A 461,373-nucleotide genomic window follows, 5' to 3' on the forward strand; every position below is an offset into this window, starting at 1 on the left:
AACGCCCGCTTAAGCAGATCGGCCAGCGCCTGATAGGTCGGCTTGCCTTCAACCGGCGCTATCGCCTGCCCCGCTTCTTCCAGCCGGGCACGCACTTCATGAAACCAGTTAAGCAGCGTCGGCGGCAGCGGCGTGACTGAACGCTTGCCCAGCCACCACAATCCCTGCATCGGCAGGCTGCAGGCAAACATCGCCGTCGCCACGGCAGGCCCCAACTGACCGCCCATCGCGATCTGCCAGGTCAGCGTAAAAATCGCCAGCGGTGGCATAAAGCGAATGGCGAAACGCGTTGCTGATGAAACGCGGTTTTCCGGGAACACCGGGGCCAGGCGCTTATCAGCAGGCCAGGTCTTCATATAGTGCTGGCCGCGCTGAAACATCCGAAACCAACTGGTACTGCCAGATTCATTCGCCATGGCTCACCTCAACTAATACTGCAAAGATTAAAAAATAGTTATAACCACACAACTTTACGTAACATCCTTCAATTATTTTTGTCTTTAAAGATGACTCCAGCTATTCTGACGCCGTTTTAACACCTTTCCGCACGCGGGATGCGCCGTTGGGAAGAGGCCTGAGCCATATTTCGACAAGGCAATCTTCAAATTTTCGCGTAAGATTGCTGAAATTTTTTGCGGAAATGCAGGTTTCTGTCTACCGCATGATGTTTGTCATTAATCTACCAGCTTTCATGGGCTACGCTGTTAGTCTGATTGCGTTTTATTTAGCCACTCTCAAAAAATAGGTACTTCCATGTCGAGTAAGTTAGTTCTGGTTCTGAACTGTGGCAGCTCTTCCCTGAAGTTTGCCATTCTCAACCCTGCCAGCGGTGAAGAGTTCCTGTCAGGCCTGGCGGAATGTTTCCACCTTCCTGAGGCCCGCATCAAATGGAAGCTGGAAGGCGAAAAACAGGAAGCGCCTCTGGGTGCTGGCGCAGCGCATAGCGAAGCGCTGAACTTTATTGTTAAAACCATTCTGGCACAAAAACCTGAGCTTTCGGCACAAATTGCTGCAATCGGCCATCGTATCGTTCATGGCGGCGAGAAGCTGACTCAGTCAGTCATCATTACTGAAGACGTGGTACAGGGCATCAAGGACGCCTCTTCTTTTGCACCGCTGCACAACCCGGCTCATCTGATCGGTATTGATGAAGCGATGAAAAACTTCCCACACCTGTCAGATAAGAATGTCGCGGTATTCGACACGGCTTTCCATCAGACAATGCCGGAAGAGTCTTACCTCTATGCGCTGCCGTACAAATTATATAAAGAGCATGGCGTTCGTCGCTATGGCGCGCATGGCACCAGCCATTTCTATGTGACTCACGAAGCCGCTAAAATGCTTAACAAGCCGCTTGAGTCACTGAACATTATCACCTGTCACCTCGGTAATGGTGGTTCAGTTTCTGCTATTCGTAACGGCGAGTGCGTAGACACCTCTATGGGTCTGACTCCGCTGGAAGGTCTGGTGATGGGAACCCGCAGTGGCGACATCGATCCGGCCATCATCTTCTTCCTGCACGATACGCTGGGTATGAGCGTTGACGCCATCAATAAACTGCTGACCAAAGAGTCTGGCCTGTTAGGGCTGACCGAAGTCACCAGCGACTGCCGCTACGTAGAAGACAACTACACCACCAAAGAAGATGCGAAGCGCGCAATGGATGTCTTCTGTCATCGCCTGGCGAAATATATCGGCAGCTACACCGCGCTGATGGATGGCCGTCTTGACGCCGTCGTGTTCACTGGCGGCATCGGTGAAAACGCCGCGATGGTCCGTGAACTTTCACTGAAAAAACTGGCACTGCTGGGCTTTGACGTGGACCACGAGCGCAACCTGGCAGCCCGTTTCGGCAAATCAGGCTACATCAATAAAGAAGGCACCCGCCCGGCGCTGGTGATTCCGACCAACGAAGAGCTGGTCATCGCCCAGGACGCCGCGCGTCTGACTGCGTAAAACACTTCTCTCCGTCAGCTCAGGCTGACGGAGTTGTTTCTGACACCCTGCCATTACTGAGAGGTTCAAACGTGTCACGTACAATTATGCTCATTCCGACCGGCACCAGCGTCGGCCTGACCAGCGTCAGCCTTGGCGTTATTCGCGCCATGGAGCGCAAAGGTGTTCGCCTTAGCGTCTTTAAGCCGATTGCTCAGCCACGTGCTGGCGGCGACACTCCGGATCAAACCACCACCATCATCCGTAAGAACTCCTCGATTCCTGCCGCTGAACCGCTGCAGATGTCGCGCGTTGAGTCACTGCTGGGTTCCAACCAGCAGGATGTACTGATGGAAGAGATCATCTCCCGTTATCATGCCAACACTCAGGATGCTGAAGTGGTACTGGTTGAAGGTCTGGTGCCAACCCGTAAGCATCAGTTTGCCAACGCGCTGAACTATGAAATCGCCAAAACCCTGAACGCGGAAATCGTCTTCGTGATGGCGCTGGGCAATGACTCTCCGGCGCAGCTGAAAGAGCGCATTGAGCTGACGCAAAGCAGCTTCGGCGGTCAGAAGAACAAAAACATCACTGGCGTGATCATCAACAAACTCAACGCGCCGGTCGACGATCAGGGACGTACCCGCCCTGACCTGTCAGAAATCTTTGATGATTCCTCAAAAGCCAGCATCGCCAACATTGATCCTAAGCAGCTCTTCTCAGACAGCCCGCTGCCCGTGCTGGGCTGCGTGCCGTGGAGCTTTGATCTGATAGCCACCCGCGCGATCGATATGTGCCGCCACCTGGATGCACGCATCATTAACGAAGGCGAGATTCAGACCCGCCGGGTTAAATCCGTTACCTTCTGCGCCCGCAGTATCCCGCACATGCTGGAGCATTTCCGTCCTGGCTCACTGCTGGTGACTTCGGCTGACCGTCCGGATGTGCTGGTCGCCGCCTGTCTGGCTGCGATGAACGGCATTGAGATTGGCGCAATCCTGCTGACCGGTAACTACGAGATTGACGATCGCATTGCCCGTCTCTGCGACCGTGCCTTCCAGACCGGCCTGCCGGTGTTTATGGTGAAAACCAATACCTGGCAGACCTCACTGAGCCTGCAGAGCTTTAATCTTGAAGTGCCTGCTGATGACACGCAGCGCATCGAGAAAGTGCAGGAATATGTCGCCAGCTACATTAATGCAGAGTGGATTGAGTCACTGACCGCCACATCTGAGCGCAGCCGTCGCCTGTCACCACCTGCCTTCCGCTATCAGCTTACCGAGCTGGCACGTAAAGCGGGTAAACGCGTGGTGCTGCCAGAGGGTGATGAGCCGCGTACGGTTAAAGCGGCCGCTATCTGTGCCGAGCGCGGCATCGCCACCTGCGTACTGTTAGGCAACCCGGAGGAGATTCAGCGTGTCGCTGCGGCTCAGGGTGTTGAACTGGGCAAAGGCGTTGAGATTGTTGACCCGGAACAGGTTCGCGAAAACTACGTGCCGCGTCTGGTTGAGTTGCGTAAGAGCAAAGGCATGACCGAGGTGGTTGCTCAGGAGCAACTGGAAGATAACGTGGTACTCGGCACTATGATGCTGGAGAGCGGCGAAGTGGATGGCCTGGTGTCAGGTGCAGTTCACACCACGGCCAATACCATTCGTCCGCCGCTGCAGCTGATCAAAACCGCGCCTAACAGCTCACTGGTTTCCTCGGTGTTCTTTATGCTGCTGCCGGAGCAGGTGCTGGTTTACGGTGACTGCGCAATTAACCCGGATCCGACCGCGGAGCAGCTGGCTGAGATCGCTATCCAGTCAGCCGATTCTGCCAGCGCCTTTGGTATCGATCCGCGCGTTGCGATGATCTCCTACTCTACCGGCACGTCAGGTGCGGGCAGCGACGTTGAGAAAGTGCGTGAAGCAACGCGCATTGCGCAGGAGAAACGGCCAGATCTGGTGATCGATGGTCCGCTGCAGTATGACGCCGCGATCATGGAAGATGTGGCGAAATCCAAAGCGCCGAATTCTCAGGTTGCCGGCCGCGCTACTGTGTTTATCTTCCCGGATCTCAACACCGGTAACACCACCTACAAAGCGGTACAGCGTTCAGCCGATCTGATCTCCATCGGACCGATGCTGCAGGGTATGCGTAAGCCGGTCAACGACCTGTCTCGCGGTGCGCTGGTGGATGACATCGTTTATACCATCGCCCTGACGGCGATTCAGTCCCAGCAGGCTGAAGGCTAAGCGGCTGGTCATAACGAAAAAGGCATGCCCCAGAGCATGCCTTTTTTTTCGCCGGTAACAAAGCGGCTCTGTCTGATGCGGATGAATAACCTGAAGTAAAATGCCTGTTTTCAGGCCCGGTTATCGCCGTTGCGGCTCATCCACAGGGAGAGCGCTTTCAGCGAATCGTCGGTGAACTCATCACAACGTGCGGTAATCTCATCGGGCGTCATCCAGATAATCTCATCGACTTCCGATTCCTGCATGGCGAATGGCCCGTGTGATACACAACTGAACAGACCGCCCCAGACACGACAGTGCTGATCTTCGAAGTAGAATTTGCCATGTTCAGCAAACGGCACCGCGGCAATCCCTAACTCCTCTTCTGCTTCACGTCGCGCAGATTCCAGCATATCTTCACCGCTCTGCACCACGCCGCCCGCGGTTGCGTCCAGTTTGCCCGGCATAAAATCTTTTATCTCGGTGCGACGCTGTACCAGAATCTTACCCATACCGTCATGAACCACAATATAGGTGGCGCGGTGACGCAGGCACTGAGCACGCATCTGCGCACGTGTCGCCTGAGCAACGACTTCATTCTCTTCGTTTACGATATCGACCCACTCGATGCCGTCACCCGCAGTTTGATCCACCATCAGTAACCCTTTCCTGTTTGGCGTACAGTTGTGTACGCAGTTTGCCACGTCGTTATTTTTATGTGGCGTAAGGTAATCACTTCCGACAGCCTGAGCAAGCCCTGGCTGTTACCGATTTTTACCACTTTCTGCTAACCACAGTTGTACCGAGGCTCGCTGCCACTGAAACTCAGCATAATGCCGCAGGCGGGCGGGCAAAGGATCGCCATGTAATACCAGTCGGTTAAGCATTACTGCCAGATCGGTATCTGCAATGGACCACTCACCAAACAGGTTCTGTTGCCCCTCAGGCAGCAGACGATCGACAGCGGTAACCAGTTTATCCACCGCCTGCTGCGCTGACGCAGTCAGTGGCGCAAAACGTTCACCGGCAAACAGCACTTCTGTCGGACGCTCCTGACGGATCCACAGGAAGTCACTGCGCAGCCAGGCCTGAATCTCACGGGCACGGGCGCGCTTTTCCCGATCGCGCGGATAGAGGCGCTCAAATTCGGGTGCCGGAAAACGCTCTTCGAGATATTCGGTAATCGCCGAGGATTCGCTTAACAGGAAGTCATCAATCTGGAGAGTCGGCACGCGGCAGGTCAGCGACAGCTCGCGGTATGCTGCGGCGTATTGCTGATTCTGCGACAAATCGACACGTTTCAGCTGGAAAGGGATCCCTTTTTCGGTAAGAGCAACATAGGCAGACATAGCGTAAGGACTGAAAAATGATGAATCTGACCACAGGGTGATGGACGGATAATTCATCGGTTACCTCAATTGGCTGTCAGGGTTGCATCATGTTTACCGATTTTTTTTTGCGAAGGCAACGCTGAGCTGCTCCGATCTCTGTCACCGGAAGCAGAAAGCGCGACGCGACTCACTCTGGAATGGCTCGACTCTTCTATGCTGAAAAGTGCAAATAACAAAAACATCAAGGGAGCCGCAACATGCACATTCTAATTACCGGTGGCACGGGACTGATTGGCCGTCACCTGATCCCGCGCCTGCAGCAGCTGGGGCATCAGATTAGCGTGGTGACACGTGATGTGGTCAGCGCGCGTGAAAAACTGGGCGAGAACGTCGCACTCTGGTCAGGCCTGGCGCAACAGTCGAATCTGGATAACATCGATGCGGTGATTAATCTGGCGGGAGAACCCATCGCCGACAAGCGCTGGACGGAGCCGCATAAACAGCATCTGTGCGAAAGCCGCTGGCAGATCACTGAGCAGATCGCCTCACTGATCAATTCCAGCGCTACGCCGCCCTCTGTATTGATCTCAGGTTCGGCAACCGGCTTTTATGGCAATACCGGCGATGTGGTGCTGACTGAAGAGGATCAGGGGCAGGATGAGTTTACGCATCAGCTCTGCGCCCGCTGGGAGCAGCTGGCGCTTGCAGCAGAAAGTGAGCGCACCCGCGTCTGCCTGCTGCGGACCGGCGTGGTGCTGGCCCCCGAAGGTGGCGCACTCAGCAAAATGAAGTTGCCCTTTAAGCTCGGCATCGGCGGGCCTATCGGCAGTGGCAAGCAATATATGCCGTGGATCCACCTTGATGACATGCTTAACGCCATTATCTGGCTGCTGGATCATGATGATCTGCGTGGTCCGTTCAATATGGTCGCGCCTTACGCCGTGCGCAATGAGCAGTTTGCCGCCACGCTGGGCCAGGTTATGCACCGCCCGGCCTTTATGCGCACGCCAGCCAGCGCCATTAAACTGATGATGGGCGAATCGTCGGTGCTGGTGCTGGGAGGACAGCATGTGCTGCCAAAGCGGCTGGAAGCCTCAGGTTTTAGCTTCCGCTGGTACGATCTGCAACAGGCGTTGCAGGATGTGGTGAAGCATTAACCTGACGCCCGCGCCTGTCAGACGCGGGCGCTGGATTACTTCAGCGATCCCTTGAGGAACTGCTGTAAACGCGGGCTTTTCGGGCTGCCGAACACCTCCGAAGGTGGCCCCTGCTCTTCGATTTTACCCTGATGCAGGAAAATTACGTGGTTTGAGACATGGCGGGCAAACTCCATCTCATGCGTTACCACCACCATCGTTTTGCCTTCTTCCGCCAGCTTTTGCATGATGCGCAGCACTTCACCGACCAGTTCCGGATCCAGCGCCGAGGTCGGCTCATCAAACAGCAACACCTCCGGCTCCATCGCCAGTGCGCGCGCAATCGACACACGCTGCTGCTGACCCCCGGAGAGGTGCACCGGATACTTCGCCTGCGCCCGCGCATCAATGCCCACTTTATCGAGGTAGCGGATGGCCCGCTCACGCGCCTCCGCTTTGCTCAGCCCCAGCACCTGAATCGGCGCTTCCATGACGTTTTCCAGCACCGTCATGTGGCTCCAGAGATTGAAATGCTGGAACACCATAGTCAGACTGGTGCGCAATGCGCGCAACTGCTCTTTGTCAGCGACTTTCAGCTGACCATCTTTGTCACGGACCAGCGTGATGTGTTGGTTATTGACCACGATGGTGCCTTCACTCGGTTTTTCGAGGAAGTTGATGCAGCGTAAAAAGGTACTTTTCCCTGAACCGGACGATCCAATGATACTGATCACATCGCCCGCTTTCGCAGTTAACGAGACCCCTTTCAGCACTTCATGTTCACCGTAACGTTTATGCAATTCGGTGACGCTTAATTTATTGTCAGCCATAGTTCTACTCAATGCGATGAAGAGGGTTTCACGTGGGCCAGCCAGCGACGTTCCGCCAGGCGGAACAGGCTGATTAACACGTAAGAGATAATCAGGTACAACACTGCTGCCAGACCAAAGGCGGTAAACGGCTGATAAGTTGCTGAGTTAATATCTCGTGCCACTTTCAGCAGATCCGGCACCGTGGCGGTGAAGGCTAATGCCGTGGAGTGCAGCATCAGGATCACCTCGTTGCTGTAGACCGGCAGAGCCGTACGCAGCGCGGAAGGCAGGATAATGCAGCGATAGAGTTTGAAGGTGGAGAAGCCGTAAGCCCGCGCTGCCTCAATCTCACCGTGGGGTACCGAGCGAATCGCACCCGCAAAGATTTCCGTGGTGTAAGCGCAGGTATTGAGCGTAAAGGCGAGCAGCGTACAGTTCAGGCCGCTGCGGAAAAAGGCGTTCAGCAGTTCTGTGCCTTTGACAATTTCCAGCGTATACATGCCGGAGTAGAAGACCAGCAGCTGCACATAGAGCGGCGTGCCGCGAAATACGTAGGTAAAGAGCCAGACCGGAAAGCTGATAAACCGGTTTGGCGAGACCCGGGCTATCGCCAGCAGAATGGCCAGACAGCCACCAATAGTGACTGAGAGAATTAACAGCCACAGGGTGATCGCCACACCGGTAAAACGGTAACCGTCCGTCCAGAGCAGCGATTTCCAGTATTCCTGAATAATCTCAATCATAACTCGCCCTCTTCACTCCGACCGTATAGCGACGGTTCAGCCACCACAACACGCCGTTCGACAGCGTGGTAAACACCAGATAGATCACACCGGCGACGATGGCGAAGTAGAACGGCTGCCAGGTACTTTTCCCCGCCAGCTGCGTCGCCTTCACCACATCTTCCAGTCCCAGCAGCGAAACCAGCGCGGTGGCTTTCAGGATCACCTGCCAGTTATTTCCGATGCCCGGCAGCGCATAGCGCATCATGGCCGGAAACAGAATGCGGCGGAACACCTGCGCGCCGGTAAAGCCAAACGCAGTGGCCGCTTCAATCTGCCCTTTTGGCACCGCCATAAAGGCGCCGCGGAATGTTTCGGTGAAATAGGCACCATAAATAAAGCCAAGCGTGATGATACCGGCGACCATCGGGTCGATATCAAACTGCGCCATGCCCAGTGCGTCGGTCACCTGGTTGAGGACAATCTGCAGACCGTAGAAGATCAGCAGCATCAGTACGAGGTCTGGCACGCCACGAATCAGCGTGGTGTAGCCTTCAAAAATCATCGCCAGTGGCCGGCTGCGCGACAGTTTCGCGCCTGCGCCAATCAGGCCCAGCAGCACTGCCAGCACGACGGAAGTGAGCGCCAGCTCCAGCGTCACCAGCGTGCCCCGAAGAATTACATCAGAATAGCCATACAGCATTGAGAGGGTCCTGTCGTGGGGTGAAAACGAAACGCTGCCCGCCAGCGAGACGGGCAGTTTAGCTTTACCTCTCCGTTGCAGATGCCATTCGCCATTAGCGGGTCGGCTCCGGTTTCTGCACCAGGCAGAACCGGCTCAGTCCCGGTAAAACGGACACAGAGGGTAAAGCGACAGGATGGTTAGTCGCCGTACACATTGAAATCGAAGTATTTCTTCGCAATCTTGTCGTAGGTGCCATCTTTACGCATGTCAGCAAAGGCTTTGTCGATGGCGGCTTTCAGTTCGCTGTCATCTTTACGCAGTCCCATCCCGGTTCCGACGCCAAAGATTTTGTCATCTTTAACCGCCGGACCCGCGAAAGCGTAGTTTTTACCGACTGGCTGTTTCAGGAAACCTTCGCTGGCCTGCACTTCATCCTGGAAGGCTGCATCAATACGACCGGCGTTCAGATCCTGATACACCAGATCCTGGTTAGCATAAGGGGTGACGTTAACCCCTTTTGGCCGCCAGTTCTGATTGGCATAGGTTTCCTGCGTGGTGCCCTGCAGCAGGCCGATGTTTTTGCCTTTCAGTGACTCAATAGTCGGCTGAATTTTCGATCCCTTTGGTGCGACTAAACGCGCGTTAGCGGCGTAAAGTTTTTCCGAGAAGGCGATCTCTTCCTGACGTTTTGCTGTGATGGAAAGTGAGGAGATGATGGCATCAATTTTCTTCGCTTTCAGGGAAGGGATCAGCGCATCAAAGTCGCTTTCAACGTAGGTACATTGGGTATGAATGCGTTTACAGATTTCGTTAGCGAGGTCGATATCGAAGCCCACTAACTTGCCTTGCGCGTCTTTCGACTCAAACGGTGGGTAAGTTGGATCTGTGCCGATACGGATTGAACCCGGAACTGCAGCGAAGACGCTGGCAGCACTGGTTAAGCCCAGCATCAGGGAAAGAGCCAGAACACGCTTTTTCATAGATTACCCTCAAGTGAAGTGCTTTTTGTTATGTGGTTCGTGATGTGTTTGCGCAAAGTAATTTGCATGTTTCATGCCAGTTCTGCAAGTTATCCACGCCGTTAACGTGATGACAGACAGGCGAAAACGCTGTGTTTGTGAGGGGAATATAGCAGTGAAGTAAAAGAGAAAAAGCGACGTTGTTAACTTTTGGTGCGTCAAATGCACGAAGAGTGATCCGAGGCGCGCTTATGCACTAAATAAGTGCGCCAGCGGAACTTTATGCACCCTGCCAGCGCATAAAGAGATCTTCCGGTAATTCGATATCGAACTGATCGATTACCCGATTCACGGTCTGGTCGATGAGCTGATCGATGGTTTCAGGCCGATGATAAAACGCCGGCACGGGCGGCATGATAATGGCACCCAGTTCAGCCGCGGTGGTCATCATCCGCAGGTGGCCGACGTGCAGCGGGGTTTCGCGTACGCACAACACCAGCTTACGCTGCTCTTTTAATACCACATCAGCCGCACGGGTCAGCAATGAGTCACTGTAGCTGTGCACAATGCCTGAAAGCGTTTTCATCGAGCAGGGTAAAATCGCCATGCCCAGCGTTTTGAACGATCCCGACGAGATATTTGCTGCAATATCGCGCACGTCATGCACCACATCGGCCAGCGCCTGCACATCACGCAGCGAATAGTCGCTCTCCAGCCCCAGCGTCTGACGTGCCGCCTGGCTCATGACCAGATGCGTTTCTACCTCTTCTACCTGCTGCAACACCTGCAGCATGCGCACGCCATAGATCACCCCGCTTGCGCCAGAGATGCCAATGATGAGTCGTTTCATATTCCAACCTTATGTCAGCTAATGCGCCATCATACGCGGCCAGCGGGTTTCTGAAAACAAACAGGGCGGGATTGCTCCCGCCCTGTTGTATGCTGCCCGACTATGGATGGGTATCAGCCTTCGTTGTGCAGCTCAAGATTTTCGACTTCATTCTGGCGCTGAAGCGCTTTGGCATCATCATTACGCAGCGACTCCAGATACTCCAGATACTGCTGGTCGACATCTTTCGTCACGTAAATACCGTTGAATACCGAGCACTCAAATTGTGCAATGTCCGGATTCTCTTCACGCACCGCTTCGATCAGATCGTCGAGATCCTGGAAAATCAGTGCATCGGCTTTAATCAGCTGGCGAATCTCTTCCACTTCGCGGCCGTGCGCAATCAGTTCCGTGGCGCTCGGCATATCGATGCCGTAGACGTTCGGGAAACGAATTTCCGGTGCCGCTGAGGCCAGGTAAACGCGTTTTGCACCCGCTTCACGCGCCATCTCAATGATCTGCTCTGAAGTCGTACCGCGCACGATAGAGTCATCCACCAGCAGCACGTTTTTATCGCGGAATTCAGCGCGGTTCGCGTTGAGCTTACGGCGTACCGCGCTGCGACGTAACTGCTGTCCCGGCATGATAAAGGTACGGCCAACGTAGCGGTTTTTCACGAAGCCCTGACGATAAGGCTTGTCGAGAATACGGGCGATTTCCAGCGCGATATCGGTGGAGGTTTCCGGAATCGGAATCACGACATCAATATCCAGATCTTCCCATTCGCGGGCAATTTTCTCGCCCAGCTTGGTGCCCATGCGGACGCGGGCACTGTAGACGGAGATTTTGTCCAGGAAGGAGTCCGGACGCGCAAAGTAGACATACTCGAACAGGCACGGATTGCTTTTCGGGTTTTCAGCACACTGGCGGGTCGAAAGCTGGCCGGCTTCAGTGACATAAACCGCTTCACCCGGTGCAACGTCACGGATGAATTCAAAGCCCAGCGTATCCAGCGCGACACTCTCAGAGGCGACCATATATTCGGTGCGGCCATCGGCGATAACGCGCTTGCCCAGCACCAGCGGACGGATGCCGTTAGGGTCGCGGAAGGCCACCATGCCGTGGCCGATAATCATCGCTACGACGGCGTAGGCACCGCGAACCTGCTGATGTACCGCAGCCACCGCAGCAAAAATGTTGTCAGCTTCCAGCGGATCGTTTTGAAAACGATCTAACTCCTGCGCAAAGATATTCAGCAGGATTTCAGAATCTGAAGTGGTATTAACGTGACGGCGACCCTTTTCAAACAGGTGCTTACGCAGCACATGGGCGTTGGTCAGGTTACCGTTGTGCGCCAGGGTGATGCCATACGGGGAGTTTACATAGAATGGCTGCGCTTCAGAGGCACTGGAGCTGCCCGCGGTGGGATAACGCGCGTGACCGATCCCCATGTTGCCCTGCAGTCGCTGCATGTGGCGTGCTTCGAAAACGTCGCTGACCAGGCCGTTTGCCTTTCGCAGGCGAAAACATTTCAGCGCATCGATAGTACAAATGCCTGCGGCATCCTGCCCGCGGTGCTGGAGCACCGTTAACGCGTCATAGATCGACTGGTTGACCGGCATGAAACCGGTGATACCGACAATACCGCACATGTTGTCATTTCCTCATTTAGCCGCACACCCGGTCACATCACCGGGGTAAAAAACTCGACGTGCTTTTCAGGTAATCAAAGAACCACCTGATGATATAACTGAACTCGGGAATGAGTTGAGACTGTTGCCAGTCCGGACTTTTGGAAAAGCCAGTGAATGTATCAAGGAAGAACAGCAAAGCGGCTACGATCAGCACACCACGCAACGCCCCGAAACAGACGCCCAACACCCGGTCGGTTCCCGACAGGCCGGTTTTTTCCACCAGCGTGCCGATAACGTAGTTCACAATGGCGCCCACAATCAGGGTCGCCACAAACAGCACACCGATGGCAATACCGTTACGAACCAGTTCGTCGTCAAAACCTGTAAACCAGACTGCAAGGTAGGCGTAGTAATGACTGGCGACAAAAAACGCGCATCCCCAGGTAACCAGAGATAAGGCTTCCCGGACAAACCCACGAACCAGGCTGACCAGAGCCGAAAAACCAACTACCGCAATAATGACGTAATCAATCCAGATCATGAACTCTTCCAGCGCCAGCGCAATTGCACCCCTGCATCCAGTTCGGGGCGCATTCTAACAGAAAAAGAAAACGTTTGCGTAGCGGTTTTCTTTTTCTGCATCCATAAAAAAGGCGATGAAAAAAACCGCAATCGCCCCGGTGATTCTCAGCCGGACAGGCCGTTGAAAATCGTCACTATTTTATGCGGCAGTGCGCGTTAAGCGCACTGCCTGCCCGGCAAAAGACGCTGCCTTTTACTGCTATCGGCAGCGCCAATCACCGCGCTAACGGGCGCTGTACGGCTTAACGACACCGCCCAGTCCTGAGATACTTTTCAGTTCACCCACCGCGCCTTGCATTTTAGCTTTCGAGGCATCAGGGCCAACGTAGATACGGGTAATCTGACCCTGAACCGGCGTTGACGGCACGGTAAAGGCGCGATAACCCGACAGCCGCAACTGCGCGACAATCTCATTTACTTTGCTGGCGTTCTTCAGCGCACCTAACTGCACCACATAAGCCTGCCCCGCCGGAGCCGTGGTCTCTGCCGCTTTTGGCGCTTCTTCCTGCTTCGGTTGCTCAACCGGCTTCGGTTTAGGCTGCTCCACGACTTTTGGTTTCTGCTGTTCAACCGGCTTCTGCTTAGGCTGCTCGGTGGCCTTCGGTTTCTGCTGATCTGCCACTTTTGGCTTCGTCACCGTCTGCGCAGGCACAGACTGATGAACCGGCGGCGGCGAGACCACTACAGGATCGCTCTCTTCATACGGCTGCGTCCGTCCCTGCTCCGCCGTGGCGCTGGTTTTACCATTGCCATTGCTGCTATTGACGGCACTGCCTGCGCCTTCCGGCGGCTGAGCGGGCAGCGACTGGGTTACCGGCGAAACCATTTCGCTGTCCTGCTGATCGTCAGGTTTCGGCACCAGCGGAATGGCGGCGAACTCCTCTTTGTAATGCTTTTTCTGACCATCCAGCAGCCCTGGCAGCACAATTACGCCAACGGCGACCAGAATAACGGTGCCGACTAAACGGTTCTGAAACTTACTTGCCACGTCCTTTCTCCGTTTCAATCGATTCCATGACCTGTGCCACCGTGTGGAATGAACCACAGACCAGCACAGTGTCCTGCGGCGCAGCCCGCTCGCGCGCCTGCTGCCAGGCGAGTTCAACCGAATTAAAGGCCTCGCCCTGCGGCAGCACATCAAGCAGCTGCTCTGCACTGGCACCGCGCGGACCGTCAAGCGGTGCACAGTACCAGGCATCAACCATTGGAGCCAATGCGGCGAGCATTCCGGCGATATCTTTATCATGCAACATGCCTACCACGGCATGTACTTTGCCGCGTTTCGGCAGCGTCGCCAGACGCGACGCCAGATAACCTGCCGCGTGCGGGTTATGAGCGACATCCAGAATCACGCGCGGTGATTCACTTATCGTCTGGAACCGCCCTGGCAGCATCGCCAGCGGCAGGCTGGCACGAATCTGCATCTCACTGACCTCAAGCCCTGAGACCCGCAGCGCCACCAGCGCGGTCGCCGCGTTAGGCAGCGGCACCTGAGGCAGCGGCAGATCGTTCAGCTCGCCCTGCACATCACGCAGCGACCAGCTTTCGGCCTGCGCATGCCAGGACCAGTCGCGATTGCGCTGTAACAATAGAGCGCCTTTTTCCTGCGCAACCACAGCGATGCTGTGTGGCATATCGGGTTCACCCACGACTGCAGGTTTTCCTGCCCGGAAGACACCCGCTTTCTCACGCCCAATGCTTTCGCGATCCGGGCCCAGCCAGTCGGTGTGGTCCAGCGCAATGCTGGTGACCACGGCGACATCGGCATCCACAATGTTGGTGGCATCCAGTCGTCCGCCGAGGCCGACTTCGAGGATCACGACATCCAGTTGCGCCTGGCGGAACAGATTCAGCGCGGAGAGCGTGCCGAATTCGAAGTAGGTCAGCGAAATATCAGCCCGTCCGGCTTCAATCTCCGCAAAGCTGGCGCAGTGCTGCGCTTCACTCAGCTCCTTGCCCTGGACCCGGACGCGTTCGGTATAACGCACCAGATGCGGCGAGCTGTAGACGCCAACGCGGTAACCCGCAGCGATCAGCAGCGTTTCCAGGGTGCGACAGGTGGTGCCTTTGCCATTAGTACCGGCCACGGTAAAGACAAACGGAGCGGGTTTCAGCAGGTCGAGACGAAGTGCTACCTGACGAATACGGTCCAGACCCAGTTCGATGGTCTGAGTATGCAGGTGCTCAAGATAATAAAGCCACGTGGCCAAAGGCGACGTGGCTTGAGGAAGGTGAAGATTGTCCATATGTCCCGTTTTGCTTATTTATACCTGGCAGACTGGTGCTGCGGTATACGGTGCATTGGTAAGAGGCGCGACAGGCGCGCCTCTCTATCTCCTGTCAGGCCTCGTTGCTTTCCGATTCAGTCGTCGCGGGAGCGGACGGTTCACCGTCATGCAGCGGTGCCGGCAGGTTCATCATTTTAGCCAGCAGGCTTGCCAGTTTGTAGCGCATTTCCGGACGGCGGATGATCATATCAATCGCGCCCTTCTCAATCAGGAACTCACTGCGCTGGAAGCCCGGCGGCAGTTTTTCACGCACGGTCTGCTCGATAACGCGTGGGCCGGCAAAGCCGATGAGCGCTTTAGGCTCCGCGATGTTGAGGTCACCCAGCATGGCGAAACTGGCCGAAACACCGCCCATGGTCGGGTCAGTCAGCACGGAAATGTAGGGCAGACCGCGCTCGCGCATTTTGGCCAGAGCCGCACTGGTTTTCGCCATCTGCATCAGCGACTGCAGCGCTTCCTGCATACGGGCACCGCCGCTGGCGGAGAAGCAGATCAGCGGACAGTTATCTTCCAGCGCCTGCTCAACTGCACGTACAAAACGTGCACCGACGACAGAGCCCATTGAACCGCCCATAAAGGCAAATTCAAAAGCTGCCGCAACCACCGGCATACTGTGCAGCTGACCTTTCATCACGATCAGCGCATCTTTCTCGCCGGTATCTTTCTGTGCGGCGACCAGACGATCTTTGTACTTCTTGGAGTCGCGAAACTTCAGCAGATCTTTGGGTTCAAGTTCACTGCCAAGCTCAACCATCGTTCCCTGATCGAGGAAACTGCCGAGGCGCTCACGCGCGTGCATGCGCATGTGGTGGTCACACTTCGGGCAAACCTCAAGATTACGCTCCAGCTCGGCGCGGTAGAGAACCTGGCCACAGCTGTCGCACTTGGTCCAGACCCCTTCCGGGATGCTGGCTTTGCGCGTTGGCGTCGTGGTGCTTTTATTAAGAATGCGTTCAATCCAGCTCATTGATGACCTTTCTGTTTAAAACTGACCTGGTCCAGTCGTCTTGATACTGCTGAAAACCGCTTCAGCAGACGGTAAATGTCGCTCATTAAACCACAACCTGTTCAGACTGTGGATAAAAATCTGGTCTTACCCCTGAGCGAAACCTTACGGCAGCTTCTGCTGCTTCGCCTGACGGCGATGACGCCAGACTTCAATTACACCCGGCAGAATCGAGACCAGGATAATGCCCACAATCAGCAGCTTCAGGTTTTCCTGCACCACCGGCAGATCGCCAAACAGGTAGCCGGCATAGGAGAACAGCAGCACCCATAACAGCGCACCGGTCACGTTGAACAGCGCGAAGTGGCGATAGGACATGTGTCCCATACCGGCAACAAACGGCGCGAACGTGCGGACAATCGGCACAAAGCGCGCCAGGATAATGGTTTTTCCGCCGTGACGGGCATAAAACGCATGGGTTTTATCCAGATGGCTGCGACGGAAAATCTTCGAGTTCGGGTTACTGAACAACCGCTCGCCAAACAGGCGGCCAATGGTGTAGTTCACTGCATCGCCCAGTACCGCGGCCACCACTAACAGTGCCACCATCACATGCACATTGAGATCGTTACCCGGCAGTGCAGCCAATGCACCCGCCACAAACAGCAGCGAATCGCCAGGAAGGAATGGCGTCACGACCAGCCCGGTTTCGCAGAACAGAATCAGGAACAAAATAGCGTAAATCCAGATACCGTACTGTGCAACCAGCTCGGCCAGATGCACATCGATGTGCAAAATAAAATCGACCAGAAAATGGAGAAACTCCATAGCGCGCCCTTTTAAGTCCTGAAAGTGAATTAATCCGCGAGGAACAACGGTCCCATCAACGGCTGTGGTAAGGCAAAGTGGGATGGGTAATCCACCGCCACCAGATACAACCCCTCTGCCCGGGCTGTGGCTGCGGCTAATGTCCGATCCTTCGCCGCCAGCAGCGTTGCCATCCATGACTCCGGCTTATTGCCGCAGCCTATCTCCATCAGGCTGCCCACGATATTGCGCACCATGTGATGCACAAACGCGTTGGCTTTAATATCCACAATCACGTAGGGACCCTGACGCGTCACGTTGAGGTGAGTCACGTTGCGCCAGGGTGTGCGTGACTGGCACTGCACCGCGCGGAATGAGGTGAAATCATTCTCGCCTAACAGACATTGCCCGGCGCGCTGCATCTTCTCTGCATCCAGTGGATGGTAGAAGTGCGTCACGCCCTGCGCCAGCACCGCCGGACGCAGACGCTGATTGTAGATCAGGTAGCGATAGCGTCGGGCCGTGGCGCTGAAGCGGGCATGGAACTCATCCGGCACCGCTTTCACCCAGCGCACGGCAATATCTGCCGGCAGATTGGCGTTGACGCCCAGTGTCCAGGCACCATCAGGCCGCTGCGAGGTGGTTTCGAAATGGACCACCTGCCCTGTGCCGTGCACGCCCGCATCGGTGCGGCCAGCGCAAAAAATGCTGACCGGATGATCGGCGACTTTCGACAGCGCGCGCTCTACCTTCTCCTGCACGCTGCGGACTTCATTCTGGCGCTGCCAGCCGTAGTAACGACTGCCGTCATACTCAATGCCGAGCGCCAGTTTTTGCGTCTGACCATCGGACATGCTTAAAGATACTCCTGAACCAGTTTCTCAGCGGTTTTCACCGCCATCAGCGCGCCGCCAAAACGAATGTTGTCCGCCACTGACCAGAACTGCAGCAGCTCCGGAATACCGTAGTCGTTGCGCACTGCGCCGATGCTCAGTTCGCCGTTGCCAGAAGCATCCGTCACCGGCGTCGGCACGTCATCCTCTTCGCTCAGACGAATATCTGACGCCAGCGCCAGCTCGGCACGTGCTTCTTCCGCAGAGAGCGGGCGCAGATTTTCGATATGCACAATCTGCGCATTACCGTAGAACACCGGGGCCTGAACGCTGCTGACCGCAATCGGTAAGCCTTCGTCCTGCAGGACTTTGCGCACCTGATCAATCAGTCGGCGTTCACTTTCCACGCTGCCTTCTGCGTCGGCCTGTTGTGGCATCAGGTTAAACGCGAGCTGACGACCAAAGTGATGTTCATCAGCCGGAATACCATTCAGCAGGCGGGCACTTTCCCCCGCCAGCGCATCGACCGCCACTTTGCCGTAGCTGGAAACCGAGATCAGATTCGTCACCTGTAAACGGCTCAGCCCGGCAGCATCTACCAGCGGTTTAATTGCGGTCAGCAGCTGGCTCACCAGGTTGTCCGCCACGCTGATGATGTTGCGATTACGATAATCGGCCAGCACCTGCGGGTTCACATCCGGCACCACCAGCGGCACATCAGGTTCCAGCGCAAACAGCTCACTGCTGTCGATCACCAGACAACCCGCATTGGCCGCTTCATCGGCAAAACGTGCCGAGGCGTCACGGCCTGCCACGAAAAAGGCCAGCTGCGCCTGTGACCAGTCGAACGTCTCTGCATTGTCGACCCGCACCGAGCGGCCCTCGTAACGCTTGATTTCGCCCGCGCTGTTTTCGCTGGCCAGCAAATATAATTCACCAACCGGGAACTGGCGTTCCGCCAGCAGTTCCAGTACAGCGTTCCCTACTGCGCCTGTTGCGCCCAGTAGCGCAATATTCCAGCCGTCAGACATGTTGGTTTACTCCAGACAATGACATAAAAACAGAAGGCGGTGATATTCACCGCCCAGGGATTCAGATTTATCCCCCCCGAAACCTGCCGCCACACTGGCAGGCGTGAATTACGCGCGTTTTCTGGTCACCGACTGATTCAGTGCAGAAAACGGTGCCATGCCTGCAGCGCCCGTTACTTCGGGGAGTAGATTGCGTTAAAGCCCAGCTGGTTCAGCATCTCAGCCGTTGAGGCGTCATCACAGTTGACCTGCAGCGAAGACCATTCGCGGCGCTCCAGATACTGCTTGCGCAGGCGATCAAACTCACCGGGTTTCGCCGCCACTTTACGTAGCGGGGCATCATCGCGGCGCACATCATACACCAGATGCGCCAGGCGTTTCAGTGTTGGCTGATCCAGCGGGCCATTCAGGGTAATTTCACTGAATTCCGGCTCCGGCAGTAAGGTGCTGAGCGGCACCTCCTGCGGCTGACCGATAAAGTCACACCAGGCTTCAAAGACCTGGGTGGTGCCGCGTGCTTTGCCTTCCAGCGTGTAGCCCGCAATGTGCGGCGTGGCGATGTCCACCTTATCCAGCAGCGCCAGCGAGAGATCCGGCTCCGGCTCCCAGACGTCCAGCACCACGCTGAGGTCGTGGCGCATTTTCAGCACCTCCAGCAGCGCGCCGTTGTCCACGACCGGGCCGCGACAGGCGTTGATCAGGATGGTGTTGGGCTTCAGCGCCATCAGCAGCGCTGCATCCGCCAGATGCCAGCTTTTGTAGGGGCCGTCTTTAAACAGCGGCGTGTGGAAGGTCAGAATATCTGCCTGCTCTGCCACCGCCTCCAGTGACAGGAAATCACCTTCGTCACCGCGATCGGCGCGTGGCGGATCGCACAGCAGGGTTTTGATGCCCCAGGCTTCCAGCCGCTTCTGCAGCCGCCCGCCAACGTTACCGACGCCGACAATGCCGACTGTGCGGTCACACAGCTCAAAACCATCGCGCTCCGCCAGCAGCAGCAGCGCAGAGAAAACATATTCCACCACCGCGATGGCGTTACAGCCGGGGGCAGCAGAGAACGCAATACCCGCCTTCTGCAGCCAGTTCTCGTCGATATGATCGGTGCCCGCTGTCGCGGTGCCGACAAATTTCACCGGCTTTCCAGCCAGCAGCGATTCATTCACCTGGGTGACAGAGCGCACCATCAGGCCATCAGCATCGGCCAGTTGAGCCACCGGCAGCGGACGCCCAGGCACCGCGACCACGTCGCCGGTGCGGCTGAATAACTCACGGGCATAAGGCATATTTTCATCGACCAGAATTTTCACCACGGCTTTCCTGTCTGTTACATGTGAGGCAATTATTCTGGCACAAAGCGACGCGTTAGCCTAACCGCGCACGGTAGCGATCGGGCGTGGTGCCTGCCTGTTGCTGGAACATCACAATCAGCGCCGAGGCGGAACTGTATCCCAGCTCATGGGCGATACTCTGCACGCTTTCTCCCTGCTCCAGCAGCACGATAGCGCGCAGAAACCGCAGGCGCTGCCGCCACTCACCAAACGTCATATGCAGATGCTGCTGGCAGCGTCGCGCCAGCGTCCGTTCGGTGGTAAAGACCCGCGCCGCCCAGCCAGCCAGCGTGGTGTTATCGCCAGGATGCGCTTCCAGTGCATGTAACACCGGTGCGAGAAATTTATCCTGCGAGGTGGGCAGATAGCTCTCCTGCACCTGCGCCACCTGCAGGCGATCGCGCAACACCTCGCACAGCCGCCACTGCGCATCCGTTGCAGGTTGCTCGATTTGCTGCTCAGCGAAATCGTCCATGATGGCGTGTGCAATGGGATCCACCAGCATCAGACAGGCGCGCCGGGGTAAATCGGCGCAGAGCGAGGCCGCCAGATTAAAGGTGCGGAACTGCGCCTGACGATGGTTATAGCTACTGTGCAACTGACCTGGCGGGATCCAGACCGGAATGTCGGCCGGCGTCAGCAAGCGCTCGCCCTCGACCTGCATCTCCAGGACGTGGCTTTTCACCATGATCAGCTGGCCCCAGGCATGTGAATGTGGCAGATATTCGGTGCGGGCATTGGCCTGTTCATAGCGCATAAAGTAGCGTAGCTGCGGTGCATTCACCGGCGGCTGGTAGGTCACTTTCAGGCTCATTCTGTCCGCTCATTCGCTCATTTTGTCCGATATTAACTATCTGGATAAATCCGGACAAGCGTACACTGCGCCTCATTAATGGCGTGTGATGATGTATGGAGAGTCAGCATGTTTTTCCTGTACCCACTCTTTGCGGTGATGATCTGGTCGATCAACTCAATTGTCAGCAAACTGTCGGCCAGTGCGATCGATCCGGCAGCGATCTCCTTCTATCGCTGGCTGCTGGCGCTGCTGGTGCTGACCCCCTTTGTGCTGCCTGGGGTGTGGCGCATGCGTAAGAGCATCAGACCGCACCTCTGGCGGCTGGCGATCCTTGGGCTGCTCGGCATGGTGCTCTATCAGAGCCTCGCCTATTACGCGGCGCACAGCGTCAGCGCGCTCTTTATGGGCATTATCGGCGCGCTGATCCCGCTGCTCACCGTACTGCTGAGCGTGGTTATCCTGCGAATTGCGCCAACGCTCGGTATCCTGCTCGGCAGTGTCATCTCTTTTTGCGGGCTGGTGTGGCTGGTCAGTGAGGGTGACGTGATGCAACTGCTGAATCACGGCATGGGAAAAGGTGAACTGATGATGCTGGCCGCTTCCACCTCTTATGCGCTGTATGGCGTCCTGACGAAACGCTGGGCGCTGCCACTGCCAATCTGGCAGAGTCTCTATGTGCAGATCGTATTTGGCGTACTGCTGTTGCTGCCCGGCTTTTTACTGGCACCAGACGTGTCGCTAAACTGGCATAACCTGCCACTGGTGGCATTTGCCGGACTGTTCGCCTCCATCATCGCGCCCTTTTTATGGATCCACGGCGTGCAGCGCCTGGGGGCCAGCACTACCAGCATTTTTATGAATCTGACGCCGCTGTTCACCGCGTTGATCGCCGTGCTGTTTCTGCATGAGCAACTGCACAGTTACCACTGGATTGGCGGGGGTCTGACGCTGGGCGGTGTGATACTGGCGCAGCGGCTGCGTACACCTTTAACCCGGCATAAACCGGTCACTCAGCCACCATCCTGAATCGCACCCTCTGCGGATGACGGAAGATGGCTGCGGTGAGTAAAGATGCAGCTGAAGGTAGTAGTAAATAAAGGCGGCTGAGGTCACAACTGAAGCGTAAATCTCGCGCCGAAACGCGAGTCCCCCGTGGGATTTCCCGGGGGGTTTTGCTATCATGGCCTATTCGTTTTCCGGCGCACCCCACGCTGTTCTGTTTTCCCAAGGAATCCGCCATGCAACCTCTCAGCGGCCCCGGTGCGCCGGTCGATCGTTCATCAGTCAATCCGCAAACCGGCGTGCCCCGTCACGGTTCTGTGGCGGGCGAACAACCTCTCTCCCCTGCCCAGCGCACGACACTAGAGCGCCTGATCGTGCGTATCTTATCGCTCAGCAATCTTAAAGCGCCTGAACTCTGGGCGGGCGTCCGTCATGAAGTGGGTGTAAAGAGTGAAGCCGAGTTACAGTCGCGTCATTTTCCGGCGGCAGAACAGTATCTGAATAGTCGCCTGACACAGGCGCAGAACGGGCATGGCACCCGCCAGCTGATGACTCAGCTCACCGAGCTGCTGCCGAAAGGTAATAACCGCCAGGCCGTCAGCGATTTTATCCGTCAGCAGTTTGGTCAGACCGTTCTGAGCGCGCTGAGCCAGGATCAGCTGCGCCAGGTGCTGACGATGCTGCAGAATGGCCAGATGACGATTCCCCAGCCGCAGCAGATCCGCGTCAGCGATCGCACGCTGCTGCCTGCTGAGCACCATACCCTGAATCAGCAGGTGGTGCGCCTGGCCGCCGCCACCGGCGAATCCACCGGTAAGCTGTGGTCGGCGGCGCTGAAACTGGTGAATCTGACCAGCGGCGATCCGATCCCCTCACGCCACTTCCCGCTGCTGACACAATACCTGCAGGTACGTCAGACGCTGAGTCAGCACAGTGCACCAACGCTGCAACTGCTGGAAGCGTCCCTGAAGCAGCCGCTCGATCAGCAGGAACGGCAGCAGCTGGAGGATTATAGCCAGCAGCGTTTTCAGGCGACGCCGCAGATGGTTCTGACTACGGCACAGACGCAGGATCTGCTGAACTTCCTGTTCAGCCGTCGCGCTGACCGGGCAGAAAAACTTCTCGAACAGCCGCTGGCACCCAGCGAGATTAAACCTCAGCCGATCTGGTCACCGTTTGTTGCATCGCTGCCGCCCGCGATACAGCCGCTGGCGCAGCGTCCCCTGCTGGGATTCTTTGTCGCACTGGTGGTTATCACCCTTTTACTCTGGCTGGTACTCTGAGTCAGCAGCCGCAGGATGCTATGGGCGCGGCGGCAGGCCATTCGCCCGCTGCATCACCCCAGGTCAGCGGATGACCGTCACGTTTCCAGAAATCCAGCCCGCCGATTAACTCCTTCACCTGAAATCCCAGCGATGCCAGTTTCCAGGCCGCTTTCGTCGACCCGTTACAGCCAATGCCGTCACAATAGGTGACAAACACTTTGCTGCGATCGAGTCTGGCCGTCGTGGTGGCGTCCATCCCGCGATGCGGAAAGCTTATCGCACCGCAGATATGCCCGGCGCGATAAGCCTCCGGCGCACGGGCATCGATCACCACAATTTCTGGTGCCTGACGAGCCAGATCTTCCGCCAGATCCCAGGCGTCGGTGTAATAAGCGAGTTTTGCCTGCAAATAATCGAGGCTTTGCTGCGGCGTGGCGGCCGGAATCTGTAAAACCGATGACATAGCGATTCTCCTGTTGTGGTGAAGTCGCAGTTTACGGCAAAGTGGACTGCTTACTGATACCCATTCCATAGCAGGGATAAGACCCATATGTCTTCACCGCTGTTACAACTTTTCCAGCACCAGGCCAGTGGCGGCGTGCGTGAGCGGCTATGCTCTACCCTGCGGCTGGCGATCAACCTTCACCATCTGCACGCCGGTCAGCAATTACCCTCCAGCCGGCAGCTGGCGCAGGATCTGCAGGTGTCTCGTGTGACGGTAGAAGCGGCCTACGGCCAGCTGGAGAGTGAGGGCTACCTGCGACGCGAAACCGGCCGAGGCACCTTTGTCGCTATCGTTATCCCTGCCAGTCCCCTATCCGCACCGGTACGGCCTCAGCCCGCCCGCTTTTCGGCGCGGGGCCAGCAGGTGCTGGCAACCGGCGGCTGTCAGGATCCCCCTTTTCCGCACGCATTCGCCGCCGGTTCACCGGAGTTACGCGCTTTTCCTCACGATACCTGGCGGCGCCTGAGCAACAGCGTGCAGCGTTCACTGGGCAGCGCGGCAATGGGATACGGCGATCCCTGCGGCTATCTGCCGTTGCGCAGCGCACTCGCTGATTATCTGGCGCTCTCACGAGGCGTAACGTGCCAGCCGGGGCAGGTCATCATTCTGACCAGTTCACAACAGGCGCTGCAGTTGCTGGCGATGATGTTCGTCGATCCTGGTGATGAGGTATGGATGGAGGAACCAGGCTATCCCGGAGCACGTAATGCCTTTATGGCCGCAGGTGCACAGGTGCACGGGATTGCGGTCGATGCCGAAGGTGCTATCCCTGCCAGCGGCAATCCGAAGCTGATGTATCTGACGCCCTCGCATCATTATCCAACCGGCGTCACGCTCAGCCTGCCCCGGCGTCTGGCATGGCTCGACTGGGCGCAGCGCAACCAGTGCTGGTTAATCGAAGATGACTACGACAGTGAGTTTCATTACGACGAACGGCCTGTTCCTGCGCTGCAGGGACTGGATCGCCAACAGCGGGTGATCACGCTGGGCACCTTCTCGAAGTCGCTTTTTCCCTCTCTGCGTCTGGCATGGATGGTGGTGCCGCCTGCGCTGATTACGCCCATTGGTCAGGCACGCAGCGTGCTCGATGGGCACAGCGCCCTGCTGCCACAGGCCGTCACTGCCGCCTTCCTGCAGCAGGGACATTTCGCCAGCCATCTGCGGCTGATGCGTCAGCTCTATCGCAGCCGTCGCGATCGGTTATTTGAGCAGATTGAGCAGCGGCTCTCGCCATGGATGACGCCGATAGCCAGCGGCGGCGGATTACAGCTGACGGTGAAATTGCAGAAGGATGAAGCGCGCTTAACCGCGCTGGCGGCACAAGAGGGTTTGCTGCTGCCGCGTCTCAGTCCGCTCTATGCCGGATCAGTGTCGCAGCAAGGCTGGATACTGGGCTTTGCCGCGCTGACGCCTGACGAGATTGTGGCAGGATGCGATACCTTGCTGCGGCTGCTGCAGCGGGAGGCTTAATACCGAGGGGTAAACGAGGTCACGCAGAGGAGCTGAAAAACAAAAAGGGCCGGCAAGCCGGCCCTTCAGCGTACTGACGTAATGATTATGCCTGATATTTACGCATGGTCAGGGTGGCGTTGGTGCCGCCGAAACCAAAGCTGTTAGACATCACGGTGGTCAGCTCTTTTTCCATCGGCGCAGTGACGATGTTCATACCGGTTGCAGCCGCATCCAGCGAGGTGATGTTGATGCTTGGCGCAATAAAACCATGCTCCAGCATCAGCAGCGAGTAGATCGCTTCCTGCACACCAGCGGCACCCAGTGAGTGGCCGGTCATCGCTTTAGTCGCTGAAATGTAAGGCGTGTTATCGCCAAACACTTCACGAATCGCACCCAGCTCTTTCACATCACCTACCGGAGTAGAGGTTCCGTGGCTGTTCAGATAGTCGATTGGCGTATCGACACCGTTCATCGCCATCTTCATGCAGCGCACTGCGCCTTCACCTGATGGGGCAACCATATCTGCACCGTCTGACGTCGCGCCGTAACCAACGATTTCGGCATAGATGTGCGCACCACGTGCCAGCGCATGCTCCAGCTCTTCAACCACCACCATGCCGCCGCCACCGGCGATAACAAAGCCGTCGCGCTCATTGTCATAAGTACGTGACGCTTTCTCTGGCGTGTCGTTGTAACGGGTAGAGAGCGCGCCCATGGCGTCGAACTCACAGGCCATTTCCCAGCACAGCTCTTCGCCGCCGCCCGCAAAAACGATATCCTGTTTGCCGAGCTGAATCTGCTCAACGGCATTACCGATACAGTGCGCAGAGGTGGCACAGGCGGAGCTAATCGAGTAGTTTACGCCATGAATTTTGAATGGCGTGGCGAGGCAGGCAGAAACGCCAGAGGCCATCGCTTTGGTGACCACATAGGGGCCAACCGCTTTCAGGCCGCGTGGGCTGCGCATAGCATCCGCACCAAACACCTGGAAGCGTGGAGAACCGCCGCCTGAACCCGCAATCAGACCCACGCGTGGGTTGCTCTGATACATTTCAGTGGTAAGGCCGGAATCTTTAATCGCTTCTTCCATGGAAAGATAAGCATAGATGGACGCATCACTCATAAAACGCACAACTTTGCGATCGATGAGGCCGGTGGTATCTAATTTAACGTTACCCCAGACGTGACTACGCATGCCGGAATCTTTCATCTCTTCAGAAAAGGTGATGCCAGAGCGTCCTTCACGCAGAGATGACAGTACCTCTTGCTGGTTATTACCAATACTGGAAACGATCCCTAAGCCAGTAATCACAGCACGTTTCATTCAATCTTCCTCATCCACTTCTTCTTAATTGGCATGCACTTTAGCGTACACTTGTACGCCGAACAAGTCCGATCAGCTATTTCCTTTTGTAAATTTGCGTCATGTCACGTGGGTCGTTAGAATCGCGCCACTGCCTGAAAAACGAGCCTTTACCGTGAAATTAACCCCGGTTGAACATGCACAGCTGAACTGGAATGAACAGGGTACACCTGTTTCCCGAGCGTTTGGCGACGTCTATTTCTCTAATGACAATGGTCTGGAAGAGACACGCTATGTCTTCCTTGGCGGCAACGGTTTTCCCGGGCGTTTTGCAGCGCATCCGCGCGATCTGCTGATCGTGGCGGAAAGCGGTTTTGGCACTGGCCTCAACTTTCTGACGCTGTGGCAGGCGTTCGATGCGTTTCAGCGCGAACAGCCCGATACCACGTTAAAACGTCTGCACTTCATCAGCTTTGAGAAATTTCCGTTAACCCGTGAAGACCTGGCTGCTGCGCAGCAGCACTGGCCGGAACTGGCTCCCTGGGCCGAAGCGCTGCAGGCGCAGTGGCCTGCGGCCCTGCCCGGCTGTCAGCGCCTGCTGTTTGACGGCGGACGCATCACGCTCGACCTGTGGCTCGGCGATATTAACCAGCTGATGGGAGAGCTGGATGAGAGCCTGCATCGTCAGGTGGATGCCTGGTTCCTGGATGGCTTCGCGCCGTCGAAGAACCCGGATATGTGGACGCCGGAACTGTTCGGCATGATGGCAAAGCTGGCGCGTCCACAAGGGACCTTCGCAACCTTTACCGCCGCAGGCATCGTCCGGCGCGGCCTGCAGGAGGCAGGCTTTACCGTCATCCGCCGCAAGGGATTTGGCCCGAAGCGCGAAATGCTGTGCGGACCATTGCAGGATGCGCCTCCGTTACCCAGCCCGCAGCCCTGGTATCATCGTCAATCTGCGGAGCAGCGTGATATTGCCCTGATTGGCGGCGGCGTCGCCAGTGCCACTTTAGCGCTGGCGCTGCTACGTCGCGGCTGGCGGGTCACCCTTTACTGTGCCGACGAAGCCCCCGCGCTGGGCGCGTCCGGTAATCGTCAGGGCGCGCTCTATCCGCTGCTCAACCAGCACGACCCGGCGCTCGCCACCTTTTTCCCGGCGGCCTTCAGCTTCGCCCGGCGGCTCTACGATCAGTTGACCGTCACCTATGAGCATCACTGGAGCGGCGTGCTTCAACTGGGCTGGGATGAGAAAAGCCGTAAGAAGATTGATCAGATGCTGGCGATGGGTTTGCCCGAATCCATCGCTCGTGGCGTGGATGTCGCAGAGGCGGAGAAACTGGCAAATGTTGACCATGGCTGTAGCGGCATTTTCTACCCTGAAGGTGGCTGGCTCTCACCGGCCGAGCTGACCAGCGCGATGCTGGCTTATGGCGAAACCCAGGGCTTACGCATTCACTGGCTGCACAGGGTGAGCAGCCTTTCACGGGATGATGATCACTGGACGCTGACGTTCAGCGATCGCCCGGCGGTCCGTCATCCGACGGTGGTGCTGGCTAACGGACATGCGATGGCCGACGTTGCGCAGAGCGCCCCGCTGCCGACCTATCCGGTGGCCGGTCAGGTGAGCCATGTTCCGTCAACCCCGGGCCTCGACGCGCTGCAGACCGTGCTCTGTTACGACGGCTATCTGACGCCCGTCAGCCCGCAGTTCGGCACCCACTGTATTGGTGCCAGCTATCATCGTGGCGAAACCGCAATGGATTACCGGGAAGAGGATCAGCAGGAGAACCGCAGCCGACTGCTGGATTGCCTGCCTGACCGTCGCTGGGCAGAGAGCGTGGATGTCAGTAGCGGCGAGGCGAGAATGGGTGTGCGCTGCGCCACGCGGGATCACCTGCCGATGGTGGGCGGCGTGCCGGATTATGACGCTACGCTTCTGCAGTACGCTGATTTACCGGCTCAGCTGGCCGCAAGTCACGATATCGCTGATGCGCCCGATCTGGCGGGCCTGTATCTGTTTGGTGCGCTGGGATCGCGCGGCCTGTGCAGTGCGCCGCTGGCAGCCGAAGTGCTGGCAGCCCAGCTGACGGGCGAGCCGCAGCCGCTGGACGCGAGTACGCTGGCAGCGCTTAATCCGAATCGTTACTGGGTGAGGAAATTACTGAAGGGAAAAGCAGTTTAGCCGATGCTGAGGGCGGCACGCCGCCCTGCAACGTTATGCGGAGAGCTGGCGTGCCTGAACAAACAGGTTGTCCCACATTCCGACCACTAATGCCTGGTCGCGCGGTGAGAGTTCTCCGGCAGCAATGGCATTTTGCAGGCTGCGGGAGACCTGAATCTGCAGCGCTTCTGGCGTATGTTCGCCCAGTTGCTCCACTTCGGCCACAGCCAGTGTCAGATGCCCACGCAGATAACCGCTGGCGAACAGCTCATCGTCACTGGCATGCTCGACCATGTCGTCAATCAGGGCCAGAATACGCGCTTCAAATTCTGCGATCATCTCAATTCCTCTATTAATAATGCCTTCCTGCATCACAGATCGTCCGGCCAGGGAAACTGTGACGCTGTTAATGAAGGCCTGCCATAAAATTCCGCCAGAGCGGTAATAAAACGCGCGGGACGGTCGGGAATGCCCGACGTCAGATAGCTCATGACCTGAGCATGCACTTTACGCTGGAACGCAATGCGATCCGGCTCACAATCTCCGTCGAGATTGTCACAACTCACGTTGAAGGGAAAGCCTGCCGCCATACAAAACATCCACTCCAGTGCCTGCGGCTTCACTTCAACCGCTTCAAACTGACTCTGGGTCAGCGCATCGCGGCCATCCGGGCAGTACCAGTAGCCAAAATCGACCAGTTTGCGGCGTGCTTCACCGGCAATGCACCAGTGAGAGATCTCATGCAGGGCGCTGGCGTAAAAGCCGTGGGCAAAGACCACACGGTTCCACGGCGACTCAGCATCAGCAGGAAGATAGATCGGTTCATCGTCGCCTTTAATCAGGCGGGTCTGAAATTCATCGCTGAAGCAGCGATCAAACAGCGTGATCAGCTGTTCATAATGATGGGTCAGGTTCATGACGGTATCGCGTTTCAGGTTACGAATGCAGCGTGGCAAGCCAGGCCATAACTTCGCTGCCGTGGCTATCCCACAATAATTTAATGCTCATGACGGCAGAAACAATCACCACCATCGGGCGGATCAGTTTCTGTCCGCGGCTCAGCACCAGCCGTGCGCCCAGACGCGCACCACAGAAGGCACCGAGCATCATGATCAGACCGGTTCCCCACACCACTTTGCCGCCGAACATAAAGAACAGCAGGCTGCCCATGTTTGAGGTGAAGTTGAGTACCTTGGCATGCGCGGTCGCTTTGGCCAGGTTGTAGCCGCAGAGGGTAACGAAAGCCAGCGCATAAAACGAGCCTGCGCCCGGCCCGAAAAATCCGTCATAAAATCCTACTGCCCCGCCGCCCACCAGCGCATAAGGCAGGCCATGCAGGCGGCGCGCCTGATCGACTTCGCCCAGTTTTGGCATCAGCAGGAACCACAGGCCAATCGCGATCAAAAACAGCGGCAGCATCTGGCGCAGGAAGTCAGCCTGCAGGCGCTGAATCAGTATCGCGCCCAGAATGGACCCCAGCAGCGTCATGGCGATGTTCAGCCACTGCTCATTCAGATTGACCGCACCGCGCCGCACAAAGTAGAGGCTTGCGGAAAACGAGCCGCCGACCGATTGCAGTTTATTGGTCGCCAGCGCCTGCGCCGGAGAGAGGCCCGCTGCCAGCAGTGAAGGTACCGTCAGTAACCCCCCGCCACCGGCGATGGAGTCAATAAAACCAGCCAGCATGGCGATTAAAAACAGCAGCCCGACCAGTAGCGGGCTGACAACAAACCACTCCATGGAATCCCTTACAGTAGATGTTTATCCAGCAGAGCCTGACAGGCAGGCGGTAATGGCGGCGGCTCACGTTTCACCGGTGCGCCTGACCCAGGCTGTTTCGGCAGGAACCAGCTCTGCAACTCGGCGCCACAACCATCGCCAGCCGGCGGTGCGGGCTGATCTTCACAGCCGATACTGCCCGCCGGGCAGCGCAACCGAACATGCATGTGGGCACGATGCGCGAACCACGGGCGCACTTTCCGCAGCCAGTCGCGATCGTTACCCGCGTCTGCACAAAGCTGCTTTTTAATCGCCGGATTGACGAAGATACGCGTAACATCGTCGTCTTTTGCGGCCAGTTTAATCAGGCTGTCGATTTCCGGCTGCCAGTGACGCGCATTCACATTCTTATCGCCCGGCCCGACCAGATCCAGCGGCTGGGGCTTCAGCAGCTGCTGCGCGCTCCAGCGTGTTTTTGGCAGTTGCAGCCAGATATCGACATCCAGCCCGGTCTGGTGACTGGCGTGACCGCTGCTGAACCGCCCACCTGCGGCCATGCCCATATCGCCAATCAGCACGTTACCCAGTTGCAGATTATGCACCTGGGTGCTGAGCCGCTGAATAAACTGAATCAGATCGGGATGGCCGAAGTAGCGCCGCTGATCCTGACGCATCACCTGATAGTGCGGTGAATTCAGCGGCAGTGCCTGTGCGCCGACGATACAGCCGTTGGCGAAGCCACCAATTGACTGCGGTGCGCCACTGATCGGCTGCTGAATCTGTTGCCACGGCGTTGCGGCTAGGCTGGAGGCGCTGATCAGCAGCGCACTCAGCGTAAGCAAAATAGCCTTCATGCCATCACCAGCGCGGTACAGAGCTGTTGACGTCACCGTTCTGCGCCCGCTGGCGCAGCAGATGATCCATCAGGACGATCGCCATCATCGCCTCGGCGATCGGCACAGCGCGGATCCCGACGCAGGGATCGTGGCGACCTTTAGTGATCATCTCCACCTCTTCGCCGTCGCGGGTAATGGTTTTACCTGGCACGGTGATGCTGGAGGTCGGTTTCATCGCCAGATTAGCGCTGATGGTCTGCCCGCTGCTGATGCCGCCCAGAATGCCGCCGGCGTGGTTGCTCTGGAAACCATCGTGGCGGATCTCGTCACGATGCTGACTGCCGCGCTGGTTCACCACCGCGAAGCCGTCACCGATTTCAACGCCTTTCACGGCATTGATGCTCATCAGCGCATGCGCCAGATCGGCGTCCAGTCGGTCAAAGACCGGCTCGCCCAGGCCTGGCGGCACGTTGTCTGCCATAACCGTGACTTTGGCACCGATGGAGTCGCCCTCTTTTTTCAGGCCGCGCATTAGTTCATCCAGCGCCTCGAGCTTGTCGGCATCCGGGCAGAAGAACGGGTTCTGCTCCACGATGCTCCAGTCTTTTAGCTCACAGGCGACATCACCAATCTGTGACAGATAGCCACGTACCACGACACCGTGTTTCATCTGCAGATATTTCTTGGCAATCGCACCAGCTGCCACACGCATCGCGGTTTCACGCGCCGATGAGCGGCCACCGCCACGATAGTCGCGCTGACCATATTTCTGCTCGTAGGTGTAATCAGCATGGCCCGGACGGAAGAGATCTTTGATGGCACCGTAATCCTGCGAGCGCTGATCGGTGTTCTCAATCAGAAGGCCGATCGAGGTGCCGGTGGTCACACCCTCAAAGACACCGGACAAAATTTTCACCTGATCCGGCTCGCGGCGCTGCGTGGTATAGCGCGACGTGCCAGGACGGCGGCGATCGAGGTCATGCTGAATATCTGCTTCAGTCAGCGGGATGCCTGGCGGCACACCGTCAACGATACAGCCCAGTGCCAGACCGTGGGACTCGCCAAAGGTCGTTACTCGAAAAAATTGCCCGATGCTGTTTCCGGCCATGCTGTTTCCTTGTCAGAGTTCGGCGGGCGAGGCTTCGCCCCACTTTTAGTCTTTGTAAAAAGAGAAATGGTGTTGTGCGTCGACAATCTGCTGGCGCGTCAGCGTGAAGACGCCGTCGCCGCCGTTGTCGAATTCCAGCCAGGTGAAGGGCACATCGGGATACTGCTCGATCATGTGCACCATGCTGTTGCCCACTTCGCAGACCAGTACGCCCTGCTCGCTAAGATAGTCGGGCGCGCAGGCCAGAATGCGGCGTACCAGCTTCAGGCCGTCGCTGCCCGCCGCCAGACCCAGCTCCGGTTCGTGGCGATATTCGTTCGGCAGATCGTCCATATCTTCCGCATCAACGTACGGCGGATTGGTGACGATCAGATCATATTTCAGCTGTGGCAGTTCGCGGAACAGGTCAGCACGAATCGGCGTCACCTGGTGGATGAGTCCATGCTCTTCAATGTTCTGTTCGGCTACCGCCAGCGCACCGGTGGAGATATCCACGGCGTCCACTTCGGCTTCCGGGAAGGCATAAGCGCAGGCAATCGCGATACAGCCGCTACCGGTACACATATCCAGAATATGACGCGGTGGTGTGCTGACCAGACCGGCAAAGCGGTTCTCAATCAGCTCGCCAATCGGTGAACGCGGTACCAGCACGCGCTCATCGACAAAGAATTCGTGCCCGCAGAACCAGGCTTTATTGGTCAGATAGGCGACAGGAATACGCTCGTTAACGCGACGGATGACACGCTCAACAATCAGCAGACGTTCGCTGGCGGTGAGACGCGCACTGCGCATATCTTCAGGAATATCCAGCGGCAGCCAGAGTGACGGCAGGACCAGTTGAACGGCTTCGTCCCAGGGATTGTCTGTGCCATGTCCGTACCAGATTCCGGCAGCGGAAAAGCGGCTTACCGCCCAGCGCAGCATGTCCTGAATGGTGTGCAGTTCGTTCACTGCCTCATCGACGAAAATTTTGTCCACGTAGCCCTCCGCAGGCCTTTTGCTAAATCGGCCAGTAGTGTGCCATGAAGCCGGGGAGAATTCAGCGCAGCAAGGTGAAAAAGCTGACATTTAATGACATTAATCGGTAAGGTATCGCCTATGCTGTGTAGCAAACTTTTCTTAGATAACTGACCCGTCATGAGTAAAAAAACACCCTTAAGCCCGGATGACCAGGCGCTGTTCCGACAGTTAATGACTGGCACACGTCAGTTGAAACAAGATACTTTCGTGCACAAATTACCGGTTAAAACCCGCGAACTGCCGGTAAAACGTCTGCTTTCAGAGCAGGCGGACAACAGCCATTACTTTTCGGATGAGTTTCAGCCGCTGCTCTCCACCGAAGGGGCCACCCGTTATGTGCGCGCCGATGTCAGCCACTTTGAGCTGAAAAAACTGCGTCGTGGCGACTATACGCCGGAGATTTTCCTCGATCTGCATGGCTTAACGCAGCAGCAGGCCAAGCAGGAACTGGGCGCACTGATCGCTGCCTGCCGCCGTGAACATCTGTTCTGCGCCAGCGTCATGACCGGTCATGGAAAGCATATTCTGAAGCAGCAGACGCCGCTGTGGCTGGCCCAGCACCCGTGGGTGATGGCTTTTCACCAGGCACCGAAGCTGTTTGGCGGTGATGCCGCACTGCTGGTTTTGATTGAGATTGAGGAGTGGCAACCGCCTGAGTTGCCCTGAAAGGGGCCGGAGGATCGGCCCACAGACGTCAGATCGCTTTCGCCAGCTTTTTGGGACTAACCTGCCACAGGAGTTTACCGGCATGCTGTGCCGGATCGAATTCCACGCAGGCAATAGCGGAAGTGGCAAACATAGGGGGGGCTTCCTGCGGGCACAGTTCAGAGACTAAATACCCCACCAGCGGTAGGTGAGAGATCACCAGTGCCGATTTCACGCCTTCATTTGCCAGGGTCTGCAGATAGCACCCGACCATTTCCGGATCGCCGCCCGGCGTTAACTCCGGCAGAACATCCTGGTTTTCCGGCAGTGGAAAAGCTTCACGCACGGTCGCGAGGGTTTGCTGCGCGCGTAAATAGGGACTCACCAGGACACGCTCTATGTCCGGCGTCTGGCTGTTGAGCCAGTTGGCCATCTGGCGTGATTCATTGCAGCCACATAAGGTTAAAGGCCTGACTGAATCACTGGCTGCTTCCAGAGCCGCATCGCCGTGACGCATGATAAAAACTTGCATAAAGCACCGCTGTTGTTTGTCGACATCGCCCGACGCCTGGCGCCTGACTCTTCACTCTGCGAATGAACGCTGTGTTTTACCCTAATGGCTTCAGTATAGTCAACCGGTTGTTTATTAAATAAGCGCTTCTCAGAATCATGCTGCGCCGCACACTCTGGCGGCGCTTTTCTAACCCGCTGAATCGGATTGGTTATTCCATTTACAGCAGAAATGTAAAATTTCGTCTACTTCCTGGTCGCTTCAATCAGTGCTTCGCAGGGCGTAAATCGCTCGCCATGCTGCTGCGTGAGGCGGGTTAATCGGTTGACCACCTCCGCCGCACCCAGTTTGTCCATATAGTGGAACGGCCCCCCCAGAAAAGGCGGAAAGCCGATACCAAACACCGCACCGATATCGCCATCGCGGGCACAGCGAATGACCTGCTCATCAAGGCAGCGGGCCGCCTCATTCAGCATCATCATCATGCAGCGTTCCGCAATCTGCGCTTCGCTCTGTCTGGCCTGCGGCGTGACTTTCAGCAACGTATACAATGAAGTGTCAGTTTTTTTTCGCTGCCAGCGCGGCTGGTCATAGCGATAGAAGCCTTTACTGTTTTTACGACCCTTGCGGCCATCTTTCAGCACCGCATCAAAAGCAGCGGGCGCGGCAAAGCGTTCACCATAAGCCTGATGCAGGATGGGACTGATTTTGCTGCCGACGTCGATGCCTACCTCATCCAGCAACTGAATCGGACCCACCGGAAAACCAGCCTTTACCAGCGCCCGATCGATATGGTCAATCGGCTCGCCCTCCAGCAGGCAACGCATCGCTTCATTTATATAGGGCGTCAGGATGCGGTTAACATAGAAGCCAGGCTTGTCCGCCACCACTATCGGCGTTTTGCCCTGGCTGCGCGCCAGCGCCACAATCGTCACCACCGTTGCGGTGGAGGTGTTCAGATGGGGAATCACTTCCACCAGCGGCATTTTATCGACCGGGCTGAAGTAGTGCAGCCCGATGACGTTCTGCGGACGCTGTGCTTTGGCGGCAATCTCTTCAATCGGCAGCGAAGAGGTGTTAGAAGCAAACAGCGTATGCGGCTGACAGTGGGCTTCCACTTCGCTGACCATCTGCTGCTTGAGTGCTAAATCTTCGAACACGGCTTCGATCACCACATCGCGCTGTGAGAAACCCTGATAATTGATGCCGCCCGTGATCCGGGCCATCTGCTGCTGACGCTGTGCCGGAGTGAGCTGGCGTCGTTTGACCTTTTTGCTCAGCAGTTCCCAGCTGGTTTTCAGCGCATGGTTAACGCCTTCCAGGCTGATATCTTTGATGCGCACCGGCAACCCGGCATTGATTGCGGTGACGCTGGCGATGCCACCGCCCATCAGACCGCCGCCGAGAATTGCGACACGCTTCACCGCAGCGGGTTCCGCCTCACCACCCCGCTCCTTCTTCATGGCGGTGGTCGCGAAAAAGATCCCGCGCAAAGCAACAGATTCCGGCGTCATCGCCAGTTCACCGAAGGCACGCGCTTCAGCATCATGTCCGGCCCGGCTGCCCTGCTCCAGCCCGATGCGCACCACCTCAATAATGCGGTTTGCTGCCGGATAGTTACCCTGAGTTTTGGCTGCAGTCTGCCGGGTCGCAAGCGCAAACAGCGCCTGACGGCCCACCGGACCGTGCAGCAGACGGTCGCGCAGCGGCAGCGTTCGACCGCTGACTTTGCCCTTTTTCACCCGTGCGATAGCCGTCTCCAGCAAAATCGCCTGAGGTACCGCGTCATCGACCACTCCCAGCTTACGTGCCTGTTTCGCCCGCAGCGTTTTGCCGGTCAGAATCAGCGGCAGCGCCTGCTGCACGCCAATTAACCGCGGCAGTCGCTGAGTGCCACCGGAGCCGGGCAGTAAGCCGAGTTGCACTTCCGGTAATCCGAGACGGGTTTTATCATCAAGCGAGCAGATGCGCGCATCGCAGGCCAGCGCCAGCTCCAGCCCGCCGCCCAGACAGGCACCATGAATTGCGGCCACTACCGGGAATGGCAGCGCATCAAGCGCAGCCATCACTTCCTGCCCCTGTTTTGCCAGCGCTTCGGCTTCCTGCGCGCTCTGACAACGATCAATCATGCTGATGTCGGCGCCCGCGATAAAGTTGTCCGCTTTGCCAGAAATCAGCACCAGTCCTGCCAGCTGAGGATCGCGTCGCGCCTCCGCAATGATGGCGGTAATCTGCCCGGCAAATTCTGCTTTCAGGGTGTTCATCTTCTCGCCAGGGACATCGATTGTAATGATGCCAACGTGATCCAGTCGCATCTTCAGGTGAAACGCATTCTGCTCCATTATTCGGCCTCCAGAACCATTGCCGCACCCAGACCGCCCGCCGCACACGCTGTGACCAGTCCTAACCCGCCACCGCGACGGCGTAATTCATTCAGCGTCTGGGTGATCATACGCGCGCCCGTGGCAGCAAAAGGATGACCATAGGCGATTGAACCACCCAGCACGTTAAAGCGCTCTTCATTCACTTCGCCCAGCGCATGCGGACGATTGAGCACCTCACGGGCAAAGCGCTCGTCGCGAAACAGTTGCAGATTGCTCAGCGTCTGGGCCGCAAACGCTTCGTGCATATCGATTAGCGTCAGATCGGACAGCGTAATCCCGGCGCGATCCAGCGCCAGCGGGGAGGAGTACGCCGGGCCCAGCAGCATATCCTGCTGTACACCAATCGCGGTAAACGCGTAGCTGCGCAGATAGCCCAGCGGCGTGACACCGAGTTCACGGGCGCGGCCTTCGCGCATCAGAATCACGGCGGCCGCACCGTCGGTGAGTGGCGTGCTGTTGGCCGCCGTGACGCTGCCGTGCTGACGATCAAACGCCGGGCGTAAGCGGGCATAATCCTCTGCTCTGGCGTTCATGCGGACGTTATTGTCCTGGTCGATAGCGGTTTTCCACGGCGGCACAAAGGCTGCCATCACTTCCTGATTGAGTACCCCGGATTGCCAGGCGCGGGCGGCATGCTGATGAGATCGCAGCGCCAGCGCATCCTGTGCCTCACGGGTGATGCCATGACTCTTTGCCATCTGCTCGGCGGTGTCACCCATGCGCAGGCCGGTTGAATACTCGGCCACCGCGGGCGGCACCGGCAGCAGATCGCGCGGACGCAGACGTTTAAGGATGTGCAGTTTTTGCCCAAGGCTGCGGGCTTTATTGAGATCCAGCAGCGCGCGAGCCAGTGTTTTACTGACGCCGATTGGCAGCACTGAAGAGGAGTCTGCGCCTCCGGCAATGCCCGCAGAAATCGTGCCAGCCAGCAGGCTTTCTGCCACATTCGCTACCGCCTGGAAACTGGTGGCGCAGGCACGGCTGACGCTATAGGCATCGGTGTGCACATCAAGTCCGCTGCTCAGTACAATTTCACGCGCAATGTTCGGCGCTTCCGGCATCTGCACCACCTGACCAAAGACCAGTTGCTCGATCACCTCAGCCGGCAGTTCACTGCGCGCCATTAATTCGCTGATTACCATCCGCCCCAGCTCAATGGCGGGAATGCCATGAAAGCCGGTCGCCTGGCGCAAAAAAGGGGTGCGTAACCCATGGGTTATTGCGATGCGTTCACCATCACGCGTCAGCAGCGGCTGCGCTTTGCTCATTGTTCTCACCTGTAGCTGGGACTGTGGCATCATTGCCTGAAGAGGTCTGACCTGATCAGTGTTAACCACAAGCGGGTGAGCCGCCAATACCGGAAAGGAAAAAGTGCGAAGGGAGACACGAAAATGAAAAACGCCGCATTAACGCGGCGTTATGAGACTTAACGCAAACCGAGCTGAAAAATCATCGTTTCAGCCTGGCAGCTGAAAGTAAAATCGATATCCAGCTGCACGCCCTGATCCACTTCACTGAAGCGCGACTCAATCACACAGGGTTCCGATTCAACTTCACGTGCACGTTCTGTCAGGAGCGCTAATTTGGCTTCCGCATCGGCACGCTGAGCAAACCACTCCGACCAGCTGGCGGTGCAATCGGTATTATCCATTACCGTGCCCACATCAACACAACAGCAGGCTGCTGTTTCGGTCGCACTGCATTTTTTAATGGCATCAGTCATTTCATTCTCCTGACCAGCGATCTGGTGGGTTGAGCGATTTTATGACCGAAATTTTACCTGCTCGCGTAAAGATGCGCCATGTACACGGCGCTAAGTGACGAATATCACAATAAAAATTGATCCAGAACAAACTGGAATCGGTATGCTGTGCAGAATCAGGGCAGTTTTGTTATGCAGATCGAATTTTAAGCGATCAACCCTGAAATATTTTAAAAACAATATTGCAACATGCACACAGGTCGGACCTATACTCTCCGCACTGGTCTGATATGTGCGTTTTACATCAGTCCCTACAATCCGCCGTCCTTTGTTACGCGACGTTATAGCGTTAAATAATAATTCACATGAGGTTGTGGTCATGAACCATAAAAACCTGTTTGCAAAGTCAGCCGTGGCGGCTGCAGTGGCGCTTGTCTCTTCACACGTTTACGCAGCTGGATTTCAGTTAAATGAGTTTTCTACGATTGGTTTAGGTCGCGCATATTCAGGCGAAGGGGCAATGGGTGATACGGCGGCATCAGCCAGCCGTAACCCGGCGACGATGGCGTTGATGGATCGTCCGGAATTTTCTATCGGTGCGGTTTATATTGCGCCAGACGTCAATATCAGTGGTCGCAGTCCCAGCGGACGCAGCCTGGATGCTAATAATATTGCACCGAATCAGTGGGTCCCCAATATTCATTATGTTCAGCCCATCAACGATCAGTGGTGGATCGGCGCGTCTGCAACCTCTAACTATGGCTTAGCAACAGAGTTTAATAATGGTTACACCGCGGGGGGTTACGGCGGTAAAACCGATCTGGTAACCGGCAATTTTAATCTCAGCACCGCGTACCGCTTAAATGAACATTTTAGTTTTGGCGTCGGTTTTGATGCGGTTTATGCGAAAGCTAAAATTGAACGCTATGCCGGTGAGTCAGGCGCAAGACTGGGCGTTCCGGCTGATACGCAGGTTGCCCATCTGAAAGGCGATGAGTGGGGATATGGCTGGAACGCCGGTATTCTGTATGAAGTAGATGAGAATAACCGCTTCGGCTTTACCTATCGTTCCGAAGTGAAAGTCGACTTTGATGGCGATTACAAGAGCAGCCTTTCATCCCGGCTGAATGCGGTGAATAACCCGGAAGTATCAGGCGTGCCGTTTGGCACCAACGGCACCACCGTTCCAGGTGCATTAACCCTGAATCTGCCAGAGATGTGGGAAGTATCGGGCTGGCATAAAGTGGCTCCGCAGTGGGCGATTCACTACAGCATGGCGTATACCAGCTGGAGCCAGTTCCAGGAGCTGAAAGCCACGGGTTCAAATGGCCAGACGCTATTCTATAAAGATGAAAGCTTCCGCGATGCTTATCGCATTGCCCTGGGCACCACCTATTCCTACGACAAGAACTGGACTTTCCGCACCGGTATCGCGTTTGATGATAGCCCGGTACCGGCTGACAAGCGTTCTATCTCTATTCCGGACCAGGATCGTTTATGGCTGAGTGCCGGTACATCCTATGCCTTTAACGATGATGCCTCGGTCGATTTGGGCATCTCTTATATGCATGGCCAGAAAGTGACGGTGAAAGAAGGTCCTTATACCTTTACCTCTGAAGGTAAAGCCTGGCTTTACGGCGCGAACTTTAACTACAAGTTCTGATTGTCGGGCGGGATCAAAAAGGGCGACTATGATAAGTCGCCCTTTTTGTCACTGCGGATCGCTTACTGCGAATCGATATCCTTCAGGTCATCCTGAATCGCGGCTGCGTTAGGATTGTCTTCCGGCTTGAGCTTACCGCCACGCGCCAGGAAGTCGTGACGCTGGAAGTAGGCGTTACGGATAAAGGCGTATGGATCGCTCTGCTGTTTCAGGATGGCATCAGAATCCAGCAACTGAGCGCGGGTCTCGATACCTTCCAGCGTCCATTTACCAATCGACATTGGCCAGGTCAGCCAGCCGAGGATCGGATAGAGCGTATCAACATAGTCGCCGCCATCCTGACGAACCGTGAAGCTGCCGTAAGCAGGCAGTTCAACATAAGGCCCGTAGCCGACGCCATAGTGACCCAGCGTGGTACCGAAACGATGCGGCTCTTCACGCGCCAGTTCCGGGTTGGCTTTACCGGCAACGTCGATGAATCCTCCCAGTCCCAGCACGCTGTTCAGGAAGAAACGGGTAAAGTGAATGCCCGCATCACGTCCGTTGCCGACCAGAATGGCGTTGACCATACTGGCTGGCTCTTCCAGGTTGCCGAGGAAATTGCTCAGGCCGGTACGTGCCGGGACCGGCACATAATCACGCCATGCGACAGCGACCGGACGAAGCACGTACGGATCCAGCACGTTGTAGTTAAAGTTAAACATCGTGCGGTTAAAGCCTTCGAATGGATCGCTGCGCTGCGCAGGATCGCTATTCGCCGGCTTTGAACTGGCACAACCCACCAGAAGGACGCTGGCCATAGCCAGGCTGGTCAGGCGATAATTCATTCCAATCTCCCTGTGCGGATGAAAAAGGTCAGCCCATCGTTCAGGTCACAGCCCTGTCGTATCGGCTTATCCGATGAGCATAGCTGACTTTGTGCCAGAGGCAGCAGGCAATGGCACGCATCATTTTTAACGTTATCAATTTTGACGTTCAGGGTAGCTGCTTATTGATCTCCACCGCGATCGGCTGATGGCCATCCCAGGGCGTCACCGCGCTCAGACCCAGCCAGTCACCCGGCTGCGGATTGGCGCTGCCATCGCGGGAAATCCGCACCCGAACCTCAACCTGATGCTGCGCCGAAAGCAGGCGATCCGGCATCATGGCATTGCTGTCATCCAGCGTCAGCGACAGCGGGAAGTGGCTGAGCGGCATACGCTTAACCGCCACCGGTACCGGTGAATCCCCGTCAGAAACCGAAATATACAACACTCCGTCCTGAGGTAACATTTTTTCTGCCTCTGGCGTCAGCGTCACTGTCAGCGCCAGCTGACGACTCTGCTGCCCCGCATCACTTCGGGCCTTTTCAATGCTGCGGGCGATCATCGCGTGTCGCGAATCACCGGCAGGCAACAGACCCAGCAGGGTCTGCCATGCATCGATAGCCTGATCGTAGTGCTGCTGACCGTAAGCGTTATACGCCAGCAGGCTCAGCGTCCGCAGGTTTTGCGGATCCACTTTAAGCAATGATTGCAGCAGCAGTGATGCCTGACGGTTATCCTGCGGATCGGAGGATCTTGTCAGCACCTCTGCATAATCCTGCTTCAGAGCCAGATCGTTGGGCGAAAGCTGAAGTGCACGCTCAAAGGCCTGGCTGGCCATCTCCGCATTATTCAACACCATGCCGAGCCGTCCCAGCATCGTCCAGTCGGCCAGATTATCCGGTTCGGTTTGCAACGCGGTACGCAATCCGAGCTGTAAACGCGCCAACTCCTCCATAGTCAGCGGTTTCGCGCCGGGATCCATCAGGCGGGCACGTAGCTCAGGATACGCCTGCTGCACCTGCATCCAGCCGGTGAATTGTGCCAGGCCGCCGGTTTTCAGATAAGTGCCCAGCGAAACCGCAACCAACACAATCAGGCCTGGCAGCAGAATCCAGCGGCTGCTGCTGTGTGACTGCAGCGTCTGTGCCGGCGGGATATCTGCCAGCAGCGTCTGCTGTAGCTCCCGTTCCATCAGCGGACGCTCAGCAACGACGCCCTGCGCTTCATCCTGCGCCAGCTCCTCTATCCGCTGATGGTAGAAACGCTGATTAAGGCGATCGCGATCGCCTGCGCTGGCCTGACGCTGCCGCCAGCCTGTGGCCAGAAACAGCGTGCAGGCCGCCAGCAGTAACAGAAAAAGGGTAATCCAGAATGCACTCATTACGGCTTCCTGTCTGACTTCAGTAGCGCATTAAGACGCTGTTGCTCATCTTCATCCAGCTCACTGCGGGTTTTGCGCTGACGGCTACGCAGGATGATCACCACGCCACCCAGCAGCGCAAACAGCGCCGGACCCGCCCACAGAATAAGGGTTGAAGGCGTGACCGGTGGCGAATAGCTGACGAAGTTGCCATAACGCGCCACCATGTAGTCGATAATCTGCTGGCGACTCTGGCCCTGCTTCATCAGCTGATAGACTTTCAGCCGCATATCGGCGGCAATCATCGCATTCGAATCGGCAATGCTGTTGTTCTGGCATTTCGGACAGCGCAGTGACGCGGTCAGGTCGCGGTATTGCTCTTCCTGGGCCTCCGAGTCAAATTGCAGCGTGTCGATGCTTGCCCACAGGTTAATGCTGAACAGCAGGCCGCAGAGCAGTAACAGCATTCTCATGATCCCGCCTCCGCACTGTATTTCATCCACAAGGGTTTCACTTCCTGCTCCCAGACGCGCGCATTCAGATCGCCCGCATGGCGATAACGGATGATTCCTTTACCGTCGATCAGGAAGGTTTCCGGCGCGCCATAAACGCCGAGATCCAGTCCCAGCATGCCGTTGCCATCGTAGAGACTCAGCGCATACGGATTACCCAGCGTATTCAGCCAGTTAACCGCCTTTTGACGATCGTCTTTGTAGTTCAGCCCGACGACACGAATGCCCTGCTCTGCCAGCGTATTCAGATAGTGATGCTCAGCGCGGCAGGTCGGACACCAGGTCGCCCAGACGTTGAGCAATATCGGTTTGCCATCGGTCAGCACGCGCTGATCATAAGTTTTGCCCGGCTGATCCAGTGCTTCCAGCCGGAACAGCGGCACCGGTTTGCCAATCAGGGCCGATTCGAGGCGGGTCGGATCGTCGCCATCGGCATTGCGCGTCAGCTGCCACAGCAGCGCCGCCGCCAGCAGCAGAAACAGCATCAGGGGAATAAACAAAATTTTCTTGTTCATGTCCGCACCTCCGTTTCTGCTTTTTTGCGCGAACGGTAACGGGGATCAAACAGGCAGAACAGCCCGCCCACCGCCATCAGCGCGCCACCGAACCAGATCCAGCGGACAAAGGGTTTGTAGTAGATGCGCACGGCCCAGCCGCCATCCTCCAGCTCTTCGCCCAGCGCCGCGTAGAGATCGCGGCTGAAACCGCCATCGATCGCCGCTTCGGTCATCATGGTACGGGCGGCGGTATAAAAGCGTTTTTCCGCCTGCAGCGTCGCTTCATGTTTGCCATTGCGCGTGACATCAATGATACCCATGCCGCCGCTGTAGTTTGGCCCCTGCAGATTCTGCACGCCACGGAAGACAAAGTGATAATGATGAATATCGACGCTATCGCCCGCCTTCATCCGCACATCGCGTTCCACGCTGTACTGCGTGCTGAACGCAATGCCAATCACCGTGACACCGACACCCAGATGGCCCAGCACCATGCCCCAGTGGCTGCGTGACAGATGACGTAAACCCGCAAAGAACGGATGACGATGGGTGGCGCGCTCATGCAGTTCCAGCAGCGTCAGCACGATAATCCAGAGTGACATCAGCAGACCAACCACCGTCATCGCTTCAATACGATCCTGCAGCCACCACGGAATGATCACGGAACAGGCCAGTGTCACCATCAGCGCCAGCGCCAGCCGTTTAGCCAGCTTCTGCGGTTCATCGCGACGCCAGCGCACCAGCGGCCCGATCCCCATCAGCAACGCAAACGGTGCCATCAGCCAGCTGAACATCGTGTTGAAGAAGGGTTCACCGACCGAAATGCTGCCCAGCCCCAGTTGCTTGTGTACCAGCGGCAATAGCGTGCCGAGCAGCACCACCAGCATCGCGGCAATCAGCAGCACGTTATTACCCAGCAAGAACGATTCCCGCGACCAGGTTTCATTCTGAACCCGGCCACGCACCTGCCCGCCTTTAATGGCGTAGAGCAGCAGTGAACTGCCGATGACAATCACCAGAAATGCGAGGATAAACATGCCGCGCGCCGGATCGGAGGCAAAGGAGTGCACCGACACCAGCACGCCGGATCGCACCAGGAATGTCCCGAGCAGGCTCAGCGAAAATGCCGTAATCGCCAGCAGCACGGTCCAGGCCTTAAAGGTGCCGCGCTTTTCGGTGACCGCCAGCGAGTGCATCAGGGCGGTGCCCGCCAGCCATGGCATAAACGAAGCATTCTCAACGGGGTCCCAGAACCACCAGCCGCCCCAGCCCAGTTCGTAATAGGCCCAGGCAGATCCAAGGACAATCCCGATGGTCAGAAAGACCCAGGCCGCCGTCGTCCAGGGACGCGACCAGCGCGCCCAGGCGGTATCGAGCCGTCCGGCCATCAGTGAGGCGATTGCAAAGGCAAACGCTACTGAAAAGCCGACGTAGCCCATATAGAGCAGCGGCGGATGGAAGATCAGGCCGATATCCTGCAGCATCGGATTCAGGTCATGCCCGTCTATCGGGAAGTCCGGCAATGTGCGGCCAAACGGATTGGAGGTCAGCAGGATAAACAGCAGGAAGCCGAGGTTGATCATTCCCATGACGGCAAGCACGCGGGCCAGCGCATCCTGCGGCATCCCGCGGCTGAAGATCGCTACCGCCAGTGTCCAGGTGCTGAGCAGCAGCACCCACAGCAGCAGTGAACCTTCGTGTGCGCCCCAGGTGGCAGCGATGCGATAGTAGACCGGCAGCAGACTGTTGGAGTTCGTGACGACATAAGCAACGGTAAAGTCGTTGCTGATAAAAGCCCAGACCAGCAGCGCAAACGCCGCCGCGATGCAGACAAATAAGCCGCAGGCCAGCGGACGCGCCATCGCCATCAGACGGGCATCCTGACGTACTGCGCCCCACAGCGGATAACTGCTCAGCAACAGGGAAAGCCCTAGCGCCAGGCAGAGCAGAAAGGTACCGATTTCGGGCATCATGATGATTTATTTCCCGCCTGATAGAGCGACTGCGGGCCGGTGTGATTACTCTTCATCGCGTCTTCAATCTCCGGCGGCGTGTATTTCTCATCATGTTTCGCCAGCACTTCTTTGGCGATAACCTGGTTGCCCGTCGTCAGCACGCCCTGCGCGACAACGCCCTGCCCTTCCCGGAACAGATCCGGCAGGATGCCTTCAAAACTGACGCTGACCACGCCGCGTGCATCATAAAGTTTGAACGATACCGCCAGCGTATTGGGATCGCGCCGGACGCTGCCGGGCATCACCATGCCACCGACGCGCAGTCGCTGGCCCGCCTCAGGCTTCTCGTGCGCCTCGCCTTTGCCGTAGAGGATTTCACCCGGGGTATAGAACAGATCGATGTTTGAGCGCAGCGCATACATCACCAGCGCAGTCGCCAGGCCAAGGCCGAGCAGGATCGCCACTGCCGCATAGAGGCGGTTGCGTCGACGGATATTCACAGTGTCTCTCCTGCCGCTTCAGCCGCGGCTTTTTTCGTTTTCGCCGTCCGGATGCGACGTTCCCGTGCATCACGCTGGCGGATCTCAGCCAGCAGGCGTCGGCGCAGCAACAGGGTATGCAGCGTCAGACCGATAAGCGGAAGCAGCGTGCAGGCAACCGCCAGCCAGACGTAAAAGGCGTAACCGCCCATCGCAAAGAAGGCGTGCCAGGAGGTAAATGCCGGGATCATGCCTGCTCTCCCCGCTTCGCCACATCAATCGCCCAGGGACGATGACGCTCGGTTAACAGAATCAGATTGCGCAACCGCATCAGGGTCAGCGTGATAAACAGCAGCAGATAACCGAGGATCGACCAGCGCAGCGGCGTGCGCATGACCGGCGCAATCGCCTGCTGAAGAATGCCTGACGACCCCTGATGCAGGGTATTCCACCACTGCACCGAGAAGTGAATGATGGGCAGATTGACCACGCCAACCAGAATCAGAATTCCGGCGGCCCGGCCTGCGGTGCGGCGGTCATCAAAAGCGTGATAAAGCGCGATCACGCCCATATAGAGGAACAGCAGCACCAGTTCCGACGTCAGACGCGCATCCCAAATCCACCAGGTGCCCCACATCGGCTTGCCCCATGCGGAACCGGTGACCAGCGCAATAAAGGTAAAAACCGCGCCCACCGGAGCCATCGCAGCGGAAACCAGATCGGCCATCTTCATCTGCCACACCAGACCAGTAAAAGCGGCGATAGCCATGGAGGCATAGATGCCCATCGACCACATCGCGGCGGGTACATGGATATACATGATGCGAAAACTGTCGCCCTGCTGATAATCAGCAGGGGCAAATCCGAATCCCCAGACCCAGCCCAGCAGCAAAGATGCCAGCCCTGCAACGGCAAACCAGGGCACCAGTCGCCCCGAAAATTGATAAAGCCGTTCGGGCCTGGCCAGCTGATGTAACGCTTTCCACATATCAGATGCTCACATTAACGATAAAAAGTGTTGCCGCGTCTTTTACGCGCGGTGGGTACAAGCCGGTTACTGCAAAGTAATTCGAAGCGCCGCCGCCGTGGCAAACGGCGCAAGCGTGGCGCTGCCCAGCAGCATCGCGCCGAGAATCGCCAGATAGCCACCAATCGGCAATCCCTGACTGGCCGCCTCCATCGCCGCACTGGCGAAGATCAATACCGGAATCGACAGCGGCAGTACCAGCAGGCTCAGCAGCACACCACCGCGTCGCAACCCCACCGTCAGACCCACGCCAATCGCACCAAGGAAACTCAGCGTTGGCGTGCCGAGCAGCAGCGTCAGGGCCATCGCCCGCCAGCCATTAAAATCCAGCGACAGCAGTAGCGCGGCCAGTGGCGACAGAATGATCAATGGCACGCCGGTGACCAGCCAGTGCGCCACCACTTTGCCAATAACCGTTACCGGCAGTGGCGTCGGCAACAGAACCAGCTGCTCCAGCGAGCCATCACTGAAGTCATCGCGAAACAGCCGTTCCAGCGCCAGCAGCGACGCCAGCAGTGCTGCAACCCAGGCCACGCCCGGCGCAATGCGCGCCAGCTGTTGCGGGTCCGGTCCGATGCCCAATGGAAACAGAGTGATGACAATCAGGAAAAACCAGAGCGGGTTAACCACATCCGCACCGCCGCGAAAGGCAATGCGCAATTCACGCTGGATGAGGCGAAACAGCATCACTCTGTCTCCACGTCGCCAAGGCGAATTTTACGCACCCGCGCCGCATCCGCAGGTAAATCCTGATGAGTTGTCAGGATCACGGCACCGCCGTTATCGGCATGATGGGCGAATTGCGCCATTAATTTTTCAATACCCGCTTTGTCGATGGCGGTCAGCGGCTCGTCGAGAATCCAGATGCGGGCCTGACTGAGCCACAGCCGCGCCAGCGCCACCCGACGCTGCTGACCTGCCGACAAGCGGCTGACTGGTACCTCTTCATCGCCCGTAAGGTCGACACTTTCGAGTGCTGCAAAGATCTGCGCATCAGTGCAATCGGGATGGTAGAAGCGCAGATTTTCCAGCGGCGTGAGCACGCCTTTGATACCGGGACAGTGGCCCAGATAGAGCATCGCCTGATGCCAGGTTTCACGCTGTCGCAGGATCGGCTGCTGCTGCCAGCGTATTTCACCCTCTTCCGGACGGCTCAGACCCGCCAGCAGGCGCAATAACGAGGTCTTTCCGGCACCGTTGGGGCCTTCAATCTGCACAATGTCACCAGCAGAGACGCGAAAAGAGAGCCGCCGAAACAGCGATCGTTCGTCGTATGCACAAGTAAGCGTAATGATTTCCAGCATCGAGGGGGGAATCGCACCAGCTAAAAGTGGCCGGGATATTACCACAATGTTGCTGTGGGCCGAAGTGTGAGCCAACGCTCAGTTTCGCTGTCAGTAGCTTATTCGTGCGGTATCGACGGAAGTCTGAATAAAAATGCAGTTCCGAAAAACGTTGTTACGCTTATTCGCACTGATCGTTACATTATCAGCAAATAAAAAACGGCTACGCTTATTACGCTACAGCACTATCACCAGGAGAAAATATGAAGCCTTCATCAGGTAATGAACAGGGTCCTAACGACGTAGAGAGCGAAGAGAAGGACAAGGGCACTGACATCGAAGTCGATGAGGAGGCATTACCCTCACGCGCTGCGGCGATCCATGAAGAGATTCGTCAGGATGGTGAAAAGGAGCTGGAGCGCGACGGTATGGCGCTGCTCTGGTCAGCTATCGCGGCAGGCCTGTCTATGGGCGCCTCGCTGATGGCTAAGGGAATATTTCAGGTGCATCTTGATGGCGTACCGGGTGCGTTTCTGCTGGAAAACCTCGGTTACACCTTTGGTTTTGTTATCGTCATTATGGCGCGCCAGCAGCTCTTTACCGAAAACACCGTTACCGCCGTCTTACCGGTGATGCACAAACCGACCTGGAGTAATGCGGGTCTGCTGTTACGTCTGTGGGGCATTGTGTTGCTGGGTAACCTGATTGGCACCGCGCTGGGTGCGCTGGCGTTCAATGAGATGCCGATATTTGATGATGCCACCCGTCAGGCCTTTACCCATATCAGTATGAAGGTGATGGAACATACCCCTGGCGAGATGTTTGCCAATGCGGTGATTTCCGGCTGGATTATCGCCACCATGGTCTGGATGTTCCCGTCTGCGGGCGGCGCTAAACTGCTGGTCATTGTGATGATGACCTGGCTGGTTGCGCTGGGCGATCTGGCGCATATCGTTGTGGGCTCGGTCGAAGTGCTCTATCTGGTATTTAATGGCAGCATTAGCTGGCATGAGTTTTTGTGGCCGTTTGCCCTGCCGACGCTGCTCGGCAACATTACCGGCGGCACCCTGATTTTTGCCCTGATCAGCCACGCGCAGATCCGTAATGACATGAGTGAGGCGGCGGTAGCGAAAGCGAAAGCTGAAAAGCGCAAGCAGGAGAAACGCCGCCAGCGCGAAGAGCAGGAAAACGCGAAGTAAATAGCAGGCAGGCAGAGCAGATTTAACTGCCCTGTCTGCCTTTCAGGCATTCTGGCGGGATGGGCGACATTAATATCTCACCTGCAGCCTGAGGGGAAAGCGTCGTTTTCAGCATGGACGGGTTTCAGAGATCGGCACGCGACAGTAGCAAGCTCAGAAAAGCGGGATTGCTGGCGGAATGAGCAAACGCGCGGCAACCTGGTGAATCTTCAGGACTGTTTCGCTATACTGCACGCCGCTGTCCTCTTAGTTAAATGGATATAACGAGCCCCTCCTAAGGGCTAGTTGCAGGTTCGATTCCTGCAGGGGACACCAGGCCTATCCTATACAGAACCCGCCCAGCCAATTAAAACCCTTTATAATCAATAATAAGCTATTAATAACGGCTTTACCCTTTATCTGCTCACTATCCCATTATCATTTAGCATGTCTGGCTATCTTGTTAAGACAAATCAATGAGCACCCGCAAATGAGTAGTGATCATTACCTGTAAGGTCTGGATGACTGGTTGCAGACGTATACCTCGAATATCTTTTTTATTTTAATGCATTATGTTTTATTTCTGCGTAACGGGCAGTGAGTTGCTTCAGATGCATCTCAAGTTGAGAGCTGGCAGCAGCAGGTAAAGGTTCGCCTACTGGATGTTGTGACAATCTCCGTAATTGCTCTTCTGCCGGGATCGATTGATTAAAGGACTGCATAGCGGAAAAAACCACTGACTTCAGCTCACTGACCGTCATGTATTTACCTTTCTGCTCATCCAGTCCGTTCAGTCTGTCGCTCAGTTTTTGTAATGTCGTCATTCCCTGATACCAGTCGTTCAGATGCGCTGTCGGTAATGCAGTCGCATTGAGTTGTTGCTGCCACGTTTGTGCCAGAGGGTTAGCCTGCTCTGGAGAGAGCATCTGCGCCTGTTCTACAAGCTGTCGACTGAAGTCAATATTCCAGTCAGTAGGCAGTTTATCCAGTCGGGAAAGCTGCTGCTGTGTCTGGGCGATAAAGTCCTGAGGTAACCGAATCTGCTGGCGCAACACATCAATCTGCTCAGGAGCGAGGGGTGCAGGCAAGGGTGCCAGAGATGTTGCAAGCGTAGTCTGAAGTGGATCAGAGTTGTGAATATACAGCCAACCCGACGCTGCGACAGTAATGATAATCAGCATGCTTCCCATACCGGCAGCGAAGGATTTCCACTTCTTTACCGGGTTGGACATTACCGTCTGTACTTGCGCGTGCACCATATGTTCCGGTTGCGAGACATCCTTACTCCTAGCTGCGCTATCCGGACACTTTTGCTCTGTAAGCGGTAGGTTGCTATGGGCATTCACTGATAAAGCGGAATCCATCATAACCTTATCAGTCAACATGATATCTGGCTGAGTGGCTACGTCTGTTTCCGAAGTACTATCAATATGTTCCAGCCGTACAGCACTGTCATGTATTAATGTCCGCAGTGTATCAAGCTGGCTGATATGTTTAAGCTCCAGACGCTGCAAAATCTCCGACAGCGTGGTCAATAATTTCTCTGCCTGATAGAGTTGACTTAGGTGGCTATAGTCCGGCGGGAGCATACGTATCAGTTGCTGTAGCCGCTGACTCAGAGTGCTGAGAATTTCCATGCGGGCATGAACAGGCTGAGGCCAAAGCGTACCCCACTGATGCGTTATCATGGTCTCCAGTATTATCAGCCCCTCATTCATACCCGATATTCCGGCCAGTTGCGCTCGCGCCAGCGTATACCAGGCCGCCGTCTGAAGATCCACACCGTTATTCCTGAACAATGAGCTACAGAGTTCATCTGCATATCTCCAGTTCACATCAGGACGCGCCGGATGAGTCAGCTTGCTGATTTCACTGCGTAAAGCGGTATATTCCGGCAACGTGCGTGGATCACCACCGGTTTTGAGTGTTTGTGAAGTGATGTCATTCATGACCATTTATCCATGTGACGTATCCGGGCCTGTGAAGAATTTTCGTTAATGCGGCTCCACTTTCTGCATATTCAATACTCTGCAGATACTGAAGCGCTACGGGCTCGGTGACCTTTAATCCTGACTAGTTAATCTGAACAACGCGCAAAGACACTTTCCTACGCCATATTAATACTGATTTCCTGAACAAACGGGTAAATGGGTGTATCCGGGCTTATTAGCCATATAGAGGGGTGCGCATGTAGGTTGACGGGGTTGCGTAGTGAGCGATTCGTCGTTTTGTGTAACCCTTTGCTGTTTCTGTTTAATTGCCGTAGTCGTCTTCTTCGTCTGTGTTTTTCGGGTGGAAGTGGAAGGCTTTAACGGATTGCTGACTTCTGAAGATGAAGAACCCTATCCGGAACAGAATCGTTTTGACTGACTCAGGCTTTCGTCATTACAGACAAAGCGGCCATCCGATGTGCAGTATGCTATACCGCCTTTTGAACCTGAACAGGGTTGTCTGCCACGCGCAGCTTCAGCCTGCTGGGTAAAAAGGATACTTAACACCAGCAAGAGACTTATTTTTTTCATCGCTTCATCCATGTGTTATTCCGTAAATCTGCTTCCGTCAATTATTTACTGTTTCGCCGGGTAAACAGGCAAAACTAAAAATCATTCATATACCCCTATTCGTTATGACAGGAGTGTAATAATCAGCTCAAAAAAAACGTTTTCATCAAAAATCTTGCCATCATGGTATAAAACACCCGGCGGAGAAGACGCCCATTCACTCACGCTGCCTGAGCGCATAAATAAACGCCCCAGTGACGTCACACGTTGTTCATCATGGAAGGTCGTCTCCACACACCCGGTTACGCCGTGGCCGTACAAAAATACCGGCGTAAATTTTACGCATCGGTCGCGGTAACGCAGAACGATACTGGCAATCCCGAAAGCCTCGCCCTCCACCAGCAGGTCCGTGACGGATACAGGGAACGTTTCTACATTCAGTCCGGTACCTGTCAGCCAGGCGTCCATTTGCACCTGAAGCTGGGTTATTCGGTGGCGAAATTCTGCGATATCAGCCTGAGTCTTGCTGGTAAACGAGACCGGAGCGGGCGGGATGGCCTGTAGTTTTTTGAGGAACTGTGATTTTACTGACATGGCGTTAATGGGCCTTACAGACGGGTTGCTGAGTCGAGATAGTGCTGTTGCTTCAGATGGCGTAACATGACCCGCCCCTCGGGCATAAACTCGGTACCGTAACGCACAAGGCCAATGCCCCTGAGCTCAGCATCAATGGCATAGCGCAGTTCGCCCGGGACATTCTGTTCCAGCAGGATCACGTCTATGGTTTTCAGTCGGGGCTCATATTTAAGCAAGACTGCAGAGAACGTAGAAAGCAGTTTATGCGACGTGCCAGGAAGCCCCTGAAGAATATTGGTCATATCCGGCAGGCCGAAATCGGGTATATGCGCCAGAGTCCCGGCGCGGCAATTCAGGATCCGTTGCATATTATCCAGCACTGAGAGGATGACCTGGTTCTGTTCGCTGACCTGATGCAGATCGAGACCACCGACGAAGTTACCGTAGAGCATCTCGCACAGAGAGGGTGTATTTCCTGACATGATTATCTTCCATGTTATTTTATTGATTTAGTTGTTTTTAAAATAATTTTCCATCGGAATTAATGGCCTTTTACAACATATTTTTAAAATGGCGTTAACTAATTTCACTCTTGATAACTATTCACTTGTAGTTACAGTTGAGGTTTTTCCAGGGAACGAATGACAAAGAAATCCTGGGAGATGCCAACGTCTTTTCCCGCGGCTTGTCTGTTATGAATAAACCAGGAATACATTTCTGACGGCGCAGTATCTTCAGGGAAAGGCTGAGGCTGACCAAGATAAGCAGCATGGGCATAATCGAGAAAACGTCTCGCTCTCCTCAATGCAGGCCTGTAGATATCAGACACGATTTGCATACGCTTATCATTAGGATCGCTTTCCATACTGTTCTTCATTCTTATTGCGACATCATGGACATCGTCCAGCCATCCCCAATTTTTATGCAACACATCAAGTTCATTCTGGTAGTGTCCGCTGACTTCTTTTGCCTGTGATGAAATCCCCAGTAGCCCGGCAGAAACCCCAGCAGAGGCTAAAATATCTTCGCGCTGCTTTTCATACCTAATACACTCGCTGCGATATTGATAGTATTGCCGCCCAAGCCACTCGATATAACTGTCCAGATGGCGGTTCTGCGCTCCGATACTGACGACGTCAAAAGGTACTGCTTGCTGATACAGCTTTGTCCATTGAGCGACAGACTTGTTCTTAACCTTATCCTGCATGATAAAATAGTTTGCAACTGTTTCAGATTGAGCCTGCAAATTTTGAAAATCAGGGAAAGGGACACCAGCCATTGTCGCTGCCCGGTACATCCGGTGAAGGGCCACCCGAGAAAGTTCTGCACTCGGTTTTTGTTCATTTGGCTTCAGGCCTCCCCCTACATCCTCCGCGCAGCCGGGTAACAGCTCTTCCTTATGTTTATTATTACTTCCACCAAGACAATAGACGCTACGCCATGGTCGGTTTTCATGGGCTGCGACCAGGTGCAGTGCGTTTTTAACCGTATCCGGCAATGCCGATTCCTGATTAACAGATTTATCGCCCATCAGCACGCTAATGCCTTTTATTGGCCCACCTGCGGTTGCCACAAACCAGTCGACGCCACTTTTATTACTGGCAGGGGTATGGCGAGCACAATCAAATAAACCTGTAAAAATAATCTCTACGGTAATCCCTTTGTATGTATGTTTATCACCTTGTCTCTGACAAATATCATCAAGCAGCGTATCAATAAACTTACGTGCAAGAGTCGCTCCGACATCGTATCCAAAGAGTGAAATAGATATTAGTTTTATCGGTACAGGGCTATTGGTTTTGGCTCGTTCAAAGAAACGTTCAAAACGTAATTTAGCCGAGTTTATTCGTGTATCGACGCCTGTAACCAGCATGTCTGCAATAACGGGATTATCACGCAGCCAGGGGGTAGCCTCAATACCTGATTTCTTAGCGGCGTTTTTAGCTACATCGCCCACCAGCGTTTTCCACTCTGAAGGGCTTATCAGTTTTTTCCCTGAGTCCTTTAAAACCTCCCACCAGTTACCACTTTTCAAATAATCCAGGCCAGCATCCTTCGCCATTTCTTTTGGCTGTTCTTTCAAATCATCCAGTGCAGAGCCTTGTGCACTGTCCATTATGGTATGCAGTTTCTCAGAGAGTTCTTCATTGAATGGTGTGCCGAGACCTGATAAATAAAATTTATTATGCGTAATTTGCGGGGTATCTTGCTTCTGCTCTGGAAATGATCTAAACAAGCGAGCCACATTACTAAAGCATTGTTCCGCAGCATCCTGTTCAATATTCCGATGGATGCCATCAAAAAAGAAACCGACATGCCAAATACGTGAACAGTTTCCCAATCCGGCCTCTTCTGCCTGCTGCGCGCGACTAGCGGCGGCAATAATATGTTCGATGTTCATCAATTATGCCCCTGCTTTAAAGACTCATCTGGAGTATCAGGACGTTTTTCATAAGGCGACCAGGCGTTATCACTCCAGCCCAATAGCACTTTATCTCCGGGCAAAAAGTGAACATGCAAATCATTCTCTCCCCACTTTCGATCTGGCATTGGCATCACAACCCGACGTTTTTCCAGACGCATACCTTTGAGATACTGCTCATGAGTAATATCAAGGGTCCAGATAACTTCCGCTGTTTTCCCGCTTATACTGCCGCAGCAGGTGGCACCACCACCACCATGGGCAAACGCATTTGATCCAGCCACACCATTAACGCTAAATCCCAAAATGGGTCTGTCAATTTCACTGTGAATAATTAATGTCACGCCCCCGGTCGGCGGTCCCCAGACTGCTGCCCAGATTAGCCAGCCACCGTATGCCAGAACCACTGCCAATAAACTGCCCCAGATCCATTTTCCACAGCGGGCGTAACATTTATTGATAGTTTTATCTATTTCCCCCAAAGCATTAAAGAACGTCATTGTCAACCTCATACATCTCAATAAAAAACATTATCGAGTAAATGTTTGCTCAACCCTTTTTGATTTCTCCATATAAGGAATACACACACATATCAGGAAAAGGGGATGAACAAAAGACGCTAATGCTTGCTTCAGCAATAGATCATCTTCATAGTACCCGTAACGGGAGCCATAGCCTAATGCGTGAAACCATAATAAACTGGCACAGTCAACAATCGAAATTAATACAATAGAATAAATAAAAAATCTATAGCGGCTTACGAAAATAGATTGTTTTCTAAAAAATGCAACCAGAGCCAGAACGATTAGCACAATGCAAATCACACTAGCAACGCAAGATATTATAAAGAACACTTTCTCAGACGAGTGCTTAAGATCAAAATATATCCGGGGCGATAAAAAAGAGCCAAAAGTGAAACCCCATAGACAGTAGCCATAACTATCAAATGAAATACTATAAGCACTAACCACCCACTTAAACCCTCAGGCACACTCTCTTTATTGAGAGAAATTTCTTTGTCACTAGTCGTTTGTTGCTGTTCGGTATCCATGTTTTTCATTACTTATCTTACATATTTGAACAGAGTTTCATCACTACATCCGAGAGTGATTGTTTTCCCTGTATAATATTTATTAAATTTTCCCGTAACGCCTCAGATTCTAATATGTCTTTTCTACCACCCAGATAGCAAAGCGCATAAAACACCCGATCCTCAGACTTTGCCAGCCCTATCCCCTCTGCTTTATTCAGCGCCTTGATCACCATCAATCGCTGCGCGCAAGGCGGAAACACCCTGCTGGCCGGCATTTTCTGCCATTCATGCAGTACGCTGGTCACTTCTGTCTTATCCGCAATCTTTTGCCAGGTGGTCTTATCAAGCTTGATAATGTGACTGGTTGGTACTTCCACCTCTGAAGGCTTTATGCCAAGCGCCTGCCACTGCCTTTCTCCAGGAAACCACCACTGCGTGATGCTTTTGAACAGAAAGGCATGCCAGTCGCAGTCGGCACGCTGCGCCAGCGTTTCCATGACATGACTGGCATAGAAGCGCGTCAACTCTGTAGACCCATCCGGCTGCACAATGGTGCAACCACGGGATAACTGCACTGCCAACAAAGACGGAAAGCGCGTGAAAACAATGACTGCAGCGCATCCCTGCAAAGACGCAAGGTAACCAGGGAGCTGCTCTGCAGCATCAATTTCCAGCAACCAAGGACCGTAGTTCTGAAACTCCGTAAGCTGCGGATGGATATAGAGCGAATGCATCCTGTTTTCATGTTTCGCTTTAAACGCCAGAAAATCCTCTTCTGATTGCGCCCCGGCTTCAAACAGCAGGCAGATAATCTCATCGGTCCGACCGGGTAATGCTGCAATCAGTTTTGTGCTGTCCATTGTTATGCTCCCTGTACAATCGCATCATTAGCCTGAATGGCTTTGAGCAGACACGGAATGCAAATTTTGTTTTCTATCGGCGGATACAGTGCGGGCATTTCAATGGATTGGTTCGCAGGACCGAGCTTCTGCGTACGCTTGATATTGCGGGTATAGGAGTGCGGCGTTCCGTACTCAATGCCCCCCGCCTCTATCTTCACGTAACTGCCACCGCCAATCAGCGTCACCTTCTTTTTGCCGGCAAACAGGATGTCGCTCATGCTGCTAATACTGAGTTTCTGCGCCGCACTCATATGCAGGGCGCCGTTCTGTGCCTGCACCTGTACCGGCCCCTGGTCGGAGATGAGACTCAGCTTACCGCTCTGTGCAAACAACCCGAGGGTCTGTCCTGCCAGCAGCGCGGTATTGCCCAGCGAACCGGTGCTGATGTCCCCATCGGCATTAATACCGATATTGTCGGTTGCGGCCAATTGCAGATGTTCATCACTGGTAAAGGCCATGCCTTCCGGGGCCGTGAAGTGAATCACCTCGTTCAGCGGTTTCAGTCGTTCACTGAACATCGCTATCTGGCTGGACACATCCGCTTCCAGCGCCAGTGCCTGTCGTTCTGCATCCGCCAGTTGGGCCAGACGCTGACGGCCCATTTCGATTTCTCTCAGGGCTTCATCCATGCTCAGCACATCGCCTTCGGCTTTGGTCTGACCCGTCGCCGTTACCAGCAGCCCTTTCGCCACACGGATAACCCCGAATTCATCAGTACGCAGCTCAAACCCGGTACCGCGGGGTTCATTCTGTGCATCCACGACGTGCCCCTGGTTCAGCGCCGTGGCGCCAAACGGCGTATTCAGCGCGATATGCTCTGCCTGACGCTGGTCTTCCATTCGCAGTTCGTTACGGCCTGCAGTTCGCAGGATATTCTGGCGGCGGTTATCGCGGGTGACCACGTCCGGATGTTCTGAGTCATGGAACGCATGGGCAATGTACGGCCGGTCCGGGTCGCCGCCATCAAAGGCAATCCCCACTTCAGTGCCATTTATCAGCGGCGTGTGCCAGCCATAGGTTTCCCCGGCGTACGGTTTGGCCTGACGTATCCACAGGTAGTTATAGCCGGGTTCGGCATCTTCCCGGCTGAAGTCCAGCTTCACCCGGTAGCGCCCCGTTTCATCGAGGTGCGCATATGGGTCATTCTTCTCTTCGCTCTCGACGCGTGCCGTCAGGGTCCCGGCAATCAGCGGGCGCGGTGCAGGCCCGGGTCTGAAGCAAAACTGCTCGCTATAGGGCATGCCCCACACCGAGACATGCAGACGGGTGTCCTGGGCCGCGCGGAAGGTGGTAAGCGTAATCACCATCCCTTCTTTCAGCTCCGGCACGCCACTGTCGCCGGTCTCCAGCACCATCCCGGGCGTCAGGTGGCTGGCGTTACTAAAGAGATGCAGACGGATGGCTTTGTTCAGTTCACGTTCGTGATGGATACGAGCATAAAACGCCCCGCTTTCGGTTTCCGACTCAGAGGTGGTGTCATTGCCCGCTTCACGGTACGAGGCCGCATAGCGATAGTGTTCGCCAGTGGTGGCCGCCTCGTTTCTGACGCTGACCTGTGCATCCATCGGCGTACCGGCCGTGCGGTAGTTGTAGTCCCGGGTGGACACACTGCCTGTCACCGTGTGGTGCCACACTCTGGCAGCCCACACAGCCTCGACCGCGCCGTCATGCAGCGCTGAAGGCTCACGGTACGGCAGGCATACATCAAACTGATACTGCAGCTGGCTGTCGGCGAAGGTCACCGTATCCAGCCCGGTGGTAGTGTTGACCCCGGTGCGGAACCAGATGCCGTCTTCGGCCAGTATTCGCTGAATAAACTGCAGGTCAGTCTCACGCCACTGGGTTATCAGTTCGCGGACCGGGTAAGTCCGTTCCAGCCGGAATTCAAAATCTGCTCCTTCCAGCCCGTGGCTGCGCAGGACCTGTTCCACCAGTTCCGGTACCGAAACATGCTGCCAGACCGCACAACGGCGGGTGTGGGCCAGCAGCGCCAGGCGCGAGGAGAGCGTCACAGCGAAATGCGTCTGGTCCACGGTTTCGTTGAGGACCTCAAAGCCGGTAATGATACCCTGCACGACTCTGCCACTGAGCATGCTGAGGGTGGCATACTTCAGCATCGCATCCTGACGGCTGATGCCTTTCTGCGGCGTGGTGAACTCAATGCGCCATTTGAACGGCGCATTCAGCGCCTCCCGCCCGTGGAAGTTCAGCACATCCGGCTTCAGGATGCTGTCGTTTATCTCAAGGCGGTAGCGGGTCTGTCCGTCAAACAGTGCCAGCCAGTTATTGAGGGTGGTGTCCATGGGTTTACTCCTTCACCGGAACCAGGGCCAGCCCGGTGCTGTTCAGCTGAATGGTGCGCGGTTTATCCGGATCGAGGTCATCGCGGCTCAGCACCAGACGCCAGGTGTTGTTCTTTATGTCCGGACGGTTAAACAGCCCCACCACCGCCACATACTTAGCATCTTCGTCCATCGGCATATTGAGGGTCACGCTGCCTTTGGGCATCACTAGTAATGACTTGCTGGCGACGATGTCTTCTTTCAGTGTGGTATCCGCATCGCGCAGAAGTTTCTGGTAGTCAGCGGCGTCCACCTTCTGGCGGTCTTTAAGCTGATACACCTGCACCATGGTGGCCAGTGGTGTCTGGCTTTCATCGGCATTGGCGGCAGCACGCGGTTCGAAATCCAGGTGCAGCACTTTTATTTTTTTGTAGAAGATGGCTTTGGTGGCGCTGACCGTGCCATCCGATACAGCCTGAGTCAGGCCACATGCGGTCAAAAGGGAACAGAGCAGCATGAGTGCAGCGCTGCGCGACAGGGAAGCGAAAGTCATTCGTGGAGTCCTTTTCAGCCTTCAGAAACAGGGGTGTGTTGAATGTGTCTGGTGTTGGGTATTGCGTTCCGGAATATCAGTCGAAACGGTAGCCACCGGGCTCTGCCGGTCGCAGGCTCTCACAGGTCAGACCTTCATAAGTGCCCAGACTCACGGTGAGGTGCGTGCGGGTTGCCGGACGGTTATGCTTCAGGCCAAGCACGCCGGTGCGGCCCAGCTGTACCCGGCTTGTCTTGCCCAGACAGGGTTCAGGCAGACAGCTTACCGGTACCGTGAGGCGAAGGCGTACATCGGAGCGATAACCCATGTACACCCGCAGCAGCACCATCATATCAGTGTGCAGCTGACCGCCGGGCAACCAGCCCTGCGCCTCGTCCGGATTGTCAGTCGCCAGCATCAGCAGGATACGGCTGCAGGCCTCTTTCCCGGTTCTGCCGAGCGTGGCACGCTGTGACAGCGACACGCGGCTGGCTTTGCCGAGTCCACTGCGGCTCTCCACGGGGACTTTCACCGGGTCAGGGCTGATAACCGTGCTCAGGGTGTCCGGGGCCAGCAGGCTCACCAGCTGGCGGATGCCTTCGGCGTTTCGTGTTGGCAACCGCATGGTCCCCAGTAGCGCCAGGAAGCGGGAGACCGGCGTGGCAATCTGCTCCGCCGTACCCGGGATGCCAAGACCGACCAGTCCCAGCAGGCACTGAGAAGTGTCATCCACGCCGCCGGCTTCGAAGGTTGCCGGGTAAGCGTATTTGCGCCAGATACGGTAGTACTGGGTGTGGATACGGTGGCTGAAGATATCGAGAAACGCGGTGGTGGCTTCATACCCCTCCCGGCGCTGCGCAATATCATCGAGGTACGCCGTCGGTAACGGGGAGTCCACCCCGTACATCCCGAGGAAAGTGGTCCGCACCGTCGGCGACAAGTCCGGGTGGTCCTCATCGGTCTCAACCGCCTTCAGTTCACTGACCGGGAACCCCATCCCCGGCCACGGGCGAAAACGCACCAGGTCGGAGGACAGTTTCTCGGTACTGCCCAGTTTCGGCGCATCCGGATTTTCCTGCTCCAGCAGCTGGCAGAAGCGGTAGAAATTAACCCGCCAGATGTCGTCGCGAAGCCGCTCCGTCAGCCCGGAATGTGCTGGCTGTGATTTTCTTTCCATCGCAGTCGTTTCCCTGTCGGTTGCAGGACCAGCGTGAGCTGATTGAAGAGGTGCACATCGGCATACAGGGCAAAAAAGCGGTGTAGCATTTCCCCGAACAGGGTGACATCGCCTTCTCCCGCAAAATTGTCCGCATTAAGGGTGATTTCAATGTCCACCCCGCGCAGCATAAAGCCCTTTTCAAAGCGACGGATAAGCGTGTGCTTCACGGCAACAATCGCCTCCAGGCGACGGCGGTTCATCTCATCGTCGGTCCAGTCATACAGCGCCAGCGTGCCGCGTAATACTTCCGGGTTATCCATCATGCTTAAGAAGCTTGAACCCAGATGACTCATCACCCGCCAGTGAAAGCGGTCATTTGCCGGTGGGTAAAGCGGCAAAGTCGGCACCTTCAGGTTCATGACCCGAACCGGCACCTTGCCCGCTTTCACCACCCTGTCCAGCAGCGTGCTCTCCAGTGACCGGCGCGGCAGCTGACCGTTGGTACAGGTGATACGGATGGAGAGCGACTCCGGGGCCTGTGACAGTTGCTCCAGTTCAAATGACTTACCGCCAAGGATAAGCCAGGTGTCATACAGCCCCGAGGGGCCGCGCTTTACACGGGTGTGGAAGTAACGCTCCGGCGCGTCATATCGCATCATGCCGCCACGGTGGCGGAAACTGGTGAACGGCACATACGGGTGTTTACCGTTTTTCACCGCCCCGTGAATGGCATCCACACTGTAGATTTCGGTATGCCCGTCCTGAACACGCATCGGACGCAGCAGGTATTCGTTCTGCAGCGGGTCAGGCGTCAGCGGGTCCGCTTCCAGTGAGAACAGATTAATAACCGGCGCACAGTGCAGGCGGAAATTTTCGGTCTCAAACGGCAGGTCTGACGGCCAGCCATCATTCAGCACAATATCGATTTCAAACCAGGTGTTTCTGGCACTGAGGCCGGTCAGTTCGAGCCCGCGCAGCTCCACGAACATAAACTTCTCGCGGAAGCTGAAATACTCCAGCAGCAGCTGGTAACCACTGAAGGCAGAATCCCCTTTCGGCCACAGGCGGTCAGTGTCATCAAAGCCCATCGGCTTGCACCAGCCGTCAAAGCGGACCCGCTCAGTACGGGTTTCGCTGTGGCGAACATACATCGCGTGGACCCGACGGGTCAGCGCCAGATGCAGGGCTGAAGCCACCGGACTGTTGGCATAGAGGTAAATGGCCACCTTATCAATTCCTGCTTTCGACCAGTCCACCTTATCCGGGCATTCAAAGCGCAGGCGAATGGTGGCGCGACCATCGGGCTCGGTCTGCAGGCGGGCCTCAGCCAGGTGCAGCGGCTGCAGGGGCACTTCACGGGTGGTACGGTACTGACAGACCGTGTTATTGGGGCCGACCGGGCGAGACAGCACGGAGAAGCCGTTTTCCAGCACTTCCATTTTACGCAGCTGTCGCCAGTCCGGCGTGAACGCCACTACGGAGAGCGACGGAATGGTGCGCATGTAATGCGGCCACAACAGACTCACCAGCCCTTCGGTCAGCTCCGGCAGGTCATCATCGAGTTTTTCACGCAGGCGGCCCATCAGGAAGGCAAAGCCCTCGAACAGGCGCTCCACATACGGGTCGCGGGCCCCGGTTTTATCCAGGTTGAGCATGGCCGCGCGGTCGGGATGGGCACGGGCAAACTCTTTACCGGCTTCGCGCAGGTAGCGCATTTCGGCTTCGTAATAGCGAAGGGTTAAATCATCCATGTACGGAGATCCTGAGTGTAGAAAATATCAAAAAGAAAACAGACGGCGTCACCGGAGGTGATGACCCGTAATGTCAGGGGAGGCTTATCCGCACAGCACCATTGCGCGTGCCGGATCGAGGGCAATCAGACCGGCCAGCAGACTGTCCATTTCCGGGGCAAAACGGGCTTTATCGCTTTCACTGCGCCCGGCTTTCATGCGAAGCAGTCGAAGACGACGGGCCTGGACGTCAAACAGCAGCCCCGGCTCCCACTCACTGAGGGTCAGCTGCGGGGCGCTGTCGGTGAGTTCACCGAGCAGGTGGAGAGCAAGCTCATTACGGCCGTACTGTTCGGCCACTTTTGCCATCAGCAGACGGAGCAGCCAGCGACTGCGGGGTGAAGCCATATCCGGGCGACTCTGCAGCCAGCTCAGTGCCGCCTCCGGGCCCTCGGTGTCGCCCTTCTCCATCGCCTCTGCTTCCAGTGCCAGAATGTCATCGGCCTGAGCCGCGGTAGCTACTACCGGTTCGTCACTGAAGCCGGGCATCTCATCGTTAACCTTCTCAGCAATCCAGTTCAGCGTGACCTCATCGGCCAGCGGCGTGCCGTCATTCCAGGCGAGCGTTTCCAGACCCGGCAGACGTTTTAGCATCAGCTTCAGGTCGCTGAGCACGTAATCGGCCCAGTGCTCCCAGGGGGCACCCGCGCGACTCAGGCTCTGCCACAGGTACCACTGCAAATCGAGCCAGAAGCGGTTGCCGCCTTCAGTGAACATCACATCCACCTGTTCAATCAGTTCGGTCCAGCTCTGCTGCAGGTACAGGCGTTTCAGCTGCGCACGGTAGTCCGGTTTCGGGGCAGTAAACGAGTCCGACCGCTGGCATCAAGCGCCGGTAACTGTGTCACCAGGTCCCAGCGGGCAGCTTTCATCATCCGGTGCGCCGCAAGCCAGCCCTGCGGCTGCTCCACCACCCAGCCGGACAACACGCGCAACTGGCGGACCAGCTCCACTTCCGATTTAACGGCGGTCGTAGCCGGTACGGCACTGCCTGAGGTCGCGAAGGTTCCGACGTCGGTGGTTTCCTCCTGATGTGAGGTAGCCACCGGGGTATCAAGTCCGCCAACGCCGGCCAGGCGGGTTTCAAGAGTACGCAGCAGGCCGGTAAATGAGGGTTGATCGCTGTCTGACATCTTTGCCACAGCCTCTTCCAGCAGACACAGTGCGGCTGCCGTTCTGGCGGTATCTTCCCGCGTCACGTCCGGCCAGCGCGAGAACGCGTCCAGCACCTTGTCACTGTTCAGCCATTCCAGTGCCGCCAGCCGGGCATTGCTGCGCAGGGGGTGACAGTGCTGCCCTGCCTGTTTCAGCATGGCGGTAAGCATCACCAGGCCATCAGCCAGCCCGCTGTCGCCATCACGCTGCAGACGGGCAAAGATATACCAGGTGACCACGCGGATATCACGGGCCTGGCAGGTCACAACCTGTTCAGCCAGACGGCAAAGCGTATCGGTATCGGTACCTGAGAGTTTGTTGATTTCCTCACGCATCAGCTGGAAATCATCCTCATAGGTCGGATCGTCTCCCGCCCCGTTACCGGTTGAAAGCGGTATCAGCCAGTTGTTCCAGAGCGAAAGACTCTCCCGGGAATGTGCGAGCAGCGCAGCGCGCTGAGTCGCATCCGGGAGACACAGGGTCAGTAACGTTTCTGCCGTCGCCATTTATTCGTCTCCCGCCAGTGTCAGTGTGCTGTCGGCAGCACCAACGGCAAAAATGTTCTGCGGCAGGCTGAAGCCCTGCAGTTTGAGCAGTGCCAGCGGCCCGTCACCGAGCTCGCTGCGCAGGATAAATTTCAGCGGATTATCGTCCGGGGTGATCCACACCAGCTGGGTGCGGCTGCTGTCGAGCGGAGTGAGCAGCGCCTTATCCAGCAGGCGGATAAAGCCCCAGTTCCCCTGGTTGCTTTCATACAGGCGCATTTCGGTGTTCACTGAACGCCAGCTCAGGTCCACACCGGGGTAATACGTGTTACCCGGCCAGGTGAAACTCTGCCAGCTTTCCATCTGGTTGAAGTAATCCAGTTTCTGACCATCCAGCGTCAACTGGGTGCGGGCCACATCGCGTGACGGGCGGGCCATCAGCTCGAAATGCACCCCCGCATCACCCTGGGCAAATACGATATCCGAGATATCGGCCAGCTTATTGATAGCGGTAAGAAACGCGGGACTGATGCTCATTCCCTGACTGGCAGCCGGATCCACCACCCAGTGGCTGCCTTCCTGATGGAGGATGCCGCCGAGGTTAGTTTTGATAAATGCTGCGATACGCCCGGAGTCGCTGCGCAGGAACTGGGCCAGCAGCGGCAGAGAAGCATCGCTGCCGGTGGCCTTGAACGGATAGCGTCCGGCAAAGGCGGTGTTCCACTGCGAGACGATGGTGGTCTGCCAGCGGGCGTTAAGGCTACCTGCAGCTGGCGCCAGCACCTGACGCCAGGCCAGATCGAGTGGCTGCACAAACAGCGCCTGCCCGAAGCCGTTCCACTCCTGCCCGAGGCTTGCCGCCACCAGAGAGCCATAGTCACGGGTGTCGGTCAGGTCAATGGCTTTGCCCTGGAAGACGGTCTGGGCCAGCATCTGCGCCATCGCCTGCGGGTCGGGGGCACTGGTCACCTGCTGAAGCTTGAGACGTACCTGGGTCACACGGGCAAGCCAGGACTGGAAGCTGAGGTTGCCGTTCGAGCCAGTACCGTCTTTGCCGGCCATCAGGCCCGTGAGCGGGCCAAACACACCGTCCAGCGGGCCTTTGGGGCCCTGCGCCTGCTCGATAAACTGTTTTGCACTCTTCTGACGACCGACCAGTTTTTTCGCTGAATCCACCAGTGAATCGGCAAGCCGCTCGCCTTTAGCCCCAGTCTGGCCCTGCCAGGCAAGGGTGTTCATCAGCGCCACCAGAGGGGACTGACGCACATCGGCCAGCAGGTTCAGCTGGGCGATAGCTTCAGAGAGCGAGGTCGCTTCCTGCCACTCAATACTGTTGGCCATGTTCAACCACGCATTACCAAAATCAGTAAAGTAACGCTCAGTGAGTCGCTGCTTCAGGGCTTCCGGTGAGATGTCACTGCCGGCCTGCTGCTTTTTGTCCGTCAGCACCCAGTCAATTTCATCACGGCGGGTTTTCACCACCTCCTCAATGGCCTCCTGCACCTGTTCTTCCCATGCCTGACGGGTGAACATGCCCGGCACCACTTCTTCAGAGGAAAACAGCGTTGACGCATCCGTATCACCGGTCAAGTCGGCCAGCGTTAAATCCGGCCAGTTGCGGGCGATGCGCCCCAGCATTTCCTGATACAGGCCTGACTCGGCATTACGCTGACCAATCTGCTTGAGCAAAATCTGGCGTACGGTGCCCACCAGTTCACGGTCGGGAGTGATTTTCCACTCCGGGTGCGCCGGTAAGTTCTGGGCATAAAACCCGAGCAGCTTCGGTGCCTGGGTCTGCCATACAGTGTCAGATACGCCGGAGCGTGACGGCCAGGCTTTAATCATATTACCGGCCAGCCAGTTCGCATCCGCTTTATCGGGACGCGCCAGCATTAGGTACCCTTTCAGCAGGTTATAGGTCTTCTGGGTGGCGAAGGTACGCGCATCGCTTGCCGGCGGCATCTGCACAAAGGCATTCAGCTGGCGGTGAAGCTCACAGGCCAGCGCATCACGCATCAGCGTCTGGTTGTTTCGGGCATACAGTGGCCACAACATCTTCAGCGTGTCGCTGTCCTGGTTCAGACCAAAGCGGGCGTACCACGGCGCACCGTGCACTTCGCGGTTCTGCAGACGGGCAATGGTCTGCTGCAGGAGTAGCTGATTACGCAGACGCTCAGGCAGTGGCTGTCGGGTGTCGGCGGCGGTGCGTGCGGTGTCCTGCGCCAACCAGATTTGTGTGCGGTTAACAGAAAGCGACAGCAGCGTACCAGCCCCCCACAGCAATACCAGCCCCAGCAGGACCAGGCGCAAGACTTTCTGCCAGTGGACACCGATTTTACGGGCATGCGCCTGCAGGCTGTCTTCTTCCAGCGCCTGCCAGACCGGCGGCGACAGACGCGCATGGGGAACCGTAGTGGCACCCGGCAATGCCGGACTGAAAATCACCCCGCGCAGGCGGTACGGTGCCGGGCCGGACATCAGCACGTCGAGTAATGACAACAGAGACCGACGAAGACGGCCCCGCAGCGCGTCAGAAAAGTTTAACATCCAGTGGTGCTGCGAATCGTCAAGCAGGGCAGCCACGCCACCCCCCTGCAACTCTGACGACAGGGCCGCAAGCGTGGTAGGGATCTCATCTGCGGTGACACCCGGTCCAAACAGGGCTCCCATTGGTGGAACGCCTTCACCATCATGCGCCCATGAACCTTCACGGACGACCCACAGCCAGACCGGCAGCTGCCAGCCCAGCAGAGCATCGGTTTTCTGACGCACACGCGTCAGCGTATCCTGTTTTGCAGTATCTGGCAGAGCCGCAGCATTCATCACCTGCACTACCCCGTCGAGTGGGCGCTGTGGGCGAATGGCTTTCAGTACCGACAGAAAATCGTCATCCGGCACGCTGTCAGACAGGCCGCCGTGGATCAGCACAATCCCGTCACTTTCCTGCCAGTGGTCACGTTTCAGCCCTGGCACCACCTTCTCAATATCGTTATCACTACCCTGCACCAGCAGCAGACGGACTTTTGCTTGCCAGCGGCGACGATAGCGCAGGTGGAGGTGATCGATCAGGGCTTCTGCACTGAAACTTTTCTCAGCCCGCTCTTTTTCGTCAACGAAAGTATTCGCGGCGTTAATGTCCGGGAGGGTGGCTGGAGAGGCTTTGTCGCGCCCCCAGGTTCGTCTTGCCCCTTTCCTTCCGGAGATGAAGAACAGTTGTTCCAGCCCCCAGAGCAGGGTCAACAGGAAGACGCTGACTATCGCACAGAGCGTCACGATCCATTCAAGAGGATACGGACTTAGTCCAAACGTCCTGGCGATAAAGTCACTGCCGATTGTCAGCGTAAAAACAATTATCATGGAGACAAATATCAGCGCCAGAACAGCGAGTCCAAGCAAGGATTTTGGTTTGGTTTTGGTCTTGTCTTTTTTATCGCGGCTCATTCCCTGTTAACGTCCTTTTCTCGTTCTTCTGCCGTCATTGATGTCAGCCAGATATCGCCACATCCGGGATCCGGTTGCGCAGCAACCAGCTGCGCGCCCTGCTCCGAAACTTTGCCCGCAGCCAGCGCCACCGCTATCCACGGCGATGCCTGTCCGGCATACCCGAGCGTGGCGTCGATATTTTTGATACCGTCCGTCAGGCTGAGCGTTAATTTATTGTCTTCACAGGATTGATTCAGGCCGGGTCTGTCAGTAACGGCTTCGCCGGTGATCCATATACCTTTGATCTCGTCTGGGGATAATTCAGCCCAGCGAAGAGCGTGCTCCATGTTGTGAGTCAGTGTTTCCGGGCTGCTCTTTTGCGGGCGATGCAGCCGGACCGCATCCGGAAACTGGTGACTCTTTCGGTTACACAGCACAATTGCCGCTATGGCTTCCGCATCATTTTCCTGCGGTGATGGTCGAAGCGAGAGTGTCAGAACAACCAGTGCAGCGGGTTTGTCCCAACGGTGGTCCAGCCAGTGATCCAGCGCATCCATGCCCTTCCCTGGTATCTGGCGTAGCGCTCTGCCGGATTTATCTGTGACCAGTTGCAGCAGACCGACCTCTTTCTCCACCGAAAGGTCAGCGTCACACTCAAACATCAGCCAGCACGGTAGCTTCTCCGGCAGGCGGGCCAGCGTTTTACTGATGCGAAGTGCCGCTTTTTCGACGGCTTTTGTCAGGGCCTCCGGATCGCCATCAAACTCCGTTATCCGGGCATGCCTGACAGGCTCTCCACCGGCTCGCGGTTTGGCCGTTTTCAGGAGCAGCGTGCCTGAAGCCATTGCCGCACTCAGACTTCCTGTCCCCCGGCCAGCCGGGGTCTGAACCCAGGTATCAAGAACCCAGGCAAAGCGCCTGCCGCGCAAGATTTCGGTTTCGTCAAGATCATCACACTCGTAGTTCCAGCCGGCTTCGCCATTGAGCTCAAGGCGGTACCCGATATGCCGAAAAACAGCCAGAATGCCCCACAGGCAAAAAGGCAGACCCAGCGCCGTAAACCAGAATGAAATCCCGCGCCGCTCACCGGTCCATTGCCACAGGGTCAGCGCCACACCTGCCAGCAAGATGACGACCAGAAAAATCACCCAACGTATTGTCACCGGACGTGAAATACCATCGGCGCTGTCAGGAACTTCATCCAGATAAATCGGCATTGTCAGCCAACCTTTGCCGCGGAAAATGAGCTGATGAGCGTACATCCACAGCCACATTTGTGGCCTTCGAATGCCACAGGGAGACCGTCTTCATCCAGATAGTTGGGATTGCCCTCTACAATGGTCGTTTCCCCGTGCTCAGGGCAGGAGACTTTATCGCCTTTACGAGCTGCGCCAATGCCACCGTACTTCATTGTCGTGGACGCAGTTAATACCGAACCGCCATGGGTCGTTTTATCCCCTTTACGAATAATCTTTAACATGCTGTTCTCGCTATTTATTCGACAATAAAATCCATTACAATGGGAAAGAGATCACTGGGTTAATTGTTCAAAGTAATCAGATATTGCATCTGCTCTGGCAATATTCTCATCCATCCGACAAATGCTGTACATCGGGCTTCCAATTAAAAAGCCCTGACTGTCGCACCAGTTTTCCCGGTAAGCCAGCCATGATTTTTGCGCCAGCTCGAACCGGGTCAATTCGTTATTGGCTGTATCTGGATCATTCTCATAACGAGATTTTATTAATCGGATTATTTGCTTGTACGATTCATTGATACTTTTCTTTGCGTCGTCAGAAGCAGAATCTGCACATCCCATGACAACAGAGTTGTTTATATCTGGATTATTTTTCCTGCACAACTCATCGATTTGACTGTAATTGTCGTTTGCGGCACTTGAGATAAATGAGGCAAACACAATGGAAAATAAAAATAATTTCATTAAATGCATACACACTCCACACCACAGCTAAACACTAGACTGTGATTCAGATTACCTACGCGATTGCTGGGTTTTTATTGTTCGCCAGTATCATATTCATCCCCATTCCATTTAATTATGTGCTTAGGCCCACAAAAAACATCCCTCATCCCTTTATGTTTCTTTTTGCTGACACCTAAAGATGTGCACATATATGATGCCTCCACAGGTTTCCCGTCATGCATTTTTATTTCGAATGTCATCATTGGCGATTCATTCAAAGAAGCAGAGCAATCCGCCTGATCACAGGTCCCTGGCGGGGTAGAATCTGAATATGTATACTCAATTACATCTTTAGAGCCATCGCCGTATAAATCGGTAAAAACCTTCCCAGCTTGCCCATCTGTGAACCCTGATGCTTTTAATTTACTAGCATCAACCAATAGTGTGATGGAATGTAATTGCGATGAGTGAGTGCAACCACCAACAGTTAGCAATAGCAACATTAAGATTGGGCTTTTAAATTTCATTTTCAATCAGCCTCTGGTATTCCTAGTTTATAATTAACTCTAATGTTTTCAGCTAGTTCAGACTTGGTTATTTTGCCACCTTTATTTATTATTTATATCATGATAAAGATTCTTATCATAAGTGCCTCCATCGCACTTCTGATAGACAATATCATTTAGCTTCAGACTTATAAGCTTCGAGTTAAATATCGAATGATAAAAATCTTCAAGAGACCGTTCTTCAGCAGTAATTCAGCCATCAATAAAGACTCGGGATAATGTCCTGCATGGGCTCTAAATCTAATGAACCTGACCTTTCTTTAATTACTCCCCCAGAGAGATTAAACGTTTTAAACATCTCTCCACATGAATTGCATCCACCAGTACCAGACAAAATGACTCTATCATTTTTACATGAGGCACCGTAAAAGACAAAATTCATCATCTTAATTGTTTCACCTTCTTGATTCAAACGTTCAATGACTCCTGTTAAATTTGATAGATCTTCCATTTTGCCATTAATGTTAAGAGTCTGTTTGTTACAGACTGGCATGTCCAGCTTATCCTGGTCGTCCCTGAGGTTATTTTTATGGCAATATGATTCAATGCTATAGTTTACACCTCCACAGGAGGACTTAAATAAATCTGGCTCACTTGCAAAGCAAATACCAGGAACCAATAGAAAGAAAATAATTTTGTTCATAAAACCTCTGGATAGTTATCTTTAATGAATTTTTCCATCGCTGCAGAGCTAGCATGCAAAGTTGTCTTACCTTGCTTTTCTTCAGCCAAGTAGTCTTCATATTTTTTCATAATCATTTGTTTGTTTGCAGTTGGTTGACCATGAGGCGAGCCTGGTAGACTAGCCCACTCAACACGGCATAAATGAATGGCGTCACTAATTTTACCTTCCATTACAGCCTCTAATGCTTTACGACCTGCAATCAATGCAATACAACCTAAATCCTGATTGCTTTGGCCGAAATCACTGAGCGAGAATCGGTGTTGCAGGTTTCTCCATGTTCCATATAAAAACTGATAAGCGCCAGCAGCAGTAGAAACTACTCCATTTGCTTCATGTCGGATGTTCGGATGTCTACTAAAATCAGTAAATTTTGCTCCAGTAAACATCGTTCTATATCCATCCTCTTGAATTGTTCCCTCACCAATTCTGATCATACGTAAAAAAGCACGTAAGCGAAGTATTTTTAAATTTTCATCAACTCGCGCTAATGAGGACAAGAACACAATTGGATGCATATGCCACAACGATGGCCCCAGTTTTAACCTGCTCGCATCCTGCATCCACACCATTTTTTCAATATAGGCTTCACTGTATTCTTTCCATTCAGGCGCATCTTTCGTCAGATTGTTCAGAAATGGTAGCCAGATGGGAGCGTCCTTTTTGTGGTACCACTCACTCGGGTGTTTCACGATCATCTTATTCTTAGCATCGCGATAAGATGGATTGTGGATAGCGCTCAGATACTCCTGACGTGAATAGGGACTGATACTGCCATCAACCCGATTTAGCAACCGTTGATAGTTATGAGGAACAGCACGGTGGTTCACACGCGTATCGTTGCTTGAGGCCTGGAAAAGGCGGTCATAAAGTGTGCGAACCAGACCTTTTGGCGGGGTTTTACCATCAAGGTGATCAAAGCTCGGCGCCTCATCCACTGTGGTGGTGAACCCCAGCTTGTCGAGATCGTACTGCGATAACGTTTCCACTGAGGCGTTACTTTTCGGCACGTAGCCGTTCGCATAGGGCAAAAACCAGTATTCCTGTTTGTGAGCGTCCTGCTCTGTCTTCACCTGGCTTAGCTTCAGAATGGCCTCACCCTGGGTAATCCGTCCATTGCTGCTCATTATCTTCGTTTTTAAGTCTTTCGATAACAGTGGCAAGCCTGTCGGACATTTCAGGTACAGAGGCGCGCTCTCCCCCACTTTCTCCGGGTTTGTCAGGAAAGCCGGCAAACTGTCATCAGCACTCAGGCATTCAATGTGTACCTGATAACGGGAGTTGTAACCGCCATCTTTCGGCACCTGAAAATAACCCAAGTGTCCGATGCTGTCACCGGCGCTGATCGGGTAAGGAGTGGGGCAAACAACCGAATCAAACTGCATAGGTTCCGCAAACGGCGGCAGCAGATGGGTCCACCAGGAAGGACATGCGGCAGTTCCGCCAGCCGATACCAGGTTGTTCTTGTCTGTCAGGATCCAGTATTGATCACCTTCTTCAAGGCTTGTTTTTGTCCCTTTGGCTTTTGCTTTATCCGACAAACCTTTAAAGGTTACCAGACCGTAACGACGGCCATTGCTGCCAATCGTATGCAGACTGCTATCTGAGGCATCCCATTCAACATGAGCGCCTTTCGGGAGGGTGGCTGCACGATATGAATCACTGACGCTTTTGTTATCGGTACTGGCACTCAGAAGCCATTCAGGGCGGTAAGCCGACAGATTATCATTCACGATCCACTGCGTTTCATTTTCACCGGCACCATAAGCAGAATACGGTGCCAGGTGCATATACAGCGTATAAAAATGCAGGCCGTTCTCTTTTTTCTCGCCCGGCTGAATGAAGTGCCGCACCAGGACAAAGGAGCCGGACAGATTAAGAGGCCCCGTCTCCCAGGGAACCGTCAGGAAATCGCGACAAATTCGGTACGCCACTACCTCCCCGTCAGCCATACAGCGAACACTTTGCTCACCTTTGAAAGCTAACGGGAAATCCACTGCTTCAGAAGCGGCTTTGCCACTCAATGCACACCACGGCGTAGTGGCGTTCGTGATGTGAATTCCCCCATGCCACAGACCGTTGCTCCCCAGCATGTACCAGCCTGATGCTTCACCTTCCAGGTGAGACATCGCATCATCCTGGTTAGCAAAGTCACTGCCGCGATTATTGGATGGCACAGGCCAGCTGAATTTAGGTAATACCGACATATCTGTTCCCTCAGTCACCCAGTGGTCTGCTGGTCATATTATTAATCTCGGCTATCTCAGTCGTTTTGAAATCCGGTGCAGAAAAGGGCATATCGCCGCCACTCCCTGGCACCAGGTATTCCCCCACCTTCATGGTCAGGTCACCTTTCGAGCCGTGCTCAATGCCGCTATCGCTGAGTTTCAGGTAAGAGCCGCCGCCATTTACCGTCAGGGCTTTAGGGGTACTGATAACAATTTCATCGTCAGTACTGGTGATGGTCAGTTCTTTTTGCGCACTCATGTCCAGCGTGTTGTGGCGGGCATGCATTTCCACGTCACCAAGGTTGGCTATCATTCGCGCACCCGCTTTGTGTGCAAACAGCCCCAGTTCATTCTCAGCACTCAGGGAGATGTTTTTCATTGCTCCCATATCGAGATGCCTACCGGCCGTCAGCATCGTATTCTGTGTGCTGGTAAGCTGAAGGTGCTCACCTGAGGTAAAGGCGATCCCCTGCGGGGCAGACGCCAGCAGGACCGCCGCCTGCAAATCAGCAATGCTCTGCGTCACCAGATTGTTTTGTGCCTGAATATCACTGACCAGCGCTTTCGCCGCTTCAGCCGCATTGTTCAGTGCCTGCATTTCGCTGTTGGCCTGCTTGATGCGATTGACTGCCGGCGCCATTTCCAGCATTTGTCCTTCACCTTTTGCCTGCGCATCCGCGGTCAGGAACATGCCTCTTCCAGCACGTACGGCACCGTATTCATCGGTACGCAGTTCAAAACCGGTACCCCGTGGCTCACGCCGGGCGTCAACCACATGACCACCGTTAAGCTGCGTTTTCCCGTAAGGCGTCGCGAGCTTGAAATGCTCTTCCTGACGCTTGTCTTCCAGTCGGAATTTGTTGTCCCCGGCGGTGCGCCAGATGTTGCGCGTGCGGTTATCGCGGGTAACGTGATCCGGATGTTCGGAATCATGCTGGGCGTGGGCGATGTAGGGCCTGTCCGGATCCCCGCTGTCGAACATCACGGAAACTTCAGTCCCATCGAGCAGCGGTGAGTGAAAACCGTAGGTATCCCCGGCATACGGCTTAGCCATTCGCAGCCACAGGTACGCGTATCCCTGCTCAGCCTCACTGCGGTCAAAATCGAGTCTGACCCGGTAGCGCCCCTGGTTGTCCAGGTACGCATAGGTGTCACCCTTCTCGTCGCTTTCCACCCGGGCAGGCAGAGAGCCCGCTATAACCGGGCGGTTGATTAATGCCGGACGATAGCAGACGGTTTCGCTGTAAGGGATCCCCGTGAAGCGCAGCTGAAAACCTTTATCGCGTGCCCCGGAGGTATGAACACCGGTGATGACAATGCCATCTTTCAGCGATTCAGGGACATTGCCCTGGGCTTCCAGCACTTCGCCGGGGGCCAGAACCGGACTACTGGAACGCCCGGTGACAAGCTGTTGTGCGTTGAGTGCGCGCTCATGACGGAGACGGGCAAACCAGGCACCACCTTCCGGAGTCTCGGCATCCCCTTCACTCAAAAACGGCTCCGCGTAGTGGTAGGTCTCGCCGGTGGTGGCACCGCCTTCCTGACGAATGGTCGCCAAACTGTCCTGCGGCGTCAGCGCCTCACGGTAGTTATAGTCGCGGGTCGAAACGCTGCCAGTTACCACCCGGTCTTCCGGGCTGATATCCCAGACGCTCTCCTGACCGTTATCACTGGTGCGTGAGGGCGGGATCACCGGGAGTTTTACGCCAAACTGATACTGCATCTGGCTTTCCTGGAAAATCACCACATCCTGTTCAATGCGGCTGTCCATCTCAAAACGCCAGAAAATGCCCACTTCCGCCAGCAGGCGCTGGATGAATTCGAGATCCGTCTCGCGCCACTGGGTGATCAGTTCACGGACCGGGTAATGCTGCGACAAGCGAAACTCAAAGTCCGCCCCTTCGAGACCGTGGGAGCGGAGAACTTGCTCCACCACTTCCGGCACCGACTGATTCAGATACACTTCGCTGCGATGAGTGTGCTGCATCAGGGCTATACGCGGCACGATGCGCAGGGCATAGGTGATTTCATCCCCTGACATCGAGATCAGACGGAATGTATCCACCACGCCGTATACTGTGCGTACCGGCACCGCTGGCGTACCATCAAACAAAGGTGTCTGGAAGGTGAAGGATGCCGGTTTCAACATGACTTCAGTGCTGGCAATACTTGCCGCACAGGTAACGGTGACCTCGTAACGCCACGGCTGGCTCAGCGATTCGCTGGCACGAAACCGCAGCACGTCCAGGAAATGCGGACACTCATGCACATCCACCCGGTAGCGTGACAGACCCAGGGCTTCATCAATCGCCTTCTGCGCCAGGCTCATAACATCACTTCTCATCCTTTACCTCCCTTACAGACACCTGGAACCGTCAATTAATTATCACCATTAAGGAAAGCAATGCGGTCATTGGTCATTTTTATCTGGCACTGATAAATTTCGATACGATGTTTAATATCTACACTGTGCGATTCTGCATCCGACAATTTGCCGCATTTAGTAACTTTTTCATTAACCCATGCCAGCTGTTCTTTTTTCAGCGCATTTCGCGAAGAGTCCGGGAGTTCTCGCCACACTGAATTCAGGTTTCGGTCGGAGTTTTTATATTCAGCCTTCGCAGAATCCAGATTGTCTTTGGACTGAGTATTAATAATCTGGCTTTTATTGACGGACAATACGCTGATATTAAACAACGCATTTGATAGATCCGTTCGGTTAAAATTGCTAAAGATTATATCTTTACCATTGTCCGCAAGTTTGGCGCTGTAACTGACATCACTCCAGACCACACTGCCATTATTGAGCTTACCGTAGGTCCCGGTCACGAAATGCAAATAGTTTGAGTCACTGCTGACGACATCCAGAGCTTCCTGTGGCACTTTCACTGAGACAGTCGCGCTACAATTCAGGCCATAACTGCCATTACCAGAAGTAGAGGCATTACTCACGCCAACCACCAGACTATTTAATTTATTCTGATAATCAGCAACAGGTTTATCATAAATGTATTTAGACTTTGTCAGATAATCACTTTGCAGCAATCCAGAAGCATCACTACTGAAATAATGCCCGAGGGCTTGAACTGCATCTTCCCTGCCACATTTAAAATCATCGGATGAACTAAAAAAACCCGCATATGCATTTGCTGTACAGGTCAGAGCAATAACCGCCGGGATATATTTCATCAACGTCATTATCTGGTTTCCTTTTTATTAGTTGTAGCAGCAACATACCGTTGCCCGAATAAATACTTCAGAGGGGTCTTATGGTTTTCCTTACTCAAAATCCAGCACGATCCCTTCTTCCTCGTCCCAGGCGAGAGTGAGTGACCGTGGCTTCTGTTTCGCCGCTATGTGAGTGAGCATCTGCTGACTCAGTACCGGCAGGATTTGCTGGTTGAGCAGGCTGTCAACATTACGTGCCCCGTTATCCGGCAACAGGCAGGCGACCGTCAGCGTGTCATACAGGCTGTCACCGATATGGGTGATCAGGCCGTAATGACGTTGTAATCGCTTGCTGACCTGATTGAGCTTCATTTCCACAATGGTGCGCATCGCCGATTCGGCCAGTGGGCGGTAAATCACAGTCTGGAAGCGGGCCAGCAGCGCAGGCTGGAAGTGGTCACGCAGGATCGGGCGCAGCAGTTCGTACAGGTCGCTTTCGCTGGCATCCGGCCGTTCATCCAGCAGTTGCATCAGGTGGTCGCTGCCGAGGTTGGAGGTCATCAGGATCACGGTATTGCGGAAGTCAATTTCACACCCTTCACCGTCGCGCATAAAGCCGCGGTCGAAGACCTGATAGAACAGATTCATCACGTCGCGGTGCGCTTTTTCCACCTCATCGAGCAGCACCACACTGTAGGGACGCTTTCGCACGGCTTCGGTGAGAATGCCGCCCTGGCCGTAACCAACGTATCCCGGCGGTGAGCCTTTCAACTGGGAAACGGTGTGCGGCTCCTGGTATTCGGACAGGTTGATGGTGATGAGTGACTTCTCACCGCCGTACAGCGCATCCGCCAGCGCCAGCGCGCTCTCGGTTTTACCCACGCCGCTTGGGCCGACCAGCAGGAACACGCCCTGCGGACCGTTCTCCGAAGTCAGGCCGGTTTTCGCCGCACGCAGACGCTGGGCAATAGCATTCAGCGCCGCTTCCTGACCGACCACGCGCTTACCGATTTCAGCTTCCAGGGTCAGCAGTTCGGTCTGTTCGTCCTTCATCAGCGAGGAGAGCGGCACGCCGGTCCAGTCGGCAATCACGTTCGCCACGGTTCGGGTGTCCACATCCATAGAGAGCAGCGGTGAGTTGCCCTGCAGCGCCGACAGCTGGTTTTGCAGAGTGGTGATATCGGCCTGGCGGCTGATGTCCTGGCGCACTTCGAGCAGCTGTTCCGTCAGGCTCAGCTCGCGACCATACTGACTCTCCAGAATATCGAGTTCGACAATCAGGTCGTTCTGCTGCTGCTCAATCGCCGCCAGACGTTCGCCGTGCTGGTTGTTGCCCAGCGCGATATCTTCCAGCAGCGCCTGCTTTTCGATTTCAAGTGAAGTGAGCTGCGCGCGGTACTGCGTCAGCGCTTCCGGCACGGTGTCGAGGCTCATCCTCACGCGGGCACTGGCGGTATCCAGCAGATCAACGGCTTTGTCCGGCAATTGGCGGCCCGTCAGATAGCGGCGTGAAAGCGTAACGGCGGCGCGTACTGCATCGTCAGTGATGTGCACGCCGTGGTGTTCGGCGTAGCGGGATTTCAGGCCACGCAGCATCAGACAGGCGGTGTCGTCATCCGGCTCGTCCACCTTCACCATCTGGAAGCGGCGCTCCAGCGCCGCATCGCGCTCGAAATACTGCTTGTACTCGCTCCAGGTCGTGGCGGCTATGGTACGCAGCTCACCACGCGCCAGCGCCGGCTTCAGCAGGTTGGCCGCATCCGCGGCCCCGGCCGAGTTCCCTGCACCGATAATGGTGTGCGCTTCATCGATAAACAGCAGAACGGGAACCGGTGACTGCTGCACGGCATCAATCACGTTTTTAAGGCGCTGTTCGAACTCGCCCTTTACGCCAGCACCTGCCTGCAACAGGCCGAGGTCCAGAGTACGCAGCACCACCGTTTTCAGGCTTTCCGGCACGTTGCCTTCGGAGATACGCAGCGCCAGCCCTTCCACCAGCGCCGTTTTCCCCACGCCAGGTTCGCCGACCAGAATCGGGTTGTTTTTACGGCGACGGGAGAGGATATCCACCATCTGGCGGATTTCAGTATCGCGGCCAAACACCGGGTCAATCTTTCCGTCTTTCGCTTTGGCGGTGACGTCGAGGGTGAATTTATCCAGCGCGTTCTGTAGAACCGGGTTCTGTTCACCCTCTTTCAGCTCTGCACCCACCGGACGGCCAACAAACTCCACCTCACCACCGTGGCTCTGCGCCAGTTCCTTCTCCAGTTGCAATTCCGGACGTTCGTCCGACTGCGCATCCAGAAGCCCCCGCAGACGTTCCAGCTGGCTCTGGCCCAGCGTCAGCATCGGCCACAGACCGTCACAGCGCAGCAGTTTTGGTTTATCGACCAGCGCCATCAGCAGATGCAGACTGCGGATCTGCTCTTCATTAAGAGAGGCCAGCAGCCAGGCTTCCTGCAGCAGGCTCTGCATGCTGACAGAGAGCTGTGGGCGGCTACGCATAGAGCGCGGCAGGTTGTCGAGCCACGCCAGCAGATCCTGCCAGAGCGCATCCATATCCCATTCATAGCGGCGTGCCAGCACCGTCAGGTCACCTTCGCCTTGCTCCAGCAATTTCAGCAGCCAGTGCTCAGGCAGGATTTCCGCATGGGCCCGGGCCTGACACAGGGAGGCTGCGCCTTCCAGCGCGCGGGCGCAGTAAGGATTCAGGCGACGTAACAGAACAGCTGGATTTTCCATGAATTTCATTCCCTCTCTTTTTGACACGCTACCGCCCCTGGCAGTTAACCGATGCCCATAAGGTCAGTACAGATAAAATGTGTGACTGCTTTGCAGAACGTCCGCGAGGCAGGCGTTGTGAAAAACAGAAAAGCGGGCAGGATACGCTGCCCGCGGTCTTTCTTACGCAATGGCGCGTTCGTTCCAGGAATCGGAATGAATGATGTTGCCGTCTTTGTAAGTCCAGGTGATTTTTTCGTAACGCAATTCAATGCGTTCAAGGTGGTTGTGCTTCTCGAAAGCAGGATCCTTGATGTCGTGCATCACAGGGTTCACTTTCACCACCTTCACGTTTTCTAACTTCGTGTTGAAGTATTCAACTTCCTGACCGGCGTCGTTGATTTTGTACCACTTGAACTCCGCAGACTTCAGGGTCTGACCGGTGGTCACCGCCTTGTACAGGTACGGGCTGGACGAGTCGATTTCCTTGGTGAACAGGAACGGGGTGTGGATACGGGTACCGGTCAGCTTGCCAGTGTTGTTATCGGTCGGGATGTACAGGTTATGCTCCTGAGCGACAACTTCGATGCTGCCGTCACGATCCTGAACGTCCACAGACCCTTTAATGTCCGCACCGCCGTCGTCTTTCAGCCAAAGATAAACAGGAATTGCCATGGAATTACTCTCCATTGTGTTGTGAAGCGTCATCATCCTGCGATGACGCTGAGGGTTTGCCCGGTATCTGGCAGGCGTCGGCCTGCGGTACCAGACTGATTTCGACACGACGGTTGAGCGTACGCCCTTCCGTTGTGTCATTGGTTGCGACGGGACGGTCCTGACCGTATCCCTGAACCGCAAAACAGCTCTCCGGCACATCGCCGGTGTCCCGCATCCAGTTGCGTACCGCTTCGGCACGCTTCAGGGACAGCGTCTGATTCAGTTGCGGGTTACCGGTGTTGTCGGTGTAACCACTGACCACGATCAGCCAGCCCGGTTTGGCCTTGATCCCCACCAGGGAATTGACCAGCATTTTGGTCGAACCACTCTTCAGCTCAGACTTTCCGGAATCAAACAGCGACATGCTGTCGAGACGAATAATCTTCGGCACTGGCCTTGGTTTCGGCTTCGGTGGAGGCGGTGGTGGAACATAGGTATCGATAGCCTGCTGAACCGCGAGCCACAGACGCTCGCCCGGATACAATCCGAGGCCATAGCGATGTGGCTCGCCCTGGCGTTGCCAGCGCTCCAGTAACAGCGCATCCTGCTGCAGGGCGTACAGCGACCGGGCTTTCGGCGCGTAGTGATCCATCGGAATAGCCTGCCAGCGGTGCAGATCGGCAGCCACCCGGCGGATCAGGGTCTGGTTATGCAGGACAGACAGTGCGAGGGCCCCGAGTGCGCACAGCAGCAGGACCATCACCACCCGACGTCCGGTTTTACCACCCTGTAGCGGTGTGGTATACGGCATCAGGAGCGGCAACACCGGATCGGCAAAATGCCAGCGCGGTTCATGCGCACAGACACGGTTCGCAGGAGAAATGCGGGTCAGACGGAACAGCCATTGCGGCCACAGAGCGTTGGCAGCAGTCTGTATCAGCCCCAGACGCAGGGTGACGGCAAACGGGCGTATCGCCGGACACAGCCGGTCGGATTTGCCCAGTTCATCCAACATGACCGAGTGAAGCATCGCGGTCGCCTGGGTCAGAAATGGCTGAACGGTGGCAATCTGTGCCGTACGCTGCCACTCACTGAGCGTCACCGCCGGTTCGTCTTCCGGGCACACCAGAGACGTCGTACCCCGTACCACTATCCACGGCGTCTCCGGGCCACTGAATTCTGCATTAAGCACCACCGGAACGTCATACCCGGTCAGTCCGCGAAGCTGCTTCACCTGCAGGCGCAGTGCTTTCAGGGACGCCCGCAGCAGCGCCTCGTCATCATGGCGGTCTGGCAGGCAGCGGTACATCACCGAAAGCTGACCGGCCATCACCGGGGTGCGTGCCAGCAGACGGGTGACCAGCGGCATCAGCTCAGTCAGTTCTGCCACCCGGAGGTACCAGCCCTGAGTCGTGCGCCGGAAGGGTCCCGGCGCGAACATATTGTCACCCACATCCCCACAGACCAGCACCACCGGTCCGGTATGGTCTTCCGGAGGAAAGTCACCTGCGTCCTCCACCTGCTTAGCCGGCTGCAGGTGACGGTAACGTCGGAGGGTAATCCACCCGCAAACCAGCAGCGCTGCCAGCGTCAGCAGTGATTTTCCAGCCACACCCCAGGCCAGAAAGCCCCATACCAGCCACAGCACGGCAGCCAGGCAAACCGGCACCGGTAACGCCGCACGGGCGAACGTACGTCCTCCCATCAGCGCGGCTCCGGCAGTTGCTGGTGCAGCAGATCCTGCAGCCAGAGATGACCACCAAGCCACACCGCACCGGTCAGTACGACGGCAAGCACAATCCAGAACCAGACCGAGCGCAGCAGGTTGTAGCGACGTCGCCCGGTTTTGTGCACCACCAGGGAGGCAGCAATTTCCAGCGCAGGGACGCGTTCATTAAGTGCTGAGATAACCTCATCACGACGGGATTGCCCCACCCCGGACAAGCTGTACTGCCCCTGGAATCCCAGCGCCAGAACCCGCTGGTAGCAGGTCAGCACCGCCTGCTCAGGCGCAGGCTGGCGCAACACTTCTGCGATACGGTCGTACAGTGCGCCACCGGCACGCAGGGTGCCGAAGTAGACGGTCTGTAACGGTGCTGAGCGCCAGGCTCTCTGGGCCGCATCCAGCGTGACGGCCGGTGTCGTATCTGCTTCTTCAGTCACTGCCAACGACAGCTTACCGGTCCCGGATGCAGGCGACTTATCTACAGGCTTGCGGTTCAGGACAGTTTCATCCAGCAGGGCGCACTGGGCATAGGTGATGTGATCAATGCTTTCACTGTCATACCCGGCGCGCTCCAGCGCTACACGCACGCTGTCCACCAGCCCTTTACAGGCGGTGTACAGAGCCGGACCATCGGTGACTTCACCACCGTGACGCAACTGCGCCACGGTGAGCCAGGTTTCAGCCATCAGACCATCAATATCGGTGTCTTTTTTCATGAGCGCAGCACCGCAAACAGCTCCAGCTCCAGCTCACCAAGCACGGACGGAACGTAGAACACACAAACCCCCTGATCGAGCATTTCACGCGCGACATCGCTCTCCATATCCAGCACAAAGTACTGGTTCTCCAGACGTACCGGCAGTGCGGCCGGCACACGGCTGAGTGCAATCAGGCTAATTCCCTCCACGGCCACGCCCGACACCTCACCGACGCTGGCTGGCGCTCCGGCAATGCAGACTTCAGCAAAGCGTTCAGCAATCTGCCAGGCAGGCTGGTTAGAGCGAACGGACAGATAGAAATCAGCTTCATCACGCAGACGGATATCATGCAGAACCGCTTTCCAGGTTTCCGGATCCATCCTGTCCATTCTGACCGCCACCACACGTGACGGCAGGCTCGCTTCCAGCAGTTCGCTGATGAGATCAAATAATGGCGGGAAGGTGTTTTCAGGCAGGCAGTGGTCATACCCCGGAATGGCATCCAGGTCATGCTCCAGCGAGAAGGTCAGCATGCTGCCGGCCAGACGCGCCAGTTCCGCCCAGATCTGTTCAGGGTGCCGGTCCGGGAAACGCTCAAATTCGGAAAGGACTCGGGCATGGGAGTTAAGGGCATTCAGCAGCCAGAACAGCGACACGTCAGCAACTGCAAAGTCAGCCATCCGGTCATTACTTTCACGGCGCATGGACATCAGGCGCTGGCGACGGGAGCGGAGCTGGCGATTCAGCAGCGCAAGACGCTCACACAGCCCGCGGCTGGCCGAGAACAGGGCCATCGGCGGGATAAAGTCCGGATCCTGATGCCATCCCCCCTGCCCGTCCCGCAGGAGGCGGGCAACGGCGCAGGTATCCCATGCACTGTTGTCTTCATGTCCGAAACGAAAGGCCAGATTAAAGCGAGCCACCGCCATCGATTCTTCATCCTGGCCGAAGCGGTCAGCGATGGTCTCCCAAACCTCTGCATAGCGCAACGGACGTTCTGCCGGCTGCGTATCGGTCTGGACATTGACGATCCCTGCCTGCATGACCGGCAGCGCAACGTAAACAGTGACCGGGGCATTGCCGGCGGAGGCAGACACCTCAACCTCGCGAGGCGCAGGGGGGAGATCGCTGTGACGGGTATCTATCAGCGTGTCATCCGGGAGCCACAGGCGCAGTGACTGCGCCTGTACACGTCCTGATGCCAGCATGGCCTCATCCAGTTCAACATGACCGACGCCCCAGGGAAAGGCGCTGCCGCGTGCGGCAACACCAGCTCGGGAGAGCGCCTCCCACTCAGACTGCTGCTGGAACTGCTGAGGGGCCAGAAGCGCCCCTTCATTCCATAACGGACGATGAATTTTCATCCCTGATTTCCCCTCGCCTTACGATTTCGCTTTCGGCATCTGAGAAACCAGTGACAGGTTGACGTCCATGCCTTCTACCTGGAAGTGCGGCACGGCGTACAGGCGAACGCGGAAGAAACCCGGATTGTCTTCAATGTCTTCGACAACCACTTTGGCGTCACGCAGCGGGTGAGAAGCCTGCAGCTCATCACCAGGATCGGTCATTTCGGTCACCAGACTGCGGACCCAGGTGTTCAGCTCCAGTTCAAGCAAACGACGATCTTTAGTGGTCCCGATGTTTTCACGCTGAATCAGCTTCAGGTAGTGCGCAATACGCGACAGCAGGAAGATGTACGGCAGACGGGTATTAATGCGGCTATTGGCCGTCGCATCGGCGGTGTCATACAGGGCCGGCTTCTGGGTGGAGTTCGCCGAGAAGAAGCAGGAGTAATCGCGGTTCTTGTAGTAGGAGAGCGGAATAAAGCCCAGATTCGCGAACTCAAACTCGCGGGTTTCCGGGATCATCACCTCTGACGGGATCTTCACCTGATTACCGGTGCCCAGGTCATACAGATGGATTGGCAGGTCTTGTACTGCGCCACCCGCCTGCGGGCCACGAATTTGTACGCACCAGCCGTTGTTGATAAAGCTGCGCACCATGTTGGATGCAAAGGCGAACGAGGCATTGGTCCACAGGTATTTGTCGTGGTCCGGGCCTTTCACTTCTTCGACGTAGCTGAAGCTACGAACAGGTACGGTGTCCGGGCCATACGGCAGGCGGCCCAGTACACGCGGCATCACCAGACCGATATAGCGGGCATCGTCCGTCTCGCGAAAGGATTTCCACTTGATGTACTCAGCACGGTCAAAGTAGTTACCAATATCCTTGATGGCCGCCACTTCTTCCATCGAATCCTTGAGGAAAAATTTCGGGCCGGCAGATCCGATAAACGGCATGTGCGCTGCGGCAGACACTTTAGAAATGTTGCGCAGCAGCGTGACATCCTGCGCAGAAGCATCAAATTCATAGGAGGAAATCAGCGCAGCAATCGGCTCTCCGCCTGGCGTATCATACTCATCAATATAGGTATGTTTATACAGACCACTCTGGATGATTTCCGGGCTGTCTTCGAAGTCCTGACGCAAATCCTCTTTCGACATATCCAGCAGTTCAACTTTCACGTTCTGGCGAAAATCAGTTTTGTCGACCAGCGATTTCACGCCGCGCCACAGACTTTCCACCGCCTGAAAAGCGTCATGGTGCATGACAGCATCAAGCTGACGACTGATCTGGTAATCCAGCTCCGCGATATGATGGTCAATCAGGTTTTTGTCGAGTTTTTCAACTTTCGATCCCGATTTTGTCAGGCATTCGAGAAACACCTGCATGCCAGCGGTTAAACGTTCATCCGCAGTCGCATCCGACATCGCCTGAGCGTCCTGCCAGATATCCAGTGCACTGAGTTCGGAGACCGGATGCAGATTGATTTTTTCAAAGAGGGACGCATAAATCCCCCCTGCTGCAGGACGTTCCAGCACCAGACTCTCGCCACCCGCGGCATTCTCATTATTTACAGACATCAGCATCTTCCTTATTAGTCCGTTAAATCATCGTGACCGTTATGGCTGTTTTGGTGCCAGGGCTGAAAGTTCGGCTCTAAGCTCTGCGCTTAACGCAGGATCGATCAGGATTTTTTCCAGCTCTTTTCGGAAAGCCTGGTTGTCCAGCAGGTTAGCTTTTAAATCGCGAAGCAAATTGCGCATGGAAAGCATGGCCTTCAGCTGAGGTATCTGGCGAGAGACCTGCTCCGGGGTGAAATCCTTCATACTCTGGAACGTCAGTGAAACACTATTTTCGCTACCGTCGTCGGCAAGCGTGTTTTTAACGGTGAGATTGATTTTTGGGGCGTATTCGGAAAGTACTGAGTCAAAGTTGTTTTTGTTCAGGTTCACTTTTTTGCGTTCATTCAGTGGCGCAGTCTCCATGCCATTGCTGAAGTCACCCGCCACCAGTAATTTCAGAGGAAGCTCGGTTTTCTTGCTCGCCCCACCCGTATGCAAATCAAGTTTTAAATTAATACGGGCCTTGGGTATTTCGGACTGAAAGGAAGAGTTAGACATGGCTGTCCCTGTTCTACTGAGTGATAGAAACCGTCACAGCCAGTGTCAAAGTTAAGAACGGCTCCTCCTGCCATAAAACATTTCTGCTATTAACCATTAAGTAAAAAGCAGAATCTGCGTTCTGAAGCGAGTACATTCCATTTACTGGCAATATGACGCGATGTAAGGGCGAAAATCCGGAATAAATTTTCAGATAAACACCCATGACGCGAGTGTAAAAATAGTGGGCCGGCTAAAGGAAATGATAAGGTGTAACAAAAGGTAACAAGGCAATGCTATCAACAATAACCTTATACCGGACTGATATATAAGAGTTTTCTTAAGATTCTCGCTACAGGGCGCATCATGACTAGGACTGCGGAATGTTTTAGTTAGCTGTTTAATGCAGGGCGCTGGAGAAAAATCCCTCATGGCTAAAAAGTGCGGTTAATGATTATTTAATAGAATTGGGTCAGAAATGGATGACGAGACTTAACCCTAAAAGGTTAGCTTTCATGATAAGTTATGTTAATGTTTAGTAGCATTGTTATACGCTGTATAGCGTGGCTGTTGCCGCTAAGACTTTCCGCGACTCCCCTGCCGACATGCCGAAGCCGTCATGCCATAAACCTGCCGGAAACGATGGCTGAAATGCGCAGAAGAGTGAAAACCACACTGAAGCGCTATCTCAGTCAGCGTCAGGTCGGGCCGAGCAAGCAATGTTCGCGCACGATCCATACGACGACGCATCACAAACTGGTGCGGCGCTTCGCCAGTGGTATGACGGAACATACGGGCAAAATGAAACTCACTCAGCGCCGCTTCCTGCGCCAGCACAGACAGGGTTAATGGCTGGTCGAGATGGGTTTCAATAAATTCCAGAACACGCCGTAACACCACGGGAGCCAGTCCGCCCCGCATCTGTGGTAGTTGCCATTTAACCTCACTGTAGTGCTGCAACAGATGGGTCAGAAGCAGAGTTGATGCGCTGCTCAGCGTCAGCTGACTGGCGGGCTGTTGCCAGTCGCTGCTCAGCAGAAAGTGCCGATAAAGCTGGGTAATGCGGTCATCAGCGGAAAAGACTTTCTCATGCAGATTTAACTGCGCCGGGCTGCGATCCCACACCTGTTCGGCCAAATGCCGCAGCTGATTCTCGCTGCAATAGAGATGAACAAAAGCGAGGTCGGCACGCAAATCCCAGGTCGATTCCGTGCCTGCGGGCATCAGACAGAAGCGATCCGGTGCGCCACCGTTACGCCAGCCGTGCGCTGTTTTATGCCAGGTATCGTAGCCGCCCGCCACATAAAGACTCAGCGTGTGATGATCGCTCAGGTTGGTAACGCGATCGCCACTATTAAACCAGGCGGCCAGCTGAATGCCATTATTGAGTTGTACCTGATCGCGCAGTTGTGCTTTGTGGCGTTGCAGCATTTCAAAGGTCTGATAGGTACGCATCGGATGTATCAGTTCAGATAAACAGAGGGCCAGTTTACGGATTGTGGGGGACAGAAAACAGGTCACATCGGGACAGAGGATAAAAATGCGCAAGATTTTGCAAACCCGGCGCAATCCGCTGCAAGACCCATGCGCGTTACCAGTGCAGACTCGGCGTTTTGTGGTGGAGAACCTGGCAATGAACCTGTTTTTGTATCTCTCTGTCGTGTTCATCTGGGGTACAACCTGGATTGCGATCTATGCGCAACAGTCTGCTGGCATGGGGGCCGTGACTGTCGCCGTGTTCTGGCGATTTTTACTGGCTTCACTGGTCATGTTATTGCTGCTTAAGCTGATAAAACGACTGCACAGGCTGACGCTGCGCGATCATCTTTTCTGCATGCTGCAAGGCTGCTGCGTCTTTGGCTTCAATTTTGTCTGTTTCTATTACGCTTCAGGCTATATCAGCAGCGGACTGGAGTCGGTCATTTTCTCTATGGCGGTGATGTACAATGCGATAAACAGCTGGATCTTTTTCCATCAGCGCCCTTCCCCGCGTCTGATTCCGGCGATCGTGCTGGGCATGGCAGGCATCGTTGCGCTGTTCTGGCACGATCTGCGCAGCACGCAGGCCTCTGCCGGGCTGATGTGGGGCATTGGTTTAAGTGCGCTGGGCACGCTGGGATTTTCATTTGGCAATATGATCAGTCAGCGGCATCAGCGTCTGCAACGCGACGTACTGACAACCAACAGCTACGGCATGTTGTATGGCGCGCTGATAATGGGATTGGTCTCACTGCTACAGGGTGTTTCACTACAACCAACATGGAATGCCCAGTGGATTGGCGCATTAACCTATCTGGCTATCGTGGGATCGGTGATGGGTTTCGGTGCCTACTTTACACTGGTGGGACGTATCGGCGCCAGTCGGGCTGCCTATACAACGGTTCTGTTTCCACTGGTTGCGCTGGCACTCTCGACCCGCTTTGAGGGGTATGAGTGGCATGCCAGCGCCATCCCTGGCCTTGTCATGATTCTGCTGGGCAATATCGTGATGTTTGCCCGCTGGCCGGCAAGCCGTCGCCGGATAATCATCTGACGCGGAGGCGGGCTCCGGCCCGCGTCCGGATGGGCGTTATGCCCACTGCTGCTGAAGAAGTTTCTGTGGTTGATTGATCGCTTTACGCGCAATCCAGTAGAGCAGAACACGCTCATCGTCACTATCACGATCGGCCATCGACAGCAGTTTTAATGCCAGCGTCGATTTGGTCACAGGCTGCTGTTCTGTACTGAGTTCAATCACCGCCTGACCGATGATGCAGCAAACTTCGTCCTCACTGGTGGTGGATTCATATGTCCGGTCTTTCATATTTCCTCCTGATAAGTGAACTATCAGCCTGGCAAAAGATCCGGAAGGCTGCTCACATAACCGGCTCGCTGAAACATTCTATTACGGGTGGTTACGCTTATTTATTAAGCTGCCGCTTTGGTTACTTTTAACGCAACGCTGCGTTATCGCTGCAGACCTGCGTTGTGTCATTCATACCGCCTGAATGGCATTTCATTCCCTGAGATGTTCCGTTCATACCTTTGTTGCTCACGCGCGCGAACCACTGCTTTATTCTGACCGCAGTTTCCAGATTCCCGAACGGGAGAGATAAATTATGAACCAGACTCAACAGGCGTCTTACCAGCGTTCCCGCTGGCTTACATTGTTCGGAACGGTAATCACTCAGTTTGCGCTGGGGTCAGTTTATACATGGAGTTTGTTCAACGGCCAGTTGTCACAGAAGCTGGATGCACCGATCAGTCAGGTCGCATTTTCCTTTGGCCTGCTGAGTTTAGGTCTGGCTATCGCCTCTTCACTGGCCGGAAAATTACAGGAACGTTTTGGCGTACGCCGCGTCACAATTGGTGCGGGTGTACTGATGGCGCTGGGCTTCTGGCTCACCGCGCACGCAAATAACCTGATGATGCTCTACTTCAGTGCCGGGCTGCTGGTCGGTCTGGCCGATGGTGCCGGTTACCTGATGACGCTGTCAAACTGCGTGAAATGGTTCCCTGAACGTAAGGGGATGATCTCGGCCTGTGCAATTGGCGCTTACGGCCTTGGCAGTCTGGGATTCAAGTTTATCTGCGGAGCACTGCTGGCAACGGTCGGTCTGGAGCAGACCTTTATGATCTGGGGCGTGCTGGCCATGTCGATGATTATTCTCGGTGCGCTGCTGATGCGTGAAGCGCCACTGCAGCAGACCGGGACCACCGCCCAAGGTCAGCAACATGCGCGGGATTACACGCTGGCACAGTCAGTGCGTCTGCCGCAGTACTGGATGCTGGCGCTGATGTTCCTGACCGCCTGTATGAGCGGCCTCTATGTGATAGGGGTTGCCAAAGATATCGGCGAAGGTCTGGTGCATCTCTCCACGCAGACTGCTGCCAGCGCGGTAACGGTGATTGCGATTGCCAATCTGAGTGGTCGTCTGGTGCTGGGTGTGCTCTCCGACAAAATGCTGCGTATCCGGGTCATTTCGCTGGCGCAAATTGTGTCGCTGATCGGGATGAGTGTGCTGCTGTTTACCCGGATGAATGAGGTCACCTTCTTCCTGTCACTCGCCTGTGTGGCCTTTAGCTTTGGCGGGACCATCACGGTGTTCCCATCACTGGTCAGTGACTTTTTCGGCCTCAACAACCTGACAAAAAACTATGGCCTGCTTTACCTGGGCTTTGGTATCGGCAGCGTGCTGGGTTCGCTGGTCGCCTCACTGTTTGGTGGTTTCACTGTCACCTTCAGCCTGATTATGACATTGCTGGTCATCTCCCTGTTCCTGTCGCTCACCATCCGACTGCCACAGAGTTCCGTCACAGCAGAGCCGGTGTTGCAGCGCCACTAACTTCACGGACAACGACCACGGGCCGCCATTGCGCGGCCCGTTAACATTCAGCCGCGGAAACGCGGCTCTGCTATTCCCGCCACCGCGACGTCCACGGCAAAGATATCGCCTGACTGCGGATAGCGTGCCAGTTCCTCTTCCGTGCGATCTTCCCGTGAACTGGTGATAAACAACGTTTTAAGATCGGCACCGCCAAAGGCCACCATGGTTGGCCACTTCACCGGCAGCAGGATCTCATCAACGATTTCGCTGCTCTGCGGATCGATACGTACCACGCGTCCGCCATCAAACTGTGCTGACCAGTAAAAACCTTCGCTATCCACCGCGGCACCATCCGGTAAACCCCCTTTCGCGTCAAAACGACGGAACAGCGTGCGCTCACCCGGTTCGCCCTGCTCGCTTAACGGATAACGATAGAGCGCCTCATTCGGCGTATCGCTGTGATACATCCATTGTCGGTCCGGAGAGAATGCCAGTCCGTTGGAAATTTTAATGTCCTGCGCCTTCACTTCCAGCTTCAGGTCAGGCGTCACGCGGCATAACAGACCGCCATTTTTATCCTGCGGTTCCCACAGGCTACCGCACCAGAAATTACCCCACGGATCCACACGGCCATCATTAAAGCGACTTTGCGCGGCTACACCTGGATTCTCTGCGACCTTTTTCTCTGGTTTACCCTGCGCATCCAGCAGCCAGACACCATTGCGCAATGCGGCTATCAGCCCGCCCTGCTCACGCAGGCCGATGCACCCTACCTCTTCCGCCTGCGGGAAGGTCTGCAATTCACCGCTGACCGGATCAAAACGGTGAATGGCCGGCGCCAGAATATCGACGCAATAGAGCACCTGTTCTTCTGATGACCAGAGCGGGCATTCCCCCAGTTCAGCCTGTAACGCCAGAATATTTTTTACGTTATGCGCCATGTTTCTCTCCCATTGAAATGACATGCTAATAATGTAGTGGTAAAAACTTTCAAATGAGAATTATTTTCGCTTGATTTTAAGACTATTCTCTTTGATAGTATTTATTATTCAGCTCATTCCGATTTTCTTATTTCCTGCCGCGGAAAAATACAGCGAGCTGAAATATTCCGTCATATCTTCTTAAATAACTCTACAAAGCCTGCATCTTCACTCCACTTTTCCAGCGTAATGTCGTAGTCATTGAAAAAGAGGAGAGGCTTCCGATGAAGAGATTAATTAAAGTCGCTTCGGTGGTTGCGCTGATGACATTACTAAGCGGTTGTATCATCAGCCCCAGACACGACAATGGCTGGCACCGCGGGGGTGGCGGCGGATATCATGGAGGCTACTACGGAGGTTATCACGGTGGGTATCATGGCGGTCACCATCGCCACTAATGGGCAAAGATGTCACACAGCATAAAATAAAAGCAGTAAACTTTAAGGGCGGGATAATTATCCCGCCCGTTTCATTTAGCTTTTCAGCGCATAATTGCACTGGAACCAGACTTTCTTCAGCCCCGGAATATGACTTTCCTGGGCAGGCAGCGCCTCAACTTTATCAAATCCTTTATTACTGCAGTAATTCGCCAGATCGATATCCATTGCATCACGATTGACCTTTACCGGGTCAAAACGGTACTGCACGGTATTCGAGCTGGGATCTTCATCAACGCGTTCAAATGCCCCGGGTTTGCTGGCAGTACATCCACTCAGCAGAATCAGCGCCAGTGCGCCGGTAATTAATTTTTTCATTTAGTTATCCTCACGTTGCCGCGCAGTGTATGACGCAGCATGCCACGCATCCATAGGATTAATGCGCGAAAATCAAAACTTGATAAGCTTTTACCAATTAATGTAATACGATTAAACGGCTATCACTATCATGCCGGAGGTGACAGGATGTAATCAGACCAAACGAAGACTGCACCACACCAGGAAATGCCAAAAATAAAAATCTATTCCTCTCTCTTCCCTGCCCGCGCTTAGCGGGCTTTTTTTCGCCTGCTAAGCGCGGGTTTACTGACCGGTCAGTGCCACCATTCTACGTAACAGGTTAGCGGCGCGCTTGTCAGGTAATGCCAGAATGGCACTGTAGAGGTCAATTGACATGGCACAGAGCGAAGAGCGATCCACCGCCGTATCGGCAGGCATATTCAGCTGCTGCAGTTTGTCGCCCCACTTCAGATAAAGCCGGCCGACAATCTTTTGCAGATCATCCTGCGCCTGCGTCTTATCAAGGGGCTGTTCGGGCGGCGGGCTATTGAGCAGCAGCAGCTCCATGGCATCGGCCTCTTTGCGATTCAGCGACGCTGGGAGTGTGGTCTGCAAATTGATGCCACCACTCACCTGCGGATAGAGATAACGGAAGCAGAGGCCCGGATCGATGTGGTTCAGCGCCCGCATCTCTTCCACCGAGACGCTGATATAGTTAACGACCGCCGCATCGGTTCCGCGCATCAGTCGCTGATTGATCACCTCACTCAGCCAGCCACGCAGTTCACCTGTCGCCCTGTCAGGCTGCTCGCCCGCACGGATCCGCCGGGTCAGTTCCTGAGTCAGCAACAGCCATAATGCCGGTTCCTGCGTCTGCAATACCCGATAGCCAGGCATCTTTGCCAGCTGATTCACCGCCTGCTCATGCTGAGCAGTCTGCTGCTGATGCGGCGCGACCCAGCTGAACCAGAGCAGATTTGCCAGTATCAGTGGCAGCAGAAAGAGGATCAGCCCCTGCCACAAACGCAGCCGGGTGGTTTTGATCAGCACAATGACGATCAGCGCCAGCAGCGCAAACGCGGCCAGCGTAATAAAAAGCAGAGAATTCATGCTGCGGGATCAATCCTTACGCACATCGATCAGCACAGGGCAGTGAGCACGCTCAATAACTGATGCGCTAACCGAGCCTTTTAATAGCCGATTAAAAGAGGAGAGATGGCGACGTCCCATGATAATCATACTGGCCTTAAGCTGTTGCGACTGGGCAACGATGGTGTCTGCTGCGTCCCCCGCCAGGATCATGCCACGCGCATTAATGCCCGCGCGCAATAACGGTGCCAGCGCATGGCGCACCACCATTTCCGCCGTATTCTGCTCATCCTGCGCCGCCACAAAATCGGCCGGATCTTCACCCGCATCGATTTCCATCGGCTGATTACACGAGGAGTAGGCAGGATCCACGCAGCACAGCACCACTACATCAGCGCGATGCGCCAGCGCTTCTTCAATAGTTAAGGCAACCACTTTCTCCGCCACCGGAGAGTGATCAATGGCCATCAGCAGGGTTTTCATCAGATGCTTATCCTTCTATCGCGGCGACTTTGCCGATTTCACGCACCAGCGCCTCTTTGCACTTCAGCATCTCGTCACGAAAACGGGCTTCGTGACGCAGAAAACGTGCAGAGGGCACCAGCAAAGAGACAGAAAAGCGACCAAACAGCGTATCCAGCGCAAACGCCATCGTCGAGATACCTTCCAGCGTTTCACCGCGATCCACGGCGATACCGGTTTCGCGCACTTCCCTGATAAGTTGCAGCAACTGCGGCAGGGTTTTCACCGTCATATCGGTTAACTCCTGCCAGGCGTCACCGACGATCGTCCGCACATCTTTTTCACACTCCAGCGCCAGCAGTGCCCGTCCACCGGAGGTGCTGTAGAGCGGCAGATTGAGTCCCATATGTGGAACGACCCGCAGCTCCCGCGACGCCACCACGTGATGAATAATCGCCAGCTGGCTGCCGCTGGCACGCGCCAGTGAAACCGTCTCATTGGTGTCGGAAGAGAGTTTTTCCAGCAGCGGACTGACCAGATCGACCACATCGGTATGCACGCTGGAAATCAGTTTTAACAGCGCCGGCCCCAGGCGCAGTCCGCCTGCCCCGCTGCTGCGCACCAGCTCGGCGCTGTCGAGCGCGGCAACGATGCGCTGCACCGTGGAACGGGGCAGTTCTACTGCCTGAGCTATCTCGCCGAGGCTCATGCCGCCCGGCTGTTCGCCCAGCGCATTAAGAATTTTTGCCGCACGGGCGATGACCTGAATGCCGCCCGTTTTTTCATCCTCACGGCTGGAGGGTTGATGTGCCATAGCGTCGTCCTGTTTGAGCTGCCTTACTGTAGCGCGAAAGCCGCACTTTTTACAGTCTGTACCACATTGCAATACAGCATACCGGGATGTAATATTACGCCCTGTATCACATCGCAGTACACTGCATCATAATAACGAGATCGCCTGCAATGAACGCTAAGCCTGCCGCCGCGCCGGCCCCTCATCCTTTTACACTGCGACTGGCGCTTGGCCTGGTCGGCGTGCTCATTGCTGCCCTGACCTCCGGGCTGAACGATCGCGTCAGTGATATCGCGCTGGCAGATATCCGGGCTGCTATAGGCATCGGTTACGATCAGGGTAGCTGGATTATTTCCGGTTATCAGGCGGCAGAAGTCGCTGCCATGATGATCGCGCCCTGGTTTGCCGTCACTCTGTCGCTGCGGCGTTTCACACTGGGCGTATCGGCAGGATTTATGCTGACCGGCATTCTGCTGCCGCTGGTGCCGGATCCGACGCTTTTTATCAGCCTGCGCGTACTGCAGGGTCTGTTCGGTGGTGCACTGCCGCCAATGCTGATGACCGTCGCCCTGCGCTTCCTGCCGCCGCCTTTTAAGCTGTTTGGCCTGGCGGGCTATGCCCTGACCGCTACGTTTGGCCCCAATATGGCGGCCTCACTGGCGTCGTTATGGACCGATCATGTCAGTTGGATGATGGTGTTCTGGCAGGTCGTGCCATTCATGCTCATTGCCATGGTGCTGATTAGCTGGGGGATACCGCAGGACCCGCTGCGTCCGGAACGCTTTCAGCAGATCGATCTGTTTGGCATGGTGACCGGCTGCAGCGCGGTTGCGCTGCTGGTTCTGGTGCTGACTCAGGGTGAGCGTCTCGACTGGCTGAACTCGCCCCTGATCGCTGGTATGCTGCTGACCGCGCTGCCGCTGCTGCTGGTTTTCCTGATTAATGAGTGGTTTCACCCGCTGCCCCTGTTTAAATTGCAGATGCTGCGGCGGCCCAATCTGGCGCACGGCTTGCTGGGACTGGCCTGCGTGCTCATCCTTGGTCTGTCAGGCTCCGCCCTGCCGTCGGCCTATTTTGCTCAGGTCAGCGGTTTTCGCACCCTGGAGTTTGCACCGCTGGCGCTGACAGTCGGCCTGCCGCAACTGCTGATCGCACCGCTGATTGCGGCCCTGCTGAATATCCGCTGGATTGACTGCCGCTGGATGCTGACGGCGGGCGTCGGCATGCTGGTAACGTCCTGTCTGCTGGGCTCGCAAATCACCAGTGAGTGGGCGCGCCAGAATTTCTGGCTGCTGCAGATTCTTCAGGCGTTCGGGCAACCGATGATTATTCTGCCGATACTGATGAGCGCCACCAGCGTGGTGGCCCCACCAGAAGGCCCGTTTGCCTCAGCGATGTTCAATACGGTGCGCGGCTTCTCCAGCATTACCGCCTCCACGCTGGTTGAGGTTTTCCTCTCCCATCGTGAGCAGTTTCACTCCAGTGTTCTGATTGATCAGGCCGCCAGCCGCAGCTGGCTGATGACCGCGCCAGCGGCCGATCAGGCCACTCGCAGCCTGCCGCTGTTGCCGGATGGCAGCATCAGCGCCAGCGATAATCTCAGCGGATTTGCCACGCTGGTTCGTCATCAGGCTACGGTTCTGAGTCTGAGCGACAGCTGGCTGATGCTGACCGGTTTTGCCGCCTGCCTGTTATTGCTTACCGCCATCCTGCCAAAACGGGTCTGGCCGCCTCAAACTTTGCTTCAAAACCCCTCCCGGAATAATTGAATATGCGTGCTTTCGAAATGAAAAGAACTCTGGTGCTCACACTGCTGCTGCTGGTGTTACTGGCCATCGCTTTTGCAGTCTGGTCACTGATGAGCGGCAACGATCACCGCACCAACGACGCTTACGTCAATGCGGATTACACTCTGGTCGCGCCAAAAGTCTCCGGCTACATCAGCAATGTGCAGGTGCAGGATAATCAGCAGGTCAAAGTCGGTCAGCTGCTGGCAACGCTGGACGACCGTGACTATCGTGTGGCACTGGAGAGTGCCGAGGCTGACCTGCAGGTGAGTCAGGCGAAACTGCTGAGCAGCCAGGCCCAGCTGGAACAGCAGCAGTCGGTGATTGATCAGCAGAAAGCCAGCGTCGCGGCCAGCCAGGCGTCCGCGCAGTATGCCGGTCAGAGCGCGGATCGCTACAACCGACTTTATAAAAGCGGTACCGTAGCCGCCGACGATCAGCAGAAATCCAGCGCTAACCAGCGCTCGGCGCTGGCAGCGGTGCATCAGAGTCAGGCTGCGCTGGCGTCGGCAGTGAAACAGGTCGGCGTATTACAGGCTGCGGTACGTTCAGCGGAAGCGGATGTCGCAGCGGCTAAAGCCAGCGTCGATCAGGCCAGGCTGAACCTCTCCTACACGCGAATCACGGCGCCCGTTGACGGCATGGTCGGTCAGCGCTCAGTGCGGATCGGCGCTTATGTGTCAGCCGGAACCCGTCTGCTGGCGGTAGTGCCCCTGCAGCAGACCTACATTACGGCTAACTACCTAGAGACGCAGTTAAGCGATGTGCGTCCGGGTCAGCGGGTGCAAATCCGTGTCGATGCCCTGCCAGGCAAGACCTTTACCGGCTATGTGGACAGTATCGCACCGGCCACCGGCGCAACTTTTTCCGCAATTGCTCCCGATAACGCCACCGGCAACTACACTAAAGTCGTTCAACGTCTGCCGGTTAAAATTGTGCTGGATAGTGACCAACAGCATCTGGCTCAGTTACGTGTCGGCATGTCGGCGATCCCGGAAATCCAGGTGCCGTAAAATTGTGAGCAATATCTCAGAACGGACCTATTTCATTTAGGCAGGATTACGCGTAAATTAGCGCCTGATCCTGTTCTGAGTTATTCAGATCGACCCGGAAATGAGCAGACCATTACTGAAATGGCGATCTCTTTTCCACAGCTGTTCGCGTTGCACTGGTTTGGGATCGCCATCATCGTAACCGCTCAGAGGAGTTGCTTTGTGAAATATGCCTTGATGGGAATATCTTTTTTCGCGTTACTTTGGTTCGGAACCTTTGTTCTGCTGCTGAAGTAATGGCGTGACAGTGCCGCCACGGGGCGACCATTGCGTCGCCCCTGCTGGCTGTCAGTGCTCTTCTTCTGTTTTCATGCTGCCTGGCAATACGCCATCGGCGCGAAACATCGCTTTAATTCCCCGTACTGCCTGACGAATGCGATCGCTGTTTTCAATCAGTGCAAAACGCACGTGCGTATCACCATAGTCGCCAAACCCGATACCGGGCGAAACACAGACTTTCGCCTCCTGCAGCATATGTTTGGCAAACTCCAGCGACCCCAGATGCGCATAGTGGTCCGGAATTTTTGCCCAGACGTACATCGAGGCTTTCGGGTTATCCACCATCCAGCCCGCTTCATGCAATCCCTTGACCAGCACATCACGACGTCGTTTGTACTGCTCTGCAATGTCGCGGACACACTGCTGATCCCCTTCCAGGGCTGCAATTGCCGCCACCTGCAGCGGCGTAAAGGTGCCGTAGTCATGGTAACTTTTGATCCGTGCCAGCGCGGCGACCAGCTCTTTGTTGCCCACCATAAAACCGATGCGCCAGCCCGCCATGTTGTAGCTTTTTGACAGGGTGAAGAACTCGACGGCGACATCACGCGCACCTGGTACCTGCATAATCGACGGCGCTTTCCAGCCATCGTAGACGATGTCGGCATAGGCCAGATCGTGGATCACCAGCACGTTGTATTGTTTTGCCAGCGCAATCACCCGCTCGAAAAAGTCGAGTTCCACACACTGTGCGGTGGGATTGGATGGGAAGCCAAGGATCATCATTTTTGGCTTGGGGTAGCTCTCACGAATGGCGCGTTCCAGCTCATTGAAGAAGTCGACACCTGCCACCAGCGGCACCGAGCGTACCTGCGCTCCGGCAATCACCGCACCGTAGATATGAATCGGATAGCTGGGGTTCGGTACCAGCACGGTATCACCATGATCCAGCGTCGCCAGCATCAGGTGCGCCAGCCCCTCTTTGGAGCCGATAGTCACAATCGCCTCAGATTCAGGATCGATCTCCACCTGGTAACGATCGGCGTACCAGCGCGAGATCGCCCGGCGCAGACGCGGAATGCCGCGTGAGGTGGAATAACCGTGGGTGTCGTCGCGCTGCGCTACCTGGCATAACTTTTCGACGATGTGCGGCGGAGTCGGGCCATCAGGGTTGCCCATTGAAAAGTCGATGATATCTTCGCCGCGCCGGCGCGCAGCCATCTTCAGTTCAGCAGTGATGTTGAAAACGTAAGGGGGTAAACGTTCAATACGTGAGAAACGACGGGGTGTGCTGTTATCAGCCATGATGTCCTCTGGATTACGTAAGCGCCCGGACCGTCCGAGCGACGCGGGTCACTGCGGTGACCCGTTACGAACATAACGCGGTGAGGATCATTTTGTCGAGGGGGCAGAAAATATTTTTATTTTTGCGGATTCAGTCGTCCCAGCAGCCAATCGTTCACCCAGCAGCCGTTCAGCAGATAATTATCCCGTAGCGTGCCCTCCAGCTGGAAGCCGTTTTTCTCCAGAATCCGGCGTGACGCCCAGTTACCTTCAACCACCATCGCCTTGAGTTTATGGAAGTTGGCTTCGAGCAGAAACTGACACAGCGCCGCCAGCGCCTCGCTGCCATAGCCCTGTCCGCAGTGGCGATGCAGCAGCATATAACCCACCTCGGCCTGACGGTGTGGCTCCCACTCCGGGCTGCAGCCAAACAGGCCAATCGGCTCACCGCTGTCGCGTCGTCGTGCCACCAGGCAGAGCATATGAAAACTGCCTGGCTGCCATGGAGCCAGACGCTCGGTGAAGCGCTGGCGAATATCCGCTTCATCGGGGATCTCGCTCACCCAGGTCATGGTGTCACGATCTTCATGGACGGCACGAAACAGTTGCCAGTCTTCTGGCTGTAATTTATTCAGGGTTAATCTGGCGGTGACAAGTTGCATCTGCTGCTCCCGATGGGCGCGGTTTTCCAGCGGTCGCTGGCGCGCGTCATCGCGCAACATAGCAAAACGGCATCACAGCGACCAGCACTGGCAGGATGAAAAACTGTTCCCCTTTATTGTGCTCAACCTTTCCTCTTTTTATGCCCAGGCCATAAAAATTGATCTGAAACACGAAGTCCCGGCGTGATTGTGCGGGGCGCTAGCGGTTCGCGATCACATTTTTTATCATAGAGACACTTTCCATTGCCGACGAGCCGCCTGTGTCCTCCCACTTCACGATGTTACTGGCAGTATTTGACCGCGCCGCCCTGATGTTGATCTGCCTGTTCTTCCTGACGCGCACCCGCCCGTTTCGTCAGCTGCTGCAAAAAGATGAACACACCCGCGCGGAGAAAGTGGCGGTAACGGCCATCTTTTCCCTGTTTGCGCTGTTCAGTACCTGGTCGGGCGTTAATGTCGACGGTTCGCTGCTGAATGTGCGTGTCATCGCTGTTATGGCGGGCGGCATTCTGTTTGGTCCCTGGGTTGGCATCGCCACCGGTGTGATTGCGGGGCTGCACCGTTTTCTGATCGATATTCACGGCGTGACCTCGGTGCCCTGTCTGATTACCAGCATCATCGCCGGTATCGTCGCGGGCGGTATTAACCGGCGGGTGCTGAAAGAGCATCGCTGGCGTGCCGGTATCGTCGGCGGCATGCTGTGTGAAGCCCTGACGATGGTGCTGATCGTCCTGTGGGCGCGCCCAACTTCACTCGGGCTGGCGATTGTGTCGGAGATTGCGCTGCCCATGATCCTCGGTGCCTCCAGCATCGGTATCATTGTGTTGCTGGTGCAGAGCGTCGAGGGAGAGAAAGAGGCAATTGCCGCCCGTCAGGCCAAGCTGGCGCTGGAGATCGCCAACAAAACCCTGCCGCTGTTTCGTCAGGTAAACAGCGACTCGCTGCGCAACATCTGTGACATTATCCGGCGGGAGATCAAAGCCGATGCGGTGGCGATGACCGACAAAAAACAGATTCTGGCCTACGTCGGCTATGGCGAACATAACTATCAACATGGGGATGATGGCATCAGCCCCACCACGGCGCAGTCGATCGCCAGCGGTAAAATTATCATTAAAAACAACGACGAAGCGCACCGCACCAAAGATATCCATTCGATGATCGTCATCCCGCTGTGGGAAAAAGGCAAAGTCACCGGCACGCTGAAAATCTACTATCGCCGCGCGCACCGTATCACCGGCTCGCTGAAGGAGATGGCCATCGGCCTGTCGCAAATCATCTCTACCCAGCTTGAAGTGTCGCGCGCCGAGCAGCTACGTGAGATGGCCAATAAAGCGGAACTGCGCGCGCTGCAAAGTAAAATAAATCCCCATTTTCTGTTCAACGCCCTGAATGCCATTTCCTCTTCTATCCGGCTTAATCCCGATACCGCCCGCCAGCTGGTGATTAATCTGTCACGCTACCTGCGCTACAACCTGGAGCTAAACGATGATGAGCTAATCGATATCCGTAAGGAGCTATGGCAGGTCAAAGATTACATCGCCATTGAGCAGGCGCGGTTTGGCGATAAGCTGACGATGATCTATGACGTCGACGAAGATCTGCATTTTCTGCTGCCAAGTCTGCTGATCCAGCCGCTGGTGGAGAATGCGATTGTGCATGGCATCCAGCCCTGTAAAGGTAAAGGCGTGGTGACGCTGAGCGTGCGGGATCTGGGCGATCGGGTGCGGGTTTCAGTTCGGGATACCGGCCAGGGCATCAGTGACCAGGTGATGGAGCGAGTAGCACGCAATGAGATGCCCGGTAACAAAATTGGCCTGCTCAATGTGCATCATCGGGTAAAACTTCTGTCGGGTCAGGGACTGAACATCGTGCGGCACCAGCCGGGCACCGAGATTTCCTTTACGCTGAGTAAGAATGGCCAGCGCCTGGCGGAGAATCTGTTATGAAAGCCATTATTGTGGAAGATGAATTCCTGGCGCAGCAGGAGCTGAGCTGGATGATTCAGCATCACAGCAAAATCGAGATTGAAGCCTGCTTTGACGATGGCCTCGACGTACTGAAGTATCTGCAACAGCATCGGGTCGATGTAATTTTTCTCGACATCAACATTCCTTCGCTGGATGGCATGCTGCTGGCACAGAATATCCATCAGTTTGCGCACAAGCCGCTGATTGTCTTTATCACCGCGTGGAAAGAGCATGCGGTAGAGGCGTTTGAGCTGGAGGCGTTTGACTACATTCTCAAGCCTTATCAGGAGTCGCGGATTGTCACCATGCTGAACAAGCTGGAAGCCACGGCGCAGGCGCAGCAGGCGGTCAGCCATCTCAGCGCCACGCCAGCCCCGCAAACGGTCAACCTGATTAAAGATGAGCGCATTATCGTCACGGACGTGAATGACATTTACTACGTAGAAGCCCATGAAAAGCTGACGTTTGTGTACACGCGGCGCGAGTCTTACGTAATGTCGATGAATATTACCGAATTCTGTTCACGTCTGCCGGAGCAGCAGTTCTTCCGCTGCCACCGCTCTTACTGCGTCAGCCTCAGCAAGATCCGCGAAATTGAGCCGTGGTTTAACAACACCTATCTGCTGAAGCTGCGCGATCTGGAGTTTCAGGTGCCGGTGAGCCGCAGCAAGGTGAAGCAGTTTCGGCAACTGATGCGCCTGTAGCGCTGGAGTGGTGAATGTTTCAGGAGAACGTGTGGTGAAGCCGAGGATGATTTCCCGAACCCGCACAGCTGAAGCAGGCAGGCCAGGAAAATCAAACGCGCGCAAAGTGGGCGTGCGCGCGAGGTGTAACTGAATCAGATAATGCGACCCAGCGTCTGACGCAGATGCGCGCCCGCGCCCAGCAGGCCAGGCTGATCGTGCGTGATCATATAGACCGGTATGCTGGCAACATAGTCACGAAAGCGGCCTTTGTCTTCGAAAGCGGCACGGAAACCTGACGCCTTAAAGAACTCCAGGAAACGTGGCACGATGCCACCCGCAATGTAGACGCCACCAAAAGTGCCGAGGTTCAATGCCAGATTGCCACCGAAACGGCCCATGATGACGCAGAACATCGACAGCGCACGACGGCAGTCGATGCAGCTATCATCCAGCGCACGCTGGCTGACATCTTTTGGCTTCAGGTTTTCCGGCACACGATTATCGACTTTAACAATCGCACGATAGAGGTTAACCAGACCGGCACCGGACAGGATACGTTCTGCTGAAACATGGCCCAGCTCCTCACGCAGCACTTCCAGAATCTGATCTTCTTCTTCGCTGTTAGCGGCGAAATCGACATGACCGCCCTCACCTGGCAGGCTGACCCAGCGTTTGTCCACGTGCACCAGATGGCTGACGCCTAATCCGGTACCGGCACCATAAATCGCGATAGGCTTGTCTTTCACCGGGGCTGTGCCGCCAAACTGAATCACGTTGTCGGCGGTCAGCATCGGAATCGCCATGGATACCGCAGTGAAGTCGTTAATGATTTCCAGGTGTTCAAAACCGATGTTCTCTTTGAGCTTGCGCGTAGAAAACGCCCAGTCATGGTTGGTCATTTCAACCCAGTCATCGGTAATCGGGCAGGCGATAGCGATACAGCCATCTTTAACATCCTGCTGTTGTTCATCAAGATAGTGGCGGATGACGGCTTCGAGGCTGTCGTATTCTGATGTTGAGAATGTTTTGGCCTGGGTGATGCTGCCGCTTTCCACCTCACACAGGGCGAGGCGTGCGTTAGTACCGCCGACATCGCCGACCAAGGCATAGGTTGTCATTCTTCTGTTGCTCCGCTTGGGGTCTTAAGAGTTGGAGGACACTATAAATTTCTGCCCATAAAACAACAACGCTCACCGGTGCGATTGGTGAGCGTCTTACTCAGGTGTGCTACAGCCTAACCGCGATAGTCCACCCTGCACAGCGGCAACTATCTGAATCTTAGCCGCCGTTGCGTTGATTCAGGCAGGCGGTGACTTTTCGTAACAGTGGCGGCAAATCCTCTTTCTGCATGACCACCTCAACCAGCGACAGCCATTGAGGTGCGGAAAGTCGCGCCATCACCTCGTCTAACTGCACCGTTTCACTGATGCGCCAGCTCTGCGCCTGGCCCTGCAGACTCAGTGCGTGCGGTAAGGCCGTCCAGTTCCACTGAGCAATATCATTATAACGCTGTGTTGCGCCATGAATGGCCCGTTCGACGGTATAGCCTTCATTATTCAGCAAAAAGATAATCAGTCGCTGCTCATCCCGCAGCATTGAACCCAGTTCCTGAATCGTCAGCTGTGCCGAACCGTCGCCGATAATCAGGATAACCCGGCGATCGGGGTCAGCGGTCTGTGCGCCAAACGCTGCCGGAAGAGTATAGCCGATTGATCCCCATAATGGCTGAACCACCAGCTGCGCCTGCGAGGGCAGTCGCAACGCAGCGGCACCAAAAGCGGCTGTCCCCTGTTCCGCCAGAATCAGGTCACCGGGTTGCAGAAAAGCCTGCATCGCCTGCCAGAAAGCCTGCTGACTGATCACGGCGGCCGGTTCAGCCGGTTGCACGGCAGACGGTGCTATGGCGGGCTGCCACTGCTGGCCGTAGTGTTCAAACAGCGGTTGCAGCTCGCTCAGCGCATCCGCCATCGACAGCGGTGCAAAATGCTCACCGCCCACGCTGGCGCTGAAGGGTTGCAGATCGATCAGTCGCTCAGGCGCAAACTGCTGCGTAAATCCTGCTGTAATCGTGTCAGTGAAACGCACCCCGACGCAGATCGCCACATCCACCTGCTCAATCTGTCCGCACACCTGACTCGCACTGGCTTCACCGGCATAAGTCCCCACATAACCCGGCTGCTGCTCGTCCAGTACGCCTTTGCCCATCAGCAGGCTGGCGCAGGGAATCGCACTCTTTTCACGCAGCGCGGCCAGGGCAGATTGCTGCTGCCAGCGCAGCGCCAGAAAATCGGCCAGCAGTGAAACGCGCTCTGCCGGTGCCAGCAATTGCTCCGCCGCGTCGCGGAAAGCGCGGCGCGCAGCGGGCGAAGAGGATTGATGACGGTTCAGGGGCTGAACAGGTGGCTGCACCTCAATGGCTGCCACGTCAACGGCCAGCGACAGATAGCCGGGACGACGGGCCTGTAACGCGTGCTCTATTACCCTGTCAATTTCAGCAGTTGCATTGTCGGCAGTAAGTTGCGCCGTTGCGGCACTGACTTCGGCAGCCATGCGTATGAAATGCCGGAAATCGCCATCGCCCAGCGAATGGTGGACACAGTCACCCTGTAATTGCGCTGAAGTCGCAGGCGCGCCAACGATATGGATCACCGGCAGATACTCAGCATAACTGCCCGCGACGCCGTTAATCGCGCTGAGTTCGCCAACACCGAAGGTCGTTAACAGCGCGCCAGCACCGTTGCAGCGTGCGTAACCGTCCGCCGCATAGGCGGCATTAAGCTCATTGGCACAGCCCACCCAGCTGATTTCCGGATGGTCGATAACGCAGTCAAGAAACTGCAGGTTATAGTCGCCCGGCACGCCAAACAGATGCTTTATACCCATCTCCTGCAGACGGGTCAGCAGGTAGTCTCCAACAGTGAATGTGGACATTGCGCAATCCTTTCAGGGAAGAGTTGGGTTAAGTATCTGACAGCCGATGAAATTAGCGAGGAGTGCCACGCTTTCCGCCAGCCACAATGGCTGGAAAGCCGGCGTTACGCTGGCGGAATATTCTGTAAAAATGCGAACTGCTGCGCGCTGTCACTGAGTGTAACCGTATACACTGATAGACTTTTGGCACATACCCCCGTTTTTACTCAGGAGCGCTGAATGTCCTCTTTCCCCCATCCCGATCGCTATCAACAGATGGAATACCGTCGCAGCGGCCGCAGCGGCATTAAACTGCCCGCCATTTCGCTGGGACTGTGGCACAACTTTGGTGACAGCACCCGGGTCGATAACAGTCGTGAGCTGCTGCGTCATGCGTTTGACCTTGGCATCACCCATTTCGACTTAGCGAATAACTACGGCCCGCCACCGGGCTCAGCGGAGGAGAATTTCGGGCGTACTCTGCGGGAAGATTTTCGTGCCCATCGTGATGAGCTGATTATCTCCACTAAAGCGGGCTATACCATGTGGCAGGGGCCGTATGGCGACTGGGGTTCGCGCAAGTATCTGGTTGCCAGCCTGGATCAGAGCCTGAAGCGCATGGGGCTGGAGTATGTGGATATTTTCTATCATCACCGCCCCGATCCGGAAACGCCGCTGGAAGAAACCATGCGCGCGCTGGATCATGTGGTGCGCCAGGGCAAAGCGCTTTACGCTGCCCTTTCAAATTATCCGGCCGATCTTGCTGCCAGGGCAATTGCTATCCTGCGCGATCTCGGCACGCCTTGTCTGATCCACCAGCCGCGGTATTCGATGTTTGAGCGAACGCCTGAACAGGGATTGATTCAGACGCTGGGTGATGAGGGCGTCGGCTGTATTGCCTTCTCGCCGCTGGCGGGCGGCGTGCTCACCGATCGCTATCTGCAGGGCATTCCGGAAGATTCGCGTGCGGCCAGCGGCAGCAAATTCCTGACGGAGAATCAGTTGACGGATGAGAAGATGGAGAAGGTCCGAAAGCTGAATGTGATTGCGCAGCAGCGTGAGCAGAAGCTGGCGCAGATGGCGCTGGCGTGGGTGCTGCGCGATGATCGCGTCACCTCCGTGCTGATAGGGGCCAGTAAAACGGCCCAGATCGATGACGCGGTGGCCATGCTCGCCCGACGTCAGTTCAGCGACACGGAGTTAGCGGCGATTGACGCGGCCCTGCTGTAATTTTTCCCTGCCCGGCGCAGGCCGGGTGTTTTGTCGCCAGAATAGTCTCAATCCCCTTTCTCTCCCCAATTTCCTCACAATCTTCCGACACAATGATGCGGTAACGACAGCATTACGCAGGCATAATCACTGCGCCGCAACAGCATCAGACTGTTGATGAGGAGAATATAATGAAAAGAGCTCTTATTTTTGCTGCCCTGCTGGCGGTGTTGTCGCCGCTGGCAAACCACACAGCTGAGGCCTCCAGTGCCTCTATTACTCTGGCCCCCGGCGTTACGCTGAATCTGGGTGATCGCGACAATCGTGGTTATTACTGGGATGGCGGTCGCTGGCGTGAACCGCGCTGGTGGAATGATCGTTATTCCTATAACGAACGCCGCTGGTGGCGACACGAAGAGTGGCGTCGTCAGCAGCAGTGGGAGCGTGAACGTCGCTGGCATGAGCGCGACCGTGAGCGCCGCTGGGAACATCAGCATCGCCGCGATCGTGACTGGGATCGTCATGACCGTCGCGGGCCAGGCCCGCGTGGTTTTGGGCCTGGTGGTCCCGATCATCACGGACACGATCGCCACTAACAAAAAACGCCCGGCAAATGCCGGGCGTTTTTTTGTTTCCAGGACCCTTACAGCCCCAGCGCTTCGCCCACCAGCAGATAAAGATTCAGCGCAATCACCAGCAACACGATCAGTCGTCCGGTGTTCTGCATCAGGCGCGAGTTCACCATATCATCGCCCATCAGCTCGCGGTTGCCGGTAAAGGAGAGCAGAGGAATCAGCGCCAGCGCAATACCGAAGCTCAGCAGCACCTGACTCATCACCAGCACCTTTGTTGGATCCCAGCCAGCCCAGATAACAATAAAGGAAGGCAGCATGGTGACAGTTCGCCGCACCCAGAGCGGAATATGGAAACGGATAAAGCCCTGCATCACCACCTGTCCCGCCAGCGTGCCGACCACCGTTGAGGAGAGTCCGGCAGCCACCAGGCTCAGACCAAATACCGTCGCCGCCGCCTGACCTAACAACGGCTGCAGCGTCAGATAGGCCTGGTCAAGCTCAGCGATTTTGCTGTGACCGCTGAAGTGGAAGGCCGCCGCCGCGGTAGCCATCATCGCCAGGTTAACGAATCCGGCGATGGTCATGGCAATCGCCACATCCAGTTTGGTTGAAGAGTAACGCTGGCCTTTGCTGTCCTCACTTTTGCCCTGCGTCAGTGCGGAGTGCAGATAGATTACGTGCGGCATAATGGTCGCGCCCAGCACACCGGCTGCCAGGAAAACGGCATCCGACGTCGGTAGCGCGGGCAGCGCCATGCCGACCACCAGCTCTTTGACATTGGGCTGAGAAAAGAAGAGTTCGACGATATAAGCCGCCGCCACAAACAGCAGCAGTCCGCCAATTACCAGCTCCAGCGGTTTCTGACCGCGGCTCTGTAACATCAATATCAGGAACGTGGCGATGCCGGTCAGCACCGCGCCCTGCATCAGTGAGATACCGAGCAACAGCTTGAAGCCCAGCGCCGCGCCGATAAACTCCGCAAGGTCGGTGGCCATCGCAATAATTTCTGCCTGCACCCAGTAAAACCAGACGGCGGGACGAGGAAAGCGATCGCGGATATGCTCGGCGAGATTTTTGCCGGTGGCGATACCCAGCTTAGCGGACATCAGCTGGATCAGCATGGCCATGATGTTGGCCCACACCACTACCCACAGCAATTTGTAGCCGTAAGCAGCGCCCGCCTGAATGTTGGTCGCAAAGTTGCCCGGATCGATATAGCCGATAGCGGCAATAAAGGCGGGGCCCAGCAGTGCGAGTTTGACTTTTCTGACTCCGCGAGCGGCGCGCTCGGCGGTACGACTTTCAAACATATCCGGTACCCTGTCTGAACATTTGCCTGCCCCGCCAGCTTAGGGGTTAGCATGTGCAAGTGAAATTCGTTTATTGTTATCGGTGTAATAGATGCTGCTATAAAGTATAGCCATTGCTATATCTTACAGTAAAGGAGGTGATTGCTAAAAATGTGAGCAATAGTGTCACTCTACGCCCCGTGTAAAATATAGACAATAATTATGTGGTTATCTGGCGTGAATAATTTGTAAACAGGACGTGATCTCTGGAACTTTTCTGGAAAATATAGCGATAGCGAATACTTATATTGTGGTTCAGATCTCGTTTTTAAGTAACGCGTTACATAGAATACGCAACAAAATACAACCCTCCTCAAATTTGGAGCAACCATGTCCCATATTTTGCAATTTCTTTTAGCACTGGTGGTGGTCGGGATACTCTCCTTGCTGGTCAGTCACGATCGTAAAAGCATTCGCATTCGCTACATTATACAGCTACTGGTGATTGAAATTGTGCTCGCCTGGTTCTTCCTGAACTCAGAAGCGGGACTGGGTTTCGTCAAAGGCTTCGCGGGCTTCTTCGATCATCTGTTGAAGTATGCGGCTCAGGGAACCAACTTTGTCTTCGGCAACATGAGCGACAAAGGTCTGGCCTTCTTCTTCCTCAACGTACTGTGCCCAATCGTCTTTATCTCTGCCCTGATCGGTATTCTGCAGCACTTCCGTATCCTGCCGTGGGTGATCCGCGGTATCGGTACCGTGCTGTCGAAAGTGAATGGCATGGGAAAACTGGAATCTTTCAACGCCGTGAGTTCTCTGATACTGGGACAGTCAGAAAACTTCATCGCCTATAAAGATATCCTGGGCAAGATGTCACAGCGCCGCATGTACACCATGGCCGCTACCGCAATGTCCACCGTTTCGATGTCTATCGTCGGCGCCTACATGACGATGCTGCAGCCAAAATATGTGGTCGCTGCACTGGTGCTCAACATGTTCAGTACCTTTATCGTGCTGTCGCTGATCAACCCGTACCGTGTTGAGAACGAAGAAGATCTGCAGCTGCAGGATCTGCATAAAGGTCAGAGCTTCTTCGAGATGCTGGGCGAATATATCCTGGCCGGTTTCCGCGTCGCGATTATCGTCGCCGCCATGCTGATTGGCTTTATCGCGCTGATTTCAGGCCTGAATGCGCTGTTTGATCTGATCTTCGGCATCAGCTTCCAGGGCGTTCTCGGCTTTGTCTTCTATCCGTTTGCCTGGATGATGGGTGTGCCTTCTGGCGAAGCGCTGCAGGTCGGCAGCATTATGGCGACCAAGCTGGTATCGAATGAGTTTGTAGCCATGATGGATCTGCAGAAAATCGCGGGTCAGTTGTCGCCAAATTCAGAAGGTATTCTGTCCGTGTTCCTGGTGTCATTCGCCAACTTCTCTTCAATCGGCATCGTGGCCGGTGCGATTAAAGGTCTGAACGAAGAACAGGGTAACGTGGTTTCCCGCTTTGGCCTGAAGCTGCTGTACGGCTCTACGCTGGTCAGCGTGCTCTCCGCCGCTATCGCCGGTCTGGTTCTGGCGTTCTGATACGGTTCTGAGCAATAAAGGGCGAGCCTGGCTCGCCCTTTTCATTTTGCGCCATCCCTGCTCAGCTTCCGCTGATTCACCCTTTCCGCGTTGCCTCTTCTTTTACATACCTGCTTCCACTGCACACCCTGGTCACGTCTGGAGTTAACCCATGCGCGACGGACAGCACAATGTCCCGCCAGGGGTGCTGGAGGCGTCGCAGAAAGTATTGCCAGTAAATAGCGTACGCAGCAGCATAATGTAAATCGCAATGAATATAGATTCGCAGGAAAAGGCGAGTGAAAGAGAAATTGGAAAGGATTTTGACAACAACGTGTCAGAAAGTGGTGGAGATAAGCGGGATCGAACCGCTGACCTCTTGCATGCCATGCAAGCGCTCTCCCAGCTGAGCTATACCCCCACATCTGGAATCGTTTTTCAGTGCCAAACTTTTGGGAAGAAGTTTGGTGGAGCTAAGCGGGATCGAACCGCTGACCTCCTGCATGCCATGCAGGCGCTCTCCCAGCTGAGCTATAGCCCCGAACCGAAAAACTGTCGCGTTAAGCGACGGACGGCATAATATGAAACCGCCTCCAGGGTGTCAACGGCAAAATGACATTCTCTGTTTGATCGCTGAAAAAGGCGGCAACCTGCGAAGTTTCAGCAGCATGCCGCAGCTGAAAATCATGTCTGTTCCGGCAGGGCCGTTTTTTAACTGTTATTCAGTCTGCCGTCAGGTTAATTCCCGGTTAAATATGTTATAGGAATTTTCTTGTCTTCGTCTTTTTCGCATGCAAAACTTAGCCCGCTAATTTAGTGGTCACCGGGACCCTCTCCCGCACACCACGCGTCCACCAGGCGTTATCGTCCCATTAATCATAAAAAAACTATTGAGATACTATGTCGCTGCATACACCTAAAGAAATCGCACAACTGGCGATCCAGTCAGGCGTGGCAAAAAGCCGTGCGCCTGTCAGCATCCTTCTGATTCTCGGCTTCATGGCGGGCGCATTTATTGCGACTGGCTTCCTGCTGGATCTTCACGTCATCAACACCCTGCCGGCTGAATGGGGCTCATTTGGTGGCCTGTTAGGTGCCGCTGTCTTCCCGGTAGGTATCATCATGACCGTGCTGGCAGGGGGTGAGCTGCTGACAGGTAATATGATGACCCTGCCGGTAGCCTGGTTCGCCCGCCGCATCAGCTTTATGAGCGTGGCGCGGAACTGGTTCTGGGTGACTCTGGCAAACTTCCTCGGCAGCGTGGCTGTCGCCTGGTTCTTTGGCCATATGCTGGGCATGACCGAAGGCGATTACCTGAAAAAGACCGTTGCGATTGCCTCTGCAAAAGTCCATGCCGATTTCCTGCACGCCTTTATTTCGGGCATTGGCTGTAACTGGCTGGTGTGCCTGGCAGTGTGGCTGGCGTTTGCCAGTAAAGATGTGGTCGGCAAGATCTTCGGCATGTGGTTCCCGGTGATGGCGTTTGTTGCCATTGGCTTCCAGCACGTTGTCGCCAACATGTTTATCATCCCGGCCGCCATTTTTGCCGGTCAGATGAGCTGGGCAGAGTATCTGCCTAACTTTGTTGCCGTCTTCCTGGGCAATGCCGTGGGCGGTGCCGTCTTCGTTGGCCTGGCTTACTTCCTTGCCTTCCGCCCAGCCGCAGAACCTGCCAGCAACCCGCAGTAATCCTGTTTTGCCTTTTGTCAAAAGACAAAAGGCAATTTCAGCCTCAGTTACTTTCCCCCGTTACGTTTTGCTGTAATATGTACCGCTAATGTATTTAACAGGGATAGCATCGTGAAAAAGGAATGGCTTACTCCCGAAGAGCTGGCTGCAGAAACGGGTTACAGTCGGCAAACGGTGAATAAATGGATTAAGCGAGAGAACTGGACAACTACGCCAAAGCCCGGTGTACAAGGCGGTAAGGCGCGTCTGATTCATATTGATGAACGCGTAAAAAGTTTTATTCAGTCGACACGCAATCTCAACGAACCCGCCGCGACCTATGGTGCAGTGGCGAATTCTTTACCTGCGTTATTGATAAGTTCCATCCAGCAAATGAGTCAGGATGAACAGGATCAGTTCACCGCGTTAATCTTACGTGAAGGGATTAAGGGCGTAATGCAGCGTCTGGGAATTGGTGAAGAGTAAAGAAACCGGAAGCGTGACGCTTCCGGCTAAGTTTATTAAGCCTGTGCTTCCCGCTCACTGATAAAGGCCAGAGCCTGCTCAATACGTGCCACACTGCGGCTGCGGCCAATCGCTTCAACAGTGACGTCCAGACCCGGTGACTGACCGGCGCCGGTCACCGCCACACGCAGCGGCATGCCGACTTTACCCATACCGACTTCCAGCTCATCGGCGGTGCTCTGAATCGCCTGATGGACGTTTTCAGCGTTCCACTCAGTGATTGCGGCCAGCTTATCGCGCACCACTTCCAGTGGCTGACGCGCCACCGGACGAAGATGTTTCTTCGCGGCATCAGCATCAAACTCTGCAAAGTCTTCATAGAAGTAGCGACAGGACGCCGCCATCTCTTTCAGCGTTTTACAGCGCTCGCCCAGCAGGCTAACCAGTTTCGCCAGTTCCGGCCCGGTGCGGGTATCAATTTTCTGCTCTTCAATATGCCACTGCAGATGCGTCGCCACATATTCTGGCGGCAGCGTATTAATGTAGTGATGGTTCAGCCACTGCAGTTTCTCGGTGTTGAACGCACTGGCAGACTTGCTGACGGCATCCAGAGTAAACAGCTCAGTCATTTCAGGCACGCTGAAAATTTCCTGATCGCCATGTGACCAGCCCAGACGAACCAGGTAGTTGAGCAACGCTTCTGGCAGATAGCCATCATCACGATACTGCATTACCCCTACCGCGCCATGACGCTTGGAGAGCTTTTTGCCATCATCGCCCAGGATCATCGAAACATGGGCATAGACCGGAACCTGTGCGCCAATGGCTTTGAGAATGTTGATCTGACGCGGTGTGTTGTTGATGTGGTCTTCACCGCGAATAACGTGCGTGATGCCCATATCCCAGTCATCCACCACGACGCAGAAGTTATAGGTTGGCGAACCATCGGTACGGCGGATAATCAGATCATCCAGTTCCTGGTTGCTGAACTCAATCGGACCACGGATCTGGTCGTCGAAGATGACCGATCCTTCCTGCGGGTTGCGGAAGCGCACCACACACGGCTCGTCATCGGCATGATGTTCATGGCTGTCACGGCAGCGGCCGTCGTAACGCGGCTTTTCGTTGTTGGCCATCTGCTCTTCACGCAGGGCTTCCAGACGCTCTTTAGAGCAGTAGCATTTGTAAGCCGTGCCCGCTTCCAGCATTTCATCAATGACCGCGTTGTAGCGATCAAAACGTTTAGTCTGGTAGTAAGGGCCTTCGTTCCAGTCCAGACTGAGCCAGTTCATGCCATCCATGATGGCTTCGATAGCTTCCGGCGTGGAGCGTTCCAGATCGGTATCTTCAATACGCAGCACAAACTCGCCCTGGTTATGACGGGCAAAGAGCCAGGAGTAAAGTGCGGTACGGGCGCCACCGACATGCAGATAGCCGGTCGGGCTGGGCGCGAAGCGTGTTTTGATTTTCATTGAGTATTGCCTTAGATGCGCGGGTTCTCTGTCTGGATGACAAAAAACAGGTTAGACGCGAAAAAACAGTGGGCACATTCTAGCATCTGACGGTGAATCCTCAATGCATGCACGCCGGTTGCCCTCCGGGAAAAGGGGCTTTTCTGCCAGTAAAACCAGCACATTGACTAAAAGCGCGACAGGATGTTTAAAAATAAACCGAACGCACATTTATGTTTTAAAAAGCGTTGACTCAAAATCAACTATCCCTATAATGCGACTCCACACAGCGGGGGTGATTAGCTCAGTTGGTAGAGCATCTCCCTTACAAGGAGGGGGTCGGCGGTTCGAACCCGTCATCACCCACCACTCTTAACAGGGTGCCCGCAGTGAACAGGTATGAAGATATGGGTGATTAGCTCAGTTGGTAGAGCATCTCCCTTACAAGGAGGGGGTCGGCGGTTCGAACCCGTCATCACCCACCATATCTTGCCTGTTAGCAGTATCGAAGTACGAAGTGGGTGATTAGCTCAGTTGGTAGAGCATCTCCCTTACAAGGAGGGGGTCGGCGGTTCGAACCCGTCATCACCCACCACTTCGGGTCGTTAGCTCAGTTGGTAGAGCAGTTGACTTTTAATCAATTGGTCGCAGGTTCGAATCCTGCACGACCCACCAATTCAGAATAAAGCGCCTTTTAGGCGCTTTTTTCGTTTCCGGGGCATGGATTTCACCGTGCAGGATGAGAACCTGCGACAGCATCACCCGGAGGGCGAGGCCCAGGATGGGCCTAGGCTATCCTGCACGACCCACCCATTCAGAATAAAGCGCCTTTTGGGCGCTTTATTCGTTTCTGCCTTAACCCCAGGTTGGTTCCCATTCTTTCCAGCAACGTTAGGTTTTTAAAAACGCGCTGGCTCAGGGAGCGCAGGCCTTTCGCAAAGACGCAAAATCGCCATCCATGGCAGGCTCAGCGCGGCACATCCCTGTCCCGCGATGCTTTGCTACAGGCCTGTGCTCCCATCGCTTTGAACGTATTAGCTGTCTGTTAGCCTTTCTGGTGCCTGTTTTGTTTCTGCTACGCGGATTTAATACCTCATTGCGTCTTTGCAAAACATTAACACTCTGGGCTCTCAAGTCGTTTCGCAGCGTGCCGATAACGTATGTGACCACTTACAGGGAGAAAATGATGTCTTCAATTTCCGGAATTTTAAGCAGTGCGGTCAGTAGCGGTGACAGCGGCGGCGGCAGTGTGGCCTCGCAGGTTGCGGCACTGAATAAACAGATTCAGGGTGTGTTAACGCAGGTTAAGGAGCTGGCTGACAATAAAGAACTGACTGACGAACAGAAGTCTGAGATGCAGCAGATGTACCAGTCACAAATCACCATGCTGCAGGCACAGATTGCACAGCTGGAACAGAAGCAGGCTGAGCAGGATCAGCCAAAAAGTGACAGTTCGCCCGTCAGTGAGATCAAAGCGGACGGGATTAACCGCCCAACCGATACTAACAAAGTTGACGTTTATATCTAAAACGCCGGTTTAACCGCGCGTTGTTGCGCCAGCAGCATCGCCTGCTGGCGCACCTCCTGCCAGATCGCTTCGGCAGCCGGCGTCAGCGAGCGGTTTTTACGTTTAATTAGCGTCAGGCTACGATTGATTTCCGGATAGAGACGCCGCACCGTGAGGGCGCGATCCGCTGGTAAGGGTAACGCCAGCGCAGGCAGAATACTGATGCCGATTCCCACCTGCACCATCGGGAACAACGTGGCGGGATGACCAATCTCCTGCACGACTTCAGCCCTGATATTCTGCTGCTGCATTGCCGCATCAATCAAAACCCGACTGCCGGAAGCGTAATCCTGCAATACCATCGTGCGACCATCAAGCATCGCCCATTCAGCCCTTTCCACTTTCGCCAGCGGATCATCTTCGCGACATAACAGCAGGAAAGGCTCATCCAGAATCGCGATGCTATCGAAATCGCTGTCGCTGAGCGGCCCAATCACGATGCCGAAATCGACTTCGGCGTTACGCACACTTTGCAGCACCCATTGCTGGGCGCGATCGTGAAGAATCACTTTGATATCGGGAAAATGGTGCTGGCTGGCGGCCAGACATTGCGGCATCAGATGCGCGGAAATGGTCTGGCTGGCTGCCACTCTGACCGTACCACTGCGCTGCTCGCCAAAACTTCGGATGTCCAGTAGCGTGGTATGAATCTCCTCCAGCAGGCGCTCCATGCGTGACGCCAGCTGTTTTCCCGCCTCTGTCAGCATCACCTCCCGGGTGGTTCTGTCCAGCAACCGCACGCCGGTTTCGGCTTCCAGCTCTTTAATACTGTGGCTGACTGCCGACTGGCTCAGGCCTATCGCCTGCCCTGCCTGACTGAAGCCACCATAGTGGGCCACGGCAATAAACGTTCGCAGCTGACGCAGGGTATAATTCATCGATTGCGCTCATAGATTAATTCAATAAATCAATTTTATTTCTAAAACTACTTGCCGCACAATCGCGCTATTGAATAATTTACCGGAATTTAGCAATGGGCTTTCTAAAACTCGATCCGATGATGGTTAAACTGATCATCACCGTGCTGCTGGCCTCTTTCCTGCCAGCAAAAGGGATCTACGTTGATATCTTCAGTTACCTCGCGACGGCAGCGATAGCGCTGCTGTTCTTTATGCACGGTGCCAAACTTTCGCGTGAAAAGATCATCGCAGGCAGCAGTCACTGGCAGTTGCATCTGTGGATCATGTTCAGCACCTTTGTGCTGTTTCCGGCACTGGGTCTGCTGCTGGTCTGGTGGCATCCGGTTGATGTCGGTCCGGAAATTTACACTGGTTTTATCTACCTCTGTATCCTGCCGGCTACCGTCCAGTCTGCCATCGCCTTTACCTCAATGGCGGGCGGGAATGTCGCGGCAGCGGTGTGCAGCGCCTCGGCATCGAGCCTGCTGGGTGTGTTTATTTCACCGTTGCTGGTGAATCTGGTCATGGATATCCACAGCAGCGCGCCGAGTGATGGTCTGGAGCAAATCGGTAAGATTATGCTGCAACTGATGGTGCCTTTCATTCTGGGTCACCTCTCACGTCGCTGGATCGGTGGCTGGATTGAGAAACACCGTAGCCTGATTGGCAAAACTGACCAGACTTCGATTCTGCTGGTAGTCTATTCCGCCTTCAGTGAAGCCGTGGTGAACGGCATCTGGCATCGCGTTGGATTAATGACGCTGGTGTGGATTGTGGCCGGTTCCATTATTCTGCTGACCGCCGTGCTGCTCATCAATCTGCTGGCTTCGCGTCTGTTCCGCTTTAAGCGCGCCGATGAAATCGTGGTGTTGTTTTGTGGCTCGAAGAAGAGTCTGGCGAATGGCGTGCCGATGGCGAATATTCTGTTCCCGGCCAGTACGGTGGGGATTATTGTGCTGCCGCTGATGATTTTCCATCAGGTACAACTGATGGTCTGCTCGTTTATCGCCGGACGCTACAAGAAGACCAATGAGAAACAGCAGGCTCTGCAGGTGAAAGATTCAGTGATGGAGTCTCAGAAGTAAAACCGTTGCCCGCCTGTGCGGGCACGATTATGTGCGGGTCTGGAGCGGCTTAACTAATCCCTCCAGGCCCTCTGCTTTTATGGTCAGGGTCAGTTGCATAAGATCACCAAGCTGACCAGACGGAAAGTCGCCACTGCGGGCAAACCAGAGCAGATAAGGCTCAGGCAGATCGATCAGCATCCGCCCTTTGTATTTGCCAAACGGCATAGGCGTATTGGCTATCGCCACCAGCTGATGCTCATCCATTTCAGGCACCCAGCAGGCGGATCATTTCCGCTTCATCAATCACTTCAATGCCCAGCTCCTGTGCTTTCGCCAGCTTTGAACCGGCCGCTTCACCGGCAATCAGCAGATCGGTTTTCTTCGATACGCTGCCGCTGACTTTTGCCCCCAGCGCGATAAGCTGCGCTTTGGCATCATCGCGGTTCATCTGCGACAGCGAACCGGTCAGCACCACCGTTTTACCGGCAAATGGACTGTCGATCTCTTCGGCTTTCACCACGACCACCTGCGGCCAGTGAATGCCGATGTCGTCTGTCAGCTGGCGGATAACCTCACGGTTGCTCTCCTCCTCCATGAAGTTGCGCACGTGTGCGGCAACGACTTTGCCGACATCCGGCACGGCAATCAGCGCCTCAAGATCGGCATCCATCACCTTTTGCAATTCACCAAAATGGTTAGCCAGATTGGCGGCAGTAGCCTCACCCACTTCGCGAATGCCCAGCGCATAAAGGAAACGCGCCAGCGTGGTCGACTTCGCTTTCTCCAGCGCGTCGACGATATTCTGCGCCGATTTCGGGCCCATACGATCCAGGCCTGTCAGCTTGCCGGCCGTGAGACGGAACAAATCGGCAGGCGTATCGACGTACTCTTTTTCCACCAGCTGATCGATAATCTTATCGCCCATACCGTCCACATCCAGCGCCCGACGCGAGACAAAGTGCTTCAGTGCCTCTTTACGTTGCGCACCGCAGATCAGACCGCCAGTGCAGCGCGTGACTGACTCGCCTTCGACCCGCTCCACCTCGGAACCACAGACCGGGCAATGGGCAGGAAAGACTACTTCACGCGTCTCTTCAGGGCGTTCAGCGATCACTACGTTGACCACCTGCGGGATCACATCACCGGCACGGCGAATCACCACACGGTCGCCAATGCGTAATCCCAGCCGCTCAATTTCATCCGCATTATGCAGCGTGGCATTGCTGACGATGACGCCTGCCACCTGCACCGGCTCAAGACGAGCCACCGGCGTGATAGCGCCCGTGCGGCCAACCTGGAATTCGACGTCACGTACCCAGGTCAGCTGTTCCTGTGCCGGGAATTTGAAGGCAATCGCCCAGCGCGGTGCCCGCGCCACAAAGCCCAGTTGCTCCTGTAATGCCTGTGAATCGACCTTGATCACCACGCCATCAATATCGAACCCCAGGTTCGGACGCTGTTGCTCAATATCCCGATAGAAAGCCAGGGCTTCTTCGGCGTTGTTCACCAGCTTAATGCGGTCGCTGACCGGCAGGCCCCAGGCTTTGAACTGTTGCAGGCGCCCCATGTGACTATGCGGCATCTCCCCGCCTTCCAGCAGGCCAAAACCGTAGCAGAAGAAAGTTAATGGACGTTTAGCGGTAATGCGCGGATCAAGCTGACGCAGAGAGCCTGCCGCTGCGTTGCGCGGGTTAGCAAAAACTTTGCCGTCAGTGCGTCGCGCTTCCTCATTCAGCTTTTCGAAGCCGCGCTGCGTCATAAATATTTCACCGCGGACTTCCAGCCGGGCCGGAATATTGTCGCCTTTTAGCCGCAGCGGAATCGCGCGAATGGTACGAACGTTGGCGGTAATGTTCTCGCCGGTAGTACCGTCACCGCGCGTCGCGGCCCGGACCAGCAGGCCATTTTCATACATCAGGCTGACCGCAGCGCCATCGAGCTTGAGTTCACAGCAGTAGGTAATGTCGTCACTGCTTTTCAGCCGATCCTGCACCCGCTTGTTGAAAGCCATGAACGTGGCTTCATCAAAGGCGTTGTCCAGCGACAGCATCGGGACTTCGTGGCGGACCTGCTCAAATACCGTTAGCGGCGCAGCACCTACGCGTTGCGTCGGCGAGTCCGGGGTAATGAGATCGGGGTGTTCCTCTTCCAGCTGACGCAGTTCACGCATCAGACGATCATATTCGGCATCCGGCACTTCCGGCGCATCCATGACGTGATAGAGATATTCGTGATGGCGCAACGTGGTGCGCAGTTCGGTGATGTGATCCTGGACGGATTTCATATAGCCCCATCAGATAAAAAACCCCCGACAGGCGGGGGTTTATTTTAACAATTCAGATAGCGATCAGCGCAGGTCTCAGACGCCAACCACATCGCGGATACGCGCTTTGTAGGTTTCCAGCTTCTGCGGCGTCATCATGCGACGCTCATCATCCAGCACGACACCGCCAACGTCATCAGCGATACGCTGTGCCGACTGCAGCATCAGCTTGAAGTTCTGATTCGCGTCACCATAAGAAGGCACCATCATAAAGATAGAGATGCCTGGCGTGCTGAAATCGGTCATCAGGTCCGGGTTGAACGATCCTGGCTTAACCATGTTAGCCAGACTGAACAGGACCGGACCGCTGCCTGCAGGACTAAGATGACGATGGAAAATGTTCATCTCACCAAACTGGAAGCCCGCCTGCAGAATACCCTGTAGTAAGGCCTCACCGTTCAGCTCACCGCCCGAATGGGCGGCAACATGAAGCACCAGTACCGCTTCTTTCGGTTTTTCCGCTGGCGCTTTCGCTGCAGGCTGTGAAGGCGCGGGAGCCGGCGTTACTTCAGGCTGTGGCTCAGGTTCTGCCTGGTACTGCGGAGCGGGCTGGACAGATTCCAGCGGATCGAGATCCAGCAGCGGGTCAGCCTGAACGGGCGGCGCGACAAAAGTCGGTGCAGGCTGCTGACGAACCGGTTCAGGGCGCGGCTGCGGAGCAGGCTTCGGCGCCGTGTTGAAAAGCGGATCGCTTTCTGGTTCAGGTTGCGGTGCGGGTCGTGGCGCAGGCTGACGCACAGGCTCAGCAGGCGCTTGCTTACGCGGCGCTTCTGGCTGTGGCTCACGAATCTCATCGAAACGCGGTTCCTGGTGTGTGCTGCGATCGGAACGAACGCGAACCTCGCCGACGCCGTCATCTTCGTCGTCAATCAGGTCCTGCTCATCATGTTCTTCACGTTGTTTCAGACGTTTGTGCGGGCGATCGCGGAACACTGACGAACGCTCTTTACGGCTGGTCCACAGCCCGTGAAGAAGGAGCGCTATAATGGCGATCGCGCCAACAACGATTAATATCAGACGCAAATCCTGCATCATTGTATTCTCTGTTGTTCCAATACCTTGCCACCGCGGCAAACTTTATCCTCTAACTGTATTTGCCCTGCTACACAAGTGCAAGTCTGTGCACTATTTTCTGACAAATAAGATAGGCAACCCACGCTTTTTCGCTGTTTTTTTACCCAAACGGCACCTGGCCTGGAGAAAAAGCCAGGTTATAGTGGGCGCGCCTCAACACTTTCAGGAGAAATGGCTTTATGGCCCGTGAGAATTCGGTCTCAGATTTTAACGGCACGCACTACTTTAGCCAGGGCTGGAAACTGGTCCGTCTGCCTGGTATTCGCCGCTTTGTGGTGATGCCGCTGCTGATTAACATTATTATGCTCGGTGGCGCATTCATCTGGCTGTTCTATCGTCTCGGTGAATGGATCCCGCGCCTGATGGCCCATATTCCCGACTGGCTGCAGTGGCTGAGCTATCTGTTATGGCCGCTGTCGGTGATAGCGATTGTGCTGGTGTTCAGCTACTTCTTCTCGACGCTGGCAAACCTTATTGCCGCTCCTTTCTGCGGCCTGCTGGCCGAACAGCTGGAAGGCCGTCTGACCGGCAAGCCCCTGCCTGACAGCGGCTGGGCAGGAATGATCAAAGATGTGCCGCGCATCATGAAGCGCGAGTTGCAGAAGCTGGGCTATTATCTGCCCCGTGCGCTGGGACTGCTGCTGCTCTACTTTATTCCTGGCTTTGGTCAGACGGTTGCGCCCGTTCTGTGGTTCCTGTTCAGTGCCTGGATGTTATCCATTCAGTATTGCGACTATCCGTTCGACAACCATAAAGTGCCGTTTCAGCAGATGCGGAACGCCCTGCGTCGCCACAAAACCGCGAATATGCAGTTCGGCGCACTCACCAGCCTGTTCACTATGATTCCGATCCTGAACCTCGTGATTATGCCGGTTGCCGTTTGCGGTGCCACCGCCATGTGGGTCGATCGCTACCGGCCGCAGCTGGCACGCAATGAGGTGCGCTAAACTCATCAGCGCGCCTTATGCTCTTTTTCGCAGGGCTTATTGCCGGGGGACATATAGATATACGATTTCTTTCCTTCCGCCCCCAGGCAGAACAGGTATGCTCATAGGGTTCCCAATAATTCATACAGTTAAGGGCAGGCTATGAGTAAGATCTATGAAGACAACTCTTTGACAATTGGTCATACGCCGCTGGTTCGACTGAACCGCATCGGTAACGGCCGCATTCTTGCGAAAGTTGAATCCCGTAACCCGAGCTTCAGCATTAAATGCCGTATCGGTGCCAATATGATTTGGGACGCAGAGAAACGCGGTATTCTGAAACCCGGCATTGAGCTGGTGGAACCGACCAGCGGTAACACCGGTATTGCGCTGGCCTACGTGGCTGCTGCGCGTGGTTACAAACTCACGCTGACCATGCCGGAAACCATGTCGGTGGAACGTCGTAAGCTGCTGAAGGCGCTGGGCGCGAAGCTGGTTCTGACCGAAGGTGCTAAAGGCATGAAGGGTGCCATTGGCAAAGCGGAAGAGATTGTCGCCAGCGACCCGGACAAATATGTGCTGCTGCAGCAGTTCAGCAACCCGGCTAACCCGGAAATCCACGAAAAGACCACCGGCCCGGAAATCTGGGAAGACACCGATGGCGAAGTGGATGTCTTTATTGCCGGTGTCGGCACCGGCGGTACGCTGACCGGCGTGAGTCGCTACATCAAAAACACCAAAGGCAAAAAAGAACTGATTACTGTCGCGGTTGAGCCGACCGATTCACCGGTGATTGCGCAGGCGCTGGCAGGTGAAGAGATTAAACCCGGCCCGCACAAAATTCAGGGTATTGGTGCCGGCTTTATTCCGGGGAACCTTGAGCTGAACCTGGTTGACCGCGTAGTGGCCATTACCAATGAAGAAGCGATCAGTACGGCGCGCAGGCTGATGGAAGAAGAAGGTATCCTCGCCGGTATCTCTTCCGGTGCTGCCGTCGCCGCCGCGCTGAAGCTGCAGGAAGACGAAACCTTCGCAAATAAAAACATCGTGGTGATTCTGCCCTCCTCTGGCGAACGCTATCTGAGTACCGCGCTGTTCGCCGATCTCTTCACTGAGAAAGAGCTGCAGTAGCCGGAGCCGATAGTCTGAAAATGTCGAAAAAAGCACCCATTCGGGTGCTTTTTTGTGGTGCAGATCTCACTTTCGCCACCCGGCAGATTGATTTCAGTGATGCCGATCTGGTATTCAGACTGCCAATTATTTCGATGCCTGAAATTAATCCGCATTTGAAGTGGATCAAGCTGAATCGATTTACGGATTCAGTGAAACGGCGAATCACGGCATAATTAACCGGTGACGTGTAGAATCGGTTTTGAGACGCAACGGATTGTAGATTTGACGCATGCGCGTCTTTGGTCAGCATGAAGCTATACCCGCGCACCTACACAGGCTAAAGTGAAGGCTCCAGGCTAGACTTTAGATCCATAACACTCATCCTGATAACGTTGGGGAAATAGAATGTTCCAGCAAGAAGTTACCATTACTGCACCAAACGGTCTGCATACTCGCCCAGCTGCGCAATTCGTTAAAGAAGCCAAAGCTTTCCAGTCAGAAATCACCGTGACCTCTAACGGCAAATCAGCGAGCGCGAAAAGCCTGTTCAAACTGCAGACGCTGGGTTTAACCCAGGGAACGGTTGTGACCCTTTCCGCGGAAGGTGAAGACGAGCAGAAAGCAGTTGAGCATCTGGTCAAACTGATGGCTGAACTGGAGTAACCTCCGCTCAGCTCTCCAGCCAATAGACTCCTCTGCGCCATTGAGTGCAAACATCTTGATCGCGGACAACCTGTCCGCGTTATTGCTTTCGTAGAGTACGTGTCCCGCGACAATGGCACCGCAAAGAGTCCCATCAGCCATCGTGATTAAAAGGTAGCGTTATGATTTCAGGCATTTTAGCATCACCAGGTATCGCTTTCGGCAAAGCACTGCTGCTGAAAGAAGACGAGATCGTCATCAACCGCAAGAAAATTTCTGATGACCAGGTTGAGCAGGAAGTTCAGCGCTTCCTCGATGGCCGCAGCAAAGCGGCATTACAACTGGAAGCGATTCGCGTCAAAGCGGGTGAAACCCTCGGTGAAGAGAAAGCAGCCATCTTCGAAGGCCACATCATGTTGCTGGAAGATGAAGAGCTGGAGCAGGAAATCATCGACCTGATCAAAAAAGATCACGCGACTGCCGATGCTGCTGCTTATTCGGTCATTGATGGCCAGGCGAAAGCACTGGAAGAGTTAGATGACGAATACCTGAAAGAGCGTGCGGCTGACGTGCGTGACATCGGTAAGCGTCTGCTGCAAAACATCCTCGGTCTGCACATCGTTGACCTGAGCGCGATTCCGGACGAATCCATTCTGGTGGCCAAAGATTTAACGCCGTCAGAAACCGCACAGCTGAACCTGAAAAAGGTGCTGGGCTTTATCACCGATCTGGGTGGCCGTACCTCACATACCTCAATCATGGCGCGCTCGCTGGAAATCCCGGCTATTGTCGGCACCGGCAATGTAACCGTCACGGTTAAAAACGGCGATTTCCTGATCCTGGATGGCGTTAACAATGCGATTCACGTCAATCCTTCGGAAGCGATTCAGGAAGAGCTGAAAGCCGTACAGAACCAGTATCTGTCGGAAAAACACGAATTAGCCAAGCTGAAAGATCTGCCAGCCGTGACGCTGGATGGCCATCAGGTTGAAGTCTGTGCCAACATCGGTACTGTGCGTGATATCGCCGGTGCTGAGCGTAACGGCGCGGAAGGCGTTGGCCTCTACCGTACCGAATTCCTGTTCATGGATCGCGACTCTCTGCCAAGTGAAGAAGAGCAGTTCCAGGCGTATAAAGCCGTTGCTGAAGCGATGGGTTCACAGGCCGTTATCGTGCGTACCATGGATATTGGCGGTGACAAAGATCTGCCTTACATGAACCTGCCGAAAGAAGAGAACCCGTTCCTCGGCTGGCGTGCTATCCGTATCGCGATGGACCGCAAAGAGATTCTGCATGCACAGCTGCGTGCCATCCTGCGCGCCTCCTCTTTCGGTAAACTGCGCATCATGTTCCCGATGATCATTTCGGTTGAAGAAGTACGCAGCCTGAAAGCGGAACTGGAACTGCTGAAAGCGCAGTTGCGTGAAGAAGGTAAAGCCTTTGATGAAAGCATCGAAGTCGGCATCATGGTCGAGACCCCGGCTTCCGCCGTCATTGCCCATCACCTGGCGAAGGAAGTCGACTTCTTCAGTATTGGGACAAACGATCTGACGCAGTATACTCTGGCGGTCGATCGTGGTAATGATTTGATCTCGCACCTGTACAACCCAATGACGCCGTCTGTGCTTAACTTAATCAAGCAAGTCATTGATGCATCTCACGCTGAAGGTAAATGGACCGGCATGTGTGGTGAGCTGGCAGGTGATGAACGTGCTACACTACTGTTACTGGGAATGGGGCTGGACGAGTTCAGCATGAGTGCCATTTCTATCCCTGGCATCAAGAAAATCATTCGTAATACTAATTTTGAAGATGCGAAGGCATTGGCAGAGCAGGCATTGGCTCAACCGACAGCGGAAGACTTAATGAACCTGGTTAACAAGTTCATTAAGGAAAAAACGCTCTGCTAACCTGCATGATGCTGGCCCCAAATTACTGCTTAGGAGAAGATCATGGGTTTGTTTTCTAAACTTTTTGGCGAAAAAACGGATAGCGCTGGGACAATCGACATCGTAGCGCCTCTGTCAGGCGAAATCGTGAACATTGAAGACGTACCAGATGTGGTGTTTGCAGAAAAAATCGTGGGCGACGGTATTGCGATCAAACCCAGCGGCAACAAAATGGTTGCGCCTGTTGATGGCACTATCGGCAAGATTTTTGAAACCAATCACGCTTTTTCGATCGAATCAGACAACGGCATCGAGCTGTTCGTCCACTTCGGTATCGATACGGTTGAACTGAAAGGTGAAGGCTTCAAACGCATCGCTGAAGAAGGCCAGAAGGTCAAAAAAGGCGACGTGGTTATTGAGTTCGATCTGCCGTTGCTGGAAGAGAAAGCAAAATCAACCCTGACACCGGTTGTCATCTCCAACATGGATGAAATCAAGGAATTGATTAAGCTGTCTGGCCAGGTCACCGTCGGCGAAACGCCGGTGATTCGCATCAGAAAGTAAGCATTCGTATATAACATAACGGCACCTGCGGGTGCCGTTATCGTTTCTGCTGGATGAAGTTTTAACCCTGCCAGTGTGGCAGGCGCAGCGTCAGTTCAAGTCCGCCTTCTGGCCGGTTCCGCGCCTCAACTTCACCATGATGCGCCAGAATCACTTTACGCACGATAGCCAGTCCCAGACCATAACCTTTGCCCATCAGCGGCGAATTCACCCGCACAAACGGGTCAAAAATACTGGAGAGTTTCTCCTCATCGACACCCGGCCCCTGATCGCGCACCTGAATCGCCAGCCACTGCTGCTCTGTGCGTAAGTCGACCTCAATCCGCTGCCCTGGCAAAGAGAAGCGCAGCGCATTGCGTAAGACGTTCTCGACACCGCGCCGTATCAGCTCCGCATTGCCCCGCACGGTGTAATCGCCCCGCTCGTCAACCTGTAACTCCACCTGCACACCAGGGATCTGTGCTTCATAGCGGACATCGGTGATGACCGCCTCCAGCAATCCGGTCAGGTCAAAATATTGCTCATCCGGGATGCTTTCATGTTCAGCCCGCGACAGCGTTAGCAGTTCACCTATCATTTTGTCCAGACGACGCGCCTCTTCATCAATGCGATCAAGCGAACTGTTTACGCTTTCTGGCGTCTGTCTGGCAAGTCCGGTCGCCAGCTGCAGTCGCGCCAGCGGTGAACGAAGCTCATGTGAGATATCGTGCAGCAGCTCTTCCCGGGCGCGCACCAGGGTATCAAGCCGCTCAACCATGGCATCAAACGCTTCTGCGACATTTGAAATCTCGTCGTGGCGCTTCCGCATAATCGGGAACAGACGCACGCTTAAATCGCCCTCGGCGACGCGGGAAAATCCCTCGCGCAACTGGCGCATGGGCCGCGTCAGATTCCAGGCCAGCAGCAGACTGAACAGCAACCCCACCGAACCAGCGAAGACAAACATCGGCTCGGGAATATTCAGAAATTTTCGCGGCATCATGTTCTGTTTGCTGTTCATGCGCATACCATCCAGGTCGTAGCGCAGCTGATATTCTTTGCCATCCGCACCCTGTACCCAGCGCACCACCTCTTCAGGAAGACGGCCCCTGAAATCCAGGTTGCCGCTGTCCTGGGATTGTGGCGATTTAGCCTGCTGCGTAACGTGAAAGAACTGGCGGTCAGTTTCATCCCAGTCAGACAGCATCGCATTCAGCTCATCAGGCCCGCCCCGCTTCAGCACCGATGCAGCAGAGGTCATCTGCAGATCAATGATGCGACGGATAGCCATTATTTCAGGCGGTTCATGCCGTTTACCGGAAAGCGAAAAACCGAGCCAGATAAGCTGGCTCATGATGACAAAAACGACCCAGAAGCCGATAAAGATCTTCCAGAACATACGACCGCGGTAACTCTGTTTCATCGAATGCGATAACCGATGCTGCGTACGGTTTCGATATTGATGCTATCAGCGGTTAACGCGCTAAGCTTCTGGCGAATGTTGCTGATGTGCACATCAACACTGCGATCGTAGGCTTCACGCGGACGACCCAGCCCCTTTTCAGAGAGTTCATCTTTTGACACGACCCTGTCCGGCGCGCGCAGCAGCAGATCCAGCAGATTAAATTCTGAAGCAGTCAGATCGAAGGTTTTGCCCTGCCATTCACTCATTCGGGTGGCAGGATTAAGCGTCAGGTCTCCCCAGCGCAGCGGCTCTTTAGCATCCGGCTGCGGTACCTGCTCCTCGAAACGGCGCAATACCGCGCGCAGGCGGGCGACCAGTTCACGGGGATAACAGGGTTTAGGCATATAGTCATCCGCCCCCATCTCCAGGCCGATCACGCGATCAATATTATCGCCTTTGGCAGTCAGCATGATCACCGGTATCCGGCTGTTCTGGCGCACCTGACGTAACACATCGATGCCACTCATGTCGGGCAGCATAATATCCAGAATCATGGCAGTGAACTCGCCGGAGAGCGCGCCCTGAATCCCGGCGCTGCCGGTCAGCACCAGCTGGGCATCAAATCCTTCGGCAATAAGGTACTGGCTTAACATCGTGCCTAATTCGACATCATCATCAACAAGCAAAATTTTCATGGTTATCTCTCGACAGAATTGGCGCTATTTTGTCCTGTGCCGGGCATTCGCGCAGCCTGATTTACGCGATCCTTACAGATTCAGTTTATCCGTTATGGGAGTGCTGGCTAAAAAAAAGACCTGTGGGCGTTAAAGGCGCGCACAGGTCTGGTTCCGTATCAGCAGAGATTACTGATGATAGAGTCCGGTCGAGAGATAACGATCGCCACGATCGCAGGCGATCGCCACCACGACGCTACCCGGATTCGCCTGCGCAATACGCAGCGCACCCGCCACCGCACCGCCCGAACTGACGCCACAGAAAATACCTTCACGGCGAGCCAGCGCACGCATGGTCTCTTCCGCTTCTTTCTGCGTCATATCCATCACATCATCCACTAAGTCGGGGCGGTAGATCCCCGGCAGATAGGCCAGCGGCCAGCGGCGAATGCCCGGAATACTGCTGCCTTCACTCGGCTGTAAACCGATCACCTGCACGCCCGTGTTGTGCTCTTTCAGGAAACGTCCCACGCCGGTGATCGTGCCGGTGGTGCCCATGCTGGAGATAAAATGGGTCATGCGCTGGTTCGACTGCTGCCACAACTCCGGCCCGGTGGTCTGATAGTGACCCAGCGGGTTATCGGGATTATTAAACTGATCCAGCACCCGGCCTTCACCACGCGCCGCCATCGCCAGTGCCAGATCGCGTGCGCCCTCCATGCCCTGCTCCCGCGGCACCAGAATCAGCTCTGCGCCATACGCACGCATCGCATCCTGCCGCTCCTGACTCATGTTGTCCGGCATCAGCAGGCGAAGTCGGTAGCCTTTCATCGCCGCGATCATCGCCAGCGCAATGCCGGTGTTGCCGCTGGTGGCTTCAATCAGCTGATCGCCGGGTGAAATTTCACCGCGCAACTCCGCCTGATTGATCATTGACCAGGCCGCGCGATCTTTTACCGAGCCTGCCGGATTATTGCCTTCCAGCTTGAGCCAGACCTCACTGCCGTTAGCTGGCGTCAGGCGCTGCAGCTTAATCAGCGGGGTATTGCCGATGGTATGTTCAAGAGTCGTCACGGTGCAGTTCCTGGCATCTTACAAACGAGAGGCGAAAAAAAGGCGGGAGTGACACTCCCGCCCGGTGTTGATGAGAAAATATCAGGCGCTTTGTGCAAAGGCAACTGCGCGCAGCGGCGTGTCGCCCTTATAGAGCCGCGCCTGCTGCAAGCCAACAAACAGGCGCTCGCCGCGAATCGGGGCTGTCTGCTCACCTTCAAACACCAGTGAGAACGGCTCGCTCTGCCAGCCAGCAGGCTGAACCACCAGCTGCCAGAAGTGGCCACGCGGGCTGACTTCCAGCACCTGCACCGGCAGCGGGGTTTCTAAACTGCTGCGGCGTGACACGTCGACTTCCCACGGACGCAGGAACAGCTCAACCGCGCCCTGATGAGCTGAGGTATAACCCAGCGGCCAGTGGTGCGCGCCGACATGGAACTGCGATCCCTGAATTTCGCCATCAAAGCGATTCACTTCACCCAGGAACTCCAGCACAAAGCGGGTCGCCGGATCGCGCCATACATCATCTGGCGTGCCGACCTGCTCAATGTTGCCCTGACTCATCACCACCACGCGATCCGCGACTTCCATCGCCTCTTCCTGGTCGTGGGTCACAAACACGCTGGTGAATTTAATCTCTTCATGAAGCTGACGCAGCCAGCGGCGCAGCTCTTTACGCACCTGAGCATCCAGCGCACCAAAAGGTTCATCCAGCAGCAAAATCTGCGGCTCAACTGCCAACGCACGCGCCAGCGCCACACGCTGCTTCTGGCCGCCTGACAGCTGTGCCGGGAAGCGGTTAGCCAGATGCGCCAGCTGCACCATCTCCAGCAGACGGGTTACACGCTGTTTGATCTCCGCCGCTGAAGGGCGTTCACGACGCGGCAGCACGGTCAGGCCAAAGGCGATGTTGTCGAATACCGTCATATGGCGGAACAGCGCATAGTGCTGGAAGACAAAGCCGACCTGACGATCGCGCGCATGCAGGCGGCTGACATCGTTGCCGTGAAAACGGATCTGACCGCTGTTCTGATGCTCCAGCCCGGCAATAATGCGCAGCAGCGTGGTTTTACCCGAGCCTGACGGGCCAAGCAGCGCCACCATTTCACCTGAGGCAATATCCAGAGAGATATCGTTCAGCACCGAGGTGCGACCAAAGGACTTGTTGATCTTGTTAATCTCAATGCTCATGATTTCCCTCCTGTTGCAGGCGTTTGTGCTGTTGCTCTAAACGCCACTGCACAATACTTTTCAGAAACAGCGTCACAATTGCCATCAGGGTTAACAGGGCGGCGGCAGTAAACGCGCCAACGGTATTGTAGTCCTGATGCAATAATTCAACCTGAAGCGGTAAGGTGTAGGTCTCACCGCGAATCGATCCCGATACCACCGAGACCGCACCAAATTCACCAATCGCACGGGCGTTGGTCAGGACGATGCCATACAGCAGCGCCCAGCGAATGTTCGGCAGCGTCACACGACGGAACATCTGCCAGCCGGACGCGCCTAACAGCACAGCCGCTTCATCTTCATGACTGCCCTGGCTCAGCATCACCGGCACCAGTTCGCGCACGACAAACGGACAGGTCACAAACACCGTCGCCAGCACCATGCCAGGCCAGGCAAACATAATCTGGATGTTATGTGCATCCAGCCAGCCGCCTGCCGGGCCATTCACGCCCCAGAACAGCAGATACATCAGACCAGCTACGACGGGCGACACGGCAAAAGGAATATCAAACAGGGTCAGCAGCAGCTGACGGCCCGGAAAGGTAAAGCGCGTCACCAGCCAGGCGAGCAGCGTGCCGAACACCAGGTTCACCGGAACGGTAATCAGCGCCACCAGCACAGTCAGCCAGATGGCGTGCAGCATGTCCGGATCGGCCAGATTGCTGAGCGCGACAATCAGCCCCTGATTCAGCGCTTCCCAGAAGATGGAGGCCATCGGCACCACCAGCAGCAGAATTGAGATCAGCGCGCCGATACCAATCAGCAGCCATTTGCCCCAGTTCACAGGCTGACGCGCCGCGTGATTGAGCTGTGAAACCTCGGCCATTAGTGACCTCCCAGACGACGGCCAAAGCGGCTCTGCAATGTATTAATCGCGAATAACAAAATCAGCGATGCCGCCAGGATCACCGAGGCGATAGCGCTGGCTGCCGGATAGTCGAACTCCTGCAGCCGGACAAAGATCATCAGCGAGGTGACTTCCGTCTTCCAGGCGATGTTACCGGCAATAAAGATTACCGCACCAAACTCACCCAGGCTGCGGGTAAAGGAGAGCGCCGTACCGGCCAGCAGCGCAGGTGCCACTTCCGGCAGCACGACGCGGCGGAAGCTCTGCCACGGTGTGGCACCCAGCGTTTCGGCCGCTTCTTCATACTCTGGGCCCAACTCTTCCAGCACCGGCTGGACGGTACGCACAACAAACGGAATGCTGGTAAAGGCCATGGCAATGGCGATACCAATCCAGGTGTAAGAAATTTTGATGTCGAACTGGGCGAACCACTGTCCGTACCAGCCGTTGACCGAAAAGAGTCCGGCCAGGGTCAGACCTGCTACCGCAGTTGGCAGTGCAAACGGCAGATCCATCAGGCCATCCAGCAGTGTCCGGCCAGGAAAACGATAACGGGTCAATATCCATGCCATCAGCATGCCGAACACCGCATTAAACAGGGACGCGACACCGGCAGAGATCAGTGTCACCTTGTAGGCGGCCACCAGCTGAGGGTTGGTCACGACATCCCAGTACTGTTGCAGCGTCATCTGCGACAGTTGCATGATCACGGCGCTAATCGGCAACAGCAGGATCAGACAGGTAAAGAGCAGGCTGGTACCCAGGCTGAGACCGAAGCCGGGCAACACGCGTTTATGGCTGGCTGCAAACATTATCCGCGCCCCGCCGCTAACAATTTATCGAGCTCACCGCCGCTGACGAAATGCGTCTGCATCACTTTATCCCAGCCGCCAAAGGCATCTTCGACCCGGAACAGGCGGGTCTGCGGGAAGCGATCTTTCTGCTCCGCCATCAGCTGTGGATTGTTCACACGATAATAGTAGTGAGTAATAATATTCTGCGCTTCTGGCGTGTAGAGATAGTTCAGGTAGGCGCTGGCCGCATCAGCGGTTTTATTAGTGGCGACATTCTTATCCACCCATGCCACCGGAAATTCCGCCAGAATGTTGGTTTTCGGCACCACCACTTCGTATTCATTTTTACCGTACTGGTTGCGGATGTTATTCACCTCCGACTCAAAGCTGATCAGTACGTCGCCCAGGCCGCGCTCAGCAAAGGTGGTGGTTGCGCCGCGACCGCCGGTGTCGAAAACTTCCACGTTTTTCAGGAATTGCGTCATAAAGGCACGGGTTTTGGCCTGATCGCCGCCGTCCGCTTTATCTGCTGCGCCCCAGGCGGCCAGGTAGGTATAGCGGCCATTACCCGAGGTTTTCGGGTTCGGGAAAATCAGCTTCACATCGCTGCGGGTCAAATCTGACCAGTCATGAATCTGCTTTGGATTCCCTTTGCGCACCAGAAACGCCATGGTGGAGTAGAAAGGCGAGCTGTTGTTCGGCAGACGGCTTTTCCAGTCTGCGGCAATGAGATTGCCTTTATCGTGCAACACCTGCACATCTGTTACCTGGTTGTACGTGACCACATCTGCGCGCAGTCCCTGCAGGATAGCCAGCGCCTGCTTCGATGAACCGGCGTGCGACATCTTAATGGTCAGGGGATCAGTGGGGTGACTGGCATCCCACTGTTTAACAAACGGAGCATTCAGGGCGACAAACAGCTCCCGCGATACATCGTATGAGCTATTAAGAAGTTCAGTGGCATTGGCTGCGCCGGCCAGGCTCAGCGACAACGCGATACCGCTCACGATTTTTTTCATCGCTTGTAATGTCATTTGGCACCCTGAAAAAGTTTGATGCGGATCTCACCCGCTGAGGCATCAGTTTATTTATAACTCAGTGAAAACCAGTAACGGTTTTATATATCGTTTGATGATTTCAAAGTCGAAAAAAGCATAAGACGACGGCAGAGTTTATGCAGAAATCAGCAAAAGCCGATGGAGGAGAGGAACCGCGTGCAGCCCATGCGGGCAGGGGTTTTACGAGGGTTCAGCGACCGCCGGAGGGGCGGCACGCTGAAGAAAAAGATTAACGCTGCCAGACAATCTTGCTGATTTTCCAGTTTTTCAGGGTATCGTCAGAGGGCATCAATCCCTCCGGTCCGTGCCAGTCGCCGTGATAGACATAGGTCAGATGCTGGCTGCCAGGCGCACGGCACGCCACGTCACGCGCATCAGTGCCGCTGGCGAGTGTGCAGTTGTCGAAGGCTTTGCTGAACTTATTACTGAAGGCGTCGCCCACTTTACTGCCGTCACTGCTGGCAATCGCGCTGTCCATCACCTCAATACGTTCGATCTGCGACTGTCCGTAAATCACCAGCTTAACCTCGCCGTCATCCAGCGCCTGCAAGAAAGAGACCACCTGACCGTTCTGACTGCGCATGCCCTGACGCAGGGTATAGTCACCGTTCAGTCCGTCCTTAATCGCGTCCTCTTTCATGGCGGTGGAGGCGGTTAATCCCCCTACACCCTGTTCAGTCGCGGTCAGCGAGGAACCGAACCAGTTCCACGGCAGCGCCGAAGACCAGTGATACGTCAGCGGATTCCACCAGCTTGCCTGCTGGCTGCTGTCAGCGCCGGAGCCCGAACTGGCACAGCCGCTCAGTGCAACGGCGGCGATCAGTAGCGTGGAACGAACAGCTTTCATGAGAACTCCTGTAAATGCGATGCCGGAAAGGCGGAACTGATTGGAGTCGCAAAGCGACAAAAAGTTTAGTTGAGATGATGTTCAGGCAGAAAGCAGTCGCGACAGCGACGATTCGATTGCAGCCAGATCAGCGCCAGCAGGTCGAACAGCGTCAGCAGCAACGGCAGCGGCGAACTCAGCAGATCGCCCTGCACAAACTGCCAGCCCTGCCAGAGCAGATTCACCAGCAGCGACAGCGCTAACACGCTGCGCCAGTGCTGCCAGAGGCGCGGCAGTCGCGTGCGATAGCCGGTCAGCAGCAGGCCCGCCAGCGCCGGTAAACCCAGCGCCAGGCCGACCCAGAACGCCTGACGATCCGGATAGAACAGTGCCAGCAGGTCGTTGCCCTGCTGCCGTGACGCTCCGGCCATCACCAGCAGCAGCCAGGTCCGCGCCTGAAGTAACAGGATCGGCCAAAAAAGAAACGGCAGCCGCAGCTGCCCTCTGGCGTCATACTCGTCCGGCGAATAGCCAGGCAACGGATTAGTATTCACGATCTTCGATCAGACGTTTACCAAACAGCAGCGCGTCGACCGGCTCATAATCGAGCTTCTCATAGAACGCCACCACCTGATCGTTCTCTTCGCGGATCATCAGATGCAGTTTCGGACAGCCGCGCGCGATGAGTTTCTTCTCCAGACGGTTCATCAGGGCATTGGCAAAGCCGCGTCCCTGATAGTCAGGATGCACCGCCAGATAATACGCCGCGCCGCGATGACCATCGTAACCGCCCATCAGCGTGCCAACGACCACGCCGCCCACTTCAGCGACCAGAAAGAGATCGGGGTCGTGATTCATTTTGCGTTCGATATCCAGCTCGGGATCGTTCCATGGCCGTAACAAATCGCAACGTTCCCATAAGGTGATCACTTCTTCAAAATCTTCCTGGCGGAAGGCGCGGATTTCCATCTTATTTACCTGCAGATAAGCACAATTTGCTGATTATCACGCATTCTCTGCCGCACGCAACCCTCGATGACCGGCGGAAAATAAAAAAGCGCAAATTTTCTGTTCGCGACCTGCAATACAAAGTAATGCCCTGAAATGGTTCTGTGATCGCAGGCAACAGAGCCTTAGGCTATAACACCGGCAAGATTCCTGTTACCGGACCCGTACATGCAGCTGCTTAAACGTTTGATTCATCGTCGTCAGTTACTTCTTTCCGGTCTGGCTCTGGCCATTTTATCGCCGCGTGCGATTCAGGCTAAAGAGCAGTCGGGCCTTACCGGGGCAAATCGCCATACGCGCCCTGCCCCGCCAGCGAAAAACGGTAAACGCATCGTGATGATCGATCCGGGGCACGGTGGCATCGACTCTGGTGCGGTGGGTGAAGAGGGTTCTGAAGAGAAGCATATCGTGCTGGAGATTGCCGGTAACGTGCAGCGGCAGCTTCAGAGCCATCCGCGCATTGAAGTGCGCCTGACCCGCGACAGTGACCACTTTATTCCGCTTTATCAGCGGGTGGAAATCGCCCACCAGCACGGTGCCGATCTCTTTATGTCGATTCATGCTGACGGCTTTACCAGCCCCGATGCCAGCGGTGCCTCGGTGTTTGCGCTCTCTAACCGCGGTGCCAGTAGCTCGATGGCACGTTATCTCTCACAGCGTGAGAACGATGCGGACAAACTGGGCGGCGTAAAGGCACAGCAGCAGGATCACTATCTGCAGCAGATTCTGTTCGACCTGGTACAGACCGATACCATCAAAAACAGCCTGACCCTGGGCAAGCACGTGCTGGATCAGATCCGCCCGGTGCACCATCTGCACAGCCAGCATACCGAGCAGGCGGCCTTCGCGGTGCTCAAGTCACCGTCGATTCCCTCGGTGCTGGTCGAAACCTCCTTTATTACCAATCCCCGTGAAGAGCAGTTGCTCGGCACTACCGCGTTTCGCCAGAAAATTGCTTCAGCGATTGCCAGCGGCATCGTCAACTACTTCGATGAGTTTGACCGCCGCAACGCCTGATTCGTCTGGCTGGTTTGCATCGTGCGACGCGCCGCGCTCATGCAAGCGGCGCGGTTTTGCGTATAATCGCGTCAGACTTTGACAAACGATAAGCGAAAAGATGGCTGATATTTCCCGCGTAAAAGCGTTCCTGCTCGCATTGCAGGATGAGATTTGTAACCAGCTGGCGGCTGAAGATGGCGGCGCACAGTTTGCTGAAGATAGCTGGCAGCGCCCTGGCGGCGGCGGCGGTCAGAGCCGCGTCCTGCGCAACGGTGCGGTATTTGAGCAGGCGGGCGTCAACTTTTCGCATGTGCATGGCGATCAGATGCCGGCATCAGCGACCGCGCACCGGCCTGAGCTGGCCGGTCGCAGCTTCGAAGCGATGGGCGTGTCGCTGGTCATCCACCCTAACAACCCTTATGTGCCGACCAGCCACGCCAACGTGCGCTTTTTTATCGCAGAGAAGCCGGGGGCCGAACCGGTCTGGTGGTTTGGCGGTGGCTTTGACCTGACGCCGTTTTATGGTTTTGAAGAAGACGCGCTGCACTGGCATCAGACCGCAGCCAGTCTCTGTCAGCCTTTTGGCGAGGATGTCTATCCGCGCTATAAAAAGTGGTGTGATGATTACTTCTATCTGAAGCATCGTGATGAGCAGCGCGGCATTGGCGGCCTCTTTTTTGACGATCTCAACACGCCCGACTTTGAGCAGAGCTTCAGCTTTATGCAGGCAGTTGGCCGTGGCTTTATGGATGCCTATCGGCCGATTGTGTCGCGCCGTAAAGATCATCCGTGGGGCGATCGTGAGCGCCAGTTCCAGCTCTACCGCCGTGGTCGCTATGTGGAGTTTAATCTGGTATGGGACCGTGGCACGCTGTTTGGTTTGCAGACCGGCGGCCGTACGGAATCGATTCTGATGTCGATGCCACCACTGGTGCGCTGGGAATATGATTATCAGCCCGATGCCGACTCGCCTGAAGCTGCGCTCTATCGCGATTTCCTGCCGGTAAAAAACTGGCTGAACCTCCCCGTCTGATCGCTTCTCCTGTTGCAGCGCGGCCCGTAACCCGCGCTGCGCTTACCTTTCTCCCGGCAGACCCGTTCCGTTTCACAGGGCACAGATTGCTACAGTGTTACCTGCGTCATTCGTCCTGACTGCTATGCTTAAGGATGGAATATGGCGCACCCCACGGTAAAAACCGCATGACGGCTCCTTCGCACCGCCTCGCAGCGCAACAATCAGAGAAACCGCATTTTCATCAGAAAGTCTCTGTTGCAATGTTATGGGTTCGCGTTACCGGTAGCAGAACATGCCACAGACCGGCTGCGAGGCCTGAGGTGCACCCTGTTCGCTTTCATTTTTCTTTTCAAGGAGTTTAGAGATGAACCAGCTAGAAGCCCTAAAACAGTTCACCACCGTGGTGGCGGACAGTGGTGATATCGAATCGATTCGTAATTACCACCCGGAAGACGCCACCACCAACCCTTCACTCATTCTGAAAGCGTCCGGTCTGGAAGGATATAAGCACCTGATAGATGACGCGATTGAGTACGCGAAAAAACAGGGCGGCAGCAAAGAGACGCAGATTATCAACGCCAGCGACAAAGTGGCGATCAACCTCGGTATGGAAATCCTGAAAAGCATACCAGGCCGTGTTTCGACCGAAGTGGATGCGCGCCTCTCCTTCGATCGTGGCATGTGTGTCACCAAAGCAGAAAAACTGATTCGGATGTATGAAGAGCACGGCATCGACCGTTCACGCGTGCTGATCAAGCTGGCCTCCACCTGGGAAGGCATCCGTGCAGCGGAAGAGCTGGAGAAGAACGGCATCCACTGTAACCTGACGCTGCTGTTCTCCTTCGCGCAGGCGCGTGCCTGTGCCGAAGCGGGCGTGTTCCTGATCTCCCCGTTCGTGGGCCGTATCTACGACTGGTACAACTCACGCAAGCCACTGGAACCGTACGTGGCGGATGAAGATCCAGGCGTAAAATCTGTGCGTCGTATCTATGACTACTACAAAAAGCACCGTTACAGCACCATCATCATGGGCGCCAGCTTCCGTAAAGTAGAGCAGATTATCGCGCTGGCCGGCTGCGATCGCCTGACGCTGTCGCCGAACCTGCTGGAAGAGCTGCAGAACAGCGATGCGCCGCTGGAGCGCAAACTGGAACCCTCTACCGAGGGCTTCCATCAGCCGTCGCCGCTCTCCGAGGCGGAGTTCCGCTGGGAACATAACCAGGATCCAATGGCAGTCGAAAAACTCTCTGACGGCATCCGCCAGTTCGCGGTTGACCAGCAGAAGCTGGAAGATGTGCTCGCCGCACGCCTGTAGTCTTTATTTTAATCGGGCGGGACTTTCCCGCCCTGATGCATAACAAGGGAGAACTTTATGTCCTCACGCAGAGAGTTGGCAAACGCGATTCGTGCACTGAGCATGGATGCAGTCCAGAAGGCAAACTCAGGCCACCCCGGTGCGCCGATGGGTATGGCCGATATCGCCGAAGTGTTGTGGCGCGACTTCCTCCAGCACAATCCAACTAATCCCGCCTGGCTTGATCGCGACCGCTTCATCCTCTCCAACGGCCACGGCTCGATGCTGCTTTACAGCCTGCTGCACCTGAGCGGTTATGACCTGCCGATTGAAGAGCTGAAAAATTTCCGTCAGCTGCACTCTAAAACGCCGGGTCACCCGGAAATCGGCTATACCCCAGGCGTTGAAACCACCACCGGCCCACTGGGTCAGGGCCTGGCTAATGCCGTGGGCCTGGCGATTGCTGAGCGCACGCTGGCTGCACAGTTTAACCGTCCGGACCATGAAATCGTCGACCACCATACCTATGTGTTCATGGGCGACGGCTGTCTGATGGAAGGGATCTCACACGAAGTCTGTTCTCTGGCGGGTACGCTGGGTCTGGGCAAACTGATCGGCTTCTATGACCATAACGGCATCTCCATCGATGGCGAAACCGAGGGCTGGTTTACCGACGATACGCATAAACGCTTTGAGTCCTATAACTGGCATGTCATCGGCGACATCGACGGCCATGACGCTGATGCTATCCGCGAGGCGATCAAAGAAGCGCAGAGCGTCACCGATAAGCCTTCACTGATTATCTGCCGCACCATTATCGGTTTCGGTTCACCGAACAAAGCCGGTAAAGAAGAATCGCACGGCGCAGCGCTGGGCGAGGCTGAAGTGGCGCTGACCCGTAAACAGCTTGGCTGGAACTATCCGGCATTTGAGATCCCGGCTGAAATCTACCAGCAGTGGGATGCCAAAGCAGCGGGTGCGGAACGCGAAAAAGCCTGGGATGCGAAGTTTGCGGCTTATAAAGAGGCCCATCCCGAGCTGGCGAAAGAGTATGAGCGCCGTATGAATGGCGAAATGCCCGCCACATGGGAAACGGAAGCGACCCGTTTCATCCAGGATCTGCAGGCTAATCCGCAGAAAATTGCCAGCCGTAAAGCGTCTCAGAACTCGCTGGAAGCCTATGGCAAAATGCTGCCGGAATTCCTTGGCGGTTCCGCTGACCTGGCTCCGAGTAACCTCACCATCTGGTCGGGTTCCAAATCGATCAAAGAGGATCCGGCGGGTAACTACATCCACTACGGTGTGCGCGAATTTGGTATGACGGCAATTGGTAACGGCATCGCGCATCACGGCGGTTTCGTGCCTTATACCGCAACCTTCCTGATGTTTGTCGAATATGCGCGTAACGCCGCGCGTATGGCAGCGCTGATGAAGGCACGCCAGATTCTGGTCTACACCCATGACTCCATCGGTCTGGGCGAAGATGGCCCGACGCACCAGCCGGTAGAGCAGATCGCCAGCCTGCGTCTGACGCCAAACATGAGCGTATGGCGTCCATGCGATCAGGTTGAAACTGCGGTGGCGTGGAAAGCCGCTGTCGAACGCCATCATGGGCCGACTGCCCTGATCCTGTCACGTCAGAATTTACTGCAGCCGGAACGCACACCGGAGCAGATCGAAAACATCAAACGCGGTGGCTACGTGCTGAAGGATTGCGACGGCACGCCAGAAGTCATTCTGATTGCGACCGGTTCAGAGATTGAGATCACCCTGGGTGCAGCTGAGAAGCTCAAATCAGGTGGTCACAAGGTGCGGGTGGTTTCACTGCCTTCTACTGACCTGTTTGATGCGCAGGATGCCGCTTACCGTGAATCCGTGCTGCCGAGCGGCGTGAAAGCGCGTGTGGCGGTAGAAGCGGGTATTGCTGACTACTGGTTTAAGTATGTCGGTCTGGACGGCGCAATTGTGGGCATGACCACCTTTGGTGAATCCGCGCCAGCCAGTCAGCTGTTCCCGGAGTTTGGCTTCACGGTTGAGAACATCGTCAGCCACGCTGAAGCATTACTCAAGCCGGTTTAATGCATTTGCCCTTCCCGGCCTCATCGGGAAGGGCCATTTTATTTTGCAGCCTCGCAGATAAAAAAATATCCATTCCCCTCTTCCCGCTCCGCGCAAACTGATTACTATAGAGCCGTCATACTTAATGCTGCCTGTGTACGGGCTGACCGTCTTTTCCTGCTGTCATTCTGCCGGGATAACGCGGCTGCGACCTGATGCATCCTGATGAGTGAAGGCAGATTTCCTCCGATTTTTATAGCGAAGCCACTTCCGTTGAACATGCGTACACCCTATTTACTGGCCCTGATGGTTTCACTGCTTCCATTAAAAAGCATGGCGCAGGTTGCGCCCGATCCACTGCTGGCCTCACAGATTGTTGATCGCTATGCGGAACATATTTTTTACGGCAGCGGCGCAACCGGTATGGCGCTGGTGGCGATTGATGGCAATCAGCGGGTGTTCGCCAGCTTCGGTGAAACCCGTCCCGGCAACAATGTCCGTCCGCAGAAAGATTCGCTGATTCGTATCGCCTCGCTGAGTAAGCTGATGACCAGTGAAGTGATGGTGAAAATGGCTGAGCGCGGACAGATTCGCCTTGACGATCCTCTGAGTAAATATGCGCCTCCGGGTGCACGGGTGCCCACTTACAATGGCCAGCCGATTCGCCTGATTAATCTCTCGACCCACACCAGCGGACTGCCGCGCGAGCAGCCCGGCGGCAAAGCGCAGCGTCCGGTGTTTGTCTGGCCAACGAAGAGCGAACGCTGGGCATGGCTGGCGCGCGCGAACCTCAAAGCGGCACCAGGCAGCAGTGCCGCCTACTCCAACCTGGGCTACGATCTGCTGGGCGATGCGCTGTCGCGTGCCAGCGGAACTCCCTATCCGGCGCTGTTTCAGCAGCTGATTACCCGCCCGCTCGGCATGAAGGACACCACGTTTACGCCGTCGCCTGAGCAGTGCGGACGCCTGATGGTGGCCGAAAAAGGGGCCAGCCCGTGTAATAACACGCTGGCCGCGATTGGCAGCGGCGGGGTTTACTCAACGCCGGATGATATGGGTCGCTGGATGCAGCAGTTCCTGAACTCGTCGGTTAACCATCGCACGCCGCAGATCGATCGCCTGCAGACGCTGATCTATCGCCGCGACCAACTGAACAAAGTAGAAGGCATGGATGTCCCGGGTAAAGCGGATGCGCTGGGCATGGGCTGGGTCTACATGGGACCGAAAAGTGGTCGGCCTGGGATCATTCAGAAAACCGGCGGCGGCGGTGGATTCATCACCTATATGGCGATGGTGCCGCAGCATAACGTGGGGGTTTTTGTGGTGGTGACGCGCTCGCCGCTGACCCGCTTTACGCCGATGAGCGACGGAGTGAATAATATGCTGGCCGAACTGGTCGGCAACCAGCTTGGCTCACCGATGATGGTGCAGGTCATTCGTTAACGCTGCTGTACACCACCGTCAGACTGGCTGACCCACAGGGTTGGCCAGTCATCACTGCTGTGCCAGGCGTCACAGGTCGACTCTTCCGCATATTCCGCTAACACAAAACGTGTGCCATCAAACTGCCAGCGTGTCGCCCTGCCGCAGTCGCCTAATCCACGGCCCTTACCAAACGTATAGAGCTGGCCGCTGGCCGCGTCATATTCGGCGTTAATCAGCTCAAGCTGTCGATCGCTGGCTCCGGGCGGGGTAAAAGGCAGAGTCAGGGTGATGCCACGCGCCACATAGGGCGGGCTGCGCGTCACTTCAAACGCCAGATCGATCACGTTATACGCCCCCATTTCACAACTCACCAGCAGCAGCGCGCGCTGGTCGGTAAGCGGCGCCACGCTGACTTCGCGGCGCAGCGGATCGAGTGAGCAGGAGTCGGTGTTAACCCGCCAGGTGCCGTAATCAATCAATCCGCTGGTCTCATCGCGCGTCAGGGCAGCGGGTGACCTGACCGCAGGCGGCAGCGGTGGCAGTGCAGGCGGTGGCGGAACATCCCAGCTGGCTCTGTCGCCACGTTTGATCCACGCGCTCATGCTGTTGACCCGTCCCTGCGTGTCATCCATCAGCAACAGCGCGGCCTTCATGCCGCGCAGAGAGATCAGCGCATTGGGATCGTAGGTGAGCTGCAGGTTTTTGGCCTCCATCACCAGATCAAAAAATTCATCAATGGCGATAGCATTGCTGGTAGCGAGATGATGCGGCTCTACCGTCCAGTGTTTGAGATCGGGTTTAAGCCGGCGCTGATCGAGCAGCAGGTTATCCTGTAGCGGGCCACCCGGCAGCGCACCACTGTAGGCGCTGCCATAGTCGATGCGCAGCAAAGGGCGATCGTTGACGCCCGCATGGCGCGAAATCGTCATCACCAGCCCTTTGTCTCCCGGAATATTGCGCGCTACGCAAAAGGCTTCATTGTTGCAGGTGATTTGCCAGTCGTTGAATGACTTTTGCAACGGTTCCGCCTGAACAGAGGCAACCCACAGAGACGGCAACAGCCAAAGCGATTTCATCCAATACGACATTAAGAAGATCGATCCCCGAATACCCAGAGTGGAGAGAATAGCGCATCAACGGGCCTGACAGGGTTCGCATTCTGTGAACCTGTGCAAAAAGCGCAGTTAACTGCTTAAAAAGCGTGCATAAAGTGGATTAACGCTCACCACTCTCCCTTAACGCTTTCACGCGGCAACAGGCTTAGTGGCACGGTTTTATGGCGTCAGCCAGCCCGCAATCTGTGCATGCTGAAGCAGCATAATGGTTTTGCCGTCTCGAATGCGACCCTCAGCGACCATTGCCAGCGCATCCGGAAAGCGTAATTCCAGCACGTCGATTGACTCATCTTCGACGCCACCGCCGGCATTGTCGCGCAACGATTCATTATATTCTGCCGCGAAAAAGTGGATAAGCTCAGTCACGCCGCCCGGCGACATATAGCAGGCATAAAGTTTTTCCACCTCGCCCACCGCATAACCGGTCTCTTCAATCGCCTCTTTGCGGATGCAATCTTCCGGGGAGTCGTCGTCCAGCAAGCCGGCACAGGCTTCGATTAACATGCCGTCGTCGTTACCGTTGACATACGTGGCGATACGAAACTGGCGCGTCAGGACCACGCTGTTCTTTTCACGGTTGTAGAGCAGGATAGTTGCCCCGTTTCCGCGATCGTAGACTTCGCGTTTATGGCGAATAACCTCGCCACGGCGATCGGTGATGTCATAGGTGTAGTTACGCAGCACAAACCAGTTTTCAGACAGGAGCTTATCTTTGATGATGTTGATCTTAAACGACATGGGGACTCCGCTACCGCATAAAGGGAGCCTTTCATCATAGGGGCAAGCTTGCGGGAAAACTATCCTAATTCGCGGCGTGGCGGGGGCGGTTCACGGCAAAAAAAAGCCAGCCCGGAGGCTGGCCTGATTGCTGCAGAATTTATCAGCGTGAAGTGTCGTCAGCCAGTCGGGTCGGCTGAGGCTCTTCTTCGTGATGATCCTGTTCGGTCTGAGCGACGGCGTGAACGCGCTTACGCACGCCAAACCATCCCAGCACCAGCAATACCGCAATCAGCGGAATGGAGGCGATGGTGTACGTCCCGTTCGGATAGTCAAACGCCATCAGCACCAGCACGCTGAACAGGAACAGCAGCGTCAGCCATGAGGTAAACGGCGCGCCTGGCAGCTTGAAGCTGACATCATCCGCCTTGCCCTCTTTGATCGCTTTGCGCAGACGCAGCTGGCAAACCACGATAAAGGCCCAGGAGGAGATAATGCCCAGCGAGGCGACGTTCAGGACGATCTCAAACACCTGAGAAGGCACATAGTAGTTAAGCACCACACCAATCACATAGACGGCGACGGTCACCAGAATACCGGCATAAGGAACCTGCTGACTGTTCATTTTCGACATGAATTTCGGTGCAGAGCCACCCATCGACATGGAGCGCAGGATACGCCCGGTCGAGTAGAGGCCGGAGTTCAGGCTGGAGAGCGCCGCACTCAATACGACGATATTCATGATGCTGCCAACGTAAGGCACGCCCAGTTTCGAGAAGAAGGTCACGAACGGACTCTGACCCGCCTGATAGGCGTTCCATGGCAGCAGCAGCACCAGCAGCACCACAGAGCCGACATAGAACAGGCCGATACGCCAGATCACGCTGTTGATCGCTTTCGGCAGCATGGTTTTCGGGTCTTTACATTCGCCGGCCGCCGTACCCACCAGTTCGATAGAGGCAAAGGCGAACACCACGCCCTGAATCAGCACCAGCGCAGGCAGTAAACCGTGTGGGAACAGGCCACCGTTATCGGTGATCAGATGGAAACCGGTGCTGTTGCCATCCAGTGGTTTGCCGGTGCCAAGGAACACCACGCCCACCACCAGGAAGATGACAATCGCCAGCACTTTTACCAGCGCGAACCAGAACTCCATCTCGGCAAACCACTTAACGCCGATCATGTTCATGGTGCCGACAATCGCCAGCGCGCCCAGGGCGAATACCCACTGCGGCACATCACCAAACGCGCCCCAGTAGTGCATGTAGAGCGCGACGGCGGTGATATCGACGATGCCGGTCATCGCCCAGTTGACGAAGTACATCCAGCCCGCCACGAAGGAGGCTTTCTCGCCCAGGAATTCACGGGCGTAGGAGACGAAGCTGCCGCTGCTGGGGCGGTGTAATACCAGTTCGCCCAGCGCACGCAGAATAAAGAAGGAGAAGATGCCACACACCAGATAGATGATGGCTAACGCGGGGCCAGCAGCCTGCAAACGGCCACCTGCGCCCAGGAACAAACCGGTACCGATGGCACCGCCGATCGCAATCATCTGTACGTGACGGTTACCCATCGCCTTCTGGTAACCAGCATCGTGAGAATTCAGCCAGCGGCGCTTGGCAGCGCGCATCTCACTTGGGGTTTTCTTTTTAGATTTCATAGCATTCCTGTTTGTCCTGACCATCAGTCGTCGTCTCCCCAATGCGGACGTAACGTCCTGCAAAATGGGGGATTTTCCTCTGTGCCTTTGCCCGTGAGTGAGTGCCGGGCAACGCGGGAATTTACGGCGATGAATCCTACCCGTTCTGCAAGAACGAAGCAAAATATACCGGGCAGATGCACAGGCTGATTTGTAAGAATCCATCCTGATGCACAAAAACAAAAAAACCGGCCATTTTCAGGCCGGTAAAAGCTACAGGGATGGAAACAGGAGGGTTGGTTTAGCGATAAATCTCTGCGGTGCCGCTCCACAGGCTGGAGTCACCTGGGTTATCGATACCAATAACGCGGTAATGGCTGGCGCCCATCTCTTCCGCTTTTTGCGACAACTGGCGATTAGCATCGTCCAGTGAGCCGCGAACGCCGGAGACCGACACGCTGCCGATGCTCTGCATATTCTGCGCCTGTGACGGGTCGACCGGCGCAGCGGCGAAAGTGGCAAATGAGGCGGTAGCCAGTAATGCGCCCGCCAGTACAGCATTCAGTTTTTTCATTGGATGCTCCTTAATCTGCGATCGGGGTTGAGCTGATGACTGGATGAATTATTAGCCTTGCAATGAAAAGCAACATCGGGACGATGTAAACCTGTTCCTTTTTTAACCACAAAACGGTAGCCCATCCTGGGAACTGTCAGTTGTGGTCATTTTATGTGCGATGTGTAACCGCCTGTGCGATAAACAGGGGATGGATCATTTGCGTTACGTTATTGCGCTCTTATAATTCCCGCACTTTCAACAGGGCCATCCATGTGATTGTTAAACGTTCCGTTACTCAAAGCATCGCTAAGGCGCTCAGCGCGATTGTTCTGCTGTCGCTACTCACCACCGGTCTGGCCTTAGTCACGCTGCTCAGCAGTCAGCGCGATGCGGAGGCGATCAATCTGGCGGGATCCCTGCGCATGCAGAGCTATCGCATGGCGTGGGATGCCAGCCGTCAGCCACAAAATCTGGTGCATCACCTGACGCTCTATCAGCAAACGCTGGATGCCCCGGTGCTGCAAAAGCTGGATCGGCCCTGGGTACCACGCGAAGTCAGCGCTCGCTATCAGCGACTGCGTGCTGCCTGGCCTTCCCTGCAACAGCAGTTGCAGCAGGGTGATACCGTGGCATACCAGCAGCAGGTGCCGATCTATGTCGGTGAAATCGATCGCTTTGTGCTGGGTCTGCAGCGCTATACCGAGCTGAAAATGCGTCTGGTGGCGGCCAGCAGCCTGGCAGGTGTCATCGCGATTGTCGTGCTGGCACTGATGACGATTCGCTTTACCCGGCTACACGTGGTGCGGCCCCTCAATGCGCTGGTCACGGCCAGTCGCTACGTTGAAAGCGGTAACTTTGCTTTTCCGCCGCTGCACGTTGAGCAGCAGAATGAACTGCGGGTACTGTCGCACGCCTTCAGCGGCATGGCGGCACGTCTGCATTCGCACTACCAGCTGCTGGAGAGCACGGTACGCGCGAAAACGGAAGACTTAACCCAGGCGAATCGCACGCTGTCACTGCTTTACGACAGCTCGCAGATGCTGACGGCGAGCCCGTTGCACCCGGCACTGTTTGAGGCAGTGTTAACCACTGTACTGACGCGCGAGAAACTGACAGCGATCCGTCTTAACAGCGACCAGTTTCAGTTCTGCGCCGGGGATGCTCAGGCTGACGGTGAGTGGCAACGCCTGCCGTTACAACAGGACGATCAGCAGATTGGCGAACTGCGCTGGCAGTCGCCTGGCGTCACCCATCCCAATGAGCTGATGCGCAGCCTGGCGGCGATGCTGGGACGGGCAATCTGGATCTGGCAGGCACAGCAGCAGTATCAGCAGATGCTGCTGATTGAAGAGCGCGCCACCATTGCCCGGGAATTACATGACTCGCTGGCCCAGTCGCTCTCGTTTTTACGTATTCAGCTAACCCTGCTGCGCCGCACTGTGGATAAGGATGACAGCGCCGCCCACGCGATTATCGCTGACTTCGATCAGGCGCTGGCCGATGCCTACCGTCAGCTGCGTGAACTGCTGACCACCTTCCGCCTGACCATTGAGCAGGCGGATCTGGTGGCGGCAATGCAGGCGATGATCGCCTCGTTGCAGGAGAAAAGCGGCGCAGAGATACACTTTAACTACCAGACCGGCCTGCAGAGTCTGGAGGCACAACAGCAGGTGCATGTGTTACAGATCGCCCGTGAGGCGCTGCTGAATGCCATTCGTCACGCCAGCGCGCAGGTGATTCGGGTGGATTATCAGCATAGCGAACAAGGTGAGCACTTACTGACAATTACGGATGACGGGGTGGGAATGAACAGCACTGACGAACCCGCGGGCCATTACGGCCTGACGATTATGACAGAGCGTGCCCAGCGCCTGAGTGGCAATCTGACTATCCATACTCAGCAACGCGGCACCCGGGTCGAACTGCGCTTTCCACCGCAGCCGGCGCGCTCACTGACATAAAGCGCCCGGCATGATGTTAACTTATTCAGATAATCAATCGGTCTCAGCATGCAGCCCAGCGGATACGGCGCCATCTGGTACCAGCCCTGCTCTTCTGCCGCCATCTGAAGCCGATGAAATGGAGAACCTATGCAACAGCCCGCATTAACATTGATGATTGTGGATGACCATCCGCTGATGCGCCGCGGTATCCGTCAGCTGCTGGCGCTGGATCCCCGGCTTGAGGTCATCGCAGAAGCCAACAACGGCACGGAAGCGCTGGCCGAGGCCCGCCGTCAGGAACCCGATATCATTCTGCTCGACCTGAATATGAAGGGTATGTCCGGGCTGGATACGCTAAAGGCGTTGCGCCATGAAGGGATCAGTTCACGCATTCTGGTCCTGACCGTCTCCGATGCCCGCAGTGATATCTTCGCCATGGTGGATGTGGGTGCCGATGGCTATCTGCTTAAAGACAGCGAGCCGGAGATCCTGCTGGGGCATATTCTGCAGGCCTCGCAGGGTGAAAAGGTCTTCAGTGAAGGCGTTGCCCGTTATCTGGCTAATCGCCAGCACAGTGCCGATCCCCTGCGTCAGCTCACCGGGCGTGAGTGCGACGTGCTGCAGGAGGTGGCGCGCGGCCTGTCGAATAAAGAGATCGCGGCGAATCTGCATATCTCCGAAGAGACCGTAAAAGTGCATATCCGCAACCTGCTGCGTAAGCTGGATGTCCGCTCACGCGTCGCCGCCACGGTGATGTGGCTTGAAAGCCGCAAATAGCCAACGAATTTACATTTTCTCCTCAATTTCTCCACGATTTCCCCCGCTGCCGCACGTAGAGTAAATGGCGGCGGAAAATCGTGGCATAGACCATCCGGTTTGCCCGCCAGTGCGCCCGTTGCCGCTGGGCCTGAACGCTTATAAAAGTCCCTGAGGAGTGTCGATTTAATGTCGAATTTCTTTATCGACCGTCCCATCTTTGCCTGGGTTCTGGCGATTCTGTTGTGCCTGTGCGGCACGCTTTCGATTATTTCGCTGCCTGTTGAACAGTATCCCGATCTGGCGCCACCCAACGTGCGCATTACCGCCAACTATCCGGGCGCATCCGCCCAGACGCTGGAGAACACTGTTACCCAGGTCATCGAGCAGAACATGACCGGCATCGATAATCTGATGTATATGTCCTCGAACAGCAGCAATACCGGTCAGGCACAGATCACCCTCACCTTTACCGCCGGAACTAATCCTGATGAAGCCCGTCAGCAGGTTCAGAACCAGTTGCAGTCAGCGCTGCGCAAACTGCCGCAGGCGGTACAGTCGCAGGGCGTGACGGTCAATAAAACCGGTGACAGTAATATTCTGATGGTCGCCTTCGTCTCAACCGACGGCAGTATGGATAAGCAGGATATTTCAGACTATGTCGCCAGTAATATTCAGGACCCGTTAAGCCGTATTGATGGCGTTGGCCAGGTAGACGCTTACGGCTCACAATATGCGATGCGCATCTGGCTCGATCCCAACAAACTGATCGCCTACTCGCTGACCACCGACGATGTGGTCAGTGCAATCCAGTCGCAGAATACTCAGGTTGCCGTGGGTCAGGTCGGTGGTCTGCCATCCGTAGAGAAGCAGGCGCTGAACGCCACGGTGAATGCGCAGTCGATGCTGCAGACCCCCGGGCAGTTCCGGGCCATTACCCTGAAGAACAATCCCGACGGTTCCGTGGTGACGCTGGGTGATGTCGCCAGCGTGGCGCTGGGCGCAGAAAAGTATGATTATCTGAGCCGCTACAATGGCCAGCCCGCGTCCGGTCTGGGGGTGAAGCTTGCATCCGGTGCTAACGAGATGAACACCGATAAGCTGGTGCGGGCGCGCATTGAGGAGCTGTCGCACTACTTCCCGCACGGGCTGGAAGCAAAAATTGCCTATGAAACCTCCCCTTTCGTTAAAGCGTCGATCACCGATGTGGTGAAGACGCTGCTGGAGGCGATCGTACTGGTGTTTGGCGTGATGTACCTGTTTATGCAGAACTTCCGCGCCACGTTAATCCCGACTATTGCGGTGCCGGTGGTACTGTTCGGTACCTTCAGCGTGCTCTATGCCTGCGGGTTCAGTATCAATACCCTGACCATGTTTGCCATGGTGCTGGCGATAGGACTGCTGGTGGACGATGCCATCGTGGTGGTGGAAAACGTTGAGCGCATCATGCACGAAGAGGGACTCTCGCCGCGTGCCGCCACGCGAAAATCGATGGGCCAGATTCAGGGGGCGCTGGTCGGGATCGCGCTGGTGCTCTCTGCGGTGTTTGTGCCGATGGCGTTTTTCGGCGGTACCGTCGGCGCGATTTACCGTCAGTTCTCCATCACCATTGTTTCGGCGATGGTGCTGTCGGTGCTGGTCGCGATGATCCTGACACCGGCGCTGTGTGCCACATTGCTGAAACCCGTGGCGAAAGGCGAGCAGCCTGAACGTCGCGGCTTCTTCGGCTGGTTCAATCGTCACTTCAATCGCAATGCTGACCGCTATGAGCGCGGCGTTGCAGGCATTCTGCGCCGGGGCGGTCGCTGGCTGCTGCTCTATCTCGGCATTATCGGCCTGATGGCATTTCTGTTTCTGCGTCTGCCTACCTCGTTTCTGCCGCTGGAAGATCGCGGCGTCTTCCTGACTCAGGTTCAGCTTCCGGCAGGCGCAACGCTGGAGCAAACCGCCAGCGTGGTCGCGAAAGTCGAACACTATTATCTCACCGAGGAAAAGGCCAACGTGCTGTCGGTCTTCTCCACCATCGGTGCCGGCCCGGGCGGCAATGGGCAGAACGTGGCGCGTCTGTTTGTGCGGCTGAAAGACTGGGAAGATCGGCCCGGTGCCGATCGCACCTCATTCGCTATTATTGATCGCGCGACTCAGGCGTTTCAGAAGATTAAAGAGGGACGTGTGATTGCCAGCAGTCCGCCCGCCATTACCGGCATGGGCAGCAGCTCGGGCTTTGACATGCAACTACAGGATCACGCGGGTATCGGTCATACGCAACTGATGGCGATGCGCGACAAACTGCTGGAGATGGCGGGCAACGATAAGTCGCTATCGCGGGTGCGGCACAATGGACTGGATGACAGCCCGCAGCTGCAGATCGATGTGGATGCCCGCAAAGCGCAGGCGCTGGGCGTGTCGCTGGACACCATCAACGACACCCTGACTACCGCATGGGGCTCCAGCTATGTGAACGACTTCCTGGATCGGGGCCGGGTGAAAAAGGTCTATGTGCAGGCTGCCGCCGAATTCCGCATGCTGCCGGACGACATCAACAAATGGTACGTGCGCAACAGCAGCGGCAAAATGGTGCCCTTCTCTGCGTTTGCCAGCAGCCGCTGGGAGACCGGTTCACCACGCCTTGAACGCTATAACGGCTATTCATCGCTGGAGATTGTCGGCGAAGCGGCGAATGGCGTCAGCAGCGGTACGGCGATGGATGAAATGGAAAAGCTGGTCAATGCCCTGCCGCTGGGCGTCGGGTTCCAGTGGACCGGAGCCTCTTATCAGGAGCGCCTCTCCGGCTCGCAGGCTCCGGCGCTTTATGCAATTTCGCTGCTGGTGGTGTTCCTCTGCCTGGCCGCGCTGTATGAGAGCTGGTCGATCCCGTTCTCGGTAATGCTGGTGGTGCCGCTGGGCGTGGTGGGCGCGCTTATCGCCACCTGGATGCGCGGGCTGGAGAATGATGTCTACTTCCAGGTTGGCCTGCTGACGGTGGTGGGGCTATCCGCCAAAAACGCCATCCTGATTGTTGAGTTTGCTAATGAGATTAACAGCAAAGGCCGTGAACTGGTGGAGTCGACGCTGGAAGCATCGCGTCAGCGTCTGCGACCAATTCTGATGACCTCGCTGGCCTTTATTTTTGGGGTGCTGCCGATGGCAATCAGTAGCGGTGCAGGTTCCGGCAGCCAGCACGCCGTGGGAACCGGCGTGATGGGCGGGATGATCTCCGCCACGCTGCTGGCAATCTTTTTTGTGCCGCTGTTCTTTGTGCTGGTCCGCCGTCGCTTCCCGCTTAAAGAGAAACCACACGACTAAGCTAAATAAAAAGCGGCCACTGAGTTCAGTGGCCGCTTTATTTCTGTGTGTGGTAAGAATTCCAGCAAGTGGGACTGACCTGCTTTAATCTCCACGTGTTACTTGTTGCGTAACATCGCTTCGATAAATTCTTTCCAGGTTCCCATTTCAGTGTCAATCATAATGCCCTCTCTTATTGTGCTGGCAATATTACGCGCTTTTTTTAAGCAGGTGAATACGTTTACACCTGTTAACTCTATCGGCAGAGACTATAAAAACATGAATGTTGCTGATTCTGGAAGCTGACGCACATTTCAGCAACCCCTTAACCTGATTGAAGATAATTTATTTTAAGCCCAGCGGTAGACTATTTTATCAACATGGCGAAATTCTTAAGCACGCAGCGATAAGCAGGGTAATAATTGCCTGCGAAATTGATAGCGGTTACCCGCAACGAAATAACGACACGGCGCGCATGATATCCAGACTGATTCCCGCGCCAGCGCGGATGCCGCAACCGATCACACTATGCTAAACTCGCGCTTTGGCTGCTTTTTTCAGCTTTCTCTTTTCACAGGATAATAAGGATCGGGTAATGAGCACGCAGTGGGTGATGTTCGGGATTAAAAATTGCGACACCATAAAAAAAGCCCGGCGCTTTTTGACAGATGCAGGCGTTGATTATCACTTTCACGACTACCGTGCCGATGGCCTGAGCGATGCCCTGCTGCAGGAATTTATCGATGCGCTGGGCTATGAAGCCCTGCTTAACACACGCGGCACGACCTGGCGTAAACTGCCCGAAGCCGATCGTGAAGCGGTTAACGATGCCAGCAGCGCCAAAGCGTTGATGCTGGCGCATCCCGCCATGATTAAGCGTCCGCTGTTGCGTGCTCCGGATGGCTCCCTGCTCGCCGGTTTCAGCGAAGCCACCTATCAGAATGCTATTCAGGAGAAGTCATAATATGTTTTGCCCGGTCATTGAGCTGACGCAGCAGCTTATTCGTCGCCCCTCTCTCAGCCCCGATGATGCCGGATGTCAGGCTCTGCTGATCGCCCGTCTTGAAGCCATTGGCTTTAAGATTGAAACGATGAACATCGACGACACACTGAATTTCTGGGCCACCCGTGGCGAAGGTGAAACGCTGGCGTTTGCCGGTCACACCGATGTGGTGCCGCCTGGCGATGCCAGCCGCTGGATTAACCCGCCCTTTGAACCGACGATCCGCGATGGCATGCTGTTTGGCCGTGGTGCGGCTGACATGAAAGGGTCACTGGCAGCCATGGTGGTGGCCGCCGAACGTTTTGTGGCGGTGCGTCCCAATCACCGGGGCCGCCTCGCCTTCATGATTACCTCGGATGAAGAGGCCAGCGGGACCAACGGCACGGTTAAAGTGGTTGAACGGCTGATGGCGCGCCGTGAAAGGCTTGACTATTGCCTGGTCGGCGAGCCGTCCAGCACGGAAGTCGTCGGTGACGTGGTGAAGAATGGCCGACGCGGCTCAATTACCGCCAATCTGACGGTGCACGGTGTGCAGGGCCACGTCGCCTATCCGCATCTGGCGGATAATCCGGTTCACCGGGCGATGCCTGCGCTGACTGAGCTGGTCGCGACGGAGTGGGATCAGGGGAATGAGTTCTTTCCGGCCACCAGCATGCAGATTGCGAATGTCCAGGCGGGCACCGGCAGCAACAATGTGATCCCCGGCGAGCTGTTTGTGCAGTTTAACTTCCGCTTCAGCACCGAACTCACCGATGAGATGATCCGCCAGCGGGTCGCAGAGTTGCTGGATCGTCACCAGTTGCGTTACACCATCGAGTGGAAACTCTCGGGTCAGCCCTTCCTGACCTCGCGCGGTAAGCTGGTGGATGCCGTCGTGAAAGCTGTGGCGCACTATAATGAAATTAAGCCGCAGCTGCTGACTACAGGCGGCACCTCCGATGGCCGGTTTATCGCCCGGATGGGGGCGCAGGTGGTGGAGCTGGGGCCGGTGAATGCCACCATTCACAAAATCAATGAGTGTGTGAAAGCCTCCGACCTGCAGATGCTGAGCCGGATGTACCAGCGCATCATGGAACAACTGATCGCCTGACGGCGATGTTAAGGAGCATCAAATGGAATTTATTAAAGATTACTGGTGGATCCTGGTGATCCTGCTGATGGTTGGCGTGCTGATGAACGTTTATAAAGATCTGAAACGCATCGATCACAAAAAATTTATGGATAACAAACCTGACCTGCCGCCGCATCGTGATTTCAACGATAAGTGGGATGACGACGACAACTGGCCGAAGAAGAAGTAAACGAAAAAGCCCCTGCTATGCAGGGGCTTTTTTACATCATTGCGATAACGTCATCATCACCCGGTTTTGCGCCGCTTAACGCCTCATCAAAATAGCGTTTTGGCACCGTATAGCGCAGATGATTCAGCGCCAGTTCCATGCTGCGGTGATCGATGGCGTGCGCCAAATCGTCAACGATATCCAGCGTGACGTCGCCACCGCAGGCGGTCAGCCGCTGCTCCGCCTGCTGCGCATGGTACAGCGGGATCTGCTCATCATAATCACCGTGGATCAGGTGAATCGTAGTACGCGTGCTCGCTTTCTCTGGCAGGGTAACAAACCGGCCATTAAAGACCACTGCGCGCCCCGCCAGATCCGGATGCGCTTTGACGCCTTCCAGCACCATACTGCCGCCCTGCGAAAAGCCGACTAAGGCTGTCGCTTCGGGCCGCACGCCACTCTTTTTCTGCCAGTGACGCACCGACTCAAAAAACTGCGGCATTGCCGCATTTACCCGCTGCTGGATAGTCTGATCGTGCAGGTCGGTTTCGCCGAACCACTGACGAACCGCGCCGGGTGAGCCAACGGAGACCACCAGCGCGTCGGGAAAGGTTTTCGCAAACCAGTTGCCAATCTCACCCATAGAATCCGGGTTATCGCCAACGCCATGGTAGAGCAGAAACAGCTGTGCGGTGGTAGCAGGCTGTTGAACGATTACATATTTCAGTGTCATGTTGACCTCCTGTGTTCACTCTACGCCGCCTGGCACAAAATGATATGAGGATAATTTGAGGCAGATGGTCGAATTATTTCAACGGACGGTGCAGCGCGTCCGCAGTAACGCCCAGGCTTTCGAGGGCTGAAGCCGCCTGCTGACGCAGCTTAGCTATCAACGCCTTGCGGCCGCTTAAGCCGGTCTGCCGGGCCAGGTCGCTTAGCGTATCAGGTGCAGCAACGGCGGCGGCCAGCAGCGGTACGGAGACGGCACTGGCCTCTGCCAGACGCTGCAACACTGGCAGACTCGCCTCCAGTGGCCGCTGCGCCCAGGCAAAACCGACGGCCAGATGGCTATCCTGAGCGTTCAATCCGTCATCTGTGGTCTGATCAAACTGCAGGTCCAGCGCGATATGCTGCCGCAACCGCGGCCAGTCACGCGCCAGCTGCTCTGCCGCCCGGCGCGTCAGTGCCTCACCCGCAGCAGAACAGGGCAATATCGCCATCGCTGCATAGCAGCCGCTGCTGGCTTCGCGCTGACTGCCAATTCTTACCAGGGTAAAACCGCAGGCGCGCCAGAACGCCCAGAGTGATTCAGTGTAGCCGAAGCTGACAGAGAGGTAGTCGTGATCGGCAGCCGCATCAGCCGCCGCCGCAACAAGCTGCTGTCCGGTTCCCCGACGACGGCTCTCCGCCGCCACGGCAATCCGGCTGATGCGCTGTGAGCGCAGGATTGCCGCTTCAGCCAGACCGGCATGCGCTGCCAGCGACTGTGCAACCAGATTGCCACGCGGTCGCCGGGTGCCCGCCCAGACCACCTGCGCCAGCTCAGGTTCAAGACCGCCCTCCTCAACCAGCCAGAGCGCACCCTGTAAAGTGGTTGTATCTCCCGCCCGCCACAGCTGCATACCGGGTGCATCCAGCAGGCGGCGCAGATCAAGCGGCGACGTGCGGTAGTGCGCGCTGGTGAGCAGACGATAAGCGGCTTCCAGCGCGCTGAAATCATGACGTTCAATACGGTGCGGTGTTGCCGGAGTATCGGGCGCAGCGGCGGTGGCATCGTCAAACAGCAGCGCCTGGTTCAGCCACTGCTCCAGCGGATCGAAACGTGACCAGCGCAACGGCTCATCCAGCGTGAAATAGTGTGCATCTGCAAGCCCGGCGCAGAATTTAAGGATAAAGCCGCGTCCACTCCCTTCGTAGCCCTGTACGGTAGTGGTGAGCAATACGCGGGGATAGCGGCTGACCAGCGCCTGCAGCAGCGGTGCCGGAATTGCCGCGGCTTCATCTACAATCAGCCAGTCCGCCGGTGGCGGCGTCTCCAGCGCCAGCAGCGCATCGGGTGCCATAAAGTGAAAGTGCTCCCCGGCAAAGGTGGCCAGCACCTCTGTTGAGGCTTTGGCCGGTGCCGTTACCAGACAATGTCTGTTCTGCCGGGCCAGCATACCCGCCAGGGCCGATTTACCCCGTCCACGGGCGGCGGTCAGCACAGCGACACCCGAAGACAGCGTCATCAGCTGATCGAGTATCGCCTGCTGCTGTTGCGGAGCCTGACAGTGCCACTGCGGCCAGTCACGCTGTGCCGGAAAACAGCAGGGCTGATGCTGCCGCTCCAGCAGCACCTGGTCATCCGCCAGGATCAGCTGTTGCAGGTGGTGAACGAAATGAGGTGTTGCGATGGGTTCAGCGACATCTGCCCAGCGCAGGCTGTCGCTGTCAGGCTGTTGCGACCACGCTTGCCAGGATGGGACCAGCAGCAGCAGCCAGCTTCCGGCGGTGAGCGTACCGGCCAGCGCCGCGAAAGCCTCCGCATGAAAGCCCTGGCGGGCGTCGAATATCGCATGATGGAATTCGCGTCCCAGCAGCGTGCGAACCGCGCCAGGCTGCCTGTGCAAAGCTGACTCGTCAGAGAATAGCGGCGCCGGACTCAGCGCCAGCCAGTCGCCTGGCAATGCTTCACGCCATGCCGCAGCCCGATCTAAGCACCAGGCCGGGTCGCCGCTGATGACTGCCAGACGACGCACACCGGCCTGTTGCATAAGCTGCGTTGGGATCATCAGTTGCTGGCGAAGGTGTTGCACTGTCCTGGATCGCCACCATCAAACCCGCGCTTAAACCAGGTGTAGCGCTGCTCAGAGGTGCCGTGGGTGAAGCTGTCCGGCACGACGCGGCCCTGGCCTTTCTGCTGCAGACGGTCATCGCCAATCGCCTCAGCGGCATTCAGCGCTTCCTGCAGATCGCCTGCTTCAAGGATGTTTTCCTTCTGCATGTAGTGTCCCCAGACACCGGCAAAACAGTCCGCCTGCAGTTCCATTTTGACGGAGAGCTGATTCACCTGCTTTTCGCTGGCACCCTGCTGCATTTCACGCACTTTCGGCTCAATGCCCAGCAGTTTCTGGACATGATGGCCCACTTCATGCGCGACGACGTAGCCCTGAGCGAAGTCACCGCCTGCGCCCAGCTTAGTTTTCATCTCGTCATAGAAAGAGAGGTCAATATAGACAGTCTGATCGGCAGGACAGTAGAACGGTCCCATCACCGACTGCCCGGTTCCGCAGCCGGTGCGGGTTGCACCGCGATACATCACCAGCTTCGGCGCCACATACTGTTTGTTCATCTGCTGGAACAGCTTGCCCCAGGTGTCTTCCGTGGTGGCCAGAATCACTTTCGTGAATTTCGCGGCCTCGTCATCATTGGCACTGACGCTGCGCTGTTGCTGCTGGCTGGTCGGTGCGACGTCACCCCCCGTCAGCAGTCCGGTCAGGTCATATCCGTAATAACCGGCGACTGCCACCACGATCAGCAACACGATACCGCCTTTGCCACGCGGCAGACGAATCTGGCGGCCTCCGCCACCTAAACCGGACGATTGATCGCGACGGTCCTCTACATTGTCGCTTTCGCGACGCCCTTGCCAGCGCATGCTGTATTCCCTCAGTCATTTTTTCAGATGGCATGATTTTAGTTGCGTGACGGAGCAATCACCAGCTTTACCCTGAAATGAAAAGAGGAGAGCCGGGGCTCTCCTCTTTCTTTGTGCTTTCTTTGTGCGCTAAAGACAAACTCAGTCGAGTTTTACGCCCAATCGCTGTGCCACCGCTTCATAGGCTTCAACCACGCCGCCCAGGCTCTGACGGAAACGGTCTTTGTCCATTTTATCCAGCGTCTCTTTGTCCCACAGGCGCGCACCGTCTGGTGAAAACTCATCGCCCAGCGTCACTTCGCCGTTAAACAGACCAAATTCCAGTTTGAAGTCGACCAGAATCAGGCCCGCATCGTCGAACAGTTTGCTCAGCACGTCGTTGGCTTTAAAGGTCAGCTCCTGCATCCGCGCCAGGTTCTGTTTGCTGACCCAGCCAAAGGTTTCGCAGTAGGATTCGTTGACCATCGGGTCGTGCTTTGCATCATCTTTCAGGAAAAGATCAAACAGCGGCGGATTGAGCACAATGCCCTCTTCCACGCCCAGACGCTTTACCAGCGAGCCTGCAGCACGGTTACGCACCACGCACTCGACCGGCACCATCTCCAGCTTCTTCACCAGCGCTTCGGTATCGGACAGCAGCGCTTCCATCTGGGTCGGGATACCTGCTTCCTGCAATTTGGTCATGATGAAGTAGTTAAACTTGTTGTTAACCATTCCCTTGCGATCAAACTGCTCGATTCGGGCGCCATCACCTGCTGACGTATCGTTGCGGAATTCGAGTATCAGCAGATCCGGGTTATCGGTGCTGTATACGGTTTTCGCTTTACCGCGATACAACTCAGCTCGCTTTTGCATCTTGTTCACTCCAGACTTGAAATAACGGGTGTTCAGCGACCAGTGCCGCTGCGGCGATTGCCTTGACGCAATCGTTTACTTCGCCGCGCGCTATTATGCCAAAAACAAAATAAAAAGGCCGGAGAATCTCCGGCCTGAGGCAACTTTATTTGTTCAGCGCCGCCTGGAACACGGCCACCAGCGCATCGTTCTGCGACTGAGTCAGCACATGCCCTTTCGGGTCAATGAATTGCAGACTGGTACGGTTGTCGAGATCGCCGACCTGCACTTTGTAATCACCGTTTGGTAATTCCGGATCTTTTGCACCGACTGAATCCCAGTCGCTGCTGCCCGGTGACTTGTAGGTCACCTTCATGCTGCCGGTTGAGCGGGTGGTATCGGTCACTTCCATCCCGACGCGTTTCATCGCATCTGGCAGACGCTGCCATGCCACGTTGTATGGCGTACGCAGGATCAGCATTGGCAGACCGGTGTCATCTGCGCCGCTCTGCACATCAATAGCGCCACTTACCCGGCCTGATGCCGCGTTTTCACTGGCGGTATCAATTTTGTCCAGACCGGTGCTGATTTCATTCAGCATCTGCGCGGTGTAACGCTGGATCTGCACAGGTGACGTAATGGTTTTACCATCCTGCTGCAGCTCCAGCAGACGCACGGTAAGCTGCTGCTGATAGCTCTGCGACTGCACGCTGATCTGATAGCGGCCACGATACTGCTGATCTTCATCAGCACGGTTCCACTGCACCCAGTCGGTCGTCAGCTGCTGACCGGCATCGTTACGTGAAGCAATCGGGAATTTGTTTGACTCAACGACGTTAACGACCCGTGACCAGACTGAACCGCGGCTGTTATCAATCATCAGCGCACCGGTATTATTGCTGAACTGCGCGCGCGTCCCGTTCATCAGCGCCAGCGGCTGGGCTGGCGGACGAATGTCGAGCTGCTTACCGGTGGGTGCCTGGCTGCTGGTGCGCGGCACATCATAGTCACCACGCTGAACCGGCAGGATCATTCCGGCTGGCGCTTTCAGTTCACTTAACTGGCTGGCTTCAAGATAAGATTCGTCACCGCTGACCTGGCGCTTATAACGCTGATCGCTTGAACAGGCCGACAACAGCATCAGAGTAGAAAGCCCGACTACTGTGGCTACTGTTGACCGCTTTACTGAGTAATTCATTCAAACTCCCTAAATTATCGCAAACCCGCTTTCACCAGCGCCTGCTCCACTTTCGGCTGGCCGGCTGCAGTCAGTGGCGTCATTGGCAGACGCAGCGTGTCGTTAGCGATTAATCCTAGCTGTTTCGCAGCCCATTTCACCGGGATAGGATTGGGTTCACAGAAAAGCGTCTGGTGCAGGTGCATCAGACGCTGATTCAGGCGGCGTGCCTCAACGAAATTGCCCTGCTGTGCGAGTTGACACAGCTCGACCATTTCACGTGCAGCCACATTGGCGGTCACCGAAATGACGCCTTTGCCGCCCAGTTGCATAAAGTCCAGCGCAGTCGCGTCATCGCCACTCACCAGAATAAAGTCTTCATTAACCAGCTCTTGGATCTGACTAACACGCGATAAGTTCCCGGTTGCCTCTTTGATTCCGATAATATTTTTAATTTCGGCCAGGCGGGCAACGGTTTCCGGCAGCATGTCACAGCCGGTACGCGAGGGAACGTTATACAGCATCTGCGGCAGGCTAGTGCTATTCGCAATCGCTTTAAAGTGCTGGAACAGCCCTTCCTGCGTGGGGCGGTTATAGTATGGCGTCACAGTCAGACAGCCCACCACGCCGGAATTTTCAAAACGCTTCGTCAGAGAGATGCCTTCAGCGGTGGCATTGGCACCGGTTCCGGCAATCACCGGAATCCGGCCATCGGCCAGTTCCAGGGTCAGCATCACCACATCACCATGTTCTTCATGGCTCAGGGTTGCAGATTCGCCTGTGGTGCCGACGGAAACGATCGCCGCGGTGCCGCTGGCGACGTGATAATCAATCAGTTTTTTCAGACTCGACCGGCAGACATTACCGCTGTCATCCATTGGCGTAACGAGTGCAACAATACTTCCCGTAAACATTGGCGATCCCCTCGACAAACAAGTGCTTCATGGTACGTTTTACACTTAGGGAAAAGCAAGCAAGCCACGCCATTCCCGCGCTTGTCAGCAGTTTTTTTTATGTTTACCTTATGGTTATTAGCGAAAGCAGAGGAAAAGCCATTTTGCCGCAATCTCAGCCCCATCATCTGGTGATCACCGCGCTCGGTGTTGACCGTCCGGGTATCGTCAATACGATTACCCGACACGTCAGCAGCTGCGGTTGCAATATTGAAGATAGCCGTCTTGCCATGCTTGGGGATGAATTCACCTTTATCATGCTGCTGTCAGGCAGCTGGAACGCGATTACGCTGATTGAATCGACGCTGCCGCTGAAAGGCGCAGAGCTGGAGCTGCTGATCGTCATGAAGCGCACCAACGCCGGGGTTCGTCCGCCGATGCCCGATACCGCGTTCATTCAGGTTGAAGTGGCCGACTCGCCGCATATTATTGAACGCTTTACCGATCTTATTGATAAGCATCAGATGAACGTGGCCGAACTGGTGTCGCGCATCACACCCGCGCAACACGATTTGCCACCAACGCTCTATATTCAAATGACCGCCCACAGTCCGACACGAACCAGTGGCACCACTTTTGAGCAGGCTTTTAATAACCTGTGTCAGGAGCTGAATGCCCAGGGAACACTGCGTCTCTACAGTGTGTCTGACGCTGACAACAGCGAATCGGTCAGCGCGGTACGCTAAGCTTTAGTTAATAAACCGGAGTTATTTCTCCACATGCCTGACGCGTGATCGGCTATGTGGTGAAATACCCCCTGATGGTCATATTCCCTCTGGTCGTTTCGGGCCAGATGGTGTATTACCCACAGCCTGAATAAGAAAATGGAGAGATGTGATGAATCCACTGAAAGCCGGAGATACTGCACCTGCATTTAGCCTGCCCGACCAGGACGGCGAACACGTGAATCTGACCGACTTCCAGGGACAGCGCGTTCTGGTGTACTTCTACCCGAAAGCGATGACGCCAGGCTGCACCGTGCAGGCGTGCGGTCTGCGTGACAACATGGATGAGTTGAAAAAAGCGGGCGTGGAAGTCCTGGGCATCAGCACCGACAAACCGGAAAAACTGTCAAAGTTTGTCGAAAAAGAGCTGCTGAACTTCACGCTGCTGTCAGATGAAAATCATGAAGTCTGCCAGGCGTTTGGCGTCTGGGGTGAAAAAACCTTTATGGGGAAAACCTATGACGGTATTCATCGCATCAGCTTCCTGATCGATGCTGAGGGCAGGATTGAGAAAGTGTTTGATAACTTTAAGACCTCGAATCACCACGACATGGTGCTGGATTACGTTAAGTCAGCCTGATGTTGAGGGGCGCGGTAGCCCGACCGCCGCGCCCTGCTTATCTTCTTTCCCTTCACGCTTGCCTGCCGTAAAAAACATCTGCTCTTTGTGCGATTAAGTCGTGCGATTAAGCTGTGGCGACGATCACGCAGTTTCGCCCGGCATTTTTCGCCGCGTAGAGCGCTGCATCCGCCTGTTTCAGACTCGTTTCCAGCCCGGCATCCTGGGTGCCGTTCCATGCTGCAACGCCAATAGACAAGGTAATTCGTCCTACATCCGTGAGCCAGGCTTCGGCAATACCCAGCCGTACGCGCTCTGCGATGATCTGTGCCTCATCCAGGGCCATGCCCGGCAGCAGCATCAGAAATTCCTCTCCACCGTTGCGACATACCACATCAGACTGACGGGCGCTGGCACGCAGCGTGCTCGCCACCTGCTGAATCACCCGGTCACCGACATCATGACCCCAGCTGTCGTTGACGTTTTTAAAGTGGTCGATATCCAGAGCCAGCACCGAGAAAGGCTGGCGCAGGGTGCGGTAATACTCCAGCACCGCATTCAGACCACGGCGATTCAGCAACTGGGTCAGTGGATCGGTCTGCGCTTCCGAGCTAAGACGGCCAATTTTGTCCTGCACCAGACCAATACCGGTGAGCAGTGCACGTTTGACCTGAGCCGCCTCAAAATACCAGGCGGTGATACCACCAATCTCTTTTGATACCCCCTGCGCATCCATCCGGCTGGCTTTGCGGGCCAGCTGGAAGAGTGGCCGGGCGATCAGCCGCGCCAGCACCACGGCCACCAGCAGAGTCAGCAGCGCGAACGGCACCGAATTTTTCAGGACTTTCATTAACAGGCCCGACAGCGGATCCAGCGTGACGTTAATCGGCTTCAGAGCCACCACCGTCCAGCCGGTAGTCGGCACGATCGCAAAGCCCGCCAGTTGAGCTGACTCACCCGGACCGGCAAGCATCAGCGAGCCATTGGTCTGCTCGTCACGCGGACTGACGATGGCCGGCAGCGTTTTACCCACCAGCTGCCGGTTCTGGTGATACAACACCTCATTATTGCTGTCGAGCACATAGACCGTGGTGCCATCCCGGTAAAATTGCTCACCCAGCAGCGCATTCAGAATGCTTTTTTTCTTCAGATAGATGGTGCCGCCGATGTAGCCCAGGTAGTCGCCATCGGCACTCCAGACGGGCCAGGAGATAAACACCAGCAGATTGTTGGCGGCAGAGAGCGTGGGTTTACTGATGCTCGGCTGCCGCAGGGTCAGCGCTTCCCGTGAGGCGTCGCTGGTCAGGTGCATGCCTTTCAGGGTCAGCGACTCAGGCGAAATCGCCTTGATCACGCCCTGCGCATCCACTATCGCCACTGAGTTGAAACTGCTGGTCTGCTCGCGCAGGCGGCTGACTTCGCTTTCCAGCAGAGCCTCATTATTAAAGTCGCGGCTGAGCTGATTAGCGCTGTAGTGCAGCTGTGACTGCGCCAGCTGAAAGAAAATCTCACTGGTTGAGGCCAGTTTGGCGGCGTAGGCGCGATTGGCCTCAAGCGTGGTGTCAATCAGCACCTGGCGCTGAACCCGCCAGGTGGCGTAAAGCGTATTCGCGAGCGTGATAACAATGCTGACAATCACCAGCAGGGCGATCAGATTGCGCAAATCGGCCTTGGGCCGAAAGAGCTTTAACATGGCGTCGCCGCCGCGGAGATAAATGTCATGTCGTCAATGCCTGATTATTTTTTTAATGTGTGCCAGAAGCCCTGATATCCGGGCTTAAGTCTACACGGTGTCGGCATTTTTGAGCAGCATTAAGACAAATTTCACGCCTGAGAATCCAGATTTGACTGGCACTAATCGATTAATCCCTGACTATCGTAAAAAGGCCAGGGTCCCGAAAAGCGGCCAATCGCACACTGATGCGAGACCATTCCCTGCCCGGGTTGCCAGCTATGCAGCAAAAAGCCGGGCGGCTCCAGAATAAAGTGAGCCGGCCCGTCGGGATGCAGATCCAGCGCCACCTGATGCGACACGCCTGGCGCAACACAGGCCAGCGTGCCGGCAAAGCGGGCCTGCAGACTGCGATGCAGATGACCGCAGAGCACCCGCTCAACCTGCGGATGACGGGCGATGATCGCCTCAAGGGCCTCCGGATGACGTAATCGTTGCCGGTCCATATGGGCAATGCCACAGGCAAAAGGAGGATGATGCAGCATCACCAGCGTGGGCTGATCGGCAGCCGCGCTCAGTGCCTGATCCAGCCATTGCAGCTGGTGTTCGTCCAGCTCTCCCCACGGCTGTTGCGGTACGCTGGAGTCCAGCGCCAGCAGCCTGACGTCGCCGACGCGAAGCTGCCAGTTCAGGGTGGCCCCCGCCTGCAGATAGGCGTGATCCGGGAAAGCGGCACGCAGCGCCTCGCGATCGTCATGATTGCCCGCCATCAGGTAAAACGGCAGCTGCAGGCGCTGCAGGGCTTCCCGCAGCGTCTGGTACTCTTCAGGTCGGCCAAAATCGACCAGGTCGCCGGTAATCACCACCACATCGGGCCGCGGCTGCAGCGCATTAAGGGTATCGATAACCTGCAGTAATGCCGCATAGGTATCGACCTGTTTGTAAGAGAGGCGGCCATGGGCCTTGATATGCAGATCGCTGATTTGCGCAATCATCGTAGGTTGAACAGACACAACAGACTCCTTAGCAACTGAATTCCAGCGCGGCCTGACTGGTCAGCGACCAGCTGATGCGCTGCCCGGCCTGCCAGATTTCGCGTGCATGACGCTCTACCTGAATGGGGCTATCCAGTCCAATATCGATCAATAAGCGCTGCGAAGCGCCGAGGAAGGTGCTGCCCACCACCACGCCGCGCTGGGGATAGCGCATATCGTCGGCCAGCAGCACATCTTCCGGGCGGCAAAAACGCAGGGGCTGACCATGGAGATCGTGCACAATGCAGTTAATGGCACCCACAAAGTCGGCCACAAAACGGGAGGCCGGGCGCTGATAGATGCCCTGCGGCGTATCGAGCTGCACCAGACGGCCCTGCTCCATCACCGCGATGCGATCGCCCAGCGCCATCGCCTCCTGCTGATCGTGCGTGACGTAAACGGCAGTGATCGCCAGCCGCTTGAGCAGTGCGCCGATCTCCAGCCGCAGTCGATCGCGCAGCCTGGCATCAAGCGCCGCCAGCGGCTCATCAAACAGCAGCACTTTAGGCCGGGCGGCCAGCGCGCGAGCCAGTGCCACCCGCTGCTTCTGCCCGCCGGACAATTTATCTATCGCGCGATGTGACAGATGCGTCAGATCCACCAGCGCCAGCATTTCTGCCACCCGCGCCTCACGTTCGGCTCGCGGCACGCCCTGCACCTTCAGGCCATAGGCGACGTTCTGCGCCACGTTGAGCGTCGGGAACAGCGCGTAGTTCTGGAACACCATGCCAACGCTGCGTTTCTCAATCGGCAGCGCGGTAACGTTCCGCTGATCAAACCAGACTTCCCCTGGCGCATCGCTGCTTTCCAGACCGCTGATGATACGCAACAGTGTGGTTTTTCCGCAGCCGGATGGCCCCAGCAGCACCAGCGTTTCTCCGGCGTGGACCTGCAGATCGAGCGGATGCAGCGCGACCTGCTGATTGAAGCGACGCGAGCAGTGGCGCAGCGTCACGTTGACGGCCTCTTTCATAGAGTTTCCTCTCTCTGCTGCCGCCCTGATTGCCGTTCCAGCCAGTGATTACAGGCGTTGAGCAATAGCAGCAGCGGTAAAATCATCATGATAAAAATCAGGGTGTAGGCGGATCCGACTTCCAGCCGCATCGAGGTGTAGCTGTCGGCCAGCCCGACAGGCAGGGTTTTGGTCAGGGGCGTGTGCAGCATCCAGGTGATGTTGAACTCCCCTACCGACAGCGTAATCACCATAAACGCACCCGCCAGAATGCCATTGCGACAGTTCGGGACGACCACGGTAAAGAAGCGACGCCAGAAGCTCGCCCCCAGGCTCGCGGCGGCCTCTTCCAGCCGCGGCAGATCAATCGCCTGCATTACCGACAGCACCGGTCGGATCATAAAGGGCAGCGTAAAAAGCACATGGCCGATCAGGATGAAGAGCCAGCTGTCGCGCAGTGCGCTGAACTGACCATAAAGCAGAATGATACCCAGCGCGGTTGCGAGGCCCGGCAACGCAACCGGCAGCATCAGGCACTCCTCAATGCGTGAGGCCCAGCGTGACGGTGACTTCAGTAAGCCCCAGGCGGCGGGCACACCCACGATGACCGTCACCGCCAGACAGCTCAGGGCGATCAGCAGCGACAGCCAGAAGGTGTCGGCATACATCTGCCATACCTGCTCCACCCACTTCAGCGTCAGCCCGCTGCGCAGGCCCGCGAAGTAGTTCTGCGTGACACCCGCCAGCATTGAGAGCACCACCGGCACGATCATAAACAGCGCGGTGAGGCTGGTGATCGACACCTGCAGCAAGAACAGACCCCGGCGCTTCATGATGAACGCTCCCTGCGACGGGCAAACCCATTAGCCAGCATCAGCGCCAGCCAGGCCACCGCGCCCATCACCACCGAGAGTGCCGCCGCGGTGGCAAAGTTGGCGTAATTGGTGAACTCGCCGTAAATAGTCAGCGGCAGCACGACCAGCTCTGTGCCAAGGGTAAAGGCGGTGCCAAACGCGCCCATGCTGGTGGCAAAACAGAGCGCGCCACAGGAGAGCAGCGCTGGTTTCAGCCCCGGAATGATCACGTCGATGATGATGCGCCACTGGCTGGCTCCCAGCGAACGGGCCGCCTCCTCCAGCGATCGATCCAGCTTCTCGCTCGCCGCCACCAATGTCACGATGGCGCGCGGCAGCGAAAAATAGAGATAGCCAATGAATAAGCCGCTGAGCGAATAGGCGAAAACCCAGCGCTCATGAAACAGGCTGAGGCTGAGTTGCGCCAGCACACCCTGACGCCCCGCCAGCATCACCATCAGAAATCCCACCACCACGCCCGGAAAAGCCAGCGGGAAGGTCAGCAGTGCCAGCAGCGTGCCGCGCCCGGTAAAGCGCTGCCGCGCCAGAAAGCAGCCGACTACCGCCGCAATCAGCAACGTCACCAGCGTGACCGCCGCCGAGAGCAGCACGGTGTTCAGCAGGCTTTGCAGATACTGCGGCTGACTGATAACTGTCCAGTAGCCGCTGTGGTGCGTGGTACGATCCTCCGTCATGCCGATCTGCAACAGGCGGGCAAACGGCAGTAGCCAGAAGGCCGCAAAGAAGAGCAGCGCAGGCAGCAGCATCCACGGCCAGTTCGCCCCCAGCGGCCGGAGCCGCTGGCGAACCGGCCCGCCAGCGGCAGACAGGTTGATTTCTGACAGTGACATCAGCGAATCTCACTCAGATAACGCGCGGAGAAGCCCTTTTGCGCATCGGCCATCTGCTGATAATCGACCGTGTGGGCGCGCGCATAATCGCTGTCAGGCAGGAAATATTTTTTCGCCTCGGGTGACATCGCTCCCGCCCGCACCGGACGCAGCCAGGCATTGGCCCAGATAGCCTGACCGGCATCTGACAGCACGAAATCAATCACTTTCTTACCGTTGGCCGGATGCGGCGCATTCTTCACCAGGCTGATGACGTACGGTACTGTGACTGTTCCCTCGCTCGGGATCACAAACTCAACGTTGGCGTGATCTTTGTAGCGGGCGCGATAGGCGTTGAAGTCATAGTCGATCAGAATCGGGATTTCGCCCGAAATCAGCCGCGCATAGGCGGTCTGCTTAGGCACAATTGGCTGATTGCGCTGCAGCGCCTTAAACCAGTTTATCGCCGGGGTGAAGTCATGCAGGCTGCCGCCTTTGGCCTGATTCACCGCGACCGCTGCGACATAGCCTACAAAGGCGCTGGCCGGATCGAGATAGCCCACCATGCCTTTATATTCCGGCTTCAGCAGATCATCCCAGGAGCGCGGCACCGGCGCGTCACCCAGCGCATCGACATTAACCATAAAGCCCATGGTCCCGGAGTGCAACGCCACCCACTTGCCATTGGGATCTTTCATGCCTGCCGGAATCTCATCCCAGTTAGCCGGTTTATAAGCGCTGACCACGTCGGCACTGACGGCCTGAATACCAAAGCTGACGCCGTAATAGACCACGTCGGCGACCGGATTGTTTTTCTCCGCCACCAGCTGCGCCAGTGCCTGACCTGAGTTTTTATTATCCTGCGGCACATGGATGCCGGTCGCTTTTTCAATCGCCTGAAGCTGCGTGGCCCAGTCGGCCCACTCTGGCGGGCAGTTATAGCAGATGGCATTTTCCGCCGCCTGCGCCCACGAACTGGTAAGCGAGCATCCGGCCAGCAGCGCAGCGCTGGCGACCTGTCTGATATTAAGGTTGAGTGACATGATGTTTCCCTGAAATAGAACCATGAAATGCCGGGGCGATACTCTCCCCGAGCCGTAAATGATGGGCCAGCAAGTGGGTTTTGCCGCCCGGATTCAGAAGCAGATCGATGGCGCGCGTGCCCATCAGCGCAATCGGCTGCACCACGCTGGCCAGTGACGGTGAAAGCTGTTCACCCAGCTCAATGCCGTCGAAGCCGATGACTGACAATTGATTCGGTACGCTGACACCGGCACGCGCAGCCGCCCCCAGCAGGCTGATAGCCAGCAGATCGTTACTGCAAATCACGGCGGTCAGCGGCGAAGGGGCATTCATCAGGGGCAGCAGCAGCCGGAAGTCGGACTGAATATGGCTGAGCATCTCAATCATCGCCCGCGGCGTCAGACCGGCCTGCTGCATCGCCTCGCAGTAGCCAAGGTAGCGCAGACGCGCACGGTCAGATTGCTGCATAGGTCCAGCAGCCATCACGATGTGGCGGTGGCCGAGAGTGATAAGATGGGCAGTCGCTTCCGCCATCGCTTTACGGTTGTCGACGCACAGCGCGGGCCAGTCGTGCTGTTGCGGCACGTTGTGGGTCAGCACGAAGGGCATCTTAGCTGCCGCCAGCGTCGGCAGCAGCGCACTGCGGTCGGCGTCTGCCACCGTCAGAACCAGACCGGCGACACGCTGGTGCAGCATATGTTCGACAATGGCCGCTTCCCGCTCAGCCTGATAATCACTGGTTGCCACCAGCAGCGCATACCCAGCCTGACGGGCCTGCTGCTCCATCGCCTGCAGTTGCAGGGCAAAAACCGGATTAAGCAGTGAAGGCAGCAGTACGCCAAGCGTGGTGGAGTGTTGAGTGCGGAGCTGACGGGCAATATGATTCGGGCGAAAACCGATCTGTTCCGAGGCGGCAAGCACCTTTTGCAGCGTGCCCGGTTTCAGCAGATGAGGGTCAGAGAAGGCGCGCGCGGCGGTTGCGCGGGAGACCCCTGCCAGTCGGGCTACGCTGATTAAATCTGTCATCACTGCCTCGTTTATCGTCGATGAGATCGATCTCATTGCGACGTAAACTAGCGGCGTTATATGACAGGCGCATCACGGTAACATGACCGGCAGGTGACAGCGGCAGTGACGCCGCTGCGGGGAATTAAAGCATCAGGAAGGCGTAACCGCTGTTTTCCAGCGTGGCAACGGTGGTGCCGCTGGAGATAGTGTGGGTGACCATAGGATCGATCCAGTTGCGATCAAGCTGATGAAACGCCACGGACTGATCACAGATAGTGACCTGAACGCCCGCTTTTTTCAGTTCGCTGATCAGCTTCAGGTTCGGGTTATCCACGCCGTAGGCTTTGCTGAACTGATCATTATTCAGCGCTGACGACACCGCGTCGCCGTTGATCGACACCACAAATTTTAGCTGGTCGAGTGGCACACCCGCCGCATAATAGAGGTTGGTGACACGTGCAACACGCTCCAGGCCCAGATTCGGCTTACGAATATCGCCGTCATTGTGGTTAATCTGGAAAACAATTTTATTACTCAGACCCGCAGTGGTGCCGGGTTTAAATGCCGGCGTATCGACATAATGTATTTTGCCGTAGCCTTCAATCGCAGGCGTACTCCAGAAATCAGCGGGCTCAGATTTATTATCTGCCATTTTTCCGCTGACCTTATCGAATAATTCCGGCAACTGTAAAACATTGCCTCCGATAAATCCTGCTACGGCTGCCATCACTACTAACGCTGCTGGACGCATTCACTCTTCTCCCGGTCGTTTAAAACATCAATTACATTGCCAGCCACGCGTACCCCTGGTTTTGCAGGGTTGATACCGTGGTTGGACTGGAAAGCGCATGGATGACAGATTTATCAATCCAGTTATTCGGATAGTGATGGAATGCCACGGACTGATCGCAGACCGAGACTTTCACTCCCGCCTGATTCAGCTCATCAATCAGCTTCAGGTTTGGATTTTCGATGCCATAAAACTGTTTGAAATGGGCGTTATCCAGCATGGCAGGCGTTGCGTCACCGGTGACCGAAACCACAAACTTCAGCTGGTCGGCCGGCACGCCAGAGGCGATATACAAATTCACCACGCGCGCCACACGCTCCAGTCCCAGATTCGGTGCGGTCATCGCGCCGTCGCTGCGGGTAATCTGGAAAACGATTTTGTTGCTCAGGCCCGCCACCGGTTTAAACGCAGCATCAGGCTCGTAATGAATTTTGCCGTAACCTTCAATCGCCGGGGTACTCCAGAATCCAGGCGCTTCCTGTGGCTCGGTTGCAAAATGACGTGTCACTTTGTCGTAAATATCGCCACTCTGTGTGACAGCCGCGCCAACGACGCCGCCAATAATGGCGATTAACGCGTATGAAACAACTGAACGCATAACACTTCTCTCCGGCAAATAATGTCTGTCAGATTCAGGGCTGAATCAGGTCGGCTATCTATACCACAGCGCAGGTTTAATTCTCGCTTCTGTAAATTCAGGTCAACGCGCTATTGATAACCGATGAAATTATTCACTCAGATAATTAATCGAAGATTTTCATCATGCAGAAAAAAGGGTCTTAGCCGCAGTGGATCTGACTATCGCGAATTTAATCTCTTTCTGTTAAGTTGCTGCGAGAAAATAACAGCCAGGCATAGCTGGAATCAGGAAGAGTGTTGCAGGCGATACGATTTAATTAATCAATGGTGCAGAAACATTTTGCGGCTGAGCGCGGGCTTTTTTTTCAGAGTAGACCTGGAAAAATGCGTGCCATATTCAGTTTTTCTGATTGAATTTACATAACTTTAAAAAAAGAACGATTACGGTTCCGGATGTCTGTCAGCAGATTCTTCTTTATTCGGTCGAAGCACGACGGGAATAAACAGATAAGTGGCAAATTAGCGGCTCAGGACCCCGGTAAAACCTCGCCGGATTTTTTTCGTTTAACTGCGGTTTAAGTTGGCGGGATGTTCAGTTTTTTTCGTCAAAATCTGCGATCTTGCACAAATTACGCCAGGCACTGGCCAGAAAACGACATTTCTTTCTTTTGATGCTCTGGTTAAGATAGTCCCGAACCGCCGTTATCTGCGAAAAATGGAACATTCCCGCTGCGCACCTGTCCATTTTCAGGGCCTCTCTACAGGATTAAGGCATGTTGAACCGGTTAAAGAAAACGCTGATCGCCGCGCTCCTCCCGACGCTCATTTTTACCACTCTGACACCTGCCATGGCCGATGTCAGTGATTCACTTCCCGATATTGGCACCACGGCCGGTTCGACGCTGTCGATTAATCAGGAACTGCAGATGGGCGACTTCTATGTGCGCCAGCTGCGTGCCAGTGCGCCGCTGATCAACGATCCGCTGCTTAATCAGTATATTAATCAGCTGGGGCAGCGGCTGGTCTCGCATGCTGACTCCGTCAAAACCCCGTTCCACTTCTTTCTGATTCAGAACGATGAGCTCAACGCCTTTGCCTTCTTCGGTGGCAATGTGGTGCTGCACTCAGCGCTGTTCCGCTTTACCGAAAATGAAAGTCAGCTGGCATCCGTGATGGCGCATGAGATATCACACGTCACCCAGCGCCATCTGGCGCGCGCCATGGAAGATCAGAAGCGCAATGCCCCACTCACCTGGGTCGGTGCGCTGGGCTCGATACTGCTGGCGATGGCGAGTCCGCAGGCGGGTATGGCCGCACTGACTGGCACCCTGGCGGGTACGCAGCAGGGGATTATCAGCTTTACGCAGGGCAATGAGCAGGAGGCTGACCGCATCGGCATTCAGGTGCTGCAGCGCGCCGGGTTCGATCCCCAGGCGATGCCGAACTTTCTGCAGAAGCTGGCCGATCAGAGTCGCTTCTCCTCGAAGCCACCTGAAATTCTGCTGACGCACCCCCTGCCCGACAGCCGACTGGCGGATGCCCGCAACCGTGCTAACCAGATGCGCCCGGTCGTCGTGCAGTCCACTGAAGATTTTTACCTGGCGAAGGTGCGTGCGCTGGGGATGTACGCCACCGGGCGTAATCAGCTCACTGACGAACTGCTGAGTCAGTATGCCAGCGGCAATGCGCGTGAGCAGTTGGCGTCACAATATGGCAAGGCCATACAGTTTTTACAGGCGAAGAGCTATGCAGATGCGAAGCGCATCATGACGCCGCTGCTGGCGAAACAGCCTAATAACGTCTGGTTCCTGGATATCATGTCGGACATCGACATCGGCCTGAACCAGCCACAACAGGCGATCGCCCTGCTCACCGCCGCCACTGGTGCCAAAAACAGCCCGGTGGTGCAGCTCAACCTGGCGAACGCCTACGTGGAAGCGAAGCAGTATGCCAGTGCCAGCCGTATTCTGAACCGCTATACCTGGGCCAATAAAGACGATCCCAACGGCTGGGATTTACTGGCACAGGCTTCTGCACAGCAGGGACTGAATGATGAAGAGTTATCTGCGCGTGCAGAGAGTCTGGCGCTGAATGGCCAGCTTGATCAGGCCATCACCGCGTTAGGCAGCGCCAGCGCACAGGTGCCACTCGGCAGCCTGAAGCAGGCGCGCTACGATGCCCGTATCGATCAGCTGCGCCAGTTGCAGCAGCGCTTTAAGCAGTATCAGAAAGGCTAAGCCTGCGTGCTGCCAGCGCCGCTTGAAGAGACAATAAAAGGAGAGTCTGAAATGGTGACGATTTACCACAACCCGCGCTGCAGCAAGAGCCGCGAAACGCTGGCGCTGCTGAACGTCCGCGGCATTGAGCCGGAAGTGGTGCTCTATCTGCAGACGCCGCCCGATCGCGAGACGCTGCAAATTCTGCTACAGAAACTGGGGATGCAGAGTGCACGAGAGTTGATGCGTACCAAAGAGGCGATCTACAGCGAGCTGGCACTCGGCGACAAAAACGAAAGTGCGCTGCTGGATGCGCTGGTAGAAAACCCGGTACTGATTGAAAGGCCGATTGTGATCAATGGCGATAAGGCGCGGATCGGACGTCCGCCAGAAGCGGTGCTCGACATTGTTTAAAGGCCGAGCGTCTCTTTAACGAAGGGAATGGTGAGTTTACGCTGTGCGCTGATCGAGGCGCGATCAAGTCGATCCAGCGTATCAAACAGCGTGCGCATTTCACGATCCAGTCGCTTCAGCAGGAAGCGACCCACATCTTCCGGCAGCTCAAAACCACGTAACCCGGCACGTAGTTGCAGCGCCTGCAGTTTGTCTTCGTCGGAGAGCGGCTGCAGGCGATAGATCTGCCCCCAGTCCAGCCGCGAGGCGAGATCGGGCAGCTGCAGATTCAGCTGACGTGGCGGACGATCGCCGGTAATAAACAGGCGCGTATTGCCGGTTTCCAGAATGCGGTTATAGAGATCGAAGATCGCCATCTCCCACTCCGGTTCGCCTACAATGCACTCGATGTTATCGATGCAGACCAGTGACAGCTGCTCCATTCCTTCCAGCACTTCCGGCACAAACCAGGTGCGTTTATCCAGCGGAACGTAACCGACCGCTTCGCTGCGCGCGGACATTTCAGCGCACGCGGCGTGCAGCAGATGGCTCCGCCCACCGCCTTCACGTGACCAGAAGTAGAGATAGCTGCCATGTTGTTGGTTGAGAGCGCCTTTGAGTGCGGCAATCAGCGACGTGTTTTCCCCCGGCCAGAAGCTGGAGAAGGTTTCATCGTCGGGTAAATAGAGTGGCAATGACAATTGTGCCGGCGTGTTCAGAAGCACCTCAGCAAGAGAACAAGCAAAAAATCGGGGGAAGTCTAACACAGTTTTCAGAAAGAGATGAATGGGGCGTCCCTGCCCCGATCCTGTCAGGCGCGCTGCGATCAATGTTCGCGCGGTTCTTCAGCCTCCAGCACCACTTCTTCCGGACGCAACAGCGAGATCACGCGGAAGATCAGCGCCAGGCCAACACCCACGATCGTCGCCAGCGCCATGCCTTTCAGCTCTGCCGCACCGATATGTACCTTCGCCCCGCTGACGCCGATGATTAGGATCACCGAGGTCAGGATCAGATTCTGCGCTTTGTTGTAATCGACTTTGGATTCGATCAACACGCGGATACCGGATGCGCCAATCACGCCATACAGCAGCAGCGACACGCCGCCCATCACCGGCACCGGGATCGCCTGGATCACCGCCGCCAGTTTGCCAACGCAGGAGAGCAGAATCGCCAGAATCGCCGCACCGCCAATCACCCAGGTGCTATAGACGCGGGTAATCGCCATGACGCCGATGTTTTCACCGTAAGTCGTATTCGGCGTCGAACCAAAGAAGCCAGAAATAACGGTGGATAAGCCGTTGGCGAACATCGAACGATGCAGGCCAGGGTCGCGAATCAGATCTTTCTTCACGATGTTGGCCGTAACCACCAGATGACCGATATGCTCGGCAATGACCACCAGCGCCGCAGGCAGAATCGTCAGCATTGCCACCCACTCGAAACGCGGTGTATAGAAGGTTGGCAGGGCAAACCACGGGGCTTTCACCACGCCACTCCAGTCAACAATGCCCATAAAGGCAGAGAGCAGATAGCCTGCCACCACACCGACCAGAATAGGGATAATCGCCAGGAAGCCACGGAACAGTACCGAACCGAAGACCGTTACCGCCAGCGTGACCAGCGAAATCAGCACGGTTTTGCTGTCGGGCGCACTGCCTTCAGCGGGCAGCAGGCCAGCCATATTGGCGGCGACACCCGCCAGCTCCAGACCGATGACGGCGACAATCGCGCCCATCGCCGCCGGGGGAAACATCACGTCGAGCCAGCCGGTGCCCGCGCGTTTCACAATCAGCGCCACGATACAGAACAGCACGCCGCACAGGATAAATCCGCCCAGCGCGACCTCGTAACCCAGCGGCAACAGCAGCAGCACCGGCGAGATAAAGGCAAAACTGGAACCGAGGTAGGCAGGAATTTTACCTTTACAGATAAAAAGATAAATCAGTGTGCCGACACCGTTAAACAACAGCACCGTCGCCGGGTTGATGTGGAACAGAATCGGCACCAGTACCGTGGCACCAAACATGGCAAACAGGTGTTGCAGGCTGAGTGGAATGGTTTGCAGTAACGGCGGCCGTTCACTGACGCCAATGGCGCGACGAGTCATCATTTATCCCCTTATGTTTTGTATCCCCGTGGGTTCGCGCCTCTGGCACAGCAGCAGGCACGCCGGTGCGCCTTGCGGCAGACTGAATCCGTTCGGGGCATTATTTTTGTCAAAAAAAAGCCGACTCTCTGGTCGGCTGTGCGATTTATTTGGTTCCGAAAATCTTGTCCCCGGCATCGCCGAGCCCGGGAATGATGTAACCCTTTTCGTTCAGTCCCTGATCCACTGACGCAGTGTAAAGCTCGACGTCAGGATGCGCTTTCTCCAGTGCGGCAATCCCCTCTGGTGCGGCAACCAGAACCAGCACTTTGATGCTGGTGCAGCCCGCTTTCTTCAGCAGGTCGATAGTAGCAATCATGGAGCCACCGGTCGCCAGCATCGGGTCGACCACCAGCGCCAGGCGCTCTTCGATGTTAGAGACCAGCTTCTGGAAATAGGGAACCGGCTCCAGCGTCTCTTCATCACGGTAAACACCCACCACGCTGATACGGGCGCTGGGAACGTGTTCCAGCACCCCTTCCATCATGCCCAGGCCGGCACGCAGGATCGGGACCACCGTGATTTTTTTACCTTTGATCTGATCGATCTCTACCGGGCCGTTCCAGCCCTCAATGGTGACGCGCTCTGTTTCCAGATCGGCGGTCGCTTCGTAGGTCAGCAGGCTGCCCACTTCAGAGGCCAGCTCGCGAAAACGCTTTGTACTGATATCATGCTCACGCATCAGGCCCAGTTTATGTTTGACCAGCGGGTGTCTGACTTCCACGATCTTCATTGGTGTTCTCCCGGAATGAGTTGAGCTAAAAAAAATCGCGGGATTATACCGCCTTTTACGCGCTGCGCCACCTGGTCTTGCGCAAAGCCGCGGCTTTTACCGGGACAAATAGAGGATTAATGAAAATCGCCCGATGCGCAATGCCGGACTCGCAAACGTTTGCCTGCACTGATAGAATTGCCGCGCTTTATTTTAAACCACCAACCGCAACTCGCGTGGGGACCTCGCAGTGACCGACAAAACCTCTCTCAGTTACAAAGACGCCGGTGTTGATATTGATGCTGGTAACGCTCTGGTTGACCGTATTAAAGGCGTAGTGAAAAAGACGCGTCGCCCGGAAGTGATGGGTGGACTGGGCGGTTTTGGTGCGCTTTGCGCGCTGCCGCAAAAATACCGTGAACCCGTGCTGGTCTCCGGCACCGATGGCGTGGGCACCAAGCTGCGTCTGGCGATGGATCTCAAACGTCACGATGCCATTGGTGTTGACCTGGTCGCGATGTGCGTCAATGACCTGGTGGTTCAGGGCGCCGAGCCGCTCTTCTTCCTGGACTACTACGCCACCGGCAAACTGGATGTGGATACCGCCTCTGCGGTGATCACCGGCATCGCCGAAGGGTGTCTGCAGTCAGGTTGTGCGCTGGTGGGCGGTGAAACCGCTGAGATGCCAGGCATGTATCACGGCGAAGATTACGACGTGGCCGGTTTCTGTGTCGGCGTGGTGGAAAAGTCAGAAATTATCGACGGCAGCAAGGTGCAGGATGGCGACGTACTGATCGCGCTCGGCTCCAGCGGCCCGCACTCCAACGGCTATTCGCTGGTGCGTAAGATTCTGGAAGTCAGCAACACCGATCCGCTGGCTGAACAGCTGGAAGGTAAACCGCTGGCCGATCATCTGCTGGAACCGACCCGCATCTACGTGAAAAATATCCTGAGCCTGATTGAGCAGGTCGATGTGCACGCTATCGCACACCTGACCGGCGGCGGCTTCTGGGAAAATATCCCGCGCGTCCTGCCCGACAATACCCAGGCTGTCATCGACGAGAAGAGCTGGCAGTGGCCGGCGGTCTTCAGCTGGTTACAGCAGGCGGGCAACGTCAGCCGTTTCGAGATGTACCGCACCTTTAACTGCGGCGTCGGCATGATCATCGCACTGAGCCCGGCAGACGCGGACAAAGCGATTGCGCTGATGCAGGCCGCAGGCGAGAAAGCCTGGAAGCTCGGCGTGATCAAAGCGTCGGATGCTGAAGAGCGTGTGGTCATCAACGGATGAAAAAGCTGGTTGTACTGATTTCCGGCAACGGAAGTAACCTTCAGTCCATCCTTGACGCCTGCGAAAGCGGGCGGATTCACGGCAGCGTCGCTGCCGTGTTCAGTAACCGTGCTGCTGCTTATGGGCTGACGCGGGCGCAGGAGGCGGGGATCCCCGCCCACGCGCTTGCCGCCAGCGACTTCGCTGACCGGGACGCTTTTGATCGTCAGCTCATCGCTGAAATAGAAGCCTACCGTCCGGATTTGATTGTGCTGGCGGGTTATATGCGCATTCTCAGCAGCGCGTTCGTGGCGCATTTTCACGATCGCCTGCTGAACATCCATCCTTCCCTGCTGCCGAAATATCCAGGACTGCATACGCATCGTCAGGCGCTGGAAAATGGCGACAGCGAACATGGCACGTCCGTGCATTTCGTGACGGATGAACTGGATGGCGGTCCGGTGATCCTGCAGGCTAAAGTCCCGGTCTTTCCTGACGATAGCGAAGCGGAGATTACCGAGCGGGTGCAGCACCAGGAACACGCGATCTATCCGCTGGTGATTGGCTGGTTTGTTGAAGGCCGGCTGCAAATGCGTGATGGCAAGGCCTGGCTGGATGGCGAACCGCTGCCACCGCAGGGCTATGCTAACGACTGATGCACCGGAAGCCAGGGCTTCTTATGAAGTACTGGCAGAGTAAAGGCTCAGGGAGCCTATGCCCTCCGTAAAGACGCAAAAAATGCCATCCATGGCCCGCGATGCTTTACTACGGGCATAGGCTCCCATCGCTTTAAGCATATGAGCCGTCTGACACAAAAACCTGTTCTGCTCCCGATGCTGGCTCAGCCGTAGCGTCCCGTAATGTAATCTTCGGTCCGTCGCTGTTTCGGCGCGGTAAAGATCCGGTCGGTCTCATCAAACTCAACTAACGCGCCCTGATGCATAAACGCGGTGAAATCGGACACGCGCGACGCCTGCTGCATGTTGTGCGTCACCAGCACCAGCGTGAAGTGCTGCTTCAGCGTGGTCATCAGCTCTTCAATCACCAGTGTGGAGATCGGATCCAGCGCGGAGGTCGGCTCATCCAGCAGCAGCACTTCCGGCTCAATGGCAATGGCGCGGGCAATTACCAGCCGCTGCTGCTGTCCGGTCGAGAGCGTCAGCGCATTCTGTGACAGCTGATCTTTCACCTCACCCCACAGCGCCGCCGCACGCAGCGCACGCTCACACGCCTCGTTCAGTACCCGCCGATCGCGTACACCCTGTAATCGCAGCCCGTAAACCACATTTTCATAAATCGATTTTGGAAAAGGATTAGGCCGCTGAAACACCATGCCGACCCGACGGCGCAGCGCGGAGAGATCCTGTTCGGGGCGCAGGATCGGCTGCGATCCCAGCAACACCTCCCCCTCTACCCGGCAGTGATCAATCACGTCATTCATGCGATTAAAGCAGCGCAGCAGCGTCGACTTGCCGCAGCCAGAGGGGCCAATCAGCGCAGTAATCGTGTTTTTCGGCACCTGCAGCGAAATATCCTGCAGCGCCTGGCGCTCGCCATACCACAGCGACAGATGGTTAACGGTCAGCGCGATATCCGTGTCGGACGTCATAGTCATAGCCTGTTATTGAGTCATAAGGCGATAGCGTTCACGCAGACGGTGACGCAGGCCCATCGCCAGCAGATTAAGCGACAGAATAATCAGCACCAGCAGCAGCGCGGTGGCGAACACCAGCGGCCGATCAGCTTCAATATTCGGACTCTGAAACGCCAGATCGTAAATCTGGAAGCCCAGATGCATAAACTTGCGATCCAGATGCAGATAAGGGAACACCGCGTCGACCGGCAGTTCCGGCACCATTTTCACCACGCCCACTAGCATCAGCGGCGCGGTTTCACCTGCTGCACGCGCCACCGCCAGAATCAGGCCGGTCAGCATGGCCGGCACTGCCATTGGCAGCACCACGTTCCACAGCGTTTCCGCCTGGGTCGCGCCCAGCGCCAGCGAACCCTGCCGCAGGCTGTTGGGAATACGCGATAAACCCTCTTCGGTCGCCACAATCACTACCGGCAGCGTCAGTAAGGCCAGGGTCAGCGACGCCCAGAGTAAACCTGGCGTGCCGAAGGTGGGATTAGGCAGTGCGCTGGCAAAAAAGAGCTGATCAATCGTGCCGCCCACCAGCCAGACAAAGAAGCCCAGACCAAACACGCCATAAACAATGGAAGGGACGCCGGCCAGGTTGACTACCGCGATGCGCACCAGCCTGGTCAGCGCATTCCGTCCGGCATATTCATGCAGCCAGATAGCGGCGACGACGCCCAGCGGCATCACCACCACCGACATCAGCAGCACCATCAGCACGGTACCAAAGATCGCCGGAAACGCGCCGGATTCACTTTCGCCCCCGGCAGGTGAATCACTGACGAAACGCCACAGCTGATGCAGAAAATGTCCGGTTTTGCCGGTCAGCGTCATCGCGTTCGGCTTCCAGCTGTCGACGATTTCGGTCAGCGGAATCGCATGTTCATTGCCCTGCCCATCCCGCAGGATTAACAGATCGCGCTGACTCTGCTGTTGCAGAGAAGCCAGTGTCTCACTCAGCTGATTAAAGCGGCGCTGCAGTGCGGCCTGATTCGCCTGATATTCTGACTCTGCCTGCAGATCAAAGCGTCCGGCAGCCCGGTTTGTGGCCGCCTGCTCATCAAGCTCTTCACGCTGGCTGTTGAGTCGCGCCATATCGACCCGGCGAATCTGGTTAGCCTGCCGCACCAGCATCTGTACCTGACCGAGCCGCTGATGCAGCAGCGCATCGGGATTCTGTGCAGTTAACTCTTCGTTATCTTCACGCAGGCCGACAAACCAGCCATAGGCCTGACCGTGACTGCGCCGCTGCAGCACCATAACGTCCGGCGGCTGACTGATTGTTGCCGCTGCACGGCTGTAAACCACGCGGAAATCGGGAGCGTCCCAGTCGCGATTACCGGTTTTAATCAGATAGCGATTCACCTGACCGCCGCTGTTGCCCTGTTCATCAGCCGGCGCTGGAAAGTGCCGCTGATGTTCCAGGGTTTCACCCAGCAGGCGCGTTTCACCGCCTCCCGGCTGGCTGAAGGTATAGAGATCCACGCGCTGCGGCCAGAAAGCACGGACGCCCTGCCACGCCAGTAGCCCAATCAGCAGCGTGAAGGCCAGCAGGCAGACGGCGACGGCACCCGCGGTTAACCAGCGCCAGCGATCGTTCTGTCGCATCGCCTTCATGCCTGCTCCTCCTGCTGGCTGTAACGCTGACGCAGCCGCTGGCGGATCAATTCGGCAACCGTGTTTATCACCAGCGTAAACAGCAGCAGCATCAGGGCGCTGAGAAACAGCACGCGATAGTGTGCACTGCCCGCTGCCGCTTCCGGCATCTCAATGGCGATGTTGGCGGACAATGCGCGAAGACCGCTGAACAGGCCACCTTCGCTTTGCGGCGTGTTCCCGGTCGCCATCAGCAAAATCATGGTTTCTCCCACGGCGCGTCCCAGACCGATCATCAGCGCGGCAAAAATCCCGGCGGAGGCGCCCGGCAGAACGACGCGGGTCAGGGTTTGCCATGGCGTTGCGCCCAGTGCCAGCGAACCCTGGCCCAGCGCCGCAGGTACGCTGAACAGCGCATCTTCAGAGAGGGTGAAGATCAGCGGCACCAGCGCAAAGCCCATCGCCAGCGCGGCCACCAGCAGATTGCGCTGCTCGTAATGCGGCAGCCAGTCGCCCGCATCCGGTATCAACAGCGTCGGCAACCACAGTGTCAGCAGCGTAACCAGCAGCAACAGCGGCAGCAGAATCACTACTTCCCGGCCCGGCTGACGCCAGCGCGGCGGTAAACGCGCGCTGAATACACCACACAGCAGCAGCGCGCCTGCCAGCGTCAAGGGCAGCAGCAGTACCCCCACCAGCGCCTGACCAATATGTGGCGCAAGCCAGATCCCGGCAATCAGCCCCACTACTACGCTTGGCAGCGCGCCCATCATCTCAATGGCTGGTTTAACCCAGCGCCGAAGGCCCGGTACCATGAACCACGCGGTATACATCGCTGCGGCCAGCGCCAGCGGCGTGGCAAACAGCAGCGCTAAACTGGCCGCTTTCAGCGTTCCCGTGACCATCGGCATCAGGCTGAACTTGGCCTGATAGCTGTCACCGGCGGCGGTGGATTGCCAGACCCAGTCGGGTCCGGGGTAGTTTTCATACCAGATTTTCTGCCAGAAATTACGCCAGGTCACATCCGGCCACGGATTATCGAGCCGCAGGGTTTGCCAGCTTCCCGCCCGCTCAATCAGCAGGCTGTCGCCATGGGGTGAAAACTGCGCCTGCACGATGCCGGGTTCAAGCTGACGCTGCAGTATCGGGCCAGTCTGCTTGCTGGCGAACAGTCGCAGCATTCCCTGTTTACTGAGCGTCGCAAACACGCGACGCTGTGATTCTGTTACCAGAATCGTCTCGCCATCGCTGTGCGCAAAGGTCCGGATACGCTGCAGGCGCGGCCCCTGATCGCTGGCGATAGCAAACCACTGGGTGACACCGCTGCGATCCTGAATCAGCAGGCTTTTGCCGCCCACCAGCAGATGCAGACTTTGTGGGGGCTGCGACAGAGTATGCGTTTCGCGCAGCAGGGCACGGTCATCGTCGAGCTGCCAGACCCGCAGCAGCGTGCCTTCGGTGGTGTAGAGCAGATCGCCGGAGGGCGAGATCGCCAGCAGATCAAGCTGGCGTTGCGGCAGCGGGATAACCGACGCCTGACGATCGGTGCCCAGCGTCAGCACCCGCAGTCCGGCCTCAGTGAGAGCAGCGATGCGCCACTGACCCGCATGACGCGTCGCCAGCGCCATCTTTGTCACTGCGCCATCAGGCAGATGAAAGGGTTTGTCGCCCAGCGGGAAGCGCCACTGCTGGTCGGTCGCAGGCTGCATCAGCGTCAGCGCGCCCTGCATATTCAGTAGCAGCGTCTGCCCATCGGCACTCTGCACCACCTCATCAGGCGCCGGGGTCAGCGCCAGCGCCGGTTCCGCAGGCTGACCATCCAGCGGAATAAAACGTGCTGCACCGTGCGCGCTGATACGCCAGCCAATGTTGCCCTGATTGCCTATTGCTAAAGCGGGCGTACGATCCCAGAGTTGCTGGCTGGCCGCGATTTGCAGGCCCGGCGCATTAAACAGCGGTAATACCACGCCAATCAGCCAGCAGAACAGCAGCAGCATCAGTAGCAGGATCGCGACGCCACAGCAGGTGATCAGCCGCCGCGTCAGACGATCAACGGCACGACGCTTGCGATCGCTGAATTGGACAGGAATGTGGTTTGCGCTCATGCGGTTCCGGTAGCAGGCCAAAATAAGCCGCTATGTTGCCCGTAGCCGATTGATAAGACAACTCCTGGCGTTGGACAACGCTGCCATACTCTCGCCATAATGTTGGTGGATACTGGATCTTCAGTCCTGCAACCGCTAAATGGAGTGAGAATGGGTCAGGTAAAGCTTTATATAGAAAAAGAATTAAGCTGGTTATCCTTTAATGAACGGGTTTTGCAGGAAGCAGCAGACAAAAGCAATCCACTGATTGAGCGGATGCGCTTTCTGGGCATCTACTCCAACAATCTCGACGAATTCTATAAAGTGCGTTTCGCCGACCTCAAACGCCGCATTCTGATTGGTGAAGAGCAGGGTTCCGCCAGTACGCCACGCCATCTGTTTAAGAAAATTCAGCAGCGGGTGATGAAGTCCGATCAGGAGTTCGACGCACTTTATAACGACCTGCTGCTTGAGATGGCACGTAACCAGATCTTCCTGATCAATGAACGCCAGCTGTCGCCCAACCAGCAGGCGTGGCTGCGCCACTACTTCAAACATGAACTGCGTCAGCATATCTCCCCGATTCTGATCACCCATGAAACTGACCTGACCGAATTCCTTAAAGATGATTACACCTACCTGGCGGTAGAGATTATCCGTGGTGACGATATTCGTTATGCACTGCTGGAGATCCCGTCCGATAAAGTGCCGCGCTTCATCAATTTACCGGCAGAGCCACCGCGCCGTCGCAAGCCAATGATCCTGCTGGACAACATCTTACGTTACTGCCTGGATGATATTTTCAAAGGCTTCTATGACTACGACGCGCTTAACGCCTATTCAATGAAAATGACGCGTGACGCCGAGTACGATCTGGTGACGGAGATGGAGTCGAGCCTGCTGGAGCTGATGTCCTCCAGCCTGAAGCAGCGACTGACAGCCGAGCCGGTGCGGTTTGTCTATCAGCGTGACATGCCAGAGGCGATGGTTGAGCTGCTGTGCCACAAGCTCTCGATTTCCAACTTTGACTCAATACTGCCGGGTGGCCGCTATCACAACTTCAAAGACTTTATCGGCTTCCCGAACGTAGGTAAAAACAACCTGGTCAACCGCCCGCTGCCGCAGATTCGCCACATCGGTTTTGATGGCTTCCGCAACGGCTTTGATGCGATCCGCGACCGCGACGTACTGCTCTACTATCCGTACCACACCTTTGAGCACGTGCTGGAACTGCTGCGTCAGGCGTCGTTTGACCCCAGCGTGCTGGCGATCAAAATCAACATCTACCGCGTCGCTAAACACTCCCGCATCATGGATGCGATGATCCATGCCGCTTATAACGGTAAAAAAGTCACGGTGGTCGTAGAGCTGCAGGCACGCTTTGATGAAGAAGCCAATATTTACTGGGCGAAACGTCTGACCGAAGCAGGCGTGCATGTGATTTTCTCTGCACCCGGCCTGAAGATCCACGCCAAGCTGTTCCTGATCTCACGCCGCGAAGGCGAAGAGATTGTGCGCTACGCGCATATCGGTACCGGCAACTTTAATGAGAAGACCGCGCGGCTTTATACCGACTACTCGTTGCTGACTGCGGATGCGCGCATCACCAATGAAGTACGCCGGGTGTTCAACTTTATTGAGAATCCTTACCGGCCCGTGACGTTCGATCACCTGATGGTGTCGCCACAGAACTCGCGCCGGATGCTGTATGAACTGATCGACACCGAAATTGCCAATGCACAGCAGAATAAGCCCTGCGGCATTACTCTGAAAATCAATAATCTGGTGGACAAAGGTCTGGTAGATCGGCTTTATACAGCCTCCAGCGTAGGGGTGAAGGTTAATCTTCTGGTGCGCGGCATGTGCTCATTAATCCCTGACCTGCCGGGGATCAGTGAAAATATTCGTGTCATCAGTATTGTTGACCGTTATCTGGAACACGATCGCGTCTATATTTTTGAGAATGGCGGCGATAAGAAGGTGTTCCTCTCCTCCGCTGACTGGATGACACGTAACATTGATTACCGTATCGAAGTGGCCGTGGCGATCCTCGATCCCCACATCCGGCAGCGCATACTCGACATTATTGCTATTCAGTTGAGTGATACGGTGAAAGCCCGCATCGTCGATAAAGAGTTGAGTAACCATTACGTCCAGCGCGGCAACCGTCGTAAAGTGCGCTCGCAGCTGGCCATCTATGATTACATCAAGAAACTGGAACAACCTGAATAAATCCTATGCCAATTTCTCATAAAAGTACGCCAAAACCCCAGGAGTTTGCGGCGATTGACCTGGGCTCGAACAGTTTCCATATGGTGATTGCGCGGGTCGTCGATGGTGCGATGCAGGTACTGGGCCGCCTTAAACAGCGCGTCCATCTGGCTGACGGGCTGGATGCTCAACACAACCTCAGCGAAGAGGCAATGGAGCGGGGATTAGCCTGTCTGGCTCTGTTCGCCGAGCGCCTGCAGGGGTTCAGTCCCAGCAACGTGACGATTGTCGGCACCCATACGCTGCGCGAGGCGGTCAACGCCGAAACCTTCCTGCAGCGGGCTGCTGAGGTGATCCCCTATCCGATCGAAGTGATTTCAGGCCATGAAGAGGCGCGTCTGATCTTTATGGGTGTTGAACACACGCAGCCGGAGAAAGGTCGCAAGCTGGTGATCGACATCGGCGGCGGCTCCACCGAGCTGGTGATTGGCGAGGATTTTGAACCGCAACTGGTTGAGAGCCGACGCATGGGTTGCGTCAGTTTCGCCCAGCTCTATTTCCCGAAAGGCGAAATCAGTCGTGAAAACTTCCGTCGCGCCCGCTTAGCGGCTGCGCAGAAGCTGGAAACGCTGGCGTGGCAATACCGTCTGCATGGCTGGCAATATGCGCTGGGTGCGTCCGGCACCATCAAGGCCGCCTGCGAAGTGCTGCAGGCGATGGATGAGAAAGAGAAGCTGATTACGCCTGAGCGCCTCGACAAGCTCTACGACGAGGTGATGAAGCACAAATCCTTTGCGGCCCTCAGCCTGCCGGGCCTGTCGGAAGAACGCAAAGGGGTGTTTGTGCCCGGACTGGCGATTCTGTGTGGCGTGTTTGATGCGCTGGCGATTCGCGAGCTGCGTCTTTCTGACGGTGCGCTGCGTGAAGGCGTGCTCTATGAGATGGAGGGCCGTTTCCGCCATCAGGATATTCGCAGCCGTACGGCACAAAGTCTGGCGAATCATTACGCCATTGACAGCGATCAGGCGCGCCGCGTGCTGGAAACCACCGAGCAGCTTTATCTGCAGTGGAGCGAGCAGAACCCGAAACTGGCCAATCCGCAGCTGGCCGCCCTGCTGAAGTGGGCGGCGATGCTGCACGAAGTGGGTCTGACGATTAATCACAGCGCCCTGCAACGTCATTCCGCCTATATCCTGCAAAATACCAACCTGCCGGGCTTCAATCAGGATCAGCAGATGCTGCTGGCGGCGCTGGTCAGATTCCACCGCAAAGCGGTGAAGCTCGACGAGTTGCCGCGCGTCACGCTGTTCAAGAAAAAGCAGTTTGTGCCGCTGATTTTCCTGCTGCGCCTGGGTACCCTGCTGAACAATCAGCGCCAGGCCACTACGCGTCCGGATGCGTTAACTCTGAAATGCGATGACGGCCACTGGACGCTGATTTTCCCAGCGGGCTACTTCAACCAGAACAACCTGGTTCAGCTCGATCTGGAACGTGAGCAGGTTTACTGGAACGACGTCACAGGATGGAAGCTGATCCTCGAAGAAGAAGCCTGACAACCCGGGCGCCTGGCGCCCGTTTAACTGAATTGATGAATATGACACAACCAACTGCACCACTTTCAGGCGAAAACTATTTTGCCGAAACCTATGGCCTGACGCCGCCCCACTCCGAAGTGGTTGCGGCTCTGCCTCATCTCAACGTCGGCAAGGCGCTGGATCTGGGCTGTGGCGTGGGTCGCAATACGCTGTTTCTGAACCAGCACGGCTTTGACGTCACGGCATGGGACCATAATCCGCAAAGCCTGGCCCGCCTGCAGGATATTATTGCCCGGGAAAACCTCAGCGGAATTCACACCGAGCAGCGCGACCTGAACAACACGCGCTTCAATGGCGGCTTCAACTTTGTGCTGTCGACCGTAGTGATGATGTTTCTGCAGCCGCAGACCATTCCACAGCTGATTGCTGACATGCAGGCCTGTACGGTCAGGGATGGTTTCAACCTGATTGTGGCGGCGATGAATACGGAAGATATGCCCTGCCCGGCTGATTTCTCCTTTGCTTTTAAGTCCGGCGAGTTGAGCCACTACTACCGTAACTGGCACATCGTGAAGTACAACGAACATCCCGGCCAGTTGCATCGCAAAGATGAAAATGGCAATCGCATTACCTGCCGCTTTGCTACGCTGCTGGCACAAAAAGCGAGTTACTGATCTTTATCTGCTGTTTTTTTCAACAGCGATTGATTTCATCAGGCGACTGTGACTAAATATTGCAGTCGCCCCTGATGGGGTCATTACAGGAACCACCCCGCGTGAACAGCGCTATTTCTCCCCGAAGACGTCAAAAAACCGGCACCATGACCCGTATTGTGTTGCTGATCAGTTTTATCATTCTCTTTAGTCGCCTGATATTTATCCTGCCCGCTGCCTTCGAGCATCACCAGCAACAGAAAGCGATTCCTGAACCGGTTACCGTTACATCAGGTGATACGCGCTAACGAATACTGACTTTTCGCCTGAAAGACTTCTTAAAAGTAAATGTTATCCAGACAACTGGACTCTTTTTTGCATCCCTTTTTCAGGCGAAACGCTACACTTCGTGCTGGTGCTTTCAGACTAAAGGGATCTCATTGTGTCTGCCTCTCACTCTCAACGTTTAAGTGAAATACGTCATCGCATTCTGACGCTGCTGCTCAACGAGCACGATCTGGTTGATGCTCTGCTGGAGAAATCCGGCGATCTCAATCCTGAACAGCAACGTGAAAATGCGGCCCAGCGTGATGCGCTGGAACAGGACATTCTGCAACTGCATGCCGCTGACCTCGCGGATATTCTCGAAGCCCTGCCCGAAGAGGAGCGTCAGGCGCTGTGGCGGCTGGTGCCAAATGAGCGGCGCGGCCATGTACTGGTTGAAGCCTCTGAAACGGTCTGGGCCAGCCTCACCGAGGAGATGAGCGATCGCGATATTCTGCGAGCTATCCAGCCGCTGGATATCGACGACCAGGTCTGGCTGGCGCGTTATCTGCCGCGTGACCTGACCGGACGCCTGCTGGCAACCGTGGAGCCTGCTCTACGCGCCCGCATGCTCGATATGGTGCAGCTCGACCGCGATCGCGTGGGCCGGGTGATGGATTTCAATATCCTGACGGTGCGCGACGATGTCACGCTGGCAACGGTGCAGCGTTTTCTGCGTAAGCGTAAAGACATGCCAGGCGGCACGGATAAGCTGTTTATCACCAATAAAGAGAATCAGCTGCTGGGCGAGCTGATGCTGACAGATATCCTGCTTAACAAACCTAAAACCCTGGTGAGCGACGTCATGAATGCGCGCCCGACCACCTTCCAGCTCAACGATAAGGCCGAAGACGCCGCCAGCGCCTTTGAGCGTTATAACCTGATATCTGCCGCCGTCACTGACGCAAAAGGAAAACTGATTGGCCGTGTCACCATTGAAGACATCATCGACCTGGTCAACGCCGAAAACGAAAGCAACATCCGTAAAATGGGCGGTATCAGTCAGGAAGAGGATGTTTTCGCGCCGGTGCGTAAATCGGTGCGTAAACGCTGGGCCTGGCTGGCGATTAATCTCTGTACCGCTTTTGTCGCCTCGCGCGTTATCGGGCTGTTTGAAGGGACGATTTCGCAGATCGTCGCACTGGCAACCCTGATGCCCATTGTCGCGGGTATCGGCGGCAACACCGGTAACCAGACCATCACCATGATTGTGCGGGCGCTAGCCTTACATCAGGTTGAACCGGGAAATTTCTCTTTCCTGATCGTCCGTGAGCTTGGCGTGGCGCTGATCAACGGCCTGTTCTGGGGCGGCATCATGGGCGGCATTACCTGGCTCATGTATGACAATATGGCACTGGGCGGCGTCATGATGCTGGCCATGGCGCTGAACCTGCTGCTGGCCGCGCTGATGGGCGTGCTGGTGCCGCTGGTGATGACCAAAATGAAGCGCGATCCGGCCGTGGGTTCCAGCGTGTTGATCACCGCGCTGACCGATACCGGTGGCTTCTTTATCTTCCTGGGGCTGGCGACAATCTTCCTGCTGCCGCACTGATTAGCCGCGAAGGCCGTAACGTTGCAGCGACCCGTTAAGATTGCGCTGTCGCGTCACCTGTGCCAGCTCACGTGTGGCCGCAGGCAGCGTATAATTACCGCGCTGGCTCAGCCACTCCAGTACATCCGCTAAGTGCCAGATAGCGGTTTTACCGTCATGCACCGGCAGCGGAAACGGCGGGCGGTGGCTGAGCATCAGCTTACGCATATTCTGTCGCGTCATGCCGATGATCTCCGCCACATCTGTCAGGCCCACAAAATCGGGTGCTGCTTCCACCAGCGTGGCGCCCGGTATCGCTCGCAGTACATCCTCTTCCGCCTGCCTTAATACGTCCGTTGCAGAGTCAGACTCCCTGGTGAACTCCAGTGCAATTCGTCCAGGCATCCCCAGACCGATCAGCGCATCGTCACAGCCTGCTGCTGCCAGCGTTTCCAGCATCTCATCCACCGGCGCATGCCCTTCCGGCAGGCTGAACCGTAGCGTAAAACAATATTCCATATGCCTCTCCTTGTGCTGTCTCAGGACTTCAGATAGTGACAGTTATCGACCACGCGCCGCAGCGCACGGGCATGATGATGTACGTTTTTTGGTGTGCTCCAGATACAGGTCAGACAGAACTCCCCGCATCGGCACATCAACAGATTTTTCGGGCAGTACATTTTGCCCCAGGCATGATGGCCTCCGGTAACCACCAGCCAGCCGTGGGATTCGGCGTAACGTAACGCCCTCTCTATCTCTTTACTGGGATGCCGCTTCCTTGCCATATGTGCCCCGATGCTGACGCCGAATGAATGAGTTGTCAACTGACAACTCAATGGATATTTCTTAATATGGCTCAGCATGCGGAGACTTTTTCTCGCAGTAAAACAGTCAGGGTATAAACTGGAAAACGTCACGCAAAAAACGATCGGCAGCAGTAACGATAATTAATGGAGGCAATATGTTTAAAGCAGAGGATTTGGTTCAGTCGAAAACCGGCGGCCCTAAAATGCAGGTGCTCCGCGTAGAAGGCGACACCCTGTGGTGCGCGCGCATTGATGATGCGGCGAAGAAAGAGATCGAAGTGAAGGCAGAGAGCGTCAACCTCTATCATGAAGAAGGTGACTTTGGCGTGTGCTGAGGCAAAACGGCCCCTGACGGGGCCATATTGTCAGGGCTTGTCCTGCTGAAGATTGTCGTTGCCCAGACCGCCAATAAACGGCAGCCGCAGCCGGAATGGCGAAAAATCGAGTCCCATGTTCAGACCCAGCAGGTTCATTTCAAATCCCTCTTCTGCACCCAGTGTCACGCCCGCCACGCCCAGAATCGACACCTGCACACCGCGCCCGGATGGCGGCAGCCCGACAGGACGCCACAGTGGCCGGTAATCTTTGCCCAGCGCATTGGCGGGGAGATCCAGCCTTAGGGCGGGCACTTCACGGCCAATGTGTGCCAGGAAGGTGTTGCTGTTCGGTCCAGGCCACGCACGATAGGTTGTCGGCCACGGATAAGATTTAATGGCGGCTTCTATCTGTGGGATCATCGCCTCGGCTTCCGGTCCGCGATGCTCCACCAGCAGCCGCGGTTTTGCGCCATACCAGTAACCATCCGGCAGGTTGCTGTTGCGGCGGATCTTATCGCCACTGCCCCAGCTAATCACTTCATAGCGGGTGAATCGCGTTTCACCCGCACGTTTGAAGATGATCCACGGATGCACTGCCACCCGCCCTTTCCAGCCATAAGTCGGCGCGGCATAGACCTGCACAATGGCCAGGTTAGATAACGCGCGCGGATCGGGCGCTATCCCGGACGAATCGCGACGGGCGGTGGCCCAGCCGCCCGACTCTGCGGTTTCGCCGTGACGCGTTGCCTGCGCGATGCTGGCCCCCAGCGACAGCAGCAGCACGGCAACAAAAAACAGGCTGAACACTTTCAGTGAGAGCATGACAACATTCCTGGTGACGTAAGAATCACGAAACGCCTGTTCAGCAGGCGGTTTCAGTAAGCGGCGGCTTTGGGATACCTCGGTTAAAGCGGCGGATAAAAGCGGGACACGGCTGAAGTGAAGTGCAGCTTTTACTGCATGGAGGATAGCGTAATTCCCGGCAATGTGAACAGAAAACCGCCAGATGGCTATCCGGATGTGCCGAAAGGTTAAAGCGGGGAGTCTGCGTGTGTTTCAGGCAATAAAAAACCCGCTGGAAGCGGGCTTTTTAGGCATCAGGGTTTAATCGGCGCGAACCGGTTTATTCCCACTCTATTATCAATTAAATTAAAATTAACTTAAATAACGGTTACTTATAAAGTCGATCTTTCTTGATACCACAATCTATACCATGCGGAGATTTTTTTATTTTTTCTGCTCATCGACGTTTATTAAGCTCAGGATCATGCTGAGAAGACTCTCGCACAACATGGATCAAATATAAAATTAAAGATAAAAATCAGCATCTTAGAAAAATTTATGCACAACCTCCATTTGAATTCCTAAGCAGATTCTACCGTCCATGACATCTTTTGTATTTCATGCCACTGCCACATGGACAAGGGACATTACGGCCAATCTTTTTGCTCTTGCGACCAAAGTGGACTTGTTTTTCCCGTTCGAGATTGACCGTACGTTCAGGATTGGCCATTCTCGCCGCGTCTTCATAAATGTGTGCGTTTTCTGCTGTTTGCTCCGTCGGTATGTAAATTTTGAAAGACCGCGCCTGGGCATAAGTACCATCGGCACTAACTTCAGCCACAACGCCAATGACGTTAGTAGCCTTGGCGCTCAACGCAACTGCGCTAGCCTTATTGTTCACCTTAGTCCAGTCAATTGGATGACCATGCCGTTGAAGCCAAACGAAGAGCGGTACACCGTCCCCGCCCAGAACAAAGTAACGAACGGGATGCTGAATCAGTGTTTTTCGAAGGTCGGACAGCATCTTGGCCAGATTATTCCGGCCTTCCTCTCCTAGGTCACGGATATGACTCTCTGCTGAAAGCCAGCCGCTAGCTCGGGTGCTATCGAGTGCTCCAAGCAGCTTCAGAACCTCCTCCGGGAACTTCTGACTTGGGAACGGTTTGCTTTCCCACTCCTCACCTTCGAAGGTCCTGTCGACGATGTCACTCATGCCATCCCAGATAACCATGTTCGCTTTCTCTTCCTTCAACTGCTCGATAATATCCTGATCAAAACGGTTCTTCTTCAGGTAAGCACCCAAGTGATCGAACTCGTCGAAGAGATGAGCCCCGCGTATTCCGGCCACGGCTTGCCGCACCTCCAAGTAATGGACGAACTCCCCGGGTGTGGGCAAGAGTCGCTTGAGCACAAACAAATCGTCGATGGACAGTGAAATGAAAGCATGCTTTCCAAGTAAAGGTTCAACCTGCGGTAATTCTTTACCGTACGTGGAAAAGGGCGAGAACGACTCGACTGTCAACCCAATCGGCACCATCACCCGGTAGTCAGAGCGACGCACACGACAACACTCTTCGTATTTGCCATTCACGAGGTGATAGAGGGACACTTCATCCGCCGAATTCATATAATTGAAGAAGCGCGCACATTGTTTATATGCCTTGAGTATTAAGTCCTGCACTGATTGAGCATGGCGGCCAAAATCAAGCGCCGGTGATGCAATGGTGGCAGCTGCACCAGCCTTAGCCTCAACTAGTAACAGCACATCATCGACCAAGATTAGAGTATCGTTTTCGGACCACTGCTTGCTGTCAGGATCCTTGTAGTAAACCTCCTGAAGAACTGTGGCTCCCGGAAGCTGGGCACAGAGAATGTTGGCAAAGGCTGCTTCGCTCATCATTTTCTGCCTATCTTTAAAGGCCTTATTGTAATCCGGCTTTCGCTGAAGGAGATTAAATAGGAGCGCACGATACCCTGCATCGCGAGCAAAACAGGGATCGACCGCGTAGTAGTCCGACCCAAGCTGAATTAGAGGTTTCTTACGTGCTGGCAGTGTCCGAAAGGGTGTCCCCTTAAAATCGCCCGCTGCGAAGAACTCAGTATCTTCTCCTCGCTGGTATGACAAGTCTGCTAGCAATGTCGGTGGCAACTTCGTGTGACGGCTTACATTGGCAATACCGCCGCGAAACATATCCTCCATCGCCCCCCGGACCGCTTTGGACTGCTCCTCATTTTCAGCAATCCATGACTCCATAGCGTCTTCCATAGACTTACTTTGCTCCATAGAAAAAGCTTTTACCGCCTCAAACTGTTTCATCATCTCAATGATTGCATTGGCCTGCCCAGAACGAGTAGCGTCGGCCATGGCCTGAAAGCCTTCCGCAATATCGGTGGCACCAATGCCGTACACCTCCTCCAAAACATCATTGTGAGGCGCCAGAACGTAGTGATAGAACTCGCCCTCCAAAACTTGATAACGATTCCCGCGTATCATGACCCAAGTGGATTTCGCACGGAATTCAATGTCGGCCGTATTAGGACCGAAGATGCCATCTTTGGTATCAGCAGAGGTGGCCATAGCATAGAACATGGCCAGCTCTCTCAGTTTTCGGCTACATTCAAACAACTCAGCGCACAATGCTTCGTCGAATTCCATATCCGAAGGAGCGGCCTCAGATGCCAGAACCGCGTGAACATACTCCAGTAAGAACTGGGTTTCATTAACTAGGTCAGCTGAGCTATCTTCTTGGTCTTGCTTTTCGCCCCCAATTTGGTTTCCCATTTTTTTCATCATGTGCTGAGCGTAGATGTACCCAAGCAAATCATGTGGAGGCATTTTGACAATCAACTCACGCATTCGGTCAGCAATGGATTCCATATCCTTCAATAAAGAAGCTACAGCATTCTTTCGAACTTCTTCCATATTCATTCTTATCACCCCATTTTGAACTACTGATCTTTCGAGCACCATAATGCTCACTCGTCAATCATATCAGCTCAGTCCTGCATCTTGGCTTTACGCTATTCACGATAATCAGCTTTCTTATATATCGCCCTTACTCTGGTTACGTCGAGGTTTCGGCACTTTCTGTAATGGATCATTTTTATCGGTGTGCCTAGCTTGTAGTAGTCAACAAAAACTGGCCACGACTTAAGAGTTTTCCCAGAACAATCCTTCTGATTCATTCGGCGTCAGCCCACCATTAAATTAATGAGGTCTGAGTTGGCTATAATATTCCGTAATGAAATTAGCTATCGCCGCGTTGGCTGCGGTTAAATTCACATACCAATTAATTGGCACTCATCCCGTTTTCAGGCTTCTGAAGAATCGTTTGACTGAACAACGCCTTTATCTGTGACAACAACCGTTGCTGGCCTTTTCGCCTGATCTGTCGGGTGCTGGATGTTCATCCCAGTGTCCTCAGCAACCGCATTTATAGCACCATCAAGTAGATTTGAGACTGACAGGGAAGATTAATCAGTTCTGGCAGGAATTGGGATGTGCCTACGGCTATCGCAAGATCGAGCTGGAGCTGGAGATAGCGGGCAACAGTACGGCGTGAAAAAATTCTGGCGGTTGAGGGAGCGTGTAGGGATAAATGCTAAAGTCGGGTACTGGAGCCCACGTGCACGCAAAGGCGAGATCAGTATTGTGTCGCTGACAGGCTCAAGCGACATTTCAATCCGGATACTTTGGATGAGCATTGGATAACGCACTGAACCAACATCAGGACCCACGAAGGATGGCTGTATCCAGCCGTGGTTTTTAATCTTTTCTCACGTAAGGTTATCGGCTGGCCAATCTAATCCCGGATAACAAATGATATTGTACTAAATGCACTAATGATGGCTGTATTGCGGCGTAATCCCCGAAAACAAGTGCTGGTTCGCTTAGACAAGGGCCGTTATTACACAAACCACGAATGGCAGCCTTTCCTGAAATCACACGGAATGGAGGGTAACATGAATCGTCGCGGTAATTGTCATTATTACGCGGTTACAGAAAGATTTTTCCAGTTGTTTAAATGCGAACGGATAAAGAACTACGGAACGCGCGAAGAAGCTCATAACGATATTTTTTACATCGAAATCTTTCATAAAAGTAAACGCCCGCATAACTCGAGCTATTAAATATCACCCACATAAATATTAAAACTAATATTTTTAACGACACGAAAGCGTCTGATTTTCCCAAGACGATTCAGCATATTGTTAAATCGTTAAAAAACAGACTGAGGCTACAATCTATATTTTATTTTCCGCCAATTTTTAACTTGCATATTTAAAGTTATACAAAATTATTCAAGCATTAGAGTTTCATCTTCAATATACGCGTCTCAAGAGCTTCTCTGGCTTTTTCGAGTAATGATAGATGGTGACCGTACAATTGGCTTGCATCATCATCGTGAATATAATCTTTCGCCCTCTGCTTTGCGCGCTCAGTGGTATATAGTTCAAAAATCTCTATGGTTTTCTTACCTTTAAGAGAACCATTGTGCTCCTTAATCAGCACTTTTACTTCCTCAGAAGTGTAAGTGATGTGATCTTTAGGATCATCAAAGAATGGATGTACAAATGAAAATTCTGAGCGTCGATAACTCCTTTTCCTAACAAGAATTGGATCAAAATTTTTCTTAAGATCGGTATTACATGTATAACAAGACAAAACCAAATTTGTCGGCCAGAACATCCACTCTTTGTAAGATTCTTTGGGGGCAATATGATCCCTATGAGGCCGCTTTTCGAACAGTCGAGAGCCACAATAAGCGCAGCGTTTATCCTGCTCCATGAGCATAAGCCTCGTCACCTCTTTTTTGAAATCCTTAGTTGCCTGTTTGCCATGACCCCATGGATCTTTTGCTTTGGTCTTGAGCACATAATTTTTTAATTCTTTGACCATTTTAAATCCATATGAAGGAACAGTTAATTTTTTCAATCCAAACTCTCCATATAAGTTATCACCTCATTGACGACAAGCTCTAAAGGTTCAATACCTTTATAGTCAATACGGGAGAGCTTGTTAATAAACTGGCTGAGAAAAACCTTATCTTTACCGCCTTCTTGAATATGCTTTAAGACGGCGCTTAACTCTCGAGTCAAATGATAATTCGAAGCGGAAGGAATTTGCAAAACGTTGTAAAGGACGGACTCGGAGCCCCACCCCTCGAAAACACCATCCAGGACTTTAACCCCCATCTGATCCGATTCGCGTTCTAAGGTGACAATACTAGCTTGCCCCAACATAACGCTCGACAGCATGTGAGGTGAATGAGTAGCTATGATTACATGGCTTTTGGGCGCTCCTAATAAAGACTTTTGCAACAATTCAACATAACGTTGTTGCCAAACCACGTTAAGACTCACCTCTGGTTCATCAATCACGATTAAGCTGCCGGGAGTCGCATAGGCGATGACTTTCGCTCCGACTGACAACAAATTCTGCTGGCCAGAACTCAGTTCCTCAAAGCTCAACCATGAACGAGCCTCAAAAAGCAGGGTTGGCCACACCGAAACACCTATCCGACTCGCGGCTAAGAAACCTAAGACTAGTCGGCTCAATTCAGACTTGTCCTGCTTGTCGATTGTAGCAAGTCTAACGATGGCCCATTCGCTTTCGCTAGAACGCAACGGCCATTGAATGTATTTATCCAACAAAAGGAAAAGCTGTTGAATATGGTCTGTCATGACTGAAAGCTCTTCGTCACTAGTCATGTCAGCTCTTCTGGTTCCCAGACGCCGAATTAGACGATCCTTTATGTATTGAGTTCGTTCACGTTCACCGAGGAAACGATGAATTTCTTTAATTTTGCGTTTCTGGAATCCAAATGCAATTTCCCGAGTACTTCCAAAAACCATATCAATCCATGAGCCAAATGCTCCCAGTCGCGTATCATCGGAAAGCATTCGTATAACAGATTCAGCAACCGCTCTATCAGTTGAGCCTGTAGTCGTAAGGTTAGTCGCTTGTCTCACCCCCAGATAATGATAAAACTGTTCTTCATTAGTGCTGTCGCGGTGATAAGGAAATTTATCTATTACCAGATTTGAGATAGCAAGAAGCCTAGAAGGCAGAGATGCCGCGGGAGGACTTTCCTGCTCCGAACTGTAAATTTCACTCGCTCTTGAGATACCATTTTTCCTTGCTATTATGCGTGAACATCGCAGGCTGTGTGATCCTTGAAGTAGACGATAGGATTTAAGCTCTGAAGAGCTCTTTGCTTGCGAATCTGTTAACCCAGAAACCAAGCTAGCAAGTATTCGACTCTTGCCGGTGCCATTAGCTCCGACAATGAAGGTGATATGTGTTTTTTTTAAGTCGGCTTTTTCACCGATAAATTTTACATTTACCTCAGAGCCGTCTCCAAAATCAAACTGTGCATTTTCAATAAAATATGAAATTTCTTTCACTTCAACTCATTCCTATTCAATAACGAAAAAGAAGTTATCCAACATCCAACCATATGGCTCAATATTATATTTTATTTTTCGATGAAATTTACGTATTGACATTAAATGTTGCGGATGATGCATTCTTACTACGAAACAATACCAATAACTGACTTAACTTGCGACGAAGCTGCCCATATACAAGGCTGCTCATCTTGAGACTTCTAAATCTCAGCATCCGGTGTTTCTTGATCGGAAAAGGTGCTGTCAGGTGGCGCACTCCTCTTACCTTGCCACACATGCGGTGGTAATGGCATGCGATAGTGGCGGCAAGCCATAAGAAAAATTGGTGTCAGGTGATTTCGAACGGCACTTATTCGCTCGTCCAGCGGATGCTCTTTCATCACACGGTTCAATAGGCTAAAAACTGCATCTAGCGAATCGTTGATTGGCAGACCAGGCACCGATAATCCATGGTCCCGATCTCCCCCCCAGAAAACGTCATCCGTTCGTGCGTCGGGAATCCAAATTTGGTGAGTCATGTGTGGCGCGTGTTCTAATAACGTGCGGCGCAAATGCTCTGCTCGCTCCTGATCGCCTATCATAGCCAGCCAAGCAAGCACGAATGTGTAAAGAATTCCCGCGCGCGTGTGTTCTTCGAAATATGCATCACTGCAGTCCCTCGGATGGGAGAGAACATCACGATATTCTGTTGTCGGCGTAGGATAATGCCGACGAGCTCTCAATCCGTAGCAGAGATTGTCGGACATGCTGCGAATGTAGCCAGCTACATTAGATAGGCGGCCACGCAAAGTTGCGAGGCGCATAAATAGAGCCAGTTCGATCGTAAAATCGTCGCGAACGGGAACAGAAAGCGACGGATTCGCATTCAGCATACCAATCGCTATGTTGAGCACTTTGTCCGCCCTTTCATTCATTGCTTGCGCGAATGACTCCTCCCCACCACTCATAGCATCCAGCCATAGCCCATGAAGAGACAATCTCCCCAGCATCTCGAATAGCGCGATGTTAATATCTACTGCGTAGCGTGAATTTACGGCCATTGAAAGCGCATAGCGCTTGTCGGCGAACGGGCCAATCTTCTCGACAAGTAGAAGGTGAGCGATCATTAAGTGCAGCTGCAAGACTTGATCAAAATGAGCTAGCCGCTCGTGTTGCGTCGTTCCCTTCCGCAGACGAGTACTATCACAGAAAGGCCAACTACGTAGAAGTACTAGCTCTGAGGCTCGATATGCGGCCTCAAGGTTATCAGCATCGCGAGCCCAGACAAAAAGTATCCAAAGGCACAGGTAGGCCTTGCGTAGCTGACGCGTGCGCTCTGTTTGATTCTTCGGCTCAGTGAAAATGACATTTAGTAAGTGACGGAAATGCCGATAAGCGACCTCGGGCTGATCAAGCATCGCTAGCGCCTTATGAAATAGCCCTCGATTCTCGCTCTCAATTAACTCAGCACGCAACATACTGCTAAGGATCAGTTCAGAGAGACGATCCCCGTTCCATTCGGCAAAATGAATGTTGGCTTTCTCGTTCGCCCGACAGTAACCGCTCCATTGGGCCCGGACATCCTCACGCATCTCACCGCCCATGCAAACGCATATAATGATTGGCAGGCCCGCAAAATGGGGCGGGATGCGGTTCGGGATATAGTCATCCAAAACCTCATTTAGCGATGGACGCACGGCCTGCTGGCCGGTATCCCAATGCTCTCGTGTCAAATCACCAGACTTGATCGTGAATAGAAACAGACTTCGAGTACCATCACGATCAGGATCAGGGCCGACTGCCGCTACGTCGACACCAGCTTGCCGTGTGCCACGACGAGGACGTGTTAGAACTTCGAAACCACTCTCAGCCAAAAGATCAGGAAGAATAGCGTCAAGTTCTTCACGCTCGCGTAGCGAGCGCAGATAGTGCATCACGACGAGTTTCATCTCTGTCCTCGCTGCTCAAGCTTGAAATAGAGGAGCATATGATCGAGTCCTACTGGGTCAACAATGTCGAGGATAGGCAACTCGGACGAGATTGAAAATGAATGCATCGCAGTCTCGGTGAGATGTGTGGCCCCCTGCCCGGTATGGATCGGCGTCAACGACGATCTGCCATACAAGATGTATTGTTTGGCGAAGATATTCTCAAAAATAGATTTCCGACGCCCTTGCTCCATGCCTCGCTCCATCTGCTCATGCCATTGGACACGTGCCGCCTCGCGCTGCATTTCACTGGGGTGCAGCTCGACTAAACGCTCAATACCTTCCATTGCATCCTGAAGTGCTACCTTTCGTGTGAGCAATTCAGCAAGGTCCGGAGTGCTTTCAGCGTAACGCTCAAGGTAGTCCTGTAACTTACCCCCGTAGCTCACGAGCAAAGGGTGATAGATCAGATCAAGGACATCATTTTTGATATCTGACGACCCATTGCGAAGCACCGCTAATGGAATGACTACTGCAACTACTGGATCAATGAAGAACCACCCGACCGCCTTGCGACAAAGGTATAGTTGCTCCGATGGCTCCACTGGAAGAGATGACGCGGGGATTGAGAAAGGAGGATCGTCATTTCCGACACCGCAAACTTCGCTAGCAACGCATTTGTGAGTATGCATGCTCCCGTTCAGTAGCCAGTACACAACAGCGTTCCCTAATACCTCAGAGCCGGCATTTTGCAACGCGTTGTAGGTGCCCTCGAACGCGTCTAACGTAATCCGACCTCCTGAGCGTTCAAATAACTCAGTAAGCAGACAAATCACTTTTTCAGCATGCCCATCACTCACGAGTTGATAGGCTGCATGGCTGAGATGTGAAATCGTTCCTACATTATCTGAGTCAACATCCGCAGCAGCATCAAGGCATAAGTTTACAGCATTTTCTGTGAGACCAACCCGGTGACGCCACAACAGGTCAACTGCCAAGTGGATCGAGAAGGGACTCCTCGTCTGAAAGATCCTGTCAAGTTGCTCGTCAAAACCGACCGGTGCAACTATTTTTCGCTGTGCAGCAGCCCGATAGCCCGCTTCCAAGGATCTGAGTGCGATGTCTTCATCATCGCTGGACGCTGCCTGGAGCAGGATGTCGAGCACCTCACCGTAGCGTTCACCAAGTTCCATGGCCCCCAAAGCCGAGAGGGCTGCAAGCTTAGCCTCCCGCTCCTGAGCCTGCGCAAAGATGATGCCTTTTTCTATTTCGGCATTCATTACGAGAACCGTGAATAGTTGACGCAGAGCTAAGTTATCGCCAGCATGTACCGCTTCGTAGACCTTGGAAGATCTGATTGGATTCTTCTTCGTCCATTCCCCAAATGCAGTACTCGGGGCCCCTGCCGCCAGATCATTACCACCTGCATCAAGCAGACGTGTGATAAAAGCAAGGAGAACATCCTGATCTAGGTTCAAAAGGGGTATCAGATCGCATAGAAAATGCTGGACAAGGAAGAAACGTGGTCCCTTTAACTCCGACAGCGCTTCTTCAATATGAAGGTCAATCGGTGGCGCATCGGTAGCATTCAATATTGTTGCAAGCGTCTCTATCAATGCAGAATGGCTGTCATCCAAGCACCGATACCCTCCGTCCGCAATAGTCTGAACCAAGCCGAGAGTGCGGAGTTTCGTAGCCAATTCCGCCTTGTCTATCGGTATCTCCTTTATTGTCATTGGTCTACCTTTTGGATTCTTCACTCCGGAATTTCTCGCAAGATTTTCAAATTCAATAAAATTGACACACACCCCAACCTATTATCAATAACAAAACAGTGCTATTAAATTCAAGTCATTGTTGATATCTCTTCTAAGAGATAACCATCAAAATGCTATATCTTCCAAACTACTTTAAAACAGCATTTTTTTCTTGATCCTGCTCCCACAATGACACGGTTAATTTTACTCAAGCTTCATCCGTCTAGTTTCATGGCACCTGAGGGACTGCAGATATCATGGCATATGAGTTATTATTTCTGCCGTCGTTCATTCGGATCTTGTAGCTCCTGCAGATTACTCTTAAAGCCCTCATGAGCCCCAAAGATTTTAACAAGAACGCGGGCCTCGTCATCTCTGAGACGACGCATACCGGAGATGATATCTTCAACATCCTGCAGAGAAACATCCATAGCTTCCGCCAGTTGATCATGAGACATGTTCAGCGGTTTTAAAAATTCCTCTGCTAGCATTTATCCCACTGTCACAGGCCCGGCGGTATCTGCTTTTGTGTAGTATGCAAGAATCTCAGCACGCCCCTGCTCATACGTCAGCTCACCTGAAATAATACGTGCCTTAATGGACTCATAGAGCGGCGTACCACTGGGGTCCATTCCTTCAATTCTCAAGGAAGCCTCTGCTTTGCGGAAGCCCTCAATGCGTAACCGTGAATAAGGAGTCCTAGACATGATTTTTCCTTTGAGTTGCAGGAGTAAAGTTCGCTCAGTGAAAGCGTCAGTTCACGCTACCTTGTTAACTGACGCGCATGATTCAAGATTTATTATTGCCGGATAAGCTATCTCCGGCAAAATCATCATGTTCGCGGTTATCCCGACGAGTAGCTGTTTGTTTACGTATCTGAGTCGCCAACTCTTCTCCCATAGTCTGATGAGCACCAGAAGAATTGCTGTTTTGCTTCATTGTCTGGTACTCAGCAGCTCCATTAACCATACTGCTTCCCATATATCTTGCCATGCGTCCAATACGCGAGAACGATGCAGCAAAACCTTCGCTTCCCCCACTGGAGCTACCTTTACGAGATGACTGGTCTCCCGACGTGTTTACAGAACCAGTATCTTCACCACCGCCAAATCCTCCACCTGAACCACCGGCAGACCCAGATTCTTCGGCCATTGCTTGTTTGTGCAGATTCGAAAGCGGCTTTTAATGCAGAAACCCCGCCACTGACTTGAGCTGTAGTGCTCATTGCCATCGTTCCAGCACCACTAATCGCAGTAGCAGCAGCGCCCGTAATCATACCGGCCCCGAACCCACCAATCCCTTGTAAGGATGCTCCTCCGACAATGCCAGATAACAACAACGGTAATTTATTAGTCAATACTAAAAGAATAATTGACGCCAGCAGTAAAACAATAAGACTATTAAGATCAGGAATATCATTTCCAATAATAGAAAAGTACTGATCTATAAATGATTGTCCAATACCAATGATTATTGTCATAGTGAATAATTGAACACCAATCGATAAAACTGTCCGTAGGTAATTTATTGCTATATCAGAGGTCCACTTCGAGCCACCAAACCCAAGCAATATAACTCCCGCATAACACAACACCCATGCAGAAACTAAAATGATTAGCATATTTATTGCTATGAGGGCCATTACTATCAAAACAATTATCGCTACTGTTATCATTATGGTGGATATCATTGGCGACCAAATTGATGCGGCTGAACTGACCTTGGACAGTATCACAAATGCCATATCAACTATGCTTGAGGGTGATATACCAGTACCTATTCCCAGAGCGTTTGCTGCAAGTTGTCTCATTGAATTAATTATTGATTGAGATATAGCTGGGCCGTTGATTAAAAGATAATAGAAAAAACCAATAACAGCAAAAAAACGAACCATTTCTGCAAGTACCCCAGTCAGCCCCTCCCCTTGCAGCGCCATCATGCTAAATGTCCAGACCATACTTATTAATACCAGACCCCAGAAGAGCCAATTTGCATAGGCAGCAATTACTGTTGTCCATGTACTGGCTACTTGTTGAAACTTATCTAATAAAGAATCAAGTAGCCCGCTACTATCTAATTGACCAGCATAGGCATTTATAGAAAAGAAAAGTATGATGCCTAAAAAGGTGAGTTTGCTTGCTATTTTCATGATTACCATTCTCGTTTAGGGCTTGGTTTATTATTACTACGCAATGTGCAATTATCGTATCTATGCGCATCTAATTTATTATCTGGCATTGTTGAGCAATCTTTATCGTTTTTTTTGCAAGAACAAAAAATCATTGTAGTGATTAGAATAAAAACCATCGCAATTTTATTTTTCATCCAATTGGTCCTCACCACATTCGCTTTGGGCTTGGTGTATTCTGTCCAGCTAATACTTTCTCATCAGCGACTATTTGTTGGGCTTCTTTATCAGCCTGAGCTTGCGCTAGGGTTGTAGCTGCATTTTGTTGTGCCACCAGTAATGAGCGGATTTGCAGTAACTGATTTGTTTGTGCACTAGCCAGCTGGTTAGCCGTCTGAATGGCTTCCATTTGCCCTTTTGCACCGGTTGCATGAGTTTGCAAATCGGCCAGGTTGTTAGCATCGTTTTGCAGCGTTTCTTGCTGTTCATCAATCGCCTTGAATACGGCGTCATTAGCTTTTTTTCGTGCCTCAGAACTGTCCTGTTCAGCTTTACGCAGTGCGCTAATTTCAGATGCAGTACACTCAAGATTGGTGTTGAAGCACGGTGATGAACGGTAGTAGTTAACATCCTGATATCGTTTCAGGTACGCATCGAGACTCCCGGCCTGATTTTTGTAGTAATTCAGGGTGTCCTGCGCCTGCAGTAATTTGTTGATGGTCGAATTAGCCTGGTCCCAGATGTAAGCAGCAGGTGCTACGGTGTTCTGCAGCATGTTTTCATATTGCTGCAGTTGCATCTGGTATTGCTGGATTTGTTTTGCCACTGCCTGAACGTTGTTGACTGCACTGATTGTGGTCTGAACAACATTAGTTCCATCAATAACTGGGATACCTGCTTTGACCGGTAATGCTACGATATACGCGATGAAGGAATCTACTAACGCTTTTTTAGCGGCTAAAATACTTCTTTGCGATGAAAATATTTGGAGCATAAATTTCATTTGCTTACCTCAAACTCAACTGATTATTAGTATTGTAGACTTGGCTGGTAACAGATGCTGATATATAGAAAGCAATACATTTAATTATCCAAAATTCTATCCATAATAGTTCTTAGTTCTTGTCTGGTTGATTCTATTTTTGCAAGCAACGCTTTTATCAGCTTGGGCGAAAAATCAACTGTGCGAGGATCATTAGCTAGCCACAATTTAAGTAAACCACCAAGCCTCCCCAGATCAGCATTTACCCGGCTAAGTTCTATAACCTGTTTAATATCTACAATAGACTCAACCTGATAACCCATTGCGACTTTACGAATAAAACTCGCGACACTTAAACCAGAAGCTTCTGCATTTTCCTGGATTTGCGCTTTTTCCTCTGGCAAACAATAAACTTTAATTGGTGTACTGTTCTTTCTAGTCTGAGAAACTGTCATATCACTCTCCACATAGGCGGTAGCCTATCAGCCTCGCAGAGCAGGACTACCTTGAGCAGCGTTGCAGCGAATAGGGAGTAGTAAAGTTGGGACACCGGAGAGGTGGGCCTACTTTACATGTCCTGCCCTACCGTTGCCGTTGTATATCTGTGTACATACTGTGTATTCCTGTGTACGTATTGTGTATTCCTGTGTACAGGATGTGTTTTCTTAAAGTATTACTGTAGAATTACTCGGGTAAAATTCTTCTATATAGTGAATCTCGGTCCTCGCTTCATTAGTTATAAACTCAGCTATAACTGATTTCATCGCTCTTATCTTCCTAGATAGATCATCGGATTTTAGCGGCTAAAATTCTCGAAAAACCATGAATGCAGCTAACATACTGTTTTACATATCAAAAAAAAACACGTACCTCATATGTCATAAATATGATGGCAAGTTTTAAACGTATACAGAGCACATCACGTCCAAAAGAAAAAATGATATTTAGAAAATCCTTTTAGCTAACAGCTCATTAAAAAAAGAGAAAGTGAAAAATACCAGTCAGAGATATAATTACCCCAGAGTTTATCCACAATTTCTCAACTTAGGCTACAGGCTGATTTTTATATAGGTTAAACCTACAGGCTATACTATAGGATTCCCTATAAGTCTCTGTTACAAAAGGACTATACGACCATTTAAGAGACAGAACATGCGCAGCCTGAGACAAAACATGCGCAAACTGAGACAGAAGATGCGCAGAATACTTTCTCTAAAGGGGGACAGAATATGCGTGGATAACTTTCTTTATCCCCAAGCATATACACTCTTATAAAGAGTCAGTGAATAGGCGTTCATAAAGCTTCAAAACCCCTCTGTTCTTTGTTTTTTCCTTCGAGGTACTTGAGGGGCACTTGGTTTTATAAGAAGTCCTTTTTCGGTTGGTGTAGCGTCTAGCCCTGGCCATGCCCACTGTACTTTTTTAAGCCCATCATTAAACCGTCGTCTGAAGTCTTTGACATCGGCGTAATTAGATCCTATTTGCTCCATCAAACCTGACCAAGGAATAATTGTTACTCGCTTTAAATAACTAACCCGATAAGTCGCCCAGCAATATATATCTAAAGCCATTGGGGAACGTTTAATCAGCCGCAAAACTCTCATATCCAATGGAACAGGCTTATCTGTTATCATTTGAAAAAACTTTGGCGACAGCTCTACCCAAGATTGACTAAATAAATCTCTATCAGGATATTTTACACTCCACCAAATATGTGAAATATCGGCAATCCTGGCTCCCATTTCATCTTCACAAATATATCCACTTTCCTCATTTAACTCTGTTAACATAATACTAATTGTCGTTTTAAATAATCGTCGCATTTGATCACGAAGCGGGACAATAGAGCCATTTTTCCCACCACTTGAACGTAGCCCCAGTGCTTCCATAAAACGTCGCTGAGATCGTCCTAATTCAAGCTTGCGAACTTCCTGTTCAGTAATAATACCTCTATCTAATTTCGATTTATTTCTAATTGCCTGAGTACTAATCCAAACCAATAATAATCGAGCATAACAACCGTAAGGCAAACCTACTGCTGACGGTGCCATCATATGCATGGTTAAATTGCCATTCTTACGGCTCCACTCATTCAATCTTGGCTTGCTGTGTGGCAGAGTTGCTTGAATTAAAAACCGAGCAATGAAACCAAGTTGATTAGCCTCCTGAGCACTGCACTCATGTATTGCGATAAGTTTATCTACATATCCTGCATCCAATTTCATTTTATTTTTTGTCACAGATTCCTTTTTTTTCTGGTTTGTTTCCTGACTCTGAAAATCTACTAAATTTTTAATCTTCATGTTGATTCACACAGACCACATAAAACCGGGTCTTGCTGCCTTTAAAGCAGATCTGCGCTTTGCTTCTATCCAGTTTTCAACCTCCGCTAAATCCCATGCAACACTTCGACTCGTCAAAACAATACGCTGAGGAAACTCACCACGTTGTTCCAGGTTATAGATTGTTCGATCAGACAAAGGAATGATGCTGAGTAAGGTCTTACGATTAATTAGGGTCTTATGTGCCAGTTCTTGCATGTGTTGGCCTCCTGTTAGTTGCAGAGACCTGAGTATGCCAATATTTTTTAGACATTGAATTGGACGTTTTGGCGGATTAGGTTGAATCTTCTATTTATTTTCAAATTAACAAATAACAGCTGCCAGCCATTACAAGCAGTTGCCAATAGACTCATTACTTAACCAGTAGTAACATGGCAATGGTCTACATATGAGGGACTTGACAAATGGCATATATCGAAAGTGAAAAGGATGTAATTGATCGCTTAGGGATGTACTTTATCTCTGTCTGGAAAGATTGCGATAACGCTGTTGCCGCTGGCATACGGGAATTTCGAGAGCGGTGGGCAAACTACAGCGTACATTCAAAAAGGAAAAATTCACGAAGCCATTTGAAAGGGGTTTCATCCTACGACAAACGAGAATCGGATAAGCGTCCTATTGGAGAACTTATCCTAGAGGTCATTGATCCTAAGGTGTCAGCATTCCTTAAATCTCTTCCTGAGAGTCATTTTCAATTCTTTCCTAACCCCTATATGAATGTTGCTCACTCTCCCTTACAACGTTCAAATGATAATTTGAGCAGTCCTGAAAGCGCCCTTAGTTGTTCGTCTCGTAAATACAGTTCTAAATTTAAAGAAGAAACTCCGATAACCAATTTAGTAGTGGTCATGGGTTTCAAAAATGCTCATGATGTAATTAAACACCAACTAAGACATTTTGCAAATACGCAACATCAATATCGACCTATAGATTTTAAGTTTCAGGCCACCGTGGATAATCTGCTTGAGCTATTATGGCAGCTTCACCTTACACCGACGCGCTTCAAGCAGCACAGTGCAGACATAAAACTCAATGCGCGACGAAAGCAAACTTTCTGCGAACTGTGTGGCCAAAGAAATCAACTTGCAGAATATTTCTATAAGCTAGATAAAAATATGCTTGAACTGGAAGATGAGATAGAAAGCCACAACAAACAGAATCCTGATAATCAGAAAAAACTACAACTCAGCCACAGGTATTGTTCTTACCATAAACCGAAACACAAAAATGGCCATACGTGGAACTCCGCTTACAAGAATGCTCTGGACTCAAAAGATCAATTCGAGAATGAATTGCAGAGATTGCAACTTCACATTGTCAGAGTCGAAGAGCTCAAAGTCATTTCAAGAGATGAACTAATTGACCTTTATTTCTATCATTTCCTCCAAGATAAATGCGTCACTCAGAAACAAAGTGACGAGTTCTTTCATTACGTTAGGGATAATTTTAAGTACCCAATATTACTTAAGGGAGAAACCGAAAGACTCATTCATGAAGCAGCCGTTCGCTTGACTGGAGCAGGTAAAACTCTTGGAGCTAACGATCTTGGAATGCTGCGAAATGTTGCTCGCCGCATGGTTGACTCACGCTTAACAGATAGTAAGAAACGTATGCTTGTTCTTAAGAAACAAGGATTCAATCAGAGAAAAATTGCAGATAAGTTAACAAAAATTGAGGGGAGAATTATTTCACACCAAGCAGTTTCAAAGGCCTTGATTAGTATAAATAGTGAATTTATCATTTGATTTCATTAAATAATTTTAAATTAAACCCTCTCTTTATAAATTTCTAACGCACCCATACGCATAAACCATCATCTAAATGTTCATTAAAATATTCACATCCATCTTTATTGCTGGCAACATACAAACTTTCGCTATTTGTAATATCAAAGTAGTCAAAACCGACCAAAAAGAAACCCTCACGAATTTTGTAAGGATTAATGTTTATACAGATAGAGTTTTTTTCGTTCCAGTCAACCCATGAATGGTCATTACTTTGATGCCAGATCCTAATGCTGTTGTTAAAATTATCATTTTTGAATGTGGAGAAGTAATGCTTTAATAAAGCCTTCTTATTTTTAAACAGATATTCAATCTTTGCGCGCTCTGAATTGACATCAAGAAGGGCAATGTTTTTTCCATAATCAGCCAACCCGTCCCGCATTAGTTTACTCTTAATTATAGACTCTTTTATTTCACGTGAAAAGTGATATGAAAAATCAATAATTTCATGACTAATTTTGTTAAATTCATTATCGCAATAATGCCCTATTGCTATATTAATTGTAACGGCGATATCCATTGCAGAAAAATGATAGTCCCCAGGTTGGAAAAGTGAATTAATTAGCCCTCTAAATTCTCTGGCGTCAATTAAATCCAATGGCCGATACCGCTCCCGTAGTCTTTTTTCATTGACACTGGTTAGGATTGTAACAACACTCTTTTTATATAAGTAATGTGAGAGATTTCTTCTGAAGATATAGTGAAACGGAGAAGAAATTGCTTCGGATATTTTAAATATATCGTTTATGATCACTTTGGCCACCTATAATATTTACATAATACACATGCGACAATCTTATCAAACCATTAAAAAAAAGTTAAGTTGCATCAGGAATTTACATGCGAAAACGAACTTTCAAAGTATGCATTGTGATTGTTTGTATAAAGATGCCGAATGTGCCCTTCTGATACAGAGCTGCCTGTCAAATTAGGCTAGCCTATGCACCTCTATATTCCAGCTTATGTATGAATATACAAATTTTAAACAATCCATTCATCAATCATATCAGCCCAATCCTGTAGCATTGATGTTCTTTGATCTCGATATTCAGCTTTATTATATACCGCTCTCACCCCTTTCTGTTCATGTGCCAGGCATTTTTCTATCCAGTCACTATTGTATCCGGCCTCATGCAGCAGAGTGCTCGCAGTTCTACGGAGGTCATGAGGTCCAAATTTAATGAGCGACTGACCATCTTTCAGCGCCGCCTTGTATGTTAAATCCATTACGCGGTTCATCGTCGCACTGCTCATTGGAGCATCGGAATCATACCGAGAAGGAAGAATGTAGTTAGAACCACCGGCAAATGTTTTCAAAGCAATTAGAATATCCATAGTTTGGCGAGACAAAAATACCAAGTGTGGATTACGCCGTTTCATTCGCTCCTTAGGGATCGTCCACAACGCTTCAGTAAAGTTAATTTCATTCCAAGTTGCATTAGTTAATTCGCTTTTACGTACCATAGTTAGCAAGAGAAGCTTTACCGCAGCACGAATCTGAGGAGTTGTTCCTACTTTTTCCATGTACCGGTACATCAAACCGATCTCAGCCGGCGTTAATGTTCGGTCTCTTGGCTCAAATCGAGCGATACTTGCAGGCCGTACCAAATCAGCGGGGTTCTCTACTTTTTGCCCTCGTTCTATTGCCCATCGTTATACCTGCAACACAATATCGCGAGTATGCACTGCGGTTGCAGGTGCCCCTCTCTCCACTATCGCATCAGTAAGTGCTCTCAAATCTTCATGGGTAATTTCTGTTAGCTTTTGGTTGCCAAATTTTCCCTCTAGCTCCCGGGCATAGACTGAGCGACGCATATCCCGGGTAGAGTCGGCCATTTGATATCCACGCAGCCATTTCTGTGCCCAGGCACCAAAGGTTTCAGCATCTTTTGTTCTCGCCTTAGCACGGGCTTTCTCTTTGGCCGGAGACTTTCCATTAGTAACCATTCGCTTCGCTTCATTGAGACGCTCACGTGCTTCAGCTAATGTTATACCTCCAACTCCATAGCGGCCAAAGGTAATGGTTTCTTGCCTGCCATTGATCGAATAGTTGTAGCGAAAGGAGATAGACCCTGCGGTTGTGACGGCAACATAGAGGCCATCACGGTCATTGACTTTGTAAAGTTTATCTTTGGGTTTAAGATTGCGTAGCTTAGTATCAGTGAGCATCTTTTAACCTATTATTCTTGTTTGATACCATGCTGAAAAACCTCTAAACAACTAAAGGTTAATCCTTATAAAACATATGAATATGAAAAATTAATACCATGCCCATCAAAAATACTCAGCATGGTATCGGGCGTAATCCATGGCATTACCGATGAATCATACCCATCAAAATACCACGGTCAAACCGTGCTTGGCGTTGCCAGACATTGCCACAAATGACTAAGCCAAAAACGAAAAAAGTCCGCAATTACGCGGACTTAAGTATGGTTTAGTGCCTGTTAGTGCCAGACGTGACCGGTCGGGAAATCATTCCCACTCAATCGTCGCCGGTGGCTTACCGCTGATGTCATACACCACACGGGAAATACCGTCGACTTCATTGATGATGCGGTTAGAGACGCGGCCCAGGAAATCATACGGCAGGTGCGCCCAGTGTGCGGTCATAAAGTCGATGGTTTCTACCGCGCGGAGCGAGACAACCCAGTCATATTTACGGCCATCACCCATCACGCCGACCGAACGAACCGGCAGGAAGACGGTGAATGCCTGGCTGACTTTGTTGTAGAGATCCGCTTTGTGCAGCTCTTCGATGAAGATAGCATCGGCACGACGCAGCAGGTCGCAATACTCTTTCTTCACTTCGCCCAGTACGCGCACGCCCAGACCCGGACCCGGGAACGGATGGCGGAACAGCATGTCGTATGGCAGGCCCAGCTCCAGACCAATCTTACGCACTTCGTCTTTGAACAGCTCTTTCAGCGGCTCAACCAGGCCCATCTTCATCTCTTTCGGCAGACCACCCACGTTGTGGTGCGACTTGATGACGTGCGCTTTACCGGTGGCAGACGCAGCCGATTCAATCACGTCCGGATAGATGGTGCCCTGCGCCAGCCACTTCACGTCCTGCAGCTTCAGCGCTTCTTCGTCGAACACTTCCACAAAGACGCGACCAATGGTTTTACGCTTGGCTTCAGGTTCATCAATACCCGCCAGCGCATCCAGGAAGCGCATTTCAGCCGGTACATGGATGATGTTCAGACCAAAGTGGTCGCCAAACATATCCATCACCTGCTGTGCTTCGTTCAGACGCAGCAGGCCGTTATCCACAAACACGCAGGTCAGGCGGTCACCAATGGCGCGATGCAGCAGCATTGCGGTCACAGAGGAGTCCACGCCACCTGACAGACCGAGGATCACTTTGTCGTTACCCACCTGCTCACGCAGGCGCTCAACGGCATCTTCAATGATTTTGGCAGGGGTCCACAGGGCTTCACATTCACAGATGTCGATGATGAAGCGCTCGAGCATCCGCAGACCCTGGCGGGTGTGGGTCACTTCCGGGTGGAACTGCACGCCGTAGAAACGCTTCTCTTCGTTGGCCATGATAGCGAACGGACAGCTTTCTGTGCTGGCAACGGTCACGAAGTCAGCCGGGATCGCCGTGACTTTGTCGCCGTGGCTCATCCAGACATCCAGCAGCGGTTTACCCGCAGCGCTGATCGCATCTTCGATGTCGCGAACCAGCGCGCTTGGCGTGGTGACTTCGACCTGCGCATAACCAAATTCGCGCTCATTTGATCCTGATACGGTGCCGCCCAGCTGCATCGCCATGGTCTGCATACCGTAGCAGACACCCAGTACCGGCACGCCAGCGCTGAAGACATATTCAGGTGCACGCGGGCTGTTCAGCTCGGTGGTGCTTTCCGGGCCGCCGGAAAGGATGATGCCGCTTGGGTTGAACTGGCGGATCTGCTCTTCGGTGACATCCCATGCCCAGAGTTCACAATAAACGCCGAGTTCACGCACGCGGCGGGCAACCAGCTGAGTATATTGTGAGCCGAAATCGAGAATCAGAATGCGGTGCTTATGGATATTTTCCGTCGTCATTGAGGGGTTTCCAGAACGGTGACTTGATCAATAAAAGCGCCCGGCTGAAGCCGGGCGGGAAATCGGGATTATGAACCCATGCGGTAGTTCGGTGACTCTTTGGTGATGGTCACGTCATGCACGTGGCTCTCATTGATGCCCGCGCCGCTGATGCGAACAAATTCCGCTTTGGTGCGCAGGTCGTCAATGGTCGGGCAACCGGTCAGGCCCATGCACGAACGCAGGCCGCCCATCTGCTGATGTACGATCTCTTTCAGACGGCCTTTATAGGCAACGCGGCCTTCGATGCCTTCCGGCACCAGTTTGTCAGCGGCGTTATCGGTCTGGAAGTAACGGTCAGAAGAGCCTTTGGACATCGCGCCCAGTGAACCCATACCGCGGTAGGATTTGAATGAACGGCCCTGATAGAGCTCGATTTCACCCGGTGACTCTTCGGTCCCCGCCAGCATCGAACCGACCATCACACAGGAAGCACCGGCGGCGATCGCTTTCGCAATGTCACCAGAGAAACGGATGCCGCCATCGGCGATAACCGGAATACCGGTGCCTTCCAGTGCGGTGACCGCGTCAGAAACGGCAGTAATCTGCGGAACGCCCACGCCGGTCACGATACGGGTCGTACAGATAGAGCCAGGACCGATACCCACTTTAACAGCGCTGACGCCTGCCGCGACCAGCGCCAGTGCGCCCGCGCCAGTCGCAACGTTGCCGCCGACGATTTCAAGGTCAGGATATTTGGCACGGGTTTCACGGATACGTGACAGCACGCCTTCAGAGTGGCCGTGTGAAGAGTCGATCAGCAGCACGTCAACGCCCGCAGCAACCAGCGCATCGATACGCTCTTCGTTACCGGTACCCGCGCCTACTGCCGCACCCACACGCAGACGACCCTGCGCATCTTTACAGGCGTTAGGTTTACGTTCGGCTTTCTGGAAGTCTTTAACGGTGATCATGCCCAGCAGATGGAAGCTGTCATCCACCACCAGCGCTTTCTCAACACGCTTTTCGTGCATTTTTTGCAGCACGACATCACGGGCTTCGCCCTCTTTCACCGTCACCAGGCGATCTTTCGGGGTCATAACCGCAGAGACCGGCTGAGAAAGGTCTGTCACAAAGCGGACGTCACGACCGGTGATGATACCGACCAGTTCGTTGTCGCGGTTGACGACCGGATAGCCCGCAAAGCCGTTGCGCTCGGTCAGGGCTTTAACGTCAGCCAGTGGCGTGGTTGGCAGCACGGTCTGCGGATCGGTAACCACGCCGCTCTCATGTTTCTTCACCTTGCGCACTTCATCCGCCTGGCGTTCAATCGACATGTTTTTGTGGATGAAGCCAAGGCCGCCTTCCTGTGCCAGCGCAATCGCCAGACCCGCTTCGGTCACGGTATCCATGGCAGCGGAGAGCATAGGAATATTCAAACGGATATTTTTGGTCAGCTGAGTGCTGAGATCGGCCGTATTAGGCAGGACGGTGGAGTGAGCAGGAACGAGCAGAACGTCGTCAAAAGTGAGTGCTTCTTTAGCGATTCTTAACATGGCAATACTCCACCTCGGGTGATTGAGATTAGATAAAATATTGCCGCGGCATTATACAGGCCGTAATCGATTGCCTCCAGCATTATTTACGAAAAACTCTTGATCCGCACTGACAGCCCTGTAGTATCGATGAATTAACCTGCTGATTTGGAATTTGATCTTCGTCACATGTCGCTGCCATCTACCGCCAATATTTTTACCGTCAGCCGTCTCAATACGACAGTGCGTCAGTTGCTGGAGAAAGAGATGGGCCTGGTCTGGATCAGCGCCGAGATCTCCAACTTCACGCAACCGGCCTCCGGTCACTGGTACTTCACGCTGAAAGATGATGGCGCTCAGGTTCGCTGTGCCATGTTCCGCAACAGCAACCGTCGCGTCACCTTTCGGCCACAGCATGGTCAGCAGGTGCTGGTTCGCGCCAACATTACCCTCTATGAACCTCGCGGTGACTATCAGCTGATTGCTGAAAGCATGCATCCGGCGGGTGAAGGCCTGCTGCAACAGCAGTTTGAACTGCTGAAAGCAAAGCTGGCGAGCGAAGGCTTGTTTGAGCCGCAGCATAAGCAACCGCTGCCGGAACCGGCGCGTCAGGTCGGGGTGATCACCTCCTCCACCGGCGCGGCGCTACACGATGTGTTACGCGTGCTACATCGCCGTGATCCCTCCCTGCCTGTGGTCATTTACCCGACTGTGGTTCAGGGTGTCGATGCGCCAGCCGCTATCGTCCGGGCGATTGAAATTGCCAACCTGCGCAATGAGTGCGATGTGTTAATCGTCGGGCGCGGCGGCGGTTCGCTGGAAGATTTATGGAGCTTTAACGACGAACGCGTGGCGCGTGCCATTTTTGCCAGCCGCATTCCTGTCGTCAGCGCCGTCGGTCATGAAACGGATGTCACCATCGCGGACTTCGTCGCCGATTTACGCGCCCCTACCCCTTCAGCAGCCGCAGAAATCGTCAGCCGGAACCAGCTGGAGCTGCTGCGCCAGTTGCAATCGCAGCAACAGCGGCTGGAGATGGCGATGGATTACTATCTGGCGCGCCAGCAGCGGCTTTACACGCGTCTTGAGCATCGCCTGCAGCAGCAGCATCCACAGCTGCGTCTGGCCCGTCAGCAGACCGCCCTGTTCCGCCTGCAGCAGCGTCTGGGTGAAGCGATGGAAACCCGCCTGCGTCAGGCCACACGTCAGCAGGATCGCCTGGCGCATCGGCTCAACGCTCAACAGCCGCAGCAGCGTCTGTTCCAGGCGCAAAAACAGCTGCAAAGCTGGCACTATCGCCTGCAGCAGAGCATGGCAACACAGCTGAGCAATAATAAACAGCAGTTTGGTCATCTGGTCGCACAACTCGAAGGTGTCAGCCCGCTGGCGACGCTCGCGCGTGGTTTTAGCGTGACCACCGACATCGCCGGTCAGGTGGTGAAGAAAACCGCACAGCTGCAGAGCGGCGACCTGCTGCGCACCCGTCTGGATGATGGCTGGGTTGAAAGCCAGGTGACACAGCTGTTACCTGAGAAAAAGCGCCGCCGTAAAACCGCTTCCTGACGCTCTCCGCCAGCTCACACCTCTCCACTTAACGCTGGCCTCATTCATGAGTCCTGTACAGCCTGACCGATTGTTTTTAGGGCTGATTTTTGCTGCCAAAAATTCTCATAGAACCCGTGAGAATGGTTGTCTGAAAAATAAGCGCCATCTCCAATCCGCCCCTGACACTGACTTTGCGCGCCACCTCACATTTTTCCATTTACCGCTGGCCTCGCTAATGAGGTCTAACCAGCCAGACGGGTCTATACTTTTGACTCATTCCTTTTTGCCAAGGAGTCTTACATGGCTTACTGCGTTATTCCTCCCTATATCCTTCGCAAGATCATCGCTCACAGTTCCGGCCACCAGCAGGAGCAGGCGCGCCGCACCCTGACGCACGTTCAGCACCTGATGGCGGAACACTGGCAAAAACCGACCGGCGTGAAAACAGCGGCGGGCGGTCATGTTGATCGTGAAATTTATGATGCGCAAAACCAGGAAACCCTGCCGGGTAAGCTGATTCGTCAGGAGGGCCAGCCGGGTAATGATGATGTCGCGGCTGAAGAAGCCTGGGACTACCTTGGCGTCACCTATGACTTCTTCTGGCAGGCGTATCAGCGTAATTCGCTGGATGGTCAGGGCCTGAAGTTGCTGGGTACCGTGCATTATGGTGAGAAATACCAGAACGCCTTCTGGAACGGTCAGCAGATGGTATTTGGCGATGGTGACGGCGAAATCTTTAATCGCTTTACCATTGCGATTGACGTTGTGGCCCACGAACTGGCACATGGCGTCACGGAAAACGAAGCCGGATTAATCTATTTTGAGCAGGCTGGCGCACTGAATGAGTCGCTGTCGGATGTCTTTGGCTCGCTGGTAAAACAGTTCAGCAAAAAGCAGCGTGCGGATGAAGCAGACTGGATTATTGGTGAAGGGCTGCTGGCGAAGGGTATTAACGGGCGTGGTCTGCGGTCGATGTCCGAACCCGGCACCGCCTACGACGACCCGCTGTTGGGCAAAGACCCGCAACCGGCCCACATGGATCACTATGTGAAAACCCGCGAAGACAATGGCGGCGTTCATATCAACTCCGGCATTCCTAACCGGGCTTTTTATCTGGCGGCCAAAGCGCTGGGTGGTCATGCGTGGGAACAGGCGGGATATGCCTGGTATGACACGGTGTGTGACGACGAACTGCCACAAGATGCAGATTTTAAAACCTTTGCTCGCTTCACCATTAAGCATGGCGAAAAGCGGTTTAACCCGTCAGTGAGCAGTGCCATTGAACAGGCGTGGAAGGAGGTTGGCGTGCTATGAGTGACCTGCCCGAACTCACCGATGATGCGACCATCGTCGTCGCGCGTGAAGGCGGCATGGCCTTTATTCCCGGGCTACGCGCCGAACGACGCTTTATGCTGGGCGATCTGCCGCCGCCAGAAAGAGAGCGCGTCTGCCATGCGCTGCAGCAGGCGATGCCGCTGGGCGAACCCGAGGAGAATGCCGCACAGGTGGGCAGTGGTGACCAGCGTTATTTCCGCATCCAGATTCAATATGCAACGCACCGCGAGGTCGGGACGATAGTGCTGTTGATTCCGGAACAGGTGGCGCCGCCTGAGTTAAAGGCGCTGTGGCACGACGGAAAATAAGCAAATAAAAAGGGCCGACAATGTCGGCCCTGAGACAGCTGATAATCCGATGTGAATCTTGCAGCGACGAATGAGTTTAAAGCGAAGGTAACACGGTCAGAGGAGGAAAGCGTCCCGCGCCTGGGACAAAAACGCCGGGAGCGTTTTTGAACAACGCAACGCGTTGGCCCGGCAACGGGCGCACTTCAGGGATGAGGTGCGTAATCGCGCGGGCCGAGCAGTCATGGATGACGATTTTGCGACTTTCCGATCTGACCGTTTTCCCTGAGCATGCTCGGTTTTACAGCAAATGGGGTAAGACTTTTTCAAAAAAAGGGCCGACAATGTCGGCCCTTTTCTTTATGCGTTGTTACTTGCTGTCTGGCAGCGCGTAAGCAATCACGTAATCACCGCGGTCCGGTGACTGACGTGCGCCACCTGCTGAGATCAGGATGTACTGCTTACCATCTTTCGGTGAAACGTAGCTCATCGGGCCACCCTGACTGCCGACCGGCAGGCGTGCTTTCCACACCTCTTTACCGGTTGAAGAGTCAAAGGCGCGCAGATAGTAATCCTGCGTACCGGCGATGAACACCAGGCCACCCTGTGTTGCCAGCGTACCGCCCAGCGTGGGCATGCCAACCGGCATTTTCACACGCATTTTGATGCCAAACGGACCAGTATCCTGCACGGTGCCGACCGGCACCTGCCAGACGATTTTCTGGGTTTTCAAATCAATCGCCGACAGCGTACCAAATGGCGGCTTCTGACAAGGAATGCCCAGCGGCGACATAAAGCGGTTTTTGTTCACAGCATATGGCGTGCCTTTCAGCGGAACGGCACCCATACCGGTGTTGATCGCTTCGCCGCCGTTGCTGCCACGGGCAATGTTGCTGGTATCCGCCGGGATCATCTGAACCCACAGGCCCAGACGCATGTCATTGACGAACAGCAGATGGTTGTTCGGATCGATCGACATGCTGCCCCAGTTCATCCCGCCCAGCGAACCCGGGAAGCTCAGCGACTTGTCGGTGTCCGGCACGGTGAACAGGCCGTCGTAGCGCATCGATTTGAAGGCAACACGGCAGGCCAGCTGATCGAACGGCGTTGCACCCCACATGTCAGACTCTTTCAGCGTCTGGTTGCCAATCTGCGGCATACCGGTCGAGTGTGGCTGTGTTTTCGTGTACTGCTCGTTCGGGATATGACCCTGCGGCATCGGCAGTTCTTCGACTTTGGTCAGCGGCTTGCCGGTCATACGGTCAAGCACGAAGATCATGCCGGTTTTACCACCAATCACCACCGCTGGCGTGGTGCTGCCATCTTTCTGCGGGAAGTCGATCAGGCTTGGCTGCATCGGCAGGTCGAAGTCCCACAGATCGTTATGTACGGTCTGATAGACCCACTTCTCTTTACCGGTAGTCGCATCCAGTGCCAGCACTGAAGCACCGTATTTGTGATCCAGTTCGGTACGGTTCGCACCCCAGAGGTCAACCGAGGAACTGCCCATCGGGATGAACACCGTGTTCATTGCCGGGTCGTACGACATCGGCGCCCAGGAGTTTGGCGTACTGCGGGTATAATCTTTACCCGGCATCAGAATCGCATTCGGGTCTACATTGCCTGGGTCAAACGCCCAGCGCATTTTACCGGTGATAACGTCAAAGCCACGCAGCACACCACCTGGCATATCGGTCTGCACGTTATCTGCGACACGACCACCCACCACGACAGTAGTGCCCGCCAGCGTTGGCGCTGACGTCAGCTGATACTGTGGATCCGGTGCCTGGCCCAGTCCCGCTTTAAGATCAACGATGCCGTGCTCGCCAAAGTTTTCACAGAACTCACCGTTATCGGCGTTGATCGCAATCAGACGCGCGTCGATGGTGTTCATCAGAATGCGACGCTGGCAGCTGTCACCAGCTGGCAGCACAGCGGCAGGTACAGGTGAAGAGCCCGGCTTATCCGGCTGTTGTAGCGGTTTGGTTGCGTCAAAGTAAGCCAGACCACGGCAGCGCGGCCAGACTTCTGCTTTGGCATTGATTTCACGTTTCCAGATCTGCTTACCCGTATTAGCTTCAACCGCGATGACGTTATTGTGTGGCGTACAGAGGTAAAGGGTGTTGCCAATCTGCAATGGTGTCTGCTGATCTTCGGCACCGTTACCGGTCGGGCTGACAGGCGTATCACCGGTGTGGAAGGTCCAGGCGACCTGCAGATCTTTCACGTTGTCGCGGGTGATTTGGTCCAGCGCCACAAAGCGGCTGCCCTGCGGGGTATTACCGTAGTTATCCCAGTCTTTCTGCTGTTTCGCTTTATCAACCGGGATCAGTGGCAGCTCTTCGCCGGTCGCTGCAACGGTAGGATGTGGCTGGAACATCTGCACCAGCGTAACCACCATGCCTGCCGCCAGCAGCGCAGAGAAGGCGTATGAAGGTTTTGCCAGTGAGTGCTTACCTTCGTGCTTACGCAGTGAAGGCCAGATCAGGAAGGCCAGCAGCATCAGTCCGGCAGGCACCATCAGGCGTGAGACCAGTGGCCAGAACTCCAGACCCGCATCGAACAGCGACCAGATCAGGGTGCCGACAAAGACCAGCAGGAACAGAACCACTGCCGATGATTTGCGACGGAAGAATTGAATTGCGGAGAGCACAGTGACGATACCCGCAATTAAAAAGTACCAGCTGCCGCCAAGGGCTACCAGTTTGCCGCCGCCAATGGCAAAAAACAGACCGGTGGCAAGCAGCACCAGTCCGAGCAGCACGGATGCGATTCCCAGCCCCTTTCCGGAGCGGGAGGATGTTTCAGCCATAACACTTACTCTCCTGAATAAACAGAGCATCTGGACAGATGCCGTCCGGTCTCTGGCGCGTTATGCACGTCCGCGCAGAGCATTGCTCTGTTTCAAATCGAATATAAACAGACCCGCGTCCGTGAGAATCTGTGGGCCGGAAGAGCACGGATGTGGCTGACCCCTCCCACGACGCGGCAGGATTGTACCACCTGGTACATTACAGAGTGAACATATACAACGCGTTTGTTACGGCGTAATAGCATTTTTGCTACAAAAAAGGGCCAGGGATCACTCTGCGTTATCTGACATTTTAAGCGTAGCTGAAAGCGAGGTCAGTGACCGGGTAGCTGGAAAAGTACGCGCTTGCGGGAGATCAGACCATGTCCGTTGCGGCAAAAATAGTCCACTGCGCCGCAGGATTTCAGCACCTCAAGTGGCTGATGACACTCAGGACAGCAGGGATGCGCCGGGTAATGTGCTCCGCAGGCTGTGCAGATAAATTCACCGTCGCTGAGCGACAGCGGTTGCTGGCATTTTTCACAAAGTACACTCAATACGTTTTCCTCCTGCGTTATTCAGCGCAAAAAAAGAGGGCCAGATGGCCCTCATTTTATTAACGCTTATTCTTTTTCATATGCGCCATCAGACGCTTACGTTTACGCTGCTGCGTTGGCGTCAGCAGGTTACGTTTGCCTTCATAAGGGTTATCACCCTCTTTGAACTGAATGCGAATTGGCGTTCCCATCACGTTAAGTGATTTACGGAAATAGTTCATCAGATAGCGTTTATAAGAATCAGGCAGATCCTTAACCTGGTTACCGTGGATCACCACGATAGGCGGGTTATAGCCACCAGCATGCGCATATTTAAGCTTAACGCGACGACCGCGTACCAGCGGCGGCTGGTGATCGTCTGCCGCCATGTTCATGATGCGGGTCAGCAGCGAGGTGTTAACGCGTCGGGTCGAACAGTCATAGGCTTCTGTGATCGACTCAAACAGATTACCCACGCCGCTGCCGTGCAGCGCAGAGATAAAGTGGATGCGGGCGAAATCGATAAAGCCCAGACGGAAATCCAGCGTCTCTTTCACTTCATCACGCACTTCCTGCGACAGGCCATCCCATTTGTTGACCACAATCACCAGCGAGCGACCACTGTTAAGAATGAAGCCCAGCAGCGAGAGATCCTGATCGGAAATACCGGCATGGGCATCAATCACCAGCATCACGACGTTGGCATCTTCAATCGCCTGCAGCGTCTTGATTACCGAGAATTTCTCTACGGTATCCGAGATTTTGGCACGCTTACGCACGCCTGCGGTGTCGATCAGAACGTATTCACGTCCATCACGCTCCATCGGAATATAGATACTGTCGCGCGTGGTACCCGGCATGTCGTAGACCACCACACGATCTTCGCCCAGGATGCGGTTAGTAAGCGTTGACTTACCTACGTTAGGACGACCAACGATCGCCAGTTTGATTGGCAAGCCAGTCGGGTCGAAGTTTTCCTCTTCCTCTGCGGCTTCCTGCTCAGCAATCTCGTCAGCTTCAAGCGCAGCCCAGTAAGCCTGGTTCTCTTCTTCTTCAGTGAGCTCGACCGTCTCAGCTTCTTCCATCCACGGCAGCAGTGCCTCTTCTATCAGGCTGCTCACACCACGACCATGCGAGGCCGCAATGGCATGAATCTCACCCAGGCCCAGTGAATAGAAGTCGACAACCGCCTGATCCGGATCGAGTCCGTCAGTTTTGTTCGCCACCAGGAAAGTGGCTTTCTGACGCGAGCGGAGATGCTTAGCGATCTGCTGATCGGCGGCCATCATGCCCGCACGTGCATCGACCATAAACAGCACGACATCGGCTTCTTCAATCGCCAGCAGTGACTGCTCGGCCATCCGCGTTTCAACACCTTCTTCGGTGCCGTCGATACCACCGGTATCAATAACAATAAATTCGCGCCCTTCCACTTCGGCGCGACCATATTTGCGATCGCGAGTCAGTCCAGGAAAATCCGCTACCAGCGCATCACGTGTGCGGGTTAAGCGGTTAAATAGCGTAGATTTTCCCACATTGGGACGCCCAACCAGCGCGACCACAGGTACCATAACAAAATGCCTCAATAAATAATGAATCGCCCGAATGGCGTGATTATAACGGCTCTGGCCGCTAAGTTCAGGCTTAAGGCGCAAAGAATACCATGCCTGACTAAAAACGAAACGGCCCCTGATTAAATCAGGAGCCGTCGGAACGGAGGATTTCACCTGCCAGACGTTTACCCGTTAACGGGTAATCGCATAAACCTCGCCGTCTTTCGACTGGATCAGCAGCTTATCGCTGGCAACCACCGGCTCAGTCTGGAAGCCTGAGCTATCCAGTTTCTGCTGTGCGACAAAACGACCATCAGTGGTGTTCAGCCAGTGCAGGTAACCTTCACTGTCGCCGACCACGAGGTAGCCGTTGTAGAGCACCGGAGAAGTCAGGTTGCGATGCAGCAGATCGCTCTGACGCCAGATGGCAACACCACCGTCAGCGTTCAGCGCAATCACGCGGTCATCCTGATCGACCAGATAGATACGACCGGCATCGACAATCAGATCTTTCACACCGCCAATTTCGCGTTTCCACAAAATCTGGCCGGAACGCAGATCCAGCGCCGACAGGTTACCGTTGTAAGCGAGTGCATACACTACGCCATTAACGATAACCGGCGTGGTATCGACGTCATTAAGACGGTCGATCTCAGTGGCACCGCTGACCTGAGAAATACGCTGCTGCCAGATTAGCTGTCCCTGGTTCATCACCACGGCACTGACACGACCGTTGTCGCCACCGACAATGGCGCCGCCAAATGCGACAGCAGGTGCAGATTCACCGCGCAGAGACAACGCTGGCATATCCAGATTGACGCTCCACTTCACCGCACCGCTGCTCTGATCCAGTCCCTGCAGCATGCCGTTACTGGTATGCACCAGTACCAGACCATCGCTGACAACAGGACGAGACAGCGCTTCACCTGCGACGCTGGTCTGCCAGGCCAGGCTGCCATCGCTGCTGTTCAGGGCATAAACTTTGCCGCGCTCGCTGCCGACATAAACCCGATCGCCATCAGCGGTCAGGCCGCCTGATAACAGCGCTGAGCGGTTTTTCGAGAAGAAGCCGGTTTTCTCAGAGAGATCGACTTTCCATTTTTCTTTACCGTCTGCGGCATCCAGCGCTTTGACAATACCAAAACGATCGGCTGCAAAAACGGTGTTGTCCTGCCAGGCCGGATGCAGATTTGAGTAGAAATCACCAACGCCATCGCCTACCGAGGTGTTCCACACTTTCTGTGGCGTGAACTGATTTTCTACCTTCGGCAACGGGGCCATTTTTACTACATCTTCTTCGCCGCTAAACAGCGAACAACCGCTGAGCAAAGTGACTGAAATCAGTCCTGGCAGCAGGTATTTACGTAATTCCATGTGCGCTCTCTTGACTGGCTTAGCTTAAGTTATTCATCTTCATCTGCATCATTTGCTTCAATGCCGGAGAGGCGTCAGATTCGACTCCTTTACTCCAGGCATCGCGCGCGCCCTGCTTGTCACCTTTGGTCAGCAGCGCTTCGCCACGAATATCGGCCACAATGGCTGTCCAGCCATCACCCTTCACACCGTCAAGGGTTTTAAGCGCCGCATCCGCTTGATTCTGTTGCAGTTGAATGCGTGCCAGGCGCAGGTTAATCACCGCCTGCAGATTGGCATCTTTGGTGTCTTTCAGTCCGTTTTGCAGCAGCGTTGCGGCCTTATCAAGCTGACCAGCGTCAACATACTGCTTCGCCAGATCCATCGCAGCCAGCGCACCGTAGGTATTGCTGTTTTCACTGGCAAAACGGCTGACCGCTTCCAGCGTTTCCGGTTTACCCGCCTGCATGGCGCTGGTGAGCTGCTGATACTGCGCGGACACGGATTTCGCCGTATCATCCTGATGACTGCTCCAGTAACGCCAGCCACCCAGCGCAGCAATGCCGATGACTACGCCAATGGCTAACGCTTTGCCATTACTGGCAAAAAAGTTGCGCAGCGCGTCGGTCTGCTCGTTCTCATTGCTATACACTTCCACGCAATCCCTCTCCTTTCTATGGTTGGTGCTGTGTCACGCTGACTGTAACAGCGTGCGCAATACAGCAGCAGCCTCTGCCTGATCCAGCGTTTGCTGCTCGCCACGGCGCAGATCTTTAATCACGACCTGACCGGCTTTAACTTCGTCTTCGCCTAACACCAGGGCAACGCGTGCGCCCCACTTGTCAGCACGGGCAAATTGCTTCTTGAAGTTGCCGCCGCCAAAGTTAGTCATCAGCCTCAGTTCCGGCGCTTCATCACGCAATTTCTCAGCCAGCTGCATCGCAGCAGACTGCACGCCCTGACCTGAAGCGATAACATAGACATCCACATTGCTCGTCGGTTCAAATTCAGGATTAACCACCTGAACCAGCAGCACCAGACGCTCCATGCCCATGGCGAAACCCACGGCAGGCGTTGCACGACCACCGAGCTGCTCAACCAGGCCATCATAGCGACCGCCGCCACACACCGTGCCCTGTGAACCCAGGCTATCGGTCACCCACTCAATCACAGTGCGGTTGTAGTAATCCAGGCCGCGTACCAGACGCTGATTGACGGTGTAGCTGATGCCAGCGTCATCCAGCAGGGCACACAGGCCGCTGAAATGCTCGCGGGATTCGTCATCCAGATAGTCGCCAAGCTGTGGCGCATCATTCAGCAGTTGCTGAACATCGGGATTTTTGCTGTCGAGAACGCGCATCGGGTTACTGTACATGCGGCGTTTGCAATCCTCGTCCAGCACGTCTTTGTGCTGTTCAAGAAAGGCGACCAGCGCGTCACGATAGTGAGCACGGGCTTCCAGCGAACCGATAGAGTTGAGTTCCAGGCGAACGTGCTCAGAGATACCCAGGGCTTTCCACCAGCGGGCATTCAGCATGATCAGTTCAGCATCGATGTCCGGTCCCTGCAGACCAAAGACTTCCACACCAATCTGATAGAACTGACGATAGCGACCTTTCTGCGGACGTTCGTAGCGGAACATCGGTCCCATGTACCACAGGCGCTGTTCCTGATTGTAGAGTAAACCGTGTTCGATACCGGCGCGCACGCAGCCTGCCGTGCCTTCCGGACGCAGCGTCAGGCTTTCACCGTTGCGGTCATCGAAGGTATACATCTCTTTTTCAACCACGTCGGTGACTTCACCGATGGCGCGTTTAAACAGTGGGGTTTGCTCTACCAGCGGTAAGCGAATTTCGCTGTAACCGTAGCTCGCCAGCGTCTGCTTGAGAACGCCTTCAATCCGTTGCCAGAGGGCAGTATCCGCAGGCAGGTAGTCGTTCATCCCGCGAATTGCCTGAATATTCTTCGCCACGTTAAAATCTCTTAATGCAAAAAAACCTGTCCGGCATCATACCTTATGAGGATGAAACCGCACAGGTTCAGTCAAAAAAGTCACGTACGCAGGCCGCGCACGCCATTATTTTTCCAGATGCTGCACATCAATACGGCGGCTGGCATCCAGCATCGACGCTTTGGCACGAATGCGCGCTTCCAGCTGATCGATCATGTCATTGTTGTCGAGACGATCGCGCTGACGCACACCATCTTCGTAGAAACCACTCTTCTTGCTGCCGCCGGTAACGCCCAGCGTAGAGAGTGTCGCTTCGCCGGGTCCGTTGACTACACAGCCGATAATCGACACATCCATCGGCGTGATGAGATCTTCCAGACGCTGCTCCAGCGCGTTGACCGTGCCGATAACGTCAAACTCCTGACGTGAGCAGGTCGGACAGGCGATGAAGTTGATACCACGAGAGCGAATGCGCAGTGACTTCAGGATATCAAAACCGACTTTCACTTCTTCAACCGGATCGGCCGCCAGCGAGATGCGCAACGTATCGCCAATCCCTTCTGACAGCAGCAGCCCCAGGCCAATCGCCGATTTCACCGCGCCCGCACGTGCGCCACCCGCTTCGGTGATGCCGAGATGCAGAGGCTGTTCGATCTGTTTCGCCAGCAGGCGATAAGATTCAACCGCGAGGAAGACGTCAGACGCTTTTACGCTGACTTTGAATTGATCGAAGTTAAGACGGTCGAGATGATCGACGTGTCGCATGGCAGATTCCAGCAGCGCCTGTGGCGTCGGCTCGCCATACTTTTCCTGCAGATCTTTTTCCAGCGAACCGGCGTTCACGCCAATTCGAATCGGAATATTGTTGTCGCGTGCGCAGTCGACCACCATACGGATGCGCTCATTGTTCCCGATATTACCAGGATTGATGCGCAGGCAGTCGACGCCATATTCGGCGACTTTCAGGGCGATGCGGTAGTCAAAATGAATATCTGCAACCAGCGGGACGTTTACCTGCTGTTTGATCAGTCTGAATGCTTCTGCGGCATCCATGGTAGGCACCGAGATACGCACGATGTCGACACCGACGCGCTCAAGGGCTTTGATCTGATTTACCGTCGCTTCCACGTCAGTGGTGCGGGTGTTGGTCATCGACTGTACGGCGATTGGCGCGCCGTCACCGACCGGCACCTTGCCGACGTAAATGCGTTTGGATTTACGGCGGATAATGGGTGCTTCGTTATGCATATTTCTTCTCCACAATTGCCCGGTACGCGATACGCTGTTATTGCGCACCCAACGTCAGGCGAGCAACCTGGTTATTACGGATAAAACGGCTTAAATCAACGGGCTGATTCTGATATTGCACCTGAACCGCGGAAGGCGCGCCAATTTTCAGACGATACGGAGGCGTTCCTGCGAGGCTGAGTTTACCACCACTGCGCTGAATACCGCTGAACAGTTTTTTGCCGGTCGCATCGCTCACTTCCAGCCAGCAGTCGGCGTTAAAGGTCATGACCACTGCGTTAGGGTCAGCAGACGGCTCACTGACTGCGGCTGCGCCTACTGGCATCTGAGGTGCCGTGCTGGTACCGGACTGGGTGGCTGCAGGGGCAGCCGCCGTGTTTTCCACAGGTGCCTGACTCGGCGACACCACCGCATTGCTGGTGGTGTCCTGCTGTGCGGCAGTCGCGCTATTGCTGGCGCTGGCGGCCGGAGCCGCACTCGCTGGCGTGCTGGCCGCGCTGTTACTGGTAGTGGTATTACTTTCGTCCGGCGCGGCAGGTGCCGTGCTGTCACCGCTGGATTCACCCAGCGGAATCGACTGGCCATTGTCGCCGCTACTGCTGTTCTGATCGGTCATCGGCACCAGGTCATCCTGCGACGCCTTATGGTTCTGCCACCACCAGGCGCCGGTCAGCCCCACTACCACAAACACGACCAGCCAGGTGAAAATCATCAGCCAGCCGTCGCGTTTTTTGCGGCGCTTTCCCAGTGAGAAACTTTGCATCGGTTCGATTTTTGCAGCCCGAACCGGTGTCTGTTTCGCCATCATTGGCAGCAGTTCCTCTTCAGGAATGTGCACCAGACGCGCGTAAGAACGAATATAGCCGCGCAGGAACGTAGAGGCTAAATCGGCAGGCGATTTGTCTTCCTCAATGTCACGCACGGTAGAGAGTTTCAGGCACAGGCGCTCAGCGACGTTCTGCTGCGTCAGCCCCATCTGCTCACGGGCCAGACGCAGGCGTTCACCTGTTGAATGTAATGCAGAGTTTTCTTGAGTGGCTTCAGTATTCATTAGCTAAATAACGCTGGTACTGTATCGATTGCGGAAAACGTCGCGCTAACTGGTCGCCATAACGTGAAACGTCAGCGGCATTTCCCTGTAGCGCGGCGAAACGTAAGTGTAACGCCAGACTTCGTGCCGTTTCGGGCAACTGTTGCTGGTAAACGTCGAGCAAAACCTGCACCTTTGCCAGTTGGTTATCTGCCATCAGCTTTTCAGCTTCCGACAGCAGCGAATTTGCTTTGCGTCTGTCGGCCTCAAGGGCCTGGCGTAACGTCCTGCGGGCAGCGGCAACATCGCCCGCCTGCAGATAACAAAATCCTGCCAGTTCACGCGCGTCATTGCGTGCATCAAACTGAGGTGCAGCGCCTGCCCGACTAAACTGTTGATGCGCTTCGTCATACTGCCTTAAAGCGCAGAGAAACGCACCGTAATTGTTAGCAACAAAACCATTATCCGGGGCCTGCTGCTGTGCCAGTATAAACCGTGCCTGCGCTGCTGTCTGATTACCCTGCTGCTGCGCCAGCCGTGCCAGCGCAAGCGAGACCCGGTAGTCCTCGGGCGCGGCGGCCTGTGCACGCAGAAAGTTTCGCTCAGCTGCGGCATAGTCTCCACCGGCCAGATAGTGCATCCCTAACTGCAGACGCACCTCTTCAGCGCCGGGTTCATATGGCTGGCTGACACACCCGCTTACAACAAACAGCGCCAGTAAAACTGCAGGTAATCCGTTACGCATAATCGTTTCCATCCGGTTGACGTTGACAGGCTGCAGCCTGCCACGCGTCATCACTTCAGGAAACGCACTGTGTCACTCTTCTAGAGAGCCTTCACAGATATGGCTTCACCCGCCATTTTTTTACGCAGCGTTCGCTTGGTACGGTCGATCACTTCTCCGGCTAACTGACCACAGGCGGCATCAATATCGTCGCCACGGGTTTTACGCACGATGGTGGTAAAACCATAGTCCATCAGCACCTTCGAGAAACGATCGATGCGGCTGTTTGAGCTACGGCCATACGGCGCGCCCGGGAAGGGGTTCCACGGAATCAGGTTGATTTTACACGGTGTTTCTTTCAGTAATGCGGCAAGCTCATGCGCATCGTCGGTGCTGTCGTTGACGTGATCCAGCAACACGTACTCAATGGTCACTCGTCCCTGATTGGCGTTGGATTTACCAATGTAGCGTTTCACCGCCGCCAGGAAGGTTTCGATATTGTACTTTTTGTTGATTGGCACGATGTCATCGCGCAGCTTATCGTTCGGCGCATGCAGGGAAATGGCCAGCGCGACGTCAATCATATCGCCCAGTTTATCCAGCGCAGGAACAACACCTGAAGTAGAAAGGGTCACGCGACGCTTCGACAGACCAAAACCAAAGTCATCAAGCATGATCTCCATCGCCGGGACCACGTTATTGAGGTTGAGAAGTGGCTCGCCCATGCCCATCATCACCACGTTGGTGATAGGACGCTGGCCGGTGATTTTCGCTGCGCCGACAATTTTCGCCGCACGCCACACCTGACCAATAATTTCTGACACCCGCAGGTTACGGTTAAAGCCCTGCTGTGCGGTCGAACAGAATTTACACTCCAGCGCACACCCCACCTGTGAAGAGACACAGAGCGTAGCGCGGTCGCCTTCCGGGATATAGACCGTTTCCACCAGCTGGTCACCGACACGAATGGCCCATTTGATGGTGCCGTCGGTAGAGCGCATCTCTTCCGCCACTTCTGGCGCGCGGATCTCCGTCAGCTCCATCAGCCGGTTACGCAGCTTTTTGTTGATGTCGGTCATCTGCTCGAAGTCATCGCAGCAGTAGTGATAAATCCACTTCATGACCTGATCGGCACGGAACGGCTTTTCACCCAGCGACAGGAAGAATTCGCGCATCTGCTGACGGTTGAGATCCAGCAGGTTGATTTTCTGGCTTTTGGGGGAGACGACAATAGGGGATGCGGACGCGGACGTCACAATCTGTTCGGACATAATATTCTCTGGCCTCGTTGTTACACGTTATGGCGCTGTTCAGGGATAGGTGAAAAAATTGCGCCTTCATTAAGCGATGTCAATGAAGGCGCAATATTGTACAACATCTGCGGCCTGATAACAGGCGGGAGTGACCTCCCCTACGCAGATTTTTGTAAAGCCGCTGTAACGTTTATCGCCAGGCGATTAACGGGTACGTGGGCAGATTTCGTTTTCGCCGAAGAAATAAGCGATTTCGCGGGCAGCGGATTCAGCAGAATCTGAACCGTGGGTCGCGTTTTCGGTGAAGCTGTCAGCGTAGTCAGCACGCAGTGTGCCAGCCAGTGCGTTTGCCGGGTTAGTGGCACCCATCAGGTCACGGTGACGCTGAACGGCATTTTCACCTTCCAGCACGGAAACAACAACCGGGCCAGAGGTCATGAATTCAACCAGACCATCGAAGAATGGCTTGCCCTGGTGCTCAGCGTAAAAGCCTTCAGCCTGCTCTTTGCTCAGCTGCAGCATTTTTGCGCCAACGATTTTGAAGCCTGCGCTTTCAAAACGGTTGTAGATAGCACCAATCACATTTTTAGCGACGGCGTTTGGCTTGATGATAGAAAAAGTACGTTCGATTGCCATGATGACCTCTGTCTTGACGTTCTGAAGAAACCGGTGGCGTCCGCCCCGGTTAAGAAACGGCGCCGATTATAGGGGCTGAGTCCGGCATTGCCTACCAGAGATCCCTGATTTATTGAAAATTCTTGATCTGAGTCGAAGCAGAAGCGCAACGGTTGTGATTTAGCGCAGAAAAGCGTCAGTCCCGGCTAAAAGTGACTGAGACAAGCTGCCCCTCTTCATCCATCACCACCAGCTGATACTCGCCCGGATGATCGAGATGCAGCGACATCTCTGCGGCATTTTGCGTTATGAGAGGCTCACCATTCAGGAACCACCAGCGCTGCGCACCCTGCCCGCCCTGCACCGCGACCGGGATCGCCAGCGCACTGTTGCCCGGCAGCGGCTTAACGATTTGCCCCTCAATGACGCCAGTGACGATCAGCGGTGCACTGCTGCCCTGCTGTAACGGTGGACAGTGCGTATCAACAGGTGGCATACGCTGCGCCCGCCGCTCCTGAGGCGGCAGCCAGGCTTCCAGCGGCAGCGGCCAGACCAGCCGTTCGTGACGGGTGGCGCCGGGACAGTCGGCAGCAACGCGCAGCCCCTGCGCATTCTGCCAGTAACTCAGGCGTAATCCGCTGAGGCTCTCCTGGCCGGGTGCCAGCAGCGTTGGCGGCAGCGTATCCGAAGCAACCCAGCTTTGCCGCCGCTGAAGACAGTTTTCGTCTCCGGCGGGCAGCGGCTGACCACCAGGCCAGCAGATGGTCGCGACCGTGACCGAGGCCGGACGCGGATCGCCTGGCACGTCACGCCTGCCGAGGCGGCTCATCAGCACGCTGTTAATCTGATTCATGATCGGCACGGCTGAGGCAAAACCAAACTGGCCGGCAACCGGCGTCGCATCAGGTCGTCCGACCCACACGCCAATCAGGTAACGGGGATTAATGCCCACCGACCAGGCGTCGCGATAGCCGTAACTGGTGCCGGTCTTCCAGGCCAGCGGCACTACGTCGGGCACGTTGCCATTACCGGCAGGCTGCGCTTCGCCGGCCAGGATACGCCGGATGATCCACGCCGACTCCTTTGATAGCAGCGGTCGCTGCTGCAACGGTTGATCGGGCATCCAGCGCAGCTGAGCGGCATTGCCGTGGCGGGCAAAAGCGCTGTAGGCCGCGACAATTTCATCCATGCGCGCCCCGGTGCCGCCGAGAATCAATGAAAGATTGGGTTCAGCGCCAGGCGGAAAACGTAAATTCAGACCCACATTGCGCAGACGCGCCGCGACATTTTTCGGCCCCAGCGCCTCCAGCAGCTGAACGGCGGGCAGATTCAGGGAGCGCACCAGCGCGTCGCTGGCGCTGACCGGTCCGTGAAAGCCGGTGTCAAAGTTGCCGGGCCGGTAATCACCAAAGCGACGCGGCACATCCTGCAGCAGCGATTCGGCATGAATCAGTCCCTCGTCCAGCGCCATGCCGTAGATAAAGGGTTTTAACACCGAACCTGGCGAGCGCACGCTGGCGATCATATCCACATGACCAAAACGGCTGTCATCGGTAAAGTCGGCCGAGCCGGCATAACCGCGAACGGCCATGGTGGTGTGATCCACCACCAGCATCGCCAGTGAGGTGCGCGGCGGCAGCTGGTTTTTAACGTTCAGCGCCAGGCTTTCCAGTTCGCGCTGCAGTGAAGGATCGAGCGTGGAGACAATCTTGTCGCTGGCGCTGATCGACAGCAGCCGCCGGGCCAGCAGCGGTGCCATCTGCGGCATCTGGCGCGGCGGCAGCCACACCGGCTCCTGACGAATTTCCGCCACCTGTTCCGCGGACCAGATGTGGTATTCCGCCAGCCGATCCAGCACTTTATTACGAGCGGCTTCCGCCCGCTCCGGCCAGCGATCGGGCCGCAGACGGCTGGGTGCCTGCGGCAACACGGCAAGCAGCGCCGCCTCACCCGGCGTCAGCTGTGACGGGGCTTTGCCCAGCCAGCTCCAGCTTGCCGCGCCCACCCCTTCCAGCGTACCGCCAAAGGGCGCACGATTAAGATAGAGCGTCAGGATGTCTCGTTTGGAAAGATGCCACTCCAGCTGTAGCGCACGCCACGCCTGAATCAGCTTGCCCCGCAACGTGCGGGGTTGCGGGTCGACAAGGCGTGCCACCTGCATGGTCAGGGTGCTGCCGCCGGAAATCACACTCTGATGACGCAAATCCTGCCAGGCCGCGCGCACCAGCGCCAGGGGATTGATGCCGGGGTGATACCAGAACCAGCGATCTTCGTAGGTGAGCAGCGCCTGCAGATAGGCCGGTGCCACCTCTTCTGGTGTCACCGGATAGCGCCAGATGCCCTTGCTGTCAGCGAAGCGCCACAGCGGCGTACCGTCGCTGGCAACGATCACCCGCGCAGGCTGCACCTGTTTAAGCGGCAGCGGGAACAGCCGATCCAGTCCCCACGTCGCCAGCCATAACGCCAGAAAAAAAAGCGGCAGCGCGAGCCACCACTTTTTAAGGGTGCGAGGTTTTAACACGCGCCGCGTCACTTACTGGATATGCAGCTGCGGCGGCGTACTGCCGGTAGCGCGCCACTCTGGCACATACATCGACTCGACCTGCGGCGGCGGCATCAGGAAGCGACCCGGCGTGACCGCCCGCGCCAGATAGACCAGCGTTGCGGGACGATAAGTATCTACCGCCAGTGCCGCGACAAAGCGATCGTCGCGGAACTCAATATGCTTAATGTCAGCCTGCTGCATATCGCCCATACTCTCTTTCAGCGCATCCGCACTGTCGCCAAGACTGGCGCTGCTGTCGGCCAGATTCTGGTTTTCCAGCTCCAGACCGGCAGGCAGCAGATCCACCACCAGCGCATCGCTGATGCTGCGCTTTGACGAAACGGTCAGACGTACCACCAGCAACTCCCCGCTGCGCAGATTACTGAGATCGGCGGCTTTGCCATCCAGGGTAAAGTATTCACGTTTTATCCCGAGCACATTGCTCTCAGGCTGAGGCGCGGCCAGCGGATAACCGGTGACGTCCAGACGACCATACAGCGGCGCACTACCCGGATTACGGATGGCTAAGCCCTGCAACAGTCGCTCAGCACCCAGCCCTTTATTCAGCGGCGCATCGCCCTGCAGCGGTTCAGGATTGCCCGACAATAGCGCCTGCCAGCTTCCGCCCTGCGCACGTTGCAGAGTGTGAGCTGCCAGATAAAGTGCGTTATTTTCCTGAGTCGAGAACCAGCGTTTGCCATTGACCTCTCTGGACAGTGACAGCAGCAGACTGTTTTGCACATCCGGCTGCAGCTTATTTTCCGCCAGCAACGCAATCATCATCCCCTGATCGCGCACCGTGCTGCCATAGTCGCCATACCACTCTTTATCCGAACGCGTCAGCGTGGCACCCTGCATGATCGCCTGCTGTGCACGCTGTCCGTCACCCATCAGCTTCAGCGCGACGCCAAGCTGCATCAGCGCCAGGCCGGAGCGGGACTTCTCACGTTGCTGATACAAGGCGCGCAGCGCACCCAGCGGGGCACGTTGCTGACGCGCCAGCACCAGCCCGGCGTAAGCCTGTACGCTGAACTGTAGCGCGGCGTTGTTATCACCGCCGCCGCTGATCTGCGAGGGATCCTGCAGATAGCGCAGCAGCCGGGCATTAGCGCGCTCCACCACATTATCCGGCAACGCATAGCCCGCCTCGCTGGCGCGCAGCAGGAAGTCCGTCACGTAAGGCGTCAGCCAGAACTCCTCTTCACTCTGTTTATCCCACAGCCCGAAGCTGCCGTTGGCGCGCTGCATCCCAGCCAGACGGGCAATGCCGGTGTCGACCGCGGCCCGTCGTGCTTCATCGCTGCTGGTTTTAATGCCCATCGCGGTCAGCTCAGCATGGCTGGTGTAAAGCGAAGGCCATAGTCCGCTGCTGGTCTGTTCCAGGCAGCCGTAGGGATAGGCGTAAAGCGCACTGATATAGCTGGCGATATTCAGCGGCGGACGATTGCTCAGCGTCAGCTGGCCGCTCAGGGTTTGTGCATCCAGCCCCGTCAGCGCCGCCGCCGCGATCTCCCAGGGCTGATCGGGATTGATTACAGCATCAAAGTTCAGCGTCTGCGCCGGATAAGGCGGTCTGACACCGATTTTCCACTGCTGTCTGCCAGGCTTCACCTGCTCACCCGGCAGATTCAGACCGGAAATCTGTACGATAACCTCGCCGTCACCAAAGCCGGTTTTCGCCGTGACCGGAATCTGTAACGTGGTGCGTGCACCTTTAGCCAGCGTCACACTCTGGCTGGCAGCACCGGCCAGATCCACAAGGCCACTGCTGGAGAGATCAACCTTAAGGTTTTGCGGCAGATCGGTCAGGTTAGTGAGATCCAGCGCCAGTGATGCGGTATCGCCGCTGGCAAGAAAACGTGGGGTAGCCAGCTCGCTGATCAGCGGCGCCGCGACCACCAGTTTGCGCTCTGCGGCACCGAAGCTGTCATTGCTCCAGGCCTGCGTCATCAGCCGGAGTTCACCATTAAAGGCCGGGATCGGCAGCGTAATCGTTCCGTTGCCCTCTTTATCCAGCGTCACCGCCTGTAACTGCTGTGCGACGATATTGACGTGCGTTACCGGCTTTTTACCGCCGCGCGTCATCGATTCATCCTCGCCATCACCACCAAAACGCAGCGCCGCCAGACGGCCGCCGCCTTCGATCAGCTGACCAAAGACGTCGTACTGATCGACGCTGTAGCGTTTACGGCCAAAGAAAGCCTGCCACGGATCGGGCGTTTTAAAATCCGTCACACTGAGTACGCCACTGTCCACGGCTGACAGCAGCACATTCACTTTTTCTGGCAGCGGACCGCCGTCACGACTGGCGTGAACGTTGACCGTCAGGAGTTGCTCAGGACGGATTTTATCGGGTGCCGCAAGCGTCAGGTTTAAGCGACGTGCTTCGGTCGCCATCGGCAGGTGCAACAGCCCTACCGCGCGTTTTGGTGTGGCACCACTGACTTTATCGCCATCACGCACCACAATAGCGCTGAAGTAGAGATCGTGACGCCGCCAGCTCTCAGCCACCGGCACATCCACCGTGGTGCCGCCCTTTGGTACGGTCAGCGGCTGCCACCAGAGCGTGCCGCTGCTCGACTCCACCATCAGGTAGCCTTTACCGGCTGCCGGTGATTCGACCTGCAGATGCACGGTGTCACCCGGCTGGTAAGCGGCTTTATCCAGCTTCAGTCTGACCTGATCGGGGCGCAACGCACCCGTCCCGTTGGTGTTGTCCTGCCAGTCATAACCGGCCTGGAACCGCACGCTGCTGACGATCTTCTCGCCCGCCTGCACTTCCAGCCGGTAGTGGCCCCACTCGACCGGGAAGCTGACTTTGGTGCTGCCGTCAGCCGGGATTGAGATGGCGCGTTCATCTTCCTGCAGATCTTTGTCGCCGTACTGCGACTGCCAGCCTTCGCTGTCAGAGAAGCTCCAGTAGTAATCACGGCGCTCACGTATCAGGCGCACGTCCAGCTTGTCTGCCGCCAGTTTCCTGCCCTGACTGTTGGCATAGACAATGTCAAATTCGGCCAGGCTCTCTTCCGGCACGGTAGGCTCATCGTGATAGCTGTCGCTGCGGTAGTCATAAACTGCCTTATTCCCAAATAGCGGCCGGATGCCCGGCAGTGCGTCAGCGGGCCAGATAGCCTGGGTGGCCCGACGGGTGACCGGACGTCCGCCGGTCTCCAGCAGGCTGGCCTGCAGGATCAGGTTAAGCGGGGAGTGCAGCTGATCCCACTGATTCTCTACCGTAAGCTGCGCTTTACCGCTGGCATCGAGCTTAAGATCTACCTCATCCAGCGTGCGCTTTAATCCCTCTTCGGTGATGTCACCAAACTGGTAGCCCGGCAGTGCAGCCACGGCTTCACGCGCCGGTCGCAGATAGAGTTGCCCCTGTAAGATGTTCCCGGTAGCTGGCGCGCCATAGAGGTAGCGTCCTTCAATACCGAACTCAACGCTGGCATCAGGAGGCTGCGGCTGAGGATCATTTTTCAGGGTTAACGCCATGCGCTCCGGCAGGAAATCCTCGACGTGAAACTTCCACTCACGCTTAAGGTTATCGCCGGTATTGAGCCGCAGCATCCAGTCGCCGGTCATGGCGGACGCGGGCAGTGCCAGTCGTTGCTGGTAGAGCCCCGCTTCCGGCTGCCAGACAAAGGTCCGCATCACCTGGCCGTCAGGCTGCACCAGCTCCGCTTTAATCGGCTGGGTGGGCAGCGGGCGTCCGTCGGCATCGCGCAGCAGCGCATTAACAATGACGATTTCGCCGGGACGGTAGATATCGCGCGGGCCAAAGACAAACAGCTGTTTGTCATAGCCCTGCGGCCCGGCTACCGGAAACTCAGCCAGATCCAGCGCCGGACGCGCCAGGTCGATCATTGAGGTCTGTTCACCCTGCACGGCCAGCAGGATCTTGCCTTTTTCATCCGCTTTCAGGCGCAGATGACCGGTGCTGTCACTGGTGTCGCTCTGCAGCACCTGCCCTTTCTCATCCAGCAATCTGACGCTGACGCCGGAGAGCGGCTGGCCGTTTGCCAGACTCTGGGCGAAGAGTTCGAACTGAGTCGGGAAGCGGTGCAGTGACAGGCCAATATCGCTCAGAGTGAAGAGTGTGGCGGGCTGGCTGTAGTGATAAGTCCCGGCCTGCTTCATGACGGCCAGATAGACGCCGGGCTGCTGAAGCGCCTTGATGTCACTCATCGGCAGCTGCAGTTTTTCACGGGTGTTTCGCGCCGGATTAAGCTCAAAGCGTCCGGTATAGACCAGTTGGCTGCTTTTCAGCAGATCCTGTGACTGCCAGCTTGAAAGGTTATTGCCGTAATTCCACTGCGAGAGAAATTCCGCCAGGCCAGCATTCTTAATGCGGAAGAAATCGACATCGACCTGGTTAACATTCAGCGCCAGTACCGGCAGGCCCTGCGTGATACGCAGCGGCAGCAGTGAACCGCGGCTGGCAAAGCCCACCATCGGCTGGATATCCCTGGACGCGATTTTTTTACTGTAATCGGCGGCGAGCGTCTCACCGCTGGCCGCACGCAGTCCCGCATCCACCGTGACGGTGAAGTGGCGCGACGGTTCGGGATGGCGGAAGCGCAACGTTTTACGGTTAGCGGAAAGCTCCCAGCCGCCATCCACCCGGCCCTGTTTGTCGTCGGTCAGCCTGACTTTCTGCGCGATATCCTGTTTGTCATCCAGCGGCTGACTGAAGGTTAAGACCAGCGCAGCAGCACCGTCGATCTGCAGTTCCGAGAGATCGATAATCGTCAGCGGTTTGCTGACATGTTTGGTTGCGGGTGCCTCTGCTGCCTGGAGAGGCAAAGCAGGTAACAGGGTCGCTGACAGCAGCGAGCCACCGATCAGCATGCTGAGCAGCAGCCGGGTAGTGCGTTTCTTCATGGTAGTTCCTTCACCGGGACGCAGGGAGTGTCGTTTGATTACGCTGCGCAATTTCATATCAATGCTCGCATTTAATCAACGCTTCTCTTGAGATGGTGCGCACATTCCCTGACACTGGTATGACAGATTGCTGAAATGAGGTTGTTATGACGACGCCACTGTTTGTGTCCGCCGACTGGTTACAAGAACACTACAACGATGAGCGACTTCAGGTGTTGGATGCACGTCTGTTGCCACCCGGAATGGAAGCGGTTCGCGATGTCCAGGCTGAATATCTGGCAGGTCATCTACCCGACGCCCCTTACTTTGATATTGAAGCGCTCTCCGATCACACCAGCCCTTATCCGCATATGCTGCCGCGTGCCGAGACCTTTGCCGTCGCGATGCGCGAGCTGGGCGTGAGCAGTGATAAGCATCTGGTGGTCTATGACGAGGGTAACCTCTTTTCCGCGCCACGCGCCTGGTGGATGCTGAAGACCTTTGGTGTGGCGCAGGTGTCGATTCTGGCCGGTGGTTTGCAGGGCTGGAAAGAAGCCGGTTTTGCGCTGGCAACCGGCGACGTGAATCTGCCGGAAGGTGAGTTTGAAGCCCACGCGGATGAAAGCCGGGTGAAACGTCTGACGGACGTGCTGCTGATCAGTCATGAAGGCGGTGCACAGATTGTTGATGCGCGTGCCGCTAATCGCTTTAATGCCGAAGTGGACGAACCGCGTCCCGGCCTGCATCGCGGACATATTCCCAACAGCCTGAACGTGCCGTGGAATACGCTGGTTGAGCAGGGAAAACTCAAGCCGGAAGCGGAACTGCGCAGGCTGTTTGCTGACGCGGGCGTGGATATCACACAACCGGTGGTCGCCAGCTGTGGCTCTGGCGTAACGGCGGTGGTATTGATTCTGGCGCTGACGGCGCTGGGCGCTCGGGATGCCACGCTGTATGACGGGTCCTGGGGCGAATGGGGCAGTCGCGACGACTTACCGATAGCGAAGTAAAAAACAGGCGGCTGATAAGCCGCCTGTTTTTTTAAGTGAATCAGATAATCCGCTCACTGCCCTTGAAGTCACGCAGGAAACTGCCCCAGCGACGTTCATAAAATGGCGTGATGTGGGCGGTAAAGAAGTGGCTAATGCCACGGTCCTGCAGCGTGACTTCACAAATATCAATCGGTGCATCGTCTGGCAGCGTGTCCGTTGCCACACTGCCCGCCGCCTGAATAATCGCCTCAATGTTGCTGTCAGCTTCAATACCAATCAGCAGATTAGGCGCTTCATCAGACCGCTCACGAATGCTGGCGATAAATGCCCGGCGCACCTGTTTATGCTTACTGAACAGCTGCGTCAGCGAATCGATCATCTGCGCAGGCGGCTCGGCCACTTCAGACAACAGCAGGGACTGTCCGCCTTCCAGCACGGTTTGCTGGCTTAGCGCACTGCCCTCTTCAGCCAGCAGATGGGTGATCTCGGCTGCAGTAAACTCTTTACCGGAAGGCAGTTTGGGATTGAGAAACAGCGTCTCGCCACGTGTAATCTCAAACAGCGTCCGGACCGGCAGACGCAGCCAGGACTGCTCACCGCTTACCGCTTCACTCATCGCCTCTTCAGACGTGAAAAAAGGAATGATGCTGCTGCCATCCTCTTTTTCCCAGTGCTGCAGATCAACGGGCGTGCTGGCATCAAGCTGTTGCGTGGTGCTTTCGCCTGGAACAAAGACATCAGACTCCAGCAGCAGTTGAAAAAATTCGGGCCGATGGGCAGGCTCGGTGGCTGCCAGCTTCAGCACCTCTTCAAGACGGTTCATAGTTTCCCTCTGAACAGCGGCGGCATCTGCCACCGCTGAGCCCTTCTTATTTCAGTAACAGATTAGCGATGGTTCGCACGCCAAGACCTGTTGCACCCGCAGCCCATTGATCAACCGCCCCTTTACGATAGGTGGCGGAACAGTCGATGTGCAGCCAGCCCTGCTGATAGTTGCTCACGAAGTGGGACAGGAACGCTGCCGCACTGCTGGCGCCTGCCGCATGAGACGGGCTGGCGATGTTATTGAGATCGGCGAAGTTAGACGGCAGATGGCTGCGGTGGAATTCAGCCAGCGGCAGACGCCAGAAAGGCTCGTTCTCACTCACCGCGCTGCCCATCAGCGACTGCGCCATCACATCATCAAAGGTAAACAGCGCATGATAATCGTTGCCCAGCGCGGTTTTAGCCGCGCCGGTCAGCGTGGCAGCATCGATGATTAGCGTCGGGTTCTGCTCGCTGGCGTCGATTAAACCGTCGGCCAGGACAAGGCGACCTTCCGCATCGGTGTTCATCACTTCCACCGATTTGCCGTTGCGATAGCGAATGATGTCGCCGAGCTTGAAGGCGTTGCTGCTGACCATGTTATCGGCACAGCAGAGGTAGAGTTTGACGCGCTTGTTCAGACCACGCGAAATCGCCATTGCCAGTGCGCCGGTAACGGTCGCCGCGCCGCCCATGTCAGACTTCATTGAGTCCATGAAGCTGCTCTGCTTCAGGCTGTAGCCGCCGGTATCAAAGGTGATGCCTTTACCGACCAGACAGGCATAGACCGGTGCATTCTCATCGCCGGTTGGGTTGTAGTCGAGCGCCAGGTAAACCGGCGGGCGATTTGAACCCCGTCCCACCGTGTGCAGGCCCATATAGCCCTGAACGCGCAGGTCGTCGCCTTTGGTAATGCGATAGCTGACGGCGCTGCCGCCTACTTCACTGATCAGATCGATGGCCGTATGCGCCAGTTGTTCCGGCCCCAGATCTTCTGCAGGCAGGTTAATCACGTTGCGGACCCAGTCGATGATTTTCAGACGGCGATCAAACTCCGCCTGCTCATGTTCGCCCAGCGCTGGCCACTCAACCTGACGCTGGCCTTTCGGGCCACGGAAGCCCTGCCAGAATGCCCAGCACTGCTCCAGGTGCCAGCCTTCGCCGGTCAGCGCCACGTGGCGGATGCCCTGGCTGTCGATTTTGTGCGCCGCACGCTGAATGGTATTCAGCGCATCCGTGCCGGTCAGATGCAGCGTCATGCCGCTGTCGTTGCTGCTCAGAATCGCTTTTTCGCCCCAGCGCGCATCGGCGGGCTGGCTGCTAAGCGTAATGTTCATCGGTTGTGTGGTCATCAAAAAGCTCCGTAATCGTTATCTGTTTCATCCAGCCTGATTGTTATGACGGCTTTAATAAGATGTTAAATGTATTTCGCAGAGACCTGATAACAGATTCCGCCGGACGATGCCAGCGAAGCGCCCACATTGGCGCAGTTTCCGGACTATGACCGGGTATCAGGATTTCATTAAGGCCCGCAGCCGGGTCACCGACTTCTGCACCAGGGCAATGGCGTAGTCGATCTCTTCTTGGGTCGTGAAGCGTCCCAGCGAGAAGCGCAGCGAACTGTGCGCCAGCTCCTCACTTACGCCCAGCGCGCGTAAAACATAGGAAGGCTCCAGGCTGGCAGAGGTACAGGCCGAGCCGGAAGAGAGCGCCAGATCTTTCAGCGTCATGATCAGGGATTCACCCTCAACGTCAGCGAAACTGATGTTAAGAATGTTCGGCGCACACTGATGCGGATCGCCATTGAGGGTCACATCCGGCAACACGCTGATGCCCTGCCACAGACGATCACGCAGCGCCTGCAGACGCGCCATCTCCGTTTCGCGCTCTTCTGCCGCGATACGATAGGCCTCGCCCATACCGACAATCTGATGCACCGGCAGGGTGCCGGAGCGCATCCCGCGTTCATGCCCGCCGCCGTGGATTTGCGCAGCAATCTGTACGCGCGGTTTACGCCGCACATAGAGCGCACCGATGCCTTTCGGACCATAGAGTTTGTGGGCCGAAAATGACATCAAATCGGCCGGTAACTGGCTGAGGTCGATGGGCAACTTACCGACGCTCTGGGTCGCATCCACATGAAACAGAATCTCACGCTCGCGGCAGAGTTCACCAAAGGCGGCGATATCCTGAACCACGCCGGTTTCATTATTAACGTGCATCAGAGTAACCAGAATGGTGTCATCGCGCAGCGCCGCACGCAGTTGTTCAGGCGAGACAATGCCGTTAGCTGCCGGCGTCAGATACGTGACATCAAAACCTTCGCGCTCCAGCTGCTGACAGCTGTCGAGCACCGCTTTGTGTTCCGTCTGGCTGGTGATGATATGTTTGCCGCGCGCCTGATGGGCGTGGGCTGCGCCTTTAATCGCGAGGTTATCGGATTCGGTGGCGCCAGAGGTAAAGACGATTTCGCGCGGATCGGCGTTGACCAGTTCGGCAATCTGATTGCGGGCAACATCGACCGCTTCTTCAGACTGCCAGCCAAAACGGTGCGATCGCGAAGCCGGATTACCGAACGTGCCATCCAGCGTCAGAAACTGCATCATTTTGCTGGCTACACGCGGATCGGCCGGCGTGGTGGCGGCATAATCCAGGTAAATCGGTAATTTCATTGCGCTACAGCTCCGTATAGAAAATCATACGTCTTTATAGCAGATTCGGCCCTGACCGCGTTAGCAGTAAGGGCCGCAACAGCGGGGATTACGAGGCGCGCTGGTTGACGTTAATTTCCTGCGAACGCGGGCTCTGGAAGCGACGATTATCGATCGCATTCTGACGATCGGCCACATCCAGAATCTCCTGATTATTCACCAGCTCAGCCAGCGTAATATTGTTCAGGAAGTCACTGATACGCACGCTCAGATCGCGCCACAGCACGTGAGTCAGACAACGCTCACCGCCCTGGCAGCCTTCTTTGCCCTGGCATTTAGTGGCATCAACTGACTCATCAACCGCAGTGATCACTTCGCCGACAGAGATGGTGTCTGACGCTTTACCCAGCAGATAACCGCCACCCGGGCCACGAACGCTGGAAACCAGGTCGTTTTTACGCAGTCGGGAGAATAACTGCTCCAGATAGGAGAGCGAGATGCCCTGACGTTCTGAAATATCAGCCAGCGGGACCGGACCTTCATGGGAGTGAAGGGCAACGTCCAGCATTGCAGTAACGGCATAACGTCCTTTGGATGTCAGTCTCATAGCGTACGACCTCAATAGCGTCCGGTTATCGGAGGATTAGCAACAGATGCCATGAAGTCTGACATTCCCGAGTAAATTGGTCAACTATTTAACCTGGTAAATTAGTCAGGTATTTAACCAGGTAATTTACTCAACTATTATCTGGTTCTTTTTTCTCGTTTTTTCGCTTTTCAAACGACGAAAGCATACCGCGCAGGATGTTCAGTTCATCACGTTCCGGACGGGCACGGGTATAAAGACGACGCAGTTTGCTCATCACCTGGCCTGGATTGGCTTCACGGATAAAGCCGCTGTTCAGCATCATCTGTTCCATATGCTGATAGAAGCGCTCAAGGTCATCCACCAGCGGATAAGGCGATTCTTCAAACTTTGGCGGCGGGCTGGCCTGCTCCTGCGACTGTAACCATGCCATGCGCACTTCATAGGCGATAATCTGTACTGCCATCGCCAGGTTCAGCGAGCTGTACTCCGGGTTAGCCTGAATCGCGACGTGATAGTGGCACTTCTGCAACTCTTCGTTGGTCAGGCCAACGCGTTCACGACCAAACACCAGTGCGACCGGTGCCTGCTGGCCCTCTTCCACACTTTTTACGCCGCATTCACGTGCATCCAGCATCGGCCAGGGCAGCGAACGCGAACGTGCGCTGGTACCGACCACCAGACTGCATCCGGCAATTGCCTCATCCAGTGAATCGACGATTTTTGCGTCGCCGATAACGTCACTGGCACCGGCAGCCAGGGAGATCGCCTGTGAGTCGGGTTTGACCAGCGGATTAACCAGATAGAGGTTGGTTAAACCCATGGTTTTCATGGCGCGCGCAACGGAGCCCATGTTACCGGTGTGAGAAGTTTCGACCAGCACGATACGAATATTTTGCAACATGATTAGGGATACTCAGAAACGGGTCAGTAAAATCAGTGGAGAGAATCGTAACATAAAGCAGGACATTTACCGAACACGCTGCTATACTCCGCGCCGTTTTCCCCGTTCTTTAACATCCAGCGAGAGATACCGATGCATCCAATGCTCAACATTGCCGTGCGCGCAGCGCGCAAGGCCGGAAATTTAATTGCCAAATATTATGAAACCCCGGACGCCGTCGAAGCCAGCCAGAAAGGCAGCAACGACTTCGTAACCAATGTTGACCGCGAAGCAGAACGCCTGATTATCGAAATTATTCGTAAATCTTACCCGAAACATACCATCATCACTGAAGAAAGCGGTGAACTGGCGGGCGAAGATCAGGATGTTCAATGGGTTATCGATCCGCTGGATGGCACCTCCAACTTCATCAAACGTCTGCCCCACTTTGCTGTTTCAATCGCGGTGCGCATCAAAGGCCGCACTGAAGTCGCCGTCGTTTACGATCCAATGCGCAATGAACTGTTCACCTCTTCACGTGGCCAGGGCGCTCAGCTGAATGGCTATCGTCTGCGTGGCAGCATTGCCCGCGATCTGGATGGCACCGTTCTGGCAACGGGCTTCCCGTTCAAAATGAAGCAGCACGCGCCTGCTTACATGAACATCCTGACCAAACTCTTCACTCAGTGCGCTGACTTCCGTCGCACCGGTTCTGCTGCGCTGGATCTGGCCTATGTGGCTGCGGGTCGCGTAGATGGCTACTTTGAGATTGGCCTGAAGCCGTGGGATTTTGCGGCGGGTGAACTGCTGGTTCGTGAAGCGGGCGGCCTGGTCACTGACTTCACCGGTAACCACGGCTATCTGCTGTCAGGTAACCTGGTCGCGGGTAACCCGCGTGTGGTGAAAGCGATGCTGTCGAACATGCGTGATGAGCTGAGCGAAGCGTTAAAACGCTAAGTCTCAGTACAGAAAAAGGCGGCTTATCAGCCGCCTTTTTTATTGCCTGCTAATCAGTGATGATTAACGACGTTCGTGTGCCAGCACCTGACGGGGCTGAGTACGACGACCCACCATACCCATGACACCAGCCAGTACGGCTTCGATGATCAGCAGAATCAGGGCATACCAGCTCGCTTTAGCGGTCGCAGCAGCGGCTTTTTCACCCGCTTCACGTGCTTTCTGCTCAGCCTGCTGTTTCAGTTCATTATACTTCTGAACGGCCTGCTGATAGCTCTGCTCGGTTTTCGCAACGATCTGATCCACTTCCTCATCGCTTTTACCGGTACGCGCTTTGATGATATTTTTCAGTGCGTCACGGTCGGCTGCCTGCAGGGTATCTGAATGACGATCCATCACACCTTTGACCCAGTTAGTCAGATCGGTATCGGCTGTCTGCGGATGGTTCGCGGTGTTGTTAGCCTGGTTTTCCGCATTCTGCGCTTCTTTATTTGCGTCCTGCTTCAAATTCTCTGGCTGTAATTCCGGCTTACCAGTCTGGCGTAATGTGGTTTCCAGTTCGTTCTGCAGGTTATCTAAATTAATATTATTTTCCTGCAGCTTTTCTTTTGCCATTTGAGTGACCGAAGGCGCAGCGGCGGAAATACCACTACCCAGTGCCTGGAAGCCTGAACCCACAATATTCATCGCGCCACCTAATACGCTGGTTGCCAGCGCAATTGCCAGGTAAATAGTGAAAATTGTGCTAAGGCCAAACATCAGTAAACCGTGCAGTGCGCCTTCACGCTGTGCCAGTCGACCGGCAACATAACTACCCGCCGCCATCGCGACCAGCATTTCAATGGCCGTCCAGACCAGCGCGCCAGTACCAAGGCCGTCCAGCGGATTCTGTTCTTTCATCGGATCAATGGTGGTAGCACCAATGGCGGTTCCCAGCAGCGTCAGAATGATATGAACGATTAATGCACAAATAACACCGGCAAACACCGCGCTCCAGGAAATACGTTTTAACGGTAATCCTGCCGGCCCGGTCGCCAGCGTTTCGGTGTAGCCATTATTAATACGGGTATCAGCCATGAAATATACTCCTCGCAATAAACAGAAAACGGCTCTGATCTTTTATCATCCCGACGGCGGAATGCCGTTTTGGTATTAACAGCGTAGACAGGGAATAGTCATTTCTCCACTAAACTGCCCAGAGAAAAAAATAAAGAGATGAATTAAGAGATAATTAGCGAGGTAAGGATAACCGCGGGAATTTTATTCCCGCTGCGTTTATAATCAGAAAGGTCGAATTCCGCCGCCTGCCGTCAGCTGTGCTGACTGCCATAATGCGATGCCCGCCACAATTAAAATCAGGCTACCGGTTAAGGCCAGCGTTGGCAACAATAGTCGCGAGATGCCTGAGACTGCACCAGGCTGTGCCAGCCGTTGCGCCACCGAGCGCGCCTGCTGCACCAGCAGGCCAATCGCCGAAATGGTCAGCGCCGTGCCGACCGCCATCACGGAAGCAGAGAGAATGCCCCAGCCATAAACACCAATCACTTTGGCAAACAGCAGCATCATAATCGCGCCGGAGCAGGGACGTAATCCCATCGACACCACCACCAGCAGCTGGGTTTTCCAGCTAACGTTGCCGCTCATCTGCTGCGGGGTTGGCAGATGCGCATGCCCGCAGCCGCAATGCTCATCATGCTGATGGTGGGGCCGGAAGGCACGAAATACCGGAGCTGGACGCAATGCCCGCCACAGTGAACGCAGCGCCCGATACCCGATCATCACGCCCAGCCCAATCACCAGCAGATAACTGCCCTTCTCCAGCCAGAAACTGCTGAGATGCAGCTGGCGCGACGAGGTTTTCAGCACCACCAGCATCACCGTCACCAGCCCAATCGCCACCGAACCCTGCAACAGCGAGGCGAGTAGCGTCAGCCTGATACTGGTTTTCACTTTTGCAGGATGAGTTGCCAGAAAGGTCGCGATCACCACTTTGCCGTGGCCCGGACCCAGCGCGTGCAGCACGCCATAGAGCAGGCTGAATATCACCAGCGAGAGGCCCGCCTTGTTGGGCTGCTCCGCCACCTGTTGTAACAGCTGGGTCATCTGGCGGTGCAGATCTTTCTGCCACAACACGCTCTGCAGCAGAATCTGCGACCAGTAAAGCCAGACCAGCAATGCGCCGCCGATGAAGAGTCCCGCCAGCAACCACAGCGGCCAGAGCCGTGAAGCCCGCAGGGGTGCGGAGATTACTGACATGTCAGTACCACCGTTTGTGCGAACTGGCGACCTAAATCCATCTCCTCCGCAGGCGCATCGGCTTTATCCAGCGACAGCGCATACTGCTTCAGAGAATCATTGGGTTTTGGCGTATTGAGCGCAAATTTGCATCGGGTCTGTAACGCCGGCGGCAGCGTTAACGCGCCGGGATTGTCATAGAACATATCGACGAAGTAAGTGGGATCGAAGGTCAGGATCTCAAAGCGCTGCCCGGCCAGCGTCGGGGGTTCCGCCAGCGGCAGAACAAATTCCAGCACCGCTTTGTGGCCGCTACGCGACAGATTATATTCCGTTGGCAGATTCAAAAACTTTACCCGCTGTTGGTTGTGCCAGATTTCAGAAAAGTAGTGCTGGCCCAGTACGTTCGCCATCACGCCCGCCGCCAGCTTTTTCCACACCACGCTGCCTGGCCTGGCCTCGCCCGCGTCATACAGCAGGTCAGCGGAGGTGATCTCATCCATAGTCCAGGTCATCTTTAATCCGGTAAAGGTGTCACCCTGCACCACCAGCTCGGTTTTCATGTCGATGAAGCTGTGAGGATGGGCCAGCAGAGCCGGACTTAATACCATCAGTAAGGCAAAGAGTGCGCGTTTCATAATGTTATAAAGTAACGTTCCTGAAGAAAAGAATCTATAAGTAACAAAATTTTGTGACCCGCCTTAAACCTCCGGCAAATAAACCGCATAAACCGCGCGGGCGCTGACCGGGTTGACTACGCTTAGCTCAAATTAGCCTGCTGGAAATCTGATTGATGAGTTCTGCTACCCCTTTGGCACCACTCTTCACCCGTTCACAGCGTCAGTGCCATCTTTTATTGTTGCTGTTTTTGCCCGCACCCGTGCTTACGCTTGAAAAAATCTGCCAACTGAATGGCATCGATCCTGCCGTTGCCCGACAGGATATCGCGGATGTAGGCCTTGAGATACAGCGATATCACCAGCTGGAATTGCATCAGATGGTGGATGGCAGCTTTCGTCTTCATGGTACAGAGCTGGACCGGCGCCTTTGTCTGTTGCACAACCTGCGACGCAGTCTGCGTTTATCGCAGGACTTTGTCTGCCAGCATTTTGCCACGCCGCTGCGTCAGCGCCTGAAGGTCATGAAGATTGAAAAAGCGTTGTGGGATGAGACCAATTTACAGGCGCTGATTCAGCACTGCAGCCTGCGTCTGAAGCGTGATTTCAGCGAACGCGACCGGCTTTTTCTGCAGATATTTATGAAGTATGGCTTGTGCCAGCGTCAGCCGGTGCTGTTCAGTGAGGCGCAGTCTCTCTGGCTTCAGCAGAAGCCTGAGCGGCAGGCCGCCGAAGATGTGATACATCACTGGCGAAAACGCTGCCATCTTGCCCCGCACGTCAGTGAAACCGACTTCTGGACGCTGTTGTTCAGCCAGATTCATACGCCGGTCGTGGACGTAATTACCCATCCTGCTGAGCAGCAATTGATGAACGCGACGCAGCAACTGATCAATGACTTTGAAGCCTGCGCCGAAATCACCTTTGCTGACCGCGACGAACTGCTGCACCAGCTCTATCCGCATCTGGCGCAGGCGCTCGATCGCACTCACTTTACTATCGGTATCGACAATAGCGTCGCACTGGATGTCAGCCGCCTCTATCCTCGCCTGCTGCGCACCACTCAGCAGGCCCTGCAGGCTTTTGAGCAGCACTACAACATTACTTTTACGCCGGAAGAGGTGAGTTTAGTCACCATTATTTTTGGTGCCTGGCTGATGCAGGAGAATGCGCTGCAGGAAAAGCAGGTGCTGATCCTGACCGGCGACGACGCCGACCTGGAGCAGGATGTGGAGCAGCAGATCCGGGAGATCACGCTGCTGCCTGTCAATATTTCCTACCTGGACGTCAAGCAGTTTCAGCGGGACGGCGCGCCGCGGGATGTCGACATCATCATTTCGCCCTACCCGACTTCGCTGCCCTTGTTCTCTCCGCCGCTGGTGCATGCGGAACTGCCGCTGACGCTGCACCATCAGCAGCGCATTCGTTATTTACTGGAGTCGTAGCCGGGACGCAGGAACAGTGCGGGCAGGGCCACCAGTGCCATCACCCAGAAAAGATGCCCCTGCAGATGCGCGAACAGCACGCCGCAGATCATGGTCATTACTGCAATACCCCCGCCCATCGCCAGCGCGGAATAGAGCGACTGTAGCCGGATCACTTCCGCCCCCTGCCGCGCCGCGATAAAGCGCATCGCCGCCAGATGACAGACGGTGAAACTGCCACAGTGAAGGATTTGCGCCACAATCAGCAGCGGCAACGCGGTGCTGGCTCCCAGCAGGCCCCAGCGGATCAGCGCGCAGATGCCTGAAAGCAGCAGCAGGTCACGCGCGCTCCAGCGGCGGAACAGGCGGCTGCTCAGAGCGAACACGATAATTTCCGCCACTACGCCCAGCGACCAGAGATAACCCACCGTCGAGGCGGAGTAGCCGCTCTCCTGCCACCAGATAGCGCTGAAGCCGTAATAGGCAGCGTGCACGCCTTGCAGCAGCGTTACGCAGAGCATAAATCGCCATACTGCATTTTCACGCAGCAAATCACGCCATTCCTGCCAGCCGCCGCCCGCAGCACTCTGACGCTCATGACCCTGTGGCTGGGTGGCCGGTCTCAGCATCATGCCCGCGAGCATGGCGATGACACCAACGGAAAGCAGCAGCAGAATAGCCTGAGAGGAGTAAGCACTGACCAGCACGCCGGTTAACGCCGAGCTGATTACAAAGGCCAGCGATCCCCACAGCCGCACCGGCCCGTACGCCAGCCCAATCTGCTGTGTCCAGGTCGCGGCCAGCGCATCACTGAGCGGCACCAGCGGCGAGAAGAAGAGGTTAAAGCCGATCATCACAGTCAGCAGCCACATCCACTGCTCACCTACCCAAAAACCGGCGGCGAACAGGCAGGTCATCAACGCCAGCAGACGCAGCGCCGTAATCAACCGGCTGGGATTCTTAACCTGAGAAGCGATAAGCAGACTACCGACGAAGCGCGCGACCATACCACAGCCAAGCAGCAGGCCAATCTTCTCAGCATCCAGGCCGGTGCCTTTCAGCCACACGCCCCAGAATGGCAGATAGATGCCGTAACAGAAGAAGTAAGTGAAGTAGCCCAATCCGAGCCATCTGGCGGAGCCGATTGCCATATTCCCTCCAGCAAGTGTGCTGCCTCGCAGCATGAGTGGGCGCTACTCTGGCAGAGCGCCGCGGGACAGGCAATAAAAAAGGATGGCAGATGCCATCCTTTCAGAGCACTAACCAGTCCAAATCAGAGCGCCTCTTACCGCTACCTCTAAGTTTTAACGCGCAGGAAACACGGTCAGAGGAGGAAAGCGTCCCGCGCCATGGACAAAAATGCCGGAAGCGTTTTTAAACAACGCAAAGCGTTGGCCCGGTTACGGGCACACCTCAGGGATGAGGTGTGTAATTGCGCGGGCCGAGCGGCCAGGGATTGGCTTTAGCGACTTTCCGATCTGACCGTGTTTCCTGAGCAACTCAGGTCTTGCAGCTTTTTCGCACTCGTTTTTTAGGCAATAAAAAAGGATGGCAGATGCCATCCTTTTTTATTCTGTCTCACAACAGGTTAGCGATTAAGCGTAGACCGGCAGACGGCTGCAGATATCCAGCACTTTCTTCTTGGTGCGCTCAATGGTTGCTTCGTCATTGATGTTATCCAGCACATCGGCAATCCAGCCAGCCAGCTCACGCACGTCTGCTTCTTTGAAGCCACGACGGGTAACTGCTGGTGTACCGATACGGATACCGGACGTCACAAACGGGCTTTTCGGATCGTTTGGCACGCTGTTCTTGTTAACCGTGATATTGGCACGGCCCAGCGCCGCATCGGCTTCTTTACCGGTCAGGTTCTTGCTCACCAGATCGATCAGGAACAGATGGTTATGGGTGCCGCCAGACACGATGTCATAGCCACGCTCGATCAGCACTTCTACCATCGCTTTGGCGTTTTTTGCCACCTGCTGCTGGTAGGTTTTGAACTCTGGCTCCATCGCCTCTTTAAAGGCAACTGCTTTACCGGCGATAACGTGCATCAGTGGACCACCCTGCCCGCCAGGGAAGACAGCAGAGTTCAGTTTCTTATAGAAATCTTCGTCGCCGTTTTTCGCCAGAATGATGCCGCCGCGCGGACCCGCCAGCGTTTTGTGGGTGGTGGAGGTCACGATGTGCGCATGTGGAATCGGGCTTGGATAGACTTCTGCGGCAATCAGGCCAGCAACGTGTGCCATATCGACAAACAGCCATGCACCTACGCTATCCGCGATTTCGCGCATTTTTGCCCAGTCGCAGACGCCGGAGTACGCAGAGAACCCGCCAACGATCATTTTTGGCTTGTGGGTTTTCGCCAGTTCAGCCAGTTCGTCATAGTCGATTTTACCGGTCTCATCGATACCGTAAGCCACTACGTTATAGAGTTTGCCGGACAGGTTAACCGGTGATCCGTGAGTCAGGTGTCCACCGTGCGCCAGGTTCATCCCGAGGATGGTATCGCCCGGCTGCAGCAGCGCGGTGTAAACCGCGAAGTTAGCCTGGGAACCAGAGTGTGGCTGCACGTTAGCGTAATCAGCGCCAAACAGTTCTTTTGCACGGTCGATCGCCAGTTGCTCAACGATATCAACGTACTCACAGCCGCCGTAGTAGCGTTTGCCCGGATAGCCTTCAGCGTATTTATTGGTGAGCTGAGAACCCTGCGCCTGCATAACACGCGGGCTGGTGTAGTTTTCAGAAGCAATCAGTTCAATGTGCTCTTCCTGACGCACTGTCTCCTGCTCCATTGCCTGCCACAACTCGGCATCGTAATCGGCAATGTTCATATCACGCTTTAACATCCGGATCTCCTGACTCAGCTAACTTTCTGACGGTATTTACCCCCCTTCAGGGGCGAAGGCCCACAGTGTAAACCGTTTTAACAGGTGAAGGTAGGGTGAACCGCCTCTTTTTACGCAAACGATTGGCTGGCTGCTGGCACGGCATTTTTACACCTTTTTACCCCGTTCAGACGCCACGATTTTTCTTCAGGTTGTGACGAAGGTTTTTCATGATGCACTAAAAAGTTGCCACTCAGACAACCAGAAAGTTCATTGGGTTATTTACACCGCAGACGAAGCGGCTATAAGATGCATTTAAAATGCATGTTTATCTGAGAGGCTACTTCTATGCTTGATGCCCACACCATCGCTACCGTTAAATCGACCCTGCCTGCCATCGCTGCCTACGGCCCAAAGCTTACGGCCCACTTCTATGACCGCATGCTGTCGCACCATCCGGAACTCAAAAACGTCTTCAACATGAACAACCAGCGCAACGGCGATCAGCGTGAAGCGCTGTTCAACGCCATCTGTGCCTATGGCGCGAATCTGGAGAATCTGGCGGCGCTGCTGCCTGCAGTGGAAAAGATTGCGCAGAAACATACCAGCCTGAATATCCAGCCTGCGCAGTACGCCATCGTCGGTGAAAATTTGCTGGCCACCATCAAAGAGCTGCTGGATCCAGGCGAAGAGGCGCTGGCGGCATGGGGCCAGGCCTACGGCGTACTGGCGAGCGTATTCATCAATCGCGAAGAGGAAATTTATCAGGCCACAGAGCAGCAAACCGGTGGCTGGCGCGGCACCCGGGCGTTTCGCATCAGCGCGATTGCGCAGCAGAGCGATGTGATTAAAAGCTTTACCTTTACGCCGGTAGATGGCGGCCCGGTCGCCGCCTTTAAGCCCGGTCAGTATCTGACGGTGCATCTGCAGCCTGCCAGCTTCGAACATCACCAGATTCGTCAGTACTCGCTGACGCATCTCAGCAACGGCAAAGCGTATCGCATCGCGGTGAAACGTGAAGCGCAGGGCACCGTCTCCGGCTGGCTGCATCAGAATGGCAAGGTGGGTGATGAACTGATGCTCGCCGCACCGCACGGCGACTTCTTCCTTGAGGTCGATCCTGTCACGCCAGTAGCGCTGATTTCCGCAGGCGTGGGTCAGACGCCGATGCTGGCGATGCTCCATGCGCTGGCAGCAAGCCAGCACCGCGCGCTGGTCAGCTGGCTGCATGCCGCAGATAACAGTAAACAGCATGCGTTTAGCGCGGAAGTTCGTGACACAGGCGCACAGCTCGCCGATTTCGTCAGTCATGTCTGGTACCGCGATCCCGCGGCTGAAGATGCCGGTCGCTATGACGCGCAGGGTCTGATGGATATCACCGCGCTTTCAGCACGTCTCACCTCACCTGACACCCATTTCTACCTCTGCGGCCCGCTGCCTTTTATGCAACATGTGGTGGCACAACTGCGTGATGCCGGTGTGGCAGATACTCGTATTCATTACGAGCTGTTTGGGCCGCACAAAGGTATGTGATTGAGCCATAAAAAAAGCTCGCAGCGCGTGTTTAAATTGCCAACAAATCCAATGTAAACCAGGCAGCCGCACATAAGTCTAAAGCGAAGGGAACACGGGCAGAGGAGGAAAGCGTCCCGCGACACGGACAAAAACGCCGGGAGCGTTTTTGAACAACGCAGCGCGTTGGCCCGTTTACGGGCGCACCTCAGGCATGAGGTGCGTAATCGCGCGGGCCGAGCGTGCCATGGATGGCGGGTTTTGCGTCTTTCCGATCTGACCGTGTTCCCGGAGCGGGCTCGGTTTCAAAGCCAACCTCACCAAGTCCCAGCATAAAAAAAGCCCGCAGCGCGGGCTTCTTTATGCTGATAAAGAGGTTATCAGATCGCCTCTTCATCCTCTTCACCCGTACGGATACGCACTACGCGCGCCACGTCGAAGACGAAGATCTTACCATCACCGATTTTGCCGGTCTGCGCCGTGCGCATAATGGTCTCGACGCAGGTATCAACGATATCGTCGCCCACCACCATCTCGATTTTCACTTTGGGTAAAAAATCGACCATATACTCTGCGCCGCGGTACAGCTCGGTGTGCCCTTTCTGGCGGCCAAAGCCCTTTACTTCACTCACGGTCATCCCGGTAATGCCCACTTCCGCTAAGGCTTCACGAACATCATCGAGTTTGAATGGTTTGATAATCGCATCAATCTTTTTCATGTCAGACCCTTTTTCACTCCCTCCATGGTCAGAGGGTTTATCAAGTATAAATGTTACTGGCGCTGTCGGGCGGTAATATCCGGGTTTCTTCAGGTTGCCGCAAGCGCTGTCAGATTGTGCTGACTGCAGCCATTCTGCGTCGGGCCTGATCAGTCAACCTCCCGGTATCACTTCGCCGCCCCCGCTACTCTTTGAAATCACTGGCGTCCAGTTCATGCCGGGACAGCAGCTTATAGAACTCCGTGCGATTACGCCCGGCCAGACGTGCGGCGTTGGTCACATTGCCTTTGGTCATCTGCAACAGCTTACGCAGATAGTTCAGCTCAAACTGATTGCGCGCCTCCGCAAAGGTCGGCAACGCGCTGTTCTCGCCACTTAAGGCCTGCTCCACCAGCGCATCGCTAATCACCGGCGATGAACTCAGTGCCACACACTGCTCAATCACGTTCACCAACTGACGCACGTTGCCCGGCCAGTTGGCCGCCATCAGACGCTTCATCGCATCGACGGAAAAACTGCGAATCTGCGGTTTATGCCGTTCTGCCGCCTGACGTAACAGATGATTAGCCAGCAGTGGGATATCTTCGGTGCGCTGATGCAGCGCCGGAATCTTCAGATTCACCACATTCAGACGATAGAAGAGATCCTCGCGAAATTCCTTCTTCTCCATCGCCTTTGGCAGATCGCGATGGGTAGCTGAAATGATGCGCACGTCGATCTCAATATCGTGATCGCTGCCCAGCGGCCTGACCTTACGCTCCTGCAGCACCCGCAGCAATTTCACCTGCAGCGGTTGCGGCATATCGCCAATCTCATCCAGGAACAGCGTGCCGCCGCCAGCGGTTTTAAACAAACCGTCACGGGCACTGACTGCGCCGGTAAACGCCCCTTTAGCGTGACCGAACAGCTCTGATTCCAGCAGCTGCTCCGGCAGTGCGCCACAGTTAATGGCGACAAACGGCTTGCCGTTACGCGGGCTGGCGGCGTGAATTGCCTGCGCCAGCATCTCTTTACCGGTGCCGCTCTGACCGTTAATCAGCACGCTGACGTCGGACTGCGCCACCATGTGCGCCTGCTCCAGCAGCTTCAACATCAGCGGGCTGCGGGTGACAATCGCTTCGCGCCAGCGGTCATCGCTGACCGGCGCCTGCTGTGCCAGCGCCTCATCAATCGCTTTATAGAGCGCATCTTTGTCCACCGGTTTGGTCAGGAAGCTGAAGACGCCCTGCTGCGTGGCAGAGACCGCGTCCGGAATGGAGCCGTGCGCCGTCAGGATAATCACCGGCAGACCGGTGTGGCGCTTCTGGATTTCGCCAAACAGCGCCAGACCGTCCATCTCGTCCATCCGCAGATCGCTGATCACCAACTCAATTTTCTCTTTCTGCAGCAGACGTAACGCTTCAGGTCCGCTGGCCGCGGTAGTGACCTGATATCCTTCGCTGCGAAGACGCATGCCCAGCAGCTTCAGCAGGCTGGGATCGTCATCCACCAGCAGCAATTTTGCCGCTTGTCTCACCATCATTGCTCCTCATCCTGCGGGAGTGCCGTGCCGTGACCGCTGTCAGACACATCCGGGGCTTTGCGTGATGAAAGCTGGCGCTCGATGTCAGTCAGCCGCTCCAGCTTATGCTGCGTGTCGCTGAGCTGCTGCTGCTGTTTCACCATCTGCTGGCGTATCGCCTCAAGCTGCGTATCACTGCTCTGCTGCAGATGGGCATAACGGGTGCGCGCTTCACTGAGGTCAAGCTGCGCGGTCTGATTACTGCGCCACAGCTGAATCAGCGGGCGCACGGACTGCGGAAAATCGCTGCTGTAGCGATCCAGGGTTTCAACATAGCGACGACGTTCAACAGGCGTCACGTTGCCGTTGGACATCAGCACGCCCTGCTTGAAGGCGCGCGACCAGTTTTCAGCCGGCCAGCGATGGGCTTCGGCACGGGCCTCCGCGGGAGAAAGACGTTCGGCACAGTCGATCGCCCGCATCCAGTAGAGGGTGTTACCCAGCGCCGTCTTATTTTCTATCGGCCACAGGTCACTGCAGCGGGTCGCCAGGTAATCAGCGATTCTGACCTCGGGTTCCGCCACCTGATGGCCTGATGGCAAAGAGGAGGTGGCCGGGGAGGTCGTACATCCGCTGAGGAGCAGCGTAGTCAGCGTGCTCAACAGCAAAGCGGGTAAATATTTCATCAGTCAGACTTTCCCGGCTGTGGTGTTAAGTTCAATTCGAAAACAGACGTCAGCCTGATCGCAGGAGACCAGCGTCAGGTCGCCCTGCATCCGGCGCAGGCAATCTTTGGCGATACTCAATCCCAGCCCGCTGCCTTTCACCGGCCCTTTACGCTGCTGGCTGCCCTGGTAGAACGGTTCAAAAATCATCGCCTGCTCTTCAGGCGGAATCGGCGAGCCGCTATTCGCGACCTCAATCCAGACCCGATCGCCCTGCTGCTGACTGCGAAGCCAGATGGTACCGGATTCGCTGCCGTAGTTCACGGCGTTCGAATAGAGGTTATCGATGACCCGCATCAGTAACATCGGTTCTGCCAGGCAGTGACTGACCTTAAGATCGACGACCGTCTGCATCAGTTTGGCGCGGGCCGAAAGCGCATGTGCGTTAACGACATCTTCCACAATCTCCGCCACGCTGACCGGCTCCAGCGCGATCGGGCCATCCGCCAGTTTGCGGTTGTAATCGAGCAGCTGTTCAATCAGCTGCTGCAGATGACGGCTGCTGCTGTCGAGGATAGTGACCACTTCTTTTTGATCGGCATTCAGCGAGCCGGCGACTTCGTCCGCCAGCAGTTCCGTGCCTTCACGCAGGCTGGCCAGCGGCGTTTTCAGCTCGTGAGAGAGATGGCGAAGAAATTCATGACGCTGCGATTCCAGCCACTGAAGCCGCTCGCTGAGCCAGACGATGCGTTGTCCCAGCGATCGTAATTCGCGCGGACCGCGAAATGTCCCGCTGTTACCCAGTGCCCGCCCTTCGCCAAGCCGGTTGATCATCCGTTCAATGCGCTTAACCGGACCGATAATCATGCCGGTAAACAGCGTCATCAGTGCCAGACTGATGATAAACAGAATCAGCGCCTGCCAGCCAAAAAACTGGCCGCGATCGGCAATTTCGCGCTGCAACTGTAAGCCACGCGAAAAGACCACCTCGCGCGTGTCCTGCACCATCTGCGCATTGGTCGCAGAAAAACGATCCAGCGCCTCTGCGGCAACCGGCACCGGATTGCCATTGTCACATTTCAGTGGCGTCAGCAGCGGCAGCGTCGCCTGTAAGGTCTGGAAGGCGGGCAGTTCGGGCAGGCTCGCGCTGTGTGAGCTCAGCATCTGACTGTAGCGGGTATGCTGAGTCTGATAGAGGCGCGCCAGCGAGGCATCATCCAGCACGCAGTACTGGCGATAGCTACGCTCCAGCTCAACTGCCGTTCGCGCCATCGCCTCACTTCTGCGTACATCGGTAAAGGTATTGCGGTTGGTGTCCGCAGCCTGTTCGCTTAATGCAGAGAGACTTTCCCACGCCTGCCAGGCCAGCACCAGCAGGGGCAGTAGCACCAGGACAAACGCCATCAGCACCAGCTGACGCAGAGAACGGGGAAATAAACGCCATTTTTTCACGCAGCCGCTTCCTTAAGATTCGCTGTCTGGATGCTAGCGGACTCTGTCTGCGGAAGAAAGGGGAACAAAAGAAAACGGCAGGCTCAATGGCCTGCCGCTGGCACGACGCGTAGTGCATCGCGTAAGAATGGGTGGAGCCTTACTCAACGTTACGTCCGGTGTTTGATAACGCAAGCGATTATCGGTCAGGTGGACGGCAGGCTCCGTTTGGTGCGTCATTCGGGCTTTATGAGCTCTTATCCGCTAAGCGGGGCAATCATAAACAGGTGAATGAGCAGCTGCATGAGTATAGCAAGTTCCATGCCAGAAAATAAATCATTATATTTTTCAGCAAATTGAGCAGGCCCGCCCGCTGACTGTCGCGAAAAATCTTATATAAGCACAGGCTGTCTGTCTCCGTAAGGCGACACTAAAACCAGTCTGATAAGCACATATTAAAAAATCAACGAGATAAATGTCGCCATAAAGAGACAGTGCAATGACTCTGTTGTCGCCATTTGCCAACAACGGCGCAAAAAAGAACAGGAGGCACGCTGGCCTCCTGTTCATTTCAGTGGATTAAATTAACCCAGCTGTCTGCGCGCATTGCGGAAAATGCGCATCCACGGACTGTCTTCGCCCCACTCAGCCGGATGCCAGGAGTTGCTGACGGTACGGAACACGCGCTCCGGATGCGGCATCATAATGGTGACGCGACCACTTTCGTTGGTCACGGCGGTAATGCCGTTAGGAGAACCATTCGGGTTAGCCGGATAGGTTTCTGTCACCTTGCCGAAGTTATCGACAAAGCGCAGTGCCACCAGCCCTTTCGACTCCAGCGCTGCCAGATGCGTCGCATCACGGACTTCGACAAAGCCTTCACCGTGCGAAACCGCGATAGGCATATGCGAACCGGCCATGCCGTCCAGCAGCAGTGACGGACTGGCGGCCACTTCGACCAGGCTGAAGCGTGCTTCAAAGCGCTCAGACTGGTTACGCACGAAGCGCGGCCAGAGATCGCTGCCCGGGATCAGTTCGCGCAGGTTGGACATCATCTGGCAACCGTTGCAGACGCCCAGCGCCAGGGTTTGTGGACGGTGGAAGAAGGTTTCGAACTCGTCACGCACACGCGGGTTGAACAGAATCGATTTCGCCCAGCCCTCACCGGCACCCAGCACATCACCGTAAGAGAAGCCGCCACAGGCCACCAGCGCCTGGAACTCTTCCAGACCGCGACGTCCGGCCAGCAGATCGCTCATGTGAACGTCAATGGCGGTAAAGCCAGCCCGGTCAAAGGCGGCGGCCATCTCGACGTGTGAGTTCACGCCCTGCTCACGCAGCACCGCGACGCGTGGACGTGCGCCCGTAGCGATCATCGGCGCCGCCACATCTTCCTGCGGATTGAAGGTCAGATTCACATTCAGGCCAGGGTCGCTGTCGTTCTTCTTCGCTTCATGCTCCTGATCGGCACACGCCGGGTTGTCACGCAGGCGCTGCATCTGCCAGGTGGTTTCCGCCCACCAGGTGCGCAGCGTGGTACGGCTTTCGCTGTAAACCGCGCTGTCACCGGCACGGATCACAAAGCGATCGCCCAGCTGTGCGCTGCCCAGCAGATGCGTCGAGGCGGCAAGGCCGTGATCCGCCAGGATCTGCTCAACCGCCGCGCGATCGGCGGCATTGATCTGGATCACCGCACCCAGCTCTTCGGTAAACAGAGCAGCCAGCGCATCGTTGCCCAGCGAGGCGATATCAACGTCGATACCGCAGTGACCGGTAAACGCCATCTCGGCCAGCGTCACCAGCAGGCCACCGTCAGAGCGGTCGTGGTAGGCCAGCAGTTTCTGCTCAGCCACCAGCGCCTGAATCGCATTGAAGAAGCCCGCCAGCTGTGTGGCATCACGCACGTCGGCAGGTTTGTCGCCGAGCTGCCGATAGACCTGCGACAGCGCGGTTGCGCCCAGCGTATTCGCGCCGTTGCCCAGGTCAATCAGCAGCAGCAGGTTATCCTGATCGGCCTGCAGCTGTGGCGTGACGGTACGACGAACATCTTCGACGCGGGCAAACGCGGTAATCACCAGCGACAGCGGTGAGGTCATCTCTCGCTGTTCGGTGCCTTCCTGCCAGCGGGTTTTCATCGACATCGAATCTTTACCGACCGGGATAGTGATCCCCAGCGCCGGACACAGCTCTTCGCCGACCGCTTTCACCGCCGCGTATAAACCAGCATCTTCACCCGGATGACCGGCTGCAGACATCCAGTTAGCGGAAAGTTTCACGCGCTTCAGCGAACCAATCTGCGTTGCCGCCAAGTTAGTCAGTGCTTCACCCACCGCCAGACGACCCGACGCCGCGAAGTCCAGCAGCGCAACCGGTGAACGTTCGCCCAGGGCAAAGGCTTCGCCGTGATAGCTGTCGAGACTGGCAGTGGTCACCGCACAGTTGGCAACCGGGATCTGCCACGGGCCGACCATCTGATCGCGCGCTACCATGCCGGTCACGCTGCGGTCACCGATGGTGATCAGGAAGGTTTTCTCCGCTACGGCAGGCAGATGCAGCACGCGATTCACCGCATCGACCAGCGTAATGCCGTCGCGCTGCAGTTCGGTCCCCTGTGCCTGCTGTGTCACCACATCACGCGTCATCTTCGGCGTTTTGCCCAGCAGCACGTCAAGCGGCATGTCGATTGGCTTATTATCGAAATGGCTATCTTCCAGGCTCAGGTGCAGTTCTTCGGTCGCTTCACCAATCACCGCGAACGGTGCGCGTTCGCGCTGGCAGATCGCCTCAAACTGCGCCAGCTGATCGGGCGCGACGGCCATCACATAACGTTCCTGTGATTCGTTACACCAGACTTCCAGCGGGCTCATGCCTGGCTCGTCACTCAGGATGTCACGCAGGTTAAACCGGCCACCGCGGCCACCATCGCTGACCAGCTCCGGCATGGCGTTGGAAAGGCCGCCCGCGCCTACGTCGTGAATAAACAGAATCGGGTTCTCATCGCCCAGCTGCCAGCAGCGGTCGATCACTTCCTGGCAACGGCGTTCCATTTCCGGGTTATCACGCTGAACCGAGGCGAAGTCGAGATCGGCATCCGACTGGCCCGAGGCCATGGAGGATGCTGCGCCGCCGCCCAGGCCGATGTTCATAGCCGGTCCACCCAGCACCACCAGCTTCGCGCCGACGGTGATTTCGCCTTTCTGCACGTGATCGGCACGGATGTTACCGATGCCGCCCGCCAGCATAATCGGCTTGTGATAGCCGCGCAGCTCGGTGCCGTTGTGGCTGGTGACCTGCTCTTCATAGGTACGGAAGTAGCCGTTCAGCGCCGGACGACCAAATTCATTGTTAAACGCAGCGCCGCCCAGAGGCCCGTCGGTCATGATTTCCAGTGCGCTGACGATGCGCGCCGGTTTGCCGAAGTCCTCTTCCCACGGCTGTTCAAAGCCCGGGATGCGCAGGTTAGAAACCGAGAATCCAACCAGGCCCGCTTTGGGCTTGGAGCCGCGTCCGGTTGCGCCTTCATCACGGATCTCACCACCGGAACCGGTCGCGGCGCCTGGCCACGGCGAGATGGCCGTTGGATGGTTATGCGTTTCCACCTTCATCAGGATGTGCGCGGCTTCCTGATGCCAGCGGTATTCGCTCTCGCCGGCGTCAGCAAAGAAGCGGCCAACCTCTGACCCTTCCATCACGGCGGCGTTATCTTTATAAGCAGAGAGCACGAAGTCCGGCGTCTGCTCCATGGTGTTTTTAATCATCTTAAACAGCGACTTCGGCTGTTTCTCGCCGTCGATAATCCAGTCGGCGTTGAAGATCTTGTGACGACAGTGCTCAGAGTTCGCCTGCGCAAACATATAGAGTTCAATGTCGTTGGGATTGCGGCCCAGCGCGGTAAATGCCGCCACCAGGTAGTCAATTTCATCGTCTGCCAGCGCCAGACCCAGCGAGATATTTGCCTGAACCAGCGCCTGACGGCCTTCACCCAGCAGATCGACGCTCTTCACCGGCTGCGGCGTATGGTGCGCAAACAGCTGCTCAGCCTGGGCCAGATCGCTATAGACCGTTTCCATCATCCTATCGTGCAGCAGTGTACCCAGCGTCTGCCACTGCGCTTCTGTCAGTTGCGGAGCCTGCACATAAAAAGCCAGACCGCGTTCCAGACGACGTACCTGCGGCAGGCCGCAGTTATGAGCAATGTCGGTGGCTTTGGATGACCAGGGCGAAATGGTGCCGGGACGTGGTGTCACCAGCAGCAGACGTCCCTGTGGGGCATGTTCAGCGAGAGAGGGACCATACTTCAGCAGGCGTTGCAGGCGGCTCTGTTCGTCAGCGGTTAAAGGCGTACTGACATCAGCAAAATGGATGTACTCAGCGTAAATATCACTCACCGGCAGATGAGCGTCCTGAAAGCGGGTCAGCAGTTTGTTTACACGAAATGCCGACAGGGCGGGCGAACCACGCAGAATTTCCATTAATAAGTCTCTCGTCAGGGCGCCGGGCGACGCTTGATTGGGCGCAACAGGGAAAACGGGGCGTATTATAGAGAAAGCGACCTCGTGACGAAACCGTTTGCGCACAATTTTTGGCAACCCGGATTTGCCTGAATTTTGCGCAAAAGCTGCTATAAAAGTTGCTCAGTGTGATTTTGTTGCGCAAAATGCCCCTCGCTCTGGGAGTTCAAAGAAGATAAATACTGCCTTTAAAAGACAGAGGCCTTAGAGCCAGCGAGAGATAACTATTTGAAACGCCTAAAATTTAATTATCTGTTTATCGGTCTGGTTGCCGTGCTGTTAGCGTTAGCGCTGTGGCCATCCATTCCCTGGTATGGGGGTGGGCAGGACAGGATTTCACAGATTAAATCACGGGGAGTCCTGCGGGTCAGTACCATCAACTCCCCATTAACGTACTACACAGTTAACCAGTTACCGGCCGGTATGGATTATGAGCTGGCAAAACGCTTCGCCGATTATCTTGGCGTCAAACTGAAGGTGACGGTTCGTCCTAACCTGAGCGATCTGTTTGATGATCTTGACGAGGGTAAAGCCGATTTGCTGGCCGCTGGCCTGAACTACAACAATGAACGCCTGACGCGCTATCAGACCGGGCCAGGTTACTACAACGTTTCACAACAGCTGGTCTATCGCGTGGATAAGCCACGCCCTAAAAACCTCGGTGACTTAAAGGGGCGGCTGACAGTTGCGTCCGGATCGGCCTATCTGTCCACGCTTAAGAGCGCCCGTTCCAATCAGTTCCCCGATCTGGACTGGGCGATCTCCACCGATCAGAGTCCTAAGGCCCTGCTGGAAGCGGTCGCCGACGGCAAGCTCGACTACACCATTGGTGACTCGGTGACCATCGCCCTGCTGCAGCGCATCTATCCGCAGCTGGCGGTGGCGTTCGATGTTACCGATGAAGAGCCGGTGACCTGGTATGTGCGGCACAGCGATGACGACAGCCTGAATGCAGCAATGCTCGACTTCTTTAATGGTATGGGCGAAGAAGGCGCGATGGCGCGGCTGGAGGAGAAATACCTCGGTCACGTCGGCACCTTTGACTATGTTGATACCCGCACGTTCCTGCGCGCCATCGACAATACGCTGCCCGACATCAAGCCGCTGTTTGAGAAGTACGCCACCAGCATCGACTGGCGGCTGCTGGCGGCGATCTCCTATCAGGAGTCGCACTGGAACCCGCAGGCTACCTCGCCGACCGGCGTGCGCGGCATGATGATGCTGACGCGTAACACCGCTGATAGCCTGGATGTGGGCGACCGTACCGATCCCGAACAGAGCATTCGCGGCGGCAGTCAGTATCTGCAGGATATGATGGCGAAGGTGCCGCAGACCATCCCGGAAGATGAGCGCATCTGGTTTGCGCTGGCGGCTTATAACATGGGTTATGCCCATATGCTTGACGTCCGCAAACTGACGGCACGCCAGGGCGGTAATCCGGACAGCTGGGCGGATGTGAAGCTGCGTCTGCCCATGTTAAGCCAGAAGCGCTACTACACGCAGACAGCGTATGGCTATGCCCGTGGACATGAAGCCTATAACTACGTGGAGAATATCCGCAAGTATCAGATAAGCCTGGTGGGTTATCTGCAGGAGCAGGAGAAGCGTCTGGCGCGGCAGGCTGAAGCACAGGCCGAACTGGCGAAGGGCTACCCGGCGGTTGAACCGAAGATCGCCATGAACTAACCCTGGCGTTGCGCCTGACGCAGGACTTTTTTCTGCTCACGACGCATACGGAAGAAGTCGCTCAGCATGGCGGCACACTCTTCAGCCAGCACGCCGCTATGCAGTTCAACCTGATGATTCATGCCAGGATGGCCCAGCACATCCAGCAGCGATCCCGCTGCCCCACTTTTAATATCGTGCGCACCATAGACCAGTCGGCTAATACGGCTGTGAACCATGGCACCGGCACACATCACACACGGCTCCAGCGTGACGTAAAGCGTTGTATCCAGCAGGCGGTAATTTTCCAGTATTTTACCGCCCTGCCGTAGCGCCATGATCTCTGCATGCGCGGTCGGATCGTGCTGGCCGATGGGCCGGTTCCAGCCTTCCCCAATCACCCGGTCGTTCTGAACCAGCACGGCCCCCACCGGCACTTCGCCCTGCTCCCAGGCGCGACGCGCCAGGCTCAGCGCGTGGCGCATCCAGTATTCATCTTGTTGTTTCACGCTGACCACTCCGGGCGACTGAAAAGCGGCGCATTATAGCGATCTCTGCGAGCGTGTCGAAACTTATTCCAACTGCTGCAGTTCACCCGCCGGGGTTACACGCCAGCGATGCTGACAGAAGAACAGTAACGGGTTGTCCTGTTTGCTGTCGCTGTAGCCACTGTAAAGCTGTAACGGCGTGCCGATTTTCTCTTCAAGCTGGGCCACTTTCTCATGACCGAGGCAGCGCATCGCCAGCACACGCCCGCCCCAGCCGCGACGCATCTGACTGGCAATCAGCTTCACGCGTGGCAGAAACGCGGAGTCATAATAGACCTGCTCCACCAGCGACTGTGGCGATCCGGTGATCAGCCAGACGTCAGCGTCATCACTGCCGAGGTAATCCGTCAGACGCTGCTGCACCATCGGAAAGGCCTTTACGCGCAGGCGAAACCACTGGGCAAACTCGGCTTCGAGGCGCAGCAATGTCTGCTCGGAGCGGCCAAAGGTAATTGACCAGAGCAGCAGGCTCATGGGCCAGCGTGCCGCGCGGCCTTTAAACAGCAGACCGATGCCCACCACCGGCAGTAACGGCACCACCAGCAGCAGATTAAGCGGGCGGCGACGCAGCAGATAGCGCATAAAGGTGCCGAACATGTCCTGCTGATGCAAAGTGCCATCGAGGTCGAAAAATACGATGCGACGTTGTGTTCCCCTGGTCAAACAACTCTCCTTAACGGCTGATTCCGGGATGATAAAGAGTAGTGTAGCCATCATCAGGCGGTACGGCGATGACGGTCATTTTTAATTCCGATGACTACAATGCCCGATGAATAGTTTATTCTTCACTGATTATCCCTGAATTACGAGGATTGGGCATGAGTTCATTGCTGCGCATTCGCCAGCTTTATCCACGTCTGGCATTGAACGAGCGTCGGCTGGCGGATTTTTTACTGTCGCAACCCGATCGGGCACGTCACCTGAGTTCGCAAAAGCTGGCGGAAGAGTCGGGCGTCAGCCAGTCGAGCGTGGTGAAGTTTGCTCAGAAGCTGGGATATAAAGGCTTTCCGGCGCTTAAGCTGGCTCTGAGTGAGTCACTGGCGGACAAGGATGCCATTACCGTGCATAACCATATTCTCAGCGACGATCCGCTTAAAATGGTGGGGGAAAAGCTGCTGACCGAAAAGCTCTCGGCGATCCGCGCCACGCTGGATATTAATAGCGAAGAGAAGCTCAACGATGTGTTACAGCTGCTGAAAAATGCCCGGCGCATTTTACTGGTCGGCATCGGCGCATCGGGCCTGGTGGCAAAGGACTTCTCCTGGAAGCTGATGAAGATCGGGATTAATGCGGTGGCGGAACAGGACATGCACGCCCTGCTGGCCAGCGTACAGGCGATGGGGCCAGGCGATGTGCTGCTCGCCATCTCCTACACCGGGGAACGGCGCGAGATTAATCTGGCGGCGCAGGAAGCGGTTCAGGTTGGGGCCGATGTGGTTGCGTTTACCGGCTTTACGCCGAACACCCTGCAACAGAGTGCCAGCTACTGTCTCTACACGGTGGCGGAAGAGCAGAGCACCCGCAGCGCGGCGATCTCCTCGACCACAGCGCAGCTGGCCCTGACCGATCTGCTGTTTATGGCGCTGGTGCAAAACGATCCGGAACGTGCGTCGAGTCATATTCGTCACAGCGAAGCGCTGGTGAAAAAGCTGGTCTGATCAGTGGCAGCGCGTATAATACCCGCGTTTTTTCTGTTGTTACCAGGTGGGATAAATGGCGCTGTTGATTACGTCCAGATGCATTAACTGCGATATGTGTGAACCGGAGTGCCCGAACCAGGCGATTTCACTGGGCGATGCGATCTATGAGATTGATGTCAGCCGCTGCACGGAATGCGTCGGGCATTATGAAGCGCCAACCTGTCAGCGGGTCTGCCCCATCGACAACACCATTATCACTGACCCACAGCACACCGAATCACGCGATGCGCTGTGGGATAAGTTCGTGCTGCTGCACGGCTAGCTTTCAATGATTACCGTGGCGCAGGCGTAGTGACGCTCATCGGCCAGCGTTACGTGAACGTGGTTAACGCCCAGCTTCTCTGCCACGTCAGCGGCCTGCTGAAAGAAGCGTAACCCCGGTTTACCCAGCGCATCGTTGTAAACTTCGAACTGATTAAATGCCAGACCACCGCGAATGCCGGTGCCGAAGGCTTTGGCTGCCGCCTCTTTAACCGCAAAGCGTTTGGCGAGAAAGCGCACCGGCTGTTTATGCGCCTGATACTGCTGCCATTCGGCTTCACTCAGCACCCGACGCGCCAGCCTGTCGCCGGAGCGCGCTATCACGTCGGCGATGCGTTCAATCTCAACGATGTCGCTGCCCAGTCCCAGAATAGCCATCAGCGGCGGGCTTCACGTAGCAGTTGCTTCATCTCTTTGACCGCATCCGGCAGGCCACTCATCACCGCACGGCCGATAATCGCATGGCCGATATTCAGCTCATGCATTTCCGGCAGCGCCGCAATCGGCAGCACGTTATGGTAGGTCAGACCGTGACCGGCATTCACCTTCAGCCCCAGGCTGGCGGCAAAGGTCGCGGCATGGCGAATGCGTGCCAGCTCTGCGTCACGCGCCCGTCCCTCGGGAGCCTCAGCATAAGCGCCGGTATGAATTTCGATGTAAGGCGCACCGGTAGCAACGGCCGCTTCGATCTGGCGGTGGTCGGCATCAATAAACAGTGAAACCAGAATGCCCGCGTCACGCAGCAGTAGTACGGCCGCGTTCATCTTCTCCTGCTGCCCTGCCACATCCAGTCCGCCTTCCGTGGTCACTTCCTGGCGCTTTTCCGGCACCAGGCAGCAGAAATGGGGCTGGATATCACAGGCGATACCGATCATCTCATCAGTGACCGCCATCTCCAGATTCATGCGCGTCTGGATGGTGTCACGCAGAATACGCACGTCGCGGTCGGTAATGTGACGGCGATCTTCGCGCAGGTGCACCGTAATGCCGTCTGCGCCTGCCTGCTCGGCGATGAACGCCGCCTGCACCGGATCGGGATAGTTTGTCCCACGGGCGTTACGCACCGTGGCAATGTGATCGATATTGACGCCTAACAGCAACTCAGCCATAACCATCCTCACTTCTTTTCCATCGTGATGTTGAGTGTACCGCGCAACTATAAACCGTCAGTACACCCTGCGCTATTCATCTGCCTGTTCGGGCTTTTTCTTCGGGATAAACTGGCGGAACAGCTCCTGACTTTTCAGCGGCTTGCCACCCAGGTAGGGCTTCAGGGCAATACGGGTAAACCGCTTCGCAGCGCGCAGCGTGTCGGCATCGGGAAACTCACGTTCGCACAGGGCGTGCAACTCACGGCCGGTAAAGCTGCGCTGATTAACCACCAGACTGGCGATAAAGCCACGCTCTTCACGGTAGCTGTACGTCATGTCGTCACTGACCGGCTCGCCGCTGCCGGCGCAATGCAGGAAGTCGACGCCGTAGCCCAGGTGACCGAGCAGCGCCAGTTCAAAACGGCGCAGTGCCGGTTCGGGCTTGCCGTGCGTTGAGGCTAATGCCTGAAGGCAGTTGAGGTAGTCGAAGAAAAGTTCCTGGAAGGGCGATTCCGGCTGCAGTACGCGAGAGACCAACTCATTGACGTAGAGACCGCAGTAGAGCGTAATGCCGCTGAGCGGTAAAGCCAGCGACACCGCTTCGGCGTTGCGCAGAGTTTTGACGTCCCCGCGCCCGCTCCAGCGAACCAGCAGCGGGGTAAAAGGCTGTAACGCACCTTTCAGCTGGGAGCGCCGCGAGCGTGCGCCCTTGGCCAGCACCCGAACCCGCCCTTCGTTTTCGCTGAACAGGTCGAGCAGCAGGCTGGTTTCGCTGAAGGGACGACTATGCAGCACAAAGGCGCGTTGCCAGCCTTCCATTGAATCAGAGATCGTCTGTATAACCCAGGCTGCGCAGCGCTCGTTCGTCATCTGCCCAGCCGGATTTCACTTTCACCCACAGTTCGAGATGCACTTTCGCTTCGAACATCTCTTCCATGTCCCTCCGCGCTTCTGTTCCGATGACTTTGATTTTGGCACCTTTGTTGCCAATCACCATCTTCTTCTGCCCTTCGCGCTCGACCAGAATCAGACCATGGATGTCATAACCGCCGCGTTCGTTAGTCACGAAGCGCTCAATCTCCACGGTGACCGAGTAAGGCAGTTCAGCGCCCAGGAAGCGCATCAGTTTTTCACGGATCATCTCTGACGCCATGAAACGCTGAGAGCGATCGGTGATGTAATCTTCCGGGAAGTGATGATCGGCCTGCGGCAGATGCTTGCGGGTAATCGCCGCAATGGTATCGACGTTTTTGCCGCTCTCCGCAGAGATTGGCACGATATCAAGGAAGTTCATCTGCTGGCTGAGGAACTGCAGATGCGGCAGCAGAATGGTTTTATCCTGGATGTTGTCGACTTTATTCACAGCCAGCACAACCGGCACTTTGTTGTCGCGCAGTTTGTTTAACACCATCTCATCATCTGGCGTCCAGCGGGTACCTTCAACGACGAAGATCACCAGCTCTACGTCGCCAATTGAACTGCTGGCTGCACGGTTCATCAGACGGTTAATGGCGCGCTTCTCTTCCATGTGCAGTCCGGGGGTATCGACGTAAATCGCCTGATAGTTGCCCTCAGTATGAATGCCCATGATGCGGTGGCGCGTGGTTTGCGGCTTACGCGAGGTGATCGACACCTTCTGCCCCAGCAACTGGTTCAGTAAGGTGGATTTACCGACGTTCGGTCGGCCAACAATCGCGACAAAGCCGCAATAAGTAACGTTTTCGCTCATTCGAGTCCTGAATTGTTCAGCGCCTGATGCGGCGCCGAAGAGTGCTATTTGAGTCATGTGTCATTCAGCGTCTTCTGACGCCGGGATAGAGCTGTCAGAGGGTGATTGATTCAGCGCCGGTCCGGCACTGTCACCCCGACAGACCTATTCGAGACCTAATTTTATCAGTGCCTGTTCAGCCGCTGCCTGCTCGGCTTTACGACGGCTGGAGCCGACGCCGACGACCGGCTCGGCCATGCCACTCACCTGACAGTGAATGGTAAATTCCTGATCGTGGGCTTCGCCACGCACCTGCACTACCAGATAACTTGGCAGCGGCAGATGACGTCCCTGCAGATACTCCTGCAGGCGCGTTTTGGGATCTTTTTGTTTGTCGCCAGGACTGATTTCATCCAGGCGCGTCTGATACCAGTCGAGGATCAGCTGCTCTACCCGCTCGATGCTGCTGTCGAGAAAGATGCCGCCAATCAGCGCTTCCACCGTATCCGCCAGGATCGATTCGCGACGGAAACCGCCGCTTTTCAGCTCACCCGGCCCTAAGCGCAGGCACTCGCCAAGATCAAATTCGCGAGCCATTTCAGCCAGCGTATTGCCGCGCACCAGCGTGGCACGCATGCGGCTCATGTCACCTTCATCAACTCGCGGGAAGCGGTGATAAAGGGCATTCGCAATCACATAGCTAAGAATAGAATCGCCCAGAAATTCCAGGCGCTCGTTGTGCTTACTGCTGGCGCTACGGTGAGTCAGGGCCTGCTGTAACAGTTCCGAATGAGTAAAAGTGTAGCCCAGTTTGCGCTGAAGCTTGTTAATCAGGATGGGGTTCATGCGATTCCAGTTCTTTGTTGCGTCTGTGACTCTGCATACCAAACGGGGCTGGCAGTCCAACACGTTCCGTTTGGTGTGCAGTGGCCTCCCTGAGGAGGCCACCCGATTTGCCTGTTAATCAGACAAAATTATTAGTGGATACCGCCGATGCGACTGAATCGCACGCCGGTTGGCCACTGACCTTCTTGTTTCTCAAAGCTCATCCAGATAGCGACCGCTTTGCCGACCAGATTACGCTCAGGGACAAAGCCCCAGTAGCGGCTGTCGGCGCTGTTATCACGGTTGTCGCCCATCATGAAGTATTGCCCTTTCGGCACGACCCAGCTCGCCTGCGGCTGACCCGGCTGCTGATAATACATGCCCGCCTGACTCTGCGCTTCGTTAACCAGCAGAATGTCATGCGTCACGTTACCGATTGTCTCTTTGCGTGTTCCCAGGCGCAGACCACCGCGCAGAGTATCGCCCTGTGGCACCTGATAAAAACCGTTGCCGGTTTCGTTGCCATCAAAGCCGCTAAAGGTCTGGATAAAGTTGCTAGGCTCAACGTCGGTGTAAGTCACTGCCAACGCTGTGTCACAGGCTTTATCATCACCACAGGTCGGTTTCACCGTCAGCGTTTTGCTGTAAGGATCATAGATGACTTTATCGCCTGGCAGTCCAATAACGCGCTTAATGTAGTCCAGGCTCGGATCTTTCGGGTATTTAAATACCGCAATGTCGCCACGCTTCGGCTGACCGGTTGGGATCAGCGTCGTCTGGGTGATCGGATCTTTAATGCCGTAAGCAAATTTCTCCACCAGGATAAAGTCGCCAATCAGCAGTGTTGGCATCATCGAGCCAGAGGGAATCTGGAACGGTTCGTAAATAAACGAACGCACGATGAAAACCACGGCCAGCACCGGGAACACGGACGCGGTGGTCTCAACCCAGCCTGGCTGTGAAGAGACTTTCGCCAGCGTTTTGCTGTCAAGCGCGTTACCGGTCTGGGCCTGCGCCGCCGCCTGTTTCGCGCGACGCTCGGGTGCCCATTTGAAACGATCAATTACCCAGACGATGCCAGTAATCAGCGTCGCTATCGCCAGAATCAGGGCGAACATATTAGCCATTGGAAATCCTTATTTGCTGTCCTTACCGACATGCAGAATGGCGAGGAACGCTTCCTGTGGCAGCTCAACGTTACCAACCTGCTTCATACGCTTCTTACCATCTTTCTGTTTCTGCAACAGTTTCTTCTTACGACTGACGTCACCGCCATAACACTTGGCGAGAACGTTTTTACGCAGCTGTTTAACGGTTGAACGCGCGATAATGTGGTTACCAATGGCAGCCTGAATCGCAATATCGAACTGCTGGCGCGGGATGAGATCTTTCATTTTCTCAACCAGATCGCGGCCGCGATAAGGCGCGTTGTCGCGATGGGTAATCAGCGCCAGCGCATCCACACGTTCAGAGTTAATCAGTACGTCGACGCGCACCATGTCTGAAGGCTGGAAACGTTTGAAGTTGTAATCCAGCGAGGCATAGCCGCGCGAGGTGGATTTCAGACGGTCAAAGAAGTCGAGGACCACTTCTGCCATCGGAATTTCATACGTCAGTGCAACCTGATTGCCGTGGTAAACCATGTTGGTCTGCACGCCACGCTTCTCAATACAGAGCGTGATGACGTTGCCCAGATACTCCTGCGGCAGCAGCATGTGACATTCCGCGATCGGCTCACGCAGTTCTTCGATGTTATTCAGTGGCGGCAGCTTGGATGGGCTGTCGACATGAACAATTTCGCCGCCGGTGGTCACGACTTCATACACTACCGTCGGTGCAGTGGTAATCAGATCGAGGTCGTATTCGCGCTCCAGACGCTCCTGGATGATTTCCATGTGCAGCAGACCGAGGAAGCCACAGCGGAAACCAAAGCCCAGCGCCGTTGAGCTTTCTGGCTCATAGAACAGCGAGGCATCGTTCAGACTCAGCTTGCCAAGCGCATCACGGAACGCTTCATAGTCGTCAGAGCTGATCGGGAACAGACCGGCATAAACCTGCGGCTTCACTTTTTTAAAGCCTGGCAGCGCTTTGTCTGCCGGGTTGCGGGCGGTGGTCAGGGTATCCCCCACCGGTGCGCCGAGGATATCTTTAATGGCGCAGACCAGCCAGCCGACTTCACCACAGTTCAGTTCATTACGATCGACACGTTTCGGGGTAAAGATACCCAGGCGATCAGCGTTATAGACCTGGCCGGTGCTGAGGACTTTGATCTTGTCACCTTTACGCATGGTGCCGTTTTTCACACGCACCAGCGAGACAACGCCCAGGTAGTTATCAAACCAGGAATCGATAATCAGCGCCTGCAGCGGGCCTTCCGGATCGCCTTCCGGCGGCGGAATATCGCGCACTAAGCGTTCCAGCACGTCCGGAACGCCGACGCCGGTTTTAGCGGAGCAGCGCACCGCATCAGCCGCATCAATGCCGACGATATCTTCAATCTCCTGCGCAGCGCGATCGGGATCGGCGGCCGGCAGGTCAATTTTGTTCAGAACCGGCACTACTTCCAGATCCATCTCCATCGCGGTGTAGCAGTTCGCCAGTGTCTGCGCTTCAACACCCTGACCCGCATCCACCACCAGCAATGCACCTTCGCAGGCAGCCAGTGAGCGGGAAACTTCATAAGAGAAGTCTACGTGGCCCGGAGTATCGATGAAATTGAGCTGGTAAGTTTCGCCGTCTTTCGCGTGGTAATCGAGTGTGACGCTCTGTGCTTTGATAGTAATGCCACGCTCCCGCTCCAGATCCATAGAGTCAAGAACCTGCGCAGCCATTTCACGGTCAGAGAGGCCACCGCAGATCTGAATAAGGCGGTCAGAGAGCGTAGATTTACCATGGTCGATATGAGCGATGATGGAGAAATTTCTTATGTGCTTCATTTATAGGGATATCTTCGCTTAAAATTCAGTTGAAAATCTGAGCACAGACACATTCAGGAAGATCGCTCTTTACCCACAATCCTGTCAGCCTCATTAATGACGACGCATATTACACTGTTAACGCCGCGCATAAAAGAATGGAACGTGGTGGAAGCGAAACAGATATCTGCGCAAGGCAGAACGGACAAAGGCCGCGGGATGCGCGGCCTGGACGTACATTACGCTTCGCTTTCAACACGCAGCGCATCGGGAGGGAGGGCAATGTTCAGAATGACCGGCTGAAAGGCTTCGCGATCGCCAAATTTCATTGAAACGCCTTTCGCGACAATAAAACCGCCGATGCCGCCCAGCAGTGCGCCACAGGCGGCCGCCAGATCGCTGCTGAACAGCGACTGAAACAATCCAGCAACCACGAACAGGCCAAACAGCGGCGTCATGTAGACCAGCAGCGCCGAACCCAGCAGGCTACTCTCTTTGATGCCTAACTCAATGCGCTGTCCCGGCTGCAGCGGCTTGCTGCTGGCAATCTGCATCACGTGAGCATTCTTCGGACCGAGTTTGTTCAGCATATGGCTGCCACAGCCTTTGCGTGCCTGGCAGCTGTTGCAGGACGTTTTTGCTTCGGTGTGCAGTGTGGCAATGCCATCCTGCCATGCCACCACGGTGGCCCATTCTCTCATCATTTTTGTGACCCCAGGTCGATGCTGTCCGCAATACGTTTTGCGGTTGAGGGCGGTAATTCGCCGATCACCGCAATTTCGTTATTATTGCGCACAACGGTCTGGACCGTACGACGCCCAGTGCGCAATGTCTGGGTTGTGCTGCTTTTATCAGCTGGCGTCACGTTGATCGCGAAACTAAACAGACCATCGCTGTAGAGCTTCGACTCAATATTTTTGTTCAGCCCCGGCAGCGTGCGACGATTCTGCGACACCAGCGACATGCCTGCGGGTATCCAGCCTGGCTGCCAGGCGACGGTAACTGCGTCCCCTTTCGGCACGGACAGCGACGGTGGCAGATTCGCTTTCTCCAGCCCCTGCATCAGATTGCGCACCCCTTCATCCACCGCAAAGCTGATAACGCGGAACTGCTCCAGCGTTTCACCGTCACGATCGAGCAGGTCGATGCGCAGCGGCAGCTTGGTATCGACATCCAGCCAGACCACATAGCTGTAACGCGTACCATCGCGTGACACGATGCGCAATACATCACACATCTGATCGGCAATGCGCGAGCGTCCCACGGTAATAAAATCGTAGGCAGTGGCGAGTTTGGTGAAGTCAGCAAAAATCACTGACGGCAAAGCGTCGATAATGTGATTGCCAGGAAGCGAGAAAGGATCGAGGCCGGGTTCGAAGTAGCTGATATCGTTGCCACGCTGGATCACTTCCCGACGTGGTCCGTCCATCTGCAACAGCTGCGCGAATATCCGGTTATCGATCACAGCATGACGATAACGCAGCGATTCAATGCCGATGCGCGAGACGTTGATATAGGCAAATTCGTAATTGAGGTTCTGACTTGCCTGCTCCATCTGCTGCAATAGCGCCCCGGACGCAGTAGTTTGCGCCGGGGCGGCAGATGACCACAACAGGCTGCCTGTCAGCAGGCTAACAGCATACCAAAGCGGCTTCATTACTGCTGCTGCTGTCCTAATGACTGGTTTCCGGGAACATCAACCTGCGCCTGTTTTGGCGCATCGGTTTCAAACTGCAGCTGATCAGCATGCAGACGACGTTGCAGTTCATAGTCCTGCAGCATGGCGTTTACGCGACGACGCTGATCCTGAACCTGCTGATTTGAGCTGTTGGTGTCAAAGGCATCAGACGGCACACCCAGGCTCACCGGCGAAGCTTTACCCATCATCGGCAGCGTATTAAACACCGGAGAGTCAGAGGTCTGCGTGGCGCTACCCTGCGGCTGGTTGTAGTGCTGAACACCCACGATCACGGCCAGTGACACACAGGCAGCTACGCCCACCTGAGTCAGTTGCGCAGCCCACGGGCGCGCTTTTTTCCAGAACGGCATTTTTTCCCAGCGGGAAGGTTCTGGCTGAGCTTCAGGGATCAGCGTGGTAACCGTACGCAACGGTTCTTTTTCGATAGCAGCAGCGACGCGCGCAGAGATATCAAAATGCAGGACATCGCCCACATCACCGCGCATGGTATCGCGAATAAGATGATAGCTCGCCCAGCTTTTCTGTAGTTCTGCGTCCTTAGACAAGGCGGAAAACAGCTCGTTATCTAAGGTCTCACCATCCATTAAAGCGGAAAGTTTTTCTTTCTGCATGCCTATGTACCCTTCCAGTAGCCGTTATCACTAACGTTGGATAAGCGGTTGAACTTTGTTATCAATGGCCTCTCGCGCACGAAAGATACGTGATCGAACAGTGCCTACCGGGCAATCCATAATGACGGCGATCTCTTCATAACTCAGACCGTCCAGTTCCCTGAGGGTGATTGCCATACGCAAGTCCTCGGGTAGCGCCTCGATGGTACGAAAGACAATTTGTTTCAATTCGTCAGACAACATTAAGTTCTCAGGGTTCGAAATTTCTTTTAATGCACCCGCACTTTCGAAATTTTCTGCGTCAATCGCATCCACATCGCTGGATGGCGGACGACGCCCCTGAGCAACCAGGTAATTTTTCGCTGTGTTTACCGCAATGCGGTACAGCCAGGTATAAAACGCGCTATCGCCCCGGAAAGAGTCCAGTGCGCGATACGCTTTAATAAACGATTCCTGTACTACATCAGGCACGTCGCCCGAGGGAACATAGCGTGAAACCAAACTCGCCACTTTATGCTGGTAACGAATCACCAGTAAGTTGAACGCTTTTTGATCTCCCTTCTGTACCCGCTCGACAAGGACCTGATCCGTTAACTGCTCGCTCATCCGAGGTAATGTCTCCCCAAATTTTTCATATGCATAAAGTAACTGCCAGCACATCTCATGTTCTGAGCAAGCATGCGCTTAGAGTTGTGATGTGGTGCGAAGTTCACTTCCCGCCGTGATATTTACCGCTCCGATGGAGATAACACAGGTTGTTCGTTTTCGTTCAGTGTCAGGAGCGTAAATCGCAGGCAGAGTAACCTATGACAACAGCTTTTTCATCATTAAATCCTTTAGGTTTAATAAGTTTGCTATAAAAAACCACGGCTGAAACGGCCTGTTTTTAACTTACTGATTATAGGTGACTTTAGATAATTGTCAGATTAACGCGCGCACCTCATGTTTAAAATACTTCACAGAACTCCCTGTTAGGCTTATGCTCAGGCCTGGCCTTGTTTAGTAAATTAAACATTATGATGAATGCGAACCCGGATTATCAGTGTGATGTGTTGATTGTGGGCAGCGGTGCGGCTGGACTGTCGCTGGCGTTACGGCTGGCAAAACAGTATCAGGTGACCGTCCTCAGTAAAGCGCAGGTCAATGAAGGGTCAACCCTTTATGCGCAGGGCGGTATTGCTGCGGTATTTGATGAGACGGACAGCATCGAGTCACATATCGAAGACACGCTGATTGCCGGCGCGGGATTATGCGACCGTGAGGCCGTGTCGTTTATTGCCAGTAATGCCCGGCATTGTGTGCAGTGGCTGATCGACAACGGCGTTGCGTTTGATCTCGATCCGCAGGCGGCGGGTGACATGCGCTATCACCTGACGCGCGAAGGCGGCCACAGTCATCGCCGCATTCTGCACAGTGCTGACGCCACCGGCCATGCGGTAGAAACCACGCTGGTGAGCCAGGCATTAAGCCACCCTAACATCCGGATTCTGGAGCGCACCAACGCGGTCGATCTGATTCTTTCAGATAAAATCGGCCTGCCTGGCGCTCGGCGAGTGGTGGGTGCGTGGATCTGGAATCGCAATCGCGAGCAGGTCGAAACCTGTCGGGCGCGGGCCGTCGTCGTTGCAACGGGCGGGGCCGCCAAAGTCTATCAATATACTACTAACCCTGACATCGCCTCTGGTGATGGCATCGCGATGGCGTGGCGCGCGGGTTGCCGGGTAGCCAATCTGGAATTTAACCAGTTTCATCCGACCTGCCTGTTTCATCCGCAGGCACAGAATTTCTTGTTAACCGAAGCGTTACGCGGAGAAGGTGCCTGGCTGTTACGTCCCGATGGCAGTCGTTTTATGCCCGACTTCGATGAACGTGCCGAACTGGCCCCGCGCGATATTGTTGCCCGCGCTATCGATCACGAGATGAAACGACTGGGTGTGGACTGTATGTATCTGGATATCAGCCACCAGCCTGAAGAATTTGTGCGCGCACACTTCCCGATGATCTATGAGAAGTTGCTGACCTTTGGCTTTGACCTGACCAAAGAGCCGATTCCGATCGTGCCCGCCGCGCACTACACCTGCGGTGGCGTTGTCGTCGATCAGCACGGTCAGACCGATGTCAGTGGCCTGTATGCCATTGGTGAAGTGAGTTATACCGGCCTGCATGGCGCTAACCGCATGGCCTCCAATTCACTGCTGGAGTGTCTGGTGTATGGCTGGTCCGCGTCAGAGGAGCTGATGCGTACCCTGCCCGGCATTGAAGCCGTCACTGCCCTTCCTGCATGGGATGAGAGTCAGGTTGATGACGCCGATGAACGCGTAGTGATCCAGCATAACTGGCACGAGTTGCGGTTATTCATGTGGGATTATATGGGAATCGTCCGCACCACCCGGCGGCTGGAGCGGGCGCTGCGCCGCATCAATCTGCTTCAGCAGGAGATCGATGAGTATTATCACCACTTCCGCCTCTCCAATAATCTGCTGGAGCTGCGGAATCTGGTGCAGGTCGCTGACCTGATGGTACGCTGCGCGCTGGAGCGAAAAGAGAGTCGCGGCCTGCACTATATCCGTGACTATCCGGACTTACTGCCAGAAGCGCTGCCAACTATTCTGACCCCGCCGGGTTACATGAAGAGGTAAAAGTCCTGCGTCAGGCTACACCACTCATCGGAATAGTGGGTGTCTGGTGCGCGGATTGCGAGACGCTCCAGCAGCGTTTCCCCAGCCTGCGGCGACAGACCCAGTATGACGCGGTGCGGCGGACGATGGGCATATTCCGCCACGTCCAGCCGGAAATGCAGATGCCAGCCATCGGCCTGCGCCAGGGTGATAAACGTCTGCCCAATATCGACGGGCAGCACCACGCAGAACATCCCCTCTTCTTCAATTAATAAGGCTGCACTGCGTAACAGCGTCTGATGATCGAGCGAGGCTGTCGCGCGTGCATTGTCCCGTGCCACGGTAGAACAGGCTACGCCCGGCGTAAAATAAGGGGGATTGCTGACAATCAGCGAGTAACGTTTATCGCACTGCTCAGCCCAGCTGGCGATATCCTGCTGATGAACCTGAATACGTTCAGGCCACGGCGACTGCTGCATATTCTCCTGCGCCTGCTGTGCGGCTTCAGGTTCTAACTCCACCGCATCGATTTGGACCTGTGACGGCGTGCGCTGCGCCAGCATCAGTGCGATTAACCCGCTGCCACTGCCAATATCCAGAATGCGTCTGACTCCGGCGACCGGCGCCCAGGCACCAAGCAGAATGGCATCGGTGCCCACTTTCATCGCACAGCGATCGTGGGCAACAAAAAATTGTTTAAAGGTAAATCCGTTCTTGTTTAACTGAGGCCGTTCACGCGGCTTATCCTGCATCATTCGTCACTACCATCGTTTTTTCCTGCCGCACGGCAGCGCATGAGTGTAACGTGACGACAGTGGGAATTCACGCAGCAGACAACTCCAGGCGCAGCGGAAACGGATTAACAGATGAAGATTCAGTCTGATCTGTCTATAATCAGCGCCCCAAACTGAGGTAGACCATGACAGTAACCACATTTTCCGAACTCGAACTCGACGAAAGCCTGCTACAAGCGTTGCAGGAAAAAGGCTTTACGCGCCCAACAGTGATCCAGGCTGCTGCAATTCCGCCCGCGCTGGAGGGCCGTGACGTTCTGGGTTCGGCACCTACAGGAACCGGGAAAACCGCCGCGTATCTGTTACCGGCGCTGCAGCACCTGCTTGATTTTCCGCGCAAGAAATCCGGGCCGCCACGCATCCTGATTGTGACCCCGACCCGTGAACTGGCGATGCAGGTTGCCGATCATGCGCGTGAGCTGGCGAAACATACGCATCTGGACATCGCCACGATCACCGGTGGCGTGGCTTACATGAACCATGCCGAAGTCTTCAGCGAAAACCAGGATATCGTGGTCGCGACCACTGGACGTTTGCTGCAGTACATCAAAGAAGAAAACTTTGACTGCCGCGCCGTAGAAACGCTGGTGCTGGATGAAGCGGACCGCATGCTTGATATGGGCTTTGCTCAGGATATCGAAACCATCGCGGCTGAAACGCGCTGGCGCAAGCAAACCATGCTGTTTTCCGCCACGCTGGAAGGCGACAATATCCGTGACTTCGCCGAACGTCTGCTGAACGAACCGGTTGAACTGGAAGCTGATCCGAGCCGTCGCGAGCGCAAAAAGATCCAGCAGTGGTACTACCGCGCTGATGATCTGCAGCATAAAACCAAATTACTGATTCATCTGCTGAAGCAGCCGGATGTAACGCGCAGCATTGTGTTCGTACGTAAGCGTGAACGTCTGCATGAACTGGTGAGCTGGCTGCACGAAGCGGGGATTCGTAGCAGCTATCTTGAAGGTGAAATGGTTCAGGCCAAGCGTAACGAAGCGATTAAGCGTCTGAGTGAAGGCCGCGTAAACGTGCTGGTAGCAACGGATATCGCCGCGCGCGGCATCGATGTTGAAGATGTCAGTCACGTTTTCAACTATGACATGCCGCGTACCGCCGACACCTATCTGCACCGCATCGGTCGTACCGGTCGTGCGGGGCGTAAAGGCATCGCCATTTCGCTGGTTGAAGCGCATGACTTCGTGCTGCTGGGCAAAATAACACGCTACGTGAACGAGCCGATCAAAGCGCGTGTGATTGATGAGCTGCGTCCTGAGACGCGTGCGCCTGGTGCTAAAACCACGGGTAAACCGTCGAAAAAGGTGCTGGCAAAGCGTGCAGAGAAGAAAGCGAGCGAAACAGAAAAACCGCGCGTGAAAAAACGCCATCGTGATGCCAAAAATGTCGGCAAACGCCGCAAGGCAAGCGGCACTACGCCAGCTAACGAGAATGCGGAATAAAACATCACACGCATAAAAAAATCGCCCCACAAGAGGCGATTTTTTTTATCTGATAATCAGTTACGGCCTTTTCAGAATGTTTTTTCTGCCAGTTCCCTTTCTTCACAACACTGGCATCAGCATGCCGGGTAATTAACTGCTTATCTCTTTCATGATACGAATAAAAATTGCTGTGTGTGCTTTGCGCTAATTTTCAGCGCCCGATAATTCAGGCGGCTTACAAACTTTCGGTAAAGGTACGGGTGATCACGTCGCGTTGTTGCTCTGGCGTCAGTGAGTTAAAACGCACGGCATAGCCTGAAACACGAATGGTCAGCTGCGGGTAGTTTTCAGGATGTTTTACCGCATCTTCCAGTGTTTCGCGACGCAGAACGTTGACGTTCAGATGCTGTCCGCCTTCAACGCGGACCTGAGGTTTGATTTCAACCGGCACTTCACGGTAAGCGAATTCGCCCAGTTCGCTGATGGCGACAACCTGATCTTCTTCATAGCCCGCTTTTGCACACAGGCAACGCGCTTCAGCTTTCTCTTCATCCAGCAGCCAGAAAGAGTTCAGAAGTTGTGAATTGTTAGTTTGAGTGATCTGGATACCAGTGATCATGATTGCGTCTCCCGGATAATACGTGAATAAATCAAATTTGAGGCCCCGGTATACCATCGTTCATTCGACACAGCCTTGACCTGTATCAATATTAATCAGCCATTCAGCGCGCTTTTTAGCTAACCCATTGATCTCAAAATGCCTGCCAGCTAAAAATAATTTTTATTTTTCAAATTATTTTTGCCTTCAGGTCAGCGACAGGAACGGCTAAGCTTACTCCACTAACGTTAAGGGAATTAAACATGGCTGAAAAGCTGACCTGGCACGACGTGCTGGCTGAAGAGAAAGAGAAACCCTATTTTATTGAGACGCTGAAGCAGGTCGCCGATGAACGCGCCGCGGGCATAACCGTCTATCCACCGCAGAAAGATGTGTTCAATGCGTTTCGCCTGACGGAACTGGGTGACGTCAACGTCGTGATTCTGGGGCAGGATCCCTATCACGGTCCAAATCAGGCGCACGGGCTGGCTTTCTCGGTGCTGCCGGGCGTTCAGGTACCGCCCTCACTGCAGAATATCTATAAAGAGCTGATGCAGGATATTCCCGGCTTCCAAAAACCCGATCACGGCTTTCTTGAGAGCTGGGCAAAACAGGGGGTGATGTTGCTGAACACGGTGTTAACGGTTGAGGCGGGTAAAGCCCATTCCCATGCTCGTTTTGGCTGGGAGACCTTTACGGACAACGTGATTGCGGCGATCAACCAGCACTGTGAAGGGGTAATTTTCCTGCTGTGGGGCTCACATGCGCAGAAGAAAGGCAGCATTATCGATCGCAAGCGCCATCATGTGCTGCAGGCGCCGCACCCCTCGCCGCTCTCCGCGCACCGTGGATTTTTCGGCAGCAAACACTTCTCAACGACCAATGAACTGCTGAGCGCTGCCGGTAAAAAGCCGGTGGACTGGACGCCGGTCTTACCTGAATAGCGCCCAAACGCACACGGCCGCGTCAGTGCGCGGCCGTGTAACAGGATTCAGGTTGAATCAGCTTTTAGCTTTAGAAACCGCAACCATCGCCGGGCGCAGCAGGCGACCATTCAGCGTATAGCCACGCTGCATCACCAGCATGACATGGTTAGGTTCAAATTCTTCAGACTCCATCATCGACATCGCCTGATGGACTTCAGGGTTGAATGGCACGCCGGTTTCGCCGACCACTTCAACACCGAACTTACGCACGGCACCGAGCAGGCCCTTCAGCGTCAGTTCAATCCCTTCGATCATGGATGCCAGCTGTGGGTCCTCTTTATTAGCCACTTCCAGCGCACGTTCCAGGCTGTCGATGACCGGGAGCAGTTCGTTGGCAAACTTCTCCAGCGCAAACTTGTGCGCCTTCTCAACGTCCATCTCGGCACGACGACGAATGTTCTCAACCTCAGCCTGCGCACGCATTTGGGCATCGCGTACACCGGTCTGCGACTGCGCTAATTCAGCTTCGAGCTGAGCAATACGCTCATCACGCGGATCCACCTCTGCTGCTGTCTCCGCTTCCTGAGGTTGCAGCTGATCCTGCTGAATTTCATCTGAGACTTGCTCATTTGGGGTGTTCTGTTCTTTACTACTCATGAATTTCTCCGCGTTTTGCACATTCATTTCGCTGGTTGGCTTATTATGGGGATTGGTATGACGGATTCAAGGGAACCTGTCACATTGCCTTGCCGTTTTGGCTTATAAGGAACACCGACCAGATGAACAAACACTTTAACTGCATTGGTATCGTGGGTCATCCGCGCCATCCCACCGCGTTAACCACGCATGAGATGCTCTGGCGCTGGCTGACAGCCAAAGGTTATCAAGTGATCGTTGAGAAGCAGATTGCGCAGGAGCTGTCGCTTCACGACGTGCAGACCGGCACGCTGGCGGAGATTGGTCAGCAGGCTGATTTAGCGGTCGTCGTGGGTGGTGACGGTAACATGCTGGGCGCAGCGCGAGTGCTGGCGCGCTATGATATCAAAGTGATTGGCATTAACCGCGGTAACCTCGGTTTTCTCACCGACCTTGACCCGGACAATGCGCAGCAACAGCTGGATGAGGTGCTGCAGGGTAACTATTTCGTCGAGAGCCGCTTTCTGCTGGAAGCGCAGGTGTGCAAATCCGACTGCTCACCGCGTATTGGCTCCGCCATCAACGAAGTGGTGCTGCATCCCGGTAAAGTCGCGCACATGATCGAATTTGAAGTCTACATTGATGAAGTTTTCGCCTTTTCCCAGCGCTCTGATGGGCTGATTATTTCGACCCCCACCGGCTCTACCGCCTATTCCCTCTCTGCGGGTGGACCGATTCTGACGCCATCACTCGAAGCGATTGTGCTGGTGCCAATGTTCCCGCATACGCTGTCAGCGCGGCCACTGGTCATTAACAGCAGCAGTACCATCCGTCTGCGCTTTTCTTCACGCCGTAGCGACCTGGAAATCAGCTGTGACAGCCAGATTGCGCTGCCAATTCAGGAAGGTGAGGATGTACTGATTCGGCGCAGTGCCGGTCATCTTGATTTAATTCATCCTAAAAACTACAGCTATTTCAATACGCTAAGTTCAAAACTGGGCTGGTCAAAAAAATTGTTCTGAAAACCGGCCTCACCTCTTTACTGGATAAAAAACCAGTTTATACTGTATGAAAAACCATATGTGTTTATTCGTACAGGTGAACCTATGCTGGCCCAACTGACCATCAGTAATTTCGCTATCGTTCGTGAGCTCGACATTGATTTCCAACGCGGCATGACGGCAATCACTGGTGAAACCGGTGCCGGTAAGTCTATCGCGATTGATGCGCTGGGATTATGTCTGGGCGGCCGTGCCGATGCCGACATGGTGCGTCAGGGTGCCAGCCGGGCCGATATCTGCGCCCGTTTCCAGCTTAAGTCCTCCCCTTCTGCTCAGCACTGGCTGATGGAAAATCAACTCGACGACGGCAACGAGTGTCTGCTACGTCGGGTGATCAGCGCTGATGGTCGTTCCCGTGGCTTTATCAATGGTACAGCGGTGCCACTTTCTCAGCTGCGCGATCTCGGCCAGCTGCTTATCCAGATCCACGGTCAGCATGCCCATCAGCTTTTGCTCAAACCCGATCATCAGAAGCATCTGCTGGATGCCTATGCCGGTCACGACGATCTCCTGCAGCAAATGCGCGCCAGTTATCAGACCTGGCACCAGAGCTGTCGCACCCTCGCGCTGCATCAGCAGCAGGCGCAAGAACGCGAATCACGCCGCGAGCTGTTGCAGTATCAGCTCAAAGAGCTGAACGAGTTCGCACCGCAGCAGGGCGAATATGAGCAGATTGACGAAGAGTACAAGCGTCTGGCCAACAGCGGACAGCTGCTGTCGACCAGCCAGCAGGCGCTGCAGCTGTTAGCAGACAGCGATGACAATAATCTCAACAGCCTGCTCTACACCGCGCGTGAGATGATTTCAGAACTGACCTCGCTGGATGAGAAACTGAACGGCGTTCATAACCTGCTGGAAGAGGCGGCGATTCAGCTGAGCGAAGCCAGCGACGAACTGCGTCACTACTGCGACAGCCTTGATCTGGACCCTAATCGCCTGTACGAACTGGAAAAGCGTATTTCCCGCCAGATTGCGCTGGCGCGTAAGCATCACGTCACGCCAGAAGCGCTGCCTGAACTGCATCAGCAACTGCTGGCGGAAGCGGAGTTGCTGTCACAGCACGAAAGCGATCAGGAAAGCCTGCAATCGCTGGTGGGTGAACATTACCAGGCGGCACTGCAAAGTGCAGAGCAGCTGCATCAGCAACGCAGCCACTATGCCGATGAGTTGCAGCAGCTGATTACCCAGAGTATGCATCTGCTCTCAATGCCGCATGGCCAGTTTAAAATCGCGCTGACCTTTAACCCGGATCAGCTGACGGCAGATGGCGCGAGCCGCGTCGATTTCCAGGTGACGACCAACCCAGGCCAGCCACTGCAGCCGTTAGGCAAAGTTGCTTCGGGCGGTGAACTGTCACGTATCGCGCTAGCGATTCAGGTAATCACCGCGAAGAAAATGGAAACACCGGCGATGATTTTCGATGAAGTGGATGTCGGGATCAGCGGCCCGACCGCTGCCGTCGTCGGTAAACTGCTACGTCAGTTGGGTGAATCGACCCAGGTCATGTGCGTCACCCACCTGCCGCAGGTTGCCGGTTGCGGACATCAGCACTTCTATGTCAGCAAAGAGACCGATGGCGCGATGACCGAAACCCATATGCAGCCGCTGGATAAGCGGGCGCGTCTGCAGGAACTGGCGCGACTGCTGGGCGGCAGCGAGGTGACACGCAATACCCTGGCCAACGCAAAAGAACTTTTAGCCGCATAGCAGCGCACTTTTTTAACGTACCGTGGTCATATGCTTGCTCTGTAGAGGTTTCCAACGGCGAAAAGGTTTATTATCATCGGCACTTATGTTGTCAGAGTAATAAAGCCTGCCGCAGGCAGAGTTCAGATTTTGATGGCAAGAAAGCCGCCTGTTAAAGGCGTTTGGCCCCGGAAAAGGAATGTATAGATGCGCTGTAAAACGCTGACTGCCGCGGCAGTGGTAATGTTGATGATGACCGCCGGATGTTCCACCTTAGAGCGCGTGGTCTATCGTCCTGATATCAACCAGGGTAACTATCTGGTTGCCAACGATGTGGCCAAGATCCATACCGGTATGACACAGCAGCAGGTGGCTTACACGCTCGGTACGCCGATGATGAAAGATCCGTTTGGCAGCAACGTCTGGTATTACGTTTTCCGTCAGGAGCCAGGCCATGAGAGCGTGAAGCAGCAGACGCTGACGCTGACCTTTGATGGCAACGGTGTTCTGACCAACATCGATAACAAGCAGAATCTGTCAAAGAACAACGACTGATTTCACAACAGGCCGTTTTAAAGACAGCAAAAAAGGCGCATTGAGCGCCTTTTTTATGCCTGTTATTCGCTATTTCAGGCGATATAACGACTTATTTTTTACTTTCTGCCGCTCGCTCTGCGCGCTGACGACGCAACTCTTTAGGATCGGCAATCAGCGGACGATAGATCTCAATACGATCACCCTCCTGAACCACATCATCCAGCTTCACTGGTCGACTGTAGACGCCGACTTTGTTGCTAGCGAGGTCAATCTCCTGCCGCAGTTCCAGCAGGCCTGACTTCAGGATGGCCTGCTCTACCGTGCTGCCCTGCTCCACTTTCACGTAAAGCTGATACTGCTTTTCAGGCAAGGCATAGACTACCTCGACGGAGATATCAGGCACGATAAACCTCTTTGGCACGCTGAGTGAAGGCCTGCACCATGCTGTTGGCAAGCTCTTTGAAGATACGTCCAAAGGCCATCTCTACCAGCATGTTGGTGAATTCGAACTCCAGGCTTAACTCAACCTTACAGGCGTCATCGCCCAGCGAGACGAACGTCCAGCCGCCGGTCAGCTTGCGGAACGGCCCATCAACCAGTTGCATATGAATGCTCTGGTTATCCGTCAGGGTGTTGCGGGTGGTAAACGTTTTGCTGATGCCCGCTTTCGACACATCCACGGATGCCGTCATCTGATTATCAGACGCATCCAGCACGCGGCTTCCGGTACAACCCGGCAGGAATTGCGGATAGGCATCCACGTCATTTACAAGTTGGTACATCTGCCCGGCACTAAACGGGACCAGCGCCGAACGACTAATCTGAGCCATAATGGTTCCTGTTCATCACAAAACCGCTGAATAATAGCATTTTCAGCGATTAAACAAAAATGTCCCCGAGTGAGGGTGTGCTAGAATATCCCGTTTCCTGCTGCCCCGCTGGACTGGGGATGCGATAACCGACTAAGTGATGTAAAATACGCCGCACTATGACAAAGAAAAAAGCACACAAACCCGGTTCTGCCACTGTTGCCATGAACAAACGCGCCCGCCATGAGTACTTCATTGAAGAGGAGTATGAAGCGGGATTGTCGTTACAAGGATGGGAAGTTAAGTCACTTCGTGCCGGTAAAGCCAACATCAGCGACAGCTATATTCTGCTGCGCGATGGCGAAGCCTTTCTGTTCGGTTCAACCTTTCAACCCTTAGCCGTTGCCTCCAGCCACGTGGTCTGTGACCCAACGCGCAGCCGTAAGCTGCTGCTGAAGCAACGTGAACTCGACTCCCTGTATGGCCGCGTTAACCGCGAAGGCTACACCATCGTGGCACTGTCGCTGTACTGGAAGAATGCCTGGTGCAAACTGAAGATTGGTGTTGCACGCGGTAAGAAAGAGCACGACAAGCGCGACGATATCAAAGACCGCGAATGGCAGTTAGACAAAGCACGTATCATGAAGAATTCAAAGCGTTAAGCACTGGATTTTCATTTGTATTGTTGCTAGTATTTGAAGTTCTGGGGCTGATTCTGGACTCGACGGGATTGTGAAGCCTTAGGAGCATGCCGAGGGGCGGTTTGCCTCGTAAAAAGCCGCAAAAAAATAGTCGCAAACGACGAAAACTACGCTTTAGCAGCTTAATAACCTGCTCTTAGCCTTCTCTCCCTAGCTTCCGCTCTTAAGACGGGGATCAAGAGAAGTCAAACCCAAAAGAGATCGCGTGGATGCCTTGCCTGGGGTTGAAGCGTTAAATCCAATCAGGATAGTCTGTTAGTGGCGTGTCTGTTCGCAGCTAACCGGCGAATGTAAAAACTGACTAAGCATGTAGTGCCGACGGTGTAGTAATTTCGGACGCGGGTTCAACTCCCGCCAGCTCCACCAAAATTCTTCAAAGATGGTTCCAGTGCCATCCGCAGAAGTCCTGAAAGCTCGCACGGCACAAGCCCTGCGGGCTTTTTTGTGTCTGTAATCTTCCGAGACGATCCGTCTGAATCCAGCGATGATTGGTACACGAATTGGTACACGTTATAATGTGTACCAAAAACGTGTACCAATTATGGACGGAAACCAGTCATGGCGCGGATGACACGCCCTCTCACCAATAACGAAATCCTCAAAGCTAAGCCTCAAGAGAAAGACTTCACGCTGCACGATGGCGACGGCCTTTTCATGCTCGTGAAAACATCAGGTAAGAAACTGTGGCGTTTTCGCTATCAGCGGCCAAATAGCAGCAGCCGCACAAATCTCAGCCTTGGCTCTTACCCTGCCCTGACGCTCGCTGTCGCACGCCAGATGCGTGACCAATATTTGTCGCTGCTTGCGCAAGGGATCGACCCACAAAAACAGCAAGAGGAAGTATCAGAGCAACGGCAAATTGAGCTGGATAGCATTTTTTCAGTTGTTGCCGGAAGGTGGTTCCAGCTTAAGAGCAAAAGCGTTACCGAAGATTATGCGAAGGATATTTGGCGATCGCTGGAGAAAGACATCTTCCCTACTATCGGTGAGATTCCTGTTCAAGCGCTCAAAGCCAGGACGATTGTTGAAACACTGGAGCCAATTAAAGCTCGCGGCGCACTTGAGACTGTTCGCCGGTTAGTGCAGCGCATTAACGAGATTATGATTTTTGCAGTCAACACAGGGTTGATTGATGCGAATCCTGCTTCGGGCGTTGGTATGGCTTTCGAAAGGCCAAAAAAACAGAACATGCCAACATTACGACCGGAAGAATTGCCTAAGCTAATGCGTTCATTGGTGATGTCCAATCTCTCAATCACCACTCGCTGTTTAATCGAGTGGCAACTGCTTACCCTTGTACGGCCGTCAGAAGCCTCTGGAACACAGTGGGCAGAAATCGACTTCGATTTAAACCTTTGGGTTATTCCAGCTGAACGCATGAAGGCCAAGCGCGAACATGTCGTTCCTTTATCAAAACAAGCTCTCGATATTCTTGAGGTTATGCGGCCTCTCAGCGGCAAACGACAATATGTTTTTCCAAGCCGTAACGATCCCAAACAACCAATGAATAGCCAAACTGCGAATGCCGCATTAAAGCGCATAGGCTATGGCGGCAAGTTGGTTGCTCATGGTCTGCGTTCCATAGCGAGCACAGCGCTCAACGAAGCTAGCTTTAATCCTGATGTCATCGAGTCAGCGCTTGCACATACTGATAAAAACGAAGTTAGGCGAGCGTACAACCGTTCTACCTATCTCGAACAGCGTAAAGAGATGATGAGTTGGTGGGGTACCTTTACCTATAAAAATTAGCTCAGCATGGAAGAAAGCTATTGGCGTCCAGGAATTGCACAAAGAGGTCAGCGCGCAATGCTATCCCCGCCACGCCTGCCCGCTTTATGTATCGCTTTTCATGCAGGTGCATGCTATTGGCCGGGCCGGGCTCTGTATGGCCTGAACGAGGGAAAGCGGCGCAAGATTTTGCATGCAGATCCATGCACGCTATGCATGCACGGCTCTTTACAAAGCGGCTCGCCAGAAAAAAGGCTTCAGAAGGACAAACTAAAGACGCAATAAAACCGCTGTTCAGGCAGCGGCTGTGCGGGATTAATGAATCTGGCGGAATGCAGAACCATAACGGCCCAGCGTCTGGCGTTCTCTTGCTGGTTCCGGTGGTACTTCCGGTACGTTTTCCGGCTGTGGCGGTGCGGTGATAACCTTTGTGATGCTCTCATTCGTCTTGAAAGTACAGGAGCAGTCGAGGTTGGTGCACTGGTGATAACGCTCTTTTACCTGCTCTGACATATAGCGGCTCGATTTGGTATGTGCCGCGCTTTTGCAGTAAGGACAGTGCATCATTTCTGGCTTCCCTCCTGAAGTTTTGCACGCTGCGCCCGGATTGATTCAGCCAGCTTCTGGCGGCGCATAGGATGGCGGTAAAGCTCCATATCAATACCCGTAAGCGGCGGGCGATACAGACCAATATTCTCCAGCAGCGGAGCCTCATTTAGTTTGCTGTCTGGCAGAGCAGCCGCCGCCCGCGTCAGCGCTTCGCCGACCAGATAAGCCACGTCCTTAATACTATCCCGGTCGTCTCCGGCAAACGTCGGGGAAAGCTCTTCACGACGGAGACGCAGCTTAATGGCCCACAGCAGCGAAGGGCTCACGTTACGCAGGGCTGACTGCCAGTGCGCATCTGCAAATTCGGTAAACGCATCCCGGTGTGATTCAACGTACTCTTTCCCACTGCCGCAGCATTTCAGCATCGCCTCCTGCTTATCCAGAGCCAGCTCTTTAAGCAGCCCGCCGAACTCATCGGCCAGTTCACGGCTGGCGATGTGCTGAGAATGTTCGGCGCGCAGTTCGTCGGTGAGATTGCCTCGCAGGTTGCGGAAGCTCCTACGCCAGCTGCTCTCGGCTTCTTTCCCTGCCTCGATGGCTGCCTGCTGTTCTTTTTCACAGCGGGCGATATCGGCGCAAATGCCGTTATAGGCTTTCATCCTTTCGGTATGTTCAGCGCGGGCTTTCTCGAAGCGTTCCAGTGATGCAGGTTTCTGTTCCGGGGTGGTCATGATTATCTCTCATCGTCTGTAAAGGATGAGGCCATTCTGTCGTGTACCACAGGACAGCGCATTTAATTGCTTTCCGCCTGTCGATGAACAAACAAGGGCATAACCGGTAGGAGGTGGCCCTTAACTGATAATATTTCTTATATAACTGTTCACTGGTATTCACTGAGATAAAAAAGATAATAAATACAACACTTAAAACAGTGAACACTTTAAAATTAAGTCTTCACTGAGTATTCACCTGTGTTCACACATCCTCAGATAACAGCTTTTTTCTGGCGAGCCTTTTTCAGATTTTAATTCTATTAATAAAAGCTTTTTAATCGCTGAAAGCTCTTAAAAGGCAAACGCTGGCAAACGTTGGCAAACAAAGGCAAACAGGAGGTAAGAGAAGTGCTTTTTGCTCATTTTTCAGCAATCAGGGGGTTGTTTACTTCACCAGAAATATAACCAGAATAGGGGGTTACCTGAAGACACTACCGGAACCGGACAGCACCGGCCGGACTCATAATGAGGTAACACCATGCACGCAGCTTCATCCGTACCAGCCCCTGCCATTCCCGTAATCCGCGATGCCATTTATCCGCGTGACCGCTTTATGCGCCTGCCGGAAGTCATCAGCGCCTGTGGTCTGTCACGTTCGACCATTTACGATTTAATCAGCCGGGAGCAGTTCCCGTCGCAGATTTCCCTCGGCGGTAAAAACGTCGCCTGGCTGGCGTCAGAGATTGACGGCTGGATGCAAGCCCGCATCGCACAGCGCGCCGGAGGTACAGCATGATTACACTGAATTTCGGCACAAAAACCTTTCCGCTCACCCGCAAAGAAGCTGCCTTTGTCGCGGAAAGTCTGACGACAGCGGTCAGCGGCAAACCCGTCACGGCACTGGCTTTTACCAGTGGAACGCACGGCCATATTTACGTGCTGAGTAAAAAAGCGAAGCCTGCCAGGCAGCAGGCGAAGAAAGAGAACGGGGAATTCCGATCAAATCCGCCGCAATCCGATCACGTCCTGACCGGTTGTTGAGGAAAACGCCCCGATGAGTGAAATAAGGCTTTTCTCTGGCAAGCGGCCGGTATACAGTTTTCGTGCTGCCGCAAAATCGGCAGCCGGGCGTAGGAACCCGAGTTACTCAATGGCGACACCAGACGCGCCATGCGTCTTTTTTTGTGTCTATGCCTCGGTGCACTCATTATCCGGGCAACGGTTCTTTAGCCGTTGCGCCGTCTGCGTAATGGTGGCCCGGGCGGGGCAGCCTTCGGGCTGGCCGGTATCCATTGAGGCCGGTATTCCTACCCCCGTCCGGGCTGCCACCCATGAGCGTAGGAACTCCGGTGGTAGCAGCAACCGCTACTCAATGGAGATTGTCGACATGACAACGGCCCTTACTGCCGCTCACCCCGAATTCACCTTTATTTTTGCCGCCGTGCGCCGCACTGATGCCGCCGCCCGTCCCTGCATGTTGCGTACTGTCGCAGGCGATGAGCGCAGCGCCCGCGCCACCCTAGCCCGTGATTACGTCCTGTCCTTTGCCGGTCGTCTGCCGGCTAAGGCGGTGGCGGCATGAATACCCTTTCTCAACACCTGAATAACCATGACACCTACCCTATTCCCCATGCTGACTATCTGCGCCTGCTGCACGCGCACACGGTCGGCGTGACCGTACTCGATATGTTCGACTCGGTGAACTGCCTGAGTGCGCGCGGATGCGTGCCAGACGGCGCGGCGCTGGCCTCGGTCGTCGCCCTGCTCACCGACCAGCTCGGTAAAGTCGTTGAAACCTGTGAATCCCGCATGTTAGCCACGGAGGCTCGCCATGATGACCGTTAATCACTCCTGCCTCCCTGTTGAGGTACGCACCGCTGTTTACCGTCGCGCACTGGCGCAGGGCTACCTGAACACCTGCAAAAGCCTCGGCATCACCGTGTCAGCGACGCTCGATGAGCTTCAGATGACCATTGCCCTTGAGCTGGAAGGCTTCTATGTGCGACGTCACGGCCCCGATGCAGGCATGGAGATGGCCTGCACGATGCTGGGCGATATGGTCGAGCCTGATTTGCTGACCGCGCCGCCGCGCCTGACGCAGCTAGGTATCACCATGATGGATGAGCTGTTCCGTAGCCAGCTTGCGGCCGCCAGCCGCATCACGCTGCACTGAGGGAGAACATGCAGATGAAACATATCGTCTCTGACACCGTAAAGGCGGCCACCGGATTCTGGCCGCAGCTTCTGCCTGCCCTCGGTATCAGCGTGCTCGACGGAGGGCGGCACGGAGCCTGCCCGGCGTGCGGCGGCAAAGACCGCTTCCGTTTTGACAATCAGGACGGGCGCGGAACGTGGCTCTGTAACCAGTGCGGGGCCGGTGACGGCCTTAACCTGGTGGAAAAGGCGCTCAGTATCAGTGCTAAAGAGGCCGCCATGAAGGTGGCCGGAATGCTCGGCACGCTGCCGGATCCAGCCCCGGTTATGCATGATGAAGCCGCAGACAAAAGCCGCGCGCAGGCAGACGCAGCCGCACGGGCGCAGGCACTTATAGCCGCTGCCGTCAGCCGCACGGACAACGCCTACCTTTCAGCGAAAGGGCTGCACGGCACGCAGGCGCTCACGCTTGGGGAGGCGCTGCGCTGTGGTGGTGTCAGCTTTGCCGCCGGGGATGTGCTTATCCCGCTGACCGGCGAAGACGGTACCGCCATTAACGTGCAGCTAATCAGCGCCGCAGGCGACAAACGCACCCTGCCCGGCGGACAGGTGAAAGGCACGTACTGGCTGGCAGGCGAGCCGGATGGCAAAACGCTGTGGCTCACCGAGGGATACGCTACCGGCCTGACCGTGCACCGGCTGACCGGGCAGGCGGTTTACGTGGCGCTGAGCGCCAACAACCTGCCCTCACTGGCAAAGCGGCTGCGTGAGTCATACCCCGGCGCGCTGATGCTGATTGCCGCCGACCGCGATGACAACGGCACCGGCCAGTTAAAGGCAGAGGAAGCGGCGAAAGCCTGCAGCGGGATAACCGCCCTGCCGCCGGTTACGGGTGACTGGAACGACGTGTGGCAGGCGCAGGGCGATATCGCCACGCAGGCGCAGCTCACCACCTTCACGCAGCCGCAGCCGCTCAGCCCGTTTGAATCCGTCAGCGAGGCTGACCTGAAGGCCATGAGCGCCAGCCAGAAAGCGGAGCTGCTGGTCGCCCACTACGGGCAGGCGCTGGCCGTGCCGCCGGTCGGGGAGGAAATCTGCCGCTATGAAAACGGCGCATGGCAGGTGATGGAGGCGAAGACGCTGCGCCGGGAAATCGCCGCGCTGTTTCAGAAGGTACGCGCACCGTTCTCGGCCGCCGGTATCGGCAGCGTGCTGGACACGCTCAAGCTGATGGTGCCGCAGATGGGTGAACCGTCCCGCCGCCTGATTGGTTTCCGTAACGGCGTGTTTGATACCGCTTCCGGCACGTTCAGCCCGCACCGCCGCGAGCACTGGCTGCGCAACGTTAACAGCGTGGACTACACTGCCCCGCGTCCGGGTGAAAACCTCGCAGACCACGCCCCGTATTTCTGGCGCTGGTTAACGCGGGCAGCCGGACACAGTCACGACAAGCAGGAGCGCATTCTCGCGGCGTTATTTATGGTGCTGGCAAACCGCTATGGCTGGCAGATGTTCCTTGAAATCACCGGCCCCGGCGGCAGCGGTAAAAGTGTCATGGCCGCGATAGCCACTCTGCTGGCCGGAAAAGACAACACCACGTCAGCTACCATCGATACACTGGAATCCTCCCGCGAGCGCGCCAGCGTGGTAGGTTTCTCGCTGATTATTCTGCCCGATCAGGAGAAATGGAGCGGCGATGGTGCGGGCATCAAGGCGATTACCGGCGGCGATGCTGTAGCCATCGATCCCAAATATCGCGATGCCTATTCAACCCATATCCCGGCCGTGATTCTGGCGGTGAATAACAATCCGATGCGTTTCAGCGATCGCAGCGGCGGCGTGTCGCGCCGCCGGGTAATCCTGACGTTCCCAGAAGTGATACCGGCGAAAGAGCGCGACCCGCAGCTACTGGATAAAATCAGCAAAGAGCTGGCCGTGATTGTTCGCCACCTGATGCAGCGCTTCGCATCGCCTGATGAAGCACGCGAGCTTTTGCAGGCGCAGCAGTCATCCGGCGAAGCGCTGGAGATAAAGCGCCAGGCCGATCCGCTGGTCGATTTCTGTGGCTATCTGATGCCACTGAGCACGCCGAACGGGCTGTTTATCGGCAATGCCAATATTCGCCCGATTAACCCGAAGCGCTATCTCTATCATGCGTACTTGTCGTTTATGGAATCGCGCGGGCATCAGCACCCGCTCAGCCTGACGGCTTTCGGCCAGGCTGTGCCACAGACGTTGAAAGAGTACGAGCGCGTGCTGCTCAAGCGCCGGACGAATAACGGCATACAAACCAACCTGACGTTACATGAGGACAGCGAGGCTGATTGGTTGCCCGCATGTAGCGTATGATAAAATCATTACACATAAACCGGCTCAGGCCGGTTTTTTTATATTTGATGCAGTTATCAATGCCTGTCAAAGTCTATAAGAACGGACGGTGATTGTATGCCTTATTGGCTAGCATGCCGTTAACTATGATATGTGCTGCTTTGAACCACTATATGTGACAGATACATCTCGCTATAGAGAGCCTATCCATATGATTTAAAAAGATATATATCAATTGCTGATTTTTTATTTTAATCATGCAAAGTATGTTGTAACCTATTGATTAATAAGGAACGGATTTTAATGTTTGGAAATAACCAATGCTTACAGAAAAGCAATTATTTGAACTTATTAAAGCATTACAGTCATCAAATTTCTCGACAGCTGAAATTTTTGGGTTGAGCTTCGCCGTCGTTGTCGCAGCTCTAATAATGAGTTTTCTAGTTTCGATTGTTACTGAAAAGGCTAAAATATCAGCAACCAATTCTAACTATGAAACACTGCGGGAACAGTTATCTATAAACACCACTACTATTAAAGACATTGAGAAAAAGATAACTTCCGAATTATGGATTTCCCAGCAAGTCTGGCAAAAAAAATATGATATGTATGAATTTGTTTATGCACAATTGCTAGCGATTAAAAAATGGGCAGATAATGAGTTTCATATAATTGAACTTCATATGACTCCTGGGTGGATAGCGAGTAGTCACCAGCCCTATTTTAATGAGGCGCAAGAAAAGCAATTTTATATGGAAATTGAAAAGGCTCACGCAGAAATTGATAAAGCAATAAATGATAAGGACATTCAGAAGAAAAATAGAGAACTGCAACAGAAATTAAGTATTGCAATGACATCTTTAACTGAGGTTTTAATAACAAAAGCCATTCTTTTAAATAATGACGTAACTTTAATCTTAGAGAGGCTAATTGAAAATATCGGTTTCGATCCTTCCCCATTGGATTATGAAGAACCAGATGACTATGGCTACAGAATAAAATCAGCCATTGATACAGCCCTGAAAGAAATAAGAGAAACAGCAATCTCTGATCTTGAAATTAAGCATCAGGACGGTTAGCACTCCTTAGAGAAAAGTAATGGATGCTTAAGTCTTCTCACACAGAAGTAAATAAATATAATGGGCTTATAGATTACTTACATACTGAATGTCACACGGAAAGACTATGGGAAATTGACAACCCCACTTATTTTTCTCTTAGCCAAGCTCTTTTTCAACTGCTAATATGGAGCAGAAAGAACTATAGGAACTGGCCGTTACAGGGTAGCGCTGTAAGATAAGAAAATAACATTCTTTGTTATACTATCGAGAAAAAAACATGAGCGAAATTAACATTCCAATTTTGATCGCAAATTTCAAACCATTCAGGCTAATATCTCGTGGTGATTTTGATGTATGGACTCCTAGCCTAGAGCAAATAAATAATTCCACATATGACTATGTGAAACTTCACAGAGCAAGCAAGTTCTTCAATGCACATTTACCTAAACCAATGCCAGCATGTTTAGGATTCGACGGAAGCTTAATATTTCCATTTATTGAAGAGTTTAAAAATGATAATTTAGTTGTTGAAGAAGTTAACAGAATTCTAGCTTCTATATTTATCGGTGGCGTTTATGTCGAATCAATTGAGCCTTTAGATGTATCAAGAGGCACAATAAATGTTACCGGTTACTACCGTCATTGCTCCACTCATAGTAGTAATGCTAGTTTCCATCATGCAATCGGAGAGTGTGATGCAGGTTCATTGGCTTCTATTAGATTGCTCGAGCCTGAGATTATAAGTGCTGACAGGATCATATCTGCATATAACTATGGACATAAGATTCTTTCCAAACTGCCAACTCTATCTCCTTCACTCTTTATCGGTGCATTTTCATATTATAAAAAACACCAATTATGCGAGGCATTAGCGCACGCCTGGATTAGTATAGAACAAATATTAGAATTTATTTGGAAAGAAACTATAGTTGAAGATGCAAAGTCTGTTAATATTCATAAGAGACGAAAATTTATTGAATCACAACAATGGAACTCAGCACATAAAATTGAAATTCTATTTCAAAAAAAATATTTATGTGAGGATAGCTATTCATTTTTAAGTAAAGCAAGATTTGCTAGAAATGACTTTATCCACAAGGGATTAACACCTTCATATGAAGAATCTCACTCGGCATTAATGTCATTAATTTCACTTGTTGAAGTTGCCTCAAAAATAAACAAGGTAGATTTTGAACGAGCTAACTTAGAACAGAACCTGTCAGATACCCCTAATCATTGCATTCCGCAAACTTTTACTCCTAATAAAAATGAACAAAACAATCTTGAAGTAAAATATTGGCGAGAAATGAAAAGGATTCCAGGAGATAAAGACTGGGAAGGGGAGTTTGAATCCTACCCAGATATTACTTTATCAGCGATAAGTGAAAGTGACGATTAAAAGTTATATAATACGATAGAAATATTCGCTTCTCGCTCGAAACAAACCTAAAGCCCAGGAAAGATCCATTGTGAGCGAAGAGCGAACCCCAACGCCTTTGACTAAACATCCCATGATACTTATACCGAAATTAACGGTAGAGCTCTTATAGAGAGCTTATTAATACATTTTTAACGTTCCCTCTACTGACGCCAAAGTTAACAAGTAAATCTGTTTTTTCTTGATCCTGACTGGAGTTACGTAGCGCACATCTCCAAAGTGCACTTTGGGGCACATTTTTTAATATTTCTTTAAAATACCTAGAGTCGACATCAGAAAGAGAATGTCCGATTACTACGATCTGAGTGACTGAGGTTAATGAATCAAAAAAAACACTCTCTTCGTTTATTATTTTTGAGCAGTTTTTAAAGTTCGAATCGAACATTTTATCTATTAGAGCATAACCTCCGCCCTCTCGTACATCTTGATCAATTCCAGGAGCAGGATTAACAGTTTTGGTTCGCTCCCAGCCATGACCTAAAATAATTTCACTGCCATCCTCAATTGATCCATGTATATGTTTGATGTTGGATTTATTTATTGAGTAAAGTAGTTCTAAAGTATTTGTATAATTAAAGGTAAGAAAGATTGATTTATTATCAATAGTTTTGAATTTTTTGCATTGTTCTTCCCTAGGAACTTCAATTTTCCCAACCCAGTTACAAAACTGTTCCAATAAGTTGCTTGTCAGATTTTCTGTTATTCTTTCGATTTCAAACTCATAATTATGATGATCTCTGGCTTTAAAGTCCTCTGCTCCGTAAGAAGTTAAATACATCCCACACTCATCAATTATATTGTAGAAATCTATATCACCTAAAGAGGACTCAAGTTCATTCCATTCGTCTCCGGCAGGGGCAAACTCATCTACAGCATTGTATACGTCAAGATCTTCTCTCATCACGTAGTTCTTGAAATCGCTGTAACCTGTTTTCATACCATGATATAAATCGAAGCCATTCCCTATTATGTATAAAATCAAAACTTGCCCCTTTAATGTTATTGATCGTGGTTCCAGCATGTTTAACTTAGTATTTATATGAATCGCTAGTATTGATAACCTATTACTTTATATCATTACACCTATAAATGTAAAACGCACGATGTTATCAGCATAAGTACCTAAATAAATTTGTACTGGAATAAATCGCAGTGCGGTAGGTGTTGACTTAACAGAGGTAAAAAAGATTTATCAGGAGCATACAGTAAGATTTAAGTTCATGGATGTGTAGAGGATTTACCCTCAACTCCTGAGGCTAATTAACAAACAGTTATTTCCTCTAAATAAAGCCATTATCAATAGTTTTACTGTCATGATGACCTATCCGCGTTTATTAATTTAATCTGATGTAAGAGACGTCCGCTCTTAGCATAAAACGGACAATTGAAACAGCAGCGCCTAAGGACTTTGCATCACGCATAGAGGCTTCGGTCGCATTTTTTATCTCATCTAAGGTGATCACCCTTAGTGCACACTAGTGTACATCCTCCCTAATACCCTTCACTACTTAAGTGAATGAATTAAATGCATAAAATCGAAAAGTGAACACTGTGAACACTTTTCCCTAAAATCATTTTATTTTGGATTCAGCACCGAGCATTCGTCATCCTTGCCATGCCGTTACGGGGTGTGAGATCCAATAATTGGTACACGTTTAGGTACACGCACCAAAGTTGAATTGGCGAAAAACACCTAATTTCATAAAGTTGCGGACTTTTTTCAGATTCCGCCAGCCCACCAAAATTCTTGGTTGAGGGTTACCAGAACCTTCATCGAAGTCCTGAAAGCCCGCAAGGTGAAAGCCTTGCGGGCTTTTTTGTGTTTGTAATCGGTCAAAGTGATCCAAACCAACCCGGTAATTGTGGAGCGGTGATGGTGCCCGCATCAATGCCATCATCGACAGCATATCGAGCCGCTGGGTGATCCTGCACATGTCGGAGCCAGATGAACTCTATAAGGGGAATGTCAGTATCAGTCCGCGTCAGGCCAGGCATTACCTCTACTACGACAGACTGCCTGAGTGGAGGCTAGCAGCCTCAAGAATCCGCTCAGCATGAAAAGTCGGCGGATAGCATAATGAGGCAATTTTCAATTTCATTAACACATTTGTTATATTCGTGGAATTGCTCATCTGACAGGAACTGAAAATGGATACGGCCTTACTTAGTGCGCTGGACTCAGACGGCAAAACGAAATTTGAAAGTGCGGTGAACGCATTACAAGGCGATGTATCTGCGGCAGCGGCAAGGCTCTCTGTCGATTCCCAACTGCGTCTTGAGTACTCTAAACCCATTAAAGAAATGGCCGAGGATCTCAGAGCAAAAGCGAATAGTGGCATTATCAGCTGGGATAAAGCTGCAATGGAGGCACAGGAAACCAGAAATCTGATAATGGATATGGTGCGCACCCGGAGTACGCCACTTGGCAGGTCAATGGCAGAAAGCATCAAGACTTCAGGCGTAACGCTTAATGAATTAGTCGCCAAAAAAACTGCCGCTATGTTCGGGCCAAAGGCTAATTTTTACAGCTTATCTGAAACGCATAAAATCAGGTTTATACCGCGATTATAGAGTCAGCGGGTAAATCAAATCCTCAGGTTAACCTGAGAATGATGAAATTATCCCGTGCAGCTAAAGGCTTGATAGTTCTTTCTATCAGAGTATCTGTGTATGAAATATACATGTCAGACAACAAAGCCTCAGAAACCGGCAGGCAGGTTGCTATTAACGGAGCTGGGATTGCGGGCGGTTGGGCTGGCGGTGCCGTTGCTGGTTTAATGTGTGGACCTGGCGCACCCGTATGCGTGCTATTAGGCGGATTCGTCGGCGGTGCTTTAGCGGCGTGGGAAATAGGCAACTGGTGGAAATAGAAATGGAAGAAGTCACTACACTATCCCTGACGGAAGTTAATGAGGCAACAGATACCGCCCAGGCTCGTTCCGAAGTTTTGATTGGCGGCATCTCAACGGGAATTATCATCCCTGGAAAAGTGCTTGAAGGTTCGATAAGAATTGATGAGCGCCGCTATCTTTTATTCATAACAGATGACGTTCTTTTTGAAGAGATGCTGACGCTCCTGCTGTTAGATCTCTCTCAGGGAATTATAGAGGAACTGACTATTGGGGGTATTTATACTTCTGGTCATTTCGAGGCTTTGAAAGTTTCACCCCATTCAGCGAGCTTCCGCTTCATCGGTGGTACCACGTGGACAGTAAAAGTATCAGCATCTCCGACGTTTAAACTCCCCTTTTCCGATCCTCCCGGAGTAAGCCGCACAATGGGATTGAGAAAATACATTGATATCAATGCTAACCCTGCACCAGCCAAAGCAGATGGTAGTAGATAGGGTAATCTGAAGCCCGTTTAACCTATCAGCAGAGCAGGTGACCAGGCAGCAGACAAAACGGCATTGGTGTACGCTTAGGAATATCAGTTAGAGTTGAATTAATAACAAAGTATATCAAACATAAAATTTCAACTAATACTTAGAATCCGCCAGCCTACCAAATCCTTGGTTGATGGTTACCACAACCATCATCGAAGTTCTGAAAGCCCGCACGGCACAAGCCTTACGGGCTTTTTTGTGTCTTAAATCCGAACATTTCAAACACCTGTTCATCTTTTTCCGACAACGCCTTTCGCTGCATCACCTCGAATATCAGAATGTACCCGATAGCTTTTCTGACAGGCCATCAACCGTCTCCCTCGCACCATCTCAGCGCACTACGTTTTTGCACCTCATCATATTTATTCCGCCCGTAATTCTATTACCGATTGAATTCGATAACTTTTTTAAACTGGCACACATCCTGCTTTATCGCTTTACGTACATATCCGCGTATCGGGATGATTTCGGAGAGGGAGCATTTGAAGGTAATGGTTTGAATAGGTGCGACGACAAAAAAGTGGTTAAGCAGAGCAAAGCGTAATTATGGAGACAGACAATGGCCTTAATGAGCGAACCGGTAGTAATAGCGAAACACAGCAAGTGGGTACAGCTTCTGCTTGGATTACTTTGCATGGCAGCCATTTCCAGCCCGCAATATGTCTGGACGCTGTTGACCAAACCGATGATTGCTAAACTCGGCGTCGGGCTGGCGGAACTTCAGGTCACATTCTCGCTGCTGATTATTCTGCAGACTTTTTTCTCACCTTTTCAGGGTCGGCTGGTCGAACGCTTTGGACCACGTCTGCTGATCTCCATCGGTACACTGATGGCGGGTTTCAGCTGGGTGATCGCCGCCCATGTCAACAGCCTGACCTCACTGTATCTGGCCTACGGCTGCCTTGGCGGACTGGGCACGGGTATTGTTTACATTGGCGTGGTGGGACTGGTGATGAAGTGGTTTCCACAGCAGCGCGGTTTTGCCGCCGGAACCGTGGCGGCGGGCTACGGCATGGGGGCAATTTTTACCACCTTCCCGATTTCTATTTCTCTTAACAGCTACGGGCTGGAACAGACGATGACAACGTTTGGACTCATCTTCGCCGCTGTGGGTCTTCTCGCCAGCCAGAACCTGAGATTGCCCGAAACCAGCATGATGATACCGGCCAGCAAAACACCGTCTCCCGTGCTGAGCCAGCGCCAGTTTAAATCCGGGGAAATGCTGCGCCAGCCGTTGTTCTGGCTGATGTTCATGATGATGACCATGATGTCGACTTCAGGGCTGATGGTGACTTCGCAGATGGCGATTTTTGCCGAAGACTTCGGCATCAGCAAGGCGGTAATTTTCGGTATGGCCGCCCTGCCGCTTGCGCTGACCATTGATCGTTTTACTAACGGTTTAACGCGTCCCTTATTTGGTTTTATTTCTGACCGCTACGGCCGCGAAAATACCATGTTTATTGCCTTCGCGCTGGAAGGTGTAGCGATGACGCTGTGGCTTGCCTGCCGCGAAGATCCGTTGCTCTTCGTACTGCTTTCAGGCGTTGTGTTCTTTGGCTGGGGCGAAATCTTCTCACTGTTCCCCTCCACACTGACTGACACCTTTGGCAGTGAAAATGCTTCAGCGAACTATGGCTGGCTCTATATCTCGCAGGGTATCGGCGCAATTTTTGGTGGTCCGCTGGCGGCGCTGATGTATCAGCACACCCATAACTGGCACCTGGTCTTTGGCTGCGCGATTACCTTCGACTTCATCACCGCTGGTCTGGCGTTGTGGGTTCTCAAGCCCTGGCGTGCGCGATTTATGCAGGCGCAAGATACTCTTTCACGCTGATTATCAGGTAGTGAATAAAGCGCTTAAAACAGCGTCCCCCGACTGCGTGTATTGCCATTGAAAAGGCTTCGCCTGTCAGAACTCCGGGCGCATCGTTAAGACTCTGTTCGATAGCGGAGACAGTGACCATCCGCTGATCTTCATTCTCTTCTCTCCGTGAATTAAAACGCCCCGGCAGTCGGGGCAAAGTCCCTTTTATTTTGTCCAGTAAGTGCCGGTCGGTTCGACGGCAAGGAACGGTTTATAGTTTTTTTGTGTTTGCTACGCATCGGGATCGGCAAACTTCTGCGGATAAAACATCCTGGCGAAGAACTGCACGGCCAGCACGTTATAGGAGAAATGGTACCAGATGCCAAAACTGCGACCGGCTTCAACCGCTTTCAGCGTGCTGATGCCTTTACGCGCCAGTGCGGCTTCAGGCTGGCACTCGCCTGTTCTGCAGTAGTCTGCGCGCCCAGCACTTAACCGGCGGGTAGCGGATCGCCCGCTTTCGGCGTCCTGGCGCCGCTGACCAGATAGACATCCGGCTGCGCGGCGATAACTTTTTCCAGATTCACCAGCCCGAGCACACCCGGCAGCTCGATAAAATCCCCCATTTTACCGTTACCGTCTGAGCGACAGCATTCATGGGCTAAAGACGCCTTAACCATGACCGTTTTTTCACCACGAAAGACTAAGCGCCATATTAAGACATTGCTGCTCTGCGCCTGCACCAAAAAAGTGCTTTAACCCTTGCACTATCACGGCGTTGCACCGTTCCGCTTCTTCTGAGGCTGGCACACTTTATGCTTGGATAGACTGACAGCCTTTAACGTCTGCGAGGTGACGATGCTGAATATCAATCTCTCCGCTTCACCCTTTTTTGATGAGATGCTTCTGGCTGAAGGTGAACACCGTGACCACTACGCCGCCTACTGGCAATGGCTGCAGCAGGCCGATCACCAGGCGGTACAGCGCAAGCGGGAAGAAGCCGCCCTCCTGTTTCACCGGGTAGGGATTACCTTCAATGTCTACGATGACGATAATGGCGCTGAACGGTTGATCCCGTTCGACAGCGTGCCACGTATTATCCCGGCCGCCGAGTGGGCCATGCTCGATGCCGGCATTCGTCAGCGTGTGCAGGCGCTCAATGCCTTTCTCTACGATATCTACCATGAACAACATATTCTGAAAGCGGGCGTCATTCCGGCAGAACAGGTTCTGGCTAACGAACAGTATCAACCCTGTATGCAGGGTGTTGATCTCCACCGTAACATCTACGCACACATTATCGGCGTGGATATGGTGCGCAACAGTGATGGCGAATATTACGTCCTGGAAGATAACCTGCGTACCCCCTCCGGCGTCTCCTATATGCTGGAGAACCGTAAGATGATGATGCGGCTCTATCCGGAACTGTTTGCACAGCAACGCATAGCTCCCGTAGAACGCTATCCATCGCATCTGCTGCAAACGCTGCGCGAAAGCTCACCCGTCAACGATCCCACCGTGGTGGTATTGACTCCAGGCCGCTTTAACAGCGCTTACTTCGAACACAGCTTCCTGGCCCAGCAAATGGGCGTGGAACTGGTTGAAAGCGCCGATCTGTTCGTGAAGGATGGCATGCTGTTCATGCGCACGACCGCCGGGCCATGCAGAGTGCATGTGATCTATCGTCGGGTTGACGACGCCTTCCTCGATCCGCTGGCGTTCCGCCCGGACTCCATGCTCGGCGTGCCAGGACTGCTGTCGGTTTACCGGGCTGGCAATGTTGTTCTGGCCAATGCCATCGGCACGGGCGTGGCTGATGACAAATCTATCTACCCCTACGTACCGGATATGGTGCGCTTTTATCTGCAGGAAGAACCGATCCTCAACAACGTACCAACCTGGCAGTGCAGACATAAAAATGAGCTGTCGTATGTGCTGGCCAACCTCGAAAAAATGGTGGTGAAAGAAGTTCATGGCGCTGGGGGCTACGGCATGTTGATTGGCCCTGCCGCGAGCAAAGCTGAGCTCGCCCACTTCCGTGACCTGTTGCTGGCGCGCCCGCAGAATTACATCGCGCAAAACACGCTGGCGTTGTCCACCTGCCCCACGTTTGTCAACGACGGCCTGGCACCACGTCACATCGATCTCCGGCCCTTTGCGCTCAGTGGCGCGGAGATCCGGCTGGTGCCTGGCGGGCTTACCCGCGTCGCGTTGACGGAAGGATCGCTGGTCGTCAATTCATCTCAGGGCGGCGGAACCAAGGACACCTGGGTACTGGAGGATGATCTATGCTGAGCCGGACAGCCAGTGAACTCTATTGGATGGCCCGCTATCTGGAGCGGGCAGAAAATATCGCCCGGGTGCTGGACGTCACCAACAAGCTGTCGATGATGCCAATCCGCAACGGGGGTACGCATGATCTGCTGGTACCGCTCAACCTGACCAGCACCAGCGGGCTGTATGCTGAGACCTACCCGACACTGACAATGCCCAATCTGGTCAGTTTTTTCGCTCTTGATAACCGGAATCACAGCAGCATTTTCAGTTGCCTGCAGATGGGCTGGAACAACGCGCATGCGGTGCGTGGCAGCCTGTCATCTGAAGTCTGGGAATGTATTAATGCCACCTGGATCGGGATGAAATCGATACGCCGTCAGGGCATCGGCTCAGACGGTGCCGACGCCTTCTTTGACTGGGTGAAAGAGCGCTCTCATCTGTTCCGTGGTGCCATGTTCGGTACCCTGCTCCGCAGCGATGCGATGCACTTTATCCGCCTGGGGACGCTGCTGGAACGGGCTGATGGCACCGCCCGTCTGCTGGAGGTGAAAAACCGACTGATGGACATTGACGACGACCCGGTGCGCGAATATTACCGCATGGACACACTGCTGCAGGCAGTAAGTGCGCGCGAAGCCTACCATAGTATTTATAAGCAGCCCCTGAGCCGGGAGACCATCGCCGAACTGATGATCCTGCGCAACGAGCTGCCGCGTTCGTTGCTGGCGTGTATCAACGATATGGTTCAGCAACTGGAGCTGATTGGGGGCCGTGCAAATCCGCCACGCCGCCTGGCGCACATCCTGCACGCCGAGCTGCGTTTCAGTTCCATGAAAGACCTGAACAGAATCGGGCTGAACAACTGGCTGGAAGCCTTTCTCGCTCAGGTCAACGAGATCGCCGAAAGTATTCATCACACGTATCTGGAGGCGCAATGAAACTTAGCATTGAGCACAACACGCACTATCGCTACGACCAGGCAGTGCAACGGAGTATCCAGTACCTGCGTCTGACGCCTCAGGAATCGCCTCATCAACGCATACTTTCCTGGCAACTGACCTTGCCGGAGAAGGCGGTCTGCACCACGGATGCCTTCGGCAACATCATGCATGTGCTGACACTCGATGAGCCGCATGAGTCCATCACCATTCAGGCACATGGCGTGGTAGAGATTGAACACGGCATTGAAGATCAGGCTCAGGGACATCTGTCGCCGCTGGTTTTCCTGCGCCACAGTCCGCTGACCCAGCCCGATGCGGCGATTCAGGCGTTTGCCCTGCGTTATCATCAGCCTCAGGCGATGCTGGCCGCCCTGGAAAACCTGATGGGAGACCTGCTGCTCAGGATGCCTTACACCCCAGGTTCTACCCTTGTGACCGACAGTGCCGCGGAGGCTTTCGCCGCCAGTACCGGCGTCTGCCAGGATCATACGCATGTCTTTCTGAGCTGCTGTCGTAGCCTGAATATACCGGCGCGCTACGTCAGCGGTTACCTGCACAGTAAAGATTCTACCCATGTCGCCACGCATGCCTGGGCCGAAGTCTGGGTGGAAGATCGCTGGCACTGCTTTGACATTACCAACAATACCCGTATACCTGATCAACACCTTAAGCTTGCCGTCGGCATTGATTACCTGGATGCCTGTCCGGTGCGCGGTTTACGGATTGGCGGGGGATATGAAGATATGTGTGCGATTGCTGCCGTACAAATAATGTAAATCGCGACTTGCTGATGGTGAAAACTTCATGCACGCTGATGGCGTGCAAATCTTTTTTTGAAGGAAGTGTGGTATGACCTATTGTGTGGCCATGCGCCTGTCATCCGGGCTGGTCTTTGCATCCGATTCACGTACCAATGCTGGCGTGGATCATATTTCCACCTTCCGTAAACTGCACGTGTTTCATCAGGACGGCGATCGTACGCTGGTGCTTCAGACTGCCGGTAATCTGGCGACCACGCAAAGTATCATCAGCTTGCTGCGACACCGCAGCAGGAATGCCGATTGTCCCAATCTGCTGAATGTCTCCAGCCTCTATGAGGCCGCGTCGCTGATAGGCGAAACGGTTCGTGAGGTGATCCAGCGTGACAGTGAGGCGCAACAGAATGGCAGCACGACAGACTTCAGTTGCAACCTGCTGCTCGGCGGGCAAATCAACGGGGATGATATGGGCCTGTTCCATATTTATCCTCAGGGTAATTTCATCGAAGCAACCCGTGATACGCCCTATTTCCAGATTGGTGAAAGCAAGTACGGCAAACCGATTATTGACCGGGTGCTGCACTACGACATGTCTCTGGATCAGGCGATGCAATGCGCGCTGATTTCACTGGATTCGACCCTGCGCAGTAATCTGTCCGTCGGCCTGCCGCTCGACGTGATGATCTACCCGTGTGACAGCTACAGCGATGCCCGGCAATACCGCATTACCGAAGACCATCCGTACTTCAGTACTATCCGTAAAGGCTGGGGAGAAGGCTTAGTCAACACCTTCAGACAGCTTCCGCCGCTGGTTCTCTAGTCAGAACCGGGCATCCTGTTCCCCTTTACAGCCCCAACCCAAACACGAAATAATACCTCCACAAGCCGGGTCAGAATCCGGTCGCTACTTACTCTCAACTCTGCGGACCCCTTATGAATAACGAAATTTCTCTCAAATATTATGATGTCGCAGACGAGTACGCGACGGAGGCGGCTAAGCCGGTCAGCGAAGCAGAGCGTACTCCGCTGGCGCATTACTTCCAGCTGCTGATTACCCGTCTGATGAACAACGAAGAGATCAGTGAAGAGTCTCAGCAGGATATGGCGCGCGAAGCGGGTATCGATGAGCAGCGTATTGATGATATCGCTGAGTTCCTGAACCGCTGGGGCAACGAGTAAGAGATACGCACCGGCAGACGAGCGTTGCGCCGTCGGCCGGTTAACCTTTCTGACTACCGCATTCACCTCCGCGTCGGGCATCCGCCCCAGCCTCTTGCCCGGCCGTAAATTATCATCCAGACTTATATAGTCTGCGCAGGCATTGTGTTTTACACTGCGCGCTGTAAAAAACTGAGTAGATTAAGCAGGCAAAAATGGCGATGAACGGAACGATCACAACCTGGTTTGAAGATAAAGGTTTTGGCTTTATCAAAGATGAAAACGGTGATAACCGCTATTTTCATGTGATTAAAGTCGCCAATCCTGATCTGATTAAGAAAGATGCGGCGGTGACATTTGAACCCACCACCAACAACAAAGGCTTATCCGCCTATGCGGTGAAGGTCGCGCCGACCAGCAAATATATCTATATCGCAGGTGAGCGGCTGAAGATCACTTCGATTAAGTCTTACCTGGTTTACAACGAAGACGTCCCGGTTGATGCTGGTGTCGATAAAGAGAACGCGGTGCTTTCAGTGGGCCTGTTGCTGAATAATATCCGTCCGAAGTCTGACCCGAACGCCAGTGAGATGCGCTCGCTGAAAAAGCTGGCGGTGACCACTTTCCAGGGAACGACGCTGATCTTCTCCGAAGATGAGATCGACATCGAAAGCACGGTTAAAGTGCTTAAAGGTCTGAAGTAATCCCGCAGGCAGGCCGGGATTCTGTGAGCAGGATTTCGGCCTTTATGCCCGCATCCGCCTGCCATTCAGGCACATCTCTCTGACATGATGCTGCCCGGTGCCGTGAAAAAGCGAATCTCTGGCAGATAAAACCGCCCTGCTCTCCCGCCTAATCCGTTGTTTATGATAAAACAAAGGTCAAAAGCGCAACGCATCAAGGTTCATCCCCACAACGCATCTTTCCAGGGTAGAATCAGATACTTTGTTCAGTCATTGCCAATGTTTTCCATCATCGCAAAGTGATACGAAAAGCGGGTGAAATAAGGTATAAAGCCGCATGAAAATCCCAAACAGAATCCAGCCCCTGGTCGATGACGGCCTCATTGACGATGTGCTGCAGCGGCTGAAAAGCGGCAAAGAAGCAGACGTCTATACCGTGCTTTGCGGCGGTAAAGTGCAGTGCGCCAAAGTTTATAAAGAAGCGACCCAGCGTAGCTTCAAGCAGGCGGTGCAGTATCAGGAAGGACGTAAAACCCGCAACAGCCGTAACGCCCGCGCCATGCAGAAAGGCACGAAGTTTGGCCGTAAGCAGCAGGAGGAGTCCTGGCAGACTGCCGAAGTAGACGCCCTGTTCCGCCTGGCTAATGCCGGTGTTCGCGTGCCCCAGCCTTATCTTTGCATTGACGGCGTGTTACTGATGGAGCTGGTGACCGACGCCAATGGCTCTGTCGCGCCGCGCCTCAGCGACGTCACGCTCTCCGAAGAGGAGGCGATTACCGACTTCCACACCATGATTCGCAACATCGTGCGTATGCTCTGTGCCGGTATCGTCCATGGTGACTTATCCGAGTTCAACGTGCTGCTGGACGATCAGGGCCCGGTGATTATTGACCTGCCACAGGCGGTCGATGCGGCAGCCAATAACCATGCTGAGTCGATGTTCGAACGTGACGTCGACAACATTACCTCCTACTACGGTCAGTTCGCTCCGGCGCTGCTGAAGACGCGCTATGCCAAAGAGATCTGGCAGCTTTATGAAGATGGCAAGCTGACCCCGGAAACACCGCTGACCGGACAGTTTGTTGAAGAAGAGCGCGTGGTGGATATGGATTCGCTGATGGATGAGATCATCACCGCAGAAGATGAATACTACGAACGCCAGCGCGCCAGCCGTGAGCGCGACGAAGATTAGAAAAAAGGCAGCGAGTTGTCTCGCTGCCTCTTAACTACCGCACTATCACAATTTTTTCATCTAACGACGACCGTCAGCGCAATCAGAGTTAAGCCGATGATCATCACGCCGACAAATACCGTATCAAGCCTGCCTTTTTTCATCTTTGCCTCCCTAGAACCACTGACCAAACCGACGGATATAGAAACGTTTCATGCCCTGCGCCACCAGACAGTAGCTGAACAGCGTCAGCACCAGCCACGGGAAATATTGCCATGGCAGCGGCACCAGACCGACCATCGCACCCAGCGGTGAGAATGGAATCAGGATGCCCAGCGCCATTACCGCCAGCGTGGTCAGCATCACCGGTAAGGTGGCACGACTCTGGATAAACGGAATCTTCCGGGTACGCAGCATATGTACCACCAGCGTCTGTGACAGCAGTCCCTCGATAAACCAGCCAGACTGGAACAGCGACTGCACGCCTGCATGGTTAGCGCCGAAAACGAACCACATCAGCGCAAAGGTGGTCACGTCAAAAATTGATGACGTCGGACCCATCCAAAGCATGAAGCGTTTAATGTTGCCGGCATCCCATTTACGCGGCTTATTCAGAAACTCACGGTCAACCTTATCCCACGGCAGCGCCAGCTGGGAGACGTCATACATCAGGTTCTGAATCAGCAGATGAATCGACAGCATCGGCAGAAACGGAATAAAGGCACTGGCCACCAGCAGCGAGAACACGTTGCCGAAGTTGGAGCTGGCGGTCATGTTGAGATACTTGATGATGTTGCCAAAGGTCTCGCGTCCTTTGAGTACCCCCTCATTCAGCACCTGAAGATCTTTCTCCAGCAGGATGATGTCCGATGAGGCTTTCGCCACATCCGCCGCGCTGTCCACAGAAATACCGGTGTCAGCCGCACGCAGTGCAGGCGCGTCATTGATACCATCGCCGAGGAATCCCACGGTGTGACCGTTCTGCTGCATCAGCCGTACCAGACGTGATTTCTGCAACGGCGTCAGCTGGGCAAACAGGGTGCAGCGCTCTGCTTCCAGTGCCAGCTCATCATCGTTCATCGCCTCAATCTGATCGCCGGTCAGCATGGCCGGATCGGTCAGCCCGACATCGGCACAGACCCGCAGCGTCACCAGCGGATTGTCACCGGTCAGCACTTTCACCGTTACACCACTGTCGCGCAGGGCTTTAATCGCCTTACCGGCACTGGCTTTTGGTGGATCGCGGAAGGTCAGCATGCCCTGAATAACCAGATCGCGCTCATCACTGTCGCTGAGCGGCGCGTGCAGCTCGCCATCACGGGTTGCCACCAGCAGCACGCGATAACCCTGCTGATGATAGCGTTCGGTCTGCGCCAGCAACGCCGCACGCTGTGCCGCATCCAGTGCAACGACCGCATCACCCTGCCGCACGGCAACGCTGACTGCCAGCATCTCTTCAACTGCGCCTTTGCAGATCAGATGCGAGCGATGCTGAGTCAGATCTTCCACCAGCACCGACACACGACGGCGGGTAAAATCAAACGGCAGCTCATCAACCAGCTGATACTGGCTGCGCTGAGTCTGTGAAATGACTTTATCGCCTGCGCAGAGCACGGCGCGATCCATCAGGTTTTTTGCGCCACTCTGGCTGCCACTGTTAAGCCAGGCCAGCAGCAGGACCTGCTCATCTTCACTGCCCTGCGCATCCAGATGATGCGCCAGCAGGATAGTGTCCTGGGTCAGCGTGCCGGTTTTATCGGTGCAGAGCACATCCATCGCGCCCAGGTTCTGAATGGCATTGAGCTTTTTGACGATCACTTTGCGCCGGGACATCGCAATGGCGCCTTTGGCCAGATTAGCGCTGACAATCATCGGCAGCATTTCCGGGGTCAGCCCGACCGCGACCGCCAGAGCAAACAGCGTGGCATCCATCCAGTCCCCTTTGGTGAAGCCGTTAATCAGCAGCACCACCGGAACCATCACCAGCATAAAGCGGATCAGCAGTTTACTGACGCTGTTCACCCCACGGTCAAACGCAGTCTGTGGACGACTTCCGGTCAGCGATGAGGCCAGTGAACCAAACCAGGTTTCGCCTCCGGTCGCAACGACGACGGCGCTGGCTGTGCCGCTGGCCACGCTGGTGCCCATCAGGCAGATGTTCGGTGACGCCAGCAGCTCCTGGGCAGTCTGCTCTTCAGCATCAATACCCGCATCGCTGCTGTGTTTCTCGACCGGCAGCGACTCGCCAGTCAGCACCGCTTCACTGATAAACAGATTACGTGAGCTCAGCAGGCGCACATCGGCAGGCACCTGATCGCCGGTGCTGAGCAGAATAATGTCGCCCGGCACCAGCTCACTCATATCCACATCCTGACGCTGCGCGGTTTCACTGCCGGGCTCCCGCCGCAGCACGGTGACCTGGCTGCGAACCAGTGACTGCAGCGCCTGAGCAGCACGGTTGGTCCGAAACTCCTGCCAGAAGCGCAGCAGCCCGCTCAGCATCACCATAGTGCAGATGATGATGACGCCGGAGAGATCGGTCTCCTGACCGGCGCGCAGCGGTAATATATAGTCGGTAAAGAAGCTCACCAGCGCCAGGACCAGCAGGACGTAGATAAACGGGTTATTAAACGCCATCAGCAGCTGAATCAGCGCCGGTGGTGCTTTCTCATGTGCCACTTCATTGCGGCCATACAGAGCCAGTCGTTTCGCCGCTTCAGCCTGAGTCAGACCCTGACGCTGACTGCGCAGGTTCGCCAGCGTCATCTCAACGTGCTGGCCTGCCTGCTGTGCGACAGCAAATATTTTTTTACTTTTTTTATCGTTACGGTTGCCAGATGAGGTGATCGCAACCTGTTCCAGTTTCATGTCGCTCATTTCGACATCTCCCTGATTTAAAGCAATAGTTGTCCTGCACGCAAAATTAGGTGCATGGATAAAACCTGGCGTGGCCGGGTTATTTAATAAGGTGACCTTTGGGAATAATGACGTTATTCCGCCTGCGTGAAAAATAATGACGCGCGCAGGGTGACGTAACGCCTGTTAAGCGCTGCGTTTTAAAGGTCTGATATCGGCGTTCGGGCGCAGCCTGAGCTACGCCAGTCGGGGCGGAGGAAAAAGAGCTAATATAAACAGCAGCATAACGCGCACTCCTGTGCATAACAGGATTAAAAACAAGGAGCGCGATCGTTAATTAAAGCGGGGATCGCTGCTCGCCGGTTGGCAAGCAGCAGAGAAAATTCAGCTTGCCAGAATTAAAATTAATCTAGGGTGACTGTCCAACTGAATTCTCCTGAAGTTATTTGCCGCTATTATAGAGAGAGGAATATTGGGGTAAAGCGATTCAGAGATAAATAACCGCTTCGTTGAGGATTTGTTTCTGCTCAGGTTGCCGCTTCGGTAACAACATGGCGATCTTCTTATAACCACAACCTAACACTTATAACCTTTTGGCATATGGTTAGCCTATATTAGACTATTCTTCGCATCGGCCCTTTCGTAAACTCGCGTAACTTTTTAGAGGCAAGGAAATTTCATGAAAACTATAATTCCATCACTGCTGGCGCTGACGCTGGCTGCCGCCTTCACAGCACAGGCCGCAACACCAAAAGATACGCTGGTGATTGCCCAATCTACCGACGACGCCGACAGCTTCGACCCGGCCAAAGGGTTTGAACTGACCAGCGTTCAGGCTTTTACGAATATCTATCAGCGTCTGGTACAGTCTGACCCACAGAATCCCGTGGATCTGAAACCGACACTGGCCACCTCGTGGCAGCCCGGCAGCGATAACCGCAGCCTGAGCTTTGAACTGCGCAAAGATGCGAAATTCTCCACCGGTAACCCGCTGCGTCCGGAAGATGTGATCTTCTCGCTGGGCCGCGTGGTGAAACTGAACCTCGATCCCTCTTTCATCCTGACGCAGCTCGGCTGGACCAAAGATAACGTCGATGGCTTCCTGAAGAAAGTTGACGACAATCATGTGCAGATCAGCTGGACCGCCAACGTCAGCCCGACTTACGTACTGAGCCTGCTCTCTGCGCCGGTCTCGTCCATTGTCGATGAAAAAACGGCGATGGCGAATGCGAAGAACGGCGACTTCGGTAACGCCTGGCTGGCAACCCACTCGGCGGGCAGCGGTCCGTATCAGATCCGTAAAGTGGTGATGCATCAGGTGGTGCTGCTCAGCGCCAACCCGACCTCACCGGCGGGCGCGCCAAAAATGAAGAACATCCTGATCAAGAACGTACCGGAACCGGCGGCGCGTCGTCTGCTACTGGAACAGGGTGATGCCGATATCGCCCGTAACCTGGGTGCCGATCAGATTGCTGCGCTTAACGGCAAACCTGGCGTGAAGACAGAAGCGATTCCAATGGCGTCGCTCTACTACATCCAGTTCAACATCGGCGCGAACGAGACGATGAAGAACCCGGCCTTCTGGGAAGCCGCACGCTACCTGTGGGATTACAAAGGTATTGCCAACGAGCTGCTGAAAGGCCAGTTCGACGTGCATCAGAGCTTCCTGCCGAAGGGCTTCCTGGGCGCAATCAACGACACGCCTTACAGCTACGACCCGGAAAAAGCCAAAGCGATTCTGAAGAAAGCGGGCCTGAACAACGTCACCTTCAAGCTTTCCACCAGCAACCAGCCGCCTTATCTGGATATTGCGCAGGCGCTGCAGGGCAGCTTCGCCAAAGCGGGCGTGAAAGTGGAAGTGGTGCCCGGCCTGAGCTCCGAAGTCTCAACCAACGTGAAAGCGCATAAATATGAAGCGACGCTGAACGCCTGGGGCTCCGACTACTTCGATCCGAACACCAACGCCGCCTCGTTTGCTTACAACCCGGAAGATGGCAGCAAAACCATCGCCTTCCGTTCAGACTGGCACATTCCTGAGCTGAACAAGCAGGTAATTGCGGCCACTGCGGAAAGCGATCCGAAGAAGCGCATCGCGCTGTATGAAGCGATGCAGCGTGAAGTGATGAAGAACTCCCCTTACGTGATTGGCATGCAGGCGAAGAACCTGATCGCCGTGCGCGACAACCTGAAAGGCTATGTCCAGGGTATTAACCCTGACATGGTGTATTACTCGCAGGTCACTAAGTAATGGCACAGTCTGTTCCTTCAGCCGGGTTCGCCCGGCTTTTTTGGCAGCGTGGCGGACGGCTGATCGGTGGCGTATTGTCGCTGCTGGTCACGCTGCTTGGCCTGCTCGCCTTCACCTTTATGCTGTCGCATCTCTCGCCGATTGATCCGGTGCAGCAGATCGCTGGCGATCACGCCAGTGAAGCAACCTATCAACAGGTACGTCACGACCTGGGGCTCGACCAGCCGGTGCTGATGCAGTTCTGGCGCTACATCGAACATCTGGCGCAGGGCGATCTGGGCGTCTCCCGTCTGACCAATCAGTCAGTGAGTGGCGACCTGATGACCACCTTCCCCGCCACCATTGAGCTGGCGACCTGCGCGATGATCTTCGCGGTGGTGTTCGGTGTCACGCTGGCGCTGCTGGCGGCATGGAAACCGGGCAGCTGGATCGACAACCTCGCCCGCTTTATCTCTCTGCTGGGCTACTCAGTGCCGGTGTTCTGGCTCGGCCTGCTGGGCCTGCTGCTCTTTTATGCGGTGCTGCACTGGTCCGCCGGACCGGGACGGCTGGATGATATCTGGGTTTATACCCTGGAGCCGAAGACCGGCTTTGTGCTGATCGACAGCTGGCTGTCCGGTGAACCGGAGATGTTCCGCAATGCGATTGCGCACCTCTGGCTGCCGGTGGTGATCCTCGGCCTGCTGGCGATGGCGGGCATTACCCGCCTGCTGCGTGCTGCGCTGCTGGAAGAGAGCAGCAAAGAGTATGTGGTGCTGGCACGTGCCAAAGGCGCGGGTCGGGTTCGCATCCTGCTGCGCCATATCTTCCCTAACGTGCTGGGCACGCTGGTTACGGTGATCGCCCTCTCCTACGCCACTCTGCTGGAAGGTTCGGTGCTGACCGAAACCGTCTTCGCCTGGCCGGGTGTGGGTCGCTACATGACCAATGCGCTGTTCTCCGGCGATGTGCCGGCGATTCTGGGCTCCACCCTGTTGATCGGCAGCTGCTTTATTCTGATTAACGCCCTGGCGGATGTTTTAACCTGGTTAACCGATCCGAGAACCCGATGACGCAACAACTTTCTGAACTCGAAACGCTGCGACCACGCCGTCGCCGTCAACGCGTGACCTCGTTAACCGTTGGGCTGACGCTGGTGGCGATTCTTATCCTGATGGCGCTGCTGGCACCGCTGATTGCGCCATTCGATCCGAATATGCAGACCATGTCGAGCCGTCTGCTGGCACCGTCGGCGCAGCACTGGTTTGGCACCGACGGCTTTGGCCGCGATCTGCTGTCGCGCGTGATTTACGGCGCACGTCCTACGCTGCTGCTGGTGTCGCTGATTCTGGTGCTGACCATTCCGGCCGGGCTGCTGATCGGCATCACCGCCGGTTACGTTGGCGGCTGGACTGAACGCCTGCTGATGCGCATTACCGATATCTTCCTGTCGCTGCCGAACCTGGTGATCGCGCTGGCGCTGGTGGCGATTCTCGGCCCTGGCCTGATGAACGGTGCGCTGGCACTGGCGCTGACCAGCTGGCCGCCGTTTGCCCGTCAGGCGCGCGCTGAAACGCTGGCACTGCGCCGCAGCGATTACCTTGCCGCTGCGCGGATGCAGGGGATTACGGGCTTTCGCCTGATGTTTGGTCATATCCTGCCGCTCTGTATGCCGACGGCGGTGGTCCGCGCCGCGCTGAGCCTGGGCGGGATTATCCTGGCCGCGGCCGGTCTTGGCTTCCTCGGCATGGGCGTTCAGCCGCCGACGGCGGAATGGGGTTCAATGGTCGCCGAAGGCAGTAAAGTGATCTTCGATCAGTGGTGGGTTGCTGCCGCACCGGGCGCGGCCATTCTGTTTGCCAGCCTGGCCTTTAACCTGACAGGCGATGGCCTGCGCGACCGACTGGATACCCGTCATGCAAAATAATCTGCTTCATGCCGAAGGGCTGACCATTCGCAGCGATGATGCGCTGCTGGTCGATAACATCAGTTTTTCCGTGGGCCGCGAGCGTGTGGCGCTGGTGGGTGAGTCCGGATCCGGCAAGTCACTCACTGCCCGCAGCCTGATGGGCTTGCTCTCGCCCGCGCTGCATCTGCAGGCCAGCCAGCTTCAGGTCGCCGGTGAGAATGTGCTGACGCTGAGTGAGCGCCACTGGAACCAGCTGCGCGGTAACCGTGTGGCGATGGTAATGCAGGACCCAAAGTATGCCCTTAATCCGACGCGTACGATTGGCTGGCAGGTAGAAGAGCCGCTGATCCTGCATCGCCGTCTGAGCCGTGCCGAGCGCAAAGAGAAGGTGTGCGAGATGCTGGATGCGGTCGGCCTGCCCGATCCGCGTCGTCTGATGCAGCAGTATCCGCATCAGCTCTCTGGCGGTATGGGCCAGCGTGTGATGCTGGCGATCGCACTGATCACCGATCCGGACTTCCTGATCGCCGATGAACCGACCTCCGCGCTGGATCACGCCATGCGCGATCAGGTGCTGGCGCTGATCCGCGGCCTGGTGGAGGCGCGCAACATGGGTCTGCTGCTGATCAGCCATGATTTGCAGCAGGTCTCGGAACATTGCGAGCGGGTGATGGTGATGTACAAAGGCCGGTTGCTGGATACGCTGCCCGCCGCCGATCTGCCGCGCGCGACCCATCCCTATACCCGCACGCTGTGGGCCTGCCGCCCGGGCAAAGCGACTCACGGACAGGCTTTACCGGTGCTGGATCGCGCCGCGCTGGAGGCGAATTATGATTGAGTTACACAATCTCAGCGTCGCCCACAAACAGGGTTACGAACTGCGCACCGTGGTGCATGAGGTCAACCTGAAGGTTAACGCTGGCGAGTGTTTTGGTCTGGTAGGACCTTCAGGCTGCGGCAAGTCGTCGCTGCTGTGGGTGCTGGCAGGTCTCAATCCACACTGGCAGGGCCAGATGCAGCTTGCCGGTCACGAGGTTCAGCCGGGCAAAGCCTTTACCGGCGCACTGCGTCAGGAAGTGCAGATGGTGTTTCAGGATCCTTATGCCTCGCTGCATCCGCGTCACCGCCTGCGTCGCACGCTGGCGGAGCCGCTGAAGCTGCTGAAACGCGACAATATTAACGATCGTATCGATCAGGGCTTCCGTCACGTCGGACTCGATCCTGCGCTGGCAGATCGCTATCCGCATCAGCTCTCCGGCGGTCAGCGTCAGCGCGTCGCTATCGTGCGTGCCCTGCTGCTGCAGCCGAAGATCCTGCTGCTGGATGAGCCGACGTCGGCGCTGGATATGTCAGTGCAGGCCGAGATCCTTAATCTGCTCAACGATCTGAAACGACAGGATGGTCTGACGATGGTGCTGGTCAGCCACGATCCCGATGTTATCGATCACATGTGCGATCGCGCGGTGCGTATGGCGCAGGGTCGCATCATCGAACAGATCTCTGCCTGAAACCAAGCCGGATGGCGTTCACCTGCCGTCCGGCGCTATTGTTTTCTCCCGCCTGTCTTAACACGCCTCTATGCCCGCCGTTAACCTCTCTTCTCCCCTGCCGGAACGGCGCACTGTTCGCTGAAGCCAGCAACCGTATGCGACTGCGCAAATCGCAGCACCAGGCTGATGCGGTATACTCGCCGCAGTTTCTTTAAAAAAGGAGTCAGGTAATGACGGTAAAACTGCGTCCGCTGGAGCGGGAAGATCTGCACTTTGTCCATCAGCTGGATAACAACGCCAGCGTGATGCGCTACTGGTTCGAGGAGCCTTATGAGGCATTTGTGGAGCTGTCCGATCTCTACAACAAGCACATTCACGATCAGACCGAGCGCCGCTTTGTGGTGGAGCACAGCGGGCAGAAAGCGGGATTAGTGGAACTGGTCGAGATTAACCATGTGCACCGGCGCGCTGAGTTTCAGATCATTATCGATCCGGCGCATCAGGGCAAAGGGCTGGCCACGCAGGCGGCAAAGCTGGCGATGGATTACGGCTTTTCGGTGCTGAATCTTTATAAGCTCTACCTGATTGTCGATCAGGAAAACGAAAAAGCGATCCACATCTACACCAAGCTCGGCTTCGAGATCGAAGGCGTGCTTAAGCATGAGTTTTTCATTAACGGGGAGTACCGCAACACCATCCGCATGTGCATTTTCCAGCATCAGTATCTGGAACGCCATAAAACGCCAGGCGGAATGGTGAAGCCAACCGCGCAGTAATCAGCCGCGCGCGCCAACCGGGTTCATAAAGGGACGCGGATGTTCCGGCTTGAGGTCGTACATGCCGCCATAGAAGGGATCGACCAGCAGCCAGCCCGGGAATCCACCCAGCGGAATGTTGCCCAGCAGATACCAGAGGTTAGCGCGCGCCTCGATCGGCACCGTAACCGGCACGTAGCCCGGACTTTCCAGCATCAGCAGGTAGTGTTTTTTGCCGAAGTAGCGACCGGTCGATTTAGCCAGCTCAACGGTCTGCGGCGTGAAACCCTGCGCAACCGCATAGCCACGCTCATCCTGCACGGTAAAGCGCGCGCCCTGCGGCAGAGAGTCGATGCGCACCATCTGGGTTTCAGTGCCGACAATGGTGGCACAGCCGCTAAGCAGCAGCGCGGCGGCCAGAGCCAGAATTCGCTGTTTCATGAAGGGGTCCACAGAGTGATCAATGATCAGAGTGTAGACCGCCCTTTCAGACTCAATCGGGCTATCATCGCCCGATTCAGCCAGCTTATTGCGGTTGACAAGCGCGGGCGATAGCCGCGATGTCGTTGGGAGAGGTACGGCAGCAGCCGCCAATCAGCTTCGCGCCCGCCTGTTGCCACTCGTCCAGCTTGTCATGCAGCGTGCAGCCCGAGGGCGCTGAATGCCAGGTTTTGCTGTCGGCATCATACTGTTCGCCGGAGTTGGGATAGACCACCAGCGGTTTGTCGGTCAGCCTCTGCAACTGGTGTAGCGCAGGCGTCACGCTCTCGAGTGCCACGCAGTTTATCCCAATGGCCACCACCTGTGGCTGCTGATTCAGCCAGCTCACCACCTCTGACAGCGGCGTGCCGTCGCTGATGTGTCCGGCATCACGCAGGGTAAACGTAAACCAGGCGCGGCTTTCAGGAAATTCAGCCAGCAGCTTCACCAGCGCCTGCGCTTCAGCAAAGGAAGGCAGGGTTTCACAGGCCAGCAGATCGGCACCCGCCGCCAGCAGCGCCTGCACGCGCGGGCGGTGAAACGCCATCATCTCCGCTTCCGGCAACGCGTAGTCGCCGCGATATTCCGAACCATCCGCCAGGAAGGCACCATACGGCCCCACCGATCCCGCCACCAGCAGCGTTTTCGCATCGGGCCGTACCGCCAGATAATCGTGACGGGCGCGGCGCGCCAGTGCGACACTCTGGGCGATCAACGCCAGTGACTGCGCCTCATCGAGACCGCGTGTGGCAAAGCCCTGCGGCGTCGCCTGGTAGCTGGCAGTGATGGCACAGCGCGCCCCGGCAACAAAATAATCGTAGTGAACCTGGTAGATCAGCTCAGGATTTTCCATCAGCACTTTCGCTGACCAGAGCGCATCGGCCAGATGGCAGCCGCGGGCTTCCAGCTCGGTGGCCAGCGCGCCATCCAGAATCAGCAATGGCGACTCCGTTAAAGCCTGCGCGACGGGGTTATGCGACATCTTTGGCCTCCTCAGGCTTCGGGGATGATTTGTGGGTCAGATGGTAAGCGGCATAGCAGAACAGCACAAACGGGATGCCACACCACAGCGCGATACGCTGGGTCGGATCAAACGCCAGCCCGAGACAGGCCAGCAGGCAGAGCAGAAAGCCCAGAACCGGCGTCAGCGGATAGAGCGGCGCACGGTAGCCCAGCTCTGCCAGCGATTTGCCCTGCTGAAGATGACGGCGACGGAAAACAAAATGCGAGGCGCAGATGCTGAGCCAGACCGCGACCACCGCAAAGCCGGAGATGGCCGACAGCGCCACAAATACCGTGTCCGGTGCGACCACGCTGGAGACCAGCGCCAGTAAGCCACCGATCATGCTGACGGTGATGGCCAGCAGAGGCACGCCGCGCTTGTTGACGCTGGCAAAGGCGCGCGGCAGTGTATTTTCATTAGCCAGCGACCAGAGCATGCGCCCGGAGGCATAAAGGCCCGAGTTGGCCGCAGAGAGGATAGCGGTCAGGATCACAAAGTTAATGATGTCAGCCGCATAAGGAATGCCGATCTTTTCAAACACCAGCACAAACGGGCTTTTCACAATCCCCGCCTGATCCATCGGGATCAGCGCCGCCAGCACAAATACGGTGCCGATAAAGAAAATAATCAGTCGGGCCACCGTCGTGCGGATCGCCAGCGGCAACACTTTCTCCGGCTGCTGAGTTTCACCGGCAGCAATCCCGATCAGCTCGGTGCCGGAAAAGGCGAAGTTCACCGCTACCATCGTCATCAGAATCGGCAGTACGCCATTCGGCAGCCAGCCGTGCGCGGTGAGATTACTCAGGCCCGGCGCGGGCGTGCCATCTTTCATCGGGATAAAGCCAAACATTGCCGCGCCGCCCAGCACGATAAAGGCGACAATCGTGACGACTTTTATCAGTGAGAACCAGAACTCTCCTTCCGCGAAGAAGCGGGTTGAGATGACGTTGAGCAGATAGATGGCGCAGCAGAAGACCAGGCACCAGATCCACACCGGGATCTGCGGGAACCAGTACTGCATACAGAAACCCGCCGCCGTCAGGCTGGAGCCAAGCGCCACCGTCCAGGTCAGCCAGTAGAGCCAGGCCACGGTGTAGCCGGTTGCCGGGCTGAGATAACGCGCGGCGTAGACGTGGAACGCGCCGGTTTCCGGCATCGCTACGGAGAGTTCGCCCAGGCAGACCATCACCAGCCAGACCACCAGCGCGCCAATCAGATAGGCGAGCAGCGTTCCCGCCGCGCCGGTGGTTGAAATGATATAGCCGGTGTTAAAAAACAGGCCGGTGCCGATCACGCCGCCCAGCGATAACATCACCAGATGGCGCACTTTCATGGTGCGTTTAAATTGTTCCTGCGAGGGAGTTGGCTGTTCGCTCATCACTTTTATCCGTATGGACGTCTAAACATCTATAAGGGACAAATTTATACGCGTCACAGCCGGTAATTGCAACGGCAGGGTAAACAGGGAGGATGGTCAGGTGGTTCAGTGCCCCGTCGCGGCGGGGCCTGATGCGTTAGCCGAAAACGCTTTGAATATAGCGTTCCAGCGCCATGCGGGAACTGAATCCGTGCGGGATGCCGTAATGTTCCTGTGAATCACCCGCCAGGTAGAGAGGGAATTGGGTATAGTGATCGCAGGTCTTCATTTCTGAAGCAGGTTCAGCGAACGGCTGGCTTTTCTCTTTCAGCGTCGGGTGAATCACTAAAGCCATGCGCCCCATGCGCGCTTCGCGATTCACATAAACGTAGTTTTCACCACGGCGATAGCCATAGGCCCGTGGGGTAATTTCATCGACTTCGAAACCCGCTTTTTCCAGTACGCGCGCTACCTCATCTGGTCGTAAATACATGCTCGATCCTCTCCTCTTTCAAAAGCTTCGCAACCTTACATCAGCATGACAGAGTGGGCATTCGGAATTTTCCCTAAAGAACACTCCCGCGTCTCGTTTATCAAAAAGGTCGTCTACACTAGTATTACGTTTTTAAATCAAAGGGAGCTAAAAAATGTTTAATCGCACTGTAAAAAACGATGACATTGATATCAATCAGGATGTGAATGAGCTGGCCGATTCACTGGAAGCGCTGTTGAAATCTTATGGCAGTGACGCCAAAGACGAAGTGGATTCTGCCCGTAGTCAGGCAGAAAAACTGCTGAAGCAGACCCGCTCTAAACTGAACGGTGGCAGCAACCGCGTATCTCAGGTTGCACGTGATGCCGGTGCACAGGTTGATACCTACGTGCATGACAAACCATGGCACGGTGTAGGTGTCGGCGCCGCGTTTGGTATCGTAGTGGGTATACTGCTGGCTTCACGCCGCTAAGTACAAAAAATCCCCTGAGCCCTGCCCCGTGCGGGGCTTTTTTTTGCCTTTTTTCCGGCCTGCGACATTTACAAAAGAATTTTCCAGGCGGCAGGGCGCATCCCTGCTGGCTTTGCCTGAGTTGCGCAAATGCAAATCATAAAACCCTATATCTGGTGGGCTTGACCCCTCAAACCACTACATCTAGTATTTACCTCATCAGCACGATACCAGATGCTCGCCCGAATAAAGCACGCAACAGGCTGCATCAGCTTTATTTCCGGGCATCAGAACCGCACACAGAGGGAAATACGAATCATGCGCATTATTATTTACACTAAAGATAACTGTGTCCAGTGCACGGCGACCAAAAATGCTATGGACCGCCAGGGTCTCGCCTATCAGCTCATCAATCTCGACAGCCAGCCGGATGCTATCGATAACCTGAAAACACTGGGTTACCGCCAGGTACCGGTCGTGATGGCAGATAACGATCACTGGAGCGGCTTCCGCCCGGACAAGATCGCCACTCTGCGCCAGCTTGCCGCTGTCGGAGGCTAACCGCATGTTCCCGCTGGTCTATTTTTCCAGCCAGTCGGAAAACACCCACCGGTTTGTGACACGCCTCGGCCTGCCCGCCCGGCGCATCCCGCTGGATGCCCGGGAGGCGCTGCATATCGACCAGCCCTATATTCTGGTGGTGCCCAGCTATGGCGGTGGCAGCAGTCGCGGTGCGGTGCCCCGTCAGGTGATTCAATTTCTTAATGATGAAGCGAACCGGCGCGGTATTCGTGGCGTGATCGCGGCCGGCAACCGTAACTTCGGTGCCGGTTACTGCCTGGCGGGCAGCATCATTGCAAAAAAATGTCAGGTTCCCTGCCTCTACCGCTTCGAGCTGATGGGTACGCCTGACGATATTGCGAAAGTTAAAGCGGGAGTAACCCAATTTTGGCAACAACAGATACCCTCAACGGCGTGACGCTCGATTATCACGCCCTTAATGCCATGCTGAACCTCTATGACGCGGATGGCCGCATCCAGTTCGACAAGGATCGCGAAGCGACACGTCAGTTTTATCTGCAGCATGTGCAGCCCAATACGGTTTCCTTCGCCAGCAACGCTGAGCGTTTACGCTATCTGGTGGCGGAGAGTTATTACGAAGCGGATGTGCTGAACCAGTACGACTTTGACTTCCTGCTTGCGCTGCATGAGGTGGCGGAGAACCGGGGATTCGAGTTCAAAACCTTTCTGGGTGCCTGGAAGTACTACACCAGCTATACGCTGAAGACCTTTGATGGCAAACGCTATCTGGAAACCTTCGAGCAGCGCGCCTGTATGGTGGCGCTGACGCTGGCCCAGGGCGATGAAACGCTGGCGCGGGCGCTGCTGGAGGAGATCCTCAGCGGTCGTTTTCAGCCTGCCACGCCCACCTTTCTGAACTGCGGCAAACAGCAGCGCGGTGAGCTGGTCTCCTGCTTCCTGCTGCGTATCGAAGACAATATGGAGTCGATTGGTCGCGCCGTGAACTCGGCACTGCAGCTGTCAAAACGGGGCGGCGGCGTCGCCTTTTTACTGTCAAACCTGCGAGAGTCCGGCGCGCCGATCAAGCGCATAGAAAATCAGTCGTCAGGTGTTATCCCGGTAATGAAAATGCTGGAAGATGCCTTCTCTTATGCGAATCAGCTTGGCGCACGTCAGGGCGCTGGCGCGGTGTGGCTTAATGCACATCATCCCGATATCTTCCGCTTTCTGGATACCAAACGCGAAAATGCCGACGAGAAGATCCGCATCAAAACCCTGTCGCTGGGCGTGGTGATCCCCGATATCACCTTCCAGCTGGCGAAAGAGAATAAACCGATGGCGCTGTTCTCGCCCTACGACGTGGAGCGGATCTACGGCCAGGCCTTTGGTGATATCAGCATCAGCGAGAAGTATGACGAGATGCTGGCTGACGATCGCATCCGGAAAACCTATATTCAGCCGCGTGATTTTTTCCAGACGCTGGCTGAGATTCAGTTTGAGTCGGGCTATCCCTACATCATGTATGAGGATAGCGTAAACCGCAGCAACCCGATTGCCGGTCGCATCAACATGAGCAACCTCTGCTCGGAGATCCTGCAGGTCAACAGCGCCAGCGAGTACAACGACGATCTCAGCTATCGCCGTGTCGGCAAAGATATCTCCTGTAATCTCGGCTCACTGAACATTGCACACGCCATGGATTCGCGCGATCTGGCGCGCACCGTGGATGTGGCCGTTCGCGCCCTGACGTCGGTATCGATGATGAGCGAGATCGGCTCGGTGCCTTCCATCGCCGAAGGCAATCGCCGCTCACACGCCATTGGCCTGGGTCAGATGAACCTGCACGGCTATCTGGCGCGGGAAGGCATCGCTTACGGTTCGCCGGAAGCGCTGGATTTCACCAATCTCTACTTCTATTGCATCACCTACTATGCGCTGCGCACCTCTAATAAGCTGGCGCAGGAGCATCAGCAGACCTTCGACGGCTTTGCGGATTCGGACTACGCCAGCGGCGTCTACTTCGATAAGTATCTGCAGCAGGAATGGCTGCCGCGTACTGAACGGGTAGCTCAACTATTTGCCGACGCCGGACTGACGCTGCCAACTCAGGCGGACTGGCAGGTACTGCGTGATGCGGTGATGCAGCACGGGCTGTTTAATCAGAACCTGCAGGCGATCCCGCCGACGGGTTCGATCTCTTACATCAATCACGCTACCTCCAGCATCCATCCGATTGTCTCCCCTATCGAGATCCGCAAAGAGGGCAAAACTGGCCGCGTCTACTATCCCGCGCCATTTATGACCAATGAGAATCTGCACCTCTATCAGGATGCGTATCAGGTTGGGCCGGAAGCGATTATTGATACCTACGCAGAAGCAACGCAGCACGTCGATCAGGGACTGTCGCTGACGCTGTTCTTCCGCGATGACGTCACCACCCGTGACATCAACAAAGCGCAGATTTACGCGTGGAAAAAAGGCATCAAAACGCTCTATTACATTCGACTGCGTCAGATGGCGCTTCAGGGCACGGAGGTTCAGGGCTGCGTCTCATGCTCCCTGTAATGAACACGATGAAACTTAAACAGATTCAGGCCATTAACTGGAACCGCATTCAGGATGATAAAGATCTTGAGGTGTGGAATCGTCTCACCAGTAACTTCTGGCTGCCGGAGAAGGTGCCACTCTCCAATGATCTGCCCGGCTGGCAGACGCTGGATAAACAGCAGCAGCAACTGACCATCCGGGTCTTTACCGGCCTGACGCTGCTCGACACCATCCAGAATGTGATCGGCGCGCCGGGACTAATGGAGGATGCGATTACCCCACACGAAGAAGCGGTGCTGTCGAATATCAGCTTTATGGAAGCGGTACATGCCCGCTCCTACAGTTCGATCTTCTCAACCCTGTGCAACACGCAGGATGTGGATGCCGCCTACCAGTGGAGCGAAGAGAATGCGCCGCTGCAGAACAAGGCGCGCATTATCCTGGAGCACTACCGGGCCGATGATCCGCTGAAGAAGAAGATCGCCAGCGTCTTCCTGGAGTCGTTCCTGTTCTATTCCGGCTTCTGGCTGCCGATGTACTGGTCAAGCCGGGGCAAGCTGACCAACACTGCAGACCTGATTCGCCTGATTATCCGCGATGAAGCGGTGCACGGTTACTACATCGGCTACAAATATCAGCAGGCGCTGGCCAGCGCTGACGATCTGCGTCGCGAAGAGCTGCATCAGTTTGCCTATGATCTGCTGCTGGCGCTGTATGAGAATGAAGTAGCCTATACCGAAGCGCTCTATGGTGATGTCGGCTGGGTGGAAGAGGTAAAAACTTTCCTGCACTACAATGCCAACAAAGCATTAATGAATCTGGGCTATGAGGCGCTGTTCCCGGCGGAGCTGACGGACGTGAATCCGGCCATTCTGTCGGCGCTCTCACCCAACGCTGACGAGAACCACGACTTCTTCTCCGGCTCAGGCTCCTCTTATGTGATGGGGAAAGCGGTCGAAACTGAAGACGAAGACTGGAATTTCTGATAGTCGGGCAGGTCGTCCTGATCTGAAAGCGTTTCTTCATTCAGACGGCACCAAAACTCAAAGCGATGGGAGCATACGCCTGTAGCAAAGCATAGCGCCGCCCGGATAAAAACGCCGGGAGTGTTTTTGAACAATGCAACGCGTTGGCCCGGCAACGGGCGCACCTCAGGGATGAGGTGCGTACTAAAAACGCCAGGAGCGTTTTTGAACAACGCAACGCGTTGGCCCGGTAACGGGCGCACCTCACGGATGAGGTGCGTCATCGCCCGCGCTGAGCATGCCATGGATGGCATCTTTTGCGTCTTTGCGAAAGGCGTATGCTTCCTGAGCCTGTTCGCATAACGTCACCCGTAAATCCTCTACCGCGGTTTAAACCTCTTGTTATAACTGGTATGGCCTGTTAATAAACATGCGTGTGAAATAGTTTTTTGAGTTATTATTAACCTCAAATGATTATTAGCGACCGATGCTGTTTATGAATGCGACTCGCCAGGGTCTGACGCCTGCTTTAGTAATGCTGATGTCGGTAGCAACCGGCCTCTGTGTAGCCAGTAATTACTACGTTCAGCCACTGCTCAATACGATCGCCCAACAGTTTGATCTCTCTGTGAGCCTTGCCGGGTTTATTGTCACCACGGCGCAACTCGGCTACGCCTGCGGTCTGCTGTTGCTGGTGCCGCTGGGCGATCGCTTTGAACGACGCAGCCTGATTGTGACGATGATCCTGCTGGCTGCGGCGGGCATGGTGATTATCGCCCTGTCGCACTCGTTCCTCTTTTTACTGCTGGGCACGGTCATGACCGGCCTGTTTTCGGTCGCCGCACAAATTCTGGTGCCGCTGGCCGCCACGCTGGCTGAGCCGGAGCGACGCGGTAAAATTGTCGGAACGGTAATGAGCGGTCTGCTGCTGGGAATTCTGCTGGCGCGTACCGTGGCAGGCGGCCTGGCACAGCTTGGCGGCTGGCGCACCGTCTACTGGACCGCCAGCCTGCTGATGATGATTATGGCGCTGGCGCTGTGGCGATCGCTGCCACGCGTGAAACAGTCCGTGCCCATGAGCTATCCGCAACTGCTGGCGTCCATCTTTCGGCTGTATGCAGGTAATCGGGTGATCCGCACTCGTGCCTGGACCGGCTGTCTCTCCTTTGCCAATTTCAGCCTGCTCTGGACCTCGATGGCGTTTCTGCTCTCCGGCGCGCCCTATCACTTCTCAGAAGGCAAAATTGGCTTGCTGGGCCTGGTCGGTGCCGCGGGTGCGCTGGCCGCACGTCAGGCGGGTTCACTGGCCGACAAAGGTAAAGCGAAGCTGACGACCCGACTGGGCCTGCTGCTGATGCTGCTGTCGTGGGCCGCCATCGCGTGGGGTGCAGAGCAGCTTGTGCCGCTGATCGTTGGCATCCTGCTGCTGGATCTGGCGGTGCAGGCTGTCCATATCACCAATCAGAGCGTGATTTATGCGCAGATGCCGGAGGCGCGTAACCGTCTGAATGCCGGTTACATGACCAGCTACTTTATCGGCGGTGCGGCGGGCTCGCTGCTCTCCGCTACCGCTTACCATCTTGCGGGCTGGTATGGTGTCTGTATCGCTGGCGCGTTACTGACTTTGGTAAATCTGCTGATCTGGGCGGGCGGATCGCGCTTTGAGCCGGAAAAAATTAACTGAAGGCTGTCCGGACAGTGCATTGGTCTGGTCACAAATGGTTAGGTTTGTTATGGTTAGTAACAAACCTATTCACTTCAGTTATTTTTCCTCGCGATATTATTAAATTTGCCCCCTTTTTGATAACGTCCCGGCACTGCGGCTGCCGCCGGGCGTACGGGTTTTTGACCCAGGGCCAGGGAATGGCCTGGAATACCTTTGATGGTGCAGCGTGCGAGTCTGTCAGCGACCACCTGCCAAAAAGTGACTACGCTTAGCCTGTCACCATAGTTATTATACAAGTTGCAATTAGTGAGGTTTTTTTTAATGGAAAGTTCGTTTACTCCCATTGAGCAGATGCTAAACATCCGTGCCAATCGCCATAAGGATTTTCCGTTGCAGGAAATTATTCTGACGCGTCTCTGTATGCATATGCAGGGTAAACTGCTGGACAACCGCAATAAGATGCTGAAAGCACAGGGTATTAATGAGACCCTGTTTATGGCATTGATTACACTGGATGCGCAGGAAAATCACAGCATTCAGCCTTCTGAGCTCAGCTCTGCCCTTGGCTCTTCACGCACCAATGCCACGCGCATTGCTGATGAGCTGGAAAAGCGCGGCTGGATTGAGCGTCGCGAAAGCGATCACGATCGTCGTTGTCTGCACCTGCATCTGACCGATAAAGGGATGGAGTTCCTGCGTCAGTTGCTGCCACCTCAGCATCAGAGCCTGCAGTACCTCTGGTCGTCGCTGTCAGTCGATGAGAAGTCTCAGCTCGAAGGCATTACCCGTAAGTTGCTTAATCGTCTTGATAAAATGGATGAAGATCAGCTGATCGCCTCGCTGTCCCGCTAATAGCAATAAGTGCGACACAATCACCTGTCGAAATCGTTATTTTAATTTCCTTTTTTATCTGGCCAGCGCTCAGTCGCTGGCTTTTTCGACTCGGGCGCTGGCAGAAAAGGATTTCTGCCGCCCGACTAAATGGAAAACGTGGAGAAAGTCATGAGTGCAACGGCAGAAGCACAAAGCCCGCAACCGTCAGCCAGCAAAAAGAAGAAGCGCAAAAGCGTGCTCATTGTGCTGGCGCTGATCTTTGTGCTGATTGGTATTGCCTGGGGCGTTTACTGGTTCCTGGTCCTGCGCCATTTTCAGGAAACCGATGACGCCTACGTTGCAGGTAATCAGGTGCAGGTGATGGCCCAGGTCTCCGGTAGCGTGAATAAAGTCTGGTTTGAAGATACCGATTTCGTCAAAAAAGGCGATGTGCTGGTGTCGCTCGATAAGACCGATGCCGAGCAGGCGTTTGAAAAAGCGCAGACGGCTCTGGCCACCAGCGTGCGTCAGACGCATCAGCTGATGATTAATGGCAAACAGTATCAGGCCAGCATTACGCTGCAGCAGACCGCGCTGGCGCAGGCAGAAGCCGACCTGAAACGTCGTGAGCCATTAGGTGCGGCTAACCTGATTGGCCGTGAAGAGTTGCAGCACGCCCGTGACGCCGTGGCAACGGCCAAAGCGCAGCTGGACGTAGCCATTCAGCAATACAATGCGAATCAGGCGATGATCCTCAATACCTCGCTGGAGAATCAGCCTGCCGTGCAACAGAGCGCGGCTGAGCTGCGTGACGCCTGGCTGGCGCTGCAGCGCACCGAAATTCGCAGCCCGATGGATGGCTTTGTCTCCCGTCGCAGCGTACAGGTCGGTTCGCAAATCTCTACCAGCACCCCGCTGCTGGCTGTCGTACCTGCCACCAATCTGTGGGTCGATGCGAATTTCAAAGAGACGCAGCTGGCAGGCGTTCGTATCGGTCAGCCTGCCACCGTGGTCGCCGATATCTACGGTGACGAAGTGGTTTATCAGGGCAAAGTCGTGGGGCTGGATATGGGCACCGGCAGCGCCTTTTCTCTGCTGCCCGCACAGAATGCCACCGGTAACTGGATTAAGGTGGTGCAGCGTCTGCCGGTTCGTATCGAACTGAATCAGGACGATATCGCCAGGCATCCGCTGCGCATCGGCCTATCCACGCTGGTTAAAATCGATACCACCAGCAAAGAGGGTAGCGCGCTCGCCACCAGCGCCCGTCAGCAGGCCGCTTACAGCAGCAACGCGCTGGCGATTGACCTTGCGCCGGTCAATCAGATGATCACCGATATCGTCCGCGCCAACGCCGGATGAGAACGCGGAGTCTGTAATGGCACAAAAACCGCTTGAAGGGATGCCGCTGGTCCTGATGACCATTGCGCTGTCGCTGGCGACGTTCATGCAGGTTCTGGACTCGACCATCGCCAACGTGGCTATCCCTACCATTGCCGGGAACCTGGGGGCGTCGAACTCTCAGGGCACCTGGGTGATCACTTCGTTTGGCGTCGCCAATGCGATCTCGATCCCCCTGACCGGCTGGCTGGCAAAACGCATCGGTGAAGTGAAGCTCTTCACCTGGTCGACCATTCTGTTTGCTATCGCCTCCTGGGCGTGTGGCATGTCAGATAGCCTGGAGATGCTGATCTTTTTCCGCGTCATTCAGGGGATCGTCGCGGGTCCGTTGATTCCGCTGTCGCAAAGTCTTCTGCTCAACAACTATCCCCCGGCCAAGCGGAGTGTTGCGCTGTCGCTGTGGGCGATGACGGTGATTGTTGCGCCGATCTGTGGCCCGATACTGGGTGGCTGGATCAGCGATAACTACCACTGGGGCTGGATCTTCTTTATCAATGTGCCCATTGGTGTGGCAGTAGTCATACTGACGCTGCAGACCCTGCGTGGCCGGGAAACCAAAACAGAAATCCGGCCGATCGATATGGTCGGTCTGGTGCTGCTGGTGGTGGGGATCGGCTGTCTGCAGGTGATGCTGGACCGCGGAAAGGAGCTTGACTGGTTTAACTCGTCCGAGATTATCGTGCTCGGGGTCGTGGCGGTGATTGCGCTGTCAGTGCTGCTGGTGTGGGAGCTGACGGACGATCACCCTATCATCGACCTGTCGCTGTTTAAATCGCGCAACTTCACCATTGGCTGCCTGTCGATCAGTCTGGCTTATATGCTTTACTTCGGCTCGATAGTCCTGTTGCCGCAACTGCTGCAGGAGGTCTACGGCTACACCGCAACCTGGGCGGGTCTGGCATCTGCGCCGGTGGGGATTTTGCCGGTAATCCTGTCGCCGATTATTGGTCGCTTTGCGCATAAGCTCGACATGCGACGGCTGGTCACGTTCAGCTTCATTATGTATGCCGTCTGCTTCTACTGGCGCGCGTATACGTTTGAACCGGGCATGGACTTTGGTGCCTCAGCCTGGCCGCAGTTTATTCAGGGCTTTGCCGTGGCCTGCTTCTTTATGCCGCTGACCACCATTACGCTGTCGGGACTGCCGCCGGAGCGCATGGCCGCCGCATCCAGCCTGTCGAACTTTATGCGAACCTTTGCCGGTTCAGTGGGAACGTCGATTACCACCACCATGTGGACGAACCGCGAGTCGATGCATCATAGCTATCTGACGGAGTCGATTACCCCGTATAACGTCAATTCACAGCAGATGTATAGCCAGCTGGAGAGCATGGGGATGACGCAGCAGCAGGCGTCAGCTTATATCGCGCAGCAGATTACCAATCAGGGACTAATTATTTCAGCGAATGAGATCTTCTGGGCATCGGCGGGAGTATTTTTGATCCTGCTGGTGCTGATCTGGTTTGCCCGTCCGCCGTTTGGGGCAGGCGGTGGTGGTGGTGGCGCGCACTGATGTCACACAGCAAAACGGGCCTTTCGGCCCGTTTTTCATTTCTGACATGCTCACAGAGGGATGGCGTTTTTTGCGTCTTTCCGAGCTGCCCCTGTTCCCTGCGCAGGCTCGATCTTAACGCTGACCCGTCCCTGCCAAAAAAACGGGCCTTTCGGCCCGTTTTTTTATGCGTTCTGACGCCACCATTCGGCAAGCAGTACGCCGGTTGCGACAGAGACGTTGAGGCTTTCCACGTTACCAGTGCCGCCAATCGACAGGCTCATATCACCCTGCTTGAACGCGGTGTCAGAAAGACCTTCACGCTCCTGACCTAACACCAGCACCATTTTTTCCGGCAGCTGAGCCTGCGCCAGCGGCGTGCCCTGATGGCTGGAGGTGGTCACGATGGTGTAACCCGCTTTACGGAACGCTTCCAGACCTTCGCTGAAGGTTGCGCCGCTGATCGCCTGCACATGCTCAGCGCCGCCTTCTGCGGTACGCACGGCTGCACCTGACTCCAGCAGTGAAGCATCATTCACCAGCAAACCTTTTACGCCAAAGTGCGCGCAGCTGCGCATAATTGCGCCGAGGTTATGCGGGTTGCTGACATCTTCAAGTGCCAGTACGCAATCTTTCGTATTTGCCTGGCTCAGCCATTCAGACACCGCCATGCCCATACGCTTTTTGATCAGGAAGCAGACGCCGCCATGATGCTCAGTACCTGATGCTTTGGTGATTTCAGCATCTTCTACCACGTGATAGGCTTTGCGGTTAGCCGCCAGCCAGCGCAGTGCTTCGCGGAAACGCGGTGTGACTTCCTGCACGAACCAGGCGCGAACAATCGCTTCCGGACGGCTCTGGAACAGCGCCTGACAGGCGTTCTCGCCATAGACGCGGGTCTCTTCATTACGCTGACGGCGGATCTGCTCAGGATCGACGAAGCTCTTGCCGCTGATGCCGCCGTGATCCGGCTTATCGCTCTCAGGGGATGACGCACGATCGGCGGATGGTGCGCGTGACACGGTGCGCCACGGGGAATCGCTGCTGCCATAGGCGCCGCGGCTGTCATCACCACGATCGTTGCGGCGACCTGCGCCATCGTCTGAACGGCGTGGTGCGCCACGTCCGCCTTCATCACGACGCGGTGAACTGCTGCGACCGGTGTCGTCACTACGACGACCAGCGGAGCGACCGCCTTCCTGAGTGCGTTCAGTGCGGGGGCCAGATGAACGACGATTATCATCCTGGCGGGCAGCAGAGTGACCACCTTTGCCTGTACGAGGATTCGGCGCGCGCGCGCTTTTATCGTCCTCGCCACGCACGTACATCACCTTAACTTTGCCGCTCTTGCCTTTATATTCGTCGTTCATGTCTTCCTCCTGCATTCAGAGCGCGCAGATTACCTGATGTGCTGACGCTTAGCTATCAACTATTGAACCTATAGAGCAATCCAGATTGAGCGAAAATCCGCCCCCTTTCATAATGGACAACTATTACCAGACTGACACTTTTCAACATCAGAGGTTCCTATGAATACGGTATGCGCTTCATGTCAGGCAACCAATCGCGTTCCTGACGAACGCCTTGCCGACGTGGCGAAATGTGGTCGCTGTGGAAATGAGCTGTTCGATGGCGAAGTGGTGAATGCCACCAGCGCCAACTTTGACAAATATCTGCAGGATGATCTGCCGGTAGTGATCGATTTCTGGGCGCCCTGGTGCGGCCCCTGCGTCAATTTTGCGCCGGTGTTTAAAGATGTCGCCAGCGAGCGCAGCGGCAAGGTCCGCTTTATTAAAGTGAATACCGAAGCGGAGCCCGCCCTGAGCGCCCGTTTCAACATTCGCAGCATCCCGACCATCATGCTGTTTAAAAATGGCGAGCGGGTCGACATGCTGAACGGAGCTATGCCCAAAGCGCCATTTAACGAATGGCTCGACGAATCACTTTAAACTTCAAAGGCCAGCCAGTCTGGCCTTTTCCTTTTCATCTGCGCTTCGATTACACTGACGTTTTTCCTGCCCTGAATACTCATGTCTGATAATGCCGTTTTGCGCTTGCGCACCCAACGCCTGGCCCGCGCCACCCGTCCTTTCCTCGCGCGAGGAAATCGGGTCATTCGCTGCCAGGGCTGCCTGCTGCCAGAGGCCAACTGCCTCTGCAGTCAGATCGTGCCGCAGTCTGCCCGCAGTCGCTTCTGCCTGGTGATGTTTGATACCGAGCCAATGAAGCCAAGTAACACCGGTCGTCTGATTGCCGATATTCTGCCGGATACCCAGGCATTTGGCTGGTCACGCACCGAACCGGATCCGCTATTGCTGGCGGCCGTGCGTAATCCCGATTATCAGCCGCTGGTCGTCTTTCCGGCTTCCTATGCCGATCCCGGTCGCGAGGTGCTGACAACGCCACCCATCAGCGGCAAGCCGCCGCTGTTTATTATGCTGGATGGCACCTGGACCGAAGCGCGCAAGATGTTTCGCAAAAGTCCCTGGCTCGATGCCCTGCCGGTGATGTCGCTGGATGTCAGCACGCCTTCGCGCTACACGCTGCGTGAGGCCCACGGCGAAGGTCAGCACTGTACCGCTGAAGTGGCAGCGGCGCTGCTGGCACAGGCGGGCGATCGGCGGGCGGCAGAGGCGCTATCTCACCATTTCGATCGGTTCCGCACGGCTTACCTGGCAGGAAAGCCGCATCACGCCGGGCAGGCTTAACCGCATCCCTCTCTGGCTGGCAGGCATGAGCCTGCCCTGACAGTTTGCAGGATCCGGATGTTCAGCCTGCGATCTGCCCGGAAGCACGGTCAGCAAAAAGCGTTTACAATCACGCAAATCCCGATCTCTGGAGGGCGAGATGAGCCAACGCGGACTGGAAGCGCTGTTACGACCTAAATCAATTGCGGTGATTGGTGCCTCGGTCACGCCCGGGCGTGCCGGCTACTTTATGATGCGTAACCTGCTGGCAGGCGGTTTTAGCGGACCGGTGCTGCCGGTGACGCCAAAATACAAAGCGGTCAGCGGCGTACTCGCCTGGCCCACTATCGACAGCTTACCTTTCGCGCCTGACCTGGCGGTGATCTGCACCCACTCAAAACGTAACCTCGAATTGCTGCAACAGCTCGGCGAGAAAGGCTGCAAGGCCTGTATTATTCTCTCTGCGCCTGCCAGCCAGTCGGCGGAACTTAAAGCCTGCGCAAGCCAGTGGCAGATACGTCTGCTGGGACCGAACAGTCTTGGTCTGCTGGCCCCCTGGCAGGGACTCAATGCCAGCTTCTCGCCGGTACCCATAGAGAAAGGCCGTATCGCGTTTATCTCCCAGTCCGCCGCCGTGTCGAATACCATTCTCGACTGGGCGCAGCAGCGTAACCTCGGTTTTTCGTGGTTTATCGCGCTGGGTGACAGCCTGGACACCGATGTTGATGACCTGCTCGACTTCCTGGCTCGCGACGGTAAAACCAGCGCCATCCTCCTTTATCTGGAGCACCTCAGTGACGCACGTCGCTTTGTTTCCGCCTCACGCAGCGCCTCCCGTAATAAACCGATTCTGGTGATCAAGAGTGGTCGCAGCCGCGAAGCGCAGGCGTTGCTTGGCACCCACAGTGGTCTGGACGCGGCCTGGGATGCGGCCATTCAGCGCGCCGGATTGCTGCGGGTACAGGATACCCATGAGCTGTTTTCCGCCGTTGAATCGCTGAGTCATATGCGGCCACTGCGCGGTGACAGGCTGATGATCATCAGTAATGGTGCGGCGCCCGCCGCGCTGGCGCTGGATGAGCTTTATGCCCGCAACGGGAAACTGGCGCAGCTCAGCGATGAAACGCGTCGGCAGCTTGAGGCTATTTTGCCTGCCGGTGCGGGTCGTGGTAATCCGCTGGATTTAAAAGATGACGCCACCGCTGAGCGCTACGCTGCCTGTGTGGAGATCCTGCTCGACAGCCATGAACTTGATGCTTTAATGATCATTCATGCCCCAAGCGCGGTCGCGCCTGCGACTGAAACAGCCGCACATCTGATCGATACCGTGGCCCGCCACCCGCGCGGCAAGCTGGTGACGCTGCTGACCAACTGGAGCGGCGAGTTCTCTTCACAGGCTGCGCGTCGTGCCTTTACGCAGGCGGGTATACCGACCTGGCGTACGCCGGAAGGCACCGTGACCGCCTTTATGCATCAGGTTGAGTACCGGCGTAATCAGAAGCAGCTGCGCGAAACCCCTGCCCTGCCCGCCACGCTGAACCAGGACAGCGCCCATGCTCACCAGTTGTTGTCAAAGGCGCTGGCGCGCGGCATTACCTCACTGGATACTCACGAAGTGCAGCCGGTGCTGCAGGCTTATGGGCTCACGACGCTGCCAACCTGGATCGCCAGTGACAGCGCGGCAGCGGTAGCCATTGCTGACCAGATTGGCTACCCGGTGGCGCTGAAGCTGCGTTCACCCGATATCGCCCATAAGTCAGAGGTTCAGGGTGTGATGCTCTACCTGCGCAATGCCAGTGAAGTAGAGCATGCCGCCGAAGCTATTTTTGATCGGGTAAAGCAGACGCTGCCGCAGGCACGTATTGAGGGGCTGCTGGTTCAGAGCATGGCAAGCCGTGCGGGCGCGCAGGAACTGCGGGTTGTGGTCGACCAGGATGCACTGTTTGGCCCAATTATTATGCTGGGTGAAGGCGGAGTTGAATGGCAGGCTGATAAACAGGCTGCCGTTGCCCTCCCCCCGCTGAATATGACGCTGGCACGCTATCTGGTAATCCAGGCGATCAAGAGCGGAAAAATCCGCAGCCGCAGCGCCCTGAATCCGCTGGATATCCCCGGCCTGAGTCAGCTGCTGGTGCAGGTCTCTGATCTGGTCGTGGATTGCCCGGAGATCCAGCGACTGGATATTCATCCGCTGCTGGCGGCGGGCAATGACTTTACCCTGCTGGACGTCACTCTGACGCTGGCCCCGTTCCACGGCGATAACGAAACACGACTGGCCATTCGCCCTTATCCGCAGCATCTGGAAGAGCAGGTAGAGTTAAAAGATGGGCAATTCTGCCTGTTCCGCCCGATTCTGCCAGAGGATGAGCCTTTACTGCGCGATTTTATCAGTCAGGTTACCAAAGAGGATCTCTACTACCGCTACTTCAGTGAGATCAACGAGTTCACGCATGATGACCTCGCCAATATGACTCAGATCGATTATGACCGAGAGATGGCGATTGTGGCGGTCCGTCAGCATCAGGGGCGCCCCGAAATCATTGGCGTCACCCGCGCCATATCTGACGCTGATAACATTGATGCAGAGTTTTCAGTGCTGGTCCGTTCGGACCTGAAAGGGTTAGGTATGGGCCGTCGTCTGCTGGAAAAGATGATCCGCTATACCCGACATCACGGCTTGCAACAATTGAACGGTATCACCATGCCCCATAACCGCGGCATGATTACCCTGGCCCGAAAACTCAATTTTCATGTTGATATTCAACTGGATGACGGTATTGTCAGCCTGAAATTGTCTTTACAGAATGAGATCAGCTAACCTTGTAGAGAAAGGTAAAAAACGTTCGAATCAACGAAGTTGATGTTATTATTTATGGTTATAACCCTGATTTGATGGCAAAAGGCCATGCAATGAACAGAGAAGAAGTGCACTGTGATGTTGTCTAAATTTAAACGTAATAAACACCAACAACACCTCGCAGAGCTGCCGAAACTGTCACAATCCGTTGCGGATATGTCGACACTTTACTCGCCGGCCGAATTTCGTCAGACGTTGCTGGAGAAGATTGCGGCAGCGCAGACCCGCATCTGTATCGTTGCGCTCTATCTGGAAAACGATGACGCCGGACGTGCCGTCATGGATGCGCTTTATCATGCGAAGCAGGCGCGACCGGAGCTGGATATCTCAATTCTGGTAGACTGGCATCGTGCGCAGCGTGGGCGAATTGGCGCAGCGCGAGGCGTAACCAATGCCGACTGGTATTGCGAAATGGCGACGCGTTATGCCGATATTGCCATCCCGGTGTATGGTATTCCGGTTAATACCCGCGAAGCCCTGGGTGTACTCCATCTTAAAGGTTTCATTATTGATGATACGCTGCTCTACAGCGGCGCCAGCATCAATGATGTTTACCTGCATCAGCATGACAAGTATCGCTACGATCGCTACCAGGTTATCCGCAATTCGCAGCTGACCGATACCATGTATAACTGGATCACGCTCAATCTGAAGCCAGCAGAAGCGGTTAACCGGCTCGATTTTGCTGAGCGCCCTTCCAGCCCTGAAATTAAAAATGAGACGCGCCAGTTCCGTCAGGATCTGCGTGGCTTCAATTATCAGTTTGAAGGGAATGCCGGCAACGATGAACTGGCGGTCACGCCGCTGGTCGGTCTGGGTAAGCATAGCCTGCTTAATAAAACCATTTTTCACCTGATGCCCTGTGCAGAACAGAAGCTGATTATCTGTACACCCTACTTCAACCTGCCCGCCTTGCTGGTGCGTAATATCATTAACCTGCTGCGCCAGGGAAAACAGGTCGAGATTATCGTCGGTGATAAAACAGCCAATGATTTCTATATCGCGCCCGATCAACCGTTCAAAATTATCGGCGTGCTGCCATACCTGTATGAAATCAATCTGCGCCGTTTCCTTAGTCGGTTGCACTACTACGTTACGACCGGCCAGTTGGTCGTAAGACTGTGGAAGGATGGCGAGAACAGTTATCACCTTAAAGGGATGTGGGTCGATGATGAATGGCAGCTGATTACCGGCAATAACCTCAATCCACGTGCATGGCGGCTCGACCTGGAAAATGCGGTACTGATCCACGATCCTCATCAGCAATTAGCTGCGCAGCGTGAAAAAGAGCTGACGCTAATCCGTCAGCACACCACGGTAGTGACGCATTTCCGTGAGCTTGAAAGTATTGCTGATTATCCGGCCAAGGTGCGGAAACTGATTCGTCGTCTGCGCCGGATACGTATCGATCGTCTGATCAGCCGTATTCTTTAATCCCTGCGGCCATGAAGGCATCCATTATGCGAAGCGTGCTGCCTGCTTTGCTGTTGTGTAGTGGAAGTGCCCATATGGCGGAAGATCAATGAACAGGACGGGATAAAGCAGAACACTTTGTCGCCTCCGGCAGTGAATATGGACATCGCCAGCACCTTTCTGGCCAGCAAAGCAGGTCTGTCGGCATTATGTTTTCGTTAAGCCCTGGGGCGGGAAAAGAGCTGTATGACAGCCGCCCGAATGGCAGCGGCTGGAGCTGGAAAGATTTCGCCTGGGATGCCGCCGGTGCAGCCAGCGGCATTGCCCTGTGGAATCTGAGTCAGTAGCTGTTTTAAAGCTTAATCCCCTTACCACGCTTGTGCAGCAACAGCGACACCAGAAACGCCACCGCACCCATCGCTGAGACATACCAGAAAAAGGTGGTCTCAATCCCCTGCTTCTTCATCAGCAACGCGACATACTCTGCCGAACCACCGAAGATGGCATTCGCAACAGCGTAGGAGAGCCCGACACCCAGTGCGCGCACCTGCGGCGGAAACATTTCGGCTTTAAGGATTCCGCTGATAGCCGTGTAGAAGCTGGTAATCAGCAATGCCAGCATAATTAACAGGAAAGCCACGCCGGGACTCTGCACATTTTGGAGCAGCGTCAGAACTGGCACGGTACAGATAGCCGCGCCCGCACCAAAGATCATCATCGAGGTGCGACGACCGATTTTATCTGACAATGCACCAATAATCGGCTGAATCAGCATAAAGACCAGCAGCGCACCGGTCATCAGCCCGCTGGCCGTTTTAGGATCCATACCCGATGTATTAACCAGATACTTCTGCATGTAGGTGGTGAAGGTATAAAAACTCAGGGAACCGCCTGCGGTGAAACCCAGCACCATCAGGAAAGGACGGGTATGGTTGCGCAACAATCCAATTACGCTTCCCGCATCGCGATGTTCGCGGCTGGTCTTGTCTGACGTTTCTTCCAGAGAGCGCCGTAACCATAATGCGACAACCGCGAGCAGTGCGCCGAGGAAGAAGGGGATTCGCCAGCCCCAGTTGCGTAGCTCCGCGTCAGTGAGCAGAAATTGCAGCAGCACCACCGTCAGTACCGCCGCTAACTGGCCACCGATCAGCGTGACATACTGAAATGAGGCGTAGAATCCTTTGCGCCCTTCCAGTGCCACTTCGCTCATGTAGGTTGCGCTGGTCCCATATTCCCCACCCACCGATAATCCCTGAAACATACGCGCCAGCAGCAGAATGACGGGAGCCGCTACGCCTATCGTTGCGTAACCAGGCAGGCAGGCAATGACCAGCGACCCGAAACACATCATACAGACCGAAACCAGCATCGAATTTTTTCGGCCATGTTTGTCGCCGATATAGCCGAACAGCCAGCCACCAATCGGACGCATCAGAAATCCTGCCGCAAAAACGCCCGCAGTCTGTAACAACTGCGTGGTGGTATCGCCCTGCGGAAAGAAGATGTGCGCAAAGTAGAGCGAGAAGAATGAATAGACATAGAAGTCGAACCATTCAACCAGGTTGCCCGATGACGCGCCGACGATAGCCCAGATGCGTTTCCTTGTATCATCCGGCTGAATTTTATTATTTGTTGTTGTCATGCCTTACCTCTGTTCCTTGCTGATCAACAGCGTTTAAAGGATTGAGTAAAGCATTTAAGTCTACTGAAGGTAAAGGCGGGGTAATCTGAGATTAATATTGTGAGCCATATCGCCAATTAGCGAAAAATCAGCGAGTTGCTGGTGATTCTTGAGAGAAGCATGGGGGTTGCGAGGGCTGCTGGAAGTGGAATTGCGGTCACTATTTCTACTTAATGTCGCAAAATCTGGACGTAAAAAAGCCCCGCACTCGCGTGCGGGGCTTCTTCACTTATTTGATGCCTGGCAGTTCCCTACTCTCGCATGGGGAGGCCCCACACTACCATCGGCGCTACGGCGTTTCACTTCTGAGTTCGGCATGGGGTCAGGTGGGACCACCGCGCTACAGCCGCCAGGCAAATTCTGTCTCTGCGCCGCCACAGGGGCCGCGCAGAATATCCGGTACAAAGCTGAAAATCGTGTCTCTCAAAAACGCCTCTGGCGTTGTAAGGTTAAGCCTCACGGGTCATTAGTACCGGTTAGCTCAACGCATCGCTGCGCTTACACACCCGGCCTATCAACGTCGTAGTCTTCAACGTCCCTTCAGGACCCTCAAGGGGTCAGGGAGAACTCATCTCGGGGCAAGTTTCGTGCTTAGATGCTTTCAGCACTTATCTTTTCCGCACTTAGCTACCGGGCAATGCCATTGGCATGACAACCCGAACACCAGTGGTGCGTTCACTCCGGTCCTCTCGTACTAGGAGCAACCCCCCTCAATTCTCCAGCGCCCACGGCAGATAGGGACCGAACTGTCTCACGACGTTCTAAACCCAGCTCGCGTACCACTTTAAACGGCGAACAGCCGTACCCTTGGGACCTACTTCAGCCCCAGGATGTGATGAGCCGACATCGAGGTGCCAAACACCGCCGTCGATATGAACTCTTGGGCGGTATCAGCCTGTTATCCCCGGAGTACCTTTTATCCGTTGAGCGATGGCCCTTCCATTCAGAACCACCGGATCACTATGACCTGCTTTCGCACCTGCTCGAGCCGTCACTCTCGCAGTCAAGCCAGCTTATGCCATTGCACTAACCTCACGATGTCCGACCGTGATTAGCTGACCTTCGTGCTCCTCCGTTACTCTTTAGGAGGAGACCGCCCCAGTCAAACTACCCACCAGACACTGTCCGCAGCCCGGGTAACGGGCCTACGTTAGAACATCAAACATTAAAGGGTGGTATTTCAAGGTTGGCTCCACGCAGACTGGCGTCCGCGCTTCAAAGCCTCCCACCTATCCTACACATCAAGGCTCAATGTTCAGTGTCAAGCTGTAGTAAAGGTTCACGGGGTCTTTCCGTCTTGCCGCGGGTACACTGCATCTTCACAGCGAGTTCAATTTCACTGAGTCTCGGGTGGAGACAGCCTGGCCATCATTACGCCATTCGTGCAGGTCGGAACTTACCCGACAAGGAATTTCGCTACCTTAGGACCGTTATAGTTACGGCCGCCGTTTACCGGGGCTTCGATCAAGAGCTTCTCCTTGCGGATAACCCCATCAATTAACCTTCCGGCACCGGGCAGGCGTCACACCGTATACGTCCACTTTCGTGTTTGCACAGTGCTGTGTTTTTAATAAACAGTTGCAGCCAGCTGGTATCTTCGACTGGCTTCGGCTCGGGGAGCAAGTCCCTCCACCTACGCGCCAGCGTGCCTTCTCCCGAAGTTACGGCACCATTTTGCCTAGTTCCTTCACCCGAGTTCTCTCAAGCGCCTTGGTATTCTCTACCTGACCACCTGTGTCGGTTTGGGGTACGATTCTGTGTTACCTGATGCTTAGAGGCTTTTCCTGGAAGCAGGGCATTTATCACTTCAGCACCGTAGTGCCTCGTCGTCACGCCTCAGCGTTAATAAGGGACCGGATTTACCTGGACCCTCCGCCTACACGCTTAAACCGGGACAACCGTCGCCCGGCTGATATAGCCTTCTCCGTCCCCCCTTCGCAGTAACACCGAGTACAGGAATATTAACCTGTTTCCCATCGACTACGCCTTTCGGCCTCGCCTTAGGGGTCGACTCACCCTGCTCCGATTAACGTTGAACAGGAACCCTTGGTCTTCCGGCGAGCGGGCTTTTCACCCGCTTTATCGTTACTTATGTCAGCATTCGCACTTCTGATACCTCCAGCATGCCTCACAGCACACCTTCGACGGCTTACAGAACGCTCCCCTACCCAACAACGCCTAAGCGTCGCTGCCGCAGCTTCGGTGCATGGTTTAGCCCCGTTACATCTTCCGCGCAGGCCGACTCGACCAGTGAGCTATTACGCTTTCTTTAAATGATGGCTGCTTCTAAGCCAACATCCTGGCTGTCTGTGCCTTCCCACATCGTTTCCCACTTAACCATGACTTTGGGACCTTAGCTGGCGGTCTGGGTTGTTTCCCTCTTCACGACGGACGTTAGCACCCGCCGTGTGTCTCCCGTGATAACATTCCTCGGTATTCGCAGTTTGCATCGGGTTGGTAAGCCGGGATGGCCCCCTAGCCGAAACAGTGCTCTACCCCCGAGGATGAGTTCACGAGGCGCTACCTAAATAGCTTTCGGGGAGAACCAGCTATCTCCCGGTTTGATTGGCCTTTCACCCCCAGCCACAGGTCATCCGCTAATTTTTCAACATTAGTCGGTTCGGTCCTCCAGTTAGTGTTACCCAACCTTCAACCTGCCCATGGCTAGATCACCGGGTTTCGGGTCTATACCCTGCAACTTAACGCCCAGTTAAGACTCGGTTTCCCTGCGGCTCCCCTATACGGTTAACCTTGCTACAGAATATAAGTCGCTGACCCATTATACAAAAGGTACGCAGTCACCCCCATAAAGAAGGCTCCCACTGCTTGTACGTACACGGTTTCAGGTTCTGTTTCACTCCCCTCGCCGGGGTTCTTTTCGCCTTTCCCTCACGGTACTGGTTCACTATCGGTCAGTCAGGAGTATTTAGCCTTGGAGGATGGTCCCCCCATATTCAGACAGGATACCACGTGTCCCGCCTTACTCATCGAGCTCACAGCACGTGTGCTTTTGTGTACGGGAGTATCACCCTGTACCCTGCGACTTTCCAGACGCTTCCACTAACACACATGCTGATTCAGGCTCTGGGCTGCTCCCCGTTCGCTCGCCGCTACTGGGGGAATCTCGGTTGATTTCTTTTCCTCGGGGTACTTAGATGTTTCAGTTCCCCCGGTTCGCCTTGCAGCACTATGTATTCATGCTGCAATGATGCACAGAGTGCACCGGGTTTCCCCATTCGGACATCGACGGCTGTAGCGGTTCATATCACCTTACCGTCGCTTTACGCAGATTAGCACGTCCTTCATCGCCTCTGACTGCCTGGGCATCCACCGTGTACGCTTAGTCGCTTAACCTCACAACCCACAGGCGTTTTTCAACGCTGCAGACTGCAAGCATTTGAGAGACTCGAACGTATCGTATTTTTCATTCTTATTACGGAGAATGAAAACGACACGTCGTTTCAATTTTCAGCTTGTTCCGGATTGTTAAAGAGCAAATATCTCAAACGCGGCCCGGCTGCTTACGCAACCAAATCGGTTTTGAGATACTGTATGGAGACACCTTTCACCTGTCACCAAGCAGGTGGCGTCCCCTAGGGGATTCGAACCCCTGTTGCCGCCGTGAAAGGGCGGAGTCCTAACCGCTAGACGAAGGGGACACGATAGTGTCACGACTTCGCAGCCGTCCTGCTCATTACTTTTTATCAGACAATCTGTGTGGACACTGCGCGGGAAGGTATCTTCAGGTAAGGAGGTGATCCAACCGCAGGTTCCCCTACGGTTACCTTGTTACGACTTCACCCCAGTCATGAATCACAAAGTGGTAAGCGCCCTCCCGAAGGTTAAGCTACCTACTTCTTTTGCAACCCACTCCCATGGTGTGACGGGCGGTGTGTACAAGGCCCGGGAACGTATTCACCGTGGCATTCTGATCCACGATTACTAGCGATTCCGACTTCACGGAGTCGAGTTGCAGACTCCGATCCGGACTACGACGCACTTTGTGAGGTCCGCTTGCTCTCGCGAGGTCGCTTCTCTTTGTATGCGCCATTGTAGCACGTGTGTAGCCCTACTCGTAAGGGCCATGATGACTTGACGTCATCCCCACCTTCCTCCGGTTTATCACCGGCAGTCTCCTTTGAGTTCCCGACCGAATCGCTGGCAACAAAGGATAAGGGTTGCGCTCGTTGCGGGACTTAACCCAACATTTCACAACACGAGCTGACGACAGCCATGCAGCACCTGTCTCAGAGTTCCCGAAGGCACCAAAGCATCTCTGCTAAGTTCTCTGGATGTCAAGAGTAGGTAAGGTTCTTCGCGTTGCATCGAATTAAACCACATGCTCCACCGCTTGTGCGGGCCCCCGTCAATTCATTTGAGTTTTAACCTTGCGGCCGTACTCCCCAGGCGGTCGACTTAACGCGTTAGCTCCGGAAGCCACTCCTCAAGGGAACAACCTCCAAGTCGACATCGTTTACGGCGTGGACTACCAGGGTATCTAATCCTGTTTGCTCCCCACGCTTTCGCACCTGAGCGTCAGTCTTTGTCCAGGGGGCCGCCTTCGCCACCGGTATTCCTCCAGATCTCTACGCATTTCACCGCTACACCTGGAATTCTACCCCCCTCTACAAGACTCAAGCCTGCCAGTTTCAAATGCAGTTCCCAGGTTAAGCCCGGGGATTTCACATCTGACTTAACAGACCGCCTGCGTGCGCTTTACGCCCAGTAATTCCGATTAACGCTTGCACCCTCCGTATTACCGCGGCTGCTGGCACGGAGTTAGCCGGTGCTTCTTCTGCGGGTAACGTCAATCGGTGCGGTTATTAACCACATCGCCTTCCTCCCCGCTGAAAGTACTTTACAACCCGAAGGCCTTCTTCATACACGCGGCATGGCTGCATCAGGCTTGCGCCCATTGTGCAATATTCCCCACTGCTGCCTCCCGTAGGAGTCTGGACCGTGTCTCAGTTCCAGTGTGGCTGGTCATCCTCTCAGACCAGCTAGGGATCGTCGCCTAGGTGGGCCATTACCCCGCCTACTAGCTAATCCCATCTGGGTTCATCCGATAGTGAGAGGCCCGAAGGTCCCCCTCTTTGGTCTTGCGACGTTATGCGGTATTAGCCACCGTTTCCAGTGGTTATCCCCCTCTATCGGGCAGATCCCCAGACATTACTCACCCGTCCGCCACTCGTCACCCAAGGAGCAAGCTCCTCTGTGCTACCGTCCGACTTGCATGTGTTAGGCCTGCCGCCAGCGTTCAATCTGAGCCATGATCAAACTCTTCAATTTAAGTTTGATTTGCTTAAACAAGTTAAGCGGTGCTCATCTGTAAAACGTCATAATGAATTTCATTATGTGTTCACTCGTGAGGCTTTGATATTTTGTTGCGTCCGGAGACGCTGATATCAATCCTGCGAGTGCCCACACAGATTGTCTGATAAATTGTTAAAGAGCAGTGCGAACAGTGCGTTAGCGTCCTGTCGCGAGGTGGCGTATATTACGCTTTCCTCCTGCAGAGTCAACCTCTTTCTCAGAAGTTTTTCTCCGGCGGCGCAGTCTCCTGTGCCTCTCAGCCCGTTTCCCGTTGCCGGTGTTCCGTGTCGATGGAGGCGCATTATAGGGAACGGCTCAGATAGCGCAAGTGCAAATGATAACTTTTTTACTGACCGTTCAATTTGCACTCAAAAGGTATGCTAAATAAGCAAAAACCCCGCAAAAGGGCAAAAAAACGGGCCAGTGGCCCGTTTTTCAACTCACATTATTACTGATGTGCAGTAATGACGTCGTTTTCCACATCCATTTCGATGGTTTTGCCTGGCACCAGCGAACCGGCAAGGATCTGCTGAGCCAGCGGGTTCTCAATCTGCTGCTGTATCGCACGTTTGAGAGGTCGTGCACCATAGACCGGATCATATCCGTTCTCGGCCAGCAGTTTGATCGCATCCTCTGAGATGTGCAGCTGATAACCACGTTCATCCAGACGTTTATACAACCGCTGCAGCTGAATCTGCGCAATAGACGCAATGTGTTTTTCTGCCAGCGGATGGAAGACGACCACTTCATCAATACGGTTGACGAATTCCGGACGGAAATGCTGTCCGACCACACCCATCACAATATCTTTCATTTCCGGGTAGCTGAGATTGCCGAACCGTTCCTGGATTAAATCTGATCCCAGGTTAGAGGTCATGATCACCACACTGTTACGGAAGTCGACCGTACGACCCTGCCCATCCGTCAGACGCCCATCATCCAGCACCTGCAGCAGAATGTTGAAGACATCAGGATGCGCCTTCTCAACTTCATCCAGCAGAATGACCGAATAAGGACGACGACGTACCGCTTCGGTCAGATAACCGCCCTCTTCATAGCCGACATAGCCCGGAGGTGCGCCCACCAGCCGCGACACCGAATGTTTTTCCATAAATTCGGACATGTCGATACGCACCATCGCATCGTCACTGTCGAACAGGAAGTTAGCCAGCGATTTACACAGTTCGGTCTTACCTACCCCGGTAGGTCCCAGGAACAGGAAGGAACCAATTGGCCGGTTAGGATCTGACAGGCCAGCGCGACTACGGCGGATGGCATTGGATACCGCTTCAACCGCTTCATCCTGTCCGATGACCCGGCCGTGCAGATCCTGTTCCATGCGCAGTAACTTATCGCGCTCACCTTCCATCATTCGCGCCACCGGGATACCGGTCCAGCGCGCCAGCACATCCGCAATCTCCACATCCGTTACACGGTTGCGCAGTAGCTTCATGGTTTTGCCTTCCGCCTGGGTCGCTGCGGCTAGCTGTTTTTCCAGTTCCGGAATTTTACCGTACTGCAGTTCTGACATCTGAGCGAGATCGCCCTGACGACGAGCCTGCTCTAAGTTCAGACGCGCCTGCTCAAGTTCAGCTTTAATATTCTGCGTGCCCGACAGCGAAGCTTTCTCAGTCTTCCACTCATCTTCCAGCTCGGCATATTCGCGCTCTTTCTGGTTCAGCTCAGTTTCCAGCATCTCCAGACGTTTGATACTGGCATCATCCGCCTCTTTCTTCAGCGCCTGCTGCTCCAGCTTCAGCTGAATGATGCGGCGCTCAAGACGATCCAGTGACTCCGGCTTCGAGTCCATCTGCATACGAATGCTGGATGCCGCCTCATCAATCAGGTCAATCGCTTTATCCGGCAACTGGCGATCAGCAATGTAACGATGAGACAGCGTCGCCGCTGCGACAATCGCCGGGTCAGTAATCTGCACATGGTGATGCAGTTCGTAACGCTCTTTCAGGCCACGCAGAATAGCGATGGTGTCTTCCACACTCGGCTCAGCCACAAAGACTTTCTGGAAACGACGCTCCAGCGCAGCATCTTTTTCAATGTACTGACGGTACTCATCCAGCGTAGTGGCGCCCACGCAGTGCAGTTCACCACGCGCCAGCGCAGGCTTAAGCATGTTACCGGCGTCCATTGCACCGTCCGCTTTACCGGCGCCTACCATGGTATGAAGTTCGTCAATAAACAGAATGACGTTGCCTTCCTGCTTCGACAGGTCACTCAGCACGCCTTTCAGACGCTCTTCGAATTCACCGCGATATTTCGCCCCGGCCACAAGCGCACCCATATCCAGCGCCAGTACCCTGCGGCCTTTCAGACCTTCAGGGACTTCGCCGTTAATGATGCGCTGCGCCAGCCCTTCGACAATCGCGGTTTTACCCACGCCAGGCTCACCAATCAGCACCGGGTTATTTTTAGTACGGCGCTGCAGAACCTGAATGGTGCGGCGAATCTCTTCGTCGCGGCCGATGACCGGATCGAGTTTGCCCTTCTCGGCACGCTCGGTCAGATCAATAGTGTATTTCTTCAATGCCTGGCGCTGATCTTCAGCCCCCTGATCGTTCACGTTGTCTCCTCCCCGCATCTGTTCAATCGCACTGGTGATTTTTTCGCGCGTTGCGCCCGCTGCTTTAAGTAGATCGGCCAGTGAACCACGAGATTCAAGGGCGGCCAGAACAAATAATTCGGATGAAATAAAGTTATCGTTGCGCTTCTGCGCCAGCTTGTCACACAGGTTTAATACCCGGACGAGGTCAGATGAGGGTTGTACATCCCCTTCGCTGCCTTCAACTTGTGGCAGGCGATCGATGGCCTGCTCAACCTGAACGCGTAAGGGGGTAACGTTGACACCCGCAGAAGTCAGTAAAGGTGAAACCGATCCGCCTTCCTGTTTGAGCAACGCGCTCATCAGGTGCAGAGGTTCAATGAATTGGTTGTCGTGTCCCAGAGCCAGGGACTGCGCGTCGGCGAGAGCCAGCTGAAATTTGTTAGTAAGACGATCCAGACGCATAATTCCTCCCATTACAGGTCAAAATGCTACTGGAGATTAAATGAGGTCATCCCTCAAAAATTTCAAGGTTAATGACCTGAGATTTGAGTAAAAAATACGCTAACTGGACCGTCTTATGGCGTAAGGTTATAACAGCCAGATCAAAGTTGCCATACGCCCGGTGATCCCATCGCGGCGGAAGGAGAAGAAATCGTCGCGCTGCGTAAAGGTACAACGGCTGTCGGCACTGATTGATTTCACGCCCGCAGCCTGCAGTCGCCTACGCGCCAGCAGCCAGATATCAGCGTAAAATTTCTCGCCTGAGGGGCGGAAAGCCTGCACGGCGCGAGGATCCTGAGCTATAAAGGCCTCACGTACTTCTGCACCGACCTCAAATGCATCCGGCCCGATTGCCGGACCCAGCCAGGCATGGATCTGATCCGGCGGGGAACGAAACTGCGCCAGGGTATTTTCCAGTACACCCGCACACAGTCCGCGCCAGCCTGCATGTGCTGCCGCCACTTCCGTCCCATCCTGCGAACAGAACAGAACCGGCAGGCAGTCAGCGGTCATGATGGCGCAGACGACGCCGGGCTGATCGGTGATACAGGCATCGGCACGTAATGGCGTACCTTCTCCTGCAGCCAGACGCCCAACCTCCGTGCCATGAACCTGATCCAGCCACTGCGGCATCGCAGGCAAGCCCGCCTCTTCAACCAGCAACTGCCGGTTACGCGTTACCGTATCCGGATTATCCCCTACGTGACCGCCGAGATTCAGTGCATCCCAGGGCGATGTGCTAATGCCACCCTGTCGCTGCGTCGAGCAGGCCCGAACGCGTGACGGAGCGGGCCATTGAGGCGTAATCAGATTCATCACCAGTTCATCTGGTCTTTAAATTCTTCGGTGTCTGCTTTTAACGCCGCGATCAGATCAACCATATCCTGCGGAAGCGCCGCATGGAATTCCATTTCAATCCCGCTGATAGGGTGATACAGACGCAGCATGGTAGCGTGCAGAGCCTGACGATCAAAACTGCGCAGCGTAGTGATAAATGCCTCTGATGCGCCTTTTGGCGGACGCGGACGGCCACCATAAAGCGGATCGCCCACCAGCGGATGGCTGATGTGAGACATATGCACACGGATCTGGTGAGTACGACCCGTTTCCAGGCGCAGACGCAGACGGGTATGCGCGCGGAAGTGCTCCATGATGCGGTAATGCGTCACCGCCGGCTTACCCATCGGGTGAACCGCCATGTGGGTGCGTTTGGTTGAGTGGCGGCTGATAGGCTGCTCAACCGTGCCGCCCGCCGTCATATTACCAATAGCGACCGCTTCATATTCACGAGTGATTTCGCGACGTTGCAGCGAGTCCACCAGATGCGTCTGAGCCGGTACAGTTTTCGCCACCACCATTAAACCGGTGGTGTCTTTATCCAGGCGGTGTACGATGCCCGCGCGTGGCACATCCATAATCGCCGGATAGTGATGAAGTAAGGCGTTGAGTACCGTGCCATCCGGATTACCGGCGCCAGGGTGAACCACAAAGTCGCGTGGTTTGTTGATGACGATGATGTCTTCATCTTCATAAACGATGTCGAGTGGCAGATTTTGCGGTTCCCAGCGCTGTGCCTCTTCGATCTCAGCGTCAATCGCGACCAGCTCGCCGCCCAGCACTTTTTCTTTAGGTGTATCGACCATGACGCCGTTTACTGTTACGCGACGGTCGAGGATCCACTCTTTTATGCGGGAACGTGAATAATCAGGGAACAATTCCGCCAAAGTCTGATCTAAGCGTTGTCCGAGTTGTGATTCGGATACCGTTGCGGTGAGTTGAACTTGTTGTGCCATATACAGCTTCTTCGTTAACGTTGGGTTTTCACGGCGATGCCGTTTAATATAATGTGCTATCGTACCTGGTCATTACCGGGAGCTATACGGACAGCTTCCGCCATAACATTTGAGGATAATCACTTCGTCATGACGCGTATGAAACATCTGGTGGCTGCTGCCACACTGAGCCTGGCACTTGTTGGTTGTTCCGGCTCAAATGACGCGGTACCGGACAGCCCGCCTTCTGAAATCTATGCTACAGCGCAGCAAAAGCTGCAGGACGGTAACTTTAAAGCCGCGATTAAGCAACTGGAAGCGCTGGATAATCGTTATCCGTTCGGTCCTTATTCGCAGCAGGTGCAGCTGGATTTAATCTACGCGTACTATAAAAATGCCGATCTGCCCCTGGCGCAGGCTGCCATTGCCCGCTTTATGCGTCTTAACCCCACACATCCGAACATTGACTATGTCATCTATATGAAAGGTCTGACGGACATGGCGCTGGATGACTCAGCACTGCAGGGCTTCTTTGGTATCGATCGTTCTGACCGCGATCCGACGCACGCTCGTGATGCCTTCCGCGACTTCTCCCAGCTGCTGCGCAGTTACCCGAACAGCCAGTATGCGGCTGATGCTCAGAAACGCCTGGTCTATCTGAAAGACCGCCTGGCGAAATATGAGCTGTCAGTGGCGCAATTCTATACTAAGCGTGAGGCGTATGTCGCGGTTGTTAACCGTGTCGAAGGTATGATGCGCGATTATCCGGATACTCAGGCAACACACGATGCGCTGCCGCTGATGGAAAATGCTTACCGCAATCTGCAGCTCAACGCTGAAGCAGACAAAGTGGCCAAAATCATTGCAGCGAACAACAGCTGATAGCCCGATAGTTTTTCAGCCATAAAAAAAGCAGCCTGCGATGGCTGCTTTTTTTTGCTCAAAGAACAGTCAGAAGTGGATCTGATGCCAGCGAGCTAACTCATCAAGCATGCCGTGTTAATCGTTTCGCTTCAAGCCATTTCAGCCAGTTTCTCAGCCTTTCTCACAGAATGTCGTGACTGACAAAAAGTGACATTTTTTCGTGATCGAAATCGCACATTCAACGCTTTTTCACGCTATGCTGAAAAGACCAAGACGGAAATGACAGAGAGGTAAGAACGATGATTCTGAACATTACCAGTAAACAAATGGAAATTACTCCGGCAATCCGAAGCCATGTTGAAGACCGTCTCGCCAAGCTCGAAAAATGGCAAACTGACCTGATTAACCCGCATATTGTCCTGTCCAAAGAGCCCAAAGAATTCGTGGCTGACGCCACCATTAACACACCTAACGGGACTCTGGTGGCCAGCGCCAAGCATGATGATATGTACACCGCGATCAACGATTTGATTGCGAAGCTCGAACGTCAGCTGAATAAAGTTCAGCATAAGTCTGAAGCACGCCGCGCCAGTGCCAGCGTAAAAGATATTATCCCCGCCGACGAAGAGTCCTGAGTTTGTTAACGCGCCTTCGGGCGCGTTTTTTATTGACAGCTTTTAAGCAGTACGGTTACTCTCAGGTCACTCTCTTTTCGGACATTCCCATGAAACTTGATCTGTTTTTCTTCGCTTTCTTTTTTACCTTCCCCTGAACGGGAGGCCATTCGTCGTGTGAAAATGAAAGCGAAGACGAACAACGAAGCCTCCCAACCGGGAGGCTTTTTTATTGGATAGCATACAGGTGAGCCCTATGAATCCCGACAATCCATTGCTGGCGCTACGCGACAAGATCAGCGCAGTGGATAAAAAACTTCTGACGCTGCTGGCCGAGCGTCGTCTGCTGGCAGTTGAAGTCGCGCAAGCGAAACTGGCAACGCATCGCCCGATTCGCGATGTGGAGCGCGAACGTGCGCTGCTGGAGAATCTGATTGTGCTCGGTAAAGCGCACAAACTGGATGCGCACTACATCACCCGCCTGTTCCAGCTGGTCATCGAAGATTCCGTGCTGACTCAGCAGGCACTGCTGCAGAAAAACCTCAACCATCCCCATGCGCATGCCGCCCGCATCGCTTTCCTTGGTCCGAAAGGCTCTTACTCACATCTTGCCGCACGCAACTACGCATCGCGCCATTTCGATAGCATGGTGGAATGTGGCTGCCTGAAGTTTCACGACATCATCAAACAGGTCGAGAATGGCGTGGCTGATTACGCCGTAATGCCGATTGAGAATACCAGTTCGGGCTCTATTAACGACGTCTACGATCTGCTGCAACAGACCAGCCTCTCTATCGTGGGCGAATTAACCTTACCTATCGACCACTGCGTACTGGTAAATGGTCCCACCGATCTGCAGCAGATTGAGACGGTGTACAGCCATCCTCAACCCTTCCAGCAGTGCAGCCAGTTCATTAACCGCTTCCCGCACTGGAAAATCGAATATACCGAGAGTACCGCAGCAGCGATGGAGAAAGTGGCTGCGCTCAACTCACCTAAGGTGGCAGCGCTGGGTAGTGAAGCAGGCGGCGAGCTCTATCAGTTGCAGGTGCTGGAACGTAATCTGGCCAATCAGCAGCAGAACCATACCCGCTTTATCGTGCTGGCCCGCAAACCAATTGAGGTGTCGGACCAGGTCCCGGCGAAAACCACGCTGATCATGGCAACCGGCCAGCAGGCAGGTGCGCTGGTCGATGCGCTGCTGGTTCTGCGTAAGCACAATCTGATTATGAGCAAGCTGGAGTCCCGCCCGATTAATGGCAATCCGTGGGAAGAGATGTTTTACATTGATGTGCAGGGCAATCTGCAGTCAGAGCGGATGCAGCAGGCGCTTCAGGAACTGCAAACCATGACACGCTCGCTGAAGGTGCTGGGCTGCTATCCCAGCGAGAATGTGGTGCCAGTTGACCCTGGCGAATAAAAAGAAAAGAAAAAAGGCATCCGATTGGATGCCTTCTTCATTTATGGACGGCTGTCATTGGCCGAACGCAACAGACTGCGGCTTTCAACCAGGAAGCGTTTCGCGTGATCGCCAAACCACTGCTCTACCCGGTTAAAGCTGGCAATAAACGCCTGCTTGTCACCCTGCTCCAGCAGGGCTATTGCTTCGCCAAACCGCTGGTAATAGCGTTTGATCAGCGCCAGATTGCTCTCTGAGGACATGATGATATCCGCATAAAGCTGCGGATCCTGCGCGAACAATCGTCCCACCATCGCCAGTTCCAGCCGGTAAATCGGCGACGAGAGCGCCAATAGCTGATCGAGATTGACGTTCTCTTCAGCTAAATGCAGGCCATAGGCAAAGGTGGCAAAGTGACGGAGCGCCTGAATGAAGGCCATGTTCTGGTCATGCTCAACCGCGCTGATACGGTGCAGACGCGCACCCCAGACCTGAATCTGCTCCAGGAACCACTGGTAGGCTTCCGGCTGTCGGCCATCACACCAGACCACCACCTGTTTTGCCAGACTGCCGCTGTCCGGGCCAAACATCGGATGCAGACCCAGCACCGGGCCGTTATGAGCGGCCAGCATCGCCTGCAGAGGGCGGTTTTTCACTGACGCCAGATCGACCAGGATACAATCTTCAGGCAGTGGCGGCAGCTGAGCAATGACCTGCTCGGTCAGGTGAATCGGCACACTGATGATCACCATGCCGGCATCACTAAGCAGTGACTCAGCCTGTGGCCAATCCTCTTTATCCAGCGTTTTGACCGTATAGCCTGACAGCCCGAGCATTTTTTCGAACAACCGGCCCATCTGGCCCTTGCCACCGACGATCACCACCGGGCGCAGTTCAGGACAGAGGGTTTTAAAGCCTTTGTCATTTTCGCTGGTATAGGATTCACGCATCACACGACGCAGCACATCCTCTATCAAATCCGGTGGTACACCGAGCGCCTCAGCCTCTTTGCGACGGGAAGCCAGCATAGACGCTTCCCGTTCAGGGACATAGATAGGCAGTCCGTAACGGCTCTTGACCTCCCCTACTTCCGCTACCAGCTCCAGCCGTTTAGCCAGCAGATCCAGCAGCGCTTTATCAACACTGTCAATTTGATCGCGTAACGCGGTCAGTTCAGCCACCATTGCTCTTACACCTCTTGTGACAGACGCGCCGACAGCACTCCCTGCAGATCCTGATGCATCTCACGCAGCAACGTTTCGGTCACTTCCCAGTTGATGCAGGCATCAGTTACGGAAACGCCATACTTCATTTCGCTGCGTGGCTGTTCAGAAGACTGATTACCCTCATTGATATGGCTTTCCAGCATCAGACCAATGATTGAACGGTTACCGTCTTTGATCTGCGCGATAGCGGATTCCGCTACGCCAGGCTGACGGCTGTAGTCTTTGTTCGAATTGCCATGGCTGCAATCTATCATTAAGGCTGGACGCAGTCCCGCTTTGAGCATCTCTTTTTCACACTGCGCGACATCTTCAGGACCGTAGTTCGGCGCTTTGCCACCACGCAGAATCACGTGACCATCCGGATTGCCCTGCGTCTGCAGCAGGCAGACCTGACCAGCCTGATTGATCCCGACAAAACGGTGCGGCATTGCAGCAGCACGCATGGCGTTGATTGCCGTTCCCAGACTGCCATCGGTGCCGTTTTTAAAGCCGACCGGCATAGACAGGCCCGAGGCCATTTCACGGTGCGTCTGAGATTCTGTCGTCCGTGCGCCAATGGCAGACCAGCTGAACAGGTCGCCCAGGTATTGCGGGCTATTCGGATCCAATGCTTCAGTCGCCAGCGGCAGGCCCATTTCAACCAGGTTCACCAGCAGCTGACGCGCAATGTGCAGACCCGCTTCCATATCAAACGAGTTATCCATGTAAGGATCATTAATCAGCCCTTTCCAGCCGACAGTCGTACGAGGCTTTTCAAAATAGACGCGCATCACGATATAAAGCTGATCTTTCAGCTCTTCAGAAAGGGTTTGCAGACGATGAGCATATTCAAGCGCCACTTCAGTATCGTGAATCGAGCAGGGTCCGCACACCACCAGCAGACGCGGATCGCGGCCGGCAATAATGTCAGAGATAGTCTGGCGGGACGCCGCGACCTGCTCCTGCTGTTCAGTAGTCAGTGGAAACTTCGCTTTCAGCTCTTCAGGCGTAATGAGTACCTGTTCACCGGCGATATGAACATTGTTCAGCGCGTCTTTTTGCATGATGGCGATCCTTTAGCTCGTATTAGCTGATTGTGGCTCCTCATTGAGGAATGCAAATACTGTATCACAGGCAATACATAGCGCAATATTATATGTACACATTTATTACCACAAATCAAACACTGCCAAGCTTACCAATTAAATAACCTTTAAATTCATAACATTAATTAAGATACGCAAAAAATGGCGAGCTACCATAATGTAATTATATGTTTACACATGCGTATGTTGCGTTTCTGCTCCCCACAGGCAGAATGAAAGAATGATTCTGTTAAAACTGAGAGAGTTATGCGCCCATCGCTACAGAAAATTTATCTGCGACCGTTTGAGCTCAATGACATAGCCGCATTTACTGCTGCGGTTAATGCCTCTCTGGACAGCCTGATCCCCTGGATGGTCTGGGCGCATCACGATTATCAGCCTCACGAAGCAGAAAGCTGGATCCGCTTTACTCACTGGCAGCGGATGAAGGAGGAAGCAGAAGAGTTTGCGATTGTCGATCAACATGACCGGCTGCTGGGTGGCGCAGGCATACGCTTTGCCCGTCATCCGGGTGACACCAGCGCAATTGGCTACTGGGTTCGTAGTGATGCACAGCGTCAGGGGATCGCGAGCCGCGCGGTAACAAAGCTGCTGCCGCTGGGATTTTCACGCCCGGAGACACGGGTGATTGAAATTCTGGCCGCTGAGGATAACCTGGCCAGTCGGGGCGTAGCGGAGAAGTGCGGCGGCCAGTTTATTGGCTGTCGCTATGGCCTGATCGTATTAGAGGCGGGGCCGGTGAATACCGCGATTTATCATTTTCAGCGGCCGGATGCTGGTTAACTGCTGCCATCTGGTTGTCATCAGGACAAAAAAAGGGGCTGGCAGATGCCAACCCCTTGTTTGCTATTAACTTTTAGATGTCGCGTTAGCGATACCTTAGTTAAGACGCTCTTTAATACGAGCAGACTTACCAGTACGCTCACGCAGGTAGTACAGTTTGGCTTTACGCACAGCGCCACGACGTTTAACAGCGATGCTGTCAATAACAGGTGAATGAGTCTGGAATACACGCTCAACGCCTTCGCCGTTAGAAATTTTGCGAACAGTGAATGCAGAGTGCAGACCGCGGTTACGAATAGCGATAACCACGCCCTCGAATGCCTGCAGACGTTTTTTAGAACCTTCAACGACCCATACTTTCACTTCCACGGAATCACCCGGGCGGAAGGAAGGTACGTCCTGTTTCATCTGCTCTTGTTCAATTTGCTTGATAATGTTGCTCATAATTAAATCTCATATCCTGGGTAAACTGATAGTCGGGGAAGATCACTCTTCCACATCATCGTTTTGTTGCTGCTGAGATTCCCGCTGGAACTCATTCAGCAACCTTGCTTGCTCTTCAGTCAGAGCCAGGTTTTCCAGAAGTTCAGGTCTTCTCAGCCAGGTACGGCCTAGCGACTGCTTCAGACGCCAGCGGCGAATATCAGCATGGTTACCTGACAGTAATACTGCCGGGACCTCCACGCCGTCTAACACTTCAGGTCGGGTATAGTGCGGACAATCCAGCAAGCCATCAGAGAACGAATCCTCATCGGCTGACGCCTGCTTGCCGAGTACGCCTGGAATAAACCGGGCAACTGCATCAATCATCGTCATTGCTGGCAGTTCCCCGCCGCTGAGAACGTAATCACCGATTGACCATTCTTCGTCAATTTCGGAATGAATTACGCGCTCATCAATCCCTTCATAACGGCCACAGACCAGAATTAACTTGTCCCGTGCCGCCAGTTCGCAAACGCCCTGTTGGTCCAGTTTGCGACCCTGAGGTGAAAGATATATCACTCTGGCGCCATCACCTGCCGCTGCTTTCGCTGCGGAGATGGCATCCCGTAAGGGTTGTACCATCATCAGCATTCCCGGTCCGCCGCCGTAAGGACGATCATCCACGGTACGGTGCCGGTCGTGCGTGAAGTCACGAGGACTCCAGCTCTGAATGCTGAGCAGACCGTTTTTTACAGCCCGGCCAGTTACCCCGTAATCGGTAATAGCGCGAAACATTTCTGGAAACAGGCTGATAACACCAATCCACATTGTATTCGCCGTTACGTTACCGTTCGATTCGGAGATCAAAAACCAGGATCCCAATCTACCTCAATGACGCCAGTAGAGAGATCGACTTTCCTGATAACCTGTTCATCAAGAAACGGAATTAACCGCTCCTGAGCACCGAATGCATCTTTCAGGTTTGCCTTAACGACGAGTACGTCGTTCGAGCCGGTTTCCATCATGTCGATGACTTTACCCATCTCGTAGCCTTCAAGGTTAACTACCTGGCAGCCCATAAGGTCTTTCCAGTAGTAGTCGCCCTCTTCAAGCGATGGCAACTGCGTCGAGTCAACCTGAATTTCGCAATTGGTTAACTGAGCCGCCGCATCCCGATCGTCAATGCCTTTGACTTTGATGATCAGGTCCTGATTGTGGTGCTTCCAACCTTCCAGTTCGACCTGCTGCCATTTACCGGCGCGCTGGATGAACCAGGGTTGGTAGTTGAAGATGCTTTCAGCGTCTTCAGTGGAGGAAAACACTTTGAGCCAGCCGCGAATACCGTAGGCGGCTCCCATCTTACCCAATACAATCGGGTTAACAGGAGGCTGTGCGGCAAGTTGTCTGCTCATGCTCACCACCGTGACAGATTAAGCTGCTTTCTTAGCTTCTTTGACCAGCGCGTTAACGCGATCAGAGAGTGTTGCGCCCTGGCCAACCCAGTGCTCGATACGGTCCAGATCCAGACGCAGACCTTCAGCCTGACCAGATGCGATCGGGTTGAAGAAACCAACGCGCTCGATGAAACGACCGTTGCGTGCATTGCGGCTGTCAGTAACGACGACCTGATAGAACGGACGCTTTTTAGCGCCGTGACGTGCCAAACGAATTGTTACCATAACATCCTCTTCAGTTAATAAAACACCCGGCCCCCATCGAGGAACGGGGTCCGGGTGCTGTATAAAAAGCCCGAAAATTTTACTCATTTTGGCGAAAAAAGCAACCTAAACCGTGCCTTTCCGGGCTTTTTTGTGGAACGCTTAGCGGCCGGGGAATCCTGGCGGCATCATACCCTTCATGCCGCGCATCATTTTCGCCATACCGCCCTTCTTCATTTTCTTCATCATACGCTGCATGTCGTCGAACTGCTTCAATAAGCGGTTAACGTCCTGCACCTGCATTCCGGAGCCGGTTGCAATGCGGCGCTTGCGCGAGCCTTTGATGATTTCTGGTTTCTCACGCTCTTTGCGCGTCATCGAGTTGATGATGGCTTCCATGCGTACCAGCACCTTGTCATCCATCTGCGATTTCACATTGTCAGGCAACTGTCCCATACCGGGCAGTTTGCCCATCAGGCTGGCCATGCCGCCCATGTTGCGCATCTGCTTCAGCTGCTCAAGGAAGTCGTTGAGATCAAAACCGTCGCCGGTCTTCAGCTTCTTAGCCAGTTTCTCCGCCTGATCACGGTCAACCTTGCTTTCGATATCTTCGATCAGTGACAGCACGTCACCCATGCCGAGGATACGTGACGCAATACGGTCAGGATAGAACGGTTCAAGCGCTTCGGTTTTTTCACCGACACCCATGAATTTAATCGGCTTGCCGGTGATATGGCGAATCGACAGCGCTGCACCACCGCGGGCATCGCCGTCGACCTTGGTCAGGATAACCCCGGTCAGCGGCAGCGCTTCATTAAAGGCTTTCGCCGTGTTTGCGGCATCCTGACCGGTCATGGCATCGACCACAAACAGTGTTTCTACCGGTTTAATCGCGGCATGAACCTGTTTGATTTCGTCCATCATCGCTTCGTCAACGTGCAGACGACCGGCAGTATCCACCAGCAGCACATCGTAGAACTTCAGGCGGGCTTCACGCAGCGCATTGTTAACGATATCGACCGGCTTCTGACTGAGATCGGACGGACAGAAATCCACGCCAACCTGCTGTGCCAGTGTTTCCAGCTGTTTGATTGCCGCCGGACGATAGACGTCGGCAGAAACCACTAAGACTTTCTTCTTATGTTTCTCACGCAGGAACTTACCCAGCTTAGCGACGCTGGTAGTTTTACCGGCACCCTGCAGGCCCGCCATCAGTACTACGGCTGGTGGCTGAGCTGCCAGGTCGAGTGCATTGTTCTCTGCACCCATCGCCGTAACCAGCTCGTTACGAACGATTTTGATGAACTCCTGACCTGGCGTCAGGCTTTTATTCACATCATGGCCGACCGCGCTCTCTTTCACACGGTTGATGAAGTCACGCACCACCGGCAGTGCAACGTCAGCTTCAAGCAGCGCCATGCGCACTTCACGCAGGGTCTCTTTGATGTTCTCTTCAGTCAGCCTTCCGCGGCCGCTGATATTTCGCAGGGTTTGCGACAAACGATCGGTTAAATTATCAAACATGGTCTCTCACTAAAAAAAAGATCGCGAGGTGCCTGATCGGCAGAATGCGGCGGATTATAACACGAAGCCTCGGCGATCTCTGCAATTGCCCCTCAGATCGTTTGGAGCCTGCTTCGGCTGGCGCTATACTGCCTTTTTCCTTATCTGACTGACCTGAAAGGATCTATGTTCGTTTTCGCGATAGTGGCGCTATTCGCCTACTCCTTAAGTCTTGCCCTTATCATTCCCAGCCTGTTGAAACGTAACGGCGGCTGGCGGCGAATGGCGATGTTCTCTGCCTGTGTGGCGCTGGTGACACACGCGGTCGCCCTGCAGCAACGCATATTTGCGGTTGATAGCGGACAGAATTTAAGCCTGCTCAACATTGGCTCGCTGGTGAGCCTGTTGATCTGCGCCATCATGACCATTGTGGCGTCACGCAACCGTGGCTGGCTGCTGCTGCCGATTGTCTACAGCTTCGCGCTGATTAATCTGGCCTTCGCCACCTTCGTCCCCAATGCGTTCATTACCCATCTGGAAACCACGCCAGGCATGATGATCCATATCGGCCTGTCGCTGTTCGCCTATGCGACGCTGATTATTGCCGCGCTCTATGCGCTGCAGCTGGCGTGGATTGATTACCAGCTGAAAAACAAGCGACTGGCATTTACCCAGGATATGCCGCCGCTGCTGACCATCGAACGTAAGATGTTTCACATTACCCAGGTGGGCGTCGTGCTGCTGACGCTGGTGCTCTGCACAGGTCTGTTTTATATGCAGGATCTCTTCAGCGCAGAAAACGTCGATAAAGCCGTTCTCTCCATCATTGCGTGGTTTGTTTATATCGTTTTGCTCTGGGGGCACTATCATGAAGGCTGGCGTGGTCGCCGCGTCGTCTGGTTTAACTGCAGCGGTGCGGTGCTGTTAACCATGGCTTACTTCGGCAGTCGCATCCTGCAGCATCTGCTTGTCCCTACCTCTCGTTAAAAAGGAAGTTCTGCGTTGGAGAATGTTTCAACCACCACGCTGATTATTATTCTCTGCGTCATGGTCCTGGTTTCCGCCTGGTTTGCCGGGTCGGAAACCGGAATGATGACGCTTAACCGCTATAAGCTGCGCCATCAGGCAAAAAACGGTAATCGCGCCGCACGCCGGGTGGAAAAGCTACTGCGTCGTCCTGACCGGCTGCTCAGTCTGGTTTTAATCGGTAACAACCTGGTCAATATTCTGGCCTCCGCCCTTGCCACCATCGTAGGCATGCGTATTCACGGTGATGAAGGCGTCGCGATTGCGACCGGCATCCTGACCTTTGTGGTGCTAGTCTTTGCCGAAGTGCTGCCGAAAACCGTGGCGGCGCTCTATCCCGAGCGCGTCGCCTTTCCCAGCAGCCTGCTGCTGGTCCCGCTGCAATACATCATGCTGCCGCTGGTCTGGCTGCTCAACACCATTACCCGGCTGCTGATGAGAATAGCGGGTATCCGCGCTGACGGTGCCATTAACTCTGCGCTGAGCAAAGAGGAGTTACGTACCATCGTCTATGAGTCGCGTAGCCTGATGTCACGCCGGAACCAGGACATGCTGCTCTCTGTGCTCGACCTGGAGAAAGTCAGCGTTGACGACATCATGGTGCCGCGTAATGAGATCGTCGGCATCAACATCAACGATGACTGGAAGTCGGTCGTACGTCAGCTGAGTCACTCGCCACACGGCCGCATCGTGCTGTTCCGGGATTCGCTGGATGACTGCGTCGGCATGCTGCGGGTACGCGAAGCCTGGCGCATGATGACGGAGAAAAAAGAGTTCACCAAAGAGACACTGCTGCGTGCCGCCGATGAGATCTACTACATCCCGGAAGGTACACCGCTGAACACTCAGCTGGTGAAGTTTCAGCGCAATAAAGAGAAAGCGGGCGTAGTGGTGGATGAATATGGCGATATCAAAGGGCTGGTGACAATTGAGGACATTCTGGAGGAGATTGTTGGTGACTTTACCACCTCCATGTCACCGTCGCTGGCAGAGGAAGTAATGCCGCAGAATGATGGCTCGGTACTGATTGAGGGCAGTGCTAACGTGCGTGAAATCAACAAGGCATTTAACTGGCAGTTGCCAGAGCAGGAAGCCCGCACCATCAACGGCATGCTGCTGGAAGCGCTGGAAGAGATCCCCGCCATCGCCACCCGGGTTCAGATCGGCCATTACAACGTCGATATTCTGGACGTGCAGGACAACATGATCAAACAGGTGCGCATCACGCCAAAGACGCCGCTGAAAAAATCGGTCGGTTCCTGAAGCCATAAAAAAACGCCGCAATCGAATCGATGCGGCGTTTTTTTTAGCAGAGAAGTCCTGACTAGATGTGCAGTTCTTTCAGCTTTTCAGCAGGCAGTTTCAGATCGTCGTTGCGGTTAACGCCGATCTCATGCGCCAGCACATTGCGGGCGATCTGCTGCGCTTCGTCCAGTGAGTGCAGTTTGTAGCTGCCACACTGGTATTCATTCAGCTCAGGGATCTGGTTCTGATCTTTCACTTTCAGAACATCTTCCATCGCCCCTTTCCACGCTTTCGCAACGCGCTGCTCGTCTGGCGTACCAATCAGGCTCATGTAGAAGCCGGTGCGGCAACCCATCGGCGAGATATCGACGATTTCCACACCGTCACCATTCAGGTGGTCACGCATGAATCCGGCAAAGAGATGCTCCAGCGTATGAATGCCACGCTCAGTGAGGATATCAATGTTCGGGCGGCAAAAACGCAGGTCAAAGACGGTAATCGTATCGCCATGCGGAGTCTTCATGGTTTTTGCAACGCGTACTGCAGGTGCGCCCATGATGGTGTGATCAACGGTAAAACTGTCCAGTAGTGGCATACGTCACCTCCTGTTCTGAGAATTTTTTTTAAAACGATGAAACTTTTCTGTTCGCCCAACGTCTGAATATATGAAAGACGCGCATTTGTTATCATCATCCCTGACAACAGAGATGTTAATTTGGCCACATTGATGTGGCCTTTTTCTTTTCTACCCTTCCCGGCTCGCCAGATACGCTTCAAAATCCAGCTTATCATTCGCTTCCAGCTCTTGCTGTGCAGCAACAGATTCCTGCGCCTGACGCGTGAAATCGTCTTCTGTCAGCACTTCCAGCGGCTCTTCGCAGAGCAGATGGCGGTACTGTTCAGCCAGCGCCACGCCCGTTCCGGTGACACCATTGTCCTTCATTGCCTGAAGGATGCGCGCCGAGTAGGTTAGCTCAGGATCGTCGAATGATGCTACCAGTTGATCGCAAACCTGCTGATATTCCGTGCTGTCCTGATTATTGCTGTCTAAGACTTCAGCAACGCGACGCAGATCGGCAAACAGGGTCTTGCCTACTTCCACCAGCGAATGCTCCGCATCTCCACAGCCCACAGCAATTTTCTGATCCGGTTTACGCCCTTCCAGCACCACCCGGTTCCAGTTTTTTCGGGTGCACTGCAACTCATCGGCACTCATTTCCGGCGCATCCGCCAGGGTACACCAGATCAGGAACAGGTCTAGGAAGCGAACCTGATTCTCATCAACGCCGATGGCAGAGAACGGGTTGATATCCAGCGAGCGCACTTCAATGTATTCAATGCCGCCACGCAGCAGCGCATCTGAAGGTGCTTCACCCGAGCGTGTCACACGCTTAGGGCGGATTGGCGCATAAAGCTCATTCTCAATCTGCAATACGTTAGTATTGAGCTGCAGCCAGTTACCGTCAGCATCTTTGGTGCCCATCGCCGCATACTCTTCAGATGGCGTTCTGATCGCATTCTTCAGCGCAGTGACATAGCCTTCCAGAGAGTTAAACGTGATGCCCAGTGAGCTCTGCGATTTATTGGTGTAGCCTAAATCGCTCAGACGCAGCGAGGTGGCGTAAGGCAGCCACATGGTATCTTTGTCATTGGTTTCGAACGGCAGCGCACTCTCACGGCCCTGCAGGAAGCTGGAGCTGATAGCCGGCGATGCGCCAAACAGATACGGGATCACCCAGCCGAAGCGATAGTAGTTGCGGATCAGCCGCAGGTAGCCCGCTGAGATAGTCTCTTTGCCGCTTTCCTGATCTTTCACGTCAGCCCACTCCTGCCAGAATGAAAGCGGCAGCGAGAAGTTATAGTGAATGCCGGAGATGGTCTGCATCAACGCGCCGTAACGGTTTTTCAGGCCTTCGCGGTAGAGCGTCTTCATCTTGCCGATATTGGAGGTGCCATATTGCGCCAGCTCGATATTGTCCGCGTCGTCAATCTCGCACGGCATACTGAAGGGCCACATGCGTTCATCACCCAGTTCACGGGCAACGTGACGGTGGATATCGCGCAGGAAAGCCAGCATATGATCGATGCTGTGATCCACTGGCGTAATAAATTCCAGCAGTGTTTCGGCAAAGTCAGTGGTGATCCAGTCATGCTTCAGCGCCGAGCCCAGAGATTCAGGGTGGCCGGTTTTTGCCAGATCGCCATTTTCCTGTACACGCAGCGTTTCACGCTCGATGCCACGGCCAATACCTTTCAGGGCATTGGGATGCGCTTCCAGCCAGGAGAGCGCTTTAGATACGTCCGGGATCACATTACCCCCCCGCTGTGATAATAATTTATTTTTGTTCAGCATAATGTTAACCGTAGCCTCGAATCTGTGCGAATCAATGCCACCATTGCATACCCTGTAATGTGGCAGTCGCGATAACGATATAACGCAGTGTTTTGCCGACGGCGAGAAACAGCATCGCAGGTAGCCAGGCGAAACGTAACCAGCCTGCGAGAACGCAGAGCAGATCACCTACCACCGGCAGCCAGCTGAATAACAGTGCTGCAGGTCCCAGTCGGTGCAACCACGTCATTGCTGTGTCATGCCATCGCCCCTGACGTTTTAGCGGCAGCAAGCGACCAATAAGAATGTTGGTTAAGCCGCCCAAGGTGTTTCCCAGGGATGCGGCCAAAAGCAACCCGTAAACTGATGTCTTTTTTGCTATCAATAGTGCTATCAGCAGTGCTTCGGAACTTCCCGGCAGGAGCGTCGCACTCAGAAAACTGCTGCCGAACATCGAGGCATAGGCGAGAACGTCACTCACAGTAAGCGGACATCCACCACGTCCATGCCCGCCGCCTTCGCGGCCTGAATCCCAAAGTCCGCATCCTCGAACACCACACAACGTGCCGGCGCCACACCCAGCAGCTCAGCGCAGCGTAAGAAGGTTTCAGGCTCAGGTTTATGACGCTGAACGTCGTCAGCGCCGACAACTGCTGAGAAGAGCTCACGCACGCCCAGCTGCGTCAGTAACGCCTCTGCCATGCTGTGTTCGCTTCCGGTACCCACCGCCATCGGACGACGCCCGTGATACGCTTTTACCACCTCCATTAATGGCAGTGGCCTGACGTTTTCCAGCAGCATCGCTTTCACAGCAGCCGTTTTTTCTGCAGCAAGAAGATGAGGGTCGAGTGACGACTGATTGGATTCAATGATGAACTGCGCCAGCCGCCAGGCGGGAGCGCCATTGAAGTCGATAATACGCGCTTCATCCAGCGTTAATCCATAACGCGCCAGTACCTGACGCCACGCTTTTCGATGTGTCGGCTCAGTATCAAGAATCGTGCCGTCCATATCGAAAATCAGGGCGTCATATTGATCGTACATTGTCACTCCGGACATTCACCAAATGAGACATTACTTTAGCCTAATGTGGACAGGTTGTCGCCAGGGGGGATGAACAGCAAATGCTTTGAAAGCATTAGCAATTTTTGTTTTCAGATAAAGGTGATCGTGCGCGGCCAGGGATAACCGTACGAATTTGCAGCGATTTTTTAACATTATTTTGGCAGACAGGCGGCGGCGGACGGGCGTGAGCAGCAAAACAGAGAGTGCTGACACGTGAAACAGGCGCTGTAATTCGCTTAAGTCAGAATGATGAATCAGTGAGGCGGGTTAAGCAGAAAAACAGTATGGGTAAAGCCAGAGAGAAACTGCAGGGGTTATAAGGAAACTTGCTTAACTTTGGGTCATGGGCGGTAAATGATGCAAAAGAGTGGTGTCAGGCACAATCTTAGCGATAATCACGCCACGATAAATTGAGGGATTTTTGAAAACTAAAAGATGGTGCATCCAGGAGGATTCGAACCTCCGACCGCTCGGTTCGTAGCCGAGTACTCTATCCAGCTGAGCTATGGATGCATTGGGGTCTATCTTTTGGGGTCTGTCTTTCGAGGTACAACTTTTTATGGACTTACAGAAACCAACCTGAGGATGTTACAAAGAATGGTGCATCCAGGAGGATTCGAACCTCCGACCGCTCGGTTCGTAGCCGAGTACTCTATCCAGCTGAGCTATGGATGCATAAATCTGATTCTTGTACAACGCAGGGTGCTAACTACTCACCATGAAAGGAATTGCTAATTCACTTTGTTTTTCGATGGTGCATCCAGGAGGATTACTCAGCTTACGCTTCGCCCTGCGGGCCGTTGCTGATGCAACGTTATCCTCCTTAGTGCGGCCTGAACGCTAATGCGTCATGTCACACCGAGGCACTTCTCCATATTCGAAAATATGGTGCATCCAGGAGGATTCGAACCTCCGACCGCTCGGTTCGTAGCCGAGTACTCTATCCAGCTGAGCTATGGATGCATCGAAAATGGCGGTGAGGGAGGGATTCGAACCCTCGATACAGCTTTTGACCGTATACTCCCTTAGCAGGGGAGCGCCTTCAGCCTCTCGGCCACCTCACCTTACGCTTTCTTTCGAACCGTGCTTCTGAACTTGTTTCTGCTCATCGGCACTGCGTGGCGCACATATTACTTTCCCGGACTTTTAAGTCAAACAATTTTTCCGAAACTTTGTTTGATTGAGCAAATCACACACAATTGGGACAAAATGGCGACAAAAAGAGTGAATTATCAACAATGAAAGATGATGTCGTTAACGAAACAGGTAAGAGAAAGCAGAAAAGAAAAGGCAGGATTTTTACAGAAAGCGGTAGCGCCTCGCACAGGTGCGAGACGCTGAATCCGTTAAACGCTGGTTTGTTGCGTTTTTTCAGCCTGGATGCGTTGATAGATCTCTTCGCGATGCACAGACACTTCTTTCGGCGCGTTAACCCCTATGCGAACCTGGTTACCCTTAACACCCAGCACCGTTACAGTTACCTCATCACCGATCATGAGGGTTTCACCAACTCGACGAGTTAGAATAAGCATTCTTTGCTCCTTGAAAGATTAAAAGAGTCGGGCTTGTACAGGCTCCCGGCATTATCCATCATTTAACGCTGCACATTGACTATGAGAAATACACCAATGCACATCGATGCGCCAATACATTCTGCTGATAGTTAGTTTAGCCGAAATACACTACATCAACCTGACTTTGTCATTTGTTGCTTTAGCATCGTATTAAAAAGCGCCGGAACCGGGGTTCTGACGCTTCAGACAATGCCTTGTTCTGTTTACATTACAGGCGGCTGTTAACCCAGCTCTCGACCCCTGCCAGAGCGCCTTTCAGCGCGTCAGCATCAGTACCACCAGCTTGTGCCATATCAGGACGACCACCGCCCTTCCCGCCAACCTGCTGTGCCAGACCGGCAATCAACTCACCCGCTTTAACACGGTCAGTCAGATCTTTGGTCACACCCGCAATCAGCGACACCTTACCTTCAGCAACTGTCGCCAGCACAATAATCGCCGATCCCAGCTGATTCTTAAGATCATCAACCATGGTACGCAACATTTTAGGCTCGACGTTGTTGAGCTCACTGACCAGCAGTTTCACACCCTTAACGTCGATGGCATTACTGCTCAGTGAGGCGCTCTCCTGCGCGGCCTGCTGATCGCGCAGTTGCTGCAACTCTTTCTCGAGAGCACGCACGTGATCGACCAGACCTCGCACTTTCTCGTTCAGGTTGCTGCTGTTTGCTTTAACCAGCTGCGCAAGATCCTGAAGCTGGCTGCTCTGCGCATTGACCTGCGCCAGCGCGCCTTCACCGGTAATCGCTTCGATACGACGGATACCGGCTGCTGTTCCTGATTCAGCCTGAATACGGAACAGGCCGATATCACCGGTGCGCGCAGCATGCGTACCCCCGCACAGCTCAACCGAGAAATCACCCATGGTCAGAACGCGTACGCGCTGATCATATTTCTCGCCAAACAGTGCCATTGCACCCTTAGACTTCGCCGCGTCAAGATCCATCACTTCAGTTTCAACCGGCAGGTTGCGACGAATCTGCGCATTGACAATATCTTCGACCTGACGAATCTCCTGAGGTTTCATCGCTTCGAAATGCGAGAAGTCGAAACGCAGGTATTTGTCATTAACCAGCGAGCCTTTCTGCGCCACATGTTCACCTAAAACCTGACGCAATGCGGCATGCAATAAGTGGGTCGCAGAGTGGTTAAGACGAATGCGCGCACGACGTGCCGCATCAACCTGGGCCTCAAGGCGATCTCCGATACGCAACTGCCCTGCGGTCAGCTTACCGACATGACCGATTGCCTGACCATATTTTTGTGTATCCTGGACGCTAAATTCAGCATTCTTCCCTTTCAGCAGACCGGTATCGCCGACCTGACCACCGGATTCGCCATAGAATGGGGTTTCATCCAGCACGACTACGGCATCCTGACCTGCGGTCACTTCATCAACCGCCTCGCCCGCAACGTAGAGCGCTTTCACCGTGGCAGCCAAATCAAGCTGGTCGTAACCTTTGAAGGAAGAGGCGGCATCAATGCGGATAACGTTGCTGTAGTCAGCACCGAAGCCACTTGCTTCACGTGCACGCTGACGCTGCTGTTCCATCGCCTGCTCAAAGCCCGCTTCATCAATTTTCAGATTGCGTTCGCGGCAGACGTCAGCCGTTAAATCAGCCGGGAAGCCAAAGGTATCGTAAAGACGGAAGACGATTTCGCCATCCAGCGTGTCGCCCTGCAGTTTTTCCAGCTCTTCGTCCAGCAGCGCCAGTCCACGCTCCAGCGTTCTGGCAAACTGATCCTCTTCGCTTTTCAGCACCTGCTCAACCTGAGCCTGCTGGCGCTGTAACTCTTCGCCCGCAGCACCCATGACTTCAACCAGTGGCGCAACCAGCTTATAGAAGAAGGCCTCTTTGGCGCCCAGCATGTTGCCATGACGTACGGCGCGACGAATGATACGACGCAGCACATAGCCACGGTTCTCATTCGATGGAATCACACCATCGGCAATCAGGAAAGCACAGGAGCGGATATGGTCGGCAATCACGCGTAGCGATTTATTACTCAGATCGGTTGCGCCGGTAACCTGTGCCACAGCCTGAATCAGTTTCTGGAACAGGTCGATTTCATAGTTGGAGTTGACGTGTTGCAGAACGGCAGAAATACGCTCAAGGCCCATTCCGGTATCAACCGACGGTTTTGGCAGCGGCAGCATGGTGCCATCAGCCTGACGGTTGAACTGCATAAAGACGATGTTCCAGATCTCAATATAACGATCACCATCTTCTTCCGGGCTGCCTGGCGGGCCACCCCAGATGTGATCGCCATGATCGTAGAAAATTTCACTGCATGGACCACAAGGACCGGTATCGCCCATCTGCCAGAAGTTATCTGACGCGTACGCGCTGCCCTTGTTGTCGCCGATGCGAATAATGCGCTCGCGTGGCACGCCGATTTCATCCGCCCAGATATTGTAGGCTTCATCATCGGTTTCATAGACCGTCACCCACAGACGCTCTTTCGGCAGGCTGAACCACTGCTCGCTCGTCAGCAGTTCCCAGGCAAAACCAATCGCCTCTCTCTTGAAGTAGTCACCAAAGCTGAAGTTACCCAGCATTTCAAAGAACGTGTGGTGACGCGCGGTGTAGCCGACGTTTTCAAGATCGTTGTGTTTACCGCCTGCGCGAACGCAGCGCTGTGACGTGGTCGCACGTGTGTAATCACGTTTGTCCTGACCGAGGAACACATCTTTAAACTGGTTCATCCCGGCGTTGGTAAACAACAACGTTGGATCGTTATTCGGTACGAGGGAGCTGCTGGTTACAACCTCATGTCCCTTGCTATGAAAAAAGTCGAGAAACGCTTGACGGATCTCAGCAGTGCTCTTGCTCATAAATGTCCTGGAATCACGCTAACGAACGTTCCCTCTGATCGGCGCGGCCACATTCTCGTGGTGCCTGATTAGCGGAACAAAAAGTGGGAATAAGATAAATTTTCTTCAGTGGGAAGTAAAATTACATCGGCTTTTAGTCATCAAAATTTCTGAAAATAGACTGGATATCGTCGGTCTGAAAGCCCTTTGACTGCAGATAGCGTAGTACTTTCGCTTTCTCTTTCCACTCTGTGGGCAGCGGATGTCCGAATTTTCGTTCAGCCAGCTGTGCAGCGCAGGCTGCCCAGTCAACATCCGTCTCTTCCATTGCAATATCAATAGCTTCACGATCGATGCCTTTCTGGGCCAGTTCAAGCCGTACGCGCTGCGACCCAAAACCTTTACGGCTTCGGCTCTGAATAAACCGATCGGTGAAACGCTCGTCATTTAACCAGCCGCTTTCCTGACACCAGTCCAGTACCTGCTCCAGCAGCGCTTCAGTGATAATTTCAGGCTCTTTTTTCTGCGCCCACGCGGCGCGCTGAGCTGACTGTTGCAGCTTACGGGATAACTCTGCACGGCTGTGATCGCGCTGACCCAGAATGCGCATCGCACGGTCAAGCAGACGAGAATAAGAGACAACATTGGGTTGGGGCTGAGAGGATTCAGTCATACTGCGCACCTTCTACAAACAGAGGGAGATTATGGCGACAGAACAGGACAGAGGGAAGGCAGGAAAGGTATCAGGGGGATAAAACAGCGGGAGAGGCTTTTGCCCCTCCCGCATCATAAATCAGAAGTCTTCGTTCGCTTCACTTGCCGCGTCTTCTTTCTCAGCAGACTTATCGGCTGCTGCGAGTTTCTCATCCGCGCCGTTGAGCAACATCTCACGTAACTTCAGATCAATTTCGTTTGCCACAGCAGCATTCTCTTTCAGGAAGTTGCCGGCATTCGATTTACCCTGACCAATCTTGTCGCCATTGTAGCTGTACCATGCACCCGCTTTTTCAATCAGCTTGTGCTTCACGCCCAGATCGACCAGCTCACCAAAGGTATTGATACCTTCGCCGTACATAATCTGGAATTCAGCCTGTTTAAATGGCGCAGCGATTTTGTTTTTCACTACCTTAACGCGGGTCTCACTGCCCACCACGTTATCGCCCTCTTTGATGGCACCGATACGGCGGATATCAAGACGGACAGACGCATAGAACTTCAGCGCGTTACCACCGGTAGTGGTTTCCGGGTTACCAAACATCACACCAATTTTCATACGGATCTGGTTGATGAAGATCAGCAGCGTATTGGACTGCTTAAGGTTACCGGCCAGTTTACGCATCGCCTGGCTCATCATACGTGCCGCGAGGCCCATATGTGAGTCACCGATTTCACCTTCGATTTCCGCTTTCGGCGTCAGCGCCGCAACGGAGTCGACGATGATGACATCAACGGCACCAGAGCGCGCCAGGGCATCACAGATTTCCAGCGCCTGCTCACCGGTATCGGGCTGAGAACAGAGCAGGTTTTCGATATCTACGCCCAGTTTCTTGGCGTAAACCGGATCAAGCGCATGCTCAGCATCGATAAAGGCACAGGTTTTGCCTTTACGCTGTGCAGATGCGATAACCTGCAGGGTCAGCGTGGTTTTACCGGAAGACTCTGGTCCGTAGATCTCAACGATACGGCCCATTGGCAGACCGCCTGCGCCCAATGCGATATCCAGCGAGAGCGAACCGGTAGAGATGGTTTCCACATCCATTGAGCGGTCTTCACCCAAGCGCATGATGGAGCCTTTACCAAATTGTTTCTCAATCTGGCCCAGCGCGGCAGCTAAAGCCTTCTGTTTGTTTTCATCAATCGCCATTTCAACTCCTAATCAAGCCGGGTAAACACGCACTCAGGGTGCCTGCACTCTTTCTGTTGCCGACAATTATACTGTATAATCATACAGTATCAAGTTTAATTTGTCAGAAATTCGCCATACAGTTTCTGCAGGACCCATGCCACCGACTGGCGGCGGACGGCATCACGATCGCCGCTAAAATGCTGCTGAAAAGTCAATACGTTATCCTGCGGCCCGGCAAAGCCAAACCACACCGTGCCGACCGGTTTTTCTTCACTGCCGCCATCGGGGCCGGCAATGCCGCTGACGGAGATCGCGTAGTCAGCATGGGCCGCCTTGCGGGCACCCAGCGCCATCTCACGCACCACCGCATCACTCACCGCGCCATACTGCGCCAGCGAGTCGGCCTTAACATCCACCAACTGCTGTTTCGCCTCATTACTGTAGGTGACAAAACCGCGTTCGAACCAGGCGGAGCTGCCGCTGATATCGGTAAAGACTTTGGCAATCCAGCCGCCGGTGCAGGATTCCGCACAGGTTACGGTGGCATTACGCTGCTTCAGCTTCTCACCTATCTGCGCGCTTAACGCATGCAATTGCTGATCGTCCATTACAACTCTCCCTTTGCTCGTGGGTTGAAGGTGGTGCAGAAAAACCACTTTTTCAAGGGCTCATATCATTATTGCCCTGATTTTGCGGCCTGCTTTCCAGCGCCCTCACCTTTTTTTCACTGCAACCATAAAAAGTCGCGGGAAGGCGAGCAGAACCTGACCATCGGCCTGAGCCGGATAAGCGGTAAGTAAGCGCTGATGATAATCAGACAGAAAAGACGTCTGTTCAGACTCATTCAGCGTCGCCAGGAAAGGCCGTAAGCCGGTCGCCTGCAGCCAGCTGATAATCGCCTGCGCATCGGCCATCACGTGATAATAGGTGGTTCGCCAGATATCCACCTCACAGCCGGCCTGCGTTAGCAGATCGTAGTACTCGCCTGTGGAAAGCAGCTGTGTACGTTCAGCGGCACTGGCATTAATCCGTGACGACCAGCGATTGTCAGCCGCCACCTCGCGCATCAGCTGGTGCGACGGCTCATTGAGGTTATCAGGCATCTGGATCGCCAGCACGCCACCGGGTGCCAGCTGGCTGACCAGATGAGGAAACAGCGTGGCGTGATTATCCAGCCATTGCAGAGACGCGTTGGCATAAATCACCTGCTGCGGCGCATCCGCCTGCCATGTGCGGATATCGGCCTGGACAAAACGGCAGTGCGGCAGACGTTCACGGGCCTGAGTTAGCATCGTCGCTGACCTGTCGAGCCCGGTGATCTGCGCCAGCGGCCAGGCATCGGCGAGCAGCTCGGTGCTGTTGCCGGGTCCGCAGCCCAGATCGGTCACCTGCTCAACCTGTTCCAGACTGATGCGCGCCAGCAGCTCGCGGGCCGGACGGGTTCGTTCCGCTTCAAATTTGCGATACAGCACGGGATCCCACTCTTTCATCATCACCTCTCGCTCAGTTGTCAGAAGCATCCGCTTACTGAGACGAACGAAAAACGAAAAAGTGCGACACGTTGCTCACTTTTGAATCATGCGCTGGCAGAGACTGACTGGAGCCATTAAGTTAAAACACTGTTTCATTTTTAACATTTGCTTCAGGAGTCAGCTATGCGTGAAAAATCGGCCTTTGCCGGTGTCTGGTGCCCTACCGTCACCCCGTTCAATGCACAGGGCGGCCTTGATATCGACGCGCTCGGGCGACACTTCTCCCGCCTTAATGACTCCGGTATCGACACCCTGCTGGTGATGGGCAGCATTGGCGAGTTTGCCTCTCTGACGCAACAGGAGCGTTTACAGCTGATTCAGGAAGCCAGGCCCCTGTCACCGCTGAAGATGGTAGCGAACGTCTCGGCAACCTGCATCCCCGACATGCTGGCGCTGGCTGAAGCCGCGTGGAGAAACGATTTTGATGCGGTAATGGTCTTGCCGCCCTACTACTACGGCCAGACGCAACAGCAGATGATGCACTACTTCGAAGCGCTCGACGCGCAACTGGGTGGCAAGTGGTTTGCCTACAACTTCCCGGCTCGCACCGGCTGCGATCTGACGCCCACGCTGATAGCCGCTCTGGCGGCAAAGCTGCCCAACTTTATCGGCATCAAAGATACGGTGGATTGCCTGTCGCATAACCGGGTGATGATCGAAGAGACCCGCAAGGTACGCAGTGATTTTGCCGTGCTATCAGGGTATGACGAATACCTGCTTCCCAATCTGCTGGCGGGAGGTGCCGGAGTGATTTCAGGCCTGAATAATATTGTGCCGGAATACTTTGCCGAGATGATGGCGGCATGGCGAACAGGCAATCTGCCTGAGCTGACGCGGCTGCAGCAGCAGATCGGCCGGCTGATGGCGATTTACAGTATTGGCGATGATTTTGTGACCACGATTAAAACGGCCGTGGCGCGACGTTATGACTCAATGAGCAGTAACTCGCGTAATTACGGTGGTGATCTGAACGCGGAACAGTGCGCCGCAATTGATCGGCTGTTCAATTAAAAGAAAGGCGGGCGCATCCCTGCGCCCCGGATCTCAGTTCTTTTTCACGAACTCAGATTTTAATTTCATCGGGCCAAAACCGTCGATTTTACAGTCGATGTTGTGGTCCCCTTCAACCAGGCGAATGCTTTTCACTTTGGTACCGATCTTCAGCGATGAGGAACTGCCCTTCACCTTAAGATCTTTGATCACCGTGACGCTGTCGCCATCGGCCAGCAGATTACCGTTGGCATCACGCACTTCCAGCGATCCGTTGCTGCTGTCACCCTCTCCCTCGGTCCAGATATGACCGCAGGAGGGGCAGTTGAGGTTTTCGCCATCTTGCCAGGTGTAATCGGCGTGACAGGCTGGGCAGGCAGGTAAAGACATAACGACTCCAGAGATATCAGTGGCTGTGTGGCCTGAAAAAGGGCGTCATCATATAACCTTACAGTTAACAAGGATAGCCTTTATAACAGGCCGCCCTGCCGTGCCTTGCTCACCGCCTCGCCCAGCTGCCATACCGCCATCGCATAATGGGTACTGTGGTTGTAGCGGGTAATCACATAGAAATTGGGTAAGCCGTACCAGTATTGATAGCTGGTGCCTAAATCAAGACGCAGCAGACTGACCTGATTATTACCGTCCAGCGAGCCCTGCGGTGACAGGCCTGACGCCGCCAGCATGCTCACGCTGTAACTGGTTTTGAAGCCATCTTCCAGCATCGGTGCCTGACCGCTGGCCGGGACCGCCACATTTTCACCGCTGCGCCAGCCATGCTTCTGGAAGTAGTGCGCCACGCTGCCGATCGCATCCACCGGATCCCACAGGTTTGCATGGCCGTCGCCATTGAAATCAACCGCGTAATCATTGTAAGAGGAAGGCATAAACTGGCCATAGCCCATCGCTCCGGCGAAAGAACCTTTCAGCGCCAGCGGGTCATCCTGCTCTTTACGCGACATCAGCAGGAAGGTTTCCAGCTCGCTGCTGAAGTACGCCGCACGGCGCGGATAGTTAAACGATAAGGTTGCCAGCGCATCCAGAATCCGCGTTTTCCCCATCACGCGGCCCCAGCGGGTTTCTACGCCAATAATGCCGACAATGATCTCCGGCGGCACGCCATAGACCTGCTGCGCGCGTTGCAGCGCATCCTGATACTGGTTCCAGAACGCCACGCCGTTTTGCACGTTATCCGGCGTAATGAACTTGTTCCGATAGCGGATCCAGGCCCCGTTAGGGCCCGGCGCTGGCGTATAGCTCGGTGCCTGACGATCCATCAGCCGCAGCACATAATCCAGTCGCTTAGCCTGACCAATGATGTTGTGCAGTTGCTCACGGTCGAAGTCATGCTTCTCAACCATCTTATCGATAAACTGCTCTGCGGCCGGGTTACCGGCAAAGTCGCCGAACATCGCCTGTCCGCTGTGCGACGGCTGCAGTAAAAAACCGCCCTGCGGCGCAGCCAGCATCTTCTGCTGGGACGGAACGTCAGGTTTGCTGCTGCAGGAGGCCAGAAGCGGGATGAACGCAAGGAGGGCTAGCTTAAGACGCATCGGTTATCCATAAACGAGGGGTAAATTCAGATGCGGTAATAGTAGTCGTTCAGCGCATTGACATACAGTCCGGAATCTTAAAAAAACGTCAATGCAGTGGTGGGTGAAAAGGGCTGCGGGGCAGTATCTCCCCCGCAGCCATCCGGCGTTTAGCGGCGGTTTCTCACCAGCTGATAACGGCGGGTCAGATACTCAACCGGCGCACTCCAGATATGCACCAGACGGCAGAACGGGAACAGCAGGAACAGCGTCATGCCCAGTACCATATGCATGCGATAGATAAACGCGACGCCCTCAAGATGCTGCGATGCACCACCGTGGAAGGTCACCACCGCCTGCGCCCAGCCCACCAGCTTCATCATTTCACTGCCGTCCATATGCTGGGCGGAGAAAGGAATAGTCAGCAGACCCAGCGTGGCCTGAGCCACCAGCAGCGTCAGGATCAAAATGTCGCCGACGCTGCTCGTCGCCCGCACCCGAGGATTGGTCAGACGGCGTTTCAGCAGCAGCGCGCCGCCCGCCAGCGTCATCGCACCAAACAGGCCACCGGCAATCATCGCCAGCTTCTGCTTCACGTCGATCGGCAGGAACGATTCATACATCCAGTGCGGGGTGAGCATCCCGACGATATGACCGAAGAAGATCCCGATGATGCCGATGTGGAACAGGTTAGAGGCAAGCCGCATTCCTTTTTTGTCCAGCATCTGACTGGAACCGGCCCGCCAGCTGTACTGCCCGTAGTCATAGCGCAGCCAGCTCCCGACCAGAAAAACCGTTCCGGCCAGGTAAGGGTAAATATCGAAGAAGAAAGTGTTAATAAAATTCATGCTGATTCTCCTGTGGTGCGCGCCGCCGCCGCGGCGATATCCAGATACTGCGGCGCGACCGCATCGGCGAAGCGACGCTGATGCATCGCCTGCTGCGCCGAGGCGCAGCCCTGTTCGCCGAGAAATTTAATCTGCTCCTCTTCCCAGACCGCATCGAGCGCGGCTGGGGTATCGTCGCGCGCTTCCTGTGCCACCTGTGGCTTGAGGGCCGCAGGATCGACCGCGCTGCCGGACAGCGTCAGTAACACCGTGAACAGGTCAGCATAAGAGCTCTGACGCGCTTCCAGCCGCGCGGCCAGCAACGCCAGGATCGGCACGATGTCGTCCAGCCCCTGACGCGCCGCCTCATTGCTTTTACAGGCGAGATATTCCAGGTAGAGCGGCAGATAATCGGGCAGCTCTTTGCTGTCCAGCTCGAGACCGTCGGCCCGGTACTGTTCCAGCAGATCAACCATCGCCTGACCGCGATCGCGGGACTCTCCGTGCACATGTTCAAACAGCAGCAGCGAGGTGGCGCGGCCGCGATCAAACAGTTCACAGTAGTCAGCCTGTACGTCCAGCAAGGGCCGGGTGCAGAGCTGATTAATAAAGCGCACCAGCCGTGCGCTCTGCTGCAGGTTGAATTCGCTGGCCTCTTCCAGAGCCGCGATCAGATCGGGATAGTGGGTAAACAGCGCCTCGTCCGGATAGTCCAGCAGGCGCGACACAATACGCAGCGTGATCATGAGGCATCCTCCGGACGCGTGGTCTTCCTGCTGACGTCGATGGCATCAATTCGGCGGCTGTTGAACAGGTTAAATTTGCTGTCGCTGCCGTGGCAGCCATCGCCAAAGCTGAAGCCACAGCCTTTGCTTTCCGGGAAGGCTTCACGCGCCAGTTCACGATGACTTGAAGGCACCACAAAGCGATCTTCATAGTTGGCGATCGCCAGATAGCGGTACATCTCCTGCGCCTGTGCTTCGGTCAGACCGACCTGCTCCAGCGCCCGGATATCATGCTCACCCTCCACGCTTTCTGCGCGCTTGTAATGGCGCATCGCCAGCATACGTTTCAGTGCCAGCAGCACCGGCGCGGTGTCGCCCGCGGTCAGCAGGTTCGCCAGGTACTCAACCGGAATGCGCAGGCTTTCCACATCCGGCAGCACGCCGGTGTGCGCCAGCGCCCCGCCATCTACCGCCGACTGAATCGGTGACAGTGGCGGCACATACCAGACCATCGGCAGCGTGCGGTATTCAGGGTGAAGCGGCAGCGCCAGCTTCCACTCCATCGCCATTTTATAAACCGGTGAACGTTGCGCGGCGTCGATCACGCTCTGCGCGACGCCATCTTTCAGTGCCTGGGCGATCACGGCAGGATCGTGGGGATCAAGGAAGATATCCAGCTGGCGCTGATAGAGATCTTTCTCGCTTTCCGCTGCGGCCGCCTGTTCAATGCGATCCGCGTCATAGAGCAGCACGCCAAGATAACGGATACGGCCGACACAGGTTTCCGAGCAGACGGTGGGCTGGCCCGCTTCGATGCGTGGATAACAGAAAATGCATTTTTCTGACTTGCCGCTTTTCCAGTTGAAGTAGATCTTCTTGTACGGACAGCCGGTGAGACACATCCGCCAGCCGCGACATTTATCCTGGTCGATCAGCACGATGCCATCTTCACCGCGCTTGTAGATCGCGCCGCTCGGACAGGTCGCCACGCACGCCGGGTTGAGGCAGTGCTCACACAGGCGTGGCAGGTACATCATGAAGGTGTGCTCAAACTGGCCGTAAATCTCCTTCTGGACGTTGTCGAAGTTCTTATCCTGTGAGCGTTTAGCAAACTCGCCGCCGAGGATCTCTTCCCAGTTCGGGCCGTTTTCGATCTTTTTCATCCGCTGACCGGTGATCAGCGAGCGCGGACGCGCAATCGGCTGATGTTTACCGGCAGGCGCGTTGTGCAGATGCTGATAATCGAAATCGAATGGCTCGTAGTAATCATCCAGCGCAGGCACATCCGGGTTGGCGAAGATCTTCGACAGCAGGCCGACGCGACTGCCCATACGCGGCTCCAGCTTGCCGTTAATCTTACGGATCCAGCCACCCTTCCACTTCTGCTGATCTTCCCAGGCGTGCGGATAGCCGACGCCAGGCTTGCTTTCGACGTTGTTGAACCAGGCGTATTCCATGCCCTCGCGGCTGGTCCAGACGTTTTTACAGGTCACCGAACAGGTGTGGCAGCCGATACATTTGTCGAGGTTCAGCACCATGCCGACCTGTGAACGAATTTTCATGGTTTTACCTCCTGCTGGCTGCCCTGGCAGGCATCGTTGCCTTCCCCATCTAACCAGTTAACGTTGTTCATTTTTCTCACCACCACGAACTCATCGCGGTTAGAGCCGACGGTGCCGTAGTAGTTAAAGCCCCAGGAGAGCTGGGCATAACCGCCGATCATATGGGTCGGTTTCGGACAGGTTCGCGTCACGGAGTTATGGATGCCGCCGCGCTGGCTGGTGATTTCCGAGCCGGGAATATTCACGATGCGTTCCTGAGCGTGGTACATCATGGTCATACCGGCCGGGATACGCTGGCTCACCACCGCACGCGCAGTCAGCGCACCGTTGGCGTTAAACGCCTCGATCCAGTCGTTATCCACGATGCCCAGTTCGCGGGCGTCATCTTCACTCATCCAGACAATCGGTCCGCCACGCGACAGCGTCAGCATCAGCAGGTTGTCACTGTAGGTAGAGTGAATGCCCCACTTCTGATGTGGCGTCAGGAAGTTCAGCGCCTTCTCCGGATTACCGTTGGGTTTGCTGTTCAGCAACGGCTTCGCCGCACGAGTATCAATTGGCGGACGGTAGACCATCAGGCTCTCGCCAAAGGCGCGCATCCACTCATGGTCCTGATAGAGCTGCTGACGGCCGCTCAGGGTTCGCCACGGGATCAGCTCATGAACGTTGGTGTAGCAGGCGTTGTAGGAGACATGTTCATCTTCCAGACCTGACCAGGTCGGGCTGGAGATAATTTTGCGCGGCTGCGCCTGGATATCGCGGAAGCGGATCTTCTCATCTTCTTTGTTCAGCGCCAGATGCGTGTGGTCACGACCGGTAATCGCGCCCAGCGCCTGCCAGGCTTTCACCGCCACCTGACCATTGGTTTCCGGAGCGAGCGCCAGGATCACTTCGGCTGCATCAATCGCCGTGTCAATATTTGGCCGTCCCGCTGCCGGGCCATCCGCTTTGACATAGTTAAGCTGTTTGAGGAAATCGACCTCTTTGCTGGTGTTCCAGCTGATCCCTTTGCCGCCGTTACCCAGGGTATCCAGCAACGGCCCCAGCGAGGTAAAGCGTTCCCAGGTCGCCGGATAGTCGCGTTCCACCACCATGATGTGTGGCGCGGTTTTGCCCGGAATCAGGTCGCACTCGCCTTTTTTCCAGTCTTTGGCTTCAAACGGCTGCGCCAGTTCGGCAGGTGAGTCATGCAACACCGGCAGCGTCACCACATCCGTTTCAACACCTAAATGGCCAGGGCAGAGATCGGAGAAGGCTTTGGCAATGCCTTTGTAGATCTCCCAGTCGCTTTTTGAATCCCAGGCCGGATCGACAGCGGCCGAAAGCGGATGAATAAACGGATGCATATCCGAGGTATTCATATCGTCTTTTTCATACCAGGTGGCGGTTGGCAGCACGACGTCAGAGTAGAGACAGGTGCTCGACATGCGGAAGTCGAGTGTGACCACCAGATCCAGCTTGCCTTCGGCACCCTGATCCAGCCATTCCACTTCTTCGGGTTTCACGCGACCCTGCTGACCTAAATCTTTCCCCTGAATACCGTTTTCGGTGCCCAGCAGATATTTCAGCATGTACTCATGCCCTTTGCCTGAGGAGCCGAGCAGGTTGGAACGCCAGACAAACAGGTTGCGCGGGAAGTTCTGCGGGTTGTCCGGCTGTTCAGCGGCAAACCGGATAGTGCCCTGCTTCAGGCTCTCCACGGTGTAATCCAGCGGTGACTGGCCGGCGGCTTTCGCCTTCGCCGCGATATGCAGCGGGTTGACGTTGAGCTGCGGCGCGGAAGGTAACCAGCCCATGCGTTCGGAACGGACGTTAAGGTCGATCAGGCTGCCGCTGTAGCGGCTTTTGTCCGCCAGCGGTGACAGCAGTTCGCTGGTGGCCAGGGTTTCATAGCGCCACTGACTGGAGTGGTTGTAGAAGAAAGAGGTGCTGTTCATCTGACGTGGCGGACGCTGCCAGTCCAGGCCAAAGGCCAGCGGTGTCCAGCCGGTCTGCGGACGAAGTTTCTCCTGACCGACATAGTGCGCCCAGCCCCCGCCGCTCTGACCGACGCAGCCGCAGAAAATCAGCATGTTCATCAGGCCACGGTAGTTCATGTCCATGTGATACCAGTGGTTCATACCGGCACCGACGATGATCATTGAGCGGCCACGGGTTTTTTCAGCGTTTTCGGCAAATTCGCGGGCAATGCGGATGATGTTCTGACGGGAAACGCCCGTAATCTGCTCTGCCCAGGCCGGGCTGTAGGCTTTAATCTCGTCATAGCTTTGCGCGCAGTTGGCATCATCCAGACCACGAGCCAGACCATAGTTCGCCAGCGTCAGATCGTAGACGCTGGTAACCAGCGCTTCACTGCCATCCGCCAGCTGCAGGCGTTTCACCGGCAGCTTGTGCAGCAGAATCTCATCCAGCGCGACGCTGTTAAAATGCTCGTGGGTGATGCCGCCAAAGTAAGGGAAACCGACCTCAACCACCTCATCGTGGCTGCCGAGCAGGCTGAGCTGCAGCTCCACTTCTTTTTGCGACAGGCCGTCGCGCTGCTCCAGGTTCCATTTGCCTTTTTCACCCCAGCGGAAGCCGATAGAGCCCTGCGGGGCAATCAATTCACCGGTCGCCTGATCCAGCGCCACGGTTTTCCACTCCGGATTATTCTCCTGACCCAGACCATCCACCAGATCGCTGGCACGCAGCTGACGGCCTGCGGCGTAGTAACCGCCCTCGCGTGGCTCCAGCATGACCAGCATCGGCATATCGGTGTAGCGGCGCACGTAGTCGCGGAAATAGCCGACTTCGCGATCAAGATGGAACTCTTTCAGCATCACATGGCCCATCGCCAGCGCCATCGCGCTGTCGGTGCCCTGCTTCGGACTCAGCCACTGGTCACACAGCTTCGCGACTTCGGCATAGTCCGGGGTAATGGCCACGGTTTTTGTCCCTTTATAGCGGACCTCCGTGAAGAAGTGCGCATCCGGGGTACGGGTCTGCGGCACGTTCGAGCCCCAGGCAATAATGTATGAGGAGTTGTACCAGTCGGCCGATTCCGGCACGTCGGTCTGCTCGCCCCAGGTCATCGGTGACGCTGGCGGCAGATCGCAATACCAGTCATAGAAGCTCAGGCAGGTTCCGCCGATCAGTGACAGGTAACGTGCGCCCGCAGCGTAGGAGACCATCGACATCGCCGGAATCGGCGAGAATCCCATAATACGGTCAGGGCCGTAGGTCTTCGCGGTGCAGATGTTCGCAGCAGCGATCATCTCGTTCACTTCCTGCCAGCTGGAACGCACAAAGCCACCGCGTCCGCGCGCCTGCTTATAGCTTTTCGCTTTCTCTGGATTGCTGATGATGGATGCCCAGGCCTCTACCGGATCGCTGTGCTGCGCTTTCGCGTCGCGCCACAGCTGGATCAGCTTCTTACGCATCAGCGGATACTTCAGGCGGTTAGCGCTGTAGAGATACCAGGAGTAGCTGGCTCCGCGTGGGCAGCCGCGCGGCTCATGGTTGGGCAGATCGGGACGGGTACGTGGATAGTCGGTCTGCTGGGTCTCCCAGGTGACCAGTCCATTTTTGACGTAGATTTTCCAGCTGCAGGAGCCGGTACAGTTAACACCGTGGGTAGAGCGCACAACTTTATCGTGCTGCCAGCGGCTGCGGTAGCCATCTTCCCAGTCGCGGTTGCTGTTTAAGGTCTGCCCATGCTGGCCGGAAAAAGGCTCAGCCAGCTGTTTGAAATAACGAAATCGATCAAGAAACTTGCTCATCCGGAATACTCCTGAAGGCCTGGTATGACATTGCTGACTCTGCATCTGTCGCGACACAGAAAGTAAAATGGTGCCGGTGCGCCACACCGGCTTTGTCGTTATCAGGCGCGGGCTTTTCGTCCGTAAACCAGCCAGGTCACGGCGATGCAGCAGAGATAAAAGACCAGGAAGATTTTCATCGCGCCAGCGGGTGAACCGGTCATGGCGAGCGACAGGCCAAAGGTCTGTGGAATAAAGAAGCCGCCCAGTGCGCCAATAGCGGAGATAAAGCCCAGCGCAGCCGAGGTTTCTGTCGCCGCTTCACGCTGCGCATGCGCATCGTCGCCACCTTCAGCTTTAATACGTTCCAGCGTCAGCTTGCGGAAGATCACCGCAATCATCTGGTAGGTGGAGCCACTGCCCAGACCGGCAGTCAGAAACAGGCCCATAAACACCGCGAAGAAGGCGATAAACGAGCCATCATGTCCGTCCCCCGGCAGCGTGAGAAACAGCAGCGCGGCAAACAGCGCCATCAGGATGTAGTTGACCAGTGTGACGCGGGTTCCGCCGAGGCGGTCAGATATGATGCCGCCTGCTGAACGGGCCAGCGCGCCAATCAACGGACCGAAAAAGGCGTAATGCATAATCACGACATCAGGAAATTGCGTCTTCGTCAGCATGGCAAAACCGGCAGAGAAACCAATAAAGGAACCAAAGGTCGCCAGATAGAGCAGCGCCATGACCCACAGGTGTGGACGTTTCAGCACCGGCAACTGCTCACGCAGCGAGGATTTCGCCGCCGCGAGATCGTTCATGCCGAACCAGGCTGCCAGCGTGCCGATTGCCAGGAACGGCACCCAGATCCAGGCCGCATTTTCCAGCCAGAGGCTGTCGCCGGTGACGGTGGTATGGCCCACATCAGCAAAACCAAAGATGGCGCAGGAGATCGCCAGCGGCGCGACAAACTGCATGACGCTCACGCCAAGATTACCGAGGCCGCCGTTGATGCCCAGCGCGCCGCCCTGGCGGGCTTTGGGAAAGAAGAAGCTGATGTTGCCCATGCTTGACGCGAAGTTAGCGCCACCAAATCCGCACAGCAGGGAGATCACCATAAATGTCGCGAATGAGGTCTGGCTGTCCTGTACCGCAAAGCCGAGCCACAGGCAGGGAATGATCAGGATACCGGTGCTGAAGGCGGTCCAGCGGCGGCCACCAAAGATGGGGATCACAAAAGAGTAAGGCACACGCAGCAGCGCGCCGGACACCGACGGCAGCGCGGTCAGCAAAAAGAGCTGCTCCGTAGTGAAGTTAAAGCCGACTTTATTCAGGTTAACCGCGACGGTGCTGAACAGCATCCAGACGCAGAAGCCCAGCAGCAGGCAAAAAACAGAAATCCACAGATTACGGCTGGCGATACGCTTGCCGCGCGTCTGCCAGAACGCCTCGTTTTCCGGTTGCCAGTCCTGGATTAATGCGCCGCGCGTCGGGGTTTGCAGTGGGGCAGATTGGGTCATAAATCTCTCATCAGCAGAATAATAATTGTGCATATCCTGCGCATCCGGCCTGGCGGCTTGCTTGATACAAATCAACGGCAATGCAGGTTACAAAGGCGTGGCAATCTCTGATCATCCCGGTTAAGTAGTTAACTGAATGCAGATAATCCTTATAAATCATGCGGTTTAATTACTGCTGCGAACCCCTTCAGCAAAAGGGCATCTGAATGGAAATAAAGGAGTAGTCCTTTGGGGGTATATAGCGACCCCGCTTCACCGGTAAGATAGGCACCTTCGCCCGCACAGGGCTGGCGTACAGGACAGGAAAGATTGTGACGGCAGAGAAATTTACGCTCTTATTAATCGATGACCACCCCATGCTGCGCAACGGGCTGAAACAGCTGATTGCGCTGGATGAACGACTGCAGGTGGTGGCCGAAGCGGGTAACGGCATTGATGGTCTGGCGCTGGCACAACAGCACGATCCCGACCTGATCCTGCTGGATCTTAATATGCCGGGTCTGAACGGGCTGGATACCCTGACCCAGCTGCGCGAAATCGCCCTTTCTGGCCGCGTGGTGGTGTTCAGCGTTTCCGATAATGAAGAGGATGTGGTCAGCGCACTGAAGCGCGGCGCGGATGGTTATCTGCTGAAAGATATGGAACCGGAAGCCTTGCTGAAAGCGCTGCATCAGGCGGCCGCCGGGCAGATCGTACTTAGCGAAGCGTTAACCCCGATTCTGGTTGCGCGGTTGCGCGAATCGCAGCCTGCACAGACGCGCGATATCAGCCAACTAACCCGACGTGAACGCGACATCCTGCAACTGATCAGCGATGGAATGACCAATAAAGCCATTGCCCGCAAACTGGACATCAGTGAAAGCACGGTTAAGGTTCACGTCAAATATCTGCTGAAAAAAATGAACCTCAAGTCCCGCCTTGAAGCCGCCGTCTGGGCGCTGCAGAACGGGCTGCACTGAGCATTTTTCTTCTGCTGTGCGCTCTGGTGCCGCTCCGCACACCGTAAACTGACGCAGAAATCGCGAGCCGCCTCGCAGCACCGCGCCAGAGTAATGAAAAACGCCACTTTTCTGTCGCCAGCCGTCGCCACATTTGCCAGGATGCCTGTCAGGTTACACCCGGTCAGGATCAGGACGTTTATCAGGCTGGCATATGCCCTGCCCTATTCGTTATCATCTGGTTATCCTGCGTGCCTGGAATCCCTTTCGGTTTCATGGGCGTTGACCGCCAGAAATTTACCGCATTAAAGATGAGTTAAAACCTTATGCAAGAGCCAACCGAAAAGGACTTTCCTTCCCATACGCCCATGATGCAGCAGTACCTGCGCCTCAAGGCGGAGCATCCTGATATTCTGCTGTTTTACCGGATGGGTGACTTCTACGAGCTGTTTTATGACGACGCCAAACGCGCCTCGCAGCTGCTGGAGATTTCACTTACCAAACGCGGGGCGTCCGCGGGCGAACCGATCCCGATGGCGGGTGTGCCCTATCATGCGGTTGAAGGCTATCTGGCTAAGCTGGTGCAGCTGGGCGAATCGGTTGCCATCTGTGAGCAGATAGGCGATCCGGCGCTGAGCAAAGGCCCGGTGGAGCGCAAAGTGGTGCGCATCGTAACACCCGGCACCATCAGTGATGAGGCGCTGTTGCAGGAGCGGCATGACAATCTGCTGGCGGCGATTGTGCAAAGTCCGCGCGGTTTTGGCTACGCCACGCTGGATATCAGCTCAGGCCGTTTTCGCTTAAGCGAACCGGCGGATGCTGAAACCATGGCGGCAGAGCTGCAGCGCACCAACCCCGCCGAGCTGCTCTATCCCGAGGATTTTCAGGCAATGTCGCTGATCGATCAGCGTCGTGGCCTGCGCCGTCGTCCGCTGTGGGAGTTTGAGATCGATACCGCGCGCCAGCAGCTGAACCTGCAGTTTGGCACCCGCGACCTCAATGGCTTCGGCGTGGAGAACGCGCACCTCGGGCTGAGCGCGGCGGGCTGCCTGCTGCAATATGTCAAAGATACCCAGCGCACCACGCTGCCCCATATCCGCTCGCTGAGCATGGAGCGGCAGCAGGACAGCATCATCATGGATGCCGCCACCCGCCGTAATCTGGAGATCACCCAGAACCTGGCAGGCGGCACCGACAATACCTTAGCGGCCGTGCTGGATAAAACCGTCACGCCAATGGGCAGCCGGATGCTGAAGCGCTGGCTGCATATGCCGCTGCGCGATGTGCGCATCATTAACCAGCGTCAGGAGTCGATTGCTGAGCTGCAGAATCTCAGCGAAGTCCTGCAACCGGTGCTGCGTCAGGTTGGCGATCTGGAACGTATCCTGGCGCGACTCGCACTGCGCACCGCCCGTCCGCGCGATCTGGCCCGCATGCGCCATGCGTTTCAGCAACTGCCAGAACTGAACCAGCTGCTGGCCGACGTAAAAGCGCCACAGCTACAAAAGCTGCGCACGCAGATGGGCGAATTCACCGCACTACGCGAGCTGCTGGAGCAGGCGGTGATTGAGTCACCGCCGGTGCTGATTCGTGACGGCGGCGTGATCGCGCCCGGCTACAATGCAGAGCTGGATGAGTGGCGCGCGCTGGCCGATGGCGCAACCGACTATCTGGACCGGCTGGAGATCCGCGAACGCGAGAAGCTGGGACTGGATACGCTGAAGGTCGGCTTTAACGGTGTGCATGGCTATTACATCCAGGTCAGCCGTGGCCAGAGCCATCAGGTGCCGATGCACTATGTCCGTCGTCAGACGCTGAAAAATGCTGAACGCTACATCATCCCGGAACTGAAAGAGTACGAAGACAAAGTCCTCACCTCGAAGGGCAAAGCGCTGTCGCTGGAGAAAAGCCTGTATGAGGCGCTGTTCGATCAGCTGCTGCCGCACCTTGAAGCGCTGCAGCTGAGTGCCGCCGCGCTGGCCGAACTGGACGTATTGAGCAACCTGGCCGAACGTGCCTGGACCCTGAACTATTGCCGTCCGGTGCTGCAGGATAAAGCCGGAATTAAAATCAGCGGCGGTCGCCATCCGGTGGTTGAGCAGGTTCTGAAAGAGCCGTTTATTGCTAACCCGCTATCACTGGCACCACAGCGCAGAATGCTGATCATTACCGGTCCCAACATGGGCGGTAAAAGTACCTATATGCGACAGGCGGCACTGATTGCACTGATGGCATGGATCGGCAGTTTTGTTCCTGCTGATGAGACGCTGATTGGCCCGCTGGATCGCATCTTTACCCGCGTCGGTGCAGCTGACGATCTCGCCTCCGGGCGCTCGACCTTTATGGTGGAGATGACCGAGACCGCTAACATCCTCCACAACGCCACTGAAAACAGTCTGGTGCTGATGGATGAGATTGGACGCGGCACCTCGACCTACGACGGTTTATCGCTGGCCTGGGCCTGTGCTGAAAACCTGGCGAACCGCATCAAGGCAATGACACTGTTTGCCACTCACTACTTCGAGCTGACAACATTGCCGGAAAAAATGGAAGGCGTGGTCAACGTTCATCTGGATGCGGTTGAGCATGGCGACACCATCGCCTTTATGCACAGCGTTCAGGAAGGGGCTGCAAGCAAGAGTTATGGTCTGGCCGTCGCCGCGCTGGCCGGCGTGCCTAAAGAGGTGATCAAGCGGGCGCGGAACAAGCTGAAAGAGCTGGAGACCGTTTCAAACCACTCGGCATCATCAACGGTAGATGGTTCTCAGCTGCCGCTGCTGGTTGAAGAGACCTCACCAGCGGTGGAGGCGCTTGAGGCGCTGGATCCGGATACGTTGACACCGCGTCAGGCACTTGACTGGATTTATCGGCTTAAATCGCTGGTGTGATAGCACGCCGTATCGTGTAAAAGCACGGTGCGGCACTGGCATTTCTTTGTAAATCACTTTTCTGCAGGCATAAAAAAAACGGTGGTTTTCACCACCGCTTTTTGCATTCGAACTCAGACCATCTTACAGACGATTATTCACGAAACAGTGCTTCAATGTTGAGACCCTGCGCCTGCAGGATTTCGCGCAGACGGCGCAAACCTTCAACCTGAATCTGACGTACACGCTCACGGGTTAAGCCGATTTCACGACCCACATCCTCAAGCGTTGCCGCTTCATAGCCCAACAGGCCGAAACGACGCGCCAGCACTTCACGCTGCTTGGCGTTCAGTTCGAACAGCCACTTGACGATGCTTTGTTTCATATCATCGTCCTGCGTGGTGTCTTCCGGGCCGTTATCTTTCTCATCGGCCAGAATATCCAGCAGCGCTTTTTCAGAATCACCGCCTAATGGCGTATCAACTGAGGTAATGCGTTCGTTGAGACGTAACATACGGCTTACGTCATCAACCGGTTTATCAAGCTGCTCGGCGATCTCTTCCGCACTTGGCTCATGGTCAAGCTTGTGGGAAAGTTCACGCGCGGTACGCAGATAAACATTCAGTTCTTTAACAATGTGAATCGGCAGACGAATGGTACGGGTTTGATTCATGATCGCCCGTTCAATAGTCTGACGAATCCACCAGGTGGCGTACGTCGAGAAACGGAACCCACGCTCCGGGTCAAATTTCTCTACGGCGCGAATCAGGCCGAGGTTACCTTCTTCAATCAGGTCCAGCAGTGCTAAACCACGATTGCTGTAACGACGGGCGATTTTCACCACCAGGCGTAAGTTACTTTCGATCATGCGACGACGGGAAGGGATATCACCCCGCAATGCACGGCGAGCGAAGAAAACTTCTTCCTCTGCCGTTAACAACGGAGAATAGCCAATCTCCCCAAGATAGAGCTGCGTCGCATCTAATACACGCTGCGTCGCACCCTGTGATAGCAACTCTTCTTCCGCTACGTCGCTATCACTGGCTTCATTTTCAACAAGGGCCTTCTCGTCAAAAATTTCAGCTCCGTTCTCATCGAATTCCGCGTTCTCATGTAACTCGTTTACTTTCAGCGTATTCTGGCTCATAAGCGGCTCCTACCCGTGATTCCAGGGCAGAACATAAAAAGGGTTTGTTCTGCCGGATTATCGCTGCGGTAAATAACGCAACGGGTTTACGGATTTCCCCTTGTAACGAATTTCAAAGTGTAATCTGACTGAACTGGTTCCGGTGCTACCCATGGTAGCGATTTTTTGCCCCGCCTTAACTTCCTGTTGTTCCCGAACCAGCATTGTATCGTTGTGGGCGTAGGCGCTCAGGTAATCATCGTTGTGTTTAATGATGATTAAATTACCGTAACCCCGGAGTGCGTTACCTGCGTAAACCACTCGTCCTGAAGCAGTGGCAACCACAGATTGTCCGCGCGTCCCGGCGATATCGATACCTTTATTGCCACCTTCGGCGGCAGAGAAGTTATCGATAATCTTCCCGTCAGTCGGCCAGCGCCAGCTTCCGACCGGCGTTGAACTGTTGGTAGTACTGCTAACCGTTGGGGGTGCGGTAACCACCGGAGCTGTTGTCGTTGCAACATTTGCTCCTTTCGAAGGCAACAATTTGCTGCCACCCGAATTACCTGAATCATCAGAATACGTAATAACAGGTTGCTGTGCAACAGCAGGCGATTTAATTTGTGGCGCCGCCGGAACGCCGCCCTGCGTTGCATCAGCAACGGTAATGGGATTGCCACCGGTAATCGGCTGACCCGACCCGTTACCAATCTGTAAAGTCTGACCCACATTCAGGCTGTATGGCGCAGCAACGTTGTTGCGCTGGGCTAAATCACGAAAATCATTGCCGGTAATCCAGGCAATATAAAACAAGGTGTCTCCGCGCTTAACGGTATACGTTTCACCGGAGTAGCTACCCTTAGGAATATTCTGGTAACTGCGGTTGTACACGATCCGGCCGTTCTGCGTCTCAACATTACTGTTGGTACTAACCATTCCGCCATTGCTGGGGACGGATGCTGAATTTCTGCTTAACATTTGTCCCTGAGACGGCGCGGCAGGCACACCACCCGAAACCGGGCCTGCGCCAGCCTGGCTGTTCATCATGCCGCCATCATCGCCAACGCGGCTGATCGGTGCCTGTGAGTTGTCGCCAGAGCTGCAGCCTGCCAGCCAGAATCCTACCAGTGAAAGTGCCGCCAGACGGCGTAACTGAAAAAGTGTGCTTCCCGTGCTCATTAATCCCCCGTGATGGCAACGCTGATCTATCTGTTTCACTGTACCCGCCAGCAGAATGCTCTGCGCGGCGCGATAAAATCTGTGTTTTCGTTGAATGAACTGGATAGTAACAATATCAACCAGGTGGTGCCATGAAACAGTTGTGAAGAAATACGAAGAGCGTCAGGCGAGATCGCCCTGTACGAGCGGAACAAAACGCACCGGTTCAATGATCTCTTCCGTGACCTCTTCGCCCTGACGGCGCAGGCGCTTCAGTACCTGCTGATCTTCGCCAACCGGCAGCACCATAATGCCGCCTTCTGCCAGTTGTGCTATCAGCGCAATCGGAATTTCCGGTGGAGCGGCGGTAACAATGATGGCATCGAACGGACCGCGAGATGGCCAGCCCTGCCAGCCATCGCCATGGCGGGTTGATACATTATGCAGATCCAGCTGTTTCAGACGGCGTTTGGCCTGCCATTGCAGCCCTTTGATGCGTTCCACTGAATAGACATGGTCGACCAGATGGGCAAGAATCGCTGTCTGATACCCGGAACCCGTACCAATCTCCAGTACACGCGAATGCGGATTCAGCCCCAGCAACGCGGTCATCCGCGCGACCATATAAGGCTGTGAAATCGTCTGACCGGAGCCGATAGGCAAGGCCACATTGTCCCAGGCTTTATGCTCAAACGCCTCGTCGATAAACCGTTCGCGCGGCACCTCGCTGATGGCTTTCAGCAGGTTTTCATCATCAATACCCTGCTGACGCAGTTGTGACAGCAGTGTCTCAATACGCCGATTCACCATGCCAGGTTCACCTCAGCTTTAGCCAGCCAGTCACTAAGCACGTTCTGCGCGCTGTGTGCCGTTAAATCGACATGCAGTGCGGTGACAGAAACGTAACCCTGATCCACGGCGGCAAAGTCCGTATCCGGGCCCGCATCCAGTTTTTCGCCCGGCGGGCCAATCCAGTAGAGGGTATTGCCACGCGGATCCTGCTGCGCAATCACCTGATCCGCCGGATGGCGACTGCCACAACGCGTCACGCGGATGCCTTTGAGTTCGGTCAGCGGCAGATCGGGGACATTGATGTTGAGAATGCGGCCGGTGCGCAGCGGTTCATGCGTCAGCGCCCTGAGGATCGCGCAGGTCACCGCTGCCGCGGTGGCATAGTGCTGATGGCCGTTAAGTGAAACCGCTATCGCCGGTAAACCAAGATGCCGCCCTTCCATCGCCGCCGCCACCGTGCCGGAGTAGATGACATCATCGCCCAGATTGGGGCCGGCGTTGATGCCTGACACGACAATATCGGGACGCGGCTGCATCAGCGCATTCACCCCCAGATAGACGCAATCGGTCGGGGTACCCATCTGAACCGCGATATCGCCGTTTTCAAGGGTGAAAGTACGCAGGGGTGTTTCCAGCGTTAAGGAGTTAGAGGCACCGCTTCGGTTACGATCGGGAGCAACAACCTGCACGTCAGCAATCTGCCGCAGAGCGTTTGCCAGAGTCTGAATGCCTGGCGCATGAATGCCGTCATCGTTGCTGAGCAATATCCGCATTTCGTTCTGACCTTTTTTTATTCGACTGGTCGCCGTGACTGGACCTGTTTGAACGGCATGGCAACAGGTGATGAATGGACAGCGATTTTTGCATTCTAGCGAGGCACGCAAGGAAGTGGTAGGCGTAAATCACACGACGGTGGGGGTTTGCCGCAACATTACCCACAAGTCGGGTCATGTTGCAGCGAAGATTACTCATCAGGCTGATCGGGCGAATCCGTTTGAGTCAGCAGCTCCCGGACCACGCTGGTGGCAAAGCTGCCCGCAGGCAGCCAGAACGACAGTTCCAGCGTGACGTCATCCCACCAGCCCCACTGCATATCGCGCGGCACCACCAGCATAGCGCGGCGGGCAGCATCGACCTTCTCACGTTCGATCAATCCCAGCAGCAGCGACTCATCCGCCAGCGCCTGCTGTTCAAAGGCCAGCGCGTCAGCCTGCGGGCCAGGCTGGCCGCGTCCCGGCAGCGGCGCGGTAATGCGCAGCTCATGCTGTTCAACCCGGCGCTGTGACTCTGCCAGTTCATCAGGCTGGGCGACAAACCAGCTGCCACGGCCAGTCAGCTGCAAAGCATCGCCATTGAGTACCTGCGTCAGGCTGCCCTGCTGTTGCAGACGCGCGCTGGTCACCTGATTAAACAGCGCACTGCGTGCGGCAGAGAGCATCAGGCTGCGTTTGTTGCGGTCGCGAATAATAATCTCATTGCGCGCCCACTTCTCCGCCATCACCAGGTTATTGCCGCCGCGCCCAAAACGCTGTTCACCAAAATAGTTGGGCGCGCCCGCATCGCGAACCTGCACCAGACGTGTTTCAACCGCATCGCGGTCGCTGATCTGGCGGATAACCAGCCGGAACGCATTCCCCGCCAGTGCGCCGATGCGCAGCTTACGCTTGTGACGCACCACCTGCAAAATATCGACGCCCTCAAGCGAAAAACCACGCAGATCGGGCATCGCATTACCTGGCAGACGGAAACAGAGGGTCTGCTCCGTGACCGCATGGCGGTCTTTCATTCCGGCATAGCTCATGTCGCGCTGATGAATACCAAGATACTTAGCCAGCGCCTCCGCCACAAAGCGGGTATTGGCCCCGACTTTACGGATGCGCACCAGCAGATGCTCACCTTCCCCATCCGCGCCATATCCGAGGTCTTCCACCACCACGAAATCTTCCGGGTTGGCTTTGATCACGCCAGAAGCGACGGGCGTGCCGTGCAGGTAATTCAGCGTCATTGGCTGTCAGCTTTCAGGACTAACGCGACCGCTTCACAGGCGATGCCTTCGCCGCGTCCGGTAAAGCCGAGCTTCTCGGTGGTGGTCGCTTTGACGTTGACTGCATCCATGTGGCAGCCTAAGTCTTCTGCAATGTTGATACGCATCTGTGGCACGTGCGGCAGCATTTTCGGTGCCTGAGCAATAATCGTGACGTCGACATTACCGATACGATAGCCTTTGGCTTCGATACGACGCCAGGCCTCACGCAGCAGGCCGCGGCTGTCCGCCCCTTTAAAGGCCGGATCGGTGTCGGGAAACAGCTTGCCGATATCGCCCATCGCTACTGCGCCCAGCAGCGCGTCAGTCAGCGCATGCAGCGCCACATCGCCATCCGAATGGGCGATAAAACCGTGTTCAAACGGGATCCGCACACCGCCAATCACTAACGGACCTTCTCCGCCAAAGGCGTGAACGTCAAAACCGTGACCGATACGCATCATGCGCTCTCCTTTAATTGAATCTGACTCAGATAAAAAGCCGCCAGCGCCAGATCTTCTGGCCGGGTGACTTTGATGTTATCACTGCGTCCGCTGACTAACAGCGGATGGTAGCCGCAATACTCCAGCGCCGAGGCTTCATCGGTGATGGTCGCGCCTTCTGTCAGCGCCCGCGTCAGGCAGGCGGTAAGCAGCGCATGAGGGAAAAATTGCGGCGTTAAGGCGTGCCAGAGATCGTCACGTTCTACGGTATGGGCCACTGCCGCTTTGCCCGGCTCGCCCCGCTTCATGGTGTCACGCACGGGCGCAGCCAGAATTCCGCCTACGTGGCTCTGTTCGCGCACGTTGAGCAGTTGCTGGAGATCGTCGGGATGCAGACAGGGACGCGCAGCGTCATGCACCAGCACCCAGGCGGAACCCTGTGCGGCCTGCAGTCCGGCCAGCACCGATTCGGCACGGGTTTCTCCGCCTGTCACCCTGAGCACACGCGGATCGCGCGCCAGCGGCAGGGAAGCAAAGTGCTCGTCATCGGGGCTGAGGGCAACAATCACCTGTCTGATGGCGGGATGGGAAAACAGACGTGCAATGCTGTGTTCCAGAAGGGTGTGCTGACCAATTGTCAGATACTGCTTCGGACAGGTTGCCTGCATGCGGCTGCCAATCCCGGCAGCGGGCACCACGGCAATCACATCCGCAAGGGAGGCCAGAGTGTTCATGTTTTATCGTTGTTGGTTTTGCGCTGCTTGTTGCGCGTTGCGTTTGTTCTGGTCAGGCACCAGACGATAGAAAGTCTCACCAGGCTTAATCATGCCCAGTTCATTGCGTGCACGCTCCTCGATCGCTTCCGAGCCACCATTGAGGTCGTCAATTTCGGCAAACAGCTGATCGTTTCGCGATTTCAGTTTGGCATTGTTTGCCTGTTGCACCGCGACATCATCATTGACACGCGTATAGTCATGGATGCCATTTTTCCCCAGCCACAATGAATATTGCAGCCAGCCTAGCAGCACCAATAACAGTAACGTCAGTTTTCCCATCCCGCCCCCTAAAAACGGCCCAATCATCCCATAACTTTGCACAGGACTCCACACCAGCGGCGAAAATGGCATGCTTTGCTGCGCGTATGCGTAATGAGTCCCGATTCTGGCGGGAAAAGATTTGTAACCTGCCGATGCGTTTGCACATCAGCACGGGCGCAGTGATGGCTACCAGCCGGAGAGAAAGGAGAACATTAACCAGAAGAGCGTGACCACCATAATCACAGTGGCGAGCGCGGCCCAGAGCCACTGTCCGCTCAGCAGCGTATTCAGTGCAATACCCGTAACCACGGCGACCGGCAACAGCGCCAGAAAGAATGGCCAGGTATAGAGAAAGAAAAACAGCGTGTTAGAACCGAACAGCAGGAAAGGGATCGCCAGCGCACACCCGTAAGCAAGAAAACCGATAACGCCGCCCGGCAGCAGTGAGCGTGGCTCATCCGGGGCGGAGTCATCTTTACGGGCGAGCATTGGGGTAATATTCTGCATAGGCATCCTGTTGGCGCGAGGGCGGCAGATCAGACGATCTGCCGCTGTCTCTTCAGGATCTGATGATATCGCGGTCGCGCAGCAGGTCTAACAATTGGGCGGCCAGTTTTGTAACCAATTGTTCGCCATCCAGCTGGATTTCCGGGCTGTCTGGCGCCTCATAGACGCTGTCGATGCCGGTGAAATTACGCAGCTCACCGGCGCGCGCTTTACGATATAACCCTTTCGGATCGCGCGCTTCACACACGGCTAACGGCGTATCGACAAACACCTCGATAAACTGCCCTGGCTCCAGCAGGTCGCGCACCATCTGACGCTCGGCGCGATGCGGCGAAATAAAGGCGGTGAGCACCACGAGTCCGGCATCCACCATCAGTTTCGCCACTTCACCGACCCGGCGGATGTTTTCCTTGCGGTCATCATCGCTGAAGCCGAGGTCACGACAGAGGCCGTGGCGCACATTGTCACCATCCAGCAGATAGGTGCTGACACCGATGCGGTGCAGCGCCTGCTCCAGCGCACCTGCGACGGTGGATTTCCCCGAGCCCGAAAGCCCGGTGAACCACAGCACCACGCCCTGATGGCCGTGCTGCTGCTCGCGAGAAGCGCGTGTTACCGGATGGTCATGCCACACCACGTTGTCATCGTGCTGCGCCATTATTGACCGCCCAGCAGGTCGCGCGCGTTCCAGTGTGGGAAGTGACGACGCACCAGCGCATTCAGTTCCAGCTCAAACGCGCTGAATTCACCACTGTTAACCGGCGCATCATGATTTGGCTGATGGATCATACCGGCACCCACGGTGACGTTGCTCAGGCGATCGATAAAGATCATGCCGCCGGTTACCGGATTCTGCTGATAGCTGTCGAGCACCATCGGTTCGTCAAAGGTGATCTCAATGCGACCAATGCCGTTCAGCGGCAGCGAATCGACCTGACGTGTCTCCAGCGAGTTGATCTCAACCTGATGCAGCACCTTCTCAACGCGACCACGGGTTTTCTTACCGGCGATTTTCAGATCATAGCTCTGACCGGCCTGCAGCGGCTGTTCCGCCATCCAGACCACATCAACACTGGCAGACTGCACCGCCGACAGCGCTTCGCTGGCATCGACCAGCAAATCGCCACGGCTGATATCAATCTCATCCTGCAGCACCAGGGTGATCGCTTCACCTGCACCCGCTTCCTGCAGATCGCCATCAAAGGTGACAATGCGGGCAATCGTCGACTCCACGCCAGACGGCAGCACTTTTACGCGCTGGCCGACCTGCACGCTGCCTGACGCCAGGGTACCGGCATAGCCACGGAAATCCAGGTTCGGGCGGTTGACATACTGCACCGGGAAACGCATCGGCTGATGATCGACAACGCGCTTCAGCTCCACGGTTTCCAGCACATCCAGCAGGGTCGGGCCGCTGTACCACGGCATAGTCTGGCTGGCAGAGGCGACGTTATCCCCTTCCAGCGCTGACATCGGCACAAAGCGGATATCAAGGTCTTCCGGCAACTGGGCAGCAAAGTCGAGGTAATCCTGTTTGATCTGCTCGAAGCGTGTCTGCTCGTACTCCACCAGATCCATCTTGTTGATCGCCACCACCAGGTGCTTGATGCCCAGCAGCGTCGAGATAAAGCTGTGACGGCGGGTCTGATCCAGGACGCCCTTACGCGCATCGATCAGCAGGATCGCCAGATCGCAGGTTGACGCGCCGGTCGCCATGTTGCGGGTGTACTGCTCATGTCCCGGCGTATCCGCAATAATGAATTTACGCTTTTCGGTCGAGAAGTAGCGGTAGGCCACATCAATAGTAATGCCCTGCTCACGTTCCGCCTGCAGGCCATCCACCAGCAGCGCCAGATCGAGCTTCTCGCCCTGGGTGCCGTGACGTTTGCTGTCGTTGTGCAGTGATGAAAGCTGATCTTCATAGATCTGACGGGTGTCGTGCAGCAGACGACCAATCAGGGTACTTTTTCCGTCATCAACGCTGCCGCAGGTCAGAAAACGCAGCAAGCTCTTATGCTGTTGAGCGGTCAGCCAGGCTTCAACGCCGCCCTGGTCGGCAATCTGTTGTGCAATTACGGTATTCATCTGGCGTCTCCTTAGAAATAACCCTGGCGTTTTTTCAGTTCCATCGAACCGGACTGATCGCGATCGATCATGCGGCCCTGACGCTCGCTGGTGGTGGAGACCAGCATCTCTTCGATGATCTCCGGCAGCGTCTGCGCTTCGGACTCTACCGCACCGGTCAGCGGCCAGCAGCCGAGCGTACGGAAACGGACCATCCGCTGGGTGATCTCTTCACCCGGCTGCAGGTTAATGCGATCGTCATCGATCATCATCAGCATGCCATCACGCTCCAGCACCGGACGCGGCGCGGCGAGATAGAGCGGCACGATCTCGATGTTTTCCAGGAAGATGTACTGCCAGATATCCAGTTCAGTCCAGTTCGACAGCGGGAAGACGCGGATGCTTTCGCCCTTGTTGATCTGGCCGTTGTAGTTGTGCCACAGCTCAGGACGCTGGTTTTTCGGATCCCAGCGGTGGAAGCGGTCACGGAAGGAGTAAATACGCTCTTTGGCGCGTGACTTCTCTTCATCACGACGTGCGCCGCCAAAGGCCGCATCGAAACCATATTTGTTCAGCGCCTGCTTCAGCCCTTCGGTCTTCATGATGTCAGTGTGTTTGGCACTGCCGTGGACAAAGGGGTTAATCCCCATCGCCACGCCTTCCGGGTTGCGGTGAACCAGCAACTCTGCGCCCATCGCTTTCACGGTGCGGTCGCGGAACGCGTACATTTCACGGAATTTCCAGCCGGTATCCACATGCAGCAGCGGGAACGGCAGCGTGCCCGGATAAAAGGCTTTACGCGCCAGATGCAGCATCACCGAGGAGTCTTTGCCGATAGAGTACATCATCACCGGATTGCTGAACTCCGCCGCCACTTCGCGAATGATGTGGATACTCTCCGCCTCCAGCTGACGCAGATGAGTGAGTCGTTTTTGGTCCATGATTTTCCCTCAAGCCAGATTGACAACGGCGGACTCGCGAGTCCCCTGCTGTGCTGAATGTTTAAACCAGGCGAGTTGCCCGTGCAGATTAACCACCTCTCCGATCACCAGCAGCGCCGGGGTAGGTGCCGAGGCGGCCAGCGCCTCAAGTTGTTCTAAGGTGCCGGTCAGCACCTGTTGATCCTGACGGGTGCCGCGACTGATCACCGCCACTGGCGTTGATGGCGCGCGACCGTGCTGAATCAGCGCCGCGCTGATAGCAGCCGCTTTAACCGTGCCCATGTAGATCGCCAGCGTCTGGCGCGCGCGCGCCAGCGATGGCCAGTCGATATCATCGCCATCGGGACGGCAGTGACCGGTAATAAACATCACGCTCTGCGCGTAATCGCGATGGGTCAGCGGAATCCCGGCATAGGCCGTCGCACCAGCAGCCGCGGTGACGCCCGGCACCACCTGGAACGGCACGCCCGCCTGCTGTGCCGCCTGCAGCTCTTCGCCGCCGCGGCCAAAGATAAAGGGATCGCCACCCTTGAGGCGGACAACGCGCTTACCTTTCAGCGCCTGTGAAACCAGCAACTGATTAATCTCTTCCTGTGGCAACGTATGCGCGCTGGCGCGTTTACCGACGCAGATGCGATCGGCGTCGCGACGTACCAGGTCCAGCACCTCTTCGCTGACCAGATGGTCGTAGAGCACCACATCGGCTAACTGCATTACCTGCAGGCCACGCAGCGTCAGCAGGCCGCTGTCGCCCGGCCCGGCACCGACCAGAAAAATCTCGCCCTGACGGGTTGGCTCTTCCAGCAGTTCACGATCCAGCGTGCGCTTCGCCTCTTCGACGTTACCGGCTGACATCTGACTGGCGAACAGACCGTCGAAGGCCCGCTCCCAGAAACGCCGACGATCGGACATGCGGCTGAAGCGCTGTTTGACCTTATCGCGCCAGAGTCCGGCTACCTCCGCCATCTGACCAAGACTGGCAGGCAGCAGCGTTTCGATTTTTTCGCGCAACATGCGTGCCAGCACCGGCGCGGTGCCGCTGGAGGAGATCGCCACTACCAGCGGTGAGCGGTCAACAATCGACGGGAAGATAAAGGTGCATTTTGGCTGGTCGTCGACCACGTTAACCAGCTTATGCCGCGCGTTAGCGGCTTCAAAAACCTGGGTGTTGAGATGGTTATCGTCGGTGGCAGCAATCACCAGGAAAACGCCATCCAGCTGGGACGGATCAAATTCGGTCGCCACCCACTCCAGCTCCTGCTTATCCAGCAGTGCCTGCAGTTCCGGGCAGAGTTCACGAGAGGCGATCTGAACGCGCGCGCGCGCGCGACGCAGCAGTTCAATTTTTCGCGCCGCAATATCTCCACCGCCGACAACCAGAACCGGGCGGCCAGAGAGATCGGCAAAAAGAGGCAAATAGTCCACGTTAACCCTGATGATTTAACTTTGTATTAACGCGACTATACGTCGCTGAGTTTATCCAGATGAAATTACGAATTGGAATGAGTAGTTACCGAATGGAATAACGACAACGCAAAGCACAGAACAATTTGATCTTAACAGATGAAATTTAATGGCTTTTTCGTGAACAGGCTCACACATTCCGGTCAGCGCCTGCGCCCGCAAAAGCAGATAAGTGCCAGCGATAAATATGCGTAGGTGCTTTCCCTCTCAGTAGCGCCCGATTCCGCTAACCAGCTCGCAGAACAAAAGGGGTATAATGCGCGCGGCATGAGCAGGCCTGGCCCGCATGCCTGTTAGCTCCCGGATAATGTAAAAAAGGATGCACTATGTTTTGTTCCCTCCGCCTGAGGGTCGCGACAGTTTTGTTGAGCGCACTCATTTCCCCGCTGGCCCTGGCCGCGCCAGCGGGTCAGTTTGCCGAACAGCAGGTCCGGCACATCGCCACTTATTTTCCTGGCCGCATGAGTGGTAGTCCGGCTGAGTTGATGGCCGCTGACTATCTGCAACAGCAATTTACCGCGCTGGGGTATAAAACCGATACCCGCCAGTTCAACACCGGCTATAAGTGGCAGGAAGATGACGGCACGCAGCGCTGGCATAAGCTCACGGCCACCTCGGTGATTGCTGCGCGCGCAGGCAGCGTGCCGCAGGAGATTCTGATCGTGGCACATCTGGATACCTGGACGCCGCAGAACAGCAGCCAGGTCCATCATAATCTGGGCGGCTTACGTCTGCAGGGCGTCGACGATAATGCGTCGGGTCTTGGCGTGATGCTGGAGCTGGCGCAGCAGCTGAGTCGTAAACCGCTGCACTACGGCATCCGCTTTGTGGCGCTCAGCGCCGGAGAAACCGACCTGCACGGCATGGATGATTACGTTGAGCGGATGAGCGCGCGTGAAAAGAAGAACACGCTGCTGGTCATCGATCTCAATAGCCTGATCACCGGCGATCATCTCTATTTCAACAGCGGCATGAATACGCCCCGGGCGGTGCGCAAGCAGACCAGCGATCGCGCGCTGTTACTGGCTCGTCAGCAGGGCATTCCCGCTGCCAGTCATCAGCTGACTCGCAAAGACTTCAACGGTCTGAATGCCTTCGACAGGGCGGGCTTTCCGCTGCTCGATGTCACTGCCAGCAACTGGACGCTGGGGAATAAAGATGGCGCATTACAGCGTCATCGCAGCCACCACTTTCCGGATGGCGTGACCCGTCATCAGACTGACCTGGATAATCTGAGCTATCTCGACCGCTGGCTGCCGGGCCAGATAGCCCTGCGAACCCGCGACAGCGTCCGCGTGCTGCTGCCGCTGATCAGCGAACTGACCAATCCTAAAGTGTGAGGATCTGACATGTACGTAGTTTTTCTGAATTATGTTCGTCCGGTAGAAGAGGTTGAAGCGCTGCTGGCAGGCCATATCGACTGGCTCGATCGCTATTTTGATGCGGGCTTTTTTATTGCCGCGGGACGTAAAGATCCACGCACGGGCGGCATGTTGCTGGTCAGAGAGATGGAACGTGAAAAGCTGGATGCGATCTTAGCGGAAGATCCATTTGTTGCCGTGGCGGAGTATGAGGTGACGAAGGTGAATGTGACGCGCGAAGCGGAGGCGTTTGCCGGATTAAAAGGCGTTTAGCTTCCTGACTGACTCTGGCGAAGCACTTCTCTCCCCCTCGCGGGGGAGAGAAGAACGTCATCAGCCTTCGTGCAGACCACACTCACGCTTGAGACCGAAGAAGCGTGTCTCTTCTTCTGCCATACCCGGCTCCCATTTGCGGGTGGTATGGGTATCACCTACTGAAAGATAGCCTTCATCCCACAGCGGATGGTACTTCAGCTTGTGCTGTTCCAGGTACTGATGAATCTGGCGGTTATCCCAGTCAATAATCGGCAGCAGCTTAAAGACGCCACGCTGCACGCCCAGCACCGGCAGATTTGCCCGGCTGCCGGACTGGTCACGGCGCAGGCCGGCAAACCAGGTCTGGGCACCCAGGGTTTCGATAGCCCGGTTCATCGGCTCGACTTTATTGATCTCGTTATATTTCTCAATCCCCTCGACGCCCTGCTCCCACAGCTTGCCGTAGCGCGCTTCCTGCCAGGCCGGTGAGGTTTCGGCGCGGAACACTTTGAGGTTGAGATTGAGCTGGTCCGCCAGCTCATCAATAAAACGATAGGTCTCCGGGAACAGATAGCCGGTGTCGGTGAGGATCACCGGAATATCGGGCTGCTGACGCGTCACCAGATGCAGCGACACCGCCGCCTGAATACCGAAACTGGAGGAGAGCACGTAGGCGCCCGGTAAATTCTCCAGCGCCCAGCTGACCCGCTCTTCTGCTGATGACTTCTCCAGTTGTGCATTGGTCGCGGCCAGCGCCATCGCACGCTGGACTTTGGACATCTCATTCAGTGCTGCGAGGTCGGGCTGACTCATTTTGCTTCCTCCCAGAAGTCGCGTGCCGGGTCCAGCACCGGCGCAACAATGCCTGCGCGGATGGTGAAGTCACCAAAGCCTTCAGCGGCCTGGCGCTCGGTGGCCCAGCGTCCCACCAGCTCATCAATGGTGGCGAGAATTTCGCTTTCGTTAATGTTTTCACGGTACATACGGGGAATACGCGTTCCGCTGCGGTTTCCGCCCAGATGCAGGTTGTAGCGGCCTGGCGCTTTACCCACCAGACCCAGCTCCGCCAGCATGGCACGGCCGCAACCGTTCGGACAACCGGTAACGCGTAACACTATGTGCTCATCACCAACGCCATGCGCGTGCATGATGCCCTCGACTTTGGTCACAAACGCGGGCAGGAAGCGTTCGGCTTCTGCCATCGCCAGCGGACAGGTCGGGAACGCAACGCAGGCCATGGAGTTTTCGCGCTGTGGCGTCACATGATCCATCAGACCATGTTCGCGGGCGATCGCTTCAATCTGCGCTTTTTCGCTTTCCGGCACACCCGCCACAATCAGGTTCTGGTTGGCTGTCAGGCGGAAGTCACCCTGATGGATTTTCGCAATTTCCGCGATGCCGCTTTTCAGCGGTCGGCCCGGATAGTCGAGCAGGCGACCATTTTCGATAAACAGTGTGAGGTGCCATTTGTTGTCGATGCCTTTGATCCAGCCAATGCGATCACCACGGGTGGTGAACTCATAGGGACGGATCGGCTCAAACGTCAGGCCAGCGCGCTTTTCAACTTCCGCTTTAAAGGTCTCGACACCAACACGTTCAAGGGTATATTTGGTTTTGGCGTTTTTACGATCGGTACGGTTACCCCAGTCACGCTGCGTCGTCACGACCGCCTCGGCAACATCGAGGATCTTCTCAACCGGGAAGTAACCAAATTCGCTGGCGGTACGCGCGTAAGTCGCTTTGTTACCGTGCTCGATCGAAAGGCCACCACCCACCAGCAGGTTGAAGCCCACCAGCTTGCCATTCTCGGCGACGGCGACAAAGTTCAGATCGTTGGCGTGCAGATCCACATCGTTGTGCGGCGGGATCACTACCGTCGTTTTGAATTTACGCGGCAGATAGGTTTCACCGAGAATCGGCTCTTCGTCTGTTGTCGCGACTTTTTCTTTATCCCACCAGATTTCTGCATAGGCACGGGTGCGCGGCAGCAGATGCTCGGAGAGCTTCTTCGCCCACTCATACGCTTCCTGATGCAGTTCCGACTCAACCGGGTTCGACGTACAGAGCACATTACGGTTGACGTCGTTGGCGGTCGCCAGCGCATCCAGCCCCACTTCATGCAGCATCTGATGCGTCGGCTTGACGTTCTTCTTCAGAATACCGTGAAACTGGAAGGTCTGACGGTTGGTCAGACGGATGCTGCCATAAATGGTTTTATCGGTGGCAAATTTGTCGATGGCCAGCCACTGCGTCGGCGTGATGATCCCGCCCGGCAGTCGGCAGCGCAGCATCATGGCGTGGCGAGGCTCCAGTTTCTGCTCTGCACGTTCGGCACGAATGTCGCGATCGTCCTGCTGGTACATGCCGTGAAAACGGATCAGCAGGAAGTTATCGCCGGTAAAGCCGCCGGTCAGACCTTCTTCCAAATCTTCTTTGATGGTGCCGCGCAGATAGTTGCTCTGCTTCTTCAGACGCTCAGCGTCTGCTAATTTGCCTTCTACAACCAGCGGTCCAGGGTGTTTATCGCTCATTAGTAAACGTCTCGCTGATAACGGCGCTCAATGCGCAGCTCACTTAAAAATTCGTCGGCCGTTTCACGATCCATTCCGCCGTGTTCGACCACCACATCCAGCAGGGCCTGCTCGACGTCTTTTGCCATACGATTCGCGTCGCCACAGACATACAGATGCGCGCCCTCTTCAATCCAGCGCCAGACTTCAGCCCCTTTCGCGCGGATCTTATCCTGTACGTAAATCTTCTCTGCCTGATCGCGTGACCATGCGAGGTCGATATTCGTCAGCAGCCCATCCTTCACATATTTCTGCCACTCCACCTGATAGAGGAAATCGTCGGTGAAGTGCGGATTACCAAAGAATAGCCAGTTTTTGCCGCTGGCACCGTCGTTGTCGCGCTGCTGCATAAAGGCGCGGAACGGCGCGATGCCGGTGCCCGGGCCAATCATGATCACCGGCGCGTCCGGATTAGCCGGCAGGCGGAAATTATCGTTGTGCTCAATGAAGACACGGACTTCGCCCTCTTCTTCAATGCGATCGGCCAGCCAGGTCGATGCACCGCCGCCGCGCTGGCGACCTTCAATATCGAAGCGCACTGCACCCACGGTGATGTGCACTTCGGTGTCGGTTTCGGCCTGCGAAGAGGCGATAGAATAGAGTCGCGGCGTCAGCGGTCGCAGCAGGCCGGTCAGCTGTTCTGCCGTGAGTTCAGCCGGAGCCAGACGCACCATATCCACAATCGGATAGTTCTGCGCATAGTGCTGCAACCGGGCTTTATCATCCACCAGCGACAGCAGCTCCGCATTACGGGACAGCTGGGCGTACTGCGCGACGATCTGCGCCGTGTTCACCGTCAGCTCGAAATGCTTTTGCAGCGACTCCGCCAGCGGCAGGGTTTTGCCCTGAATCTCTACCGGCTCATCGCCTTTCAGCCAGACCAGCTCCAGCAGTTCACTGACCAGCGCCGCGTCATTTTCATACCAGACGCCCAGCGCATCGCCAGGCTGGTAGCGCAGACCGGAGTCGCCCAGATCGATTTCGATATGGCGCACATCTTTGTCTGAGTCACGTCCGGTAATTTTCTGATTCACCGCCAGACTGGCGCTGAGTGGAGACTCTTTGCTGTAGGGGCTGGTGGTCACTTCGTTGACGCTGCCTGCCGCTGTCGCCGCAGCCTGCGCCGGGGATTCGGTCGGCACGCGCTGTTTCAGAATGTCGGTCAGCGCACTGCGCCAGGCCGAAGCCTGCTCTGCGTACTCGACATCCGCATCAACGCGATCCAGCAGGCGTTCGCCGCCCAGCTCAGCCAGACGATTGTCAAAATCTTTGCCCGCCTGACTGAAGAATTCATAAGAGGTGTCGCCCAGGCCAAACACCGCAAAGGCCGCACCCTCCATTTTCGGTGCCTTCTTCGACATCAGGAATTTATGCAGCGCTACCGCCTCTTCCGGCGGCTCGCCTTCGCCCTGAGTAGAGGTTACGACCACCAGCATTTTTTCCTGGCCAATCTGCTTAAACTTGTAATCACCGGCATTCACCAGGTTTACGTTCAGCTTCGCGGCCAGCAGGTCATCACGCAGCTGCTCAGCCAGACGACGGGCATTGCCGGTCTGGGAAGCAGAAAGCAGGGTAATAACCGGCGTTTCAGCGGCGGGCGCGGACGGTGCGCTGCTGGCGACGGCGCTACCCGGCGTCTGCTCTACCCGGCCCCAGAAATAGCCTGACAGCCACGCCAGTTGAGTCGGGGAATAATCTGTCGTCGCCGCCTGTAAGCGGGCGAGTTGTTCCGGGGAGAGCGGAAGCAGTGAACCAGGTGCCTGAGTCGTCATCGCGTTAAAAATTCCAGTATCAGAAGTCCGGACCGTAAAGTGGCGGAAGAGTGCGTAGGTTACCGGGCTGTATATTAACGATTAAATACACCTTCGACATATCAAATAACCAAAATGACTAAGTGGTTTTTCTGGTAGAGCTAATCGTTAAAACTGGTAAGTAAACGGATGATTTATCAGTTAATTAGCTGGACACGATCCGGCAATCGGATGTGAAAGTATCGCTTTGTGCGGCGCGGGTGCGAAAAAAGCGGTAATCAGGTAGAATTCAGCGGTTTTTTAATGTCTGAGAACCACTATGTCTACCACCTTGTTTAAAGAGTTCCAGTTCGAAGCCGCGCACCATCTTCCGAATGTGCCGGCCGGACACAAATGTGGCCGTCTGCACGGTCATTCGTTCCTGGTTCGTCTGGAGATTACCGGCGAAGTGGATGCGCATACCGGCTGGGTTATGGATTTTGCTGAACTGAAGGCGGCGTTTAAGCCTCTGTACAATCGGCTGGACCACTACTATCTGAATGATATTCCTGGCCTGGAAAATCCCACCAGCGAAGTGCTGGCAAAATGGATCTGGGATCAGATGAAGCCGCAACTGCCGCTGTTAAGCGCGGTCATGATCAAAGAAACCTGCACCGCAGGCTGCGTTTACCGCGGCTAAGCCTGTCGGATCGAGCCTTTCGATCCGACGCTGTTTCGCTTCCATCCCGCATCAAGCCTCTTCCCTGTGGTTAACCGCTCAGCACACTTTTTATCAGGCGATATTGAGATATTTATGGGTCTGCATCGACAGACGCCAGTTACGTGCAATGCAGGTCTCAATGCAGAGTCGTGTAGCATCGTCTTTACGGCTGATAGGCTGCAGAGCGATGATTCGGGCTTTGGTGTCGTCAATCCCCGCCAGCAGCCCATCCAGTGCGTCCACATCACGCTGACGTGCCACCGGATGTTTAATTTCATCGGCCCGGCTCAGCGCCTGGGGCAGCACATCGTAGCCGCCGCGCATGTTGACCTTCGGCGAGACAGTCACCCAGGTCTGCTCAGAACAGTGGATCTCGTGAGTGCCGCTGGTCTCAATCTGGCACTGGAAACCGTGCTGTTCCAGAATCGTGGTTAACGGACGCAGGTCGTAAATCGCCGGTTCACCACCGGTGATCACCACATGACGCGCCGTCCAGCCCTGCTGTTCGATGCTACGAAGCAGTGTGACGGCATCGGCATCGCCCCAGGCGTCGCTCTCCACCGTTTTGACCAAAATATCACCCAGAGACGTTTCCCGATCTGCCCGCTTTTCCCAGGTGTGTTTGGTATCGCACCAGCTACAGCCCACCGGGCAGCCCTGCAGGCGGATGAAAATGGCAGGCACGCCGGTGTAATAACCTTCGCCCTGCAGTGTCTGGAACATTTCGTTAATCGGGTAGAACATTTTTTACTCGCCTGGATAAATCGGGGCGCTGATTATGCCAGCGTGTGTCGCACAACAACAGCTGCGCGACACGAAAAAGCAAAAGCCCCGCACAAGGCGGGGCTTTCAGCGTATGCGATGCCGCTTAATGCGCCATCAGCACAGGGTCATTACTGACCTTTAACTTCTTTCAGACCGTTGAATGGCGCTTTAGAACCCAGCGCTTCTTCGATACGGATCAGCTGGTTGTACTTAGCAACACGGTCAGAACGGCTCATTGAACCGGTTTTGATCTGGCCCGCTGCAGTACCTACCGCCAGGTCAGCGATGGTTGCATCTTCAGTTTCGCCTGAACGGTGAGAGATCACGGCAGTGTAGCCCGCGTCTTTCGCCATTTTGATCGCAGCCAGGGTTTCGGTCAGAGAACCGATCTGGTTGAATTTGATCAGAATGGAGTTAGCGATACCTTTATCGATACCTTCCTTCAGGATTTTGGTGTTGGTTACGAACAGGTCGTCACCCACCAGCTGGATTTTGTCGCCCAGTACTTTGGTCTGGTAAGCGAAGCCGTCCCAGTCAGATTCATCCAGGCCATCTTCGATAGAGACGATCGGATACTGTTTAGTCAGATCTTCCAGGAAGTGGGTGAACTCTTCAGAGGTGAACGCTTTACCGCCTTCACCGGCCAGAACGTATTTGCCATCTTTGTAGAACTCAGATGCCGCACAGTCCATCGCCAGGGTGATGTCTTTGCCCAGCTCGTAGCCTGCTGCTTTTACCGCTTCAGCGATAACTGCCAGCGCTTCGGCGTTGGAACCCAGGTTAGGCGCGTAGCCGCCTTCGTCACCCACTGCCGTGCTCATGCCTTTGCTTTTCAGCACTTTTGCCAGGTTGTGGAATACTTCAGAACCCATACGGATAGCTTCTTTAACGTTAGAAGCGCCAACCGGCTGGATCATGAATTCCTGGATGTCGACGTTGTTGTCGGCATGTTCGCCGCCGTTGATGATGTTCATCATAGGCAGTGGCATAGAGTATTTGCCTGGGGTGCCGTTCAGCTCAGCGATGTGCTCATACAGCGCCTGACCTTTAGAAGCTGCCGCTGCTTTAGCCGCTGCCAGTGAAACAGCCAGAATGGCGTTAGCACCGAAGTTAGATTTGTTCTCAGTACCGTCCAGGTCGATCATGATCTTATCGATGTTCGCCTGATCTTTCGCGTCTTTGCCTTTTACCGCTTCAGCAATCGGACCGTTTACTGCAGCAACGGCTTTGGTTACGCCTTTGCCCAGGAAACGTGATTTGTCACCGTCACGCAGTTCCAGCGCTTCGCGTGAACCGGTAGAGGCACCTGATGGTGCAGCTGCCAGGCCTACAAAACCGCCTTCCAGATGCACTTCAGCTTCAACAGTCGGGTTACCACGTGAGTCGATAATTTCGCGACCGATGACTTTTACGATTTTGGACATTACGATTTTCCTCAGTACAAGTTAGTCAATCCTAAGACAGACAACGCGCGAAAAGTTCGCGCGTTGTCTGTGAAACTTACTTCGCTAAACGCTTCTGATGCTCATGCGCGGCTTTAACAAAGCCGGCAAACAACGGATGGCCGTCGCGTGGGGTCGAGGTAAACTCAGGGTGGAACTGGCAGGCCACAAACCACGGATGGTTCGGGATCTCGATAATCTCAACCAGTTGATCATCACCCGAGCGACCTGCTACGCGCAGACCGGCTGCTTCAATCTGCTTTAACAGCATATTGTTTACTTCATAGCGGTGGCGATGGCGCTCAACGATGGTGTCAGAGCCATAGAGCTGGCGAACCTGGCTGCCCGGCGTTAACTGACACTGCTGGCTGCCCAGACGCATGGTGCCGCCCAGATCGCTCTGCTCGCTGCGGACTTCGACGTTGCCTTCTTCGTCACGCCATTCGGTGATTAATGCCACCACCGGGTATTTACAGTCTGGCACAAATTCAGTGGAGTTGGCGCCCGGCATGCCCGCGACATTGCGCGCGAACTCCATCAGCGCGACCTGCATGCCCAGACAGATGCCGAGGTACGGCACGTTGTTTTCACGTGCGTACTGGGCGGTCATCAGCTTGCCTTCCACACCACGGTAGCCGAAGCCGCCTGGGATCAGAATCGCATCCAGATCTTTCAGTAATTCGACACCGCGGGATTCAACATCCTGCGAATCGATCAGTTTGATGTTCACGGTGACGCGATTTTTCAGGCCACCATGTTTCAGCGCTTCGATGACGGACTTATAGGCATCCGGCAGCTCAACATACTTGCCCACCATACCGATGGTGACTTCACCACCCGGATTGGCTTCTTCGTAGATTACCTGCTCCCACTCGGCCAGGTTGGCTTCCGGTGCATTCAGGTTGAAGCGCTTGCAGATGTAGTCATCCAGGCCCTGCGACTTGAGCATGCCTGGAATCTTGTAGATGGAATCCACGTCTTTCAGCGAGATAACCGCTTTTTCAGGGACGTTACAGAACAGGGCGATTTTGGCGCGTTCGTTGGCCGGAACGGCACGATCAGAACGGCAAATCAGCACGTCTGGCTGGATACCAATCGACAGCAGCTCTTTTACGGAGTGCTGAGTCGGTTTGGTTTTCACTTCACCCGCCGCCGCCATGTACGGCACCAGCGTCAGGTGCATATACATGGTGTGTTCGCGGCCCACATCCACGGCCATCTGGCGAATCGCTTCCAGGAACGGCAGTGATTCGATATCCCCTACTGTGCCGCCGATTTCGACCAGCACTACATCATGACCTTCACCGCCTTCAATAATGCGTTCTTTGATGGCGTTGGTGATGTGCGGGATAACCTGAATGGTTGCGCCCAGATAGTCGCCACGGCGCTCTTTGCGCAGGACTTCTGAGTAGATACGGCCGGTGGTGAAGTTGTTACGGCGCGACATTTTGGTGCGGATGAAGCGCTCGTAGTGACCCAGATCGAGATCGGTTTCAGCGCCGTCATCAGTGACGAAAACTTCGCCGTGCTGGGTCGGGCTCATGGTGCCTGGATCCACGTTGATATACGGGTCCAGCTTCATGATGGTCACGTTCAGACCACGAGCTTCGAGAATGGCTGCGAGGGAGGCGGCGGCAATGCCTTTACCCAGAGAGGAAACGACCCCGCCGGTCACAAAAATATAATTCGTTGTCATGCTGAACCTGAGAGTTTAGGTTTAAAGACGGTGGAATAACCAGGACGGGAAAACAGTATACTGGAAACCGCTATCAGCCACAATTGATGAATCACAGCCATCCTCCAACGCATTGCTGCGTCCTAACATAACGGATAGCTGCCAATGAAATGTTGATGTGCGTCACAAAGTTGTACCCACGCTGAAACGAGTAAGCATATCTGGCGACTTTATGCACAGCGCTGGAATAATCAGCGCTTCTCGCCCTGTTTCACCTGCTGCCAGGCCGCTTCCATCTGCTCCAGCGTGGCACCCGGCATGCTTAACCCCTGTGCTGCGATGATTGTTTCCACTTCACGGAACCGACGCTCGAACTTGTCGTTCGCCTTTTGCAGCGCCGTTTCCGCTTTACTGCCAAGATGACGCGACAGGTTAACTGTGGCAAACAGCAGGTCGCCAATCTCCTCTTCCAGCTTTTCGCCGTCCACCACGCTCTGCTGCGCCTCGTGCATCACTTCATCAATCTCTTCATGCACTTTTGCCACTACCGGCCCCAGCGTGGTCCAGTCGAATCCCACATTGTGACAGCGCTTCTGAATCTTATGGGCACGCATCAGTGCGGGCAGCGCTTTAGGAATGTCATCCAGCGCCGAATGCTGGGCTTTATCAGCCCGCTCGGCGGTTTTAATCGCTTCCCAGTTTTTTAGCACGTCATTGCTGGTTTCTGCCGTGGCATCGCCAAAAATGTGCGGATGACGGCGCTCCAGCTTGTCACTGATGGCGTGACAGATATCCTCAAAATTAAAGCGACTCTGTTCGCTGGCCATCTGCGCGTAGAACACCACCTGAAACAGCAGATCGCCCAGTTCGCCGCGCAGATCGTCAAAATCTTCGCGCTGGATGGCGTCCAGCACTTCATAGGTCTCTTCCAGCGTATAGGGCGCGATAGAGGTGAAGGTCTGTTCACGGTCCCACGGGCAGCCATGTTGGGGATCGCGCAGGGTTTTCATGATGCCAAGCAGGCGCTCGATAGCGTTCATTCAGACGGGTCCTTGAGTAGTCAGGTGACAGGCAGCGGGCAAGAAGGCGAGGCGTATAACAGTGCCGGACGGGGTGAACCGCGTCCGGCACGCTCAGGTACCGCAGAAAACGCCCGCGCAACCTCCGGTTGCCGGTTGCCGCACTGCAGCTGAATATCAGTGCAGGCGGCGGGCGTCAATAATATCAGAGACCTGGTTCAGGCGCGCCAGGACACGTCCCAGTACCTGATGGTTGTAGATCTCAATATCCATGTCGATGGTCGCCAGCTGCTTTTTAGTGTCGCTGCGGCTTGAGACGCCCAGTACATTCACTTTCTCGTTGGCAAGAATGGTGGTGATGTCACGCAGCAAGCCGCTGCGATCGTTGGCGGTGACGCGCACCACCAGCGAGTAACCGCTGGAGTAGCTCTCGCCCCATACGGCATCGACGATACGTTCCGGCGCATGTGAAATCAGTTCAGAGAGCTGGTCGCAGTCGGCGCGGTGAATGGAGATGCCGCGCCCCTGAGTGATGAAGCCGACAATATCATCGCCCGGAATCGGCTGACAGCAACGGGCAATGTGGTGCATCAGATTGCCCACACCCTCGACGACCACGCGCCCACTCTCTTTGCGTGCAGGCTGCGAGTACGATTTCTGGGTCAGCTGCCGCAGCGCTTCGCGATCTTCCTCTTCAGCACTCGGCTTGTTCAGCTTCGCCTGTAGGAAGTTAACCATCTGGTTAAGACGAATATCGCCGCCGCCAATCGCCGCCAGCAGCTCTTCCAGTGAGGTCACGTTGTAGCGCGGCAGAAGCAGTTTCTCTGCTTCGCGCAGGCTGATATCAAGCTGATTCAGTTCGTTATCCAGAATCTGCCGTCCGGCGATAATGTTCTTGTCGCGATCCTGCTTGCGGAACCAGTTGTGGATCTTTGAGCGTCCACGGCTGGTCGTGATATAGCCCAGATTCGGGTTGAGCCAGTCGCGGCTTGGGTTCGGCTGTTTCTGGGTGATCACTTCAACCTGATCGCCCATCTGCAGCTGATAGGTGAACGGCACGATGCGGCCACCGATTTTTGCACCGATGCAGCGGTGACCGATGTCACTATGAATATGATAGGCAAAGTCGAGCGGCGTCGAACCGGCCGGCAGATCCACCACGTCACCTTTCGGGGTAAAGACGTAAACCCGGTCGTCGAACACCTGGCTACGGACCTCTTCCAGCAGCTCGCCGGAGTCAGCCATCTCTTCCTGCCAGCTAATCAGCTTACGCAGCCAGGCAATACGCTCTTCGTGACCTGCTGCGCCGCGCGCGCTGCTGGAGGTTGGCCCCTCTTTATATTTCCAGTGCGCCGCCACGCCCAGCTCGGCATCTTCATGCATCTGGCGGGTACGGATCTGGATCTCCACCGTTTTGCCCTGCGGCCCTAACACCACCGTATGAATCGACTGATAGCCGTTGGGTTTTGGGTTAGCGACGTAGTCATCGAATTCGCTGGGCAGATGACGATAGAGGGTATGCACCGTGCCCAGCGCGCCGTAACAATCCTGCAGGCGATCCGCCACGATGCGCACCGCACGCACGTCAAACAGCTCATCGAAGGCCAGCGATTTTTTCTGCATCTTGCGCCAGATGCTGTAGATGTGTTTCGGACGTCCGTAGACTTCGGCGCGCACGCCCTCTTTAACCATCTCTTTGCGCAGATTGTTAACGAAGTTATCGATGTACTGCTCACGATCGATGCGACGCTCATGCAGTAATTTAGCAATGCGCTTATATTCGTCGGGATGCAGATAGCGGAAGCAGTAATCTTCCAGCTCCCATTTGAGCTGACCGATACCAAGACGGTTGGCCAGGGGCGCATAGATGTTGGTGCTCTCTTTGGCGGCCAGCACCCGCTCATCTTCCGGCGCATCTTTCATTTCGCGCAGGTTCATGATGCGTTCGGCCAGCTTGAGCACCACGCAGCGGAAATCTTCCACCATCGCCAGCAGCATGCGGCGGACGTTATCGACCTGTTCAGAGGCCATGGAGTCGTTGTGGATCGCTTTCAGCTGGCGGATGGCGTCCATATCGCGCACGCCGTGAACCAGCGAGACGATGCCTTTACCGACGGCGGTTTCCAGCTCCTCTTCACTCACCACTTCATCGTTAGCCAGCGGGAAAATCAGCGCCGCACACAGGCTTTCAATATCCATGCTGAGCATGGAGAGGATCTCCACCATCTCGATACCGCGCCACAGGAGCAGCGACTGATCGGGATGGCCCTGCGTCTGCGCTTCGCAGTAGCGCCAGGTCTCAGCAACGCGTTGACAGGATTGCGGGTTGGCAATACCGAGACTGGCGATCCACTGGTCGAGGGCGAAATCCCCCTCAGTATTTAAATGCGCACTTCTGACCGCAACCATAACCTCTCCTGCACAACGACATTCATCGCTTATGTTTTTCTGAACAGCACCATGGATTCGAGATGACGGGTATGTGGGAACATATCCAGCATCGCGACCCTTTCCAATTGGTAGCCTGCCGACAGCAATGTCTGGCTGTCGCGGGCGAGTGTTGTGGGATTACACGAAACATAGACCACGCGTTCTGGTGCAAGTTTAACCAAATGCGCCATGACGCCCGCAGCCCCGGCGCGTGCCGGATCGAGTAATACCTTGTTAAATCCCTGTGCCGCCCACGGCTGGCGCGACACCTCTTCTTCCAGATTATGCTGAAAGAAACTGACATTTTTAAGATTATTCAAATCAGCATTATACGCTGCCTGCCGCACTAATGCTGCAATCCCCTCCACACCAACGACATTTTGTACGAAGATTCCTACAGGAAGTGTGAAGTTTCCCATGCCGCAAAACAGATCCAGCACCCGGTCTTCCGGCTGCAGGTCGAGCCAGGCGATCGCCTTCGCGACCATCTGCTGATTAACCGCATCGTTAACCTGGATAAAATCCTGTGGGCTGAAGGTGAGCTTAAGCTGGTGCGAGTGATAAAACGGCACCGACTCACTTAACGCATTCAGTTCTTCTTCCCCCGCATCCAGGAACAGCATCAGCTGATGCTTATGCGAAAACTGTTCCAGTTTTTCACGATCATCGGCATGCAGCGCATCAAGATGGCGCAGAATCATCAGCGGGCCGTTATCCGCCAGCACCAGTTCCACATGTCCGAGACGCCTGACGGCGCGCAACGCACTGAGGCACTGGTGCAGCGGAACCAGTAACGCTTCAAGTTCGGGCGCTAAAATGGGGCAGTGCTGAATATCGACCAGATCGTTGCTGGCTTCCTGGCGGAAGCCCATCTGTAAGCGTTGCGCTTTATTTTGCCATTGCAGACCCAGACGGGCGCGACGGCGGTAGCCCCAGGGCTGACCGGCAATCACCTCATCTACCGCCACGTTCTGTGCTGCGGCCCTGCTCAGCATCCGGCTCAGCGCCTGGGCTTTGCTCTGCTGTTGCAGCGCCACATCCGCATGCTGCTGCTGACAGCCACCACAGCGTTCATAGTGCGGGCAGCGCGGCGTAACGCGGTCCGGACTGCGGCTAATCAGTCGTGTCACTTTCGCCCGGGCAAATTGACGTTTATCCTCTGTCAGTACGACCTCCGCCTGTTCACCCGGCAGAGCACCCGTGACAAAAAGGGTTTTACCCTTGTGACGCGCTACGCCCTGTCCGAACGGATCGAGCTCATCAATGGTGACGGTGATCCGTTGTTGCGTCGTCACGCGCTGTTTTGCAACGTAAAATTGCGCCATAGTGTTATTCATTCTCTTTATCGAAAACGGCCTGCATCGTTTTGTCGACCGCATGCACAGGGACGTTAATGCCGGAGTAGCCAGGCGACTATTATGACCAAATACAGCCTGCGGGCGCGAATGATGATTTTAATCCTGGCACCCACGCTGATGGTTGGCCTGCTGCTCAGCTCATTTTTTGTGGTGCACCGCTACAACGAACTGCAGCGCCAGGTGATCGATGCCGGAGCTAACATCATCGAACCACTGGCAATCTCCAGCGAATACAGCATGACCTGGCACAATCGGGATGCCATGCGTGAGCTGGTCAGCCTGCTGCACCGCCGCCATTCCGGCATCGTCCGGGCCATCTCGGTGTTTGATAATCATAATCAGCTCTATGTCACCTCGAACCACAAGCAAAACCTCAGCCTGCTGCAACAGGATGATATCCGCGCCCTGCCTGACGATGTCTCAATGGAGCGCCACGGCAGCCTATTAATTCTGCGCACGCCGATTACCTCCGAGCGTTACGATGTAGACGAATTACCGGATGAAGATGCCAAGCCCGCAGGCAATCCGCTGGGCTATGTGGCGATTGAACTGGATCTGCAGTCGGTGCGCCTGCAGCAGTACAAAGAGGTGTTTGTTGCCACGCTGATGCTGCTCTTCTGCCTCTGTCTTGCCATGCTGTTTGCTTATCGTCTGATGCGCGATGTTACCGGCCCGATCCGCAATATGGTCACCACCGTTGACCGCATCCGTCGCGGCCAGCTCGACAGCCGCGTTGAGGGCTACATGCTGGGTGAACTCAACATTCTGAAAAACGGCATTAACGCGATGGCGATGTCGCTGACCGCCTATCACGAAGAGATGCAGCACAATATCGACCAGGCAACCTACGATTTAAGAGAGACGCTGGAACAGCTGGAAATTCAGAACGTTGAACTGGATCTGGCGAAGAAACGCGCGCAGGAAGCCGCGCGTATTAAATCTGAGTTTCTGGCCAATATGTCGCATGAACTGCGAACGCCGCTCAATGGCGTACTGGGTTTTACCCGGCAGATGCTAAAAACCCAGCTGCGCACCACGCAGCGCGACTATATGCAAACCATTGAACGCTCAGCCAATAATCTGCTCAGTATTATCAACGACGTGCTCGATTTTTCGAAGCTGGAAGCGGGCAAGCTGATGCTGGAGGCGATCCCCTTCCCGCTGCGCGCCACGCTGGATGAAACCCTGGTGCTGCTGGCGCCGTCGGCGCATGAAAAGGGGCTGGAGCTGACGGTGGTGTGTGACAGCAGCGTGCCGGACAACGTGATTGGCGATGCGCTGCGACTGCAACAGATTCTGATCAACCTGATTGGTAACGCCATCAAGTTTACTGAGAAAGGATACATCGGCCTGCGCGTCGGACAGCGGGTGATTACCCAGTCGCGCGTCGAGCTGGAGATTCAGGTTGAGGATAGCGGTATCTCTGAGCAGCAACAGACACAGCTGTTCCAGGCGTTTCGTCAGGCTGACGCCAGCATTTCGCGGCGTCATGGCGGCACCGGGCTGGGTCTGGTCATCACCCAGAAGCTGGTGCGGGAGATGGGGGGGGAAATTACCTTCAGCAGCCAGCCGGATCAGGGTTCGACTTTTATGATTCGCGTGCAGCTGGATCTCAATCCCAATGCGCCCGGTATGCCCCGCGTGCTGGAAACGCTGTCCCAGGCGCGTATTGCTTATGTGGAAGCGGATGCTAACGTTGCCAGCGCCGCGCTGGAGATGCTGAGCGCCACCCCATTGCAGATCGACTACAGTGAAACGCTGGAGGGATTGAAAGCGTCTCACTATCCGCTACTCCTGATGGCGATGCCGGTCGGTATCAGCCAGCCTGAACTGCTTAATGAGCGCCTGATCAATGGGCTGCTGGATCGGGCAGACAACGTGCTGATGGCCCTTCCCAGCCCGATGATGTTGCTGGCTGATGAACTAAAAGTACGCGGCATTGACGGCTGCATCGCTAAACCGATCTCTCTGACGCGGCTTCTGCCGATGTTACTGGATATCCATACCCGCCAGGTCAGCGAACTGCCGCTGTCACCGCGACTGCCGCTGACGGTGATGGCGGTGGATGATAATCCCGCCAACCTCAAGCTGATTGGCGCGCTGCTGGAGGAGCAGGTGCAGAATATCCTGCTGTGCAGCAGCGCCGAACACGCCATCCGCGAAGCGCGTCAGCAGTCGCTGGATGTGATTCTGATGGATATTCAGATGCCTGAGATTGATGGCATTCGCGCCAGCGAAATTATCCGGGGTCTGCCGCATCACGCAAATACACCGATTGTGGCGGTGACCGCACATGCGATTGATGGCGAGCGTGAACAGCTGATCAAGGCGGGTATGAATGACTATCTTGCCAAGCCGATTGATGAGAGCAAGCTGAGACAGCTGCTGGCGCGCTATACGCCGCCGCCGGTGGTCTCCCTGCCGGAACTGCAGCCAATATTACCGACGCTGGACTGGCAGCTGGCGCTGCGTCAGGCGGCGAACAAACCCGAGCTGGCGCGCGATCTGCTACGAATGCTGCTGGAGTTTTTACCGGAAGTGCATGCGAAGATGGCGCAGTTTATGACGACCAATGAGGTCAACGCCCTGCGTGAAATTATTCACAAGCTGCACGGCAGTGCCAGCTACAGCGGCGTGCCGCGCATGAAGCAACTTTGTCATCAGCTGGAACGGGGGCTGCTGGAGGCCAGCGATATCGCCGCGCTGGAGCCGGAACTGCTGGAGCTGCAGGATGAGATGGAGAACGTCGCCAGAGAAGCCCGGCGACTGTTAGGGTTCGGGGAAGTCTGACCGGCCTGCTGCCACGCCAGCAATATGCGCAAACGCTAACCGGCAGGTGCTTTAGCTTCCGCTGACGCACACCTGCCGCCGAAGTCACGGACTGACGCCGTAAAACTATGCCTGACCACCTGCATCACCCTCTACAGATCACGGCCCGCATTGCATGGCCGGATAGTCCTGACGGTCAGTGGAATCCGGCCAGTTTCAGCGTCGCGGCTACGTTACGCGCCGTCATCTCGACATTCTTTCCGGCATTCGCGAGTGCCTCATCCAGCGTACAGATGCTGTAGAGCACGCTGAATACCGCATCAATCCCGTGCTGATGTACGACGCCGACATCCGCCGTCAGGCTTCCGGCGATGCCAATCACCGGCTTGTGAAAGCGCTTTGCCACGCTGGCGACTCCAATCGGCACCTTGCCATTGATACTCTGGCTGTCGATACGCCCTTCACCGGTAATCACCAGGTCAGCATCTTTGACCTCTTCAGCCAGCCCCAGCGCTTCAGTAACAATCTCAATGCCGCGCCGCAGCTCCGCCTGACAGAAGGCGTGCAGCGCCGCGCCCATGCCGCCCGCTGCGCCGCCGCCGGGAATATGCAGCACATCGATATCGAGATCGCGGTGAATAATCGCGGCGTAATGGGCCAGCGCCTGATCGAGCTGTTGCACCAGCGCCGGAGTCGCCCCTTTCTGCGGACCGAAAATGGCCGATGCACCCTCTTTGCCGGTCAGCGGATTTGTCACGTCACAGGCCACTTCGATGCGGCACTGATGGATACGGGCATCCAGGGCGTCAATATCAATGCTGGCGAGGTCAGAGAGTGCGCCGCCACCGTGACCAATCTCGTTGCCCTGGGCGTCGAGCAATCGGGCACCCAGCGCCTGCATCATCCCGGCACCGCCATCGTTGGTGGCGCTGCCGCCGATACCAATAATGATGTGAGCAACGCCTTTATCCAGTGCATTCCTGATCAACTCGCCGGTGCCAAACGATGTCGTTATCAGCGGGTCACGCTGTGAAGCGGGCACCCGCTCCAGTCCGCTGGCCGCCGCCATTTCGATATAGGCGGTGCGTTCATCTCCCGACAGACCGTAAAAGGCATCAACCTGCGTGCCCAGCGGACCTGTCACCTTCAACCTGACGATCTTTCCCTTCGTCGCCGCCACCATCGCTTCTACCGTGCCTTCGCCACCGTCGGCGACCGGTATTTTCACGTAATGCGCATCGGGGAAAATGTCACGGAAACCCGCTTCAATCGCCGATGCCACATCCAGGGCGGATAAACTCTCTTTATATGAATCCGGTGCGATTACGATTTTCATAGGCAATCCGAGCGCAGTTGAGTAATTGAAACGGCTCTTAACCAGTCCGGTTTCAGGAAACCGGCACCGGATTTTAGCGGGCGATTTCAACCTTCGCTAACTTCTCATAATAGCAGGCCAGCGCACTATGGTCGGCGGTACCCTGACCCTCGTTGCGCAGCGCCTGCATCATCTCCATCACCGCCGCCGTCAGCGGCAGATGCGCGCCGATGCTGTGCGAGGTATCCAGCGCGTTCGCCAGATCTTTGATATGCAGGTCGATACGAAAGCCCGGTTTGAAATTGCGGTCCATCACCATCGGCGCTTTGGCATCCAGTACCGTGCTGCCCGCCAGGCCACCGCGAATTGCCTGATAAACCAGATCCGGATTCACACCCGCTTTCGTCGCCAGCGACAGCGCCTCGGACATGGCCGCAATGTTCAGCGCCACAATCACCTGGTTTGCCAGCTTGGTAACGTTACCTGCACCGATGTCGCCGGTATGCACGACCGATCCCGCCATTGATTTCATGATGTCGTAGCAGGCATCGAACACCGCTTTATCGCCACCGACCATCACAGAGAGCGTGCCTTCAATCGCTTTAGGTTCACCGCCGCTGACCGGCGCATCCAGCATTTTGATGCCTTTTTCTGCCAGCGCATCATGGACTTCACGGCTCGCCAGCGGCGCAATCGAACTCATGTCGATCACCACCAGGCCCGGCTTCGCCCCTTCGACGATGCCATTTTTACCCAGGCAGACCTCGATCACCTGCGGCGAGTTAGGCACCATGGTAATCACCACGTCGCACTGTTCCGCCACTTCTTTAGGCGATTTCGCCACGGTCGCGCCCAGTTCCGTCAGCTCCGCTTCGTTTTCGGCGTTGTGATCGCGTACCACCAGCGAATAACCGGCTTTCACCAGATTTTTACTCATGGGTTTGCCCATAATGCCCAGGCCAATAAATCCAATTTTCATTGCGTTTCTCCTTGATCGATTAGCGCTTAAATTTGTCGCATAACGCCTGCGAGGCGTTGCGGAACATTCCGACATCGCTGCCGACGGCCACAAAGGTGGCTCCCCACTCCAGATAGCGACGCGCGTCCGCTTCCACCGGCGCCAGAATGCCGCTCGGCTTACCGGCCGCTTTGGCACGTTCAAAAATGTGTTTAATCACTTTCAGCACTTCAGGATGCGCAGGCTGGCCGAGATAGCCCAGCGCAGCGGAAAGATCGCCCGGCCCGACGAAAATACCGTCGACGCCATCCACCGCCGCGATGGCGTCAATGTTGTCGACCGCCTGCTGGGTTTCGATCTGCACCAGCACCGTGATGTTGTCATTAATGGTGCTGTTGTAATCCGGCAACGTGCCGTACATGTTGCTGCGGTGCGACACCGAGACACCGCGAATCCCGGCGGGCGGATAGCGGGTTGAGGCGACGGCACGCAGAGCTTCCTCTTCGGTTTCGACAAACGGCACCAGGAAATTGTTAAAGCCGATATCCAGCAGACGCTTAATGATCACCGGCTCGTTGCAGGGCGGACGCACCACGGGGGCGCTGTGGCTGCCTTTCAGCGCCATCAGCTGCGGCACAAAGGTCGTGATGTCGTTGGGCGCGTGTTCGCCATCCAGTACCAGCCAGTCGAAACCGGCCAGCCCCAGGATTTCAGTTGAGATCGGACTGGCCAGCGCACACCAGCTGCCAATCAGGGTGTCGCCCGCTAACAGGCGACGACGAAATCCATTGGGCCAGGCTGCATTACTCATGGTTGAACTCCTGTGACGGTGGCTCCGCGGCGGGAGCCAGAAAGGTTAACGTACCAGGCACGGGCGTTTATTGTCGAAAGTCCATCCCGGCACTAAAAATTGCATCGCTTCAGCATCGTCACGCGCGCCCAGCCCCTGCTTCTGATAGAGCGCATTGGCCTGCATCACCTGATCCATATCCAGCTCTACGCCAAGACCCGGCTTCTGCGGCACCTGCACCATACCGCCCTTGATCTGGAACGGCTCTTTGGTCAGGCGCTGATTGCCCTCCTGCCAGATCCAGTGGGTATCAATGGCGGTAATCGCGCCCGGTGCGGCGGCGGCCACGTGGGTAAACATGGCCAGCGAAACGTCGAAGTGGTTATTGGAGTGCGAACCCCAGGTCAGGCCGAAGTCGTGACACATCTGCGCCACGCGCACCGAACCCTGCATGGTCCAGAAGTGCGGATCGGCCAGCGGAATGTCCACCGACTGCAGCGACAGGGTATGCCCCATCTGCCGCCAGTCGGTGGCGATCATATTGGTGGCGGTGGGCATGCCGGTCGCACGGCGGAACTCCGCCATCACTTCACGCCCTGAGTAGCCCTGCTCTGCGCCACAGGGATCTTCTGCGTAGGCCAGCACATCTTTGAGCTGTTTGCCGAGCATGATCGCCTCGTTGAGTGACCAGGCCCCGTTGGGGTCGAGGGTAATGCGAGCTTCAGGAAAACGTTTTGCCAGCGCCGTAACCGCTTCGGCCTCTTCACCGCCGCGCAGCACGCCACCTTTAAGTTTGAAGTCGTTAAAACCATATTTCTCATAGGCCGCTTCCGCCAGACGCACTACCGCATCCGGCGTTAACGCCTCTTCGTGGCGCAGGCGATACCAGTCGCACGGATCATTCTGCTGGTTCTGATAAGAGAGCGAGGTTTTAGTGCGGTCGCCGATGTAGAACAGGTAACCGAGCATCTCAACACGGTCACGCTGCTGCCCGTCACCCAGCAGCGAGGCGACGTTGACGCCCAGGTGCTGACCCAGCAGATCAAGCAGCGCCGCTTCGATGCCGGTTACCACATGAATCGTGGTGCGCAGATCAAAGGTCTGGTTGCCGCGGCCACTCGCATCGCGGTCAGCAAAAGTACTGCGCACCAGACTGAGGGTATTTTTGTACTCACCCAGCGTTTTGCCGATCACCAGCGAGGCGGCATCTTCCAGCGTCTGACGGATTTTCTCGCCGCCCGGAATTTCACCGACGCCGGTATGTCCGGCGTTATCTTTGATAATCACAATGTTGCGGGTAAAGAATGGCGAGTGAGCGCCACTGAGGTTCAGCAGCATGCTGTCATAGCCTGCGACCGGAATAACCTGCATGGCGGTCACTTTCGGTGTTGAACTCATCTCCTGCTCCTTATGCTGTTTTCCGGCCGAATGCCGGGCGCTTGCGATCAAAAGTCCAGCCGGGGATCAGATACTGCATCGCCGTCGCGTCGTTACGTGCACCGGCGGGCAGTGACTGATAAAGCTGATTGGCTTTGTTTACCTGGTCCCAGTCGAGCTCAATGCCCAGACCCGGTGCATCCGGTACGGCGATTTTTCCATTGCGGATTTGCAGCGGATTTTTCGTCAGGCGCTGATCGCCCTCCTGCCAGATCCAGTGGGTATCAATCGCGGTGGGATTGCCCGGCACCGCCGCACCCACATGGGTGAACATCGCCAGGGAAATATCGAAGTGATTATTAGAGTGGCAACCCCAGGTGAGGCCCCACTCATCGCACAGCTGGGCGACACGCACGGCACCGCTCAGCGTCCAGAAGTGTGGATCCGCCAGCGGAATATCGACCGCATTCAGCATCACCGCGTGGTTCATCTCGCGCCAGTTGGTGGCGATCATGTTGGTGGCGACCGGCAGGCCGGTGGCGCGCCGGAACTCGGCCATGACTTCACGCCCCGAATAGCCCTGCTCTGCGCCGCAGGGATCTTCGGCGTAGCTCAGCACATCCTGCATCCCTTTACACAGCGCTATCGCCTCATCCAGCAGCCAGGCCCCATTGGGGTCAACTGTAATGCGCGCATCGGGAAAGCGCTGCTTCAGCGCTGCCGCCGTGGCGATCTCCTGCTCACCCGGCAGCACGCCACCTTTGAGTTTGAAATCTTTAAAGCCGTACCTATCCTGTGCTGCCTCAGCCAGCCGCACCACGGCATCGCTGCTTAGCGCTTCCTGATGGCGCAGGTGATACCAGTCGTGACTGGCCTGCTCACCAGTGAGATAGGGCAGATCGGTTTTGCGCCGATCGCCGAGATAGAACAGATAGCCCAGCACCGTCACTTCATCACGCTGTTTGCCCGGCCCCAGCAGCTCAGCCACCGGGACGCCCAGACACTGTCCCAGCAGATCGAGCAGCGCCGCTTCGAGCGCGGCCACCGCATTGACGCGCAGCTCAAAAGTCCAGGCACCGTTGCCAAAAGTGGTGAAGTCAGCCGACTGATTCCCTTTGTGTACCTGCTGCACCAGACTGTTCATGCGGGCAATCTGCTGGCCTAAAACCCGCGGAATCGCCTCCACCAGCGTCTGATAGATGGTGTCACCGCCGGGCGCTTCACCCACGCCGGTGTGGCCGGCGCTGTCGGTGAGGACCACAATGTTGCGGGTAAAACAGGCGTTGTGGGCACCGCCAATATTAAGCAGCATGCTGTCGTAACCGGCGACCGGGATAACCCGCATCTCCGTGATTACCGGGGAACTTTGCGTATTCATGATGCATCCTTACCGTGCCAGGATTTCAGTTCGACACGTTTGATATCACCGGCAATCACCAGGAAGCTGAATGCCGCAACAAAGGCATGAATGCCGACATAGACCAGTGCACCTTCAAAGGAACCACTGGTGGCGATGATGTAGCCGATAGCAATGGGGGTCACGATGCCGGAGAAGTTACCGAACATGTTAAACAGGCCGCCGCTGAGTCCGCTGATCTCTTTCGGTGCGGTATCCGCCATCACCGCCCAGCCCAGCGCACCAATGCCTTTACCAAAGAACGCCAGTGCCATAAAGAACACCACCACCCATTCGGTCTCGGTGTAGTTACACATCACCATCGAAATAGAGAGCAGCATGCCGAGCACGATCGGCGTTTTACGCGCGATATTCAGCGAGCCGGTTTTACGCATCAGCCAGTCGGAGATAACTCCGCCCAGCACGCCGCCCAGGAAGCCGCACACTGCCGGAATCGAAGCAATAAAGCCCGCTTTCAGAATCGACATGCCGCGCGCCTGCACCAGATAGACCGGGAACCAGGTGATGAAAAAATAGGTTAAGGCGTTAACACAGTACTGACCGAGGTAGATACCCAGCATCATGCGTGACGTCAGCAGCTGCTTAATCTGAAACCACTTCTCGCTCCAGCTCACCTTGCGGGTATCCTTTTTGACATCCATGTTGATCAGCGCGCCGCCCTGCTCCATGTACTCCAGTTCAGCTTTGTTCACGCCGGGGTGATCGGTGGGATCGTGGATCACTTTCAGCCAGATAAAGCTGAGGATGATGCCCAGGCCACCCATGAACCAGAACACATGCGCCCAGCCCACTTCAGAGACCAGCCAGCCCATGATGGGTGCAAAGATCACGGTGGCGAAGTATTGCGCGGAGTTGAAGATCGCCACTGCCGTGCCGCGCTCCTGCGCCGGGAACCAGGCGGCCACAATCCGGCTGTTGCCGGGGAAGGAAGGCGCTTCAGCCAGACCCACCAGGAAACGCAGAATAAACAGCGACATGATGATGCCGAAGCCGCTGAAGATATCCACGAAGCCCTGCAGCAGCGTAAACAGCGACCAGGTAAAGATGCTCCAGAAGTAGACGCGTTTAGAGCCGAAGCGATCGAGCAGCCAGCCGCCCGGAATCTGGCCAATAACATACGCCCATGAGAAGGCAGAGAAGATATAGCCAAGTCCGACCGAATCGAGGCCGATATCTTTGGACATCGCGGAACCGGCAATCGAGATGGTTGCGCGGTCACCGTAGTTGAATGAGGTGACGATAAATAACATCACCACAATCCAGTAGCGGGCATTGGTGCGCTTCTGCACCGTTTCCGCGGTCTGGCTGAAACTATTCATGATGCACTCCTGAAATATAGCGTGAGCTACATTCGCTCTGACTACATACACATCGCGTTGGGTATCAGAGAGAAGTTGGGTTAAACACGGCGATCTTTTTGTTCTGGCAAACCTTTATTTATCCATCTGCGAGGTGGCAGCCAATGCGCTTCTGCGACCTTTGCGGATGAGTAATACGTCGTGACAGATAACCTGACTTTGGCTAACGGAACCCAGTATAAGAACAGCCTGAAGCGAGCACATTGGCACATCGCCCTGGAATAATGCCCGTGCAGAAGTGATTGTGTGGCGGATGCACAAAACCCTGCGGGATGGCTCACGAAAGCGGCAAATAACCGAGCAATAACCGCCTCAGGTAACGCTTTCCCCCGCTGTTTGTGAGGCTCTTCACTTGCTTCTGGATAATCGCCCCAAATCGATAAGGCGAATTGTCTCAATGGTGGTCATTTGCACAATGCGCGCCCTGCTCCGCCTCCCTATACTGAAGATGGCAAACAAACGTGTGACAGGTCAGAACATTACAGCGTGCCGCACAAGTACGGCACGACAGACGGGAAGGTGAGCGATGTACCCCAAAACAGATGAACAACCGCTCTATATCAAAGTCCATGAGCACGACAATGTGGCGATAGTGGTTAACAGCCTGGGCCTGCCGGCTGGCACGCAGTTTGCGGATGGCCTGACACTTACGGAGCATGTGCCACAGGGTCACAAAGTCGCGCTGCGCGCGATTAACCAGGGTGCAGAGATCGTGCGTTACGGCGAAGTCATCGGCTATGCATTACGGGATATTGCCCAGGGCAGCTGGATTGATGAGTCGCTGGTCGCGTTGCCGGAAGCGCCTCCGCTGGCGAGTCTGCCGTTAGCCACGCAGGTTCCACCTGAATTGCCGCCGCTGGAAGGCTATACCTTTGAAGGTTATCGCAATGCGGATGGCAGCGTCGGCACGCGTAACCTGCTCGGCATCACCACCAGCGTCCACTGCGTGGCCGGTGTGGTGGATCATGTCGTACAGATCATTGAACGGGATTTACTGCCGCGCTACCCGAATGTGGATGGCGTGGTCGCGCTCAATCACCTTTATGGCTGCGGCGTGGCGATTAATGCACCCGCGGCGGTGGTGCCGATTCGCACCATTCATAACCTGGCGCTGAATGCCAATTTCGGTGGCGAAGTGATGATCGTCAGCCTGGGCTGTGAGAAGTTACAGCCGGAGCGTCTGCTGACCGGCACGCCCGACGTGCAGGCGATTTCGCTGGACGATCATGACATTGTGCGCCTGCAGGATGAGAAGCTGGTCGGTTTTGGGGCGATGGTAAATGAGATTCTGCAGGTAGCGGAGCGCCATCTCCAGCGGCTGAATCAGCGCCAGCGCGAAACCTGTTCTGCTGCAGAACTGATTGTCGGCATGCAGTGCGGTGGCAGCGATGCATTCTCAGGCGTAACGGCGAATCCGGCAGTGGGTTTCGCGTCTGATTTGCTGGTGCGCTGCGGTGCGACGGTGATGTTTTCGGAAGTCACTGAAGTGCGTGATGCGATTCACCTGCTGACGCCGCGGGTGATTAATCAGGAAGTCGGTAAGCGCTTACTGGAGGAGATGGCCTGGTATGACAACTACCTCGACCAGGGCCAGACCGATCGCAGCGCGAATCCGTCGCCGGGCAATAAAAAAGGCGGTCTGGCGAACGTGGTGGAAAAAGCGTTGGGGTCGATCGCCAAATCGGGGCGCAGCGCCATTGTCGAAGTGCTCTCGCCCGGTCAGCGACCTACGCGACGTGGCCTGATCTACGCGGCGACGCCCGCCAGCGATTTTGTCTGCGGTACGCAGCAGCTGGCATCCGGTATCACGCTACAGGTGTTTACTACCGGCCGCGGAACGCCCTACGGTCTGGCTGCGATTCCGGTCATCAAGATGGCAACGCGCAATGCGCTGGCCGAGCGCTGGCACGATCTGATGGATATTAATGCCGGCACGATTGCGACCGGTGAAGAGAGTATTGAGCAGGTGGGCTGGCGATTGTTTGAGTTGATTCTGGACATTGCCAGTGGCAGGAAGCAGACCTGGTCCGATCGCTGGGGCATCCGTAATCAGCTGGCGGTGTTTAACCCGGCACCGGTGACCTGATATCGCACGCCAGGCTTATCCTTATGCTGCGATAAGCCTGGCGTTGCCATCAGAGCTGCGCGCCCCAGGCTTCAACCCACGGAGAGGTCACCGCTTCCGGCTCAGGATTTTCGGTGGCATCAACCAGTAACACTTCACCGACCCGCTGTGCGCCCTGCTCCTGCAGCAGCGCATCGAAAGTTTTACCCGCGCCACAAAAATGGTCATAACTGCTGTCACCCAGCGCAATCACGCCATAGCGCAACGCAGGCTGATGACCGAGCTTATCTTTAACCGCATGGAACAGGCCTGAAATCGTATCCGGAAAATCGCCCTGTCCGGTGGTTGAGGTGACAATTAACGCCACGTCGCTGGCATAGTTCTGCCAGTCTGCCAGCGTCGGATCGTCAAACACGGTGACGCTATGACCCTGCTGCTGCAGAAGGGGCTCTGCTTCTTCCGCTACCAGCAGCGCATTGCCGTATACCGTCCCTACAAAAATGCCAATCTTTGCCATCTGCTTTCTCCCTTATTCTGAAACGTTATCCTGTCCTGGCGCTGCGTTAAACTCAACCCGCGGCACCTCAGGAATGCGATCCTGCCAGCCAAACTGGTTCATCACGTTCTGCCAGACGCCATCCAGCCCGGCACGGATCAGTAAAGGTTCACCGGTCACCGGATGGGTGAGTGCCAGGCTGCTGGCGTGCAGCATCAGCCGGTTAGCGCCAAAGTGTTCAGCGGCACCCCGGTTCTGGCGCAGATCGCCGTGCGCCGAATCGCCAATAATCGGATGACGCAGGTGCGACATATGACGACGCAGTTGATGTTTGCGGCCGGTTTTAGGGGCCATTTCGACCAGGCTGTAACGCGAAGTAGGATAGCGGCCAATGCCGACCGGCATCTCGACCGTCGCCAGTGACTGATAATCGGTGACGGCGGGCTGTGCGGTGCGCGCTTCAGTGGCGTGCCTGTCAGCAATTTTATCCAGCTCTTCCACCAGCGGATAGTCGAGCGTTCCGCTGCTCTCCAGCCAGCCGCGTACCACGGCATGATAGGTTTTCTGCATCTGATGCTGTTCGAACTGCAGGGAAAGCAGACGACCGGCTTCGCTTGAAAGCCCCATCAGCAGTACGCCTGAGGTGGGTTTGTCCAGGCGATGCGCGGTAAACACATGCTGTCCAATCTGGTCGCGAACGGTCTGCATCACAAACACGGTTTCATGGCGATCCAGCCAGCTGCGGTGAACCAGCCAGCCGCTGGGCTTGTTGACGGCAACCAGCCACTCATCCTGATAGAGTATCTCCAGCATCAGTGGGCTGCATCCTTGATTAACGCGTCAAGCTGACGCAGGGTCAGCAGCAGCGGCGCAATACCGGGCTGGTCAGGCACCAGCGCAACCTCGTAGTAGGGAGCAACCGCAAAATTTTGCGGTAACGGATGCTGAGCAGCAATCAGGGCATGCATCCGCGGGACCAGCACCCACTGGAGCCACTGCAGCGGCTCCAGCGTATCCAGGCAAAAGGGTTCACGGCTCTCGAGCGCGTCTTCGGCCGGAGGGGTACTCTGCCAGAGATGGTGCTCACGCATCACCGCTTCCAGTTGCTCCAGCCGTTGCGTAATCAATTGTTCAGGCGTCATGCGCCACCTCCGGCAAGCAGTCAAAAATGGGCGGCAAGCATATCACTTGTTGGCACAGGCACAAAAAAAGGGAGCACTGTATAAACAGTGCTCCCGGTTCGTTTGCAGCCATCCTGCTACGTTTTTGCTCCCTGCTCTTCCATGACAACTTGTCCAGTGCGAACTCCTGTCGCGCATCGTCCTGATGTATCCTTAGCATCCTGGCCCACCACCTCTTCTGAGGGGGTTCTCATTCTCCATCCTGGAGGTGTCCCTTGCTCACTCCTGAGCGATCCTGTTTCATCCTGAAACCTTCCGTGTGCCGTAAGCTCCGTTACGTTCCTGCCTCCTGGCTTATCATCATCCTGACGATATCTGTTTCCTGAGCATCCTGCAGTGAGAAACATTTTGACAGAACTCGTTACGCGCACAAGGTACTTACAGCGAAACTTTACGAAATGTGCTGCACAAATTCAGATTAACGCCATTAAGTTGATGATTCACAATATTTTTACATCATGGCCTTCCGGATGTCTCAACTGTTATATGGCGATCTCTCACAGTATATGTAAGAGATGTCTCACAAGCCAGGCGGCAAATCACTGCAATTCAGATGATAACCGGTTGTAATGACTTAAGAAATATCTCAAGACTTTCTGCCAGTACCACGCGCTGTTTACGACCAGGCTGCTCCAGAATTACTTCGCCGCTGAGATTAGACAGGGAGATGATCTCCTCCTCTGAATCGGTGGTGGCAATGAATAGCGTAGGCGACTGTCTGAGGCGGCGCTGCATCACCAGATGCCCAATCAGATTCTCCTGTAATCGCAGGAAATCCTCTTCACTCCACACCTGCAAAAGGGTCAGCTGATTCTCACCAAAACGGGCCTGCATATCGCCGGCAAACTGCGTGGTATAGAACGCCGTGATCGGCGGCTGAAGCTGGATGTCGACCGCCCGCTCAATCGCATCCAGCGTCGTTGGCAGACTAAACGGCTGCGGCTGCCAGATGACCCGCTGCTCGCGATCTTCAAGTGCACAGGGCGAAGGAACGCCATAGAGATCGCTGCTGGCCGGCGCATGCCCGGTATGCTGAAGCCAGTGCTGGCAGTATCGGGTGGTAAAGTCGCGCAACGCGGCGGCAGTTTGCTGCATCATTCATATTCTCACTTCTGATAGGTTACACTTAGCCACTTTGATTAATTTTGGTGGTAACCGCAATGACTACTCACGAACAGGATCAGGCGCTCAGTAACCTGACGCTGGGCAAACCCACAGCCTATCACGATCGGTATGACAACAGCTTACTGCAGGCGGTGCCGCGCAGCCTGAACCGTGAACCGCTTGGCCTGTTTCCCGACAGTCTGCCCTTTACCGGCAGCGATATCTGGACCCTGTATGAACTCTCGTGGCTCAACAGCAAAGGTCTGCCACAGGTTGCCGTTGGCGAAGTGGTGCTGGATGCGCAAAGCCGTAATCTTATCGAGTCGAAAAGCTTCAAGCTCTACCTGAACAGTTTCAATCAGACCCGCTTTGCCGACTGGGGTGAGGTTCGTCAGACGCTGGAGCGGGATCTGAGTGCCTGCGCTGAAGGGGAAGCGCGGGTCGCGTTGTTCCGTCTCAATGAAATAGAAGGTCAGCCGATTGGTCATTTTGAGGGTTGCTGCATCGATGAGCAGGATATCGCCATAGAGGATTACCGCTTCAATGCTGACTATCTGGCGGATGCCGCAGGCAGCGAAATCGTTGAAGAGACGCTGGTCAGCCATCTGCTCAAGTCGAACTGCCTGATTACCAACCAGCCCGACTGGGGCTCGGTGATGATCCGCTATAAAGGCCCGCGTATCGCGCGTGAAGCACTGCTGCGCTATCTGGTCTCATTCCGTCAGCACAACGAATTTCACGAGCAGTGTGTTGAGCGCATCTTTAACGATGTGATGCGATTCTGCCATCCGGAAGCGCTGACGGTCTATGCGCGCTACACCCGTCGTGGCGGGCTGGATATTAACCCGTGGCGCACCAATGTGCCCTTCTCGCCCGGTTTTTCGCGGCTGGTCCGTCAGTAGTTTGCGAGACTTCTCTCAGGCTGGGCGCCGTAAGCGCAGTTCCGCTTGAGCTGTGCGGGCCGACAAGGCTACTCTGGTGAAGGCGGCAATCTGCGGGTTGCCGACCAGGGATTTTCGTCACTGCCGTTGCAGTGCCAACACGCACCCAGGCGGGTGTAAAGGAGTTCATTTGATTACCCATATCAGCCCACTTGGCTCAATGGATCTGCTTTCGCAGCTGGAAGTCGACATGCTCAAGCGCACAGCCAGCAGCGACCTCTACCAGCTGTTTCGCAATTGCTCTCTGGCCGTGCTTAACTCCGGCAGCCAGACTGACAGCAGCCACGAACTGCTCTCACGCTTTGAGAATTTCGACATCAACGTGCTGCGCCAGGAGCGCGGCGTCAAACTGGAACTGATCAATCCGCCGGAAGAGGCGTTCGTGGATGGCCGCATCATCCGCTCACTGCAGGCTAACCTGTTTGCGGTGCTGCGTGACATCCTGTTTGTCAGCGGCCAGCTCAACATACCGGGCCGGTTAAGTGCAGCCGATGAGAATGATTCCGCCACCATTACCAACACGGTGTTTTCCATTCTGCGTAATGCGCGGGCTCTGCATATCGGCGAGTATCCCAACACCGTAGTCTGCTGGGGTGGTCACTCAATCAACGCCGTTGAGTATCAGTATTGCCGCAATGTCGGTACGCAGCTTGGACTGCGTGAGCTGAATATCTGTACCGGCTGCGGGCCGGGCGTGATGGAAGCGCCGATGAAAGGCGCAGCAGTTGGCCATGCTCAGCAGCGCTATCGCGACAGCCGCTTTATCGGCCTCACCGAACCCTCAATCATTGCAGCTGAACCGCCGAATCCACTGGTGAATGAGCTGATCATCATGCCGGACATTGAAAAACGTCTGGAAGCGTTTGTGCGTATCGCCCACGGCATCATCATTTTCCCTGGCGGCGTCGGTACGGCTGAAGAGCTGCTCTATCTACTGGGCATCCTGATGAATCCGCAGAACAACAATCAGGTGTTGCCGCTGATTCTGACCGGGCCGAAAGAGAGCGCCGATTACTTCCGCGTGCTGGATGATTTCATCGTTAACACACTGGGTGAACAGGCGCGTAAGCATTACCAGATCATCATTGATGACGCGGCAGAAGTGGCGCGTCTGATGAAGAAAGCGATGCCGCAGGTGAAAGAGAACCGTCGTGAAACCGGCGATGCGTACAGCTTTAACTGGTCGATTCGCATTGAGCCCGATCTGCAGGTGCCGTTCATGCCAACCCATGAAAATATGGCCAACCTCAATCTCTATACCAATCAGCCTCCCGAGAAGCTGGCTGCCGACCTGCGCCGCGCCTTCTCAGGTATCGTCGCCGGTAATGTTAAAGAGATGGGCATCCGCGAAATCCGCGAGAAGGGACGCTACAGACTGCATGGCGATCCCGACATCATGCACCGCATGGATGAGCTGCTACAGGGATTCGTTGCCCAGCAACGCATGAAACTGCCAGGCACCGCCTACATCCCCTGCTACGAAATTATCAAATAACCCAGGAGGCAGCCCCCGGGCTGCCGATACGCTCATGGCTCTTCATCTTGTTATTGTTGACGCGCTGAATCTGATTCGCCGTCTGCATGCGGTACAGGGCTCACCCTGTGTTGACGGCTGCGTGGCTGCGCTGCGCCAGGTTCTGGGCCACGCCCGTCCGACTCACGCTGTCGCAGTATTTGATGGCGAGGCACGTCATCAGGGCTGGCGACATCAGCTGCTGCCCGATTACAAAAGCGGTCGCCCGCCGATGCCAGACGATTTACAGGCAGAGATGCCGGCGTTGCAGGAGGCCTTTCGTTCGGCAGGTGTAAGCTGCTGGATAGCGGGCGAGGATGAGGCAGATGATTTAGCGGCGACGCTGGCGGTGAAAATGGCGCAGGCCGGACACCTGGCCACCATCGTGTCCACCGACAAAGGTTACTGTCAGCTGCTGGCCCCCGAAATCCGCATCCGCGACTACTTTCAGAAGCGCTGGCTCGATCTGCCTTTTATCGAAGCTGAATTTGGCGTGGCACCCCAGCTACTTCCCGACTACTGGGGATTGTGCGGCATCAGCAGCAGTAAAATTCCAGGCATCACCGGCATCGGCCCGAAAAGCGCGAAACAGCTGCTGGCAGAGTTTCATACGCTTGAAGGAATCTATCAGCAACTGGATAAGGTGCCCGCCAAATGGCAGGAAAAGCTCGCAGAAGGTCAGCAGATGGCTGAGATCAGCCGTCAGGTAGCCACGCTAAAGCGGGATCTGGTATTGCAGGGCAATCTGAATACGCTGCGTTATACCGGCTGAGTGCAGTTGCACTCAGCCCGGCGATTAACGTTCGTCGCGACGGCCACCAGTCGCTGCCCACATACGACGCACATGTACCGTTACCTCTTCGCGGTCATGATAAAGCTGGCGGGCACGAATCTGCACGTTGATGCCATTCTCATCAAAGCGCTCCTGCATCATGGCCAGATTCTGCGTCACCTCTTCATAACGCTTTTTCATCGGCAGCTTCAGGTTGAAGATGGCTTCACGGCACCAGCCGTTAACCAGCCAGTCGGTCATCAGGTTAGCCACACGCACCGGCTTTTCGACCATGTCACACACCAGCCAGCTGATGTTGGTGCGGGGTGGACGGAATTTAAACCCGTCGGCTTTCTCGTGCATCACCTGGCCGGTATCCATCAGACTCGGGGCCATCGGTCCGTTGTCGACCGCATAGACCATCATGCTGCGCTGGACCAGCTGATAGGTCCAGCCGCCCGGGCAGGCACCCAGATCCACGGCATACATGCCGCTGGCTAAACGCTCATCCCACTCATCCGCAGGAATGAAGACATGAAACGCCTCTTCCAGCTTGAGGGTCGAGCGGCTTGGTGCATCGGAGGGGAACTTAAGCCGTGGAATACCCATGTAAAACGGTGAGCTGTTTTCCCGGATGGAGTAGCCGACGTAACAGGTGCCTGGCGCGATGAAAAACACATGCACCACAGGGCGTTTCGGACTTTCATAGTTCAGCAGAATCTTGCTTTCACGCAGTGCTGAACGCAACGGCACGGTGAACTTACGGCAGAATTTGGTCAGCTCTTTGGCTTCGTTAGTGTCAGGCACTTCAACACGCAGTTCGCCGCCCTTCTCCACCACGCCGGTCAGCATGCCAACAATCGGGGTGATGCGATCTTCCTGCGGCAGGTCACGCAGCATTTCACCGACAACCAGCATCTGCCGGGCAAAGATCAGCTCGTCAAACGGTAACTCACGTGCCAGACGCTCAGCATCTTCAAACTGGTAGCACTCAAACAGCACGTAGCCGGAGTCATCTTTAACCCGCGGAAAGCCGTAGATTTCACGTTCAGCCGCTTTAGCGCTGATTTCTGCCGCACACTCTTTTTCAAAACCGGGACGACAATAGAGTAAAACTTTATTCATGGCGTTCTGCCTTTCGTTTAAGACGCAGCGCGCCAATCAACATCAATACCCAACCGGCGAGGAAACAGATCCCGCCTACCGGTGTGATAAAAACCCAAAACTTCAGATGTGACAGCGCCAGACAATAGAGGCTGCCACTGAACAGTACGGTGCCGAGCGCCATCAGCGCACTGCTCCAGTAAAACCAGATATTGGCGCGGCGTAACATCGCGGCACCCAGTCCCATCACCGCTAACGTGTGATAAGCCTGATATTCCAGCCCGGTATGAATCCAGGCCATCTCAGCCGCACCCAGCGACTGACTTAAAACGTGGGCACCAAATGCGCCAAAAGCCACCAGCAGAAATCCGCTGATAGCCGCAAAAACAAACATGGCACGACTGGACATTAACCTATCCTCAGGATGCTTTTGCATCGTAATGCAAATAAATCAAGATGTTATTGTTGATAGCGAAAGCGGAATTTTTCTTGTTCGGTTGCAGCTTTTTCCAGGATCCACTGTCGGAAGGCGGCTATTTTACCCAGTTCTGCCTGACTGTCATGACAAACCAGATAAAAAGCGTTTTTACTGACTAATACATCATTAAAGGGGCAGATTAATCGCCCGGCCTCTATTTCGCTCTGCGCCATGACGTTGTTGGCCAGCGCCACGCCCTGACCATGAATCGCCGCCTGCAACACCATGGCGCTGTGGCTGAAAATCGGTCCCTGCTGCACGTTGATATGCTGTAAACCCAGCTGGCGGATATACGATTGCCAGTCACGGCGGGAGGCGTCATGCAGCAGGGTAAAGCGCGAGAGATCCATCGGGGTTTTCAGCGGATTATCGCCGGTCATCAGTGATGGTGAACAGACCGGGAGCAGATATTCGGCATAGAGTTTTTCAACCCGCAGGCCGGGCCAGTTGCCGCGTCCGTAGAAAATTGCCACGTCGACATCGTCGGCCAGCTTCTCTTCATCGCGGTCAACGGCCTGGATACGCACGTCGATTCCCGGATAAGCCATATTAAAGCTGGAAAGGCGGGGAACCAGCCACTGAATAGCAAAGCTCGGCAGTAAACTGACGGTCAGCGCGCCCTTGGCACTGCGCGCCTGCAGTTTGCGGGTCGCTTCGTTAATTGCCGAGAAAATCTCTTTGATGTCGAGATAGTAGCTTTGCCCTTCTTCGGTCAGTAACAGCGAACGATTCCTCCGGCGAAACAGCTTTAACCCCAGAAAATCTTCCAGAGATTTAATCTGATGGCTTACGGCAGCCTGGGTGACAAACAGCTCTTCAGCGGCTTTGGTAAAGCTTAAATGGCGCGCAGCGGCATCAAAAACCCGCAGTGCGTTAAGAGGAGGAAGGCGTTTCGACATGGTTTTCCGTATCCGGATCGGCGAAAAATACGCAGGCTTATACAAAGCGTTTACGTATTAGAATTTTTAATCCGAGGCATTATAATTTGTCCGTTGAGGAACCTCCAGCAAATACCTATAGTTGCCGCACTTCCTGAGCCGGAACGAAAAGTTTTTAGATTTGTGAGTGAGTTCGCAGATTTTCTGAAAGCTTTTGGCTTGTGGTCGTGATGTTGTGTTTGCAATTTTTGATCCGACGATTGCGGATCGAACTCTTAATTCCTTTAGATTTACCCTGTCTGTCCATAGTGATTTTTAAATAGCACCGCAAATTGCGGTGCTTTTTTTTTGCTGCTTACTTTGACTCGACCATCTCTTTGACATCAGAGCGGTTGATCTGCTGCTCGTTGCCATTCGCATCTTTATAGCTGATCATGCCGGTATCGTTATCAACTTTTGGCTTGCCGGCAGCCACGATGGTGCGACCATCGTTGGTATGCATGACATAATTGCTTGAACAGGCACTCAGGGTAAAAGCCAGAGTACACACGGCCAGGACTGCGGTAAGTTTTTTCATCTGCTATCTCCTTGTAGATTGATTGCATCAAACCACCCGCGTTACGCTAACCAGAGGCAGCCGATAAGTGAGATCGACTATTAAACGTCCGATCGTTATGCGGGTTTGGTTCAAACCTTGCAATATTCAGCATAACGCGCTTTTCCAGCTTTGCCAGACGCAGACCATTCTTTCAGTGTGGTCCTAATTTTTCTTATCATGGACCCGGCATGACCGCATTTAATCCCACCGCATTCCGCCAGCAGTTTCCCGCGCTCGCCGACGCCGGCGTCTACCTCGACAGCGCCGCGACCACGCTGAAGCCGCAGGCCGTGATTGACAGCACGCAGCAGTTTTACAGCCTCAGCGCGGGTACGGTTCATCGCAGCCAGTTTGCTGCTGCCCAGGCCTTAACCCAGCGCTATGAGCAGGCGCGCAATCAGGTTGCCCGCTGGGTTAACGCCGCGGACGATCGAGAGATTGTCTGGACGCGTGGCACCACCGAAGCGATAAACCTGGTGGCGAACAGCTGGCTGCGTCCGCGCCTGCAGCCCGGTGATGAGATCGTGGTGAGTGAGGCTGAGCACCACGCCAACCTGGTTCCCTGGCTAATGGCTGCGCAGGCGTGCGGTGCCCGCGTCGTAAAATGGCCGTTAGGGCCAGATCGTCTGCCCGATATCAGCCTGTTACCCGCTCTGCTTAACAGCCGCACCCGCCTGCTGGCTGTAGGTCAGATGTCGAACGTCACCGGGGGATGCCCCGATCTCGCACAGGCGATTTCACTGGCACATGCCGTGGACGCGAAAGTGATGGTCGATGGCGCGCAGGGGGTGGTGCACTACCCGCCTGACGTACAGGCGCTGGATATCGACTTTTACGCTTTTTCCGGCCATAAAATTTACGGCCCGATGGGCATTGGCGCGTTATATGGCAAAGCGGAGCTGCTGGAGGCGATGGCGCCCTGGCAGGGCGGCGGTAAGATGATCACGAATGTCGACTTCAATGGTTTTATGCCGCAGCCGGTACCGTGGCGTTTTGAGGCTGGCACCCCGAATGTGGCTGGCGTGGTGGGATTGAGTGCGGCACTGAGCTGGCTGGCGCAGTACGATCTGTCCGAAGCCGAGCGCTGGAGTCAGCAGCTTGCCTCGCTGGCGGAAGAGCAGCTGGCAGAACTGCCCGGCTTTCGCAGCTTCCGCTGTGGCAATGCCAGCCTGCTGGCCTTTGAATTCTCAGGTCTGCATCACAGTGACCTGGTAACGCTGCTGGCCGAGCAGGGAATCGCACTGCGCGCCGGTCAGCATTGCGCTCAGCCCTTGCTGGCGGCGCTGGACGTCAGTGGCACGCTGCGCGCCTCTTTTGCACCCTATAATAATCTGCAGGATGTTGATGCGCTGGTGCGCGCCATGAAGAGCGCCATCGCGCTGTTATCGGAGTTTTGATTATGCGTTCATCGCGGTTAGCGCCACACCCGTTTGGCGAACAGATTACCGTTGCCAGTCTGAAAGAGAGCTTTGGCCGTTTTCACCAGTGGGAAGATCGTTATCGTCAGCTGATCCAGCTGAGCCGCCAGTTACCAGCCTTGCCGGAGGAACTGAAAATAGCGGAAATTGAACTGAGCGGGTGTGAAAACCGGGTCTGGCTGGGCAGCCAGCTGTGTGAGGATGGCTCACTGCACTTCTATGGTGACAGTGAAGGACGGATCGTGCGCGGCCTGCTGGCCGTGCTGCTGACCGCCGTTGAGGGCCAGACGCCGCAGCAATTACTGGCCACCGATCCCTTAACCCTGTTTGATGAGCTGGGGCTGCGTGCCCAGCTCAGCGCCTCACGCAGCAGCGGTCTGCAGGCGCTGGCTGCTGCGGTAGAGCATGCCGCGCGTCAGGCGCTGACCGCATCCTGACGGGCGGCACGTGCCAGAAACTTCTTCAGCGCATGCGAAACGGCCACAAAACCGAACGTCGCGGTCACCATGGTGGCCGCGCCAAAGCCGGATGTGCAATCCATTCTCTTCGGACCCTCTGCCGTGCTGCGTGAAGCACAAACGCTGCCGTCGGCCTGCGGATAGACCAGCGCTTCGGTAGAAAAAACGCAGTCGATGCCAAGTTTGCCCTTGCTGCTTTTCACCACGCCCAGGCTTTTCAGGCGTTCGCGCAGCTTCGCCGCTAGTGGATCCTGAATGGTTTTCGCCAGATCGGCAACCTGGATCTGGGTCGGATCAATCTGTCCGCCCGCGCCACCGGTGGTGATCAGCGGGATCTTATTCCGGCGACACCAGGCGATCAGCGCCGCTTTAGGGCGTACGCTGTCGATCGCGTCGATCACATAGTCGAAACCGGCGGCCATCAGTTCGGCGGTGTTCTCGGGCGTAATAAAGTCATCAATGCAGATCACGTCGCAGTCCGGATTGATCGCCCGTAGCCGCTCCGCCATCACCTCCGTTTTGGCTTTTCCGACGTTGCCCTGCAGCGCATGAAGCTGTCGATTGGTGTTGGTAATGCAGACATCATCCATATCTATCAGGGTGATTTTACCAATGCCGGTGCGCACCAACGCTTCCGCTGCCCAGGAACCCACGCCGCCAATACCAATGACGCAGAAGTGTGCGTCAGCAAAACGTTGCAGCGCATCCTGGCCATAGAGACGCGCCGTGCCGCCAAAGCGCTGATGCCAGGCGTCATTTAACACTTTCATAGTTGAACCTGTTACGTCGTGCGGGCCCGGAGGCCCGCAGAGAAGACATTAGTTAGAGCCGAGAAGTAGTGAACCATTATTACCGTTTTGCGGGCTGGAGAACAGCGGCTGTCCGGCACCCGGTGCGGCTTTGATTACCCAGACGCGTCCGTAGTGATTATAGAAGCCCGCCAGATGCGCGGCATCCGGGCCGATACCCTGATAGATATCAAAGTGTTGTCCCTTAATCGCGCCACCCACATCGAGCGCCACCATCAGGCGCATCTCATATTTGCCGTTGAATTTGCCCTTCTCATTCAACTGCGGCACTTCTGCCAGCAGCACCGTGCCCGCCGGAATAATTGAGCGGTCAGAAGCCACCGAGGCTTTCGCTACCAGCGGAACGGCGCTGGCACCGCGCACCGGCGTAAACGGCTCAGCCTTAAAGAAGACGAATGACGGGTTGGTTTCCAGCAGCGCACGCACTTCCTGCGGTGAGTGCTCCTGCGCCCACTGGCGAATCGCCTGCATCGACATATCTTCGCGCTTCACTTCACCACGGTCGATCAGCTCTTTACCAATACTGTGGTAGCCCCAGCCATTTTTACCGGCGTAACCAAAGAAGGTCATCGGGCGGCCATCGCCAAAGTCGACGTAACCACTGCCCTGCACATCCATCATGAAGTTATCAATCAGCGAGTTGCTGTAGGCAATGACGTAGCGGTCATCAAGTCCGCCACTATAGATAGAGGCGCGGCTCGGTAATTTCTCTCCGCGTTTGCGCGGCGGCATACGGTAGATTGGATACTGGAATTCGCCCTGACGGGTGTAACGCGCTTCCACGACCGGCGTGTAGTAACCGGTGAACTGCACATTACCGTAGTTATCCGTGCCCTCCATCTGCCAGGCATTCAGGCCATACTGGCGAAGCTGCCGGGTATCAGCACCCGCCATCAGCCAGCTTTCAATGGCGCTGTAAGTGCCGTTCTGACGACTATAAAGAGCGGATGAGGCGGACTGAATCTGGCGCACCTGATCGCCAAAGTCTTTGCCATTAACCGGCGCGCCTTTAGCATTGGGCTGATTCACCAGCGCCAGCGGCTGTTCCAGTTTGCCATCTTTATATTGCTGACCGCGATCGGTCGGTTTAGAGCTACAGGCCGCCAGCAGCGTGATTAACGCGCCAGTGAGTGCATACTTCACCCAATGTGATTTCATTCTCTTCTCTTTTTATAACTGTTCGCCCCGCGACGATAGCAAAGCCCCCGACAGAATGAAATGCATCCGCTTTGACGTAGCGCATATCAGTTCAATAATTAATCAGATGGCTGAATCCTTCAGCAACTGGCTGTTAATTTGGCTTTTATCTTTAAAAAGGGGTTGCATGAATTAGCGCGGAGAGTATAGTGCGCTTCCACGGACGCGGGGTGGAGCAGCCTGGTAGCTCGTCGGGCTCATAACCCGAAGGTCGTCGGTTCAAATCCGGCCCCCGCAACCAATACTTCTGCAGCAGTTTTACAGAAGTCACAGTGTGAGAAGTAATAGAAGCAACACGGACGCGGGGTGGAGCAGCCTGGTAGCTCGTCGGGCTCATAACCCGAAGGTCGTCGGTTCAAATCCGGCCCCCGCAACCAATACTTCTGCAGTCGTTTTACAGAAGTCACAATGTGAAATAAGTATGATACGGACGCGGGGTGGAGCAGCCTGGTAGCTCGTCGGGCTCATAACCCGAAGGTCGTCGGTTCAAATCCGGCCCCCGCAACCAATCATTTAAACACCTGAAAGGGTGTTTTTTTGTTTCTGCCGTTCGTAAATTCCTCTTAAGCCTCTTTCCCGCAGATAAATGCGCGGATAGCCGTGACTACCCGCACACCTTTACCGATGGGCCAGTGCCGCCCCACTCTCTACATACGCTTTGATACCGTTCAGAATCGCCTCTGCCACCTGATGCTGATAGCGGGTGGTTCGCAGCTTCCGCTCCTCTTCCACATTACTGATGAACGCGGTTTCTACCAGGATTGACGGGATATCCGGGGCTTTCAGCACCGCAAAGCCAGCCTGATCCACGGTGCGTTTGTGCAGATGGTTGATGCGCCCCATACGATGCAGCACCTCTTTACCAAACTTCAGGCTGTCATGAATCGTCTGACGCTGCACCATGTCGAACATGGTGTGATCAAGATAGCGGTCGCCGCTTTTGCTGACGCCGCCAATCAGGTCTGATTCATTCTGGGTCTGCGCCAGGAAACGGGCGGCGGCTGAAGTGGCACCGCTGGTGGATAAGGCAAACACCGAAGAGCCGCGTGCTGCCCGACTGGTAAAGGCATCCGCATGGATAGACACAAAGAGATCGGCACGCTGTTTACGGGCTTTAGCGACCCGGACGCGCAGCGGAATAAAGACATCTTCATTGCGCGTCATATAGGCTTTCATGTGGGGCTCTTTATCGATCAGCGCTTTGAGCCGCCGTCCGATCTTCAGCACAATATCTTTCTCACGGGTCTTATATTTGCCGTGCGCGCCAGGGTCTTCTCCACCGTGACCGGGATCGATCATGATGATAATCGGACGATCGCGTCCCGCTTTGCCGGGTAACGGCGCCTGCACCCCTTCATCCTTGTCCAGATCGCCCTGATTATAATCTTTCAGCAGAGCCAGCAGCGGATCGTCTTCCACATGGTTCTGGGTCGGATAGAGATCGACCACCAGCCGGTGATTGATCCCGGCGACCGGTGCCAGATTAAAGATCTTCGGTGCGACGTTGCGCTTCAGCTCCAGAACAACGCGCACCGTGTTGCTGTCGAACTGGCCGACCCGGGCATTTTTGATAAAAGGATCGTCGACCCGTACCTGCTTATCCACCCCTTTCAGGGCCGAATTAAGATGCAGGTCCTGAATATCTATGACGAGACGTTCGGGATTGCTCAGCGCAAACTGCTTGTATTTCAGCGCGACACTGGACTCCAGCGTCATACGCGAATAGGTGGATGAGGGCCAGATACGCACCGCCACAATGTGGTTTTTTGCCGCCAGGCCTGTGCGGCTGACGCTCAACAGCAGTAAGGCGCCTGTCCCCTGTAAAAAACGTCTGCGTGAAAAATGGGAATTACCGTCTGACATGCCGCTCCAGCTGCTGTGTTATGTCTAAAAAATCGCCAGTTAATCAAATGGCGGCGAAAACTTTATCCAATCCGCAGGATGATGTCATCCCGGAAACCCTAAATAATGCAGGCTGTTAGCGGCTTTGACACCCATAAAAACGTAAATTTTCGTCAGGATTAAGACTTGCAAAATCGTGCGTGAAAGCATAAAAATACAGAAAATACGAATAAACATTCACTGAGGGTTGGCCGTGAAGGAACGTAGTACTGAACTGGTTCAGGGTTTTCGCCATACCGTTCCCTATATCAATGCCCACCGGGGTAAAACCTTTGTCATCATGCTGGGTGGCGAAGCGATTGAGCATGAGAACTTCTCTGGCATCGTTAACGACATCGGCCTGCTGCACAGCCTGGGCATCCGCCTGGTGGTGGTTTATGGCGCACGGCCACAGATAGACGCCAGCCTGGCTCAGCAGCAGCTGGAACCGGTTTATCATAAATTTACCCGGGTGACCGACGCGCAATCGCTGGAGTTAGTGAAGCAGGCTGCCGGTCGGTTGCAGTTAGATATCACTGCCCGCCTCTCAATGAGTCTTAACAATACCCCACTGCAGGGCGCGCATATCAATGTGGTCAGCGGCAACTTCATTATTTCGCAGCCGCTGGGCGTGGATGATGGCGTGGATTACTGCCACAGCGGGCGTATCCGTCGTATCGATGAAGAGGCGATTCATCGCCAGCTGGATAACGATGCCATCGTGCTGATGGGACCGGTGGCGGTCTCTGTGACCGGCGAGAGCTTTAATCTGACTTCAGAAGAAGTGGCTACCCAACTGGCGATTAAGCTCAAAGCCGAAAAAATGATCGGCTTCTGCTCCGAGCAGGGTGTGCTGAACAGCGACGGTGAAATCATTTCCGAGCTGTTCCCGAACGATGCGCAGGCCCGCATCGACGAGATTGAAAAAGAAGGTGATTATCTTTCTGGCACGGTCCGCTTCCTGCGCGGTGCGGTGAAAGCCTGCCGCAGTGGCGTGCGCCGCAGCCATCTCATCAGCTACCAGGAAGATGGCGCACTGTTGCAGGAGCTCTTCTCACGCGACGGTATCGGTACGCAGATTGTGATGGAGTCGGCCGAGCAGATTCGTCGTGCCAATATCAACGACATCGGCGGTATCCTCGAACTGATCCGTCCGCTGGAGCAGCAGGGTATTCTGGTGCGTCGCTCACGCGAGCAGCTGGAGATGGAGATCGATAAGTTCACGATTATTCAGCGTGACAATCTGACCATCGCCTGTGCCGCCCTCTATCCGTTTATGGATGAGAAGATTGGCGAGATGGCCTGTGTGGCGGTTCATCCTGACTATCGCAGCTCCTCACGCGGAGAAATGCTGCTGCAGCGCGTGGCATTACAGGCGAAGCAGATGGGACTGCAAAAGCTGTTTGTGTTAACCACGCGCAGCATCCACTGGTTCCAGGAGCGCGGCTTTACGCCGGTTGATATCGAGTCACTGCCCGAGAGTAAAAAAGAGATGTACAACTATCAGCGCCGTTCCAAGGTGCTGATGGCCGACCTCACCTGATTCAATCATGAAGGGACAGGCCACCTGGCGTGGACTGTCCCCCTTCTTCTCAGCCGGTTTCACCCAGTCGTTCCACCAGACCGCTGCGTCGCTGCGTCTGCAGCTGCACGGCGCGCTGAAATACGCCCGGTTCGCTGTAAATGGTCAGTTGCTTACGTGCGCGGGTAATCGCGGTATAGACCAGTTCTCGGGTCAGCACCGGCAGAAACTGCGTCGGCATCACCAGCGCAGTGTGGTCGAACTCCGACCCCTGCGATTTATGCACCGTCATCACCCAGGCCGTTTCATGTGAAGGTAACCGGCTCGGCTGGATCGCCTTGATTGACCCATCCGGCAGCGGGAAAAAGACCTTCAGGTTACCCTCTTCATCCCGCAGCGTAATGCCGATATCACCGTTAAACAGGCCGAGCGCACTGTCATTTCGGGTGATCATCACCGGACGCCCGGCATACCAGCGACTGCCGATACCAGGACGCCGGATGCGCTGCAGCTGCATCAGTCGCTGCTCAATACGCTGGTTCAGGCCCTGCACGCCAAATGGCCCGTCACGTAACGCACACAGCAGCTGATAACGGCCAAAGGCGGCAATCACCTCAGCAGGATCCGCCTGCTGTCGGATAAGCTGCAGGAAGGGCTGATAGCCCTGTGCGACCTCATCCAGCATCACCTGATACGCTTCCGCGCTGTTCAGCGTCTGGTAACTGACATCGTCATGGGCCGCAGCAAATACCGCCCTGACCTGCTCTGCATCACCAAGGTTGATCGCTTTTGCGAGCTGGCCGATGCCGGATGAAGCGTCAAAACGATAACTTTTCTGCAGCAGGCAGATGCTGTCGCGCACGACCGGTGCCTGTCCATCGTCACTGCCCTGCAACGTACAGCCGGTCAGCAGGGCGAGCTGTTCGGCCCGCGCCAGGCTGTAGCCGCTTTCCGTGCAGCGGCAGATATCGCCCAGCACCGCACCAGCTTCAACGGAGGCGAGCTGATCGCGGTCGCCCAGAAACACCACGCGGGCATGGGCAGGCAGCGCGGCGATCAGTTTTGCCATCATCGAGAGATCGACCATCGACGCTTCATCCACTACCAGCACATCAAGATGCAGTGGGTTACCGGCATGGTAGCGCAATCTCTGGGTATCGGGCTGTGCGCCCAGCAGGCGATGCAGCGTGGTGGCTTCGCCGGGAAAACGCCGCCGCTCTTCGTCGCTGACCGCCAGATCCTGCAGCGCCCTGCCCAGCGACTCGGTCAGTCGCGCAGCGGCTTTGCCTGTCGGTGCTGCCAGCTGAATCCGCAGCGCGCCGGGATTCAGCCGAATCAGGGCGGCGAGGAGTTTCGCCACGGTGGTGGTTTTACCGGTGCCCGGCCCGCCGGAAATTACCGCTGTCTTGCGGGTCAGCGCCACGGCCGCAGCAATTTTCTGCCAGTTCTCCGGCTGGTCACCAAACAGACTGTTCAGCACGTCACCCGCGGCACGCATATCAAACGCGGTTTTCACGTCCTGAGCAGCAAAAAAATCGGCGACCCGGCCTTCACTGTGCCATAGCCGATGCAGATACAAACGTTGGTTGCTCAGCACCAGCGGCGTCACCCGACTGCCATTACTGACCGCCGACCAGTCTGCCAGGAGTGATGGCCAGTCATCCGGCTTACCCGCTGCCTGCCAGATGGCCTGGGCCAGCGCAGGCTGACGCCCGGCAAACAGACTGTCTTCACAGAGGTTGTTCAGCGGCAGACAGACGTGACCTTCTCCCGCCTCTGCGCTGACGCAGGCGGCCGCCAGCAGCAGCGCAGGTTGTGATTCTGTCGCCACCAGACGGGCAAACTGAATATCCAGCGGCCGCAGGAGACGCTTCTCAACCGCCTGCAGCAGCAGACTCAGCATGTCACTCATAGCATCTCCCCGGTTTCACCAAACAGCGCATTAATCTCTTCCACAAAAGCTTCGGAAGGTCGGGTGGCAAAAATGCCGTTGTCCGCCGAGCTGCCATCCATCCCGCGTAAAAACAGATAAAACACCCCACCAAAATGGTGCTGATAGTCATAGTCCGGCAGGCGATGCTGCAGATAGCGATGCAGCGCCAGCGTATAGAGCTGATACTGCAGATCGTAGCGGTGGCCAATCATCGCCTGCGCCATCGCCTCGGGCGTATAAGCGGCGTGACTCTCTCCCAGCCAGTTCGATTTATAATCGAGCAGATAATATTTTCCCTGCCAGCGGAAGACCAGATCGATAAAGCCCTTCAGCATGCCGCGCACCTGGCGGAAATCCAGCGGAGCGGCCTGCTGAGAGAGTGTATCGTGACGACGCAGCAGACCGTCAAGATCCGCCGCCGTCAGCAGATTGTTGATCGGCAGATAAAACTCCATCTCGATGAGCCGTTCGCTGCTTTTGATTGCCGACAGCGTCAGCCCCTCGACGTTGAGCGGGGTATGTAACACCCGATCAATCCACTGTTCAATGACCGGTAACCAGCTCAGCGGGTAACCATTGTGCTGCAGCTGATCTTCCAGCCAGATGCGATCCGGCGGTTCGGTAAAGTCGATCGACTCAAACAGACCGTGCAGGAAGGTGCCGGGTGCCGCTCCGCGAGGAAAGTGATGCGGCGTCAGTGCCGCTTCTTCACCATTTTCTTCTTCGCCCGCTGCGTCGATATCGAAGTTAGGGAGCGCATCCAGCAGTGGCGAACTGTGATGCTGTTGAAGACCGGAGTAACTGGTTACCCGCCAGACATCCGCCAGGGCGCGGGTCACGTCGCGGCTGCTTAGCGCCTCATCACCCTGCTCAGCGTCCCGCCACATTTCGCCCGGCAGCAGATCTTCTTCAACCAGTGCAATCCCTTCACCGGTTAATGCATTGAGTCGCTGGCTGAGCTGCTGCGCATCGGCCGCCTGCCCCTGCTGCACCAGGTAGCCCAGTGCGCTCTTGTGGAGATCGCTTTCGCCCTCTTTTTTACGGGTGCCTTTGATCAGCGGTGCAATGCCAACGCTGCAGTGATAAACGGAACGGGTCAGCGCCACGTAGAGCAGACGCAGATCCTCTGCCAGACGCTCCTCTTCGGCCAGCGCCAGGCTCTGCGCATCACCCTGCACATCGAGCAGCGCCGTGAAGTTGTCGCGATCGTGATAGAGCGCGCTGGCCGCCTCGCGGAACCCTGCAGCAAACGGCAGCCAGACCAGCGGATACTGCAGCCCTTTTGATTTATGGATGGTGATGATCTGCACCAGATGGCGGTCGCTTTCCAGACGCAGCTGCTGGCTGGAGGCCTGGCTGTTTGGCCGGGCAATCTGCTGCGCCAGGAAGCGTACCAGCGCGTGCGGACTCTCCAGCTGCACCGAGGCCTCCTGCAGCAGTTCACCCAGATGCATCAGGTCAGTCAGGCGACGTTCACCGTTCTCCGAGGCCAGCATATTCTCCGCCAGTTGCCGCTTGATCATCACATCACGCAGCATCGGTAACACGCCGCGCTGATGCCACAGCTGCTGCCAGACGGCAAACTGCTCCACCAGCGCATCCCACTCGCGCTCATTCTGTGTCAGCGCGTCCAGCGTCGCCGCATCGATGGCAAAAATAGAGGTCGCCAGCGCGCTACGCAGCAGCCGTTCCTGTTCCGGTGCCTGTATCGCCTGCAGCAACCAGAGTAATTCGCGCGCTTCCGGCGTGGTGTAGACGCTGTCCCGGCTGGAGAGATAGACCGACGGAATCGACAGTGCATTCAGCGCGTCGCGAATTAAGCCGGCCTCATTGCGACTGCGCACCAGCACAGTGATATCGGAAGCCCGCACTGGCTGCAGCGCCTCACCTTTACCCAGCCAGGCTCGTCCCTGCTGTCCTGCCACCAGCCAGCGGCTGATATCGGCGGCACACTGCTGCGCCATAAACTGCTGGTAGTCACTGTTGCCGACCCCCTCGCCAGGCTGCAGCCAGAAACGTAATGCCGGTTGCTGCTGCTCATCAAAAATCAGCTTCAGTGACTCGTTGGGCGCAGCAGGTTTCACCGGCAGAAAGGGAATCGCCGAAAACAGGAAAGGTGAATCGAGCTGAGAAAAAAGGCGGTTGACGCTCTCTACCATCTCAGGTGAAGAACGCCAGTTAGTATCCAGTGTGTAGTGAGCACTGACTTCGCTTCTGGCCTGCAGATAGGTAAAAATATCCGCGCCGCGAAACGCGTAGATTGCCTGCTTGGGATCGCCAATCAGAAACAGCGCCTGCTCCGGCTGATTAATATAGAGCGTGCGGAAGATGCGATACTGCTGTGGATCGGTATCCTGGAATTCATCAATCAGGGCCACCGGGAAACGCGCCCGGATGGTTTCTGCCAGCAACACGCCGCCGGGCTGCTGCAACGCCTCATCCAGTTTACTGAGCAGATCGTCAAAACCTAACAGCGCGCGTAACCGCTTTTCACGCTGTACCGTGGTACGCACATCAGTCAACGCCTGCGCGATAATCACATCGCGCAGCGACAAGGGTTCTGCCAGAAACTGATCGATCGCCTCAAACAGCGAGTGTCGCGGAGCATCACCTTTTTTGGTTTTCTCATCCAGCACCTGCTGACCAAAGCGTTCCAGCTCTTTCGGCAGCTGATAATCCAGCGTCTCACTGCTGGCCCACTGCGTGACTTTTGCGACCCAGTTGGGCAGATGTTTACTGCTGTAGCTGCGCTTATCCACACCCGAGGCACTGATCATGCCTTCAACATCGGCGCTAAGCGCCTGCCACTGCTGCTTGATGGCCTCAATGCGCGCCAGGTTACGGGCGTGACGTGATGCCAGCGTCTCATCGGCTGCGGGCGGACGTTTCAGGCTGGGTGATTCTCCCTGAAGCCAGGGGCGCAGCGTGGTCAGCAGGCTGTCGGGCCCGCTCCATTCTGCGGCAATGATCCGCGCGACATCCAGACTCAGTGGATAGCACTGACGACGCCAGAAGTCGGCGGTCGACTGTTTCAGCAGCGCCTGCTCATCTTCAATTAACTCCTGCTCAAACAGCATGCCCGATTCAAAGGCGTTGAGATTGAGCATCCGCTGACAGAAGCCGTGAATGGTGAAGATGGCGGCTTCATCCATCTGCCGTTCAGCAGCCAGCAGCTGCGCGGCGGCCTGACTCAAATCGGGCATCTGCTCCAGCAGTAACTGGTGCATCGGGTTGCTGCTTTTGCCGCGGATACAGGCCAGACGCAGCTGATGAATATTCTCGCGGATGCGCCCGCGCAGCTCCGCAGTGGCGGCCTCGGTGAAGGTCACCACTAAAATTTCTTCTACCGAAAGCGGGCGGCTGTAAGCGTTTTCTCCGCCCAGCCCCAGCAGCAGGCGCAGATAGAGCAGACCAATGGTAAAGGTTTTTCCGGTGCCCGCTGACGCCTCAATCAGCCGCTCGCCTCTGAGCGGCAGCGTTAAAGGATTCAGCGAGATGGGCGGTAACTGCGTCATTGGGTCTCACTCTTTACCGGCAGCGACTGCTGCAGTTGCGCCACTTCATTCCAGGTTTTCCAGCCAGGCTGGCGGGCAAATTCAGTTTTGCCAGTGCCGGTGCCGGCAATCTGCGAGGTCATTACCATGCCCTTGTGTTCAATCACGGCCTGCCGGAAAAAGTCTGCCAGGCTGGCCGGGGTTAACTGCTGAACCTGCTCGATCACTTTTTGCCGGGTATTAAAGTGATCATTCTGCCGATCAAAGTCGCGGCTAAAACGATCCGCTTCCTCAAAAAGCGTCTGAGGACGCTGCTGCAAATCGTTGATCATCGCCTGCTGGTACTGGGCAAAATCTGCCTTACTCATGCTGCGTAATCGTTTTTCTGCCTGTGGATAGAAGGCCTTATAACGCTGCAACAGCCAGTCCGGTTGTTTGCTGTTACTTTGCAGCAGGAAGCCGACACCCCACTGTCGGCCCACCGGCATCTGGAAGGCAAACACCGCATAGCCGAGCTGCTCTTTAGTACGCAGCTGATTGTAGAACCACGGCTGAACGATCTGGCTCAGCATCGAGCTGTGCGCCATGCTCTGATATTCACCATATCCCAGTGGAACATAAAGAGCGGCAAGAGCGGAGTCGGTGCTGCTACCCTGCTGTTGCAGGTTGGCTTTCAGCGGTTTTTTAATCGTCACATACTGGCTGTGCCAGTCGCGGGTCGCATTACTCTGCATCTGCTGTTTAAGCTCATGCCCCAGCTGCGTCACGCTGTCAGCACTGAGATTACCCACCACCAGCATCTCTGGCGTCGCATCGCGGAACAGCGTATCGCGATAGGTCGTCACATCCTTAAGTGAGATTGTGCTGACCAGCTTGCGGCGGGTCTCGCGCTGGGTATAAGGCAGCTGCGACAGCAGTTGCATCGGCTGAATCGCCTGCTCAAACGCTTTGCCTTTTTCCGCCGCGTCCAGCCGCTCCAGATACCAGGATTTGGCCTGCTCCAGCTGCTGTTCTGTCGGCTGGAAGGTGGCATAACCCTCTACCAGTTTCTTCAATAGCGTCGGCAGACGTTGCGTGAAACCGTTGGCGCTGAACACCAGCCCCTGATCTTCACCGGTTGAAAAGCTGATGCCGCCCACCGAGGCCTGCGAGTTAAGCTCGTCCAGTGCCAGGCTGGAGAGGTAGTCATTCAGGCCAAACAGCACCTGCTGACGGGCGTCGCTGATGGCATTTTTATTGCGTAACGCCAGGGTTATCGCCGCTTTAGGCTCGCTGGCGTAATAACGACTGGGCATCCAGTAAATGCGCATACCATCATGGTTATCCAGCTTCACCGGGTGCTGATACGTTTTTCCGTCCGACGGCAACAGGGTGAAGTCGTCCGGGATATAGGGGTTCAGCACGGGCATCGCCAGCGTGATCTGGCTGGCGCGTTGCTGCCAGTCGGCAAAGGTTTGTGGCGTGATCTTCTCAACCTGATAAGGCGCATCCACAAAATAGGCGGTTTTGTTATGCGGCTCCTGCGGGCTGATATACCAGATGCGCGAATGCTGCGGGGTCATCTCGTCCAGCCGGGCTTTGATCGCAGCGGCATCGTACTGATCCGCCAGATAAGGTGCATCCAGCGTGTGTTCAACCGGCACGCGGAGCATGGTATCAACCAGCCATTCGATGTAATCCATATCGCGGGTGATAGAGGGATAGCGGAAGTCGAGCGCCAGCACGTGTGAAACTTCATCGAAATAGCGCTTATCATCGGCCTGCTGACGCAGCAGATTGATGTAGCTGAATATGGCCGCTACCACTTCGTCACGCTGTGCCAGGCCTTTATCAGTGAGTGACGCGGTAATCGCAAATACGCCACTGTTACGCTCGGTCATCGGGTCAGCGCCCGCATTGACCCCGTCGGCCAGCCCCTGCTTTTGCAGCCAGTCAGTCAGCGTGTTTTTGCTGCGGTTACTGATTAAATAGCTAATCAGCGTGTCGGTCTTACTGCGGAAGCTGTCGCTGTTATTGGCAATGCGAAATTCAATTTTGAGCTGCTTGCGCGGCTGGGCCGGAACGTAATGAATGATGACGCCCTGCTGTGCATCCGTCACCACCGGCACCGTAATCTCCGGCACGCTGGCGTCATGATTTTGCACCCGGCCAAAGGTTTTAGCCGCAATAGATGCCATCTCTGGCAGCGGTTTGTTGCTGTAGATCACCGCCTTCATCAGGTTGGCGGAGTAATGCTTGTGATAAAAATCCAGCAGCGCCTGATGCAATTTGCTGCCGGGCTTATCTTTCAGTGTTTCAAGATTGCCGCCCGAGAAACGTGACGCCGGATGCGCCGGGTTCAGGGTTTCAGCACCCACCTGGGCCATGCGCAGGCCATCGCGCGAGCGCGCCATGGTCAGCTCGGCGTTCACGGCGTGGCGTTCTCGATCGGCGTTAACCGGATCCAGCAGCGGCTCAGCCACCGCATCCGCCAGGCGATCAACCGCCGGTTCCAGCGAATCGTTTTCCACTTCCAGGTAAAAAGCGGTGCGGTAAGAAGCGGTGCTGGCGTTATGGCTGCCGCCATGCTTTTTCAGAAATTCGGCCAGGTTGTCCGGCTGCGGGTAGCGCTTTGAGCCCATCAGCACCATATGCTCGAGGTAGTGTGCCAGTCCCGCCTGCTGATCGGGATCGTCCAGCGATCCTATCGGTAGCGTCAGCGCCGCCAGCGATTTCGGTGCCACAGGATCGGAAACCAGTAACACCGTCATCCCGTTGTCGAGCCGGATCGCCTGATAGTGGCGCGGATCCTGTTCACTTTTGCGAATAGTGTCGTTAACTGGCTGCCAGCCTGATGATGTCTGCGCCTGTGCTGTGCAAGCCACCAGGCTTAACAATAGCGCCGCTATCCAGCGTGCATGTACCCGCATGTAAACCCCTCTCGTTTCCCGATAAACCGCCAATCTCTGACACGGCGGCCCAAAGCAGAGCAAAATTTCTGTGTAATAAGCCAGCTAGCAAAAATGCCTTCTGACCTGCTATTCATCATCCTGATGTGCAGCCAGCACCGGTAAATACCAGCGCTGTGCCGCCTCAGTTATCTGCTGCAGTTGTGGCTCATCCAGCACACGGCAAAGACGCTGCAGATAGGGATCGCCGCCCTCGCCCTCAACCTGATAGTTACCCTGCCAGGCGGTCAGCAGTCGATTACGCGCTTTGAGCTGCGTCGCTTCATCGGTCAGCAACTGCTGGCTTTTTTTGTCATAGCTGGCGGTCAGCCACGCGCCGCCACTCTTGTTAAGCAGCATCAGCGGCTGGCGCATACCGGCGAGATAGCCTGCGACATATTCATTCAGCGCAGCGATCGCCTCAGCCTGCGGTACGGCGAGGAAACACCAGCGGCTCTGCTGTCGGCCAAACATCCGGCTGCTGCCGGTGCCGCCCAGCGCGCAGTAGACCAGATGCTCCAGCCAGAGTAACAGTCCGTCGTTCATATTGAGCACGCCCGGCCGCCAGCGCAGTAATCCGTCACTCTGCACCTGCGTCAGCCAGCCGGTTAAGCTGACCTGCTCCAGCTGCAGGTTTACTTCCCAGCTCTCGCCATCACTGCGCTGAGTGACCACTTCAGCAGCCACTTCCTGCATCTCATCACGCTGCGCCTGCCAGAACAACTCACCGAACGCGCCGTAAGGCAGATTACCGGCCGCGCGATGGTGCGCATAAAGCCGCTGAGTGTCCTCGCCTTCGACCAGGGCATTCAGCAGCTGCGCGTTGATCTGGTAACGCTCCAGGTTGTCGAGCGCAAACGGCTCGCTGTCGGGCAGTTCGTTCTCCTCCAGCCAGAAACTCACGCCGAGCCGCTGGTGGAACCAGGCGCGGACCGGATGCCGCCAGAAACGCAGAAACGCTTCCAGCGTCAGCGCATCAATTAACGGCGCTTCCAGCGGCTGAACAAAATCGGGTTGCGGCTGCCCTGCTCCCTGCGCCGCAGGCAGCCACTCACGGGCAAAACTCTGCAATCTGGCAGTGGGCTGGAAGTTCTCTGCAGCAAAGGGCATCCGGCTGTGCAGGTGCTGCAGGTGCATCCGCACCCGTTCGGCACTTTCATCCAGCTCAAGATGACCGTCGCCCTCCAGATAAAAACTCTGTCCAATGTAATCCAGCAGTTCTGTGACCAGCACCGACGGGTAGCGTTCCGTATTATCCTGAATCGCCCGGCCGATATAACTGATGTAGAGCTGCTGCTGTGCCGAAATCATCGCCTCCAGGAAGAGATAGCGATCATCATCACGGCGGCTGCGGTCACCTTTGCGGGACTGCTGCTGCATCAGGTCAAAGCCCAACGGTGCCAGGGTCCGGGGATAGACGCCGTCGTTCATGCCAAGCAGACAAACCAGTTGAAAAGGAATGGAGCGCATCGGCATCAGGGTGCAGAAGTTAATCTGTCCGGCCAGAAAACGCTGGCTGATGCGCTGCTGATCAAGGCGGCTACGCAGATCATCGCGCAGCAGCGCCACCGGAATCGCCTCTTCAAAGCGCGCATCCATCCCATATTCGATCAATTGCTGCCACTGCTCTTCCACCAGCAGCAGGGCAGCCTCGGTTTCTGCATCGGGGCTGAAAAAGGCGTTCAGCAATTCCCGGCACAGTGGCAGCCAGGCGACCAGCGGACGGGGTTCGGCCAGCAGCTGTCGCCAGTGATTAAGCCGGGAGAGCAGCTCAGCCAGATGTCCCGCCAGTTCCCCCACCAGACCACTCGACTCGTCATAAGGCAGAATCCCTTCCCAGTCCCCGTTGTGGCTCTCCATTGCATAGCCCAGCAGCATACGCTGCAGGCCAAAGCGCCAGGTGTGCTGGCCGGTAATCGGAAGTGACAGCGCTTCTACGCTGGCATCATCCAGCCCCCAGCGCACACCCGATTCGCTGACCCAGCGCCGGAGTAAGCGCAGGCCACTTTCATCAATAGAGAAGTGAGCAGCCAGCGCCGGAACATCCAGCAGCGCCAGAACATCCTCTGAGACAAAACGGCTGTCCGGCAATGCCAGCAGATTCAGAAATGCCACAATGGCCGGATGCGCCTGACTGGCCCGCCGGTCTGAAATCGCAAACGGCAGGTAGCGATCGGCGGGTGCGTTGGCGAACACTGCCTGAATAAACGGCGCGTAGGCGTCGATATCGGCCACCATGACGATAATGTCACGCGCTTTCAGCGTCGGATCGGCCTCCATCATCGCCAGCAGATGATCCTGCAATACTTCGACTTCACGCTGGGCGCTGTGGCAGACCTGAACCGCAATGGAGCGGTCCTCCGGATCCAGACAGCGCTTCTGATCGCTGTGCGCCAGTTCCGCCGCATTCAGCCCGATGACGGCGTTATCCTGCAGGTTGAGAAGATCGTGCTGCATGCAGTGCAGCAGGTTATCTGGCTCCACATCCACAAACGCATCAATATCGTCGTTTGACTCCATCTGACTGAGCAGAAACAGGTTATCGCGCCCCAGCTTGCCCCATGAGGCAAGCAGCGGGTTAGTGAGCTGCTGTTCACCAGCGTCGTTAAACAGCGCCGGAGCCTGCTCTGCATCCCGGAAAAGTCCGCGTGATTCCTCGGCACCATGACGTCGGCGCTGACGGCTCTGCAGTTTCGCCAGAAACGCATAGTCCTGAATGTCGCCCCAGTAGTCGCGGCAGGGATTGGTGAACAGCAGATGGATGTCGATGTGTCGTCCCAGCGCCTGCAACGCCTGCAGATAGACTGGCGGTAGCGCAGAAATACCACAGATGAAGACCCGTTTCGGCAGATTTTCCGGCGTAGTTTTCGCCTGCTCCAGCGTCTGGATAAATCGCGAATAGAGGTTGGCACGGTGCCATTCGGGCTGGCGCAGCGCCTGGGTGTAACTTACCAGATCGCGCCACAGTGCGGCCTGCCAGCGCTGCGCTTCGCCCAGTCCGTCAATGGTTTCGCCACGCTCCCAGCTGTTGAGCCAGTCGGCACGATAAACCAGATACTGGTCGAACAGATCGGCCACGCGTGAACTGAGCTGATACAGTTTTCGCTTGTCGCCGTCGTCATGGAGATAGTGGCGTAAAGAGACAAACTCTTCCTGTTCGAGCATCACCGGCAGCCGATGCATCAGCTTCCAGCCCATGCTGGCCTTGCTGAAAGCACTTTCTACCGGGATATCGGGCAGTACGCGGACGAACATCTCCCAGATAAAACTGGCAGGCAGCGGGAATTCGATATTGGCCGCAATGCCAAAGGTTTGCGCCAGCTCCATCTGCAGCCATTGCGCCATTCCGGGGCTCTGCACCAGCACCATTTCTGAGGCGAAAGGATCATCAAGAGGATCATGTTTAATCACCGCCGCCGCCAGAATCTTCAGCACATCAAGCTGATTTGAGTGATAAACGTGAAACATGAAAACTCCTGTGATAACTCAGAACGTGACTGCGGTATTGCGGCTGTTTCACTTTACCGCGTATCGCGGTTGAAACCCATCAAAAGGGCGATCCGCGACCTTTAACATCGCAGCCGCGTCAGAGTAGCGCGGCGCTGATAAGGCCCCGTCACGTCAGCCCGCTCCAGGGTGCAGCCTGAAGGACCGCTCTGCTGTTGCAGCGCAGATGTCCAGCCCGCAACGTCATGCCCTGCCAGGCGCTGCTCAGCCACCCGCCATGCCTCGCGCTGATACCACTGCTGACTGAATCCCAGCGCCAGTGCGCGATGATAGTGCAACAGCATGCTGCTGCTTAATGCCATTAACAGCAGAGCAAACAACACTTCCGGCAGACTGAATCCGCCGCATTTACTGGCAGGTTGCCGGGGACGTGAGCGGACAGTAATCAATCCAGCCGTGCGGCAGCGCACTAATCTGATTGCCCCGTAAATGCACCCAATGCCATACCGCCATGCCACTGCCGCTGGCCTCACCTTTAAGCAGACCTTCATCCCTTTCACCTCGCTGTAAACAGCTGCGCCAGCCCTGACGAGCATCCTGCTGACACAGGGCTGACTCCGTCGCTGGCCAGCTCAGAGAAAGACCCCATTGCAGCGCCGACTGCGCCCGCCAGAAATCCTGAATAAACTGCTGCTCATCCGCCAGCAGTCGCATTCCCTGCTCAGACATCTTTCGGCTGGCATGCAGCGTAAAGCTGCCTATCACCATAATCATCAGCACCATGCCCAGCGCACTGCTGCCTCGCTGCTTCACAGGTTCACGCCCTCTATCCAGCTCTCCACCGTTTCAAGCCAGCGTCCGGCCCGTCCCTGCAGCACAATCCTGACCTGTTTACCCTGCTGGCTGATGCCGAACTGCTCAACTGTCATGAATGCGGGATCGGAGAGCCGTTCCCAGCCCGCTGACTGACACTGGTCAACGCCGCGCTGCATCTCAAGCTGCTGCTGGCGCAGGCGAAAGCCGTAATAGTCACTCTCCGTATGGCCCACCGGTTCCCATTTACCGTTGCTGTTCTCATCCCAGCGCAGCAGCAGGCAGTTCTCGCTGATTTTCAGCGCACCACTGCCGCACTCACCGTGACAATAACCGGCACGCCGAACCGCCTTTTCCAGCGTGGCCATCATCTGCTGTAACTCCTGACGCAGCTGCGCCTGTTGCAGTACGCCAGCACTCTCCGCCAGCAGCAGCGGCAGAAAACGCCCGGTACTTAACATGACGACCGCGCTGATTGCCATGGCGATTAGCATCTCCAGCAGGCTGAATCCGGCGATTTTCAACGGCACGTCTCCTCATCCATCATGCAGAGGCGAATACGGGCTCTGGCTGAGATAATCAGCCGCATGCGTCCGGCACTGTTCCCCAGCTCTATACTGCCCGCCTTAGCGACATTGCGGCGGCCATAGAAACCCGGCTCGCCCCGAATATCATAGAGCGCCACGCCCGCGTGCGGCGCGATGAAATGCAGCCGTTTCCCGTGAACACACCCCGCAACCGGGCGGCTTCCAGCCCCAATGCACCAGAGATCGCCAGGCTGTGACCATAACACCAGGTCGCTATTTTGCCGGTTGGCCTGGGCACGCAGTCGTAGCAGGAATCCCTGCAATTGCTGAGCGCTGTCGCGCAGTTGCTGCCGCTGTTGCCAGCGCTGCCAGCCGTGTAGCGCGGCAAGGCTTAGAATGCCGGCAATCACCATTACCAGCAGCAGCTCCGGCAGGGTAAAACCGCGTAAATGTGCTGTTTTCATGGCGTCAGAGTGCGGGTGATGAATAGTCGAAACAACAGGTGTTGTGACAGGCTGGAAAGCGTGCCGCAGAGAATCTTCCCCCCCCACACAGGCAGTGGCAGAAGCGTGCGAGGGGTGCCGCAGATTTACCGGTATGCAGGCAAAAAAAAGCCCCGGCGAAGTTGCCAGGGCGTTATCGTTTACTGCGGATCAGATGGCGACAGGTGCTTTGATCGCGGGATGCGGATCGTAGCCTTCAATCTCGAAATCGTCGAACTGATAGTCAAACAGTGATGCTGGTTTGCGTTTGATCACCAGCTTTGGCAACGGACGCGGCTCGCGGGTCAGCTGCAGGCGCGCCTGCTCCAGATGGTTGCTGTAGAGGTGCGTGTCACCACCCGTCCAGACGAAGTCGCCCACCTGCAGATCGCACTGCTGCGCCACCATATGCACCAGCAGCGCATAGCTGGCGATGTTAAACGGCAGACCCAGGAAGATGTCGCACGAGCGCTGATAAAGCTGGCAGGAGAGCTTGCCGTCCGCCACATAGAACTGGAAGAACGCATGGCAAGGAGCCAGCGCCATCTCGCTGAGCTCACCAACATTCCAGGCAGAAACGATAATCCGGCGTGAGTCAGGATCGCGCTTCAGCTGCTCCATCACCTGGCTTAACTGGTCAATTTGCTGACCGCTGGCCGTGCCCCAGCTGCGCCACTGTTTGCCATACACCGGGCCGAGATCGCCATTCTCATCTGCCCACTCGTCCCAGATGGAGACGTTATTTTCCTTAAGATAACCGATGTTGGTGTCACCTTTCAGGAACCATAGCAGCTCATGAATAATGGAGCGGATATGGCATTTCTTGGTGGTGACCAGCGGAAAACCATCCTGCAGATTGAAACGCATCTGGTGACCAAAAATTGAAAGCGTACCCGTGCCGGTACGGTCAGCTTTTGGTGTGCCTTCGTGCAGCACATGTTGCATTAAATCCAGATACTGTTTCATTTTTCCTCGCGAAATTGTGGCTGGGGGCGACGACGATACGCCCAGATCATCATAATAATACCGGCAACAATCATCGGCACAGAGAGGATCTGTCCCATACTGATTCCGCCTTCAAACAGGCCAAGCTGGGCATCCGGCTGGCGGAAGAACTCAACGATTATACGGAAGGCACCGTAGCCAATCAGGAACAGGCCAGAGACGCTGCCCATCGGGCGCGGCTTGCGAATAAACAGGTTCAGAATGATAAACAGCACCACACCTTCCAGCGCCAGTTCATAGAGCTGCGAAGCATGACGTGGCAGTACGCCGTAGGTATTAAGCAGTTCCTGATATTGCGGATTGGTGGCGGCCAGCGCGACATCTTCGCTGCGGGAGCCGGGGAACAGCATGGCGTAGCGGAAACCCGGATCGACCCGTCCCCACAGCTCGCCGTTAATGAAGTTGCCGAGACGACCGGCACCCAGACCAAACGGGATCAGCGGCGCAATGAAATCCGAAACCTGGAAGAAATTACGTTTAGTGCGGCGGGCAAAGATCAGCATCACCACAATCACCCCGATCAGGCCACCGTGGAACGACATGCCGCCATCCCAGACTTTGAACAGATAGAGAGGATTTTCCAGGAACAGCGGTAAGTTGTAGAACAGAACATAGCCGATACGGCCGCCCAGGAAGACGCCCAGGAAACCGGCGTAAAGCAGGTTCTCAACTTCCTCTTTTTTCCAGCCGCTGCCAGGCTGATTGGCGCGGCGTACTGCCAGCCACATGGCGAAAACAAAGCCCACCAGATACATCAGACCGTACCAGTGCAGCGAAACCGGTCCGATCGAGAAGATCACCGGATCGAACTGCGGAAATGCAATATAGCCGTTATTCATCATTCACCGTCTATTTTTCAACCCTGAAAAGGGGCGTTGTCAGGCACATAAATTAAGGCTGCGCATCATAGCACAGCCGGTTTTGTGAATTGTCTTGCAAATGTAAACGCGGATAACGCGTAAAGCCTGCTTCAGCGTCTAACGACCACCACGGATAAGCCCACCTAATCCGCGCCGCTCCATAAAGGCCGAGACCAGATGGCGAACTTCGGTGGCAGTGTCGGCATTCATTCCCTGCTCGCTGAGCTTCTGTACCTCTTCATGATCCAGATGACGCAACAGGTACTTAACGCGCGGTACGTTTTTACCATTCATGCTGAGATGGTGATAACCCAGGCCGACCAGCAGCGCGACGCACATCGGATCACCTGCCATTTCACCACACAGGCACAATTCCAGATTGGCCAGGCGGGCTTCCTGCGCAATCGCATTCAGTGCGCGCAGCATCGCCGGATGCAGCGAGTCGTACAGGTTCGCGACGCGGGTATTGTTACGATCCACCGCCAGCAGATACTGCGTCAGGTCGTTGGTGCCGACCGAGACAAAATCGACCCGGGACGCCAGATGCGGGATCATAAACAGCATCGACGGCACTTCGATCATGATGCCGATACGCGGCGCGGGAATCGCATAGCCCAGCATCTCTTCCACTTCGCGTCCGGCGCGATCGATCAGCTGTTTCGCGTCATCGATCTCGTCGATATGACTGATCATCGGCAGCAGGATACTGAGGTTGCCGGAGGCGGCATTGGCGCGCAGCATCGCGCGCACCTGCACCAGGAAAATTTCCGGCTGGTCGAGCGTCAGGCGGATGCCACGCCAGCCCAGGCAGGGGTTCTCTTCACTGATCGGCATGTAGGGCAGCTGTTTGTCTGCCCCCACATCCAGCGTTCGCAGCGTTACCGGCTTATTGTGGAACAGCTGCAACATGCCCTGATACTGCGCCACCTGCTCCTCTTCCGACGGGAAGCCGTTCTGCAGCATAAACGGGATTTCGGTACGATAGAGGCCGATACCATCCACCCAGCTGCCCAGCGCCTGTTCATGTTCCGGGCTTAATCCGGCATTGAGCATCACCTGCACGCGTTCGCCACTTTTCAGCTCACCCGGCTGATCGACCACGCCTTCCGCCATTTTGCTCAGCGCGTTCTCTTCGCTGATCAGCCGCTGATACTCCTGCACCAGCACCGGCTCGGGATCGATCAGCAGCTCACCGCGATAGCCATCAACGATCAGCAGGCGTTTGTTGAGCTGATGAGGCTGGATGTCAGCGCCCATCACCGTCGGGATGCCCATGGCACGGGTCAGGATCGCCGCATGGGAGTTAGCCGCGCCGTCACGCACTACCACACCCGCCAGCCGCTCCTGCGGCAGCTCCGCTAAGGTAGTGGCAGTCAGCTCATCGGCGACCAGCACAAAGCGTTCCGGCCAGGCATTCGTGCCGACCAGAGTATCATCGAGGTGAAACAGCAGACGCTGACCCAGCACCCGCAGGTCGCCTGCGCGTTCACGCAGGTAGTTGTCAGTCAGGCTGGCGAACTGTTCAGCAAACTTCTCGATCACCTGTTTAACGGCCCACTCCGCGACCGATCCGCGCTCGATCTCGTCGAACAGATCTTTCTTCAGCCGGGCATCGGTTAACAGGTGAGAGTAGAGATCGAAAATGGCCGCGCTCTCTTTCTGTGCGCTGGCGCTGAAACGTTTGCTGAAGCGGCGGAATTCACTGGCCGCTTCGCTCATGGCAAGCGACAGACGCTCACGTTCACGCTGCACATCCAGCGTCGAGGCGGCCGAAACCTGATCGAGCAGAGGCTGCGTCTCATCGACCCAGCCGGGTGCCACCGCTACGCCAGGCGCTGCCGCAATGGCGCGCACGCGCGTCTGCCGGAACTGACCAAACAGCTGACCCATCTGAGACTGCGACAGCAGCGCCGCCATCTGGGTGGCGAGCGTCACCAGGAATGACTCTTCGCTTTCATCAAACTGACGGTGTTCGCGCTGTTGCACCACCAGCACGCCAAGAAGCTGGCGACGGCTGATAATGGGCACGCCGAGGAAGGAGCGATAACGCTCCTCTTTGACTGCGGGGATATATTTAAAGCTGGGGTGACTCTGGGCGTCAGCAAGGTTAATCGGTTCGGCCAGACGGCCCACTAAACCGACGATACCTTCGTCAAACGCCAGCGTCACGGTGCGGCCACGCGGTTTTTTGAGGCCGCGCGTCGCCATCAGGTAATAGCAGCGACGATCGTGGTCGGCGAGGTAAACGGAACAGACTTCCGTATCCATCGCCAGACAGATCTCATTGACCAGGATGTCGAGTGCTTCATTGAGACGCGGCGCACTCGCCACTTTTTCTACAATTTCGCGCAACTGAGTGAGCATAAAGGGCGTGGCCTATCCTCTCTTACGTCGATGGGCAGGATTATTTCGCTGCCCCGCACTCTCCTGCATAGACATCACCACGCCAGCGAATTCCTTCATTACCCGACGATAGACATCGCGCTTAAAGGAGACAACCTGACGCACCGGATACCAGAAACTGACCCAGCGCCAGCCGTCAAATTCCGGCGTGCTGCTGTGCTGCACATTGATATCCGCGTCATTACACATTAACTGCAGAAGAAACCACTTTTGTTTCTGGCCGATACATACCGGCTTTGTGTCCCAACGCACCAAACGTTTTGGCAACTTGTAACGCAACCAGTTACGGGTAGAGGCAAGTATTCGAACATCTTTCCGGTGTAATCCGACCTCTTCGAACAGTTCGCGATACATCGCCTGTTCTGCGGTTTCACCGGGATTGATGCCTCCCTGAGGAAATTGCCAGGAGTGCTGTCCAAAGCGCCTGGCCCATAACACTTGTCCCTGCCGGTTACAGATTACGATACCAACATTCGGGCGGTAGCCATCATCATCGATCACCGGACTACCTCAAAGCAAAATTTGAATGGCCTGATTGTTTCACACTCCTTACAGGCGGTAAACCACTGGATTCATGGGGGGTTGAGCCATCAATAGCGGGATAACTCACAGAAAAGGGCAAAGTTATAAACAAAGACCGCAAAAAAGATCGATCTTATTCACCTTTTCTGTGGATAGCTTTGTGCAGAACGCGGGAGTTAACTGAATAACCCTGCCATCACACCTGGGAATGCCAAAAAGAGTTAGTTTATTATCTTACTGATTAAAAATGAAATTAATGCAGAATCTTGCTTCATCGGCTTTTTATAAACAGCGAATATTTTTACGCCTACTGACAATTGGCTAAATTATAAGCACAGTGCTTTTTATCCACAGATAATTGCTCAGGGTTAGGTCATGGCGGTGAAAATTTGGTCAAATAGCGAAAAGTCAAGGCTGTAAATGGAACCAGTACCGCAAACATAAGGGGGTTATCCCACTTTTCTGTGGATAACCGGGCTGGAGATCCTGTTCATTGTTGCGGGTAAGCTGGGATAACCCTGTCCCACTGCGGATAGCGCAAGGGCAATCCATCTAAAAAAGCATGATCTATCATGTTATTATCGATCCCGGACATGATTTATTTTAGCGGGACAACTTAGCCACCCGCAGTTGTACAAATTTTAACCATTGCGAGTTATCAACATGCGTTATCCCCCAGGACCACCCGAAGATGAAGCCAGCCTGCTGGCACGCGCGCAGGATTTAGCCGGATTACCTATGGAAACGCTGGCTGCGCGTGCCGGTCTGCCCATGCCTGCGGATCTTAAACGCGATAAAGGGTGGGTCGGCATGCTGCTGGAGTGGCACCTTGGGGCGAGCGCGGGCAGCAAAGCGGAACAGGACTTTGCCCATCTGGGTATCGAACTGAAAACCATCCCGATTGATGCACAGGGTAAACCGCTGGAAACCACCTTTGTCTGCGTCGCACCGCTGACCGGTAACAGCGGCGTGACCTGGCTCACCAGCCATGTGCGTCACAAGCTGGCGCGGGTGTTGTGGATCCCGGTTGAAGGCGGACGCGAGATTCCGCTGCGGGAACGCCGTGTCGGCGCGCCGCTGTTATGGAGCCCGGATGCGGAAGAAGATGAGATGCTGCGTCAGGACTGGGAAGAACTGATGGATATGATCGTGCTGGGGCGTGTTGAGCAGATTACCGCACGGCATGGTGCCTGGCTGCAAATCCGGCCTAAAGCCGCTAACAGTAAGGCACTGACCGAGGGAATCGGCGATCAGGGCCAGCCCATCATGACCCTGCCGCGCGGCTTCTACCTGAAGAAGAGCTTCACCGGTCCCCTGCTGGCGCGCCATTTTCTCCTGTAAATCGCTTATCCTGCGCGACCATCGTCGCAATTTTGTGGGAGATTGGCGAATTCAATGCGTATAATCGCCGTTTACTTTTCGTTTAGGATTAAATGCCGGTATGTTTGAGTGGATTTCCGATCCCAACGCCTGGCTGGCGCTGGGCACCCTGACCATCCTTGAGGTGGTACTGGGTATTGATAACATCATTTTCCTGTCACTGGTGGTCGCTAAACTGCCAAAACACCAGCAAGCCAGTGCACGCCGCATTGGTCTGATGGGCGCGATGTTAATGCGTCTTGGCCTGCTGGCTTCCATCGCGTGGGTCGCCCGCCTGACTAATCCGCTGTTTACG

Annotated in this window: 404 protein-coding genes, 15 tRNA genes, 3 rRNA genes, 1 other RNA gene, 6 pseudogenes and 1 other annotated feature (2 of these 430 running past the window's edge); of the genes and pseudogenes, 143 read left to right on the forward strand and 286 right to left on the reverse strand. The window is 55.2% G+C overall.

Annotation, left to right across the window (positions count from 1 at the left end; genetic code table 11):
• On the reverse strand, positions 1-416 hold the 5' portion of the coding sequence (yfbV, locus tag FA92_RS12195; protein ID WP_033783735.1) for a terminus macrodomain insulation protein YfbV. It extends 37 nt beyond the left edge of the window; only the first 416 of its 453 coding nucleotides appear in the window; it begins with the start codon at positions 414-416; its stop codon lies beyond the left edge, outside the window.
• A 337-nt stretch (positions 417-753) separates the two neighbouring features.
• On the opposite strand from yfbV, the gene ackA reads away from it, so the two are divergent.
• Both ackA and pta read left to right on the forward strand, forming a co-directional pair.
• Positions 754-1,956 carry an acetate kinase gene (gene ackA / locus FA92_RS12200; protein WP_033733374.1) on the forward strand — a complete coding sequence of 401 codons (1,203 nt, stop codon included), beginning with the start codon at positions 754-756 and terminating at the stop codon, positions 1,954-1,956.
• Positions 1,957-2,042: 86 nt separating this feature from the next.
• Positions 2,043-4,172, forward strand: coding sequence for a phosphate acetyltransferase (gene pta, locus FA92_RS12205; protein WP_033733375.1), 2,130 nt, complete (start codon positions 2,043-2,045; stop codon positions 4,170-4,172).
• A 110-nt stretch (positions 4,173-4,282) separates the two neighbouring features.
• Here the strand turns inward: pta and yfcD are convergent, their stop codons facing one another.
• Positions 4,283-4,807 carry an NUDIX hydrolase YfcD gene (yfcD, locus tag FA92_RS12210; RefSeq protein WP_003854255.1) on the reverse strand — a complete coding sequence of 175 codons (525 nt, stop codon included), beginning with the start codon at positions 4,805-4,807 and terminating at the stop codon, positions 4,283-4,285.
• A gap of 108 nt (positions 4,808-4,915) precedes the next feature.
• Positions 4,916-5,557, reverse strand: coding sequence for a glutathione transferase (yfcF, locus tag FA92_RS12215; protein WP_033733376.1), 642 nt, complete (start codon positions 5,555-5,557; stop codon positions 4,916-4,918).
• A 182-nt stretch (positions 5,558-5,739) separates the two neighbouring features.
• Here yfcF and FA92_RS12220 point away from each other — a divergent pair, with 182 nt between their 5' ends.
• Entirely contained in the window at positions 5,740-6,639 is a 900-nt protein-coding gene (locus tag FA92_RS12220; protein ID WP_033783736.1) for a TIGR01777 family oxidoreductase, read from the forward strand.
• 35 nt (positions 6,640-6,674) lie between these two features.
• Here the strand turns inward: FA92_RS12220 and hisP are convergent, their stop codons facing one another.
• From hisP to FA92_RS12295, 15 genes are all read right to left on the reverse strand, one after another.
• On the reverse strand, positions 6,675-7,448 hold the full coding sequence (gene hisP, locus FA92_RS12225) for a histidine ABC transporter ATP-binding protein HisP (RefSeq protein ID WP_013358585.1): 774 nt from the start codon (positions 7,446-7,448) through the stop codon (positions 6,675-6,677).
• A gap of 8 nt (positions 7,449-7,456) precedes the next feature.
• On the reverse strand, positions 7,457-8,173 hold the full coding sequence (locus tag FA92_RS12230) for an ABC transporter permease (protein WP_013358586.1): 717 nt from the start codon (positions 8,171-8,173) through the stop codon (positions 7,457-7,459).
• On the reverse strand, positions 8,166-8,855 hold the full coding sequence (locus FA92_RS12235) for a histidine ABC transporter permease HisQ (protein WP_033733384.1): 690 nt from the start codon (positions 8,853-8,855) through the stop codon (positions 8,166-8,168). Before FA92_RS12235 ends, FA92_RS12230 begins: the two co-directional genes overlap by 8 nt.
• 179 nt (positions 8,856-9,034) lie before the next feature.
• Positions 9,035-9,817, reverse strand: a complete 783-nt coding sequence (argT, locus tag FA92_RS12240; RefSeq protein WP_033733385.1) for a lysine/arginine/ornithine ABC transporter substrate-binding protein ArgT — start codon at positions 9,815-9,817, stop codon at positions 9,035-9,037.
• A 259-nt stretch (positions 9,818-10,076) separates the two neighbouring features.
• Positions 10,077-10,646, reverse strand: a complete 570-nt coding sequence (locus tag FA92_RS12245; RefSeq protein WP_013358589.1) for a UbiX family flavin prenyltransferase — start codon at positions 10,644-10,646, stop codon at positions 10,077-10,079.
• 113 nt (positions 10,647-10,759) lie between these two features.
• Complete coding sequence (gene purF / locus FA92_RS12250) at positions 10,760-12,277, reverse strand: amidophosphoribosyltransferase (RefSeq protein WP_013358590.1); 1,518 nt, start codon at positions 12,275-12,277, stop codon at positions 10,760-10,762.
• Between the two features lie 37 nt (positions 12,278-12,314).
• Entirely contained in the window at positions 12,315-12,800 is a 486-nt protein-coding gene (cvpA, locus tag FA92_RS12255; protein WP_003854265.1) for a colicin V production protein, read from the reverse strand.
• Positions 12,801-13,064: 264 nt separating this feature from the next.
• Entirely contained in the window at positions 13,065-13,829 is a 765-nt protein-coding gene (dedD, locus tag FA92_RS12260) for a cell division protein DedD (protein WP_033783737.1), read from the reverse strand.
• Positions 13,819-15,087 carry a bifunctional tetrahydrofolate synthase/dihydrofolate synthase gene (folC, locus tag FA92_RS12265; RefSeq protein ID WP_033783738.1) on the reverse strand — a complete coding sequence of 423 codons (1,269 nt, stop codon included), beginning with the start codon at positions 15,085-15,087 and terminating at the stop codon, positions 13,819-13,821. Before folC ends, dedD begins: the two co-directional genes overlap by 11 nt.
• Positions 15,088-15,181: 94 nt before the next feature.
• Positions 15,182-16,096: an acetyl-CoA carboxylase, carboxyltransferase subunit beta gene (gene accD / locus FA92_RS12270; protein WP_013358592.1), complete on the reverse strand. Its 915-nt coding sequence runs from the start codon at positions 16,094-16,096 to the stop codon at positions 15,182-15,184.
• A 144-nt stretch (positions 16,097-16,240) separates the two neighbouring features.
• Positions 16,241-16,903 carry a DedA family protein gene (locus FA92_RS12275; protein WP_033783739.1) on the reverse strand — a complete coding sequence of 221 codons (663 nt, stop codon included), beginning with the start codon at positions 16,901-16,903 and terminating at the stop codon, positions 16,241-16,243.
• 29 nt (positions 16,904-16,932) lie between these two features.
• On the reverse strand, positions 16,933-17,736 hold the full coding sequence (gene truA / locus FA92_RS12280) for a tRNA pseudouridine(38-40) synthase TruA (RefSeq protein ID WP_033783740.1): 804 nt from the start codon (positions 17,734-17,736) through the stop codon (positions 16,933-16,935).
• A 2-nt stretch (positions 17,737-17,738) separates the two neighbouring features.
• A complete protein-coding gene (locus FA92_RS12285; protein ID WP_013358595.1) occupies positions 17,739-18,746 on the reverse strand; it encodes an aspartate-semialdehyde dehydrogenase in 1,008 nt (335 codons plus the stop codon).
• Between the two features lie 173 nt (positions 18,747-18,919).
• Entirely contained in the window at positions 18,920-20,053 is a 1,134-nt protein-coding gene (gene pdxB / locus FA92_RS12290) for a 4-phosphoerythronate dehydrogenase PdxB (RefSeq protein WP_033783741.1), read from the reverse strand.
• A gap of 55 nt (positions 20,054-20,108) precedes the next feature.
• On the reverse strand, positions 20,109-20,888 hold the full coding sequence (locus tag FA92_RS12295; RefSeq protein ID WP_013358598.1) for a helix-turn-helix transcriptional regulator: 780 nt from the start codon (positions 20,886-20,888) through the stop codon (positions 20,109-20,111).
• Positions 20,889-20,996: 108 nt separating this feature from the next.
• Between FA92_RS12295 and FA92_RS12300 the strand changes: the two genes are divergently transcribed.
• Both FA92_RS12300 and flk read left to right on the forward strand, forming a co-directional pair.
• On the forward strand, positions 20,997-21,896 hold the full coding sequence (locus tag FA92_RS12300; protein ID WP_033783743.1) for a DMT family transporter: 900 nt from the start codon (positions 20,997-20,999) through the stop codon (positions 21,894-21,896).
• A 212-nt stretch (positions 21,897-22,108) separates the two neighbouring features.
• Positions 22,109-23,155, forward strand: coding sequence for a flagella biosynthesis regulator Flk (flk, locus tag FA92_RS12305; RefSeq protein WP_033733397.1), 1,047 nt, complete (start codon positions 22,109-22,111; stop codon positions 23,153-23,155).
• 1 nt (position 23,156) lies between these two features.
• Here flk and FA92_RS12310 read toward each other — a convergent pair whose 3' ends face one another.
• The gene (locus FA92_RS12310) at positions 23,157-23,600 is read right to left on the reverse strand and encodes a rhodanese-like domain-containing protein (RefSeq protein ID WP_033783744.1); all 444 of its coding nucleotides are present in this window, start codon (positions 23,598-23,600) and stop codon (positions 23,157-23,159) included.
• A gap of 87 nt (positions 23,601-23,687) precedes the next feature.
• Here FA92_RS12310 and FA92_RS12315 point away from each other — a divergent pair, with 87 nt between their 5' ends.
• Positions 23,688-25,112 carry a PLP-dependent aminotransferase family protein gene (locus FA92_RS12315; RefSeq protein WP_033783745.1) on the forward strand — a complete coding sequence of 475 codons (1,425 nt, stop codon included), beginning with the start codon at positions 23,688-23,690 and terminating at the stop codon, positions 25,110-25,112.
• Between the two features lie 85 nt (positions 25,113-25,197).
• On the opposite strand, the gene fabB is transcribed toward FA92_RS12315, so the two are convergent.
• Entirely contained in the window at positions 25,198-26,418 is a 1,221-nt protein-coding gene (gene fabB, locus FA92_RS12320; protein WP_033783746.1) for a beta-ketoacyl-ACP synthase I, read from the reverse strand.
• Positions 26,419-26,572: 154 nt separating this feature from the next.
• On the opposite strand from fabB, the gene mnmC reads away from it, so the two are divergent.
• Positions 26,573-28,579 carry a bifunctional tRNA (5-methylaminomethyl-2-thiouridine)(34)-methyltransferase MnmD/FAD-dependent 5-carboxymethylaminomethyl-2-thiouridine(34) oxidoreductase MnmC gene (mnmC, locus tag FA92_RS12325; RefSeq protein WP_033783747.1) on the forward strand — a complete coding sequence of 669 codons (2,007 nt, stop codon included), beginning with the start codon at positions 26,573-26,575 and terminating at the stop codon, positions 28,577-28,579.
• Positions 28,580-28,612: 33 nt separating this feature from the next.
• On the opposite strand, the gene FA92_RS12330 is transcribed toward mnmC, so the two are convergent.
• From FA92_RS12330 to prmB, 6 genes are read right to left on the reverse strand one after another with little or no spacing between them, the layout of a single operon-like run.
• Positions 28,613-28,897: a YfcL family protein gene (locus FA92_RS12330; protein ID WP_003854283.1), complete on the reverse strand. Its 285-nt coding sequence runs from the start codon at positions 28,895-28,897 to the stop codon at positions 28,613-28,615.
• A 32-nt stretch (positions 28,898-28,929) separates the two neighbouring features.
• Complete coding sequence (locus tag FA92_RS12335; RefSeq protein WP_033783748.1) at positions 28,930-29,475, reverse strand: elongation factor P hydroxylase; 546 nt, start codon at positions 29,473-29,475, stop codon at positions 28,930-28,932.
• A 19-nt stretch (positions 29,476-29,494) separates the two neighbouring features.
• A complete protein-coding gene (locus FA92_RS12340) occupies positions 29,495-30,298 on the reverse strand; it encodes a sulfite exporter TauE/SafE family protein (protein ID WP_013358606.1) in 804 nt (267 codons plus the stop codon).
• A gap of 8 nt (positions 30,299-30,306) precedes the next feature.
• Positions 30,307-31,131, reverse strand: coding sequence for a penicillin-insensitive murein endopeptidase (gene mepA / locus FA92_RS12345; RefSeq protein ID WP_033783749.1), 825 nt, complete (start codon positions 31,129-31,131; stop codon positions 30,307-30,309).
• 4 nt (positions 31,132-31,135) lie between these two features.
• Entirely contained in the window at positions 31,136-32,221 is a 1,086-nt protein-coding gene (aroC, locus tag FA92_RS12350; protein WP_033783750.1) for a chorismate synthase, read from the reverse strand.
• 45 nt (positions 32,222-32,266) lie between these two features.
• Complete coding sequence (gene prmB / locus FA92_RS12355; protein ID WP_033783751.1) at positions 32,267-33,199, reverse strand: 50S ribosomal protein L3 N(5)-glutamine methyltransferase; 933 nt, start codon at positions 33,197-33,199, stop codon at positions 32,267-32,269.
• 159 nt (positions 33,200-33,358) lie between these two features.
• Between prmB and smrB the strand changes: the two genes are divergently transcribed.
• The gene (gene smrB / locus FA92_RS12360) at positions 33,359-33,907 is read left to right on the forward strand and encodes an endonuclease SmrB (protein WP_013358610.1); all 549 of its coding nucleotides are present in this window, start codon (positions 33,359-33,361) and stop codon (positions 33,905-33,907) included.
• A gap of 28 nt (positions 33,908-33,935) precedes the next feature.
• Here smrB and sixA read toward each other — a convergent pair whose 3' ends face one another.
• The 4 genes from sixA to FA92_RS12380 form a co-directional block, all read right to left on the reverse strand.
• Positions 33,936-34,418 carry a phosphohistidine phosphatase SixA gene (gene sixA, locus FA92_RS12365; RefSeq protein ID WP_013358611.1) on the reverse strand — a complete coding sequence of 161 codons (483 nt, stop codon included), beginning with the start codon at positions 34,416-34,418 and terminating at the stop codon, positions 33,936-33,938.
• Positions 34,419-34,642: 224 nt separating this feature from the next.
• Positions 34,643-36,739, reverse strand: coding sequence for a fatty acid oxidation complex subunit alpha FadJ (gene fadJ, locus FA92_RS12370; protein ID WP_033783752.1), 2,097 nt, complete (start codon positions 36,737-36,739; stop codon positions 34,643-34,645).
• Complete coding sequence (fadI, locus tag FA92_RS12375; RefSeq protein ID WP_033783754.1) at positions 36,739-38,049, reverse strand: acetyl-CoA C-acyltransferase FadI; 1,311 nt, start codon at positions 38,047-38,049, stop codon at positions 36,739-36,741. Before fadI ends, fadJ begins: the two co-directional genes overlap by 1 nt.
• A gap of 158 nt (positions 38,050-38,207) precedes the next feature.
• Positions 38,208-38,504: a YfcZ/YiiS family protein gene (locus tag FA92_RS12380; protein WP_081093852.1), complete on the reverse strand. Its 297-nt coding sequence runs from the start codon at positions 38,502-38,504 to the stop codon at positions 38,208-38,210.
• A 358-nt stretch (positions 38,505-38,862) separates the two neighbouring features.
• Here FA92_RS12380 and fadL point away from each other — a divergent pair, with 358 nt between their 5' ends.
• Positions 38,863-40,146: a long-chain fatty acid transporter FadL gene (fadL, locus tag FA92_RS12385; protein ID WP_033783755.1), complete on the forward strand. Its 1,284-nt coding sequence runs from the start codon at positions 38,863-38,865 to the stop codon at positions 40,144-40,146.
• A 62-nt stretch (positions 40,147-40,208) separates the two neighbouring features.
• Here the strand turns inward: fadL and mlaA are convergent, their stop codons facing one another.
• The 10 genes from mlaA to ccmA all read right to left on the reverse strand — a co-directional run bounded on the left by mlaA (position 40,209) and on the right by ccmA (position 48,086).
• Positions 40,209-40,973 (reverse strand): phospholipid-binding lipoprotein MlaA, encoded by a 765-nt coding sequence (mlaA, locus tag FA92_RS12390; protein WP_013358617.1) that lies wholly within the window; start codon positions 40,971-40,973, stop codon positions 40,209-40,211.
• 148 nt (positions 40,974-41,121) lie between these two features.
• A complete protein-coding gene (gene ccmI, locus FA92_RS12395; RefSeq protein ID WP_033783756.1) occupies positions 41,122-42,333 on the reverse strand; it encodes a c-type cytochrome biogenesis protein CcmI in 1,212 nt (403 codons plus the stop codon).
• Positions 42,333-42,785 carry a cytochrome c-type biogenesis protein gene (locus FA92_RS12400; protein WP_013358619.1) on the reverse strand — a complete coding sequence of 151 codons (453 nt, stop codon included), beginning with the start codon at positions 42,783-42,785 and terminating at the stop codon, positions 42,333-42,335. Before FA92_RS12400 ends, ccmI begins: the two co-directional genes overlap by 1 nt.
• Positions 42,782-43,339, reverse strand: a complete 558-nt coding sequence (locus tag FA92_RS12405) for a DsbE family thiol:disulfide interchange protein (protein ID WP_013358620.1) — start codon at positions 43,337-43,339, stop codon at positions 42,782-42,784. The genes FA92_RS12400 and FA92_RS12405 overlap by 4 nt, the downstream gene beginning before the upstream one ends.
• Entirely contained in the window at positions 43,336-45,294 is a 1,959-nt protein-coding gene (locus FA92_RS12410) for a heme lyase CcmF/NrfE family subunit (RefSeq protein WP_033783757.1), read from the reverse strand. The genes FA92_RS12405 and FA92_RS12410 overlap by 4 nt, the downstream gene beginning before the upstream one ends.
• Positions 45,291-45,776 carry a cytochrome c maturation protein CcmE gene (gene ccmE, locus FA92_RS12415; RefSeq protein WP_013358622.1) on the reverse strand — a complete coding sequence of 162 codons (486 nt, stop codon included), beginning with the start codon at positions 45,774-45,776 and terminating at the stop codon, positions 45,291-45,293. The genes FA92_RS12410 and ccmE overlap by 4 nt, the downstream gene beginning before the upstream one ends.
• Complete coding sequence (gene ccmD / locus FA92_RS12420; protein WP_033783759.1) at positions 45,773-46,006, reverse strand: heme exporter protein CcmD; 234 nt, start codon at positions 46,004-46,006, stop codon at positions 45,773-45,775. Before ccmD ends, ccmE begins: the two co-directional genes overlap by 4 nt.
• On the reverse strand, positions 46,003-46,743 hold the full coding sequence (locus FA92_RS12425) for a heme ABC transporter permease (protein ID WP_033783760.1): 741 nt from the start codon (positions 46,741-46,743) through the stop codon (positions 46,003-46,005). Before FA92_RS12425 ends, ccmD begins: the two co-directional genes overlap by 4 nt.
• A 66-nt stretch (positions 46,744-46,809) precedes the next feature.
• A complete protein-coding gene (gene ccmB, locus FA92_RS12430; RefSeq protein WP_033783761.1) occupies positions 46,810-47,469 on the reverse strand; it encodes a heme exporter protein CcmB in 660 nt (219 codons plus the stop codon).
• Entirely contained in the window at positions 47,469-48,086 is a 618-nt protein-coding gene (ccmA, locus tag FA92_RS12435; RefSeq protein WP_033783762.1) for a cytochrome c biogenesis heme-transporting ATPase CcmA, read from the reverse strand. Before ccmA ends, ccmB begins: the two co-directional genes overlap by 1 nt.
• Before the next feature lie 242 nt (positions 48,087-48,328).
• On the opposite strand from ccmA, the gene FA92_RS12440 reads away from it, so the two are divergent.
• Together FA92_RS12440 and FA92_RS12445 are read left to right on the forward strand one after the other, a co-directional pair.
• The gene (locus tag FA92_RS12440; protein WP_033783763.1) at positions 48,329-49,264 is read left to right on the forward strand and encodes a formate/nitrite transporter family protein; all 936 of its coding nucleotides are present in this window, start codon (positions 48,329-48,331) and stop codon (positions 49,262-49,264) included.
• Positions 49,265-49,504: 240 nt separating this feature from the next.
• Positions 49,505-49,579: transfer RNA gene (locus FA92_RS12445), tRNA-Arg, on the forward strand.
• A 221-nt stretch (positions 49,580-49,800) separates the two neighbouring features.
• Here FA92_RS12445 and FA92_RS12450 read toward each other — a convergent pair.
• The 30 genes and pseudogenes from FA92_RS12450 to FA92_RS12575 all read right to left on the reverse strand — a co-directional run bounded on the left by FA92_RS12450 (position 49,801) and on the right by FA92_RS12575 (position 86,771).
• A complete protein-coding gene (locus FA92_RS12450; protein WP_033783764.1) occupies positions 49,801-51,192 on the reverse strand; it encodes a VasL domain-containing protein in 1,392 nt (463 codons plus the stop codon).
• Positions 51,193-51,585: 393 nt separating this feature from the next.
• Entirely contained in the window at positions 51,586-51,765 is a 180-nt protein-coding gene (locus tag FA92_RS23640; protein WP_072009003.1) for a hypothetical protein, read from the reverse strand.
• Positions 51,766-51,867: 102 nt separating this feature from the next.
• A complete protein-coding gene (locus FA92_RS12455; protein WP_033783765.1) occupies positions 51,868-52,338 on the reverse strand; it encodes a hypothetical protein in 471 nt (156 codons plus the stop codon).
• Positions 52,339-52,352: 14 nt separating this feature from the next.
• Complete coding sequence (tssE, locus tag FA92_RS12460) at positions 52,353-52,802, reverse strand: type VI secretion system baseplate subunit TssE (protein ID WP_033783766.1); 450 nt, start codon at positions 52,800-52,802, stop codon at positions 52,353-52,355.
• Between the two features lie 131 nt (positions 52,803-52,933).
• Entirely contained in the window at positions 52,934-54,721 is a 1,788-nt protein-coding gene (locus FA92_RS12465) for a DUF2235 domain-containing protein (RefSeq protein ID WP_033783767.1), read from the reverse strand.
• Positions 54,721-55,242, reverse strand: a complete 522-nt coding sequence (locus tag FA92_RS12470; RefSeq protein WP_033783768.1) for a DUF3304 domain-containing protein — start codon at positions 55,240-55,242, stop codon at positions 54,721-54,723. Before FA92_RS12470 ends, FA92_RS12465 begins: the two co-directional genes overlap by 1 nt.
• 341 nt (positions 55,243-55,583) lie before the next feature.
• Positions 55,584-55,793, reverse strand: coding sequence for a hypothetical protein (locus tag FA92_RS23645; RefSeq protein ID WP_234366550.1), 210 nt, complete (start codon positions 55,791-55,793; stop codon positions 55,584-55,586).
• Positions 55,794-55,810: 17 nt separating this feature from the next.
• The gene (locus FA92_RS12475; protein ID WP_033783769.1) at positions 55,811-56,635 is read right to left on the reverse strand and encodes a DUF4123 domain-containing protein; all 825 of its coding nucleotides are present in this window, start codon (positions 56,633-56,635) and stop codon (positions 55,811-55,813) included.
• A 2-nt stretch (positions 56,636-56,637) separates the two neighbouring features.
• The gene (gene vgrG, locus FA92_RS12480; protein ID WP_033783770.1) at positions 56,638-58,980 is read right to left on the reverse strand and encodes a type VI secretion system Vgr family protein; all 2,343 of its coding nucleotides are present in this window, start codon (positions 58,978-58,980) and stop codon (positions 56,638-56,640) included.
• Positions 58,981-58,984: 4 nt separating this feature from the next.
• Positions 58,985-59,512 carry a type VI secretion system lipoprotein TssJ gene (gene tssJ / locus FA92_RS12485; RefSeq protein WP_033783772.1) on the reverse strand — a complete coding sequence of 176 codons (528 nt, stop codon included), beginning with the start codon at positions 59,510-59,512 and terminating at the stop codon, positions 58,985-58,987.
• 76 nt (positions 59,513-59,588) lie between these two features.
• Positions 59,589-60,668: a type VI secretion system baseplate subunit TssG gene (tssG, locus tag FA92_RS12490; protein ID WP_033783773.1), complete on the reverse strand. Its 1,080-nt coding sequence runs from the start codon at positions 60,666-60,668 to the stop codon at positions 59,589-59,591.
• Complete coding sequence (gene tssF, locus FA92_RS12495; protein ID WP_033783774.1) at positions 60,632-62,401, reverse strand: type VI secretion system baseplate subunit TssF; 1,770 nt, start codon at positions 62,399-62,401, stop codon at positions 60,632-60,634. Before tssF ends, tssG begins: the two co-directional genes overlap by 37 nt.
• 84 nt (positions 62,402-62,485) lie before the next feature.
• Positions 62,486-64,101, reverse strand: a pseudogene (tssA, locus tag FA92_RS12500) (type VI secretion system protein TssA).
• On the reverse strand, positions 64,102-67,521 hold the full coding sequence (locus FA92_RS12505) for an ImcF-related family protein (protein ID WP_033783775.1): 3,420 nt from the start codon (positions 67,519-67,521) through the stop codon (positions 64,102-64,104). It abuts the pseudogene before it with no gap.
• Entirely contained in the window at positions 67,518-68,720 is a 1,203-nt protein-coding gene (locus FA92_RS12510; RefSeq protein ID WP_033784647.1) for a hypothetical protein, read from the reverse strand. Before FA92_RS12510 ends, FA92_RS12505 begins: the two co-directional genes overlap by 4 nt.
• A 2-nt stretch (positions 68,721-68,722) precedes the next feature.
• Positions 68,723-68,983, reverse strand: a complete 261-nt coding sequence (locus tag FA92_RS22730) for a PAAR domain-containing protein (RefSeq protein ID WP_072008979.1) — start codon at positions 68,981-68,983, stop codon at positions 68,723-68,725.
• A gap of 51 nt (positions 68,984-69,034) precedes the next feature.
• Positions 69,035-69,454 (reverse strand): lysozyme inhibitor LprI family protein, encoded by a 420-nt coding sequence (locus FA92_RS12515; RefSeq protein ID WP_239780537.1) that lies wholly within the window; start codon positions 69,452-69,454, stop codon positions 69,035-69,037.
• A 65-nt stretch (positions 69,455-69,519) separates the two neighbouring features.
• Entirely contained in the window at positions 69,520-69,954 is a 435-nt protein-coding gene (locus FA92_RS23325; RefSeq protein WP_156105706.1) for a hypothetical protein, read from the reverse strand.
• Positions 69,955-70,192: 238 nt separating this feature from the next.
• The gene (locus tag FA92_RS12520) at positions 70,193-70,636 is read right to left on the reverse strand and encodes a hypothetical protein (RefSeq protein ID WP_033783776.1); all 444 of its coding nucleotides are present in this window, start codon (positions 70,634-70,636) and stop codon (positions 70,193-70,195) included.
• Positions 70,633-72,882: a glycoside hydrolase family 104 protein gene (locus tag FA92_RS12525; protein ID WP_033783778.1), complete on the reverse strand. Its 2,250-nt coding sequence runs from the start codon at positions 72,880-72,882 to the stop codon at positions 70,633-70,635. Before FA92_RS12525 ends, FA92_RS12520 begins: the two co-directional genes overlap by 4 nt.
• 10 nt (positions 72,883-72,892) lie before the next feature.
• Positions 72,893-75,247: a type VI secretion system Vgr family protein gene (gene vgrG, locus FA92_RS12530; RefSeq protein ID WP_033783780.1), complete on the reverse strand. Its 2,355-nt coding sequence runs from the start codon at positions 75,245-75,247 to the stop codon at positions 72,893-72,895.
• A gap of 35 nt (positions 75,248-75,282) precedes the next feature.
• Complete coding sequence (locus FA92_RS12535) at positions 75,283-76,101, reverse strand: lysozyme inhibitor LprI family protein (RefSeq protein WP_033783782.1); 819 nt, start codon at positions 76,099-76,101, stop codon at positions 75,283-75,285.
• A gap of 81 nt (positions 76,102-76,182) precedes the next feature.
• Positions 76,183-78,813: a type VI secretion system ATPase TssH gene (gene tssH / locus FA92_RS12540; protein ID WP_033784650.1), complete on the reverse strand. Its 2,631-nt coding sequence runs from the start codon at positions 78,811-78,813 to the stop codon at positions 76,183-76,185.
• Positions 78,814-78,975: 162 nt separating this feature from the next.
• Complete coding sequence (gene hcp, locus FA92_RS12545) at positions 78,976-79,467, reverse strand: type VI secretion system effector Hcp (RefSeq protein WP_033783784.1); 492 nt, start codon at positions 79,465-79,467, stop codon at positions 78,976-78,978.
• Positions 79,468-79,471: 4 nt separating this feature from the next.
• On the reverse strand, positions 79,472-81,154 hold the full coding sequence (locus FA92_RS12550) for an OmpA family protein (RefSeq protein WP_033783786.1): 1,683 nt from the start codon (positions 81,152-81,154) through the stop codon (positions 79,472-79,474).
• Positions 81,154-81,891 carry a type VI secretion system protein TssL, short form gene (gene tssL, locus FA92_RS12555; protein WP_033783788.1) on the reverse strand — a complete coding sequence of 246 codons (738 nt, stop codon included), beginning with the start codon at positions 81,889-81,891 and terminating at the stop codon, positions 81,154-81,156. The genes FA92_RS12550 and tssL overlap by 1 nt, the downstream gene beginning before the upstream one ends.
• Positions 81,888-83,237, reverse strand: coding sequence for a type VI secretion system baseplate subunit TssK (gene tssK / locus FA92_RS12560; protein ID WP_033783789.1), 1,350 nt, complete (start codon positions 83,235-83,237; stop codon positions 81,888-81,890). The genes tssL and tssK overlap by 4 nt, the downstream gene beginning before the upstream one ends.
• A gap of 18 nt (positions 83,238-83,255) precedes the next feature.
• On the reverse strand, positions 83,256-84,803 hold the full coding sequence (tssC, locus tag FA92_RS12565; protein ID WP_033783791.1) for a type VI secretion system contractile sheath large subunit: 1,548 nt from the start codon (positions 84,801-84,803) through the stop codon (positions 83,256-83,258).
• Positions 84,804-84,836: 33 nt separating this feature from the next.
• The gene (tssB, locus tag FA92_RS12570; RefSeq protein ID WP_033783793.1) at positions 84,837-85,337 is read right to left on the reverse strand and encodes a type VI secretion system contractile sheath small subunit; all 501 of its coding nucleotides are present in this window, start codon (positions 85,335-85,337) and stop codon (positions 84,837-84,839) included.
• Between the two features lie 555 nt (positions 85,338-85,892).
• Positions 85,893-86,771 (reverse strand): AraC family transcriptional regulator, encoded by an 879-nt coding sequence (locus FA92_RS12575; RefSeq protein ID WP_033783795.1) that lies wholly within the window; start codon positions 86,769-86,771, stop codon positions 85,893-85,895.
• 178 nt (positions 86,772-86,949) lie between these two features.
• On the opposite strand from FA92_RS12575, the gene FA92_RS12580 reads away from it, so the two are divergent.
• Positions 86,950-87,849: a DMT family transporter gene (locus FA92_RS12580; protein ID WP_033784651.1), complete on the forward strand. Its 900-nt coding sequence runs from the start codon at positions 86,950-86,952 to the stop codon at positions 87,847-87,849.
• A gap of 36 nt (positions 87,850-87,885) precedes the next feature.
• Here FA92_RS12580 and FA92_RS12585 read toward each other — a convergent pair whose 3' ends face one another.
• Complete coding sequence (locus tag FA92_RS12585) at positions 87,886-88,119, reverse strand: hypothetical protein (RefSeq protein ID WP_033733431.1); 234 nt, start codon at positions 88,117-88,119, stop codon at positions 87,886-87,888.
• Between the two features lie 295 nt (positions 88,120-88,414).
• Here FA92_RS12585 and FA92_RS12590 point away from each other — a divergent pair, with 295 nt between their 5' ends.
• The gene (locus FA92_RS12590) at positions 88,415-89,641 is read left to right on the forward strand and encodes an MFS transporter (protein ID WP_013358631.1); all 1,227 of its coding nucleotides are present in this window, start codon (positions 88,415-88,417) and stop codon (positions 89,639-89,641) included.
• 47 nt (positions 89,642-89,688) lie between these two features.
• Here FA92_RS12590 and FA92_RS12595 read toward each other — a convergent pair whose 3' ends face one another.
• From FA92_RS12595 to FA92_RS12615, 5 genes are all read right to left on the reverse strand, one after another.
• Positions 89,689-90,564 (reverse strand): SMP-30/gluconolactonase/LRE family protein, encoded by an 876-nt coding sequence (locus FA92_RS12595; RefSeq protein ID WP_033783797.1) that lies wholly within the window; start codon positions 90,562-90,564, stop codon positions 89,689-89,691.
• A gap of 512 nt (positions 90,565-91,076) precedes the next feature.
• Positions 91,077-91,358, reverse strand: a complete 282-nt coding sequence (locus FA92_RS12600) for a lipoprotein (RefSeq protein WP_033783799.1) — start codon at positions 91,356-91,358, stop codon at positions 91,077-91,079.
• A 264-nt stretch (positions 91,359-91,622) separates the two neighbouring features.
• A complete protein-coding gene (locus FA92_RS12605) occupies positions 91,623-92,429 on the reverse strand; it encodes a hypothetical protein (RefSeq protein WP_033783801.1) in 807 nt (268 codons plus the stop codon).
• Between the two features lie 9 nt (positions 92,430-92,438).
• Complete coding sequence (locus FA92_RS12610; RefSeq protein ID WP_013358635.1) at positions 92,439-92,891, reverse strand: universal stress protein; 453 nt, start codon at positions 92,889-92,891, stop codon at positions 92,439-92,441.
• Between the two features lie 7 nt (positions 92,892-92,898).
• A complete protein-coding gene (locus tag FA92_RS12615) occupies positions 92,899-93,684 on the reverse strand; it encodes an IclR family transcriptional regulator (RefSeq protein ID WP_010257875.1) in 786 nt (261 codons plus the stop codon).
• Positions 93,685-93,833: 149 nt separating this feature from the next.
• Here FA92_RS12615 and FA92_RS12620 point away from each other — a divergent pair, with 149 nt between their 5' ends.
• From FA92_RS12620 to ypdK, 3 genes are all read left to right on the forward strand, one after another.
• Positions 93,834-95,432 carry an MFS transporter gene (locus tag FA92_RS12620; RefSeq protein WP_033783804.1) on the forward strand — a complete coding sequence of 533 codons (1,599 nt, stop codon included), beginning with the start codon at positions 93,834-93,836 and terminating at the stop codon, positions 95,430-95,432.
• A 2-nt stretch (positions 95,433-95,434) separates the two neighbouring features.
• Entirely contained in the window at positions 95,435-96,463 is a 1,029-nt protein-coding gene (locus FA92_RS12625) for an HlyD family secretion protein (RefSeq protein ID WP_033783806.1), read from the forward strand.
• Positions 96,464-96,664: 201 nt separating this feature from the next.
• The gene (gene ypdK / locus FA92_RS23330) at positions 96,665-96,739 is read left to right on the forward strand and encodes a membrane protein YpdK (RefSeq protein WP_099257831.1); all 75 of its coding nucleotides are present in this window, start codon (positions 96,665-96,667) and stop codon (positions 96,737-96,739) included.
• A gap of 51 nt (positions 96,740-96,790) precedes the next feature.
• On the opposite strand, the gene alaC is transcribed toward ypdK, so the two are convergent.
• Positions 96,791-98,023: an alanine transaminase gene (gene alaC, locus FA92_RS12630; protein WP_013358638.1), complete on the reverse strand. Its 1,233-nt coding sequence runs from the start codon at positions 98,021-98,023 to the stop codon at positions 96,791-96,793.
• A gap of 116 nt (positions 98,024-98,139) precedes the next feature.
• Positions 98,140-98,664: a GNAT family N-acetyltransferase gene (locus FA92_RS12635; RefSeq protein WP_033784652.1), complete on the reverse strand. Its 525-nt coding sequence runs from the start codon at positions 98,662-98,664 to the stop codon at positions 98,140-98,142.
• Between the two features lie 278 nt (positions 98,665-98,942).
• Between FA92_RS12635 and FA92_RS12640 the strand changes: the two genes are divergently transcribed.
• Positions 98,943-100,613 (forward strand): sensor histidine kinase, encoded by a 1,671-nt coding sequence (locus FA92_RS12640; protein WP_013358640.1) that lies wholly within the window; start codon positions 98,943-98,945, stop codon positions 100,611-100,613.
• The gene (locus tag FA92_RS12645; RefSeq protein WP_003848909.1) at positions 100,610-101,338 is read left to right on the forward strand and encodes a LytTR family DNA-binding domain-containing protein; all 729 of its coding nucleotides are present in this window, start codon (positions 100,610-100,612) and stop codon (positions 101,336-101,338) included. The genes FA92_RS12640 and FA92_RS12645 overlap by 4 nt, the downstream gene beginning before the upstream one ends.
• 134 nt (positions 101,339-101,472) lie before the next feature.
• Here the strand turns inward: FA92_RS12645 and glk are convergent, their stop codons facing one another.
• Both glk and ipdC read right to left on the reverse strand, forming a co-directional pair.
• Positions 101,473-102,438, reverse strand: a complete 966-nt coding sequence (gene glk / locus FA92_RS12650) for a glucokinase (RefSeq protein ID WP_013358641.1) — start codon at positions 102,436-102,438, stop codon at positions 101,473-101,475.
• Between the two features lie 160 nt (positions 102,439-102,598).
• Complete coding sequence (ipdC, locus tag FA92_RS12655; protein ID WP_033783808.1) at positions 102,599-104,251, reverse strand: indolepyruvate decarboxylase; 1,653 nt, start codon at positions 104,249-104,251, stop codon at positions 102,599-102,601.
• Between the two features lie 219 nt (positions 104,252-104,470).
• Between ipdC and mgrA the strand changes: the two genes are divergently transcribed.
• On the forward strand, positions 104,471-105,460 hold the full coding sequence (gene mgrA / locus FA92_RS12660; protein WP_033783809.1) for an L-glyceraldehyde 3-phosphate reductase: 990 nt from the start codon (positions 104,471-104,473) through the stop codon (positions 105,458-105,460).
• A 170-nt stretch (positions 105,461-105,630) separates the two neighbouring features.
• A complete protein-coding gene (locus FA92_RS12665) occupies positions 105,631-106,035 on the forward strand; it encodes a DUF2502 domain-containing protein (protein WP_033783810.1) in 405 nt (134 codons plus the stop codon).
• A 47-nt stretch (positions 106,036-106,082) separates the two neighbouring features.
• On the opposite strand, the gene FA92_RS12670 is transcribed toward FA92_RS12665, so the two are convergent.
• Complete coding sequence (locus FA92_RS12670) at positions 106,083-107,324, reverse strand: Nramp family divalent metal transporter (protein WP_013358645.1); 1,242 nt, start codon at positions 107,322-107,324, stop codon at positions 106,083-106,085.
• 369 nt (positions 107,325-107,693) lie between these two features.
• On the opposite strand from FA92_RS12670, the gene FA92_RS12675 reads away from it, so the two are divergent.
• Positions 107,694-108,884, forward strand: a complete 1,191-nt coding sequence (locus tag FA92_RS12675; protein ID WP_013358646.1) for a NupC/NupG family nucleoside CNT transporter — start codon at positions 107,694-107,696, stop codon at positions 108,882-108,884.
• 324 nt (positions 108,885-109,208) lie between these two features.
• On the opposite strand, the gene FA92_RS12680 is transcribed toward FA92_RS12675, so the two are convergent.
• Together FA92_RS12680 and FA92_RS12685 are read right to left on the reverse strand one after the other, a co-directional pair.
• Positions 109,209-109,284: transfer RNA gene (locus FA92_RS12680), tRNA-Ala, on the reverse strand.
• 44 nt (positions 109,285-109,328) lie between these two features.
• A tRNA-Ala gene (locus FA92_RS12685) sits at positions 109,329-109,404 on the reverse strand.
• A 359-nt stretch (positions 109,405-109,763) separates the two neighbouring features.
• Here FA92_RS12685 and FA92_RS12690 point away from each other — a divergent pair.
• A complete protein-coding gene (locus FA92_RS12690; protein WP_013358647.1) occupies positions 109,764-110,552 on the forward strand; it encodes a formate/nitrite transporter family protein in 789 nt (262 codons plus the stop codon).
• Positions 110,553-110,663: 111 nt separating this feature from the next.
• Positions 110,664-111,017 (forward strand): YfeC-like transcriptional regulator, encoded by a 354-nt coding sequence (locus FA92_RS12695; RefSeq protein WP_013358648.1) that lies wholly within the window; start codon positions 110,664-110,666, stop codon positions 111,015-111,017.
• A 35-nt stretch (positions 111,018-111,052) separates the two neighbouring features.
• On the opposite strand, the gene gltX is transcribed toward FA92_RS12695, so the two are convergent.
• Positions 111,053-112,468 (reverse strand): glutamate--tRNA ligase, encoded by a 1,416-nt coding sequence (gene gltX / locus FA92_RS12700; RefSeq protein ID WP_013358649.1) that lies wholly within the window; start codon positions 112,466-112,468, stop codon positions 111,053-111,055.
• A 272-nt stretch (positions 112,469-112,740) separates the two neighbouring features.
• On the opposite strand from gltX, the gene FA92_RS12705 reads away from it, so the two are divergent.
• The 5 genes from FA92_RS12705 (at position 112,741) to FA92_RS12725 (ending at position 113,975) form a co-directional block, all read left to right on the forward strand.
• Positions 112,741-112,816: transfer RNA gene (locus tag FA92_RS12705), tRNA-Val, on the forward strand.
• Positions 112,817-112,856: 40 nt separating this feature from the next.
• A tRNA-Val gene (locus tag FA92_RS12710) sits at positions 112,857-112,932 on the forward strand.
• A gap of 34 nt (positions 112,933-112,966) precedes the next feature.
• Positions 112,967-113,042, forward strand: a tRNA-Val gene (locus tag FA92_RS12715).
• A gap of 4 nt (positions 113,043-113,046) precedes the next feature.
• Positions 113,047-113,122 (forward strand) — tRNA-Lys (locus tag FA92_RS12720).
• A 511-nt stretch (positions 113,123-113,633) separates the two neighbouring features.
• Positions 113,634-113,975, forward strand: a complete 342-nt coding sequence (locus FA92_RS12725; protein ID WP_013358650.1) for a FlxA-like family protein — start codon at positions 113,634-113,636, stop codon at positions 113,973-113,975.
• On the opposite strand, the gene FA92_RS12730 is transcribed toward FA92_RS12725, so the two are convergent.
• The gene (locus FA92_RS12730; protein ID WP_013358651.1) at positions 113,972-114,892 is read right to left on the reverse strand and encodes a LysR family transcriptional regulator; all 921 of its coding nucleotides are present in this window, start codon (positions 114,890-114,892) and stop codon (positions 113,972-113,974) included. The two genes, FA92_RS12725 and FA92_RS12730, sit on opposite strands and share 4 nt — an antisense overlap.
• Positions 114,893-114,987: 95 nt before the next feature.
• Between FA92_RS12730 and FA92_RS12735 the strand changes: the two genes are divergently transcribed.
• Positions 114,988-115,998: a bile acid:sodium symporter family protein gene (locus tag FA92_RS12735; protein ID WP_013358652.1), complete on the forward strand. Its 1,011-nt coding sequence runs from the start codon at positions 114,988-114,990 to the stop codon at positions 115,996-115,998.
• 27 nt (positions 115,999-116,025) lie between these two features.
• Here FA92_RS12735 and FA92_RS12740 read toward each other — a convergent pair whose 3' ends face one another.
• From FA92_RS12740 to zipA, 3 genes are all read right to left on the reverse strand, one after another.
• Positions 116,026-116,244, reverse strand: a complete 219-nt coding sequence (locus tag FA92_RS12740) for a DUF3820 family protein (protein WP_033783813.1) — start codon at positions 116,242-116,244, stop codon at positions 116,026-116,028.
• A gap of 1 nt (position 116,245) precedes the next feature.
• The gene (ligA, locus tag FA92_RS12745; RefSeq protein WP_033783815.1) at positions 116,246-118,264 is read right to left on the reverse strand and encodes an NAD-dependent DNA ligase LigA; all 2,019 of its coding nucleotides are present in this window, start codon (positions 118,262-118,264) and stop codon (positions 116,246-116,248) included.
• Between the two features lie 75 nt (positions 118,265-118,339).
• On the reverse strand, positions 118,340-119,338 hold the full coding sequence (zipA, locus tag FA92_RS12750; RefSeq protein ID WP_033783817.1) for a cell division protein ZipA: 999 nt from the start codon (positions 119,336-119,338) through the stop codon (positions 118,340-118,342).
• A gap of 218 nt (positions 119,339-119,556) precedes the next feature.
• On the opposite strand from zipA, the gene cysZ reads away from it, so the two are divergent.
• The 5 genes from cysZ to crr all read left to right on the forward strand — a co-directional run bounded on the left by cysZ (position 119,557) and on the right by crr (position 124,511).
• Positions 119,557-120,324: a sulfate transporter CysZ gene (gene cysZ, locus FA92_RS12755; RefSeq protein WP_033783819.1), complete on the forward strand. Its 768-nt coding sequence runs from the start codon at positions 119,557-119,559 to the stop codon at positions 120,322-120,324.
• 141 nt (positions 120,325-120,465) lie between these two features.
• Positions 120,466-121,434 (forward strand): cysteine synthase A, encoded by a 969-nt coding sequence (gene cysK / locus FA92_RS12760; RefSeq protein ID WP_013358657.1) that lies wholly within the window; start codon positions 120,466-120,468, stop codon positions 121,432-121,434.
• A gap of 387 nt (positions 121,435-121,821) precedes the next feature.
• Entirely contained in the window at positions 121,822-122,079 is a 258-nt protein-coding gene (gene ptsH / locus FA92_RS12770) for a phosphocarrier protein Hpr (RefSeq protein ID WP_003848868.1), read from the forward strand.
• Between the two features lie 161 nt (positions 122,080-122,240).
• The gene (ptsI, locus tag FA92_RS12775; RefSeq protein WP_033783822.1) at positions 122,241-123,968 is read left to right on the forward strand and encodes a phosphoenolpyruvate-protein phosphotransferase PtsI; all 1,728 of its coding nucleotides are present in this window, start codon (positions 122,241-122,243) and stop codon (positions 123,966-123,968) included.
• 42 nt (positions 123,969-124,010) lie between these two features.
• On the forward strand, positions 124,011-124,511 hold the full coding sequence (gene crr / locus FA92_RS12780; protein ID WP_008926530.1) for a PTS glucose transporter subunit IIA: 501 nt from the start codon (positions 124,011-124,013) through the stop codon (positions 124,509-124,511).
• 61 nt (positions 124,512-124,572) lie between these two features.
• Here crr and FA92_RS12785 read toward each other — a convergent pair whose 3' ends face one another.
• The 10 genes from FA92_RS12785 to FA92_RS12830 form a co-directional block, all read right to left on the reverse strand.
• Positions 124,573-125,913, reverse strand: coding sequence for an ATP-binding protein (locus FA92_RS12785; protein ID WP_033783824.1), 1,341 nt, complete (start codon positions 125,911-125,913; stop codon positions 124,573-124,575).
• A complete protein-coding gene (locus tag FA92_RS12790; RefSeq protein ID WP_013358661.1) occupies positions 125,910-126,590 on the reverse strand; it encodes a response regulator transcription factor in 681 nt (226 codons plus the stop codon). The genes FA92_RS12785 and FA92_RS12790 overlap by 4 nt, the downstream gene beginning before the upstream one ends.
• Before the next feature lie 168 nt (positions 126,591-126,758).
• On the reverse strand, positions 126,759-127,643 hold the full coding sequence (gene cysM / locus FA92_RS12795; protein ID WP_033783827.1) for a cysteine synthase CysM: 885 nt from the start codon (positions 127,641-127,643) through the stop codon (positions 126,759-126,761).
• An 81-nt stretch (positions 127,644-127,724) separates the two neighbouring features.
• On the reverse strand, positions 127,725-128,813 hold the full coding sequence (gene cysA / locus FA92_RS12800) for a sulfate/thiosulfate ABC transporter ATP-binding protein CysA (RefSeq protein ID WP_013358663.1): 1,089 nt from the start codon (positions 128,811-128,813) through the stop codon (positions 127,725-127,727).
• Positions 128,803-129,678 carry a sulfate/thiosulfate ABC transporter permease CysW gene (gene cysW, locus FA92_RS12805; protein ID WP_013358664.1) on the reverse strand — a complete coding sequence of 292 codons (876 nt, stop codon included), beginning with the start codon at positions 129,676-129,678 and terminating at the stop codon, positions 128,803-128,805. The genes cysA and cysW overlap by 11 nt, the downstream gene beginning before the upstream one ends.
• Positions 129,678-130,511 carry a sulfate/thiosulfate ABC transporter permease CysT gene (gene cysT / locus FA92_RS12810; RefSeq protein ID WP_033783829.1) on the reverse strand — a complete coding sequence of 278 codons (834 nt, stop codon included), beginning with the start codon at positions 130,509-130,511 and terminating at the stop codon, positions 129,678-129,680. The genes cysW and cysT overlap by 1 nt, the downstream gene beginning before the upstream one ends.
• Positions 130,511-131,527 (reverse strand): sulfate ABC transporter substrate-binding protein, encoded by a 1,017-nt coding sequence (locus FA92_RS12815; protein WP_033783830.1) that lies wholly within the window; start codon positions 131,525-131,527, stop codon positions 130,511-130,513. The genes cysT and FA92_RS12815 overlap by 1 nt, the downstream gene beginning before the upstream one ends.
• 253 nt (positions 131,528-131,780) lie before the next feature.
• Entirely contained in the window at positions 131,781-132,398 is a 618-nt protein-coding gene (locus tag FA92_RS12820) for an RpoE-regulated lipoprotein (RefSeq protein WP_033783831.1), read from the reverse strand.
• A 65-nt stretch (positions 132,399-132,463) separates the two neighbouring features.
• On the reverse strand, positions 132,464-132,931 hold the full coding sequence (locus FA92_RS12825) for a DUF2919 family protein (RefSeq protein ID WP_013358668.1): 468 nt from the start codon (positions 132,929-132,931) through the stop codon (positions 132,464-132,466).
• On the reverse strand, positions 132,921-133,346 hold the full coding sequence (locus tag FA92_RS12830; protein ID WP_003848834.1) for a GNAT family acetyltransferase: 426 nt from the start codon (positions 133,344-133,346) through the stop codon (positions 132,921-132,923). The genes FA92_RS12825 and FA92_RS12830 overlap by 11 nt, the downstream gene beginning before the upstream one ends.
• Positions 133,347-133,553: 207 nt before the next feature.
• Here FA92_RS12830 and amiA point away from each other — a divergent pair, with 207 nt between their 5' ends.
• The 5 genes from amiA to ampH all read left to right on the forward strand — a co-directional run bounded on the left by amiA (position 133,554) and on the right by ampH (position 140,194).
• Positions 133,554-134,402 carry an N-acetylmuramoyl-L-alanine amidase AmiA gene (gene amiA / locus FA92_RS12835; RefSeq protein WP_013358669.1) on the forward strand — a complete coding sequence of 283 codons (849 nt, stop codon included), beginning with the start codon at positions 133,554-133,556 and terminating at the stop codon, positions 134,400-134,402.
• Positions 134,403-134,502: 100 nt separating this feature from the next.
• Positions 134,503-135,417 (forward strand): oxygen-dependent coproporphyrinogen oxidase, encoded by a 915-nt coding sequence (hemF, locus tag FA92_RS12840; RefSeq protein WP_033783833.1) that lies wholly within the window; start codon positions 134,503-134,505, stop codon positions 135,415-135,417.
• A gap of 346 nt (positions 135,418-135,763) precedes the next feature.
• Positions 135,764-136,714, forward strand: coding sequence for a transaldolase (gene tal / locus FA92_RS12845; protein ID WP_033783835.1), 951 nt, complete (start codon positions 135,764-135,766; stop codon positions 136,712-136,714).
• A gap of 57 nt (positions 136,715-136,771) precedes the next feature.
• Positions 136,772-138,772, forward strand: coding sequence for a transketolase (gene tkt / locus FA92_RS12850; RefSeq protein ID WP_013358672.1), 2,001 nt, complete (start codon positions 136,772-136,774; stop codon positions 138,770-138,772).
• 258 nt (positions 138,773-139,030) lie between these two features.
• Positions 139,031-140,194 carry a D-alanyl-D-alanine-carboxypeptidase/endopeptidase AmpH gene (ampH, locus tag FA92_RS12855; protein ID WP_033783837.1) on the forward strand — a complete coding sequence of 388 codons (1,164 nt, stop codon included), beginning with the start codon at positions 139,031-139,033 and terminating at the stop codon, positions 140,192-140,194.
• On the opposite strand, the gene FA92_RS12860 is transcribed toward ampH, so the two are convergent.
• The 4 genes from FA92_RS12860 to FA92_RS12875 form a co-directional block, all read right to left on the reverse strand.
• The gene (locus FA92_RS12860) at positions 140,191-141,264 is read right to left on the reverse strand and encodes a DUF1176 domain-containing protein (protein WP_033783839.1); all 1,074 of its coding nucleotides are present in this window, start codon (positions 141,262-141,264) and stop codon (positions 140,191-140,193) included. The two genes, ampH and FA92_RS12860, sit on opposite strands and share 4 nt — an antisense overlap.
• A 186-nt stretch (positions 141,265-141,450) precedes the next feature.
• Positions 141,451-142,029, reverse strand: coding sequence for a GDP-mannose pyrophosphatase NudK (nudK, locus tag FA92_RS12865; protein WP_033733476.1), 579 nt, complete (start codon positions 142,027-142,029; stop codon positions 141,451-141,453).
• A 142-nt stretch (positions 142,030-142,171) separates the two neighbouring features.
• Positions 142,172-143,668 (reverse strand): L-asparagine permease, encoded by a 1,497-nt coding sequence (gene ansP / locus FA92_RS12870; protein WP_033783842.1) that lies wholly within the window; start codon positions 143,666-143,668, stop codon positions 142,172-142,174.
• A gap of 280 nt (positions 143,669-143,948) precedes the next feature.
• Positions 143,949-144,221 (reverse strand): DUF1471 domain-containing protein, encoded by a 273-nt coding sequence (locus tag FA92_RS12875; RefSeq protein ID WP_033783843.1) that lies wholly within the window; start codon positions 144,219-144,221, stop codon positions 143,949-143,951.
• A gap of 254 nt (positions 144,222-144,475) precedes the next feature.
• Here FA92_RS12875 and narQ point away from each other — a divergent pair, with 254 nt between their 5' ends.
• The 6 genes from narQ to FA92_RS12905 all read left to right on the forward strand — a co-directional run bounded on the left by narQ (position 144,476) and on the right by FA92_RS12905 (position 152,491).
• Positions 144,476-146,164, forward strand: a complete 1,689-nt coding sequence (narQ, locus tag FA92_RS12880; RefSeq protein ID WP_033783845.1) for a nitrate/nitrite two-component system sensor histidine kinase NarQ — start codon at positions 144,476-144,478, stop codon at positions 146,162-146,164.
• Positions 146,165-146,293: 129 nt separating this feature from the next.
• The gene (locus FA92_RS12885; RefSeq protein ID WP_033783847.1) at positions 146,294-146,923 is read left to right on the forward strand and encodes a response regulator; all 630 of its coding nucleotides are present in this window, start codon (positions 146,294-146,296) and stop codon (positions 146,921-146,923) included.
• A gap of 168 nt (positions 146,924-147,091) precedes the next feature.
• Positions 147,092-150,208, forward strand: coding sequence for a multidrug efflux RND transporter permease AcrD (gene acrD / locus FA92_RS12890; RefSeq protein WP_033783848.1), 3,117 nt, complete (start codon positions 147,092-147,094; stop codon positions 150,206-150,208).
• 574 nt (positions 150,209-150,782) lie between these two features.
• Positions 150,783-151,151 carry an ArsC family reductase gene (locus tag FA92_RS12895; protein WP_033733485.1) on the forward strand — a complete coding sequence of 123 codons (369 nt, stop codon included), beginning with the start codon at positions 150,783-150,785 and terminating at the stop codon, positions 151,149-151,151.
• A 1-nt stretch (position 151,152) separates the two neighbouring features.
• The gene (gene dapE, locus FA92_RS12900) at positions 151,153-152,280 is read left to right on the forward strand and encodes a succinyl-diaminopimelate desuccinylase (RefSeq protein ID WP_013358682.1); all 1,128 of its coding nucleotides are present in this window, start codon (positions 151,153-151,155) and stop codon (positions 152,278-152,280) included.
• A gap of 22 nt (positions 152,281-152,302) precedes the next feature.
• Positions 152,303-152,491, forward strand: a complete 189-nt coding sequence (locus FA92_RS12905) for a YpfN family protein (protein WP_003848800.1) — start codon at positions 152,303-152,305, stop codon at positions 152,489-152,491.
• A 31-nt stretch (positions 152,492-152,522) separates the two neighbouring features.
• Here the strand turns inward: FA92_RS12905 and ypfH are convergent, their stop codons facing one another.
• From ypfH to dapA, 6 genes are all read right to left on the reverse strand, one after another.
• Complete coding sequence (gene ypfH / locus FA92_RS12910; RefSeq protein ID WP_033783849.1) at positions 152,523-153,203, reverse strand: esterase; 681 nt, start codon at positions 153,201-153,203, stop codon at positions 152,523-152,525.
• A gap of 73 nt (positions 153,204-153,276) precedes the next feature.
• Entirely contained in the window at positions 153,277-155,241 is a 1,965-nt protein-coding gene (locus FA92_RS12915) for a GNAT family N-acetyltransferase (RefSeq protein ID WP_033783851.1), read from the reverse strand.
• Positions 155,241-156,107: a neutral zinc metallopeptidase gene (locus FA92_RS12920; protein ID WP_033733490.1), complete on the reverse strand. Its 867-nt coding sequence runs from the start codon at positions 156,105-156,107 to the stop codon at positions 155,241-155,243. Before FA92_RS12920 ends, FA92_RS12915 begins: the two co-directional genes overlap by 1 nt.
• A gap of 141 nt (positions 156,108-156,248) precedes the next feature.
• Positions 156,249-156,962 carry a phosphoribosylaminoimidazolesuccinocarboxamide synthase gene (gene purC, locus FA92_RS12925; protein WP_033783853.1) on the reverse strand — a complete coding sequence of 238 codons (714 nt, stop codon included), beginning with the start codon at positions 156,960-156,962 and terminating at the stop codon, positions 156,249-156,251.
• A 145-nt stretch (positions 156,963-157,107) separates the two neighbouring features.
• On the reverse strand, positions 157,108-158,139 hold the full coding sequence (gene bamC / locus FA92_RS12930; RefSeq protein ID WP_013358687.1) for an outer membrane protein assembly factor BamC: 1,032 nt from the start codon (positions 158,137-158,139) through the stop codon (positions 157,108-157,110).
• A 14-nt stretch (positions 158,140-158,153) separates the two neighbouring features.
• Complete coding sequence (gene dapA / locus FA92_RS12935; protein ID WP_010260008.1) at positions 158,154-159,032, reverse strand: 4-hydroxy-tetrahydrodipicolinate synthase; 879 nt, start codon at positions 159,030-159,032, stop codon at positions 158,154-158,156.
• 143 nt (positions 159,033-159,175) lie between these two features.
• Here dapA and FA92_RS12940 point away from each other — a divergent pair, with 143 nt between their 5' ends.
• Positions 159,176-159,757 (forward strand): glycine cleavage system transcriptional repressor, encoded by a 582-nt coding sequence (locus tag FA92_RS12940; protein ID WP_033783854.1) that lies wholly within the window; start codon positions 159,176-159,178, stop codon positions 159,755-159,757.
• Between the two features lie 151 nt (positions 159,758-159,908).
• Positions 159,909-160,376: a thioredoxin-dependent thiol peroxidase gene (bcp, locus tag FA92_RS12945; protein WP_010260016.1), complete on the forward strand. Its 468-nt coding sequence runs from the start codon at positions 159,909-159,911 to the stop codon at positions 160,374-160,376.
• A 106-nt stretch (positions 160,377-160,482) separates the two neighbouring features.
• On the opposite strand, the gene FA92_RS12950 is transcribed toward bcp, so the two are convergent.
• The 9 genes from FA92_RS12950 to FA92_RS12990 form a co-directional block, all read right to left on the reverse strand.
• Positions 160,483-162,048 (reverse strand): sensor domain-containing diguanylate cyclase, encoded by a 1,566-nt coding sequence (locus FA92_RS12950; RefSeq protein WP_033783855.1) that lies wholly within the window; start codon positions 162,046-162,048, stop codon positions 160,483-160,485.
• A 161-nt stretch (positions 162,049-162,209) separates the two neighbouring features.
• A complete protein-coding gene (locus tag FA92_RS12955; RefSeq protein ID WP_033783856.1) occupies positions 162,210-163,040 on the reverse strand; it encodes a phosphodiesterase in 831 nt (276 codons plus the stop codon).
• Between the two features lie 10 nt (positions 163,041-163,050).
• Positions 163,051-164,034 (reverse strand): ABC transporter ATP-binding protein, encoded by a 984-nt coding sequence (locus tag FA92_RS12960; RefSeq protein WP_033783857.1) that lies wholly within the window; start codon positions 164,032-164,034, stop codon positions 163,051-163,053.
• Complete coding sequence (locus FA92_RS12965; protein ID WP_033783858.1) at positions 164,031-164,846, reverse strand: ABC transporter permease; 816 nt, start codon at positions 164,844-164,846, stop codon at positions 164,031-164,033. Before FA92_RS12965 ends, FA92_RS12960 begins: the two co-directional genes overlap by 4 nt.
• Positions 164,843-165,718, reverse strand: a complete 876-nt coding sequence (locus FA92_RS12970) for an ABC transporter permease (protein ID WP_033783859.1) — start codon at positions 165,716-165,718, stop codon at positions 164,843-164,845. Before FA92_RS12970 ends, FA92_RS12965 begins: the two co-directional genes overlap by 4 nt.
• Positions 165,718-166,740, reverse strand: a complete 1,023-nt coding sequence (locus FA92_RS12975) for an ABC transporter substrate-binding protein (RefSeq protein ID WP_033783860.1) — start codon at positions 166,738-166,740, stop codon at positions 165,718-165,720. The genes FA92_RS12970 and FA92_RS12975 overlap by 1 nt, the downstream gene beginning before the upstream one ends.
• Positions 166,724-167,746, reverse strand: a complete 1,023-nt coding sequence (locus FA92_RS12980; protein ID WP_033783861.1) for a substrate-binding domain-containing protein — start codon at positions 167,744-167,746, stop codon at positions 166,724-166,726. Before FA92_RS12980 ends, FA92_RS12975 begins: the two co-directional genes overlap by 17 nt.
• Before the next feature lie 124 nt (positions 167,747-167,870).
• Entirely contained in the window at positions 167,871-168,479 is a 609-nt protein-coding gene (locus FA92_RS12985) for a DsrE family protein (RefSeq protein WP_033733500.1), read from the reverse strand.
• A gap of 31 nt (positions 168,480-168,510) precedes the next feature.
• Positions 168,511-169,116 (reverse strand): DsrE family protein, encoded by a 606-nt coding sequence (locus tag FA92_RS12990; protein ID WP_033783862.1) that lies wholly within the window; start codon positions 169,114-169,116, stop codon positions 168,511-168,513.
• A gap of 754 nt (positions 169,117-169,870) precedes the next feature.
• Between FA92_RS12990 and FA92_RS12995 the strand changes: the two genes are divergently transcribed.
• Positions 169,871-171,334: a M48 family metalloprotease gene (locus FA92_RS12995; protein WP_033783863.1), complete on the forward strand. Its 1,464-nt coding sequence runs from the start codon at positions 169,871-169,873 to the stop codon at positions 171,332-171,334.
• A 51-nt stretch (positions 171,335-171,385) separates the two neighbouring features.
• A complete protein-coding gene (gene arsC, locus FA92_RS13000) occupies positions 171,386-171,727 on the forward strand; it encodes an arsenate reductase (glutaredoxin) (RefSeq protein WP_033783864.1) in 342 nt (113 codons plus the stop codon).
• On the opposite strand, the gene hda is transcribed toward arsC, so the two are convergent.
• From hda to upp, 3 genes are all read right to left on the reverse strand, one after another.
• Complete coding sequence (gene hda, locus FA92_RS13005) at positions 171,724-172,431, reverse strand: DnaA inactivator Hda (RefSeq protein ID WP_033784653.1); 708 nt, start codon at positions 172,429-172,431, stop codon at positions 171,724-171,726. The genes arsC and hda overlap by 4 nt on opposite strands.
• Positions 172,432-172,532: 101 nt before the next feature.
• The gene (gene uraA, locus FA92_RS13010) at positions 172,533-173,816 is read right to left on the reverse strand and encodes a uracil permease (RefSeq protein ID WP_033733504.1); all 1,284 of its coding nucleotides are present in this window, start codon (positions 173,814-173,816) and stop codon (positions 172,533-172,535) included.
• A 145-nt stretch (positions 173,817-173,961) separates the two neighbouring features.
• Positions 173,962-174,588 carry a uracil phosphoribosyltransferase gene (upp, locus tag FA92_RS13015; protein ID WP_009088774.1) on the reverse strand — a complete coding sequence of 209 codons (627 nt, stop codon included), beginning with the start codon at positions 174,586-174,588 and terminating at the stop codon, positions 173,962-173,964.
• A 229-nt stretch (positions 174,589-174,817) separates the two neighbouring features.
• On the opposite strand from upp, the gene purM reads away from it, so the two are divergent.
• On the forward strand, positions 174,818-175,858 hold the full coding sequence (purM, locus tag FA92_RS13020) for a phosphoribosylformylglycinamidine cyclo-ligase (RefSeq protein WP_033783865.1): 1,041 nt from the start codon (positions 174,818-174,820) through the stop codon (positions 175,856-175,858).
• Positions 175,855-176,493, forward strand: coding sequence for a phosphoribosylglycinamide formyltransferase (gene purN, locus FA92_RS13025; RefSeq protein WP_033783866.1), 639 nt, complete (start codon positions 175,855-175,857; stop codon positions 176,491-176,493). The genes purM and purN overlap by 4 nt, the downstream gene beginning before the upstream one ends.
• 185 nt (positions 176,494-176,678) lie before the next feature.
• On the opposite strand, the gene pstB is transcribed toward purN, so the two are convergent.
• The 3 genes from pstB to FA92_RS13040 are packed head-to-tail and all read right to left on the reverse strand — an operon-like array spanning position 176,679 to position 181,177.
• Positions 176,679-177,452 carry a phosphate ABC transporter ATP-binding protein PstB gene (gene pstB / locus FA92_RS13030; RefSeq protein ID WP_197061503.1) on the reverse strand — a complete coding sequence of 258 codons (774 nt, stop codon included), beginning with the start codon at positions 177,450-177,452 and terminating at the stop codon, positions 176,679-176,681.
• Between the two features lie 6 nt (positions 177,453-177,458).
• The gene (gene pstA / locus FA92_RS13035) at positions 177,459-179,093 is read right to left on the reverse strand and encodes a phosphate ABC transporter permease PstA (protein WP_033783868.1); all 1,635 of its coding nucleotides are present in this window, start codon (positions 179,091-179,093) and stop codon (positions 177,459-177,461) included.
• Complete coding sequence (locus tag FA92_RS13040) at positions 179,090-181,177, reverse strand: ABC transporter permease subunit (RefSeq protein WP_033783869.1); 2,088 nt, start codon at positions 181,175-181,177, stop codon at positions 179,090-179,092. The genes pstA and FA92_RS13040 overlap by 4 nt, the downstream gene beginning before the upstream one ends.
• A 150-nt stretch (positions 181,178-181,327) precedes the next feature.
• Between FA92_RS13040 and ppk1 the strand changes: the two genes are divergently transcribed.
• From ppk1 to mgtE, 5 genes are all read left to right on the forward strand, one after another.
• On the forward strand, positions 181,328-183,388 hold the full coding sequence (gene ppk1 / locus FA92_RS13045) for a polyphosphate kinase 1 (protein ID WP_033733510.1): 2,061 nt from the start codon (positions 181,328-181,330) through the stop codon (positions 183,386-183,388).
• A gap of 5 nt (positions 183,389-183,393) precedes the next feature.
• The gene (gene ppx / locus FA92_RS13050; RefSeq protein WP_033783870.1) at positions 183,394-184,920 is read left to right on the forward strand and encodes an exopolyphosphatase; all 1,527 of its coding nucleotides are present in this window, start codon (positions 183,394-183,396) and stop codon (positions 184,918-184,920) included.
• A gap of 41 nt (positions 184,921-184,961) precedes the next feature.
• Complete coding sequence (tehB, locus tag FA92_RS13055; RefSeq protein ID WP_033783871.1) at positions 184,962-185,576, forward strand: tellurite resistance methyltransferase TehB; 615 nt, start codon at positions 184,962-184,964, stop codon at positions 185,574-185,576.
• Between the two features lie 101 nt (positions 185,577-185,677).
• Positions 185,678-185,863, forward strand: a complete 186-nt coding sequence (locus FA92_RS13060) for a YfgG family protein (RefSeq protein WP_013358709.1) — start codon at positions 185,678-185,680, stop codon at positions 185,861-185,863.
• Positions 185,864-185,997: 134 nt separating this feature from the next.
• Positions 185,998-187,431 (forward strand): magnesium transporter, encoded by a 1,434-nt coding sequence (gene mgtE, locus FA92_RS13065; protein WP_033783872.1) that lies wholly within the window; start codon positions 185,998-186,000, stop codon positions 187,429-187,431.
• Here mgtE and FA92_RS13070 read toward each other — a convergent pair whose 3' ends face one another.
• Entirely contained in the window at positions 187,432-187,929 is a 498-nt protein-coding gene (locus FA92_RS13070) for a hypothetical protein (protein ID WP_033783873.1), read from the reverse strand.
• Between the two features lie 20 nt (positions 187,930-187,949).
• Complete coding sequence (locus FA92_RS22735) at positions 187,950-188,195, reverse strand: hypothetical protein (protein ID WP_072008980.1); 246 nt, start codon at positions 188,193-188,195, stop codon at positions 187,950-187,952.
• A 176-nt stretch (positions 188,196-188,371) separates the two neighbouring features.
• Between FA92_RS22735 and FA92_RS13075 the strand changes: the two genes are divergently transcribed.
• Positions 188,372-188,551, forward strand: a complete 180-nt coding sequence (locus FA92_RS13075) for a hypothetical protein (protein ID WP_033783874.1) — start codon at positions 188,372-188,374, stop codon at positions 188,549-188,551.
• A gap of 30 nt (positions 188,552-188,581) precedes the next feature.
• On the opposite strand, the gene FA92_RS13080 is transcribed toward FA92_RS13075, so the two are convergent.
• Both FA92_RS13080 and FA92_RS13085 read right to left on the reverse strand, forming a co-directional pair.
• Positions 188,582-189,355, reverse strand: a complete 774-nt coding sequence (locus FA92_RS13080; protein WP_033783875.1) for a DUF3750 domain-containing protein — start codon at positions 189,353-189,355, stop codon at positions 188,582-188,584.
• Positions 189,356-189,908: 553 nt separating this feature from the next.
• Positions 189,909-192,287: an SEC-C metal-binding domain-containing protein gene (locus FA92_RS13085; protein WP_051926527.1), complete on the reverse strand. Its 2,379-nt coding sequence runs from the start codon at positions 192,285-192,287 to the stop codon at positions 189,909-189,911.
• 404 nt (positions 192,288-192,691) lie between these two features.
• On the opposite strand from FA92_RS13085, the pseudogene FA92_RS23650 reads away from it, so the two are divergent.
• Positions 192,692-193,447: pseudogene (locus FA92_RS23650) on the forward strand (IS3 family transposase); the annotation flags it as partial.
• A 178-nt stretch (positions 193,448-193,625) separates the two neighbouring features.
• Here the strand turns inward: FA92_RS23650 and FA92_RS13100 are convergent.
• From FA92_RS13100 to FA92_RS13150, 11 genes and pseudogenes are all read right to left on the reverse strand, one after another.
• Entirely contained in the window at positions 193,626-194,252 is a 627-nt protein-coding gene (locus FA92_RS13100; protein WP_156105708.1) for a retron system putative HNH endonuclease, read from the reverse strand.
• Positions 194,249-195,724: an AAA family ATPase gene (locus tag FA92_RS13105; protein ID WP_156105710.1), complete on the reverse strand. Its 1,476-nt coding sequence runs from the start codon at positions 195,722-195,724 to the stop codon at positions 194,249-194,251. The genes FA92_RS13100 and FA92_RS13105 overlap by 4 nt, the downstream gene beginning before the upstream one ends.
• A 203-nt stretch (positions 195,725-195,927) precedes the next feature.
• A complete protein-coding gene (locus FA92_RS13110) occupies positions 195,928-197,655 on the reverse strand; it encodes a hypothetical protein (protein WP_033783878.1) in 1,728 nt (575 codons plus the stop codon).
• A complete protein-coding gene (locus FA92_RS13115) occupies positions 197,652-199,271 on the reverse strand; it encodes a hypothetical protein (RefSeq protein WP_197061504.1) in 1,620 nt (539 codons plus the stop codon). The genes FA92_RS13110 and FA92_RS13115 overlap by 4 nt, the downstream gene beginning before the upstream one ends.
• A 392-nt stretch (positions 199,272-199,663) precedes the next feature.
• Positions 199,664-199,882 (reverse strand): hypothetical protein, encoded by a 219-nt coding sequence (locus FA92_RS13120; RefSeq protein ID WP_051926528.1) that lies wholly within the window; start codon positions 199,880-199,882, stop codon positions 199,664-199,666.
• Entirely contained in the window at positions 199,883-200,098 is a 216-nt protein-coding gene (locus FA92_RS13125; protein WP_033783880.1) for an antitoxin VbhA family protein, read from the reverse strand.
• A gap of 82 nt (positions 200,099-200,180) precedes the next feature.
• Positions 200,181-201,540: pseudogene (gene trbL, locus FA92_RS13130) on the reverse strand (P-type conjugative transfer protein TrbL).
• Positions 201,541-201,727: 187 nt separating this feature from the next.
• A complete protein-coding gene (gene trbJ / locus FA92_RS13135) occupies positions 201,728-202,522 on the reverse strand; it encodes a P-type conjugative transfer protein TrbJ (protein WP_033783881.1) in 795 nt (264 codons plus the stop codon).
• Between the two features lie 80 nt (positions 202,523-202,602).
• A complete protein-coding gene (gene traJ / locus FA92_RS13140) occupies positions 202,603-202,956 on the reverse strand; it encodes a conjugal transfer transcriptional regulator TraJ (protein ID WP_033783882.1) in 354 nt (117 codons plus the stop codon).
• A gap of 849 nt (positions 202,957-203,805) precedes the next feature.
• Positions 203,806-204,804, reverse strand: coding sequence for a replication protein RepA (locus FA92_RS13145; RefSeq protein WP_033783883.1), 999 nt, complete (start codon positions 204,802-204,804; stop codon positions 203,806-203,808).
• Positions 204,805-204,810: 6 nt separating this feature from the next.
• Positions 204,811-205,041, reverse strand: a complete 231-nt coding sequence (locus FA92_RS13150; protein ID WP_033783884.1) for an AlpA family phage regulatory protein — start codon at positions 205,039-205,041, stop codon at positions 204,811-204,813.
• Between the two features lie 206 nt (positions 205,042-205,247).
• Between FA92_RS13150 and FA92_RS13155 the strand changes: the two genes are divergently transcribed.
• A complete protein-coding gene (locus FA92_RS13155) occupies positions 205,248-206,588 on the forward strand; it encodes a hypothetical protein (protein WP_033783885.1) in 1,341 nt (446 codons plus the stop codon).
• Positions 206,589-206,631: 43 nt separating this feature from the next.
• On the opposite strand, the gene FA92_RS13160 is transcribed toward FA92_RS13155, so the two are convergent.
• The 4 genes and pseudogenes from FA92_RS13160 to guaB all read right to left on the reverse strand — a co-directional run bounded on the left by FA92_RS13160 (position 206,632) and on the right by guaB (position 212,218).
• Positions 206,632-207,225: a hypothetical protein gene (locus tag FA92_RS13160; RefSeq protein WP_239780539.1), complete on the reverse strand. Its 594-nt coding sequence runs from the start codon at positions 207,223-207,225 to the stop codon at positions 206,632-206,634.
• A gap of 383 nt (positions 207,226-207,608) precedes the next feature.
• A pseudogene (locus FA92_RS13165) lies at positions 207,609-208,796 on the reverse strand (tyrosine-type recombinase/integrase).
• Positions 208,797-209,102: 306 nt separating this feature from the next.
• Positions 209,103-210,683, reverse strand: coding sequence for a glutamine-hydrolyzing GMP synthase (gene guaA, locus FA92_RS13170; RefSeq protein ID WP_033733517.1), 1,581 nt, complete (start codon positions 210,681-210,683; stop codon positions 209,103-209,105).
• 68 nt (positions 210,684-210,751) lie between these two features.
• Positions 210,752-212,218: an IMP dehydrogenase gene (guaB, locus tag FA92_RS13175; RefSeq protein WP_033783886.1), complete on the reverse strand. Its 1,467-nt coding sequence runs from the start codon at positions 212,216-212,218 to the stop codon at positions 210,752-210,754.
• A gap of 168 nt (positions 212,219-212,386) precedes the next feature.
• On the opposite strand from guaB, the gene xseA reads away from it, so the two are divergent.
• The 3 genes from xseA (at position 212,387) to FA92_RS13190 (ending at position 215,385) form a co-directional block, all read left to right on the forward strand.
• On the forward strand, positions 212,387-213,760 hold the full coding sequence (gene xseA, locus FA92_RS13180; RefSeq protein ID WP_033783887.1) for an exodeoxyribonuclease VII large subunit: 1,374 nt from the start codon (positions 212,387-212,389) through the stop codon (positions 213,758-213,760).
• A gap of 282 nt (positions 213,761-214,042) precedes the next feature.
• Positions 214,043-215,056, forward strand: coding sequence for a M4 family metallopeptidase (locus FA92_RS13185; RefSeq protein WP_033733519.1), 1,014 nt, complete (start codon positions 214,043-214,045; stop codon positions 215,054-215,056).
• On the forward strand, positions 215,053-215,385 hold the full coding sequence (locus FA92_RS13190; RefSeq protein WP_033783888.1) for a protealysin inhibitor emfourin: 333 nt from the start codon (positions 215,053-215,055) through the stop codon (positions 215,383-215,385). Before FA92_RS13185 ends, FA92_RS13190 begins: the two co-directional genes overlap by 4 nt.
• A gap of 349 nt (positions 215,386-215,734) precedes the next feature.
• Here the strand turns inward: FA92_RS13190 and FA92_RS13195 are convergent, their stop codons facing one another.
• The 13 genes from FA92_RS13195 to FA92_RS13255 form a co-directional block, all read right to left on the reverse strand.
• Positions 215,735-218,176, reverse strand: coding sequence for a glucose/quinate/shikimate family membrane-bound PQQ-dependent dehydrogenase (locus FA92_RS13195; RefSeq protein ID WP_033783889.1), 2,442 nt, complete (start codon positions 218,174-218,176; stop codon positions 215,735-215,737).
• A 314-nt stretch (positions 218,177-218,490) separates the two neighbouring features.
• A complete protein-coding gene (locus FA92_RS22745) occupies positions 218,491-218,712 on the reverse strand; it encodes a zinc ribbon domain-containing protein (RefSeq protein WP_072008981.1) in 222 nt (73 codons plus the stop codon).
• Positions 218,713-218,771: 59 nt separating this feature from the next.
• The gene (gene der / locus FA92_RS13205) at positions 218,772-220,262 is read right to left on the reverse strand and encodes a ribosome biogenesis GTPase Der (protein ID WP_013358723.1); all 1,491 of its coding nucleotides are present in this window, start codon (positions 220,260-220,262) and stop codon (positions 218,772-218,774) included.
• Positions 220,263-220,436: 174 nt separating this feature from the next.
• Positions 220,437-221,618 (reverse strand): outer membrane protein assembly factor BamB, encoded by a 1,182-nt coding sequence (gene bamB, locus FA92_RS13210; protein WP_013358724.1) that lies wholly within the window; start codon positions 221,616-221,618, stop codon positions 220,437-220,439.
• Positions 221,619-221,637: 19 nt separating this feature from the next.
• The gene (locus FA92_RS13215) at positions 221,638-222,255 is read right to left on the reverse strand and encodes a YfgM family protein (protein WP_013358725.1); all 618 of its coding nucleotides are present in this window, start codon (positions 222,253-222,255) and stop codon (positions 221,638-221,640) included.
• Between the two features lie 33 nt (positions 222,256-222,288).
• Positions 222,289-223,569: a histidine--tRNA ligase gene (gene hisS / locus FA92_RS13220; protein WP_033783891.1), complete on the reverse strand. Its 1,281-nt coding sequence runs from the start codon at positions 223,567-223,569 to the stop codon at positions 222,289-222,291.
• A gap of 105 nt (positions 223,570-223,674) precedes the next feature.
• Entirely contained in the window at positions 223,675-224,796 is a 1,122-nt protein-coding gene (gene ispG / locus FA92_RS13225) for a flavodoxin-dependent (E)-4-hydroxy-3-methylbut-2-enyl-diphosphate synthase (protein ID WP_003848692.1), read from the reverse strand.
• 37 nt (positions 224,797-224,833) lie between these two features.
• Positions 224,834-225,847 (reverse strand): cytoskeleton protein RodZ, encoded by a 1,014-nt coding sequence (gene rodZ, locus FA92_RS13230; protein ID WP_033783892.1) that lies wholly within the window; start codon positions 225,845-225,847, stop codon positions 224,834-224,836.
• Complete coding sequence (pilW, locus tag FA92_RS13235) at positions 225,837-226,571, reverse strand: type IV pilus biogenesis/stability protein PilW (protein ID WP_033784658.1); 735 nt, start codon at positions 226,569-226,571, stop codon at positions 225,837-225,839. The genes rodZ and pilW overlap by 11 nt, the downstream gene beginning before the upstream one ends.
• Before the next feature lie 80 nt (positions 226,572-226,651).
• Positions 226,652-227,821 carry a bifunctional tRNA (adenosine(37)-C2)-methyltransferase TrmG/ribosomal RNA large subunit methyltransferase RlmN gene (locus FA92_RS13240; protein ID WP_013358729.1) on the reverse strand — a complete coding sequence of 390 codons (1,170 nt, stop codon included), beginning with the start codon at positions 227,819-227,821 and terminating at the stop codon, positions 226,652-226,654.
• Positions 227,822-228,007: 186 nt separating this feature from the next.
• Positions 228,008-228,439: a nucleoside-diphosphate kinase gene (ndk, locus tag FA92_RS13245; RefSeq protein WP_003848684.1), complete on the reverse strand. Its 432-nt coding sequence runs from the start codon at positions 228,437-228,439 to the stop codon at positions 228,008-228,010.
• Positions 228,440-228,614: 175 nt separating this feature from the next.
• Complete coding sequence (gene pbpC, locus FA92_RS13250; protein ID WP_033784659.1) at positions 228,615-230,939, reverse strand: peptidoglycan glycosyltransferase PbpC; 2,325 nt, start codon at positions 230,937-230,939, stop codon at positions 228,615-228,617.
• Between the two features lie 12 nt (positions 230,940-230,951).
• Positions 230,952-235,844 (reverse strand): alpha-2-macroglobulin, encoded by a 4,893-nt coding sequence (locus FA92_RS13255; protein WP_033783893.1) that lies wholly within the window; start codon positions 235,842-235,844, stop codon positions 230,952-230,954.
• A gap of 146 nt (positions 235,845-235,990) precedes the next feature.
• Here FA92_RS13255 and sseA point away from each other — a divergent pair, with 146 nt between their 5' ends.
• On the forward strand, positions 235,991-236,833 hold the full coding sequence (gene sseA, locus FA92_RS13260) for a 3-mercaptopyruvate sulfurtransferase (RefSeq protein WP_033783894.1): 843 nt from the start codon (positions 235,991-235,993) through the stop codon (positions 236,831-236,833).
• Positions 236,834-236,873: 40 nt separating this feature from the next.
• Here sseA and sseB read toward each other — a convergent pair whose 3' ends face one another.
• The 5 genes from sseB to trmJ all read right to left on the reverse strand — a co-directional run bounded on the left by sseB (position 236,874) and on the right by trmJ (position 241,760).
• Positions 236,874-237,638 (reverse strand): enhanced serine sensitivity protein SseB, encoded by a 765-nt coding sequence (sseB, locus tag FA92_RS13265; RefSeq protein ID WP_033783895.1) that lies wholly within the window; start codon positions 237,636-237,638, stop codon positions 236,874-236,876.
• Positions 237,639-237,684: 46 nt separating this feature from the next.
• Positions 237,685-238,971 (reverse strand): aminopeptidase PepB, encoded by a 1,287-nt coding sequence (pepB, locus tag FA92_RS13270; RefSeq protein WP_033783896.1) that lies wholly within the window; start codon positions 238,969-238,971, stop codon positions 237,685-237,687.
• A gap of 159 nt (positions 238,972-239,130) precedes the next feature.
• Positions 239,131-240,291, reverse strand: a complete 1,161-nt coding sequence (locus FA92_RS13275) for an IscS subfamily cysteine desulfurase (protein ID WP_033783897.1) — start codon at positions 240,289-240,291, stop codon at positions 239,131-239,133.
• A gap of 88 nt (positions 240,292-240,379) precedes the next feature.
• Complete coding sequence (gene iscR, locus FA92_RS13280) at positions 240,380-240,877, reverse strand: Fe-S cluster assembly transcriptional regulator IscR (RefSeq protein WP_013358736.1); 498 nt, start codon at positions 240,875-240,877, stop codon at positions 240,380-240,382.
• Positions 240,878-241,007: 130 nt separating this feature from the next.
• Positions 241,008-241,760 (reverse strand): tRNA (cytosine(32)/uridine(32)-2'-O)-methyltransferase TrmJ, encoded by a 753-nt coding sequence (gene trmJ / locus FA92_RS13285; RefSeq protein ID WP_013358737.1) that lies wholly within the window; start codon positions 241,758-241,760, stop codon positions 241,008-241,010.
• A 132-nt stretch (positions 241,761-241,892) separates the two neighbouring features.
• On the opposite strand from trmJ, the gene suhB reads away from it, so the two are divergent.
• Complete coding sequence (gene suhB / locus FA92_RS13290) at positions 241,893-242,696, forward strand: inositol-1-monophosphatase (RefSeq protein WP_013358738.1); 804 nt, start codon at positions 241,893-241,895, stop codon at positions 242,694-242,696.
• 63 nt (positions 242,697-242,759) lie between these two features.
• On the opposite strand, the gene FA92_RS13295 is transcribed toward suhB, so the two are convergent.
• The 3 genes from FA92_RS13295 to FA92_RS13305 form a co-directional block, all read right to left on the reverse strand.
• Positions 242,760-243,773, reverse strand: a complete 1,014-nt coding sequence (locus tag FA92_RS13295; RefSeq protein WP_013358739.1) for a TIGR04086 family membrane protein — start codon at positions 243,771-243,773, stop codon at positions 242,760-242,762.
• Between the two features lie 204 nt (positions 243,774-243,977).
• Positions 243,978-244,952, reverse strand: coding sequence for a nickel/cobalt transporter (locus tag FA92_RS13300; protein WP_033783898.1), 975 nt, complete (start codon positions 244,950-244,952; stop codon positions 243,978-243,980).
• A complete protein-coding gene (locus FA92_RS13305) occupies positions 244,943-245,569 on the reverse strand; it encodes a DUF1007 family protein (protein ID WP_033783899.1) in 627 nt (208 codons plus the stop codon). The genes FA92_RS13300 and FA92_RS13305 overlap by 10 nt, the downstream gene beginning before the upstream one ends.
• Positions 245,570-245,724: 155 nt before the next feature.
• Between FA92_RS13305 and csiE the strand changes: the two genes are divergently transcribed.
• Entirely contained in the window at positions 245,725-246,993 is a 1,269-nt protein-coding gene (csiE, locus tag FA92_RS13310) for a stationary phase inducible protein CsiE (RefSeq protein WP_033783900.1), read from the forward strand.
• Here csiE and FA92_RS13315 read toward each other — a convergent pair.
• Entirely contained in the window at positions 246,975-248,123 is a 1,149-nt protein-coding gene (locus FA92_RS13315; RefSeq protein ID WP_033783901.1) for a 3-phenylpropionate MFS transporter, read from the reverse strand. The two genes, csiE and FA92_RS13315, sit on opposite strands and share 19 nt — an antisense overlap.
• Positions 248,124-248,567: 444 nt before the next feature.
• Positions 248,568-249,821 (reverse strand): serine hydroxymethyltransferase, encoded by a 1,254-nt coding sequence (glyA, locus tag FA92_RS13320; RefSeq protein WP_013358744.1) that lies wholly within the window; start codon positions 249,819-249,821, stop codon positions 248,568-248,570.
• A 327-nt stretch (positions 249,822-250,148) separates the two neighbouring features.
• Between glyA and hmpA the strand changes: the two genes are divergently transcribed.
• Positions 250,149-251,333: an NO-inducible flavohemoprotein gene (gene hmpA / locus FA92_RS13325; RefSeq protein ID WP_033783902.1), complete on the forward strand. Its 1,185-nt coding sequence runs from the start codon at positions 250,149-250,151 to the stop codon at positions 251,331-251,333.
• A gap of 359 nt (positions 251,334-251,692) precedes the next feature.
• Here hmpA and glnB read toward each other — a convergent pair whose 3' ends face one another.
• From glnB to purL, 5 genes are all read right to left on the reverse strand, one after another.
• Positions 251,693-252,031 (reverse strand): nitrogen regulatory protein P-II, encoded by a 339-nt coding sequence (glnB, locus tag FA92_RS13330; RefSeq protein WP_003848647.1) that lies wholly within the window; start codon positions 252,029-252,031, stop codon positions 251,693-251,695.
• A gap of 184 nt (positions 252,032-252,215) precedes the next feature.
• Complete coding sequence (gene glrR / locus FA92_RS13335) at positions 252,216-253,553, reverse strand: two-component system response regulator GlrR (RefSeq protein WP_162470138.1); 1,338 nt, start codon at positions 253,551-253,553, stop codon at positions 252,216-252,218.
• Positions 253,550-254,218 (reverse strand): two-component system QseEF-associated lipoprotein QseG, encoded by a 669-nt coding sequence (qseG, locus tag FA92_RS13340; protein ID WP_033783903.1) that lies wholly within the window; start codon positions 254,216-254,218, stop codon positions 253,550-253,552. Before qseG ends, glrR begins: the two co-directional genes overlap by 4 nt.
• Positions 254,219-254,221: 3 nt before the next feature.
• Positions 254,222-255,649, reverse strand: coding sequence for a HAMP domain-containing sensor histidine kinase (locus FA92_RS13345; RefSeq protein WP_033783904.1), 1,428 nt, complete (start codon positions 255,647-255,649; stop codon positions 254,222-254,224).
• Positions 255,650-256,212: 563 nt separating this feature from the next.
• A complete protein-coding gene (gene purL / locus FA92_RS13350; RefSeq protein ID WP_033783905.1) occupies positions 256,213-260,100 on the reverse strand; it encodes a phosphoribosylformylglycinamidine synthase in 3,888 nt (1,295 codons plus the stop codon).
• Positions 260,101-260,367: 267 nt separating this feature from the next.
• Here purL and mltF point away from each other — a divergent pair, with 267 nt between their 5' ends.
• Positions 260,368-261,825 (forward strand): membrane-bound lytic murein transglycosylase MltF, encoded by a 1,458-nt coding sequence (mltF, locus tag FA92_RS13355; protein WP_013358751.1) that lies wholly within the window; start codon positions 260,368-260,370, stop codon positions 261,823-261,825.
• Here the strand turns inward: mltF and tadA are convergent.
• Both tadA and yfhb read right to left on the reverse strand, forming a co-directional pair.
• On the reverse strand, positions 261,822-262,313 hold the full coding sequence (gene tadA, locus FA92_RS13360; RefSeq protein WP_072008982.1) for a tRNA adenosine(34) deaminase TadA: 492 nt from the start codon (positions 262,311-262,313) through the stop codon (positions 261,822-261,824). The two genes, mltF and tadA, sit on opposite strands and share 4 nt — an antisense overlap.
• A gap of 63 nt (positions 262,314-262,376) precedes the next feature.
• Positions 262,377-263,015 (reverse strand): phosphatidylglycerophosphatase C, encoded by a 639-nt coding sequence (yfhb, locus tag FA92_RS13365; RefSeq protein ID WP_033783907.1) that lies wholly within the window; start codon positions 263,013-263,015, stop codon positions 262,377-262,379.
• 155 nt (positions 263,016-263,170) lie between these two features.
• On the opposite strand from yfhb, the gene FA92_RS13370 reads away from it, so the two are divergent.
• Both FA92_RS13370 and FA92_RS13375 read left to right on the forward strand, forming a co-directional pair.
• Positions 263,171-264,010 carry a MurR/RpiR family transcriptional regulator gene (locus tag FA92_RS13370; RefSeq protein WP_010257643.1) on the forward strand — a complete coding sequence of 280 codons (840 nt, stop codon included), beginning with the start codon at positions 263,171-263,173 and terminating at the stop codon, positions 264,008-264,010.
• A gap of 55 nt (positions 264,011-264,065) precedes the next feature.
• Entirely contained in the window at positions 264,066-264,314 is a 249-nt protein-coding gene (locus tag FA92_RS13375) for a YfhL family 4Fe-4S dicluster ferredoxin (protein WP_033733547.1), read from the forward strand.
• On the opposite strand, the gene acpS is transcribed toward FA92_RS13375, so the two are convergent.
• The 11 genes from acpS to rpoE all read right to left on the reverse strand — a co-directional run bounded on the left by acpS (position 264,311) and on the right by rpoE (position 273,768).
• Entirely contained in the window at positions 264,311-264,691 is a 381-nt protein-coding gene (gene acpS, locus FA92_RS13380; protein ID WP_013358755.1) for a holo-ACP synthase, read from the reverse strand. The genes FA92_RS13375 and acpS overlap by 4 nt on opposite strands.
• Positions 264,691-265,422, reverse strand: coding sequence for a pyridoxine 5'-phosphate synthase (gene pdxJ, locus FA92_RS13385; RefSeq protein WP_033784660.1), 732 nt, complete (start codon positions 265,420-265,422; stop codon positions 264,691-264,693). Before pdxJ ends, acpS begins: the two co-directional genes overlap by 1 nt.
• Before the next feature lie 72 nt (positions 265,423-265,494).
• Positions 265,495-266,223 (reverse strand): DNA repair protein RecO, encoded by a 729-nt coding sequence (recO, locus tag FA92_RS13390; protein ID WP_033733548.1) that lies wholly within the window; start codon positions 266,221-266,223, stop codon positions 265,495-265,497.
• A 4-nt stretch (positions 266,224-266,227) separates the two neighbouring features.
• The gene (gene era, locus FA92_RS13395) at positions 266,228-267,133 is read right to left on the reverse strand and encodes a GTPase Era (RefSeq protein WP_033733549.1); all 906 of its coding nucleotides are present in this window, start codon (positions 267,131-267,133) and stop codon (positions 266,228-266,230) included.
• 144 nt (positions 267,134-267,277) lie between these two features.
• A complete protein-coding gene (gene rnc / locus FA92_RS13400) occupies positions 267,278-267,958 on the reverse strand; it encodes a ribonuclease III (protein ID WP_010257656.1) in 681 nt (226 codons plus the stop codon).
• Between the two features lie 131 nt (positions 267,959-268,089).
• Positions 268,090-269,064, reverse strand: a complete 975-nt coding sequence (lepB, locus tag FA92_RS13405) for a signal peptidase I (RefSeq protein ID WP_033733550.1) — start codon at positions 269,062-269,064, stop codon at positions 268,090-268,092.
• A 9-nt stretch (positions 269,065-269,073) separates the two neighbouring features.
• The gene (gene lepA, locus FA92_RS13410; protein ID WP_033783908.1) at positions 269,074-270,873 is read right to left on the reverse strand and encodes a translation elongation factor 4; all 1,800 of its coding nucleotides are present in this window, start codon (positions 270,871-270,873) and stop codon (positions 269,074-269,076) included.
• Between the two features lie 218 nt (positions 270,874-271,091).
• A complete protein-coding gene (gene rseC / locus FA92_RS13415) occupies positions 271,092-271,556 on the reverse strand; it encodes a SoxR-reducing system protein RseC (RefSeq protein WP_033783909.1) in 465 nt (154 codons plus the stop codon).
• Positions 271,553-272,509 carry a sigma-E factor regulatory protein RseB gene (gene rseB / locus FA92_RS13420; RefSeq protein WP_033783910.1) on the reverse strand — a complete coding sequence of 319 codons (957 nt, stop codon included), beginning with the start codon at positions 272,507-272,509 and terminating at the stop codon, positions 271,553-271,555. Before rseB ends, rseC begins: the two co-directional genes overlap by 4 nt.
• Positions 272,509-273,162: an anti-sigma-E factor RseA gene (gene rseA, locus FA92_RS13425; RefSeq protein WP_013358763.1), complete on the reverse strand. Its 654-nt coding sequence runs from the start codon at positions 273,160-273,162 to the stop codon at positions 272,509-272,511. The genes rseB and rseA overlap by 1 nt, the downstream gene beginning before the upstream one ends.
• Before the next feature lie 30 nt (positions 273,163-273,192).
• On the reverse strand, positions 273,193-273,768 hold the full coding sequence (gene rpoE / locus FA92_RS13430) for an RNA polymerase sigma factor RpoE (RefSeq protein ID WP_013358764.1): 576 nt from the start codon (positions 273,766-273,768) through the stop codon (positions 273,193-273,195).
• Positions 273,769-274,181: 413 nt separating this feature from the next.
• Here rpoE and nadB point away from each other — a divergent pair, with 413 nt between their 5' ends.
• Positions 274,182-275,801, forward strand: coding sequence for an L-aspartate oxidase (nadB, locus tag FA92_RS13435; protein WP_033784661.1), 1,620 nt, complete (start codon positions 274,182-274,184; stop codon positions 275,799-275,801).
• Here the strand turns inward: nadB and FA92_RS13440 are convergent.
• Positions 275,786-276,535, reverse strand: a complete 750-nt coding sequence (locus tag FA92_RS13440) for a tRNA1(Val) (adenine(37)-N6)-methyltransferase (protein WP_033783911.1) — start codon at positions 276,533-276,535, stop codon at positions 275,786-275,788. The genes nadB and FA92_RS13440 overlap by 16 nt on opposite strands.
• A 164-nt stretch (positions 276,536-276,699) precedes the next feature.
• Between FA92_RS13440 and srmB the strand changes: the two genes are divergently transcribed.
• Positions 276,700-278,028, forward strand: coding sequence for an ATP-dependent RNA helicase SrmB (gene srmB, locus FA92_RS13445; RefSeq protein WP_033783912.1), 1,329 nt, complete (start codon positions 276,700-276,702; stop codon positions 278,026-278,028).
• Between the two features lie 217 nt (positions 278,029-278,245).
• On the opposite strand, the gene grcA is transcribed toward srmB, so the two are convergent.
• Positions 278,246-278,629 (reverse strand): autonomous glycyl radical cofactor GrcA, encoded by a 384-nt coding sequence (gene grcA / locus FA92_RS13450; protein WP_013358769.1) that lies wholly within the window; start codon positions 278,627-278,629, stop codon positions 278,246-278,248.
• Positions 278,630-278,871: 242 nt separating this feature from the next.
• Between grcA and ung the strand changes: the two genes are divergently transcribed.
• Positions 278,872-279,552: a uracil-DNA glycosylase gene (gene ung / locus FA92_RS13455; RefSeq protein WP_033783913.1), complete on the forward strand. Its 681-nt coding sequence runs from the start codon at positions 278,872-278,874 to the stop codon at positions 279,550-279,552.
• Between the two features lie 57 nt (positions 279,553-279,609).
• Here the strand turns inward: ung and grpE are convergent, their stop codons facing one another.
• Positions 279,610-280,191, reverse strand: coding sequence for a nucleotide exchange factor GrpE (gene grpE, locus FA92_RS13460; RefSeq protein WP_033783914.1), 582 nt, complete (start codon positions 280,189-280,191; stop codon positions 279,610-279,612).
• Positions 280,192-280,313: 122 nt separating this feature from the next.
• Here grpE and nadK point away from each other — a divergent pair, with 122 nt between their 5' ends.
• The 3 genes from nadK (at position 280,314) to bamE (ending at position 283,472) form a co-directional block, all read left to right on the forward strand.
• On the forward strand, positions 280,314-281,192 hold the full coding sequence (gene nadK, locus FA92_RS13465) for an NAD(+) kinase (protein ID WP_003848582.1): 879 nt from the start codon (positions 280,314-280,316) through the stop codon (positions 281,190-281,192).
• Positions 281,193-281,276: 84 nt separating this feature from the next.
• Positions 281,277-282,938 (forward strand): DNA repair protein RecN, encoded by a 1,662-nt coding sequence (gene recN / locus FA92_RS13470; RefSeq protein ID WP_033783915.1) that lies wholly within the window; start codon positions 281,277-281,279, stop codon positions 282,936-282,938.
• Between the two features lie 186 nt (positions 282,939-283,124).
• Positions 283,125-283,472, forward strand: a complete 348-nt coding sequence (gene bamE, locus FA92_RS13475) for an outer membrane protein assembly factor BamE (RefSeq protein ID WP_013358772.1) — start codon at positions 283,125-283,127, stop codon at positions 283,470-283,472.
• 91 nt (positions 283,473-283,563) lie between these two features.
• Here bamE and FA92_RS13480 read toward each other — a convergent pair whose 3' ends face one another.
• Together FA92_RS13480 and FA92_RS13485 are read right to left on the reverse strand one after the other, a co-directional pair.
• On the reverse strand, positions 283,564-283,857 hold the full coding sequence (locus FA92_RS13480; protein ID WP_033783916.1) for an RnfH family protein: 294 nt from the start codon (positions 283,855-283,857) through the stop codon (positions 283,564-283,566).
• A complete protein-coding gene (locus FA92_RS13485; protein WP_013358774.1) occupies positions 283,850-284,284 on the reverse strand; it encodes a type II toxin-antitoxin system RatA family toxin in 435 nt (144 codons plus the stop codon). Before FA92_RS13485 ends, FA92_RS13480 begins: the two co-directional genes overlap by 8 nt.
• Positions 284,285-284,442: 158 nt before the next feature.
• Here FA92_RS13485 and smpB point away from each other — a divergent pair, with 158 nt between their 5' ends.
• The 3 genes from smpB (at position 284,443) to FA92_RS13495 (ending at position 286,713) form a co-directional block, all read left to right on the forward strand.
• Complete coding sequence (gene smpB / locus FA92_RS13490; RefSeq protein ID WP_010257694.1) at positions 284,443-284,925, forward strand: SsrA-binding protein SmpB; 483 nt, start codon at positions 284,443-284,445, stop codon at positions 284,923-284,925.
• A gap of 43 nt (positions 284,926-284,968) precedes the next feature.
• Positions 284,969-285,330, forward strand: a transfer-messenger RNA (tmRNA) gene (gene ssrA / locus FA92_RS22750).
• A gap of 192 nt (positions 285,331-285,522) precedes the next feature.
• Entirely contained in the window at positions 285,523-286,713 is a 1,191-nt protein-coding gene (locus FA92_RS13495; RefSeq protein WP_033783917.1) for an integrase domain-containing protein, read from the forward strand.
• 294 nt (positions 286,714-287,007) lie between these two features.
• Here the strand turns inward: FA92_RS13495 and FA92_RS13500 are convergent, their stop codons facing one another.
• Positions 287,008-287,259 (reverse strand): ogr/Delta-like zinc finger family protein, encoded by a 252-nt coding sequence (locus FA92_RS13500; protein ID WP_033783918.1) that lies wholly within the window; start codon positions 287,257-287,259, stop codon positions 287,008-287,010.
• On the reverse strand, positions 287,256-287,972 hold the full coding sequence (locus FA92_RS13505) for a hypothetical protein (protein WP_033783919.1): 717 nt from the start codon (positions 287,970-287,972) through the stop codon (positions 287,256-287,258). The genes FA92_RS13500 and FA92_RS13505 overlap by 4 nt, the downstream gene beginning before the upstream one ends.
• Positions 287,973-288,492: 520 nt before the next feature.
• Between FA92_RS13505 and FA92_RS13510 the strand changes: the two genes are divergently transcribed.
• From FA92_RS13510 to FA92_RS23335, 8 genes are all read left to right on the forward strand, one after another.
• On the forward strand, positions 288,493-288,750 hold the full coding sequence (locus tag FA92_RS13510; protein WP_033783920.1) for an AlpA family transcriptional regulator: 258 nt from the start codon (positions 288,493-288,495) through the stop codon (positions 288,748-288,750).
• Positions 288,747-288,995 (forward strand): hypothetical protein, encoded by a 249-nt coding sequence (locus FA92_RS13515; RefSeq protein ID WP_033783921.1) that lies wholly within the window; start codon positions 288,747-288,749, stop codon positions 288,993-288,995. The genes FA92_RS13510 and FA92_RS13515 overlap by 4 nt, the downstream gene beginning before the upstream one ends.
• Positions 288,996-289,008: 13 nt before the next feature.
• Positions 289,009-289,536, forward strand: coding sequence for a host cell division inhibitor Icd-like protein (locus FA92_RS22755; RefSeq protein ID WP_033783922.1), 528 nt, complete (start codon positions 289,009-289,011; stop codon positions 289,534-289,536).
• Positions 289,533-289,799 (forward strand): hypothetical protein, encoded by a 267-nt coding sequence (locus FA92_RS13525; protein WP_019106103.1) that lies wholly within the window; start codon positions 289,533-289,535, stop codon positions 289,797-289,799. Before FA92_RS22755 ends, FA92_RS13525 begins: the two co-directional genes overlap by 4 nt.
• Positions 289,786-290,127: a DUF5375 family protein gene (locus FA92_RS13530; protein WP_033783923.1), complete on the forward strand. Its 342-nt coding sequence runs from the start codon at positions 289,786-289,788 to the stop codon at positions 290,125-290,127. The genes FA92_RS13525 and FA92_RS13530 overlap by 14 nt, the downstream gene beginning before the upstream one ends.
• Before the next feature lie 14 nt (positions 290,128-290,141).
• Positions 290,142-292,457, forward strand: coding sequence for a primase-helicase zinc-binding domain-containing protein (locus tag FA92_RS13535; RefSeq protein ID WP_033784662.1), 2,316 nt, complete (start codon positions 290,142-290,144; stop codon positions 292,455-292,457).
• A gap of 299 nt (positions 292,458-292,756) precedes the next feature.
• Positions 292,757-293,515, forward strand: a complete 759-nt coding sequence (locus FA92_RS13540) for a hypothetical protein (RefSeq protein ID WP_033783924.1) — start codon at positions 292,757-292,759, stop codon at positions 293,513-293,515.
• Positions 293,516-293,774: 259 nt separating this feature from the next.
• A complete protein-coding gene (locus tag FA92_RS23335; RefSeq protein ID WP_156105712.1) occupies positions 293,775-294,896 on the forward strand; it encodes a hypothetical protein in 1,122 nt (373 codons plus the stop codon).
• A gap of 145 nt (positions 294,897-295,041) precedes the next feature.
• On the opposite strand, the gene FA92_RS13545 is transcribed toward FA92_RS23335, so the two are convergent.
• Positions 295,042-295,956, reverse strand: a complete 915-nt coding sequence (locus FA92_RS13545; RefSeq protein WP_081917159.1) for a bacteriophage abortive infection AbiH family protein — start codon at positions 295,954-295,956, stop codon at positions 295,042-295,044.
• Between the two features lie 634 nt (positions 295,957-296,590).
• Positions 296,591-296,842 carry a hypothetical protein gene (locus FA92_RS13550; RefSeq protein ID WP_156105714.1) on the reverse strand — a complete coding sequence of 84 codons (252 nt, stop codon included), beginning with the start codon at positions 296,840-296,842 and terminating at the stop codon, positions 296,591-296,593.
• A gap of 241 nt (positions 296,843-297,083) precedes the next feature.
• Here FA92_RS13550 and FA92_RS23655 point away from each other — a divergent pair, with 241 nt between their 5' ends.
• From FA92_RS23655 to oxlT, 3 genes are all read left to right on the forward strand, one after another.
• Positions 297,084-297,506, forward strand: a complete 423-nt coding sequence (locus tag FA92_RS23655) for a hypothetical protein (RefSeq protein ID WP_239780540.1) — start codon at positions 297,084-297,086, stop codon at positions 297,504-297,506.
• A gap of 301 nt (positions 297,507-297,807) precedes the next feature.
• Positions 297,808-298,281, forward strand: a complete 474-nt coding sequence (locus FA92_RS13560; RefSeq protein WP_033783927.1) for a hypothetical protein — start codon at positions 297,808-297,810, stop codon at positions 298,279-298,281.
• Between the two features lie 598 nt (positions 298,282-298,879).
• Positions 298,880-300,154: an oxalate/formate MFS antiporter gene (gene oxlT, locus FA92_RS13570; protein ID WP_033783929.1), complete on the forward strand. Its 1,275-nt coding sequence runs from the start codon at positions 298,880-298,882 to the stop codon at positions 300,152-300,154.
• 461 nt (positions 300,155-300,615) lie between these two features.
• Here the strand turns inward: oxlT and FA92_RS23495 are convergent, their stop codons facing one another.
• Complete coding sequence (locus tag FA92_RS23495) at positions 300,616-300,804, reverse strand: hypothetical protein (RefSeq protein ID WP_197061505.1); 189 nt, start codon at positions 300,802-300,804, stop codon at positions 300,616-300,618.
• 178 nt (positions 300,805-300,982) lie between these two features.
• On the opposite strand from FA92_RS23495, the gene FA92_RS13580 reads away from it, so the two are divergent.
• The 7 genes from FA92_RS13580 to FA92_RS13610 all read left to right on the forward strand — a co-directional run bounded on the left by FA92_RS13580 (position 300,983) and on the right by FA92_RS13610 (position 307,133).
• A complete protein-coding gene (locus FA92_RS13580; protein WP_013358778.1) occupies positions 300,983-302,419 on the forward strand; it encodes a circularly permuted type 2 ATP-grasp protein in 1,437 nt (478 codons plus the stop codon).
• Positions 302,413-303,339 carry an alpha-E domain-containing protein gene (locus FA92_RS13585; protein WP_013358779.1) on the forward strand — a complete coding sequence of 309 codons (927 nt, stop codon included), beginning with the start codon at positions 302,413-302,415 and terminating at the stop codon, positions 303,337-303,339. The genes FA92_RS13580 and FA92_RS13585 overlap by 7 nt, the downstream gene beginning before the upstream one ends.
• A complete protein-coding gene (locus FA92_RS13590) occupies positions 303,336-304,118 on the forward strand; it encodes a transglutaminase family protein (RefSeq protein ID WP_033783930.1) in 783 nt (260 codons plus the stop codon). The genes FA92_RS13585 and FA92_RS13590 overlap by 4 nt, the downstream gene beginning before the upstream one ends.
• Before the next feature lie 73 nt (positions 304,119-304,191).
• Positions 304,192-304,920 (forward strand): proteasome-type protease, encoded by a 729-nt coding sequence (locus tag FA92_RS13595; RefSeq protein WP_033783931.1) that lies wholly within the window; start codon positions 304,192-304,194, stop codon positions 304,918-304,920.
• 113 nt (positions 304,921-305,033) lie between these two features.
• Positions 305,034-305,279: a YmjA family protein gene (locus FA92_RS13600; RefSeq protein ID WP_033783932.1), complete on the forward strand. Its 246-nt coding sequence runs from the start codon at positions 305,034-305,036 to the stop codon at positions 305,277-305,279.
• 194 nt (positions 305,280-305,473) lie between these two features.
• Positions 305,474-305,962 (forward strand): cold shock domain-containing protein, encoded by a 489-nt coding sequence (locus FA92_RS13605; protein WP_013358783.1) that lies wholly within the window; start codon positions 305,474-305,476, stop codon positions 305,960-305,962.
• Positions 305,963-306,278: 316 nt separating this feature from the next.
• On the forward strand, positions 306,279-307,133 hold the full coding sequence (locus FA92_RS13610) for a PA4780 family RIO1-like protein kinase (protein ID WP_013358784.1): 855 nt from the start codon (positions 306,279-306,281) through the stop codon (positions 307,131-307,133).
• Between the two features lie 153 nt (positions 307,134-307,286).
• Here the strand turns inward: FA92_RS13610 and mgtA are convergent, their stop codons facing one another.
• A complete protein-coding gene (gene mgtA / locus FA92_RS13615) occupies positions 307,287-309,989 on the reverse strand; it encodes a magnesium-translocating P-type ATPase (RefSeq protein WP_033783933.1) in 2,703 nt (900 codons plus the stop codon).
• Positions 309,990-310,647: 658 nt separating this feature from the next.
• Here mgtA and FA92_RS13620 point away from each other — a divergent pair.
• From FA92_RS13620 to speG, 6 genes are all read left to right on the forward strand, one after another.
• A complete protein-coding gene (locus tag FA92_RS13620) occupies positions 310,648-312,216 on the forward strand; it encodes an ABC transporter substrate-binding protein (protein WP_033783934.1) in 1,569 nt (522 codons plus the stop codon).
• Positions 312,216-313,268, forward strand: coding sequence for an ABC transporter permease (locus tag FA92_RS13625; RefSeq protein WP_033783935.1), 1,053 nt, complete (start codon positions 312,216-312,218; stop codon positions 313,266-313,268). The genes FA92_RS13620 and FA92_RS13625 overlap by 1 nt, the downstream gene beginning before the upstream one ends.
• Entirely contained in the window at positions 313,265-314,122 is an 858-nt protein-coding gene (locus tag FA92_RS13630) for an ABC transporter permease (RefSeq protein WP_033733571.1), read from the forward strand. The genes FA92_RS13625 and FA92_RS13630 overlap by 4 nt, the downstream gene beginning before the upstream one ends.
• Positions 314,112-314,942: an ABC transporter ATP-binding protein gene (locus FA92_RS13635; RefSeq protein WP_033783936.1), complete on the forward strand. Its 831-nt coding sequence runs from the start codon at positions 314,112-314,114 to the stop codon at positions 314,940-314,942. The genes FA92_RS13630 and FA92_RS13635 overlap by 11 nt, the downstream gene beginning before the upstream one ends.
• On the forward strand, positions 314,935-315,612 hold the full coding sequence (locus tag FA92_RS13640; RefSeq protein ID WP_013358790.1) for an ABC transporter ATP-binding protein: 678 nt from the start codon (positions 314,935-314,937) through the stop codon (positions 315,610-315,612). The genes FA92_RS13635 and FA92_RS13640 overlap by 8 nt, the downstream gene beginning before the upstream one ends.
• 212 nt (positions 315,613-315,824) lie before the next feature.
• Positions 315,825-316,370, forward strand: coding sequence for a spermidine N1-acetyltransferase (speG, locus tag FA92_RS13645; RefSeq protein ID WP_003850356.1), 546 nt, complete (start codon positions 315,825-315,827; stop codon positions 316,368-316,370).
• Here speG and FA92_RS13650 read toward each other — a convergent pair whose 3' ends face one another.
• The 4 genes from FA92_RS13650 to FA92_RS13665 all read right to left on the reverse strand — a co-directional run bounded on the left by FA92_RS13650 (position 316,371) and on the right by FA92_RS13665 (position 319,682).
• Positions 316,371-316,790, reverse strand: coding sequence for a hypothetical protein (locus FA92_RS13650; protein ID WP_003850357.1), 420 nt, complete (start codon positions 316,788-316,790; stop codon positions 316,371-316,373).
• 85 nt (positions 316,791-316,875) lie between these two features.
• A complete protein-coding gene (mmuM, locus tag FA92_RS13655; RefSeq protein WP_033783937.1) occupies positions 316,876-317,811 on the reverse strand; it encodes a homocysteine S-methyltransferase in 936 nt (311 codons plus the stop codon).
• Positions 317,801-319,210 carry an S-methylmethionine permease gene (mmuP, locus tag FA92_RS13660; protein WP_033783938.1) on the reverse strand — a complete coding sequence of 470 codons (1,410 nt, stop codon included), beginning with the start codon at positions 319,208-319,210 and terminating at the stop codon, positions 317,801-317,803. Before mmuP ends, mmuM begins: the two co-directional genes overlap by 11 nt.
• A gap of 136 nt (positions 319,211-319,346) precedes the next feature.
• Positions 319,347-319,682, reverse strand: a complete 336-nt coding sequence (locus tag FA92_RS13665) for a DUF2002 family protein (RefSeq protein ID WP_003850360.1) — start codon at positions 319,680-319,682, stop codon at positions 319,347-319,349.
• Between the two features lie 154 nt (positions 319,683-319,836).
• Here FA92_RS13665 and FA92_RS13670 point away from each other — a divergent pair, with 154 nt between their 5' ends.
• The 9 genes from FA92_RS13670 (at position 319,837) to emrB (ending at position 329,560) form a co-directional block, all read left to right on the forward strand.
• Positions 319,837-320,154, forward strand: coding sequence for a DUF883 family protein (locus tag FA92_RS13670; protein ID WP_033733577.1), 318 nt, complete (start codon positions 319,837-319,839; stop codon positions 320,152-320,154).
• Between the two features lie 297 nt (positions 320,155-320,451).
• Positions 320,452-320,694, forward strand: a complete 243-nt coding sequence (gene nrdH / locus FA92_RS13675) for a glutaredoxin-like protein NrdH (protein ID WP_033783939.1) — start codon at positions 320,452-320,454, stop codon at positions 320,692-320,694.
• Positions 320,695-320,698: 4 nt separating this feature from the next.
• The gene (gene nrdI, locus FA92_RS13680; protein WP_013358795.1) at positions 320,699-321,112 is read left to right on the forward strand and encodes a class Ib ribonucleoside-diphosphate reductase assembly flavoprotein NrdI; all 414 of its coding nucleotides are present in this window, start codon (positions 320,699-320,701) and stop codon (positions 321,110-321,112) included.
• Positions 321,082-323,220 (forward strand): class 1b ribonucleoside-diphosphate reductase subunit alpha, encoded by a 2,139-nt coding sequence (gene nrdE, locus FA92_RS13685; protein ID WP_072008983.1) that lies wholly within the window; start codon positions 321,082-321,084, stop codon positions 323,218-323,220. The genes nrdI and nrdE overlap by 31 nt, the downstream gene beginning before the upstream one ends.
• A gap of 8 nt (positions 323,221-323,228) precedes the next feature.
• A complete protein-coding gene (gene nrdF, locus FA92_RS13690) occupies positions 323,229-324,188 on the forward strand; it encodes a class 1b ribonucleoside-diphosphate reductase subunit beta (protein WP_033784664.1) in 960 nt (319 codons plus the stop codon).
• 475 nt (positions 324,189-324,663) lie between these two features.
• A complete protein-coding gene (locus tag FA92_RS13695) occupies positions 324,664-325,851 on the forward strand; it encodes an MFS transporter (RefSeq protein WP_033784665.1) in 1,188 nt (395 codons plus the stop codon).
• A gap of 303 nt (positions 325,852-326,154) precedes the next feature.
• Positions 326,155-326,685 (forward strand): transcriptional repressor MprA, encoded by a 531-nt coding sequence (gene mprA, locus FA92_RS13700; RefSeq protein WP_003850381.1) that lies wholly within the window; start codon positions 326,155-326,157, stop codon positions 326,683-326,685.
• A 150-nt stretch (positions 326,686-326,835) separates the two neighbouring features.
• Complete coding sequence (emrA, locus tag FA92_RS13705; protein ID WP_033784666.1) at positions 326,836-328,008, forward strand: multidrug efflux MFS transporter periplasmic adaptor subunit EmrA; 1,173 nt, start codon at positions 326,836-326,838, stop codon at positions 328,006-328,008.
• A gap of 16 nt (positions 328,009-328,024) precedes the next feature.
• Positions 328,025-329,560: a multidrug efflux MFS transporter permease subunit EmrB gene (gene emrB / locus FA92_RS13710; protein WP_033783940.1), complete on the forward strand. Its 1,536-nt coding sequence runs from the start codon at positions 328,025-328,027 to the stop codon at positions 329,558-329,560.
• 164 nt (positions 329,561-329,724) lie between these two features.
• On the opposite strand, the gene FA92_RS13715 is transcribed toward emrB, so the two are convergent.
• Positions 329,725-330,909, reverse strand: coding sequence for a tRNA/rRNA methyltransferase (locus FA92_RS13715; RefSeq protein ID WP_033783941.1), 1,185 nt, complete (start codon positions 330,907-330,909; stop codon positions 329,725-329,727).
• A 159-nt stretch (positions 330,910-331,068) separates the two neighbouring features.
• Between FA92_RS13715 and trxC the strand changes: the two genes are divergently transcribed.
• The 6 genes and pseudogenes from trxC (at position 331,069) to FA92_RS13740 (ending at position 336,843) form a co-directional block, all read left to right on the forward strand.
• Positions 331,069-331,488 carry a thioredoxin TrxC gene (trxC, locus tag FA92_RS13720; RefSeq protein WP_013358802.1) on the forward strand — a complete coding sequence of 140 codons (420 nt, stop codon included), beginning with the start codon at positions 331,069-331,071 and terminating at the stop codon, positions 331,486-331,488.
• 81 nt (positions 331,489-331,569) lie between these two features.
• Positions 331,570-332,247, forward strand: coding sequence for a tRNA-uridine aminocarboxypropyltransferase (locus tag FA92_RS13725; protein ID WP_013358803.1), 678 nt, complete (start codon positions 331,570-331,572; stop codon positions 332,245-332,247).
• A gap of 139 nt (positions 332,248-332,386) precedes the next feature.
• Positions 332,387-335,044: a bifunctional acetate--CoA ligase family protein/GNAT family N-acetyltransferase gene (locus FA92_RS13730; RefSeq protein WP_033783942.1), complete on the forward strand. Its 2,658-nt coding sequence runs from the start codon at positions 332,387-332,389 to the stop codon at positions 335,042-335,044.
• Positions 335,045-335,136: 92 nt separating this feature from the next.
• A pseudogene (locus tag FA92_RS23660) lies at positions 335,137-335,172 on the forward strand (hypothetical protein).
• On the forward strand, positions 335,162-336,517 hold the full coding sequence (gene pssA, locus FA92_RS13735) for a CDP-diacylglycerol--serine O-phosphatidyltransferase (protein ID WP_033783943.1): 1,356 nt from the start codon (positions 335,162-335,164) through the stop codon (positions 336,515-336,517). Before FA92_RS23660 ends, pssA begins: the two are co-directional and overlap by 11 nt.
• A 26-nt stretch (positions 336,518-336,543) precedes the next feature.
• A pseudogene (locus tag FA92_RS13740) lies at positions 336,544-336,843 on the forward strand (YfiM family lipoprotein).
• 5 nt (positions 336,844-336,848) lie between these two features.
• Here FA92_RS13740 and FA92_RS13745 read toward each other — a convergent pair.
• The 8 genes from FA92_RS13745 to rluD all read right to left on the reverse strand — a co-directional run bounded on the left by FA92_RS13745 (position 336,849) and on the right by rluD (position 348,344).
• Positions 336,849-338,138 carry an MFS family transporter gene (locus FA92_RS13745; protein ID WP_033783944.1) on the reverse strand — a complete coding sequence of 430 codons (1,290 nt, stop codon included), beginning with the start codon at positions 338,136-338,138 and terminating at the stop codon, positions 336,849-336,851.
• A 277-nt stretch (positions 338,139-338,415) separates the two neighbouring features.
• Positions 338,416-338,531, reverse strand: a 5S ribosomal RNA gene (rrf, locus tag FA92_RS13750).
• A 91-nt stretch (positions 338,532-338,622) separates the two neighbouring features.
• Positions 338,623-341,531 (reverse strand): 23S ribosomal RNA (locus tag FA92_RS13755).
• Between the two features lie 230 nt (positions 341,532-341,761).
• Positions 341,762-341,836: transfer RNA gene (locus FA92_RS13760), tRNA-Glu, on the reverse strand.
• 88 nt (positions 341,837-341,924) lie between these two features.
• Positions 341,925-343,466 (reverse strand): 16S ribosomal RNA (locus FA92_RS13765).
• The 16S, 23S and 5S rRNA genes sit together here with 1 tRNA gene alongside, the layout of an rRNA operon.
• Before the next feature lie 472 nt (positions 343,467-343,938).
• On the reverse strand, positions 343,939-346,524 hold the full coding sequence (clpB, locus tag FA92_RS13770) for an ATP-dependent chaperone ClpB (protein WP_179291149.1): 2,586 nt from the start codon (positions 346,522-346,524) through the stop codon (positions 343,939-343,941).
• A 114-nt stretch (positions 346,525-346,638) separates the two neighbouring features.
• Entirely contained in the window at positions 346,639-347,367 is a 729-nt protein-coding gene (gene yfiH, locus FA92_RS13775) for a purine nucleoside phosphorylase YfiH (RefSeq protein WP_033783945.1), read from the reverse strand.
• Positions 347,367-348,344, reverse strand: coding sequence for a 23S rRNA pseudouridine(1911/1915/1917) synthase RluD (gene rluD, locus FA92_RS13780; RefSeq protein ID WP_033783946.1), 978 nt, complete (start codon positions 348,342-348,344; stop codon positions 347,367-347,369). Before rluD ends, yfiH begins: the two co-directional genes overlap by 1 nt.
• Positions 348,345-348,473: 129 nt before the next feature.
• Between rluD and bamD the strand changes: the two genes are divergently transcribed.
• The 4 genes from bamD to pheA all read left to right on the forward strand — a co-directional run bounded on the left by bamD (position 348,474) and on the right by pheA (position 351,221).
• Positions 348,474-349,205, forward strand: a complete 732-nt coding sequence (gene bamD, locus FA92_RS13785) for an outer membrane protein assembly factor BamD (protein WP_009086788.1) — start codon at positions 348,474-348,476, stop codon at positions 349,203-349,205.
• A gap of 281 nt (positions 349,206-349,486) precedes the next feature.
• On the forward strand, positions 349,487-349,822 hold the full coding sequence (gene raiA, locus FA92_RS13790) for a ribosome-associated translation inhibitor RaiA (RefSeq protein WP_013358812.1): 336 nt from the start codon (positions 349,487-349,489) through the stop codon (positions 349,820-349,822).
• Between the two features lie 88 nt (positions 349,823-349,910).
• Positions 349,911-350,035 (forward strand) — a sequence feature (Phe leader region).
• The gene (gene pheL / locus FA92_RS23500; protein ID WP_187507180.1) at positions 349,912-349,959 is read left to right on the forward strand and encodes a pheA operon leader peptide PheL; all 48 of its coding nucleotides are present in this window, start codon (positions 349,912-349,914) and stop codon (positions 349,957-349,959) included. (Overlaps the previous feature by 48 nt.)
• A 22-nt stretch (positions 350,036-350,057) precedes the next feature.
• Positions 350,058-351,221, forward strand: a complete 1,164-nt coding sequence (pheA, locus tag FA92_RS13795; RefSeq protein WP_033783947.1) for a bifunctional chorismate mutase/prephenate dehydratase — start codon at positions 350,058-350,060, stop codon at positions 351,219-351,221.
• A gap of 41 nt (positions 351,222-351,262) precedes the next feature.
• Here pheA and tyrA read toward each other — a convergent pair whose 3' ends face one another.
• The gene (gene tyrA, locus FA92_RS13800; protein ID WP_013358814.1) at positions 351,263-352,384 is read right to left on the reverse strand and encodes a bifunctional chorismate mutase/prephenate dehydrogenase; all 1,122 of its coding nucleotides are present in this window, start codon (positions 352,382-352,384) and stop codon (positions 351,263-351,265) included.
• A gap of 5 nt (positions 352,385-352,389) precedes the next feature.
• On the reverse strand, positions 352,390-353,469 hold the full coding sequence (locus tag FA92_RS13805) for a 3-deoxy-7-phosphoheptulonate synthase (RefSeq protein WP_033783948.1): 1,080 nt from the start codon (positions 353,467-353,469) through the stop codon (positions 352,390-352,392).
• A 288-nt stretch (positions 353,470-353,757) separates the two neighbouring features.
• Here FA92_RS13805 and FA92_RS13810 point away from each other — a divergent pair, with 288 nt between their 5' ends.
• On the forward strand, positions 353,758-354,294 hold the full coding sequence (locus FA92_RS13810) for a GNAT family N-acetyltransferase (protein WP_033783949.1): 537 nt from the start codon (positions 353,758-353,760) through the stop codon (positions 354,292-354,294).
• Positions 354,295-354,390: 96 nt separating this feature from the next.
• Here the strand turns inward: FA92_RS13810 and rplS are convergent, their stop codons facing one another.
• The 5 genes from rplS to ffh form a co-directional block, all read right to left on the reverse strand.
• A complete protein-coding gene (gene rplS, locus FA92_RS13815) occupies positions 354,391-354,738 on the reverse strand; it encodes a 50S ribosomal protein L19 (RefSeq protein ID WP_003849035.1) in 348 nt (115 codons plus the stop codon).
• 42 nt (positions 354,739-354,780) lie between these two features.
• Positions 354,781-355,545 carry a tRNA (guanosine(37)-N1)-methyltransferase TrmD gene (trmD, locus tag FA92_RS13820; protein WP_013358817.1) on the reverse strand — a complete coding sequence of 255 codons (765 nt, stop codon included), beginning with the start codon at positions 355,543-355,545 and terminating at the stop codon, positions 354,781-354,783.
• A gap of 35 nt (positions 355,546-355,580) precedes the next feature.
• Positions 355,581-356,129: a ribosome maturation factor RimM gene (rimM, locus tag FA92_RS13825; RefSeq protein WP_013358818.1), complete on the reverse strand. Its 549-nt coding sequence runs from the start codon at positions 356,127-356,129 to the stop codon at positions 355,581-355,583.
• 18 nt (positions 356,130-356,147) lie between these two features.
• Positions 356,148-356,396: a 30S ribosomal protein S16 gene (rpsP, locus tag FA92_RS13830; protein WP_003849041.1), complete on the reverse strand. Its 249-nt coding sequence runs from the start codon at positions 356,394-356,396 to the stop codon at positions 356,148-356,150.
• Between the two features lie 141 nt (positions 356,397-356,537).
• Positions 356,538-357,899, reverse strand: coding sequence for a signal recognition particle protein (gene ffh, locus FA92_RS13835; RefSeq protein WP_033783950.1), 1,362 nt, complete (start codon positions 357,897-357,899; stop codon positions 356,538-356,540).
• A 165-nt stretch (positions 357,900-358,064) separates the two neighbouring features.
• Between ffh and FA92_RS13840 the strand changes: the two genes are divergently transcribed.
• Together FA92_RS13840 and FA92_RS13845 are read left to right on the forward strand one after the other, a co-directional pair.
• Positions 358,065-358,865 carry an inner membrane protein YpjD gene (locus FA92_RS13840; protein ID WP_013358820.1) on the forward strand — a complete coding sequence of 267 codons (801 nt, stop codon included), beginning with the start codon at positions 358,065-358,067 and terminating at the stop codon, positions 358,863-358,865.
• Positions 358,866-358,880: 15 nt separating this feature from the next.
• Positions 358,881-360,167 (forward strand): HlyC/CorC family transporter, encoded by a 1,287-nt coding sequence (locus FA92_RS13845; RefSeq protein WP_013358821.1) that lies wholly within the window; start codon positions 358,881-358,883, stop codon positions 360,165-360,167.
• A gap of 61 nt (positions 360,168-360,228) precedes the next feature.
• Here FA92_RS13845 and luxS read toward each other — a convergent pair whose 3' ends face one another.
• The 14 genes from luxS to tam all read right to left on the reverse strand — a co-directional run bounded on the left by luxS (position 360,229) and on the right by tam (position 371,271).
• Entirely contained in the window at positions 360,229-360,744 is a 516-nt protein-coding gene (gene luxS, locus FA92_RS13850; protein ID WP_003849049.1) for an S-ribosylhomocysteine lyase, read from the reverse strand.
• Positions 360,745-360,894: 150 nt separating this feature from the next.
• Positions 360,895-362,502: a glutamate--cysteine ligase gene (gene gshA, locus FA92_RS13855; protein WP_033783951.1), complete on the reverse strand. Its 1,608-nt coding sequence runs from the start codon at positions 362,500-362,502 to the stop codon at positions 360,895-360,897.
• A 31-nt stretch (positions 362,503-362,533) separates the two neighbouring features.
• Positions 362,534-362,962 carry a YqaA family protein gene (locus FA92_RS13860; protein ID WP_033783952.1) on the reverse strand — a complete coding sequence of 143 codons (429 nt, stop codon included), beginning with the start codon at positions 362,960-362,962 and terminating at the stop codon, positions 362,534-362,536.
• Positions 362,959-363,525 (reverse strand): fructose-1-phosphate/6-phosphogluconate phosphatase, encoded by a 567-nt coding sequence (gene yqaB, locus FA92_RS13865; RefSeq protein ID WP_013358824.1) that lies wholly within the window; start codon positions 363,523-363,525, stop codon positions 362,959-362,961. The genes FA92_RS13860 and yqaB overlap by 4 nt, the downstream gene beginning before the upstream one ends.
• A gap of 457 nt (positions 363,526-363,982) precedes the next feature.
• Positions 363,983-364,059: transfer RNA gene (locus tag FA92_RS13870), tRNA-Arg, on the reverse strand.
• A gap of 85 nt (positions 364,060-364,144) precedes the next feature.
• A tRNA-Arg gene (locus tag FA92_RS13875) sits at positions 364,145-364,221 on the reverse strand.
• A 211-nt stretch (positions 364,222-364,432) separates the two neighbouring features.
• Positions 364,433-364,509 (reverse strand) — tRNA-Arg (locus tag FA92_RS13880).
• Between the two features lie 8 nt (positions 364,510-364,517).
• Positions 364,518-364,610 (reverse strand) — tRNA-Ser (locus FA92_RS13885).
• Between the two features lie 282 nt (positions 364,611-364,892).
• The gene (gene csrA, locus FA92_RS13890) at positions 364,893-365,078 is read right to left on the reverse strand and encodes a carbon storage regulator CsrA (protein WP_008927091.1); all 186 of its coding nucleotides are present in this window, start codon (positions 365,076-365,078) and stop codon (positions 364,893-364,895) included.
• Between the two features lie 250 nt (positions 365,079-365,328).
• Positions 365,329-367,956, reverse strand: coding sequence for an alanine--tRNA ligase (alaS, locus tag FA92_RS13895; RefSeq protein ID WP_033783953.1), 2,628 nt, complete (start codon positions 367,954-367,956; stop codon positions 365,329-365,331).
• A gap of 133 nt (positions 367,957-368,089) precedes the next feature.
• A complete protein-coding gene (locus tag FA92_RS13900) occupies positions 368,090-368,608 on the reverse strand; it encodes a regulatory protein RecX (protein ID WP_013358827.1) in 519 nt (172 codons plus the stop codon).
• A 120-nt stretch (positions 368,609-368,728) separates the two neighbouring features.
• Entirely contained in the window at positions 368,729-369,799 is a 1,071-nt protein-coding gene (gene recA, locus FA92_RS13905; protein ID WP_013358828.1) for a recombinase RecA, read from the reverse strand.
• Positions 369,800-369,894: 95 nt separating this feature from the next.
• Entirely contained in the window at positions 369,895-370,389 is a 495-nt protein-coding gene (gene pncC / locus FA92_RS13910) for a nicotinamide-nucleotide amidase (RefSeq protein WP_033783954.1), read from the reverse strand.
• A 105-nt stretch (positions 370,390-370,494) separates the two neighbouring features.
• Positions 370,495-371,271, reverse strand: coding sequence for a trans-aconitate 2-methyltransferase (tam, locus tag FA92_RS13915; RefSeq protein WP_033783955.1), 777 nt, complete (start codon positions 371,269-371,271; stop codon positions 370,495-370,497).
• Between the two features lie 165 nt (positions 371,272-371,436).
• Between tam and FA92_RS13920 the strand changes: the two genes are divergently transcribed.
• Positions 371,437-372,324 (forward strand): dihydrodipicolinate synthase family protein, encoded by an 888-nt coding sequence (locus FA92_RS13920; RefSeq protein WP_013358831.1) that lies wholly within the window; start codon positions 371,437-371,439, stop codon positions 372,322-372,324.
• Positions 372,325-372,357: 33 nt separating this feature from the next.
• Here the strand turns inward: FA92_RS13920 and FA92_RS13925 are convergent, their stop codons facing one another.
• From FA92_RS13925 to FA92_RS13955, 7 genes are all read right to left on the reverse strand, one after another.
• Entirely contained in the window at positions 372,358-372,693 is a 336-nt protein-coding gene (locus FA92_RS13925; RefSeq protein ID WP_013358832.1) for a zinc ribbon domain-containing protein YjdM, read from the reverse strand.
• 80 nt (positions 372,694-372,773) lie between these two features.
• The gene (gene mltB / locus FA92_RS13930) at positions 372,774-373,856 is read right to left on the reverse strand and encodes a lytic murein transglycosylase B (protein WP_033733598.1); all 1,083 of its coding nucleotides are present in this window, start codon (positions 373,854-373,856) and stop codon (positions 372,774-372,776) included.
• Between the two features lie 149 nt (positions 373,857-374,005).
• The gene (gene narI, locus FA92_RS13935) at positions 374,006-374,683 is read right to left on the reverse strand and encodes a respiratory nitrate reductase subunit gamma (protein ID WP_013358834.1); all 678 of its coding nucleotides are present in this window, start codon (positions 374,681-374,683) and stop codon (positions 374,006-374,008) included.
• On the reverse strand, positions 374,680-375,408 hold the full coding sequence (gene narJ / locus FA92_RS13940; RefSeq protein WP_033783956.1) for a nitrate reductase molybdenum cofactor assembly chaperone: 729 nt from the start codon (positions 375,406-375,408) through the stop codon (positions 374,680-374,682). The genes narI and narJ overlap by 4 nt, the downstream gene beginning before the upstream one ends.
• A complete protein-coding gene (narH, locus tag FA92_RS13945) occupies positions 375,405-376,949 on the reverse strand; it encodes a nitrate reductase subunit beta (RefSeq protein WP_033783957.1) in 1,545 nt (514 codons plus the stop codon). The genes narJ and narH overlap by 4 nt, the downstream gene beginning before the upstream one ends.
• On the reverse strand, positions 376,946-380,707 hold the full coding sequence (locus FA92_RS13950) for a nitrate reductase subunit alpha (protein WP_033783958.1): 3,762 nt from the start codon (positions 380,705-380,707) through the stop codon (positions 376,946-376,948). Before FA92_RS13950 ends, narH begins: the two co-directional genes overlap by 4 nt.
• Before the next feature lie 101 nt (positions 380,708-380,808).
• A complete protein-coding gene (locus tag FA92_RS13955) occupies positions 380,809-382,200 on the reverse strand; it encodes a NarK family nitrate/nitrite MFS transporter (RefSeq protein ID WP_033783959.1) in 1,392 nt (463 codons plus the stop codon).
• A 311-nt stretch (positions 382,201-382,511) separates the two neighbouring features.
• Here FA92_RS13955 and narL point away from each other — a divergent pair, with 311 nt between their 5' ends.
• Together narL and mutS are read left to right on the forward strand one after the other, a co-directional pair.
• On the forward strand, positions 382,512-383,159 hold the full coding sequence (narL, locus tag FA92_RS13960; protein WP_081917160.1) for a two-component system response regulator NarL: 648 nt from the start codon (positions 382,512-382,514) through the stop codon (positions 383,157-383,159).
• Positions 383,160-383,464: 305 nt separating this feature from the next.
• Positions 383,465-386,026 (forward strand): DNA mismatch repair protein MutS, encoded by a 2,562-nt coding sequence (gene mutS / locus FA92_RS13965; RefSeq protein ID WP_033783961.1) that lies wholly within the window; start codon positions 383,465-383,467, stop codon positions 386,024-386,026.
• Positions 386,027-386,159: 133 nt separating this feature from the next.
• Here the strand turns inward: mutS and rpoS are convergent, their stop codons facing one another.
• The 13 genes from rpoS to cysG form a co-directional block, all read right to left on the reverse strand.
• Positions 386,160-387,152, reverse strand: a complete 993-nt coding sequence (gene rpoS, locus FA92_RS23340) for an RNA polymerase sigma factor RpoS (RefSeq protein WP_009086923.1) — start codon at positions 387,150-387,152, stop codon at positions 386,160-386,162.
• Between the two features lie 57 nt (positions 387,153-387,209).
• Positions 387,210-388,310, reverse strand: a complete 1,101-nt coding sequence (gene nlpD / locus FA92_RS23345; protein WP_013358860.1) for a murein hydrolase activator NlpD — start codon at positions 388,308-388,310, stop codon at positions 387,210-387,212.
• Positions 388,311-388,472: 162 nt separating this feature from the next.
• Positions 388,473-389,099 (reverse strand): protein-L-isoaspartate(D-aspartate) O-methyltransferase, encoded by a 627-nt coding sequence (locus FA92_RS13980; protein ID WP_013358862.1) that lies wholly within the window; start codon positions 389,097-389,099, stop codon positions 388,473-388,475.
• Positions 389,093-389,854: a 5'/3'-nucleotidase SurE gene (gene surE / locus FA92_RS13985; RefSeq protein ID WP_033783962.1), complete on the reverse strand. Its 762-nt coding sequence runs from the start codon at positions 389,852-389,854 to the stop codon at positions 389,093-389,095. Before surE ends, FA92_RS13980 begins: the two co-directional genes overlap by 7 nt.
• A 191-nt stretch (positions 389,855-390,045) precedes the next feature.
• Complete coding sequence (gene truD, locus FA92_RS13990) at positions 390,046-391,086, reverse strand: tRNA pseudouridine(13) synthase TruD (protein WP_033783963.1); 1,041 nt, start codon at positions 391,084-391,086, stop codon at positions 390,046-390,048.
• Positions 391,083-391,565: a 2-C-methyl-D-erythritol 2,4-cyclodiphosphate synthase gene (ispF, locus tag FA92_RS13995; RefSeq protein WP_008927107.1), complete on the reverse strand. Its 483-nt coding sequence runs from the start codon at positions 391,563-391,565 to the stop codon at positions 391,083-391,085. Before ispF ends, truD begins: the two co-directional genes overlap by 4 nt.
• Positions 391,565-392,281, reverse strand: a complete 717-nt coding sequence (ispD, locus tag FA92_RS14000) for a 2-C-methyl-D-erythritol 4-phosphate cytidylyltransferase (protein WP_033783964.1) — start codon at positions 392,279-392,281, stop codon at positions 391,565-391,567. The genes ispF and ispD overlap by 1 nt, the downstream gene beginning before the upstream one ends.
• A 3-nt stretch (positions 392,282-392,284) precedes the next feature.
• A complete protein-coding gene (gene ftsB / locus FA92_RS14005) occupies positions 392,285-392,602 on the reverse strand; it encodes a cell division protein FtsB (RefSeq protein WP_013358867.1) in 318 nt (105 codons plus the stop codon).
• A gap of 168 nt (positions 392,603-392,770) precedes the next feature.
• On the reverse strand, positions 392,771-393,091 hold the full coding sequence (locus tag FA92_RS14010) for a DUF3561 family protein (protein WP_013358868.1): 321 nt from the start codon (positions 393,089-393,091) through the stop codon (positions 392,771-392,773).
• A gap of 52 nt (positions 393,092-393,143) precedes the next feature.
• Positions 393,144-393,749 carry an adenylyl-sulfate kinase gene (gene cysC / locus FA92_RS14015; protein WP_013358869.1) on the reverse strand — a complete coding sequence of 202 codons (606 nt, stop codon included), beginning with the start codon at positions 393,747-393,749 and terminating at the stop codon, positions 393,144-393,146.
• Positions 393,749-395,176 carry a sulfate adenylyltransferase subunit CysN gene (gene cysN / locus FA92_RS14020; RefSeq protein ID WP_033783965.1) on the reverse strand — a complete coding sequence of 476 codons (1,428 nt, stop codon included), beginning with the start codon at positions 395,174-395,176 and terminating at the stop codon, positions 393,749-393,751. The genes cysC and cysN overlap by 1 nt, the downstream gene beginning before the upstream one ends.
• A gap of 11 nt (positions 395,177-395,187) precedes the next feature.
• Complete coding sequence (cysD, locus tag FA92_RS14025; protein ID WP_013358871.1) at positions 395,188-396,096, reverse strand: sulfate adenylyltransferase subunit CysD; 909 nt, start codon at positions 396,094-396,096, stop codon at positions 395,188-395,190.
• Between the two features lie 9 nt (positions 396,097-396,105).
• A complete protein-coding gene (cysG, locus tag FA92_RS14030) occupies positions 396,106-397,521 on the reverse strand; it encodes a siroheme synthase CysG (protein ID WP_033783966.1) in 1,416 nt (471 codons plus the stop codon).
• Positions 397,522-397,886: 365 nt separating this feature from the next.
• Here cysG and FA92_RS14035 point away from each other — a divergent pair, with 365 nt between their 5' ends.
• The gene (locus FA92_RS14035; RefSeq protein ID WP_033783967.1) at positions 397,887-398,900 is read left to right on the forward strand and encodes an aminopeptidase; all 1,014 of its coding nucleotides are present in this window, start codon (positions 397,887-397,889) and stop codon (positions 398,898-398,900) included.
• A gap of 9 nt (positions 398,901-398,909) precedes the next feature.
• Positions 398,910-399,194, forward strand: coding sequence for a YciI family protein (locus tag FA92_RS14040; RefSeq protein ID WP_013358874.1), 285 nt, complete (start codon positions 398,910-398,912; stop codon positions 399,192-399,194).
• A 60-nt stretch (positions 399,195-399,254) separates the two neighbouring features.
• Here FA92_RS14040 and FA92_RS14045 read toward each other — a convergent pair whose 3' ends face one another.
• From FA92_RS14045 to cysJ, 3 genes are read right to left on the reverse strand one after another with little or no spacing between them, the layout of a single operon-like run.
• Positions 399,255-399,989 (reverse strand): phosphoadenylyl-sulfate reductase, encoded by a 735-nt coding sequence (locus FA92_RS14045; protein ID WP_004571209.1) that lies wholly within the window; start codon positions 399,987-399,989, stop codon positions 399,255-399,257.
• Positions 399,986-401,707 carry an assimilatory sulfite reductase (NADPH) hemoprotein subunit gene (cysI, locus tag FA92_RS14050; RefSeq protein ID WP_013358876.1) on the reverse strand — a complete coding sequence of 574 codons (1,722 nt, stop codon included), beginning with the start codon at positions 401,705-401,707 and terminating at the stop codon, positions 399,986-399,988. The genes FA92_RS14045 and cysI overlap by 4 nt, the downstream gene beginning before the upstream one ends.
• On the reverse strand, positions 401,707-403,518 hold the full coding sequence (gene cysJ / locus FA92_RS14055; protein ID WP_033783968.1) for an NADPH-dependent assimilatory sulfite reductase flavoprotein subunit: 1,812 nt from the start codon (positions 403,516-403,518) through the stop codon (positions 401,707-401,709). The genes cysI and cysJ overlap by 1 nt, the downstream gene beginning before the upstream one ends.
• 298 nt (positions 403,519-403,816) lie before the next feature.
• Here cysJ and queD point away from each other — a divergent pair, with 298 nt between their 5' ends.
• Complete coding sequence (gene queD, locus FA92_RS14060; RefSeq protein ID WP_013358878.1) at positions 403,817-404,176, forward strand: 6-carboxytetrahydropterin synthase QueD; 360 nt, start codon at positions 403,817-403,819, stop codon at positions 404,174-404,176.
• Positions 404,177-404,269: 93 nt separating this feature from the next.
• Here the strand turns inward: queD and queE are convergent, their stop codons facing one another.
• From queE to rlmD, 6 genes are all read right to left on the reverse strand, one after another.
• The gene (gene queE / locus FA92_RS14065) at positions 404,270-404,941 is read right to left on the reverse strand and encodes a 7-carboxy-7-deazaguanine synthase QueE (protein WP_033783969.1); all 672 of its coding nucleotides are present in this window, start codon (positions 404,939-404,941) and stop codon (positions 404,270-404,272) included.
• 149 nt (positions 404,942-405,090) lie between these two features.
• Positions 405,091-406,386 (reverse strand): phosphopyruvate hydratase, encoded by a 1,296-nt coding sequence (gene eno / locus FA92_RS14070; RefSeq protein ID WP_013358880.1) that lies wholly within the window; start codon positions 406,384-406,386, stop codon positions 405,091-405,093.
• A gap of 76 nt (positions 406,387-406,462) precedes the next feature.
• The gene (gene pyrG, locus FA92_RS14075) at positions 406,463-408,100 is read right to left on the reverse strand and encodes a CTP synthase (glutamine hydrolyzing) (protein ID WP_013358881.1); all 1,638 of its coding nucleotides are present in this window, start codon (positions 408,098-408,100) and stop codon (positions 406,463-406,465) included.
• A 230-nt stretch (positions 408,101-408,330) separates the two neighbouring features.
• Positions 408,331-409,119 carry a nucleoside triphosphate pyrophosphohydrolase gene (gene mazG / locus FA92_RS14080; RefSeq protein ID WP_033783970.1) on the reverse strand — a complete coding sequence of 263 codons (789 nt, stop codon included), beginning with the start codon at positions 409,117-409,119 and terminating at the stop codon, positions 408,331-408,333.
• Between the two features lie 156 nt (positions 409,120-409,275).
• The gene (gene relA, locus FA92_RS14085) at positions 409,276-411,507 is read right to left on the reverse strand and encodes a GTP diphosphokinase (protein ID WP_013358883.1); all 2,232 of its coding nucleotides are present in this window, start codon (positions 411,505-411,507) and stop codon (positions 409,276-409,278) included.
• 29 nt (positions 411,508-411,536) lie between these two features.
• Positions 411,537-412,853, reverse strand: a complete 1,317-nt coding sequence (rlmD, locus tag FA92_RS14090) for a 23S rRNA (uracil(1939)-C(5))-methyltransferase RlmD (RefSeq protein ID WP_033783971.1) — start codon at positions 412,851-412,853, stop codon at positions 411,537-411,539.
• Between the two features lie 93 nt (positions 412,854-412,946).
• On the opposite strand from rlmD, the gene barA reads away from it, so the two are divergent.
• Entirely contained in the window at positions 412,947-415,676 is a 2,730-nt protein-coding gene (barA, locus tag FA92_RS14095; RefSeq protein WP_033783972.1) for a two-component sensor histidine kinase BarA, read from the forward strand.
• Between the two features lie 175 nt (positions 415,677-415,851).
• On the opposite strand, the gene FA92_RS14100 is transcribed toward barA, so the two are convergent.
• The 6 genes from FA92_RS14100 to FA92_RS14125 all read right to left on the reverse strand — a co-directional run bounded on the left by FA92_RS14100 (position 415,852) and on the right by FA92_RS14125 (position 422,831).
• Positions 415,852-416,991 (reverse strand): glycerate kinase, encoded by a 1,140-nt coding sequence (locus FA92_RS14100; RefSeq protein WP_033783973.1) that lies wholly within the window; start codon positions 416,989-416,991, stop codon positions 415,852-415,854.
• A gap of 73 nt (positions 416,992-417,064) precedes the next feature.
• Positions 417,065-417,949 (reverse strand): 2-hydroxy-3-oxopropionate reductase, encoded by an 885-nt coding sequence (garR, locus tag FA92_RS14105; protein ID WP_013358887.1) that lies wholly within the window; start codon positions 417,947-417,949, stop codon positions 417,065-417,067.
• A 19-nt stretch (positions 417,950-417,968) separates the two neighbouring features.
• Positions 417,969-418,739, reverse strand: coding sequence for a 2-dehydro-3-deoxyglucarate aldolase (gene garL, locus FA92_RS14110; protein ID WP_013358888.1), 771 nt, complete (start codon positions 418,737-418,739; stop codon positions 417,969-417,971).
• 45 nt (positions 418,740-418,784) lie between these two features.
• Positions 418,785-420,116, reverse strand: coding sequence for a glucarate dehydratase (gene gudD, locus FA92_RS14115; RefSeq protein WP_033783974.1), 1,332 nt, complete (start codon positions 420,114-420,116; stop codon positions 418,785-418,787).
• Positions 420,117-420,126: 10 nt separating this feature from the next.
• Positions 420,127-421,473, reverse strand: coding sequence for an enolase C-terminal domain-like protein (locus tag FA92_RS14120; RefSeq protein ID WP_033783975.1), 1,347 nt, complete (start codon positions 421,471-421,473; stop codon positions 420,127-420,129).
• Positions 421,470-422,831 (reverse strand): MFS transporter, encoded by a 1,362-nt coding sequence (locus FA92_RS14125; RefSeq protein WP_033733627.1) that lies wholly within the window; start codon positions 422,829-422,831, stop codon positions 421,470-421,472. Before FA92_RS14125 ends, FA92_RS14120 begins: the two co-directional genes overlap by 4 nt.
• 565 nt (positions 422,832-423,396) lie before the next feature.
• On the opposite strand from FA92_RS14125, the gene garD reads away from it, so the two are divergent.
• On the forward strand, positions 423,397-424,956 hold the full coding sequence (gene garD / locus FA92_RS14130) for a galactarate dehydratase (protein WP_013358892.1): 1,560 nt from the start codon (positions 423,397-423,399) through the stop codon (positions 424,954-424,956).
• Between the two features lie 49 nt (positions 424,957-425,005).
• Here garD and FA92_RS14135 read toward each other — a convergent pair whose 3' ends face one another.
• The 4 genes from FA92_RS14135 to syd all read right to left on the reverse strand — a co-directional run bounded on the left by FA92_RS14135 (position 425,006) and on the right by syd (position 427,710).
• Positions 425,006-425,452 (reverse strand): flavodoxin, encoded by a 447-nt coding sequence (locus FA92_RS14135; protein ID WP_013358893.1) that lies wholly within the window; start codon positions 425,450-425,452, stop codon positions 425,006-425,008.
• Between the two features lie 12 nt (positions 425,453-425,464).
• Positions 425,465-426,244: a tRNA pseudouridine(65) synthase TruC gene (gene truC / locus FA92_RS14140; RefSeq protein WP_033783976.1), complete on the reverse strand. Its 780-nt coding sequence runs from the start codon at positions 426,242-426,244 to the stop codon at positions 425,465-425,467.
• Positions 426,244-426,573, reverse strand: coding sequence for a YqcC family protein (locus tag FA92_RS14145; RefSeq protein WP_033783977.1), 330 nt, complete (start codon positions 426,571-426,573; stop codon positions 426,244-426,246). Before FA92_RS14145 ends, truC begins: the two co-directional genes overlap by 1 nt.
• Positions 426,574-427,161: 588 nt before the next feature.
• The gene (syd, locus tag FA92_RS14155) at positions 427,162-427,710 is read right to left on the reverse strand and encodes a SecY-interacting protein (protein WP_033783978.1); all 549 of its coding nucleotides are present in this window, start codon (positions 427,708-427,710) and stop codon (positions 427,162-427,164) included.
• A 62-nt stretch (positions 427,711-427,772) separates the two neighbouring features.
• On the opposite strand from syd, the gene queF reads away from it, so the two are divergent.
• The 3 genes from queF (at position 427,773) to xni (ending at position 430,942) form a co-directional block, all read left to right on the forward strand.
• Positions 427,773-428,618, forward strand: coding sequence for an NADPH-dependent 7-cyano-7-deazaguanine reductase QueF (gene queF, locus FA92_RS14160; protein ID WP_013358897.1), 846 nt, complete (start codon positions 427,773-427,775; stop codon positions 428,616-428,618).
• 169 nt (positions 428,619-428,787) lie between these two features.
• Entirely contained in the window at positions 428,788-430,152 is a 1,365-nt protein-coding gene (gene ppnN, locus FA92_RS14165; protein WP_033783979.1) for a nucleotide 5'-monophosphate nucleosidase PpnN, read from the forward strand.
• A gap of 34 nt (positions 430,153-430,186) precedes the next feature.
• Positions 430,187-430,942, forward strand: coding sequence for a flap endonuclease Xni (gene xni, locus FA92_RS14170; RefSeq protein WP_033783980.1), 756 nt, complete (start codon positions 430,187-430,189; stop codon positions 430,940-430,942).
• Between the two features lie 24 nt (positions 430,943-430,966).
• Here the strand turns inward: xni and rlmM are convergent, their stop codons facing one another.
• From rlmM to FA92_RS14190, 4 genes are all read right to left on the reverse strand, one after another.
• Complete coding sequence (gene rlmM, locus FA92_RS14175) at positions 430,967-432,067, reverse strand: 23S rRNA (cytidine(2498)-2'-O)-methyltransferase RlmM (protein ID WP_033783981.1); 1,101 nt, start codon at positions 432,065-432,067, stop codon at positions 430,967-430,969.
• On the reverse strand, positions 432,060-432,455 hold the full coding sequence (locus FA92_RS14180; RefSeq protein WP_013358901.1) for a DUF423 domain-containing protein: 396 nt from the start codon (positions 432,453-432,455) through the stop codon (positions 432,060-432,062). The genes rlmM and FA92_RS14180 overlap by 8 nt, the downstream gene beginning before the upstream one ends.
• A gap of 50 nt (positions 432,456-432,505) precedes the next feature.
• Complete coding sequence (locus FA92_RS14185) at positions 432,506-433,423, reverse strand: transcriptional regulator GcvA (protein ID WP_003854641.1); 918 nt, start codon at positions 433,421-433,423, stop codon at positions 432,506-432,508.
• Between the two features lie 334 nt (positions 433,424-433,757).
• Entirely contained in the window at positions 433,758-433,979 is a 222-nt protein-coding gene (locus FA92_RS14190; RefSeq protein ID WP_003854643.1) for a YgdI/YgdR family lipoprotein, read from the reverse strand.
• A gap of 209 nt (positions 433,980-434,188) precedes the next feature.
• Between FA92_RS14190 and csdA the strand changes: the two genes are divergently transcribed.
• Both csdA and csdE read left to right on the forward strand, forming a co-directional pair.
• Positions 434,189-435,397 (forward strand): cysteine desulfurase CsdA, encoded by a 1,209-nt coding sequence (gene csdA, locus FA92_RS14195; protein WP_033783982.1) that lies wholly within the window; start codon positions 434,189-434,191, stop codon positions 435,395-435,397.
• A 2-nt stretch (positions 435,398-435,399) separates the two neighbouring features.
• Positions 435,400-435,855: a cysteine desulfurase sulfur acceptor subunit CsdE gene (gene csdE, locus FA92_RS14200; protein WP_033783983.1), complete on the forward strand. Its 456-nt coding sequence runs from the start codon at positions 435,400-435,402 to the stop codon at positions 435,853-435,855.
• Here the strand turns inward: csdE and tcdA are convergent.
• Positions 435,834-436,646, reverse strand: a complete 813-nt coding sequence (gene tcdA / locus FA92_RS14205; RefSeq protein WP_013358904.1) for a tRNA cyclic N6-threonylcarbamoyladenosine(37) synthase TcdA — start codon at positions 436,644-436,646, stop codon at positions 435,834-435,836. The two genes, csdE and tcdA, sit on opposite strands and share 22 nt — an antisense overlap.
• Positions 436,647-436,694: 48 nt before the next feature.
• Positions 436,695-437,843: a murein transglycosylase A gene (gene mltA / locus FA92_RS14210; protein WP_013358905.1), complete on the reverse strand. Its 1,149-nt coding sequence runs from the start codon at positions 437,841-437,843 to the stop codon at positions 436,695-436,697.
• 203 nt (positions 437,844-438,046) lie between these two features.
• Between mltA and FA92_RS14215 the strand changes: the two genes are divergently transcribed.
• The 3 genes from FA92_RS14215 (at position 438,047) to FA92_RS14225 (ending at position 438,390) form a co-directional block, all read left to right on the forward strand.
• Positions 438,047-438,123, forward strand: a tRNA-Met gene (locus FA92_RS14215).
• A gap of 59 nt (positions 438,124-438,182) precedes the next feature.
• Positions 438,183-438,259 (forward strand) — tRNA-Met (locus tag FA92_RS14220).
• Between the two features lie 54 nt (positions 438,260-438,313).
• Positions 438,314-438,390 (forward strand) — tRNA-Met (locus FA92_RS14225).
• 110 nt (positions 438,391-438,500) lie between these two features.
• Here FA92_RS14225 and amiC read toward each other — a convergent pair.
• Positions 438,501-439,745: an N-acetylmuramoyl-L-alanine amidase AmiC gene (amiC, locus tag FA92_RS14230; protein WP_033783984.1), complete on the reverse strand. Its 1,245-nt coding sequence runs from the start codon at positions 439,743-439,745 to the stop codon at positions 438,501-438,503.
• Positions 439,746-439,977: 232 nt separating this feature from the next.
• Between amiC and argA the strand changes: the two genes are divergently transcribed.
• The gene (argA, locus tag FA92_RS14235) at positions 439,978-441,306 is read left to right on the forward strand and encodes an amino-acid N-acetyltransferase (RefSeq protein WP_013358908.1); all 1,329 of its coding nucleotides are present in this window, start codon (positions 439,978-439,980) and stop codon (positions 441,304-441,306) included.
• A 49-nt stretch (positions 441,307-441,355) separates the two neighbouring features.
• Here argA and recD read toward each other — a convergent pair whose 3' ends face one another.
• The 12 genes from recD to rppH form a co-directional block, all read right to left on the reverse strand.
• Positions 441,356-443,197 (reverse strand): exodeoxyribonuclease V subunit alpha, encoded by a 1,842-nt coding sequence (gene recD, locus FA92_RS14240; protein WP_033783985.1) that lies wholly within the window; start codon positions 443,195-443,197, stop codon positions 441,356-441,358.
• Positions 443,194-446,733, reverse strand: coding sequence for an exodeoxyribonuclease V subunit beta (gene recB / locus FA92_RS14245; protein ID WP_033783986.1), 3,540 nt, complete (start codon positions 446,731-446,733; stop codon positions 443,194-443,196). Before recB ends, recD begins: the two co-directional genes overlap by 4 nt.
• Entirely contained in the window at positions 446,730-449,621 is a 2,892-nt protein-coding gene (ptrA, locus tag FA92_RS14250; RefSeq protein ID WP_033783987.1) for a pitrilysin, read from the reverse strand. The genes recB and ptrA overlap by 4 nt, the downstream gene beginning before the upstream one ends.
• Positions 449,622-449,729: 108 nt before the next feature.
• Positions 449,730-453,107 (reverse strand): exodeoxyribonuclease V subunit gamma, encoded by a 3,378-nt coding sequence (recC, locus tag FA92_RS14255; protein ID WP_033783988.1) that lies wholly within the window; start codon positions 453,105-453,107, stop codon positions 449,730-449,732.
• Between the two features lie 101 nt (positions 453,108-453,208).
• Entirely contained in the window at positions 453,209-453,430 is a 222-nt protein-coding gene (locus FA92_RS14260) for a prepilin-type N-terminal cleavage/methylation domain-containing protein (RefSeq protein WP_239780541.1), read from the reverse strand.
• Between the two features lie 64 nt (positions 453,431-453,494).
• Positions 453,495-453,899: a DUF2509 family protein gene (locus tag FA92_RS14265; RefSeq protein WP_033783989.1), complete on the reverse strand. Its 405-nt coding sequence runs from the start codon at positions 453,897-453,899 to the stop codon at positions 453,495-453,497.
• Positions 453,896-454,423, reverse strand: a complete 528-nt coding sequence (locus FA92_RS14270) for a prepilin peptidase-dependent protein (RefSeq protein ID WP_033783990.1) — start codon at positions 454,421-454,423, stop codon at positions 453,896-453,898. The genes FA92_RS14265 and FA92_RS14270 overlap by 4 nt, the downstream gene beginning before the upstream one ends.
• Positions 454,420-454,890, reverse strand: a complete 471-nt coding sequence (locus tag FA92_RS14275) for a prepilin-type N-terminal cleavage/methylation domain-containing protein (RefSeq protein WP_033783991.1) — start codon at positions 454,888-454,890, stop codon at positions 454,420-454,422. Before FA92_RS14275 ends, FA92_RS14270 begins: the two co-directional genes overlap by 4 nt.
• A gap of 189 nt (positions 454,891-455,079) precedes the next feature.
• Positions 455,080-455,874: a thymidylate synthase gene (gene thyA / locus FA92_RS14280; protein ID WP_033783992.1), complete on the reverse strand. Its 795-nt coding sequence runs from the start codon at positions 455,872-455,874 to the stop codon at positions 455,080-455,082.
• On the reverse strand, positions 455,871-456,752 hold the full coding sequence (gene lgt, locus FA92_RS14285) for a prolipoprotein diacylglyceryl transferase (RefSeq protein WP_033733822.1): 882 nt from the start codon (positions 456,750-456,752) through the stop codon (positions 455,871-455,873). Before lgt ends, thyA begins: the two co-directional genes overlap by 4 nt.
• 138 nt (positions 456,753-456,890) lie before the next feature.
• A complete protein-coding gene (ptsP, locus tag FA92_RS14290; RefSeq protein WP_033783993.1) occupies positions 456,891-459,137 on the reverse strand; it encodes a phosphoenolpyruvate--protein phosphotransferase in 2,247 nt (748 codons plus the stop codon).
• A 12-nt stretch (positions 459,138-459,149) separates the two neighbouring features.
• Positions 459,150-459,677: an RNA pyrophosphohydrolase gene (gene rppH, locus FA92_RS14295; protein ID WP_009087042.1), complete on the reverse strand. Its 528-nt coding sequence runs from the start codon at positions 459,675-459,677 to the stop codon at positions 459,150-459,152.
• 684 nt (positions 459,678-460,361) lie between these two features.
• Here rppH and mutH point away from each other — a divergent pair.
• Positions 460,362-461,039 (forward strand): DNA mismatch repair endonuclease MutH, encoded by a 678-nt coding sequence (gene mutH / locus FA92_RS14300; protein ID WP_013358920.1) that lies wholly within the window; start codon positions 460,362-460,364, stop codon positions 461,037-461,039.
• Positions 461,040-461,139: 100 nt separating this feature from the next.
• Positions 461,140-461,373: the beginning of a TerC family protein gene (locus tag FA92_RS14305; RefSeq protein ID WP_003853954.1), read on the forward strand. It continues 477 nt past the right edge of the window; the window shows 234 of its 711 coding nt (coding positions 1-234); it begins with the start codon at positions 461,140-461,142; its stop codon lies off the right edge, out of view.

This window comes from Pantoea sp. 9140, assembly GCF_000745295.1.
In the GTDB taxonomy this organism is placed as follows: domain Bacteria; phylum Pseudomonadota; class Gammaproteobacteria; order Enterobacterales; family Enterobacteriaceae; genus Pantoea; species Pantoea vagans.

Bases quoted from the DNA above. Each gene is read 5' to 3' on its own strand.
- hisP (WP_013358585.1), bottom strand. From the start codon at position 7,448: ATGGCTGACAATAAATTAAGCGTCACCGAATTGCATAAACGTTACGGT.
- FA92_RS12830 (WP_003848834.1), bottom strand. From the start codon at position 133,346: ATGGAAATCCGCGCCTTCCGCCAGGAAGATTTTGAAGAAGTGATCACC.
- cvpA (WP_003854265.1), bottom strand. From the start codon at position 12,800: ATGATCTGGATTGATTACGTCATTATTGCGGTAGTTGGTTTTTCGGCT.
- FA92_RS12615 (WP_010257875.1), bottom strand. From the start codon at position 93,684: ATGGCACATCAACCCTCCAGCCGTGAGGATGAAAAAACGGGCGGCATT.
- tkt (WP_013358672.1), top strand. From the start codon at position 136,772: ATGTCCTCACGCAGAGAGTTGGCAAACGCGATTCGTGCACTGAGCATG.
- nrdI (WP_013358795.1), top strand. From the start codon at position 320,699: ATGTTCCCGCTGGTCTATTTTTCCAGCCAGTCGGAAAACACCCACCGG.
- rnc (WP_010257656.1), bottom strand. From the start codon at position 267,958: ATGAACCCCATCCTGATTAACAAGCTTCAGCGCAAACTGGGCTACACT.
- FA92_RS14260 (WP_239780541.1), bottom strand. From the start codon at position 453,430: ATGCTGTTGCACTATCATCGCGCACTGGCGCTGGGATTCAGTCAGCAG.
- FA92_RS12885 (WP_033783847.1), top strand. From the start codon at position 146,294: ATGCAACAGCCCGCATTAACATTGATGATTGTGGATGACCATCCGCTG.
- guaA (WP_033733517.1), bottom strand. From the start codon at position 210,683: ATGACGACGGAAAATATCCATAAGCACCGCATTCTGATTCTCGATTTC.
- FA92_RS12575 (WP_033783795.1), bottom strand. From the start codon at position 86,771: ATGCGTACCTATCAGACCTTTGAAATGCTGCAACGCCACAAAGCACAA.
- nlpD (WP_013358860.1), bottom strand. From the start codon at position 388,310: ATGAGCACGGGAAGCACACTTTTTCAGTTACGCCGTCTGGCGGCACTT.
- pssA (WP_033783943.1), top strand. From the start codon at position 335,162: ATGTTGTCTAAATTTAAACGTAATAAACACCAACAACACCTCGCAGAG.
- FA92_RS12605 (WP_033783801.1), bottom strand. From the start codon at position 92,429: ATGAATTCTCTGCTTTTTATTACGCTGGCCGCGTTTGCGCTGCTGGCG.
- hcp (WP_033783784.1), bottom strand. From the start codon at position 79,467: ATGGCAATTCCTGTTTATCTTTGGCTGAAAGACGACGGCGGTGCGGAC.
- pstB (WP_197061503.1), bottom strand. From the start codon at position 177,452: ATGACTATGACGTCCGACACGGATATCGCGCTGACCGTTAACCATCTG.
- FA92_RS14275 (WP_033783991.1), bottom strand. From the start codon at position 454,890: ATGAAAACAGCACATTTACGCGGTTTTACCCTGCCGGAGCTGCTGCTG.
- grcA (WP_013358769.1), bottom strand. From the start codon at position 278,629: ATGATCACTGGTATCCAGATCACTCAAACTAACAATTCACAACTTCTG.
- FA92_RS12915 (WP_033783851.1), bottom strand. From the start codon at position 155,241: ATGATCCCAACGCAGCTTATGCAACAGGCCGGTGTGCGTCGTCTGGCA.
- fabB (WP_033783746.1), bottom strand. From the start codon at position 26,418: ATGAAACGTGCTGTGATTACTGGCTTAGGGATCGTTTCCAGTATTGGT.
- FA92_RS13670 (WP_033733577.1), top strand. From the start codon at position 319,837: ATGTTTAATCGCACTGTAAAAAACGATGACATTGATATCAATCAGGAT.
- cysK (WP_013358657.1), top strand. From the start codon at position 120,466: ATGAGTAAGATCTATGAAGACAACTCTTTGACAATTGGTCATACGCCG.
- glnB (WP_003848647.1), bottom strand. From the start codon at position 252,031: ATGAAAAAGATTGATGCGATTATCAAACCATTCAAACTCGATGATGTT.
- arsC (WP_033783864.1), top strand. From the start codon at position 171,386: ATGGTGACGATTTACCACAACCCGCGCTGCAGCAAGAGCCGCGAAACG.
- FA92_RS14010 (WP_013358868.1), bottom strand. From the start codon at position 393,091: ATGCAGAATATTACCCCAATGCTCGCCCGTAAAGATGACTCCGCCCCG.
- ispG (WP_003848692.1), bottom strand. From the start codon at position 224,796: ATGCATAACGAAGCACCCATTATCCGCCGTAAATCCAAACGCATTTAC.
- cysJ (WP_033783968.1), bottom strand. From the start codon at position 403,518: ATGACGACTCAGGCACCTGGTTCACTGCTTCCGCTCTCCCCGGAACAA.
- FA92_RS14185 (WP_003854641.1), bottom strand. From the start codon at position 433,423: ATGTCGAAACGCCTTCCTCCTCTTAACGCACTGCGGGTTTTTGATGCC.
- FA92_RS12330 (WP_003854283.1), bottom strand. From the start codon at position 28,897: ATGATCGCAGAATTTGAAGCGCGTATTCTGGCCCTGATTGACGACATG.
- bamC (WP_013358687.1), bottom strand. From the start codon at position 158,139: ATGAATTACTCAGTAAAGCGGTCAACAGTAGCCACAGTAGTCGGGCTT.
- trmD (WP_013358817.1), bottom strand. From the start codon at position 355,545: ATGTGGATTGGTGTTATCAGCCTGTTTCCAGAAATGTTTCGCGCTATT.
- queE (WP_033783969.1), bottom strand. From the start codon at position 404,941: ATGTTCTACCCGATTAACGAAATGTTCCAGACACTGCAGGGCGAAGGT.
- tam (WP_033783955.1), bottom strand. From the start codon at position 371,271: ATGAAAGAGTGGGATCCCGTGCTGTATCGCAAATTTGAAGCGGAACGA.
- yqaB (WP_013358824.1), bottom strand. From the start codon at position 363,525: ATGTACGATCAATATGACGCCCTGATTTTCGATATGGACGGCACGATT.
- FA92_RS12340 (WP_013358606.1), bottom strand. From the start codon at position 30,298: ATGGAGTGGTTTGTTGTCAGCCCGCTACTGGTCGGGCTGCTGTTTTTA.
- FA92_RS13540 (WP_033783924.1), top strand. From the start codon at position 292,757: ATGCTTACAGAAAAGCAATTATTTGAACTTATTAAAGCATTACAGTCA.
- accD (WP_013358592.1), bottom strand. From the start codon at position 16,096: ATGAGCTGGATTGAACGCATTCTTAATAAAAGCACCACGACGCCAACG.
- FA92_RS12980 (WP_033783861.1), bottom strand. From the start codon at position 167,746: ATGACAGATTTAATCAGCGTAGCCCGACTGGCAGGGGTCTCCCGCGCA.
- FA92_RS13485 (WP_013358774.1), bottom strand. From the start codon at position 284,284: ATGGCTCAGATTAGTCGTTCGGCGCTGGTCCCGTTTAGTGCCGGGCAG.
- yfcD (WP_003854255.1), bottom strand. From the start codon at position 4,807: ATGGTGGATCAAACTGCGGGTGACGGCATCGAGTGGGTCGATATCGTA.
- relA (WP_013358883.1), bottom strand. From the start codon at position 411,507: ATGGTTGCGGTCAGAAGTGCGCATTTAAATACTGAGGGGGATTTCGCC.
- FA92_RS12820 (WP_033783831.1), bottom strand. From the start codon at position 132,398: ATGAAAGCTGTTCGTTCCACGCTACTGATCGCCGCCGTTGCACTGAGC.
- FA92_RS13125 (WP_033783880.1), bottom strand. From the start codon at position 200,098: ATGTCTAGGACTCCTTATTCACGGTTACGCATTGAGGGCTTCCGCAAA.
- bamD (WP_009086788.1), top strand. From the start codon at position 348,474: ATGACGCGTATGAAACATCTGGTGGCTGCTGCCACACTGAGCCTGGCA.
- ampH (WP_033783837.1), top strand. From the start codon at position 139,031: ATGCGTACACCCTATTTACTGGCCCTGATGGTTTCACTGCTTCCATTA.
- narH (WP_033783957.1), bottom strand. From the start codon at position 376,949: ATGAAAATTCGTTCACAGGTCGGCATGGTGCTGAACCTCGACAAATGT.
- garR (WP_013358887.1), bottom strand. From the start codon at position 417,949: ATGAAAATTGGATTTATTGGCCTGGGCATTATGGGCAAACCCATGAGT.
- FA92_RS14125 (WP_033733627.1), bottom strand. From the start codon at position 422,831: ATGAATAGTTTCAGCCAGACCGCGGAAACGGTGCAGAAGCGCACCAAT.
- mazG (WP_033783970.1), bottom strand. From the start codon at position 409,119: ATGAACGCTATCGAGCGCCTGCTTGGCATCATGAAAACCCTGCGCGAT.
- FA92_RS13190 (WP_033783888.1), top strand. From the start codon at position 215,053: ATGAGTGACCTGCCCGAACTCACCGATGATGCGACCATCGTCGTCGCG.
- FA92_RS12645 (WP_003848909.1), top strand. From the start codon at position 100,610: ATGAAAGCCATTATTGTGGAAGATGAATTCCTGGCGCAGCAGGAGCTG.
- FA92_RS13040 (WP_033783869.1), bottom strand. From the start codon at position 181,177: ATGAGCGCAAACCACATTCCTGTCCAATTCAGCGATCGCAAGCGTCGT.
- csrA (WP_008927091.1), bottom strand. From the start codon at position 365,078: ATGCTTATTCTAACTCGTCGAGTTGGTGAAACCCTCATGATCGGTGAT.
- ispF (WP_008927107.1), bottom strand. From the start codon at position 391,565: ATGCGTATCGGTCACGGTTTTGACGTTCACGCCTTTGGCGGAGAAGGT.
- FA92_RS12550 (WP_033783786.1), bottom strand. From the start codon at position 81,154: ATGGGAGGACGTACGTTCGCCCGTGCGGCGTTACCGGTGCCGGTTTGC.
- tssF (WP_033783774.1), bottom strand. From the start codon at position 62,401: ATGGATGATTTAACCCTTCGCTATTACGAAGCCGAAATGCGCTACCTG.
- FA92_RS12300 (WP_033783743.1), top strand. From the start codon at position 20,997: ATGTTTTTCCTGTACCCACTCTTTGCGGTGATGATCTGGTCGATCAAC.
- FA92_RS13625 (WP_033783935.1), top strand. From the start codon at position 312,216: ATGGCACAGTCTGTTCCTTCAGCCGGGTTCGCCCGGCTTTTTTGGCAG.
- mutH (WP_013358920.1), top strand. From the start codon at position 460,362: ATGCGTTATCCCCCAGGACCACCCGAAGATGAAGCCAGCCTGCTGGCA.
- FA92_RS22735 (WP_072008980.1), bottom strand. From the start codon at position 188,195: ATGGCAAGGAAGCGGCATCCCAGTAAAGAGATAGAGAGGGCGTTACGT.
- rplS (WP_003849035.1), bottom strand. From the start codon at position 354,738: ATGAGCAACATTATCAAGCAAATTGAACAAGAGCAGATGAAACAGGAC.
- FA92_RS13500 (WP_033783918.1), bottom strand. From the start codon at position 287,259: ATGATGCACTGTCCTTACTGCAAAAGCGCGGCACATACCAAATCGAGC.
- FA92_RS13150 (WP_033783884.1), bottom strand. From the start codon at position 205,041: ATGCAAGAACTGGCACATAAGACCCTAATTAATCGTAAGACCTTACTC.
- FA92_RS13585 (WP_013358779.1), top strand. From the start codon at position 302,413: ATGCTGAGCCGGACAGCCAGTGAACTCTATTGGATGGCCCGCTATCTG.
- FA92_RS12995 (WP_033783863.1), top strand. From the start codon at position 169,871: ATGTTGAACCGGTTAAAGAAAACGCTGATCGCCGCGCTCCTCCCGACG.
- FA92_RS12790 (WP_013358661.1), bottom strand. From the start codon at position 126,590: ATGAAAATTTTGCTTGTTGATGATGATGTCGAATTAGGCACGATGTTA.
- eno (WP_013358880.1), bottom strand. From the start codon at position 406,386: ATGTCCAAAATCGTAAAAGTCATCGGTCGCGAAATTATCGACTCACGT.
- FA92_RS13665 (WP_003850360.1), bottom strand. From the start codon at position 319,682: ATGTATTTACGACCAGATGAGGTAGCGCGCGTACTGGAAAAAGCGGGT.
- FA92_RS13070 (WP_033783873.1), bottom strand. From the start codon at position 187,929: ATGGAATATTGTTTTACGCTACGGTTCAGCCTGCCGGAAGGGCATGCG.
- FA92_RS12525 (WP_033783778.1), bottom strand. From the start codon at position 72,882: ATGTCGGTATTACCTAAATTCAGCTGGCCTGTGCCATCCAATAATCGC.
- FA92_RS13495 (WP_033783917.1), top strand. From the start codon at position 285,523: ATGGCGCGGATGACACGCCCTCTCACCAATAACGAAATCCTCAAAGCT.
- FA92_RS14035 (WP_033783967.1), top strand. From the start codon at position 397,887: ATGTTTTGTTCCCTCCGCCTGAGGGTCGCGACAGTTTTGTTGAGCGCA.
- lepA (WP_033783908.1), bottom strand. From the start codon at position 270,873: ATGAAGCACATAAGAAATTTCTCCATCATCGCTCATATCGACCATGGT.
- FA92_RS13580 (WP_013358778.1), top strand. From the start codon at position 300,983: ATGCTGAATATCAATCTCTCCGCTTCACCCTTTTTTGATGAGATGCTT.
- FA92_RS12315 (WP_033783745.1), top strand. From the start codon at position 23,688: ATGTCTTCACCGCTGTTACAACTTTTCCAGCACCAGGCCAGTGGCGGC.
- crr (WP_008926530.1), top strand. From the start codon at position 124,011: ATGGGTTTGTTTTCTAAACTTTTTGGCGAAAAAACGGATAGCGCTGGG.
- gshA (WP_033783951.1), bottom strand. From the start codon at position 362,502: ATGCTGAACAAAAATAAATTATTATCACAGCGGGGGGGTAATGTGATC.
- FA92_RS13545 (WP_081917159.1), bottom strand. From the start codon at position 295,956: ATGCTGGAACCACGATCAATAACATTAAAGGGGCAAGTTTTGATTTTA.
- FA92_RS13595 (WP_033783931.1), top strand. From the start codon at position 304,192: ATGACCTATTGTGTGGCCATGCGCCTGTCATCCGGGCTGGTCTTTGCA.
- FA92_RS13255 (WP_033783893.1), bottom strand. From the start codon at position 235,844: ATGAAGAAACGCACTACCCGGCTGCTGCTCAGCATGCTGATCGGTGGC.
- recN (WP_033783915.1), top strand. From the start codon at position 281,277: ATGCTGGCCCAACTGACCATCAGTAATTTCGCTATCGTTCGTGAGCTC.
- cysI (WP_013358876.1), bottom strand. From the start codon at position 401,707: ATGAGCGATAAACACCCTGGACCGCTGGTTGTAGAAGGCAAATTAGCA.
- FA92_RS13075 (WP_033783874.1), top strand. From the start codon at position 188,372: ATGTTTAAAGCAGAGGATTTGGTTCAGTCGAAAACCGGCGGCCCTAAA.
- pta (WP_033733375.1), top strand. From the start codon at position 2,043: ATGCTCATTCCGACCGGCACCAGCGTCGGCCTGACCAGCGTCAGCCTT.
- ptsI (WP_033783822.1), top strand. From the start codon at position 122,241: ATGATTTCAGGCATTTTAGCATCACCAGGTATCGCTTTCGGCAAAGCA.
- ccmA (WP_033783762.1), bottom strand. From the start codon at position 48,086: ATGCTGGAAATCATTACGCTTACTTGTGCATACGACGAACGATCGCTG.
- FA92_RS13635 (WP_033783936.1), top strand. From the start codon at position 314,112: ATGCAAAATAATCTGCTTCATGCCGAAGGGCTGACCATTCGCAGCGAT.
- narJ (WP_033783956.1), bottom strand. From the start codon at position 375,408: ATGATCACGCTGCGTATTGTGTCGCGCCTGCTGGACTATCCGGACGAG.
- FA92_RS12295 (WP_013358598.1), bottom strand. From the start codon at position 20,888: ATGAGCCTGAAAGTGACCTACCAGCCGCCGGTGAATGCACCGCAGCTA.
- FA92_RS12410 (WP_033783757.1), bottom strand. From the start codon at position 45,294: ATGATGCCCGAAATCGGTACCTTTCTGCTCTGCCTGGCGCTAGGGCTT.
- FA92_RS13560 (WP_033783927.1), top strand. From the start codon at position 297,808: ATGGAAGAAGTCACTACACTATCCCTGACGGAAGTTAATGAGGCAACA.
- dapE (WP_013358682.1), top strand. From the start codon at position 151,153: ATGTTTTGCCCGGTCATTGAGCTGACGCAGCAGCTTATTCGTCGCCCC.
- FA92_RS22755 (WP_033783922.1), top strand. From the start codon at position 289,009: ATGAGTGAAATAAGGCTTTTCTCTGGCAAGCGGCCGGTATACAGTTTT.
- FA92_RS13605 (WP_013358783.1), top strand. From the start codon at position 305,474: ATGGCGATGAACGGAACGATCACAACCTGGTTTGAAGATAAAGGTTTT.
- FA92_RS23325 (WP_156105706.1), bottom strand. From the start codon at position 69,954: ATGAAATTTAAAAGCCCAATCTTAATGTTGCTATTGCTAACTGTTGGT.
- pilW (WP_033784658.1), bottom strand. From the start codon at position 226,571: ATGCGTAACGGATTACCTGCAGTTTTACTGGCGCTGTTTGTTGTAAGC.
- ptrA (WP_033783987.1), bottom strand. From the start codon at position 449,621: ATGCGGGTACATGCACGCTGGATAGCGGCGCTATTGTTAAGCCTGGTG.
- FA92_RS12465 (WP_033783767.1), bottom strand. From the start codon at position 54,721: ATGAACATCGAACATATTATTGCCGCCGCTAGTCGCGCGCAGCAGGCA.
- FA92_RS12440 (WP_033783763.1), top strand. From the start codon at position 48,329: ATGAAGCCTTCATCAGGTAATGAACAGGGTCCTAACGACGTAGAGAGC.
- FA92_RS12510 (WP_033784647.1), bottom strand. From the start codon at position 68,720: ATGCCGATTTATCTGGATGAAGTTCCTGACAGCGCCGATGGTATTTCA.
- cysD (WP_013358871.1), bottom strand. From the start codon at position 396,096: ATGGACCAAAAACGACTCACTCATCTGCGTCAGCTGGAGGCGGAGAGT.
- surE (WP_033783962.1), bottom strand. From the start codon at position 389,854: ATGCGGATATTGCTCAGCAACGATGACGGCATTCATGCGCCAGGCATT.
- FA92_RS14145 (WP_033783977.1), bottom strand. From the start codon at position 426,573: ATGACGCCTGAACAATTGATTACGCAACGGCTGGAGCAACTGGAAGCG.
- mltA (WP_013358905.1), bottom strand. From the start codon at position 437,843: ATGAAATCACATTGGGTGAAGTATGCACTCACTGGCGCGTTAATCACG.
- sseB (WP_033783895.1), bottom strand. From the start codon at position 237,638: ATGAACCGTCTTGAAGAGGTGCTGAAGCTGGCAGCCACCGAGCCTGCC.
- FA92_RS13600 (WP_033783932.1), top strand. From the start codon at position 305,034: ATGAATAACGAAATTTCTCTCAAATATTATGATGTCGCAGACGAGTAC.
- tssH (WP_033784650.1), bottom strand. From the start codon at position 78,813: ATGGAAAATCCAGCTGTTCTGTTACGTCGCCTGAATCCTTACTGCGCC.
- FA92_RS12585 (WP_033733431.1), bottom strand. From the start codon at position 88,119: ATGAAAGACCGGACATATGAATCCACCACCAGTGAGGACGAAGTTTGC.
- FA92_RS14190 (WP_003854643.1), bottom strand. From the start codon at position 433,979: ATGAAAAAACTTACCGCAGTCCTGGCCGTGTGTACTCTGGCTTTTACC.
- guaB (WP_033783886.1), bottom strand. From the start codon at position 212,218: ATGTTAAGAATCGCTAAAGAAGCACTCACTTTTGACGACGTTCTGCTC.
- lepB (WP_033733550.1), bottom strand. From the start codon at position 269,064: ATGGCTAATATGTTCGCCCTGATTCTGGCGATAGCGACGCTGATTACT.
- recC (WP_033783988.1), bottom strand. From the start codon at position 453,107: ATGTTTCACGTTTATCACTCAAATCAGCTTGATGTGCTGAAGATTCTG.
- cysT (WP_033783829.1), bottom strand. From the start codon at position 130,511: ATGTTTGCAGCCAGCCATAAACGCGTGTTGCCCGGCTTCGGTCTCAGC.
- tssB (WP_033783793.1), bottom strand. From the start codon at position 85,337: ATGTCTAACTCTTCCTTTCAGTCCGAAATACCCAAGGCCCGTATTAAT.
- FA92_RS12625 (WP_033783806.1), top strand. From the start codon at position 95,435: ATGCGTGCTTTCGAAATGAAAAGAACTCTGGTGCTCACACTGCTGCTG.
- FA92_RS12860 (WP_033783839.1), bottom strand. From the start codon at position 141,264: ATGTCGTATTGGATGAAATCGCTTTGGCTGTTGCCGTCTCTGTGGGTT.
- ndk (WP_003848684.1), bottom strand. From the start codon at position 228,439: ATGGCAATCGAACGTACTTTTTCTATCATCAAGCCAAACGCCGTCGCT.
- FA92_RS13370 (WP_010257643.1), top strand. From the start codon at position 263,171: ATGAGTTCATTGCTGCGCATTCGCCAGCTTTATCCACGTCTGGCATTG.
- fadI (WP_033783754.1), bottom strand. From the start codon at position 38,049: ATGAGCAAAGCGCAGCCGCTGCTGACGCGTGATGGTGAACGCATCGCA.
- ptsH (WP_003848868.1), top strand. From the start codon at position 121,822: ATGTTCCAGCAAGAAGTTACCATTACTGCACCAAACGGTCTGCATACT.
- dapA (WP_010260008.1), bottom strand. From the start codon at position 159,032: ATGTTTACGGGAAGTATTGTTGCACTCGTTACGCCAATGGATGACAGC.
- acpS (WP_013358755.1), bottom strand. From the start codon at position 264,691: ATGGCTATTCTGGGACTGGGCAGCGACATCGTTGAGATTGAACGCATC.
- FA92_RS12905 (WP_003848800.1), top strand. From the start codon at position 152,303: ATGGAATTTATTAAAGATTACTGGTGGATCCTGGTGATCCTGCTGATG.
- FA92_RS13725 (WP_013358803.1), top strand. From the start codon at position 331,570: ATGTCTGATAATGCCGTTTTGCGCTTGCGCACCCAACGCCTGGCCCGC.
- FA92_RS12970 (WP_033783859.1), bottom strand. From the start codon at position 165,718: ATGTCACTGTCAGAAATCAACCTGTCTGCCGCTGGCGGGCCGGTTCGC.
- FA92_RS13275 (WP_033783897.1), bottom strand. From the start codon at position 240,291: ATGAAATTACCGATTTACCTGGATTATGCCGCCACCACGCCGGCCGAT.
- clpB (WP_179291149.1), bottom strand. From the start codon at position 346,524: ATGGGAGGAATTATGCGTCTGGATCGTCTTACTAACAAATTTCAGCTG.
- FA92_RS13840 (WP_013358820.1), top strand. From the start codon at position 358,065: ATGTTCGTTTTCGCGATAGTGGCGCTATTCGCCTACTCCTTAAGTCTT.
- fadJ (WP_033783752.1), bottom strand. From the start codon at position 36,739: ATGGAGCAGAATGCGTTTCACCTGAAGATGCGACTGGATCACGTTGGC.
- FA92_RS12730 (WP_013358651.1), bottom strand. From the start codon at position 114,892: ATGAATTATACCCTGCGTCAGCTGCGAACGTTTATTGCCGTGGCCCAC.
- garD (WP_013358892.1), top strand. From the start codon at position 423,397: ATGTACCCCAAAACAGATGAACAACCGCTCTATATCAAAGTCCATGAG.
- FA92_RS12635 (WP_033784652.1), bottom strand. From the start codon at position 98,664: ATGCAACTTGTCACCGCCAGATTAACCCTGAATAAATTACAGCCAGAA.
- FA92_RS12590 (WP_013358631.1), top strand. From the start codon at position 88,415: ATGAACCAGACTCAACAGGCGTCTTACCAGCGTTCCCGCTGGCTTACA.
- mepA (WP_033783749.1), bottom strand. From the start codon at position 31,131: ATGAAGGCTATTTTGCTTACGCTGAGTGCGCTGCTGATCAGCGCCTCC.
- yfiH (WP_033783945.1), bottom strand. From the start codon at position 347,367: ATGAATCTGATTACGCCTCAATGGCCCGCTCCGTCACGCGTTCGGGCC.
- FA92_RS13515 (WP_033783921.1), top strand. From the start codon at position 288,747: ATGATTACACTGAATTTCGGCACAAAAACCTTTCCGCTCACCCGCAAA.
- FA92_RS13650 (WP_003850357.1), bottom strand. From the start codon at position 316,790: ATGAAACAGCGAATTCTGGCTCTGGCCGCCGCGCTGCTGCTTAGCGGC.
- FA92_RS12220 (WP_033783736.1), top strand. From the start codon at position 5,740: ATGCACATTCTAATTACCGGTGGCACGGGACTGATTGGCCGTCACCTG.
- FA92_RS13900 (WP_013358827.1), bottom strand. From the start codon at position 368,608: ATGACTGAATCCTCTCAGCCCCAACCCAATGTTGTCTCTTATTCTCGT.
- FA92_RS13950 (WP_033783958.1), bottom strand. From the start codon at position 380,707: ATGAGCAAGTTTCTTGATCGATTTCGTTATTTCAAACAGCTGGCTGAG.
- yfcF (WP_033733376.1), bottom strand. From the start codon at position 5,557: ATGAATTATCCGTCCATCACCCTGTGGTCAGATTCATCATTTTTCAGT.
- rseA (WP_013358763.1), bottom strand. From the start codon at position 273,162: ATGCAGAAAGAAAAACTTTCCGCTTTAATGGATGGTGAGACCTTAGAT.
- argT (WP_033733385.1), bottom strand. From the start codon at position 9,817: ATGAAAAAGCGTGTTCTGGCTCTTTCCCTGATGCTGGGCTTAACCAGT.
- upp (WP_009088774.1), bottom strand. From the start codon at position 174,588: ATGAAGATCGTGGAAGTCAGACACCCGCTGGTCAAACATAAACTGGGC.
- FA92_RS13440 (WP_033783911.1), bottom strand. From the start codon at position 276,535: ATGATGCAGGATAAGCCGCGTGAACGGCCTCAGTTAAACAAGAACGGA.
- mmuP (WP_033783938.1), bottom strand. From the start codon at position 319,210: ATGAGCGAACAGCCAACTCCCTCGCAGGAACAATTTAAACGCACCATG.
- FA92_RS13640 (WP_013358790.1), top strand. From the start codon at position 314,935: ATGATTGAGTTACACAATCTCAGCGTCGCCCACAAACAGGGTTACGAA.
- FA92_RS14180 (WP_013358901.1), bottom strand. From the start codon at position 432,455: ATGTCCAGTCGTGCCATGTTTGTTTTTGCGGCTATCAGCGGATTTCTG.
- FA92_RS13185 (WP_033733519.1), top strand. From the start codon at position 214,043: ATGGCTTACTGCGTTATTCCTCCCTATATCCTTCGCAAGATCATCGCT.
- nrdF (WP_033784664.1), top strand. From the start codon at position 323,229: ATGAAACTTAAACAGATTCAGGCCATTAACTGGAACCGCATTCAGGAT.
- alaC (WP_013358638.1), bottom strand. From the start codon at position 98,023: ATGGCTGATAACAGCACACCCCGTCGTTTCTCACGTATTGAACGTTTA.
- FA92_RS23640 (WP_072009003.1), bottom strand. From the start codon at position 51,765: ATGAAAAAAATAAGTCTCTTGCTGGTGTTAAGTATCCTTTTTACCCAG.
- ccmI (WP_033783756.1), bottom strand. From the start codon at position 42,333: ATGAGTGCATTCTGGATTACCCTTTTTCTGTTACTGCTGGCGGCCTGC.
- FA92_RS12725 (WP_013358650.1), top strand. From the start codon at position 113,634: ATGTCTTCAATTTCCGGAATTTTAAGCAGTGCGGTCAGTAGCGGTGAC.
- tssG (WP_033783773.1), bottom strand. From the start codon at position 60,668: ATGGAAAGAAAATCACAGCCAGCACATTCCGGGCTGACGGAGCGGCTT.
- FA92_RS12230 (WP_013358586.1), bottom strand. From the start codon at position 8,173: ATGATTGAGATTATTCAGGAATACTGGAAATCGCTGCTCTGGACGGAC.
- recD (WP_033783985.1), bottom strand. From the start codon at position 443,197: ATGAGTGACATGCTGAGTCTGCTGCTGCAGGCGGTTGAGAAGCGTCTC.
- smpB (WP_010257694.1), top strand. From the start codon at position 284,443: ATGACAAAGAAAAAAGCACACAAACCCGGTTCTGCCACTGTTGCCATG.
- FA92_RS12505 (WP_033783775.1), bottom strand. From the start codon at position 67,521: ATGAGCCGCGATAAAAAAGACAAGACCAAAACCAAACCAAAATCCTTG.
- ackA (WP_033733374.1), top strand. From the start codon at position 754: ATGTCGAGTAAGTTAGTTCTGGTTCTGAACTGTGGCAGCTCTTCCCTG.
- hmpA (WP_033783902.1), top strand. From the start codon at position 250,149: ATGCTTGATGCCCACACCATCGCTACCGTTAAATCGACCCTGCCTGCC.
- cysA (WP_013358663.1), bottom strand. From the start codon at position 128,813: ATGAGCATTGAGATTAACAAGATCAACAAGTCCTTTGGTCGCACCTCG.
- FA92_RS13080 (WP_033783875.1), bottom strand. From the start codon at position 189,355: ATGCTCTCACTGAAAGTGTTCAGCCTGTTTTTTGTTGCCGTGCTGCTG.
- FA92_RS12310 (WP_033783744.1), bottom strand. From the start codon at position 23,600: ATGTCATCGGTTTTACAGATTCCGGCCGCCACGCCGCAGCAAAGCCTC.
- mltB (WP_033733598.1), bottom strand. From the start codon at position 373,856: ATGCGTCTTAAGCTAGCCCTCCTTGCGTTCATCCCGCTTCTGGCCTCC.
- FA92_RS12285 (WP_013358595.1), bottom strand. From the start codon at position 18,746: ATGTCTGACGGCTGGAATATTGCGCTACTGGGCGCAACAGGCGCAGTA.
- smrB (WP_013358610.1), top strand. From the start codon at position 33,359: ATGAGTAAAAAAACACCCTTAAGCCCGGATGACCAGGCGCTGTTCCGA.
- recB (WP_033783986.1), bottom strand. From the start codon at position 446,733: ATGACGCAGTTACCGCCCATCTCGCTGAATCCTTTAACGCTGCCGCTC.
- FA92_RS13715 (WP_033783941.1), bottom strand. From the start codon at position 330,909: ATGAACGACGAATATAAAGGCAAGAGCGGCAAAGTTAAGGTGATGTAC.
- ffh (WP_033783950.1), bottom strand. From the start codon at position 357,899: ATGTTTGATAATTTAACCGATCGTTTGTCGCAAACCCTGCGAAATATC.
- mlaA (WP_013358617.1), bottom strand. From the start codon at position 40,973: ATGAATTATCGCCTGACCAGCCTGGCTATGGCCAGCGTCCTTCTGGTG.
- purN (WP_033783866.1), top strand. From the start codon at position 175,855: ATGAAAAAGCTGGTTGTACTGATTTCCGGCAACGGAAGTAACCTTCAG.
- pyrG (WP_013358881.1), bottom strand. From the start codon at position 408,100: ATGACAACGAATTATATTTTTGTGACCGGCGGGGTCGTTTCCTCTCTG.
- FA92_RS23645 (WP_234366550.1), bottom strand. From the start codon at position 55,793: ATGGATACCGAACAGCAACAAACGACTAGTGACAAAGAAATTTCTCTC.
- FA92_RS12515 (WP_239780537.1), bottom strand. From the start codon at position 69,454: ATGCATTTAATGAAATTATTTTTATTTTCCATTGTGTTTGCCTCATTT.
- rodZ (WP_033783892.1), bottom strand. From the start codon at position 225,847: ATGAATACTGAAGCCACTCAAGAAAACTCTGCATTACATTCAACAGGT.
- sseA (WP_033783894.1), top strand. From the start codon at position 235,991: ATGACGACGCCACTGTTTGTGTCCGCCGACTGGTTACAAGAACACTAC.
- ispD (WP_033783964.1), bottom strand. From the start codon at position 392,281: ATGAACACTCTGGCCTCCCTTGCGGATGTGATTGCCGTGGTGCCCGCT.
- FA92_RS13920 (WP_013358831.1), top strand. From the start codon at position 371,437: ATGCGTGAAAAATCGGCCTTTGCCGGTGTCTGGTGCCCTACCGTCACC.
- FA92_RS13620 (WP_033783934.1), top strand. From the start codon at position 310,648: ATGAAAACTATAATTCCATCACTGCTGGCGCTGACGCTGGCTGCCGCC.
- srmB (WP_033783912.1), top strand. From the start codon at position 276,700: ATGACAGTAACCACATTTTCCGAACTCGAACTCGACGAAAGCCTGCTA.
- mprA (WP_003850381.1), top strand. From the start codon at position 326,155: ATGGAAAGTTCGTTTACTCCCATTGAGCAGATGCTAAACATCCGTGCC.
- speG (WP_003850356.1), top strand. From the start codon at position 315,825: ATGACGGTAAAACTGCGTCCGCTGGAGCGGGAAGATCTGCACTTTGTC.
- ccmB (WP_033783761.1), bottom strand. From the start codon at position 47,469: ATGCTGTTTCGCCTCATCCAGCGTGAATTGCGCATTGCCTTTCGCGGC.
- FA92_RS12985 (WP_033733500.1), bottom strand. From the start codon at position 168,479: ATGCGTCCAGCAGCGTTAGTAGTGATGGCAGCCGTAGCAGGATTTATC.
- narI (WP_013358834.1), bottom strand. From the start codon at position 374,683: ATGAATTTTATTAACACTTTCTTCTTCGATATTTACCCTTACCTGGCC.
- FA92_RS12675 (WP_013358646.1), top strand. From the start codon at position 107,694: ATGTCCCATATTTTGCAATTTCTTTTAGCACTGGTGGTGGTCGGGATA.
- rseB (WP_033783910.1), bottom strand. From the start codon at position 272,509: ATGAAGCCGCTTTGGTATGCTGTTAGCCTGCTGACAGGCAGCCTGTTG.
- FA92_RS12815 (WP_033783830.1), bottom strand. From the start codon at position 131,527: ATGACATTACAAGCGATGAAAAAAATCGTGAGCGGTATCGCGTTGTCG.
- trmJ (WP_013358737.1), bottom strand. From the start codon at position 241,760: ATGTTGCAAAATATTCGTATCGTGCTGGTCGAAACTTCTCACACCGGT.
- era (WP_033733549.1), bottom strand. From the start codon at position 267,133: ATGAGCGAAAACGTTACTTATTGCGGCTTTGTCGCGATTGTTGGCCGA.
- tssE (WP_033783766.1), bottom strand. From the start codon at position 52,802: ATGTCAGGAAATACACCCTCTCTGTGCGAGATGCTCTACGGTAACTTC.
- pncC (WP_033783954.1), bottom strand. From the start codon at position 370,389: ATGGACGATCAGCAATTGCATGCGTTAAGCGCGCAGATAGGTGAGAAG.
- FA92_RS23495 (WP_197061505.1), bottom strand. From the start codon at position 300,804: ATGGTTAAGGCGTCTTTAGCCCATGAATGCTGTCGCTCAGACGGTAAC.
- FA92_RS13305 (WP_033783899.1), bottom strand. From the start codon at position 245,569: ATGAAACGCGCACTCTTTGCCTTACTGATGGTATTAAGTCCGGCTCTG.
- truA (WP_033783740.1), bottom strand. From the start codon at position 17,736: ATGTCCGATGGTCAGACGCAAAAACTGGCGCTCGGCATTGAGTATGAC.
- FA92_RS13550 (WP_156105714.1), bottom strand. From the start codon at position 296,842: ATGCTGTCGATGATGGCATTGATGCGGGCACCATCACCGCTCCACAAT.
- rseC (WP_033783909.1), bottom strand. From the start codon at position 271,556: ATGATGAGAGAATGGGCCACCGTGGTGGCATGGCAGGATGGCATTGCC.
- tcdA (WP_013358904.1), bottom strand. From the start codon at position 436,646: ATGAAAGTGTTAAATGACGCCTGGCATCAGCGCTTTGGCGGCACGGCG.
- FA92_RS23655 (WP_239780540.1), top strand. From the start codon at position 297,084: ATGGATACGGCCTTACTTAGTGCGCTGGACTCAGACGGCAAAACGAAA.
- grpE (WP_033783914.1), bottom strand. From the start codon at position 280,191: ATGAGTAGTAAAGAACAGAACACCCCAAATGAGCAAGTCTCAGATGAA.
- pdxJ (WP_033784660.1), bottom strand. From the start codon at position 265,422: ATGGCTGAGTTGCTGTTAGGCGTCAATATCGATCACATTGCCACGGTG.
- FA92_RS22730 (WP_072008979.1), bottom strand. From the start codon at position 68,983: ATGTTAAAGATTATTCGTAAAGGGGATAAAACGACCCATGGCGGTTCG.
- FA92_RS12475 (WP_033783769.1), bottom strand. From the start codon at position 56,635: ATGGACAGCACAAAACTGATTGCAGCATTACCCGGTCGGACCGATGAG.
- FA92_RS12665 (WP_033783810.1), top strand. From the start codon at position 105,631: ATGAAAAGAGCTCTTATTTTTGCTGCCCTGCTGGCGGTGTTGTCGCCG.
- nadB (WP_033784661.1), top strand. From the start codon at position 274,182: ATGAATGCGAACCCGGATTATCAGTGTGATGTGTTGATTGTGGGCAGC.
- flk (WP_033733397.1), top strand. From the start codon at position 22,109: ATGCAACCTCTCAGCGGCCCCGGTGCGCCGGTCGATCGTTCATCAGTC.
- FA92_RS12690 (WP_013358647.1), top strand. From the start codon at position 109,764: ATGTCGCTGCATACACCTAAAGAAATCGCACAACTGGCGATCCAGTCA.
- FA92_RS14040 (WP_013358874.1), top strand. From the start codon at position 398,910: ATGTACGTAGTTTTTCTGAATTATGTTCGTCCGGTAGAAGAGGTTGAA.
- FA92_RS12965 (WP_033783858.1), bottom strand. From the start codon at position 164,846: ATGAAGCGCCGGGGTCTGTTCTTGCTGCAGGTGTCGATCACCAGCCTC.
- nadK (WP_003848582.1), top strand. From the start codon at position 280,314: ATGAACAAACACTTTAACTGCATTGGTATCGTGGGTCATCCGCGCCAT.
- FA92_RS13300 (WP_033783898.1), bottom strand. From the start codon at position 244,952: ATGTCAGTAATCTCCGCACCCCTGCGGGCTTCACGGCTCTGGCCGCTG.
- vgrG (WP_033783780.1), bottom strand. From the start codon at position 75,247: ATGAGAAGTGATGTTATGAGCCTGGCGCAGAAGGCGATTGATGAAGCC.
- FA92_RS12275 (WP_033783739.1), bottom strand. From the start codon at position 16,903: ATGGAGTTTCTCCATTTTCTGGTCGATTTTATTTTGCACATCGATGTG.
- FA92_RS12875 (WP_033783843.1), bottom strand. From the start codon at position 144,221: ATGAAAAAACTGAATGCTGTACTGGCGGGCGCATTACTGGCTACCGCC.
- FA92_RS13810 (WP_033783949.1), top strand. From the start codon at position 353,758: ATGCGCCCATCGCTACAGAAAATTTATCTGCGACCGTTTGAGCTCAAT.
- FA92_RS13510 (WP_033783920.1), top strand. From the start codon at position 288,493: ATGCACGCAGCTTCATCCGTACCAGCCCCTGCCATTCCCGTAATCCGC.
- tyrA (WP_013358814.1), bottom strand. From the start codon at position 352,384: ATGGTGGCTGAACTGACCGCGTTACGCGATCAAATTGACAGTGTTGAT.
- uraA (WP_033733504.1), bottom strand. From the start codon at position 173,816: ATGACTCGTCGCGCCATTGGCGTCAGTGAACGGCCGCCGTTACTGCAA.
- gltX (WP_013358649.1), bottom strand. From the start codon at position 112,468: ATGAAAATCAAAACACGCTTCGCGCCCAGCCCGACCGGCTATCTGCAT.
- bamB (WP_013358724.1), bottom strand. From the start codon at position 221,618: ATGGAATTACGTAAATACCTGCTGCCAGGACTGATTTCAGTCACTTTG.
- iscR (WP_013358736.1), bottom strand. From the start codon at position 240,877: ATGAGACTGACATCCAAAGGACGTTATGCCGTTACTGCAATGCTGGAC.
- oxlT (WP_033783929.1), top strand. From the start codon at position 298,880: ATGGCCTTAATGAGCGAACCGGTAGTAATAGCGAAACACAGCAAGTGG.
- FA92_RS14120 (WP_033783975.1), bottom strand. From the start codon at position 421,473: ATGAATACGCAAAGTTCCCCGGTAATCACGGAGATGCGGGTTATCCCG.
- barA (WP_033783972.1), top strand. From the start codon at position 412,947: ATGACCAAATACAGCCTGCGGGCGCGAATGATGATTTTAATCCTGGCA.
- FA92_RS13110 (WP_033783878.1), bottom strand. From the start codon at position 197,655: ATGAAACTCGTCGTGATGCACTATCTGCGCTCGCTACGCGAGCGTGAA.
- thyA (WP_033783992.1), bottom strand. From the start codon at position 455,874: ATGAAACAGTATCTGGATTTAATGCAACATGTGCTGCACGAAGGCACA.
- lgt (WP_033733822.1), bottom strand. From the start codon at position 456,752: ATGAATAACGGCTATATTGCATTTCCGCAGTTCGATCCGGTGATCTTC.
- cysC (WP_013358869.1), bottom strand. From the start codon at position 393,749: ATGGCGCAGCACGATGACAACGTGGTGTGGCATGACCATCCGGTAACA.
- FA92_RS12450 (WP_033783764.1), bottom strand. From the start codon at position 51,192: ATGAATGACATCACTTCACAAACACTCAAAACCGGTGGTGATCCACGC.
- FA92_RS13730 (WP_033783942.1), top strand. From the start codon at position 332,387: ATGAGCCAACGCGGACTGGAAGCGCTGTTACGACCTAAATCAATTGCG.
- FA92_RS13145 (WP_033783883.1), bottom strand. From the start codon at position 204,804: ATGAAGATTAAAAATTTAGTAGATTTTCAGAGTCAGGAAACAAACCAG.
- FA92_RS12245 (WP_013358589.1), bottom strand. From the start codon at position 10,646: ATGAAACGACTCATCATTGGCATCTCTGGCGCAAGCGGGGTGATCTAT.
- ptsP (WP_033783993.1), bottom strand. From the start codon at position 459,137: ATGCTCACTCAGTTGCGCGAAATTGTAGAAAAAGTGGCGAGTGCGCCG.
- trxC (WP_013358802.1), top strand. From the start codon at position 331,069: ATGAATACGGTATGCGCTTCATGTCAGGCAACCAATCGCGTTCCTGAC.
- FA92_RS13925 (WP_013358832.1), bottom strand. From the start codon at position 372,693: ATGTCTTTACCTGCCTGCCCAGCCTGTCACGCCGATTACACCTGGCAA.
- sixA (WP_013358611.1), bottom strand. From the start codon at position 34,418: ATGCAAGTTTTTATCATGCGTCACGGCGATGCGGCTCTGGAAGCAGCC.
- ung (WP_033783913.1), top strand. From the start codon at position 278,872: ATGGCTGAAAAGCTGACCTGGCACGACGTGCTGGCTGAAGAGAAAGAG.
- xseA (WP_033783887.1), top strand. From the start codon at position 212,387: ATGTCGCTGCCATCTACCGCCAATATTTTTACCGTCAGCCGTCTCAAT.
- nudK (WP_033733476.1), bottom strand. From the start codon at position 142,029: ATGTCGTTTAAGATCAACATCATCAAAGATAAGCTCCTGTCTGAAAAC.
- csiE (WP_033783900.1), top strand. From the start codon at position 245,725: ATGAGTTCTGCTACCCCTTTGGCACCACTCTTCACCCGTTCACAGCGT.
- FA92_RS12640 (WP_013358640.1), top strand. From the start codon at position 98,943: ATGTTACTGGCAGTATTTGACCGCGCCGCCCTGATGTTGATCTGCCTG.
- FA92_RS13505 (WP_033783919.1), bottom strand. From the start codon at position 287,972: ATGACCACCCCGGAACAGAAACCTGCATCACTGGAACGCTTCGAGAAA.
- FA92_RS12990 (WP_033783862.1), bottom strand. From the start codon at position 169,116: ATGCGTTCAGTTGTTTCATACGCGTTAATCGCCATTATTGGCGGCGTC.
- FA92_RS13155 (WP_033783885.1), top strand. From the start codon at position 205,248: ATGGCATATATCGAAAGTGAAAAGGATGTAATTGATCGCTTAGGGATG.
- suhB (WP_013358738.1), top strand. From the start codon at position 241,893: ATGCATCCAATGCTCAACATTGCCGTGCGCGCAGCGCGCAAGGCCGGA.
- recO (WP_033733548.1), bottom strand. From the start codon at position 266,223: ATGGAAGGCTGGCAACGCGCCTTTGTGCTGCATAGTCGTCCCTTCAGC.
- amiC (WP_033783984.1), bottom strand. From the start codon at position 439,745: ATGTCAGACGGTAATTCCCATTTTTCACGCAGACGTTTTTTACAGGGG.
- ftsB (WP_013358867.1), bottom strand. From the start codon at position 392,602: ATGGGAAAACTGACGTTACTGTTATTGGTGCTGCTAGGCTGGCTGCAA.
- cysN (WP_033783965.1), bottom strand. From the start codon at position 395,176: ATGAATACCGTAATTGCACAACAGATTGCCGACCAGGGCGGCGTTGAA.
- FA92_RS12610 (WP_013358635.1), bottom strand. From the start codon at position 92,891: ATGAAAACCCTGCTGATGGCCATTGATCACTCTCCGGTGGCGGAGAAA.
- FA92_RS12920 (WP_033733490.1), bottom strand. From the start codon at position 156,107: ATGCGCTGGCAAGGGCGTCGCGAAAGCGACAATGTAGAGGACCGTCGC.
- FA92_RS13590 (WP_033783930.1), top strand. From the start codon at position 303,336: ATGAAACTTAGCATTGAGCACAACACGCACTATCGCTACGACCAGGCA.
- cysZ (WP_033783819.1), top strand. From the start codon at position 119,557: ATGGCCCGTGAGAATTCGGTCTCAGATTTTAACGGCACGCACTACTTT.
- FA92_RS12785 (WP_033783824.1), bottom strand. From the start codon at position 125,913: ATGAAACAGAGTTACCGCGGTCGTATGTTCTGGAAGATCTTTATCGGC.
- der (WP_013358723.1), bottom strand. From the start codon at position 220,262: ATGGTACCTGTGGTCGCGCTGGTTGGGCGTCCCAATGTGGGAAAATCT.
- FA92_RS12535 (WP_033783782.1), bottom strand. From the start codon at position 76,101: ATGACGTTGATGAAATATATCCCGGCGGTTATTGCTCTGACCTGTACA.
- rlmD (WP_033783971.1), bottom strand. From the start codon at position 412,853: ATGGCGCAATTTTACGTTGCAAAACAGCGCGTGACGACGCAACAACGG.
- FA92_RS13745 (WP_033783944.1), bottom strand. From the start codon at position 338,138: ATGACAACAACAAATAATAAAATTCAGCCGGATGATACAAGGAAACGC.
- ligA (WP_033783815.1), bottom strand. From the start codon at position 118,264: ATGAAATCCGTCCAGGATCACATCACCGAACTGCGCACCACGTTGCGC.
- FA92_RS12400 (WP_013358619.1), bottom strand. From the start codon at position 42,785: ATGAGAATGCTGTTACTGCTCTGCGGCCTGCTGTTCAGCATTAACCTG.
- cysW (WP_013358664.1), bottom strand. From the start codon at position 129,678: ATGGCCGAGGTTTCACAGCTCAATCACGCGGCGCGTCAGCCTGTGAAC.
- glk (WP_013358641.1), bottom strand. From the start codon at position 102,438: ATGACAACCTATGCCTTGGTCGGCGATGTCGGCGGTACTAACGCACGC.
- tal (WP_033783835.1), top strand. From the start codon at position 135,764: ATGAACCAGCTAGAAGCCCTAAAACAGTTCACCACCGTGGTGGCGGAC.
- vgrG (WP_033783770.1), bottom strand. From the start codon at position 58,980: ATGGACACCACCCTCAATAACTGGCTGGCACTGTTTGACGGACAGACC.
- tssC (WP_033783791.1), bottom strand. From the start codon at position 84,803: ATGCTGATGTCTGTAAATAATGAGAATGCCGCGGGTGGCGAGAGTCTG.
- qseG (WP_033783903.1), bottom strand. From the start codon at position 254,218: ATGAAATATTTACCCGCTTTGCTGTTGAGCACGCTGACTACGCTGCTC.
- alaS (WP_033783953.1), bottom strand. From the start codon at position 367,956: ATGAGCAAGAGCACTGCTGAGATCCGTCAAGCGTTTCTCGACTTTTTT.
- FA92_RS12895 (WP_033733485.1), top strand. From the start codon at position 150,783: ATGAGCACGCAGTGGGTGATGTTCGGGATTAAAAATTGCGACACCATA.
- tehB (WP_033783871.1), top strand. From the start codon at position 184,962: ATGACACAACCAACTGCACCACTTTCAGGCGAAAACTATTTTGCCGAA.
- FA92_RS12470 (WP_033783768.1), bottom strand. From the start codon at position 55,242: ATGACGTTCTTTAATGCTTTGGGGGAAATAGATAAAACTATCAATAAA.
- glyA (WP_013358744.1), bottom strand. From the start codon at position 249,821: ATGTTAAAGCGTGATATGAACATTGCCGATTACGATGCCGAGTTGTGG.
- tssL (WP_033783788.1), bottom strand. From the start codon at position 81,891: ATGAAAAAAGACACCGATATTGATGGTCTGATGGCTGAAACCTGGCTC.
- tssJ (WP_033783772.1), bottom strand. From the start codon at position 59,512: ATGACTTTCGCTTCCCTGTCGCGCAGCGCTGCACTCATGCTGCTCTGT.
- queF (WP_013358897.1), top strand. From the start codon at position 427,773: ATGACTACTCACGAACAGGATCAGGCGCTCAGTAACCTGACGCTGGGC.
- traJ (WP_033783882.1), bottom strand. From the start codon at position 202,956: ATGACAGTTTCTCAGACTAGAAAGAACAGTACACCAATTAAAGTTTAT.
- FA92_RS12600 (WP_033783799.1), bottom strand. From the start codon at position 91,358: ATGAAAAAATTAATTACCGGCGCACTGGCGCTGATTCTGCTGAGTGGA.
- FA92_RS13375 (WP_033733547.1), top strand. From the start codon at position 264,066: ATGGCGCTGTTGATTACGTCCAGATGCATTAACTGCGATATGTGTGAA.
- glrR (WP_162470138.1), bottom strand. From the start codon at position 253,553: ATGATGGTGAGACAAGCGGCAAAATTGCTGCTGGTGGATGACGATCCC.
- FA92_RS14100 (WP_033783973.1), bottom strand. From the start codon at position 416,991: ATGAAAATCGTAATCGCACCGGATTCATATAAAGAGAGTTTATCCGCC.
- bamE (WP_013358772.1), top strand. From the start codon at position 283,125: ATGCGCTGTAAAACGCTGACTGCCGCGGCAGTGGTAATGTTGATGATG.
- FA92_RS12595 (WP_033783797.1), bottom strand. From the start codon at position 90,564: ATGGCGCATAACGTAAAAAATATTCTGGCGTTACAGGCTGAACTGGGG.
- folC (WP_033783738.1), bottom strand. From the start codon at position 15,087: ATGGACAATCTTCACCTTCCTCAAGCCACGTCGCCTTTGGCCACGTGG.
- aroC (WP_033783750.1), bottom strand. From the start codon at position 32,221: ATGGCCGGAAACAGCATCGGGCAATTTTTTCGAGTAACGACCTTTGGC.
- FA92_RS13610 (WP_013358784.1), top strand. From the start codon at position 306,279: ATGAAAATCCCAAACAGAATCCAGCCCCTGGTCGATGACGGCCTCATT.
- ccmD (WP_033783759.1), bottom strand. From the start codon at position 46,006: ATGATCCCGGCATTTACCTCCTGGCACGCCTTCTTTGCGATGGGCGGT.
- mgtA (WP_033783933.1), bottom strand. From the start codon at position 309,989: ATGAGCGACATGAAACTGGAACAGGTTGCGATCACCTCATCTGGCAAC.
- queD (WP_013358878.1), top strand. From the start codon at position 403,817: ATGTCTACCACCTTGTTTAAAGAGTTCCAGTTCGAAGCCGCGCACCAT.
- csdE (WP_033783983.1), top strand. From the start codon at position 435,400: ATGCGTTCATCGCGGTTAGCGCCACACCCGTTTGGCGAACAGATTACC.
- hemF (WP_033783833.1), top strand. From the start codon at position 134,503: ATGGCTGATATTTCCCGCGTAAAAGCGTTCCTGCTCGCATTGCAGGAT.
- FA92_RS13980 (WP_013358862.1), bottom strand. From the start codon at position 389,099: ATGGTGAATCGGCGTATTGAGACACTGCTGTCACAACTGCGTCAGCAG.
- ypfH (WP_033783849.1), bottom strand. From the start codon at position 153,203: ATGACACTGAAATATGTAATCGTTCAACAGCCTGCTACCACCGCACAG.
- trbJ (WP_033783881.1), bottom strand. From the start codon at position 202,522: ATGAAATTTATGCTCCAAATATTTTCATCGCAAAGAAGTATTTTAGCC.
- ansP (WP_033783842.1), bottom strand. From the start codon at position 143,668: ATGAAATCTAAAAAGAAAACCCCAAGTGAGATGCGCGCTGCCAAGCGC.
- rlmM (WP_033783981.1), bottom strand. From the start codon at position 432,067: ATGAATAAAGTTTTACTCTATTGTCGTCCCGGTTTTGAAAAAGAGTGT.
- FA92_RS12740 (WP_033783813.1), bottom strand. From the start codon at position 116,244: ATGGATGAGCATCAGCTGGTGGCGATAGCCAATACGCCTATGCCGTTT.
- gudD (WP_033783974.1), bottom strand. From the start codon at position 420,116: ATGAGTTCAACACCGAAAGTGACCGCCATGCAGGTTATTCCGGTCGCA.
- FA92_RS13525 (WP_019106103.1), top strand. From the start codon at position 289,533: ATGAATACCCTTTCTCAACACCTGAATAACCATGACACCTACCCTATT.
- acrD (WP_033783848.1), top strand. From the start codon at position 147,092: ATGTCGAATTTCTTTATCGACCGTCCCATCTTTGCCTGGGTTCTGGCG.
- FA92_RS23335 (WP_156105712.1), top strand. From the start codon at position 293,775: ATGAGCGAAATTAACATTCCAATTTTGATCGCAAATTTCAAACCATTC.
- csdA (WP_033783982.1), top strand. From the start codon at position 434,189: ATGACCGCATTTAATCCCACCGCATTCCGCCAGCAGTTTCCCGCGCTC.
- FA92_RS13630 (WP_033733571.1), top strand. From the start codon at position 313,265: ATGACGCAACAACTTTCTGAACTCGAAACGCTGCGACCACGCCGTCGC.
- FA92_RS14135 (WP_013358893.1), bottom strand. From the start codon at position 425,452: ATGGCAAAGATTGGCATTTTTGTAGGGACGGTATACGGCAATGCGCTG.
- FA92_RS12425 (WP_033783760.1), bottom strand. From the start codon at position 46,743: ATGTGGAAAGCGTTACATCAGCTGGCCAGGCCCGAACGGCTTTATCAA.
- FA92_RS12580 (WP_033784651.1), top strand. From the start codon at position 86,950: ATGAACCTGTTTTTGTATCTCTCTGTCGTGTTCATCTGGGGTACAACC.
- FA92_RS13530 (WP_033783923.1), top strand. From the start codon at position 289,786: ATGATGACCGTTAATCACTCCTGCCTCCCTGTTGAGGTACGCACCGCT.
- emrA (WP_033784666.1), top strand. From the start codon at position 326,836: ATGAGTGCAACGGCAGAAGCACAAAGCCCGCAACCGTCAGCCAGCAAA.
- ppx (WP_033783870.1), top strand. From the start codon at position 183,394: ATGCCAATTTCTCATAAAAGTACGCCAAAACCCCAGGAGTTTGCGGCG.
- truD (WP_033783963.1), bottom strand. From the start codon at position 391,086: ATGACGCTGAATTACCTGCACGGCACGCCCGTCGCTTCTGGCGTGATC.
- FA92_RS12670 (WP_013358645.1), bottom strand. From the start codon at position 107,324: ATGTTTGAAAGTCGTACCGCCGAGCGCGCCGCTCGCGGAGTCAGAAAA.
- purF (WP_013358590.1), bottom strand. From the start codon at position 12,277: ATGTGCGGTATTGTCGGTATCACCGGTTTCATGCCGGTCAACCAGTCG.
- FA92_RS12950 (WP_033783855.1), bottom strand. From the start codon at position 162,048: ATGTTAAAGCTCTTTCGGCCCAAGGCCGATTTGCGCAATCTGATCGCC.
- syd (WP_033783978.1), bottom strand. From the start codon at position 427,710: ATGATGCAGCAAACTGCCGCCGCGTTGCGCGACTTTACCACCCGATAC.
- FA92_RS12335 (WP_033783748.1), bottom strand. From the start codon at position 29,475: ATGAACCTGACCCATCATTATGAACAGCTGATCACGCTGTTTGATCGC.
- FA92_RS12620 (WP_033783804.1), top strand. From the start codon at position 93,834: ATGAACGCTAAGCCTGCCGCCGCGCCGGCCCCTCATCCTTTTACACTG.
- FA92_RS12405 (WP_013358620.1), bottom strand. From the start codon at position 43,339: ATGAACAAGAAAATTTTGTTTATTCCCCTGATGCTGTTTCTGCTGCTG.
- mutS (WP_033783961.1), top strand. From the start codon at position 383,465: ATGCAAGAGCCAACCGAAAAGGACTTTCCTTCCCATACGCCCATGATG.
- garL (WP_013358888.1), bottom strand. From the start codon at position 418,739: ATGAGTAATGCAGCCTGGCCCAATGGATTTCGTCGTCGCCTGTTAGCG.
- FA92_RS12960 (WP_033783857.1), bottom strand. From the start codon at position 164,034: ATGAAAGAGGCCGTCAACGTGACGCTGCGCCACTGCTCGCGTCGCTTC.
- rpoE (WP_013358764.1), bottom strand. From the start codon at position 273,768: ATGAGCGAGCAGTTAACGGATCAGGTCCTTGTCGAGCGGGTACAGAAG.
- FA92_RS13295 (WP_013358739.1), bottom strand. From the start codon at position 243,773: ATGGCTGATACCCGTATTAATAATGGCTACACCGAAACGCTGGCGACC.
- ipdC (WP_033783808.1), bottom strand. From the start codon at position 104,251: ATGTCCACATTCACTGTTGGAGACTACCTGCTGACCCGTCTGCAGGAG.
- FA92_RS13805 (WP_033783948.1), bottom strand. From the start codon at position 353,469: ATGCAAAAAGACGCGCTGAACAATGTTCATATCGCCGGTGAACAGGTA.
- FA92_RS13120 (WP_051926528.1), bottom strand. From the start codon at position 199,882: ATGCTAGCAGAGGAATTTTTAAAACCGCTGAACATGTCTCATGATCAA.
- zipA (WP_033783817.1), bottom strand. From the start codon at position 119,338: ATGATGCAGGATTTGCGTCTGATATTAATCGTTGTTGGCGCGATCGCC.
- truC (WP_033783976.1), bottom strand. From the start codon at position 426,244: ATGCTGGAGATACTCTATCAGGATGAGTGGCTGGTTGCCGTCAACAAG.
- xni (WP_033783980.1), top strand. From the start codon at position 430,187: ATGGCTCTTCATCTTGTTATTGTTGACGCGCTGAATCTGATTCGCCGT.
- rimM (WP_013358818.1), bottom strand. From the start codon at position 356,129: ATGAGCAGACAACTTGCCGCACAGCCTCCTGTTAACCCGATTGTATTG.
- FA92_RS13535 (WP_033784662.1), top strand. From the start codon at position 290,142: ATGAAACATATCGTCTCTGACACCGTAAAGGCGGCCACCGGATTCTGG.
- FA92_RS12735 (WP_013358652.1), top strand. From the start codon at position 114,988: ATGGGCTTTCTAAAACTCGATCCGATGATGGTTAAACTGATCATCACC.
- raiA (WP_013358812.1), top strand. From the start codon at position 349,487: ATGATTCTGAACATTACCAGTAAACAAATGGAAATTACTCCGGCAATC.
- tssK (WP_033783789.1), bottom strand. From the start codon at position 83,237: ATGAAAATTCATCGTCCGTTATGGAATGAAGGGGCGCTTCTGGCCCCT.
- FA92_RS13195 (WP_033783889.1), bottom strand. From the start codon at position 218,176: ATGGCTGAAACATCCTCCCGCTCCGGAAAGGGGCTGGGAATCGCATCC.
- FA92_RS12455 (WP_033783765.1), bottom strand. From the start codon at position 52,338: ATGTCAGTAAAATCACAGTTCCTCAAAAAACTACAGGCCATCCCGCCC.
- purC (WP_033783853.1), bottom strand. From the start codon at position 156,962: ATGCAAAAGCGAGCTGAGTTGTATCGCGGTAAAGCGAAAACCGTATAC.
- recA (WP_013358828.1), bottom strand. From the start codon at position 369,799: ATGGCGATTGATGAAAACAAACAGAAGGCTTTAGCTGCCGCGCTGGGC.
- purL (WP_033783905.1), bottom strand. From the start codon at position 260,100: ATGGAAATTCTGCGTGGTTCGCCCGCCCTGTCGGCATTTCGTGTAAAC.
- FA92_RS14045 (WP_004571209.1), bottom strand. From the start codon at position 399,989: ATGAGTCAGCCCGACCTCGCAGCACTGAATGAGATGTCCAAAGTCCAG.
- FA92_RS12235 (WP_033733384.1), bottom strand. From the start codon at position 8,855: ATGCTGTATGGCTATTCTGATGTAATTCTTCGGGGCACGCTGGTGACG.
- FA92_RS12380 (WP_081093852.1), bottom strand. From the start codon at position 38,504: ATGACTGATGCCATTAAAAAATGCAGTGCGACCGAAACAGCAGCCTGC.
- ppk1 (WP_033733510.1), top strand. From the start codon at position 181,328: ATGGGTCAGGTAAAGCTTTATATAGAAAAAGAATTAAGCTGGTTATCC.
- fadL (WP_033783755.1), top strand. From the start codon at position 38,863: ATGAACCATAAAAACCTGTTTGCAAAGTCAGCCGTGGCGGCTGCAGTG.
- mmuM (WP_033783937.1), bottom strand. From the start codon at position 317,811: ATGTCGCATAACCCCGTCGCGCAGGCTTTAACGGAGTCGCCATTGCTG.
- rluD (WP_033783946.1), bottom strand. From the start codon at position 348,344: ATGGCACAACAAGTTCAACTCACCGCAACGGTATCCGAATCACAACTC.
- FA92_RS13695 (WP_033784665.1), top strand. From the start codon at position 324,664: ATGAATGCGACTCGCCAGGGTCTGACGCCTGCTTTAGTAATGCTGATG.
- FA92_RS13240 (WP_013358729.1), bottom strand. From the start codon at position 227,821: ATGTCCGAACAGATTGTGACGTCCGCGTCCGCATCCCCTATTGTCGTC.
- pheA (WP_033783947.1), top strand. From the start codon at position 350,058: ATGAATCCCGACAATCCATTGCTGGCGCTACGCGACAAGATCAGCGCA.
- amiA (WP_013358669.1), top strand. From the start codon at position 133,554: ATGCAGCTGCTTAAACGTTTGATTCATCGTCGTCAGTTACTTCTTTCC.
- FA92_RS13955 (WP_033783959.1), bottom strand. From the start codon at position 382,200: ATGACCCAATCTGCCCCACTGCAAACCCCGACGCGCGGCGCATTAATC.
- rpsP (WP_003849041.1), bottom strand. From the start codon at position 356,396: ATGGTAACAATTCGTTTGGCACGTCACGGCGCTAAAAAGCGTCCGTTC.
- FA92_RS12520 (WP_033783776.1), bottom strand. From the start codon at position 70,636: ATGAACAAAATTATTTTCTTTCTATTGGTTCCTGGTATTTGCTTTGCA.
- FA92_RS13085 (WP_051926527.1), bottom strand. From the start codon at position 192,287: ATGGTGCTCGAAAGATCAGTAGTTCAAAATGGGGTGATAAGAATGAAT.
- luxS (WP_003849049.1), bottom strand. From the start codon at position 360,744: ATGCCACTACTGGACAGTTTTACCGTTGATCACACCATCATGGGCGCA.
- emrB (WP_033783940.1), top strand. From the start codon at position 328,025: ATGGCACAAAAACCGCTTGAAGGGATGCCGCTGGTCCTGATGACCATT.
- bcp (WP_010260016.1), top strand. From the start codon at position 159,909: ATGAATCCACTGAAAGCCGGAGATACTGCACCTGCATTTAGCCTGCCC.
- nrdH (WP_033783939.1), top strand. From the start codon at position 320,452: ATGCGCATTATTATTTACACTAAAGATAACTGTGTCCAGTGCACGGCG.
- FA92_RS13315 (WP_033783901.1), bottom strand. From the start codon at position 248,123: ATGGCAATCGGCTCCGCCAGATGGCTCGGATTGGGCTACTTCACTTAC.
- mgrA (WP_033783809.1), top strand. From the start codon at position 104,471: ATGTCCTCTTTCCCCCATCCCGATCGCTATCAACAGATGGAATACCGT.
- rpoS (WP_009086923.1), bottom strand. From the start codon at position 387,152: ATGAGCCAGAATACGCTGAAAGTAAACGAGTTACATGAGAACGCGGAA.
- FA92_RS12975 (WP_033783860.1), bottom strand. From the start codon at position 166,740: ATGTCACTCAACCTTAATATCAGACAGGTCGCCAGCGCTGCGCTGCTG.
- pepB (WP_033783896.1), bottom strand. From the start codon at position 238,971: ATGACCACACAACCGATGAACATTACGCTTAGCAGCCAGCCCGCCGAT.
- pstA (WP_033783868.1), bottom strand. From the start codon at position 179,093: ATGAAGGCGATGCGACAGAACGATCGCTGGCGCTGGTTAACCGCGGGT.